The organism is Acidobacteriota bacterium (genome assembly GCA_016713675.1).
In the GTDB taxonomy this organism is placed as follows: Bacteria; Acidobacteriota; Blastocatellia; order Pyrinomonadales; family Pyrinomonadaceae; genus OLB17.
The window spans coordinates 173,015-506,938 of the sequence record JADJOS010000005.1 but is presented as its reverse complement, the minus strand read 5'-3'; the positions used below and the strand labels follow the sequence as shown (position 1 = coordinate 506,938).

Genomic DNA, 333,924 nt, shown 5'->3' with positions numbered 1-333,924 from the left:
TTGAATTTCCATCTCAAATTGGTCAGCGGCAACTGCGATCGGTTTGGTCGCAGCTGTTATCTTACCGACGTTCTTTCGAAACGATTGCTTGCAGATCACGCCTCTGCCAACGGGCACGGCTGTGATGATAAGCTCCGAATCAGGTTGGCTGACGGCCATCGCGTACAGGATCGAGTACCTCGCGAGGCTGATATTCAATGACGCCGCAATGCCCATCGCGGTCGCCAGCCCAATGCGGATCCCCGTAAAACTGCCAGGTCCGGCCGATACGGCGATATTAGAGAGTTCCCGCTTTTCTATACCGTTTCGCTTGAGCATCAGGTCGATATTCCATAGCAGGTCCTCGGCACGCGAAACACCGCCTTCGCCGACCCAGGTATCAATGATCTCAGCACCATTTGCAAGCGCTATACTGCCGCCGCGAATCGCGGATTCAATCGCCAGGATCGTCGGAACGTTGTTCATGTCACCTATATTGCTCTCGTTTTGCGGTCAAGAATTTTGAGATGCCCGGCACTATTCGCTTAAAGATAGTGCCGATCTGATAATGGATGCGAGTCGGAGCGTCAAAACTTCCCTCCATATCGATCGTCGCATGGATCGGATTTGGCGGCAAACGCTTCTTGACCTGTGTCAGAAACCCACGAAGGTCGCTCGTCTGGCGATACAACGGCAGCATTCGAACGCCGCTCGACCATTCACGCTCCACTGCCTTGACCAGCCATTGCGGGATGTCCTTTGCCTCGTCGGCAAATGAAAGCTCGGTCAGATCGAGACCAAAATATTTGTGAGTCAGGCCAATGACACTGATGATCCACCTTCTTCGGATAGGGCCTGCGGAGTCAAGGCAGCGTTTCCAGTCAAAATCGGCCGGGCGGTTTTCGATGGCATAATAGAAATCCCATAACCGCTCACGAAACCAGCCGCCGTCGGTCAACCAATGCACGGCGAGTACCCGAAAATGATCCTCGGGCCGTAAAACGCGTATCGGTGAGCCATCAAGTTCGACAAGCTCCGATTTATCGAAGAGGTCCGTCCAAGACAGCGTGTCGAGATGCCGGAGTTCGCGATGGAGATCGATCGTGAGCCCTCTCCCGGTGTAGGCCCGCATAACGCGGTCAGCGGCTTCGAAATCACCGGCTGCGACTGCAAGGTCAATGTCGGACGTCGGGCGAAAAGTTCCCTTTGGATAAAAGCGGCCGGCGGCCCAACCCTTTATCAGGATCGGTTCAATACCGTGTGAACGGAACAGTGCAAAGGCCGAACCGATGCTGCTGCGTTCTATTGCCGACTGCAGAGCTTCCCATTTGGCGATTTCGTTGATCGGAGTAACGGATGCGATATCCTCGGTGAACACAAGAAGAGAGTAGCAAAGATGATCTATCTTCACTACTCTCAAGTTTACGTTACTGTTGCTATTTTATTTACGGAGCACAAACGCCGCCGGGGTTACAGTTAATCGTGCTGGGGCATGTCGGCTGAGTAGCACAGTTGCCTGGCACGGTGCATGCGCATGAACCGGCTGCCATTGCACTCTGGGGGGTCGCGAGCGACGCAATCACCGGTAGTGCCACCATCGACGCCAGTCCAATCTTCTTTAAAACTTCACGGCGGGATTGACCTGCAAAGCGTGATTCCGTTCCTGGTACCAATAGACCGTTTTCTTGAAGTTGATCGATCGCCAACCAAACAAAATCTTCGCTGACTCGTCCGCCGGCATTTGCCTCGAATTCACGAGCGATATCGGCAACTGAATTGCTGCCGTCGCATGATCTCCATACAAACGCTGCCGATCGATTTAGGCAATGGGCCTTGTTCGAGTCCATGTCATAGACAAGTACTTCGTCCGGCATTTCTTGTATGACCAGCCCATTATTGCGGGCAGTCGGGTTTTGCGGATTCTTCATCTTCTCCTCCAAAAAAAGTGATAAACACCAGTAAAGCTAAACAATTGTAACTCAGTTTTACGAATTGTCAACAAAATCGATGATCTTGCTGACACAGTTCTTAGCGCTGCCTCTCAGGCTTTCTGCAATCATCGCACGATTCGCGACCCTGTTCAATACATCCAATGTAAATTTTGAGTGAAATCTTAATGATATTGCCTGCGGCATCATTTTCATCGCGCCCACGCCGGGAGTTAGAACAATGGGATCCCAGCGCGACCGCGGACGGAACTTTGTCAATAATACTAATGATGCGGGTATTGCGTCAATACCTATCTCGCCACCCAGCGATTCCACACCGACATCCACTTTCCGGGGAGTTCCATTCTTATCGCGAATTGAAAGCTTTCTGGGAAATGGGTGAACTAAACCGTATCTATTGATCACGGCATACTCATCAGAATAGTACAAAGCACCTCGTTTTACAAACTCGGCAACGAGTGTTGTCTTACCGCTGTAACTATCGCCCGGGAAAACGAGTGCTTTCCCATTCCATCCGACGACACCGGCATGCATGAAAACGTGATCGACAGCATGCTCGGCGACAAGCAAGCGCACTCGAGTGTCGAAGTACTTGAAGTACACCCAATCGACCTCGCCGCCGCCCAGATCCTCGCCGTTTAGGTCCATACTCAGGCGGCTTTCGTCTTTTCCCAGAGTGAAGACATGATCAGCGTCACCTTTAGCTATTGGTGTCAAACGTCCGAGCAGAGTTCGCTTGACCACCGCCACGGCGGTCTCGAAAAGCGATTCGTCTTCGCAGTCGACCCGGACCTTTACGCCATATGAATTGAACGAAAAGTGATACATCTATGTCTTTGTGGCTGACCGTCTGCGAAATAGTACCGTAATCAACAATAGCGTGGATACGAAAACAACGCCGGCGAGCGGCAATAAGAGATGCGAATATCGGGGTTCGATCACAAATGCCGCGGGAACCGCAATTGATAAAGCAATAATACCGTAAAGCGTACTAACCCACTTATGTGAACGGCCGGAAATGACCAAAGTTTGATAAAGGTGCTCCCGATGAGCTGTCCAAACTCTTTCGCCGCGTAACATGCGCCTGAATAGAGTTAACGCCGAATCGAAAACAAACGGCCACACAAAGAGTAATGCAAGGAAAGGAAGGATGTTTGAATTGGCATTTTCCGACTGGCGAAACATAAAAGGCATCGATCCGAACGTAAAACCTAAAAACGCACTTCCGGCGTCACCCATAAAGATCTTTGCCGGTTGCCAGTTGTGAAACAGAAAGCCAACACTTGCGAAAATGATGACTCCACCTATAATTACCGCACCCGGCAGGCCGATCAAGAGCCCGAGGATCAACCAGCCGAGTCCCGCAGCAGCGGCCTGTACGCCGGCAATGCCGTCGATGCCGTCCATGAAATTATAGGCATTGACAAGGTAGATGATCCACAAAATAGAGATCACTATTCCGACTTTGCCTAGGTAGATAGGGGCTTCGATAAGCGGTATCGAAGCAGAGTCAAAAGTGCCAACGTCAACGATGACGAATGCGGCCGCCACCAGATGTACAAGCAGTCGCCACCCGAACGAAAGCGAATAAATGTCATCCAACCAGCTTATGGCCACGATCAGGACAGCACCTGTGATGAAACCGATCGAAACACTGTAATCCAGGAACCACGAACCGGACATGTAGGAGATGAGTACAACGGCAGCGATCACGAGGCCTCCGCCGCGTGGAGTCGGCGTTTCATGTGAACTGCGTTCGTTCGGGTGGTCGAGAAAGCCCCTACTCAATGTCCATTGGCGAAACCATTCGACGCCAAAATATGTGGCGACGAAAGCAACTGCAAAAATGATGTATTCGACTTTGGACAAATTAATTAGAACTTTAGCGCTTCGATGTATTTACGCGATGCGGTCTCGAGCGAGTATTTGCTGATCGCGGACGCCCGAGATCGTTCACCGTACTCGGCAAGCTGTCCTCGCTTTTCGTATATTTCGGCGATCACCGACACCAGTTTGTCGGCATTGCCCGGCGGCACATGCCAACCAATTTGATCTTCTTCGATAACCATCGCGAGTTCGCTATCGTCTTCGGTCAGTGCAAGGATCGGCTTCCCGGCTGCCAAGATGTTATATGTCCTGCTCGGCATCGAAACGCCCCGCATTTTAGTGACGAGCGAGACAAGAGCAACATCGCACGCATTTAAAAATATTATTTGCTCCGAACGCGGCTTTGGCGCAAGCAGTGAAATATTTGCAAGTCCCAACTCATTGACGCTTTTTCGCAGGGCCATTTCCTTTACACCTGCGCCGAGGAAGATAAAGTGAATCGTTGCATCGCCTTTAAGTCGGTTGGCACATTCGACGACGGTTTCGATATCGTTCGGGTAGCCCATGTTTCCAGCGTATAAAAACACGAATTTGTCTTCGAGGCCAAGTTCCTTCAACAGAGTGTTCTCTGATCGCGGTCTGGGCTCGACCGTCTCCAGCTCGGCCCAGTTTTGAATTACAGCAATTGGTATGTCCAGTCCCTTGGTCTTTTGTTTTATAAGGACTTCCATATCGCGGCCGACGACAATTATCTTTGAGGCGTGTTTATAAAGCCAGCGGTTACAATAAGTTAGCATCGAAGCGAATGCTCCGTTTTCTTTTGACTTCCCTGCCGCAAACAGAATTTCAGGGTAATTGTCGTGAATGAGAAGAACATATTGTGCTCCCCGCAGTAATGCCGCGATCGCTGTGACAAACGGCAGCGTCGGCGGTGTCGTAACGACCAAAATGCGGTCCTTTTGGCGGAAATTCAATAATCCCTTGAAAAATATACCAATTCCTAGCGTCACCATGTTGACCAGCTTATAGATGATGACGTTCTTATTGAGCGTAGTTCCCGCGGCACGGAATATTTCGACACCTTTCCGGGTCTCATGTTTTGGTGCACGAATGCCTCGGGCCGAATAGTTCGGCTGGCCGCATATAACTCTCACGTTGAACAAAGAGGTCATATCCTCGGCTGTTCGCGTGAGATAATAGCCGGTCGAGGTTTCCTCCGGATAATACAGCTCGGTAACGACCCATAGCGTCTGCCTATCTACTGCGTTATCAGTCATGTAACCTTACTTACCTCAAGTAACACATTACTGCGAGTGGTGATTTCTGAGGCTAAGATAGCCCAGCATGATCTTGCTGACGACCTGTGCGACGTTTTCGGCCAAATACTCCTTTGGCGGTGTCCAGGAAGCCGGTTGGGCAATGGCAAGTTCGACAGCACGAATGATCGCGTCAGGTTCGGCACCGGCTAGTATGTTGCTGCCGCATTCGATCGTTTCCGGACGTTCGGTAACATCACGGAGCGTAACATTGGGAATGCCGAAGATCGCACATTCCTCCTGAACCGTGCCGCTGTCAGTAAGAACCGCAAGCGAGTTCTTCTCAAGTTTTACAAAGTCGAAGAAACCAAAGGCATCCAAAAGCCGTACTTTTGCGGAGGCAGGTGCGATACCGAACTGGTTGATCTTTTCGCGGGTACGCGGATGGACGCTGACGAGAATTTCTTTACCGAATTTCACCGAAATGTCGGAGAAAGCCTTGAATATCTTGACCAAACGTTCCGGAATGTCGACGTTTTCAGCGCGATGGAGCGTTACGAGAAAATACTCGAACGGACGCACGTTGAGCTGTTTGACGATGTCACTTTCTTCTATCTTCGGTGAGAAAAAGTCCAGGACCTCTTTGATCGGATTGCCGGTAATGAAAATACGGTCTCGTTCGATACCCTCTCGGACAAGATTTTCTTTGCTGCGTTCGGTGTATGGCAGAAGGATCGTACTCGAATGATCGATGATGCGGCGGTTAACTTCCTCGGGGACGCGGTCGTCATAACAGCGGTTGCCGGCCTCCATGTGATAGACGGGAATATTGCGGCGTGCCGCAGTGATAGCCGAAAGTGCGCTGTTCGTGTCACCTAAGATCAAGATGCGGTCGGGCTTGTGTTCGGCAATGGCTGCATCACATTTGGCAACGATCTGGCCTATCTGATCGGAAAATGATGAGCTGCGGATGCCGAGATGGACGTCGGGCGTGCGGATGTCAAGGTCGCGAATGAAAATATCGCTTAAGGACTCGTGATAATTTTGGCCGGTATGAACGGTTATATGTTCACAGTGCTGATCAAGCACCTTCATCACAAGGCTGAGCCTGATGATCTCGGGCCGAGTCCCGAAAATGGTCATTATTTTCATAGAAAAGATCCGCTTGCCGCGACGCGGCTCAAAATGCTCAAAAGTGCGTTACTTTCCGGACATGAAACGCTCGATCTCGATACTAGCTCCGCCCAATAGGGCCTTTAGTTCGGCAATCGATATGTTGTTGTCTTTGGATGAATACTCGCTGGTTAGCACTGTCGTTTCTTCGTCCGAATCTCTCAGCTCCGGCAGAACGGGCAGGATCACGTAATAGCCGTTCGCCTCGATCGTGCGGAAACACTCTTCTTCGCTAACCATGATCTCGTGGATCTTTTCGCCGGGGCGGATCCCGGTGAATACGATCGGCACATCGCGGTCGCCCATCAGAGCTTTGGCAACGTCAGTAATATTGGCGGCAGGGACTTTTGGAACGAACGTGCAGCCCCGACGTCTAGCCCGGATCGCTTCGAAAACCGTATCAACCGCACGGTCGAGACTCAGCAAAAAACGCGTCATTTCGGGTAAAGTGATCGTTAACGTTTGGCCTTTTCCGATCTGCTCGACAAACAGCGGAACGATAGAACCTCGAGAAGCAATGACGTTGCCGTAGCGGACGCAGTTGAATGCGGCATTGCGAGAATCGCGATTGGCCTCGATCAGGATTCGTTCCTGCAGGGCCTTGGTCATGCCCATGACGTTGATCGGTTTGCATGCTTTGTCAGTCGAGATACCGATGACAGTTTCTACCGGTAGATCGTTCTCGCGAATTGCCCGGGCAACGTTCTGAGCACCGCCGATATTAGTCTGAACCGCCTCGAAGGGGAAATACTCGCATGACGGCACCTGCTTCAGTGCGGCAGCATGAAAGACCACGTCTGCCTCGCGCATCGCGGTAAGCAATGCCGCGTAATCGCGAACGTCGCCGATGCGGAATTTGAGCAGATCGTGCGAGTTTTCATAGATCACATCGTCGGTCGCCGTCTCGCGGTTGAGAAAGTCGAGCCGCATGTAGTGCTGTTTCGCCTCGTCACGCGAGAATACGGTGATGGAGGCAGGTTTGCCCATTTCCCCAGAAAGCAGGCGCCTGACGAGCGTCTGCCCTAGCGAGCCCGTGCCGCCGGTGACTAGAATGCGTTTTCCTTCGAGTTCCATTATTTATTTCTAAAACTGTCGTATGGTGTCGGGTCTGCCGCCATCAAGCGGATCATTTCTTTCCATGACTGAGGCTCGAAACCCGTTAATGCAGCAAACCGGCTGCCATCTAGACTGCGGTCGATCCTGAAATCTTCGTCCCTTTCGAGCGTGACACCCGCATCGTAGTACTTATTCACTAAAGTGAGCAGATCGAATTTATTAATTGGTTCGGCCGCTATGTGATACAAACCGCTGAGCTCTTGGTGATCGTTGATCAAACTAGCAATTATATCGGCAAAGACGATAGTTGGAAAGCCGGAATATATCGCATTTGTAAATCCTTTTACCGATTTGCCTCGGTTCGCCAGGAACCATTCGATCAGGCTATGCGAGGAGTCTAGTTCCCTGCCGATTATCGAGGAACGAATGGTCAGGCAATTTGGGCCAGTGACCTCACCAAGATTTTTGCTTTTGCCGTAAAGATCCGTTGCGTTTGGCACGTTGCTTTCGTTGTAGAACCCCTTGATGCCGTCGAAAACGCAGTCAGTGCTGATCGTGAACAGTCGAAAGCCGTATTTCTCTGATAGCTCGGCGAGACGATGCGGAAAGATCGAATTGATCTCAAGGGTCGTGATGACGTCTTTCGCCGATGGAACTTGTTTGATAATACCGACGGAATTGATGACGACATCCGGCTGTGCAGTTTGGACTGCGGCCTCGATCGATGCGATGTCTTGGGCACTCACGTTTTCGATCATCTTTGTTTGATCGAAAATGCCGTATTTTTCAATAGTCTCAAAACCACCTCGGATCGTACCGAAAACGTCAAATTGTCGTCCAAGCTCCTGAACAAGCTTGTGGCCGAGCATTCCGTTACCACCAAATACTAGAACAGTTTTCATATTACAAAGGCTGTAAGGCCCGAACGCAGGCTTCGTAAACATCATCGACCCCGGTCAAGTCGAGGCACTTGTAAGCGTTGAAACAGTCAGGAGAGTAACAACCTTCACATTCGACCGTGTGCCGAAACACGGTATGGCCGCTCCCATATGGGGCCCACCGGCCTCTCCAGTCTATCGATGCAAAAACTGCCACGCATTTCGTGTCGACTGCGGCCGCAAGGTGCATCGTCCCTGTGTCGTTGCCGACATACAATTCGCATTCACGAAGCAACGCTGCAGATTCGCGAACGGTCAATTTGCCCGCTGCGTTCACTCCACTTTTCCATTTTCCGATCAAGCGGTCAGCTTTGTCGCTGTCTTCTTGCCCTCCGAAGATGATTGGATATATTCCATGCGGTGATATCATTCGGCCTATGACAGCTTCGAATCGGTCTTCCGGCCATACCTTTGACGCCCATTTGCTTCCCGGTGCAACGGCAACTAACCGGCGATCACCGTACGAGCCGCCTGCGGCGTTCAAAAACCAGTTGTTGGCGGCACTAATTTCCGCGTCGCTGAGCATTAGATTCGGAGCGAGAGCGTTTACGTCGATCTTGATTCCGTCAAAAGTCAAACACCTCAATAAATGCTCCGACTCAGATTCTACGACTGGCGTGGGTCTCGGTATCGGCTGTTTCAACCCCGTCTTCCTCAAATAATTCACGCCTATCGACCTACGTATTCCGGCAAATCGAAAGAAGCGAAGGTCTCGATCGATCTGTTCGATCGTCCTCATCCGGGGCATTAGATATACAACTGAATCAAATTGTGACCGTCTCAAACCGATTGCCAGTCTCACCAAGCTCGAAAGCGCGGCGGCCTTACCAAGATTTGTCGGATATGTTAACCATTCGTCGATCAAACCGTCGGGCGGGAGCACCTTCTCCGCCGAAACATAGTGCGGATTCTTAACATCGGCATTTGAAAGCAGCCCGATATGAGCATTCGGAAATGCACTACGCACTGCCCACAGAGCAGGCAGTGACACAAGCGTATCTCCTAAATGGCCGATCCGAAAAATTAAGAGTTTCTTTAGATCCAATGCTATTGTCCCAGCGACTCTAATGACTCCACTGCATTAGTCAGTTCCGTCAGCCCGATCGAGCTGGTACCAACTTCTTCGACAACGAGGCCGGCGGCAATGTTTGCGAGACGAGACGCATCTTCAAGCGTCAACCCGCTTGCAATGGCGGTCGCGAGCGTAGCAATGACGGTATCGCCGGCTCCGGTAACGTCATAGACAGTTCTAGCAGTGGCCGCGAAATGTTGGCTATCTTTTGACTTTTGAAGAAGTGTCATACCTTCGCCCCCGCGAGTAATCAAAAGAGCGTCGAGTGCAAGTTCACGAAGTAACGTTTCGCCGGATCTTTCAATAAGATCGGCAGTTTCCGGCTCTAGTCCACAAGCATTTGCAGCCTCATGCTTGTTTGGCGTTAGAAGGGTAGCTCCGCGGTATTTCGAGTAATCCTTACCTTTAGGATCGACCAATATCGGCTTACCGCTAACCTTGGCAAAAGATATGAGATCCTCAGTCAAACGAATCGTCAAAAAACCCTTTGCATAATCCGAGATCAAGACGACGTCAACGTCTTCGATAATCGGCTTTATTCGCTCGAGCAGATCGTTGGCCGTTTTGGGTTCGATATCTTCCGTAGTTTCCTGGTCTAGACGAACAACCTGCTGATCGTGCGCCACGATCCTGGTCTTGACCGTGGTATTTCGATCTTCCAGCGAATAAAATCGGCAGTCGATCAGCGGTTCTTCATTTACCAGATTTCGCAAGATCTCGGCATCGGTGTCTTTACCGGTGATCCCTACAAGGTATGCCGTGGCCCCAAGGCCGGCGATATTCGCTGCTACATTCGCCGCCCCGCCGGCAGCAATAGTAGTACGCAAGAGCTTTACTACTGGTACAGGAGCCTCGGGTGAAATGCGGGTGACATTTCCCCACCAATAACGGTCGAGCATGACATCACCGATAACGGCGATCTTGAGGTCTGAAAATGTTTTTGGCAGTTTCATCAAAGTGAAATCCTTAATTAGATCCCGTTCAAGGCGATGACGCCGGTAGATCTAGGTCGACTCGAAGGTCTTAGGGCAGGATCATCCGATCTCCTCTATCCGCCGATCGATCATTTCGCACCAGATATGGGCGATCGTAATGTGAGCTTCTTGAATACGTGCTGTCCGGTCAGATGGAATGAGTATGCAGCTGTCGCAGAGAGATGCGAGCTTTTTGCCTTTGGCTCCTGTCATCCCGATAACAGTGCAGCCCTTACGTCTGGCTTCCATGACAGCGGCAATGACGTTAGGAGAATTCCCGCTTGTGCTGATCGCAATCAAGCAATCGCCCTCGTGAGCCAGTGCTTCTACCTGTCTGGCAAAGATACGTTCGAAGGAATAGTCGTTCGCAAGTGCCGTTAATGCAGATGTATCGGTTGTCAGAGCAATAGCCGGAAGAGCCCGTCGCTCAGTTTCATATCGTCCGACAAATTCAGCCGCGATATGCTGGGCATCTGCCGCACTGCCGCCATTTCCGCAAATAAGCACCTTTTTCCCGGCGAGGACGGCATCAATGATCAGGTTCGCGCATTCTTCGATGCCCTCAGTGCTTGTTGCAACTAATGCTTCAAAGACTTTGAGATGCTGATTCAGAGATCGTTCAACGATCGAATCGCCATCTTCTTGTGTTTCGAATGTTCTGATTTCCACTTTTTCTACAATTCCGCTGGTCGAAAATCCGTCGACGAGCGGAAGAGAGTAAACACGTCCGCCGTGGGCCTTCACAAAATCGGCTCCGATTATTTCGTCTTCTTTCCAATCGCCGCCCTTAACTAAGACCTCAGGTTTCAACTGCTTTATGAGATTTTCAGGAGTCAATTCATCAAATATCAGCACTTCGTCAACTGACGACAGCCCCAAAAGTACTGCCTTGCGCGATTCCTGATCCTGCAGCGGCCTGCCAGGGCCCTTTATTGCCGAGATAGACCTGTCACTGTTGATCCCGACGATCAATTTGGTCCCGAGTGACTTCGCCCTCCGCAAGAGATCTATGTGACCCGGATGAAGAATATCAAAACAACCATTAGTGAATACTATCATCCCAAACTAGCCCCATTATCAGCGTTTTTTTGATAAGGCGTTTTGCCACCCTCTGCCAACTCCTGGTTTGCCAAGAAATGGACATAATGGAGATCATCTACCTTATTTTCGCCATCGATCTCGATGAATCCCGCGGCATTCAGTTTATCTAAAACCAATTTTCGAGGTCTTTCTGCCGAATGATGGATCTCGATAAGCAAGTATTTGCATCGGCTGATCGATTTCGCAGTTTCGCTTTCAAATACTTCATACTCAGCTCCCTCAATGTCGATCTTACAGAGATCGACAATCTGTTCGCCAAAGACCTCGCAATAGACATCATCAAATGTCTTACCCGGAATTACGATCTGGTCCGTATCACCTTTGTCGGCGGATCGGTAGATATTGTCACCGGCAGATCCCGCACCGAGTTTTACTCGAAGCTCCCGATTCTCTCCGCATATTCCGAGATTAAACGCTCGAAACCGGCCATTTAAATTTAGACCTAAATTGAACTGAAGCCGAACAAACGTGTTCGGATTGAGTTCGACGCAAACAAGCTGACCTATGCTAATATTCTCTGCCTTAAGCAACAACGGAAAGCCGCCATTGTTTGAGCCGATATCAAGGACCTTGATATCGTCTGTGAGATCCATTTTTTCGATGTATTTGCGATACATCGGCGAGGTCAGCAATTCTCTCGCTCCATTTGCATCGCCCGATCGATGGTCGGACAAGAATTCTACGTCGCGCAATCGATAAATATGTCCACTCTGGGACGGAAACAAGATTCGAGACAAAATGAGATAGATCCGATTATCAAAGTGCCACATTTCCCGAAGGCCGCGTAGTTTGTTATTCATCATCTTCGTAGAACCGGAAATGTTGCGACTGCGGTCATTCAAACCCCACTTAACTACTCTTTATCCTTGTTCGGACTATGAGGTTGACCAGTAATAAACTTACCACAAGCACAACACCAGTTCGAACGATCGACGGGAATATAGTGGCGTAAAATGACTCATAACTCACAAGCGTCAATAATGGGAAATATGCTACTTTCTTCCACATTGTCGGATTAGGCGTTTCGATCAGAAGAGCATAGATTAGCCGCAAATATATCCCAAGCAAGAGCATTCCGATCGGTACGCCGATCGGTCCAAAATTGCGCAAAAGGTCAGCGAAAGGCGAGATCGCAAATGAATTGTCACCATAACTGAAATATAATGCGCTATATGCGCGGGCATCGGATGTCGGAGGCTTTTCGTTCCAAATAAAACGCGGAACGAACGACGTCAGCGTGTCGTTGATGATGTTGTTTTCAATGTTATAACTTGCCTCGTAAGGTGCGAGACGTTCGTAGTTCGCGACCACAACCGCGACGGAGCTGAGATTCTCAATGCGATCTGCAAAAGCTTGAGCACTATTCTGCAACAGAATGGCCGGGTCTTCGTTCGAAAGGTAGTCGATCGTCGCTCCCACCTGCCCGACATAATCGCCGGCTTCAATTCTACTTTCGGAGCCCTTAATGTTTCGAAATGCCGTGCCGTAAATGATTCCGATGAATACCGCCACGAGTACTAGCGTTCCAAATATTGCGGAGGTCTGCCAGCGAAGTTTGCGGCCTGAATAACGAAAGGCCATTGCGATCGGAATAATACTGGTCAACAAACCACCGCGACTACCCAACAAGGCCACACGAAATGGGATCAGGGCTATCATTAAGAACAAGACAATATAATAAGCACCGGTCTTTTCCTTGACGCCGAATATGGCGAGCCAAAGCAAAATAGTGCCTTCCGCCAATAAAACGAGAAGAAAATACAAAACGGCATCGTAGGTGCCTACCTCGATCGTCCGTTGAAAGCCCATGATGCCCTGAAGGAAACCGGCCAGATTGATCGCCAATCCACAAATGATAAGAGCCACACCCGCGGTCCAGACCCGCTCCGGTTTCCATTCCCAATCGGGCATTCGCGGTTCGAGCCGGCCTGCAAAATAACGCCCTAACGGAAGTGAATACCCAATGGTCAATCCGATAAATCCTATGGATATGAAGGTCAACGTAAGTGGGAAATTGTACTTTGGGTCGTCAATGAACACCATGAAATATGGATTGACGAGGTTGAATGAAACGATCACACCTCCGATCACAAATGCCGGAAATATATAACTCCATGCGGCGTAGACCAATGGATGAAATGGATCGAACTTTCTCTTGTAGATGAGGTATGCTGTCGGGGAGAGTACGACAACACCGGCTAATACGGCCCAAGGCAATAGGTAGTAATCACTTAGAGTGCCCGAAAAACCTCCTTCCAGCCAGACAAAACCAAATAGGGCCAGGAACGCAAAGGCCCACAAGATTATGCCTGTCAGCATAAAGCCCTTTCCCTTAATCGGTTGAGAGGGAAAATTGTTAAGGTTTTGAAGTGCCATTGTCCGAGATTCAGCTGTGTTTCAAACTTCTAATAGTATCGCGGTGGCTACATTTTTGTCTATCAAGGGCAAGTCTGCTAACCTTTTCTACAAAATCGAATTACGGTTGTCAAACCGATACTCGACTCCGATCCTAAATGAAACCAACATTTGTACACCGACTTTTCAGATCTTATATATTCAACACGCCGATCAATAAGGGCAAATATCGCTTGTCTGACCTTGCTCTTCGAATCTCACCTTGTGGAGCCGGGCGGCTGTTGGTCGAAACTCGAGACGGAAGAAATCTAACAATAAACACTGAAAATGCTTCGTATCGATTCATATACTTTACGGGACAGTATGAACAGGCGATAACGGAGATATTTTCGGCAATCGTTTGTCCGGAAGATGTCTGTCTCGACATCGGGGCAAACATCGGCTGGTACACGACCTTGTTTCAAAAATTGGTTGGGGAAAGTGGTGAAGTTCATGCCTTCGAGCCGGTTCCGCAGATGTTCGAGGACTTGAAAAAGAACGTAGAAATGAACGAGCCTCCGAAAAATGTAATTTTGAATAACTTAGCCCTCGGCGACGTTGAAAAAGAGATCGAAATGCATATTTTCGATGGCCTTCCGGACGGTCATGCGTCAATGGCCACATTCGGCGGAAGGGGTTATGTGTCGGTCCCCGCGAAAATGATCACGCTCAACTCTTACCTTGAGAATAATAATATTGATAACGTTCGATTTGTGAAAATGGACGTCGAAGGAGCTGAATTAATGATGCTCAAGGGTGCTTCGAGATTGTTTGAGCAAGAGAAGTTGCCGGTTATGGAGATCGAAATGGCGCTCGCTACTACGAGTGGTTTCAATTACTTACCAAATGATCTGATCGAGTATATTCGCGGACACGGATCATATGACTTCTTCGAGATCGATGAAAGTCGGTTCACGCTCCGCAAGATTGACGGATTTCAATCGGACGATATCGGGGCCAACGTATTATGCCTTCCACGCGATTTTGATTCAGGGCGACTAGCTAAGTGGTTTATTTAGCCAATTTGCAGACTGCGATGACGCCGTCGCTAAGCTGGGGCGAGATATTTACGGCGAGATCATTGATCAAATTCAGATACCACGGATTGAAAGGTCGGTGTTCGGGTCCGATATCGTAAAAGCAGAATTGTTCTACCGTGAATCCTGCCCGCTCGACAAGTAGTTTGAGTGTTCTGTATGAGTAATACGCAACATGGTCGAGATGAACCGGTTCGTTCTCACCTCCTTTCCCGCGAAGACCATAAGTTGCAAAACGCATTGCGCAGTACGCGTTGATCGTTGTGATCACGAGTGAAGTATCGGGCGACATGAATCGCTTTATACCCTCTAAAAACAGGCCCGGATTGTTCAGGTGTTCGATCATTTCTCCGGCAATGATCACGTCAAATGTCTCATCGACCTCGACTTCTTCAAGCCTTTCGAGGTCAGCGCGAAAGAGTTTTGTCCCGCCCGCTGCAACTAAGGTGTCGATGCCGGCCTGATCGAAATCAAATCCGTATAATTCCCCGGCCGTTTTCGCGAGTGCGAAATGAAGCAGCATATCGTTTTCGATCGCCTCGGTCGTGTACGGCCAGTTCGTGCATCCAAGGTGCAATACCTTTTGGCCGGCAACCGCTGATTTAATAAAGTCAACACGGTGAACAAGTTGCATAACAAATATTGAACTAACGCCTTAAAAGTGACCGGAATAAAACTCTTTCATCCTCGGTCACGAATTTTAGCAGCCAGAGTATCAAAATATAAACGGCTCCACCACTGAAACCGGAAACAAAGAGCGTTAGCCAACCCGCGGGTAGATTACTTGTAATCAGGTACTCAGTCACTGCCCCCGCGATCGACGCGATTCCCAGGCATACAAAGATTCGAGTCCAAAATGCGACCTGAACTCGCTTGAAGAATAATCGCTCGACCAAGAATATCGATAAAAAGATCGTTCCGAATCCAGCAAGTCTCGATATTCCGACACCGATGTTGCCGTAGTCGCCCGTCAATAAGAACATAAGCGAGATGCTGATGATCAAACAAACACTAATGATCGCGAAATTATAATGCGGGAATCCAAGTCCTTCCGTCATCTGCCAGGAAACCGTCATTATTGCCAACATCCCAAACGTAATAATATGGAATATCAATAAACTCGACGAGTTTTCGACGAAGGCATCGCCGATCCAAAGGTGCAAAAATAATTTCTCATTCACTATGACACTCATTATTATAAAAATGACGATCATCGTGATCACTTTTGTTGCTTTTAGGTAGAGTTTAAGTAACTTTTCGCGGTCTTCGTTGAGTTCGCTCGCAAGTGGAAAAATGACTTGCACCAAGCTCGAAACAAATCCGTGAAGATACATTCCTAAGGTCATCGGTACAACATAGTAGGTCAGACTCTCGCTTCCTAAGCGATTTGTGATCCAGCCTCGCTCAAACAAGAGCAATACGTTCGCGACGATCTGATACCCTACTATTCCCGCGCTATATCCGGTAACGAGGCGAATGGTTGTCCGGCTGATATTCAGCTTGAGTTTGAATTCAGGCAAATAGTGTTTTGAGACAACCGCAAAAATGATGCCGAAGACGACCAACGTCATCAGATTCCAGAGCAGAAGCGGAATTAGCCCGAAACCTAGCAACGCGAGCGCGAGATTTCCGCCGATCGAGATGAATCCGCTGGCCGTATAGATCCTTGAGTAGACATCGAACCGGTGAATCCCTTGCAGCATGGAACTGAATAACTGGTTCAACATCGAGACAAAGATCACCGCGGACGCGATATACATCGCAAGGATCGTTTTGTCCTGTGACGCCGGATCGATACGAAAAACCTCCCGAACAAGCCATGGAGAAAGCAGTACTATCGCGGCCACGCCGGCCAGGCCGATCACGCAATTGAGGACGATACTTGTTGAGATCACATCAGTGATCTTGTAAGCACTGGGTGTGTTCCGGTATTCTGCAACGTACTTTGTGATCGCCCTGCCGAAGCTGAATGTGAACGAATAGCCAATGAAACCCAAGACTAGAGCATAGATTCCGTAGTCATTGTTACCGAGTGAACGGACGATGATCGGTGTTGCGATGAAGCTAAGCGACAGCGGCAGAATCCACGTTAGCGAACCGTAAAAGACATTACGGATCACACTTTTGCCGGATTGTGATTGGCGCGGTTCGTTCATTCGCAGTTTAACGACCGCATGTATGATTCAATGACGATGTCCGCAACTCGGCGTTCATCAAAATTATTGAGGGCGAATTCTTGACCATTGCCGGCAAGCCGAACACGCGTTGCAACGTCGTACTTTAACTTCAATACCGATTCGGCGAGGGCGGAGCTTGAACCTGCTTCGATCAATATTCCGGTTTTGTCGTCAATGACCGCCTCTGGGATCGCATTTATATTGGTCGAAATACACGGCAAACCAAGAGCCATTGCTTCAAGCAGTGATATCGGCAGGCCTTCTACATAACTTACAAGTGCGAATGCATCCGCAACACGAAAAAAGCTGAGAACATCGTGACGATTGTCGCCTACGGTACCCGATAATATTAGCTTGAATGTATCGCCGAGACCGTATTCAGCAATCCTGATCTGGTCGCTATCGTCCGGCATTTTTGGTGTTAACCACGCGAATGTGACTTCATCATGGGTTTCGGCGATCTTCTTTGCGGCTCCGAGAAATATCCAACGACCTTTTCGGTCAATGAATTGACCAACGCAGAGGACAAGGAACTTATTTGGGTCGAGGCCATATTTTCGGCGCATTTCGGCTACGTCGACCTCGATATTTGAGACTTCGGCGATCTCTTCAGGGTTTACAGCGGTATAGGTAACCTCCATGTTATCAAAGAACGTGTCGGAAACCCATCCTTTCAACCGATCCTTTGTGTCCTGATTTGACGGAAACATATGGAAGCCCGGCAGACGCGAAACGAACTGCATACGCATTTTCCAGATCATTTCACGCCACGCTGATGCACGCGGCATGATATTGTGCATCGTAACAAATATATTTGCACCACGTGCTGCCAAGGCGGTGAAGAGTATCCACGACTGCCACGGAGCTGCCTCGATATGCAAAATGCTCGAACGAAGGTCGTAACGCATCAAATAACGAAAACTTGTCCATTCGGCATGTATTCGCCTCCATTGACGCAGGATCTTGGCGCGTATCGTAGGCGCAGGTGAAATGTCTAGACATGCATCAGTGAATTCGTACGAAATACTAAGCTTATCAAGGTAACTGAGGATATCCGGAAGGGATCGACTGGGCAGGATCACCTTGATATCGAACAGTTCGCGAGCCCGTTTCATTATGGCAAGTAAATATATCTGGGCCCCTCCCCATTCAACATAATTCCAGAGGAAGATCAATTTGGGCTTTGTCTTAATCATCGATAACGGCCGACGCGAACGTTTCGGAAAGTGGCCTTTCGTCCTGATCCAGAGCCCACGTTCCTTCAATGTTTCTGCCCAAAGCGAGACGGACAAAAAAGACTGGTAAAGCAAGAAGCCCAAGTATGGGGTGTCGTGAGCTTCCCAGATTCATGTAAAATCGACGGCGCAAGCTGTAAGGCCCGGTCGGATCGTACAAAAGCTGCCGTAGTTTTTCGGAGGTTGTTAAGTTTCGAAAGCCTGAAACCGGATCGTTCGGTTTGCAGAATACGCGGGCCCTCGGCTCGATCAATAGCTGCCAGCCATGACGGAGCATTCGCGGCGTGTATTCTGCGTCGCCGTATTGAACAAGCCTCTTCTCATCCATGAGGCCGACTTCGCGAATCGCGGCTGCCGGATAGAGAACACAATTTCCAACGATCAATTCGACACGCCAAGGTTTTGTGGGAACGGTCCACACCGTTTGCTTATACCAGTGCCGGAAGCCGCCGCCTAACAGTTCAAATCTCGGCGACACCTGAAATAGCTTATGCGGCGTTTCCCAATTAAGTAGCAATGAACCTACGACGCTCCGAGGATGGCGTTCCGCACAATCAACCAGGCTGACAATGCACTTTGAATCGAATATCTGGTCGTTATTTGCGGCGAGGATATAATCCGGTTCGTGTTTTAAAGCAGCGGCTAATCCGCGGTTCGTCCCGGCCGTGTACCACAGACTGCCGTCGCCAGTGACTATTTCAACCTCGGGGAATTCTTTGCGGATAGCGTCAGCAGTGCCGTCGGTCGAGCCATCATCAACAACAATTACGTGCAAGCTCAAACCTTCGCGTACTGAACGAGCGATGCTCCGCAGACAATGCAGTGTCTCGGCGCTCCGATTGTGTACCGGCATTACGATCTCAATTTTGAGCATTACTTAAATATCGGCCCGACCGTTTCGGATCGCATCACAATCGGCATCGGCCATTATTCGAACGAGTTCCTGAAAATGTGTTTTCGATCGCCAGCCAAGTACTCGTTCTGCTTTCGACGAGTCGCCGATCAGGAGGTCGACCTCGGTCGGACGGAGATATGAACCGCTCAATTCTACAAGAATGTCGTTCACGCGAACGTGAGCTTTTTCTGTTCCGGACTGGACCTCTAATATCGACGAGTCGATCGTTCGAACAACTCCCTTTTCATCGGAACCACTTCCCGTCCAGGCGATCTCGATGCCGACGTTCGCAAAGGCCGTTTCAACAAACTCACGGACCGTATGCGTCTCGCCTGTGGCAAGAACGAAGTCTTCGGCCACGGAGTGCTGCATTATCCTCCACATTCCTTCACAATATTCAGGAGCGAATCCCCAATCGCGCTTTGCATCGAGATTGCCTAGATACAGTTTGTTCGACTGCCCGGCGATGATCTTTGCAATCTCACGCGTGATCTTTTTGGTGACGAATGTATTCCCCCGGCGTGGCGATTCGTGATTGAAGAGAATGCCGTTGCTGGCAAAAACATTGTATGCCTCTCGATAATTGACGATGGTCCAATATGCAAAAAGCTTTGCGATACCGTACGGGGACCGAGGATAGAAAGGTGTTGACTCGGTCTGCGGCACCTCCTGAACCTTTCCAAAGAGTTCAGATGTTGAAGCCTGGTAAAATTTGGTTTGTCGCAAACCTGTCTCCCGAATTGCGTCCAAAAACCTTAAGGTTCCGAGAGCGTCAACTTGTGCAGTATAGTCCGGGATGTCGAAGGAAACCTTTACGTGGCTCTGTGCAGCAAGATTGTATATCTCGTCCGGAACGACCTTTTCAAGTAAACGGTTCAGGCTGCTCGGATCGATTAGGTCGCCATAATGAAGAAAGAGCCGTTTATTCAATATTTCCGGGTCGCGGTAGAGATGATCGATCCGACCAGTATTAAACGAGCTGGATTTACGAATGATCCCATGCACCTCGTATCCCTTGTCCAACAAGATCTCGGTCAAATAACTACCGTCTTGGCCGGTAATTCCAGTGATAAGTGCCTTTTTCATCTATTTTGCAAACGGTATGGATATCTCGCTTCTCTGTGTCGACAAATACCAGTCATAAGTCAGCCGCAATCCTTCCTCAAGTCCAGTCTTGTGTTTCCAACCCATGTTATTTAGCCTCGAGACGTCCAATAATTTTCGGGGTGTACCGTCCGGCTCTTCCTTATCGAAACGAATATTCCCTGAAAAGCAGACCGTCTTCTTTACTAATTCCGCAAGCTCAGCGATCGTGATATCGAAACCACTGCCAATGTTCAAATGCGATATGTTCTGCCCATGAATCTTGCTAGCATCCGTGTTTTCCATAAGAAAAACCACCGCATCAGCCAGGTCATCCACGAACAAGAACTCGCGTCTTGGAGTGCCGCTACCCCAAACCTCCACTTTATCGGCGTCTTTCATTTTGGCATCGTGAAACTTTCGGATCAACGCAGGTATGACGTGTGATCCATTTAGGTCAAAGTTGTCGTTGATCCCATAGAGATTTGTTGGCATGAGCGAGAAGAAATCGCATCCGTACTGAAGGTGATAGCTTTCGCAGAGCTTGATACCGGCGATCTTTGCGATTGCGTAGGGTTCATTTGTCGGTTCCAACGGGCCCGTCAAAAGGCACTCTTCAACGATCGGCTGCGGGGCAAGTTTCGGGTAAATGCATGAACTGCCCAAAAATATGAGCTTTTTGGCGCCGTACTTGAACGCAGCATGAATAACATTTGCCTCTATCATCAAGTTGTTGTAGATGAACTCGGCTCGGAGAGTGTTATTTGCAAGAATTCCGCCAACCTTTGCAGCGGCGAGTATGACGATCTCCGGGCTATTGAGGTCAAAAAAGGCATCGACCGAAGCCTGATCTGTCAGATCCAGATCCGATGAAGGGGCGGAAAGGATGTTTTTGCAGCCAGCTTGCATAAGACGCCTTGAGATGGCGCTGCCGACCATCCCGTTGGCACCGGCGACATATATATTTTTCTCACAAGGCTCCATATATCGATGAGAACGGCACGTTGCTCGTTCTAAACTGCGACGGCTTGATCTGAATTGCTCGAGATCACTTGCTGTTCTATCCATTTGTAGGTTATCGCCAATCCCTCTTCTAGAGACACTTGGGGTTCCCATGTTAGAACTTCTTTCAACCTTGTGTTATCCGAATTTCGGCCGCGAACGCCCTGCGGTCCGGTCACATGCTTTTTATCGATCTTAATTCCCGCGAACACTGCCACCATGTCAGCGAGTTCATTTATTGAGATCATTCGATCTTGGCCGAGATTGATGGGTTCGTGAAAATCCGAACGCATCAAACGATAAATACCTTCAACGCAGTCCGAGATATAACAGAACGATCGAGTTTGTTCCCCGTCTCCCCAGATCTCGATCTCGGATCGGCCGCTGAGTTTAGCTTGAGCGATCTTTCGGCAAATCGCCGCAGGCACCTTTTCGCGGCCCCCGTCCCAGGTGCCTTTCTCGCCAAAAATGTTATGAAATCGAACTGTCCTTGTTTCGATGCCGTAATCTTCGCGATAATGGCTGCACAGCCGTTCGGAGATGAGTTTTTCCCACCCGTAAGCATCCTGCGGGTATGCCGGGTAAACGTCCTCTTCTTTCAGCGGAACCACATCCGCGCTCTCTTGCAAATGCTCCGGATATACACATGCCGAGCTGGTATAAAGATAGCGTTTGACACCGCTTTCTCGAGCAGCTTCCAACGTGTGGAGATTTATTAGTGAATTGTTGTAAAGAATTTGAGCATGATGTGCTGAGATGAAGCCCATGCCGCCCATGTCAGCAGCAAGGGCGTAAACCTCGTCAATCCCATTCGTTGAGGTTAGACAATTTTCCCAACGTCTAAGGTCAAGCTTCAGGAATTCGTCCGCATCGATATCGCTGAATTCAGGCAGCTTAATGTCAACACCGCGAACCCAATACCCCTTTTCTTTCAAAAAGGTAACGAGATGGCTTCCGATAAATCCGCCCGCTCCCGTGACCAAAACACGTGCTTGCTCACCCATCCTAATTGTAAATCCCTATTGATCGTCACCTGCGTGATAACTGTCGCGGTGGTAATAACTCTGGTAATAGTAACTATTGTCGCTGGAGCGAAGATTGACGTTGTTCAGCACGACGCCAAAGATCTTTGCACCAATGTCATTCAAAAGCTGTCGCGAACGCCTCACTACTTGCCGTGAGCTCTTGCCTGCATGGACGACGAGAATTACACCGTCGACCATTGACGCTATAAGAACGCCGTCCGTGAACGATGCAATCGGCGGCGAATCAATGACAACGTGCGTAAATTGTTTAGACAACATTCGCAGAAGGACAGACATTTGCTCCGAGCCGATCAATTCCGCCGGATTCGGCGGAATCGGGCCGGAGGTGAGCAAAAAGAGCTTCGAGCCGGCGTCCTGCTTGACGACCTTTGGAATGAGATCTTCGCTCAGTTCGCTCGAAAGGAGTGTGCTGAGACCTTCACCGTTGGTAATGTTAAATACCTGATGCAAACGCGGGCGGCGCATGTCGGCGTCAATGATCAGTACTCTTGCTCCGGTCTGAGCTAGGCTGATAGCTGTATTGGTCGCTGTCGTCGTCTTGCCTTCGGAAGGAAGGCTCGACGTGATCAGCAGCGATTTCGGAGCATGGCCCGCAGTCGAAAGCAGGATCGACGTTCGCAATTGCCTATAAGCCTCTGCCAACGCCGAGTTGGAATCTGCGTACAATAGCAACTCCGACTTACTTCGGTCTTCCTCCTCCTCGGTGCCGCCGACCAAGGCAAGTTTTCGTTTCGGTAACGAATCGATATTGGGAATTGCAGCCAATGCCGGCAATTGGAGGTAATTTTCGATCTCTTCGGTCGAACGTATTGTGTCGTCGAGATATTCGAGAAAAAGTGCTAACCCCATTCCGAACAGCGTCGATAAAAACAGTGCCGCAATAACAGTAGTAAGCCGACGTGGCGATACTGCCGTGTCGGGTGGGATCGCGATCTCGGTGACGCTAATGTTGTTATCCGATCCCTGTGAAGCAACGTCGTTACCACTGACCTGTTTACGGAGGTTTTCGAGAAATCCCTTGTTGGTATCGATCGTTTGCTTGAGCAATCCGAGTTTCACCGCACCTTGATTCTGGCCTTGAGCCTGATTGTATTGCTGATTGAAGGCGGAACGAATATCGTCTTCCTGCTTCTTGGTCTGTAGGAACTTGGTTCGAAGATTCTCGATCAGCGTGGTTTGAGCACGCTTTCTGAAGCTCTCGAGACTCTTGTCAAAATCCGTCATCGCCTTATCGAGCGATGATTGATAACTATTGATCTGAGCGTCGATCTCTTTGATCTCAGGAGCTCCTTCTTGATATTCCTGCAGAAGCTTTGCACGGTTTTGCCGGAGATCTGCAACACGCTTAAGGGTATCGGTTTGGAGCGTTCGGATATTATTTTCCTGCTCAGTAATAAATCGAACCGAAAGTTCTTCGACCTGAGCTTTAAGCCTCGCCGGATCTGCCTCGACCGTACGATAATTTGCTTCAGCGTTCTTTCGGTTATTCTCTGCTTCGAGCAGTTGCTTATTGAGTCCGGCAAGGCGTTCAAGAACTACGGTTTGCTCACCGTCAGTCTTTAGAATTCCCTCATCCTTTGTAAGGTTGAAGAGCTTCTCTTCGTCCGATTTGATCTCAGCCTGCAGCCCGGCAATTCGATCTTGAAGAAAATCGTTCGTTTTGCGGCTCGTGCCCGAACGCTTTTCCTGATTCATCGTCGTAAATGTCTCCGCAAGACCGTTCGTAACGAACGCCGCCAGGAACGGGTTTGTGTTCGAAAATCTTAACTCGATCAATCGGGTGTCCTTAACCGTGACGCGGGCGTCGCGTACCGGCTCAACACTGAGGCTTTTTCGAATTAGCTCCACAAAGGGAGCTAGACGCACGGCCTCGGCCATGTCTTCGGAACTTGCAAGTGAAGAATCTGCAATGATTGACTCATCTGCGGTCGGCGGGCTGCTTGCCATTCCCACCGATCGCAGTAAACTTCGCCACCAAGAAACGCTTCCTTCTGCCCGTGCAAGCTGAAATTCCTTGTTCGTGTCAAGATTGTGTTCTTTTACAACTCGTCGAAGTACACTGTCGCTGGCCAAAAGCTGCAACTGTGTATTGAAGTATGACGGGTCCGGATTAGAGGCGGGCCTCTGCAGATCTTTTGTGACAAGGTCGGGGTTATTTTGTTCCAGATCGACCTGAACGACGGCTCGAGCCATATAAATATTGGGCTTGCGAGCCATATATATCGCTGTTAGGGTCGTGATCAGTACGGCAATTCCGATTACCAGCCACAAGCGCTTGCGGATGGCGTGCCAATAATCAGCCAGCTGAAAGCCGTCCGGTGTGACGTTGTCACGGTACTGCGGATACCGGCCCGTTCCAGCGATCGCGGGTTCGAACTGGCGTTCGAGTTCGACCGATTCAGCCATCGGCGTCGGCATTATGCTGCGTGTCTCTTTCATATCGATCTAAAATGCGACGCCTCGAGCGATCAGCGTCGGAAGGCCGTTAGTAAAAGCTTTGACAAAGCCATTCATAAAAGCCTTCGTTCCATCTTTCGAAACAGCGACAATGTCATTAGGTTCGAGATAGGGATCCTTTGCAAGACCCTTTTCAATATCGACCAAATTGAATGGAATGTCGTCGCGTTCGAGGCTATCAGCTTTCTGTCTTAGAATTCGTACGACGCCCTTATCGGTTGCCGCTTTCAGTCCCTTCGATGATGCGATCGCCTGTGTAAGCGTGATTGGTTCACGAACTTGTATCTGGCCCGGTTCGACGACGTTACCGTAGACGTATACCAGATCCGCTGCGAGTACGGACACGATATCGCCGGGCTCCATCAGGAGAGTTTTGCGCCCTTCCAGAACATCGCGGATCTTGAAGTTCATGAGTCCAATAGTGTCGTCGTCTGCAGCTTTGGTGCCGTCCGTCCGGCATGTTGCTGAATTTCCCGCTCGTGCGACCATTATCCTGGTCCCCGACTCTTTATTCGGGCCGCCTGCGAGAGCGAGTATTTCGAGCAAATGCATGCGTTTCTGAACAGGATACCGTCCGGGCTTTTCGACAGAGCCGATGACCGAGATCGGCTGCGAATTTTGTTCAGCAATGACGACATTGACCTTCGGATCCTTAAGATAGCTGACCCTGTACGCGTTTTCGATATCGACCGCGAGTTCCCGTTCGGTCTTGCAGACGGCGACGATAGGTTTCTCGAGCCGATATAAAAAGATCATTCCGTTCGGATTAACATGAGTTCTGATATTCAATTCTGGCTTCCGAAAGACCTGAATATCAAGCACGTCCTGAAACCCAATTCTGTAACGATCATCTTGATCGTTATTATCGGCACCAAATATGGCAACCGGACTCTTCGGGGACGCCGAGGGTGTTTGGGCTTTCGTGTCAAACGAACAGATCGCGAGTATCGCGATTATCAATGCAAAGTTAATGTAATACTTCATATCTTCCATCCAAGACCAAAATTCGACTCGGGAAGAGACTTTGGTAACCGCGTCGGGCGGCGAATAAATGAGAACCGCTTCTATTTTTGCCAAACAGACTACTAAATGCAAACGTTTATTCTAGCAAATTCGCCTTACTTTGAAAACAAACGTTTTGAAAGTTTTCGTATTTTCGCTAAACTTTGATTCTACTTAAGAAACATCGATGGAAAATGCCACACCAATGCTCCGGCAGTATCTGGAGATAAAAAAGTCATATCCAGGAACCCTTCTGTTCTTCCGGCTCGGTGATTTCTATGAAATGTTCAATGAGGACGCTATTTTAGGTTCGCGTGAACTCGAGATCACGCTGACAGCACGCCATAAGGATTCACCTAATCCTGTTCCTATGTGCGGGGTTCCACATCATGCTGCGGCGAATTACATTTCAAAGTTGGTGCGAAAAGGCTATCGCGTTGCGATTTGCGAACAGACCGAAGATGCGGGAAAGGGCGTAAAACTAGTGAAGCGCGAAGTCGTCCGCGTCATCACCCCCGGAACAGCAATTGATACCCAACTTGTCGAATCCAGAGATTCTATCTACCTCGCGGCTATCTGTGGGAGCGGTGATACATTCGCTGCTGCCTTTCTTGAGCTTTCGGCTGGGCATTTTTCGACAACTCAGATATCGGGTGCAGGCTCTTGGGACAAGATCTGCGATCAGGTCGAAGCGTTTTCTCCGCGCGAGATCTTATATCCGAAGTCGCTTGAAAGTGAGATTTTGTCGACCTTTGGGGAAAATGATGAGAATTCGCTCTTCACAGATGATTCGCCTGCGACCGGTGGGCGTGCGACATTGACACCTCAGGAGAATGATAATTTTGGACTCGAAGATTGCTCCGAGCTCTTAAAGGCGCAATTTGGGGTCAACGAACTCAGGGCATTTGGCATTGACGGAAAAACGGACTCGATTCGTGCAGCCGGGGCGTGTCTCACATACGCACGGGAGACGCAGAAAACGGTCGCAGGGCATATTTCGGCAGTCGAGTACTTTGAACCGGCCGATCACATGGTGCTTGATGCAGTAACATTGAGAAACCTTGAGATCGTCGAGTCCCGCGGAGAGGGCTATAAGCGGACTTTGTTTGGTGTTCTAGATCACACGGTGACAGGGATGGGTTCTCGGCTGCTCAGGCAATGGCTGCTGCGCCCGTCACTCAAGCGAAGCGAGATACAAACACGCCTTTCGGCCGTCAACGAGTTATCGGACACGATCTTTCGTGAAAAACTTCGCTTTTTGCTCAAGGATGTCAGCGATCTCGAACGCCTTATCGGCCGCCTCAATCTCGGCACGGCATCGCCGCGGGATCTCTTGGCGTTGAATCGGTCTATCAAACAATCGCCCGCCGTCAATAGCGTCTTGAGCGATGCGACTTCCCTCCTTTTACAAGTTTTGTCAGAAAACATCTTTGAAATACCGGAGATTCGCGATCTGATCGACCGTGCGATGGCCGACGAGCCGCCGCTGAATGTTAGCGACGGCGGCGTTATTCGAGCCGGATTTGATTCTGAGCTTGATGATCTTCGAGGCATCGCTATGTCGGCCAAGCAGACGATCGCAGCGTTTGAGGCTGATGAGCGGAATCGGTCAGGGATATCGAATCTCAAAGTGCGTTTTAACAACGTTTTTGGATATTACATTGAGATCTCAAAGGGCAATGTCAGCCGCGTGCCCGACGACTATGAACGACGCCAAACGCTTGCCAATGCTGAACGGTACATAACTCCCCAACTTAAGGAATGGGAGCAGAAGGTGCTTGGTGCGGAAGACAAAATACTACGGCTTGAAAGCGAACTTTTCCAAGGCGTTCGATCGCAGGTATGCGGCGAGACGAGGAAACTGCAGTCGACAGCACGTGCCTTCGCAACACTTGATGCTCTGTGCTCGCTGGCCGAAGCCGCTGCCAGACAAAATTACGTTTGTCCAACCTTGCACGACGGCGACGAGATCGAGATCAAAAGCGGTCGGCATCCGATCGTAGAGGCATTTATCCGAACTTCGTTCATTCCGAATGACATTAAACTCAACAATTCGACCGACCGTTTACTCATTATCACCGGTGCGAACATGGGCGGAAAATCGACGATCCTTCGTCAGATAGCGTTGATCCAGATAATGGCTCAAATCGGATCGTTCGTTCCCGCCACAAGTGCAAAGCTGCCGATCGTAGATCGAGTTTGGACGCGAGTCGGTGCATCCGACGATCTTGCCTCCGGACGATCTACGTTTATGGTCGAGATGACCGAGACTGCCGAGATACTGCACAACGCGACGCCGAGAGGCCTGATTTTGCTTGATGAGATCGGCCGGGGGACATCAACGTTCGACGGCCTTTCGATCGCTTGGGCAGTTGCTGAATATTTACACGATTCGAATGCACATTCAGCTAAAACGCTGTTCGCGACCCACTATCATGAACTGACCGAACTTGCCGAAAATCTTCCGGGAGCAAAGAATTATCAGATCACGGCCGGAGAACAGGGTGGAGAGATCGTTTTTTTTCATAAACTTCAGCAAGGAAAAGCCTCCAAATCCTACGGAATCGCTGTCGCCAAGCTGGCGGGCTTACCGAATAGTGTCATCGAACGGGCAAATGACGTCTTAGCGAAGCTTGAGCAGTATGAACTAGCTGTATTTGCTAACGAGAAAAAAACGGGACTTGCAAAAGCCGCCGGCGGTCAGGCCGCGACTCAGTTCTCGCTATTTGCAATTGCAAATGAGAGTGCGATCGATGAACTGCGAGAGGTCGAAATAAGTGAACTTTCAGCCGACGAGGCAAAATTACTCTTGGAACGCATAAAGAAAAAGATAATATAGATAGTGTTAATCGATCTCGATAGCCCGAACGGCTGACCGAGGCATTATTTGGAGGACTATTGCTCCGCCAGCCCCATATTTCATCTCGACGTGATTTTTGCCAAGCACTTTCGTTTTTACAACTGAGTTGTTCATTCCGATCTCCTTTAGCGAACCTTGAAACCACGATTCACGGTCGGGCCATGTCGGAAACGCGTTCTTCAGTAACGTCATCAGAACATTGAAATTCTGTTTGCTGAGTTCCCCGCCGGCCTGGAGTTTGGCGGTTATAGACATTTTGGCCTCAGAAATGTCCCTTTTTGTACCGTAAACATCCATCGAAACCGTCTTGTCGGCAGACATCCCTTTCCACTTTGTTGATTCTACCGTCGACGATTCTTGTTTAAGTGGGACGATACTTGTTAGGCCTGAGATGATCTGATCGTAAGTTATGCCGAGCCCTGTCGACTGTTCGCTGAACGGCAGTGCTTTCTTAGGTGTGCCGAACCACAAACACGCGTAATTACCGTTCACCGCGACCCCGATCTCTTCCCAAGGCAGATCCTTGAACATTCCTTGGTTAGTGATGATCGAATTATGCAACGTACTTTTCTTCCATGCATCGAGAGCCGTTTTGACGTTCGCTTTCAGTTCAGACGTAACATAAAGCGTTTCGTAACCCTGGCCGAGGTAGCCGCTGTTTAACCGTCTTGGTGAATCGATAATGCAATGCCATGTCTTTTCGTCTTTGATATCGTACAGGCAGTTACTCCAACTATGGGTAAATGCCTTCAAGTTCGTGGTAATGTCGATCAGATGGCGATTGGCAAGTTTGCTGAGCGACAAAGACAATTTTGATGACGGAAGCTTTTTAGAAGAACGGTAATCTGCCACTAGGTCAAACAACGCTTTTTCAACAGTTGAAACCGCGTCGCCTAGACAATCTTTCTGCGAAAAGATCTGGTTGCCGTCGCAAACTGATTGGGCAACAGAAATAGTTGACGCTGAGATCAGGAATAGGCCGATGATGATCAGACGCTTAAGCATAATTGAGCTCTCTCACTTTCAGATGTAGGTTTTCAATAGATTATAGCAAGGAAATCGAAATTTTGGGTCCCTACTATTTCGATTACCGCCCCGCAGGTCGTAAAATGTCGAGTTATGACAAATCGTAGAGATTTTTTGAAGGCCGTCTCCGCAATGCCACTTTTCGCCGCTGTGTCCAGTTCGAGTGACGCTCCAAGCCGCACCACTTTTACGCGCCCGCTGGCCGTCTCGACTTGGGACAGCGGTATTTCGGCAAACGCTGCGGCTTGGAGAGTGCTTGCAAAAAAAGGAATGGCGATCGACGCGGTCGAGCAGGCGGCTATATCGGCGGAGAACGATGCGAGTTGTTGCGTCGGTCTCGATGGCTATCCAGACCGCGACGGCTACGTCACGCTTGATGCTTCGATAATGGATCACAGAGCGGATATAGGGAGCGTAGCTTATATCCAACACATTAAGCACCCGATCTCCGTAGCCCGTATGGTGATGGAAAAGACGAAACACGTCTTTCTGTCAGGCGATGGTGCGACTCAATTTGCGATCGAAAATGGCTTCGAACGGATTCCTGCAAAACTCTCAGACGATGCTAAAAAGGAATGGAGAAGGTGGCTTGAGAAATCGAACTACAAGCCGATCGCAAATATTGAAAACCAGAAAGTAGGTCAAAGCACACTGGCAGCCCCATCGTTCTTTCCGAATGGATCTGCCAATCACGATACGATGGGTACGATAGCCATAGACGCACGAGGCAACCTATCTGGAGCAGTAACCACGAGTGGCATGGCGTTCAAGATGCACGGCCGCGTCGGCGATTCGCCGATCATCGGAGCTGGGCTGTTTGTCGACAACGAGGTTGGAGCAGCGACAAGTTCCGGTGTTGGAGAAGAGGTGATCCGGATCTGTGGCACACACCTCGTGGTTGAACTAATGAGAATGGGCCGCTCCCCTGAACAAGCCTGCCGCGAAGCCGTGACGCGTATTGTGCGACGCGATCAGAAAAAAGCTCGCGAAACTCAGGTTGGTTTTGTTGCTGTTTCTAAGAATGGCGAGGTCGGGGCGTTCTCGGTCTTGAGCGGATTCACGTATTCGGTCACAAACTCGCGATACCCGGACGGCAGAGTATTCGATTCGAAATTTGTCTTCAAAGCACCGGAGCCCGAAGAAACATAGTTAGGTCTAGTTGGTTTGATCGCCGGAATAGACGTGAAAGTGCAGGTGTTTTGAATCTTGGTATTCACCTAGGTTTGTCAACACACGAGCAGCCCCTTTTTCGCCTACGACATCTGTTGCGACGCGGCGGATCACTTCGAACATCTCAAGAAATAGATCATTGTCGCTTGCATCGATCGTAATTAGTGATGATATGTGTCGTTTGGGAATTACGACAATGTGTGTTTCCCAAAACGGCCGGGTGTGATGGTAAGCAAGCACATTCTCGGTTTCGAGCACCTTGTTCACCTCGATCAAACCGCTGAGAACACTCTCGCAATAAAAATCTTCGCTCATATGCTTGTTCCAACCAACTTTATAAAAAATCTCGTGACTGGTAAACTCAGCATCTAGGTTTTCACGATGATCAAACAGCTAAATTCCCTGCCGCTACGGAAAAAGGTCGGACAACTATTCGTTATCGGGATCGCCGGGCCGGATGTCGATGCCGCAACGCTCGAGTTGCTTAATGATGTGTCGCCGGGGGGAATTTGTCTGTTTACAAGGAACATTCGTGAGGCCGGACAAACGCGTAAATTGCTCGATGATCTCCGAAGAGCCCTTCCGGTTGTCCCATTTCTGAGCCTCGATCAGGAAGGTGGTATTGTCGACAGGCTCAGGCGGATACTAACGCCAATGCCGGCAGCAAATAAGATCAAAAAGGCCGAAGATGCATCGCGACTCGCGAAGCTAATTGCTGAGTCGGTGCGTATATTAGGGTTCAATATGAATTTTGCACCCGTGGTCGATGTCGTCGATTACGAGCGCGAACAAACGGGCAACGGGCTTTATTCACGTGCCTATGGCCGATCGGTTGAAGATGTGGTCGAGCTTGCAGGCGAATTTCTAAATGTTTTGCAGGATAACGGGGTGATCGGATGTATTAAGCATTTCCCTGGACTTGGGGCTGCAAAGGTAGATTCCCATGAGGAGCTGCCTTCGGTACGAGTCGCCGAGGAAGAGTTTTTCGGCACAGATCTCATGCCATACGGCAAACTGCTCGGCATGGGAAAAGTTCATCTTCTTATGGCCGCACATGCGGCTTTCCCCAATGTTGGTTTGCAGGAAGTTGACGAAAATGGCAAACTTTTACCGTCTTCATTGAGTTATAATTTCATTTCACAACTGCTTCGAGGTGAGCTTGGATATGACGGGCTCGCAATTACTGACGACCTTGAAATGGGCGCAATAATGAAGAATTACGGCATGGGTTCCGCGTGTGTGATGGCCGTAAATGCGGGACAGGACCTTTTGGCGATCTGTGCCGAACCAAGGAACATTCGCGACGGATTTGAGGCCGTTCTATCGGCAGTGGAAAAGGGTGCTATTAGCGAAGATCGTATCAACAGCTCCCTCTCTCGGATCGCCGCTTTGAAATCGCAATTGTCCGAACCACTCCCATTTGACACGGCCCGTTTGGCCGCTATCTCTGACGAGATCACTGAATTTAATACATATCTGAACCGCTGAGGAGGGCTTACCGATTTGCGTAAACTAATATTTCTTGCACTTGTTGTCTCATTATTCGCCACTGCTTCGACGTGCCGTAAACGCAACCTTGAATACGTTACCGTTGCATTGCCTGAGAAATTCACGGCTTTTGACACGCTTACGATGACGGGCTCGGATGCAGCTGCAGAGAGGGTTAAGAACTTGATCTTCAATTCGCTGGTGAAAAAGGACGCGAATTTTGACTATGTCGGCGAATTGGCGAAAGAGATCAAGACGTCTGCGGACGGCAAGGTTATAACGTTTATCCTTCAGGACGGTGTAAAGTTTCACAACGGGCAAGATTTCACGTCTGCGGACGTAAAATATACGTTTGACGAGCTTTTCAAGAGCAATGGATTTAAGTCCGGAGCTTTTTTTGATACGGTGCCGCTTGATAAGGTCGATGCCTCAAAGACACCTGCTCCGGCAAAGCCCGAGGCACCTGTTGGGGCAACACCTGCGGTGAAGCCGGTCGAAGAGCCAAAAACCAAACGTGTTCCTCACATCACATCGATCGAAACGCCCGACGTAAAAACAGTTGTATTTACAGTAACCAGGCCCTCGCTCAAAAATCAGCTTCTCTCTAACCTTGTTGCGATACCTATCATACCGACTGATTCGGTCGCACGGCAGAAAGATCAGCCACTAGGCACCGGGCCATTCAAATTTGTCAGCCTTGATGCCTCGCAGAATATTGTTGAACTTGCCGCTAATCAGGAATACTGGGAAGGAGCTCCGAAGGTGCAGAAAGTGCGTGTCAAAACGGTGACAGATGCCAATTCCTTACAGGCCGAACTGCAGACTGGAGGCGTGGACCTGGCCCCCAATCCAAATAATATATCGCCCGATACACTAAAATCTCTCGGCAATAGCCCGACTCTCAAGGTCGAGCAAACAGATGGTTCGAATATCCAATATCTTGTGTTCAACACGACATCCGCACCGCTGAACAATGTAAAGATCCGTCAGGCCATCGGCTATGCGATCGACCGGCAGAAGATCGTTACCGACCTGTTGTTTGAGCAGGCGAAGGTCGCAAATTCGATCCTTCCGCCGCAGTCTTGGGCATATAACGCGGGCACCGAATACAAGTTCGATCAGACCAAGGCACGTCAGTTGATACAAGAGGCAGGTTACAAGAATGAACCGATCGTGTTCAAATACGGCTCAGGCAATCTTGCCATCAATCAATATGCACAGGTGATACAAAGTGCGTTGACGGATGTCGGCCTAAATGTGCAGATCGAAACGCTTGAGGTCAATACGATCCGAAAAGAGTTGGCTCAAGGCTCATTTCAGATGTACACCGGTATTTGGATCGGAGGCAACCAAGACCCGATCTTCTTACGTGATCTGTTCAGTTCGACGAAGATTCCCGGCGGAAACGTCTCGTGCTGCAATCGCAGCCGTTACGCGAATCCCGAGGTAGATAAACTGGTCGAGGATGCGATCAATGAAACCGATAAGTCAAAAGCAAAGGAACTATATACCAAGACCTGGCAAACGGTCAGCAACGAATTACCGTTGCTGCCGCTTTGGTATCCGTCGAATATGGTGGTCGCGAACAAGCGCATAGGCAATATCAAGATAAACCCCAGTGGCGACTGGAGTTTTATCAAGGATATAACGGTCAGTGAGTAAGTGGACCTGACTTGACAATCTAATTGCAAACGTTAAAATAATGGTTTGCGACGCGGGAGTAGCTCAGTGGTAGAGCGCGACCTTGCCAAGGTCGAAGTCGCGAGTTCAAGTCTCGTCTCCCGCTCCAGTTCAAATGGAGTAGGCAGTTTGCAGTCAGCAGTGGGCGGTAGAGTAATTTAACTGCCAACCGCCAAGTGCAAACTGCCTACTTTTCTTTAACGGCGGCGTAGCCAAGTGGTAAGGCAGAGGTCTGCAAAACCTTTATTCATCGGTTCGATTCCGATCGCCGCCTCCATTATCTCAAGTAAATTCGAGCCAAAATTTGGATTACCTGTGAAACTTTTTGCGGCAGCCCTGCGTTCATTGTTTTGAACACGAAAGCGCCGTGCTTTTTTAGCTGTTCGCATTTCTGTGGTAGTGTGTTAATCAAATGCCCGAAACGTCAATTTCGAATAGCCCATCATCTAAAACCAACGGCAAAAGCACGCTTTACACGCGACCGCGGGAGTCGTGTTTACGTTCTTGTTATCCCTTCAAATCGTGGCTCAGCAAACGGATGAGACCGCTCCGGTGATAGTGCGACCCGGTGCTCCAGGGCAGATTACAAAGGTATTGCCGTCTACGTCTCGGGCTGTGCTGCCGCCGCGTTCGGCAAAGGATGTTGAGTTTATGCAGGGCATGATCATGCATCATGCCCAGGCAGTAGAAATGGTCGACTTGATGGCATCCCGAACGGAAAATAGAGAGATTCGACTGTTGGGAGCTCGAATCAGCCATACTCAGGCGGACGAGATAAATTTTATGAAGCGGTGGTTGATTTCCAAGGGAGAATCCACCGAGATGCCGATGCCTTCAATGTCGGGTTCGCATTCGCACGGGGGCCATTCGTCAACACACCAAATGGTCATGCCGGGTATGTTGTCTGAACAGCAAATGGACGCCCTGAGGAAGGCGAAGGGTTCGGAATTTGATGAATTGTTTTTGTCCGGGATGATCCAGCACCATGGAGGGGCTCTCATCATGGTTAAAGAACTTCTCGACACGGCGGGGGCCGGTCAGGATGCTGAGCTCTTTAATTTCGTAACTGATGTCGACAGCGGGCAGCGGGCTGAGATCAGAATTATGCAGAATTTGCTGAGTAAAAAGAAAGTAGAGGAGAACCGATGAACCGAGGACTGATGACTGTTTTGCGCCTGATGGGCACTTCCCTATTAGTTTGTATATGCTTTGTTGCGGCCGCGTCGGCACAGGCAGCGCTCGAATCGGCACCGCCGCTACCGGCAGGTATGACTGGTTCTGATGCCAATGATCCGCGGGCCAAGCTGACGCCGGGGCTGTGGGACGCGGGGGAAGCTGCTTTTGGGATGAAGCATTTAATGCTTCTGAAAAAGCCTGATGCTTTCCAACTTGGTATCGATCCTAACGGCCCGAAGGTTGCCAAAGCACTTGGTGCTCTCGGCGTGGGTGATGCCTCGATGATACCGCCGTCGATAAGAATGGCATATGCCGGCCTCGCTCTTGCCAATTCCGATCTTGCTTTTCAGGGGAATTACCTTTTCCTCGGGAATTTCTACGGAATGAACATCTACGACATTGGCGAGCCCGGAAAGACAAAGCTGGTTACTTCGATGGTTTGCCCCGGTGGCCAGGGCGACGTATCTGTTCATAAAAACCTGATGTTCATGTCAGTCGAAATGCCAAATGGCAGACTTGATTGCGGCTCACAAGGATTTGCTCCGGAACCGCCGCCGGCGGCAGGACAGCAGCCAACGGGAATGCCGGCAGCCCAGAAGGACCGGTTCCTCGGCGTTCGAATTTTTGATATCAGCGACATCCGCAATCCGAAACAGGTCGGTGCCGTACAAACCTGCCGTGGTTCACACACGCATACGCTCGTGACCGATCCGAAGGACAAGGACAATGTTTACATATACGTTTCGGGTACGTCTCCGGTTCGCCAGAGCGAAGAACTTGTAGGCTGTTCGGGCGGATCACCGGACAAGAATCCTGACACTGCACAATTTCGAATCGAAGTGATCAAGGTTCCGCTTGCGGCCCCACAAAACGCAAAGATCGTGTCGAGTCCTCGGATATTTATGGATCCGCGGACAGGCGTTATAAATTCCCTGAACAGCGGCGGCTCGCACGATCAGCCCAAACCCGCTGATACCGACCAGTGCCACGATATCACCGTCTACTCCGAGATCGGACTTGCGGCTGGGGCGTGCTCGGGGAACGGAATTATTTTGGACATCAAAGATCCGGCCAATCCAAAACGTATCGACGCGGTCAATGACAAAAACTATTCATATTGGCATTCGGCGGCATTTTCAAATGACGGCAAGAAAGTTGTATTTACTGATGAATGGGGCGGAGGAATGGGTGCTCGCTGTCGAGAGAACGATCCGAACAAATGGGGAGCTAACGCGATCTTTGATCTGAAGGACAACAAACTTCATTTCGCGAACTATTACAAATTGCCGGCTGCGCAGGGCGACAGTGAAAACTGCGTCGCTCATAATGGCTCGCTCGTTCCTGTTCCCGGTCGGGATATCAAGGTTCAGGCATGGTATCAGGGCGGTATCTCGATCATGGACTTTACCGATGCCGGCAAGCCATTCGAGATCGCCTATTTTGACCGAGGGCCAATCGACCCGAAGATGTTGATCTTGGCTGGTTCATGGTCGGCATATTGGTATAACGGCCGTATCTATTCGTCAGAGATCGCTCGTGGATTGGACATTTTTGAGCTGACACCGACCAAGAACCTATCACAGAATGAGATCGACGCGGCAAGCACGATACAGGTGGCCGAACTAAATGTGCAGAATCAACATCGCATTGAGTGGCCTCGTAAATTGGTCGTCGCTAAGGCCTACATCGACCAGCTAGAGCGGTCGCAGGCTCTGTCGGCATCGCAGATAGCCGACACGCGGGCGGCGATACAGAAAGCGGAGAGTTCAAAGCTGAACAAACAGGAGATCGTGAAACTCAACAAATTGGCGACGGCTCTCGAAAAGAACACCTTGAAGACCGCGGCTGACTCCGCCCGCTTGCGGGGCCTAGTCGATATCTTGAAACAACCGGCGATCTGATCGTTGCTTGCTGATGAAGTAAAAATCGAAGGGCTGTCCGAACCAAAAATGATTCGGACAGCCTTTTCTGCCATGTGCCGCTGCCTGGTCTCTTTCGGTGCCCCGTAAATATCGGCGCGGTTTGAGAAGTGGGAGGTGTTTGTGGCGGCGGCGTCATAGACCTTGTATTCGTAGATCTGTTTGGGAAATACGGGCTAATCCATCGGCGTTGAGGCGCGTTTTTGGGGAGAACCAAACGTGTATTTTTCACCTCCGCGTGCGAATTGTGGTACGTACCACAATTTTATCAACAAAAATGATAAAAATGCTGTAAAAGTGCGTACTGCGACAGTATTTAAGGGGTCTAGCGACAATATTTTAGGGGGTTTGCGACAGAAAAAAACGGGGTGAGCGACAATAAAAATTGGCCTTGCGACAGTCAAAAAAACTCGTCCCAAAGACCGTCGCAGGCTGCCGATCCTGCCCTCGGCTCACAAATACGACAAACATCCCATCGCTCTCCAACATTCCCATTCAAAAGCCAGATCCCAAACAGCCCATCGCCGCCCCGATTCGCACCCATCGACTGCGGGGGCAACATTGCCCCCAGCCAACAAAATAGTAGATGCCCAAATACCCGTGAGCTTGACATCAACGGGTTACTTCATAGATGACCCCGATCGCTGTTGCTCGCTGATCGTAAAGAATCTGTTATTTGGTTCGCCTCGTTATTACGGGCTTTTTAGTCGATTGCGGCTGCTTTATCGATGGCGAAGACGGCAAGGCGGCGAGATCGCTGATCACGTATCTAAGCACCGTCTGATTCATTAGCATATCGAGGTGGTCAAAGCCACGGCCATTGCGGAAAATGCTAAGAGTTTGTTTGTCCGGCAGTTGGGCTTGAGGCAGCTCGCCTCCGTTTCCCGGTTCGAACCGGCGAACACGGACAGCGGATGAACATATCCAATTTACCGGCCGCGAATCAGTTCGAGTACCTTCCTGATCGCAAAAAAGCGAACTAACGAGCGGCACGAGTCCGTCGGCATCACCGAAATGACGGTCGAGGCCGTTGACGAGGCCGATGTTTGCAAGGGTCAGCAAGCGATGTTCATCCATCGGCTTGCCGCTTCCAAATTTTGTCTCGAACAGCATAGACGCTGTTTCGATCGCAGATAGGGTCGATTGCGCAGTTCCGCCGTAGGCAATTAGTTTTGATGCGTATGGGCCGAAGGCGGTATTGCTTGCGGCTAGATCTGTATTCACATCTTTCGTTGAAATATCAAGCTTTCCATCAAAATTATCCCAGCGAAGATCGGATCGATTCGGTAACGACGGCGAACGAACCGATCCTTTTTCCGCACGCCAATAATACTGCTGTACGCCGTTATAGATCGCCTCGAATTTGTCCGGAACCAAGTGTTTCATTGTGCCGGGATCATTTGCACCCGGCGTACCATGATGAGGTGTCGCAAGGGTTATCAGTGCCGACACGGTGTCGCCACCCTTTTTGCCCTTCCAGAGACCACGGTTGTGCTCGGTGCGGCCCATATATGATTTGGCGATCAGGCCTCCCATACTATGTGCAACGATAACGTGCGGCCGGTCGGGGATCTTCTGATCGATAAGGTCTCTGAGCCTGTTTCCGATCACGGAGACAGGTTCGCGGTCGCTGCAGTATTGAAATAGGTACAATGCAAATCGACCATTGAGCTGCGAATCTTTGGAATTGAAAAGCTTGATAAATTCTGTCCAAGACTTATTGTCGGCGTCGACATTGGAACCGTCCGTCGTCGCCTGAATTCCATGGATAAGTATAAGAGGAGTTTTTGACGGTGCGTCGGTGCCGTTCTTGATCAATGCCGCGACCGGGCCATTCCCATCCGAACATTTGGCCGCATTGATCTTAACTGCCGACGCGCCACCTATAAGCAGTGTAAATATAAAGAACGATATTCTGATCCTCATAAGTCGTAATTAAATAGGTTCATTGACAGTTCCCATCGGAACGCTTTCGTCACATGAATAAACACGGATAACCGTCAAATAAAGGCCCCGTGCGATGCCAAACCGTTCGACCGCCTCGATCGAATAGTCCGAGCAGGTCGGACGATATCGGCAAGCTACCACACCCTCAAGCATCGGACGGCCGTAGCTCTGGTAAAGATGGACAGAACCTATATAGATGCTTGCTGTTGCCTGTTTCTCGGGCGAACGCAGGGTGTCGGCAATCAAAAGCAGAGCGACGAAAGCCGCTCCGGCCAAGACTCGTTTTTTCCAAACGCTCATTTATGGCTGATAGCAGGCCGGACACTGCGGCAAACCTTGCATTCTCGGCTTTCCGCAATGCGGGCATGGGAACATGTTGCCTTGGGGCCGCTGAAGCAGATAAATTATCAACCCCAGAAGACCCAACAGACCTAGCCATTTCATCGACTGGGCGTTTGGCATGCCGCGCGAAGTCGCATCCTTGCCGATCCATTTGACAATGAACACGATCACGCCGATCGCGATCCCGAAGATCACGACCATCATGATCAGCCATACGATAATACCGCAGCCCGCAGCACCGCAGGCGGCCGCCGGATCGTCGTTACGCCGTTGGGCCATAACTGACACTGACAAGAGTTGAAGGCACGATAATATCAACGCCAAACCGCTTAGTTTCTTCATATTAGTTAAGTCCAATTGTGAATTCGGGACAATGGTAACACAAAGTGCGATCGATCTTCGAAAAACTGTTGAACGGAACTCACGAATAGCCCTTATGGCCGCAAATTGCGGCGGTTCGACTTTCCACTCATTCGAACTCCGGATACTCTCTCGTTCAGAAAACCGGCTGGAACGAGCTAGCTCCAAATCCGGCCATTTCCTCGTATGTCTTCCAGCGAAGATCAACGATCTCTTGGGCGAGTACCATCAACCGCTCCGCCTCGACCGGTGAGGTCTGGGTCAGCACCTTGTAACGCAGTTCGTTATAGGCGTAATCCCGGAGCGGTATCAACGGTTTTGGCGAATCGAGAACGAATGGATTCTGATCGTTCTTTCGCAGGATCGGATTGTATCGGATAAGCGGCCAGTAACCGCTCGCAACCGCTAGTTTTTGTTGATTAAGCCCTTTTTCCATATCGATGCCATGAGCGATGCAATGGCTGTATGCAAGTATGAGCGACGGGCCATCGTATGCTTCCGCCTCGCGAAGTGCGAGTAGGGTTTGCTGCGGATTTGCACCCATTGCGATCTGTGCGACATACACGTTCCCGTACGAAATTGCCTGAAGTGCCAGATCCTTCTTGCCAACACGCTTTCCTGCCGCGGCAAACTTGGCAGACGCAGCTGTCGGCGTCGCTTTGGACATTTGACCTCCGGTATTGGAATAGACCTCTGTATCGAGGACGAGAATGTTGATATTTCGCCCCGTCGCCAATGCATGGTCCAGCCCGCCCGAACCAATATCGTATGCCCAACCATCACCGCCGATAAGCCAAACGCTGCGATGGACCAACTGGTCTGCAACCGACATCAGATGCTTTGCCTCGGTGCTATCTAGTTTTGCGAGTTTTACCTTCAGTTCGGCAACTCGTAACCGCTGCTGCAGGATCTCGCTTTCGAGCCGCTGAGGAGCATCTTTCAACTCGTCGACCAGGTCATCCCCAAGTTCCGGCCGTAATATTTCCAGCAGCTGGTGTGCAGTTCCCAGCTGTTTGTCGGCCGTCAGACGCATTCCCAGGCCGAACTCGGCATTGTCCTCAAAAAGCGAATTTGACCACGCCGGCCCTTTCCCGAGAGAATTTGAAGTCCATGGAGTTGTCGGCAAATTGCCGCCGTAGATCGAAGAACATCCGGTCGCGTTAGCGACCAAGAGGCGATCGCCGAACAATTGGGTAAGAACCTTTATATACGGTGTCTCGCCGCAGCCGGCACACGCTCCGGAAAATTCAAAATACGGTTCAAGAAACTGAACTCCGTGAACCGTCGAAAAATCAACTTCCGGTTTATTGTTCTGCGGCAAGAGCTCGAAGAAGCGAATATTATCACGATCGGGTTCGAGGTTTACGGCCTTATCTGCCATGTTTATCGCCCGCTTTTCGTTCTCGCCCGGAGCATCGACCGGACAGACCTCATAACAAAGATTACATCCGGTGCAATCCTCCAGATACACGTTCAGTGAATATTTTGTTTCCGGAAAACCACGGGCGTTGATCGGCGAGTATTTGAAACCGTCAGGAGCCTCCCTCAAATGGTCCTTGTGAAAGAACTTAGCCCGGATCACGCTGTGAGGGCAGACGAAACTGCAGTTCCCGCATTGAATGCATAGATCCGGTTCCCATACAGCAACGCGGCTTGAAACGTTCCGTTTTTCCCACTTAGAAGTGCCGCTCGGATAGGTTCCGTCAATTGGAAGAGCGCTGACTGGTATACTGTCGCCCCTGCCGCTAATCATCATCTGCGTAACCGTACGGACGAACTCCGGAGCTCTTGGTGACATGCCGGCCGCATTTCCTTCCAGGGCATTGGTATTTTGCGGGATCTCGACCTCGAAAAGGTTCTCCAGCGTCTGGTCGACCGCATTAAAATTCTTATCGACTATCGCCTGCCCCTTTTTGAGATAGGTCTTTTCGATCGCTTTCTTGATCTGGGCGATCGCTTCGTCCGGCGGCAGCACGCCCGAGAGAGCAAAGAAACAGGTCTGCATGATCGTGTTGATGCGGGCCGCCATTCCGGTCTTACTCGCCACGTCATCAGCGTCGATCACATATAGCTTGATCTTCTTATCAATGATAGCCCGCTGCACGGCGAGCGGGATGTTGTCCCAGACCTCGTCGTGCGGATACGGGCTATTAAGAAGGAACGTCGCGCCCGGCTTGGCGAGCGACAACATCTCTTCCTTCTCGAGAAAATTGAATTGATGGCAAGCAATAAAATCGGCAGACGAGATCAGATACGGAGCCTTGATAGGTTTGGTGCCAAAACGAAGGTGTGAGACGGTCTTGGCCCCGGATTTTTTCGAATCGTAAACAAAATAGCCCTGTGCCGAATGGTCTGTGTTCTCGCCAATTATCTTGATGCTGTTCTTATTCGCTCCGACGGTTCCATCCGATCCGAGCCCGAAAAACAGAGCCTGGGTCCAATCCGACTCATCAAGTCTGAAACTGTTGTCTACGTCAATGCTCGTCATCCCGACATCATCGATAATGCCGACCGTGAAATGATTTTTTGGTTTCGATCGGGACAATTCGTCGTAAACAGCCTTGACCATTGCCGGCGTAAACTCTTTGGACGATAGGCCATATCGGCCGCCTACAACTAGCGGCATCTGAGCCAACTTCCCGCCGGAAACAGCTTCCATCAGCGTGATCATAACGTCCTGATACAGTGGTTCGCCGGATGCTCCGGACTCTTTTGTCCGGTCGAGAACAGAGATCTTACGGACCGAGGCGGGCAACGCAGCGATGAAGTCGTCGTCGGGAAACGGGCGATAAAGCGAGATCTGAAGTACTCCGACTTTTTCGCCTTTCTGTGCGAGAAACGCGGCCGTTTCCGATGTTGTTTCCACGCCCGAACCCATTATAACGATCACGTTCTCGGCATTCGGTGCACCATAATACTTGACCGGTGAATATTCCCTGCCGGTAAGCTTCGCAAACTTCCGCATCTCCTCCTTCAGGATCGATGGAACTGCGGCATAGAACGAATTTACGGTTTCGCGTCCCTGGAAATACACATCAGGATTCTGCGCCGTGCCGCGAATGAAGGGGTTATCCGGATTCAAAGCTCGCCCGCGATGTTCAAAAACGAGTTCGTCGTCGATCATCGCCCGAATATCGGCATCTGAAATGAGATCTATTTTATTTACTTCATGGGATGTTCTGAATCCGTCAAAGAAATGAATAAATGGAATTCGCGATCTGAGCGTTGTCGCCTGTGCGATAAGAGCCATGTCGTGAGCCTCTTGAACGCTCGCAGACGCCAGCAATGCAAATCCGGTGGTTCGCGCGGCCATCACATCCTGATGGTCGCCGAAGATCGACAAACCCTGTGCCGCGAGCGATCTTGCCGCCACGTGAAAGACGGTCGACGTCAACTCGCCGGCGATCTTGTACATATTTGGCAACATCAGCATCAGTCCTTGTGATGCGGTGAATGTTGTCGTCAATGAGCCTGTCTGCAATGCTCCGTGGACGGTTCCTGCGGCACCGCCCTCGCTTTGCATTTCGATCACATCTGGAATATTTCCCCAGATGTTCTTTATGTCCTTCGCGGCCCATTCATCGGCAAATTCGGCCATTGCCGACGAAGGTGTGATCGGATAGATCGCACATACTTCGTTGATGCGATATGCAACATGAACAGCAGCCTCATTTCCGTCAAGCGTTACCGGATGGTGTTTTAGTTGGGAATTCATATTGCTGCCTCCGGTTCTCCGATGAGGTCGATCGCGTGACATGGGCATTGTTCGTAACATGTTCCGCAGCCTGTACAAAGATCGTAATCGAATCTATATCGCAGGCCGGTACCTAGCTTGATGACGGCATCCTCCGGGCAGGAACCAAAACAGCCGTCACATTCAAAGCAATTGCCGCAGGAATAGCAGCGTTGTGCTTCATAACGGGCTTCGTCCTCTGAAAGGCCGACGACGATCTCGTCGAAGCCTTTCACGGCAGTTTCGGGCTCGATATGCGGCTGCTCGGCAGCATCCGCCTTTGTTCGATACCAGACGTGCAGCTGGTCAACCGTAAGCAGCGGATTGTTCGGCTTTTTCTCGAAAGTACGTTTATCCAGCCACGCATCGATATTGCGGGCTGCTTTTCTTCCGTGCCCGGTCGCGATCGTCACAGTTCGTTCGCTCGGGACCATATCGCCTCCGGCAAAGATGCCCGGAGAGCCTGTCATCATTTGCCTGTCGACGATCACGGTACCGTCACTATCGAATTCAATACCGTCGACACCCTCGAGAAATCCTGTCTCGGTCGCCTGGCCCAGGGCAAGGATCACCGAATCAGCGGCAAGAGTTTCGAGTTCGCCGGTTGGGACCGGCTTTCCGTCGACGATCTCCATTCGTTCAACAGTTAACGATGATTCATCAAGATCTTTGATAGTGGTGAGCCAATGGATCTTGATACCTTCGCTCAAGGCCTCGTCGGCCTCAAAATCATGTGCCGGCATATGCTCACGGTCGCGTCGGTAAATAATTAGGGCCTCTTCCGCACCTAGACGCTTCGCCGTCCGTGCGGCATCCATTGCTGTATTGCCTCCGCCGTAAATGGCTACGCGGCGGCCGATGTTTGGCTTATTTCCCAGTTCAACGTCCCTTAAGAACGTGACAGCGTCCAGAATTTTGCTGGCATCTCTCGCTGGGATGTCGGTCTTTTTACCTATGTGGGCACCGATCGCGATAAAGACGGCGTCAAAGTTCCCTTCCGCCTTTTCCGCCATAACGTCAACAACCTTTTTATCAAGCCTGATCTGCACCCCGAGATCTTCGATTCGTTTGATCTCGGCCCTCAGCACATTACGAGGCAATCGATACGCAGGAATGCCGAAGTTCATCATTCCGCCGGCCATGGGGCCAGCCTCATAGATCGTGACACTGTGACCGAGTCGAGCAAGATGATACGACGCCGAAAGGCCGCTCGGGCCGGCTCCGATCACAAGTATTCGTTTTCCGGTCCGCATTTTCGGCGAGGCAAACTTCCAATTTTGTGAGATCGCCATGTCACCGAGGAATCGTTCGACCGAGTGGATACTCACCGATGTGTCGATCGATCCCCGGTTGCACGCACTTTCGCACGGGTGATAGCATACTCGGCCGTGAACTGCAGCGAGAGGGTTATCCTCGGTGAGTTTCTGCCAGGCTTCGAAGTACTTTCCGGCCTGAGCCAGGTCAAGCCAAGCCTGTATATCCTCGCCAGCCGGACATGCTTGATTGCATGGCGGAAGAAAATCAACGTATACCGGCCTTCGTTTTCGTACGGGCCCAGTGCCCGCACCATGAGTTTTGAGATCCGCCTGAGCGGTGAGATCGCCTTTAAGTTGCGTCATTTGAGTTTTCCATCACATATTGGGTTCGAACCAACAATCGGTCCAATCTGCAAGAGGTGTGCCATCAGAAAGCGGGCCTTATAACAGCCAATTAGCGTATGTGGGAAGAATTGGCTTATCCGTGAACCGCGGAACTACGAAAATCTACGCAGAGATGCAGTAAAACTCCGCACCCTCCAAACAATCGCTTTCGACAAGCCGTCGATGCTGACTGTCAAAGTCGTCCCAGCCAAACCTGTGAGCCCGATCCAGAGCGCACGACCACTATATTTCGAAGATATTAGATGGCAATGTTGTTACATGAAATGCCAGCGGGCCAAAATTCTTGACATAGGTGAATCGAAACGCTTACAATCACGTCACCGACCAGTTCTATTTCTGACCAAAAAGTGAGGGAGAGATGTCATTTTCTCGACGTGAATTTCTAAAAGCCGCAGGTGTCGCTATGGGTGGCGCCGCGATCTTGCCGTCATGGATGTATGGGGCTCAGGCGTCGACAGCATTCTTTGCCGATGTTAACAAAGATGCCCTCGCGGACGCCGCTCTCGCGACCGCGAAGAAACTTGGCGCCAGTTATGCCGATATCCGAATAAACCGTTATCGCATCGAAGCCGTAAATACGCGCGAACGGCAGGTTCTGAACGTTTCGAGCGGGCAGAATTTCGGATTTGGTGTTCGCGTGCTGATCAACGGCACATGGGGATTTGCCGGAAGCCCGATCCTGACTGTCGACGAGGTCAAACGAGTCACCACCGAGGCCGCAGCAATAGCGAAGGCCAACTCGACCATCACGCGCAAAAAGATCGAGCTAGTCCCGACCCCAAAGGTCGTGACCACATGGAAGAGTTCATTTGAAAAAGACCCTTTTGACGTACCGATCGACGAAAAGGTGGGGATGCTGTTGAGGATCAATGAAGCGGCACTTGCCGTAAAAGGAATAAGCTTCGTGAATTCTTCACTTGGCTGTGTAAACGAACAAAAATACCTCGCTACATCGGACGGATCGCGTGTGGAGCAGTACATAATCCGAACAAATCCCAGCTTTAGCACGACAGCGACGAATCGTACTACAGGGGATTTCCAGTCGGTAAACTCCCTTCGTGAGGCACAGCAGATTGGCTTTGAATACGTCACTAAACACGATTGGGTATCCGAGGCAAAAACCGCGGCTGAACATGCGGTCATGAAACTCTTTGCGCCATCGGTAACGCCCGGAAAATTCGACCTCGTTCTCCATCCGTCACATCTTTTCCTGACGATCCATGAGTCAGTTGGTCATCCCACCGAACTCGACCGTGCGTTACTGTGGGAAGCAAATTATGCCGGCACAAGCTTCCTAACACCTGAAAAGACAGGCAAATTGCAGTTCGGATCAAAGATGGTCAATTTTGTTGCGGACCGTATTCAGCCGCAAGGGATGGCGACCGTCGGTTATGACGACGAAGCGGTCCCGGGACAGAGTTGGCACCTTGTGAAAGATGGTGTTTTTGTCGATTGGCAGACGACTCGCGATACTGCAAAACTCGTAGGAAAATCAAAGTCCTACGGCTGTCTGCACGCCGATAGCTGGGGCAGCGTGCCATTTCCTCGAATGCCGAACGTTTCACTGACACCATCAAAGGAAAATGTTACGCAGGACGATCTAATAGCCGGTGTCGATAAAGGCATTTTGATCTACGGCCGCGGCAGTTATTCGATAGATCAGCAGCGATACAATTTCCAGTTCGGCGGCCAGACATTTTGGGAGATCAAGAACGGTAAGGTAGCCGGTATGCTCCGCGATGTTGCGTATCAGTCAAGAACGACCGATTTCTGGGGCTCGCTTGACGGCCTTGGCGGTCGGTCGACCTATGAAATTCCCGGCTCGGCAAACGATGGCAAAGGTGAACCTGGGCAGTCAAATGCCGTTTCACATGGCTGCCCGCCGGCGAGATTTAGAAACATCAATGTTTTGAACACCGCTTCGGGCACTAATTCCGGCCAGACGGAGGACCACGAATAATGCTGCTCACCGAACAGGAAGTAAAAGACCTGACGAAAAAGATCCTATCAATGGTAACCGCTGACGATGCAGCCGCATCCGTCAGTTCGAACAAGCAATCCCATTTACGCTTTGCGGGAAATAACGTGCTGACGAGCGGAAGCCGCGAAGGCCGGAACGCTAACATCACAATATGGATAGGCGGAAAACGCGGAAGTTCGTCGACGAACGATCTCGATGATTCGAGCTTGAGAACAATGGTCGACCGTGCCCAGGAGATCGCCAAGACGGCCCCGCCTGATCGTGAGTATTTACCGTCCTTAGGCAAACAAAATTATAAGCCGACAAGCATGTTTTTTGAGGCTACCGCAGATCTTTCGCTCACTGACCGTGCCAAACAGATCGGCGACATAATAGGACTCTGCGAGAAAAGCGGCGTGATCGGTGCCGGTTTTCACTCAGCGACCTCACAGGCGGGCGGAAATGCTACGAAGAACGGGAATTTCGAATTCGAACGTTCTACAGGCGTCGGCCTTTCTGTTACTGCCAGAACGCCGGACGGACAGAGCAGCGGCTATTTTCTTCGTGGCCACAATGACATAGCAAAACTCGATACGATGCGGATAGCGCGTGAATCGATCCGCAAGGCCCTCGAAGGCCGCGGCGCACGGGCTATCGATCCCGGCATATATACCGTGATACTCGAGCCTCAGGCGGTTGCCGATCTGATCGGTGGTTTCGGCCTCGGATTCAACGCACGGACGGCGGAAGAGGGTCGCAGTGCATTTTCTGCACCCGGCGGCAAGACAAGGCTGGGAGAAAAGATGTTCGACGAAAAGGTGACCATCTATAGCGATCCCTGGCATCCGGAACTTCCGGGCTCACAATCCGTGGGCGGCGGAGGCGGCGGAGGGCTTCCGGCCCAACGTATTGTCATGGTCAACAATGGAGTGCTTGAGAACCTTGCCTACAACCGTTTCTGGGCGAATCAGAAAGGGAAAGAGCCAACTCCGGGCCCTGTCAACACGATCATGGAAACGAGCGGAAGCGTTTCGACAATAGAAGAAATGATCAGATCGACAGAACGCGGAATTCTCGTCGGTCGATTCTGGTACATTAGGCAAACCGATCCGCGGACAGCGAGTTCGACGGGCCTGACTCGCGACGGTGTATGGTGGATCGAGAATGGAAAAATAGCTTATCCGCTCAAAAATTTCAGGTTCAATCAATCGACGGTGAAAATGCTGGGCCCGGGCAATGTCTTCGCCGTCGGTAAACCCGAACGCGTTGGTTCAAGCGAAGGCGGCGGCGGTTCTTTGCTTCCCGCATTAAAGATCAAGGAATTTAACTTTACCTCGCAATCGGAAGCGGTCTGAGGTCTATATTATGTAAATTAAAAAAGGGCCGCTGTCTATACGATAGCGGCCCTTTTCGCTGCACTTTGTATCGAACCTACTTCTTTTTACCCAGCGATTTGGCCGATTTGACCGCCGTAATTCGGCCGCTGGCGGAGAGATCGGCTTCAAGTCCCGGGACAGTACATTTTGCACTGCCATCGATCGTGCCGACAACTTTGCACTTTTCGCCGTTGTTGCAAGCCGCCATGATCGCTTTGCCCGCGTCCGAATCGTTTGCGAAGCAGTAGCCGGCGTAATCGCCTGATTCCTCGCCGAAATAAAGGATCACAGAGTCCTGCTTTCCAGCTTGAAGTTCGCCCTCGACCTCGCCAGCTTCGCCTTTTGCCGGTGGTGCCGGAGTCGCAGCGGCCTTGGTCGCGGACGGGGCGGCGACTGGCGAGACGTTTGTTGCGGGCGATGCTGCGACAGGTTTGTTTGAATTGTTTGCGTTCGAGTTGTTTGCGTTCGTATTTGCGGCTCCGCCACAGGAACTTACGAACGACGCGAACGCTACAATTGCGACAGAAAGTATCAGGATTTTCATATTGTTTCTTAGTTCTAACGAAGTGAAGAATTGAGTTTGCCCAAAGCATCGGAGCCCGGACACAAAATGTCTTTTGAGATCGCGTTCAGCGGTGTTTCGCTTGTGTTTATCATCGAATGCAGATCGCTTGAATCTTCGTTGATATAAAGCAGCCCGGTGAGTATTTCGCCTTTCTGCTTTGCACGCTGCATCGCATTTATTGCCGAGAATCGATCTTGCGGATCCCAATCCTTTTGCAGTTTATGCAGCCGAATCTCACTGCCGTCATGCATCGTTATGTCCGACACGTCGCCGGCTTCGTACGTCGTCGTGATCTCTTTCTCATACGGCACAAAATCCATCGTGCCCGTAACCTCGACGTGTTCGCGGACGTAATCGTAAGATTTCGTCGAACCGGCGTTGTTGTTAAATGTAACGCATGGCGAGATGACATTTAGAAACGCAAAGCCCTTGTGCGACATCGCAGCTTTCATTAGTGGAATAAGTTGTTCTTTGTCGCCCGAGAAACTCTGCCCGACGAATGTCGCTCCAAGTTCGATCGCGAGGCTGGCGAGATCGATGGCTTCGAATAAATTTACGCTTCCCGCTTTCGATTTTGAACCGACGTCGGCGGTCGCGGAATCCTGGCCTTTCGTCAGGCCGTAGCAGCCGTTGTTCATCACGAGGTAAACCATATTCAGGTTTCGCCGCACGACGTGGACGAACTGTCCCATTCCGATCGAAGCCGTGTCGCCGTCGCCCGAGACGCCGAAATAGATCAGGTCGCGGTTCGCGAGATTCGCTCCCGTCGCAACCGAAGGCATACGCCCGTGGACCGAATTAAACCCGTGCGAATTGGACAAGAAATAAGCCGGAGATTTCGACGAACAGCCGATGCCCGAAAGCTTCGCCACCTTATGCGGCTCGATATTCAACTGCCAACACGCTTCGACGATGGCCGCATTGATCGAATCATGCCCGCACCCCGCACACAGCGTAGAAAGCGAGCCCTCATAATAATCGACCGTGTACCCAAGGTCGTTCTTAGGAAAAGCAGGATGTCTAAATGTTGATCGTATGTAAGTCATTTCGTGAATGAGGTCCTTATTTGTCTGACGATATTATCCGCCGTGATCGGCATGCCGTCGTAGTTGAGGACGGAGATGAGCTTTGCGGAGTCGGTGCCAAGTTCGATCATCATCAGGCTGCGGAATTGTGCGTCGCGGTTTTGTTCGATGACGAAGATGCGTTCGTGGGCATCGACGAAATCGCGGAAAGCCTGTCCGAACGGAAACCCACGAGCACGCATCGCATCGAGATGGATATCCTCAGCGGCGAGGAATTCAAGGGCTTCTTCGGCGGCGTATGATGATGTGCCGAAATAGATCACTCCGTCGCATGCGGAGAGAACCACCCCGTCAGCCGAAGCGGCTGCCACCCCTCCTTCGTAAGGAGGGGTGCCTCTGAAGAATTCCGGTTGCGGCACTAATTCTTTCGCTGTGTCCCATTTCCGTGAAAGCCGGTCGACGTTGCGGCGATAGGCGTCGCCGTCCTCGGTATAAACGGCGTATTCGTCACGCGATGAACCACGTGTGACGAACGCACCGTGCGTGGCGTGCGTACCCGGTATCGTTCGGTACGGAATGCCGTCGTCATCGACGTCGAGATATCGTCCGTATTTGCCTTTGAACTGTTCAAGCGGCTGGCTCGGGGCGTGGTCGCTATTCGCCTGCCCGTCGAGTTCTGCCATGACAACCGACATCTCATCCTTGGCTGAGCCGTTTGTCCGCAAAGAGATCTTACTCACAGCCGACATCAGGGTTGCGGTGCTGATGCGGTCGAGCTCTTCGCTCGTCAGATATTTGCCGCGGTCGTATTCGCGTTTGTCGTCCCATACGAGGGCATCGGAAATGTGGTCGTTCATGCCGAGGTCCAGGTCGGTCATGATGATGACTGGCGTTTGAAGCCGCTCGGTCAGGTCAAACGCATCGACGGTCATCTCGAAACACTCTTTCGGCGAAGCCGGAAATAGCAGCGGATGCTTCGTGTCTCCGTGGGAAGCATAAGCCGCCAGCAATATATCTGACTGCTGCGTTCGCGTCGGCATGCCGGTCGAAGGGCCTGTCCTTTGCACGTCGATCAATACGGCCGGGACTTCGGCGAAGTAGCCCAAACCCAGGAACTCATTCATTAGTGAGACGCCAGGACCGCTTGTGGCGGTAAAGGATCTCGCACCGTTCCAGCACGCGCCCATGACCATGCCGATCGCGGCGAGTTCGTCTTCGGCCTGTACGATGGCGTAATTGTTTTTGCCCGTTTCTGCGTCGACGCGGAACTTAGCGGCGTACTTCGCAAACGCATCAACCACGCTCGTCGAAGGCGTGATCGGATACCACGCAGCAACGGTAGCACCGGCGTAAACAGCCCCGAGTCCGCATGCGGAGTTGCCTCCGAATAATATCTTATCGCCGAGCAGATCGCGGCGTTCGACGCGGATATCCAAAGGACAATCGAAGTTCTCTTTGCAGTAATCAACGCCGATGTTCAATGCTTTGATATTGGGCTCGATCAGTTTCTCTTTACCTTTGAACTGTTCGCCGATCTGGCCTTCGAGAACCGCAAACTCAATATCAAGCAACGCTGACAAAGCTCCGATATAAACGATGTTCTTGAATAGTTGCCGCTGCCGCGCATCAATAAACTCTGCATTGCAGAGGGCCATCAGCGGAATACCGATGTGCGTGATGTCGGTGCGGTCATAGCCCGGCGGCAATGGCTTTGACGAGTCGTAGAGAAAATAGCCGCCCGCTCGAACATCGGCGTAGTCTTTTTTCATCGACTGAGGATTGACCGCGATAATCAGATCGACGCCTTCGCGGCGGCCGAGATAGCCCTTTTCGCTGACACGCACCTCGTACCACGTGGGCAGGCCCTGAATATTCGACGGAAAGATGTTCTTCGGCGTTACCGGCACGCCCATCCGAAACACCGCCTTGGTAAACAAGGCATTAGCCGACGCCGAACCGGTCCCGTTCACATTTGCAAATCTGACGACAAAATCATTTACCGACATCCGTATTTCACCTCGCCAGCTTTGGTCACGTTATAAAAGAATTTTTGCATATCCCACGCTGCCGTCGGGCAGCGTTCGGCACAGAGGCCGCAGTGGAGGCAGACGTCCTCGTCCTTTGCCATGATTCGGCCGGTCTTTAGGCCGTCTGCAACGTAAATGTCTTGCTTCAGATTCAGTGAAGGGACTTTTGTGCGGGAACGCAGATCTGATTCGTCGCCATCCGCCGTGAAAGTAATGCAGCTCGTCGGACAGATATCTACGCAAGCGTCGCACTCGATGCATTTTGGAGCGCTGAAAACAGTCTGTACGTCACAATTGAGGCATCGTTCAGCCTCTTTGTATCCAGCAAGCGGGTCAAAGCCGAGCTCGACCTCCTTTTTGCGATCCTTGAGAGTCTGATCTTTCGGGGCTTGCGGTACTGCCAATCGATCATATTCGTCAATTTCACTGTCATAAGCCCATTCGTGGATGCCCATTTTTTGCGAGATCAGATTTACGAATGGATCAAGACGCTTGTTGATATCTTCGCCTTTACACACCAGATCGATCGAAACGGCCGCTTGGTGGCCGTGGGCGACCGCAGTAATAACATTCTCCGGCCCAAACGCTGCATCACCGCCGAAGAAGACCTTTGGATGAGTCGACTGGAATGTCGTTTTATCAACAACGGGCATTTCCCATTTGTCGAACTCAACGCCGCAATCGCGTTCGATCCACGGGAAGCTGTTCTCTTGCCCAACGGCTATTAACACATCGTCTGCGGGATAAAAGGCTTCGGGCTCGCCGGTTGGGACCAGTGAGCGTTTACCGTTCTCGTCATACTTGGCCTCGACCTTTTCGAACGTCATGCCCGCCAGCTTTCCATTTTCAATCACAAACGACTTAGGAACGTGATTGTCGATGATCGGAATGTCTTCGTGCTGTGCATCTTCCTTTTCCCATGGACTCGCTTTCATCGACGCGAAGGGCGATCGGACGATGACCTTTACGTCTTCGCCGCCAAGTCGACGCGCCGTACGGCAGCAGTCCATCGCGGTGTTTCCGCCGCCCAGGACGATGACGCGTTTCCCTATTTTGTCCGTGTGTTCAAAGGCGACCGAGCCGAGCCAATTGATGCCGATGTGAATGTTCGCATCGCCTTCGTGTCGGCCAGGTAGATCAGGCAGGTCGCGTCCACGAGGTGCACCTGTCCCGACAAAAACCGCGTCATAATCCTGCCCTAACACTTCCCTTAGAGACGAGACATAATGCTTGAAATGGGTGTGGATGCCGAGCCGCAAAATATAGTCGACCTCTTCATTAAGCACGTGCTCAGGAAGACGAAACGCCGGGATCTGCGAACGCATAAATCCGCCGCCCTTTATCTGCTCATCAAACAAATGAACTTCGTAACCCAATGGTGCGAGGTCACGTGCGACGGTCAACGAAGCCGGTCCGCCGCCGATCAATGCGACCTTTTTACCATTCGGAGTAAATGGCCCCGTAGGCATATATGGAATAACATCGTCCCGATTGTCGGCAGCAACGCGCTTAAGGCGGCAGATCGCGACGGGCTCTTCGTCGATACGACCACGCCGACAAGCCGGTTCGCATGGGCGATCGCATGTTCTCCCAAGGACGCCCGGAAACACGTTGGAATCCCAATTTATCATGTAAGCCTCGGTATATTTGCCCTCGGCGATCAGGCGAATGTACTCCGGCACCGGCGTATGCGCCGGGCAAGCGTATTGGCAATCAACGACCTTGTGGAAATATTCGGGATCTTGAATGTCTGTAGGTTTCAAAAGGGCACGTTCCTTGTTCTCAGAATTCTGCGACAGTAAGTAAAAGAAAATAATAATTGATGTTCAAGATGTTTGCTAGGAAACTGATCGTAATTAGGTCAAATTTGATCTCTTTTTCTCAGGCTGTACGGAATACCCCTTCGTTGGACGCGAAAACGGTGGTTTCGCTCCGCGGGGCAGCGATTTGAGCCAAGACTTAACAAACCGATGATCGCGTGGTGGCGAAAAGCCACGCTCTCGCGAAAATTTTCGCGACCGATCGTGAAATGCCGGTTACAACACTCATTTTCTGCAACTTATACTGCCTGAAAACCGGTACCACGAGGCATAGCTATTGCACCCATTGGTGTCGTGGACAGCAATATCTTACAACCCCAACTTTCCGACAAAGCGATCTTCAGGATCAGAGGAATATCAAAGGTCTATCATATGGGTGAAGTTGATGTGCATGCATTGAATCAAATTGACTTTGATCTGTTTGAGGGCGAGCTTGTGGTTTTGCTCGGAGCATCCGGCAGCGGAAAGTCTACGCTCTTAAACATCATTGGAGGTCTTGACACTCCTTCCGCAGGAGAGGTGATTTATGCAGATCATGACCTGACCAAAGCCTCTGACCGGCAATTGACGGAGTACCGCCGTGACCACGTAGGATTTGTCTTCCAGTTTTACAACTTGATTCCCAGTCTAACAGCTCTCGAGAACGTGCAGTTGATAACCGAGATCGCTGCGAACCCAATGTCTGCCGAGTCGGCTCTCGATATTGTTGGGCTTAACGACAGGCAAAATCATTTTCCCGCACAACTCTCAGGCGGCGAACAACAAAGAGTGGCGATCGCACGTGCGATCGCAAAACGTCCGGATGTACTGCTGTGCGATGAACCGACAGGTGCTCTGGATTATCAAACAGGAAAGATCGTTCTTGAGGCGATCGAGCTCGTCAACCGCGAGCTAAATACGACCACCGCAGTGATCACGCACAACGCATCGATTGCGCAGATGGCCGATCGAGTGGTCCGCATTGGCAGTGGAAACATAGTCTCGATCGAAAAGAACGTTTCAAAAGCGAAACCTGCTGACTTGATCTGGTGAGATCAATGGAGAAACAAATATGACTTATGCTCATTTGCACCTTATGCTTAACCATTTACCGCTATTTGCCGGGTTATTCGGCACACTTATCCTGGCGTGGGGCTTGCTTCGTAAGTTCGAAAATATACAGTTCGTCGGTCTAATTCTCATTATTCTCAATGCGTTGGCATCGGTACCGGTCTATCTTACCGGCGAGCCTGCGGAGGATGTTGTTGAAAAATTGCCGGGCGTTTCGGAGCAGTTGATCGAAGCGCACGAATCTGCAGCAATGTTCGCGCTTATTATCGGCATAATTGCCGGTGTTGCTGCAATCGTCGCATTCGCCTCTGCAAGATTCGCTTCTAAGAGTTTCAACACGGTAGCGGTCTACGCTGCATTGATCGCAGGCTTAGTCTCAGCAGTTTCGATGGGCTATACGGCCAATCTTGGTGGTCAGGTCCGGCACTCAGAGATTCGACAGGCTCAGACGCTAAGCCCAGCCGGCGAGAAGAAGACAGAAACCCGAAGATCGGGCGATGACGACGATCATTAGCGATGAGACGAGCGCTCACAATAAAATTACTACGTGACATACTCCATCTTCGGGGACAATTACTGGCAACCGCGTTAGTGGTCACGTGTGGTGTGGCATCGTATGTAGCTATGCGAAGCACATATGAATCGCTGGTCTCGACACAAGAAAGCTACTATTCCGAATACCGGTTCGGCGATGTATTCGCACATCTCACAAGAGCACCGCTTTCGGTTCGACAAAGGATCGAACGAATACCAGGGATAGCCGCGGTACAGACTCGAATTGTCTCGAATTCAATACTCGATCTCCCGTACCTTCGTGAACCGGCATCGGGTCGGATCGTATCGATTCCCGAACACAAGGAACCGATGCTGAACGATCTGCATCTTGTTAGCGGACGCTATGTTGGTCTAGGCGCGGCCGATGAGGTGATCGTTAGCAGCTCGTTTGCAAATGCGAACGGATTTGAGCCCGGTGACTCATTTTCGGCAGTGTTGAATGGACGATGGCGTGAGCTGAAGATCGTAGGAACCGGACTCTCCCCGGAATATATCTATGAGATCAGTCCGGGGCAATTATTCCCGGACAATAAGAGATTTGGGATCATTTGGATGAGCGAACGAGCAATTACCACAACGTTCGACATGGACGGTGCGTTCAATGACCTGTCTGTTACTCTTGCGCCCGGAGCCCAACCCGAAGAGCTGATATTGGAGATCGATCGAATACTGGACGAATATGGCGGAATCGGTTCATTCGGCAGGCACGAACAGGAATCCTTTCGCTTTCTTGAGAACGAATTTGGCGAACTCCGCACTTTTGGTACGTTTCTTCCACTTATTTTTCTTGGTGTCACTGCGTTTTTGCTCCATCTTGTTATGGCGCGCTTAGTCAATACTCAGCGCGAGCAGATCGGTCTGCTCAAGGCGTTTGGATATAGCAATAGCGAGATCGGAATGCACTTTTTAGGGCTTGCATTTGCCGCTGTGATAGGCGGGATATTGTTCGGAATCGTTATCGGATATTGGATGGGCAGCGGTATGACATCAATGTATACCGACTATTTTAGATTCCCGATCCTAGCGTTCACATTCAGTTGGACGCTTGTGATCAGTTCGGTCTTGATCGCACTCGGATCTGCCTGCATAGGTGCCTTTTCCGCCGTACGGCAGGCAGTAATGCTTCCTCCGGCCGAAGCAATGAGGCCCATAGCACCTGTCAATTACAAGCCCGGCTTGATCGAAACAATTGACCTGAACAAACACATTTCACCGGAGTCTCGAATGATCTTTCGCAATCTCTCGCGCCAGCCATTCAAAGCCCTTTTGTCTGCGTTCGGTATTGCGGCGGCGGCGGCATTGCTGTTCACAGGCTTTTATTTCGAAGACGCGATCAAAGTGATCGTTGATATCCAATTTGAAAGATCGATCAGAGAGGACGCTATCGTTACGTTCAACCGTCCAAGACCACAACAGGCGAAACTCGATCTTGGGTCGTTGCCCGGAGTGCTGGATGTCGAGGCTTTTCGAGCGGTTCCCGCCAGACTGTCATTCGAGCATAGAGCCAAACGGGTCGGCGTAACCGGGCTCGAGTCCTATCCGGTCCTGCATCGGATCGTCGATCAGGATTCATCCGTCTACCATTTACCGCCGGAGGGTATTGTGTTGTCAAATCCACTGGCAAGAGAACTCGGGGTATCGGCCGGCGAATCTGTGACCGTCGAAGTGCTCGAAGGGTCCAGGGTGATCAAGAAGATCAATGTGACCGGCACGGTTGCCGAACTCATGGGCATGAACGCGTATATGCAGATCGGTGCACTCAACCGCTTGGTAAATGAGGATGACGTGATTTCCGGAGCCTATATTCGATCAGATCCACTGACTGAAGATCTGCTTTACGCCCGATTGAAGCGACTGCCGGAAATAGCCGGTGTAAGTCTTCCCGGTTCAATAAAACAGAGCTTTAACGAAACGTTTGCGCAAACGATCGGCATTTTCACTTTCGTGCTTGTTCTTTTTTCGAGCGCGATCGTGTTTGGAGTGGTTTACAACACGGCGCGCATCACGTTGTCGGAACGAGGCCGGGAATTAGCTTCCCTCCGTGTGCTTGGATTTTCAAAGAAAGAGGTCACGGTAATTCTCTTGGGTGAACACGCCGTCTTGACCATGCTTGCGATCCCTCTCGGATTCCTGGCGGGCATCGCAACGTGCTACAGCATGAATAATCTGATCGACAATGAATTGTTAAGGCTCCCTATGGTATTTAGTCAGAGGACATTTTTATTGACGGCGATCTATGTTGCTGCGGCGGCGGTCATCTCTGGTCTTCTGGTCTCGTGGCGATTGCGGGGACTAGACCTTATTGCTGTCCTTAAAACGAGAGAATAACATGTTAAACGTATCAAAAAAACAGATGCTGTATCTTGCGGCGGCTGTCGTTGTCGGGCTCATATTGGCTTGGCTGCTGCTCAGCGAAGAGTCGACATCCGTTGAGGTAGCGACGAGCCGGCGTGGGCCGATGACAGTTGCGGTCGAAGCGGAAGGTAAGACACGAGCTCGAGTGAAGATAACGGTCAGCGCACCGGTTTCCGGACGGATGTCGCGGATAAAGTTGACTGAGGGCGACTTCATACCACACGACTATCCGATCACCGAGATCGATCCAAATCCGCCGGTCCAGCGGACTCCGGATAAGCGGGACGAACTCCCAAACATATATGCTGCCAGAGTGTTTGCTCCGATCGCCGGGAAAGTGCTGAGGATCGCTCAAAAGAGCGAAGGTTTCGTTACCGCCGGAACCCCACTGATCGAGATCGGCGATCCGGACAATATCGAGATCGTCGTGGACGTGCTCTCGACCGACGCGGTAAAGATACCGCCCGGTGCGCCTATCATGGTGATCAATGAAAGCTCGACAGAACCGTTGAAAGCCCGTGTCCATCTGATCGAGCCTCAAGCCACAACAAAGGTCTCGGCACTCGGCGTCGAGGAGCAGCGGGTAAATGTGATCGGCGAGTTTTTTGTCCAAAGCGCCAAAGTTCGGAGACAATTACCGCGTCGACGTGAGCATCATCGTATGGGAATCAGATGATGTTTTGACAATTCCCTCAAGCGCCTTGTTTCGGAGTGGAGATGAGTGGAATGTATTTGTAGTCGAATCCGGCCGTGCCAGACAGAGAGCTATAAAAACGGGCCGGCAGAATGCCGAGAGCACGCAGATAGTCGAAGGAATTTCAGACGGCGAGATCGTGATCCTTCATCCGCCAAGTCAAATAGTAGACGGAGCAAAAGTATCCACGAGGTGAGGTGCCCCAAAGAGATCCTTTGAACCCAAACTATAGATGGTACTTTTCGTGCAGTACGCCGATCGACGCCATCATGTAGAGCACGGGATCCATTGACGCACGGGCCGCGTCATCCATCGTTGCGACGCCATCTAGCATCTTAATGACGGCCGCATGGTCGAAGAACGGCACCGAACGAAAACTCTCGCTCCGCAAGATGTCCTGCAGCATAATGTACATCGCGTCGTCGTTTCGCCTAGTGGTCGGCGGTGCGAGGAAAGGCTGCTTTAGCCCCCTATAGACCTCATCGGTGATATACGGTTTGACGGCTTCGCGAAGCAGATATTTTAGTGTTCCGCCCTTTGCGAGCATCGCAACCGGGATCGAACTCACGTATTCGAACAGTTTGTGATCGAGAAACGGCAGACGCACTTCAACCGCGTTTGTCATATCGAGGCGTTCGGCGGCTAGTACGTAGTTGACGAAGAGCGACTTCATCCATAGATACAGGATCTGCTTCGCCGGTTCCCTGCCCAGCAGGGTTTTGCGATAGTCAAACTGCCGGAAAAACTCGCGGTACGGATCGCGGCCGGGGAATTTCGCTGTAAGTTCCGGTGCGATGATAGTGTGTAGAAAGTCGAATTTCTCCGCGACATAATCCGTCAAATTCGGCGGGAAGGCGAGAATGTGGCTGAGGCGTGCGAGCCACGGCGAGGTCGCGGCGATGCGGCGTTCGGTCTCGGTCTTGGGCTTAAAAAGACGGGCGAACATTGTTGCATACTTCGCCATCGCGGACGATCCGCTCGCGAGAACCGCCTGGCTTGAGAAATCATATCCCGCGAAAAGTTCGTCCGCACCTTCGCCGCCGATGACGGTCTTGTAGCCTTCGGCCCGCACGGCTCGGCTGAGGTGATAGCGGGCCGCTCCGTGGGCGTTATAGTGGATCATCTCGCCTTTCCAGACAGAATCGTAGAAAACATCGGCGAAGTCCGTGCCTTTCACGGCGATCGGTCGAAACTCGGCACCCGCATGTTCAGCCATTCGTCTCGCGGGCCCGCTTTCGTCGAAATCGGGATGATCGAACGCGATCGTGAACGCCGTAAACTTCCCTTCCGCATAACGGCTCGCCATCCCAAGTACGGACGAAGAATCGACGCCTCCGCTGAGATAGCATCCGACCGGCACATCGGCACGCATTCGCAGACGGATCGCCTCGTCTAGCATCGATCGCACCGTTTCGATACACTCCGTTTCGGATGTGTGTGGATGTGCGGCGTTCGCCTTTGGATAGCCGACGTCCCAATAGCGTTTGACCGTGACCTTTCCGCGTTGTGCGATCAGGTAATGGCCGGGCGAGAGTTGGCGAACATTGCGGAACAAAGTCCTGTCCTGGTCGAACGAAAAGAAAAGGTTCTGGAACACCGATTCCTGGTCCCATGCGGCGCGAACACCGGCGGCGAACAGCGCCTTTGCTTCCGATGCGAGCTTTAGCCCGTCGGCATCCTGCACGTAGAACAGCGGCTTGATGCCAAAACGGTCGCGGGCGGCGAAGAGCGTTTCGTTCTCTTCGTCCCAGATGACGAACGCAAATTCCCCTCGCAGATGTTCGAGGCATGCCGGCCCCATTTCTTGATACAGATGCAGGGCGATCTCGCTGTCGGAACGCGTGCGGAATTTATGGCCGCGGTTCTCGAGTTCGCGTGTGATCCGTTCGAAATCGTAGAATTCGCCGTTGTGTATTATGTGCAGCTTGCCGTCTTCGCCGGCGATCGGTTGGGTGCCGGTGACGAGGTCGATGATGTTCAGACGTGCGTGGCCGAGAGCGGTGCGTCCGTTCGGCGAAACCCAACTGCTCTGTTCATCGGGTCCGCGTGGAATAAGCGCGTCAATCGACCGGCCGAGAGCGTCAGAATTCACCGGCCTGTCATTATTGAAAATCGCAACGATCCCGCACATATCTAAAACACCGCCCGTTCGCCGTCACAGCTAAACATCATCAACAGTACATTATCAAATTCGCCCGGGCCGCCGTTTGGGTCGATGCGTTCGAAGGACGAATGGGCTTCGACGACGCCGACAGGCCTTGCGACACGGCAATAGCGGTTCGCGGTGCGTTCGAGGATGTTTGAGCGCAGTTCCTGCCGCCGCTCGGGCGGTATTTTAAGCCACGTGATGTCGTGAATATAAAAATCGAGCAGCACACCACGCAACGAACGCACGAACATCGCGTCCGGATCGACGTCAACACCATTAGCAACGACGCGGTAGTGCGTCGCATAGTTCCGGTTGTCGATCCAGTTGAATAGCTGATATTGCTGAGCGATGCCCATGATCCAAAGCGCACCAAAAAATGTCATTTGCACAGAATCGAGCCCGTCCGCGCGTCCGTCGACGAGTTGCGGACGGTTCTCGCGGGAAATGACCTCGCCCGACTTCATCTCACGTGGTGCGGTTCGCCAGTTTATCAGAGAGACCGAGCTGACCATCGCCAGCGTCAGTGCGGTGACCATAAATAGTGCGACGGCGCCGGACAAACCGAATCGTTTTGAACCCACCGGCTCGATATAGACGCCGCGAAACCATGTCATCAGCTCTTCGCGGAACATCAGGATCGTCGTCGCTGCACAGGCAACGTTCGCGTACGGGATATTCAGAGTTGCTACGGAGCCGAGATGCAGCCCGAGGAATGCCGCGAGCATCACGTACTTTGCCCAATGCCCACGCCGCAGTACGAACATCAGCGGCACCAGGGGCTCGAGAATGAGCGTCGCGTAGTTAAATATCCTCAGCAGTGGGATATGCCCGGCGGTCCAGGTTGAACTGTAGTACGACACCGGCAGCTTGAATACGACGTACAGAGCGGTGCCGTCGAGCCACATCGGGCTCGTCCATTTCCAGAGACCGGCAACTAGATAGAGCAGCGTCAGATTCCCGAGGAAAAGCCGCAGGGTCGCTCCGGGCACGGTGACAGTTTTCCAACGTTCCCCCGCCGCACGGCGGTCCCGCAGCCATTCGCCAAGCACCAGCGTGCGTCCGACCGGCATCACCAGCATCCAGAACAGCAGCAGATGCATGATCGAATCATCGACATACATCACAATAAAGTTCCGCCGATACGTACTGACTGCGATAATGTACAGGATCAGGAAAAAGAACTTAACACGATACCCGAGGATCAGCGGTACGCAGCACGCGATGGCGATCCCGAACGCCGCGTAGAACCATTCGATGCTCATCCAATCGCGGAATATTCCGATCTCGGTGAACCAATACATCTCGAGTATCAAACGGTGGTCGAGCAATCCGTCGGGCCCGCTGAAATCCGCCGTCTCGGCGAACGTCCGCACAAAATACACCAATATCAGCACGCCCGTCACCACGCGAAACATATCCAGCGGCAAAGCATCGACCGGGCGCGTCAATGCGGCAAACGCGCGTGAGCCGAATGCAGTCCCGCCATTATGTGATGTCTTTTCGTCCATTCCACAGTCGAACCGAACGCGCCATCCGGGCCCAATTTACCTTTAATTTGAGTGTGTGAGCGACAATGTCTATGGAATAGTAAATGAAGTTACAATTTTACGCCAACGGCAAAGGCATAAACGCGAGCGTGAAAACGCTTCCCAAGATCAATTACCCGAGTTAGCGGATCTGCCCGGCCGCAGCGAGGCGGATCGTAGCGGTAGGTCTGGTCGTTGATCCTAGTTCGAAATAAACTCAAGATCCTCGACCGTATCGTTGAGCGTCAATATCTGTGGCGTGAAGACGTATCGTTTACTCGCAACCGCAACCGTATACGTGCCTCCCGCGACAATGTCGTCAAATCGAAAATACCCGAGCGAACTTGTGCTTGTGCGGAGTGACGTACCGTTCGCTGATGTGATCGTGACGATTGCGTTCGCGATGCCGCCGCTTTGCGAATGCACCCGGCCGCCGACCGAGACATTTGCCGCTGTCGGCGGGAGCAGGTACCACATTCCATAGCCGTGTGTTCCGACGAGCAGTTTGTTGTCGGACGGCCGTAGAGCGAGGCTTGAGACAACGGCGTTGCCCATTTCGGACGGGCCTTCCTGTGACCAGATCGTGCCTGCTCCGGCAGGAGTTGTCGTCATATAAAGCCCGACCGATGTGCCGACGAAGTATTCCGTGCCTGCCGTCTTGCGCAGGATCGCAGAGCTCCTCGCCGACGGCAGCGGAATGTTGCCTTCGATAGCAGACCAGGTTGGGACGACCGAGCTAGCGTCCATCGTCAAGAATATACTCGAGACGCCGTAATTGGAGAATGTGACCATCACTGTGTCGTCCGTGGTGGGATCGACGGCGATACTGCTGATGTAAGCGCCGACCGGGAACGCCGGGGAGCTTATATCAACGGGAGGTGCCCCGGCTCCGATGAATGCCGGATCGTCAAGCCTGAACAGTTTAGGCGGAACCGTGAATGGCGAGGTCGTGTCGCTCGCACCGATGTACAAGCTCGACGTCGCCGGGCTGTATGCGCCTCGGGCGGGCGTGAGTGCGGTGATCTTCTTGTCGGGTGAGACCGCGGCCGTCACGCCGGTCATTGTCGTCCATGTCGCGCCTGTGACCGTCGAAGCGGACGATGTCCGGTAAAGAACACTGTCATTTGCGTAATAGAGGATCTCCGAATTGTCCGAGTCTAGCTTGAACAGCGTAACAAAAAGCCCCGTTCCCGTTCCGGCCTCCGGCGTCGGCGTTATATACGAGCCGGCAACGCCCGGGGCGAGTGTCGAGTCCCTCCTAAATATCTCTCCCAACTGAAATCCGACATATTCGTACTGAATCCCCGCAATCAGATCGGTCAGTCCGACGGAAACGCCATCGCCGCCGAGTACCATTTCATAGCTCGTGCCGCTGCCGCCGATGTTTCGCGTCGAACCGTTATCCTGAGCGCCCCCGATCACCTTGGCGTTACCGAGCCGCGGATCCACATCGACGTAATAATACTGGTAAGTTCGGTAACCGACGTTCATTTGCGTCCACGCGACGACGGGTTCGAGGTTTGCGGTCGTGCGTTGAATGCCGCCGTCGTTGCCGCAGAGCATCGTTGTCGAACTGATCGGCGAGAATGCAAATGAATGTATGTCCGGATGTGAGGACAAATACAGTGCATAACCGCCGGTGCCTGCGTAGCCGCCGATCCTGGTCCATGACAGTCCTCCGTCGGTCGAACGGTAGGCGTTCGTTCCGCCGATGAAGAGCGTCGAGGCGTCGTCGGGTTTTACGGCGATCACAATGTCGTAGCCGCCCTGCACCGCGAACGGGTCGTTGCCCGCAAGGCAGCCGGCGGCGTCAGGCAATGTTGCGCTCAGGTCTGTCCATGTACCGCCGATGTCGTCCCAGCGGAATAGTTCCGCTTCTTTGACCGATGTTGGGCAAGCTGGGGCAGTGCCGCTGAAATACATCGCGTACAGGAATTTCTCATCGCTCGGTGCGATCGCCAGCACGACGCGGCCGTACGAAGGCTCGCTGTTCCATCCCGTCGGCGAACCGCCCGGCCCGACTCCTGCGATGCGTGTCCACGACAACGGATCGCCGGACGTCGGTCCCGGAGGTGACGCCCACACGCCGTCAACGCCCGAGTCATTCGTGCCGGCGAACGCCGCGTACAATCGACCGGTGCTCGACACCACGATGTCGGTGAACTGGCTCGAGAACGAAAGCGGCCCCGCGAGCACGCTGGTCCACGTCGCCCCGCCGTCGATCGAGCGGCGAATGACCGCGGCACAAGCTATGTAGACGTTGCCGTTCGTCGGATCGACGATGATCTTGGTTATGTAATCCTCGGGAACGGTAAATGATTCGAGCGCGGTGGTATTTGACATCGGCAAACGTGCCCACGTCTCGCCGTTATCGATCGATTTGTAGACGCCGTTGCCGGAATAGCTCGCGCCGGAGCCGCTTGCCGAGTTGCCCGTCGCTTCGCCGACGCTGTAGTACCATGTGTCCTCCATTCCCAGCCGCGTGTCCTGTGCGATGCTGGTGCAGCTGAAGTGTTCGCCGAGCGGGCTCTTGCGTGTCCAGGTCGCGCCGTCGTCGATCGATTTATAAACGCCGCCACTGACGCCGCCGGCGATGATGACGCGGTTCATGGCGCCGTCGAATCGCACGTCATAGACGATCGATCGCGTTCTGCCGCCGAGATTGTCGGGGCCTTGGAATGTGTACGAATTGACCAGCGGTCGCCCGGAGAGCTTTTGCCGTTCTAAGACTGCCCTCGCCTGAGCCCGTTCCGCCGCGAATGATCCCTCGGGGATCATTTCGGTCTGCGGATTGCGTAGCATAGTCATCTCATAGTCGTACGCGCCCTGAATGTCCATCGCTTTGTCGCCTTTCTTGCGCACGAATGTCCTTTCACAACCCAAAAGTGCGGCGAACGAGAGCAGGACGAGCAATGTCAAAAGAATAATTAGACCGCGGCGGGAAAAAAGCGAACGGATCGTCGGCGTGTTCATGGCGTAGAGGCTCCTTTACCTTGACGCCAAGTGCCTCAGGCCGTGAACGCTTGGCGTTCGTAAACAGATCTTGCGGTATTTCGGAATATTTGACGAGGAATGCTGAAAATGGAAAGAGACAAGTCAGCCGTCAACAGCAACGCCCCCTTGTCATCTAATTCGAAAGTATCGGCCTGAAATTAATTCCCCACAGCATATTACACGTCTGCGGATAAAGCAATACTTTTTTACGCGCCGAGCACCGTTCACTTTCTGACGACCAGGACGGAGCAGTTTGCGTGATGTGTCACACGGTCAGAAACAGAACCAAGCATTGCACGCGACCAATAGCCGCGGCCGTGAGAACCGACAACGATAAGATCCGCCTTCCATTCGTCCGCAGCCTCGACAATTCGGCGCGCCGGCGGGCCCGAGAGAACCTCATACAAAACGCTCGTCATTCCGCTTGCGGCCAGAGCTTCGGCCGAAGCGGTCACCATCCGCAGTGCCGTCACATATGCTGGATTCTCCATGTTTATCAGCTCATCGGTCGATTCGATGATCGTTTCGAGTTCGGTGCCTGCCGCAGGTTCGATGACCGTTACCACTTTGATCTCGGCGGCGGCATTTCCCTTCAATAGTCCAGCCGCTACCTTCACGGCGTTGTCGCCAAATTCAGAACCGTCATTTGCTATTAAGATCTTCATATTCTTGCCTCCGCCACTATTATAACGCCGAGCTGTTACAAAAGCGTGAACATGATCGTTAAAGCTGATGGCTATGAATAAATATATTCGGCGTGCCGGCTCGGGCATTCTGATTTCGGCGCGTGATAGTTGTCATGCAGGTAGTTTGAATATCTCCCAGTCCTTGCGGAGGCTGGTTTCGAGTTCGGTAACGAGTTGGGCCTGTTCTTTGAGATCCGGGCGTGAATAGGTGTTGTGGAGTATATCGAACATCTTCACGAGCTCGATCGAAACCGTTAAATAGACGTCGTCTTTTTCTTCTTCAGTAAGTGCCATGTTATTTGCTCCACATAATCAGTTGAGATCAACATACTCCGCTAAAAACACAATTTCCGTACGTTATCGCACAGATGATCGCGGCTGCACCTAATGCTGCGTCCGCTCCAAACGTTCATGCCGTGAGCCAGGCGATGGCATCGGATTCCGAAGGGGTTACGAGCAGGTTTGCACCGCGGTTTACGGCGGCGAGTTCACCGAGTTTTGAGATGTGTTCGGCGGGCAGCATGATAGCGACCTTTAGCCTAGGGCCGAATGTCTTGGCAAGATGGCTGCCGAGGGCAAACTTATCTGCTTCGCTCATCAGCGTCGAGTATTCAAACGAATCGACCAGCACGCGTTTGCTGTCATTACGGACGGCCTCCGCCTTGATATTGTCGATAAATGCGTACATCTCCTCGGCCGAATGATCGCCGACCGCCGTCAGCTTCAGATATTCCGGCCCGTTCTCTACCGTCAGTTTGTAGCCCATAAAGATTCTTACCCGAACACCGCCCGCCGCCAATCGCACGAGATGCAATACGATGGTGCGCAATTATAACAATGATCGTGAGAATAGTATGTTCGTCAGTGAGCGATACTTCCCTTTTGGGTCGCTGTATCTACCACAACTGCGGGATCCGTGCTGCTGTCGGCTGCGGCTGAGGTATCATTAAGCTATCGACGGGCCGCGGGATCAGCTCAACGTTCTGTAGGAATTTATTACCCATTCCGGTGAGGATCCAATCGATCGATGCACCGGTCACCTTTTGAATGCCCAGCAGCATCTCGACAGATGGCATTTCGTCGCCGTCTATCACTTCGGCTAGTTCGTGCGAGTTCATTCGCAGTTGAAGAACTATATTCCGCATTTCTGCGTACCCGAAAAGCGACAGTATCCGCCCGCCGATATCAAACGAGGTCATCTGAATCGCATCCCGCGTGAACAACCGTTCGCCCTTTTCCGAGGTTTCGCACATCGGCTCGAATCTGTCTCTACAATTTCGCATGACAATTACCTCGCAGCGCCGCGTCTTCTTTTAATGCACTTAACGTATAAAGATAATATCGCCGCAACGAGTCGCGGAATGTACGCTACCGCACCGATCGGAATGTTCTAAGACGTGCGCGAAGAAACTCGCAGATCTAATAAGGATTCGACCGTCTAGAGGTTTGCTGTCTGTCGTTTCGGCGGTTTAATGCAAGATCATGAAGTTCCGTTCCTCGTCGCGGATGATCTTATAGCATTTGCAGGCGGCGGCTTCGAGGGCGATACGGTCGGGGATCACGAGGCGGTTGCGGCTGTACCTGATCAAATTCCTGTTCTCAAGCGATGCGAAGGCTCTATCGACCGCTTCGGGCCTTTCTCCGAGAATGTTTGTGAGGAAATCATGCGTCACCAGGATCTCGCTGGTCTCGATGCGGACGCTCGTCATCAGGATCCAGCGGACGAGACGTTTCTCGATCTCGTGAAAGCGATGGCACGCGGACGCGAGCGAGGTCTGCACCATTGTGACATAAGAAAAACGCAAGAGCATACGTCGCAAGGTCTCGGCATTGGCGCATTCGATCTCAAAATCCTTCGCGGCCATCCTCATCGCCGTTCCGTCAGCCTGAACAACCGCCCGATACGGCGCAACTTTATCTCCGATCACCGCCGGCAGCCCGACGATGCCTTCGGGGCCGACCAGGCCGATCTCCAGAGTCAAATCTTCCGGCCCAACCGCCAGCAGCGTGGTGACGGTGCTTATCGGAAAATAAACATGTTCGATCAATTCGCCGCGATCAAAGATCTGTTTGCCGAATGTCAGGTCAACCTTTTCGAGTTTCGGCACCAATCGTTCCAGTTCGTTGCCGGGCAGAGAGGCAAGCAGCTTATTCGCGGTCGGGGTAATTATATTATTCACACTTCTCCTTCGTTCAGGCTCAATGCAGAGGAAAAACCAACAACGCGGGAGCGATAATTCTACAATGCAAAAGTTCAACACATAATTCTGTGCGTTTTCGCACAAAGCGAAAGCGGCAGAAACGCGAGTGTGAACGAGCGTGCCGAGTCTCGTGATCACGTTGGCACGCTCCTTAACAGTCGCGTTTCCGCCTTTGCCCGTGTTTACGGGCTTTTTCTTCGAATTCAATGATTTTATTTGAGAGGTGGCGGCGGAGCCGCGTTGGTTTTGTTTTGGGTTTTACTGGAAAAGCATAGCTTTTCCTCAAATAGGGCCGCAGAGCGGCTTTGGAGAAACTGGTTTTCGGCGGAGAGAAGGAAATTTGTTCCGGAGAGAAATTAGTTTGTGGCCGAGAGAAGGAAGTTTGTTTCGGATAGAAAGTGATCTGTCAGGGAAAGAAGTTTTTCCGTGGCAGATTTTCTTGTTTTTGCGGGAGAACGGTTTCTGAAAATGGCGGAGAATTCTTGTCCGGGAGAAATAAAAATTGGTTTGGGAGAGAAAGAAGGTAGTGGGGGACAAATAGAATCGTTTTTGGGAGAAATTAGTTTCGATCTATGAGAAATAGTTATTGATTTGTCATAGATTTTCTTTTGGGAATCGGGGGATTTTCGCGGGAACAGGGGAATAAGGTTTTCGAGAAATGCGTGCGGGGCAGTAAATACAGGCATTTCGTGCGTTTCATATTACGTCGGGTGAAACGCCCTTACTTCGTGCGGGCCTTTGCCAAAGAAAGGGCCGCGAACATTACGCTCGCGGCCTTTGTTTTATTTTCGATCGGAGCAAGATTGGAGGACTAGAGACACATAAGTGAGATGGAGGTGTAGGCCTCGAGCATCTTTTTCACGGTGACGTCGCATTTTTTGCCGTTGATCATGTAGTCTTTGTACTTTTCTTCGTACTCAGACATCTCCGGCGTGCCGGTTAGATCGAGTCCGACTGCCTGCTCGAGGGCTTTGGAGGTGACAAAACCGCGAACCTTTTTGCCATCGATCTCCATTTCCCTAAAAGTGAATCTGAGGACCGTCTGTTTCTTCGTAATATTGTCGTACTGAGCGTAAACGCTGCCGTTCTCGATCTCGTAGTCGACCGAATACATTTTCTGCGTTAACTTTTGGCCGAGTATCGTGTTCATCTCGTCGACCGATTTGCCCAGAAGCGATGGCAGATCCACCAATTTCTTCACTGGTTTGGCAGAAGAATTACTGTTCGCAGAACTGTTGCTCACAGGCCCGCTGCTCGCCCCAAAACGCCCACAGCCCAATACCACCACAACCAACATAGATAAAACTAAAATAAGCCTCATTCTTACCATTCCCCTTTTTTGTTAAACATATGTCTGCGAAAGTGTAGCACAATGCGATGCATGCCCGCCGATCCTTTCTCCTCGGAAAATCTGACTCGTGTGTATTGGCAATTTCACTGCACACAACGAACTGACACGGCGTAGCCCGCCTCGGGATTTGAGAAGCGGTAGATCATACCGCTGTTGGCCTCGATGCGGCGGCGGTACACGTTTCGCTGACCATTGATCGTCCGGCCTGTCGACGTCCAGAAATAAGAGCGCGGACGGTCGCCGCCGATCCCGTCGAAAGTCGCGCCGTTTTTGCCGAACGTCGCGAATCCCGAGATCTTAAAATCAAGACCCGAATTTCCGCCGACCTGCAGCATGAGGCTTTCGCGATATCCTCTCGCCGTAGAGTAACCGTCGACCATCAACTGGTTCTGCGGCATCCCGAGAGATTTCTCAAGATCCATCCAGTCATTATCCGTCGGCAAACGCCAACCCGTTGGACACGCCTTGAGTGCACCGTCGAAAGTATAGAGCATCCCGAGATCTGCGCAGGCTTCGTCGTCATCGTCGAAGCAGATCGAATCGTCGTCCATATCATAGCGAAGGTTTTCCCTAAACCACGTCAGGTTCCCCAGCTTCTTAATTCCGTAAACCTGCCCGTCGCGCGAATCCTTAAAGCTGGTCTTTGGTGACGTTTTTTGGGCGGCGGCAATTCCTGCAACCAACAAAAACATCGATATTATGGCAATTGTGCGTTTCATATATTTACGTCTTACTCAGTTTTCCTCTTATTGAATTGCAAATGGTGCGAGCAGACGTTCCCACGAGCGTGAGATCTGTTTCCATTCCCATGGACAGCGATCGGCACGAGCCTTTGGCAGTGCACCTTCAGTGACAAGGTCAGCGAAGCCTTTCGGATCCGAACCGTAGGCAAGACAGACAGTGTTGAAATACCGCTGCTTGTCAAGTGAATGTTCATCAGCCTCGATCGGATTGGCCTCGAACCATTTCAACTGTTCAGGCGACATCTTTGCATTGTTAGCTTCCCGGAGATCATCTGCCAAAAGATGTGTGTAAGCACCGTCGAACACGGCATCCACGTCATCGTCGTCACCAGAGCTGAGAAGGACCACGGTCGCAAGTTGGTCGACAGCATCTTCTTCCCTGCCCGTGATCGGCAGATCAAGAATTCCGACAAGGGCATGGCCGACTTCGTGATACATAACGAAACGGATCGAGCCGATGAGGGCTTTTGTCACTTCTGCGTTGTCGTATTTACCGGTCTCATCCCGCTGGTCGTTGATGTGCAGGTTGTTGAAATGCCGGACAAACTCATAACAGAGCTGTATCGCCTTGGCCTGCGGCGAATAGAATGCGTTGATCTTGCCGCACTGGATCGCAGTGACCGTCAGATCGCTCGGCATACGGAAATTTGCGTTGATCATGTCGGCGAATTCTTCGAGGATCCTATTGCCTTGGACAAATTTCTGATACGGAACGAGCGACGGATCGGTCGGCACATCATAACGGACCCTAACCTGCCGGCCAGCTGCCGGCCGTTGAGCATTCTGTGCGATCGCATTTGTGGCTGAACAAGTAACAGCCAGTAAGCATGTTAGCAATGCTAGTTTGAATTTCATCGTTTCTCCTTATTTCTTTGCGGCGTGTTTCCTTTTAAGATTGGCGAGATATTTTACATCGCCATTTTCAGACACCGAACCAGTCCGCGAACAATTGCCTACGTAAAGATCCGCGGCCGTCCCATGGGCGTAGACGAGATATTTTTTGCCGTTCTCAAACCGATAACCGCACATCGCGCTGTCCAGTGCGGTCTTGATCGTTATTTCCGACATGCCGGTTCCCTTCCAAGTGTAATTAACAGCGAGTTTGACGAGCCAGTAATTTCCGTCCGATGTCTTCCCCATAGAGATGACCTTGCCCGAAAAAATGGCGTCGGAATCTTTGTATGCGTTCGATACCTGTGTCTTTAACTTTCCGGTAGGTGCAATACAGCTGCACGCCAGCGAAGTCTCAGCGGCGGCGAAAGTGAACGCAATGATCGCGAGCGTGATGTAGATGGATCTCTTCATATTTCTATTTGAATATGGTTGACGGATCGGTCCTCGGCAAAGGGAGTCTCATTGCCGCGATCTTTTGCGACGTTGCGGCATCGATGTTGAGGCCCCACTTTCTGAAAAACGGTACGAGATCATTCCTCGTAACGTAACACATCATATAAACAAACTTATTTGCTTTATCTGCGTCGGTCTCTTTAGGGTTGTAGATCAATGACTGTTTGCGAAACTCCTTATGTAATCGCGTAAATGCTTCCCAGCCGTAAACCGATTTGAGCTGATGGAACATCACGAGCTTCGTAAAGAATTCGCCATATTCGGCCGAATTGATGACCATGTAGTTCTTATTCGGGTTGGCGATATAGCGGCGTGCCATTTCAAACGACGAAACGGTGTTTTTACCCTCTTTATTGTTGAGCTTGGACGGCAGGCCGAACTTTTCCTGTACATAGAGCGAGTACATATTGACCTGAACCTCGACGATCGCACTAAACGTCCAACTCCGCTGCTGATAAGTGTGCCCGGTCTCGTGCCAGTATCCCCATTCGGTGCCGAGGTCCCGAGTGAGAGCGGTAAAATTGTCGCGTTTCATTCCGATGAAGTAATCCGAGGCGTATGCATAGTATTTATCCGATTCAGGAGCCGGAGTATATACATCGACCAGATAATTGATGCGGTTGCGGGTCTTCATATTCTCCGGCAAAGAATCATCGAACCCGGCAAGCTGATCATCAAGATCGATCATTTTGTGGATCGTCTCGAACATCGCCTCGACATCCTCGATCGGGTGTTTTAAATAATCCCGCGATGGAAGTGTGACCAGGGCTTTGTCCGAGACGAGCTGCACGTAGGTGTCTTCCATATTTTCGATGGCGTTTTCCCAGTCCTCATCTTCAGTCTCGCCGACGACGTAAAACGGAATTGCCGTGCCGCCGGTTACCTTGACATCGACGGTTGTTGGATCGGTGTCGTAGCCGTTTCGTTTGACGAAGATGAACGAAAGGATGCCATCTTTAGTAGACGTGACGGTGTTTGCACCTTCGCGCAATTCATTTTCCTGGGTACCGTTATTCTTTGCCCACATCGGTTTGAATCCGATCATGGTCGAGAGTTTGTAGTCTTCGTCTAGACCGCTGACGTTGACCGAAAACCGCTCGCCTCGTCGAACCCAAAGCCCGGAAGGCTGATAATCGCAGAGCACTCTTCTGTGCGTCCGTACTATCTCGGTCTTGGCCTCGGTCTGTGAGACGAGAGTGTACTCTTTTGTCTTGTTGTTAAAGTCCTGAGCACTTGCCGTTATCGAGACGAACAGCAGCGTCACAATCAGAAAAACTCTTGATCTCATAATTATTGGTGGTCCCGCTCGGCGGATCATTTGTTAGTTTTGATGTTGTCCAGATTTGTCGCCCAATCGATGATCGCTTGGGGCGCTTTGCTTCTGCGTTCATTGAAATAGCGTGTGGGTTTTTCGGTATTAAAGATAGCTGCGTGGACGGTGTTGTTCTTAAAATTTATAGCGATCGCCGATTCCAACTGCGTGCAGGCGTGTATGAGACAGCCGCTCGCAAACAGCACGCTGCCATCTTTCGCGATCGGTGCGAGCGTTTCGAATGATTCGATAAACTCGTCGTAGCTCTTGGTTCCCATAAGCTTCTTCAGACGTGCTTTGATGATCGAATTATTCAAGAATTTATCCGAATACTCGCCGCTCCAGGTCGCAATGCCCGCGGGTAACGTAGTCGGCTTCGGTTTAATAGACTGGGAAAATACGGAAATACTCAAAATGCCGGCGATAATGGTCGCAGATACTATTAGTTTCATAGATCGTTCTTCGTTCAAATCTTTCTATTTAGGCCTCCTCTAAGAAGATCCGTGATATGGCCAAATACGGCTGCGATCGTTTTCATGGATCGTTCCATATTCCTGATTTAAGACCAAACAACACAGGGTATACGACCGTAGTCTGAGTACAACTTAGAAAATCGAATTGAGGGATTTGAGTGATGCTACACTCTTTTCAAAATTAAACAATGCTTCGCAAATCACTTATGGAATCCATTAGCATCTCTGATGTCGCTTTTCCGCCTTGTGATCGCCACAAAATTTATGAACCTCTATTTTCTTTTGTCAGAAAACAAATTATCATAGGTTCGGCGGTCCCTTGCCAATATCAAATCGATCCTATTTCGAATAGAACTGCCGTCGCCGACGGGCGCCGCATTCACTAACTACATGCACATCATACTTTTGGCTTCGCTCGAAGCGTTACTTGGCATTCCCGATTGGCTGGGCTTGGTTCTTGTGTTCGTGTTGGGGACGTGTATCGGCAGCTTTCTGAATGTTGTCATCCACCGCGTACCGAATGAGCTTTCACTCTTGCCTTCATCGGCTTGCCCGAATTGCAAGGCCTCGATCAGGTTCTACCATAACGTGCCGATCTTCGGCTGGTTGATGCTCGGTGGTAAATGCAAAGACTGTAAGGAGCCCATCTCTTGGAGATATCCGGCGATCGAGGCCTTGACGGGCCTTGTGTTCCTGATCGTTTACATGCAGATTGGGCTGACGCCATACCTACCTGTCGCATTTGCGTTCGTTTCGACGATGATCGCTCTTATTTTTATTGACGCCGGGCATATGATCTTGCCGAATGTGATCACTTATCCGTTGTTCGTCATCGCTTTGGTCATTCGAGTGGTGTATCCCATCGTGTTTGAAGGAAATTATTTTACCGACACCGCATATGCGCCGATCTCATATTTGAACACCTGGCCGGCATGGGCCGTTTCGCTCGCCGGGGCGTTGTTCGGAGCATTGGTCGGCGGTGGTTCACTTTGGCTCGTCGGTGCGATATGGAAGGCACTGCGTGGCGTAGATGCGATGGGGCTTGGCGATGTGAAGCTGCTCTTAGGATTAGGTGCTCTGCTCGGATGGCGTTTGACGATATTGACGATATTCATCGGAGCATTCACCGGTGCGATCGCGGGTATTCTCGTCATTGCACGACAAAAAGAAGAGGACATGCAAACGCAGATACCGTTCGGTATCTTTCTCGGCATCGGTTCGATAATAGCGTTGCTCTTTGGTGATAGGATGATCGCTTGGTATCTTGATCGGTTCGTTTAGACCGACTTGATCGAGCTCTGCAGGCAGGCATCAGTACAGAAGAATGTCGTCGCTCCGAATTTGATGGCCCGACCCTCGGGCACCCACGTCCCGCACTTGGTACAGCTTACGAGCTTTCCGGAGTTTACGGGCTCCGATATGCGTGATTGCCGGTCGGCCGAGTTCCCTTTTGTCGCTTCCCGGATCATTCGCCCGAAACCGATCACCGCGGCGATCTGCTTTCGATACTTGAACGCGGTCAGTGCAAGCAATACGAGCAAGACCGCAAGAATTATAAGGGCTTCTCTCATTGCTGCGGCTTGTATGTCTTCGTTTCGATCTGGGTCGCAAGGTCGGCGATCGAATCATTCTTGGGATTCACCGATTTTAATGAATCAAGCGTCTTCTGCGCATTAGTCCAATCAGATTGCCGTATATAGGTCGTGGTCAGAAACTGGAGAGCACGCTCCTGTTTAGGGTTTACCTTCAACGCTTTCGACAATTCGTCGACCGCTTTTTTCAGATCGCCTGGCTCATCAACGAAATACGTTAGAGCCAGATCGGTGCGTACATCGGCATCCTCCGCTTTTGCTGCAAGCGCCTTTTCATATGTTTCCCTCGCGAGTTTGAAGCTTGCGGGATCTTTCTTGAAATAGCCAAGATCGAAGTAAGCATTGCCCAGATCGACAATAACTTCGTAGTCCTTGGGGTCTAATGTGTTTGCACGTACAAGTATTCGCTTAGCCTCTTCGAGCAGGTTCGGATCTTTCTTTATCGTTGCGAACCGATAAAGGCCTCGACCAAGATTCCTTTGAAAGGCGATATCACTTGGATTTGCATCAGCCTCGGCGATCTTTGCCTTGATCTCTTCGGGATCGACGCTCATTTCGCCGGTCTGCGGAGATGTGGCGGCAGCGGCGGGCTTTCGCTGATCGAGCTGTGTCTTGAGAGCATTTATGGTTGTCCGGTTAAAACTATTGGCGAGTATAAATCCTCCGGTCAGACCGGCAAGAGCGGCTAAGACGCCGACCGTAAGTAGTTTTGCATTCATTGAGAATAGTTTAACAAAATCGGGGTGGCAATAGAAAAGCGTCGTCCGCAACACACGAACGACGCTAATCCAATAGATGATCTAAGTACTATTTCTTGCCGTCAGGGGCAATATACGGCAGGTCCTCGGCTCGGCGGCGGATCGGCGGATCGGTCGCACGGCGTCGAGGCACGACGGTGCTCTCGCGACGGTCTACGCTGCCGGCAGGCAAACCTTTTCCGTGAACTGCCTCGACCAGTATTCGTGTTATCTCCTGCGAGAGCGTACGGTGTTCACCGGCTGCTCGCCTGCGAAGCGACTCTTTCAATTCGTTTGGAACATACGCTCCGATAAATACACCTTTACGGTTTGCCATATTATTGAGGGGTTTCTCCTTAAAATTTGAAACGCGTTTAACGCCGAAAGCTATGAGGCACGCCTGTAAGCCGAATTTTGTATCTACCTTGCGGCAAATGGCAATCATTCATCTAGGCCGGCGGTTACCCGACGGCTCAAGCGATCTACCCGGGATCTGCGGCTTCCGAAGAAGCATTGCACGGGCCGCACAAATTACGCGATCCCCTATTTGATCTTGCACCACGAGGAGTTTACCTGGCCGCCGATGTTACCACCGACGCCGGTGAGCTCTTACCTCACCCTTTCACCCATCACCCTTGCGGGCTGGTTTACTCTCTGTTGCACTTGTCGTCTTGCACTTTCATGCAATCCCGGACGTTATCCGGCTCGATGCCCTATGGTGTTCGGACTTTCCTCTCTTCGCTTACGCAAACAGCGATTGCCCGGCGTGCCTCATAGCAAGGCTCGAAAAGTATAACAAAATATGTTGAACAACAAAATACCCGTTATAAAAAAATTATCTTCAAGGTTCGATCACGTGAATCGATCGAATTGTCGGCCCGAACGCGGCTGTCAAAACTGATAGCTCCGCGAAGCAATGACTAACTGTCTGATCCTATAGGTTCCCGGAGAACTCTACTGAATCGCCGGGAAAGATCAACGTGCGGTCAGTGTTAGGGCTTGACAACAGATAAGATTCGGTCCCGAGGGCCCGCTCGCGCTTTATCGTGACGCGTTTGGCACTCTGTGTGACGCCGGCGGCAGATCGAATTACATATAGCGGCACCGCATCGCGATGTATCTGGTGGAACCCCGGAACTTCGACAAGGCCACTCACCAGAACACCATGACTAACGTATTCGGCGATCTTGACCGACACCTGCGGAGTTGAATATAACGATATCGATCCACTAAGCTGCCCTTCGATCTCGTCGGTCGTCTTATCGGCTACGGACACGTACTCGCCCGCCAATGGGAAGTCGATGGTCCCGTCGTTCCTCACCGTGTAAAGGCCCGATGATGTCGATGCATTCTGTATTTCGATCATCAGGACGTCCCCTACACCGATCCGATAAATGCTAGTTGGGGATAAGTTAGCAGTCACGGTTCGTTGGGTATTGCCTTCATTTTCTCGTACTATCGAGAGCGGACGAGATCGATCCTCGTGCAATGACGCAGGAGTTGAGTACGCAACAGATTCGATCATTACGGGCTTAATGTCATGATCAACATACCTGGATTTTGCTGTTGGGCTCGGTGCAAACGGATTGTTCCGACTGGTCTTATCTGTCCTTTGGCATTGGACCAAAGTCGCGAAAAGGACACATGCCGCGATTGCTGCGGCGAATGCATGAGGTATCGAAAGCTGAATATTCATACGATCTGGCACTAGTGATCTCATAGGCCTCAAGCCCACGACTAAATAAAATCGTAAAAACAGTCATATTCTAGTTTTTTAAATGTTTTAGCGGTGATTAACAAAGCGAGCCGTAAATATTTCGGGCGGAAAGAGATCGGGCCATCGATCGCGGTAGAACGTCAGCAGGAAATCTTCGATCTCGGGGGCGGTTTCGATGTCTTTGATATGGTCTACCAATTCGAGCGTGTCTTGGTACGCGACACCCGCGATCAGTCTTCGTACTGCATTGATAGAGTGCAAATTCATACTGAATTCGCGGGCACCGAGCCCGAGGAGGAGTGGGGTGTAGAACGGTGACCCAGCCATTTCGCCGCACATAACCGCCTCTACACTGGCGGCTTCGGATGCAGCAAGAACGGTTTTCACGGCCCGGATAACGGCGGGGTGCAGAGTCTGGTACCAATCGGCGACCGATTCATTATCACGGTCAACGCCAACCATGTATTGAACTAGATCATTGGTTCCAAGGCAGACAAAATCTACATATCGGAGAATCTCGTTTATCGAGAAGACCGCGGAAGGCAATTCGATCATCGCTCCGAGTTGGGGCTGTCCGCACGGAACTCCCTGTTCCTCCAACTTCGTCCACTCATTCTTTATGATCGCGAGGGAACGCTTTATGTCCTCAACGCCTGAAACAAGAGGCAACACGATGCGGACATTCGCATTAGTGGCGGCCTTCAGTATAGATCGGATCTGAACGCGAAACAGTCGCTCCTGAACCAAGCTTAACCTGATAGCACGCAACCCAAGTGCCGGATTCCTTTCGCGAATGTTTAGACGTGGGGATGTTTGTTCGATGCCGATATCAAAAGTACGTATTCTAATTCCGGCCGGCCCGGCGATCGAAGAGACTTCCCGATAGGCTGCGGTTTGAGTGTCTTCGTCAGGTAGAGCATTCAAATGTTCGAACAAATACTCGCTACGAAGCAAGCCGATACCGTTTGTGCCGATGTCGACCGCATGTCTGCACGCATCGGGTTTGTCGACGTTCGCGGCAATTCGAATCTTGACACCGTCGAGGGTAGATACGGACCCGACCGGGTCGCCGATCCTAATGTATGATCTGTCAATGGACTCAAGTTTTGCTGCAAGTTGATATTGGCTTTCTTCGGTCGGGTAACGAACGATCTCGCCGTCTAATGCATCAACACCCAAGAGGTCGCCGGTTTTGATCCGACGCAGAATATTTCGAACTCCCGCAACAGCCGGAATGCCCATTTCGCGAGCCATAATAAAAACATGCGATGTCCATCCACCCTGTTCGGTCACCAGAGCCGCCGGTCTTTTGCGCAAGAACTCCAGCATGGTCGATGGCCGGATCTCGTTCGCGACTATGATCGGATTTTCAGGCAGCCTCATGGAAGATTCGTTACCGCTGAGCGTATCCAATATTCGTTCGGTGACATCTTTGAGGTCAGCAGCTTTCTCCCGAAGGTGATCGTCGGCAATGGCCCGGTACCGGTCGAGGTATTCATCGGAAACCAATTTGACCGCCCATTCGGCGTTGACCAATTTGTCGGCAATAGCGAGTTCGCAATTTGAAACGAGTGACGATTCGCGGAGGAAAAGTAAATGCACGTCAAGAATTTCGGCGATCGCATTTGTTATGTCAGGGCTGTTGCGAGATGTGATCTTCTCTAGCTGTTCGTCTGCTGTTTTGACGGCAGTCCGTAATCTGTTGATCTCTGTTTCGACCTTATCCGGCGTGATCTCGATCCGAAAAAACTGACGCTTTCGGCCGTGAAGACAAACGGCCGTACCGACAGCGATACCGCGAGAAACTACGCGGGCACGGATCCGTGATTCGGTCCGGTCGCCAACGACAGGGATTGTGGCCTGTTCTTTCAAATTATTGAATTTCCTGATCAAGAAACGAGTACTGCTAAAATCACGAGCTTCCAAAACTGAACCCGCCGCCGCTGCCGCCCTGCGACGGGAAGAATGGCTTAAGCAGTCCCGCAAACGCAGCGAGATTCCGAGTTTGGATCAGAATTTCGCCGGGCCCGGTGAATTCCGCGACCATTCCTTCGCCGCTCAGAAAGCTTCGAAAGTAGCCGCTTTTGGCCGCTTTGCGCAGGTTGTATTGCAAATGAGCTTCCCAGGCGACGAGATGGCCGGTGTCGACGACATATTGTTCGCCCGGCCGCAGCACCTTACGATGAATAGACCCAAATGATGACACCAGGAGCAGACCGGTGCCCGAGACATGCAAAACGAACAGGCCTTCGCCTCCAAAGAATGATTTCGCACCGCCGAATTTCGTGTCGATCACGAGCGATACATCGCCAGCCAAATAGGAACTGGACTGGACACAAAATGCTTGATTCTGGATCTCGATTCCAGCGACGTCGCCCGGAGCACCAGGGGCAAACGTTACCTCGCCGGGCCCGCCCTTCGAAGTGAATGTCGAAACAAAAGCCGATTCCCCCCCGACTGCACGTTTCAGCGCACCAAACACACCGCCCTTCAGTTCGGAGTGAAGATCGACGTTCGAGGACATTGAGACCATCGCACCGGCTTCAGCGCAAATCGCTTGTTCGGCTTGCAGATTAACGACCGCAAGTGCGAATGCTCCTTGATGTTCGATCGCCCATGTGTAGCCTCGTCCCTGACCGCGTCCGTCGGAATCAAAATGGAACGAACCTCCGGCGATCGGGGAATTGTTCGGGATCGGCGTCTGGATCTGTTGGACGGCCGGAGGAGGCGGAGCAACGGCGACCGGTGGTTCAGCGGGAATCGTGAATCCGCACGATCCACAGAATTTTGCACCTGCCATCAGACCCATATCGCACTTGGGGCATTTCATAGAATTACTCCTCTAGTCTTTCTTATCAATATTTCCGCCGCATCGCTCGCATCCTTGGCAAAATCCAGGATCGATACGTCACTCTCGCTAACCACCAGCGAAGACTGCCAAGCCTCGACAATCGGAGGCCAACAGTCGCCAACGAGCACCAGCGGCCGGCTGCCGAGTACACGGGTCTGCAATTTATTCCAAACAAGCGAGATCTCGGTGACCGTTCCCATTCCTCCGCGAAAAGCTACGAATCCAACGGATCGTGTGATCAGGTTTTGCAATCGATCATAAAAATGATCTGTCGCGACCTTATCAGTAAGGTAGCGATTCGGCTCAGATTTGAACTGATTCATCACTATCCCATATACTCGGCCGCCTTTTTCACGGGCACCACGCGACGCGGCCTCCATGATGCCCAGATATCCACCGGTGCAGATCGTGAATCCTGCCTCAGCAAGCCGGCCGCCGAGATCTTTGGCCTCACGGTACTCGTCGGAGTCCTCTTTACACTTTGATCCGCCAAAGATCGTAATTATTTTTTCTTGAGAGCTTTCGTGCATATCGGAATCTATTCAGAACGTGCTTTCTGCGCGATCATATCCAAATTATATCCGACGGTGGTTTAACGGCAAAATGGTCAAGCCGCCGGCAGTTCGCCGGGCAGCTTGTTTCCTGCATCTCTGATCGCCTGATCGGTGTTTGTAAAGAACAGGATCGTGCTCCCGACCACAAAAAATACGATGAGAGCGAGTATCGCAGGCCGGTAGGAATTTGTAAGTTGTGCCACAAGGCCGAAAACGATCGGACCGATCCACGAAGTTCCTCGTTCAGAGATCTCGTAAAATCCAAAGAACGCCGACTCGCGGCCGGCCGGTATCATTTGTGAGAATAGCGACCTTGACAAGGCCTGCGAACCTCCAAGAACGAATCCGATCAATCCGCTCATCACGTAGGCTTGGGTGACCGTGCTCAGAAAACCGTACGCATAAATCACGATCCCGGACCATATGAAAAGCGCAATGATTATCGCGGTCTTTGTGGTCGTGAAATGAGCTATCCGTTCAAAGACGAGTGCCCCGATAAATGCAACTATCTGAGCGATCAGAAATGCGATAAACAGCACAGTTCGATCGGTCGGTATTCCCTTTGATACAAACAATTCCTGCGACAGGAATATGGACGACGCAGTTATCACAGTCTGTATGCCGTCATTATAAAGCAAATATGCGACAAGAAATGCGAGTGTCTGCTTGAGTTTGAAGAGTTCAAAGACCGTTGATTTTAATTCGCGTAGCCCCGCGAAAATATAATGCTGCCCTTCAGGGATTGAGCGAACAGGCTGTCTGGTCTTTAACAATAGAAATGTAACGATAGCAAAACCGCCCCACCAAATTCCCGAGGCAAGCAGGCACAGCCTGACTGCATATTCGAGTGTGATGCCAAGTGACTCAGCATTTTTCAAAAACACGAGATTCGCTATCAGAACAAGAGCTCCGCTGAGGTAACCGGCTGCAAAACCCCAACTAGAAACACGATCGCGGCGATCCTCGGTCGTTATATCCGGGAGAAACGAATTGTAACAGATGATCGCAGTACCACAACCGCGATTTGAGACCATCACAAACGCACATCCGAGCAAATACAGATTGCCCTCAACAAAGAACAACAAACAGCAGGCAAAAGCACCCAGAAAACAAAAAAACATCATGAATGTCTTTTTGAGATGGGTGTAATCGGCGATCGCCCCGAGAAAAGGTAAAAAGAAGACCTGAAGAAAGACGGAAAGCCCAATGGTGTAGGCAAATACAGATTTCGCCGTAACCAGATCATATCCTCCGAGGCTGATGACCACGCCATTCTCACCGACTGCCGATTGAGCAAGCGTCGTAATATAGTCGCCGATCAAAACTCCAAGAACGGTGGTCGAAAAGACCGAGTTCGCCCAGTCGTACATTAGCCAACCAAATATTTCTTTTCGGTCGTTCTTTGGAAATGTTTTCATTATCGATGGATGGAAATTCCTGACTGCCTGTTTGAAATATGATTCACATTAAATGAGTTGCTCTCATTTGTCTAACGACGATCGAAACCGACACACGAAAGTGGCGGCGGAACTACATCGAATACGCGATTAACCTCAATATTCGATGGAATCTAATTCGAAAGGCAGACCGCAAGGGCTGGGAATCGTCTTTGCTTGATCAATTGATCCTTCGACGGGCCAATATTCCCTTAAATAGTACAATTGGTGGCCGTTTATACCTATATTATATTGACATCAAGCTCGAATTGGGTGTACGATTCAGTGTCTCAATACCGAATTTGATAAATTGATTTTCGGTCGCGATCGTTTAAGCCGAGTGGTTTTGAACGATTTGCTGGAATTACAATTTTCTTAAATACTCCGGAGGAATCTGATTAACCATGGCTTTACTCAAAAAATTTAGCAGTATTTCACTGCTGACTCTCGTTGGATTTTTATTTGTTGCCGGTGTCACCGAGTCGAGTGCACAGGCGTTTAGTGAAGATTTTGCGGTCGTCCCGGTTGCGGGATGGACTACGCAGAATAATAGTGTGCCGGTCGGTTCGACCGGTTGGTTCCAGGGAAACAGCACCGTTTTTCCGGCACAAGCCGGTGCGGCGACATCCTACATCGGTGCCAATTTTAACAATACGACCGGAACGAACACGATCAGCAACTGGCTGATCGCACCGAACCGTACGATGAGCAACGGCGACCAGTATAAATTCTGGACGCGTACGACCACGGCCAACCCTTTCCCTGACCGCTTGCAGGTTCGTCTTTCGACGAATGGTGCGAGCACGAATGTCGGTACCGGGTCGACCGCAGTTGGCGATTTCACAACGCTGCTTCTCGACATCAACCCGATGTATGACGTCGATTATCCTGAAGTTTGGACGGAATTCACGATCACGATATCGGGCCTCGCAGGTCCGACGAGCGGCCGCATCGCGTTCCGCTACTTCGTCGAGGGCGGCGGTCCGACCGGTGACAACTCGAACTACATCGGTATCGACACATTCAGCTACACACCCTCCCCGGCACCTGCTGCGGATGCTCCGGTTGACTTTAACGGTGACGGCCGTACAGACTACGTTGTCGTCCGCAACACCGGCGGCGGCGGTGCCGGTCAAGTTACCTGGTTCTGGAACCTCAATAATTCGGCAACACCAACGGCTGCTTCGGCTTGGGGATTGGCGTCGGATAGTTTCTTCTCTGAAGATTTTGACGGCGACGGTAAGGATGACATTGCTTGTTGGCGTCCGGGTGCTCCGACCGTCGCAACCTTCTATATCTTACAAAGTAACGGAAACGTTCTTCGTCAGGAAACGTTCGGTCAGACGGGCGATGATCCAACTGTGGTAGGTGACTATGACGGCGACGGAAAAGCCGATCTTGCGGTCTATCGCGGCGGCGCAGCCGCAGGTGATCCCAGCACATGGTTCTACCGAACGGCACCGAATGGCCCTGTCACCTATGTTGGTTGGGGACAAAATGGCGATTTTGTGGCACCGGGTGATTATGACGGTGACGGCAAGGCCGACTTCGTTGTTCAACGTAACAACGGCGGCGGACAGGCACGTTTCTGGACTCGCCTTGCGACAGGAACCGTTTCAACTACGGTCTTCGGAACTCCGACTGACGTTATCGTTCCCGGTGATTGGGACGGTGACGGTAAAACCGATATTGCTACCATTCGCGCGTCCGCCGGTGCAATTCAATGGCAGTATTTGGCAAGTTCGAGCAGTATTATCAACTACATCGTTTTCGGAGCTTCGGCAACTGACTTCCCGACACATGGCGATTATGATGGCGATGGCAAAACAGATGCCGGCGTTTGGAGAGCAGGAACATTCTGGTCACGCAGCACGGCTACCGCTGCAACATCGGGAGTGCCGCTTGGAGCATCAGGCGACTTTCCAATCGCAAATTACAACACCCACTAATTCTGGGCGTTGCTGATCATTGGACTGAAGGCCGGGAGCAATTCCGGCCTTCTTTACGTTTGGCTTCACGTTTGAAGATTCCGGTGTCGCACGGTAGAGTAAATATATCGGTTAACTCGTTTGTTCCCGTTTCTCTATGAAAGCAATGATCCTCGCGGCCGGATTCGGCACGCGGCTTTTCCCATTAACGATCGATCGAACCAAACCGGCGATTCCCTTTCTCGGAAAGCCGCTGGTCGGCTACGTCGCTGAATATCTCGCTCGCTATGGAATTACCGAAACTGTCGTTAATCTGCACCACCAGCCGGATTCTGTTATCAAGGCCTTGGGCGACGGCAGGGGTTTCGGCGTTCACATAGATTACACCCGCGAAGTGCCAAAGATCCTCGGAACCGCCGGAGCACTCGATAATGCCCGCGAGCACCTCGAAAATGACACATTTCTGATCGTCAACGGCAAGATCATTACCGACATCGACATCGGAGCTGCCCTCGAAACACACCGCAGTTCCGGAGCACTCGCTACAATGGTGTTAAAGCCCAACATAAAGCGAGAGAAATTTACTATTGTCGAGACTAAAGACGGCATGGTCGAGGGATTTGGCGATTTTGCTCGTCCGTTCACCGAAGAAGAGATCCGTGATACTGTGCACGAGCCCTATTCGCCGCCGATGTTTACGGGAATACATATAATGGAGCCGCGGGTCTTTGATTACATTCCGAGGGGTGTGTATTCAGATATCGTCCCGACATTCTACAATCCGGCGATAAAGAACGGCGAAAGGATCGCGGCCCACCTGACGGAAGCGAACTGGTTCGAACTTTCAACGATCCCTCGATATCTGGACATAAGCCTTGCGATGATGAACGGAGCGGACGTCCATTTCGGACGCAATTGTACTATGTTGGGAATGGCGAGTATTAAGGACTCGGTGATCTGGGATGATGTCGAGATCGGCGACGGTGCAATGCTCTACCGAACCATTGTCGCTGACGGCGTCAGGATAGGGCCGGGCGAACATTTTGAGAATGCAGCGATCGTCCGGGCAGAAATGCTTCGCAACTGTTCCGAGATCCCGGAAAAAGCACTTAAGGGATACATTCAGGGCGATAACTATGTAGTTCCGCTAAACTAGAGACCGTCGATCAAACGACCTATGACCTCGATCAAGACAAGGCTTGAAAAATTTCTCAGTTCTCGCGGGTACTCGTCCAATTATTCGTCACTGACCGCAGATGCTTCGACGCGGGAATATTTTCGGATCGACCGGAACGGCGGCACAGCGGTCGCGTGTGTATATCCTGAGCCTTTTGACCCCGCGGAACACACTTACATCGACGTAACCGAACTGTTCCTTTCCGCAGACCTTCCGGTCGCCGATATATATGATGTTGACGGCGAATTAGGCGTGATCTTATTGGAAGACCTCGGCGATCGTGTGCTGCGCGATGTTCTCAACGAAGAGACAGAAGAGGTAGATTCACGGCTCTTGCGCGAAGCAATTTCGCTGATCGCCCGGATCCAGACCGCGACCGATAAGGCCTATGAGATGAACTCTGTTGCTTCTCGATTGAAATTTGACGCCGAGAAACTGCTTTGGGAATTGAATTTCTTTAAGGAACATTAATTCGGAACCTATCTCAACCGTCCGCTTTCGGCGAATGACGATGCCGCATTGTCCACTGAATTTGCGGAACTGGCCGACGAACTCGGATCATATGCGTCAGTCCTTTGTCATCGTGATTTTCACGCGGCAAATCTAATGCTCGATGGACAGAACAAGATGCGGATCATCGATCATCAGGACGCAAGGATTGGTTCCCCCGCGTATGATCTCGTTTCCCTTCTTTTAGACCGCATTACCGAACTGCCGTCACCTGAGTTCCTGGCTATAAAGAGGCGATATTTTCTCGATGTTAGGCGAACCCTCGGCCTTCCGAAGATCGACGAAGGCGAATTCGCCTATGAGTTTCGTCTTCAAACCCTGCAGCGCTGCCTAAAGGCCGCTGGGACGTTCTCATATCAGTCTGCTGTTCGCCAAAAGACCTATTTCGTCCAGTACATCCAGCCGATGTTCCGGATCGTATTTCGTTCCGGTAGTAATCTCGACAGATTCCCTAATCTCTTGAGAATCGTCGAAAAGGAGATCGCTAAATATAGCTCCAATTGATCATAGTTCAAACCCGCAGATGATCACCCCGCCAATCCTGATCGCCTTCTTGATCTCATTTGGCTTGGCAAATTCTCCCTTCAGCGTGCGTTCGACCAGCCCGCCGAGTTCTGCATCCGAAGCGAATCTAAGGGCGATCACCTGTCCTGTTCGCAATTCGTTAAACCTGGCTGCGAGTTCGGGAGACAAGACCTCGCGGTAGCGAAGTTTTTCCTCAAGCCGTATAAGTCGATCCTGCGCGGTCAACGCCTGTAATCTTGCGGCCACGGACATCAAGATCAGTGTGAAACTCAGCAGCGTCCAAAACGCCATTGCCCAACTCGGTTCCATAAAAAGCCGAACCACGTGAGAAAGAAAATTAAGTAATAAAAGCGGTGTCACGACGAAATGCACAAGCGGATTCCACCGTGTGTGATTCGAATACGTTTGAGTTGCAGCCATTTCTTGAGATATCTCCTCTAAAGTTTAGTTTGTGCCAAAGTTTCCGGCGGTTTTCCTGTGAAATCCTCGCCCGGATTTACAAATAGATTCTGTTCAAATCGGTACTGCTTATCATAAAGCTGTTTATATCGCCCGTCCAGAGTTACAAGTTCGGCATGCGTTCCACGTTCGACGATCTCGCCGGCCTCGACCACGAGGATCTGATCGGCACTGCGGATCGTCGATAGCCGGTGAGCGATCACAAACGTCGTTCGGCCCTGACGCAAACGGTTTAGGCCTTCCTGGATCAACGCCTCGGATTCGCTGTCGAGACTCGAAGTAGCTTCATCAAGGATAAGTATCCTCGGATCGGCAAGCAACGCTCGAGCGATCGCGATTCGCTGCCGCTGGCCGCCCGAAAGCTTGACGCCGCGCTCACCAACGATCGTGTCGTATCCGTTTGGAAACTTTTCGATGAATTCGTCCGCGTTTGCAACCTTGCAGACATCCTTAATGGTCTCGAAATTAGCTTCAGGATTTGAGAACCTGATGTTGTCTAGAATAGTGCCGTCAAACAAAAAGTTGTCCTGAAGCACAACACCCAAATGCCGTCGATAATCTCGAAGCTTTACGGTGCGCAGGTCGTGGCCATCAATTAAAATTCGGCCGCCATTGTCACAACGGCCTACATAAGCGGGTGGCTTTGGCTCGGCTTCAATTTCACGTTGGCTTTCACTGTCTGACGTCGATTTCGGGACAGCTTCTGAGCCGCCCACTAACGCAGGCGGTTCTGACTTGGACGGCTGAATGAAATTAAGAACAAGCGAAAGTATCGTCGATTTCCCCGAACCGCTTGAGCCAACCAAGGCAGTCGTCGTTCCGGCCTCGGAATGGAAGCTGACGTTCTTGAGAACGGGTACGCCCTCGTCGTATTCAAAATAGACATTTTCAAAATCGATCGTACCTTCGATATCCGGCAGCGGCTGCTTGTCTTTGTCCGTGTCGTCTTCGGTGGTCATCGCGAGGACCTCGCGGATGCGGTCTAGTCCCGCGAGAGCTTCGGTGATCTGTGTGCCGATGGATGTCAGCTCGATGACGGGCATCGCGAGCAGGAACGTGAACGAGATGTACATCAGAAAATCGCCCAGCGTCATAGTGTTACCCTGCACCGCGTTGCCGCCGATGACGATCATTACGACCGCGATCGCGCCGATCACTACCGACGAGAACGAAGATATCGCCGAAACTCCGGTCACCGATTTTGCGATATTCCGAAACAATTTATGAGCACCTCGTGCGAATGAAAGCTCTTCTCGCTTTTCCGCGGTATAGGCCTTAACAATGCGGATGCCTCCGAGCGATTCCGTCAAACGACCCGTGACTTGTGCAGTAATTTCGCCTCGCTCGCGAAAGACCGGCCGCAATATCTTGAACGCGTACATCAGTGCCGCACCAAAAACTAGAAGTACGACCAATGTCGCGGTCGTCAACTGCCAGTTCAGATAGAACAAGACGCCGATCGAGATCGTCGCCGTTACAATACTGCCGAGCAACTGGCCTAAACCGGTACCGACCAGATTGCGGATGCCTTCGGCGTCGTTCATGATCCGCGAGATCAATTGGCCGCTCTGTGTCGAATCAAAATACGATATCGGCAACCGCTCAATGTGCCGCTGCACACGCATTCGCATATTCGTGATCGCAAGCTGGGCCGCGACACCAAGGATCTGGGACAACGCAAACGATGTAACACCCTGAATAAGCGTCGAGACGCCGATCGCGAGAGCTATCCACTTGAGCAGCTCGTACCGCTGCCCCACGAAAACCTCGTCGCCTATATATTTCATCGACGCCGGCAGCACCATCCCCGACAGCCGCGAAACAAGCATCAGCACGCTGCCTAGCAGCAAACGCCACCGGGCACCCCACATGATGCGTCGGGCTTCGGCCCAGGCGGCAGAATAGTCGACCTTTTTCTTCTTTTTCGATTCGCCGGTCATAGGATTGTATTTCCCAAGTCTGATAACCACAGCCGAATATGTCAACTTCAAACAGAATTACGCGAATGTTGCAAGGACGCAATATGCTGCAAGAGATGCAAGGATTATGGTATCGTAGAGGCTTGAGGGGTTCCTTTGGTAAGCCGATTCAGTCGATATTTTGTAAAAGAGGCGGGACACTCATTCAAATCAGATAAATATCCTACTTGCAACGATTTACCTGACCCAAACCTGTCCCATGGTCGTAAGAATGGCGAATATTTCGGAAATAGTGGGAAATGGTAGGAAAGGGTAGGAAAAACCAAAGGTTCGTCCCGCGGAGGAAATGTCGTTATGATCTCAAAAAGTTCAATTTCGATGCCCAAGTCGCTTGAGGAATATGCACGTTCGCGTGTGCGAAACGGTGGTTACGGTTCGATCAGCGAATATTTTCGCGAACTCGTTCGTCTCGATCAACGGTTCGATACCGCAAAGCGTGAACCGCAGAACGCAAGCGATCCTAGCTCACTCGCATCGGCGGCCAGGCATTCGCAGTTTAGCAATAGGTATCGGTAAGTTCCGATATTGCCGGCATTGCTTTTGTTTGTTCATTTGCTTTCAATTAGAATTTTCTTTTACCTAATTATGAAGCAGACTTATATCAATCAACTAAAAGACCACATCGGTGAATCGGTCACGCTCAAAGGCTGGCTCTATAACAAGCGTTCGAGCGGCAAGCTCGTCTTTTTGCAGTTTCGCGACGGCACCGGGATAGTGCAATGCGTTGTCTTCAAACCGAATGACGAGGCGTTGTACGATCTGGCAGATTCGATCGGGCAGGAATCGTCTATCATCGTCACGGGAACTGTGAAGGAAGATACGCGTTCGTCGCTTGGCGTCGAGGTCGATGTCACAGGACTCGAAGTGCTGCAGAACGTTCACGACTATCCGATCACGCCCAAGGAACACGGCACCGAGTTTCTGATGGACAACCGGCATTTGTGGATACGTTCGAAAAAGCAGCACGCGGTTTTGAAGATCCGTCATACGGTCATCAAGGCGGTCCGTGACTTCTTCGACGATAACGGATTTACGCTCGCGGACACGCCGATATTTACGCCGGCCGCGTGCGAAGGCACGACGACGCTGTTTGAAGTCGATTACTTTGGCGACGATAAAGCATATTTGACGCAGAGCGGCCAGCTTTATAACGAAGCGACTGCGGCGGCGTTTGGTAAGTCTTATGCCTTCGGTCCGACATTTCGTGCCGAAAAATCAAAAACCCGGCGTCATCTTACCGAATTTTGGATGGTCGAGCCTGAGGTTGCATACGCCAGTTACGAAGACATGATGGATCTCGGCGAAGCGATGATCCTTAAGGTGGTCGAACGCGTCTTGAACGACCGCCAGGAAGAATTAAAAACGCTCGAACGCGACACGACCATTCTCGAAGCCATCAATTCCCCGTTCCCGCGTCTGCATTACGACGATGCCGTCAAAATGTTGCAGGAAGGTTTTGCAAAGGGAGAGCTTGAGAATAATTTTGAGTGGGGCGGTGATTTTGGCGCTCCGGACGAGACATATCTTTCGACGCAGCACGGCAAGCCGGTGTTCGTCCACCATTTCCCTGCCGCGATCAAGGGTTTCTATTTCGAGGTCGATAAAGACCGCCCCGAATGTGCCCTCGGCATCGACCTGCTCGCCCCCGAAGGCTACGGCGAGATCATCGGCGGCGGCGAACGTGCCGCAAATCTCGAATATCTCGAGCAAGCAGCTAAAACACCACGGCCTCGATCAGGCGACCTTCGAATGGTACCTCGACCTCCGCCGCTACGGCAGCGTCCCGCACGCCGGCTTCGGCATGGGAATCGAACGCTGCACCGCCTGGATGGCCGGCATCGAACACGTCCGCGAAACCATTCCGTTTCCGAGAATGTTGTATAGACTGAGACCGTAAATACGAATGGCAGCATTCCAGATATTATTGGCAATAATGTTGGTGGGAGGCGGGATTCTGCTTTTCAAACATGGACAAAACGAGCCGCCGGCGGAAGAGGATAGAGATCGCGACGATAGTTTTCTCCATGAATTTCTTTATGGCCCAGCAGGCCATGAACGAGTGAGAGGGTTAGTTGGTGGAATTGTCTTGATCTTAATGGGAATCGGTGTGGTGACGTACACACTTTTTGGCAACTGAATTATATGTCCACATATATCGCAGGAATAACCTGGAGATCTGATTCGCCCGAGACTTTTACTAAAAATCGCTACACTCGCGGGCATGCGTGGAAATTTGACGGAGGGATGACGCTTCCGGCGTCCTCTTCGCCGCAGGTTGTGCCGAGATTTTCGGTCGAGGCGGCGGTTGATCCTGAGGAGGCGCTGGTGGCGTCGGCCTCAGCTTGTCATATGCTGACGTTTCTCTATCTCGCGGCGAAGGCCGGGTTTAATATCGGTTCTTATGAGGACTGCGCCGTTGGCAGCATGGCGGCGTTGGAAGACGGTCGGCAATGGATGGCGACTATCACGCTTGATCCGCAGATCGGATGGATGGGCGAAACGATCCCCACCGAGACAGAGATCGCGGATCTCCATCACGAGGCCCACAAACAGTGCTATATCGCGAACAGTATAAAGTCGGAAATAATCGTTCGAGGTCTGGAGGGGTAAATGCGTAATAAGGCCGCGGGGCTAATTGCTGTCGGTATTCTGGCCCTCGTTTCTTTAGGTTGCCTAAACACCAGCACGACGACGGTAAAAGGCGTGGTTTGGAATTACGACAAGCCTGTCGAAGGTGCAACGGTCACGTTCGGGCCGACGCTCGGCGAAGTTTCGGCCGTGACGGGCAAGGATGGAAAGTTTGAACTGACGGTAAAACACCGATTCACGGCGATGTTGTATGTAAAGGCGTCGAAACCAGGACTCGGGCAGCGTGAGAAGGTCGAGTTCCCCGGATTTGCGGCACCGGACGAGGAAGTGAAGGTTGAGATGATCGCGATCATTGGTGGTTCGAAATAGAATGGCGATAACAGACGAATGGACATATCACCGGACGAAAAAATTCGACCGAAACCGTATGCGATGGCATTTTGTCACGCATTATTTCTATGTTGACGAAGGTGCGGACGAACCGCGCGAGCTCTATTTTCGAAATGATGACGAGACTGAGTTTGGGATGGTCCGTTTTGAGCGTATCAAGGACTTTCCGTACCGCGACTGGGAGTTTCTGATGAATAAGATCATGAGTAATCTCCCGTTCCGCCGCCCTTTGCTCGACGAGGAGACTCGTGTCATCTGGAAGAAGAATTGGAAATAGAATGACAGAACCTACCGTGATCGAATGCGAAGACCTCGAAGCGACGATCGAGCACTATAAAAACGAACTAGGCTACCGCCTCGACATGATATTCCCTGCCGATTCGCCGCGTGAGGCACTCTTGTCAGAACCGCCTGCGTTTGCGGGCGGCGTGCAACTCCTTCGCGAGACCTCATCGATTGAACCGAGATTTGTGAAATTAGTCTCCGCGAAGCCGCCCGCTTACGCAGGCGGTTCTGACTTTGTTCGCGGCCGTGCGGGAATGGAATATCGCGACCTTATTCCAGGACGGGTTGGCGGAAAGGTCATCGCATCGCACATTCGATTATTTGAAGACGGGCCGGTGGCGGATTATGTTCACCATCACAAGATCGAATTTCAGATGATCTACTGCCTCAAAGGCCGGATTCAGGTGGTGTATGAGGACCAAGGGCCGCCTTTCTGGCTCGAACCGGGCGATTGCGTCGTCCAGCCGCCCGAAATTCGACACCGCGTTCTATTTGCCGAAGGAACGGCCGAGGTCCTTGAGGTCACAATGCCCGCCGAGCACGAGACATGGGTTGAACATGATATGGAATTGCCCAACGAAACCATCAACAAAGCCCGACTTTTCAATGGCCAGCCGTTTGTGTTGACGAGACATACAAAAAAGTAGCTTACGAACGCATCTTTTCGCGAAACAATTTAAGGAAGTCAGCCTTTCAAAGCCCGGCGCTTCTGTGACATTGCACTGCGGTTGGCTGACAAAGCGTTCCGGTTCCGTGACAAAGCACAATGTTTGGCTGACAAAGCGTAATGTTTTCGTGACAAAGCACAATGTTTGGCTGACAAAGCACAATGTTCGGCTGACAAAGCACAATGTTTCCGTGACAAAGCACAATGTTTGGGTGACAAAGCGTAATGTTTTCGCGCACAAGGGCAAAGTTTTCGCACACTAGCGTTGTGTTTTCGCACCGCAACGCAATGATTTGCTACCGAATTGCTTTGTCAGGGCGTTGTTGGAAGACGGTCGCGGTCTTTGTGACGGAGTTCGCGGAGCTTGGCGATCAGTTCGCGTTGATTCAGTTCGATCGCACCGTTGCGGACGGCAATCTCGCGGCCTTCGGCGGTTAGATCGAAGTGCGGAGAGCTTTTTGGTTGGAACCACTCTTCCTTCATGCCGAGACGAACGGCGAATTGGATCAATTCCTCCACGCTGTCGCCGATCAAATGACAAGACGGCCCGTGGCGCCAACCGTAGTCACGCAAGTTGTCGACATAGACCGCCATGTTAACGATAAATGACCAATATTATTTCTTGGTTTCGCGGTCTCAGTGCCGAATTTCTTGGAGTTCTGGCTTCCCCATTTGCCTGCTAGCGTTCCGTCGCCTTGTACGTCATAGCCGACGAACGCGCATTGCTTGCCGCCGAAGCCGACCGCGACGAATTCACCCGCACGAATGCCGAATCCGCTGAACGATTTACCAGTGTTCCAATTGAAAACATATCCGTCACCATCTTTTGTGATCTTCAGCGTGCCTTTGTAAGTCTCGCCCTTGGGATTTTTGCCTACGATATTGAATTCGCCCTCGAGGTCGCTGCCGCTTGTGCGTGTTGCTGTCTCGGTTTCCATCTTGTTCTCGCCCCAGTAGCCGTTCTTACTGGTCATCGAACCGTCAGCAGCGATCTTAAATAAGGAAACGCCGCAGCCTTTACCGTTCGCTCCTTCGGTGTAGGAAACTGCGACTCGATTGTCGGAGAGAACGCCAACACCGTCGTACGACTTCGATCCCGATGCCCAGGTAAATTGATAGACATCATCACGCGGCGTAACCGTAAGTTCGGCCTTATATTCGCCGCCGCCGTCCGGATTTGAGCCAACGGCGTCGTATTTGCCGGCGATATCGACTTTTTTCGCGGGTTCCGTTTTGGCCGGAGAGCTCGAATTTACCGGTGATGGCGAAGCCGCCGTATTTGATGGACTGCTCGTCGACGAATTTGTGCTAAAACTGCTGCTGCAGGCGATGCTTGCACCAACAATTATAACCGCGATCAATAGTAGGAAAGCAGATGGGCTTTGTTTCTTCACGATCGTACTCCTGTGATTGGTTTGGTAATGCAAATTGTCGATCTATCATATTCCTTTTTCTATGGTGTTTCCAAACGAGGCGGCCGGTTTCGGTCATGAATGTAAATTCGTCGATTTAGCACGCGACAATTGGAATTCATGTTGAAGTGACGTATTTTAATCCTATGCGAATACGAGTATTGGCAATGATCGTTTTGACGATTACGACAGTTTCGACTGGCCTTGGGCAATCGGCGATCAAAGATCTAAAGCCGACGGTCATCCTGATCTCACTTGACGGCTTCCGTTACGATTATGTCGATAAGTACGAGGCTCCTAATATCGCAAAACTCGCACGCGAACGTGTTCGTGCAAAATGGATGATTCCGTCCTTTCCGACAAAGACCTTCCCGAATCATTACACCGTTGTCACCGGATTGTATCCTGCGAATCACGGGATCGTAGAGAATAACGTGTACGACTTCGGCACTGTATTCACGATGGGCAAACGCGAAGAGGTCGAAAATCCGCGTTGGTGGGGCGGCGAACCTATTTGGGTAACCGCCGAAAAGCAAGGCCAGGTTGCGGCATCGTTCTTTTGGGTCGGTTCGGAAGCAAAGATCAACGGCGTCCAGCCGACGTACTGGAAAACCTACGACGGCAAGATCCCGAACGAAGAACGCGTAGATACCGTGCTCGGCTGGCTCGATCTGCCGCGAGACAAACGCCCAACGATGATCACGCTTTATTTCAGCGACACCGACGACGCGGGTCATGCTGCCGGGCCGGATTCTGAGAACATCCGCAACGCCGTCAAAAAGGTTGATGGCGACATCGCAAGACTCGTGGACGGATTAACGAAACGGAAGATCGGTAATAAGGTGAACGTCATCATCACATCCGATCACGGTATGGCTAATGTCACGGCCGGAAACCTTGTGTACATGTATCGTGAGCTTCGAGAGGAATGGATGGAACGCGATCCGATCACGACCGGTGAGATATGGCAGATATTCCCGAAGCCCGAAAAGACTGACGAGATGATGGAAGCACTTGCAAAGATCGAGAATACGACATGTTGGAAGAAGTCAGACCTGCCCGAACGCTTTCACTACAAACAAGGTGTGCGCGTCGCTCCGGTAATTTGCTCGGCGAAACTAGGCTGGACAATGTCCAATCAGAAAAAACCGCAAGCAAATGTGACCAGTGTGACCACGGGCCGAGTACGCGGGGCTCATGGATTCGACAATCAATATCAGGAAATGCAGGCTGTGTTCATTGCACACGGCCCGGCATTCAAACGCAAATATGTTGCGGAACCGTTCGAAAACGTCGAGGTCTATAACGTAATGTGCAAAATCTTAGGCCTGAAACCGGCTAAGAACGACGGAAAGCTGGATCGCGTCAAAAAAATGATGCGTTAGTCATTCGCTTTGCAATGTAAGCACTGCGACCTCGGGCGGCATCATGAATCTGAACGGCAAGATACTCGTACCAACACCAGTAGTTACAAACATGTCAACTTCATCCTGGCGGATGTGCCCGTACGAGTATTTCTGGCCGTAGCTCGAAGGCACTATCGGGGTGCCGAGTATCGGCAGCCAGACCTGTCCGCCGTGCGTATGGCCGGCGAGAAAGAGCCGAATGTCGGGCGAAATCGAGCGTTGGCCCGTAATTATCGGTAGAACGTCCGGACTGTGTTCGAGGACAATAATGTCACTCTTGACCGAACTCTGATCGATAACTCTCTTGGCGTCGGCGGCGAAACTGTCCCAGGTCTTTATCCGCATGTGGTCCTTGAGGCCAAGGATCCGCAGGACTTTGCCGTTATGCTGCACGATCGCGAGTTCATTCTGTAGGACACGAATGCCGTTCTGCGTTAATCGATCCGCGACTGTCCAGTCGTCATACCAGCCGTCGTGATTGCCAAGCACCGCGAATACGCCGAGCTTGGTTTTGAAACCCGAGAGGCCTTTTGCGATCGTATCGATCGGCATCCGAAGCGGACGAAGCCCCATTCCGTCTTTTCCGTCGTACTGCGAAACAAAATCACCAAGCAGAACGATCAGGTCGGGCTCCTGGGCGTTCGCCTGTTCGACAATGCGGCGGAGTTTGTCTTCGGTAACTCCATTGGAACCGCCGTGAATGTCTGAGATGGCGACGATCTTTAGTCCATCAAGAGCAGAGTCGAGGCGTCTGACTTTAATGTTCTGCTGATTAATGACGAGCCGGTTCGGCTCAATCAAGTACGAATATGCAAGCAAGCAAAGACAAACCGCGGCGAATGCGGGAAACAAATAGAGCAAGTTGCCTGAAGTGATCTTCAATTGAAATGTGGCCTTATGTGGCCTGTAGTCGAACCTAGTTGAAATATTCAGCCCACCGTTTGTCGACTAACTCAACGATATCTTTGCGGGGTTCGACCACCGCCGGGTACCACGGTTTCATTCTGGCATCGATAACGACCGGAGCGCCGTAACCAATGTGATTATTCTGAAGCGTAGCAATTTTCGCGTAAATATCAGATGCAGGATCAAAACGTGTCCAAGTCGCCCAGAGGAATTTCTCGGTAGTTCGGGCAAATTCGATATCATCATGCACTATCACGATCTGCCAATCGTCAAAGCTTCCCGACCTTGCGATCCGCTCGGCGAGATCTTTGTTGCTTTCGTAAGACTCGGCCTCGATGACCAAACAGCCTCCACAATAGGGCTCGGCGGCCTTGACGCCCTGAGGCAGATCGCTATGAAACTCGCGCACGAGTTCCCTTTTCGCCTCGCCCGTGCCCATCAAGATCGCCTTCGAGCCAAAATTGACCTTACCACTGGCATAATCGAGCGTGTCGAATGCAGTCTGGCTGAATATATGCAGGTCACGATTCCAGTCGACGCGTTCGAGAATGTATTCGAATAACGATCTGAAGTCGCGAAGATCTTGCGGCTGATCTGTTAGCAAAAGGAACTTCGTGAGCGTTAGCTGCCCCTCACCTAAGATGCGAAATCCGGCCGATAACGCCTCGCGGCCGTATCGTTCGCGAACGACTGCGGCCGCCAGCGAATGAAAGCCCGTCTCACCATAGCTCCAAAGGTCGCGAACTGCGGGCATTACGAGCGGAAACAGCGGGGAAAGCAGCTCTTGCAGATAGTCACCGATAAAGTAGTCTTCTTGTCGCGGTTTGCCGACGGCGGTCGCCGGATAGATAGCGTCCTTTCGATGGAATACGGCATCAGCTCGAAACACGGGATAATCGTGTGTCAGCGAATAATAGCCGTAGTGATCTCCAAACGGGCCTTCGGGGCGGCGTTCGTATGGCGCAACACTGCCGCAGATGGCGAACTCTGCCTCGGCGATCAGACGGTGGCGGGCTTCGCCCAATGGATTCGCGGCAGTTGTGATCTTTTCGCCCGCAAGCAGCGATGCGAGCATCAACTCAGGTAGACCTTCGGGCAACGGGGCGATCGCCGAGAGAATCATCGCCGGTGCGCCGCCAAGGAATATCGTTACCGGCAGTGCTTGATTTAGTTGTTCGGCCTCATAATAGTGAAACCCGCCGCCCTTCCCGATCTGCCAATGAATGCCGGTCGTTTGTTTGTCGTATCGCTGGATGCGGTACATTCCGAGGTTGTGTTTGCCATCGGACGGACTTTCGGTATAGACGAGCGGCAGCGTTACAAAATGGCCGCCGTCCTCATGCCAGAGCTGAAGAAGCGGCAATTTCTCCAGATCGACGGTCGCTTGCCGAGATCCGAGAACTGGAGCGTTTCTGGTTTGCTTGGTTCCAAATTTGGCCGCAGAAACGGCGAGATCGCGATATTCCCATAGTTTGCCTAGCTTTGGAGGAAGCAGATTCTCAGCAGCATGGACTGCGCGTTTTACAAACTCAAGCGGTTTCGATCCAAATGCCAGATCGATCCGCCGTCGAGTGCCGAATAGATTCGTTACGACTGGAAAGTCGGAACCTTTTACGTTGGTAAACAGCAACGCCTTACCCTGCTCGTCAATTACGCGTCGGTGGATCTCGGCGATCTCCAAATAGGGATCGACCGCAGCCAAGATCTCAACGATCTCGTTCTCACGCCGAAGTGAATCAATAAAAGTGCGTAAATTCTTATGCATGAAAGAAATTGCCCGCGAATCCTCGCGAATTAATCGAATGTCTTGTCAATAATCTAACAGCATTCGCACATGTTCGCGTAATTCGCGGGCAATCAGAAAAACTAATCTACTTTCGCAAATTGTCTTTGCTCAGATCGAGTTCATCTGCCTTAACGACATCGATCTTCATTCCCGGAAACCGTTTCGCGAGGTCGTCCTTAAAGATCGAATAGTCGCCGACGATGATGATGTCGCCACCATTTAGATGTTGGGCAGCAAACGCCCTGATCTGGTCACTGCTGACCGACTGGACATTCGACATATAACGATCGAGTTCGCTGGGATCAAGCCAAAGATCGTACAGGTCGGCAACGACGCCGATCATGCTTGAATTAGTCTCAAGACTTCGGCCAAAATCACCGATAAGCGCCGCTTGCCTCGGTCCTACATCGACCGCAGTTGCATTTGATTTCGCAAGCCTTTTTAACTCCTCAAGGACAAGCTCAACGACCTCCGGTGCCGACTCGTTCTTTGTTTGGGTTCGGGTTGAAAACCGAGAATCATAAGCACGCCAAGTGATCGAACTGCCCGCCCCATAGCTGAGACCGCGTTTGATACGGATCTCCTGATTAAGCCTCGAAGAATATCCGCCGCCCAACAGCGAATTCATCACAACACCCGGAAAATACTCCTTGTCGATCGTCGCTCGCTTTCCTTCGTTCCAGTCAACACGACCGGCAAATTGAAGTTGTTTAGCATAGCTGACGGCGGCCTGACCGGAACCCGGAAGGTCGATAACCAACATTCTCTTAACCAGCGGCTGATCGCGATCGGCGTCCTTTCTCTGTTGAACCGAACCCGCAGTTTCGGTAATGCTGACAGGATTACCTTGAATAGTTCGCACAGTACTCTTCCAAGTGCCAAAATGTGTTCTTGCGAGGGCCATCGCCTGCGTAGGCGAAATATCGCCGACAAAAAGCAATGTCGCGCCGTTTGGCTCGATGTTGTATTTGAAAAACTCTAATATGTCCTCGCGTTTCATCGCCTTTAGGCTTTCAGGAGTTCCACTGGCGGGATTTCCGTTAAAGGTATATGCGGTGGCCACGTAATTTGCGAGGAAACTTGGCTGCTTTAGGTTATAGGTCAATTCATCGATCGCCTGCGATTGTGCGAGCTTTATCTCGCTTGCGGGAAACGTCGGGCGGCGTATGACATCCGCAAATATCGTCATCGCCGGGCCGATCTTGTCCGATGTGACACCCAGGGAAACACTCGATGAATCAAGAGCGACCGACGTTGAGATATCTGCACCGAGAAACTCAATATCGTTCGCGATCCTGGTCGCGGAACGGGTCGCCGTGCCCTTGGAAAGTAGATTTGTGGTCATCTTTACGAGTCCGGCTGATGCAATGTCCTCGGAGGTAACACCCGAATTGAACATCATTCTGACCGAAATGAGCGGAGCACCATGTCGCTCGACGACCACAACGGTCAGCCCGTTTGGCAGTTTCCTTTCAGTTACAACCGGGATCTTGACAGATCTCGGAGCTGACGGCTGAGGCGGTGTTTCCTGTCCTAAGGAACTTACAGCAAAGGCAAAAAGAACAAAGAATAACGTGACGCAGCTAGCTAAACTATGTGCTCTCATTACTTTGCACCTCCGTCATTCGAGTAATGGATGACGACGCGGTTTGTATCGGTAAAGTATTTTTTCATAACGCGAAGCACATCGGCTGCGGTCACGGCCTGGAGCCGGGCGACACTTGTGTTGACGAGATTTGGATTGCCTTCGTAGGCGATGCTTCGTTCTACGGCGATGGCTTTGCCGTCGTTGTCCTCAAGGCTCTCGACGGCGTCCGCAATAAGCTGATTTTTCGCTTTCGCGAGTTCGCTCGGCGTAACGCCCTTTGTTTGGATGAGTTTCAGTTCCTCAAGCAATGACTTTTCAAGTTCGGCGGATGTTTTGCCTTCGCTCCCGATCGCTAAAAAGTAAAGCAATCCGCCGTCAACCTTATTGTCGAGGTTGAATGAGGCTTCCTGCGCGATCTGTTGCTTGTAAACTAGACTCTGGTATAGTCGCGAACTCTCACCGCCGCTCAGGATTTTGTTCGCGACCCGAATAGCGGCAATGTCCGGATCATTCGAAGGCGGTGCGAGATATGTGATCGCAACAGCCGGAAACGGTACGTTTGGTGCGGTCTTTTCGAAACGAGCTTCCTTCGTACGGGCCGGTTCTTTCACAGTGACTCGCGGGATCGAAGAACGTGGCTGTTTGATCCGCCCGAAATATTTGTCCGTCCACGCGTCAAACTTCGTCTGGTCAAAATCACCTACGACGATCAGATATGCGTTATCCGGGCGATAATAGAGGTCGTAGAACGATTTCGCATCGGAGGGTGTCGCAGCATTCAACTGGTCAAGATCTCCTATCACGCCTCGTTTGTACGGATGTTGAGTGTACGAAAGGCTGTTGATGTATTCGAAAAACCGTCCATACGGCTGAGCGAGAACGCTCTGGCGAAATTCCTCTTTAACAACATCACGTTCAGAGGCAAAATTCTTGTCGTTGACATTTAGATTGACCATCCGCTCAGCCTCGGCCCAAAGCAGCGTTTCGAGATAATTCGACGGCACGACCTCGTAGTAATTCGTGTAATCATCCCAGGTTGAGGCGTTGTTAAAGCCACCAACATCCTCGGTCAGACGATCCATTTTTTCGTTCGGCATGTTCTTGGTCGATTTGAACATCATGTGTTCGAACATATGTGCAAACCCCGACTTGCCCATCGGATCATTTTTGCCCCCGACGTTGTACCAAACGTGAATGGCGACGGTCGGGCTCGTATCGTCCCGCACCGATACAATCTTAAGGCCGTTCGGCAAAGTCCGCTCCTTGATCGGCAGCGGAGCGACCTTGACCTGGGCGAAGCCTGTTACGGCCAGCATCAATGTCGCTAATGTGATCCAAAGAATGTTTATTCGCATACAGTTCCACTAGTCCGGAAATTTCGGTCGAAAACGTGTTGGGTCTTCATATTGTTCAAGATCTACAAAGGGGCCAGCGTGTTCAAGACGAACGGGTAATAAGAATTTGTCTCAAGGCTCTTTTAGCCCCAATATTGAACATTATTGATAATCGTAAAAGCCCTTTCCACTTTTGCGTCCGAGCCAACCGGCATCGACGTATTGTCTGAGCATCGGCGACGGACGATACTTAGGATCGCCGATCCCTTCGTGAAGAACGTTGAGGATCGCAAGGCAGACGTCGAGGCCGATGAAATCGGCGAGTGCGAGCGGACCCATCGGATGATTCATACCTAGCTTCATGATCTCGTCGATCGATTCTTTTGACGCAACGCCTTCGTGCAGGGCAAAGACCGCTTCGTTGATCATCGGCATCAATACACGATTTGAGACAAAACCTGCCGAGTCGTTGCATTCGACAGGCACCTTGCCCAACTGTTCAGAAAGCGCTTTAACTTTCCCATAAGTCTCATCGCTGGTGGCAATTCCGCGGATAACTTCAACCAATTTCATTAGTGGGACCGGATTGAAAAAATGCATTCCGATCACCTTGTCCGGGCGCTTTGTGGTTGCGGCTATCTTGGTAATGGAGATCGAAGAAGTGTTTGATGAAAGTATGGAGTCGCCTCCGCAAATTGAATCGAGTTTTTCAAATATCTGCTTCTTGATTTCAAAGTTCTCCGAAGCAGCCTCGACTACGAGAGTGCAGTCTTTTACATCGTTAAGGTCTGTGGTCGTCTTGATACGGCCAAGGACCTCAGCCTTCTGATCATCGGTCATCGTTTCCTTTTTTACGAAGCGGTCAAGGCTCTTGCTGATATTCGCAAGGCCACGAGCGACGAATTCCTCGGAAATGTCGCACATTATTACCTGAAAACCTGCTCCGGCAGCCGTCTGTGCGATGCCGTTTCCCATTGTTCCTGCTCCGATAACTCCAATTATTTCGCTCATATATATTTTGTTAATAACTTCTAAAGTACTAAATGATTAGAATAAACCACCGCGTCATCCCAAAACAAACCGGCCGCAAGACTTGCTGGTCTCACGGCCCGATCATATTAACTTCGCCAACGACGGTCTGTAAGCGTCACGCGATACTGAAGGTAATCATTGCCAACTATTCGGCGGAGGTGGCGGGGCATTTTCGAATGTCCGCTTTGGGTTTTGAAACAGCGGTTGAGGCTGTCCCGCACCGAGGTAGAATTTCTTTCCCTCATCACCAAATAAGAACCAAAGTCCATAAACACCGGCTGCCGTGCCAAGCGGAAATGACAATATGGAGACAATGCTTGCAACGATCCCAAACGTCCGGGCATTTGGCCTTTCCTTGAACATCTTGTACCCGCCAAGGATCTGAGATCCGGCAAATAAGGCCGTAAAAATGGCTACGAGGAAGATCGCGATGATAAAGAAAACGCCGACGAACTTCTCGTCTCCGCGGGCACTGCCAATGATCGCCGCTCCAATTATCCCATACACGATGCAAATTATTAGCATAACGGCGGCTTGCATTCCGCCGTGTGCCATCAAAAAGATACCGACTAACCGGTTGTGTTCATTTGGTGCCATACTTTACCTCGGCCAACGCTCGTAGCAAAAAAATGAACGCGAATTGTCGGCCTTTAGTTGCAAAAATCGATCAGTCACGTTCGACGGCCATGGCTACTGAATTGCCGCCGCCTAAACATAGAGCCGCGACGCCTCGTTTCGATCCGCGACGTTTCATTTCATAAAGAAGCGTCGTCAAAATGCGTCCGCCTGAATTGCCAATGGCGTGACCTAATGCGACCGCACCACCGTTTACATTGACCTTTTCGAGATCGAGGCCGAGTTCTTGCATCACACCGAGGGCTTGAACCGAGAATGCTTCGTTAAGTTCAAACAGATCAACGCTTTCCATCGACCAACCAGCCTTTGCCAAAACATTTTGCACGCCCTTGACCGGCGCCATCATGATCAGTTTGGGCTCGATGCCTGACGATGCCCACGCGACAACCCGACCGAGTGGCTCTTTGCCCGCCGCCACGGCATTCTCGGCAGACGTAACGACCAATGCGGACGCACCGTCATTTACGCCGGGAGCGTTGCCCGCCGTTACAGTGCCACCGTCCTTCTTAAAGGCGGGACGAAGTTTGCTTAGGCTTTCGGGGGTCGTTTCGGGCCTAACGGGTTCGTCATAGTCGAGTATCAGCGGATCGCCCTTTTTCTGGGGTATTTCGACCGCTATCATTTCGTCCTTGAATCTGCCTGCTTGTTGAGCCTCATATGCCTTTCGGTGCGAATTGTAGGCAAAATCGTCCTGCTTTTCACGCGATATCTGGTATTTGTCGGCCACGACTTCGCCGGTATTGCCCATGTGCCAGTTCTCAAACGGGCACCAAAGACCGTCATGGATCATGAGATCGGTAGCTATATGATTACCCATTCGGAATCCGTCGCGTGCGGTTTGTAGTGCGTATGGGATGTTCGACATCGATTCCATGCCGCCAGCGACAATGTAATCGGCATCGCCCAACGCAACTGCTTGCGACGCCAACGCCACAGCTCGTAGTCCGGAGCCGCAGACCATATTTATCGTAAGAGCTGAAACCTCAGGCGGAAGTCCCGCTCTCAATGCTGCCTGACGAGCCGGGGCTTGTCCCTGCCCGGCGGCAACGACGCAACCCATAATTACTTCATCGACTTGGTCACCTGCTATTCCCGCACGCTTTACGGCCTCTTTGATCGCGAACGCTCCTAGTTCAGGTGCCGAGAATCCTTTGAGAGCACCTTGAAACTTTCCGGTTGGTGTTCTCGCCGCACTTATAATTACCGCTGTTTTATTATTTTTCATGATAGGTGTGATTGACTTTGTTTCTAAGAGATTTTTAATGTTCGGAGATATTCGTAGATTATTCTCCGTTAATTATCTTATTCCCAAATACGCCGCGGTACAAATATATCGCTCTGCATAGCCAAATGCTCCCAATCAAAACATTGACGAAGAACGAAGCGGCCGAATTCTGGATATTCCAAAGCTTCGCCGATCGTAATCATTTTTAGGGACATATTCCGCCTATCCGGAAGTAAGATGTAAATGGTCCGATTCGATGGAATGAAAACGTTCGAAGACAGCGCGATCCAATGTTTCCCTGTGATCTGGATGAGCGATGCTGACTAATTCTGCGGCACGCTGTCGCAGGTTCTTTCCGTATAGGTTCGCCACGCCGTACTCGGTAACAATGTAATGCACGTGGGCACGGGTGGTAACGACTCCCGCACCTTCCTTAAGAAAAGGCACAATCTTGCTCTCGCCTCTCGCTGTGGTCGATGGCAGAGCAATTATCGGCTTACCCTCTTCTGAAAGTGACGCACCACGGATAAAGTCCATCTGCCCACCAACGCCGGAATATTGCATAGTGCCAATAGAGTCAGCACAAATCTGTCCCGTCAGATCAACTTCGATCGCGCTATTGATTGCGGTTACTTTCGGATTTCGGCGAATTACAGAACTGTCATTGACATAGGCAATGTCCAGCATCAGGACTTGCGGGTTATCGTCAACGAAATCATAGAGCCTTCGAGTACCCATTACGAAGCCCGCAACGATCTTTCCGGGGTGTTTTACCTTTCTTTCTCCCGTAACTACGCCAGATTCGACGAGGTCGATCAAGCCGTCCGAAAACATCTCTGTGTGGATGCCAAGATGCTTGTGATCCTTGAGTGCCGCCAGAACCGCATTAGGTATTGTGCCGATACCCATTTGCAATGTCGCCCCATCATCTATCAAGGCGGCGACATTTCTACCGATCGCCATGTCCGTCTCGGAAGGCGTCCGCGGTTGCTGTTCAGGCAGTGGGTCATTGATCTCTACAAACAGATCGATATCGCGAAGGTCAACTAGAGCGTCGCCTATCGTGCGCGGCATATTTGGGTTTACTTGAGCGATGACGAGCTTTGCTGTCTCTACCGCTGCCTTAGCAATATCGACCGAAACGCCCAGTGAACAAAACCCATGTTTATCCGGTGGTGAAACGTGGATCAATGCCACATCAAGCGGAAGGACACCCTTTCTGAATAAAGCCGGTATTTCGGAGAGAAATACCGGTATGTAGTCGCCTCGACCCGCCTGTACCGCCTTTCGTACGTTGGCTCCGACAAAAAACGCATTTACTCGAAAGCTTTCCTCGAATTCAGGTCTCGTGTACGGTGCATCACCTTCTGTGTGGAGATGAACGATCTCAACATTCTTAAGTTCAGAAGCTCTATCTGTCATTGCACATATTAAATGCTGCGGGGCAGCCGCAATGCCGTGAATGAACACTCGATCGCCTGACTTAATTACATTTACGGCCTCTGCCGCAGAGATTCCTTTTGTCATATTCAATTTAGTTACTTACGCTATTGTACGCCAATGTCCTCATTCCAAATCTCCGGGTAATCAGCAATGAAGCCGCCGAGGAGTTTAATACATTCGGCCGAATCTAAATCGACTATCTCCACCCCATTTTCTCGCAGCCAGTCAAGTCCGCCTTGAAAGGTCTCCGATTCGCCGACGATCACGGTGCCGATCCCGAACTGGCGTACCAAGCCGCTGCAATACCAGCACGGGGCAAGCGTAGTGACCATGATCGTGTCGAGATAGCTTCGCTGGCGTCCGGCCTTGCGAAAGGCGTCGGTCTCGCCATGAATCGACGGATCGTTCTCCTGAACGCGTCTGTTATGGCCGCGGCCGAGTAAGTTGCCGTCGCCGTCAAATAAAGCTGCCCCGATCGGAATTCCGCCTTCGGCACGTCCGATTGCGGCTTCTTCGAAAGCGATCGCGAGCAGTGCATTTGGATCTATCTTCGGGTTCATCAATTAGGATATTAACGTCAAAGGCACCGGTATGGTAACCTCGGTATTATGTCTCAGACCTTTCAGCCCGGCGATTTTCTAGTCTTCCAGCTTGAAGCAGGTTTCGCCCTTTTGCGTGTATTAAGCGTTGACGATTCGAGCGACGAACTCGTCTGGCACATCGCAGCCTACGATGATTTTTACCTCGATGTCGAAATGGCAGAAGCAGCGATTAATGTTGAAACGCCGTGTTCGAGCATACCGCACATTGCATTGACCAACCGAGCCTTTGAGAGTACACAAGTAGCCAAGATCACAAACAAACCGCTTACTATTCCCGAGATCGAACCACTGTTGAACTGGAAAAATTCTTCAAACGGCGAAATATCCGATCGCTCGGTGCGCCTGATGCTAGGCCTTCGGTGAACACATTTCGTGCTTGGATAAATTTCTCGTTGTATTTTCCGTCACGCTCACAGGTACAGGATCGTTAAAGTCCGCCGGTTCTAACATCAACTCTATGGTCGATCCGCCGATGCCCGAATTTTCATCCGACGTTTGATTCGGCGATCTCAGCGACCATTGTTTCTTTAGCTTCCGGATTCGGATGAATGACTGAATGTGCCATGCGCCCATCGCGATCAGAAGACCAGTGGTCACATATACAAGGATCGGCGTCTGCTGCCGAAAACCGAGAACTGAGTACAACAAAATTGCCAACGTGAAACAAGTGATGACCGTCATCAGCGACAAAACGGTGTTCACCTTGATGTGTTCTTCCGGAGTGTTCTCTTTCTTTGCCGGTTTCAGAAGGTCGGGCAAAAACGTGCCGCATTGACGGCAAAATGTTTCGGGCGACTGGTCTGGTCTTCCACATTTTGGGCAAAACATTAGATTGTTCGGCGCTTCAACTCGCGTTCGATCATTTCAAATTCGCGGCTAACTTGTCCTGCCGCAGACGAATTCTCTTCAGCCCGGCGAATAAGATACGGGATCGAATCAGCGACAGGACCATACGGCACATATTTTGAGACATTGTACCCCTTTTTTGCCAATACGTATGAAATCGTATCGCCCATGCCGTACAGTTGCGAAAAGAAAATATTCGGATGGTCTTTCTGAGAGCCTGTTTCGTGCATCCGTTCGGCAAGTAACCTTGTACTCACTTCGTTGTGGGTTGCTGCGACGAATGCCATGTCGTTGAAATGCCGCATGCAATATTCGATCGCCGCGTCGTAGTCAGCATCAGTATCGGCCTTTGTCATATGGATCGGCGAATCGTAACCCATTTCTTCAGCACGGTCGCGTTCCTTTTCCATGTAGGCTCCGCGAACCAATTTGACAGCATATATATATCCATCGTTCTGGGCCTGTCGACGCCGATCTTTGAGGTGCTGCAACCGGTCGGTGCGATACATTTGCAATGTATTGTAGATTATCGGCTTCTCGCGATTGTATTTCTCCATCGCGTCGGTCGCCATGCGGTCGATGGCGTCCTGTATCCACGAATCCTCAGCATCGATAAATAGCGGTTGATCAGCATAATATGCAGCTTCACAAATCTCAGCCACTCTGCGGCGAATGCGTTCGCATTTTGCCTGGCTCTTAGCGTCGAGCTTCTTTTTCTTGCTCATCCGTTCGAGCGTCCCAAGTGGAGCGATGCCAGTTACTTTGAAAACGGAGAACGGAATATTCGGGTCGCCCTGTGCACGTTGGATCGTCTTAATGATCTCGTCCTTAGTGTGGTCAAAATCCTCTTCCGTCGCTTTTCCTTCAACAGAATAATCGAGGATCGTCCCGACATTAGATGCGCCCAGTCGGTTGATCGCCTTTTCACATTCTTCAATTGTTTCACCTCCGCAGAATTGCTCAAAGATCGTCGCTTTAATCAGCCCTTCGACCGGCAATCCGATCGCCAACGCGAAGGTCGTACACTTCGTCCCGATCGCGTTGAGGAATGGCGAATTGAGCATTTTGAAAAGACGGTGCTTTTCCCTGAGCTCTGAGTCGGATTTGTCAGCAAAGGCTGTCGCGGTGTCCTGCAGATCGAGTTCAAAGTCGCTCATAAAAACCGGATAATAACATATTCGCGTCGGAGTCCACAGAGTCCACCGGGCATTTAATTGATGTTCGAGAGCACAAAATTGTAACTCACATTAATTTCACTTATCATAGATGTTTGGTCTCAGTCCCGCACATTCGGTCTGAGGCTCGTCAATTCATATGAGTAAAGCTCTACCTAAACGCTCAGAAAACTATTCTGAATGGTACAACGAGATCGTAAAACGGGCGGATCTTGCCGAGAACTCGGCGGTTCGCGGTTGTATGGTGATCAAACCTTACGGTTATGCCATTTGGGAAAAGATGCAGAAGGCGCTTGATGATATGTTCAAGGCGACCGGGCATCAGAACGCGTACTTCCCGCTTTTCGTACCAAAATCTTTTCTTGAGAAAGAAGAGGAGCATGCCGAGGGTTTTGCGAAAGAATGTGCGGTCGTCACGCATTATCGTCTAAAAGCGGATCCAAATGGCGGCCTGATGGTCGACCCGAACGCTAAACTCGAAGAAGAACTTATCATTCGTCCGACCTCTGAGGCTGTGATCTGGAACACCTACCGAAACTGGATCCAGTCGTGGCGCGATCTGCCGCTGCTGATCAATCAGTGGTGCAACATCGTCCGCTGGGAAATGCGGACGCGTCTCTTCCTGCGCACTGCCGAATTTCTATGGCAGGAGGGCCATACGGCACATTCGACAGAACAGGAGGCAATCGAAGAGACGGAACGCATGCTCGGCGTTTACGCGACCTTCGCTGAGGAATGGATCGCTCTGCCCGTTCTTAAGGGCCTCAAATCGCCTAACGAACGCTTTGCCGGTGCGATCGAAACTTATTGTATCGAGGCAATGATGCAGGACGGAAAGGCCTTGCAGTCGGGTACGTCACATTTTCTTGGCCAGAATTTTGCCAAGGCTTTCGACGTAAAATTCGTCAACAAAGAAAATGAACAGGAATATGCATGGGCGACGAGCTGGGGAGTTTCGACCCGACTGATGGGAGCATTGATCATGGCCCATTCCGATGATCAGGGACTCGTCTTGCCTCCAAAACTTGCTCCGATTCAGGTGGTGATCATTCCGATCTATCGGAATCCCGAGGATCTGGCGACGGTTTCCGCCGCAGTCGACACCATTGTTGCTGAACTGAAAGCAGCTGGGATGTCGGTCAAATATGACGATAGTGATAATCAGCGTTCGGGATGGAAATTTGCTGAATACGAGCTCAAAGGCGTTCCGGTCCGACTCGCCCTCGGAATGCGCGACCTCGAGACAGGCACGATAGAAGTTGCCCGACGCGATACTCTAAGCAAAGAATCACGCCCGATCAAAGGCATAACAGATCACATTAAGTTTCTACTCGATGAGATCCAGGAGAACATCTTCCAAAAGGCTCTGTCCTTCCGCGACGATAATACACACAGCGTCGATACATGGGAAGAGTTTAAGGTTAAGATCGAAAAAGGCGGTTTTTTGCTCGCCCATTGGGACGGCACCGCTGAGACGGAGGAAGCGATCAAGCAGGAAACCAAAGCGACTATTCGTTGTATTCCGCTTGATGCAATCGAAGAAAAGGGCAAGTGCATCTTTTCCGGCGCCGAATCTAGCAAACGCGTTGTATTTGCGAGAGCATACTAATAATCGAATTTATTCGGCTAATCCGAGTCTTTTCAACCTCAAAGTATCGGCGAGAGCATTAAAGCTGTCGCCGTTTTTTTTGAATAGAGCCGCTCTATATTTCAGTGCGTTCGTGTTGTCCGGATTTAGGGCGAGGGCCATATTGAGCGAGGTCAACGCGTCGTCATTCTTTCCCGTTTCGGTATAAACAAGGCCGAGATTCCCGTGGGGGTCGCTATTCTTAGGGTTTAGTTTTATTGCCAGGTGCAGGTCTGTTATAGCGTCATCGTACCTTTTCATTGAAATAAATGACATTCCTCGGCTCGAAAATGCGGAGGAATTATTCGGATCAAGCTGGATGGCCTTGTCAAAATCTGCTTTTGCTCCGTCGGGTCTGTTTTGCCGCAACAATGCGGAACCACGCAGCTCGTAAAACTGACCGTTTTCAGGAAACCGTTTGATCGCACTGTCATATTCTGCGATCTCATTGGAAATATCGCCTTTTGCCGCATACACTCCGGCTGACGCTGTATAGGTGAAGACGGCATCCTCGGGCTGCAGCAGCTCTACGGAACGTTTGCAGTCGGACATTGCGAGATCGAATTGTTTCGTCGCGGTATACAGTTTGCAGCGTTCTACATAGCTACGGGCGTAGTCAGGCTCGAGTTGGATCGCCTTAAAGAGGTCAGATAGTGCATCATCAAATTTCCTTGTTAAGCGGTATTGCCTGCCACGCGCAAGATAGCTTCGGACATTATTTGCATCCAGCGCGATGGCTTGGTTGATCGCGGTCAGAGCGTGGTCATAGTTTCCTTTCGCCTGATGAGCTTCGCCAAACAGCCTGAAATTCTCAGCGACATCCGGTTCCAATTTGGTCAATCGCTCAAAATCGTCGATCGCTTCGACAAGTTTCCTCTGCTCAAAGTAGATCGAGCCGCGAAGACGATAAGCTCGAATCTCTTTTGGCCCTATCGACAGGGCTTTCGTGCAATCGGCAACGGCAGCATCCAGATCCCTGGATTTTTGAAGAGCTGCGGCCCGGCCGAGGTAGGAGTTTAGGTCGCGGGGGTCGCGTGCGATCAAGTTGCTATATTCGGCTACCAAACACCGCAGATCGTCGGCTCCGCATATCTTCTCGGGACGCGTCGCCGTGCAGCCCGGAAAAAATACGGTGACTACAAATAATACAAGTGCGAATCTATTGATGTTGAACATTGGAAGGTGGACCTCGTTGAAAGGAAATAACTTGAGATTCAAAAGGACGGCAAACGTCTATCGAAATTCCAAGATGATATCATAATTGCCACAAGCGTCGACTATTTTGGTAATTTGAGCGTCTAAGTAAATGTATGCGAGATGCTTCGCAGGAATTGAAAAGTGTGGAAGATCAATCTCGTGCAATAGCGGCGTTAACACGGGTTTTAGATGTTTATAAATTTGACGGATGAGCAACTTGTCGAACTAGCGGTTTCGGAGAATTCCGAAGCTTTCGGCGAGATCGTTAGACGTTGGGAGCGTAAGATTTTCGCTCTCTGCTTCGGTATGCTCGGCCGCGAAGATGACGCGGGCGATGCCGCTCAAGAGGCATTTATTGCCGCGTACCGCAATCTTAAGAACTTTCGAGGCGAAGCAAAAGTTTCGTCGTGGCTGCACCGGATCGCGGTAAACCAGTGTTTGACAATAAAGCGGCGTCAGAAAACGAGGGCTGAAGATTTTCTCGATACCGATGATGGCAGTGATGAACGTACATTCGTCGCGGCGGCCCACTATTCACCGGCGAATTCGACTGAACAGGTCGAGCGCCTCAATATTGTTAGGCAGGCCGTTGGTGCATTGCCGGGCGATCTGCGGCAAGTGATAGTGATGAAAGAGTTTGAGGAAATGACCTTTCAGGAGATATCTGAAACACTCGAGGTGCCGCTGAGCACGGTCAAAAGCCGCTTGTACACGGCGCTTAAGCAATTAAAGATGAAGTTAGAACGAACGCCCGTTGAGGTGGTCTAGTTATGAAAGGCGAAGCAATAGAAAATTTGGTTTGCGAATTTAGCGAAGCGATAGTGCCGTATTTGTACGGTGAATCGAGCGATGCTGAACGCGAGCGGTTCGAGACGCACATGGCCGATTGCTTGCCATGTACAGACGAATTTGCAGAGCTATCGTTCTCGCGTTACTCGGTATTCGAGTGGCAGAAGGAAGAATTTGCTCCGCTGAAGACGCCCCGGATCGTTATTCCTTACGAAGAAAGATCAGAGGCGGTGATAGGATCGTTTGCCGGATTTCGCCAACTACTTGCCTTCAATTGGTCAACTGCGGTAGGAGCGGCGGCCGCAATAGCGATCATAGCGGGCATTGGTTTCGTTGCGATCAATAACTTTGGCAGATCTGAACAGCAGTTTGCGGGCGTCGATGAATCGAACAATAACATCCAGATAGCGAAACCTGTCTCCTCTCCCGTGGTCGCAGCCGTTAGTCCGAAGATCGATCCCGTCATTACTGCGGCAAGCTCCGCACCGGATCGGAGCGTGGTGGCGGTCAAGGCAACTGCGATCAATCGCCGACCGAAACAAACTCTGACAGCCAAGAGCAATCTTCCAAGACCCGTTAATGTCGATGCGGTAAATATTCCGCCTCGGGAGAACCGAAAAACGCCGTCGTTGACGGCCGGTACGGATGACGACGATAAGTCTTTGCGTTTGACGGACCTTTTTGACACGGTCGATACACGGCTTTAAGTCTGTTGAGGCACATTATGAATACGCTTAAGTTTAGTAGAATATTGATACTTGCGGCCTTTACGGCTGCCGCGTCAACGTTTGCGTGGTCACAAGATACGACCGACCCGAAGACCCAAGAATCTTCGCGTCCGATCGTCAATCAGGTCGGAAATCAGCAAGTGGATATCCGTCAGAACGTACTGATGCAGCTCGGGTTGTCGCGCGAACAGGTTCAGCAAATCCGACTTATCAATCGGGATCGAAAGCCGTTGATGGACGAAGCTCAACGACGGTTTCGAGAGGCGAATGTTGCACTTGATCTGGCGATATATTCGGATGAAACCTCGGATGCTGATGTCGAGGCACGTCTCAAGGATGTCCAACTTGCGCAAGCCGAGGTTGCGAAACTCAGATTTGCAAATGAATATGCGGTTAGAAAGATCCTCACACCCGAACAGCTTGTTCGCTTTCGCGACCTTCGGCAGCGTTTCGAAGCAATTCGGCGCGAAATGGAAACACGGCGGCCGATGAACCGCAGCGGAGAGGATCGGCGTCCGCTTCAAAATAATAGCCAGCAAGAACGCCGATTTCTTAAGCGGAATCAACAAAAGCAGTATTAGAAAACCCGAATATCAACTGAAGTGATCTAAACAGACCGGCGCTCCCACCGTCGGCTTTTGCCGTTTGTTTGAGTTTGACAATACTTCGTTATATTCTTGAGCTGAGCGAACCATGGCTGGCTGCTTTCGATGAATCTAATCACTAAATTCCTTTCTGAACTACAGGGGATGACACTCCTTTTATGGCGCGCTGTTTATGGGTTGAGAAAGCAGCCGCGTTATTTTGGTGAGACCGTCAGACAGCTCGATTCGATCGGTGTCGGCTCGCTGGGAATCGTTATCCTGACCGGGTTCTTCACCGGCGGCGTATTGATCCTGCAGGCCTATCCGACGCTTCAATATTACGGAGCTCAAAGCAATGCGGGACAGGGGGTGGCAACTTCCTTGATCCGAGAGCTTGGCCCAGTTTTGACTGCTTTGATGGTCGCAGGCCGCGTGGGATCTGCGATTTCGGCTGAGCTCGGTTCGATGGTCGTCTCCCAGCAGATAGACGCCATGAGGGCATTGGGCACATCACCTGTGCGAAAGTTGGTCACGCCGCGAATACTGGCACTAACGTTTGCGTTACCGCTACTTACCGTGGCGGCTGATATTTTTGGGCTCTTTGGCGGTGGTCTAGTCGCCCAATGGATCTATGGTCTCGATCATACGGTTTACATCGCTTCGGTTCGCATCGGAGTGTCGGTAAACGATCTTATCGGCGGCATAATTAAGCCACTTGCATTCGGTCTTTTAATTGGACTGGTTTCGTGCTATCGAGGATTGAATACGACCGGTGGGACGGTTGGGGTCGGACGATCAACAACAAGTGCGGTAGTACTCTCATCGATCTTGGTTATCATCGCAGATTTCTTCTTATCCAAGGTTTTGCAGACCTTTTTCAGCGGTACGATGTTCTAATTATGACATTTGAGGATGCAAATGGGATCTCCGGGTATGAATCGCCTGCAGACGGTCTAACTGGCAGTGCAGAAGATGATTCGCGTCTGATACCTGCGATCGAATTTCGGAATGTAGACCTTGCATTTGACGAGCAGGTGATACTTGACGGAATCAGTTTCAAGGTTCGCCGTGGTGAGACCAAGATCGTACTTGGGGGCTCCGGGAGCGGAAAGTCTACGATCATCAATCTAATACTAGGGTTATTGAAAGCAGATGGAGGGGAGATCCTAGTAGACGGCGAAGACATCACTCATTTCGATGATCAGGACATGATGCGGATCCGAAAGAAGATCGGCATGGTCTTTCAGGAGGGCGCATTATTCGATTCGCTTTCGGTTTATGACAACGTCGCTTATCGTTTGATCGAAGAAAATGTCGATCCTGATGAGATCGACCATGAGGTCAAGCGGATGCTGAGCTTTGTCGACCTTGATGATGCAATTGACAAAATGCCATCTGAGTTGTCCGGCGGAATGCGCCGCCGTGTAGGTATTGCTCGAGCTCTCGTCGGGAATCCAACAATTGTTCTTTTTGACGAGCCTACGGCAGGGCTCGACCCTCCAACGGCGAGAACGATATGTGAATTGGCGATCAAGCTTCGCGACCTAGAGGATGTTTCATCCATATTTGTGACCCATGAGATGAATAATCTCGAATATCTTACGTCTGAATATGCTAACCTTGATGAAAATGGCGTTGTACATTACGTTGAGGAGGGCGATACACTTTGCCTTTTGAATACTGAGGTGTTGATGATTCGTCGCGGAAATATAATTTTTAGCGGGCGAGATGAACAGCTTAGAACATGCGATGATCCGTATATCTACCGATTTATTCGCGGAAAATAGCAACTAATGCCAAAGAGTAATAAAAAACTGACCATTAGCGAACTGCGTGTAGGAATATTTATGCTTGCCGCTCTTTTGGTGTTTGGGTTTCTAATCATTAACTCGAGCGGTGATTTCAATCCATTTGAAAAGAAGATTCGACTTAAAGTTCGCTTTGACAGTGCCGACGGCCTCAGAAAGGGTGCTGAGGTGCAGTTGGCCGGTGTATCGATTGGGAAAGTCGAGGATGTTAAGTTTCTAACTGGCGACGCTACTGCTGGCGAACGTATCGAAGCGACGCTCGCAGTATCCAGTCAGTTGGAAAATAGGCCGATCAACGAACTTATTCGCACTGACTCAACCGCCCAACTTGTAGGTACCTCGGTACTTGCTAACGATAAGACGATCAATATCTTACCCGGCACGGTGAAAGGTTCGCCGGTGGAAAACAATACCGTCTTAAGCTCGAGTGCGGCGATTTCGATGAACCAGTTGACGGCGACCGGCAACGATCTGCTCAAACAGATCAATAAGCTTGCAATCCCGGCGAACGAGATCCTCAACAAGGCCAATCAAGGCGACGGTACTCTTGGGCGCATCGTTAATGACGAATCACTTTATAAGAATCTAGACGGTGCAGTTGCCGAAACGCGTGCAACTATGACGCGGCTTCAGACTACGATCGATAAGATAAACAGTGGCCAAGGCACTGCCGGCAAGCTTATCAACGATCCAAAGCTTTATGACAGCCTAAATAAGACCGTAGAGCAGCTTCAAGCTATCTCGACGGACATTAGGGGCGGGAAAGGCTCAGCAGGTAAATTTGTGAGCGACGATGCTCTCTACACTGAAACTCGGGGGGCGATAGCCGATCTTCGAAAGGCGGTCGCCCAGTTCAGTGAGATCGCTGCAGATATAAAGATCGTATCGGGGGATTTGAAGGACGGAAAGGGCACGGCCGGCAAGTTTCTAAAGGACGAGAAGCTCTATGACGAAGCACGTGACGCCCTTGAGAAATTCAATTCCACGGCGGCGAAACTCGATGCCATTCTCGCCGATGCCCGCAGCGGTAAAGGTACCCTCGGTAAGCTACTAACTGACGAAACGCTCTACAACAGTATCAACACAACTGCGACGAACGTTGCTACGTTCACAGGCGAAGGCACAAAACTCCTCGGTGACTTCCGCGCTAATCCCAAAAAATTCCTTCGGATAAAACTCGCGATCTTTTAACAAGACAACAGAATGCATAATATCATTGCAGGTCTGCATACTATACGCTATACTCCGTTGGTGAATGCATACTATACACCACAGATGTATAGTATTTCGCTTATATGCAAAAACGAGAACGTCATGCAATTTTGCTTTCCCTGATCAGTAGCGAGCCGATCCGTAGTCAGGCGGTTCTCGCTTCCCGGCTTACTGAAGTCGGAATTAGTGTCACGCAGGCAAGCGTTTCGAGAGATCTAGACGAGCTGGGAGTGCTCAAGAAAAATGGACAATACTCGTTACCTCCGAAGGCGAGGGGTATCGCCGAATTTGGCGCCGTGGCCTTTGATGTGGCCGGAGCGAATTTGATCGTCGGAAAGTGTTCGTCCGGACTTGCATCAGCGATTACCGTAAGAATTGACGCTGAGAAATCCCAAGAAATAGTAGGCACCATCGCGGGCGACGATACCATATTCATCGCAGTGAAAAATATTACGGATCAGGATGCGGTACTCCGCAAATTGGGAGAGATGTTCGGATAGAAGCTAAATGAAATACGTAGAGATCGAAAAAATGGGTTCCTCTGTTTCCGGGCTTGGGCTCGGCCGTCATGTCTCCGTCATCGATAATTGTCCGTCTCCTTCAGTTGGCGATGTGGTTGCTGTTCGGGCACTATCTGAGAGTGTCACATACGGCGATTTAGAATTGCCGAGCGGCCGACTTGCGAAGATCAACAAAGGTGACGTAATTCTCGGAGTGCTTGGTAAGCGCCGGGCACTAAAGGGATTCGTCGGTGACGTACCTGAATCAGTCAAAGATGGCGATAAGCTGCACCTATTAAATATGGGCGGTGTCATTGGGTTGTGTAAGGGACACCATTCCTCATTTTCCGACGCGATCGAGGTCGAGGTTGTAGGTATCGCGTGTAACGATATCGGCTCTGTGCTAAACATTGCCGACAATGCGGTTCGGCCTGCCGACCATCTTAATGCTTCGGCTCCGATCGTCGTGATAGCCGGTACGTGCATGAATTCAGGAAAGACGGTTGCTGCAACCGAAATAATCAAACAAGCTGCAGATGCAGGTTTGCGTGTCGCCGGAGCAAAACTATCCGGGATTGCATGCCTTCGCGACACGCTGCATATGCAAGATCACGGTGCGGTTGCTACAGCCAGTTTTCTGGATTGCGGACTTCCCTCGACAGTTGATTATGGAGACCTTGCGCCGATCGCGAAAGCTTTGCTGAACCAGCTGAATTCATCTCAGCCCGATCTGATTGTGGTCGAACTCGGGGACGGGATCGTCGGAGGTTACGCGGTTGATTCGGTTCTGCTCGATTTGGAAATAAAAAATGCTATTTCGGCATTTGTGTTTTGTGCATCTGACTACGTCGGTGTAATTGGCGGCTTGGCGGTGTTGAAAGAAATTGGCATAAGCGTCGACGTAGTAGCTGGATCGGTCACGGATTCGCAAATGGGCGAGGACTTTGTTCGGGAGAATTTTGGTCTTGAGGCCGGGAACGCGCGACGAAACGGCGCGAAGTTATTTGAAATGGTCCAGAACGCCTCATGTTTTACGGAGGTGCTCGCGTGACGGATAGGAGGATTCGCATCGCGATATTTGGTGGTTCGGGCTATGGAGGCAGTGAACTACTGCGAATACTGCTATTTCATCCCAACGCGGAGATTGTTTTGGTCACGGCGAACGAGCATGCCGGAAAGGCAGTCTCTGAGGTTCACCGGAATTTGAACGGCATTACGGATCTTCGGTTTGAACAGGCTCCGGGACGACCTTTCTTTGTTCGGTGATATCGATGTTGCGTTCTTTGCACTGCCGCATGGCCAGGCAATGGATATAATCCCGAAGCTGCGGGACCATGTTAGAGCTATTGATCTATCCGGCGATTTTCGGATCGATGATCCGGATATTTTCAGCTGAGTTTTACAAACAGGAACAGTCGCAGCCTGAGTTGCAGCGGAAATTTGTCTACGGCCTGACAGAGACAAATCGCGAGGCGATCAAAACGGCTCGATACATCGCCAATCCCGGCTGTTTTGCGACCGCGACGCTGCTCGCGTTAGCTCCGATGGTCAAGAGCGGTTTGCTAACGGGCAAGGTGATCGTTGACGCCAAAACGGGCTCTAGCGGCTCGGGAGCAAAGGCGGCGCCGAATACACATCATCCGCAGCGGATGAATTCGTTTTATGCGTACAAGCCGTTTAAGCACCAACATGTGCCGGAGATCGAGCAGTGCCTTCGCGCGGTTGGTGGACTTCCGAGCGACCTGGTTTTCATCACTCACAGTATGCCGGTTTCGAGAGGGATCTTTGCATCGTGTTACATGGAAACATGCGTTGAGGTTACGAATGAGGACCTCCAGAATCTCTATAGCCATTTTTATAGCGACTCGTTCTTTATTCGGCTCGTCGATGGCTCACCAGACATCAATTGGGTAAAGACAACGAATTTCTGCGACATTGCTGTGAATTCGAACGGCAAAAATGTCGTGGTCTTCTCGGCACTAGACAATTTGGTCAAGGGAGCAGCTGGACAGGCGGTGCAGAATATGAATCTGATGTTCGGGTTAGACGAGACGACTGGCTTAAAGATGATCGGAACAAATCCCTGATGCTAAAGACGATCGAAGAAGAGCCGTGGTTCTACATACTCGAGCACGACGATGGGACGGACGAATACTTCCTCGACGTCGTGTGCGGGACAGTTGCGATATTTACGATAAAAATTAAGTTAGAGACGAAGGAGGTCGAGGAATACAGATCGGATCAAACGAGTATTCGAACCCTTGCATACGATATTTGCGATCATCCGGGTGATTATCTTGATCGAAGAGTGTAATTGATGAATTTTATAGCTACAAAAGCAAAGGAAGACCGATATCAGGTCGAGACCTACGCTAAGTTGAACATAGCTGTTGAGCGTGGTTCAGGGGCATGGGTGTGGACAAGCGATGGCGAGAAGTATCTCGACCTATATGGCGGGCATGCGGTCTGTGCGACAGGGCACAGCCATCCGCACGTTGTAAGATCCATTCATCAGCAAGCCGAGCAGGTCCTATTTTATTCGAATCTTGTCTATTCCGAGATCAGGGCAAAGGCAGCGGAAAAGCTCGTTTCCATTGCTCCGGATTCACTGTCGAAATCATTCTTTTGCAATTCCGGCACTGAGGCCAACGAGAATGCGATGCGTATGGCCCGCATGGCGACCGGCCGCGAAAAGGTGGTCACATTTTCCGGCGGTTTTCACGGGCGAACAGCAGATTCAATATCAGCAACATACCTCGGGAAGTATCGTGAGATCGGAAAGCCGAATGTTCCCGGACATGTATCGGCAATATTTGGCGACATTGACAGTGTCCGGGCTGTCGCAGACCGCGAAACGGCAGCGATCATGCTTGAGCCGATCCAATCGATGGCCGGCGTTCGCGAAGCAGAACCAACGTTCTTTTGGGCATTACGCGAACTTTGCGACGAACTTGGGATCATCTTGATATTTGACGAAGTCCAAACAGGCATTGGCCGAACGGGAAATTGGTTCTTTGCCGGCAGCTCTTTGTCAGACAATGTCGATCCGGACATAATCACCCTGGCCAAATCTCTCGGAAGCGGCGTTCCCGTCGGGGCTTGTATTGTTAGCGAAAGGGTCGCTAATAATATAAAGCTCAATGATCTGGGCACGACATTCGGCGGTGGAATGTTGGCAATGGCTGCGGTTTTGGCAACCCTTGAGGCAATCGAAAACGACCGTATGATCGACAACGCGGCATTGATCGAACAACATTTGCGTAAAGCGCTATCAACGGCGCCGGACGTGGTAGCAATTCACGGCAAAGGATGTTTACTTGGAATCGAATTCAATGAGCCGGTCGGGCCGGTGCATGCCAAATTATTGGCAAATAACATTATTACGGGTACGTCCAGCGACCCCAAGATCCTTAGATTGTTACCACCTTTGTGCGTCACGGTCGAAGAGATCGACCTCTTGGTCGAGGTCCTCACACGATGAAGAATTATCTAAGTACATCTGATTTCTCGAGGGATGAGCTCGAGCGATTGATCGGGTCGGCAATGACGCTTAAATTTGGCGATTCAAGCGCCAAACCGCTTGCCGGCAGATCGGTTGCACTCGTGTTTTTCAACCCGAGCCTGCGAACTCGTGCATCGATGCAGGTAGGAATTTTCGAACTCGGCGGAAATCCTGTGATCCTTGAACCCGGCGGTACGTCCTGGACGCTTGAACACAGAGACGGCGTCGTGATGGACGGTGACAAGACCGAGCATCTGGCCGAATTTGTGAGGGTCCTCGAGCGCTATGTTTCAGCGATCGGCGTGCGTACCTTTGCCGAGCTTAAAGATTGGGAAACCGAACGTACTGATCCGATTTTGAGTGCCTTTGCGAAATATGCTTCGGTACCTGTCATAAATCTCGAATCGGCTATGCATCACCCATGCCAGTCGATGGCAGATATGATGACAATTAGAGAGACGCTTGGGCCTGCGAAGAAGAAGGTACTTCTGACATGGGCGTGGCACCCAAAACCGCTTCCTATGGCAGTACCGAACAGCTTTGCTCTCGCTGCAGCTCAATTTGGCCACGATCTGCGGATCGCACATCCGAAAGGTTATGAACTCGACGATCAATTAGTCGCTGAGATCGAACAACAGGCGGCTCAAAACGGAGGGAGCGTCGAAATCACAAACGACCCAAGCGGTGCGTTTGACGACGTGGAGGTGGTTTACGCAAAGAGCTGGGGTAGTAAACAATTTTACGGCGACGCGTCCGCCGATATGCGCGAAAGATCCGTATATCGCGATGAATGGATTGTCGACGAAGAGAAGATGATGCATGCAAACGACGCGATCTTTATGCACTGTCTCCCGGTTCGGCGAAATGTGATCGTTTCGGACGCTGTGATCGATTCGCCGCGGTCGGTGGTCATAGACGAAGCCGAAAACCGGCTCCATATTCAAAAGGCAATAATGTCGGAGTTGATCAAATGAACATTGAGACGCTCGATCTGCTGCGCGAATCGCTGCCCTATATTCAGAAATTTCAAGGCAAGACGTTTGTCGTTAAATTCTCCGGCAAGGTAACGGAAGATAAGGAAAACCTTGCCTCGCTTGCCGAAGAACTTGCACTTCTGCACCAGGTTGGTATTCGTGTTTGTGTCATTCATGGCGGCGGGAAACAGTTGACGGAACTTGCTCAGAAATTGGGCGTGGTCCAGACCGTGATCGGCGGACGTCGTGTGACGGACGACGACACACTTGACCTCGCAAAAATGATCTTTCGCGGAAAGATCAATACAGAGATATTGGCGCAATTCCGACGGCGAGGCGTATCCGCTGTCGGGCTTTCAGGTGTCGACGGCGGAGTCGTAAAGGCGGTCAAACGACCGCCAAAAGATGTGATTAACAAACAAACCGGTGAAACGCACACAGTCGATTTTGGACATGTTGGCGATGTTGTCGAGATCGACGCCTCGTTGATAAACACACTATTGGATAGCGGTTATTTACCTGTCATTTCGTCGCTTGGCGCAGATAACGACGGGAAAATCTTTAATATAAATGCCGACACGATAGCGTCCGAGATCGCTGCAAGCCTTGCAGCCGAGAAACTTATATTGTTGACCGATGTGAATGGTATCTATCTTGATGAGGGGAACGAAGATACAAAGCTTTCGCAAATATCGATCACCGACGCTCGTCAAATGATCGAATCCGGCCGTGCAACCGGCGGAATGATACCGAAACTTGAAAGCTTGATAGAGCTCTTAGCCCGTGGAGTGAAGTCCGCTCATATTATTAGTGGAACAACGCGCAACGCGTTGCTGGCTGAGGTGTTCACTGACCAGGGCACCGGAACCATGGTTTTGGCGTAGTTTGTATATCTTCTCAATGCAAGTGAACTGATCCGGCTCGTTCCTAATAGCACAAGGCATAATGTGGCTTGTGATCGAAAATCAGGAGGATAGTATGAAGAGAACTATTATGGCATTGGGGCTTGTCTCGATGTTTGGAATGAATGCTTTTGCTTCGGTTTACATCCGGTATTACAACAAAGATTCGACCCAGTGGAAGTTTGTTGTAAAGATGGACGGCTCAACGAAAGAGGTCGTCTTTAACGCCTCGACCAGCGGGGCCGCAACGATCGGCGGCAGCGGAACTAGAGCAGTTGTCACGACAAAATGCGGTGATGTGGCGATCAGTGATAATTCAAAGATCGAGATCAAAGATGGCTGTATCAAGTTTGTAAATTAGAGAACATACGGCAGAGTGTTCAACAAAATAAGAGGGCCGGCGGAGCAATTATGCTACACCGGCCTTTTCTAGACGTAACGATCGGTGCCAGGCCTGATTTGTTGCTTTTCTTCAGAAAGTTGAGCTACGCCTCGCGCATGCATGCCTCGGATCCGTTGTCGACCGCAAGCTGCCCTTCATAGTCGTTATGATACGCCAATTCTCTCCGGCTCGAAAGAAATGCTTTTATTGTGCACAAAGAACGTTGGGCTTGCCGGACGCTGATGGGCAGTTGGTGTCGTTGGGTGCACAATTGGGGCGGTGTTGGGAAGTTGGAGATGGCGTTTTTGAGTGGGAATGTTGGGCAGCGATGGGTTTTTTGTCTGATCTGGACAACAACGGAGGCACTGGCAGCCTGTGACAGTTTTTGAGACGCGTTTTTTGATTGTAGCAGGGGGCTTTTTTATTGTCGCTGACCCCGCTTTTTGTTGTCGCAAGCCCCCTAAAACACTGTCGCAAACCCTCTAAAAACTGTTGCAGAACGCACCTTTGCGGTCATTTTCGTCAAATTTGTTGAAAAAAATGTGGTACGTACCACAATTTGATCAAAACAAAGAAAAAACACGATCGGTCATTCGAGAAAACATGAAAAAGGCCCGCGGACCAAACAATCCACGAGCCTTAAACGATGGTGCTCAGGGCGAGACTCGAACTCGCACGGATTACTCCACACGCCCCTCAAACGTGCGCGGCTACCAATTACGCCACCTGAGCAAATTTTCAAAAAACAACAAGTATGAAGACCTGATTACTTTGTTGCCGGAGCAACGTCAACTGGAGCGGCGACCGGTGCAGAAGCCGGTGAAGCGACTGGAGCTTCGGTCGGAGTTGCGGCATTTGTAGAATCAGGTGTAGCCGTATTAGCGTTCGTTTCGGCCGGAGCGTCAGGGTTGCTAGATAAAACCGACACATTTCCGGTCAAGGCCGGCATTGATAACAATAGGGCAGACACCATAAACAATCCGGCAGCGGTAATTGTAACCTTTGACAAGATCGTGGCTGTGCCTCGAGGTGCAAGTGCCGAACTTGAAACATTGCTTGTGAACAAGGCTCCCGCGTCGGTCTTACCAGGCTGCAGCAAAACCGCAGCAATCAGCACGATGCAGGAGAGAAAAAAAACTGCGTATAAAAAATATTCCAACTTCTTAAACCACCTATTTATAGTTCACGATCGCGGCAAAACTTTCCGCATCAAGACTAGCTCCGCCGACGAGTGCCCCGTCGACATCCGGCTGCGACATAAGTGTCGCTATGTTGTCCGGTTTGACCGAACCGCCGTAAAGGATCCTGACCGCATTTGCGACCTCGGCACTGTGTGAATTCGCAACTGTTGAGCGAATGTAACCGTGCATTTCTTGAGCCTGTTCAGGCGTGGCGGTTTTACCCGTACCAATTGCCCAGACAGGCTCGTAAGCGATAATGATACGTTCCATATCGGCAACTGTCAAACCTTCAAGACTCGTATTCAATTGCCTTTGGACGATATTCTCTGCGTTTCCGGATTCCCTTTCAGCCAACATCTCGCCGACACACACGATCGCGGTCAGGCCGGCGGCGAGCGATGCTCTCGCCTTCTTATTCACAGATTCATTCGTTTCACCGTAGAACTGGCGCCGTTCTGAATGGCCAATGATGACATGCGTACAACCAACATCTTTAAGCATCGTCGGAGTTATCTCGCCGGTATGAGCACCAAACTCATTTTGGGTGGCACAATCCTGTGCTGCGACGCAGATATTTGAGCCTTCCAAACGATCGGCAACCGTCTTAAGCGCCGTAAATACGGGAGCTATGACAACTTCGCAATGATTTGCATTAGCAACAAGCGGCTTTAATGAAAGCGCCGACCGAACGGCCTCTCCGAGCAGCTTATACATCTTCCAGTTTCCGGCGATCACGGGTTTTCTCATACAGCATAAGTTAACAAATCCGATCGCGAACACGAAATCGTGGCGATTCGTTACCCACAATGCTATCCTCGTAAATTAATACAAGGGGAAGTTCTTCAAGATGTTAAAAAACTTTTCGCGTCCGCGTCGGGTGGTCATTACCGGGTTTGGCTGCGTTACACCTATCGGGATAGGACGTGAAGCATTTTGGAAATCGCTTCAAACCGGAGTCAGCGGAGTTCGTCAAATCAGTAGTTTCGACGTAACCGAATCTCCAGTCAAGATCGCCGCAGAAGTGCAGGATTTCGATGTTTCGCAATTTTTGACAGCGAAGGATATTAAACACGTACCGCGGACCGTTCCTCTCGTCTTAGCCGCTGCACGCGAAGCCTTGGCGGACGCAAAGATCGACACTGAATCACTCACACTTGAAGGACAGCGGCGGATCGGTGTCGAGATCGGAACCGGAGGCGGTGGATTGGCATTCGCCGAAAAGCACTACGAATATTGGTTTCTAGGCCCTAAAACGCACGCAAGCGTATACATAATCCCAGCCTCGACTCATGGCGGATTGTCGTCCGAAATTTCGATGGCGTTCGGACTCAAGGGGCTTTCTCACGTTATTTCGACGGGCTGCACAAGTTCGACCGATGCTATATACTATGCTGCCCAACATATTGCACTCGGACGTCAAAATACGATGATCACCGGGGGAGTGGACGCTCCGCTAGCTCCTGGTATTTTCGCCGGTTTTAATTTGATGACGGTCTTGACCCGAGATTGGAATGAAGAGCCTCACCGGGCGTCACGGCCATTTTCGGTTGGACGATCAGGTATTGTAGTTGGCGAAGGTTCCTTTGTCTTCATTCTCGAAGATCTCGAAACAGCTTTGAATCGGGGTGCGAATATATATGCCGAGATCACAGGTTACGGAGCGACCTGTGATGCCTATCACCGTGTTCGTCTTGATGATTCTGGAATTGAACCTGCACGAGCGATGAAGATGGCGCTCGATGACGCGGGCGTCGATCACGATCAGGTCGAGTATGTGAATTTGCATGGAACGTCGACGGTCCTAAATGACAAGATCGAGACCATTGCCGTCAAGATGGCACTTGGCCCGCATGCATACAAGACTCCGATGTCAGCGACAAAATCACAACTCGGCCATCCACAAGGTGCAAGCGGTGCCGCAGGGATCGGGGCCGCCTTATGTGCGATGACGACCGGGGTGATACCGCCCACGATCAATCTGGACGAAGCCGATCCCGATTGCGATTTGGACTATGTCCCAAATACTGCGAGGTCTGCTGCGGTCAATACAGCCTTATGTAACTGCATTGGATTCGGTTCGAAGAACAGTGCGTTGGTCTTGCAGAAATGCGTCGGTTAGTATGTTCGATCGTTTTCAACAACGCAGCACTGACCTCGAACGCCTCGACACTGGTGAATACACTTCCGAGGAATATTCGCGATGGCAGCGTGAGATGAAGTTCATTCACGGTATTTTGGGAGAGGAGCGGGCACTCAAGAATACATTACTACGGGATATCGAAACACCTCATGAGACGAAACTATCCGTGATCGACGTTGGGGCGGGTTCCGGAGGATTATTAAGAAAACTTGCTTATTGGACACTTCCCCGCGACGTTTTTCTGGTTGGAGCAGAAATTGACCGAATTGCCGCTAAATCGATCACCGATTCCAAGATCGCAGGGCTTCAGTGTGACGCGTTGCGGTTGCCCTTCTGTGACAACGCATTTGATTATTCATTCTGCTCCCTTTTCCTGCATCATCTCGACGATGACGGGGCGGTGAAACTTCTTAAGGAGATGTCTCGCGTGGCATCAAAGCGAATTTACGTGATCGACTTGAACAGGCATCCGCTCGCTTACTACTTCTATAATTTCTTTGGATGGTTCGTTCTGCAGCGGTTCACTCTTGAGGATGGCTCGCTATCCATCTTGCGTAGCCGAACGCCCGGAGAGCTGTTCGAGATCGCAAGAAAGGCCGGATTGAATGACACTAAGGTCGAACATTCGCGGGTAAATAGATTGATACTCTCCGGAAGATAGTAGATGGATACAAACCTTAAGAATTCATATGACGTGATCATCGCCGGGGCTGGCCCGGCCGGCTCCAGTGCTGCAATTAGACTTGCGAAAGCCGGGATGAGTATTCTTTTGATCGAACAGAAGAGATTTCCCCGCGAAAAACTTTGCGGCGAATTCATTTCCCCAGAATGTCTTATACATTTTCAGGAGCTTGGTGTGTCGCCTGCGATTCTTGCGGCCGGAGGTACCTCGTTATATGATACAGACTTTTATTCTCGTAGCGGAAAGGCTGTCTCGGTTCGCACTGAGTGGTTCGGCAAAGGTGAATCGCCTGCAATTGGCCTCAGTCGTGCAGAAATGGACAATTTAATGGTTGAACAGGCTAAGCGTATAGGCGTTGACGTTTTCGATGAAACAAGTGTGACGGGTCTCTTAATGGAGAATGCTCATGTCCGGGGTGTTAAAGTAAAAAATAAAATGGGCCTGGAGACGCAAATAGAATCATCACTCACTGTCGATGCGACAGGTCGGACTCGCAGCCTGGCAAGAAAACTTGAGGCTCGGGACGCAAAGAGGTCGGCGGCGAAGTACGTGGCATTCAAAACGCATTTACGCGGTGCCCAGATCAAGCTTGGCTCGTGTGAGATCTATGTTTACCGAGGCGGATATGGAGGCTGTAATCAGGTTGAAGATAGCCTCTTCAATTTGTGTTTTATCGCGTCCGCAGAAGATACCAAGCGCTTGGATAGCAGCGCCGAAAGAATAATGCGTGAGCTCGTTTTTACAAACAAACGTGCAAAGTACGCGATGGAGGGAGCTGTCGTGGAAAAGCCATGGCTGGCCGTACCGATAGAGCGATTCGGCCGGGGCGATCTCGTGCCGGCGAAAGGTTTGATAACCGTCGGTGATTCCTCTGCCTTTATCGATCCGTTTACCGGCAGCGGGATTTTGCTTGCACTCGAAAGCTCAAAGATCGTCGCGAATGCGATCGTCAATAGCCGCTCGATAGGCCTGGACCTTAAAATGATTGAAGATTCCTATCGAAAAAACTACGCCGCAGCATTCGATTCGCGGCTGCGGGTATGCTCATGGCTTCGATATGCCGCTTTCGCTCCTTGGTTGGCCGATGCGACGATCGCCCTGCTATCGGTAAATAGCGGGTTGCTGAGGCACGTTGCAAGAGCAACTCGGGTTAATCCGGACCCGGTCATCAAATAATCAGTCTCGTGAACTACTTATCGTCCAGTGCCGCAACGCCTGGCAGTTCGTCGCCCGCCAAAAATTCGAGGGTAGCTCCACCGCCGGTCGAGATGTGACTGATCTTTTCGTTAAGCCCCGCCTGATTTACAGCTGAGACCGAGTCTCCCCCGCCAACAATTGAGGTTGCACCGGCATCGGTCGCCTTTGCCACGGCTTCTGCGATCGCGACCGTTCCTTCGTCGAACGGTTTCTCTTCGAACATGCCCATCGGGCCGTTCCAAACAATAGTCTTGGCACCTTCAAGTGCATTCTCGAAAATAGCGACGGTTTCAACGCCGATATCGAGGCCGACCAGGCCGGCGTTCGTGAAGGCTATCGGAATGGTTTTTGCCGAATTCAGCGGATCATAGCTGTCGACGACCTGGTGATCGGTCGGCAGGATGAGCTCGACGCCCGCGTCTTTTGCCATTTGCTCGATCTCAAGAGCTTTCGGCATCATTTCGTCCTCACACAAAGACTTACCTATCGTAAAGCCTTGAGCCTTGAAAAACGTATATGCCATCGCTCCGCCGATCAGAAGTTTGTCGACCTTGCGGTTGATGAGCGACTCGATGACCGGAATTTTGTCCGAGACCTTTGCTCCCCCGAGTATAGCGACGAACGGACGTTCAGGATCGTGAAGAGCCTTGCCAAGGAAATTGAGTTCCTTTTCCATCAGTAAGCCGGCAACGCAGTCGTCGACAAAATGCGTGATCCCTTCCGTGGAAGCGTGAGCGCGATGTGCCGTGCCGAATGCGTCGTTTACGTAAACATCACACAGCGAGGCCAGCTGTTTTGAAAAGCCGTCATCGTTTTTCTCTTCCTCGGCGTGAAGGCGAAGATTCTCAAGGAGCAGAATGTCACCGTTTTTCAAGGTGGCGACTTTCGCCGAAACGTCGTCGCCGACGCAATCGTCTGCAAATGCTATGCTTAGATCGTCGACCCCACCCAAGTATTCAAATACGGGTCCAAGACTGTATTTCCCGGGATCATAAGGCAGTCCCTTCTCTTCCGCCTTCTTTTTGTCTTTGAGCGGACGGCCGAGGTGTGAGGCAAGAACTACCTTTGCTCCGTGCTCCACCGCATAGCGAATGGTCGGCAAGGCGCCGAGGATACGCGTATCGTCGGCGATCACACCATCTTTGATCGGCACGTTAAAATCAACACGGATAAATACACGTTTCCCGCTGAGAGCAACGTCCTTGATCGTCTTCTTATTCATTGAGCTCTTTCTAGATCCCGCTTACCGGTTTTTTTAGGCCGACTTGCGACAGCGTCATCACCTTATCATCTCTAAAGGACAAAATGATCGCCTTAAAGTTTTCCCCTTCCCATTTATTGACGGTGAACCGTACGCCGCCGCCGGTCGTGTTGCTTATTTCTTTCCCTTTTCCGCCCAATATCCGCTCGACGTCGGCTCTAGGGGTGCCTTTGCTGATCTGTTTGAATTTTTCCATAGTCAGATCATATTCACCCTTCTTGACGGTTGGCGTCTGATTTACCGTGGGCGTCGAGAACGGTGTCGGCGACGGCGATTTTGCATCGTTCGCGAGTTCCTTTAGCTTTTGCGGACAACTGCAACCGAGTACAACAAAAATAAGTGCTGCAATGCATAAATTGAGCGAGTTTTTCATACTATTTTTTGTCCTCTGCAAATGCTATCAGGAAATATTTCATTACAATCCCTTTGCGGCAATGAATTTAACAAGATCGCGAACGCGGCATGAGTAGCCCCATTCGTTGTCGTACCATGACAAGATCTTGATGCAGGTGCCGTCTATTACCTTAGTATTTTCGGAATCAACTATCGACGAATGCGGGTTTCCTTTGAAATCGATCGAAACAAGCGGTTCGTCGCTAACGGCTAGAATTCCCTTCATTGGGCCGGCAGCAGCATCGCGTAGCATTTGATTGACTTCCTCGGCGGAGGTCGAGCGTTCTACGTTCATAACTACATCAACCAGTGAAACGTTCGGCGTCGGAACGCGGACCGATATGCCGTCAAACTTGCCTTTCAGTTCCGGTATTACTAGAGCGACTGCCTTAGCAGCACCGGTAGAGGTCGGGATCATCGAAAGTGCGGCCGCGCGGGCACGACGCAGGTCTTTGTGGGGCAGATCAAGCAACTGCTGATCGTTCGTGTAGCTGTGGATCGTATTCATCAGCGCATTTTTGATGCCGAATTTCTCGTGGATGACCTTTGCCACCGGAGCCAGGCAGTTGGTCGTGCAAGAGGCATTCGAAACTATATGATGATTCGCGGCGTCGTACATTTCGTCATTGACGCCGAGGACGATCGTCACGTCTTCGTTCTTTGCAGGTGCCGAAATGATCACCTTTTTCACATCGCCGCGCATGTGTTTACGTGCATCTTCGGCGTTGGTGAAACGGCCCGTCGATTCGATCACGATCTCGGCACCGACGGCGGCCCAATCGATAGCTGCAGGGTCTTTCTCCGAAAAAACGCGGAACGAATCGCCTTCGACGGTGATCTTGCCGTCGGCTGCACTAATATCGTGATCGAGATTGCCCATTACTGAGTCGTACTTAAGCAGATGAGCGAGCGTCTTTGTATCCGTAAGATCGTTAACGGCAACGAGGTCTATGTCTGAGTCGCCGAGCCAAGTCCGGACAACAGCCCGTCCGATACGTCCAAAACCATTTATACCTACTTTGATTCCCATTATTGAATATTTTCCTCCGTGAAAATGCGTATGTTAAAGAAACGAAGATAACGCAAAAGCGTGCAAAATTCAAAGAACGACTTGTCTTTGGCCAATCCAAGTGCGAATTTGAATGTAGGCGAGATTGTTGAAACAAACAGATTTATCCTGCCGTACTACCCGTTTGAGCTTTTAAGCAATAAACTTAGATATTTCAGAGTTTCTCGGAGCGATCCAATAATGACTTTTTCCCGTTCAAAGACCTTACTTTCGTCATGCTTTTCAGCCGGCCTATTGGTCGCCGCCGTCCAGTCGGCTTCAGGCCAGGATTCGCAGATCGCCAGAAATACGAGTGATATTGCAAGAGAAGTGCCCGTTGTCTATTCACCGGCACGTACCGTAGAAACGGGCGCAGCCGCCCCGATCTCAAATGTGAGCCGTATCGGCGTGCAGCAATCACAGCCGCTGCCGTTGTCGATCGATGATGCAATTCGGCGTGCTCTCGCAAATAATAATACTGTCGAGATATCGAGAACCGACGTCCGAATATCGGAAACCTCGCTGCGGTCGCGTCTTGGGATCTACGATCCGGTGTTTAGCGTTTCGCCAACTATTTCGCACAGCCAAACGACGGGAAATGCCGGGACGAATGATTTCCGTGCCGGTTCGAGCCTTTCACAATTCGTGAAGCCTGGCGGCGGAAATTATCAGGTGTTTTTCAATAACAATCGCACCGAGAATGCATTTGCACAGGCACAGGCAAGCTCGGGCTCGGTGACGAGCGGCGGCAACAGTGCTATCTACACGTCGAGCCTTGGGATCAGTTTTACTCAGCCGTTGGCAAGAAACTTTAATATTGACAGCAAGCGCCAAGGTATAAAGATCGCTAAAAAGCAGCTCCAGCAATCGGATACCGATTTTCGCCTTCAGGCGACCGGCACGATCGCTCAGGTACAGCGGACCTATTGGGACCTCGTGTTTGCCCTTCGCGACCAGCAAAATCAGGTCGCTAATGTAAATCTCGCCAAAGAGAACCTTCGCCAGATCGAAGCCAGGATCGACGCCGGAGCCGCCGCACCGTTGGCTCGGGCCGAGGTGGTAACGGAACTGGCCAATCGCGAGGGCTCGCTCCTGCTTTCGACCGAGCAGGTCACCGTTACCGAAAACGCCCTGAAACAGCTGATCATCAAGGATCCGTTATCGCCCGAATGGGCTCAGACGATCGTTCCGACCGACAGCCCGACATTTAGTGCCTTGTCCGTGAATCTCGACGATGCGATGAAGGACGCGATGGAAAATCGTTTCGAGCTGAAACGGCTGAAATTGGCCAGCGAGATCAATGACATCGACGTAGCCTATTTCAAAAATCAGGTTCGGCCTCAGATCGACCTGAACACTACGTTCTCGCTCGACGGGCTTTCACGCGGCAGTGCAACAACGGCGTCGACGTTCGTACCTCAGTTCTCGGGAAATGAGGAAATATTACGGCAAAAGATAAACACGCTTTTCGCTCCGGCCAGTCAGATACCAAATCCATTGATCGAAGTCCCGGGAACGCCCAGCTATCTCGTCGGAGGATTTAACCGGTCACTTGCGAATATTTTCCGAAGCGACGCACCGAACTATTCGATCGGCGTGACGATCTCGTTTCCCTTCCGCAATCGCACCGCCAAGGCCAATCTGGAAGGTGCGAAGATCACCGGCGAGCGGATTGCCGCCCAGACACGTTCGCAGGAACAGGCTGTGATGGTCGAGGTGCGCAATGCCGTGCAAGCTGTCGAAACGGCCCGACAACGCGTTCTGACGGCCCGTCGGGCTCGTGAGAGTGCCGAGATCCAGCTCGACGGCGAACGCAAACTCTACGATGCCGGACGCTCGACGACGTTCCTGCTGTTCCAACGCGAAAACTCGCTCACCAACGCCCGCAACGCCGAGATCCGTGCCGAGACCGACTACAACAAGGCCGTCGCCGACCTACAGCGTTACACCGCAACCTCGTTCCGGGTAAACAATATCCAGATCGACAGTCCGGTCATCATTAAATAATTCAGGCAGGCGTCCAATCAACCGGCTGTCAGGAAGTTCGCTTCCCGGCAGCTTTTCTGCGCAGTCAGTTTGCGTTCTCGTGGTGAACCAAATGTGTCTTTTTATGTATTGGGTTCAAATTGTGGTACGTACCACAAATTTTTCAACAAAATTGATGAAAATGCCGTACAAATGCGTTCTGCGACAGTTTTTAAGGGGGCTGGCGACAATGTTTTACGGGGCTTGCGACAGGAAAAAGTGGGGTCAGCTACAATAAAAACGACCCCTAGCGACAATCGTAAAACTGGTGTAAAAAACTGTCGCCAGCCGCCGCTGCGGTCCACTTACAAAAATGGCCCATCGCCGTCCAACATTCCCATCCAAAAGTGGGATCTCCAACATCCCAACACTAACCCATGTCACACACAACAAGCCCAAACACCCATCCCGAACCCAACCACGCCCCGACGATTTGGTAGTGGCCCGCTCGTTCACCCTCGCGTTTCCGCTGGCTCTGGAAAATTCTGGTAGAATCCTTTTTGTGAAGATCTCTGCCGTTATAATTGCGTTCAATGAGGAAGACAAGATCGGCGATGCTGTGCGGTCGGTGGCGTGGGCGGATGAGGTTATTGTTGTTGATTCGGAGAGTACGGACGCGACGCGTGAGATCGCGGAATCGCTTGGGGCGAGGGTAATTGTTAGGGCTTGGCCGGGGTTTTCGGCGCAGAAGCAGTTTGGGGTGGACGAGGCGGCGAATGATTGGGTGTTTAGCCTTGACGCGGATGAGCGGGCGACGGACGAGCTGAGGGACGAGATCGTAGCTCTGGGCGAAACGGACATTGCGGGTTATACGATACCGCGGCTTTCGTATTATATGGGACGGCCGATCAGGCACGGCAATTGGTATCCGGACCGGCAGCTTCGTTTGTTCGATCGCAGAAAGGCGAAGTGGAAGGACGTGGTGATACACGAATCGGTCGAGGTGAATGCGGGCGAGACCGTCGGCAAGCTGAACAGCGACATTTTGCACTTTACGTTCGAGGGCATACGTCAACATGCCGATATGATCGCGAACCGCTACGCTCCGCTTTCTGCCGAAGAGATGCACGCAACAGGGCGACAGGCTTCGATTCCCGCGATCGTAGTCGCCGGGCCGGCGGCGTTCCTGGCAACTTATATCTTCAAACTAGGATTTTTGGACGGCTTGCCCGGGTTTGTGATAGCCGTATTCGCGGCTTACAACGCGTTTCTCAAGTATCTCTTGCTCCGGGAAATGCTGAGCAGGCCGGAATGATCTCAGCGAACTCAGCGTCTTTCCGCTCTGCGTTCTCGGCGTGGAAAGATCGTCATATTAAGATCCCACGCAGAGGACGCTGAGTCTTTCGCAGAGAGCGGAGAGTAAGGCAAAAGTTTGGGCAATTTGGGTACTCTTTTCTGCTTTATTCCTAAGCTACAACTTTATTTCATTTCTTCTCATCATATCTTCCAAATAGCTTGATATTGCTATATATTCAATAGTTGAGGCACGTGCCCGGCGATACGTTGAACAAATGAAAAATATACTGGTATTGGCTCTCATAATTTGCGGACTCGGTGCTGCCGTTTTCGGTCAAAAAGGTGTCGATACACAGACCCAAAAGATCAAGGACGACGGCAATAAGGTCACGTCGCGAACGACCGATGCGTCGCGTTCGTTCGACTGGGGCAAGGGCAAGACAAAGGTCCGCGACCGTTTGCCAAACCCGTACAAATTGAATTCACGCCGCGATGTGTTGATCGACACTATCACCCAGGCTCTTGCCGAAAAGAAGATCATCCTCGACGAAGCTTCGTCGCGTAAGCCGGACGGCATCCTGATCACCCAGCCGTTTGTTTTTGCAAAAGGTGCCGTGATCACGCAGAACGAACTCGGACGCTACGGCGTGCTCGAGTTCGCGGATAATGCCTGGACGCGTGCCCAATATACGCTCACGATCGAGATCCAATCGATCGACGGCATTCAGAATAAGGTTTCAGTGATCGCGAAGGTCGAGGGCCGTGCCGGTAACGGGCTCTCGTCGGAATGGCGCACGGTGCAGAGCTCGGGCCTTGCCGAAGATGAGTTCTTAGCTAAATTGATCGAGTTGGTGACCGGCAATTCGCCCGATCCGGCTCAGGATACGGACCAGTAGTTTTTTGCAGTATGGTTCTCAGATCCGCATTCTTATCGATATTTTTGCTGACCATCGCAGTCGGCGGAGCCCTTGCGCAGAATGCAGATAACACTACTTCCCTGTTCCCGCAGAGAGATCCGCGTGAGGACCAGCCGAAAAGCATCAAGGAACAGCTGGACAAGCTGAGGATCGAGCAAGAGAAAAAAGATCACCAGGCAATGCTGGTTCGCGGCGACGAAGCCCTCAAGATCTCAGAGGAGCTCGACACAAAGGTGAGTACGAACGCACAGCTCGACACCAAAGACCGTCAAAAGCTCGAATCGCTCGAAAAGATACTCACAAAGATTCGAAACGAACTCGGCGGTGACGACGACGGCGGTTCGGCTCTGGATCCGGCGGCCGATCAGTCGGAATCTGATGAGGTTAAACCCAACGAACGTCCCAAGGACGTTGTCGACGGTATCAAATCGCTTCGCTCGACAACGATCAAGCTGGTCGACGAGTTGAAAAAGACGACCCGTTTCACTATCTCAGCGACTGCGATCCAAACGACAAATGCGGTCCTGCGGATCACACGTATCCTGAAATTCTGGAATTAACTGTTGAAGCCATACCTTAAATCGAAAACGAAACTGCGGCCGCTGTCTTTGCTGCCGCTTTTTGCGTTTCTTGTTCTGTTCTGCGGGGTTTCGTTTGCGCAGAACGACGACGATATCGTCACGGTCGATTCGTCGATAGTGCTTGTCAATGTCACCATTCTCGATAGATCGGGAAAGACTGTCGGCGGGCTCACTGAGAAGCAGTTCAAGATATTCGAGGATGGCGTCGAACAAAAGATAGAATCATTTGCGGCTGAGGAAACACCCTTTGCCGCCGTGATCCTGATGGACACGTCCGGCAGCATGGAATCGCGTGTCAGCATCGCCCGCAGTGCGGCTATCAAGTTTCTCGAAGGCCTGCGGATCGATGACAACGCGGCGATCTATCATTTTCATTCAAAGGTCGAACTCGTTCAGGATTTTTCGAACAGCCGAGACATTGTCGAACGCATATTCGATCTGAAGGCCGATGGGATGACGGTGCTCAACGATGCCGTGTTCAAGGCGGCAGAATTGCTGGCTGCCCGCAAAGAAAAGCGGCGGGCGATAATCGTCCTTTCGGACGGTGCCGACACCCAAAGCAAGAGGTCGCAGGACAAGGCGCTAAAGGCAGCTAATGCCGCCGGAGCGACGATCTACACGATAGACATGTCGTCGCCCGACGCCACACTAAAAGAAAAGTTACAGAACCAATCAGCACTCAAGAGCTTTGCCGAAAAGACCGGCGGTACATTCGTCGCCACGCCCGGCGGCAACGGCATGCGCGATGCTTTTAAACGTATCGTCGAGGAACTCGGCAATCAATACACGCTCGCGTATTCGCCAAAAGACGCAAAAAAGGACGGCAAATTTCATTCGATAGAAGTCACCGTCTCACGCCCGAACCTCACGCTCCGTACGCGTAAGGGCTATAACGCCCCGAAGCAGAAGTGAGGAATTTCCTTTTTTGGGAAATTGAGATCAATATGTTCTAACGGCTATCGCGAAGTCGAGTTACCACGGATCATCAAATTAGGAGGACCGAAATGAAACAGATCAAAATACCTATCTTTCTGATAGCCGTGCTGCTGGCTTTGTCGTCGACACTCTTTGCACAAGGTGATCCGGGCGAGACGACCAGAAAGGTCGTAACTCAATACAACCAAGCCAAAGACGAGACCGAGGTCGAGATCTCACAACTTCCGCTTGCGGTTGATAAGTCGAAGCTTGCCTACGTCGGGGCCACGTGGATATTCAAAGGTAAGAAGCCTACGTCTCCGCCATCGGACATTATTTTTATAGTCTCGGTGTTTACTGTGGGAGCTAAAAAGTACCCCGATATTAATCAGGTGTCCGTTATGGCAAATGGCAAGTCCATCGGTCAGATCGTCATGTTGAATCTCGATCAACGGCCATTTACGGAGGGCGAGATCCTCGAAACGATCGGAACGAGAATGAAGATCGACATTTTCAGGAAAATGCTCGAACAAGAGACGGTGACCTTTCAGATGGGAGACAGCACATTCCGCCTGTCGCGCGAGACCATTGCCAAATTCATCGAATTCAATAATTCAATAAAGGCCCTTACGAATTAGAGAAGTTCGCTATTTACCGGTCGGTCCGATTCCTCTTTTTATCCTGATGCCGCTGAATCGCGAGTTGTATGAGCTCGTCGATGACCTGCGGGAACGGTTTTCCCGTTCCGGCCCACATCTTTGGAAAGCCCGACGCGTCAGTGAGGCCGGGCATGGTGTTGATCTCGTTGACCAGCAAGGCTCCGTTGTCATTGCGTAAGAAGAAATCGACACGGGCTAGGCCCGAGCCGTCGATCGCCTTGAACGCCGTGACGGCCATCTGGCGGATCTTGTTCGAAAGCTCGTCGGAAACCGGTGCGGGCACGACGAATTCGTTATTGCCCGTTCCCGAGTATTTTTCGGTGTAATCGAGAAACGCTTTCGATGAGTCGCGGATGATGTATTCGCCCGGCAGGCTTGCTTCGGGATGGTCATTGCCCATCACGGCACATTCGATCTCGCGCATTTCGAGGCCTTCTTCGACGATGATCTTGCGGTCGTATTCGGCGGCAAGTGCGATGGCCTCGGCGAGCGATTCGTGATCTGTGGCCCTTGAGACACCCACGGATGAACCGAGATTCGCCGGTTTTACAAAGCACGGAAAGCCGAGTTTGTCTGCAACCTGCGTGAGCGTACGCTCGCGGTTGCGTTCCCATTCGTCACGCATGAACCACACATAATTGCAGATCGGCAGTCCTGCGTCGCGAAACAGCGCTTTCATGAACGCCTTGTCCATGCCCGTCGAACTCGCCAGCACACCGCACCCGACGTACGGAAGATCGGCCATTTCGAATAGACCTTGAATAGTGCCGTCCTCGCCGTATGTGCCGTGCAGGACCGGAAATACGACATCGAGCGGGAGCTTAAATGTTTCACCGCCGGCTGTCGCGGTCAATCCTCCGACGGTGGCATCACCCGAAATGGCTCCCTGTCGGCAACCAACCTCTGGAAAATGCTCATTGAATAATTCCCGCGTACTCTCAGGAAACAAGTCACGCGAAAATACGGGCGAAAGCCACTCGCCTTCTTTGGTTATCGCAACAGGGACCACGTGGTACTTCTCATGGTCGATCTGTTCAATAACGGTCTTCGCCGAACGGATAGAGATCTCATGCTCGCCCGAGCGGCCGCCAAATATAACTCCAACGCGTGTTTTCATATCAATATTCTATAGGATCGTCTTGCCTAACGCTGAAAGTATCAATTCACAGGCCAATTCCACTGTAATATTGCTTTGATCGAGTAAAGGATTGACCTCGACGATCTCAAAGGACCGCATTCCGCCATGGGCGGCGATCATTTCGAGAGCGAGATGGGCCTCTCGATAGGTCGTGCCGCCGCGGACGAGTGTGCCGGAGCCGGGAGCGAAACGAGGGTCGATCATGTCGATGTCGAACGTCACGGCGTAACCGCCCGGAGCCTTTGAGGCGATGGCGATGGCGTCTTCGACGCAGGCTGCCATGCCGCGTTTGTCGACATCGCTCATTGTAAAGAAATTATCGCGAAGGCCGAGCTTCTCTATCATTCCACGTTCGCCGGGATCGACATCGCGCGCTCCGACGTGGGCGAAGTATTTCGGGTCGAGCTTTGGCGCATAGCCACAGAGATTGACGAGTTCCTCGTTGCCGTGGCCGAGTATAGTCGCGAGCGGCATTCCGTGGATATTGCCCGACGGCGATGTGTCGGGCGTATTTATGTCCGCGTGAGCATCAAACCAGATGAGGCCGATCTCAGTTCCCTGCTGTTTATAGTAATTGGCGATCGCTGAGAATGTCGGGACGGCAATGGCGTGGTCGCCGCCGAGAATGATCGGGAACTCGTTTTCGCCGAGCATCGCCGATACCTTTTCGATAATGTTGGTGCTCGAGGCAAGCATCTCGGCGAGATGCTTTGGGTTGCCCGCGTCCAGTGGGTCTACCGGTTGAACGATCCAGGCGTCGCCATGGTCGTTTGTTTCATAGCCAAGATGACGAATGTGTTCGGCGAGGCCAAGTCCACGAAAACGCGTGAGACGCATAGCGTTGACGCCCAATTCGCTGCCTGTCTGTCCGGCACCAAAGCCAAGAGGGACACCGAGAATGCCTACTTTTCTTTCAGTCATAAAATAATTACTACGCGAAACGCCCTTTCTAACGTGCGGGCTTCCGCAAATTCAGATCTCGCCAAAGCCGGCTGCAAATAGTTCCGTTATTGCCGTCGCGGCCGCTTGTTCGTCCGGGCCTTCGATCTTCAGGTCCAACGTTACACCGATTGACGCAGCGAGAGCCAACAAACTGAGGATCGATTTCGCATTGGCCGTTGCATTCGCTTTTGCGTTGTGTAGAACGATCCGGCTCTTGAACTGAGCTGCACAGCGGACAAGTTTCGCCGCAGCTCGTGCGTGGAGTCCGAGCGGATTGACCAGCGTGACGGTTTGCTCAAGCATCCTTTTTCATTTTCTGCGGTAAAAGCAGTGTGCCCGCCCGCATTATGGCCGACTTTCCTTGTTCCTCGACCTCTTGAGCCAGATCGCTGAGCGAGATCTCCTTATTGACAGTCGCGACTTTGATCACCATCGGCAGATTGACGCCGGTAACGATCTCGACCTCATTCTCTTTCAAGAACATTGCCGAGATATTAGTCGGTGTTCCGCCAAACATATCGGTCAAAAGCAAGACACCGGCACCGGCTGAAACGTTCTTGATGGCACGTTCGATCTCCGCCTTTGCCATCTCAACATCGTCATGCCAACCGATCGAAACGGCCGTAATATTGCTCAGATCTCCGACTACGGCCTCAGCCGCGGCGAGCAGTTCATTCGCAACCTGTCCGTGAGAGACGATCACTCCGCCAACCTTATTAATCTCGCTCATCTTGATTCTCCCCGGCCTCTGGATCAGCCGGTTCTGACGATCCTATTTTTGAATGTCGCGGTGAACCGCCGTGACATCAAATCCTTTGCCCTTTAACGCATTCTGAACCGAATTTGTGACCATCACCGAACGATGGCGGCCGCCGGTGCAGCCGATGCCGATGGTTAGATATGATTTACCCTCACGTTGATATCTCGGCAAAAGATATTCAAGAAGATCGGTAATTCGGGCTATCGTTTCGACCACTTCGGGCTCCTTTTGGAGAAATGCGATCACACGAGGGTCGTCGCCTGTCACAGTTTTCAGCCCTTTGTCAAAATATGGATTCGGCAGATGCCTAACGTCAAATAGCAGATCGACGCTTCTCGGGTTGCCGTATTTGTGCCCAAAGCTGATGACCTCGACCTGCAGTGGTTTGCCCTCTTCGCGGCCGCTGAATTTTTGGACGATCAATCGCCGGAGAGTGTGTACGGTATGGTCTGACGTGTCGATTATCAGGTCCGCCATTCGACGAACGTCGGTCAACGCACGCTTTTCCGTTCGGATCGCTGCGAGCAAGCCTTTGCCCGCGTCAGCCGGATGAGGCCGTCGCGTCTCTGAAAAACGCCGCTGCAGCACATCATCAGATGCTTCGAAAAAGACGATGAACGGAACGATCTTCTTTTTCGCGAGTTTTTTCAATTCTGATGAAAAATCGGCGAGAAAATGACGTTCTCGGATGTTGATCACGAGGACAGCCTTCTCGATCGCGGCCGGCTTATCTTCAGTGGAAACAAGCAGCCGCCCGAAGGTCGAGACCATTGTCAGCGGCAGATTATCAACACAAAAATAGCCCAGATCCTCGAAAGCATCTGTGGCTGAACTCATCCCCGAACCGCTGAGGCCGGTGATGATTATAAGCGGTGGAAGATCAGAATCGTGTTTTCTTCGGCTAGCCATAAGCTCTGATGCCTATTCCTTTCGCCAGTTTTGTAAGAACGAGCGATTCCAGTGTACGTGCAGCTGCGGAAATATCTATCACGGCTATTGTCTCCCGCTGCACAAACCTGATTGACTCGTTCACGGTCATTTCTGAGATCGACGGTCTGTCTGACAGAAGTTCGATCACTATCTCGATCAGCACTGAACTGTATCGATCGACCTCAGCTGCAAGCGGCGGCATGGGAACGATCTTATCCCCTAGAAGTGCCATTTTTCCGGCAGTTGCCTCAGGCGTACAGCCAAAAACTTTGCTGCCTCGATATTCTAACTCAACTGCGTCGTCCGCGATGAAATCATGCCCCAGACGGTCGAGTTCGATACAAATCGAGGTCTTTCCGACTCCCGGTTCTCCGACGATCAACACTCCAGAACCGTATACACGGACCAAACACCCGTGAATGACCGCACGTTCAAACATCATGACGCATCAAGCTACTCGGCCTCAGCGGCCAACTCAACCGGTGCGATGTGAGCTGCCTTTGTTGCCTTGTGGGATTTGTCAACGATCTTTTCCTTTAGCCGCCGGGCCTGTTTTTCTATCTTATCGATCGAGGTCGACAGCGATTTGTACATGTCAGAATCGCTGGATTTTGCGGTCAAAACGTCGTTCATCCACTTAACTATGATCTCGCTCAGATGGAGGCCGCGTTCGACCTCGATAATTACGTGAGCATTTGCCGGTTTTCCGTCAAATAATTGATCAAACCGCTCAAAATGCGTTTCGACATGACTTTTAAGTGCGGGTGTGACATCGATATGTCTTCCTGTGAATTCTATTTTCATAATTTACCTTGTTCAGATCATTGTTTTCCGTTCGCGGGAACCCGGAATCTGCATTTGGTCGCGATATTTTGCGACCGTCCGGCGTGAGAGTTTCACACCGTCTCGTATCAAAACTTTTGCGATATCGTCGTCGGTCAAGGGGTCCTTGGTGTCTTCATCTTCGATCATTTTCTTTATTTTCAATTTGAGAATGCGGGTCGAGACCTCTTCGCCGTCCTCATTCATCATTCCTTCGCTGAAAAAACGTCTCAATTCGATCACGCCCTGCGGCGTATGTGCGTATTTCCTATTCACAACACGCGAGATGGTCGAAAGATGCATACCGATATCCTCGGCGACATCTTTTAGCATCATCGGTTTGATGTATTCGACACCTTTGTCAAGAAATTCGCGTTGGCGGTCAACAATACACTCGACCACACGATAAATGGTCTGCCGTCGGTGCTCAATATTTCGGAGAAGATCGACGGCGGACCGCACTTTCTCCTTGATGAAATCCTTCGTTTCCTTGGTCGTATCGGGCTGGTCCACGAGCTTATGGTAGGTAGGGCTGATCCTCAGCCTCGGACTTCCATCATCAACAAAGTAAACGAGATAGTCGTCGTCGACCTTTTCGATGTAAACCTCAGGGGCCACATACATTGCTTCTTTCGAAGCGAATCGACGGCCGGGAAACGGGTCAAGCTCCCGAACCTTATTTATCTCCTCGTCCAGGACCTGCATACTTTCGCCGGTTGCCTTTGCAAGGTGTTGCAGCCTATGGGGCGTCAAATCTTCGAAATGATCCCGAACCAGGGACGCCGCGAGGCTCTCTCCTTGCCCATTGGACGCGAGTTGGGCTATCAGACATTCCCGTACATCGCGGGCACCGCAACCGACCGGATCGAGATTAAGTACGAGCTGATGTGCCTCGACCGCATCCTCCAGGGTGCAATCGCTGAGCTCGGCGACCTCTTCGAGATCGATCGTCAAGCGTCCGTCCTCATCCAAATTACCAATGATCTGGAGGACCGCTTCCTCAACGTGCGGTTCGACCGTCATCAAATGGAGCTGCCATTCCAGGTGCTCGCTGAGATTCGGAGAATGAGTAAGGAATTGCTCGAAACTCGGAGCATCTTCCTTGTATTCGATCTCCTGTGTTTTATATCCGGGATCGAGGTAGTCCTGAAATTCGCGGCCGTAATCGATCTCATCAAACGAATCTGACGCCTCGCCAAACGAATCTTCATCGGCACCGATCTCGGCAACGGACGCTTCCTCAAAGCCATTTTCGCTGACGGTGTCCGTGGGAAACGCCTCGATATCGGCATAATTTGTGTCGGCATCCTGGACCGCATCGGATCCGGGATCGTTGCCATTTTCAAACTCGGCATCGTGACCGTCAGAGTTTTGGTCCAGTATATTGTCAGAGATCTCTTGAACTTCATCGCCAGGCTGGACCTCTTCGAGGATGGGATTGGTCACCATTTCCTGCTCGATAAGCTCGCTCAATTCGAGCGTTGTCATCTGCAGCATTTCGATCCGCTGCCGCAGCTGCGGCGTAAGGACCATCTTTTGCTGAAGTTGATGTGTGAGCCGTAACGATGACATATTAGGTTCAAACAAGGTCGTCTACGGCACTTTTAGGCCGAGACAGGCAATTACTGTACCTGACCAAATTATAGCTATTTTGGGAAGAAATTGAAAAGCTGACTGTCGTTAAAGAGTGAATCGCTCGCCCAGATATAAACGCCTAACGTCCGGGTCCGCCACTAACTCCGCGGGACTGCCGGCACGAAGGATCTTGCCCTCTGCAAGAATGTATGCCCGATCTGTGATCCCGAGTGTTTCCCGTACATTATGGTCGGTGATCAAGATACCGATCCCGCGGCCCTTAAGATATAAAATGATGTCACGGATGTCGTCGATGGCAAGCGGATCTATCCCGGCGAATGGCTCATCGAGCAGTATGAACTGAGGTTCGGTTGCCAGGCAGCGGGCGATCTCGACTCGCCGCCGTTCACCTCCCGACAAGGCGTCGCCGCGTATGCGGCGGACGTGTTCAACGCCAAACTCCTCCAGAAGCTCCTCAAGCCGCGCAAAACGGTCTGCACGGGACATCTTCATCGTCTCCAGAACCGCCAAAATATTTTGTTCGGCAGTGAGTTTCCGAAAGATCGAGGCCTACTGCGGTAAATAGCCCATCCCCAATCTCGCCCTCAGATACATCGGAAGTGACGTCACATCCCGGCCATTCAAAGAGATAGAACCTCTCTCGGTTCGTTCGAGGCCGACGATCATGTAAAACGTCGTTGTCTTGCCGGCACCGTTCGCACCAAGCAGTCCGACCACCTCGCCCCGGTCGACATGGATAGTCACATCATCAACGACCCGCCGCCCGCCGTAGGTCTTTTGCAGATCATGGCCGACCAGCGATCCCTCAATATCAGGAAGTGCATCTCCGTTTTGGTTTTCAACTAGTGTCTCATTCATTGATCATTGGGACGGCTTCACTTTATAGATGGTCTTTGTTCGTCCGGTTGTATTTTTGTTCGTCTTGCCGTTTCCGACGAAGCGGTTCTCGCGCATATAGACCGTGATCTCACTGCTTTGCGATCCGCCGTTCTCGCTGTCGGAAACGGACGCGGGATTGCCGCGGATGACGGCAACTTCATTCTCTGCCGTGTATTCTACGCGATCGCCCGTTGCACGGCGGCCCGGCTGGGTGATGACCACGTTCTGTTCGGCAACGGTTCTGATCACCTCGTTCTTTTCGCTCATGAAAACGTCCGTACTGGCGGAGGTGATCCGGTCGGCTCCTTGCCGTACGTCCACATCAGTGCGGTATTGCAGCAAACGCGTTTTGCTGTCGTAATTCAACGTCTTCGCCGATACAAATACAGGCACCGACGCATCTTTGCCGCCGATCTTCTGCTTAGCGTCGTACAGAACACTTTGTACGTTGCCGGAAGCATTGAATTTACCTTCGCGCTGAACGATGGTTAAGCGGTCGCCGCGAACATAATTGTTATCCTGCCACCCGCGGGCATTACCGGAAAAGATAGCGGTTTCCGCTTTGTGGTCAAAATCAGCAGTATCGGAAGTAACGAAGACCGGCTTATCTCCGCTTGCGAAAGGAGTTGCATCGCCGCCGCTCTTGCGGTTGTAATAGGTCGTGCTGACACCTCCGCGTAACTGGCTTCGCTGAACGCGTGAATCCCAATCGATCTCGGTCGCTTTGGCACGCGAGGCAGCATCCCAGATCGTCGGCGTTGCCCCTCGGAGCTTAACGACGCCGTCAGCCTGGGTGAATGACATCTGCGACGAGATCGCACTGCGGTCGAGCTCAACAAATTTGGCGCTTCCATTTGCATCGAGCCTTTCGACGTCCTTTGTGGTCTCCGAAAACGCTGCACTAATCTGATCGGCCGTCAATGTTTGTGTACCGCGTCCTTCCGCCGCGACCGTCGGGGTACGGACCGTCTTGGTCTTTTTCCCGCCGACACATGTCTTGGCATTGTTTCCGGTGGGAAAGAACTCGCAATCAAATCGAGGAGCATTAATGGTTGTGCGGTAGTTCTCAGCCGACGCCAGCAACGGTTCGATGTAAAGTTCTGCATTGCCGACCGCTTCTGCACGGCGAATGTCCTGGCCGTTAGCGTTAAAGACCGTTTTCACCGAATCGGCTGTAACACGCTTGTTTGCGGCATCTGAATCGTTGTTGACCGCATTGAGCTGGATAGTGGTCCTGCCGTCGGTCTGCATACTGTCGATCAGACCTTCGCCCTTGAAAACAACATGAATAGCCCGCGGCGTTGACATCGTAACGAGTGAATAATTCGCGGGTCGTGCAGGGTCGAGCGTTACCTGGCTTTGGCCAAGTGAATTTGCCGTTCTCATATCGCCGGCTTCATTCAACGAGACATTCAACTCGGGCGAAGAGATCGACGTTGTCCGTTCCGCCGAGATCTGCCGCACAAATCCATTTCCGCTTACTACGGCGTATTTCACCTTTTGGGCAGAATAGAGGTCAGCATTTATCGAATCGCCTTTGATATAGTTCGATCCTTGTGTGATCTCGGCATTTCCGTTCAAGGCAAATTTAAGTGCATTCTGATCGTATATTGCGTTTGAGGATCTCACGTCCGTCGATTGGCCGCCTGAGGTAGTAACGATATGTGCACCGTTCTTCAATTCAAATCGGCCGCTTTGCTTTTCATAGGCAGCGTTGCCTGAATCGATCGTTGTCGGCGGCATTCCGGACTCGGATGTGACGATATGTACGTTTCCGTTCATTTCGAGTCGCTTAAATTGAGCGTTGAACTCACCAGGATCGGTAGAACCGCTGATCTCGGAAACATCGCCATCGAGAAAAACCACGGCATGATCAGTGTTCACATCCGTTTTTTGGTCCAGTCCGGATGACTTGGATTTTGACTGAAGAGCGATCACGACCTCGTTTTTGAGTTCGATCTTGTTTTCCAACTGATCGTAAGATGCCGACGAAGAGTTGATCTTTGCGTAACGGACTCCCGACTTTGCTAATTCCGGCGATTCGAACGCCTCGATCTCCACGTCCTTTAGCAATTCCAGCCGCTTTTCTGCCATCCGTACAGACGCCCCAAACGCCTTGCCACGAATCCCGCCTCGTTCGAATGTAACCGCCTCGTCAATTTCTGCGGTTTCGGTAGCCTTCGTGTAGACGATGTTGTTCGTTTTCACGTTGAGGCCGCCCCTGGCATTGATATCCACATTTCCTTTCATATAGGCCGTGAAATTCTTGTCGGCCTCAGGAACATGGAGCACATTCAGAGCGGTCATCGTATCGGCTTCATTGCCGTCTTTGTCGTAGATCCGGATGAAAACATTCTCGAGCTCCTGATGATTGTCCGAGAATGTCTTAGCGTGATCGGCTTTGATGTAATATTTAGCGAGTTCGCCGTCGGTCTCAAGGCGTTCGTAACCGCTGACTTCGGCCACGACATCGGTTGAAAGCCTCGTGTGTTCATTCTTGAGCTTAAATCCGGCCCGGTCGCGTTCCCGATAGAATCCGGCAATGACAGCGAGCAGCGTCACCCCGAGAATAACCACCGCCGCATATCGAAAGATCTGCGGCAGTTTAGCTCTAAGTTGATATTGTTTTAGGTTATGTACCTTTTCTTCGGCCACGCTTGGTTAATTATCCGCTCTTAGATCTTGGACGACAAGTTGCAATCGGGTGTTTCCCTGCCATGAGTTCGCCTCCGCGACGTATGCTAATTCGATGCGAGTATCGGGTTTGAGAGTTTGCCCCTTAGATCGTTCGACGCCATCCCACCAAACTGCCTCGAAGATTCGGTTATCATCACCGATCAACTTCAACTTGAGATGCTTATCCTTCATGACGAACGGATCGTCCCGCAATATCAGATCGCGTGTGACGAAAACGGGCTTCGGATTTCCGGCTCCGAAAGGCTCAAATCGAGAGAAATCCTCGACCAGTTCGAGCCCAAGTGACGAACTCTTTACGAGTGCGTCGATCGCCAGCTCGGGCGTACGCTCGTCAATTGGGATCGTTTCGTCTGCATATCTATCGAGACGGGCCCGCAACTCGTTGATATTCCCTTCTTTGGCCTTCATTCCTGCGGCCGCGACATGACCACCGAACGAATCTAACAGATCGGATACCGAACCCAGAGCTTCGAAGAGGTCAAATCCCTTGACGCTGCGGGCACTGCCTGTGGCAACATCACCCTCCAAAGAAAACACGATAGTTGGCCGATGGAACGATTCTGCAACACGGGAAGCGGCGAGGCCGACGACGCCTTTATGCCAACCTTCGCCCCCAACGACAACAAAGTTCGAATCCGGGAATGTTAATGCCTCTTCTATTGCTTTCGCGGTCACTTCCTGTTGGATCTTTTGGCGTTCGCGGTTGCGAGAATCAAGCAACGCAGCGAGCCTTCGCGCATCGGTAAAATTGTCAGATTCCAAAAGCTCGACAACGTGCGTCCCGACCTCCATTCTCCCTGCGGCATTGATACGCGGGCCGATACGAAAGCCGATGTGCATACTCGTCATGTCCGAACGGCAATCAGAAACCTCCATCAGGGCTTTGAGGCCCCAGTTATCGGTCTTGGCAAGGTCGATCAGCCCGAGAGCGACAATGGCACGGTTTTCACCGGACAGGCTTACTACATCAGCAACGGTGCCTATCGCCGCGATCTTAAGCAAGCCCGGTATCTCTGATTCCAGTCCAAATTCCCTCAATAGAGCGTGAGCGAACTTGAAAGCGACACCGACGCCAGCCAGATTATCATCGGGATATTGGCTATCGGGATGGAATGGATTTATCAAAGCAACTGCCGGCGGCAGGATCGAATCGGCCTTGATCTCGTGATGATCGCAGATGATCGTGTCCATACCGATCTCTTTCGCACGGGAAACTTCGTCAAAGTTGGATGTTCCAGTATCGACACTGACCAGAAGCGTGTACCCGTCGGCCCTTGCTGCGGCGAGCGGCTCGAAATTGATACCGCGATTTTCGGTAAAGCGGTTTGTGATATGGTAGTTCGTTTCGATCCCGAGCAGGCCGAATGTCTTTCTAAGTAAGACGGTTCCGGTCGTGCCGTCAACGTCGAGATCTCCCCAGATGAAAACTTTCTCGCGGTTCTCTACGGCCCTTTTGACTCGAACGACGGCGGCACTCATTCCCTCCATCAAAAAAGGTTCGTGAAGGTGCTCGGGCGAGGGATTAAGAAACTGAAATGCCCTTTCGGCCGTGCCGTGGCCGCGGGATATCAAAAGGGCGGCAACGAGCGGTTTAACGCCGATCTGCGACGCGAGAGTATTCACCGCGTCGGCGTCATGTTTGCGGATCTTCCAGCGTTTTTGCACTAATCTACGACCGGACTGATCATGCCCTGCCAAAGCAAAATAAGTAAAACCGTTCCCAGGATGATGCGATAAACGATGAATATCGCCGTCGTGTTCTTTCGAAGAAAGGCGATCAGGAACCAGATCGAGAGATATCCGACGATTCCCGCGACAACGGTCCCGACTATCAGAGGAACAAACGATTCCGCGGGAAGTATCTGCAGAGCTTTGCGAAGCTCAAGCAGGCCGCTCGCGGAGATCGCCGGTATCGAGAGCAAAAATGAGAATCGTGCGGCCGTCTCACGTTTTTCGCCGGCAAGCAAACCGCCCATAATGGTCGAACCGGACCGGCTGGCTCCGGGCATCAGAGCGAGAACCTGAGCAAAACCGACCACGATCGCGTCTACCAGTCCAAGATGCTTGATGTCCTTTCTTTGCTTTCCGAAAAATTCTGCGAGTGTCAGCAGGAGAGCCACCGCGATGAGCATGATCGAGATGACCCACAGATTCTTCGTTCCGGGGCCCTCGATAAAATCTTTGAAGTAGAGCCCGACAGTTCCGATAGGTATCGAACCAATTATCACGAGCCAGCCGAGCCACGATTCGTCCGACAGCCACATCGGCCTGACGCCGTCGGTTCCAGAGAAACGCATCCCGCGTTTTCCGGTCAGTAGTGCGAAATGATCGCGTACGAACGCAGTAGATATGCCCCAGATATCGGACGCGAAATATACAAAAACAGCAGCCAGCGTTCCGAGCTGAATAACCGCCATTGTCGCAGTGGTCATGTGGGCGTCGCCGCCGTATATACCGAGCCAACGGCTCGCAAACACAAGATGCGCAGTCGAACTGATCGGAATAAACTCGGTCAGCCCCTGCACGATGCCGAGGATAATTGCTTGGAGTAGGTCCATATTTGGGCAAAGGCCCGCACGTGAGTAAGGGCGGAACGCGAACGTTGGATGAAATCAGCCTAACCGGCAAAAAGACAATTTAGCATATTCGCGGGCGGGAAACTATTCACGGTATCGAGCCCGTCCGGCGACGCGGTCGTAGAGCCACGACGGCATGAATTTGCCTGCTCGAACGACGGTAGCGAGCTGCCATGGAAATGCCGCAAAACGCTTCTTCTTTTCGATCGCTTTGAGAAAATGCGGTATCGCATCATCGAGTTCCATAAGGAATGGCATTTTTGCCTCGCGGCCGGACGTGAGCGGCGTCTTTATAAATCCTGGCTGGATGATAGTAACGTCAACGCCCTGATGCTTAACGTCGAGCCTAACGCTCTCAAAAAAGGCTGTCATCCCGGCTTTGCTGGCCGAATAGGCAGCCGATCTTGGCAAACCTCGAAATCCCGCAAGACTCGAAATAGCGACGATCTGTCCGGAACCCTTTTTCAACATCCGTGGCAGCACTGCATGGACCGAATTCACCGCCCCCATCAAATTGATATCGATCACCTTCTTTACGGCCAATGGCTGCAGAGCACGTGTTTCTGCATTGTTTCCGCCGATCCCGGCATTGGCGATCAAAATGTCGATCCGGTCGAATTCTGCGAAGAACTCATTGGCGGCAGCTAGTACAGCATCTTCGTCGGTAACATCACACGCGAACACACGGGCAGTCCCGCCGGCCTTTTCGCAATGCTTTTTGAGCTTGTCGAGCAGTTCCCCACGGCGCGCGAGTAAACCGATCGTCGCACCTCGCTTTGCCATTGCTATCGCTAGGGCCTCGCCGATACCGCTTGACGCTCCGGTGAGGAAGATCTTTTTGTCTTTCCAATCCATAAGTTGCGCGTATTAACGTCCTTTGTAAGGTTCGGTGACGACAAACCACTCGCCTTTGTCCGTTTGCATCAACTGGGCGACGCGGTGTTTGGAAATGAAACCATCGTCGTAAACGGCGCTGGGGTCGCGCGGGCTGTTGGGAGGCTTTTTGTCCATCGCAATGTACTCGTTGAGTTTGGATTCGTCGTCAAAAAAATCAATGCGAGCCTTTGGATGGGCCTTGTGATACGCCCACGCGACCTTTTCACGCTCTTCCTTGGTCAAACCCTTGCGAACGACGACGACGATCTTAGGATATCCATAGACACCACGCTCACCCGCGTTTGTTTGCTCTTCAAATATCTCGTAAAAAGAGTGATCCTTGAATGGCCCAAGTTCCGCGATCTCATCCAGAATTGCAGGATTGTCGCGAACACAGCCGCCGAGAGATACAACGAGCAATATTAGACCGATTATTGAGAAAACCCTCGCCATATTATTCGTGTCCTAGATACTCTGACACCAACGAAAATGCGTCATCAACTCCGATATCAAGGTCGGAAAATTGAACTTTCAAATCGGCACCCCAAAGAAAGCTTTTGATCGCTGCCCGAGGGCCCATCTCTGAGCTAAAAACGTCGGGATCTTTCAACATAACGGCGATCCAACGTTCAGCCTTGAACGATCGGATCTCGGCGCTTTTAATCGCCGACCACGGCACAAAGCCCACGCCGCTCCGGTTATCGGTGAGGCCCTTTTCGTCAATACGTATGACCGGTCTCGTCGCGGAAAACCGCCGAAACATCACATATATTGACAACAGCAAGACACTGCCGAGTATGATCGGAATTACAAAGTGTTTGTACTTTTCCGGCAGAAATAGATAGTAACCGAACAGAGCAGCTGAAAGAAGGACAACACCCGCACTCGACTTCCAAAAACTGTAATTAGCTTCGATCGTCCGCACTCAACTAAACCTCCACGATCGTCGTGACGATCACCGGTTTCGAACTCAGTTCTTTTTGGACAAAACGCTTCAGATGGATGCGCAGGTTTTCTTTGAACATCGTGCGGTTAGAGATGTGATCGGGTTTCATGTCGGCGATGGCTTTCGCGACCGACTTTCGGGCATCGGCGGCAAAGCCGTTGAGCGGATCGATGCCGGCAACGCCCTCAAAGGTGACCTGCGGTTCGCCGTTGAGTTGATTGGTGTTCTTTTCCATCGCAACGACGAGTGAGATAGCCCCGCCGTAGGCGAGTTTCTTTCGTTCGCGGACAACGTCGTATTCGATCTCTTCCATCGACTCTTCGTCGATAAAAGTCTTATACAACTCCCGCTTTTCAACGATGACAGCCGATCGTTCGTCGAGTTCCAAGACGTTGCCGTTCTCGATAAGGATAATGTCTTCGTCATCGTAACTGCCCACGTGGTTCTTGATGAACTCCTTCTGGCGGAAAAGCATACGATATTCGCCGTGGATCGGTATGACGAACTTGGGCTTCGAGGTCTCGACCATGATCTTGATGTCACCCTGCGAAGCATGGCCGCTGACATGGACCAGCCGCCGTTTTTCCTCGATGATGTTCGCACCGCGTTTGTAGAGATGTCCGATCAAGCGGCTGATATTCTTTTCGTTGCCGGGAATAATTCTGGCCGAAAGCACAACGGTGTCGCCCTTTTCGATTTCCAAGCCCTTGTACGTTCCGGTCGCAAGATTCCACAATGCCGCACGCATTTCGCCTTGCGAACCCGTGACGAGATAGCAGATCTCATCGTCATCGAGCCGACGGGCATCGCTGAGTTCGATATTTAGGCCCTTTGGGATCTTAAGAAGGCCTTGCTCGTATGCGATCTCAATGTTCTTTAGCATGGAGCGGCCGAGCACACAGACCTTTCGCCCAAACTGATGCGCCACGTCAAATACGATCTGCAAACGATGCAGCGACGAGGAAAATGTAGACACGATCAACCGTCCTTCGGTCTGCTCGAAAATCTCTTCGAAGGCAGGAATTACAGCCATTTCTGACGGCGTCCGCCCGGGAACAGTGGCATTCGTCGAATCGCACAGCAGAGCGAGTACGCCTTCGTCGCCAAGCCGGCCGAGCGTCTTGAGATCGTATGGCTTGCCGATCACCGGAGTATCGTCGATCTTGTAGTCGCCGGTATGGATGATCGTCCCGACCGGTGTGTGTATAGCCAGCGAAAAGCACTCTACGAGCGAATGCGAAGCATGAATGAACTCGATCTTGAAATTCCCGATCTCGATAATGTCGTTCGCTTCGACGCGGTGGAGCATCACGTCGTCCATCATGTCGAATTCGACCAGACGTTTTTCTGTTAACGCGAGCGTAAAACGCGAGGAATAAACCGGCAGGTTAAATTTACGGAGTATGTAGGCAAGTGCCCCAATATGATCTTCGTGACCGTGCGTCAGGATGATCGCGGTCAGGTCATCGCGGTATTCTTCGAGAAAGTCGAAATTCGGGATCGATATGTCAACACCATAGGGCGTTTCCTCGGGAAAGCGCATTACGGCGTCGACGATGATCATTTCATCTCTGTACCGGATGCCCATGCAGTTCATCCCGAATTCGCCGATGCCGCCTAGCGGGATAACTTCTATCTTACTCATAAATTATCAGAGTATATCATACGGACTCTGCGATACTTGACAAGAGTATAAGGTTTACGCGAACATACTCAAGACAATTTGTTTGGGGAGTAGAAACCTTAGCAATTGCTAAGGACCGATACATCGTCATTACGTCCGAACTAAGCCAGTTCGGTCCGGTGATCGGATAAAGTTCGAGACCTTTGCGGCTATTTTGCCTGCAAAGGTCTTTTTGTTTGCAGGCGACCAGTAATGGAGGACTTGCATATGAGCCAATTTCTACTCGAGAGTTTTCGCCAATACAAGGAGCGAATGCGTGCCGATCGGCGTTTTGAAACTGATTGCAAACGCATCAGGCAGCTTCTCGAACATTCCGAACTTAGCAGCAACGAGCTGTTCATCTTACTACTAACTCCACTGATAGAGATTTCCTGGGTCGATGGCCGAATTGGTCGTTACGAGCAGGATGCTATCCTACGCGCCGCCGACAAATACGGAATCCTTGAAAACGAAGCAAATTTCTTTGTTTTGATGGACAGGCTGTCAACTCGCCCTCACGCAAAGGAATACGAAACGTGGTGGAAAGATTTAGGAGGTCGATTGAAGACTCTCGCTCTTCCGGAAACGGCCGCGATAGCTTCGCATCTGTTGGAGCAAACAAAATACATTGCCGGATTGGGCCAAAAACAAATATTTGGGCTGTGGCGTGGACACAACGCGGGGCCTGGTGAAGTAGAGGTTCTAAAAAGCGCCGAAAAGCGAATTAGAGCATTGGAACAGAGTTCGGCCAACGCGGAGGGCGAAGATGGTGATTCCGTGGAATTGCTCAAGTTGGTTCCGCTTGTCGAAGTCGCATGGGCTGACGGACATATAACAAAAAAGGAAAGAAAACTGATATTCGATTCATTTTTTGATCTCGGTATTCGTCCTACAAACGATAATATCCAACGGCTTTTAAGCTGGCTCAAGCTCTCGCCTAATGGGGATTTCGTACATAAGTCGCTTGAAAGGCTAAAGGAACGATTCGAATCGCTTTCCGAAGACGAACGAGCAGAAGAAAAATACAGTCTCATATCACAATGCACATTGGTTGCTGAAGCATCTGGCGGAAGCTCTCAGTTCCCTGCCGGCGGCGCTCGAATTTGCTACGAAGAGACCGTCGCTGTAAAACGCATTGCAGCCATTTTGAACGGGGCCTTCGACCGAGGCGGAAAGCCCAAAGGAGGTAGAAAATAATGTCACTTTTTCCTTTCGCAGAATATTGGTGGTTCTACGGACTATTCACCTTTTTCGTATTGTTAATGCTTGCTCTGGACCTTGGTGTCTTTCACCGAAAAGCTCACGAGGTATCATTCAAAGAAGCTTCGATTTGGAGCGTTGTTTGGGTATCGCTGGCCCTAATTTTCAACTTTGTCTTGTATAGATACGCATTATGGAAATTTCCCCAAGATGAACGTCTGATCTCAGACCCTAGCTTTGTTCCCGACATAGCGGCATGGAATGTGTCACTGGAATTTTTGACTGGCTATATTGTTGAGAAATCGCTCTCAATCGATAACATCTTTATCTTCGTTATGGTCTTCGCGTACTTTGCGATACCTACGAAGTATCAGCATCGCGTGCTGTTTTATGGCATCCTCGGAGCTTTAGTGTTCCGCGGCATCTTTATTGCGATGGGCTCCGCACTCATGGAGTTTCATTGGGTCATATATCTGTTTGGTGCGTTCTTGATAGTGACGGGCATAAAGATGTTCTTCGCCAGTAACGAAGAGATCGAGCCTGAAAAAAACTTTCTCATCAGGATCTTTAAGAAGTTCATGCCTATCTCACCAAAGCTTGACGGGAAGAATTTCTTCTCGATGATCGATGGCAAATGGCACGCGACTCCAATGTTCATTGCTCTTTTGTTCCTCGAGGCAACTGACATCATTTTCGCTGTCGATAGCGTACCGGCGATATTTGCGATCACTAACGAGCCAATGATCGTGTTTACGTCGAATATCTTTGCGATATTAGGATTGCGATCAATGTATTTCATGCTTGCGGGCGTTATAGATAAGTTTTGGCTTATCAAATATGGTCTTGCGATCGTGCTAGTTTTTGTTGGTCTCAAGATGGTTTGGCTAAACGATATGTTTGGCGGCAAGTTCCCCATTTCCTATTCGCTTGGCTTTATCACTTCGGTTATTGCGTTGTCAGTAGTATTTTCTCTGCTCTTTCCAAAGACGGAAGTCGAACAGGTCGCAGAGGAGTAATTTGAACCCAATTCATTTGGAATGCGGCGTGGCGAAATTAAATGAAACCACGCCGCTTTTTCGCGCGTCCTTTATCCGACAACAGAAATATCGGAGTCAAAAGTATGAATAAGCAGCTTTCGGATGAGCAGATCGAAAAATTGATGACGGCTATCGTCAGCGATGCGGCTCTTGACGCGGAAACGGTAGATCAGATAGCGGATGCACCAACCCTTTGGTGGGCGGTTCAGCGGGAGATAACTGCCGCAAGGGCTGAACGCTCGCCGTGGCCTCCGGTACTGAGGCGATGGCTGTCGGTCGGTGTTCCGGTGTTGGCCGCCTTGGCTTTGGTAACGTTATTCGTTTTCCGCCCGATCGGCGAGAAAACGGAACAGGCAGGAGTGCAGCAGAATGTGACCTCGTCGAATACAGATAAACCTGTTTCGACCGTCACCGAGCCGGCACTTCCTGCCATTGTTGAGAATGATAAAGTGGTCACTGCGTCTGCAAAAAGGCCGGAGCGAGTAGAACGGCGGGCAGTTGGGGCAATATCAGTTAATCAGAAAAGGGCGGCCCCGGCGATCGCCGCCAATGCGGTCGATAAGCGATCGGAGATAAAGTCGGACTTTATTGCTCTGACCTATGCCCGCAGGCCCGATAGCGGACAGGTCGTTCGGGTCAAGGTTCCAAGTTCAATGATGGTAACGCTAGGCCTGGTTTCGTCGGTCGAAAAGCCGTCCAACCTTGTCGACGCCGAGGTCGTAGTCGGAGATGACGGCATATCACACGCAATTAGATTTATTCGTTAGGCCGTAATGTTTACGGGAGTTGTTATGAACAAGAATTTATATATCGCATTTATCTTTACGCTTCTTTTTGCCGCAACTGTCTTCGGTCAGCGTCCGCCGGGAGGAGGCATCGGCCAGCCTGGGCGTGGTATGCCTAGAGGCGACCAGGGCCGGCCGCCGAGAGACGTACGTCCGCCGATGGGCGACCATGATAATGATCGCCGCGACGGACCGCCCGACGGCGAATGGATACGTCCGCATGATGCAAACGGCAACGACATCCTGGAGTCGGAAGAGTTCAAGGCGGCTATCGAACGAACCTTCGGCGATCTTGACCGGAACAAAAACGGCACGATCGAAGGACCTGAGCTTGAATTCCCGCCGCGTCCGCGAGATGGGCAACGGCCCGGAAAGGACGGCAAAAAGCTTCTTCCGCCGTTTTTCTTCGAACCACAATTTCGCGAAGGTCGAGAACTGACCAGAACGGAATTCGAGGGGATCGTGACTGCGGTCTTTAATGAGATGGACGAAAACCGCGACGGGTCGCTCGGAAAGATCGAAGCCCGTAAAATGCCCCGCCGAGATGGCCCTCGAAAACCGGAAATGGCTCCGAATGCCAGGTTCATCGCTGCCGAACTAAGATTTGGCGACAAGCTCGTCAAGGGCCAGCCGTTCTCTGCGGAGATCCTGATCGAAGACACTCGCCGGCTGTTTGATGGTTCTACCGTTACAAAGCAGGTGCGTGGTGCGACATATCGCGACGGCGAAGGCCGCACAAGGCGGGAACAGCCGCTCGAGATGGTCGGCGGGATCAACATCGTCGGATCGGACAATAAACCGCAGATGCTCGTGTTCATCAACGATTTTGTCAACAATTCACAGATCTTCCTGGACGTTAATAATAAGATCGCCCGAAAGAGTGCATTAATAACGGGGTTGGCACCTGAACCGGGACAACCGCGGGACGCCAAGACCGAATCTCTCGGCACAAAGTCGATCGAAGGGGTATCTGTCGAGGGCACTCGTGTAACCTTCGATATACCTGTCGGTCAGATCGGAAATGACAAGCCGATCCAAGTCGTTTCGGAACGCTGGTATTCGCCGGAACTGCAGGTACTGGTTATGTCAAAACATCTTGACCCGATCGCCGGCGAGCACGTGTTCAAACTCGTCAACATCAAGCGAAGTGAGCCTTCCGCCGATCTTTTTGGAGTTCCGGCGGGTTACCGCGTTGAGAATGTTCCGGCTAAACGTCGTCAGGAGTAAGACATTCGGTACCGGTCAGACTTGAAACTAATGTTCGAAGAGGTTATAAACATCAGCTTGCAGAGAGAGGCTCAATTACCGACGATCGAGTTTGCAGACGATGCGCCAATAACTGATGAGCGCCTGGTCCAAATGACCCTCGCGGGTGATGAGACCGCATTTGCTGAGATATTTGAAAGATACAAAAGACCGATGACGAAAGTGGTCGCCCGCTATTTTCGGGAGCGTAGCGAGATCGAGGAGTTCGTTCAGCAGTGCTTTACGAAAGCGTACTTTTCGCTCAAGAACTTCCGCGGCGGTGAGGACCGTTCGTTTGCAGCTTGGATGACACGCATCGCTGTAAATGTCTGCTACGACGAGTTCCGACGCCGGGGACGAAAGGGCGAAAGCCTCTTCTCAGAAATGAGCGACGCTGAGAACGATTATGTAACTTCGGTCATTGACGGTCGCGAGCCAACGGCCGACAGATCGATTATCGCCTCGCAGTTGGCTGAACGGGTACTTTCATCGTTGGACCCAAAGGATCGAATAGCGATGACATTGGTCTATTCAGAAGACTATTCTCTCGGTGAAGCAGCCGACGCAATTGGGATCACAACAAGTAATCTCAAATCGAGGCTGTTCAGATGCAGAAATCAGATAAGAACAAGGTTCGGGCACTTATTCAGATAGCGTTGGATTTTGGAGGAATGAAATGAGAAGACTTAAATGGGGTGTTTGCTCCGCATTTATACTTGGGTTCGTAGGCTTACAGCTCTATTCAACAGATGTGATCTCCGGCCAGGCCGGTTCCCTTTCGGCACCGACGGGCGTTACGGCGACCGACAATATATACAGCAACAAGGTCGGAATTTCGTGGGACACGATCCGGGGAGCGACGAACTATAGGATATTCAGAAACACCACCAACAACTCCGGAAGTGCCACCGACATTGGCACGACGCCGGAAAATACTTTCTTCGATATCGGAGCCCCACCGAACACGACATTCTTCTATTGGGTGAGAGCTGAAAACAGTACCACGACAAGTGCTATGAGCAGCTCGGATCAGGGTGTACGTACCGGAACGCAGCAGCAGGGACCTATTCCGGCACTTGAGCCGCCGCCTGTTCCTCCGGGCAACCCTGCCACGGCGGCAAAGACGTATCTGGGCAAGGTCCTGTTTTGGGACGAGCAGCTATCATCAACACGAACGGTTTCCTGTGGAACCTGTCATCATGCAGCAAACGGCGGGACCGATCCGCGCTCTGTTCCGGCCACCAGCACCTCGACACATCCGGGCGTGGATAATATTCTCGGGACTCCCGATGATGTCCGAGGATCGGCCGGCGTGCCGTCGTCAAATCCGGATGGAACATACGTAAGTCTCCCGATCTATGGCCTCAACGATCAGGTCACCAATAGAAAATCTGTATCACACATCAACGCCGGCTATGCACCGCTGTTGTTTTGGGATGGGCGGGCGACGGGCCAATTTCGAGATCCGGTAACAAATAACGTGATCATCAATGCAGGTGCCGCACTTGAAAGTCAGGTTCTTGGACCTGCTGTTTCGACCTCTGAAATGGCACACAACGGCCGTGACTGGAATGATGTTGCGAGTCGGGTAGCCGCTTCGAAGCCGCTGGCTCTGTCACCTTCGATTCCTGCGTCCTTGAACACCTGGATGGGCGGCAGAAGCTACCAAGATCTTTTCCTTGAAACATTCGGGACTACTGAGATCACCCCGACCCGCATCGCTCTAGCGATAGGCGCCTACGAACGATCGCTATACAGTGACCAAACTCCACTCGATCTGGCGAATGCGGGCATCGCACCGCTAACACAGCAGGAACAGAACGGGCGTAACATCTTTGTGGTCAGCAGTTGTGCCGTTTGTCACGCAGGAAATCTGATGACGGACAATTCATTTCGATATATTGGAGTGCGTCCTCAGAATGATGATCTTGGACGCTTCGCGGTAACGGGAAATAACGGTGATCGAGGCTCATTCCGCGTTCCAAGCCTGAGGAATGTTTCGCTTCGCGGGTCGTTTTTCCACAACGGGCAGTTCACTACGCTCGAACAAGTTGTCGCATTTTACAATCGAGGCGGCGATTTTAACGCTCCGAATAAGCCACTTAATCTCATAAGGCCTTTGGGTCTAAATGGACAGCAGCAGGCTGATCTCGTAGCATTTCTGAGACGGCCAATGACCGACATTCGCGTCAACGCTGAAACCGGCGCGTTCGACCGCCCGGCACTGTATATGGGCTCGAGCCGAATGCCGGCCATAACCGGAACCGGCCGATCTGGCTCCGGCGGTTTCACGCCGCAGATCAAAGCCATTTCGCCGCCGCTCGTTGGAAATCCGAATTTTGTAGTGTCAGTGTCCGGAGCGATCGGTAATGCGAACGCTGTACTCGTTATCGATTCCGTTGATCCCGGTGCAGGCTCAAGCATTCCAACCGCCGGTTCGCTTGCCCGCGTAGTGTCTACAACGCAGAACACGGGTAGCGGTAACGGTTGGACTTCGGTTAGCGTTGCGATCCCGGATAACCAAGCAATTGTAGGACAGACCTTTTTTGCCCGCTGGTATGTCGCGGACCCTGGAGCTGCAAACGGATTTTCGGTATCGCAGGCTGCGAGGTTCACTGTCTTTGGCGAAGCCACAACAAACGTCAATAGAGCTGCTCATGTTGATTTTGATGGCGACCAAAAGACCGACATTTCGATCTTTCGTCCGTCCAACGGTGAATGGTGGTATACGCGCAGCGGCGACAGCCAATCCCTGGCTCTTCAGTTCGGATCACCAGGTGACGTGATCGTCCCTGCTGACTACACCGGCGACGGAAAGACCGACATTGCGGTTTGGCGACAGTCGACGAGCGATTGGCTGGTCCTTCGCAGCGAGGATAATAGCTACTTTTCGGTTCCCTTCGGGCAGATCGGCGATGTCACGGTTCCGGGCGATTACGATGCCGACGGCCGTGCGGATATCGCAATATTCAGGCCCTCGGCAGGCACTTGGTTTATTCAGGCAACCACCGAAGGATCGGTGATAAGACAGTTCGGTCTGGCCGGCGACCTGCCGCAAGTTGGCGACTATGATGGAGATGGACGAGCCGATCTCGCAATATTTCGGCCATCTAACGGTCAGTGGTGGTTGAATCGATCGGTGGCCGGAACGATAGCAATGCAATTTGGCTCTGCCACAGACAGACCTGTCGCTCAGGACTTCACGGGCGACGGAAAAACGGATGTGGCGTTCTTCAGACCCTCGAGCGGCGAGTGGTTCGTTTTGAGGAGCGAAGATGCGAGTTATTACTCGGTACCTTTTGGCATCTCGACCGACTCTCCCGCACCGGGTGACTATGACGGTGACGGCAAAGCTGACACCGCTGTATTCCGGGCAGCAACCGGCACCTGGTACATCAACCGTTCAACTCAGGGAATGCTGATCACTACATTCGGTAGTGATGGCGACCTGGCGGCACCTTCGGCCTACGTTCGCTAGAGACGCTTAGGTCTTTTGATCAGACGGTCGGGCGGTTCCAAACTGTCCGGCCGTTTTTCTTGTGAGGCCAAATAAAGCGCCAGCCATTCGTCTAATGTTAGTGTCTCAGCCCGTCGGCGAGGGTCGATCGCGGCCTCTTTTAAGGTTGTCTCGGCGTCGATCACAACAGACTTCAGATTATTTAATATCGTCTTTCGCTTCTGAGCGAACGCAGCGCTGACGAGTTTTCGAAAAGCGGGTTCGTCCGCTGCTGACGGCGGCTTAGGAGAGAGCTTGACGACGGAACTCCATACCTTTGGACGCGGCGAAAATGCCTCCGGCGCGACATCAAACAGACGTGTGACCTCAAACGAAGATTCTACTAACACGGTGAAATAGCCCCGCTCGCTCATACCGGGCTTCGCCGATATTCGGTCAACGACCTCCCGCTGAAACATGAAAACCGCACGCGAAAATATATTGCGTTCCAAGGCGGCACGTTCGAGGATCGCCGTCGAAATGTTGTACGGCAGATTACCGACCAGTTTGACGGAGCCCCTATCGGAGTCGGTAACGATCTCGGTAATTCCGACATTCAACACGTCAGCTTCGATGACGGAGAAATTTCTATCAAAATGGAATTGGGCACGAAGAGAGGGGACGAAATTTCGGTCGATCTCGATAGCAATGACCTTGGCACCGGTAGCGACGAGCTTTTCAGTCAGCGCTCCGCGGCCCGGTCCGATCTCGATCAACGTATCACCGACATTCAACTGAAGCTCGCTAACGATGTTGCCGACCACTGTTTCATCGACCAGAAAATTCTGTCCGAGCGATCTTTTTGCGAACGGCTTATTCTTGCTATGGCTCATTTGTAAATAAGATTCTATTTGGTTTGAGGCAGTAGGCAAAGCGGCACGATCATTACACGGCGTCAAGCACGATACAATTGTCTTTTCTTGGAAAATAGTCTATAAAATGCTCTATTAGATTCGAACTCTTTTATAACCGCAACCGGGCATACTGTATACCGATCTCTATCTAGGATAGCGTTATGAAATATTTCTTTAGGCCGCTGGTCTTAATTTGCCTTTGGACGGCATTGTGCTTGTCGGCAGCCGCTCAGGAAGACCCTAATCCGAATTCTCCTGCTCCAAGATTATTAAGCGGAGCCGATCGAAGCCGTGTTCTGGCATTAAACACTAACGAGTTTCGCGGCGTTCTGCCTGCGAACGGTCGAATTGTGTTTAAGCCGGGGCCGGCAAGCGAAATAGTGATTTTTCTAAGTCCGCTTGATCTTCTAGGCGATGAATCTGTCTCTGCGTTTCGGGTTTACCTAACCCGTCCCGGCGGCAAAACCTTCGAATTGAAACCGGTTTCCCTTGAGCGTACGCGACGAGGCGAGATCGCGGTTAGGGTGAGGCTCTATGACGCCTCCGGCTATCGTGGACAGCCGGACGCGGACGGCGATCATTGGATGTATGTAACATGGCGTGGTCTGATGAGCCATCCTCTAAAGATCGGCCTCGGGCGCACCGGAGGAACGCTAAGGCCGCTTGCGGCCCCAATGAGCAGTGCGAACGACTCTGCCGAACAGAATTTCGTCGGTTACCGTTGGTCCGGCGATCGGATCAGATTTCTCGAGCAAGCAGCATTTGGACCCTCGTCGGCCACCGATGAAAGGCTTCGCCGGATCGGACTGCGAACTTGGCTGAGCGAACAATTTGAGGCGCCGTATCCGTACATTCCATGGCCAAATCCGCCTCAGATGCCGACGACACCGCCTGCCGACTGTACTCAGGTCACTTTCATCTCGTGCTATAACGAGCGTTACACGATGATCCCGCTGCAACAGTGGTTCTTCAAAGAAGCATTTTACGGCAATGCTCAACTCCGTCATAAAATGGCTTGGGCTTTGAGTCAGATATGGGTCACCTCCGGCGTGACGACGCAACAGTCGAGCCACGCAATTGCGTTTCACAAGATACTTGCTGATAACGCTTTCGGAAACTACCGAAAGCTGATGTATGACGCGACGTTGAGTCCGACCATGGGAAATTATCTCGATATGGTCCGCAGCACTCGAACTAATCCAAACGAAAACTATCCCCGTGAGATCCTGCAGCTTTTTTCGATCGGGCTTTATATGCTGAATCAGGACGGCACATTGACACTCGACGGCCAGGGCCATCCGATCCCTACTTACGATCAGATGACGATCGACAACCTATCCATGGTCTTCACCGGATGGACATTCTGCAATACGGGTAACTGTCCAAATGCGGTTCCCGGCTCGGTAAATTATAAGGATCCGATGGTCCTTTCGCCTGCAAATCACGATCTGACCGCAAAAACGCTGCTGGCGTATCCAAACGCTGTCACCCGAGACATTTCGGCCTGCACGAACTGCACAAGCAATGCGGAGATCGCAAACTTCGCCGACCAATCGATGAAATATGCGCTCGACAATATTTTTTACCACCCAAATGTCGGTCCATTCATTGGGAAGCTGTTGATACAGCATTTCGTGACAAGCGACCCCTCGCCCGCTTACGTCTCACGCGTAGCAGGTGCGTTCAACGACAACGGCCAGGGCGAACGCGGTGATATGAAAGCGGTAATTCGAGCCGTATTACTTGATCCGGAGGCTCGCGGCGATCTTAAGACCGCTCCACGTTACGGAAAATTGCGTGAACCCGTCCAGCTTATTACAAACCTCGGCCGAATTTTCCCGGCGGTCGCCTTTAATGGTTCCGGTGTCAGCGACGGTGCTCTGGGTACGTCTGCTCAAACGATGGGGCAGTATCCATTTTATTCACCGACCGTATTTAACTATTTTGCACCGGACTACGTGATCCCCGGAACGACGATCCTTGCTCCGGAATTCGATATTTTTAATACCGGAACGGCAGTCAAGCGGACTAACTTTCTATCTGTTTATATTTTCAACGGAATTTCGCCCAACGCGACGGATTCACTCCGCGGCACTGCATTGGATTTCAGTGAATTTGCGACGTACTCCGAAGCTGACACGACAGGCAATCTTCTGCTCGATATGCTGAACGCGAAGATGATGCACGGCACTCTTTCCCAGGCGCATCGAACTACGATGCTGCCTGCGATCCAGGCTGTTCCCGTCACAGATCCGACGGGCCGCGTCAGGACCGCGGCTTACTTGATATCGGCTTCGTCACAGTATCAGATCCAAAGGTAATAAAATGAAAAGATCAAGACGAGAATTTATTTGTAATTCGGCATCCGCATTGACGATGACGGCATTGGCGACTCAAACCGATCTTTTCGGGCGGATCGCAGCGTTCGCCCAAACCAAGGACCGTTCCGATGCCGTACCGAGCGATTATCGCGCATTGGTCTGTATCTTTTTGACGGGTGGTAATGACGGTAATAACACCGTCATCCCAAACCATAACGATGCTAATGTGAGCAACTATTCCGCTTATTCCGCGGGACGTGCCGCTCAAGGACTGGCACTGGCCCAAAACACGCTTTTGCCGATCGCGGTTCCGCGTATTGGCGGACTTAGTTATGGTTTACATCCCAGTTTTGGAACTGTCACCGGCGGAACTAATCCGGGCCTGCACGAATTGTGGGCTCTGCAAAAAATGGCCGTTGTCACAAATGTTGGTACGCTGGTCAGACCAATCACACGTGCGCAATATCAGGACGGCTCGGTGCCGAGGCCTCGACAATTATTCTCCCATACCGATCAATCAAATCAACAAATGAATGCCCGGGCCGATATCGTTGTGCTGTCAGGATGGGGCGGCCGTATCTCGGATAGAATGACGATCCCGGCGAATCCGGAACGACTCGTTCCGACGATCGGTTCGATCAACGGTATGCGCGTCTTCACGATCGGTGAAATTACTCAACCGCTCGCCGTTGGCCCGGCGCCGACGCCGCTCAGCAGCATTCTTTCGCTCACCGGTTACAACGGAACTGCAGCGGCAAATGCCCGATTGGCGGCACTTTCGGCCGGAATGGACCTCACCGACGTAAACGATCTGGTCAACGAATCGAGCAAGGTGCACCGCGATTCACTTCGAATCGCTTCGTCATTGAATAACAGTTCGGAAACCACCGTAAATTTCCCCACAAGCGAGATCGGCAGGCAGTTGAAACAGGTCGCGAGGCTCATCAAGAATCGCGACGTCCTGCATATGAACCGCCAGATCTTCTTCTGCACCGTCGACGGGTTTGACACACATTCCGGCCAACTGCTTGGTCAGGCCACGCTATTCTCTCAGTTTAGTCAGGCATCAAGGGCATTTTATGATGAAATGGCCGTCCAGGGCGTCGGAGATAAGGTCACGCAGTTCACGCTGTCGGATTTTGGCCGAACGTTCGGCCCCGGAGGCAGCGGAGCAAATGTCGGTAGCGACCACGCTTGGGCCAATCATGCTTTTGTTATTGGCGGGTCAGTTCTCGGCGGAGATTTTTATGGTGTGAATACGTCGAACGGCACACCGTTCCCGACGCTGGTGAAGAACGGCCCAGACGATCTGGATCTCGGATCGGCTGCACGTGGACGCTGGATCCCAACTACTTCGGTCGAACAGTATGCAAATACGCTTGCTTCGTGGTTTGGGCTTCCCGCCGAAGATCGTGATTACGTATTTCCAAATCTGCCGAACTTTGGGCTGAGCGATCTTGGATTTATGCAGCCGTAGGGTATCCTGTGATCTCGATGTCGTCGCCAAGTCGTTGAATGGACAGTTCCTTTAGCCGCAACGCCTCGACCAATGTCTCGGGACCACTGCCGCCGATCGCATTTGGGGCCTCGCGGCCGCCGATGATGATCGGAGACACGATAAACGTTATCTTATCAACCAGCCGGGCATCGCAAAACGCTCCGGCAATCTCGGTTCCGCCCTCGACCAATACGCTCTGGATCTCACGCGTTTTTAATTCCTCGAGCACTCCTGCGAGGTCGCGTCCGCCCATTTCCAGTTCGACGACGTCAACACCGCACTCACGTAGTGCAGCTTTTTTGTCGGTATCACGGCTGTTTGTGAATACTATGGTTGGAGCGTCGTCGGTCGTGGTCGCGACGATCGAGCCCGGCCTCGTCTGTAGCCGATTATCGAGGATCACACGCAGCAACGGCCTTCTACGTGGTCTGCCGCTGCGGTCGGTTAGGCTGGGGTTGTCGACACTCGCGGTATTACCGCCAACGAGAATTGCATCGTGTTCGTGCCTGAGACTCTGCACCCGCTCTTGTGCTGCACTGCCGGATAAGGCGGTCGAAACGCTGTCAGAAAGTGATATCCGTCCGTCGAGGGACATCGCCATCTTCAGATGTACGAAAGGCCGCCTGTCGCGGTGCCAGCAAATGAACTTTTCGTTCATTTTCGAAGCTTCGTCGGCGAGTGCGCCAGTGACAACTTTGACGCCGGCATTCCTCAACTTTTCAAAGCCCCGGCCGGAAACAAGCGGGTTTGGATCCTCGATGGGACAGACGACCTTTTTGATGCCGGCATTTATGAGAGCCTCGGTGCAAGGCGGCGTCTTGCCGTGATGGTCGTGCGGTTCGAGCGAAACGTATGCGGTTCCGCCGCGAGCCCGCTCACCGGCCTGTTCAAGAGCGATGGCCTCGGCGTGAACCAGATCATCATAAATGTACGTACCCTCACCAACGATCCGTCCGTCTGCTGAAACGATCACACACCCGACCAGCGGATTTGGACTGACGAGCCCGACACCGCGGGCAGCGAGGTCAAGAGCACGCTGTACCAGAGAAAGGTCGTTAGGTTGTGCTGCTGCTATTTCGATGATCTCTTTATCTTCCTTTGCTTTCCTAAATATCTCTCATCATCGCTTTTCCTTTCGATCGCGGATGTCCGGCTGCAGCTCGATGCGCTTAAGTGATACCGGATCAGGAGAATTCGAATACACGATATATCGCTGGCCTTCCGAAAATGCGATTCCGCAAAGGCAGCAAACATTGGCCGATTCCACCTCGACAAACTCTGCCGACGGGCCCTTCCATGACCGTTCGACCTTGAACTTGGCGATCCTTTTTACGGGGACATCGTTTATTTTATCGTCAGAGAACCGAATAGAAACAACCGTTCCAACGAAGATCGCCGTTGCATCAACTTTCGACTTGGAAACCTGAGATTTTAGCGTCTCGCCGGGCGGAGGAACAACGCACGAACAGGCGGAAGCGATCTGTGACGACCCAAAAAACACGGCAAGTACAAAGAGTGCGATCAGTGAATATTTTTTCATGATTCTCCTAATTGAAAAGCCCATTAACATAACTCTCGGGATCGAAGATCATCAGATCATCGACCTGTTAACCAATGCCGACGTAGCGGATCGGGGGTTTCAATTCCTTGGCGATGGCGACCGCGATCCCGCCTTTGGCAGTGCCGTCGAGCTTGGTCAGAACAATGCCGGTCACGTCGGCGGTCTTCATGAACTGACGTGCCTGTTCGAGTCCATTTTGGCCGGTGACCGCGTCGATCACGAGCAAGGTCTCATGCGGTGCACCTGCGACCTCGCGCGATGAGATACGTTTCATCTTTTCAAGCTCCGCCATTAGATTCGCCTTGTTGTGCAGGCGTCCTGCGGTATCGACGATCAATACGTCGCTGCTGCGCGCCTTTGCTGCAGCGAGAGCGTCGAACAGCACCGCTGCAGGGTCGGTTCCCTGCTTTTGCTGTACGATCTGCACACCCGCTCGGTCGGCCCAGATCTCAAGCTGATCACTGGCGGCAGCTCTAAATGTATCAGCCGCACATATAAGGACGTCATTACCCTCATTTTTGATTCGCTGCGCAAGTTTACCGATCGTGGTGGTCTTGCCTACGCCGTTCACACCGACGACCATCAGCACGTAAGGTTTGATGGATTCATCTATGCTGCGTTCATCCGCGACGCCTCTTTCGGTCGAATGATGAAGTATATCCAGCAGTTCCTGTTTCATGGCTGACTTCAGAGCCGCCAGATCACCGATCTCCTGCCTCGACACACCCCGACGGATCGCATCCAGAACCTGCATCGTCGTAGCCACGCCTATATCGGTCGAGATAAGCATCTCCTCGAGTTCGTCAAGCAGCTGATCGTCGATCTGTTTGCGGCCCTCGAATATCGTATCGAGCCGATTGTTGATCGAATGCCGGGTCTTCTCGATCGCTTTTGAAAAGCGGACGCCGATCTCGCGTTCGACGGCCTCCTCCTGAGCCTTAAGCTCTTCGACCGATTTGTCCAGCCCAAGCACCGAACTCGAAAATGTATCTTCCTTCTTCCTACGCCAAAAAAACGCCATAAATTTAGCCTTACCATCACCTTAGCAAACTACAGAGTATAAAAAAATACCGCACGTTATGCCAACGTGCGGTAATTACGGATCTTGATCAACGATCTAAGACGGAAGTGCTAACTTATGAGCATTCTTGTACAGAGCGAAACCGATCATGCATGAGAACACCACTGAAAAATAGAATCCAAACAATGCTCCTATCGCCTTTGCCGGAACATTCCCTACGCCCGGCATATCGAAAGCACTGAGTATTGAACCGATGACGCTGCCAACAAAAGCTGACATTATGGCGAGCAGCAGGCCGAACGCGAGGATCTTGATGTAATCGGACCCAAGCCGTTTGATCGTATCGAAACCGACCGATGGATTGAGCGTTGCCGCAAACGAACGTGTGTATCCCGCAACGATATTCGCCGCAGGAAAATAGAAGAGCCCCCAAAGTAAACAAATACCGCTGAGCAGTAGGAACAGCGCTCCATATCCGAGTATCTGCCGTAACAAATCGGACTGTTCCTTGGCGACCGTATCGGGCGCTTTTCCGATAGTCGATTCGAGCTGTGCCTTTCGGCTTTCCTGGATCATGTTATTGATCCTTTCAAATTCCGCTTCGTCCGGATCGACGCCTGCAGCACGGGCGGTCGTTTCCGGGCCAGGGTCTTGACCGCTTTCGAACGCAGCGACCCGTTTGTTTTGTATTTCTGCCTGTTTATTGAGGAGCTCCTTTACCTGCTGCGATTGATTTGCGGCCTTTGAGGCGTACGGAAGGTCCGGAACGACCGTTTTGGCGGCGTCCTCCTGCATTGGATTCATCTCTTTGCTGACATTGCCTACGATCATGAATACGGCAAAAAGAAAAACGGCGATCAGCGGGCCGAAGGAAACAACATAGACGCCGATGCTCAAGAAAAACGGATGAACAACATCATCCCAAAGTGAGAAATCATCGAACGACGGCATAAAATTAAGGCCGATCTTTCCTTGAGAAAAGTTTTCGACAGTGTTGGCAAGTACGCCGAAGGTCAAAGTATTGGCCATCAGCATGCACATCAACCCCGAACCAAGCATGAATATTCCGCCAAATCCCATTGAGCCCTGTCCGATGGCAAAGATCGCGTACATGACCGCACCCATGATCAGGCTTGATTTGAATTTGAACGGATAACCCAAAGCCGATACGAAATCGGCGACCCCAAACCCTTCGCCTAATGGTGCCGCACGTGAGAATTGTGGGGAATGGTCGGGAACGGCGGCTTGAGCCACCGGCTTGCACATCGCTCCGCAGAAAGGGCAGATCTTAACGGTCCCTCCATAGGAATTGGGACAAACTTTGCAGAATCGGTTAGCACAAGTGTCGCAGACGAACGCCGCCGGAACATCGCTGTGCATCGCGCATACGTCCGCGCCCGTAGAGTGGTTCTGTGCGGGCACACTGATCTCGGATTCAACGTTGATGGGATTCTGCGTCGAATTACCCGCCAGCTGCGAAGGTGCAAGCAGCGTCGCTGTAATAACAGGTGCGACCGGTTGGCCATGGTCTTTCGCATTAAATACCGAAATGAGTGAAGGCACCTTTCCGGCCTCGATCCAGCGAAGATTGCCCTTACGTACCTTATCGGTCCGGCCAAGCATGCCATTATCTATCCACGAGGTCATTTCGGCAAAATTTGTGTCACAAACCATGCCGTTTGCCTCGACCTGCCAGGTTTCTTGTGTATTTTCGGAGTTCATACGCAAACCAAAAGCCCGTTAGGCAACAAGCTTTATTTGACTTTGGGAATCATTTTCAGCTGCGCGGATCGCGGCCAGCTGCCTAACGATCCCGTTGGCTACTTCTCCGTCAGCACAGGCGTCCACAAGGGCCTCGACCACTTCGTGCTGATAACGCGTGCCAACAAAACTTCGCAGCCGCTCCAATGCAGGCTGCAATTCCATTCCTTTCGAGTACGGACGGTCGATCGTCATTGCATCGAAAGTATCAGCAACGGAAATGATCTTTGCCTGCATCGGAATCTGGTCACCGGTCAAGCCCTGCGGATAACCCTGGCCGTTGACCATTTCATGGTGCATATACATGCCCGGCAGGAAGTCTTTCATTGCCGGTATCTGCGACATGATCTTATAGCCGCGCTGCGGGTGTGTTTTCATGATCTCGTATTCGGCATCGGTCAGTGCCGCGGGCTTCTTGAGAATGGCGTCGTCGATGGCGATCTTACCGATGTCGTGGAGCAGCGCGCTCATGCGAAGGGTATCGAGCTCTTCTTCGCCCATTCCCAGGCGTTTGCCCATGGCGACCGAAATGCGGGCGACCCGTTCGCTGTGTCCGCGTGTGTACTTGTCCTTGCCGTCGATCGCTGCCGCGAGGGCCTTCACCGTACCGACAAAGAGTTCCCTGTTCTCGGCGGCCGCTTTTGCGAGATTGGCGATCTGTTCTTCGACCTTATCGGTCATGAAGTTGAATGATTCGCCCAGCGTGCCAAGTTCCGTGACGCTGCTCGTTTCAACTCTGGAAGAAAAATCGCCGGCGGCAATTAGTTTCGAGGCGTTCACAAGCCGCATCAGCGGCGCGGTCATATATCGTGAGCCAACAAGGCCAACGACAAGCGCTAATGCCGCAAACAGCATACTTATCAGCCATGTTTGATTCCGCATTTCGCCGACAGATGCAAGAGCGGTCTTTTCGTCCTGCATTGTGATCACGCCAAATTTATAGCCTTCGCTGATATTAGCTGTCGAATATGCCCCTATCATGTCATGCGATACACCATTGAAACTTGCCTTGAACGGAACTAGCGCAGACTGAACCTGGGTTCCCGATTCGAGCCATTCTTGTACGATCTTGAGATCGATCATCGACTCTCGTGTTGAGGCAAGTTCGGGATCGGGATGAAAGATTGTCGAGCCGCTCGCGTCAACAACGAACACAATGGGCAAGCCCCCTTTCCAGAGGTCCTCTTCTTTGGTTGCGGCAAGTCCGACAACGCTTTGGGACACGCCCTGAAGCGAGGCGATAGCAACGATCGTTGCGGCCTTAGCACCGCCGACAAAAACGTCGCTCGAAAAGGTCATCACGACAATACCGCTTGGCTCGATCTTCCGGGGTTGTCCAACGGACAGCCTGCCGATACGCGGTAGGGCCGAAGCCTCTGCTGAAATCGTATCGACGTCAACACGCGTCAGCCCCTCGGGTCGAAATACGGAGAGAGGCTCAGTGCCTTCCGGTTTTAGATCGAGAGCGAGAAGATCGGGATTGTCCTTTAGGATCCCGGCGAGTTTTGACTCTGTTTGAGCAGAAGAGATAACAGCGGTATTATTTGAGAGTTCGAGTGCCATCGCCAGGCCGGAGACCACGGAAGCAAAACGCTTTCCGAACATCTCGATCTGACGTGCTTTGTCCTGAACGAGTTGGATCTGATACCGATTTTCCGAGGCACGCAGTTCGCGTCCACTCTTGTCCGACAAAACCAGCCCGTAAGCACAAGCGGAATCAAGCCAACCGCCAAAAGAGTGACGACGACGAATAAGATCAGACTTATTTTTTTGGGCACAAAAGGCATCGGCGGGAAGGCGCAAGGGAAACACCAGGTTCTATTTTAGGCTATAGGGTGCGGGTTGGTCAACAAGTTTTAACGCGACGGTTTAACAGCAGGGGATTGGTTGTGAACAAGCGGAGTCTTCTGCATTCCGACAGTAAAGGTCACCATGAGTATCGAAGAACTTGGTTATCAAAAAACTCCGCTCGGCGACCTTACGCTTCGACGCAGGACAGAACCGCGTATTCAGAACCGAGAGGTTTTTGAGGTAAAGCTCGGGGATGAGTATTTAATGTCAAGCCTATTTACAGAAAGCGAGAGGCAGCTCGCGGTCCTCGGCCTGGCTCCGCTCGAAAACGATCTCGACGTTGTGATCGGCGGCCTCGGCCTTGGCTACACAGCCGTCGAGGCACTAAAAAGTGATCGTGTCATTCGTCTTTTGGTATTAGATCTTTTTCAGGCAGTGATCGATTGGCACAATATGGGCCTGGTACCCAATGGACAAATGCTCACTAAAGACCCTAGATGCGAGCTCCGCCAAGGCGATTTCTTCGGGTTGGCCCGCGTTGGTTTCGACGCCAATGACCAACATCGAAAATTCGACGCGATCCTTTTGGATATCGACCATTCACCCGAACATTATCTCGATCCAGGCAACGAGAACTTTTACTCGACGGAAGGACTGTCCGCAGTAAAATCGCAACTTAAGCCCAACGGCGTGTTCGCGCTTTGGTCGAACGACCCTGTCAATGATGACTTTACTTCACATCTAAGTTCTGTATTCGAAACGGCAGCTGCACAAAACATCGAATTTCCAAATCCGTATTCGGGTTCAACGTCTGTCAATTCTGTTTACGTCGCCCGATCGTCATTTTAGATGCTTTTTGAAGAATGCGAGTGTGCGTTCCCACGCTAGTTTGGCTGCTTCGGCGTCGTAGCGTGGTGTGGTGTCGTTGTGAAAGCCGTGCTGTTTGCCTTCGTACATGTAGCTCTCGAACTTCCTCTTGTTCTCTTTGAGGGCGGCCTCATACGCGGCGATACCGGCGTTGACGCCTTGGTCGTTGCTGGCATATTGAAACGACAACGGTGCAATGATCTTCGGCACGTCAGCGACTCCGGCCTGTCGACCATAAAAGGCAACCCCTGCGTTAAGATCGCGACCTAAGCGTACAGCGAGTTGGTTGACCATGCCGCCGCCGAAGCAGAAACCTACCGCTCCCAATTTGCGTTTGCTGTCCGGACGATTCTTCAGCCACATAGCAGCAGCTACAAAATCCTCAGTCATCTTCTTTCCGTCAACCGTGCGAAAAAGGGCCACGCCCTTCTGCTCGTCACCGGGGTAGCCGCCGACCGAGGTCAATCCGTCAGGAGCGAACGCCAGATATCCGGCCTTTGCCAAGCGGCGTGTGACGTCTTCGATGTAAGGATTAAGACCGCGATTCTCGTGAATGACCAGCACTGCAGGAAATCTCTTGCCTTTAGCAGGTTTGGCGAGGTAACCCTTGATCGAGCCGTTGCCGGCCTGAGATTGTACGGTCTCATAACCGACTTTAATATCCTTGTCGGCCGGGGGTACCGTTTGTGCCCACGCGAAGTTCGGCGTGAGGCTTTCAAAGATCGCGGCGGCCGTAAGTCCGCCGACGGCGAACTTTCCGAGGCTGTTCAAGAATGAACGCCGGTCCATATCACCGTGCTGATATTCATGAAAAAGATCTAATAACTCCTGTGGATATTCGTCCGCGGTCTTTCGCTCCATTTGATCTCCCCTTGTTAGTTAATTCAAATCCTTTTAACGATGACGAGCGTGATGTCGTCGTTTGGTGCGGCCGTACCGGTGAATTCAGACAATGCCGATTCGACTTTGTCACGTATGCCGGATGCGGATCGTCCTACGTTCGCACTGATCACAGCTGTCAGTCGGCCCATACCAAATTCATCTTCATTGATATTGTTCGCTTCGGAAACGCCGTCGGAGTATATTACAAGAACATCTCCCGGACCGAGTCCTGCCGTCCCGACCTCATATTCGGCAAACGGCATGATCCCAAGCGGTAATCCACCCGACGCAAGTTGTTCGATGGTGCCGTCGGCCCGACCGATAAGCGGCGGATTGTGACCGGCGTTGATGAATTTGAGTCCGCCTGAGGCTGCATCGAGTTCCGCAGTGAACAATGTGATAAAGCGATTTGCCGGCGTATTTTCGGTTAGATACTTGTTGATCGACACGACCATGTCCTCGAGCGGCGTCTTTGCGGCTACCTGAGCGTTCATCTCGGCATGAAGACTGGACATCAACAAGGCGGCCTCAGTTCCCTTTCCGGAAACATCGCCGAGAGCAACCATCATTTTCCCGTCGTGGCGCGGAAGAAAATCGTAATAATCGCCGCCGATCTCGTAACAAGAGAATGAGATCCCCTGAAACTCGTAACCGTCGACCGTAGGCGGGCCGGCCGGCTGAAAACGCTGCTGGATCTCGGTCGCGAGTTCGAGTTCGCGTTCCATTCGTTCGCGGTTCAACCGTTCGTCCATCAAGCTTGCGTTTTCGACACGAATCGATGCGACCGATGCAAGAGTCGTCAGGATATCGAGATGTTCTTCCTTGAAAGTCGATTCGTAAGTCGGCGAATCTGCGTAGATCAGACCAAAGACATTGCGTTCGTCAACACTGAGCGGTACGGCAAGTACAGAACGGATCCCTTGGAGCACGATCGTCTGGCTCGCAAAACGGGGATCATGTTGGGCATCTGACGTCAGAACGGCCTTCCCATTTTCAACCACTTCCGTCATCACGTTGCGACTGATACGGACCTCGTCAGGTATTTCGTCCTTGCCGCGGACGCGGGCTACCTTGATCTGCATCCCGCCGTCGGATTTTTCATCGCGAAGCATAATCACAACGCGTTCCGCGGGGACAGCCTCAAATACGAGGGACGCGACTTGATTCAGAGTATCGTCCAACCCGGTGGCCGACAGAAGCGTAACACCCACCTTGCTGATCAGCCCGAGCAGGTCGGTGCGGCTGGAAAATTGCGAATCCAAGATCTCGGTCGTTGGATTTCTGCGGCCGGTAAGTGCAATTGTGGTCGACGGGTCGAGTGCATTGGTGTCCGCGAAGAGTGTTGCACTAATATTTCGCGGAACAGTTCGTTCGTCCTCAAAGCGCAGTACGGTTTCCCCGATCTGTATTTCTCCGCCATTAAGAAGAACGGTGGGAACGGTCACGATGCTGCCGTTGTATCTCGTACCATTCGCCGAACCTAGATCGTGCAGCCAGAACGCATCTCCTTCCTTTCTTACCTCTGCATGCAAGCGAGACGCGAATGCATCCGGAATACATACATCGCTCCGTGCAGAACGGCCAATAGTCGTACGCAGCCGAGATAACGGCACCGAGTATTCGGGCTGGCCTGATTGTCTGATTAACAGTTGTGCCATAATACTAAATTGAGACAGTGCGGCGAGTCGCACGGACAGTGACGGTACCGGTCAAAAAATCGTGAAGCGTACGGCCGCTGCCATTCAACGCACTTATAAGGAACCCAAGTCCGAATGTCGCGACCGTCAACGCATATCCCAGCGTTTGTCTTACGATCAATGCTCCAAAGCCCGCGGGTGTTCCATCGATTCGCAGTATCCGAATACCTGTAAGCATTTTGCCGACCGACTGTCCCCGAAACAGCGGCAGCAATACGACATTCGCACCGGCAAGCAGAAAGGCGAGGAGCCAGATGGTCCGATCTGCGAAAACTCCAAAGCCGGTATGGCCAACCATTCTCTCGGACAAGAGCCCGGTCAAGGGCAAGATCAAAAGAACGATATAGTCGATCAGAGCCGAGCCCAACCTCAATAAAAATGGCGGCTGAAAATCCGTTGGAACGAGAGTTGAGATCAACTCATTGTGATTGTTTTCCTTTTCCGTCGACTCCAAATCGGTAAGTGAACGCGTTGCTTGCATAAAGTGGCCTATCCGACGATAAATTGTAATGTTGTGTCACCGATGCGGATACGGTCGCCGCTGGCAAGGGGATGTGGTTGATGCGGCAATAATCGCAGCGTGTCACTAACCTTTGTAAGTAGAATTGTCCCGTTCGAGGACCCAAGGTCCTCGACCAGATAGTTGTTGCCGTCGCGCCATATTTTTGCATGACGACGAGAGATCTTTGTCTGCGGATCATATTTAGAAAGGTCGACTTCAGGAAAAATATTCGACATCGGATCGCGACGGCCCACCAGATTCTCGTTCTTCTCAAGGCCATAGGCCGGTGCCGAAAGGTCGCTGGTGCCCTCGATAACGAGGCGAGCTGTCCCGATCGAATGAGAATATACTTCGCGATGTACGCCATGCTGAGCTAGCGGTTGTTTGGAGCCGCAGAATGCACAGAACATATCGGTCGCAACGATGCGTTGTCCGCAAAATCCACAAAACACGATCTGATGCTGCAAACTAACCGATTGCGGCACCTCGGTGACACCGAACGTTACTTGGCCGGCAGCCAGGTTTTCAAGATGCGAAGCAAGTGCGAGCTTCATTTCAGCAGCTGAAGCAAACCTGGCGTCGGCGTTATATTCGACGGCACGCATCAATATCCGTTCGATCTGATCCGAAAGCTGCGGGTTGATCTGCCGCGGGCGAGGGTTCTTTTGAAAATCAAAGATCAATAGCGGATTATTTTGCGGATCCGCACCCGTAAGCAGATGAAACATCGTCGAGCCGAGGCTGTAGATGTCCGAACGCGGCTCGACATTGCCGCTGAAAAGTTCGGGCGGAGCATAACCCATCGTGCCGACCGCGGTAACACCTTTCTCCTGATTCTGATTGATCGAGCGAGCGATACCAAAGTCGATAAGCATGATCCGGCCCGACTTGCCGTCGATCATCACATTGGAAGGCTTAAGATCACGGTAGACGATCTTCGTAGGAAGATTATGCAGATAATCAAGTACATCTATGATCTGAAGTGCCCAATCGGTGACCGTTCGTTCATCAATTCGGCCCTCCGGCGTAGAGCGCAGTTTCCCGGCAAGGTCACCTCCGGAGATATACTTCATCACCAGATAGAACCGGCCCTCCTGTGAATCGAAGAAATAATCGTAGATCGTCGGGATCGAAGGATGGTCAAGCGTAGAAAGGATCATCGATTCCCGCTTGAAATCGTCGATCGCCTTTTCTTGCTGTTCTTCCTCAATATGAGCCTGCACCATTTCCTTGACGGCACGTTCGACGCCGCCAAGATTGTTGTCAAAAGCGAGATAGACCGCACCCATTCCGCCGCCGCCGATCTTTCGCTTGATAAGATAGCGGTCATTTAAGACTGTTCCCTCGGCAAGCGGTTTAAGTCCTGACCTGCGTCCATCGGTGTCGCCGGACCCGATATTCGGCGTTGTCCCGCCATTTGGATCAGCATCGGAAAGGCCGTCACCCGTAACTGAAACAGCGTGCTGAAGGGGTTCGTCTGTCACGGCAACGGGCAGTTCCTGATCTTCAGAACTTTCAATTGTCTGTTCTGCAGCGATTTCGGCCTCCTCGGGAATGCCCGTTTCGGCGGACGCAGCTAGAACGGGCTCCGCATCCAATGATGGATCCGCCGAATCGTCTTGCGATCCAGCTTCGTCAATAGGCAGAGCAGCTTGTTGGACCGGCGAGTCGATAGTCAGATCCTTCTCAATTTGTACAGCGGATGTATCAGTCTCGATCAGCTCCGATGGATCCGACTCAATTTCGGTTCCGGTTCCGGGGCCGTCTTTATAGTCAGCTTGATCCTCATTGGTGTCCGCAGATTCGGCATCAGCAATCTCGTCGAGAGTGCTTTCGTCTGTTGCCGCAGTCGAGCCTTCGATTTCATTATTCACAAGCAACATCGGAGTCGGTACGTCGTCGGTCGGAACAGCAATTTCTTCGATCGTCGGCGACTGAGGGTCATTGAGGGGATCGTCAGACCCGCTGTCAGACATGTTCTCACCCGATTCCGAATCACTGATCGGTCCTTCGTCAAGAGACTTGATATCGCCTTCCGGCGGGCCTTCGATTTCGGATTCCGCTTCATCAGGCAGTTCGTCAGGATCGAATTCAGGATCTTGGGTAGGTTTTGACAGAATTTCGCTAATTTCGTCAGGATTTGGTGGGGAAAACCTTCCTGATATTGAACCTATCGACCCGGTCAACCGTTGAGCGATGAGGGGAGTTTCCATTTCTTCGATCGGAGCGGACACCGTCGAATCGAGCTCCTTTGGCAAAACTTCGACATCGACTGACGATTCCGTGTCTGATAGCTCCGCCGGGGCATCCGATACTAGGTCGTCAACTGCGGACTCGTCTAATTCATCGTCGATCTTTGTCGGGTCGGCAGCCGACGACTGCTCTATTTTTGAGGACTTGTCGGGTTCAAAGATTGTTAATTCGGCATTAACGTTTCCGGACTCCTCGGCCGAGGGTGGCGGCGGAATTACGATCGTGCTCGAAAACGCATCATCATTGGAAGATTCGTCGATGATCGCAGCCTTCAGCGTGATGCCGCAGTACGGGCAAAATATGTCGAGATCCCCGACTTCAGAGTCGCATTCGTGACAGTGTTTCATTTCGTGAAGAGATAATCCCTTACCGTACTAATTTGATATATGAAAGCGTAAAAACGTTTTTCCGACAATGATCTCGTCTCCGTCGTTCAGCGTCTGTGCCATACCGGGCAAAAGCCGGCGGCCCCGGTTAACGTAGGTTCCATTCGTCGACCCGAGATCTTCTATCGCGTAAACGCCATTTTCCATTCGGACACGTGCATGACGACGCGAGACCTTGGCTTCAGGATCGTGCGAGTCAAGATCAACATCAGGAAAGACGCCGTTGTCAGCATCCCAGCGTCCGATTATTGATTCTGTGCCGACCAACCTGAACTCCGAACCCGGTCCGTCACCCCGTTCAATAACCAGCTTCGCGTTCATGACCGAGTCAATTCCCTGTTGACTCGTTCGTACTTCGGGAACCGGATCAAGAACGCCGTTGAGCGGCGGAATTCCGACCGAGGTTACTTGTACGGATCGCTGCACCGGTGGTTCCGACGCGACCTCAAGCGGAGACGGCGTTTCGACTACCGGCGGCACATAAAGCGGTGCCTGAGCCGCATCTTGTTGAAAGCGAACGAGTTTGGTTCCGCACTCATCGCAATATTGCGATGTATCAAGGTTTCCCGTTCCGCAATTATGACACTTGATCATATTGTTCTGATTCCAATGAGATATTTCAAACGGTGACGTATTGACCAAAACGATATTTTAGCTTTTAATCAGCCGTTCGTAAATGCTAAATCTATGTGATTACTACGTCAATTCACATTGCATAGTTCTTGGGTTCGATTTCTCCACTCGATATCGCGGGAGATTTTTGAAACAATGGCAATAAGTCGGTCGTAGTAGCGGTTTGTTGATTTATTGATCAAACTCGCATTTTAACTGATTTCTAATATTCGTTGAGAGGAAAACGCAAATTATGGCACTAAGCCGCAAGAGCAAGATCATCATCGGAGCGTCCGTCGCTGCTCTTTTAGTTATTATCGTTGTCGCCAGCATTTTCGCGACCCGCACAGATACGCCAGAGGTGACCGTCGTCAAGGTCGAAAAACGAAAGGAGCTGCGGTCGACGGTGACGTCATCAGGCGAGGTCCGACCGATCCAATTCGTGAACCTGACGAGCGAAGTTCAGGGTAAGATCGAAGAGATCACAAAGAAAGAAGGCGATCCGGTGCAGAAGGGCGAGATACTCGTAAGACTCGATCCCGATCAACTTTCTTCAAATGCCGATGCTCAGCTTGCAGCCTTCCAAACCGCTCAGGAAGATATCCGTTCATCTCAATCGCAGGTGTCCGGGGCTCAAAACCAGCTTTCCCAGGCTCAGCAAGGACTGATGGCTTCCGACGCAGCCGTTACCTCGGCACGCCAGAACGTCGTAACTGCACAGACCGATGTCGATCGGGCCCAGGTTGACGTCAACACGGCTCAACGCGAGGTCAACCGTAACGCGCAACTGCTCGAATCGGGCGTTATTTCAAAACTCGAATACGATCAAAAGAAAGACGCACTTGAGACTGCACAGGTTGGGTTGAAAAATGCGCGAGCCCGCCTTGAATCAGCAAAGTTGGCTGTCAACGAATCGATCGCCCGTAGAAATCAGCAGGCCGTAGCGGTGAAGGATGCTAGGCGATCAGTTGAAACAGCAAACATTGCTGTGAACAGCAGTCAGTCGCGTGCGAACCAACAAGCGGCAGTACTTCGCGGCGGCAAGAACCAACGGGACAAGACCGTCGTTATTGCTCCGATCAACGGGGTAATTGCTGAGATCCCATCAAAGGTCGGAACTTTCGCGGTAGCCGGGCTTTCGACGACCGCGTTGATGACCATCGCCGACATGTCCACGGTAAACGTTGAAGTCAAGGTCGACGAAACATCTATTGACAAGGTCGAAGTAGGTCAAAAGGCCAAGATCAAGGTCGATGCCTTTGGCGATAAGGAAATTATCGGCGAGGTAATGCAGAAGACACCGCTCGCTGTCGGAAAATCGCAAACGAGCGGAGGACTTTCCACGAACATAAATGTTCAGGAAGCAAAAGAATTTCGCGTAGTTATACGCCTCAATGATCTCCCCGAAGATATTAAAAGCGGCCTCCGTCCGGGGATGAGCGCGACCGCTGAGATCACGACAAAGACCGTAGCGGATGCGATCGCTGTCCCGCTGCAGGCTGTGATCGAAAAGAAGCCTGACGCGTCGCCCTCGCCCACAATACAGGGAGATGCACAGGCAATGCCCATGGACAAGCCGAAGCCGATCACGGGTGTATATGTACTTGACGGAAATAAAGCGAAATTCCGCGAAGTAACCACGGGGATCATCGGTGAATCAGATCGTGAGATCCTGACCGGTCTCGAGGTCGGTGATGAAGTAATAACCGGGCCAAGTCGAGTGTTAAATACCTTAAAAGAAGGCGCGGTCGTTAAGCGGCAGGTCAAGAAAGAGGGCGAGAACGCCAATAAGTAATGTACAGGTTTATGGACGAAGAAAACGAAAACGGAACATCTGCCGAACAGGCGGTGCCCGCTGCACCGAAAGAAGATGCGCTCATCCTTATGAAGAACATCTGGAAAACATACCAGATGGGCACCGAAGAGCTGCACGCTTTGCGGGACGTTTCGTTCGAGGTCAAGAAAAACGAATACCTTGCGATCATTGGACCTTCGGGTTCGGGCAAATCGACCTTGATGAATCTCATTGGCTGTCTCGATTCGCCGACCAAAGGCGATTATTGGATCAATGGTCATCTTGTTTCCGATATGACCGATGATGAACTCGCCCGCATTCGGAACAAGGAAGTTGGCTTCGTTTTCCAGACATTCAACCTATTATCCCGTGCCACTGCCTTGCATAACGTCGAATTGCCGCTTATTTACGCAGGAATGCGGGCTGGGGAACGCCATGATAAGGCTCAGGCGGCTCTCGCTTCCGTCGAACTCGGCGACCGCGTCATGCATCGCCCCAATGAGCTTTCAGGCGGCCAGCGGCAACGAGTGGCGATCGCCCGAGCTCTGGTAAATCACCCTTCGATCCTACTTGCCGATGAACCGACGGGTGCTCTCGATTCAAAGACCAGCGTTGAGATCATGCACCTCTTTGAAAAATTGCACGAAGAAGGAAATACCATTATTCTGGTTACTCATGAACCCGAAGTCGCTGAACGGGCTCACCGCGTGATCACCATTCGCGACGGACGCATCGAAAGCGACGAACGCATCAAGTAATGGAATCTTTTCCTCCGTATATTTCGATAGCATTCATGCTGACCACGTTTATGTGTGTCGGCATTCTTTTTTATGCGATAAAGACGTCTGTTCTTAATACGGCTGCTGCAAAGATCACTGTTTTTTGCATCGGATTTTGGCTGTTATTCACGGCAATTCTGGCAAGAGGAGGTTTTTATGAATTCACCGGATCATTTCCGCCGCGAGTTGTCTTATTCGGCGTCCTTCCGGCTAATTTATTTATCTTGTCTCTGTTTCTTTTTGCAAGGCTGTCATTCATAGAAAACCTGCCGCTTCGCACGCTGACTTTTTTGCACATTGTTCGAATTCCGGTTGAGATAGTATTGCTTTGGCTTTTTCAAACGAAATATATACCGCAGGTCATGACGTTCGATGGTATCAACTTTGACATCATCTCCGGGATCACTGCCCCCATCGTCTGTTTGATCGCTTTTCGGAAGGGTTCGATAAATCGGCCGTTACTGATCGTTTGGAATATTTGTGCGCTTGTATTGCTCGCCATCATCGTGATCACAGCTGTTCTGGCATTCCCGTCCCAAATGCAGCAGATCGCTTTCGATCAGCCAAACCGGGCGATAATGTTCTTCCCTCTAATTTGGCTTCCCACGGTCATAGTTCCGATCGTTCTCTTCTCACACCTAGCTAGTCTTTGGAAACTCATCTTGCGCCGTGATAATTGACACTTACAAATCTAGTGGCGTTTCGTATACTTGATAGATAATGGGCATGCTTGCCACATTTCGTGTTGTAAACGAGTCCTTTCGCCTGGCTCTATTGAGTCTACGGGCAAACAAACTTCGCACGCTCCTCACACTGCTCGGCGTCATAGTCGGCGTCACTTCCGTAATATCGGTCATCACCATAATAAGCGGCCTGGATGCGACTGTCGCAACAGCATTTTCCTCACAGGGCTCGACGGTTTTCAGCGTTGCAAAGCGTCCGCTTGTTATCACGTCGCGCGAGGACATGATCAAATTCAATCGACGCAAGGAAGTAACGAAGGACGATGCCGAGGTGATCCAGCGGCTTTGCCGTACATGCAGCAGCGTGGGTACCGCCCTGAATGGCGCTGGTTTGGTCAAGTTTCGGGAAAATAAGTCCGAAGGCGTCAGCATCCGGGGAGTATCGCCTACGATGTTCGAGATCGAGAATACTACGATCCAATCCGGCCGCCGTTGGACTGACCAGGAAGCTGTTGGCGGGCAAAATGTTTGCGTGATCGGTTATGACCTGCTCGAAAATATATTCAACGGCCGCTCTTCCGACTCTGTTATCGGTGAAGAGATCCGAGTTGACGGCATTCCGTTCGAGATACTTGGTGTGGCGACTCCGTTCGGCAAAGTGCTTGGATTTTCACGCGATAATTTTGTCTATATCCCATTTCAGGCGAGCCAGAGGATCTATGGATCACGCAGTTCGATCACCATCCATGTCAAGGTAGCCGATTCAGATGCATTTGAGAACGCTCAGGACGAAGTCCGGGCGATAATGCGAAACCGCCGAGGCAAGACCACGTCTGACGAAGAGGACGGCTTTTCACTCGAATCTCAAGACGCATTTTTGTCGATCTACAGCAGTGCTACCTCCGGAATCTATGCTGCGACGATCGCCGTGGCGGCTGTTTCCCTTGTGGTCGGCGGGATCGTTGTTATGAATATTATGCTCGTCTCTGTTACTGAACGAACCAAGGAGATCGGATTACGAAAGGCAGTCGGAGCCCGGCAGCGGGACATTTTGCTACAGTTTTTGATCGAAGCAGTTTCGGTCACAGTCCTTGGAGGCTTTATCGGGATAATCGTGGGTTACGGATTGGCCTTCATATTGTCGCTGGCAATGGGTTTTCCGGTGTCTATCCGCGCCGAATCAGCGATTATGGGCATCGGCGTTTCGCTGGTCGTCGGGATAATAAGCGGGCTCTATCCGGCAATGAGGGCTGCTCAACTGGATCCGATCGACGCAATGAGGAATGAGTAAATTGTTGGTTACAAAATGTTGAATCGCGACTCAATCAGAGAATCGGCCGTAATGGCATTCGACACGCTGTTCGAGAACAAACTTCGTTCGGCTCTCACGATCCTCGGTGTAACCGTCGGTGTCGTCACGATCCTTGCCATGGTTTCGATCATTCAGGGGCTCAATCGGGCATTCTCAGAACAGATCGAATCGCTCGGCTCAAACACCATCTTCGTTGCAAAGTTTGACGCTAGTTTTGGCAAGCCGCCGGGACAAGAAGAGCGTCAGCGGAAAGAACTCACGATCGAAGATGCGGACGCGATCAGGAACGAGGTCCCCACAGCCGTCGGAGTTTCGCCTATGCAGCGGCAACTGTCGGTGACGATCCGCTACAACGAAAAGCAATCAGATACACCCATTCTGCTCGGCGTTACCCCATATTACGAGTTCACACAATCACAATACGTCGATTACGGCCGGTTTATCATCGACAGCGATATTCGTGACAGGACTAACGTCGTTGTTTTGGGACGAGATCTCGTCAAGGCACTTTATCCCGGAGGCGAAGATCCGATCGGTTCGGAGGTAAAGATCGATGGGACGCCGTTTCACGTAGTGGGCGTGATGAGCCTGCTCGGCTCATTCTTTGGCCAATCTCGCGATAATATAGCGTTTATTCCGCTCACGACTACACAGAAATACTATCCGCGTCTTGAGCAGCCGCAGAGCGTTTTCGTGATCATCATAAGGCCTTTAACACGAGCCGACGTCAAGCAGACCATAGACGGGGCCCGCGACGTACTTCGTCTCCGCCGAGAAGTTAAGTTTGGAGAGAAGGATAATTTTGGGATCTCTTCGCAGGATGCTCTGCTTGATATCTATAACCAGCTCACCGGAGCGACCTATCTCGTTTTGACCGCGATCTCGGCCGTTGCACTAATGATCGGAGGCATTGGCGTGATGAACATCATGCTTGTCTCGGTCACAGAACGGACAAAGGAGATCGGTATTCGCAAAGCCGTCGGTGCCACACGCGGCAGCATTCTCTCTCAGTTTCTTATCGAGGCCGTTGTTCTGACCGCGATCGGCGGAACATTGGGTGTTGCGATCGGAGAAGTGCTCAGCCTGCTCATCAATGCATATTCGCCTCTTCCCGCCTATATTCCCGTGTGGGCGATCCTCCTGGGAGTCCTTGCTTCGGCGGGTATTGGCGTCGTGTTTGGCGTCTTTCCGGCTTGGAAAGCTGCAAACCTCGACCCGATCGAAGCTTTAAGATTCGAATAGATCTCAACGATCAAAACTATTGCTTACTTTCGCTCGTATTACGCAGTTACTTTGGGTAACCTGAACAAGGATGAACTTTGCCGAAACATTAAAACTTGCATTTGCCGCGATCTGGGCTCATAAGCTGCGGTCGTTCCTGACATTGCTGGGAATGATCATCGGCGTTACGGCGTTTATGATCGTATTGTCGTTGCTTCAGGGCTTCAGTTCCTATGTTGATGAGAAACTCGCCGGGATCGGAACAAATTCGTTCACAGTCCGGCGATTCAGTTTCGATGATTTCAAGGACACGGACACTATCGCCGCCGCTCAAAGGAGAAATAAGGAACTAACCTTTGACGAAATGGATTTCATCCGCGAACGTGCCCAACTCGTCGGTTTGGTCGGCGCTAAGGCCGGCGGCAATTCTCGTGAGGTTCGAGGCGGCGGGCAGACCATCAGTTCTGTTCAGATCAACGGGGCCGAGCCGATCATTGCGGTAATTGACAAGCTCGATATCGCGGAAGGGCGCTATTTTTCCGAACCCGAAAACAACAATGCCACTCGTGTCGCATATATCGGGATGGATGTTGCCAAAAAGCTGTTTCCATCCGGCAGTGCAGTGGGTGAGGAACTTACGATCTCTGGAATCCCCTATCGCATCATTGGTGTCCAGACCGCCAAAGGCACTGTGTTTGGCCAGCCGCAGGACAATTTTATCACGTTGCCGATCAAAACCTTCGGGGCTGCATTTGGTGGACTGACGCGACAGCGTGCACCTTATTTCGTCGTTACGGCCAAGGACGATAAGAAGTTTGCGGAGGCTGTCGAAGAAGTTCGCACCCTGATGCGGATCAAACGAAAGATACCTTTCGGCGAGAAAGATACGTTTGGGATCTTGACGCCGGACGCAATTCAAAATTTGATCGGCGGCGTTACCAAGCCGATCGGCATTGTCATCTTGATCGTTCCGTCAATTGCGCTGCTTGTCGGCGGCATCGTGATCATGAATATCATGTTGGTGGCCGTGACCGAACGAACACGTGAGATCGGCATAAGAAAGAGTCTCGGTGCGAGGCAATCCGATATTTTAAAGCAATTTTTATATGAGTCCGCGACTCTTTCGGCCCTGGGTGGGATAATTGGGCTGATATTAGCGGAAATTGCCGGAATAATAGTTACTGCTGTCTTTTTTCAGACCAGGATCTCTCTTTTGGCCGCCTTCTTTGCCATCGCGTTTTCGGCCATTGTCGGGGCCGTTGCAGGACTTTATCCGGCGTGGAAAGCGGCTCGCCTTGATCCCATTGAAGCATTGAGGGCTGATTGATCAAATGAAACTCGTAACAAGTTCATTTCTAGAGAATTTCAAAATGGCGATCGACACGCTTCGCACCAGTAAGATGCGCTCGTTTCTGACCATTTTTGGCGTCGTCATTGGTGTTGTTACCGTGATGGCGATCTCCTCGATGATCAGCGGTATCAAGATAGCGGTCGAGAAACAGGTAGAATCATTCGGCACCAGATCGATCTTCCTTTATAAACAAGATATCGGCATTCGCACCTCCGCCCCGACGCGCGAAGAGCGAATGCGAAAACCGCTAACGATGGCCGACGCAGAGGCGATCGGAGCTCTCAAGACGATCGAATTGGCAGTGCCGTACCTCGATATTTCGAATAATTTCTTCGGCCAAAAGATCAATGTAACCGGCAAGAACGGTAAAACTTCGTCGTCTGTCCAGTTGAGCGGAACGATGCCTGAGGCGGAAAAAGCTCCCGGCGAGGTGCTTGTTGATGGCCGCTGGTTCACTCAGTCCGAACACGACGCAAAGGCAAATGTCTGCATCATTGGCGATTCCGTTCGCGATGCATATTCACCCTATTCGTCGCCCCTTGGCGAAACCTTGGATATCGGAGGAACCGAATTCCGTATAATAGGTGTGCTTCAAAAACGTGAGCAGCTCTTCGGCGGTGGAGGCGGAAATAACGATCAGTCCAATACCATCTACATGCCGATGGGGGCGGCACTCAAATTGAAGCCAAATGCCGACGATCTCTTTCTATTGGCCATCGCCCGTGAAGGTCAACTTGAAAAAGCCAAAGATGACGTGCAGGATCTGTTGCGAATTAGGCGTCAGGTTCCCTTCGGTGCAAAGAACAATTTCGCCATGGAAACGGCCGCCAGCCTTATCGATCAGTTTGCCGCGATATCGAACGGCGTGTTCATTGCAATGATCGTGATATCCTCTGTCGGTCTCATGATCGGTGGCATTGGCGTGATGAATATCATGCTCGTATCAGTTACCGAACGAACGCGGGAGATCGGTATTAGAAAGGCGATCGGAGCAAAACAGAAGGATATACTGATGCAGTTTTTGATAGAGGCTGCGACCCTTACCGGGTTCGGCGGGCTGCTCGGCTTATTGATCGGCTGGCTTATATCGCTGCTTATACGGATTGTGTTCCCGTCTTATGTGCCTTGGTGGGCACCGCCAATGGGCTTTGGTGCGAGCGTATTGATCGGTCTTATATTCGGGCTGTTCCCGGCGTGGAAAGCAGCCCGATTAGATCCGATCGAATCATTGCGATATGAATGATCCGGCCTCACGCCGATCCATTTACCTCACAAGTGTGCGTTATATCACTGATTTCAGACTCGCTAGTGATAATATGCGCTTTGGAAGGTGGAATCATGGGAATGCGAGCCGGCGATACGGTGAAATTAGCTCTGACCGAAGTCCGAACACACCCGTTGCGCTCTTTCCTTACGCTCCTCGGGATGATCATTGGAATGACCGCGTTCATGGTCGTTCTTTCCCTTCTTCAAGGATTCAATTCTTACGTCGACGAAAAGATCGCCGGGATCGGCTCAAATTCATTCACTATCTCACGTTTCAGTTTTGCGGATTTTGGGAACAGCGATGCAATGGCCGCTGCCCGTCGACGCAACAAAGAACTTGATCTCGATGAACTTGAGTTTATCCGCAGAAATGCTCGGTTGGTCGAAATGATCGGAGCCAAGGCGGGCGGTGTTGTGCGGGAGATTCGATACAAAGAAGATGTTCTGTCGGATATTTCCATCACTGGCGTTGAGCCCATAGTAGGTGAGATCGAGCTCGTTAACGTTGCAGAAGGTCGGTATTTTCTGAGCGTCGATGATGAGAATGGCCTTCGTGTGGCGTTTATCGGTGCGGATATTCAAACAGCGCTATTCCCCCGAGGCGATGCGGTGGGCAGCGATATCTACATCGCTGGCATTCCATATAAGATTATAGGTGTTCAGGTCGCGAAAGGCAGCGTTTTCGGACAATCACAGGATAACTTCGTTCTTTTGCCGCTAAAGACCTTTTCGACCGCGTTTGGCGGGATCAAATTCAGTCGGGCTCCGTCTTTTGTTGGAACGCCAGCCCGTTCAACAAGTATGGACCTGGCGGTTGACGAGGTACGCACGCTTCTTAGAATAAAGCGAAAATTGGGGTCGGATGAGAAGGATAATTTTGGGATCAGTACGCCCGAAGCCATCAGCGGCGTGAGGCAAAGCATCTTCGGCTCCATCTCGATCGCAATACTCGTGGTTCCGGCCATCGCTCTGCTTGTCGGTGCGATCGTGATCATGAACATCATGCTCGTTGCCGTTACCGAAAGAACAAAAGAAATTGGTATTCGCAAGGCCGTCGGGGCCCGACAAAAGGATATCTTGCGTCAGTTTCTGATCGAGTCCGCTGCCCTTTCCTCGATCGGCGGCGTTATCGGGCTCATTCTCGCTTATCTAATTGGCCTGGTGATAACGCGTCTCGTGTTTCCGACAAAAATACCTTGGTGGTCAGTTGTTGTATCGATCGGCGTTTCCGGAGCTGTCGGGATTATCGCTGGACTATTCCCTGCTCGCAAGGCTGCGAAACTCCATCCTATCGAAGCGATGAGATTTGAATAGTATGAAACCCACTACCTCAAAATTCATTGAGAATTTCAAGATGGCGTGGGACACGCTGCGCGGCAACAAGCTTCGGTCGGCCTTAACAATTCTCGGTGTTGTCATTGGAGTTGTTACCGTGATGCTTATTTCTTCCATAATAAGCGGGATCGAGGTCGCAGTCGAAGATCAGGTCAAATCGTTCGGCACACGTTCGGTCTTTATTTATAAGATGACGCCCGGCCCGCGAACAGCCCGCCCGACACAGGATGAACGAACCAGGCCCAATTTGACGTATGACGATGCAATGGCGCTTCGTATGCTTTCCGAGCTTGAGACGGCTGTGCCTCAGCTAAACGTATCGAGCGGGCCTATGGGAGGCGAGACGATCGTTTCCGCGCAAGGCGTTCAGTCGTCGAATATTAATATCGTAGGCACACTACCTGAGATCCAGGCGGCCGGAACAGAAGAATTAATTGAAGGGCGTTGGTTCACGCGGTCCGAAAATGACTTAAAAATAGATGTCTGTTTGCTCGGCAACAGCGCAAAGGAGACTTTCTTTCCTAAAGAATCTCCACTTGATCAAAAGATCGAGATCGCCGGGCGGCTATTTAGAGTTATCGGAGTACTTGAGAAAAAGGAACAGTTCCTCGGAGGCGGAGGTGGCCGCTCAGATCAGAGCAACGTGATATATATACCTTTCGAATCGTCAACTCGAATGAAACCGGGCTCGTCCGATGTGAACATAATGGCGATCGCTAAGGAAGGACGGCTGACCGAAGCCCAGGATCAGGTTGAGGATTTGCTGCGAATCCGCCGGAAAGTTGCATACGGCGAGCCGAACAATTTCGCACTCGCCACGGCAGACAGCATCATCGATCAATTTCAGTCGATAACGGCGGGGGTCGCACTTGCTATGGTCGTCGTGTCGTCGATAGGACTTATGATAGGCGGCATCGGCGTGATGAACATCATGCTGGTTTCTGTCACCGAGCGAACAAGGGAGATAGGTGTGCGAAAGGCACTTGGGGCAAGAAACGTAGATATTCTAGAGCAATTCCTGATCGAAGCTGCATCACTTACCGGCCTAGGCGGAATCGTAGGCCTTCTTCTCGGCTGGCTGCTTACACTTCTCGTCAGATTATTCCTGCCATCGTATGTGCCGCTCTGGGCACCGATCGCCGGTTTTGCCGCCAGTGTGGGTATAGGCATAATTTTCGGGCTGTTCCCGGCGTGGAAAGCAGCCCGATTGGATCCGATCGAATCATTGCGATATGAATGATACCTTTGTCAAAAGACCAGTGCCGCGACAACTTTGAAAGTGACACCAACCAGGGCAAGGATCAGTACGATCGCCCATGCGGCCCCTGACGAGATCTTCCCGATCTTTTGCAGACCGATCGCCGCAAAGACCCATCCGATAATTGCAAAAAGGTCGAGTGAACTTACAAGAGCCGTCAGGACGGGTTGAGCCTTGGCGTCAAGAAAGAATCCGGGATTAGCTTGTATCAAACCCTGCTGCGAACGCCCAATGTCTATGTCATCCGGATTCTTTAAGAACAACACGAGTAAGTTCGTAAGCGTGAAGAGAAGGGTTGCCGGAATTGACGAGTATATCCAGACCGCCAATCCTCGAAGGAAGGTCGCTGAGCCGCCCATCGCGTTCGCACCAAGCCAATAGAGAAGCCCGCCGATCAGAAAGACAATGATCATAACTATCGGTGTTGCGCCGTATGTTATGTATTTTGCGATCGGGCCTGCCTGTTGCTGAACGATGGTATCCTTTGCTTCCTTGGAGAGGTCGGAAGTGCGCGAACTTGATTCGATTCGACTGCGAACGATCGTTTCGAGGCCGATCTTCTCGACAAAAGCGATCTGGAACACCGAGAACAGTAACACAAGAAGCAGTCCCCCAAGAATGAACCTTGGTTTCCGGCGCAGATCCTCAAACGTGTTCCCCGGCTCGATGAAAATATTGGCTATCGTACCAATCTCAGACATTTGCGCAGTTTCGCCATCGGTTGCCGTGATCTTTTCCGGCGGAGGCGGTGTCTGCCATTCAGGCGGCGGAGCCTGCGACCCGGATGTATTCTCTTCACTCATAGACGTTCTCCTTTGTTTCTGAATTCAAAGTACGGTCAAAATAATACTGCCGATCAAGAGGTGCTTTCGTTGATTACAAACACTATACGTCTTCTAAATACAGTACGTTTCAAATAAATAGAAGCTATTCCCCGATACGTATGCACGCGGCAAAATGACCTGGGGTTATCTCTCTGAGTTCCGGGTCCACCCTTGAGCATTCTTCGATCGCGATCGGGCAACGAGTCCGGAACCGGCAGCCCGACGGCGGATTTATCGGCGTCGGCACGTCGCCCGTTAGAACAATTCGGTCACGTTTATGCTTTGGATCGGGGATCGGAATGGCCGAAAGGAGAGCTTTTGTGTACGGGTGTTGAGGGTTTTCGTATAGTTCTGCGGCATCGCAGATCTCCACGATCTTGCCGAGATACATGACGGCCACGCGATCCGAAATATGTTCGACGACGGCCAATCCATGCGAGATAAACAAATATGTCAGGCCAAATTCGTCCTGGAGATCCTGTAACAGATTGACCACCTGTGCTTGAACTGAAACGTCTAGCGCCGAAACGGGTTCGTCGCAGATGATGAGCTTCGGATTTAAAGCCAACGCTCTTGCTATACCGATGCGCTGCCGCTGCCCGCCGGAGAATTCATGAGGATATCGATCGGCGTATTTCGGATCAAGCCCAACCTTTGCGAGCAAATCCTCTACCTTAGCATTCTGCTCAGCTTTCCCGCCGATCTTATGGATCTTCAACGGCTCCGAAACAATAGATCTGATACTCAAACGAGGATTAAGGCTCGCGTAAGGATCCTGAAAAATGATCTGCATCTCACGCCGGAGGCCCTGCATTTCATTATTTCCGAGCCCGATAATATTCTTGCCCTCGAACCAGACTTCTCCGCTTGTCGGTTCATGCAAGCGCAGCAAACACCGCCCGACGGTCGATTTCCCGCAACCCGACTCGCCAACCAGCCCGAGCGTCTCGCCCGCGATTATATCGAACGAGACATCATCGACCGCCTGGACGACATCGTCGCTGTTTTCCACCGGAAAATGCTTGACGAGGTCTTTGACCTGAACAAGGTACTCACTTTTAGCTTTTACGGCTGTTTCTGTCATCTATTGAGCGGCGGTAAGAGTACGTTCTTTCCCGATCTGAAATTTTAGCCTTTCGTCGTATAAAACACAGCGGACCTTTACGTCATTTCCGAGCGGAAGCAGCGGGATCTCACCCCTATTGCAAATATCCAAACGCTGCGAGCATCGCGGTGCAAAATGACAGCCGTTCGGCAGATTTGTCGGGCTCGGAACCGTTCCGTCGATCGTCTTAAGCCGTTCAGATTTTGTTGAGCCGATCTCAGTCAACTTCGGTACGGATCGCAGTAGACCTTTGGTGTAGGGATGTTTCGGATTCTCGAACAGCTCATCAACGCCCGATTCTTCGACGATCTTGCCGGTGTACATCACACAGACACGGTCGGCGACCTCAGCGACTACGCCGAGATCATGAGTGATGAGCAAAACAGCGAGCTTTCGGGTTCTGCGAAGTTCATCCAGTAGTTCAAGTATCTGTGCCTGAATCGTTACATCTAAGGCAGTTGTCGGCTCATCGGCGATGAGCAGTTCAGGGTCACACGCCAAGGCCATTGCGATCATTACACGCTGGCGCATACCGCCTGAAAGCTGGTGCGGATAGTCCTTTACGCGACGCTCGGGCGAAGGTATCGAAACCTCCTTCATCGCCTCGATCGCCGCCGCCCATGCCGCTTTTCGGTCAAGCTTTCGATGCAGCCGCAGAGCCTCAGCGATCTGCTCGCCGACCGTGAAAACAGGATTGAGCGAAGTCATCGGATCCTGAAAGATCATGGCAATGTCATTGCCGCGGATCTCCCTCAAACGCTCCGTCGCCGCCGTCGTCAGTTCTTCGCCTTTGAATTTGATCGAACCGCCTGATATCTTTCCCGGCTTTGAGATCAAACGCATTATCGACAGCGCCGTTATCGATTTTCCGCAGCCCGACTCGCCGACCAACCCCAGCAGTTCGCCCTCGCCGATGGTGAAACTTACACCGTCAACGGCTTTTACGAGTCCCGCACGGGTCGGGAACTGCGTTTGCAGATCTGTAACTTCCAGCAGCTCCGGCATGTGTTAGTTTTTTGGCACCTTGACCGGATCGGCCGGTTTCTTCGGCAGCTTGACCGGAGTTGCGATCTTTTTCATCATTTCAGCGATCGCACGTTCGAGTTGCGGATCGCGGCCGGCGATGATCGATTTCGGGTCATTTTCGACCTCGATGTCCGGATCGACGCCGTAACCTTCGATAATATATTCGCCTTTCGGGTTTGCGAGTGCCGATTGCGGAACGTTTGTTACGCCGCCGTCCATGAGGGTTCCGCGGTTCGAAATACCGACAACACCGCCCCAGCTCCGTTTACCGACAAGCTGTCCGAGACCCGCTTCACGAAACATATACGGGAAAATATCGCCGTCCGATGCCGAATTCTCATTCAATATTGCGATCATCGGCCCGAGGAATGCTCCATCGGGGTAGGTTTGTCCGTCCTCATTAGCTTTCTGAAAATTCACGCCAAGAACCTTTCGACGCAATCGCTCGATCAGCATTCGCGACACATTACCGCCGCCGTTCGCACGAACGTCAACGACGAGAGCCTCTTTCCTGATCTGCGGATAATACCATTTGATAAACTCCCGGATGCCCGGTGCTCCCATATCGGGAATATGCAGATAACCGACACGCCCATTCGACATTTGATCGACGCGGCGTCGGTTTCCCTCTATCCAATCAAGATAAATGAGATCAGATTCACTGGTGAGCGGCCGGATCGTCACGGTTCGGGCCCCCTGCAGCGTGTTGGTACTATTTACAGTAAATGTCACGGTACTGTCGGCTTTCCCGCGAAGATATGAATAGATATCGCGATCGGCCGTCACACTTTCGCCATTGATTGCGAGCACATAATCTCCGACCCGAGCGTCATTGCCGACTTCGGTGAACGGTGAGCGATAAATGTCCTCTTCGTTCTGGCCGCCGTAGATCTTGCCTATTTTGTATCGATTCGCCGCCTTATCGACATCAAACCTGGCCCCAGGCAATGCAACACGAACTCGCGGAGGTAAATTGTAGTCGCCGCCATCGATGTACGCGTGCTGAACTGCCAGTTCCGAACACATTTCCGCGATCACGTAGTTTAGATCAGAACGGTGAGCGACATACGGCAGCCATTTCTTGTAATCTTCACGGATCTTCGACCAATCATAACCGTGCATATTTGCGGCGTAGAAGAAATCCCTATACTGCCGCCAAACCTCGTTAAAGATCTGATTCCATTCCTGAACAGGATCGATCTCAGCCACCAGTCCGGTCGTCGAAACAGCCTTGCGCGAGCGTTCGCCCGCCGGATTGGCATCGAAAACCGCAAAGCCGCCCTGCGAACCGGTCATCAGCTTGCTGCCATCTGCCGACAATGTAAATCCGGCGGCTGCAGGCACCAATATTGTTTCTTTCCGATCTTTCAACGAGAAAATACGCACGGACGGCTGTGACTCGGCTCCTCGGCCATAGTAGAACGGTGTCTGGATCGAATAGACCAGATTGCCCTTGTTGGCCGAGAGCCCTCCGTAGTTGTCTGCTCCGAGCGGTGCCTTGGTGGCGCGGCCCTCGATTCCGTCAAAATCGACCTTTTCCGCACCGGCAGCGGCTGCGGCCGCAGGCGAAGCAGTAGGCGTCGGAGCACCTTCTTTCTTCTCTTCGGTCACGGTCACTTCGTCGCTTTCGGGCGGAAAAGGGTTCTTGGCGTCCTTTTTCAGAGCCAACGCGTAAACCTGGACCATGCGGTTCGTTGCATAATTGAACTCTGAATTCGAGATCTGCGGAGCAAATTCACGCGAGCTGAGAAAATACAGATAACCTCCGGACGAGTCCCAACTCGGACTGCCGGAATCGAACATTTCAGACGTCACGCGATAATTCTTGTTCTCTTCCGAACTCCAAATATAGATCGACGACATACCATTGCGGTTCTGCATTGAATACGCAAGGTAGCCGCCTTTCGGCGACCAATCGTAGTCCTGGATCATGCCGTTTGGTGCATCAACGACCTGCTGAACCTGCTTTGTCGCGACTGTCAGGACATAGACCTTTCCATCCTTGTCGCCAAATGCGATCTTTTTGCTGTCGCCGGACCAGGCCGGCCCGGTCTTTTGCCCCGGCGTTGTGGTCGATAGTCGTTCGGGGGCTGTCGATCCATCCTGAGCAGCGATCCAAACTTCGTCTTCGCCGCTTTTATCCGAGATGTAGGCTATGTTCTTGCCGTCCGGCGCCCAGGACGGAAACCGGTCGTTTGCATCCGACGACCGCGTAAGGTTACGCGTGCCGCCCTTTTCGATAGGTGCTGTGTAGATGTCGCCGCGTGCTGAAAATACAGCACGTTCGCCCTTGGGGCTTAATCCGTACGAAGAGATCCTGCCGGCCGTAGAGACCTGCCTTACTCGCTTGTTGATGCCGTCATCAGTAACCGTAATGGAAAGCCGCGACGTCTTTTTTGAGCCAACATCCATGATTTCGAGTTCACCGTCGCGTTCATAGATGATCTTGTCTTTGTCGTCACTGCTTGGCCAGCGAATATCCCAGTCGCGATTCTTTGTCACCTGTGTCGTCTTGCCGCTGGCTGTGTCGTATGCCCAGAGATTGAATTTGCCGTCCTTGTCCGAGTTGTAATAGACGGTATTCCCGATCCACATCGCATCACGGCACGATCGCGGACTGTCGGAGATCAGCTTTACATCAGCGGTTGCGAGATCGTAAATGTAGAGAGTGTTGGCCTGTCCGCCGCCATAACGCTTTTCAGGTCGGAAATCGCGAAAACGCGGTGAATATGCGATCTTCGTTCCGTCACCCGAAAACGATCCCGAACCAGCCTCAGGCATCGGCAAAACATCTGCCGGGCCGCCGCTGGGCGAAACCGTATAGAGCCGTGCGATCGGCAGCGACCACGAATCCCGCTGGCTGCGGAAAAAGACCTTACCGTCCTTCGTCCAGCCCATCACCTGATTGTCATAGCCCCAACGCGGTGCAAGCGGCCCACGCGAAGGATAGAATGTAAGCTGCTTTGGCTCGCCGCCGCCGGACGAAACAACATAAACCTGCTCGTCGCCATCGTATTGGCCCGTAAACGCGATCCATCTGCCGTCCGGTGAGAACTTCGCAAACGTCTCAACGCCCGGATGAGCGGTCAAACGTGTTGCAGTGCCGCCGCTGGTCGACGCGGTCCAAAGGTCGCCGCCGTATGTAAATACAACACGATCACCGAAGACATCAGGAAAGCGAAGCAATTTCGTTTGAGCGTAACTCGCGGAAACGAAAAAGAGACAGATAGCTGCAGTAGCCAACAAGCGATTTAACATTAGAATTCCTCCAAGATCTAAGCGGTAAGGTTGTTCAAAGTGTAACGTAAAACCTTACGTGAGAAAAGTTCGTATTGTTTCTGTAATGCCGCCAATACAGGCAACTTATTTTGTCGTATTTAACTCAAATGGATGTTAATATTTTTGGAGTGCAAACTCCTCATACCAACACTCTTCGCGGGGGTTATCATATTTTGAAATTACGAGCAGTTTTACTTTCCGCCTTTTCAGCAATATTTTTGTTCTTCAGTGTCGGTTTCGGCCAGGCTTCGTCTACCGTAGCGACCGTAGATCTAACTACGAAGAAAGACCTCCCGGCTGCGGCCCCCAAAAAGGTCGTCCGCGTCGAGGATATTGAGAAGGACATTGCCGAGGCTCTTACGCTGATCGAATCAAATCACGTTAAAGGCAAAGCACTGGATTACAACGATCTTTTCAAGACCTCGATCGACACGATGCTTCACGCCCTTGACCCGCATTCGAATTACTTTGACGCGAAAGAGGCCGAGCAGTTTCGGACCGACCAGAGTTCAAGATATTACGGCATTGGTGCGACCATCGGCGATCTGAGCGACGCAGATGGAAAGGTTATCGCAACGTATATCAAGGCGACCTTTGACGGTGCCCCGGCGAATCGTGCCGGCCTTCGATATGGCGACAAGATCGTCGACGTCAATGGGACCTCGATGCTCGGTAAACCTTTCTCTGAAGTTCGTAATTTCCTTCGCGGCCCAAAGGGAACGCCGGCCAAGATCATTGTCGAGCGTCTCGCCACCGGCAAGCGTGAAACTGTTGAAATAATTCGCGATGCCGTTTCTCAGCCTTCGATCACGGAGATATACATGATACGTCCGGGCGTCGGTTATATGGCGATGCGCGGCGGATTCAATCAAACAACCTCCCGCGAGTTCTCTGATGGGTTAAAGCGTCTCAAGGCCGATGGAATGCAGCAGCTGGTGATCGATCTTCGTGATAACGGCGGCGGTCTCGTTGGGCAAGCATACCGTGTAGCGAACACATTCCTTTCGGACGGCCAGAACGTCTTTACTCAAAAAGGCCGCTTTGCAGGTGTAACAGAACCTTACGACGCCGACAATAGGTCGCCCGAGCGTGTTCCGGTGGTAGTGCTTGTCAATCGCAATACCGCGTCGGCTTCGGAAATACTTGCCGGAGCTCTGCAGGATCATGATCGGGCTTTGATCGTCGGTGAGAACACTTTCGGTAAAGGCCTTGTTCAAAATCCGTTCCAACTCGATTATGGCTCGATGCTCTTGCTGACCATCGCCAAATACGAAACTCCGTCGGGTCGCCTTATCCAACGCGATTACTCAAAAGGTGATCTTTATAATTACTACACAGACGGTGGCACATTCCGCGATGAAAATTCAGAGCCGATAGTTCCGACCGGACCGGAAAGCAAGACCGATGGCGGTCGCACGGTCTACAGCGGCGGCGGCATCAACCCTGATGTGGCGGTCAAACCCCAGACCATTCCGGCCGAACGAGCCAAAACCCAGAACCGTATGATCAATCCGATCCTCGCATTCTCGCTTGATGTCGTTGGCGGACGGATCAAGGGATTTGAGTCGTATAAGGTCGATAGGCCTATCGTCTTCGGCAGCGACATCAAAAAATCCGATTTTCCTATCACCGATCAGCTCTACGCGACATATAAGCAGTTTGCGTCGGAAAAATATAAGATCCCTGCTGCAATTACTGACAGCGAGCGGGAATTTGTGATGAGGATGTTGAGAACTGAGTTTGTTACCGCGGCATACGGCTCAGAAACGTCGCAGCAGGTGTTTAACGAATACGATACGACACTCGCTAAAGGAATTGAATTGATCCCGCAGGCCAAATCCCTGGTACTCGAGAGCCTAAAGCCCAAGTCATCAGCGTCACGCCAGACAACGCCGATAAATAAGTAATTGCCTAAGCAGGCAATGAAAAAGAACACGGACCGGAACAATTCCGAGCCGTGCTCTTTTCTTTCAGATTCTCTCGCCTTCTAGAACAGCCAGCGTATCAAATAATAGATACCAAATCCGGCACCGACAATTATAGCGATCAGTAACAGGATCAAACCGGCGACGACGTACTTGAATTTCTTGTATCGGTTCTCGTCCGGCGGTGAAAGCTGGTTTTGCGGAAAATATGGCGGTGGTCTATTCATATCGTTTGTCTGTACCCATTTGTGCGGGTACCGAAGTTCAAGTACTAAGGTTAACAGTTGTTACCATAGCCTTCAAACAACGATGTTCAGTCATCGGCGATCCGACTGCCGTCTACCGGCTGCGTGCCGCTATCTTGGCAGCGGCCGCTCAAGATTAGCAAGACCGTAGGCAAGTACAGCGACAAGTGCTGCATTCTCCGCCATATGCCGCGGATCGATCTTGTCGAATGTATCGGCCGCTGTGTGGTGATAGTTGAAATACGTCTGCCCATTGAACCAGGGTGCAAACGACGGTACGCCGGCGCGTGTCAACGGATCGATATCAGCCCCGACACCGCCCTGGACCTGCGTTTGTCCTGCACCTTGTGACAAAAGAATTTTCGAAATTGGTGCGAAATACGGCATTGCCTCGGGCTTTCCGGCAAACAGGAACCCCAGCGGATGCGAAGCTCCGAGATCTGCCTCTATCGCGGCGAAATGGTTGGCGATGCTATTCTTTTCGGCGTCGAAATACGCCGCGGCACCGCGTCCGCCGTTCTCCTCGTTCATGTAGGCGATAAAACGGATCGTCCGCTTCGGCTTGATCTTGAGCTGTTTCAAGATCGCCGGAACGCCCATCGCCATCGCAACACCCGACGCATCGTCAATGGCTCCTGTACCAAGATCCCAGGAATCCAAATGCCCCGAGACTATCACGATCTCGTTTGGCTTCTCGCTTCCTTTCAGATCGGCGATGACGTTATAGCTTTCGACGTCAGGCAGAGTCTGAGGCGTGAGTGTCAGTTTGATCTTGACCATGCCGGCCTTTGCGAGCCACGCGATCGTTTCAGCGTCTTCGTAGCTGACAGCCGCTCCAGGGATCTTTGTCACCCCGTCCGCGTATCCCATGACGCCTGTGTGTGCCAAACGATTCTGCGAACCGCCCGCGGAACGCACTAAAACCGCAATCGCTCCGAGCCTGGCGGCCGCCATCGCTCCGCCAAAACGATACTGCACCGCTTGCCCGTAAGCTCCGCCGCCAAACCCGCTTGCCTGCAATTCCCGGTCGAATTTGTAGTTGAACAGGACGATCTTGCCCTCGCTCCCTTTTCGTCCGAGAGCATTGAGTTCGTCAAAATCTCTAACGACGACGATCTCGCCCGTCATTCCTTCCGCCGGGGTCGCGATCGTGCCGCCGAGTGCGGTCAGGACCACCTTTTGCGTTGTTCCAGCGGCCATGCCTTCAAACTCGATCAGCTCGCCACGCTCTTCGCCGCGTACCCAATGCGGCACCATGCATTTCTGCAAGTACACATCGAGCCCAAGCTTGCGCATTTCAGCAGCGACATACTCGACCGATCGAGCCGCTTGTGCGCTGCCCGATAGCCTCGGCCCGATGTTGTTCGACAAATAGCCGGCCTGTTTATAGGCGTAATCGCTATTCAACGCCGCTTGTTGGATACGGCTCATAGACGCGACCGTGTCATCGGAATACAGCAGCGGCGTCGGAGTCGGGGCCTGAGCTAAGCCGAGAACGGTGGAAGAAAAGATAAGGCTGAACAAAAGGGCTATTTTCATGCTTACATCCTATCCCAACGATATAAACTTCCCAAATTCTATGGCATAATGAATCGTATCTTGCATCTAATTTCCGAGGAAAAAACTATGAAACGACTATTTTCCGTCTTTCTTTTTGCGATCGTCATTTCGATCGCTGCTCAAGCTCAAACTACATTCACTGTCAACGATCTGATCGCGATGAAGCGAGTCTCCGATCCGCAGCTCTCGCCCGACGGCAAAAGGGTCGCCTTCACACTCGGCATCGTTGACAAGGCCGCAAATCGCACGCTTAACCAGATCTATGTGATGAACATCGACGGCCGCAATCAGCGGCAGGTCACAAAAGCTGACAAGTCCAGCAGCAACCCGCGTTGGTCGCCCGACGGCAAGCACATCGCGTACGTCCACGGAGGCCAGATCTGGACAATGGAACCCGACGGCGACGGCCGCGAACAGGTCACCAAGCTCTCGACCGGCGGCAGTCAGCCGGTTTGGTCGCCCGACGGCAAATGGATCGCATTCTCGAGCGATGTTTATCCCGAATGCAAATCTGACGAGTGCAACAAGCTTGAGAGCGAAAAGGCCGAGAACAGCAAGGTCAAAGCAAAGGTAACCGAACGCCTGTTGTTCCGCCACTGGACCGATTGGCGAGATCGCCTCAGAACACACGTTTTCGTTGTCTCCGCCAAAGGCGGCCCGGCTCGAGATGTGACTCCGGGCGATTTTGATTCGCCGCCGTACGGAGCCGCGACAGGTACCGATTATCTTTTCTCGCCCGACAGCTCGAGCATCGTTTATCTGCGAAACCCCGACCGCGTCGAGGCTACATCGACGAACAGCGACATCTACATCCAAAACCTAAGCGGCGGAGCAGCAAAGAATATCACTGCCGGCATGAAAGGCTACGATGCCAGCCCGATGTATACACCGGACGGCAAGTATCTGCTTTTCCGTTCGCAGCAGCGGGCAACATTTGAGGCCGACCGCTGGCGCATCATGCGATATGATCCGCAATCAGGCGAGATCGTCGAATTGACGAAAGGTTTCGACCAACAGGTCGATGATATGACCATTTCGGCCGACGGTAATACGGTATTTTTCGTCGCAGGAGAACGCGGACGCTCGCCGATCTTCTCCGTTCCGGTCGAACCGGACTTTCGCCTTCGTATTGCCACTCACGTCAAAAAGGTACTCGGCGGCGTCACTGCCGGCAGTCTGAACGTCACCCGTGACGGACGCACGATCGTATTCTCAGCCAGTTCGAACGACGCTCCGGCCGAGATCATGAGCGTTGGCGCGGACGGCGAAGGCCTCAAGGCACTGACCGCCGTAAACAAGGATGCTCTCGCGAATTTCGGGCTTCGTAAGTCCGAGGAAATGGACTGGAAGGGTGCGCTCAATACCAACGTCCACGGCTTTCTTCTCAAGCCCGCGAATTTCGATCCTGCAAAGAAGTATCCCCTGATCGTTCTTATCCATGGAGGGCCGCAGGGCGCATGGAGCGACAATTGGGGTTATCGCTGGAATCCGCAGATCTTTGCGAACCAGGGCTACGTCGTCTTTATGCCCAATCCCCGCGGATCGACGGGATATGGACAGAAATTTGTTGACGACATATCAGCCGATTGGGGCGGAAAGGCCCATATTGATATCGCCAACGGAGTCGCCGAGGTCGTCAAGAAACCGTTCATCGATAAAACACGCATTGGTGCTGCCGGAGCCAGCTACGGCGGCTATATGGTCGATTGGCTGCTTGGACACAACAATGATCCGAGGTTCAAATACAAAGCGTTCGTCTCACACGCCGGTGTTTACAATCTCGAGAGCATGGCCACCTCGACCGAAGAGATATGGTTCGTGAATTGGGAATTCAAGGGAATGCCATGGGAAAATCCGGTCAACTACAACAAATGGTCGCCGCACAAATTCGCCAAGAATTTCGCGACGCCGACGCTTGTCACTGCCGGCGAGATCGATTACCGCGTTCCGGTCGATCAGAGCTACCAGCTCTACACGACGCTGCAGCTCAAGAACGTGCCGTCGAAACTGATCGTTTTTCCGGACGAAGGCCACTGGATCCTCAAGCCGCAGAACTCCGAGTTCTGGTATGCGAACGTGATGGATTGGTTCAACAAGTACTTAAAATAGCCGCACCGGAAGTCAGGCTCTTTTCACCGGCCTCTGCGTCATCCTCTCAGCACTCCGCGTGGGCATCGATATTAACGATCGATCCACGCTGAGTACAGAGAGATCTTCGCAGAGGCCTCTGACAATATACATTAGAGAATTTTTCAAACCCTTATGAAGTTAAAGAGACGTGTTTTTCTCGCAACTCTGGCCGCAGCGTTACTGCTGTCGGCCTTTTCCGTATTAGCCCAAAACCGTACGGAATTTGACCGGCCGCAGACGTTCGATGCACAGCATTACACGATCCGAGTCGCATTCGACCGCTCGCAAAAGAAGGTGCTCGGCGACACGACAGTCAGTGTCAAGCCGCTCAAGCCCGGATTTCGGACGCTTGAGCTGGATGCTGTCGGACTCGCCTTTGAATCGGTCGCCCTCGAACCTACCGGATCCAAGCTCGAATACAAAACTGCCGAAGGAAAGGTCATCGTCACGCTGGATCGTGCCTACGGCCCCGAAGAGACCATCGCAGTGCGTTTCAAATATTCCGCATCACCGAAAAAGGGTATCTATTTCGTTGATGCGTCCAATGGCGAGAACGGCCATTCGGCCCAGATATGGACGCAGGGCGAGCCCGACGAAGCACGTCATTGGTTCCCGTCTTTCGATTTCCCGAGTGATAAGGCAACTACCGAAGAACTGATCACCGCCGACAAAGGCGAGACCGTGATCGGCAACGGCGAATTTCTCGGCAAAGTGGACGCCGCGGATGGAAAGGAGACCTGGCATTTCAAAATGCCGGTGCCGCATTCGACCTATCTTGTATCTTTCATAGTTGGCAAATATTCACGCGTCGACGACCAATATCGCGGCATTCCGCTTGGTTCATACGTCTATCCCGGCCGTGAAAAGACCGCACAAACGGCCTTTGGCCCGACCAAGGAGATGATGCAGGTCTTCGAGGAAGTCACCGGCGTACTCTATCCGTATAACAAATACGATCAGACGATCGTCGCTAAATTCCAGTTCGGCGGTATGGAGAATATTACTGCGACAACGATGGCGGACAGCGAGATATTCTTTGGCGATTTCGAATTCGGCAAAGGCGTAGTCACCGATCTCGTCTCGCACGAGCTCGCCCATTCATGGTTCGGCAACCTCGTCACATGCCGCAACTGGGCCGAGCTCTGGCTCAACGAAGGATTTGCGACCTACATGGAGGCCGTCTATCGCGAACGCAAGCTCGGGCGGGATGCCTACGTCCAAAAGGTCCAGATGGACGCCGACGAATTCCTCGGAAACGACTCGATGACCGGCCGCCGCCACGGCCTCTATAACCTGCGTGCCGGCGAGGTAGATAAGCTTTTCGACAACGCGTCGGTCACCTACAACAAAGGCGGCGTCGTCCTCCACATGCTCCGCGAACAGGTCGGCACCGAGAACTTTTGGAAAGCCGTAAATGTCTATCTGAATCGGCACAAATTCGCGGGCGTTGGAACTGAAGACCTGAAAACCGCCATGGAACAGGCGTCAGGCCAGGACCTCGACTGGTTCTTCGACCAATGGGTCTATCACTCAGGTGCCCCGCGGCTCTCCGTCACTTCCAAATATTCGGCCGCCAAAAAGACGATCACCATCACCGTCACCCAAACCCAGAAGGCCGACGCGATCGTGCCTGCAGCATTTCGCCTGCCGCTCGAATTCGAGGTCGACACTGCCTCAGGGCCGGTCAACAAAGACGTCGAGGTCACAAAACGCACCGAAACATTCACCATAAAACTCCGATCAAAGCCAACGCTGCTTAAACTCGTACCGGACTTCAAAACCCCGGCAAAAACGGTGAAGATCGCAAAGATCGTGTATGCAAAATGAAAATCGAATGATTTGTTGATCCCCGAGGGATCACACGTTTATAGCAAATCGAGATGTAAACTTCGGCCCCGGAGTACGGACACTCGTGTCCGGCTGACGTCCGCATCGGGCCGGCTTGCTCTTGCTAGATCACCGCGAAAAAACGATGGAACGTATGGACGGTTGGGCTGCCTGGATGCGATGGGGTCTGGCGAACGAGTGGTTGGGCACGCGATCCTGACTGGGAATATTGGGCGGCGATGGGTCTTCGTTGTAAATGAACCGGCTCGGCGGCCAGCGACAGTCTTTTACGCCCGTTTTGGGATTGTCGCTGGGGGTTCTTTTATTGTCGCTGACCCCGTTGTTTACTGTCGCAAGCCCCCTAAAACATTGTCGCCAGCCCCCTTAAAAACTGTCGCAGAACGCATTTTTACGACATTTTCATCGATTATGTTGATTTAAATGTGGTACGTACCACAATTTGACCAAAACACTAACAAATACACATTTGGGTTCCCCCCAAAACAAAAAAAGTTCCGCCCTTTCGAGCGGAACTTTTCTCTTTGAGAAGACCGGATGTCTGCTTCATTGTTTGTTGAAATGCGGGAAGCACATCTTAAATCGCGCCCATGTAAGGCTTAATCCCTGCTGTAACTCCTTTGCCACACCTACGAGGTTAGCTGACGGGCTAGGAACGAAAGAGTATCCCTGCGTCTCATGACGCTTCGCCCCTGTTTCGCGAAAATTCGCAGAAACTTTGGTTCCCCCGTGCGTTCCCCAATGGAACGCTTCGGTGATCAACTTTTCAACAACCAAATAATAACACCTGCGTGTCATCATTTCAATAGTTAAGATGCTCGATCGCGAAAAAAGTTTGTCTAGCGTGCCGGATAGATCTGATAGAGCAAAAGATAGACGACAACTCCCGTGATAGAGACATATAGCCAAATAGGATAGACGAGCCGTGCAAGCCGTTTGTGACGCTCCAGATCGCCCTTTAGGCCGCGTCTGAGCGTGACAAGGATGAATGGAGTGATTAGCGTCGCCAGGATAGTGTGCGAGGTCAGGATCGTGAAGTAAACGGGGCGTATCAGGCCTTCACCGGTAAATTTTGTTGGCCCTAGTCCCAGATAATAGGTCCGCAGCGAATGATACGTAATGTAGCAGATCAAAAACAAAGCGGAAACACAGCAGGCCGCGACCATACAGAAGCGATGCCGCGAGATCTGCCGCTTCATTATGAAATAAAACCCGGCCAGCAAAAAACACGCGCTTAGCGTATTCAGCGATGCGTTGATGTGCGGAAAGATCGAGAGTGCCGATTCCATCTTATTTCCAAAAACCGAGCATGAACAACAGCACGAGCCACAAAAGCCCCATAAAATGCCAGTACCACCCGACGACCTTGGCGAGCGAAATACGCCGCAATACGTCCGTCTCGCTGCCGGCCGGATACCACGATTTGAGCAATATACTGGACAATGCCGAGCTACCGCCGATCACGTGGACGGCATGCACAGCCGTCAGTATATAGAAAAATCCGGCATACGGATTCCCTTCCATATACAGTCCGCGGCGTGTCAATTGGATCCACGCGAGTATCTGAGACGATATGAAAAAGGCTCCGAGAACGGTCGTCACGATCATCCATTTCTTAGCCTTGGGCTGATCGTTTATGATGGTAGCTCGCTCGGAAATCACATAGGTAATACTGCTTAGGAGGATGAGTGCGGTGCTGATCCAAACCGGTATCGGCAATGCGAAAGGCTGCCATTCCGCGGCTTTATTTGTCGCGATGACCACATAGGCTCCGATCATCCCGCCGAATGTCATCAGAACGACCAATAATAGGAAACCCGTAAGAATGCGGGCCTTTTCAGGCCGAAACGCCGTCGGCTCGCCGTCAGGATGGTCATCTGGGCCGTCCGAGCCTCCGCCGCCCTTATTGCGCCCTCCACTGCTGGGCGACGATCCGCTCGAAAAGCCCGAACGCCTACGCTTTGGCTCTTCGTTTTCGTTGATCAGCTCAGCTGTTCCGACGTCCATAGGTTCACAGTTTATTGGCGACCATCAGAATAAAAAGAAGTGGTAGATAGATCACTGAAACGAGCAGCAGTTTTCGGGCACGTTCATTCGATCGATCAAGCGCCGACCGGACTCCCGCATACAGGAACCAGAGTCCGAGCAAAATGGCCCCGACCAGAAAAAAGATACCGGAGATCCCAAAAATAAAAGGCGCAATGCTCACTGGCACAAGCATTATCGTAAAGAGCACGATCTGCCTAAAAGTTAGCGTTCCGGTTGGTTCTACAACCGGAAGCATCAATATTCCGGCATTTTTATATTGTTCCCGATACATCCACGCGATAGCAAAAAAATGAGGAAACTGCCAAAGGAACTGCATCGCAAACAATGCCCAGGCCGCGACGGTGATTTCATTTGCTGCTGCGGTCCAGCCCATCAGCGGCGGCAATGCACCGGGAATGGCACCAATGGCCGTCGAAGCCGACGTACGGGTTTTCAGCGGCGTATAGACCAAAACGTAGCCGACGATAACCACCAATCCCAATACAGCGGTAAGGCCGTTGACCAGGAATAGCAGATATGCCTCGGCAACCGCACATTGGACGATCCCGAAAAAAAGTGCCTCGTTTGGAGAAACGCGCTTCGAAGGGAGCGGACGCTTTTCTGTGCGTTCCATCAGCGGATCGATATCGCGTTCGACCCATTGGTTGAGCGTAGCAACGCCAAATGCCAGCAGGGTTATGCCTATCATTGCGTTGATGAACAAAACGGTGTCAAAGCTCCCTTTTGTTGCAAGATAAAAGCCGGCCGCCGACGTCAACACAAGCAAAAAAGCAATGCGCGGCTTGGTCAGCTCCACATACGCAGACAGCTTATCCCGCACGCTAAATTCCCTTACGTCTTCTATCTTTACTGCTGCTGTGTCCATTGGATCCTAATTCGGCACGAAACTTTAACGTCAAGGATAGCTTCTCCAAATTGATTTTCCAAATATGCGTTTGATAATCACATATTTTATTAGGCACAAGCCGAACTTATTTATGGCCGCATGACATACAATGAAGTTTTAGCTAATCTTGCAAATAAGCGATGTCTGTTGCAGAAGAAACAATAAGCCCGAAAGAGGCTTCGAAGCGAAAGTCCGTTCCGGTAATGAATCGGATCCTGGACATCCTCAGTTCCGTACGGCTCGGTGTTGTGTTGCTGTGTATTCTAGTTGTCCTATCGATGATCGGAATGCTGATAGTACAGCAGAATGTAGATGGATTTGATGCGTATTTTGTATCACTTACACCGGCGGAAAAGACAGTCTATGGCGCTCTAGGTTTCTTCGACATTTACCACAGCCTCTATTACAACGCCCTTTTATTGTGGCTCTCGCTGAACATCGTGCTGGCCTCGATCGATCGCTTCCCTTCCGCCTGGAGCTATATTGCTGATCCAATGAAGTCGCCGACCCGCGGATGGCTGCTGTCACAAAAATTCAGCAAGACGATAGAGCTCTCAGCGAAAAACGAAGCCGAAGCTGGAGAGAAAGCCGCAAACCTGCTGCGAACTGTCGGGTTTACTCCATTAACCACCGAATCGAGTAAATTGGAATACGGAGTTGACGAACACGGTAATAAGGATTTTTCAGTCATGAAAGATCGCAGTTCATTGGTGGTTTTCGGCGAAAAGGGCAGGATCAATCGGCTGGGAGCTTACATCGTCCATGTTTTTCTGTTGACGTTATTTCTTGGGCACTTTGTCGCACTGCAGACCGGTTTTGATGCCGACGTTCGGATGGTACCGGGGCAAGTGACGGATCAGATACAACTCATCCAATTCAACCTCGACAAAAAGGAAAAATTCAACGTCCAACTGCCCTTTACAATGGAGTGTACTGATATTCAGCAGACTTTGATCGATCCGAGCGGCAACATCAGTGTTACGAATACACTTGACTGGCGGACTCAATTGAAGATCGATGACCCGCAATACGGCACGAAGATCATCGACGTCAGCCTTAACAAGCCTTTCAGCTATCGCGGCTATCGGTTCTTTCAAGCACAAACCGTTCCACTCGGGGCGGCTCGAAATATCACACTTGAACTAACGCCCCAAAATGGCGCCGAGATCGTAAAGCTCGATATTCCCCGCGGCGGGTCAGCAACCCTCGCGGACGGTACCAAGGTCGACTTTAGGGAATTTCAACCCGATTTCACATTCGGTCCGGACGGAAAACCGGCTACCAAGACTGGCGAATACAATAACCCTGTTGCGGTCCTGAATGTTACGCCGACGGGAGGTGAGCCAGCTCGTGTATTCGCATTCGCTCAAAAGCTCGCTGACAATATGCCTGTCGGAGCTCCTAAAGCCGGATATAAATGGAGGCTTGCCGAATTTGAAAAGTCACCATCGGCTCATATCCTGTCAATAAAATATGATCCATTCGACGCCGCGTTCATCGCTTGGTATATAGGGGGCTTTGGATTAATGGGAGCTCTAATATTTGTATTTTTCTATTCTCACCGGCGAATTTGGGTGAGAATTGAGAAGTTGGAAGGCGGAAATTACGAAGCGGTGATCGCCGGTGATACAAATCGAAATCCGTTCGGTTTCGAAGATCGATTCAACAAGATCGCCGATGGGCTGACACCCGTTAAAAACCAGGGGTAATTATGAACGAACTCGATAGATTGGATACAGACGGCAAATTAAAGGGATATTTGCCCGCGATCTTGGTCATTTTTGGTGCATTCGTCATGCTCGGAGCCCGGATCCAATTCGGCGATGGGTTTATTAATGATGGTGCGTTGATGATGCTCGCTTTGGCCTGCTATATCCTTGCCGCCGTTTTCTATCTTACGAATCTGTACGCTCCGTCCGGAATGGCAGAAAAGATCGGTTTTTGGAGTGCGTCGCTTGGCGTTTTCTTTAATCTCTCCAGTTGGTTGGTCCGATGGGTATCAGCCTACGATCACGAGATCGCAATAATGCGCGAAAGCGGCAACATGGCGAGCCCGTGGGTTTTTCGCTACATTCCGTTTGCGAATCTTTATGATCTTAGTCTTGCATTCGCATTTGGAGCGGGAATTACTACGCTTTTATTCGCTAAAAGGCATAATTTCCGCGTAATTTCGGCGTTCACTCTGCCGCTTGCGGCACTTATTCTCGTTCTGGCCAGGTTCATTGGAAACGAATTCATCGATCTACCACCGGTTCTCGATTCATATTGGCGTCCGATACATGTCGGTGACGCATCGCTGAGCTACGGCGTCGCTCTCGTTTGTTTTGCAGTTGCGGTCATGTACCTGTTGAAGGACGGAGTCAAGGTTGAGGCAATGGCAATATGGTCTAGCTTGTTCGCGATCAGCGTGATCGCAACGGTAAGCAAGTTTTCGGTGGTGACATCCTTTGTCTATCGTGCCGGCCTTTTTGTGCCGAGCACGGGTAATAAAAAGCCGTTTTCTGCTCCGTTCCGCCTCGATCTTCCTTACGTCGGTCCGGCCTTAGCAGTCGCCGGTGTGTTGTTGCTTGGTGTAGTTATCGCCTATATCATTTACATTTATAAGGAAAATGAGAAAGCCCGTATTGCCGGCAGCTATTTGATCAAACTGGCATTTCTCGCTCAGATCATTTCTATCGCCTTACTTGTAAATGGAATTAAGACAACTAACGACGTCTACCCTAAACTCCAAGCTCAACTTGCCAATGACCCGAGCCAATACGTCACAGCCGGCATGGCGATCGCTGAGACACAACAGTTATCTGTTCCGGAGTTGTCGGCAATGACGGCGAACCAGCACGAGCAAATGGCACGGAACTATATGCAGTCCGCCGGCCCGTCGATGTTCCTTAGCCTAAACACAAATCCTGTCGAGGTCGCAGCGTTGTTGACCGCGCTGGTCGGGACATTGTTTGTCCTTATTTTCGGCTTCCGGACCGAAAAACTCCGCGAACGCCTGCCAAGCCTCGAATCGCTCGACAATCTGATGTATAAGACCGCCTGTCTTGCTTTTGCCGGACTCGCTATTTTATTAATAACAGGAGCGATCTGGGCGAACGAGTCGTGGGGACGGCCTTGGGGTTTTGATTCGAAGGAAACCGGAGCTCTCGTCGCGTGGCTGACCTATGCCGCATTCCTTCATACCCGGATCTCACGCGGATGGCGTGGACGAAGCTCAGCATACTTTGCGATAGTAGGATTTTTATTTGTGATCTTTACGTATCTCGGAGTGAGTTACCTGTTAAAGGGATTGCACAGTTATGCATAGAACTATTTAATACTGACTTCGGCGACGTCAACCATCAGATAGCGGCGTATACCGCCATCCTTTGCGATGACGGTCAACACGCCTTTATCGACGCTGAATTTCAGCACTTCGGAAAGCGAGCGTTCTAACCTATCGCCGTTTTTGAATGCGACCACCAAGCGAATATTTGCCAACGGGTCGGCTTTCGCGTTTTCCGGCTCCGAGCCCTTTGCGATCGCCTTTCCGCGGTCTTTCGGCTTCTTATCATTTGCAATCGGCTTTTTATCCTCTTTTACTTCCTTGGCGGCGATATTCTCGCTGTTTGTTTGCTTCTTCGTCGTTTCCTTTGGCTTAGATTCCTTGCTTGGCGAGATGGAATCGACGCCGGGCTTGTCCGAAACGGTTTTTACGTCCACGGTCTTTACGGCATCCTTTTTTTGCTTTACTGCTACTGAAGCTGCCTGGGGTGTCTTGATCTCAGTCTTTTTCGGTTGAGGAACCTCAATTATCGTTCCGACAGAATTTACACGGACTTTACCTAATTCGCTCGCCGCAACTGTCGGAGCATCCGGATCGCTCCCCGGCCTGCCCTGCAACGCAACAAAACTCCCCGCAAATTTCAACTGTAATGTCGCCGGACGATCGTCAGGTGGACGGCCTTCGATGCGAAGGATAAGCCGTTCGGTCTTGCGCAGATAAATAAGCCGTCCGGTCTCATTAAAGCTCGAATCCGAATAGATCACGATCTTAGTAAGCGGACGCATGCCGTCTGCCGTAAACACATCAATGTTACCGTCGAAATTCTTTGAAACTACATTTATAAAGACATCGCCCTGATCGCCGCCAAAGGCGTAATAGTAGGTCGTCAGCCGAGAATCCCCAATATCACGGGGGTTGATTGTCGAATTGACAACGTTGGTTGTGAGCGGAGTCGGAAAATTAGGGTCCGACGATTGACCGACCACAGACACAACACAGATAAAGACCACAGCCAAAAGGGCGGGTATCAGATATTGTGATTTTCGCTGCGACCTCATTTAGACCAGTTCTTTCCTTAAGTGCACTAGCCTAGAGGTTTCCTCGTAACCAAGCTGCCTATGTGCCTCAATACTGTCCTCGTTGCCCATTTCCGCATCGGATGCCATCTCGGTACAGCCATGGGCCTTTGCCCACTGCTCGGCGTTTGCGACGAGGTTACGGCCAACGCCGGTCCTACGATATTCGGGCTGAACGAACCACCCTTCAAGGTAGCCGACATTCTCCGTGTCGCAATCTTCAGCAAACGGCCGAATACTCACCTCTAAAAATCCGATCAGGCCTTCGTCCCCCGCATCGGCAACAAGCACAAGCTGGAATTCCGGATGCTCAATGATGTCGAGCATCTCATCTCGATGCTCTTCAACCGGCGTTTCATCCCAAAGCAATTGCCTCAGTCGCAACCACTCATTGAGGTCTTTTTCCTCGAGCTGTCTGACGATTATCTCACGTGATATCATTTGCATCTGATGATAGCAGTCTTCAGGAATCGCAACAAGATTTTGTACAAAAAAAAGGCCGAACGCGAACGCCCGGCTTTTCACTGAAAAAGAATCGAAAAACTAACCCGCTTTTGCCGCAGAAGCATTTCCGCCGAGTATCTCGAGTGCCTTCTTAAGCTGGATATCTTCCAGGACCGGTGCAACCTTCGGTTTTGGCGTCGGCGTTGGCGTCGCTCCGGGATTAGGCTGCGTCGGGCCGTCGCCGAGGCTTTCAATGTCTAGCGGTTCTGGCGTATCGGGGCGTTTGACCTCTACCGAAGGTTTTACACCCATCGTTGCTTTGTCTTCGCCGAGGAAAGGAGTGCCGTTTGGCGATGCCCACTTGGCAACTGTAAGCAGCAGTCCGTCGCCACTCTTGAGCGTGAAAAGCTGCTGTTCGGTTCCCATCCCGAATGTACGCTCGCCGACCACCTCACCGCGTTTACGATCCAGAAAGGCCGATGCAATGGCTTCGGAGGCACCGGCAGTGCTGAGATTGATCAAGACCGCGGCTTCGCCGTCGAAAATTGCCTTCGCAGGGTCTGCCGCGAAAGTTTTCGTCGGCTTATTCTCACGGCCAATAATGGTGGCAAGGTTCCCGTCCTTGATGAATAGGTTGGCAACACTTGCGGCTTCCTCAAGCTTGCCGCCCGCAACTCCGCGAAGATCTAATATGATCTTAGCTGCCCCTTGCTTTTGAAGGGATGCTACCTGTGCTTTGATGTCTGCCGCTTCGCCTTCTTCGAGGCTATAGATCTTGACCACGCCAATCTTCGTGCCTTCCATGCGGGATTCAGCCTTTGGGACGCTGTACGTGCCGCGAGTCACTTTTATCGTTTGCGGTTTCTCCCCGGAGCGAAGTACACGGAGAGCAACCGTCGTTCCCGAATTTCCGGCAACCAATTGTGTCGCGTCGTAGAGCGAAACATCGCGCGAGGCTTTCGTATCTATGTATTCGATGACATCCCCCGACTTGAGGCCGGCTTTGTCCGCGGGTCCGCCCTTTATGACGGAGATGACGTAAAGGAAACCCGAAACCTGTGAGAACTCCGCGCCGATGCTGGTCTTTGTGATCGCTTTACCGGCCTGGTATTCCTTGACCTGATCTGCCGTCAAAAAGGACGAATACGGGTCCAAACCGTTCGCGAGGCCTCGCAAAGCCCCGACGCGGACCTTTTCCATGTTGGGGTCGTCGACATAATCGTTCTGGATGTGTTGCAGCACGGATTCGACGATCCGCAACTGTGCACCCGCATCGTTGACCGGCTGTTGGGCGTTTGCGTTCAGAACGTTGCCGACGAACGGCAGGCCGCCGATGACCGCATAGACAGCGATCGCACCCGACAGCACCATGACCCAAAGTTTTCCGCGAAATGACATAAAATACCTCGTGTATCCGACAGTTAAATAATTATCAGTGATAGAGTTTATTCGTGCAACAAAAAGAAATAACTAATCCGCTCGAACTTACAGATCTTTCGACCGTTCCTGCGGAAGGCCGCATCGTGTCGCTCGACCCCGGAACCAAACGCGTCGGCGTCGCGGTCTGTGACGAATTACGCTTCACGACGCGTCCGTTACCGTTTATAACGCGAACGAGTTGGAAAAAGTTATTGGTTGAGGTCAAAACCATCCTTGCCGAGTTGGATGCAAAGGCTCTCGTGATTGGTTTGCCGTTGCGTTCGGACGGCGGCGAAAGCGAAATGAGCTCGGAGGCACGCTCGATGGCCCGCCGCTTCTCTCTTTCACTCGAGATCCCTGTTTATTTGCAAGACGAACGCGTCACTTCATATGAAGCCAAGTCCCGTCTCTGGCAACGCGGGCTGGATGTAAAAGAATCGCGCTCCCAAGTAGATTCCGAGGCCGCCGCGATAATACTCAGCGACTTCCTCGACCGCCTCTGAAAGGAACGTAGTCGTAGAGCTCTGCGTTCTGGAAATGCTATTTCGGGCTCAAAGTGAGCTTCGAGACGGTTGCTTTGTCGATCGCGGGCTTGGAAAAATGCATGATTACGGGTGCTCCGGTGTTCCACGCCTCGAATTGGTCTTTGAAATGGGGCGATCTGGGGTCGCCGGACTGGCCCATGGGAATTACCTGACGCGTCGCGTCCCAGTTGCCGGGCGACGCGATCAGCCGCATCGACACGCTGGAACCGACGTTTGGTGTATTGCCACTGCCGGCGATGCCGACGTTCGGCGTGGCGAACTGTCCGCCGATCAATGGAACGGCAGCGAGCGGATGTGCGAATCGAGATTTCCAATTCTTGCCCCAAATCCATCCTGTCGGGTCGGCTCCGTAGGTTTTGGATGCCGCTAGAGACGTTCTAATGATCGCGTCGCAGGCTTTGTAAAGCTCGCCATACGTACTAAAACCAGCCGGAAGCCATCGCGGCAACTTTTCGCGAGTCGCTCGATCAAAAACACGACCATTGATAAGAAATCCGGGCACGGGTTTGTTGCTTTCGGCCATTTTGTTGATAACACAACCTCGCAATTCGTCCACGAGAACGGCTCCCCGACTGTCCGGAGTCATTTTTCCGTTCCATTCACGCAAAACGGCCGCAGTTTCGTTCGAGACCGTGTTCTCGGCAAGCACGGCACGACCAAATTCAGCAAGCGGAATGTTGTAAGCGTCGTACAAAACATCTCGACTGTCGTCCATCGTGGCTTTGTCCCACTTGGAGAGAAGGTCATATATCCTGCGCGCACGCCATGGCGCGGCAGCGGCACGTGTCATTTGAGGATATTTGTAGTCAGTTCCAACAGTTCGCTGATTCGCCGTAACGATGAAACCAGCTTTTGGGTTGTAAAGATTTGGCAATTCCTCAAACGGAATGTCGCCGAGCCAATCGCCGTCCGTCGTCGCACCATCGTAAGGCAACGCACCTTCGCCATTTCTCCGGATCGGAATGGCTCCGGCTATGTGCCAGCCGATGTTGCCCTTAACATCAGCATATACAAAGTTGTGCGCAGGTCCGCCGAACCGTGTCAGTGCAGCTTTGAACGACGCCCAGTCTTTTGCACGATTTATCAGAGGAAATGCCTCGAGGCGCAGGTTCTTAGGGTCGCGAGCTGTCCATTTTAGAGCATATTTCTTACCGACATCATCCGTGATCACTGTGCCGTTACGCGTTTCCATAACGTCGATGGTCTGCGGCGAGGTGTCGGGCTTCATCAGATTGCCGCGGACGTTGATCGTTTCAGTGCGAACAACAGGTTTCGCCCAGCCCGTAGGCGTTTTGTACTCGCCGACATCGTTGAACGTCTCAGCGTAAAGGTCTTGCGCGTCAGGGCCGACGTTCGTCATTCCCCACGCAAAATGATCGTTATGCCCGATCGTTACGCCCGGCATTCCGGGGAACACTACGCCTGCGACGTGATGGCTCGGCGACCTGAGATCGATCAGATACCATATGCCCGGCGTCATTGGCGCGAGATGAGGATCGTTCGCCAGCATCGCACGGCCGTCCGCCGTACGTTTGCCGCTTATCACCCAATTGTTTGAGGCCGCAAGTTCCTCAGCGTACAATCCCAACAGCTCAAGTGAACTCCGCCGCAGATCATCGTCCTTTGCCGCCAGGGCAAGCGCGGTCTCGCTCGGCGTGATTTGTGGTGATTTTGCGGCAGATGCCTTCTTAGAATCACTGCCAAACAATACAACATCATAAGGCGTGACCTGATTTGTGAGATCTGCAAGCTTTTGTCTATCAAATCCGACCAGCGACGCCATGATCAGATCTAGCCGCCACGTGGAACTAAGTGCGTCCGCAAGATTCGCAGCTATTATCAGGCTGTCCGTAGGCAGCCATGGCGTAGGTTTGTACTGCAGTATCTTGAACTCAGGCGGCATCGTCTTGTCATCAAGCGTCGCCATAAATGCGTTGACACCGCGCGCATAATTCTCAAGCGGGGCCTTTGTTTCAACATTCATCGCCGCAAAGCTTTGCTCAGCCAATGCACTGAAACCGAACCGCCTCCATCTTTTGTCTTCCTCAAGCCTAATCTCGCCAAACAATTCCGCAAGCTGCCCTCTCGGCGTCCGTCTGGCAACATCCATTTGCCACAAACGATCGCTCGCCATCACAAAACCTTGGGCGAAATACAGGTCAGCATCATTCGCTGCCGTTAGGTAAGGAATGCTGCGCGAGTCGCGGCTAACAATGACCTCGTTCTTGAGGCCGACGACAGACATTTTCGTCGGCTGAATTTGGCCAAAGGCATTGGAAATCAGGCAAGCCGCGAAAAATGACAGAACAAAAAGAATTCGTTTCATAATGTATTGAAGATGTAAAGATCAGCGGACATTCGGGTCAATTGCATTCGCATTGCCCTTAAGTTAAACTTTTCGGAGTTTCGAATCAAATCAAGGGAGATCCGTCGTGAATTATATCAAGCTAACTGTTGTGTTGATGGCCGCCGCATTATTCGCCGTTGCCTGCGGCCAAACGGCAACTACACCGAATACTACTAACTCAACTGCCAACAACAAGCCCGCGGCCACTCCCGGAGCGGGAACTCCGGCTCCGGCTGCAACGCCTGAGGAGATCGCTATGGGTATGGATCTTTACGCAAAGAATTGTGCCGAATGCCATAAGGACAGCGGCAAGGGCGGAAAAGTTACGATCGACGGCAAAACGCTCAACCCGGACGATATCACTACCGCAAAAATGGCGGCAAAACCCGATGAAAAGCTAACCGAATATGTTGTTAACGGGTTCCCAGACGACGGCATGCCGGCATTCAAAGATAAGATGACCCCTGAGCAGATCAAAGCCGTTATTAAACACGTACGAACGCTGCAAAAGCCGTAATTCGGCGTTTAGTTTGCAAAACCTTCACCAGCAAACTAAACTTTGATTTGGTTCAAGCACCCGTAGCTCAGCTGGATAGAGTATCTGACTTCGAATCAGAGGGTCGCAAGTTCGAATCTTGCCGGGTGTACCATTTTTTTTCGAACCTCGGTCTTTTCTTTTCTCTCTTTCTTGACAACATACCTCCCTCATTGTAAGTTCTCGGTGGAATACTCCAACTTTGTTCTAATAATCAATTGTCGCAATAGCCGCGAATATCACAATGACTCACGCGGTGTTTGCCGATCGGAAGGAGGTTAATATGTGTGCGAATTGTGAACAGGAAGCGAGGAACGCGGCGGATCAAAATGCTGCAACTCTCTCACGGGCCCTTTCCGGACATGGGCGTGCGGCACATGGGCGAGACGCCGGCAGGCGAAGGGCAAACGCTGCCGATAGAGAACAAGAGAATATCAACGCTGCATGGGATCAGATCTACAGCCAAACGCTCAACCGGCTCCTCCGCAGTCGCCATTGATAAGTACAATTTATCGATCATGCGTGTATTTCAATTTCGCCTGAATTTGACAGGAACTTTGGGAACCCAATCATAAACCCATGAAAACAATATTGACTGGACTTTGTTCACTTGCCCTGCTTGCTATGATCCTTGGGACCGCTTGGATAATCGGCCCGGCCAACGCCCAAACTGGAAATATGAACCGGCCCTCGAATGTCGTATCGACGACACCGGTTCCGGTTAAACCCAAGAAACATCCGCTCGATAAGGGAGACTTCAAGGTAGGTTTCTCGCCTAAGACCAAAGCAAAAGACCCGAAAAAGGTCATGCCAAAGGAGCTCATAGGTGCTTTCCAGGAAATCACTAACGCTTTGAATCAATTGATCGCAATGCCGAAGGACGTTTATATCAATATGGACGCCTGTGGTGAACCAAATGCATATTACAACCCGAATGCGTCAGAGATCACCTTTTGTTACGAACTGCTGGAACAGTACGAGGCGGAATTTAAGACCATTGAAAAAGATCAGGCAAAAGTGGACGAAATGGTCGAAGACACTCTAATACAGACCTTGTTTCACGAACTCGGACATTGCTTGATCGATGTTTGGGAACTGCCCGCGACAGGCCGCGAAGAAGATGCCGTCGACCAGCTTGCGACTATCTTGATGCTCGACGGTTCAGACGAGGGACAAGCGAGTACGATAAACGCCGCTCTGGAATTCGAGATCGCGTCACGTGATCAGGAGCCTGGCGATATGCTATTTTGGGATGAACATTCGTTCAGCAAAACTCGGTTTTACGATATGCTCTGTCTTGTCTACGGCAGCAACCCGGACAAGAACGAATTTATGATCGGTGACGACGGACTTCCGGAAAAACGTGCTGTTCGCTGTGAGGAAGAATTCAAACGAGCCGAGCGGTCATGGATGAAACTTCTCGCACCATATCTCATCCAATAGGCAAAATAACAAAACATGAATTTAGGTAAGCGACGGACACTTGACCGTCGCTTTTCTCTTTTCGCGAACGAGTTTGAATCTATTTCGAACCCGTCGGCGAAACACACCTTTCTCGCAATGTGGAGTCCATTATGATGAAGACCATGGTTATCGTCGGTGCAAGCAAAGGCATCGGGAGCGCACTCGCACAAAGGTTATCCAACGCAGGGCACAGCGTGATCGCTTTGAGCCGGACCGAAGGCGACACTTGTGATATCCCGAATGTCAGGTCCCTTGAATATGACGCAATCGGCGAGGGAGATTTTCCGTTTATCGAAGGATCCGTTGACGGGATCGTCTATTGTCCGGGCAGTATAAATCTAAAGCCATTCATCCGCCTGACGGAAAAGGAATTTCTTACGGATCTCAATATTAACCTCCTCGGATCTGTGAAGACGATACAGTCGTTACTTCCAAATCTAAAGGAAGCTGAAGATCCGTCGATCGTACTGTTCAGCACAGTGGCTGTTCAAACCGGTATGGGATTTCATTCGTCAATATCTGCTGCAAAAGGCGCTGTAGAGGGTCTAACTCGAGCGCTGGCGGCCGAATTCGCCCCAAAGATCCGGGTCAACTGCATTGCCCCATCGCTGACTGACACATCGCTTGCTGAGAGATTGCTTAACTCTGAGGAAAAACGAGTAGCGGTTGCTGGGCGCAATCCATTGAACAAGATCGGCACGCCGGATGACGTCGCAGCGATGGCGGAATTTCTCTTGACCGGCGGATCAAGGTGGATCACAGGCCAGATCCTTCACGTTGACGGCGGAATGGGTATGCTGCGATAGGCTTAAATATCCGGAACCCAAAAATCCCGGCCTGTGTTGCTCACCTTTTTGAGGCCGATCCCGGGCAGTTCGGCCTCGGTCACACCGAGATAAGTAAAGTGCGGAAGGTCGGATGTCACCGTCTGAAACCACCCGTGATTAGCCAATATCGCCCGGATCCGGGCGTTGTCGAATTCTTTAACATCCAATGCGAGCATTGATATGTGCTGCGAGGTCCCGGGAGGAGCAACTGAGTAGATGATCGATTTGTCCTTGCCCGTAGAAAAAAAGATCGACTGCTGTTCCAGTTTGAGAATCTCGGAGACCTGTTCGAACGGGGATAACCGTTTAATCCGGGCGGCTTCGGCCTGAGTGACCCGGCCTTTCCCGACCCAATGTACGAATCCGGGATTGACACGACTCGCCCAGAGTTTCACAGTGTGATCGTAATCACGCCTAGATGAATCAGCTCCGCGTGGACCGATCGAAAGGCCGGCCCTTTTCGCCTCGGCAATAGCATTCTTGAGGGCATTCATGGCCGGTGTCTGAAGCGTCATTGAAAGTCCGCCGATGGATTCGGTTGATTTCTGCACGGTCGCCTGAAACGCCAGCACATCAGCCTGATCCTTGAAGACGACCTTCTTCGGCGGTATCGTTCCACCGCGGGAAACAAAGACCGAGCCGTATTCGCGTAACAGTAGCCTGCCGGCATCATCTGTTGGTTGCGAAAAATCCGAAGGGAGATTGTCCTGAAATGATCTATTTGCTGATGTTTGGGTCATCTTTGTATTGCCAACCGGGGAGACCAAGCTTTTTGGAGTCGGGGTTGCGGAAGTTTGGTCGCTTGTTCGCGGAGTATCGGCTGGTTGGGATCTCGTAGTACTCGTTCCCATTGACCAGCAGCTCGCCCCAAACAATGCCGCGATCGCCATCCCTATCATTCGTTGTCGTTTCATATTCGCCTCGTTTCTATATCTCATTAAACTCGCGGACTACGCTGTGTGCCGCATTCATGTGATCCTTCATGTATTCGTCACGTTCGATAAATGGAATCGACGCTCTGATTTTCGCATAAACATCGCGCGTCCCCTTACCTAATTTCCTCTCGCCCCCCATGCGTTTCTTTCGAAGATCGATGCCCTGTGCAGCGCAGAATAGTTCGAGGGAGAGGATGTGTTCAAGGTTGTCTGCGACTTGCCTTAGTTTCACGGCAGCGGTTGCCCCCATCGAAACGTGATCTTCAACATTCGCCGAGCTCGGAATCGTGTCGACGCTCGCAGGATGTGCAAGGATCTTGTTCTCAGTGCAAAGAGCTGCGGCAGTGTACTGGACGATCATGAATCCTGAGTTAATACCACCGTGCTCGGTAAGGAAGGCCGGTAGAATGTGAGCATTTGAGTCTTCGTCCGTGAGGCGCATGATGCGCCGTTCGGAGATATTGCCAAGTTCGCTCAATGCGATGGTCAGATAATCGAAAGCCAATGCGAGCGGTTCGCCATGGAAATTGCCGCCGCTAATGACTTCGATCTTTTCGCCCGTATCATCAATAAAGATCAACGGATTGTCAGTTACCGAATTGAGTTCTAGCTTGATCAGCCACTCCGCATACGCGATGGCATCGCGGCACGCCCCGTGAACCTGCGGCATGCATCGAAGCGTATATGCATCCTGCACATTTGACGGATCGAAGCTGCGTACAAACTCGCTCTCCGCGAGGATCGCTCTCAGATTCTTCGCACATTCGACCTGTCTTGGATGAGGCCGCAAGGCATGGATACGTTCATCGAATGCGGAACATGTGCCGTTCAACGCTTCGAGCGTCAAACTGCCCGCGACATCAGCAACGCTTGCGAGACGCATGGCTTTCCACGTCTCAAGCAGCCCTACCGCAGTCATGACGGTCGTACCGTTGGTGAGGGCTAGCCCTTCCTTCGCCGCAAGCGTGATGGGCGACAGGCCGGCCAGTTTTAGTGCTTCAGCACCCTTCATCACCGAGCCATCGAATTCTGCTTCGCCCTCGCCAATGAGAACGCAAGCAAAGTGGGCAAGCGGAGCGAGGTCGCCGCTGGCTCCGAGACTTCCCTTTTCGGGGATGACCGGATGGACACCGCGATTGAGGAATTCAAGGATCATCTCAAGCGTTGCGAGCTTTATGCCGGAAAACCCGCGCGCCAGCGTGTTAGCACGGATCAACATCACGGCCCTTACGGTCGCGGTATCAAACGGATCGCCCACGCCGACCGAATGACTGACAACTATATTCCGCTGCAACAGTTCTACCTCTTCGCGGCTGATGATCTTGTCCTTAAATGCCCCAAAACCCGTCGTAATGCCGTAAGCTATCTCACCCCGATCGAGCAAAGTCTGCACCGCCGCCGCTGATCGATCGACCTTTGACTTTGCTGTATCAGACAACGCCACGCGAGGCCCTCCAGCTTCGCCATAGGCGACGGCAATGACATGTTCAAACGAAAGATTCTCGCCGTCAATTATGATCTCATTAAACATTTATACTATCTTCCTGCAGTATGCTCACAACTTGGGCACTTCCTCGACAAAATTCGATTTTCGGATACCTGATTTCGTCATTTGGTCGGCGATCTTCGAAATTCCGCCAGAGGGACATCTCTTCCCTCGAAGGAACGGGACCACAGTAGCTCCCGAAGCTTTACATGTCCCTCCCGACCGCTTGTCGCTAGGTTTAGCAGCCTCGATTATCAGATGCTGAGCCCTCTTTGTCATGAACTATACCGAAACTAATTGTCGCGATAGCTAATCTATGACTAAGAAAGCACTAAACACTATGCTCTATACGACTTCCCCTCGCTTGAACACGGTTTTTACGCCGTTGCCGCCGAATTCCGCCACGATCTGGCGGTGATCATTCATATCCAATATCAGCAAGTCCGCCTTTTTGCCCTTTTCAATAGAGCCACATTGCTCACCGAGTCCGATCGCAAACGCTGCATTGATCGTCGCCGCGTTTAACGCTTCGGCCGGTAAGAGCTTTTGATAACGACACGCAATCGCCATCGCCATCGGTTGCGAAGGGCACGGAGCCGAGCCCGGATTGTAATCGGTCGACAAGGCCATTGCACAGCCAGCATCGATCATTTTGCGGGCATTCGCGAATTGGGTTTTTCCCGCATTGAAATTCTCGGTCGGGATAACGATACCAACCGTATCACTCGCCGCAAGAATTGCGATCTCTTCGTCGGAGATAGCGTCGAGATGATCGATCGATGTAGCCCCGCAGCCGATCGCCAGCCGCGATCCGCCAAGATTCGTGAACTGGTCGACATGTGCCTTGATTCTAAAGCCCATAGTTCTTGCCGATTCTAAGATCCTTCGTGATTGATCGACATTGAACGACTTCTGTTCGGTAAAAACGTCGGCAAAGAACGGAACCAAGCCCCAAAAATGGGATCGTCGATACCAATCCCACGCACGCGGCAGCATTTCAGCGCATACGAGATCGACGTAACCGTCCGCATTGTCCTTAAATTCGTTCGGAACCGTGTGAGCAGCTAGAAACGTCGGCACGATGTCGATCACGTGCCGCTTATCGAGCTCTGCGATCACGTCCAACATTTTCAGCTCCGTGGCCGTATCGAGCCCGTAACCTGTCTTGATCTCGGCGGTCGTCGTTCCACAGACAAACATCTTATCGAGGAGCTTCAAGCCCAACTTGACCAAGTGTTCGAAGGAGGCGGCACGAGTCGCTTTAACGGTCGAGAGGATTCCGCCTCCACTCGCCAAGATATCCAGATAATCCGCACCTTTTATCTTAAGCTCAAACTCGTTAAGCCGGTCGCCCGCGTAAACGATGTGTGTATGCGGATCCACAAATCCCGGGCATATCACCTTTCCTTCAACATCGATAACATTCTCGGCTGCGAACTCTTGGAGAATCTCTTCGGTCGTGCCGACGGCTGCAAACTTGCCGTCGGCGATCGCGACAGCTCCGTTGGCAATTATCCCAACGTCCGCCATTTCGGCACGACGCTTAGGCTTGCCGCCGGCGGCACAGGTCACGAGTTCGCCGACGTTGAAAATAATGGTATCTACATGGTTCATCTAGAGACCGACTTTGGCTATCTTTTTGTGGGTACTGCTCACTTCCATCAATGCCGCCGAACCGTACCATTTGATAAACTCGACCATGAAATATCCTTCTTTGATCGACGGATCGGTCGCGGTCAATTCCTTTGCTTCCTCGATAGTTCGGACATCGAAAACATAAATACCGCGATATTCACCACCGTCAGTAAACGGTCCCGCAATCGTCAATTTCCCTGCTTCTGCAAGGCGATTGATCATCCCAAAATGACCTTTCATCAACTCCTGCTGCTTGGCTTTATCGTCAACTTTGAGCGGACCGGTTTTCAGAAAGCACATCACATACTGCTTCATTCCGCGTTCGTCTGCACCAAGCTTTTTGGCGAGTGCCGCATCGTAAGTCGGCGTTTTAGGATCACTTACTGTATTTTGAGCAAAAGCGAGGCCCGAAAAACAGGCTGTTACAAATAACGCTAAGGCAATTCTATGGATCTTCATCAAGGAACCCTCCAGGATTTGATACCCAAGAATAGTCCAATCGCTTCGCTTCCTCAAGTTTTGAACTTTCTTTGCGTTGCTGACGCTCTTTTACGATTCGCCGGCACCTATTTTCGGTTGATTATCGTGTTGAGCTTTTCGATGTGCACTTCAAGATATTTATTCAATATCCGCACCAGGCGTCCTCGCGTAACTGTCGCATTTCGATAGTTGAGTTGCAGGTTGCCAATAGAGCATCGCGTTTTGACACAGGTTGGCTTGACCAGAAGAGCGTTGCCCAGAATATTCGATATTTCCTTCTCCGAGAGCCTTCGAAAGCGATCGTAGACACCGTCGGCGTTCAAGACGTCGGCTCCGAGCTTGTGCCTGTCGACGAGGCTCGCCAACGCAAACGCTTCCTCAAATGTCATTTTCAGCCCTACCACGTCCTTCGTAGTGTAGAGGATCAATTTACTTAGGGGCTTTCGGTTGATCGACTTTCGGAGATCCTGCATCATCGCATATTTCGCGGCTGGATCCAGTCCGTCCGGCAGCTTAAAATTGTCGATCACATCCTTCAGGTAACTCAATGAGCCATCGAATAGAAACACCAACTGACGATTCGTGACCTTTGTTTCAGGATAAAACATTGAGCCGATCGGTTCCTTTGATGGCGGCAAAGTGTCTTCACGAGCTACGATCAGGTCGTTGCCAACGATCCCATAATCGACTAGGCTTTTCAGATCAGCATAATATTCCGCCGTGGGCGAAACGTCACGGAGATCAGAAACGCTCATGACCTGAGCCGAGGCAGTCGATCCACATACAAAGATAAATATAAGAGACAAAAGAGCTTGTGTCCGCTGCATTGCGAAATTCTAAAAAACGCCCTTACGAATGTCAACGAAGGCGTTTATGATAAATTATTCAAAACTTACTCTATTGACTTTCTTATGAAACGAGCGATACATGCACCAACGGATACCGATCTTAGCTGTAAAAACTGGCTCATTGAGGCAGCTTACCGGATGATACAGAACAATCTCGATCCGGACGTGGCATTTGATCCCGACAATCTAATTGTCTATGGCGGACGAGGCAAAGCGGCTAGAAATTGGGAATCGTACGATGCGATCCTGCGTTGTTTACGTGAGTTGAACGAAGACGAAACGCTGATGGTGCAGTCCGGAAAACCGGTTGGCGTATTCAGATCCCACACTGACGCACCCCGTGTATTGATCGCCAATACCAACATAGTCCCGCATTGGGCGACACAGGAGCAGTTTGACCAATATGAACGCGACGGCCTTATGATGTACGGTCAGATGACGGCTGGGAGTTGGATATATATTGGCACTCAGGGCATCTTGCAGGGCACGTATGAGACATTTGGTTCGCTTGCCCGTCAGCACGGTTGGGGCACGCTCGCTGGCAAACTAGTCCTAACGGCGGGCTTGGGTGAAATGGGCGGAGCGCAGGCCCAGGCGATCACATTCAACGGCGGCGTCGGTCTACTCGTTGATGTCGATCCGTGGCGAATTGAACGGCGCTTGGCACTCAAACAAGTCGATGTCGCGGCAAAAGATCTGGATGACGCCCTCAACCTTGCGAACGAAGCGATGGCCTCAAAAGAAGCAAGATCGATCGCACTCTGCGGTAATGCGGCCGAGGTCCATTGGCAATTGCTAGAACGCGGCGTTATTCCCGATGTTGTTACCGATCAAACATCGGCTCACGACGTCCTATTTGGTTATATTCCCGTCGGCTTGGACATCGAGCAGGCGAATCAGCTAAGAAAGTCTAATCAAACCGCTTACGAACAACGCGCTATGGACTCGATGGCAAAGCACGTCGAAGCGATGCTCGAATTCCAGCGTCGCGGTTCGATCGTTTTTGACTACGGGAACAACCTGCGTCAGAGAGCAAAAGACAACGGCGTCGCAAATGCGTTCGATTATCCGGGCTTCGTGCCGGCATATATTCGCCCGCTCTTTTGCGAAGGCAAAGGGCCATTTCGTTGGGTCGCTCTCTCGGGCGATAAAGAGGACATCTACAAAACGGATGAAGCGATCATGAATCTCTTTCCCGAGGACGATCACTTGGCTCGGTGGCTTACAATGGCACAGGAACAAGTTGAATTCCAGGGACTTCCGGCCCGCATTTGTTGGCTCGGCTACGGAGCCCGTGCAAAAGCCGGGCTTAAACTGAACGAAATGGTCGCCTCAGGCGAATTGAAAGCCCCGATCGTAATTGGCCGCGACCATCTTGATTGCGGCAGCGTCGCTTCGCCTAACCGCGAGACCGAATCGATGAAGGATGGCTCGGATGCGATCGCCGATTGGGTGTATTTGAACGCTATGATCAACGTTGCCGGCGGGGCTACTTGGGTCTCTCTCCACCATGGAGGAGGAGTAGGTATCGGCTATTCGCTTCACGCCGGCCAGGTCATAGTCGCCGACGGCACCCCCGAAGCCGCCAAGCGCATCGAACGCGTCCTAACGACCGACCCCGGTATGGGCGTCATACGTCATGCCGACGCAGGTTATGAGGAAGCCCGTGAATTTGCCGATAAAAACAATATTCGAATTCCGATGGGTTAGATCAGTAGACTATTTGCATTTTTGATAATCGCTCTTGACCCGACTTGAAACAGCCGCATAATTTTTCATCTATAAACAGGACGATAGAAAATTAATACAAATGAAAAAAAAAGGAATTAGCGTCTCGACTTTGTTCCTGCTCTTGGTGATAGCCGGCAGCGCATTTGCACAAGACCGGCACTACTATCAAACGGATTTTCCAAAAGAGGAGTTCGCCGCACGGCGAGCGAAACTTTTTGAGAGGATCGGCAAAAATGCAATTGCCTTAATTCAGGGAGCGAAGGGCACCGGTGATTTTAATGTATTTCGACAATCGAACGAATTCTATTATCTCAGCGGTCTTGAAACGCCGCACGCATATCTTCTGCTTGACGGACGCAACCAAAAAACAACCGTTTATCTTCCGCACCGGGATGCCGGCCGAGAGCTTAACGAGGGAAAGATCCTTTCTGCCGAGGACGGCGAGCTGATCAAAGAGCTTACTGGTATCGACCAAGTGCGCAGTATTGAGTCCTTGTCGCTTGATCTGGTCGGAAAAGGTCTGCTAAGACCGCCGGCACCAATACTCTACACGCCGCTGAGTCCGGCAGAGATCGGGACCGACAGTCGCGATGAGCTGTTAAATGAACAAGCCCGAGTTTCATCAAATCCGTGGGACGGACTGCCCTCGCGAGAGGCTCGCTTTCGGGAATTATTGAGTCTACGTGTGCCGCAGTTTGAGGTTCGCGATCTTTCGCCTATTCTGGACGGTCTCCGAAACATAAAATCAAAAAGCGAGATCGAACTTATTCGAAAAGCAACTGAGATTGCCGGCCTGGCTATCATCGAGGCGATGCGATCGACCGAACCGGCAGTATATGAATATCAGCTTGATGCCGCTGCAAAGTACATTTTTTACCTTCACGGCGCGCGTGGTGACGGCTATGCCTCGATCATCGGCGGCGGCAGCAATGGCTATATGGGGCATTATTTCAGGAAGGCTGACAAGCTTAAAGACGGCGATCTGGTATTGATGGATTACGCGCCGGACTATCGTTATTACACCAGCGATGTGACGCGATGTGGCCGGTCAATGGCAAATACACTAAGGGACAACGTGCTCTGACCGATTTCGTTTTAGCTTACCGTGATGCACTTTTTAAGTACATCCGGCCGGGCGTTACATCGGACTTCGTCCTTGATTCTGCGGCAAAGGATATGACCCAATATTTGACCGGTGCGTCGTTCGAAAATGCCGCACATCTCAAAGCGGTAACCGAGGGCCTTAAATTCCGAGGCCACTTTCAGCATCCAGTCGGTATGGCTGTTCATGACGTTGGTCAGGTTCGCGGCATCAAACTCGAACCTGGAATGGTTTTTACGATCGACCCAATGATCTGGATCCACGAAGAAAGACTTTACGTCCGGATCGAAGACGTAGTCGTCGTGACGGCTGACGGAGCCGAAAATCTGAGCGCTTTTGTGCCGTCAAAGATCGAAGATATAGAACGGACAATGACTGAAAAGGGCTTGATCCAATTTCGTCCGGCAACGTCGCTGCCACTGAAAAAATAGCTATGAAACATCTGATCAAACTTTTTTCGATTTCCCTGCTGCTGATGATAGGTTTACCATTGGCGGCTAAAGCGTCTTGGGATACGTATCCAAAAAATCCGGGCATTGATGTTATCAACTACACTTTCCGGATCGTTCTCTCCGATACAACCGATGAAATTACTGCAGAAGCAACGGTGGACGTCGTTTTCCTTGATAACGGTATTCCGGAACTGAGGCTCGACTTGATCAAAGCGTCTACTGAAATGGCGGGCAAAGGGATGAGCGTCAGCGGTGTTACCGCTGACGGGACGCCTGCCTTATTTCGCCATCAGGACAATGCACTTTTCATCAAACTGCCTGCCATTTCAAAAGCGAACCAACGTGGGAAATTCACGATCGCATATAAGGGGATCCCGGCTACCGGCCTAAAGATCGCCAATAATAAATACGGGGAACGCACATTTTTTAGCGACAACTGGCCGGACAAAGGACGCAATTGGCTGCCGACGGTAGACCATCCTTCGGATAAGGCCGTGTGTGAATTTATCGTCACTGCACCTAGTCATTACCAAGTTGTTTCAAATGGTCTGAAGGTCGAAGAGACGGATCTTCCGAACGATCTCCGCCGCACTCATTGGAAACAGTCGGTGCCGATCGCCTCATGGCTTTATGTGCTTGGCGTCGCCCGTTTTGCGGTTCAATATGTTGACGAATTCCAAGGCCGATCGATCCAGACTTGGGTCTATCATCAGGATCGTGACGCCGGCTTTTACGATTTCGACGTCGTCACTAAAAAGGCATTGGCCTTCTACAGCGACGCCGTTGGACCGTTTTCTTATGAAAAGCTTGCGAACATCCAGTCCAACAGCGTTAGCGGCGGCATGGAAGCCGCATCTGCGATCCTTTACAGCGAAAATTCAGTTTCGGGCGACCGATCGATTCGCTGGCGTAACGTCGTCATCCATGAGATCGCTCATCAATGGTTCGGCAACGCTGTGACCGAAAAGGATTGGGATGAGATCTGGTTAAGCGAAGGATTCGCCACCTACTTCACATTGCTCTTTATCGAACACCAATATGGACGCGATGAATTTGTCGAAGGCCTACGTTCAAGCAAAAAGTCGGTTGATGCTTTCTATTTGAAAAACCCGCAGTACCGGCTTGTTCACGACAATCTTAAGGACATGAACGACGTGACGACGAGCCAAATCTATCAAAAAGGAAGCTGGACTCTGCATATGCTGCGGGGCGTAGTTGGCACGGAGAACTTCTGGAAAGGGATCAAGATCTATTACCACAAATATCGCGACGGTCACGCGACGGTTGGCGATTTTCGTCATGTGATGGAAGAGGTTGCGGGCAAAGACCTTTCAGGCTTCTTTGAACAATGGCTATACAAACCCGGAACTTTGAAATATGCCGGTACCTGGCGCTTTGACGCAGGGGAAAAACAGATCAACATCAAATTGGATCAGGTACAAACCGACGGCAGCTTGTTCAAAATGCCGATCGAAATAGCCGTCTATTATCCCGGCCAGGCAAAGCCGCAGATGAAGACAGTTCAGGCCAATGCCAAGTCAAACGAGTTTTTGATCAAAGTGACCGGCGAACCCGAGAAAGTTGTTCTTGATCCCAACATCTGGATCCTGATGGATTCTGATCTTAAAAGGGTTGAGTAGTGTGTATACGGAACAGACCGGACTCTATCGTGATCCAATGTGGAAGTCTGAAGGGTCAGTACATACGGTTGCATCGGATTGATATTTTACAGGCAACGCGAATTGTGTACATATTGAACGTCTATACGTGATTTTTCAGTTGCTCCTATTTCGGAGCGTAACAAGGGGCGGTTAGCATCCTGCCAGCTTCGTCACAAGGTTTATTGCTCGTTTCGTGTTCGGGGACAAAAAAAACGCCGTAAGATCAATATCATACGGCGCTGTTGACGGTGCAGGATGTTTTTAGTTACGTCGCACTTTAACGTATTTCCGCTTCTTTTTGTTCCAAACGTATGTGTAAAGAGCGGAACTTCCCGCTCCAACACCGGCACCGATCAGTGCACCTTTGCCGCCGCCGGCAATACCGCCGATTAGGGCGCCGGCACCAGTTCCGATCGCCATATTCACACGGTTACGATGACGGCGGTAGAAACTTGGTTTAGCGACGCGAATGTAACGTACCCTGCCATTTCGGACGACCTTTCTGAGGTAGGTTTTCTGTTGTGCCTGAGCCTGAACAGCCGCAGGTTCCGCAAATACGAACATGCCGGCGAATAGGGCCATAAGGAACACCGAAAATATAAACTTTTTCATAATAACTTTTCTCCCTCTTCGAAATCGAAACCGCAGACAAGTCCGCTGGGAAAGCTGTTTCGTTTCCCTAGTATGGCTGGTCACCGTACGCATGTATGTACGGTGACTTACATATGCGGGTCTTGTCTGAACTTTGACTTCTATTTTGATTAGGCAAATAATTAGTTCAATCATGAGCGACATTTTCACACAAACGACGCGACCCGACCGCGACCTGTTTTTTAGTCGAAGCGACAAGAATGACCCGCGAATGGGCGAGGTCGTGCGTTCCGAGCCTGAATATTACGCATCAGCCGACATTGTCATCTTTGGATGTCCCCAAGACGAAGGGATCCGGCGGATCGGCGGCCGTATCGGTTCAGCCGCTGCCCCGGATGCTATCCGCGAACAGTTTTACCAGCTAACACCGTTCAACATTAAGAGAGCCGTATTCGACCTCGGAGACGTGAAGATCGGCTCTACGCTTGAGGAAACGCACGCGAGCCATGCCGCGGTCATCGAAAAGCTCTTACGTGACGGGAAACGGATCATTGTTCTTGGCGGCGGAAACGACGTTTCATATCCCGACGGGGTCGCGATGGCAGAGGTCTATGGCTCTAAAATGTGGATCGGCGTGCATGTTGATTCGCACCTCGATATTCGTATCGCCGAACAGTCAAATTGCGGGACACCGTATAGACAGCTCTTGGACGAGGGCCGCCTTTTACCGCAATACTTTTACGAGGTTGGATACCAAGCGCATTTTTGTTCGCCGGTCTATTACGAATTTCTCCGTGACAATCACGTGCATCGCATAAGTCTCGAACTTCTCCGTTCGCGCGCTGAGGCAGATATCGAATTAAAGGATCAAATCAGGCAAAATTTCATTGGCCACAGCACGTCGCTTAATACTTTCTTTAGCTTTGATCTCGGCGTCGTGCGATCAGCCGATGCACCGGGAACATCGGCACCGTCGCCGTTAGGCCTTCGAGCCGGCGAGTTCATCCAATTGGTCAAATATGCCGCATCGCTTGCGAATACAAAGATCATCGAATTCAGCGAGGTCAACCCAACGTATGATGTAGACAACCGAACAACTAAATTGGTTGCGATCGGAATGCACCGATTTTGTTCGGGCGTTGCATAGCCTTACTTGACAGTTTTGCCAGTGTTTGGCATTCTTTAGGTTCGCTTTTCTCTTGAAAGTGCGAGGGTTTAGTCTCTTAGCTCAGTTGGTAGAGCATTACCTTGACAAGGTAGGGGTCAGCAGTTCGAGTCTGCTAGAGACTACCATTTTTATTTTTCGATAAGATGCTTACGAAGTACTTTGCTGTTTTAACAACTACTACGACCCGCCTCTAATGGCGGGACACCCGTTCAGAGTTACGCCTTTAGGCGTGATTTGAACAAAGCAAAGTCGCTCTTATCGGATCAAATCTATTTTAGTAGTAGTGGACGAGTAAATCGTTAATTGCAGATAGTGAATGGTGAGAGCAGCGAAAGTTTTCGCAGCGGCTTATCTGTATACCGTCAATAGTTGATTTCTATTGGCGATCGACAATTAGCGTTTACTAAATATGAGCGAACTGAACATAAAATTTGGGGACCAGCAACGGTCGATCCCTTCGCCCGCGACCGTTTTGGACGCGATCAAGGTGTTTGACCGCGATGTGCTAAAAAAATCGCTTGCCGCTAAAGTTAACGGTGAGGAAGTCGATCTGAATGCCGAACTCGTCCAAACCGACGAAGTTCTCTCGATCGAACCCATCACCGTCGATACACGCGACGGCCTCGAAGTCCTGCGTCATTCGACCGCTCATCTTCTCGCTGCTGCTCTATTAGATCTCTATCCCGGAACCAAGCTCGGCGTTGGCCCGGCTTTAATGGAAGATCCACGATACGGTTTCTATTACGATGTCATCGCTCCGCAGACTCTGACCGAGGCCGATCTGCCAGTCATCGAGAAAAAATGCGGAGATGGCAAAGCGTGACCTGCGCTATCGTCGCGACACGGTAAAAAAGGCCGCGATCCTCGATATGTTCAAAGACCGCGACGAACCGCTCAAATGCGAACTGATAGACGAAAAGGTTGATGGTTCAGCAACGGTTTACTACATCGACGGTTCGCCGTTCGTAGATTTCTGCTTGGGACCGCACGTTCAGCACACCGGCAAACTCAAAGCATTCAAACTTCTCGCCCTGTCAGGTGCATATTGGAAAGGCGACGCCGAGCGAGCAAATGCAGCGTATATACGGAACCGCATTTGCCAAACAGGAAGAACTTGATGCTTGGCTCTTGCAGCGAGAAGAAGCTGAAAAACGCGATCACCGTAAACTCGGCCGAGAACTCGACCTCTTCTCGATCTCCGACGAATACGGTGCCGGCCTTATCCTTTGGCACCCAAAAGGCGGTATTGTCCGCATGGAGATGGAGCGTCTGCTCCGCGAAGAGCTTGAGCAGCGTGGTTACAGCTTTGTGTTCACGCCGCACATCGCCAAACGCAATCTTTGGGTGACGAGCGGCCACGAGGGCAACTACTCTGATTCGATGTACGCACCGACCAGCATCGAGGACGAAGAATATCGCCTCAAGCCGATGAACTGCCCGTTTCACATCGGTATTTATAAGGCTTCGCCGAAATCATACCGCGATCTGCCGCAGCGATATTCCGAAATGGGCACCGTTTACCGTGCCGAACTCTCGGGAACGCTTCACGGTCTGATGCGTGTACGCGGATTTTCGGTCGATGATGCTCATCTATTTGTGCGGCCTGATCAGGTTCATGCCGAAGTTGCTGATTGTCTCGATTTTGCGATCAAAGTATTTGATACCTACGGATTCGACAAGGTAAAATTCGAGCTTTCCGTTCGCGGCGGTGCTGAAAACAAAGGTTATCTCGGCAGCGACGAAGATTGGGCCGCAGCCGAAGATCAACTCGCGAGTGCTTTAAAAGAACGTGATATTTCGTACGAACGGATCGAAGGCGAAGCCGCTTTTTACGGTCCCAAGATCGATATCAAGATCGAAGACGCCATCGGCCGCATCTGGCAGCTCGGCACCATTCAGCTTGATTTCAATCTGCCTGAGCGTTTTGAGCTGGAATATACCGGTGATGACAACCTAAAACACCGTCCGTTTATGATCCATCGGGCGCTGTTCGGTTCGATCGAAAGGTTTTTTGGTGTGCTGATCGAACACTACGCCGGAGCGTTCCCGTTATGGCTTGCACCGGTGCAGGTCACGGTGTTGCCGATCACTGATCGAATCAATGATTATGCTGACGGCATTGCCGCGAAGTTACGTTCAGCCGGATTTCGTGTAGAATCGAACACGAAATCTGATAAGATAGGCGCGAAAATTCGCGACGCTCAAATGCAAAAGATTCCGTACATGCTGATCCTCGGCGATCAGGAGCTTGAAAATGGCCAAGTTGCCGTTCGCGAGCGAAAGCAGGGTGACATCGGCGGATGTCGTTGGAAGAGTTCACATTGATGATCGCGGAGCAAAAGGCTTCGCGAAGTCACTGAGACAGTTAATTTTCAAAGGAGGCACTTATCGCAAGACGATTTGGTGGAAATAGATTTAAGCCGCGGTTTCGTGAGCCGCTGCACCGGACCAATGAACGTATCCGCGTTCCGTCCGTGCGGGTCGTGACCGAGAATGGTGAGGCATTAGGCGTAATGGACGTGCGTGACGCCATTCAGGTAGCGAGAGATCGAGGCATCGACCTCGTCGAGATCGCTCCGAACGCAAAACCGCCGGTTTGCAAACTGATCGATTACGGCAAGTTCCTTTACGAACAGAAGAAACGTGCCCACGATGCCAAAAAGAAACAGGTCACCGTTCAGGTAAAGGAGATCAAGTTTCGCCCCGGCACCGACGATCACGATTACAACTATCGAATGGAGCACGCCAAGCAATGGCTCGGCGAAGGCGACAAGGTCAGAGCGGCGATCGCCTTTCGCGGCCGCGAAATGACGCACCGCGAGCTCGGCGCTAAGATTCTGAAGAAATTGACTGCGGATCTGGCGGAACTAGCCGATGTCGAGGTCTATCCGAAGATGGAAGGTTATCAGATGTTCACCATCTTTAATCCGAAAAAGGCGAAAGTACCAGATGCCAAAAAGCCAGTTGTTGAGGCTCCGGTAAGCAAGAGAGCGGCGAAAACCGCACCGGTCGATTCGATCGAGGCCGACGACGTCGCACCGGCACCGGTTAAGAAAGCCGCAAGGGTTTCTAAACCGAAGGCGGAAGCGAAGCCTGAGCCAAAGGACGATGACGAAATATTTTAAGAACTACATTAAGTGGTTTGCGTAAGTTATTTATAGGAGAGAGGTTATGCCAAAACTAAAAACACACAAAGGCGCCGCAAAACGCTTTCGCTCGACAGCGTCGGGCAAATTCAAACGCGGCCACAGCCATGCTCGTCACATCTTGACAAAGAAGACCAGCAAACGTAAACGCAATCTTGATATTGACGTTTTAGTATCCGAAGGCGATCAGAAACGCGTCGAAAAGATGCTGCCGTACGGAAGAGATTAATTATGATTGGAGTACCTGCTTTAGCAGGCTGGCCGCCTAAACGCGGAACTCCAAACGCCAGAAAGGAGTGAAGAAATGCCAAGAGCAAAACGTGGTAATAAGCGTCTAGAGAAACGTAAGAAAATATTAGCCTTAGCCAAAGGTTATCGTGGAACTAAATCAAAACTATATCGCTCGGCCAAAGAGTCGGTCGAACGCGCACTAAACTTTGCCTATACCGGCAGAAAGTTGAAAAAGCGAGATTTTCGCAAACTGTGGATCGTCCGCATCAACGCGGCCTGTCGTCTTAACGACATTAAATATTCGCAGTTCATTCACGGCCTCAACTTAGCCGAGATCGAGCTAGACCGTAAGGTCCTCGCCGACCTCGCCGTCAAACAGCCCGAAGCCTTCGCCACGGTCGTTGGACAGGCAAAGGATGCGTTGAGCAAGCAAGTCCAGGCCGCTGCTTAAGTTATTTGTTTGTTGATTTTAAGAAAAGGGCTCCGTTCCGCGGAGCCTATTTTTGTTTAGATGCCAAGTTCAGTTTTTGCCTCAGCAAACATAGCAACTGCAAAATCAAGATCTTCGCGAGTGTGAGCCGCGGAAACCTGCGTCCGAATACGTGCCTTCCCTTTTGGAACGACCGGAAATGAGAACGCGATGACATAAACGCCGCGTTTCAGCATCGCCTCGGCCATCTTTGTTGCGAGCACGGCGTCGCCAAACATGACCGGCACGATCGGATGTTCGCCGGGGACGATCTCGAGGCCTATCGACGAAAGTTTTTCACGGAAATATCGCGTGTTGTCCATCAATTTATCGCGAAGTTCCGTTGATTCCGAAAGCATATCAATTGCCGCGATCGCCGCCGTGACGATCGGCGGAGCAACCGAATTTGAAAACAAATAAGGCCGCGAACGCTGGCGCAAAAGGTCGATGATCTCTTTTTTACCGCTCGTATAACCGCCGCTGGCACCGCCGAGAGCCTTGCCCAGCGTTCCCGTGATGACATCAACGCGATCCATCACATTGTGATGTTCATGGACACCACGTCCGGTTTTGCCCATAAATCCCACCGCGTGCGAATCGTCAACCATCACCATCGCGTCGTATTTGTCGGCAAGATCGCAGATCTCCGGCAGTTTGGCGATAAAACCGTCCATCGAAAAGATCCCGTCGGTCGCGATCATCTTAAATCTCGCTGACGAAGCCTCCTGCAATTTCGCCTCTAGATCGGCCATATCGCCGTTTTCGTAGCGAAAACGTTTCGCTTTACTTAAACGAATCCCGTCGATAACACTAGCGTGATTCAAAGAATCCGATATTACGGCGTCTTCCTCACCCAAAACCGTCTCGAACAGTCCGCCATTCGCATCAAAACACGACGTGTAAAGGATCGTGTCCTCAGTTCCAAGGAACGCACTGATCTTTGCCTCAAGCTCCTTGTGGATCGTCTGCGTACCGCAAATAAACCTTACGGACGAAAGCCCAAATCCCCATTCATCAAGCCCCTTCTTCGCCGCCGCAACGATCGTCGGATCGTCCGACAGACCGAGATAATTGTTCGCGCACATATTAAGCACGCTTTTGCCGCCAGTGACGCTGATATGAGCTTCCTGCGGACTTTCGATGACGCGTTCGTTCTTGTAAAGTCCCGCATCGCGAATCTCGTTTAACTGGTTTTGTAATTGCTCTTTGATCGCACCGTACATGTTCACTCCCCCAAACGCCCCTTTTGGACGCCGATTGACGATTCAATTGCTTGCGTTATCGGATCATGGCCGATAGCGGAATCGGTCGCGCGCGATAACAACGCCTTTAACGTAGAACGTTACCCTGTAAGTGCCCGCTTTAGGTCCACTGCCTTGGAACTCACGGGGAAAATCGATATACGCCCAATTGTCCTGACTCGAAGACATCTGGCCGCGATAAGTTTTTTTGCCGATAGTTGCGACAAATTTAGCGGTAAAGCTTCCCATCGTTCCCCATTTATCGCGGACGCCTAAGGTAACTACACCGCGTTGAGAATCATCGACCGATGTCTGCCATGTCGCTTCGTTTACTGACTGTCCTGCAGTCTGACCTGCGAAGACAACAAGAATCGCCGCTGTCAACGCCAAATTTATGTATGCAATTTTAATCTTCATAGAGACTACCTACCGTCCAAAATAGCAAGCGAATCATTCAAACTCTATATCTCGATCCAATCGAGCACAACTTTACCACCGTTCCCTTCCCGCATCGCTTCAAATCCTTTTTCAAAATCCTTGTACGAATATCGATGCGTGATAACGGGCTCAATATCCAGGCCTGATTCGAGTAATACGCTCATCTGGTACCAAGTCTCGTACATCTCGCGGCCGTAAATGCCCTTGATCGTTAGCATGTTGAATATAACGGTCTTCCAGTTGATCGAAAATTCATCCGAAGGAATCCCAAGAAATGCAACATTCCCACCGTGCGTCATATTCGCGAGCATATCGCGAAACGCCGACGGATTTCCCGACATTTCCATGCCTACGTCAAAGCCCTCTTTCATTCCCAACTCTTTCTGCACATCAGCGATCGACTTCTCACGGACATCAACGGCCAACGTCACGTCAAACTTCTTCGCGAGTTCGAGCCGGTTCGGATTTACATCCGTAATCACAACGTGCCGTGCACCGGCGTGCTTGGCCACCGCCGCCGCCATGATGCCGATCGGCCCGGCACCGGTGATAAGAACGTCCTCGCCAAACACTTCAAACGCGAGTGCCGTGTGGACCGCGTTGCCAAACGGATCGAATATCGCCGCGACATCTAAATTTACATCCGGGCTGTGCTTCCAGATATTTGTAAACGGCACCGCCATATACTCGGCAAAGCCGCCATCGGTATTGACGCCGTAACCCAACGTATTGGCACACTTATACCGACGCCCAGCCAGACAATTACGGCAGCGCCCGCAGACGAGATGTCCCTCGACACTCACAATATCGCCAACGTAGAAATCGTTTACATTCGATCCGACTTCGACGATCTCACCGACCAACTCGTGACCAAGTATTGTCGGCACCTTGATAGTGCTCTGAGCCCAGGCATCCCAATTGTAAATGTGCAGATCGGTGCCGCAAATACCGGTCTTTTTCATCCGGATCAACACGTCATTAATACCAATACTTGGTTCCGGAACGTCTTCGAGCCAAAGACCGACCTCGGCTTTGCTCTTTACGATGGCTTTCATTTTCTGAGGCTCCTCATGATCAGGTGATATCTCCAAAGCTAATGATATCACCGCTGCACGAACGGTCAAAAGATGACAAAAGATACGAATTTGAGCCGGTATTTTACGAGATTCCGCATCACTGCTAAAATTAAAAGTTCAGTCACTGCCGCAAACTGATATTCTCTTAACCTATGTCCGAAGAACGAGATAGAGTCGAATCGGTCCGCGCCGCATTCCTAAATGAATTTGCTCCGTACGTTGGTGTAAACCTTGACGGAGCTTCGCTCGACGATGTCGAATCAAGACTACGCGAAGTCGCCGATCTAAAGGTTCGGCACACGGGCAAGAAGTCCGCGATTGCCGAAACGATGAAACTCGTTGGCCGCGTGGCTCCTGATGAACGTGCCGATTTCGGTCAGTTAGTGCAGTCGGTGCAAAAAGAGATCGAAGCATCGATCGAAGCGGCGGAATCGCAGTTAAAAGGTTTCATCACAAATGCAAAGATCGAACTCGAACGCCTCGACGTAACAATTCCGGGCCGCCGCACGCGCGAAGGCCATCTGCATCTGATCACGATCCTACGGCAGAAGATCGAAGACATCTTTGTCTCGATGGGCTATGCGATCGAGGACGACCGCGAGATCGAGACCGATTATTACAATTTCGACGCATTGAACATTCCCGAAGGACATCCTGCCCGCGAATCGCAGGACACGTTTTACACGACCGGTGGCTTCGCCCTCCGCTCGCAGACCTCAACCGTCCAGATCCGTGCGATGGAACGCCGCGGCGTACCGATCCGCATCATCGCTCCGGGCAAGGTTTTCCGCCGCGACACGCCCGATATGACGCACGTGCCGATGTTCCACCAGATCGAGGGCCTCTGCGTCGACAAAGGCATCACGATGGCCCATCTCAAAGGCACGATCAACGAATGGGTCAAACGGATGTTCGGCGAAGACACGATCACGCGTATGCGTCCAAGCTATTTCCCGTTTACCGAACCTAGTGCCGAGTTTGATTACTCATGCTTCAAATGCCATGGCAGCGGTCAGTACGGCGGCGACCGCTGCCGCCCGTGCAAAGGCTCCGGCTGGATCGAGCTCGGCGGCTCAGGCATGGTCCACCCAAACGTCCTAAGAGGCGTCGGCGTCGACCCAACCGTCTATTCCGGCTTCGCCTTCGGCTTTGGCCTCGAACGCATGTGCGCCCTTATGTATTCGCTCGACGATATTCGTCTTATGTTCGATAACGATGTGAGGTTTTTGGAGCAGTTCAGGTGAAAACTATGCTTGATGCTTTCATCATTGCAATTTCATCTACGATCGTAATTTGGGCAGTGATCCGCGTACTCGCGCATTTGTCGGCGTACTCAAATGAGCGCGCAAAAGGAAGCCGCCCGGCCATTTTTCCAAAGACCAGCTTCTGTGAACGGTGTGAAAAGAACATCCCGCGAACCAAACGTCTTAAATCGGTCGGCGACCATCTTTTCGGTGGCTGGGCCTGTCCCAAATGCGGCTCTGAATACGATCTGTTGGGCAATGTGCGTGTTGCACGTTCGCATGACGGGCATTTGCGGGACAGTCAACGCCGAGCTAAACGCAAGAGGAAGACCGATGTGTCATTTCATGCTGAAACGCCTACAGGCAGGTCTATCGACGAATAGGTTAAGATGACGATAATATCCCGCAATATTTTGATTTTATGAATATCAGTTATAACTGGCTGAGAGACCTCATAGATATCGATCTGCCGCCATCCGAATTGGGAAAGCGGTTGACCGACGTCGGCCTCGCGGTCGAAGGTATCCACGAACACGGCGAAGATTCTGTCTTTGACATCGATCTGACGTCAAATCGGCCCGATTGCCTTTCCCATCTGGGCGTCGCTCGTGAGATCGGGGTGATCACCGAGCACAAACTTACCGCAGAAACGCAGGAAATTGGAGAAATCGAATCGGAGATTCCAATGCCCGCGGTACTAGCCGGGGATGTCGTGCGAATCGACGAAACTGAGCTTTGTCAACGATTTACGGCGAGGATCATCAGAAACGTCAAGATCGGCCCGTCGCCGCAGTGGATGGTTGACCGGCTGGAAGCGATCGGTGAGCGGTCGATCAATAACGTAGCCGATATCACAAATTACGTTATGCACGAACTCGGCCAGCCGATGCATTCGTTCGATCTCGACAAACTTGATGGAAACCGCATCGTCGTCCGCGTGGCGCGCGAAGGCGAAACGATCAAAACACTCGACGAGGTCGATCGCAATCTCACCACCGACATGCTCGTCATCTGCGACGCCGAAAAGCCGGTTGCGATCGCCGGGATCATGGGCGGTCTGGATTCAAGTATCAGCGAATCCACGTCTAATGTGTTACTTGAAGTCGCCCACTTTAAACGCGAGAATATCAGGGCTACGTCGCGAAAGCTGAATCTAAACACCGAGGCAAGCTACCGCTTCGAACGCGGTGTCGACATCGAAAATCTCATCGGCGCCTCGAATCGGGCAGCTCAGTTGATCTGCGAACTCGCCGGCGGCGAAATGGGCGAATTGATCGATATGCACCCGAGCCATCCGACTCCAGTTTCGGTCGAATCACCCAACATTTCAGCCGCAGTAAAGCGTTTGACGGGACTCGATGTAGCAACAGATGAATGTGTACGGATACTTACCGCTCTTGGAATAATGCCACAGGATCGATCTGAAATTTCAGATCTGAAATCTCAAATCTTCGCGTCCCCGTCGTGGCGGCACGATATCCATATCGAAGAAGATCTCGTCGAAGAGATCGCTCGTCACGCCGGATACGACAACATTGCAAACGAACTGCCGCCCGCATATGGTGCCGGCGAATACCAGCCGACGGAATCGCGTGAAAAAGTTCTGCGGCAGACGTTGACCGATCACGGCTTTGACGAAGCACTCTCGTACAGCTTCATCGACACCAGACACGACGGCGTTTTCGAGATAGTTCCGGGATTGCTCGCCGATGATCTCGAGGGCAAGTACGTCACGCTCAATGATTCGGTGATGGAAGGTGCGGTTCGTATGCGTGCAACATCCCTTCCCGGCTTGCTTGATGCCATACGGCTCAATTTCAACCATCAACGTAAAGACGTGCGGCTATTCGAGATTGGCAAAGCGTACGCGGCGACCGTCGCCGAAGATCATGCTCCGAACGAACAGAAGTTGCTCTCGCTCGTCATCACAGGCGCCGAAACCGTCGAGGGACGTGCGATGCCGGTACGCGAGTTCGATTTCTACGATGCTAAAGGTGCGGTCGAAGCGGCCTTGCAAGCTATTGGGGTCTCGGATGCTGAATATGTCCCAACCGATGTAACGCATCTCAGACGAGGCCAATCTGCTTCGATCTCGATCGATGGCAGCAACATCGGGCATGTCGGCCGATTAAGTGACGATATCGCGGGAAGCTACAAATTCAAACAGTCTATTTACGTTGCCGAGTTAAATTTGCAGACGGCTCTAACGAAACACATTGAAACTCCAACATACCGTCCGCTCGCAAAATACCCGTCGGTTACTCGAGACGTGTCGTTTGTCGTTAAGCGCGATATGACTTTCGCGTCGATCTGCGAAATTATCCGGACCAGCGACGCTACACTGTGTCGAAATGTAATGTTTGTAGATATTTACGAGGGAAAAGGTATGGCAGAGGATGAACGTTCTATCACCATCCGCCTCGAATATAGCAACGATGCTCGTACACTCGTTGAAGAAGAAGTAGAGGCCGAACATCAGTCTATACTCGAATTACTCGATACCGAATTGGGAATTCGGCCTCGTTTTTAGCAAAACCTTCAGATTTTACTTGAAGTTTTTTCCAAAACCAAACATAATGTTTTCCACAGTTTAATATAGCCCTGATAATTGGAGACCCATTAATGAACGCCCTTTCGGGAATGGAAAAATTCTCGCATCTTGAGGATAAAATATATTTGACGATTCAGTTCGCTCAAAAACTCCGTGAGGAAAAGGAAGAGATCGCCCGCGAATTGAACTCCCTCCGCCAGGAAAATGAGAGCCTTGCTGAATCAAATCACCAACTCGAGACCAAGTTGAGCGTCCTACTAAATGAGCGTGATGTGATCCATCTTAAGGTCGAGGCAATGCTTGACGCAATGACGGCCGTCGATTCGGACGTTGCGGAGGCCGTTGGGCGATAATACAGAAAATCAATATGTCAGAAAAGGCACTACGCGTTGAGATCTATAATCAAACTTACAGCATTCGTTCGGATGGCGACGACCAGTATATTTTGGATCTCGCAAATTACGTCGATTCGAAAATGCGTGAGATCTCGTCGGGCACATTGACGGTCGACTCACTCAAAGTCGCCATCCTCGCCGCCCTGCATATTGCGGACGAATATCACCAGTTGCGCGATACACAGGCACAGATCGATGCACAATTGGGCGTACGCAGCAGCGAATGCAGCGAGATGCTCGACCGCATACTAAAGCACCGCGATACACCGCCTCAAGAAATCCTAACAGAGCAATAATTTCGATTTGCATTCCGCTCTCGGCAATGTGTTATAGTTCTTTCAGGCGAAGGAAGTTTACTGCGTTGCCCGTCCCCGGACGCATACACAATTGAGCCAACATATGAATGCCGGGAGGCCAATGCCGGTTTCGGTGCGAGTCTTTAAGTGAGAACTCGCCATAGAACCTGGCTCCGATGCTCCGAAAGGAACAGAAAGCCACCCACCTGTAAAATACAGGTTCAATTCATACGTCCGAACGGCATCGTGGTTTTCATTCGCCGGAATTTACATAAAGAAAGACGCTGACCGGTCAATGGTCAGCGTCTTTTTTGATTAAACTAGGTTTGCGTTGAGAATTGATCAGTACGGTGATTCCTTCTCCAATTCAGCTCTGATCTCTTCGGCGATTTTCGCTTCTTCGAGGGCGAGCGGCAGTTCAGATGCTCGAGCCGACAGCTTTTTCAATGCAAGTTCGGAATCTGCAAGACTACCGCCGCGGACGGATGCTGCCTCGATCATCTGCAGCCTCATTTCCGCCTCCGCCAGCATTACCTTTGCCTCAGTATTTATGTTCTCGATCTTTCCAATATCTTTCGAAAGTTCCTTTTGAAAATCGTCCGAACGTGCCGACTTCAGCTGCTTTAGTTTGGCTAATCGTCTCTGCATCAGCTGCAGTTCACGCCTGGACGATTTCGTTATCCGTGTGGCGGTCAACCGAGAAGCAAGCGTCTCTCGATACGCGTCGGCGAGTAACAGGTCGCGGGCTGAGATCTCCTTCAGCGAGCGGCGTTCGTTAGATCTCAATTCGTGCACGAACCACTCGACCTCGCTTGCGCGTATTCCGTCAGCGGCGATACGTTCACGCATTTCCTTTGTCCAGTTCGACCGTCGATAAGCCAAAAAGCCGGACAGGCCAAGCCCCGCCAGAAGCCCGACAAATGAAATGATAAGTCCAAAAAACAATATGACAGCCGCGGTCGGCGGTGTAGCACCCAACAATATGGTCAGGATAAGTGTCACAGCCGCCGGCACGCCGCCGAGGGCGAACGGAGCCGCGATCGCGCCGATCTTTAGATTTCGGCCGCGAGCCAGATCGCGGGGCGTGACATCATATCTGAGGATCAGATCGTCCATAACATTCGACTTTACTTTACAAACTGAACGCGAACTCTACAAAACACCTTCAATAAAAAGTTTAACTCAATGCACAAAATATACTATCATTGGTCTATTGGCGGCTCGGGAGCACAGAACTATGGGGTTTTTAAGGAAATTTCTATTGGCAACGCTGGCGTTCGCTTCGTTTTTCATGGCGGCAGAACCGGTGATAGCGCAAGAACCGTCCATTCGCGACAAACAGAAGGTCCGCACCGTTACGGTCCCGATCTCGATCTATACTAAAAAGGAGCTCAGATCCGACCAGTCCGAAGAGTTCATTAAGGCCGATAGATTGATCGTCCGCGAAGATAAAGAAGAGCAGACGATCTTGTCTATTCGAAGCGTAACCGGTGCTCCACTTGAGATCGCCGTTCTGATCCAGGAAGACCTCACAAGCAATTTTAATCTGCACCTCAAAGATATTGCGGATTTTATTCGCGGTCTTCCCAAAGGCACTCGTGTCATGGTCGGCTACATTCGCGGCGGAAATTTACAGACCGCACAGAAATTTACCGATGATCTCGAAAGAGCCGCAAGGTCGCTCCGCATCGTCAGCGGCATCGGCTACGGCGGAAATGGACCATACGGTGGTGTTCACGACGCAATAAAGCGGTTTGAGGCCCTGCCGTCTGGCCGACGGGCCGTACTGCTCGTTTCAGACGGCGTTGATACCTCACAAGGCACTTCCCCGGGCGATATTACGCAGACCATTGACCTCGAACGCTCGATCGCCAGGGCACAGAAATTCGGTGTCGCGGTGTATTCCTTTTATTCGCCAACTGCCCTGACAAATGACCGGAATCCGCAACTTTCGCTCGGAGGCCAGGGCTCTTTACAGCGGATCGCAGACGAAACCGGCGGTCGTGCCTTTTTTCAAGGCAATATCGCACCGATCAGCCTTATACCATTTTTCAAAGATCTCGAAATATTACTTGGGCGGCAGTTCGCTCTTACTTACCTTTCTACGCACATGAAAAAGGGATATCACAAGGTCGAGGTGTCGAGCACGAATCCGGAGATCAAGATCGACCATCCAAAGGGCTATTACTACCGCTAAGCGACCGTTGTGTTGCAGCTGGGGCAGATCCTGGTCTCTTCTTTGATAAGAAATCCGATCCAGAACAGAGGAAAGAAAAATACGAGCAGGACCGCAAATGTGACCCATCCTGTTGTCGATATCCGCTTTTCAACACGGGGCAGGAACTGACTCATACAGTGCGGACACCTGTATGGCTGACTGAGATTTACGGGTTGATACGGAGTAAGCGGCTGATTTACGTTCTGTGTTTGCCCACTTCCAAGCCGATGATCGATCGGTGCCGTACCGGCTGAACTCATGGTTTTACGGGCCTCGGTATTGGTGGTGAATTCGTCGGTCTTCCAGGAATACGGGCGTGGTGCAGAATAGTCGTAAGGATTGTCCTGTACCTGGGTTTGAGGCCGCATTACGTTGAACTTCGTGCCGCAGAAGCGGCAAAAGTTCGCCTCTGGATAGTTCTGGTTTCCGCAATTTTGGCACTTGGTCATAAATGACTACGATCGCAACCGCTATTTAACGCTTTTCCGGGCTAAATGTTCTAAAATCTGACCCGCTCGCCCGACCTGATCGCGTTATAGACCGATTCGACAAGCTCCACCGATTTGAAACCGTCATGTGCTGTAACAGGCGGGGGCGTCCCAATGAGGATGGCATCGATAAATGCCTTATCTTCCTGGACATAGCCCCAGCGCTCGTCCCAAGCGGTCATGTGATATGTGTGCGTGTCAAAATTCGCGTCCATTCCGCGTGAATCGAGGATCCGTTCCATCTCTTCGGTCATGATCGTCCGGTGATGGCAAAAAACTTCGATCCGCTCAAACGGAAAATGCCAGCTCGCGTCCGACGACGAAGCAAAAGTACAATGAAAGCCGCTCTTGAACTTAAAGATTATCGAGAACTCATCGAGCTCGGGATATTCATGCTGCGAACCGTACGCAGTCAATTCCTCGATCTCGCCGAACTGAAATCGCATCATGTCAAAGAGATGGATGGTGGTCTCGTATAGAAAACCGCCGGTGACATTCGTATCGCCCGTCCAGACCGGATTCTTTAGCTCACCGCGATTCATTTTGACGTGTGCGGAATGCGCCGCGTCTTCGCTGATAAATTCCTTCAGCTTCTGATAGACCGGAGCGTACCGGCGATTATGACCGACTTGAAAGACGCCTTTCCCATTGTTCGCGGTATCAAGAAGCAGTTGTGCGGCTTCAATCCCGATGGAGAACGGCTTTTCGCAAAACACATGCTTTTCCGCATCGACCGCTGCAGTCGCGATCTCGAGGTGAGTCCGATTCGGGGCACAAACTAGCACCGCATCACAATTATCCAAAAGCTCCTCACGCGACGAACAAACCTTTCCGCCGATGCTCTTGGCCGTCTTTTCAGCCCGTTCAGGGATGATATCGTACAACGCGGCGATCTCCGCCCGGTCCTCGCGGGCATAAATACGCCCATGCAAATTACCAACGAATCCTGTTCCAACTATTCCGATCTTTACTTTGTCCATTATATATTTTCCCGCAACGGCTAAGATACATAGGCCGCGAATAGCCACAAAATCCGCAAAATAGGATTTATTTTCTGTTCTTTTCCGTTTTGCGCCTTCTGTGCCTTTTCGCGGCAATTCCTTCTTACCAACTACCGCCCGCTGCGTATTTGCCTAATCCCAAAACCTCTTCGGTCGCGGCCTTGGCCTTGACGGCAACCTCGAATGGATCCTGTTCCCAGTATTCGGGGCGGAATATCTCGACGCTTACCGGGCCGTTGTAGCCAATGCCGTCGAGGTGCGATTTTATTTCTTTGATCGGCAAGATCCCGAGACCCGGATAGAGGCGCTTTGAATCGTTAAGTTCTGATTTTGGCAGATCTTCGGCGTCGTTAATGTGAAAAATGAAGAGCTTTTCGGATCGAGACTGTCGATCGCCTCGTACGAAGAGCTGCCCGCGTAAAAATGGTAGGTGTCCATCACATTGCCAACGCTGTCGCGTCCGACCAAATTGACGATCTTGCTGCCGAGATCCAGCGTCTGCACTGAATTCCCTGCTTCGCCGAGGAACTCAAAACCGATCTTAATGCCGTACGGTTCCGCGATGTCAGCGAGTTCATTGAGAACGCGTACCGACTCCGCGATCGTTTCCTCATCGGTCTTCGGACCTTGTCGCAGAGAACCGGGCACGGAAAGAACATACGGACAGCCGATCGCGGCCGATATTTCGCAGAGTTTGGCACATTCGGCCTTGATGTCGGCGTAATCTTCTTCGCTGCGCCATGTGATATGTTCGAGTGTATTGATGGACAAGACACCGATTCCCGTCTCGGTAAGCAGTGCCTTGAGATCGTCGACCGTTTTCGCATCTAGATAGTCGTAAAGCTTATTCGAGCGAAGCTCGACCAAGTCATATCCGGCGGCCGCGGCTGCTCGAATGTCAGTTTCCAGATCGGCGGTCATCGTAGTCGCGCCGTTTAGTGCAATTTCCATATAAACTCCAAACAAAAGATTTTATCACGCCGGATGTACGAGGCAGAAACGGCCGCTAGGGAGTGTGCCAACCGCGACAAGATACAACCGATTCGATTGCGAAACCCTCTAACAATCGGGTAATCTATCCCTGTTCAAACTCGCCCGTTTAAAGCCTTATGAAAAACTTGCTCAGCTTCGTGTTTCTCATCACCATCGCCTCTTCGCTCGCATATTCGCAGGTATCGGACGCCGCACTCAAAGCGATCGTCGAAAAGGACAGAGCGAGCCGCAGTGCCGATGGAAAGCTTGTCACGCTGACCGCCGCCGAGCATCTGGAACGCGGCCGAGCGTACTTTGACAACCGCCAGTTTCCTCAATCGCGTGAGCATTTTCAAAAGATCTTCGACAATTTCTCGTCCGACCCGGCGATGTCCGGAGCGTTGTTTATGACGGGGCGGTCGTACTATTGGGAACGCCAATATGCACGGGCGATCCCGTTCCTCGATCGCATCTCGCGGGAATATCCTGCGCTGAAAGACGGACGCGAGGGCCTTTACTTCAAGGGCGCATGTTTGGTTCGTCTTGGTAAAAACGCCGAGGCCGCAAAGATCTACGAGCAATACGTGACAATGTAGCCCGTGGGCGAACGAATCGACGGTGCCTATCTGAATGCGATCGATTCCCTTCGCGAATCGAACCAATATGATGCCGCCAATCAATGGGTCGATCGCGTCCGCGACAAATTTGCCGGCCAGCCCACCGAGACCAACGCCCTTCACGCCCGTCTCCGCATGCAGATCTATCGAGGCCTTTGGGCCGACGCCGAAGCGACTGCGGCACTGACGCAGGCACAGGCGAAATTTGCGGGTTCGATGACAAGCCTCGACGAGATCAAGTATCTGCGGGCGTTCGCCCTCGAAAAAGCTGGTAAAAAGAACGACGCGATGGCGATGTACGCATCCATTCCGGACAACGGCCGTTCATATTTCGGTGGCCTTGCTGCCGAAAAGGTCGCGGGTTCCACCGGCCGCGTAAAGACCATCGCACAGGTCACGCCTACTGATTTCCCCGCACCATACCGCATGGAGATCTTGCAGTATGCCAAGAAGCACAAGATCGATCCGAGATTCGTGCTGGCGATCATGAAGCAGGAAAGCTCGTTCCGCCCTGCGGTAAAATCGCCTTCGGCGGCCCGCGGATTGATGCAGCTTGTGCTCGACACTGCACTTAAATACAACAAAAAGGCCGGTTATACTGCCCTTCAGCCTGACGATCTCTACCAGCCGCGTATCAATATCGCCATCGGCATCGAATACCTCGCCGATCTCAAGGGCCAATTCGGCGGCCTCTATGAGGCGATAGCGGCCAGCTACAACGGCGGCGAAGACAACGCTATGCGATGGCTGAACCGCTCGAAACCCAAAGACCCAGCCATCTTTGCCTCCGAAGTCGGCTTTGCCGAGACCAAGACCTACGTCTTCAAGGTAATGACAAATTTCCGCATCTACCGCGATCTGTACGACGATAATCTGATGAAAAGGTAGTACCGTACCGCCCGCGCTTGCGGGCGGTTCTGGCATTTGTGTGATACCTAACATACACGCCGCCGCTACCTTGCTACACTAGCCAACATGAATACCAACGAAGCCACATCACAGGTCGTAGATATCAATAGCGAGCAGGCGTTTACGCCGGATCCGTTGTACAAGTTGATGGGAATATTCGAGGATTCGAACGCCGGAGTCGCGGCGGCGGACGAATTGAAGTCCAGTGCGTTCGACCCGCATGATATTGAGCTCTTCTGCGGCGTTCCGGGAGCGGAGACGTACGACTTCCACGGCGACGAGCACGGCTTGATCGCGAAGATGCTGCGCTCGTTCCGCAACATTACCTTCGACCGCGTCATCATGGATCGCTACGAAAAGGCACTCAACGAAGGCCACTGCGTCCTGATGGTCCACATCCACAAGACGGAACGCAAAGACGCCGCCGCCGCCATCATGCACCGCCACGGCGCCGTCCAAGTCGACTACTTCGGCCTGGCGGTAACGACTGCGATCCCCGCAAACGAAAACTCATCGGAAGACAAATACGAACCCGATCCGCTGAATACCATCTAAAATGCAGAATTGGTACGTCTCAGTAGTTCGCACGTCTCACGCCACAACTCCGTAGGCCAACACAACGCTCTGCCAGCGAAACATTGGACTAGTGCACGAAAGCGTTGGGCTAAGGCGCGAAAACATTGCATTACGGCGCGAAAACATTGCGTTACGGCGCGGAAACATTGGGCTAAGGCGCGAAAACATTGCGTTACTGCGCGGAAACATTGGGCTACGGCGCGGAAACATTGCGTTACGGCGCCAAAACATAACGCTACGTCAGCCAAACATTCCGCTTTGTCACGGAACCGTAACGCTGCGTCAGCGGACCATTGGGCTTTGTCACAGAACCGTAACGCTACATCAACCGACCTGTCGGCCTTGTCACGGAACCGAAGCACTCTGTCACAGTTTGAGCTTTCGCGGAAACGCGACTGTTAAGGAGAGTGCCAGCGTCTTGTTCATTCAACCCGGCACACTCGTTCACACTCGCGTTTCCGCCACCAAAGGCAGAATCCCGCACGAAGTAAGGGCGTAACATCCAAGTTCAGGATGTGGCGGAGCCTTTCCGATGCGGCGTTCTGTCGCTAGGGTGAGTTCGCGAAACGCCCTTACTATCGTGCGGGCTTGTGCCAAAGGCAGCCCTCTGCTTTTTGGGAGCATCCCCACCACCCCAACCACCCGCGTCCCGCCCTTACTAACGTGCGGGCTACTTGAATGTGATGCCGTCCTTTGAAAAGGTCATGGTCACGCGATCATAGTGTTTCCTTGTTTTCCCGTCTTCGACGCGCACGTTACCCGCCGCAGTTACGGTCTTATTTTTTGAATCTACTAGAATTTCCGCCGCAAGAATCGTGTAGTTGTTGTAGGTGAGCAGACCGGAATAATAGACGGTTCCGTCTTTCAATTTCTTTGAACCATCGTTCGTAAGGACTATTTGTGACACCGAATCTGCCACCCAATCTTTTCGCAGCGTTTCGGAATAGACGCGGCTCATACAGCCGGAAATGCAATAGGGGTGAATCCATAAATTAACTCGTAGAGGATTTGAACAGGAGTGGACGAGCTTTGACCGTTGAAATGGCGGTTTGTTCAACCCTTGCGCCACGGTTATTTCATAGACGCCCTCGGGGAGCGATAATTCATATTCGTTTTCTTCCACAGTCAGAGTGTTACTGGACTTTTTTATTATCGAGTTTGAAAAGGTCACGGTAGCGCCCACATAACTCGCCTCATTCATGTCGAATACATTGCCGCCTATTTTACATTCGCGCGGGGGAGGAGTTTGCGACACAGATAATGTGGCGAGTGCGTTAATAATTACTGCAGAGACGAATAATGAAATAAGAAGATTTCTCATGGTTCACCCATTTGATGGATAATTTCGATGATCCGTTGCTGCGGGCGTTGACTATTCCTCCCACGTATCCTGACCTTCGGGTTCAACATGATAGCCGGCGTCCTCTAGGTGTTTTTGGACCTCTCGGCCGTGGGGGTGGTCGCGGACCTCGAGGAGGAGTTCGATGCCGACGCGGCCGAGGGGGGCGAGCCACATGGCGCGGCGGTGGAAGACCTCGACGACGTTGGCGCCCGAATCGGCGACGGTGTCGAGCAGGCCGGCGAGCATGCCGGGGCGGTCCATGACGAGGACTTTGAGCATGATGTAGCGGCCCTGGCGAACGAGTACCTGTTCGAGCACGCGGGCCAGCAGATTGGCGTCGATATTGCCCCCGCACAAGACCGCACAGATAGTCTCGCCCGGAGTCACGCTGAACTTATTCGCGAGCAACGCCGCGACGCCCGCCGCACCCGCACCTTCGACGACGAGATGGCTGTGCGAAACGCAATGATATATGCCGTGCGCGACCTCTTCGTCGGTCACCTCGACGATCTCGTCGACGTAGTTTTGGATAAGAGGCAAGGTGAGTTCGCCCGGTGTCTTGACCGCGATGCCGTCCGCGATGGTCGGTTTGGGCACCGGTATCACCGCATGTCCCGCCTCGAGCGACGGCTTGACCCAGGATACGTTTACCGATTGCACGCCGATGATGCGGACGGACGGCTTTAATGTCTTCGCCGCGATCGCAATGCCCGAGATCAGCCCTCCGCCGCCGATCGGGACGATGATCGTGGATATCTCGGGCAGGGTTTCGACTATCTCAAGCCCGATAGTTCCCTGCCCGGCGACGACGTTTGGATTGTCAAAGGCATGGACGTAGGTAAAGCCGCGTTCCTGCTGCAGCTCTTTGGAGTAAGCGACGGCTTCGTCGAACGTCGAGCCGTGCATAATGACGTGGGCACCGAGGTCCTTGGTCGCCATCACCTTCGTCAGCGGAGCATGCACCGGCAGCACGATCGTGGATCTCACGCCCAAAAGCTGCGCCGCATACGCCACGCCCTGCGCATGATTCCCCGCCGAAGCCGCGATCACTCCGCGGTCTTTCTCCTCGTTCGACAGCCGCGAGATAGTGTTATACGCCCCGCGGATCTTGAACGACCCGCTCTTCTGCATAGACTCGGCCTTGAGGAAGACGTTGGCACCGGTTTCTTTGCTCAAACGGCTGTCCGCGACGATAGGCGTCTTGTTAATAATGCCTTCTAACAATCGACGTGCGTCCTGAATATCGGATAGTTGAACTGTCATGGTGTAAATAGTAATTCGAGAATAGTTAATAGTAAATAGGTGAGTTGTATACTCCCTATTAATATCCGTCCGATCGCGGCTTGCCGCAATTGCACGGCGGCGACGGCTTGCCTCGCCGGAGCGTCGCCCCCGAACCTCTGGAGCCCGCGTGAGCGGGCGACAGCCCGACACCGCTTGGAGGCGCAGCCTCCCCGGATATTTTGGTGACGCGTATGGCGAGGCAAGCCATCGCCGCCTTGCGAGGCGGCAAGCCGCGAGGAAAGAATGAATTTATGATATATTGTCTCTGAACATTCTACTTGGAGGACATATGCCGGAACTATTTGGTGTTGGTGCAATTTTTCTGCTGATATTGGGTATTGCGTTGCTTGTCGTGGCGTGGAAAACGATCAAGATCGTGCCGCAATCGAGCGTACTGCTTATCGAGCGGCTCGGTCGGTTTCATCGTGTTGCGGCCAGCGGGCTCAACATTATCGTGCCGTTCTTCGAATCGCCGCGTGCAGTATACTGGTCCGGCACTCGTCCCGGCCTCACGTCGATCGATCTGCGCGAACAGTTCATCGACATGCCGCCGCAGCCCGTCATTACCCGCGACAACGTGACCATCAATGTCGATTCCGTCGTCTATTGGCAGATAACCGATCCGAGCAAGGCCGTCTATGAGGTTGCAGATCTCGTCGGTGCCCTCGTGCAGTTGACGATCACCGGCATGCGCAGCGTCATGGGCGAGATGGACCTCGACCACACCCTTTCAAACCGCGATCAGATCAACGGCAAACTCCGGCTCATCCTTGACGAAGCCACCGACAAATGGGGCGTTAAGGTTACTCGAGTCGATGTTAAGAACATCAACCCGCCCGAGGACGTTCGCATCACGATGGAGAAACAGATGACTGCTGAACGCAACCGCCGAGCACTCATCCTCCAAGCAGAGGGCGACAAACAGGCCGCCATCACCCGTGCCGAAGGCGAAAAGCAGGCCGCCGTCACACGCTCAGAAGGCAACAAGCAGAGCGCTATTCTCGATGCCGAAGGCGCCTCGCAGGCACGCCTCGTCAACGCGACCGCCGAGGCCCAAGCCATTGCTCAGATCGCCGCTGCCATCGGCGACCGTGGAAAGACCGCACAGTACCTGATCACGCAGCGATATGTCGATTCGATGCGTGATATGGCCCGGACCCAGAACTCGAAGGTCATCTTCATGCCGATGGAGACCAGCGGCGTTATGGCCAGCGTCGGTGCGTTCAAGGAGATCTTTGCCGCTTCAGGTGAGGTTCCCGAACTACCCAAAACCCCTCGCAGCCCGCGTGAACTGGAGAAATAGCATGAAGCGAATATTCATCGGACTTGGGGTCATCGTCGCTCTGGCCGCCGTCGCTATCGGCGGCGTGGCCTACAGATACGGCCTGATCCTAAATCCGTCGCCTACCACGCCTGTCAATGCTAAGTCAGTGTACGAATTCACCCTAAAGGACATCGACGGCAAGGACGTCAAACTCGACGCCTACAAGGGCAAGGTCGTGATGATCGTCAATACCGCAAGCAAGTGCGGCTACACGCCGCAGTATGAGGGTTTGCAGGCGTTGTATGATAAATATAAGGATAAGGGTTTCGTCGTGCTTGGCTTCCCCGCGAACAATTTTATGGGCCAGGAGCCGGGCACCGAAGAGGAGATCAAGGAATTTTGCACGCTTAAATACAAGGTGACGTTCCCGATGTTCGCCAAGATCTCGGTCAAAGGCGAAGACCAGCATCCGCTGTACAATTTCCTGACCAACAAGGCGACCAATCCTGAATTCGCCGGCGACATCTCGTGGAACTTCAACAAGTTCGTTATGGATCGGACAGGCAAAGTGGTGGCCCGTTTCGGTTCGAAAGAGATTCCGCAGGCAGAAACCGTCGTCGCTGCAGTTGAGAAGTATTTGGAAGCGAAGTAACTTGGCATTGGTTGGTATACTTATCCACGGAACGCGTCTCGGCGCCTCCGTGGATTTTCTATCGGTATTATGAAGTTCATCAAGATAATATTTGTTCTGCTAATCCTCGCGGTTATCGCCGTCTCCGGCTTCTCGTATTGGGTATATAGTTCCGTCAACGCATCTCGCGAACATTCAAAGGCCGCAGAGTATATCAAGATCGAGAAAGGCACATCGCCGAGGGATATTATTTCGCAGCTCGCAGACGCGGGCATCGTCGCCAGTCCTGCCGCAACGATGCTATATCTCCGAACGGTTGGTGACGCAAGCAAACTTCAGGCCGGCGAATACCAGTTCCCTTCGCCGATCAATACGCTTCAGGTACTTAAGATCCTCGAAAAAGGTGAAGACCGGACGATCAAGCTGACAATTCCTGAGGGCTTCACTCGATTTGACATCGCCAAACGTATCGCCGAGAAGTTCCCGCAAACGCCGCCAATCGACGACAAAGCCATACTGACAATGATGGACGACGTAACGCTCATCCGCGACATCTCGCCGACCGCCAAAAATCTCGAAGGCTATATGTACCCGACGACGTACAATCTCCCGCGTGACGCCAAGCCGAATGAGATCATCAAGCGTATGGTCGATGAGTTTCGCAAGTTCTGGAAACCGGAATGGACGCAGCAGGCCCAATCCATCGGCCGCACGCCGCACGAGATAGTGACGATCGCATCGCTGATCGAAACCGAGACCGGCGTCGAAAATGAGCGCCCGATCGTTGCTGGTATCATAAACAACCGCCTGGCCAAGAACATCCCGCTCGGCATCGACCAGACAAACGTTTACATCGCCAAAATGCTCGGCAAATGGGACGGCACGATCCACAAGAGCGACCTCGAGGTCGATTCGCCCTATAACACCCGCATCAAAACCGGCATCCCGCCCGGCCCGATCTCGTCGGTCACCGAAAGTTCCATCAGAGCCGCACTGAACCCATCGCCAAACGACTTTATATTTTACGTGAGGAATGTCGAGCTAAATGACGGCAGTCATTGGTTTTACGCATCAGCCGCTGATTTTGAGAAAGGCAAGGCGAAATATCAGGAGTGGCTCGAAAAAGAAAGGCAAGAGAAGCGATCTAACGACAACAACCAATGATAAAGCTCCTCGCCCTCGACCTCGATGGCACAACATTAAATTCATTGGGCCAGGTTCCCGACGCAAATCGCGAGGCTATTAGGGCGGCGGAGTACGCGGGTGTGTTGGTGACAATCGCGACGGGGCGGCGGTTTCGGGATGCTCAGCCGGTTGGGATCGATCTCGGGTTGAATGCTCCGCTGATCACGCACAATGGCGGACTTCTGAAGTTTGCTGGAGAGCGAAGAGACCGTCCACTGTTCCCTTTTGACGACTGAGACAAGCTTAGAGGTCGTCCGCGTTGGGAAAGCGTTTGGCGGCGACGCACTGGTCAGCACCGACCCGCACGGGCTTGGAACGCTGCTTTACGACCGCATTTCCGACGATAATATCCCGCTCAAAAAGTATTTGCGTTGGTCCGAGAGCCTTCACGGAGTCGAGATCGGTCGCAGCGGTGTTGCTCATGTTGAATTGCTCGAAGACATTCTCGCCGACCACGAGATCGTTCACATCTCATTCTCCGGCAACTGCGGTTCGATGCGTGAACTCGAATCGACGCTCAATGACGAGTTCCAGGGCAATGTAACGATCCTCGCCACGATCTACCCGACGCTCGATTTCACATTGCTCGACATTCTGCCGCCCGATGCTTCGAAAGGACACGGCGTTTCGCGGCTTGCCGAGCTTAGCGGCCTGACCGCCGAGAATGTAATGTGCATCGGCGATAATTTTAACGACCTCAAAATGCTCGAGTACGCCGGTACGGCGGTGGTCATGGGAAACGCCGACGCGAAGTTGCGCCAGATGCCGAATTTTTATACAACTTTAAGTAATGATGAGAGCGGCGTAGCCGCTGCTATCGAACGATTTATCTTTAATTAGGAGAATAATTAGTGGCAAACAGAACAGCAGTTTTAGAAACAAGCAAGGGTACGATCAAATTTGAGCTTTTAGAGGCAGACGCACCCAAAACGACCGAGAATTTCCGCCTTTTGGCGGGCAAGAACTATTACGATGGTGTTATCTTTCACCGTGTGATCCCCAATTTCATGATCCAGGGCGGCGATCCGCTTGGCGAAGGCTACGGCGGCGAATCGGCCTGGGGCGGTAAATTTGATGACGAGATCGACAAGGGATCACCGCTTTATGCAGGCATCTACGACAAAGGCACCGTCGCAATGGCAAATTCGGGTGCGAACACCAACGGTTCGCAGTTCTTCATCATGCACATCGACTATCCGCTGCCGCCGAGCTACACCAAATTTGGTAAGGTCATAGAGGGCCAGGACGTCGTCGACGCGATCGCTAACGTTCCACGCAACGCCAGCGACAAACCGCACGAACCGGTCGTGATGAATAAGGTCTATATAGAAGAAGCATAATGCGTGCTGTCGTCCAACGCGTCTCGCGTGCCAAGGTCACGGTCGATGACAAACTGATCGGCGAGATCGGCGTTGGTTTGCTCGTTCTGCTAGGCGTCACGCACGCGGACGACAACAAGGATGCGGAATATCTGGTCGATAAGATCATTAACCTGCGCGTCTTTGACGACACGGACGGCAAGATGAATCTGTCGCTCGCCGATATCGACGGCGAATTGCTTGTCGTATCGCAGTTCACACTGTATGGCGACACACGCCGCGGCCGGCGGCCTTCGTTTATCAAGGCTGTCGGCGGGGACGATGCACTTCGGTGGTACAAGCACTTTGTTGTTAAGGCCCGCGAAAACGTGAAACATGTCGCGACCGGCGAATTCGGAGCAATGATGGATGTCGAACTCGTCAACGACGGGCCCGTGACGATCCTTCTAGATAGTGAAAAGACGATCTAACCAATATGAACAAAGCAGTAGTTTTTCTGATCATTTTCTCAGCATTCGTGATCTCTTGCAGCGGCACAAAGAGTGCCAACGGTGCCAAATCCGCAAATTCTGAGGTCAAAAAAGGCGTAGCTCCGATCGCCGACGCCGAGATCGCCGTCATCGAGATGGAAACGCCCGCATACGGCACCATCAAAATGGAGCTTTATTCAAATATCGCACCGAAGATGGTCGCGAGGTTCAAGGAACTTGCAAAAGAAGGCGTATACGATGGCGTAACGTTCCACCGTATCAACGCGTCGGTCATTCAGGCAGGCGATCCCCTTTCGAAAGATGCCGATTCGAGCAACGACGGCACCGGCAAGTCGAATAAACCCAACGTCGAGGCTGAGTTTTCAGATATTCCCTTTGACACGGGCATACTCGGCGCCGCCCGCGGCCAGGACAACAACTCGGCGAATTCGCAATTTTTTATTACTCTCAAACGCGAAACAGGCTTCGATAACCGGTACACGATCTTCGGCAAGGTTATAGAAGGAATGGGAAATGTCCGCACGATATCCGGCGTAACTCCAAAGGAGGGGACACCGCCTGAACGCCCGGTCGAGCCCGTTCGCATCAAGACCATCAGGATCGTTCCCCGTGGTGAAGCTAAATGATATAATTCGACTTTACGCTCGCGTAGCTCAGATGGATAGAGTGCTTCCCTCCGAAGGAAGAGGTCGCAGGTTCGAATCCCGCCGCGAGTACCAGATCAAAAAAATGGCGTCCTCACAAGGACGCCATTTTTCTTTCCATGAAACGCTGCCTAGCGAACTTTCAGCGTCGGGTCGCCGATCAGTACCCACGACAGCCGAACGTCACTGCCGCCCGGTATTGTGGTCTTCGCGTCTTTAACAAGGTCGCCTAGCCGCGTAATGCTGCCAAGAGCCAATTGCTGATAGAAACGCTCTGCCATTACTAGCTGAATATCCGGCGTCGTCAACCCTGCAGAAGACCAGTTGGCGACAGATCCGCCGACAGAGGTCTTGAACATCACTTCCGACAGGCTGTCGTTGTACGGATTGATGAAATAGCCATTCAAACACGTGAGCATCGTATAGAGCGAATAGTTTGGGTTTGTCACCTGCGGAAAGCCGACGGCACCATTATAGTTATTCACTCCAAAAAATGCCGAATTGACCCAGTTGCCGGTGGTCCCGTGGCCGGAATAATTTACGATGTACCTGCCTATACCCGCGTTCAAGGCATTGACCAGATTTTGCTGAGCCATTGGGTCGAGCTGCATCTGATTCGGCGGAGGCAGCCCCATCCCGCGATTGACAAAGGTAATGGGCATTCCTGCGGGCAAATGATCTGCGACGGTATGGCTCATCCCTTCAAAATCGTAACCGTTTGGCACATCGAATGCGAAAACAGCTCCTCGATTCAGATCTGTCATTGTCGCTGTTTCGAACGTCTGAACTTTTGCCAGTGCATTGGTGATCTCGATCCCTGTTTTTGCAGGGATGCGGCCAATGGCTATTTCGGCAAGGCCGTCACCGTTAAAATCAGCGAGGGCCTCGTCACTGCCCGTTTCGATGTAGACGGTCGAGACCATTTTCACAGGAACCAGGTTCTGAGCTCCGCGGTTCGTATAGTTCTTCGGATCAAACGATCCGTCGCCCATGATCAATACATATTGCGGCGGCGTCTGCCAGTTAGTTTTCGCGTAATTGAGAAACGAATTTATCGGAGCAGCAGCGGAGGTGCCGTAGTTGAACTCATCAAAAACGTCGGCAATGTCAACGACCTCGACCGACATTCCTTGGGCACGCCGATAATTGGCCCAGGTCTCAGCCTGAGTCATAAAATCGCCATAACTGATAATGACTAGCGTCGCATTATGAGCCGGGGTCGCGAGTGATGAAGTATAGTTCGGAATGATCGAAGCGGCCTGAAAAGGTGCGGTGTCTTCGACAGCATAGAACACCCGTGATCGTGCCGCCGGCAGATTAAGGTCAAATGTCGGCCCAGTTTGGGTAAGGCTAAGATTTGTTACTTGTACCGGCTCGCCGTCCGCTGTTATGTCAAAAAGCCTAACATTAGCCGAAGTGAATCCACTGACGACCGACCGCCGATAGCCTGTCGTATAGAACAACGTCCTATTTTGGTCTGCAGTATAACGGCGTGCAAAATCGATATCGACCGTATCGAACATTACAAAATCGCCCGTCGTCGAAGTACTGACGGTAAGTGTGTTCGGGCCCTCGATCAAAAACGATGTCGGGACCAGAAAGTCTCCGGAAAACGGTGTCTGTGAGCTGCCCGGTACATTCCCAAGCACATTTCCGTTGATGCTTACAGCGACGTTATGTGCGGATGTCGAAAATCCCTGAAAGCTGACGTTCATCAGGGCCTTGGCCTGAGTTGTGTCGATGCCTGTTAGGTTGAACGGGATGTTCACCGGAAACCCCGGCGACAAGATGTCGCCCCAGAAGTTATCAGCTTCGCCGTTCAATATATCGTAAATGTAATTCTTCTTTTGGCTAAACCTAAACTTGCTGCGGTAGTTCTTCGCGATCACAGGACTGCTCACCGGTCGCGACACACGCGTGCCGATACGTTTGCCTGTCGTGGCTGCATTGAACAGAAAATAATAACGCGTGTCGCTCTCGATCGTCATGATCGACTTAGCGTAAAACTCAATATAATTCCCCGCAGGCTCAACAATGATGGCTTGTTCCACGCCGCCCGCAAATAGCTGCCACTTTGTCGGATCGCCGGCCGTATCAAAACCCGCGGCCATTAGTTCCGCTTTGGTAACGCGGTAAAAACCGTCCTTTTTGATCCCGATCTTTACACCAACCTGCGCCGCCAAAAAACGCTGATTGACCATGTCCCACGGCTGCCGCGATTTGGCGACCTCGTTCCTGAGTTCCTGGGGCAAGACCAATTCCGAACTTTCGATGCTTCCGCCGCTCGGCATTTCCACCCGAAGATCATCGGCAGTGCGGCCAGAAACATCCTCGATGCTTCTTACCGATTCGGTACCGAATCTCTGCGAAACAAAACGCGTCCCTTCATAACTGATCCCTTCAACCTCAAAGGTATCGCCGATCAGCCCCTCGGGAAAATAGAACCCGCGATCCGCCATCGCCCCTATTATCACTTGAGAGTTAAGCAGTTCACGACCGTAAGCCGTTGAACGATAGACTTCGAAGCCAAGAGCTCGTGAGTTTTGGCCGATCTGCCAAGTGATCCAGACGCCTTCGCCGTCAGTGTACGCAGCGGCACGTTCGAAGTTCATCGTCCTTTCGACATCCGCCGGTGCGGCAAGGCGTGCCTTTGATGTTCGCTGGGCGGCCGTATCCATTCCACCGCTAATCACCAGTAAAGAAGCGACGATGGCAATTAAAGTCTTTCGCATATTTCCTCTCAAGCGCCGTTGTTCAAGGATCCAACCGTGCGCGAAGTACTAGTCGGAGGGGAACAATTTAAATTTACATCTTTTTCGCGAATTCTCCAAGAAAATTCGGCGCACCGACATCCTGCTAAAGACGTTCAATTTGCTGCAAATTTCAGCTAATTTGGCCGGTTAGCTCGATTGGTTGATCAACTGCCGCAATACATATGGCAAAATGCCGCCGTTCTTGTAGTATTCGATCTCGATCGGAGTGTCTATCCTTAGTGTGAGCGTGACCTCGTTTGTCGTGCCGTCCGCCCGTGTTATGCGCAGCGTTGCGTCCTGCCGCGGCTTTATCGTGCCTGTTTCGAGCCCGACGAGGTCGAATGTTTCCGTGCCGTCCAGCCCGAGCTTTGCGGCCGAATCGCCATCCTTGAACTGCAGCGGCAGCACGCCCATACCGACCAGATTGGAACGGTGAATACGCTCGAACGACTCGACAACTACAGCCTTAACACCCATCAACGCCGTGCCTTTCGCCGCCCAGTCACGCGAACTTCCGGTTCCGTATTCCTTGCCGGCAAAGATCATCAGCGGCGTTTTCTCAATGCCGTACTGCATTGCCGCGTCGTAGATCGACATCTCTTGCTCCCCTCCTTGATTAGGAGGGGGCCGACGCTTCGTCGGACGGGTGGTAGAAGGATAGTACTTCGTGTAGCCGCCCTCGACCGGTGCGACCATTGTGTTCTTGATGCGAACATTGGCAAAAGTACCCCGAAGCATCACGCGGTCATTGCCGCGACGCGAGCCGTACGAGTTGAAATCCTCTGCCGCGACGCCCTTTTCCTGCAGATACAGTCCCGCGGGCGAATTCGCTTTGATAGCACCTGCCGGCGAGATGTGGTCGGTCGTCACCGAATCGCCAAAGATCGCGAGAGCCCTCGCATTGTGAATATCCGAGAAACTGCCCGTTTCCATCGAGAAATTCTCAAAGAACGGCGGTTCCTGGATGTACGTCGATTCGCGGTCCCACTCGTAGATCTGCCCGACGCTCGTCTCGATGCTGTTCCAAAGCGGATTTTCCTCGGCAAACTTCGTATAGAGCCGTTTGTAGGTCTCGGGGTCGAAGGCCACCTTGAGATAATCTTTGACTTCATCAAGCGAAGCCCAAATATCACGAAGATAAACGTCGTTGCCGTCGCGGTCCTGCCCGATCGGATCGAGAACAACGTCTTTGAGCACCGTTCCCGCGAGAGCATACGCCACGACAAGCGGCGGCGACATCAGGAAATTGGCCTTGATGTTCTGGTGAACACGAGCCTCGAAATTGCGGTTCCCGGACAGAACCGATGCCGCGATAATATCGTTTTCTACAACTTCTTCCTCTATCGACGGATCTAGCGGACCGGAATTGCCGATGCACGTCGTACAGCCGTAGCCGACGAGATCGAAACCAACTTCGTTCAAATACTGCTGCAATCCGGCCTTTTCGAGATATTCGGTGACGACACGCGAGCCCGGAGCGAGTGAGGTTTTAACGTACGCCGGAACCTTCATTCCGCGTTCCGCAGCCTTTTTCGCGACAATTCCCGCTGCGATCATCACTGACGGATTAGACGTATTCGTACACGACGTTATCGCTGCGATCAGCACGTCTCCGTTGCCGATATTGGTCGTAATGATCGGCGATTCGTCGTCCGATATATCGACACGGTCCGGCGTCGGACGGTTATTGACCATCTCGATCTCCGTTTCGGTGTTGGTGTTAGTTGCCGAGACAGTGTCGTAAGACGATTCCGGCATTGACTTGGAGCTTTGCTCACCGCCGCCCTCGATCTGATCTGCCGGGTGCGAGCCCATCGTCACGCTGAAACGCTTGCTCAGATCATCAGCGAGTTTGCCGTAACCGCCGTCAGCGGCCGGTTTTGTGAACAGCTCGATAAATCGATCGTCGAGGCTCGAAAGCTCGATGCGGTCCTGAGGCCGTTTCGGCCCGGCAACAGCGGGCGTGATCGTTTCGAGGTTCAGTTCGACGACCGTCGTATAATCTACCTCGCCGTCACGCGGGATCCCGAACATCTGCTGAGCCATGTAGTAATTGCGGATCGTGTCGATCTGTGCCTGATCGCGGCCCGTGTTCGCAAAATACTCCAGCGTATTCTCATCGACACCAAAAAATCCCATCGTCGCGCCGTATTCCGGAGCCATGTTTGCGATGGTCGCACGGTCGGTGGCGTTGAGGGCTGCGGCACCTTCGCCGTAAAACTCAACGAATTTACCAACAACATTCGCCTTTCGGAGCATTTCGGTAATTCGCAGCACCAGATCGGTGGCCGTCGCACCCTGCGGCAATTCGCCCGTCAAATGCACGCCGACAACATCCGGCGTCAGGAAATAGACCGGCTGACCGAGCATTCCGGCCTCCGCCTCGATACCGCCAACGCCCCAGCCGACAATGCCAAGTCCGTTGATCATCGTCGTATGCGAATCGGTACCGACCAGCGAATCGGGAAAATAGACGCCGTCGCGTTCGAAAACACCCTTCGCCAAATACTCAAGATTGACCTGGTGCACGATGCCGATTCCCGGAGGCACTACGCTAAATCCGTTGAACGCCTGAGTTCCCCACTTCAAAAAGCGGTAGCGCTGATCGTTGCGCTTGAACTCCATCTCCATATTCTGCTGATACGCCGTCTCGCTGCCCGCGTAATCGACCTGCACAGAGTGATCGATCACCAGATCGACCGGCACGAGCGGCTCGATAACACCAACATTCTTGCCCATCCGCTCAACCGCCGAACGCATCGCCGCAAGGTCCACTAGCAGCGGAACACCGGTAAAATCCTGCAAGATAACGCGTGCCACGACAAACGGTATCTCTTCCGAGCGTTCCTCACTCGCCTGCCACGCCGCAAGCGCCCGAACGTTCGCCTCGCTAACCTTTTTGCCGCCGTCAAAATTACGCAAAACGGACTCAAGTACTATCCGTATAGATATCGGAAGCCGCGAGATGTTCCCAACGCCCGCTTTCTCAAGCTGCGGAAGCGAATAATAAGTCCCCGTAGTCCCGTCGCCGGTTGCAAAATGTTGTCGTGTTTCAAATAGATCGTGTGCCATAGGTGTGTCGGATGAGCATCATCCAAACTAACAGTTTAAAAACCTTACGTCACAAGGTCAAGGTTGGGCGTCCATTGCTCCACTAACGGAAGCGGATGGGCCCTTGGCGGGCGTGGCCACTTCGTTGGTGCGGCAATGGGACGTTGGAGATGGCGCTTTTGTATGGGAATGTTGGGAAGCGATGGGTCTCTGCTGTTATTGAATCGCAGCGGCGGCCGGGGACAGTTCTTTACACCCGTTTTACGATTGTCGCTGGGGGTCTTTTTTATTGTCGCTGACCCCGTTTTTTACTGTTGCAAGCCTCCTAAAACACTGTCGCTGACCCCCTTAAAAACTGTCGCAGAACGCACTTTTACGGCATTTTCATCGATTTTGTTGATAAAATTGTGGTACGTACCACAATTTGAACGCGGGGGTGAAAAATACACGTTTGGTCTTCCCCCGCAAATTGTTTTATAATCCTCATTCGCCCTTTTGGCGCCTTCGTCTATCGGTTAGGACGCGAGGTTCTCAACCTCGAAAGAGGGGTTCAACTCCCCTAGGCGCTACCAAATTCTAATTCTGAATATCGTCTGTCTTAAATTCGTCATTCGATATTCTTCATTCATTATTTCCAACATGATCGTCACGACCGGCTTCGACATTCAGGGCAAACAGATCGCCGAGTATCTTGGTGTTGTTCGCGGGATCGTGGTCAGGGCTACGGGACTCGGCCGCGGGATAATCGGCGGGTTTAAGGCACTTGGGGGCGGTAATATCGAGGAATGGTCGGTCGTTTGCGAACAGGCCCGGATGGAAGCATTCAACCGCCTCGTCCAACATGCCCACGAGATCGGGGCCGATGCGATAATCGGAATGCGTTATGACGCTACCGAATTCATGCAGGGAGCGACCGAGGTCCTTGCCTACGGCACCGCTGTAAAGCTGCGTTAGCTAGAACATCGGCGAACGGCCATGTTTTCCTATCCTCAGATCTGAGATCCAGCGAAACAACGGGTTTCTCATCCGCCTCGGATCGACAAACTCCGTCAAACCGACGGTCTTTCGAGTTTTGCCGTCTTTCAGATCGAGTTTGACCTCGCTAAGCATCTTTACATCAGAAAAGCCCGATCGAACCGTACTGACGGGCCTTACGGCCAATTTGAAGAAGCCTTCCGATTCAAGATCGATCTTTCGTGGAACATTCAATCCCCAGTGGTCTCTTCGATGCTCGCTCGCCTCGCATGCAGCAGAATATTCACTTATCCGCCCGTCGCGAATGATAAAGACAGTACCCGAAGCCTTGCGGTCCTGAACGCCGCCGAGCCGGTCAAAAACCACGGTAGAATCGACAAAATGAGCGCGTCCCCACATTCGGGACTGGAGGTCGCGATAATGGACATTCTCGCTTGAAACATGGTCGTGATAGCCGCTGCCGCGGAACTGAAACAGCTTTCGCACCTTGCCTCGGCGTCCGATCAGCATTATCTTGCCGCTGACATCCGAACGCGGAACGGCAATGTTCCATATCGCAGAATATGGTTCGTCGTTTCGCGGCTTCAGGTCGGCTTCTATCGTGATCCATTCCATTTCGGCCCTGATACGGCGGCCGCGAACCGTGGCAATATCAACAGTTACCATATAGCCGGTCCCGTATTCAGTTCGTTCGACCCGAAAGCCGGAGCGGTCAAGTACGAGACTTGGCTTGTCTCTGGCGGCGTCGAAATAAGCGGGCGAGAATTCGTTTACCGCATTCAGCACCGGCTTGCCGTCAATGGAATAGACGAAGGAAACTGCCGGAAACCGCCTTTCGGTCAGCACATGTCCGCCATTCGAATTGCCCCCGCTCGATGCCAAATGAAAACGCGGCGACAGCACGTAATTGTCGTAGAAGGAAATGACCAATGCTTCGCTACCGTCGTCGGACACGGCATCAAAATGCCAGTTTTCGAACGCGTTTGGGCCTCCGAGGTCGTGCCACGCGTCATCGGCTAGACTTGAGCAAAATGAAACTTTCGTCGCCGGCTTGTTTACCTGCTCTTCGGACATTGGTTTATGAATGGAGTAGCACTGAAAGAATCTCAGAATTCGAAAATTATGGCAAACTAAATAGGGTGTTTTGAATCTCTTATCGTTGGGAATACTTTCCCTGAAAGTCAGTCTGTGAGGTGCACAATGAAAAAGATCTCAACCGTTCTACTGTTAACATTCCTTGCCGGCATTACCCTATTTGCCACCGGCTGTCCCGAGCGAACGAGCATCGCCGATATCGAGGCGAATCCCTCAAAATATCAGAACAAAGAAGTCGCGATCGCCGGTACTGTTCGTGACAGCTACGGTTTTTCGATCCCGGGGACCAATATCGGCGGCGGTGCTTATAAGATCGACGACGGGACCGGCTCAATGTGGGTATTGACCGACGCCGGAGTTCCGTCAAAGGGCACCGAGATCGGCGTAAAGGGCAAGATCGGCACCGGCATCAATTACAAAGGGCGCAATTACGGACTCGGAATGTGGGAACAGGACCGCCGGCTTCGCAAGAAGTAGAGCATCTTAACGGGCATTGGTGATAAACTCACTTGGGCGGCGAAGCCAGCCGCCCCGAGTTTATGGATCCGATGCTTTCATCATTTGACCTTGCTTTTCGCAGACTGGACACGCTTTCGCGCGAACTGCTGTCGCATACCGCTCAAGATCAACTATTTGAAAAGCCCCGCAGCATTGCCAATTCGCTTGCCGCATTTTCAATAGGTGAATATATCCTTCGATCATCCGCAATGGTCGAAAAGACGTTCGGCGGTATCACGACCCGCCTTTGGGATGATCCCTTCGAATGGACGCTGCCGGAAAAGCTGGCTGACCTTGCGAGCATCCTGCAATACCTCGATGAAGTCGAGACCACGAGAGTCAAGGGTTTCACATTTTTCGCCTCTGACGCTGACCTCAACCGCCAAATGCCGGCTCCCGAAAAGCTGCGTTCCGTGTTCGAGATCTTACTCGAAACGCTTGCAAAAGCGGAACATTATCAGGGCCGGGCGTTCGCCGTATTCCAAATGCTGTCTGACGAAAAGCTGCCGAGGCGATAATTGCCTTGCTACGCGAACCTTTTCGTGTAAAAATTCGTTAGGATTTCAGTCTTAGGTAATTTCCAAATACGGAGTCGACAAATGCATTGCCCCGGTTGCGGTCAACAACAGGTTTCGAATGAAACAAAATTCTGCTCACGCTGCGGTTTGCCGTTGGGCCTCGTATCAGATGTATTGGCACACGGTGGTTATCTGCCGCAGCTTGCCGAGTTGAATCAAAAAAAGAAATCTATCTGGACACGAAAGAACGGCTTGGCATTCAGTCTTATCTGGTTCTTGTTCTTTCTCTTTATAATGACGCCGATGTGGGGCATTTTGAATGTCGATCGGATGGCCGGTGCATCCGCGATCCTGGCGATCTTTGGCGGATTGATAATGATGGTGTCGTCGCTCATTTTTCTAAAAAGCGACAAGGTCGTCTATCCGATGCAGCAGCAGCAAATGTATCCGCCGCCGCAGCCAAGCTATGTAATGCCGCAGCAGCCCGCCTACAACGCATTGCCGCCGCAGCAATCGGTGCCCGTTTCCGCTTATCAAACACCGCAGGCCGGAAGCTGGCGTGATACCAACGATCTGCAGCCGACCATGTCCGAAAGTGCTACCAAGCTACTCGAGAAAGACGAGTTCAAGAAATAATCAATTATGTTTTGCCCGAACTGCGGCCAGGAAAGGATCTCGACCGAAACGAGCTTTTGCTCGCGTTGCGGTTTTCTCTTGACGGGCACCGCCGAATTGATCCAGACCGGCGGCATCAATCCTCAAGTCAATACCAATGCCGTTAAGGGCACAACCCCGCGGAAGAGAGGGCTTAAGCAAGGGTTGTTCATATTTTTGCTGACGTTTTTGGTGGTGCCGATCGTCTCGATCTTCACAATTGCGATCAATGCCGAGCCGTTTGCGGTGGCGATCTGTGCGATCACGCTGTTTGTCGGCGGATTGCTGCGGATGGCATACGCTTTGATGTTCGAATCAAATGATGTCGAGGTCGGTTCCGTCGGCAGCGATATCAACCAGCTGATCACCCGCCAGCGAACCGCCGCCGCTTTGCCGCCTCAGCACAGCATACCTGTCCAGCCTTACATGAATCCCGTCGCCGGCAACTGGCGCGATACAAATGATCTCCAGCCCGCCAGTGTCACTGACGGCACGACAAAATTGCTCGAAAAGGACGAGATCAACTAATATCCGACCGCTTTCCCGTCGCTCCGCGAATCTATCGCTCCCAATCGTATACCATTATCATCGATCATGATCGCTGTTGCGGACGCAATGTAGCCTGGTTTTTCGGGAAATTTGTGTCCGTAGCTGCTGAGGATCGCCAGTGTATCGGGCGAGATGCCGAATTCGTAGAGCATTTCGTCGGGTAGCCATTGGTGATGGATTCGCGGGGCATCGATGGCGGCTTGGATGTCCATTCCGTGGTCGATCACGTTGATGACCGACTGCATAACGGCCGAGATGATACGAGGGCCGCCTCTCGCACCGAGAGCGAACCACGTCGTGCCGTCTTTCCTCAACACAATTGTCGGCGTCATTGACGACAGCGGCCGTTTGCCGCCTTCGACCTTGTTTCGTTCGCCTTGAACAAGGCCGAACATGTTCGGTTTGCCCGGCCGTGAGGCAAAATCGTCCATTTCATCGTTCAGTAGAACGCCGGTTCCCTTCGCCGTAACTCGTGAGCCGTAGAGATCGTTGATAGTGTATGTGTTGCTGACGACAGTCCCGTCCGGGCCGACGACCGTGTAATGCGTCGTCTCCATTGGCTCGACGGCCGGGACCTCGCCAGGGCGAACATTTAGGCTTTTCGAGGCTTTATTGAGCTCTATGACGGACCGGCGACCAGCCGCGTATTTCTTATCTATCAGTTTTTCGACCGGGACCGTCGCAAAGTCCGGATCTGCGAGGAATTCAGATCGGTCCGAAAACGCTCTCCGCGAGGCTTCGGCCAATAGATGTATCTTCGCGGCCGATCCGAAAGGCATCGCACTGACCTCGTAACCTTCTAGGATGTTCAAAACGTTCAGCATTACCGCTCCGCCGGAGCTTGGCGGCGGCATTGAGATTATCGGATGGCCACGGTAGGTTCCGCGGAGCGGCACGCGTTCTTTGGCCTTATAATTCGCGAGGTCCTCCATCGAAATAAGGCCGCCGTTGGCTTTCATATCGGCGGCGATTAGCTGTGCGGTCTTTCCGGTATAGAATTCGCGGGCTCCGACGGTCGCGACGCGTCCGAGAGTTGCTGCGAGATCGGGCTGCTTGAAAGTGTCGCCCTCGACAAAATACTTTCCGCCGTTCAAAAAGATGCGTTTGCTCTCAGGATATGCCGCGAGCGTACTCTCGTACGTTCTAAAAAGCTCGGCGAGGCGGTGACTTAGGATGTAGCCGTTCTGTGCGAGCAGGCGTGCGGGTTCGACGAGGTCACGCCACTTTACTTTCTTGCTTCCGTACTTGTTAAATGCCAACTCAAAGCCCGCGAGCGTGCCCGGAACGCCCGACGCGCGATATCCTACGTCCGACGAGCCTTCGCCGTCTATCAGATTGCCTTCTTTATCGACGAACATATCGCGTGTTGCGGCTTTCGGGGCCATTTCGCGGTAGTCGATGGCGTGAAACTCGCCTTTCGCGTCGCGGATAAGCATAAATCCGCCGCCGCCGATGTTCCCTGCCTCGGGATAAACGACCGCGAGAGCCAAACCGACCGCGATCGCCGCGTCCACAGCGTTCCCGCCCTTCTTCATGATCGAAACGCCGATCGCTGAAGCCAATTCGTGCTGCGAAGCGACCATAGCATGCTTCCCGCGAACCGGTGCCGGAGCCGCAAAAACGGCAGGTACCGACGAAAACAGCAGTCCCGCAAGCAAAATAGCCAGGAATGAACGACGCAGAAGGAATGATTTCATACAGGAACTCTAACAAATAGCGGATTTAATGACAATTTGGCGCAAAAGCAACCCTTTATTGCCCAAAATCGAAGGTTCGCGAGCGATGCGAACGGGTTCGGGAGCCGAGCGAACCTGTGCGGAACGCTTCGGCACCTGTGCTTTGTCGCCCGGCACCTGTTCGGAAGCTCAGCGAAGCTGTTCGGAGGCGTAGCGAACCTGTTCGGAAGCTCAGCGAACCTGTTCGGAAGCGTAGCGAACCTCTTCGGAAGCTCAGCGAACCGCGTCTGTTTTGCTCAGCGAACCTGTTCGGAAGCTCAGCGAACCTGTTCGGAAGCGTAGCGAACCCGTTCGGAAGGGCAGCAAACCTGTTCGGAAGCCGAGCGTACTTGTTCGCGAACTGCGCGAATCGTTGCGGAACGCCTGATTTTACGTTATTTGGGCTTGGTTCCTATCATTTGCCACTAGCTTTAGCTAGTGGAGAGCATCTTAATGTCCCCGGCTTAAGCCGAAACTGTTTGGGCTAAAGCCCGAACCTTATTTCATACCGATCCACTAGCTAAAACTAGTGGCAACTCATACGATCCCAAACGCCTAAACACGTCACGAAGTGACAACGTTCCCAAAAGTTATTAGAATCAAGCTTCGCAGGCATTAACCGACCACATGATAGAAGGCGATAGTAAACGCAATGAACCTCGAACGCTTTTCACCGAAAAAGTTAGCGCAGAAACTGCGCAAGGTTCCCTCGCGCGCGTCTAAATACTTATCCGAATACCGTTTCTACGCATATCTCGCCGTCCTCGGGCCCGGGATCATCGCTGCCAACGCCGGTAACGACGCGAGCGGCATTGCGACGTATTCGTCCGTCGGTGCGGGGTACGGTTACACACTGCTGTGGGCGTTCATTCCGATGGTCATTTCGCTGATAATCGTACAGGAAATGTGCGTGCGAATGGGCGTCGTCACCGGCCAGGGCCTCGCCGATCTCATCCGCGAACAATTTGGCGTCCGCTGGACAGCGTTCATCATGCTCGCACTTCTGATCGCGAACACTGGCGTGATCATCTCGGAATTCGTAGGCATTGCACAGGCCTCGGAACTATTCGGCGTATCGCGATACATAACAATACCGCTCTCCGCAGGGTTTATCTGGTGGCTCGTGTTTAAAGGTTCTGCAAAACGAGTGGAACGAGTATTCCTCACGATGTCACTCGTGTTTATTTGCTACATCTTCTCGGCCTTCCTCAGCCGTCCTGACTGGGCGTTGGTCGGCGAGAGCTTCTTCAAACCAAATCTGAGCCACGACGCAGGTTATCTGTTCATGGTCCTTGCCCTGATCGGAACGACGATAACGCCGTTCATGCAGGTTTACGTCCAATCTTCGGTCGTCGAAAAGCGTATGGACGAAGAAGACCTGCCCGTCGTCCGCGCCGATGTGATAGTCGGAACGCTGTTTGCCGTCGCGATCGCGGCATTTATCGTCATCTCTGCCGCCGCCGTGCTGCATAACAACGGAATAACTACGATAGACTCCGCAGCAACGGCCGCCGCAGCGTTTGAACCGATCGCCGGAACCTATGCAAAGTACTTGTTTGCCGTCGGCCTATTCGGCGCAGCGATGCTCGCCATGGGCGTGCTGCCGCTCGCGACCGCATATTCCGTCAGCGAAGCACTGGGATTCGAAAAAGGCATCTCGAGCACATTCCGTGAGGCTCCGATCTTTCTGAGCATATTTAGCGGATTGATAATTATCGGCGCGGTCGTTTCGCTCATACCGGGCATCCCTCAGATAAAGCTGCTCCTCTTCACTCAGGCAATAAACGGCCTGCTGCTGCCGATAATACTCGTCGCAATAGTCTCGCTCGCAAGCAATAAAGAGATCATGGGCCACCGCGCTAACGGACGCATCCACAACCTCTTCGCTTACCTGATCACTGCAACCGTCTCAGCGTTGTCTCTCCTGTTGATTGGAAAAACAATTGTTGATATGTTTTAGCCTACTCTATGGCTTCAACCGAACTGTATAAAAAGGCACTCTCGCTCGTGATCTTTGTTGCCTTGCTTGGCGCGGTCCTTGGATTCATCGCAACATTTGGTGACGATATCCGCACGGCATTCGTCGCCCGCTTCGCTCAAGGCGACTCGGCAGCGATGCCTGCCGGCGCTTTCGACACCGTATTAAAGATACTGCGGATCATACTGTGGATGGCGATCATAATAGCGATCGTTCGGTTCGTTGCGTTTATGCTGTTGCGTGCAGCAGCCCGCAGATCTGCTCAAGCGGAGGTCTCGTCGCTGCTCAAGACGGTCTTCTCGATCATCGTCTACATCATTGCTTTCTTTGTCATATTCCAAACACAGTTTCCCGATGTTCCGCTGACCGGCATTTTCACAGGATCTACGATCTTGGGTATTGTGGTCGGTCTAGCACTCCAGGATACGCTCGGCAATCTTTTCGCCGGGATTGCTTTGCAGGCTGATCAGTCTTTTCAGGTCGGCGATGTGGTCACACTTTCAACCCGGGGTATGGGCGTCATCGAGGGCGTGTCTTGGCGGGGCGTACGGATTAGGACATTTCAGAACAAGCTGTTGGTGATCAGCAACGCTGTTCTTGGTAAAGAAGTGATCGAAGTTGCTCCGAAGGACAACCTTAATGCAAGACTTGTCTTTTTTAATACCGTCTACTCCGCATCACCGGCACACACAGCATCCATCGTACGCGAGGCAATGCGCCACAGCGACAATGTTTCGCAAAAAATGCGGCCAATTGTCCGCATTCGCAATCTCGGCGACAACGGCATCGATTGGGAAGTTAAATACTGGCTTGACGATTACACACGACTGAATGACACTGACGCACTCGTGCGTGAGCGGATATGGTATGCATTCCAGCGTGAGAAGATCCATTTTGCATACCCGACCCGGACCGTTCACGTAGAGGAACAGCCGCCCGAGATCGACCTTGAAGCGGTCAAGCACGAATTCGGCGACCGCCTGAAGACGCGTGCCGATCTTCGATCCATTGTCCGAAGAGGAGTTAGACCGCCTGGCCAAAGCATCGAAATCCCGCATCTTTGCTCCCGGCGAGGCAATTGTCCGGCTCGGAGGCGAGGGCAATTCTATGTTCGTAATTGCCCGTGGAAAGGTGAATGTCCAGATAGTTGAGAATGGGCGTCCTAAAACAGTGAACGAATTGTCCGAAAATGAGTTTTTTGGTGAGATGAGTCTTTTGACCGGCCAACCGCGTACCGCAAGTGTGATCGCCACAGTCGAGACCGAGGTTCTGCAGATCCGCAAGAATGCTCTGAAGCCGATCCTAGAGGGCAATCCACTGCTTGTTCATGCAATTACTGAACATATTCATGAACGACAGGCAATGCTGGCAAAACTCGATAATGAAAAGCATGAAGATGTGAATGAGAGAAAAATGAGTGTTATGCGTTCGATACGCAAGTTCTTTGGTTTGCGTTCAAACTGATACGGTCAGTGCACCTTTTTGTCATAAATGTCGTGAAGGACCTCTGTGATAGGCTTTCTGTGTGGAACCGTCTTTGAATCTTCCGCGGTCCCGCCCGCTCTCCGCATCACCGATGACGTCGAGCCTTCCGGCAAAGTAGCGTTTGGAACCTGCCCTTCATCAAACACGACACTGTCGCTGCTGAATTCGCGATCCGAACCGTCGTCCAGCTCAGAACGGGACATATTATTTTCGTATTCCCTGCTGGCGTTCAGCATCGCTAACCCTCGGTTTGTACGTATTCTCTCAAGCGACCGTACCGCGGCTGACGTTAATGGCGACTCAGCCGGTTCGCGTTCGATCCGTCTGAGCAACCGCACATAGTCTCTAACTTCGGGAGTTGGAAATACGACCGCAGATTCATCAGCCGAAGTTTCCTCAAAAACGTGTCGAAGGTGTTTTACCGCTGACGAATGGTCGCCGGACTTTGCATACAATGCACCAATGGCAAAATGCAGAAGCGTGGGTGCTGTATGCATGGCGGCAACAAGCTTCTCGCCGAGCGATATCGCCTCCTTGATCTCAAACCCGTACCAGCGCCGATTATCGTCACGCAATATCTCATTGGCAGTAAGATAGAACTCAAATATCTTTCGGGTGTCACTTCGAACTGTCGACGAGAAAAGCTTGATCACAAGAAACGCAGAAGCCCCGAGGAGCGCAATTCCGAAGACGGGAAAACCGATAAAATACAAAAGCACAGATACCACTCCAAATGTTAGAGCGTACTGTGCCTTTTCCGATACTGTCGTGTCGGTACGTTTTATTAATGCGTCACCCAATTGCAATTCAATAACGAGATGCGACCGGCCGTTGAGGGAGCCGAGTAGCGACCGCTATTCCTTATCCGTTTTCTTCGCCTTTGATGAGGTCGACCCCGGTTTTGCCGCAGCTCTAGATCGAGGCGGCTTGCTCGCAGCTTCGGGCTTTACGTGTTCTGCAGGTCGTGTCGCTTTCTTAGCCTCTTCCTCTATCTTTCGGCCAAAACCGGCCATTACGTCACCGATCTTACTAAAGACCTCCATCGGCGACTCCATCACATAATTGATCGTCTCGCCGATCGTCACAGCTTCCATTTTGAAAAGCTTCGAGATCTTTTCTTCGAGCGGCAACGCCTCAAATTCGGCTTGGAATTTATCCTTAACTGGCTTTTTCGCTGCTTCGGTCTTTGCTTCTTGCGTCATAATGATGATCTCTCCCGGGCGTTCAACCTTCGTCTCACATACTAAACGTTCATTTGTCCTACGCCCGTTAGATGCAAAATGTTCCGTTTCCGTCGCCGTAAGTTCTGACAAAAGACCGATCCCCGCCGCAACCGCGACCCTGCAATTGTGGATTCCCTTCGTCCGGTCACAAGGATCGAACTTCGCGACGCCGAGCCGCTTCATCGCATCGATCAAATAGGTTCCGGCCGGCACAACGCCCTCGACACCCTCGCGTTCAAATTTTATATCCGTCTCAGTCATTCACGATCCAACTAATTTCCTACTCCTGATCTAACCTTAACACGCGGCTGCGCTCCGGAAGGTGCGGTCGGCAGATCATTTCGCATCTTCTGGCAATCCGAGCAGATTCCCCACATTCGCAGACTGTGATGCGTAGGCTTGAACCCAAAGCTTTCGGCCGCTTTATCTTGCATCGATTCTATCTCGGCAGAGAAGAATTCTATGACCTTGCCGCATTCCGTACAGATCATATGGTCATGATGATCATGGTTGTAATGATGTTCGTAATAGGTTTTGTTATCGCCGAATCGAACTTCTCGGGCCAAACCGGCCTCTGTCAATACCTTCAAGGTGCGGTAGATCGTGGTGTGCCCGACCGACGGATCCTTTTTCCGAACGAGCCAATGAAGATCTTCGATGGTCAAATGCTCCTCGGTCTGGAGAAATATCTCCATGATCAGGTCACGCTGAGCCGTCCGCCGGAGACCCATCCGCTGAATATGATCGAGAAATATCGCCTTTTCCTGAGCAAATTTTTCCTTCCGCTTCGGCATAATGTCACTGACGAAGTACTATTTTATCACCGCAGTTTGCTTTTCGCCATTAGTATTAATTTCTCCACATTCGAGATCTTATCCGCGTCGACTCCGCTCCGGCTGGCGATTTCAAGAGAACGACGTGCGAGGTCCAAATAGATCTCCAGTTCTTCGTCGGACAGCACTCCCTCAAATGCCGCCAGCTGCCGGCTTAGACCATCGGCATCAGCTCGTGCAAACGTTCCTGTGATTGCAGCATCGGTTCCCAGAACATCAATATTATCGATCGTGCTTCTTATCAGTGGAGCAAGTATCTTTGAAGATAATTCTGGGGTTACGCCCGAACGTTCCATCATCGAATGCGACATGTCTATCAGCGCCGTGACGTGGCCGCAGGCGGTAACCGCAGATGCGTGGTAAAGGGCCTTGTTTGCCGCCTTGATCTCAAACGGATCACCGCCGAGGAATTGAACGACAGCCTTCGCTGAAATGACCGCCTCTCGATCGCCTTCTACACAGAAAAAAGCTCCGGAAAAACGTTTCGCACCGAGTTCAGCCGAACTTATAGATACCAGCGGATGAATGGACCCAATCGAACAGCCCGCGTCCGCCAGCACCGACAATTCGCTTGACGACAAGGCACCGCTAGTGTGCAGCACGATCGGCTTGTTACATATGTTTCGCGCCAATTCCGCGGCGACTTTGAAGATCTCGCTATCGGGCGTCGCAACGATGACAATTTCGGACGAAACTCCTTCGATTGGCTCACCTCGGCGGATCAACGATACGACCTTATATTCGGAATCTCGAAACGCGATCTCGAGTGCACCGCCGACTCGTCCTACGCCTATGATTGTTACGCTTGGCATACGACACGAATATAGAACAATTTGATTGCTGTTGGAAATTGGAGCCGTTTCAAATCAATCGTTACGCGACGCTTTCCAGCAGAGATTCGATCTCATCGACTGTTGCATCCCATTCGGGTGAACGGCTATCGGTCTTTATGCGGTTAGTTGGATCCACGCCGGTGATTCTTTCAGTGAACTTCTCGCCAAACGCAAGCTTGATCAGTTTCAGGTCTCCGTTTGTCAATCGAGGTATCGGTTCGTCCGATCGCAGCACCGAGCTCAAATGTTTGGCACCTTCGACAAGTTCGGCATCATTCATATCGATGCCGCCTGAGATCGTTTCGAAGATCAGTTCCTTTCGGGACCTCAAAACTGTTCTAAAATCCCTGACTCCGGCGTTTATTTCAGACCAGAGCTTATCTGAGAGAGATTTCGTCATCTCGGGTTCGAACAAAGAAAATGAGCATCCGCAAAACGGATGATGATCGAGCATCTCGCCTACGTTATATTCACACTCCTTTCGCTGCAATTCGCCGACGATCCTTTTTGCGTTCAATGTAAATTTGAGATCAAAACCGGGCAAGGTGCTGACGCTATTGAATTCCTGCCAAATATCCGTAGCCATGATCTCCGACAATTTCTCGCGTTCGTTACGATCTGACATTGATGAGTCGTGCCGCTCTGTAAAAAGTTCAGCATACGAACGCCGGAATCGATTCCAGAGCACCGTCAGGTTTTCACTAGTGGTTGTTTTACTGTCAAAGAAATTTGCCTCGATCGCCTGCTGAAGCTTGAGTCTTAGTTGGTCGACAGCAGCATCGCCCGTATATTCGCAGAGTGATAGATATGCCGAAGCCTCACTCCGAGCCGCAGCACCCGCGAGAAATTCATCCACGGTCATCAGATCGTCCTTTCGCCGGTCAAATTCAGTTTCCGAATCCGAGAACACATCAGCGATCTGTTCTAAACAGCTTTCTAGCGACTTTCCGTTGACCAATACGGAATTGATCGAATCAGCAACGACGCTGAATGACCGCAGCGATATTGTTGCAAGCCGCCAGATCTTGGCGTTAAAACGGTCGTCACTGATCTCGTCGAAACGTTTCGAGATGTTCTTCTTGTCCCAACCGGCTACCCACTCCTGGAGATCGGCGAGTATTGCCAACCGATCCTCGCTCTGCTCGAACGACCGGATCTTTTTATGTCCGGCGATCTTTGATGCCCACCAGATCAGACGTGCATTCGGATAGGTAGCAACGCTTGGCCGCGCGACAGCGACCACATCATCCCAAATGATCTTGAGGTCCATCGAGCGACGGTTGATCCGATCTCCGGATGCCGTTACAAACTCGATCATCCGGGCTCCCGCCATCGCTGCCAGGACCAGGTACACAGCCTCACGAACGAGGCCGTATGGAGCCTCGCCCAATTTTACAAAGACCGACTCGAGCGGAATCGATTCGGCGTTGTCACTGAGCGTAGAAAGTATATTATGAACAAGCCGTAACTCCCCCAACTGGTCAATACTCACCGGAGAATAGATCTCGCCCAGCTTTTCAGCCAACCCAAGCGGCTGCGCATAAGTTGCGGCTTGCCATTGGACCTCGTCCAACGTGGGCCGAGCTCCGCTGAAAAAATCGGATACGAGCGACGACACCTCTTTCATCCGAATTACCTGTGAAAAATACGGATGTGACGGAAACCGGCCTTCGAAAACCGCCTCGAGCATCGAAGTCGCTACCTGCGACAGACTTTGAGCCTCACGCGCCTCATTTGTGAAGTTGTATTCGAACCCGTCGATCGCAAGAACACCATCGACTAGAAAAATTCGTTGAAAGATCTTTTCCGCCGCAACGCTGTGCGTCTGAACTGCCGCAGCGATATGGTCTTTGAATTCAGAACGTATTGTTGCATCAGATTGAAGAACCGAAAGCCGCTTTAGAGTATCTTTTTCGTCATCGCGTAATTCGGCCGGTTTCCAAACAATGCTGGTGTCATCACCCGTTGAAGCAACTAGTGTTTCCTTTCCGGGACAGATCCTTGCTTGCCAATCATATCCCTCAGGCAGCCGCGAAACATTTGCATCCATCTCGGCATTTAGATCCCAATAGATACGCCCCTTTCTGCTGCCGCCCCGCCAAATAACGGCACTTTCAGTCACGTCTACCGATGTTTCATTGCCAACCGCAGAGAAACTGCAATCAGCAAAGCGGTCGCACATCACTTTTTTCAGAGCGTCGGCGATGTCTTGTTCAGAAACACCTCCGATTGCCTCTTCCATTGCGATCTTAAGATCGTCCTTGTCAAACAATCTCAAGGCAAATCGCGTCTCGCCGGAATTGTCGGTCGTCACCTGAACATGTGACGCCGCCGAATCAGCGAATGCCGTGAGCATGGCCTGGACTTCGTGAACGGCAGACTGTGGGCTATGTTCATCAAAGATCAGCATCGAAGCGCCGATCTCTTCGGCAGTAGCACCGTCATCGTTGAGCGAAAAAAGGAACAAGCCTTTCAGTATGAGTTTTGCCTGAAGCCGTTTCATCACCGGCGTTTTCGCGACTACAGCATCGTTCAATTTGTCAAAAGTGACGAAGGCGTCTCTTAGCGCGTCGATCTGCCGCAACCCCTTTTCAACACTGTCAAAAACCTCGTCAGGAGCGATCAGAGAATTCGCCGGACGACCCATGATACGGGCCCCTGCTTCGGACGCGAATCCGAGCAAAGCAAATTCGTGTAGATAAAGCCTAACGAACGGGGCGATCTCCATGATCGCCGGATGCAGCGGATAAAGCGACGAAAACCGCTGTTCGCTCCAGCGAAATCCCGGCACGACCTCACGATAATAGTCGTAAATATCATGCAGCACTGAACGCATTCTCGAGTGTTTAGGAAAAATATGTGAATCGACGATCTTGTAAAGATGTTCCTGGTCCAGGTAATCGATCGCAAAACTCTTCGAAATTCCGGAGTTCACACCATCGGCACCGGCGATGTCGTCGTCGAGAGCAATACCAACGAACACACCTAGACGCTTTGCGATCTCGGCGATCTCCCCAAGCACCATTCCGTCATCACGTGAAACACGTTCGTTTCGCTCGAAAGCAGTATCAATGAGCAGTATCAATGGCAGGTCGCCGGTACCACTCGTGCCCTGCATCAACAGTTCGGTGAGCGAATCTGACAGTTTGATGGGCTCGATTCCAACGATCGGAGATATGGCGTCCTTCAGTTCGGCGATCAATGTATCGCTCGTACCGCGGCGAATGAATGCAACTGGAAACTGCCGGCGGGCGAGAGCATGTGTTGTTGACGACACCAATGGATCCGAAATCCTAGACCGCAATTCCGGATGCCCGAGTAACGCCCCAAATGCCGCCAGAAAATGACTCTTGCCTACGCCGCGAAATCCTGCCAAAGCGTTTGCAGCACCATTACCGTCCTTGATCCGCGACGCCCGATTGAGCCATTTGCTCATCAGGTCGGATGTCACGTCGGTAAAATGATAGCCCGAAACCGTTTGCGCAGGATCGACACCGAAATTAACGATGCTGCCGTGCGAGCGGACTTCGACTATATCTTTGACCTTTTCTTCTATGCGTTTCATTTTTCGAAGCGGAACCAGCGGAGCTTTGACACATTACGAGAGCATTAGGTGAGGCCTCGCCAACCGCTATTTTAACAAGTTTGATCACTTATTAAAATAGCTTTTTTTGCAATTTCTAAAAATTCGATCTTTTTTTCTATCAATCGGTCGGAACCGCAACTCTTTGTGCATTTTCGGCATCATATAACCGTTGATTTTCAGAAAGGTATAACGCTACAATTTTGTGAATAAGGCAAGTTGTTTGGGAGGCTGTTTATGACTATGGGTTTTGGACGAAAATTGGGTGCATACTCGATCTTTGCGAGTCTTTGGTTTGGTTCAGTTGCAATAATGCCTGCAAATACGTTTGGGCAGGAAGTTCCGGTCGCCGCAAAGGACACAAAAGCGGACAAAAAGGACAAAAAGCAGAAGAAGGAAGCCAAAGCCACTCCGACGCCGTCCGGCCCTGCCGCACTTTCGGCGAAGGATGACCCTAATCAGATCGGCAAGCGTAAGATCAATGGAGGCTCGGATAAGTTCTTTGGTTGGCTCGGCGGCTCGCAGGAGAAGGAGATCGCCATCGGCCGTCAGCTAGCCTTGCAGGTCGAGCAGCAATCTAAACTCGTCGAAGACCCGCTCGTTACCGAATATGTCAACCGTGTCGGCCAGAACATCGTTCTTCACTCAGACGCCAAGCTGCCGTTTACCATTAAGGTCATTGACAGCGACGAGGTCAATGCATTCGCATTACCCGGCGGATTTTTCTACGTCAATCGCGGCCTTATCCTTGCGGCTGACAATGAGGCTGAACTCGCCGGCGTTATGGCCCACGAGATCGCCCATGTCTGTGCCCGGCACGCCATGGAAAATCAGGGTAAAGGCACCTTTATCAATTACGCCGCAATCGCCGGGATAATTTTCGGGGGACCGATAGTGAGCGGCATTCTGCAGAACGGCGGCGGGATCCTCGCCGGCCTCGCCTCACTCAAGTTTTCGCGTGGAGCCGAAACCGAAGCTGACAACCTAGGCGTCCAATATCTCTACGCTTCGGGATACGATCCGATGGGGATGTCGACAATGTTCGAAAAGCTCGCATCGCAGAATAAGAAAAAGCCCGGAGCGATCCAGAAGCTGTTTTCGACTCATCCTCCGTCCGCCCAGCGGCAGGATGAAAGCGTTCGTATCGTTTCACGCTTTCCCGAAAAAGAAGAATACGTAATTACGACCTCTGAATTTCAACGTGTCAAAGCTCATTTGCTGCGGCTGACCAACGCCAAAGCATCGATCAGCAGCGACTATGATGAAGCCGGCGACGCTAAACCCACGCTCAAAAAGCGCCAGCCTGATGCAGCGACTGACCCGTCTCTCGATACAGGTGACGGCACCAGCACATCAAACGACGGCCCGCCCAAACTAAAGAAACGAACCGAACCGACGGATCCCCAACCGTCACCCTCACCATCGCCGCAATAGTAATCAGCTGAAATTGATAGTCAAGGCTGTCCAACCGGACAGCCTTTTTCTCTATGGTCCGCAAGAGCCGCGTAAACGCTTAAAGTGCAAGCCCTAAAGTTGGCAAGGGTTTAATATCCACGATCAGGTCATGGCTCAACTTCCGACACACCTCACCAAGCGGCTTTTTGACCGCGGCAAACGCCCAAATAAGTGCCGCCAATCTTCAAATCAGGTATCACCGATCGCCATAAAGAAGGTACCAAACTCCGTCTTTACGCGGCTTGTTGATCAAATTGTGGTAGGTACCACAATTGATACGTGCAACGAACACCACACTGCTCGTTTTGCCCACAATTGGGTTTGAGAGTACGAGTGATATGTTCTAGCTCGAAAATAGATCTTGCTGTCCGAGGAGCTTCCGGGCACGGCTGATCGTAGCATTTACGTCGGCGGTTCGTTTTGCGGTTTTGTAAGCTTGGATAAGTTTGCCAAAAACGAGGATAGCGAATTCACGGTCCTCTGACGAAATCATAGCCGACCTACCGATCTCCCGCGTCTCGAGAGCCTTTTCAAACGCTTCGACGGCTTCGGCAACTCGATCAGCCTTTGTGTAGATATCACCTAACGCTACCTGGAGAGATGCAGAACCGGCTCTATTTGTCAGCCAGAGAGCTAATGCCGATCGTTTAAGTCCCGCTGCGGCATCGTCGATACGCCCGCTGCTTGCCTGCATTTGAGCTATTAGTTCGTAAAGTGTGACGTTTTCAGGATTGGTATAAACAGCCTGCTGCAGCGATTGGATAGCGGTGGAGGAAACTGACGTTTCGCTGGACTCAACAGCTTGCTTGAGCAGCAAGATCGCAAGAGGACTGTCAGGTTCGTCCGCAACGACGCGGCTCAGGACCTCGACCGCTTCGGCCATTTGCCCCGCATCGACGAGTGCGGAACCGAGTTTGATCGAAGCAGCCTCCGGAGCCAGGCTTTCGGCCGCCCCCATTACCTGACGGTAAAATCCAATCTCAAGCGGTTGGGCAGATGCAAGCCACTTTCTAAGCGCCTCGATGCGTTCTTTCGGCATTTTAAGCTGATCGTAGAACGCTGCCTGAAAAGCCCATCCTTCGGCGAACCGCGGATCGATCCTTGTCACTTCTTTCCACGCCGCGATCGCAATATCAGCAGATTTCTTATCCAGGACCCCAAAATTAATTCGGCTTTTGAAAGTACTCAGACGGGCGATTATCCGCTGAGCACCAAAGTTGTTCCGATCGATCGCAACGGCTCTACTTGCGAGTTCTATTGCAGAATCGATGTCGTTCGGCGGAGTGATAATAGCTAATTCCGCCAATGCCGTATAAGCTTCGGCAAGCGACGGATCGAGTTCAACGGCCCGCTGATAGGCTGCTCGCGATAGCCGGGTGTTATTCGAAATAGCAGCCTGTGACCGAGTCCTTTGACTTGCCCACGCATACCTTTGGCCTTCGAGCAATGACGCCAATGCCTGTTCCCGACGCTCACGAGTGACAGTCACTGCCGTGCTCTTCGCCGGCAACGGTGAGCCCGTGGGAACGATCTGGCCGTCTGCGGAAAAGACCCCGAGAATAAGAACAAAAAATACTGGTCCAATTCTGATCATTTATTGCTTTTGTGGTATCTGTTGCGGAACACTTTTCGGCTGTACCGTCGGCCTTTGCGAGATCACTGTCGTAAGTGCCTGAGGTATTTGATTGACCATTATGTCGCCTTGATTTTCGATGATCTGGTCGATCAGTTCAAATGACTCTTTGTCAAAATTACGGGTCATTAGAACCCCATCTTTGTCGATCGTCATTGGGTAAATGCCGAACAACTGATTCTTGAAGTTTTGAAAGAACGAAACGTCTTCAGCATGCATTATTGCGGCTCTCTCAGGATTAGCCGCCGGGATCGTGGCTCCAATAAGCTCGAGTTGCTCCTTTGCTTTCGAAACATACTCGCTGTTCGGATAATCACTGACGATCTGCTGAAAATATCTCGCTGCCTGATCGGTCTCTTCCTCGATCTGATAGGTCACTGCCATTTTGAAGAGGACCTCGTCCATGAACTTGAAGTTCGGGTATTTATCAACGATCTCGCGATAGCGTGACTGCGAACCTTTTAGGCCTCCCTTTTTCTGGTCGACGGACAGCGTATAGTAATAATTTGCGATCAGCAGGTTATGAAGGCCGAGATTGTCCTGGACCTCGTTCAATCGCGTTTCCGCTGCCGGCCGAAGGATGGAATTCGGATATTGCTGGAGCAAAGCCTTAAGCCGCGTTTCCGCACGCTTCGCCCGAGTCGCATCACGATCTGGCAGGCCGATCTGGCGCATTTCAGACTCAGCGATCTTCAAAACGACCCGATCCGCTAACGGATGTGTCGGGAAGAATGTCAGCCAATCTTGGTATGCAGCAATAGCCTGTATTAGGCCGCCTGTAGAGCCTTCAATAAAAAAAGAATCAGCTACCGCCAGTTTTGACATCGGCAAATAAGGCGAATCCGGGTAGGTCGTTATGATCGTCTGAAACAGCAGCCGTCCGACATCATAGTTTCGTTTGCGGACTTCGCGGGTCGCAACGATGAACAATTCCCGATCGCGTCCCGGCGTAACCGTTCCGATCAGTTCGTCATATTCATCGTTGCCGCCTCCACCGAAAATACCTAGAAACTTCTTCTTTTTCTTGACCTCGCGGGCTTTTCCTTCGTTTGATTCCGGATTGGCTCGAGCACTGGCAGTTTCGATCTGGACCCTGTCGACCCGAACCTGCAGATCGGCAACAGCTTGTTCCAAGGCGTCGACATCTCCTCTATCGTACTTTTCGCCTCGATCGACCTTACCTCGCATGCTCGAAACGTCTCCGCGAAGACGATTGGTTTCCTTTTCGAGACTGAGCAATCTTCCAAGCGGCGAATCGAGATTCTCTTTATCTCCTTTTTTGCTATTGTCACCTTTAGACTCTTGCTTTAGAACTGACGCAGCACTCGAGAGAGAACGTTTCATCGTATCGAGTTTGTCCTGCATTACTCCAAGACGCTGCATTGCCGTGCCATCGGCCTGCTTTGTTTGGGCAAATCCAAACGAAACACTGAACAATGCGATCAGAACCAAAAGGATAGTATTTTTACTTCTCATATCAACCATAAATAACAAACGACAAGAGCACCATTGAATTAAACCCACGATGTTCCATTCTCTATCAATTCTCTGACCGCAGCGGCGGGATCTCCGCTACCGTAAACGGCCGAACCGGCAACAATGATCTCCGCACCTGCAGCAATGACTTCAGCAATATTCGTGCGATCCACTCCGCCGTCGATCTCGATCCTGGTATCCAGTCCGCGATCATTGATCATTTGCTTCAGCCTGCGAACTTTGTTGAGTACGGGCGAAATGAACTTCTGTCCTCCAAAGCCCGGATTCACAGACATTACCAATATAAAATCCGCGTAGGGCAACGCTTCTTCAAGTGCACTCAGCGGTGTTGCAGGATTGATAGCGATCCCGCATTTGGCACCGGCGTCCCGTATTGACGCGAGCGTGCGGTGTAGATGAACATCAGCCTCAACGTGGACCGAAACCATGTCGGCGCCCGCTTTCGCAAATTCGGCCGCATAACGGCCCGGTTCTTCGATCATCAGATGCGTATCGATCGTCATGCTCGTAGCCGCTCTAAGTGACCTGACCACCGGCAATCCGATCGTAATGTTCGGCACGAACCTGCCATCCATTACATCGACGTGCAAAACCGTTGCACCACCTGCCTCGACCGACCTGACCTCTTCACCAAGCCGCATAAAGTCTGCCGACAAAAGCGACGGAGCTATCTCGAACATTGCCAACGGTTCTCTTTGTTTTGTTGCAGTTTCCACCGGTTTCGTTGCTCTAACGGTTAGGACGCGTAGTTGTTCTCGGTTTAGTATCACCGCCGGCCGGTCTCGTGGTTCCCGCGGGGCCGGTCTGTTTATTTCCTGGAGCCGTCGAATTCTTATTGGTCTTGTCTGTCGAATTGTTATTCGAGCCGGGGTCTTTCTTGTTCGAATTTGAATCCGCCGAATTTGAGTTTGAATTGGACGTTTCGGTATTCACATCACGAGCTGTGTCTGCCTTTTTGCGATTTGTATTTGTATTTGTCTTTGTCTTCTTCGGCTTATCGGTGATCATCTCCTCGATCTTGTCCGAGTCATCTTCGTCCGTTGTCGGAATCGTTTTTGGCAATTCCTCACCGCTCGCCGGGGCTTTGCTCGTAACGACGAGAATACGCTGGCCGGTCTTCACGGTCTCGCCGGGCCGCGGCAACTGCTCGATGATCGTATTTGGCGGCTCGGCGCTTACCCGATCTGCCCGTTTCTTTATCTTAAGGCCGAGTGACGCAAGTTCAGTTTCGCTTTCAGAAAATGACTTTCCGGTGATCTCGGGGACCTTGATCTCGGCGCCCTGAAGAGACATGTAAACAACTGTCGCCATGCCGAACAGAAACACTGCCGCGAGTACGGCAAGGGCAATGAGTTTACCTATCGCTGAGAAACCGGTCTTCAGAAAGCTCATCCTAATAATTCTCCGAAAAAATCAAAACGAAAGTTTATCATTTTTAGCACGATCTGTAACGCAGGCGGAGTCCAAATGCTAAGCTTCGGACATTTTACGAAATGCCGCAATAAAGAACCCGTCCATACCGTCCTGATGCGGAAATGTCCGGGCGTAACCTTCACTTTCGCACAGACCGAGCGGGACATTCGGCTCGATCTGCTTGAACCGAGCGTCATATCCTAAAAATGTACGGCAGACGCTTTCGTTCTCTTCCACTTCAAGCGAACATGTAGAATAAACAAGCAAACCGCCATTCTTCACGACTTTGGATGCAGTTCGCAGCAGTCCGAGTTGTTTCCCCGAATATCTCTCAAAGCCGTCCGCATCAAGGTTGTACCTGATCTCCGGATTGTGGCGGATGGTGCCGGTTCCCGAACATGGTGCGTCGACCAGGACCACATCAAATTGCCCTGAGCCGAACGGGAGCGCGTGTTCCGCGTCAAATTGAATCACTTGCACCGTCTCACAACCTTGCCGTCGGCAATTTTGCATTAGAAATTCCGTCCTCGTTCCGCTCACATCCCCGGCAATGATGATTGCCGATGGATCCGATGAAGCTGCGATCGCGGTCGTTTTGCTTCCGGGCGAGGCACAAATGTCGAGAAACCGGTCACCGGCAGCCAAATGTACGGCTTGAGCGACCATTTGCGAGGCTTCGTCCTGAAAATATAACTCGCCGGCGGCTTCGAGCTCACGCAGCCACGGTGTTATCCGATCCGCAAAATAGCAGCCTCGCACTGTTTCGGACCGTTCGAAGTCTGTCAGTACCTGCAAAACGTCTTCGCTGGTCTTTTTCGTTCTTCGGAATGCTACTCTCGGTATCTCGTTGTTTGATGCGGCGATCGCGGCGGCTTTTTCGAGCCCAAATTGGGCGGTCCAGCGTTCTACCAGCCAACGCGGATGAGATGTTTCGACCGAAATACGGTCTGTTTCGTCTCGATACCGGACCTTTACATCTTCGCGTACAGCACTCCTGAGTATCGCGTTGACAAATCCGGCTGCGGATCTCTTCTTGGCATGTTTTACGAGTTCGACGCTTTCATTTATCGCAGAATGGTCAGGAATGCGGTCGAGGAACTTGAGCTGGTAAAGCCCCATTCGCAGTGCGATGGAGACAGCGTCATCCAGTTTCTTTCCCTTCGAAAGCTGATCAACGAGGCGGTCGAGATACATCTGACGCCTAAGCGTTCCGAGAACGATCTCATGAACCAATCCGCGATCGCGTTCATCAAGTTTTGCTTCGTATTGAGGCAATAAGACGGACGAAAATGCCCGTTCCGTTTCGATCTTAAGTAGAATTTCAAACGCGGCTAGCCTCGACGGAGATATTTTCATTTGCGAGCCTTTTTGTTCAAGCCGCGTTGGGAATAATCCGGGCCGGTTCCCTGCTTTAATGAGCTGTCGAGCGTTCGGCGCTCGTCGAAGACAAAACATTCGCCTTCCCATTGGGTCTCGTCGGCCGGTATCTCCTCGATGTAGCGGAGGATGCCGCCTTCGAGTTGATAGATCTCTTCGAATCCGAGGCTTTTCATGTACGGGGCAAACTTTTCGCAGCGAATGCCGCCTGTGCAGAACATCGCGACGCGTTTGTGTTTATCCGGATCGAGGTTTTCGGCGACGAAATCGGGCAGATCCGAGAATTTTACGGTCTGCGGGTTGATCGCTCCGCGGAAAGTGCCGTTCTTGTATTCGTAATCGTTACGCGTGTCGAGCAGGATCGTGTCCGGGTCTGCAATTATCGCGTTCCAATCGGCCGGTTTGACGTGCGTGCCGGCTCCGAGCGAGATGTCGACGGCTTTTTTGAGGGTGACGATCTCGGGTTTGATCTTGACGTCGATCTTTCGCAAAGGGCGGTTATCATGGAACGAGACCTTCGGCACTACCTTCGTATCCAGCGCAGCTTCGAATTGAGGCATAAAAGCGCCGATCTCGTCCTGCGTACCGCAAATGCAGGCGTTGAAGCCTTCGTTCGCGAGTATTATCGTTCCGCGGACGCCCGTTTCGAGCATCAACGCCTTGAGCTCAAGTTTCAGCTCGTCGAGAGCAGCTACGGACGGAACGTCCTTGAACTCGTAGAAGTTAATTATCTGATATATCTCTTTCGTTTCAGTCACTTTTAGGTCCCTAACAATGTTCCGACGGCCGGTTTTACTCCGTTATTAAAGTCGCGTGTCGTCATGCGGCGTTTGCCTTCGATCTGCAGCTCATACACTGAGATAAATGTTGCCTCGCCGCAGGCGATCACGAGATCATCTCCCTTGGCAGCAACGATAGTTCCCTCTTCCGCAGCCCGTGGCAACTCATCCGGAATAACGACCGAGCTCCGCCAGATCGTCAGACGCTTGCCGCCCAGGTACGTAAAGGCGGTCGGGAACGGTTGGAAGCCGCGTACTCTATTATTAACATTCGCGGCGGTCATAGAAAAGTCGATTCGGCCGTCGTCCTTCTTCATTATAGGTGCGAGCGAGGCGGCGGTGTGGTCCTGTAACTTCGGCTCGATCGAATCCAAGCCGCCGAGCGTCTCGATCAACAGCTCAGCCCCCATTTCCGACAAACGTTCCATCAATTCTATCGCGTTCTCGTCCTCGCCGATCTCAGTTGCTCGCTGCAAAAGGATGTTGCCCGTGTCGAGCCCAACGTCCATCATCATCGTCGTAACGCCGGTCTCTCGTTCACCGTTGGCGATAGCCCAATTCACCGGAGCTGCACCGCGATATTTAGGTAACAGCGAGAAATGAACGTTGATCGCACCGTGCGGAAAGGCGTTCAGCCACGTTTCAGGCAATATCCGTCCGTACGCAACGACGACGGCAACGTCCGCCGAGTGAGATCTGAACTCCGCGAGTGCTTCGTCGGTCCGTATCTTTGCAGGTTGATACACCGCCAAACCACGCTCGATCGCGTATTCCTTGACGGAAGATGCGTGCAGCTTGTTGCCGCGTCCCGCCGGCTTATCGGGCTGCGTATACGCGGCGACGACATCGTGATGCGACTCCATCAACTTTGCCAGCGATGCGACCGCCGCCCGCGGCGTTCCCATGAAGACAATTCTCATCTCTATTTCCGCCCGAGCCGAAGTGCGTCTGCCATGACATAGAATATCCAATTCTGCTCCATGCTTCCGCGAAAGAGCTGAGCGTTCGGGCCAATCGCGAAAATAGCTACGTCCTCTCCGCCGTGAGTTTCCGAGCCGAAAGGAATTCTCGCTTCCTGTTTGTAATCGGGCTTCAGCACTTCTTCCTGAGTCAGCACGGGCCTGTCGCCGGCTTTCGCACCCGGGCCATTGGCATAACCGAGCGTCGTGTATGGTTTCTTGTCCCTGTCGAGCTTGTAATCGGGATCAATAGTGCCGTTCGGGCCTACCTCGCGAGCCAGGCCGAGAATGTTATTGCCTCTCGCGGGATATCCCTGAATAAAGATCGTGTGGCTGTGGTCTGCCGTGACGACAATGAGAGTTTCGTCGAGGTTGACCTTGCTTACGGCGGTCCTGACGGCGTTTGAAAGTTCCACAGTATCGGTCAACGCACGGTACGCGTTGCCGTCGTGGTGGGCGTGATCGATGCGGCCGGCCTCGACCATGAGGACATAGCCCTTTTTATTGTTGGCAAGGATGTCTATCGACTTGGCGGTCATCTCTGACAAGCTGGGCTCGCCTGCCGGATCCTTTGCACGGTCGTATTCATACTGCATATGCGACGGCTCGAAGAGTCCGAGCAGATGTTTCGTCTTGCGGGCGTCCACGGCGTCGAACTGCTGCTTGTTCCAGACGTACTGCGAACCGCCGTGAATTTTCAGCCATTCCGCAGTAAGGTCGCGGCCGTCGAGTCTCTCTCCACGCCGAGCCGCGTATTCCGGATCAACGGCATCTTTAGGTAGGAATTTACTCCGTCCGCCGCCGATCGCGACCTCGAGGCCGATGCCGTAGTTGAATTCGAGCATTTGGCTGGCAATATCGGGGAATTTCGCTTCGTACGCAGGCTTATTCAGCCTCAGAATGTCTGCGTCTGATTCCCAATCACGGTCCGGCGTGTTTGCGTAACATGCCGCCGGCGTCGCATGGGTCAATCGCGCGGTCGATACGACTCCGGTCGAAAGGCCGGCATCTTCCGCGTAGGCAAATAATGACTTCGTCTCGTTGCCGGCAACTGTTTTCCAGTCCGAGCGAACTACTTTCTGATTTACGCTGATTACACCTTCGTCCGTTTTGACTCCGGTGATGATCGCGGACATTGTCGGCGCACTGTCGCTGGTCTGCTGATCGGCAGAATATGTCTTCGACAGGGCCGTGTAGGGGAACATCTCAAAGCTAAGGCGATTTTCTTCGCCCGATTCGCCCCGCTGCTGTCCCTCAAAGATTCGCGCCGCCGTCAGCGTGGATATTCCCATGCCGTCGCCGACAAATATGATCACATTCTTGGCCTTTTTGCGGATCTTGGTGCGTTTCGCGGCGTCCACCGCAGCCCAACCGCCGCTCTGCCAGGTCTCGGCCGATTCCGTCCGCTTCACCGGAAACGGAGCCTGAGGCACCTGCGCCCAAGCCGAAGCCGCGAACGAGAGGATACAAGTTATCGCTAGTAGCCGTTTAGTTACTTTCATTGTTCTTTAATCATAACAAACCCGCCGTCGCCGTGACAGAGGTCGCCGAAGCCTCTGCAAGAACCTCTGCAGCCGTAACAGAGGACTCTGCAGCCGCAACAGAGGTTACTGCAGGCGTGACGGAGGTTGCTGCAGCCGCAACAGAAGTTACTGCAGCCGTATCAGAGGTTGCTGACGCCGTGACAGAGGACTCTGCTGCCGTAACAGAGGTTGCGGTTGCCGTGACAGAGGTTGTTGTCAACCTGTCGCGGCTCCCAAAAGAGTCAAAAAAGGCCGCCGAAAGCTCTCGGCGGCCTTTGAATTACTCATATGCAGCTCGTATTTAGTAAGCGCAGTGGTAATTTGCGTTCTCAAAGATGTTCACCCACTTATTTCCTTTCCGCTGATAGGCAGTAAAGCCCGCACCTTCGAAAGACGGCTGCGTCGTAAAGATCTCGTTGACGCCGTCGCCGTCAAAATCAAAGCTATCTAACAGTACTTCGTGGTAAATTCCGTCGTCGACGTCCTTGATCTCCTGGCTCATGACGTCCTTTTGCTCGACGCGGCTGTAAGCCACGTGGCCGAAGGTGTATTTTCCGTTGGCGCCTTTGTCCGCGATGAAGAAAAGCAGGTCGCGCGTGAATTTATCAACGTCGACCCAGTAACTCCCGACCAGTTCGACCTTTCCGTCGTTGTTGACATCGATGGCGGTGAGGTTTTGCGACTTGAGCACAGACGGCGTCAGCTTCTTTTTGGCGAATTCCTTCTTAACAAGGGCCTCGATCTCGCTGCGCTCTGCCGTCGTCGGCCTGCGGCGAACACTCGCAGCCTTGTTCTTGATCGCGGCATTCGTCGCCAGGCCCATGACAAATCCCTTGAGGATCACTTTTGGTGATTTGACGGCGATCTCAGCCGTATTCTTGCTGCAATCAGCCGTTGCGTACGATTTTTTGACCGTCACATTACCCGCACCGGCTCCGCCGAAGACAAATCTATACGTCGCTCCGGTCTTGTAATACACCTTGCTGAACGCGTTGATAATTCCCTGGTCGCTGTCGCCTCCGACGGGATTCTCGAGACGCTTGCCGTTAATGTACGCGATCGGTTCGAGGCTCTGTCCGTCATTTAGTACGGCGAAAATGATCGGTTTCGGGGGCTTGGCAGGTGTATTCCGCTTCTGTCCAAGCAGCGGCGTGACCGTCGAAGCCAAAACAAGGGCCGATACGACTAAACTCGCAAATCGATTAGCTTTCATAGGGTTATATTTGTGTTGCAAAGCGCCGCCCGCCGCTAGATCTTCTGTGCGACCGACTTTCCTTGCATGAATTGTAACAGATATTCGCGTCCGCCCGCCTTCGAATCGGTCCCGCTCATGTTAAATCCGCCGAACGGATGCACGCCGACAAGAGCGCCTGTGCATTTGCGGTTCAGGTAGAGGTTGCCGACATGAAAATCACGCCTCGCCTGCTCCAAACGCTCCTGCGAAGCAGAGTAGACCGCACCGGTCAGGCCAAATTCCGTGTCGTTTGCGATCTCGATCGCGTGGTCGTAGTCCTTTGCTTTGATCACAGCGAGCACGGGAGCGAAGATCTCTTCCTGCTCGATGGTATCGCCGGGCTGAACATTGCTGATAACGGTCGGCTCGATGTAAAAACCGATCGAATCATCGCCTTTGCCGCCCGTCAGCAACTCACCGCCTTCCTCGATCCCCTTGGCAATGTATCCCATCGTCGTGTCATAGGAACGTTTGTTGATAACAGCGGCCACGTTCGTATTTGCCTCGGTCGGTCGGCCCTTGACGAGCTTATTCGTCAGCTCGACCACCTTCGCCATCAACTCATCGTGGACCTTTTCATCGACGATCAGACGCGAACACGCACTGCATTTCTGCCCCTGAAACCCAAACGCCGCCGAAACCGCCCCGCTCGCTGCCGCATCCAGGTCAGCGTCGTCCGCCACCACGATCGCGTCCTTTCCGCCCATCTCCGCGATAACGCGTTTTATCCAGATCTGCCCCGGACGCGTCTTGGCGGCTTCCTCGTTAATATGTAATCCGACGCCTTTCGAACCGGTGAATGAGATAAACCGCGTCTTTGGATGCGTCACCATCGCTTCGCCGGTCTTCGCCGAGCCGCTGATGAAGTTGACCACGCCCGCAGGCAGCCCGACTTCCTCGAGTATCTCCATGAACTTCGCCGCAATAACGGGTGAATCGCTCGAAGGCTTGAGTACGACGGTATTTCCGGCCACAACCGCCGCCATGGTCATCCCCGCCATTATCGCGAGTGGAAAATTCCACGGCGGAATGATCGCTCCGACCCCAAGCGGAATGTATCCGAACCTGTTGTCCTCCCCGGGATTCGGCGTTATCGGCTGGTCCGCTCCCCAACGGAGCATCTCGCGCCCGTAAAAGTCGCAAAAATCTATCGCCTCTGCCGTGTCTCCGTCAGCCTCGGCCCACGTTTTCGAAACCTCGAACACCATCCACGCCGACAACTCATGTTTACGCTCGCGCATGATGTCGGCGATCTTGAACAAATACTCCGCACGCTCTGCGTACGACACGTTCTTCCAGGTCCTGAACGCCTCAGACGCGGCAGCGATCGCCTTCTCAACCAATGAAGTATCGGTGTCTCCTCCGGGAACACACCTACTACCTCTGTCTTATTCGAAGGATCGGTGCTGTTGAATTTGTGTTCGAGCGCGATCTTTTCACCGTTGATGATGATCGGATATTCGCGGCCGAGTTCGTTGCGGACCTTGTCGATCGCGGCTTGCATCGCCGCCGCGTTCTCCGGCTGTGAATAATCAGTAAATGGTTCGTTTTTGAATTCGTCGAGACTTCTCTGTGTTTGCATATATTTATGATCTTTCGTGTCCGGCACGACCCTAGAACGTTATACCGTAGGTGATCGCAAAGTAGTTCTCACCGACGCCCGAATTGCCGAAATTGTAACCGAACGACAGAAACTGCCGTTTCGTGACGGCGACATTCATACCGACGAACGCATAACCGTAACGATTTGCACCTGAGAACCAGTCGCCGATCACTAAATCCGGCCATGACGCCCCACATCTTGCCGAAATCGCGTTCTCGGGCGATCGCACGGTACATACCGCCCGTTAGACGCGTCCCAATCTTGGGTATCGTCTTACTAACATTCGCGTACACGATCGCAGTGGGCCGGCTGCCTGCAGATTTCGTTAACGGCACGCTTACCAATGCACCTGTAGATACTGCAACTCCGTATTTTTCGTTGTCGTACAGCTTCCGTTTGAAATTGAATTGCAGCTCACGCGGCAGATCGGTCCCGTCGCGCGTTACATAAAAATTCGCTCCGACCTCGGTCCTGCGGTCGACGCCGTAAACTACGCGGTAGCCATAGTTCTGATATCCGCCGTTCTCGTATTTCTTAAATCTTGCGGCAAATGTGCCTTCAACATAAAACTCTCCTTTCTCGAGAGTGTCGGTCGAAGGCGCGTTGAATATCACCGACTGTGCAACTGCGGTCCCTGACAAAAGGAACGCTAAAGTTATCAATTTTCCGACCAAAGTAATACGCATAATACGTCTCCTCATAGATCGGCACTCTCAAAATATGGCGATTTACGCCTTGTTCAGTTGGGCAAACTAAACGTTCAAACTCCGCATCATCTCGCGCTGTTCCCATTCGTCTAACAGTTCGGGAATGACAGGTTCGATATCCTGCTGCCATCCGACGACAAATCTCGGCTGCTGATCGTCGCGCGAATGACGAACATACGTTAATAACAGTACCCAACCTTTAATAAGGTAAAGGTTAAGTTCTCTGATCGAGCCGACCTCGGCCGTCAGTTTGGTATCTTCGATCTTCATCAGTTAAATTACCAATCGCCTGTCTTTTGCAATCTCTTAATCTTACGCTTTGCGAGTTCGCGTTTCAAGGGGGTCATGCGGTCAAGAAAGACAATTCCGTCGCAATGATCGGTCTCGTGCAGAATGCATCTTGCCGCGAGTCCCTCGACGTCTATCTCAAACTCCTCGCCGTTGACATCTTGAGCCCTCGCGATGACGCGCATTTCGCGTCTTACTACCTGAAAAAGCCCAGGGAACGACAAACAACCTTCGTCACCGGTCTGTTCGCCTTCGACAGTTATGATCTCCGGATTGACCATCACGACCTTCACGCCTTCGCGCGTGTCGGATTCGGGGATATCCATCACAAACATCCGCTGCGACAACCCAACCTGCGGCGCCGCCAGACCAACACCGCCCGCCTGTTCCATCGTCACGAACATATCCGCCGCCAGTTTCTCCATCGACGGACCAAAGTCCCCGTCCACTAACGGCCTCCCAACCGTCAACAAAACCGGATCCCCATAATGAACAATATCCAACACCGCCATATCTATAAAACGCGAACAATAATTGTACTACAACAAGGCAGAAACACGACCGGTAGGGAGTGTGTTCTTCCCGTCGGAAGACGTACAGCCGTTGCCAATTTATTTGTATAGTGCTACATTTTCCGTGAAGTTATCCAGACACAAAAAAATATGAGCGAAACCTCTCTTAAGAAAGAACGCGCCGTGCCGAAGTGGGAAACCGATACACGCGACCGGATGCGTGTGGTTATCAAGAAGTACGCAAAGCCTCTTGCTGACCTTTGCGGAGATGCGAACGAAGGCGATACGCGCTTGATTGTCACCGACTTTCTTTGCGAAGGACTCGGCTACGACAAATATGCAGAGCTTACAACTGAATATCGTGTTAAAGGCGAGTTCGCGGACTTTGGAATCCGCCTCGACCAGAAAATGTTCGCCTTTATTGAGTGTGAAGAGAGCGAACACGATTCTTGGCGAGAAACATCTACGACAAGTACAGTCGTATGCGAAACGAAGGGTGAATGGTGATCCTTACGAACGGTCATGACTGCTCTTCCATTTGACCGCAAGCCTCCCGTTCAAACTCATCTTATGTTGGATGCTGATTTGCTTAACGACGAACCGATCAATCAAAAGGGTACCAAGTTCTTCCACCCTTACCCGCGAATCAATGAAGCGTGGGCAAATGAATATTCTTTCGAATCGACGCTACCACGCCTAAAGCTCTTGCAGACCTTATATTCGCACCAGCCGTCAGACGCTTTACGATAAAGATCTTACAGGCCATTGCTTCGAGAACAGAAACTTGAACCTGTTGAAGAACACGGTTATTAGGACTGAGTGTTTTTAGATAGTTGTCTAGTATTAATCAATGGAATCACTTGCGGACAAGGTTCTAATTGCGTTCGTTTCCGCTATTTTCGGAATTGTTGCGGCTGTCCTGACACCACGTTTTCTCGACTGGCGACGAAGAATCAAACTGCACAAAGATTTGATTCACGAATTGGAGTCGATCAAGACACAAATCTACATGCGTCATCTTGCTGGCGCTCGGTCACTTCAACAGTTAACCCACGGACTCATTGACATGTCGTCAAATGTTCGCCTTTCGACACCAATCTTTTCCAACTTCTACAAGGATATATGCTCTGACTTAAATGTTTTTCAAAGGCAATCGTTTGAAATGATCTACAACTTGATCGAACATGTCGATAGACTCGAGCAAGTTCAGTTCGAACGCATTATGGACTGGTCAAAGAATCCAGAAGGTCGAGATATCAATGAGATGATGCAAATGGCTAAGGCACAGTACGAAAATATTCGAGTAATTGATTGGCACATTGGATATCATTTGAGAAATCAGACTTCGTTTTGGGCTATCTAACCGAAGATCACAAGGAATACTTGGGAAAACTAGAAGAAATAAGACGAGACATAAACACAATTATTGAGCGAGCACGAAAGTTCGACAAGAAGGAATTGCTTAAGGTAATTCACGCGAGAAGAATTCGAAATGGCTTCTGCAAAAAGAAGGTGGTGGCTAGTCTTGCCAAACTCCCGAGGCTGCGGCTCTGATATTCCGACAAACCGAGGCCGAGCCTCTTTGGGTTGGTGGTCCTTCTGCCCGGGCAGCCTTTTCATTGTTCCGGTCTTTTGTCGCGTAGCGACAGTGTGATTGTAGCCGTGGGTCTTAACCCACGGTAGATTGGGATGAGATTCCCGTCGCGTCAGCGACGACTGAATGGATCGTTGCCCTTATTCAACCGTCGCTGACGCGACGAGGAACAATATTTCCGACTTTTCCGTGGGTTAAAACACCACGGCTACAATCATCTCGCCGCTAACGCGGCCGGGAAACTGCTGAAGGCCTGTGTTTGCGGGCTTTTTTTGTTTGGGTTGGTGGTTTGGGTGGGCGGTTGTTGGGGAAAGTTGGGCGGATTTGGGTCTAAGTTGGGCAACTTTGTTTCTTAGTTGTACAACTTCAACTCTAAAGTAGTACAACTTTGGCTCTAAGTTGGGCTACTTTAACTCTGAAGTAGTACAACTTTGTCTCTTAGTTGTACTACTTTAACGCTCAAGTAGTACAACTTTGTCTCTTAGTTGTACTACTTTAACGCTCAAGCAGCACTACTTTTTCTCTTAGTTGGGCAACTTTAACTCTGAAGTAGTACAACTTTGTCTCTTAGTTCCGCGACTTAGCGGCTTAGTTGCGTCACTTTTTCGCCTAGTTCCGCAACTTAGCGGCTTAGCTGGGCTTGTTTAAAAAGTTCTTGCATTTCTTTTTTGAAAATATGTACAATACGTTCTGCTTATAACGGAATTCTGGCGAGTGTGGAGCTTTGCTGGAGGATGCGAACGTGTGGGTCAACTCGTGGAGTTGATCACTGTTCGGCCGTTATAAGCCGAAAGGGAGAGAAAACCCTTTATTAATGCACCGAGCAACGCGTTCCCTTCCCTCCGAACCCTCTCATCTCCTGAAATCCTAAATCAAGCAAATTGCCGCGACCGGATCGCGTGAATCCTAACATGGCTGACCTCGATTCGGTCAATGCGGCAAGTTCTAAAATAACTTAAATACAGGAGAAATTGTATGCCGCAGAAGATACTTCCAAATCCCGCATGGTTTCCGCTCTCGCTGCTTGAGAGAGTGTCATGGTACGCGAATTTTGATGCGAAGGCTCAGTTCGAAGGGCTGCTGTACGGGCTGTCGCAGGAGAATCTTGACCAGATCGCGGACGACGGAGACATGATGCAGTTTCTGGGTTCGTCATTTCCGCTGCTCGATGCGTATGAAAAAGCGTGGACTGCGTTTCGCAACGGCATTATGACGCTGCCTGTTGGTTCGCCGATATTCGCAATTCCCGATGTTCCGGCCCTCGGGACGCTGCCAACTGTTGTGCCAACCGGCATTTTTCAGCGGATAATCGAATATCGCGACATCGTTCGCGCTTCTTTATTATATACACCGGAAGTCGGACAGGCCTGGGGCATCGAACCTGTGGCCGCCCAGCCGATCTCGCCGAGCGAAGTCAAACCAACCATCAAGCCATTTGAGGCGGAACACAACTATCACTTCTCTCTTGTGGTCTCAGGCCGCGGCGATGCCGTCATGTGGGACGTTTATGTCCTCAGAAAAGGCGGAAACTGGACCAAACACGGCTCTTATCAAGGCAAATCAGCCGACATAACAATCACCCCAACCACCGCAGGCGACGCCGAACAGATCCAAGTCTATGTCCAACTCCGCAAAGCCAACGAAGACTACGGCCAACCCAGCGATCCTGTTTATGTGACTGTCAATCCTTGATGGGTGATAGGGGACAGGTAACAGGCCGCGAATATTACGTTCGCGGCCTTTTATATGGATATGCGTGCGGCAATCGGGCTGAATATTTTTGAGCGCCATCATGATCATAAGCCCCACGTGAAGCCGTGGGATTACGGTTAACGGAAGGGCTATTTTCATGTTGCCAGATCGCTAACGAGTTTGGGTGGCATTGGTTGTGCGGGCGAACGCTGCATCCACTAGTCATTAGCATGTCGGCTACGCTTTTATTCGCGGAGTCTTCTATGCCGTGAAAATTCCATCGCGACCTCAAACCGCCACGTTCCGCAAAGTCTTCCGTCCCGCTGGGTTCTTCTCGCTCGCCTTCGGTGGCTTCGACTGCTCTGCACTCGCGGATACCTCGCAGCGCTCACTCCGCGTTTCTTCGCGTCGATCTTTAGTTGTTTGGTTGTATCTTCCACGACCGACTACCGACTACCGGCAACTGACTTCGTCCAATCGCACAACGCTTTCTTCTCGGTGTCGGTTAAGACTGCATCGCGGTGGATCTATGTGTACGAAGGCAGCGGCATATTGCCTGCGGTGACCTCTTCGCATATCTCTTCGAGCTTTTTCGCACGTTTTCTGTCGTCGTACGTCGCAAATTTGCTGAAGTTCATCTCCTTCCTGCCGTCATCGACGTGCGATCTGAGGAACCAGCCGTTCGGTTGGATATATGAGTACCACGGATAGACTGTCTTGTTCGTATGGCAGTCGTTGCATGCCTTGCCCATGATGATCGAAACATCGGGCGGAACGCTGGTCATTGATTCGATCGTCTCAGACTGCACGACCGGCGGATTCGTCTTGTCGATCTGAAAGAACTGGATAGCGATAAAAGCGATGGCGAGGATAAGAACGGCGATCTTTATGAAGCGTTTCATTGAAAGCATTGTAAGTCCGGCAAGTTCTTTGGCACAAGCCCGTACGATCGTAAGGGCGTTTCACTCAACGTTGGAAGATACGCCCTTACTTCGTGCGGGCTTGTGCCATGATACTTTCGCCTTTATCCTTTAGTTATGCTGCGACCGACCGTTATTGCCATTCCATTCTTCGCCCTGATGATCGCGGCGGAGGCATGGTGGCACCTTCGCAAAAATGACGGGGAATACAAGGATAGGAAAGATACCTGGGGCAACATTTTCATGGGATTCATGAGCGTGGTGTTCGGCGCATTGTTCGGGCTTGGGACTGGGCTGCTGTACTTGTATTTCTACGAGATCGCACCGTTCAAATTCCCTGCTGAGGCATGGTACACGTGGGCGTTGTTGTTCTTTGCGGACGATTTTCTGTATTACGTGTTTCACCGCGTCAGCCACGAATCGCGTTTGTTCTGGAATTTCCACGTCGTGCATCATTCGAGCGAAGAATATAATCTCAGCGTTGCAGTTCGGCAGAGTTGGTTTTCAGGCATCCTGCATTGGATATTCTACGCACCGCTGATGCTCATTGGATTTGCCCCATGGATGTTTGCGACGATGCATGGATTCAACCTGATCTATCAGTTTTGGATACATACAAAGGTAATTTATAAGTTCCCCGCGTGGTTCGAGTACATATTTAATACGCCTTCGCACCACAGAGTGCATCACGGCGTGAACGAAATGTATCTCGATAAGAACTACGCAGGCGTACTGATAATATGGGATCGTATGTTCGGCAGCTTTATCGAGGAGACCGAAACGCCGCGATACGGCATCATCAAGCCGATCAAGAGCTACAATCCGCGTTGGATACACACGCACGGCTTGTTTGAGATGTGGGCAAAATGCGTGAGCGAAAAGGCATTGTAAGTAAACTGCGGTGCGTATTTGCATCGCCTAACATGGAGTATTAAAAGGCAAATTTCCGAGTTTGCCCTCGCACACGTATAATCATATTAATGAGCGAACGAAAGATCAGAGTTTTGGTGGCAAAGCCCGGCCTTGACGGCCACGACCGTGGTGCGAAGGTGATCGCACGTGCACTTCGCGATGCCGGGATGGAAGTGATCTACACAGGTTTACGGCAAACACCGGAGATGATCGCGTCCGCCGCACTACAAGAGGACGTTGATGCTGTCGGCATCTCGATCTTGAGCGGAGCTCACAACACGCTTTGTCCGCGTATAGTTAACCTGCTGCATGAAAACGGAATGGACGACACGCTCATTCTCGTTGGCGGCATTGTTCCGCAAGAAGACATCGCGAAGCTCAAGTCGATCGGCGTGTCTGAGGTCTTTCTGCCCGGCACATCGACCGAAGATATCGTTACATTTATAAATGCGAATGTTCGCAGCGTATAGTTTGAAGACTGGACACAAGGGGAGAAAATAATGAAAAGAATAATTGCATTAGCTATGGTCGCTGTATTTGCGATCTCGGCAGCAACAGTAGTATCGGCAAGCCCGACCACAGCGGCTCCGACGCAAGACGTTGTGAGCATGGTCAAAAAAGGCGCTCACAAAACCAAACGCGGTACGCAGACCGTTTACCATCGCACAAAGGTCGGCGGTAAATGGGTATATCGCAAAGGCAAGAAAGGCGGCAAATGGACGTATCACAAAGTAAAACGCGGCGGTAAATGGACGTACGTTAAGACACGCAACTTCATTGTAGGCAAACCGAAACGAATTAACTAAATAAACAAGGCTGTCAGCAATGGCAGCCTTCTTATTTTGCGGTCTGTCTTCCTGCGGCTTTGGAAACAGTTCCTCTTACTAGCTCCCTCGCGGAACAATAATTATAGACATGAAACAAACCGTACGAGTTGCAGGTGGGCAAGGGTTTTGGGGCGATCTATTGACGGCGCCGGTCGATCAGGTTCGCAAAGGGCCGATCGATTACTTGATGCTCGATTATCTGGCCGAGGTAACGATGTCGATCCTGCAAAAGCAGCGTTCACGCAATCCCGAGGCCGGTTACGCCCGCGATTTCGTCGAACTAATGCGCGAGATCTTGCCCGATTGCGTCGAAAAAGATATCAAGGTCCTCTCAAACGCCGGCGGCGTCAACGTTGAAGGCTGTGCGAACGCCATCGCCAACGTCGCGCGCGAGCTCGGCCTGCAAGGCAAAGTAAAGATCGGCGTCGTCACCGGAGATGACGTTCTCGATCGGCTCGATCAGTTTATCGCCGACGGCGTCGCGATCAACAGCATGGACGACGGTACGCCTTTGTCCGCGATCCGCGACAAAGTCCAGTCCGCCAACGTCTATCTCGGTGCCGAAGCGTTGGTAGAGGCTCTAGGCAAAGGCGCGAACGTCATCGTCGGCGGCCGCTTGACCGATACGGGCCTGACGCTCGCACCGCTGATGCACGAATTCGGCTGGAGCTTTGACGACTGGGACAAGGTCTCGGCCGGCACGATCGCGGGCCACATCATCGAATGCGGTGCCCAATCGAGCGGCGGCAACTGCCAGTACGATTGGCAAAACATCCCCGACATGGCGAACATCGGCTTCCCGATCGTCGAAGCTTCACCCGACGGCACCTTCATCGTCACCAAACACGAAGGCACCGGCGGCCGCGTCAACATTCAGTCTGTCAAAGAGCAGCTCCTCTACGAAATGGGCGACCCGCACGAGTACATCACGCCCGACGTAGTCGCCGATTTCGCGTCGATCAATCTCGAACCCGCCGGCGACAACCGCGTCCGCGTCCACGGCATCACCGGCCACCCAAAGACCGATTTCTACAAAGTCTCCATCGCCTACACCGGCGGCTACAAATCCGTCGGCACATTAGTCTATTCATGGCCAGATGCTCTAGAAAAAGCCCAAGCCGCCGACAAGATCCTCCGCGAACGCCTAAAAAACCTAGGCCTCGAATTCGAAGTCATCCTAACCGAATACGTCGGCGTCAACGCCACCCACGGCCACCTCGCTCTTGCGACCGCAGGCCGCGAGTCAGGCTCCCCTCCTTACGAAGGAGGGGTGGCAGCCGCTTCGGCTGACGGGGTGGTTCTCTCTCCCGCACGAGACCGCGACATCCCCGAAGTCCAACTCCGCATCGGCGTCCGCAGCCAAAACAAAGCCGACGTCGAACGCTTCACAAAAGAGATCGCCCCACTAATCCTCACCGGCCCGCCCTCCGTCACAGGCTTCGCCGGCGGCCGCCCCAAAGTCGAAGAGATCATGGCCTACTTCCCGGCCCTGATCCCGAAGTCGCTGATCACGCCAAAGGTTGAGATCATCGCAGCGTAAGAACGTAACCATGAAACTGCACGAAATGACACGAAAACCTGCGTTCACATTGGTACTGTTTCGTCGTTAATCTTTCTTAAGAAACTTGGCAATTCCCTTCTGACAGTCGTCGGTCATGCGGGCGGTGGCGTTGACGGTGACGCCTTTTTCGATGGCGGTTTGGTAGGTGTCGGCGTCGATGTCGTAGAGGAGGCGTTTGGTCATCGCGACGGCGGAGCCGCTGACTTTTGTGTAAACGTCGGCGAAGTCGATCACGGCGGCGGCGAGTTCGTCGTCGGGGACGACGCGGTTGATGAGGCCGAGCTGCAACGCTTCGGCGGCGGTGAACTCGAAGCCTTGGGTGAGCAGCTCGAAGCTCTTCTTTTCCCCAAGATTCCGCCGCAATATCGCCGCCACCATCGCCGGAACAAACCCGATCTTCACTTCCGGAAAACCAAACCTAGCGGATTCACCCGCAACAACCAGATCACACCCCAAAGCAAGCCCGCACCCGCCCGCCAAAGCCCTTCCATGCACCGCCGCAATGACCGGCACCCGAACGCTCCTGATCAACGCAAACAACTCAGCTAAGCCGCGAGCGTCCTCAATATTCTCTTCATACGAAGCCGTCGCGATCTTCTGCAAAGCACTAAGATCCGCCCCAGAACAAAAATCCTTCCCCGCCCCTCGAATCACGATCGCCCACAGCGATTCGTCCGCATCGGCCTCACGCAAAGCATCCTTCAACGCCGCAATCAACGCATCATTCAACGCATTGCGTTTATCAGGCCGATCGAGCGTGAGCGTGCGTATCGCACCTTCGGTTGTAACTAATACATCAGGCATAAGAAGTAACCACTAAATTACACGAAATAACACTAAATAAGGCACGATCTATTTTTCGTGGGCTTTAGTGGACTTTCGCGGTTCCAAATCTTAAAAAAGCTTTGCGGCTTTATCGATCTCTGCGGCGAAGTTCTCCAGTGTTTTCGAGACGATGAGAATTTGCTCGCCTGCTTCTTTCCAGTCACGCTGTTCGATTGCCTCGCGGACGCCCGGCAGAGTCTTGACGCCATAGCCAGTGTAAAATCCCGGAGCGTAGATCTGGTGAGTGAACCAATCGCGTCGCGGCAGGCCGTTTGGATTTGTCAGAGTGCGTTCGGTATTGAGCAGGATGCGGTCGAGGTCTTTTTGAGCAGCGGGCGAGAGCGTTTTGCCAGCGGCTTTCTGATAGTTCTTCGCGCTGTCCTGCAATTTAGCGAGAGCATTCTGCAGCGGAGCGAAATTGACGAACGGGACGGCGTCCTTCTGTTTCGGGACGACGAAAGTTTCGGTCGGGTCCTGCACCGCCTTGAGCATCCCGCTCGCGATCTGTTGGTTGAGGACCTTGGTGTCTTCGCGCATGGTGTCGGTCAGGCGTGTGACTTCGCCGACGTAGACGCCGATGGTGTCCGCAAAGTTCGTGAACTCAAACGGCAGCGTCTCGGTACTCGCCAGCCTGATCACGGCGTGGCCGCAGACTTTCGACAGAGCGATGCCGTATTGAAAACCCGGATCGCCGAACCGAGTGTAGTGCTCAAACGAATCGTAGATCGAATGATATGAACCACCACCGTCCTCGCCGCCGAAGCCGAGATTAAGCGATGCTATCCCAAGATGCTGCAGGAACGGTGTAAAGTCGGAGCCTGAGCCCAATGCTCCGATCCGCAGATCGCCGCGAGACATCGCTTCGGTGCGCGCGGCGGGTGAACCGTTTATGACTTGATTCGCTCTCGCACGCTCCCAAACCGACATCTTAGTTTGCGGATCGGAGATATCGCGGGCGACTTCGTTGATAAATTTTTCCAGCGTGTGCGAACCTCCCATGCCGAGGAATCCGCGTCCGTTGGAATCGGTGTTGATATAAACGGCGGCCTTTTGTTTAAGCTCTGCCGCGTGCGTCTCGACCCATTCGGTCGAGCCAAGCAATCCTTCTTCCTCAGCATCCCATGAGCAGAAAACGATCGTGCGTTTAGGTTTCCAACCTGTCTTTGCGAGCTCGGCAATGCCGCGTGCCTCTTCGAGCATCGCGACTTGGCCGCTGGTCGGATCGTCGGCACCGTTCACCCAAGCGTCGTGATGATTGCCCCGAATGATCCACTGATCGGGAAGCTCAGTTCCCTTCATCTTGGCGATGACATTGTAGATCGGCTTCGTGTCCCAGTTGAATTCGAGCTTCATCCGCACGGTCGGCGTCGAACCGCCGAAATGATATGTAACAGGCAAAGCTCCGCGCCACGCGTCAGGCACAACAGCGCCGTCGAGATTCTTGAGAATTGGCAGAGCGTCAGCGTAGGAAACAGGCAAGACAGGGATCTTGGTCAGCGTTTCGGCGTTCTTGATGTCGATTCGCTTTGCGTCTTTTGTGGAGCCGATGCCTTTAGTCAGCGGATCGCCGGGATAAAGCGGCATGTCCATCACCGAACCGCGTTGGACGCCATTCTCATTTCGCCAAGCGCCTTTCGGGTAAACGTCGCCTTGGTAATAGCCGTCGTTGCGAGGATCGGAATAGATAATACAGCCGACGGCGCCGTGCTCAGCGGCGACCTTCGGCTTGATGCCACGCCATGCTCCACCGTAACGAGAAAGCACGATCTTTCCTTTGACACTGACGCCGCGGCGTTCGAGTTCTTCGTAATCGGCAGGCGTTCCGTAATTTACATAAACGACGGGCGCCGTTACGTCGCCGTCGATCGAGTATGCGTTATAGGTCGGTAACTGTTCGCTCTGCTGCTCCGATGAGGCATCGCCAGCGACGGCGGGTTCGTTGAGCTTCATCGTGAATTTCTCAGGTGCGGTCATCTCGACCTGACGCGTTTTCGGCGTCGGAAACAGCACGTGAAACTCTTCGATCTGCGTCTCATAGCCCCACGATCTATACAGCGATGCCATGAACTCGGCATTTTCCTTATTGTAAGGCGAGCCAAGATAATGCGGACGTGCGGAAAGGCGTTTCATCCAAGCACGCTGGTTCTCAGCACTTAAGAACGAGTCAAACTTCGCCTCGTTTTCCCGCTGTTCACCCGACGATCGCCCAGTAAAACCTAACGTCGAAGGCGAAGGCGACGACTGGGCAAGAGTAGTTGTTACAAGTGAAAAAGAAAAAGATAGCAGATCAGTCGTGCGTTCATTATGTCTCCAATTGTATGCGTATTCTAGCCCACTGACAGGCCTAGATCCTTTGCTTCTGCGTCGCTTATGTCAACAAACATCCGAAGTAACGCGGTCGAGAATGTCTTTCCTTGTGCATCGGTCATCAGGCTGAGCGTGCCGCCGCCGCCAAGGCTGCCGTGCAGAAGGAAATTAAGGGCTCCGAGATTTGGTAGCTCAAATCGTTCGACATTGCCTTGGACCATAGAGCCGAAGTGGTGTTTGACATTTTCCGCGGTCACTTCGCGGACGAGAATCGGATAGATCTGGTCCTTGAGAGCGATCACGCCGACGTTTGCGGTATCGCCTTTATCGCCGGAGCGGGCATGGGCGAGTTTTACAAGTTGTATTTTCATAAAGACATTATCGGCTATCCGACATCGATTGATAAAGCGGCCCCGACCACATCTTCAGCAATCGAGCCAATAAGGCCGATCTGTAACGCACGTTCGGCATCGATCGGGGACGCTGTAAAGAACATCTCGAGTGCGTTCCCCTGACCGATCAGTCGCGGCAAACGCTGCGTTCCGCTCCAGCCCGTGATGATACCGAGACCGGCTCCGGGATGTGCGAATTTCGCATTCGGCGATGCGATGCGAACGTCGCACGACAATGCCAGATCTAACGCTCCGCCGAAACAGTGGCCGTTGATCGCGGCGATGACAAGCTGCGGTAATTCGTCGATCTTTTGCATTAGAGACTGGCCGAGACGCGCGAATTCGGGCGCTTTGTCGGCTGAAAGTGCGGCGATCTCGTTTAAGTTAGCACCACTCGCAAACGCATCGCCGCTGCCGGTGAAGATCAGTCCGCGAATATCGCTTGTTGCGACGTCTTCGACGATCTCGTGCAGCCGTTCGACGACTTTGCGAGATAACGGGTTTCGGATCTCGGGCCTTGTAAATCGGACGATCATTGTCTCGCCGCTTCGTTCGATGAGTAGTTCGTTAGACATTTGTTGCCGCGAACTAAATAATAGAGGTTATGTTTCGAACAAACAAAGCGCACCCGTGGCACGGCATTCCGATCAACGGGAACTCCCCGGCGGAAGTCACCGTTTTCATCGAGATCGTGCCGCGTGACACGGTAAAATATGAGGTTGATAAGGAAACCGGCTACCTTAAGATCGACCGGCCGCAGCAATATTCAAATGTGGTTCCAGCGAATTACGGATTTATTCCTCGGACGTATTGCGGAACGCGTATCGCGGATATGGCACGATCAAAAAGCGGGAAAGCCATAAGCGACGGTGATAACGATCCGCTTGATATCTTGGTGCTAAGCGAACACCACATCCCACGCGGCGACATTATTCTTAAGGCGACGCCGATCGGCGGTTTTTGCCTGATCGACGGCGGCGAAGCGGATGACAAGATAATTGCCGTGCTCAAGGGCGACAAGGTCTTCGAGCAATATACCGAGATCAGCCAATTGCCAAAAGGCATTCTCGAACGATTCGAACACTATTTCCTGACCTATAAATCACTGCCCGACGAACCGAATATCTGCGAGATTGCCTATTCATACGGCCGCGAAGAAAGCTACCGCGTGATCGAGTCCTCGATCGCGGACTACGATGAACTCGTCAGATCGGAAGCTTAGCCTTCAGATACGCCAGTCCAAGCTTGCCGGCAAATGGGATGCCCTTTTTTAGGGCGTTTCCCGTTAATTTTAAGGCAAACATCGAGAGCTTTGGTGCGGCTTTCAGAAGCAGCGGTTTAGCGATGCCTAGTATGATCGGCTTGGCAATGTCCTTTGCGGTGAACTTGGTCGTTTCCCAGGCGGCTTTGCCGGCAGACTTAACGATGACAACGGTCACCTGGCCGGCAAAGTCAGCGACCTGTGTGATAGCTCCGTTTTGCTTAGACTCTGCCTTTTTTTGGCCGTTGGCAGAGATGCCGAAGATCGAAAGAACTGCGCACAGCACAAACGCCGGAAGGATGTATTGTTTCATTATCGAAAAGTGTGACAGGAACGTCAGCAGGCAGGATCGGAAACCAATGTCGAGCGACATGGCACTTGTGATTATAGCTTTTCGAGAGGAAAAACGGAAGAAAAATCTTCCCCCTGTAAAATGACCGATCGTGTATTTTTACCTCTATCGATCAAATTGTGGTACGTACCACAAATAACTCAACAAAAAACGATATTTTTGAGTTTTAGGTCTATTTTTCGGCATTTGCGACAGTCGAAAAGGCTGGTTGCAACAGTGTTTTGTGGTACTGCAACATTCCCACAGCCCATAGGCGACAATAAAAATGGGCCTTGCGACAATTGCTTTTTTTGAGTAATTCGGCGGTCATTTACATAATTCCGTCATAAATCCCCGTTCAACGCTCAATCAGTAAAAATGATAAAACCGACCAAGCCGACAGCTCCGACGAATATGATCAAATCCATCAACGGGACCGAAAACCGCTCGTCTCGTAGCCATTTGGGCGACAAGTTTGACGGGTTCGACGACTTCGACTTATTCGATCATTGCGGATGTCATCGAAGAGACAACGGCTGACAGAAATTAACGGACCAAGCAGGAAATGTAGGCCATGCGCTTGCTTAAGAAAGCTGGCTGGCTACAGAAAGAGATCGAGGTCGACCGGACAAATTACTCGAAGATAATGATTCGATATCGGGAATGTGAAAGTGATCCGGCGCAGCGGCTCAAGTGAAGCGATAAAGAGCAAGGCCGCGTTCGGAGCCGAGGAAACATGAAATAACTCCAGCTCTGAACTACTTGACGTATTGCGGCCCTGCTTGGGTTGAGGAAAGTTCTAATCGAAGTAGAAATCCTGAAAACAAGATAAGGAGAAGCGGAGAAGATGCCGATGTAATACTACAAAGCCCCGTTATCAGTTCTGATTCGACAGGTCTGGACACCATCCACTTGATGTTTGAGAGATCTTATCGACTCGAATCCGAGTGGTTTACGCGAGTCCATTCGAAGTACGTCAAAATCAACAACATTAGATCTATACTGAGAATCCACGATCAAAGGCGGCCGCACATCATTTATGGAACGAAATTGTAAGTTATTACGCCCGAGACCATGATCGGGCTTCCTTGAAGGAGCGTCGGTTCGAATTTGGCACCGCAGGCAGCATCTCGTGAGGCAAATTGGAGCGAAGGTGCCCCGTTGACGGCCCCGGCCCGGATAACATTCCCTTTTTCATCGATCACCACCTGGATCGAGACCGCACCGCCGTCGCGGTTCATCCTTGCTTCGCGCGGATATGCCGGTTTCGGGAGTGATACGGCCTTCCCGTTAACGACACCTGCATTGATCATCGCAGGCTTTGGTTTGCCGGTCATTTGGTCGAGCTCGACCTTTGCCGGTTTGATATTTGGGTTTTTTAGCTTGAATGTCAGGCCGATCGTCGTCTCGTAAGGCTTGCCCTTCTTTACCGCAGGTGTGAATTCGACCTTCATCAACGTCTCGGACAGCGTAGCGGAAAGGTCATTCAGAGCGGCCTGCGGCGTCGAACCGCACGGCCACATGGGCCCGGAAATCAGAGCCAATGCCTTTGGCTTTCCGCTTTCGTCAATTCGTATCGCTACAGTAATGGTTCCATCAATTCCCGCGTCGATCGCTGACCGTGGAAGCTGGTAGCTGGTGGATCCTTTGATCACGGGCTCCGAATCTGCGGGAACAGTCTGAGCATAGGCGTTGCCGTAAATGAACACGAATAAGGTTAAACAAAAAACGAAGTTAGGAGTTCGCATATTGGTACTTCCAGGTCACTGTCACTCTAAAGGACGAAGGCTCCAATGTGGGGTTGGTTAGTATTCAAACATGTCTGCAAAGCCAACATCAACGACTCCCGAAGGTCCTCGGGGGTGACAATTGCATCGACCAAACCTCTGGCCGCGGCATGTTTGGCGTCAAGTTCGCGGTCATAGGTTTCGCGGACCTTTTGCATTTCTTCGAGCATTTCGGGCGGCGGTTCCTTACCCTCTTTTTTGAGTTTTTCGATCTGGGTCCCGTAGATAGCCTGGGCGGCGGAATCGCCTTCCATGACGCCCATGCGGCCCGTCGGGAGCGAGAAGATGAAGTCGGGGTCGAAGCCCTGTCCGGCCATCGCGTAATAACCTGCACCGCTGGCGTGGTTTATCGTCAGGACGATCTTAGGCACGGCGGCGGTCGCCATTGCTTCGACAAAACGGGCACCGGCCCGGATGATGCCGCTGTGTTCAGCCTCAGCACCGACCATAAAGCCGGAGACGTCCTGTACAAAGAGCAACGGCGTAGAATGGCGGTCGCAGTTCTCGATGAAATACGCGGTCTTCTCGGCAGATTCGGTATAGACGATCCCGCCGAATCGCGGCGGAGTTCCCGGCTTCCCTTTCGACATGCCGCGGCTGTTTGCGATCACACCGACGAGAATACCGCCGATGCGGGCAGTTCCGCAGATCATCTCTTTGGCAAAGTCGGCTTGGAATTCGTCGATGCCGCCTTCGTCGAGAAAGGTGTTGAGGACGTCGTGCATTTCATACGGTGCTCGGTGGTCTTCGGGAAGCAGGTTGTAGAGCGAATGCTCGTCGGAGAGAACCGCCCCGTCAGCCGAAGCGGCTGCCACCCCTTCTTTGTAAGGAGGGGAGTTCGGAACGACCGACACGCGCGTTGGTTCTTTTGCCGGCAGTTCACTGACGAGTTCCCTTATTTTCTCCAAACATGCTTTGTCATCTTTGGTCCGGAAGTGGGCGACGCCGGAGATGGCGTTGTGGGTCATGGCTCCGCCGAGGGTTTCGTTGTCGATGGATTGGCCCGTTGCTCCTTTGACGAGATTGGCACCGCCTAGGCCCATAAAGCTGGTGCCTTCGACCATAAGGATCACATCGCTTAAGGCGGGCAAATATGCCCCACCGGCGACGCACATTCCCATGACGGCCGAGATCTGCGGGACCTTGAGGTATTTCCGCATGATCGAATTGTAGTAAAAGATGCGTGCTGCACCGTATTGCCCCGGAAAGACACCGCCCTGGTACGGCAGGTTGACGCCGGCACTATCGACCAGATAGATGATCGGCACGCGGTTGCGCATCGCGATCTCCTGAGCCCGAAGGATCTTTTTGATAGTCTCGGGATACCATGCTCCGGCTTTGATCGTCGCGTCATTTGCGATTACCACACATTCGCGGCCGTGGATCTTGCCGACGACGGTAACGACTGCGGCTGCGGGAGCCTGACCGTCGTATTGATCATAAGCGACGAGTAAGCCGATCTCTTGTTGGAACGAGTCGGGGTCAAGGAGCAAGTCGATCCGTTCGCGAGCGGTCAGTTTGCCTTGTTTGTGTATCTTTTCGATCTTTTCGGTGCCGCCGCCGAGTTTGAGGCGCGCCTCGAGTACGCGGTATTCATCGGTCAGCTTTTGCAGTCTGCTCGTTGGGTTTTGCTTCTGCCAGGGCGTAGATAATTTCATTCTGTTTAGCTTGAATTTTAGCCGTTGATGCTAACGAGAGCAAACCGGCACTAAAATGCCCCGCTTTCTGACGCAGGGCACTCGCTTACGGAATTGCAGCAACACGCTAATTCGTCTCAAAGTCGACACCATCCGTGTATTGCAGCAGCATTAACGACTGTGTCGTGTTTCTGAACGTGTAGCCTTTGTGGCCGACGGAAATGATGTAGGTCGAACCGACCTCGAGGCCATCAAAGTGATAATACCCAAAAGCTCCCGAGATCGCCGTATAGGTCACGCCGCTGTTCGGATCGGTGACGGTGATGCGGGCTTTGGCAATACCGCGGCCCTGCGAATCTCTCACTTGCCCCGTAACCACAGCCGTTCCCGCACTCACCATGACACAATCGACGCCGATATTGTCGATCCCGACCCATTCGTCCGCTCCGGCAGAATTGACCGTCATGATCCGTATATCCACCATCGGCTGTCCTGTTGCCGCGAGCGGGAGTGTGATGTATCGAGAATTGACCGCGGTCGCCTGGCCCACGCCCGTCGTGCCGTCGGCGAGATAGCCGAATGGTACGTTGATGTACGGGCCGGTGCCGCCAATTCGATACTGGGTATTTACCTGTGAAACAGCGTCAACCGGCGATGCGTCAATATCGCGAACATCATATCGAACCGTAACTGCTTTGCCGGCACAGCCTTGGGTGGTATTCACATGGATCACGAGATTCGGCGCCGACGAGGAATCTGAGCCTTTTAATGCGATCGTAGGATTCGCTATCTCGAATTCAGCAACTGCATCGGCTGTCGAACTAACAGGATCAGTTTGATTTGGAACGACACGCATTGTTCCGGACGCATTATCGGCAAGGATGGTTCTTGCGTCCGAACCGCGCATCGGAGCCAGATTGGCACCGGTAAACGCCTCGATCGCGACGATCTGTGTCCAATCGTCGGGGCCATTGAGCAGAGTCGTATCCGTCCAGTTCTGTAAGAGCGGAGCACCGGCGGCTATCTCAAGATAATAGCCGTTCGCCTTGACCGCATTTGCGGCCAAATACGATACCGTGATCAACGCCATCGAAAACAGACTTAGGGCAAGAATTCTCTTTTTCATACAAGCATCCCTCGACAGATGATGCGGACGGAAGAAAACTCCCCGAATTCCGCATGATTTAGATCTGCCGCAAGCAAACGTTCAATTGCCTTGTATTTCCGATTTATTGCCGCCCAGAGAAATGTCAACGAATCGAGATATTGGCGACACTGCTGTCACTCACGGCCGGATCACTGAGGCTAGTGATGCGAATTCTCGCCCGACGAGTTGCCCGATTTCCAAATGAAAAATATTCCTGATGATCATTAGGCGTTGGATCGAAGAGGGTCTGCCACGAAGATCCGCCATCGCGTGAGATCTCGATCTTGACATTGCCGGTGACGTTGTCGCTTGTCCAGATGAGGCTCCGGAGTAAATGTCGAGGAACGATCTGATCGCCGTTAAAGCTGCCCAACGTGATGCTAGATCCGCTGTAGCGGTAATTTGCGATCCAATCGGCAGTGTTGTTGATCGAACGTGCATTGTCGCGGGCATTATCGACTCCGGTCGGCTGATTATTGAAGATCACCGTTGGATTGGAGAAATACGGCACCCGCGTGCAGCCCGACGTACACGGGTCCGAATACGACATGACGGTGCGGTAGCTGCCATTGACGTAATGGCCGTAGCCGTAGGCATAAACGGCCGTGCCTCCGTTCTCAGGATTGTGATGGCTGGCCATGTTATGGCCAAGCTCGTGGGCGAAACTTAGGTTACCTACGGCACATGTTCGGGCCGTGACGGAAAAACCGTTGTTCTGGTTGCCGCCTAGCGAACCCATCAAATAACCGATCCCGCAAGCAGCTGTTGAATTCGTCAGCATCGAGACGAGATCGGCCTTGAGAGCGTCCCGCCTTGTGGCAGCGGTCGCGTCTGCCCTTAAATTACTCAATTCGGTGCTGAAATTTCCTGTCTCGACCAGCGAAGTGTTCTCGGCTCCGACCAAGCGGACGCGCTGGCGGATCTTACTGTTAATGTATGCAGTATTTGTTGCGTCGATCGCGTTTTGAGCTATCGTTTGAGCTTGTGTATCACCGCCGGCAGACGTTCGAACCGCAGCAGTGTAAAGGACCATTACATCGATCCGATCGCCCGAATCGACAGCCGCTCCGGCCGCTCGACCGACCCGCGATCGAGCTTCGTCACCTTTCACGCCGCCCGCACACGACGGATACAGCGACTGGTCGAGTTCGACCAATATATGCGCGTTACCCTTTGGAACGATCTCATAGACGGCGTTTGGCGAATAGATAAGGCCGGCATAGTGGCCTTTTTTGTAAGTTATGACAACGTCGCCGGAAAAACTGCCTTCGTCGATCTTGCCACGCCAAGTGAAGTCATCGGACGAACGCAGTTCGAGCCCTTCTCTTTGCAGACGTTTCGCCTGGTATTCACGTCCGTCGAAAAGCGGAATACTCAATATTCCGTCGTCAGTTCCGTTGAACCTCCTGACCTCGAATATGATGGCAGCTTCACGTACCGACGCAATGGACGAGCGATCTGTTTCGGAAACAACTTTCGGAGATTCGTTGATGGAAAAAAGCCCGCCTGACGCCTTGCCCTGCGCAAATGAGTCGACCAAGAAAATACACGCAGACATCAACAACCAGAGGCACACCGAAACGCTTCGCATATTATCTCTCCTTAATAATGAACGTCGGAACCATCCCTCCGCCAGACGAAACATTTGCCAGTTCGGTCGAGGAAAGCCGCGTGAAAGCCGAACCTACTTTACCCATGAAAAGCAGCGGATCGAGATCGACCAACTGCTCAACGAGTTCCCAGTTACCTTCTTCATCGGTGAACATCGGGAAGAGCTCTTTAGCGGTTTTGACACGCTCCTGGACGAGGTAGTCGCCGTCCTCCAATGCTGCTTCGATCGCGTCATCCCATTCGGATACGCTTGAATTCCAGCCAATGTAAATACCATTGCCGCCGTAGTCGTCATTGGGTTTCAAAACCAGTTTATGCGGGTTTGAACGAGTCCATTCGACCAGGTCGATAGTTTCGCCTTTGTTCTCGGTCTTCTCTTCACGAAATGAACGCGTCCAAGGAATGTGCTTACCGATCGCATCGAGCTCGGCGTCGCTAAAGAGGTGTCTGTATCGCTCATTGGTTAGTACCGCGAACACAGCCTTTTTGTGAACCAATTTCCCGCGAAAACTGTTGACCATGCATATCGCACCGGCCCGGTATGCATCTAGCAGTGCCGGTTGGGCCTCCATGATCGGCAAATACTCATTGACGAGCAAGCGTTTGTACACGATGTCGATCTCAGTTCCGTTACACGACAGCCGCGAGCCGTCAAATGTGAGTTCGCCCGGCGAGCAAATGATCGCTCGATAGCCGTTCGATTCAAAATAATCGCGAAACAGCTCAAATTCCTTGATCGTCGGCAGGTCTTCGAGATCGACGATCGCAATGAGCGGATCCGATTTAGGCGAGCTGCCGCAGAATTCGGCATAACACTCGATCAGCACATCCAACAATTTCGACGAACCCTCGAGTCCTGTGATCTCATAACGTTCGGCGAATTTCTGCATCACCGGCAGCAGTTTGAAGATCTCTGTCGCCGAATCGGAAAACGCTACGCCCGCGGGGCTTTCGCCGTTGAGTTCGACATAACTGTACGATTCGCTGGTGAGAAACGAATCGAGCCGTGAAGTTGGTGAGACATGTGAATATTTCGGATCGATACGGACGAGTTCGCGTTCGATCTCGGTGACGCCTAGTTCGTTGAGGATCTCATCGCTTTCGATCGCCGCATCTTTGACCTTTTGAAGTGCCCCGAAGATCGTCTCGCAGGTCTTCTTGATCAGTACCCAATCGCTCTCCATCACAAAATGGGGCCGAAGATATGGCGAAAGGCGGCGGCCGCCAAAGATCAGTTTCGAGCTCTCAAGCTGCGAGTCGAGCATCTGCTGCGATGCAGTCGCGAGGTCGGCGTCTTCGAGGAGTTCGTGATAATGAGCGACGGCTTGTTTTAACATATTATTTCGCCATGCTAAGTATTTCTTCGTATTCGTCTTTGGTCACCGGACTGACCGACAGCTGCGATTGGCGGAGCAGGCCGAGATTTGCGAGAGCGAGGTTTGCCTTAAGCTGTGCGAGCGTGACTGGTTTCTTAAGAGCCTTGACCGGCTTTAGTTCGACCGCGACCCATTTTTCGTCGGTCGGATCGGGAAATTCGGCCTTGGAAACTGTGGCAATACCGACGATCTCTTTGCCGATATTCGAGTGATAATAGAACACTTTGTCGCCCTTCTTCATCGCCTTGAGATTATTTCGGGCCTGATAATTACGAACGCCCGTCCAATCAGTAGCGCCATCAGCGACAAAATCATCCCACGAATACGAATCCGGTTCCTGTTTGACCATCCAATAGTTCATAGTTTTGTAATTTGCCGCGAAAAGGCACAAAGTGCGCAGAAGCTTTGTTTACTTTGCGCCTTTCGCGCTTCTTCGCGGCGATAATGCCTTATTTCTTAGATTCCGCTGCCTTTTTATTCAGCCATTTTGCCCATCGTTCGAGGTATGGGCGGAACGGCTTGAAGAGTTTCGCACGAAAACTGCCTTCGGATTGTTTTTCGCTCCAGACCTTTAGGTTCTTTTCGGCGTACTGACGGATCTGCGGTTCGAGGGCTGTACGTTTGATCGAATGCTTCTGGGTCAGGTAATAATGCTGCCCGACGAGTGAGAACATCAACCCCGCAATGTTGCCCTTGAACGAGCTCTTTGCCATGAATTTTTTGATATATGTCTCGGTCGGCTGAAGCAACGCCCCCATCGACATCTCGAACCACGGAGCCTGATTGCCTGCCCGCGGATGATAAAGCCCTGGTAAGTCGCCCTTTAGCGGCGTGTCCATGTTCTTAAGCCGGGGATCGTTGATAAAGTCGACGAGTTTGATCTTTTCTACGCCGCGGTATTGTTCGACCGGCAGAAAATCGAGGATCTTGTTTATCGTCGCCTCCGTATCCTTAGGAATCGTCAACGTCGACCCATTATCAATACGTATCTTAGTTACTTTCGCGGCCTTTTGGCCGGCGGTTTCTATTGCCATAATTAATGACTAATTGTAAATCGTGGATCGTTAATAGTAAATCCGAGACATCAATGTGGCGGGAACGCAACATAAAGGTGATTTTGCCACCGATCACACGGATAAAACACTGGGAAATACCTTGAAATTGCTTTACCGGCCTATTGGCATAGAACTTGTAATGAAAATTTTGAGAAATGAACCAGACCACTATTGCTAATCAAATTGAGATCACCGGCGTCGGGCTGCATACCGGTGTCGAGGTAAACATGAGGCTGCGGCCGGCACCGGAGAACACCGGTTATATCTTTGTACGGACGGACCTCGATGATTTTGAGATACCGGCTTCGGTCGAATACATCTCGCACTGCAGCTACGCGACCACGTTGATGCGGCGAGGTGTTGTTCTATCAACGTGCGAACATTTGTTGTCCGCATTGCGAGGATCAGGCGTCGACAATTGTTTTATAGATCTCGACAACATCGAGATACCGATCATGGACGGTTCGAGCGAGAATTTCATCGAGCTGATCGAAAACGCGGGCGTCGTCGAGCAACATTCTCGGCGGCACATCCTGCGAATTCTCGAACGCGTCGAATACAGCCAAGGCGACCGCAAGATGTCTATCGAACCGGCGGATAGATTTGAGATCGACTGCGTCATCGACTTCCCTCATCCGTTCATCGAACGGCAGCATCTGAAATTCGTCTTTAATAACGGCTCATTTGGCCGCGAAATAGCGTCGGCACGGACATTCGGCTTTACACACGAGATCGAGATGCTGCGAAAAGCAAATCTCGCACTCGGCGGTTCGCTCGATAACGCTATCGTCCTCACGGAAAACGGCATGCTCAACGAAACGCCGCTGCGTTTTGACGACGAATTCGTCCGTCACAAGATCCTCGACATCATCGGCGATCTCGCCCTGCTTGGTATGCCGATCGAGGGCAAGATCACTGCCGAAAAAAGCGGCCACGCCGTTCACGCTTCCCTTATGTCCAAACTTCTAAAAGCCGAACACGCCTGGGAGATCGTCGAACAGGAAGACTAAGAACTATTAACCGCTAAATACGCGAAATGTACGAACAAATGATCTTTTTATTTAGCTCTTTTCGCCTGTTTCGCGGTTAACTCCTGCCCCTAAGCCCCGAATTGCTGCAAGTGATGATCGAGGTGCTTATAGAGCATATTCGACCACTGCGTCTTGTTCAGCACGCCGAAAGAGTGCGATTCTTTGCCGTCGAACTCTGCTTCGCCAAGCTCGGTCGTTCGGTTTATGTAATCGATGAGTCGCGATCGTTCGCGTTCGAACTCGCGTTCGTCGGCGATAATGAACTGCGGGCCCGTAGGCGAATTCCTCTTGGGCGGTTTTTCTCCGACGACGATCGGAGCAACGATGTATTTGAGTATAAAACTCATCGGAAATTTCGGCTTCGGATGCTTGTCCGGCTCGTAGATGCACTCATACGCGACATTGCAATGTGCGAACATCCTCGCAACGTCCATCTTGCCCCACTGCCGCTGCGACTCCGGCGTCAAAGTATTCAGCCTCGCGATAACTCCGTCCGCAACCTCTTTGTCGAATATGTTTGGATACGCCATATCGTCTCTCTCCTTGAGCTTTTCGCGGTATCTTACCATAGACCACATAATGGAGGCATTGGTGAATACCTCAGAGGGATGGCTTGAAAGAAGCAGTATTGAAGTCGGGCGATCAAACAGAAAGGCCGGACGAATGTTGAAATTCGGCCGGCCTTGCTTATTTTGGAGAAAGTGTTTGCTTATTCCGTGAATTCCAACTCGAGATCGTCTTCGCAGAAGTCGAACTTGACCGCGGGGGATTGCGATTTGTCCGCATACACGGCTTTTATCCACTGTACGCAATCTTCGTTGTAGGCTGATTTATCCCAGGCCAGTACCATTGAGCCGCCCGGAGCGATACCCTTTCCGATGTCAAAGTAGCTCCATGTTTTCTTGCCCGGCTCGGCAACGAGCAGTCTCGTGATACGCGAGTTCGTTTTGTTGTAAACCGTGAAACTAACTTCACCATCCTGGGCATAGGTGGCGGAAAAACTCATCAAAACGAGAAATGCACTTAACACACTCATTCTGAACAATTTGCTGCTGAAACTCATAATCATCATTCTCCGTTATTATATAATCTATCTGACAGAAGGGATGTCTCAGCGATTCTAGCGATTTACCATGGAATACGCAAGAGAAAAGCGCGTGTCGCGATATGATCGCAAATGCCACACAGCGGAGGAATCAGTGAATACATTAGAGGAAAGGCTTGAAAGGAGCGGATACACGAAGCGGCTGGCGGACAACGAGCGGGACATGCGGCTGGTCGAGAACGCGAGGCGAGAGTTTGAGCTAAGCGGTAACGCGTTGCCGCCGGAAATGCTTGAATTCGAGAAGGCGGTCATCGACGAAGCCGCCGCCCTAGCCGCTGAGTACGAATCAACGGTCAGGATCGTCGATACCCGCAACGACCTCGAATTCGCACTCCTGCAAACCCAGGAACAACTCGAACTCGCCGCCGAACAACTCGAAGAAACCGACCCCGAACAAGCCGCCAAGATCCGCTCGGTATTCGGCGATCTTAAATGACGCCACCGCCCGCATGACGGACGACTGTCAGAAAGAAATTGCTAGGTGTTTGGAGAAGTAGTACGCTCTGTTGACGGGCGAATCGACCAATATGGAACATGCATCACCGAAATTCAATCCTCTTGAGTTTGTTGAGGTCGAACCGGACGAGCAGCTTGAGAGGGCACGGCGATTCTTTGAGTTGATCGCTCGGCGGCGAACGGTCAGGGAATATTCGGACCGCGATGTGCCGATCGAGCTGATCGAACGAGCCATCGCGACGGCTGGGACGGCGCCTTCGGGGGCAAATTTGCAGCCCTGGCGGTTTGTCGTGGTTCGTGACCCGCAAGTCAAGTCGAAGATACGCGAGGCCGCCGAGGTCGAGGAACACGAGAGCTACCACCATCGAATGAGCGACAAATGGCTGCGGCGTCTTGCACCGCTCGGCACTGACGAGCACAAGCCTTTTCTCGAGATCGCACCTTATCTGATCGTAGTATTTCGCATCACGACGATAGTCGAAGCAGGCGAGAGCGAGCCGACGTATTACTCGCAGGAATCGGTCGGTATCGCGGTCGGTTTATTACTCGCCGCACTTCATAATATGGGCCTCGCGACGCTGACGCACACGCCCTCGCCGATGAAGTTCCTGCAAGAGATACTCGGACGCCCAAAGAACGAAGTACCGTTCGTCCTGATCCCCGTCGGCTATCCCGCTGACGACGCAAGAGTCCCCGACATCAAGCGAAAGCCGCTCGACGAAATCATGCAGGTTATATGACATAGCCGATCGCCTCTTGCGGCCGGTAGCGAAGACGGCGTTAGTTTTTTGAATGATTTAGCGGCATAATTTTCGAAGGAAAAGCTATGGACCTTCAAAAACATCTCGGCGAAAGCGGCTACACCGAGGCCGCGAAGCGGCTCGATGACCTTAAAGCGGCGATCGCAATTGCGAAAGCAAATCTCGCGGCGGGCATTCTGCCGAAGGAGCCGCTCGTCCCGTTTTTGGCTGACCTCGCCGAGATGGAAATTAGAATACCTAAGATGGAAAAGGCCCTAGCTGATGAGTACGCCTCGGCCGTCGCTCTTGTCGATGCCCAAAACGACCTCGACCTGACGATGCTCGACCTCGAAGAACGGGCCGAGATGGTACTCGAATACGTGGAGCAAGACCACCCAGACGCACCCGCCACCGCCGAAATACGAGGATTAGTTGAAAAGATCAGAAGTAACGAAGAATAGCTTTCGTCGAAAGAATTGGGGTATCAGGCTCCGGAATTATGTTCCTTCGCAGTCATCGAGAAAATATCCTCCGCAAATATAAACGCCACGCCGAATTACATTGTTGCAGAAATCGGTGAAGTTAAGTATCGATCATGATGCTTACATAGATGGTTTAGGCGAAAGACGTCGTCAACGATAACTGGGAACCTAGGCGTACAGGCGATTGAGTAACTTTTATTCTTTCACTTCAACAATCCTAGTTGCCGTAAGTTCACCATCGTATCCCTCGAATACTTTCGGACGGCCTTCCAAGTCTAGGCGGGTCGAGCGCGTATCCGGGGCTCTCCTCGAGTAGAATACTTGCACGGTGCTTCCGACCCGTTCAACTGACCCAACTGTCTTCGCCGAAAAAGCAGTAGGCTTACCAGAATTTAGAACACAGGGGTCATAGGTAGCAACATAGTATCTCTCGTCGCCAACTTTGATAATAATAGCGGACCAGAATACGATAAGCTCGCCTACGCCACAAATTCCCGTTGGGTTATCAATTACCGTTCCAGTCATCGAATTTGTCCCAGCGGCTTTTGGAAGTTCCGATTTAGTCTTTTGAATTCTCGTTGCAACGAAACGTTCCGTCGTGCTAGGCCCTACAGCTTTAGCACCAGGTGAAGACCAAACTGAATAATCCATTTTGCCGTCGGATCTAAGAGCACAAGTTATGCGGTAAGAATAATCCTGCCAACGGGTGGGGAGAAAGTTGGGTGAAACAAATCTTCCAGTTAACTTTCCGCCCACCTCTGTTAGGTAAATGCCATTCGAATTCTTGATTTCGAAGTCAGTCCATTCGATTTGACCTGCTAGGTCAGGAAACCCGGTAAGAAGCTTAAACCGAGCTTTGCCCTCTTGCGATACTCTTAGATAACCTGTTTGGCCTTGAAACATGTTTCCCTCAGCAGTATATTTCCAAGTTCCGCAATACCTACAGTCCGAACTAATAGTCGTTAGCGTATCCGGCAAGTACTGGATTTTAGTAAAAGCGTCCATTTTGCCTACGGCTCTACCAGAACCGTCGAATTGCGTACCCCTACCAACCGTTATCTTGACTCGTTTTCCTTTCGCACTAACTGGCAATACGGCTTCATCAACCCAAGAGTCACATTCACGAGCCGAGCATAACCCGACGTGTGTCTTTCCGTAGTCGTCCATAATCGTTAAATAACAATTATCGCCGCATTCAAAAGCTGAGATCGATCCAACGATTGTTCGAACGAATGGTCTCTTTTGACATTTAACGGTGTCTGTACAAAGAAGAAAACAAATAACGGGAATGCCTGCTAGGGCGAATAAGGTTTTCATTTTGCCTCCAAGCTAAAACGCGCTAGTTACAGACGTGACAGTCCAGGTACCGTCAGGTTTCTTTCCAAAGACAACCTCAGGTAGAACTGCAGTGGTCTTATTCTTCCTGCTTACCTTGCATCGAGCTGTGGCCATTGTTTCCGCAGTTAAGACCAGACGTTCGCAACTTTCAACCACCAAATGCTCAACAACGTCCTTAAGGTGCTCATCCGACTTGTATTTTTCGTATTGCTCATCCATGTTCTTTTGAAGGATTCTGACTGCGGAAGATTCTGTTAACGCATTACTACAGCCCCATAGTAATATGGCAGCAAAGACTGCGACGCCGACTTTAATTGCTTTACGGGAAAGTTTTACCATTTTGGCCTCCATTATCCTGTTATCGTAACTCGGACGGTGTCGACGCTGGTCAGTATCGAACCCGACTCGTCCGCGCAGCCTATCGTGTGCTAGATTCTCCCATGATGCAAGCCTAAACGTCGTTTTCTTTCGAGAACAACTGAATAGTAACTAAGGTGTCGGTGGCACCTTTTTCTTTGGCGGTGCTTCGACGTGGGCGGCGGAGTTCCAGGCGGCGATGGCGCCGGGGTTGCCGGTGCAGAAGTTTGGGACCATGTGGCCGACGGTGGCTTTGGTGGCGATCATTTGGGCCATTTTGTCGTTGAACTCGGCATTTTTGGCGATGCGGCTGCCGACGGCGGAGTCTTGTTGGCCGAATGAGGCTTCGAAGGCGTTGCAGGCGTCGGTGACGTGGTCGGGCCAGCTGCCGGGTGCGCCGTAACTTTGAAGCAAAGCTTCGTCGGCGGCTCCGCCTGCGGCAAATGCCCGGCCTGTGGCGAGCAAGAGCTGATGCGACATATTGGTGGTGTAGCGATAACGGTCGCGGGTGCCGGGATTTGCGGGTTCGGCGGCGCGAGCGGCGTTGCGGACCTTTTCCATAATGTCGAGCAGGTCGATGCGTTCTGAGCCTTTGACATCGGTGGCGGAAAGGCCTTCGCCGGTGAAAGATTCGATCTCGCCGGCCAGATCCTCTAACAGATCGACCTGTGCGGTGAGTTCTCCGGTCCTCGTTTCGAACATACTGCCGACCGGAATGAGAGCAACGTAATCTACGATCCATTGACGGCAACGCTGGCCTGCCTCAAGGTATCTGCGGTTTTTATCGTTCATAGGGTGTTATGAACCTCCAAATTATAGTTTTTACCGTGAAGATTTTGCGGTAAGTCGATAATACGCCTGTTTTTGGTGTTGTCAAGGAAAATAGTGAACAGTGAAAGGTGAAAAGTGGCCAGTGTTCGGAGTCGAGAATGAGAGAACCACCCCGTCGCCCCGACCAAAAGCGTCGGGACGCCACCCCTCCTTAGTAAGGAGGGGAGCAAAAGCAGGTGAGGGATGTTTGAAAGTCGCTATTTGGTGAGTGAAAGCAGCTACGGAGTGAATGAAAGTGGCTACGCGGTCGTCGAAAGCGGCTGCGGAATGAATGTAATTAACTTTGCAGTCGTTTGATGCAGCTACGCGGTCGATTCATCAAGCTTCGCGGTCGTTGTAAGTTGCTACGCGATCAATTGTACGGGCTTCGCGGTCGATAGATGTTGCTACGCGGTCGTTTGATATCGCGCCGTGCTCGTTTTCAGGCTTCGCCAAGCGACGAGATCGCATATTTTTACTTTTCCGTGAACAAACGCCCACGGCTAAATTCAACGCGTCGCGATGCGACACTCTTGCTGATCGCTACTTATCCCAATCGTCAGTATGAAAAGTGCCATCTTTGTCTACCCGTTGGTAGGTGTGGGCACCGAAGTAGTCGCGTTGGGCCTGGATGAGGTTTGCGGGGAGGCGTTCGGTGCGGAAGGCGTCGAAATATGCGAGAGCAGACGAGAAACATGCCGCCGGAATGCCGTTTTCGTTGAATGCGACGACAGCCTTTCGAAGCGAACCGATGCGTGAATTCAACATGTCGGCGAACGTCTTATCAAGCATAAGGTTGTCGAGCGACGGATCCGATGAGTACGCCACGCGGATCGTTTCGAGCAGTTTTGAGCGAATGATGCAGCCGCCACGCCAAATTCGGGCGATCTCGGCGAGATCGAGGCCGTAGCTGCTTTCGACCGACGCTTTTTGAAGCAGGGACATTCCCTGTCCGTAGGTAAGGATAAATGCACACAAAAGTGCATCTTTGAGTTCGCCGACCGACGTTCTCGAATGACTCTGATCGGCGGTGGTCGACATCCCCGAGTATTTCGATGCGATCTTGGTTCGAACTGCCTTCTGCGACGAGATCTGACGCATCGAGACGGCGGTATCGATCGTCGGGATCGGCACACCGTGATCCATAGCTGCTTGCGACGTCCATTTGCCGGTTCCCTTTTGGCCGGCAGTGTCGAGGATCATCGCGACCAGAGGATTTCCGGTCTCGGGATCGGTCTTTCTCAAAACCTCGGCCGTGATCTCGACGAGGAACGAATTGAGTTCGCCGCCGTTCCAATCGGTAAATGTGCGGTGCATCTCGGTATTTGCCATCCGCAGGACACGCTGCATGAAATCGTACGTTTCAGCGAGAAGCTGCATCATGCCGTACTCGATGCCGTTGTGAACCATCTTGACGAAGTGCCCGGCAGAGCCCGAGCCCATGTACGCGACGCACGGTTCGCCGTTTACCTTCGCAGAAACGGCTTGCAGCGTGGTTTCGATGCGTTCGTAATGCTCGCGTTTCCCGCCGGGCATTATGCTTGCCCCGTGACGAGCACCTTCTTCGCCGCCGCTAACGCCGATGCCCATAAAACCGACGCCTTTTGCCTCAAGCTCGGCGATACGGCGGTCGGTGTCGGTAAAATGCGAGTTGCCGCCGTCTATGATCAGGTCGTCCTTATCAAGGAGCGGTGCCAGGTCGGCGATCACTTTGTCAACGATCGGTCCCGCAGGGACGAGCATCATGATGTTGCGTGGAGATTCGAGTTTTGCAATGAAATCGGTTAGATCGGTGCCGACATCGACCGGCGTCCCTGCACTTTCTTTGAGAAGCAATTCGCGTTTATCGGCGTCGAGGTCGTAACCGACGCCGGGGATGCCGTGTTCGGCGATATTGAGCAGAAAATTGCGGCCCATTGTGCCGAGGCCGATCATTCCAAAATGTGCCTTTGTCATTATTTTCAATGTCCCAGCTGTTTAATAAAGCCGCTCTTAAGATTCTTTTCGATCTCGCCGTGCAAAGGCGTGTCGCTGGTTGCCCTGATGACCTTATTCCCGCATTTGCCGCAAAGCAAATATGCTATCAAGACGCCGTGTTCTCGAAAGATAAAGGCGTTTAGAGACAGAGCGTCTTTCCCTTTGTATTTCATTGCACCGATCTTCTTGCCGCATCCGGGACAATCATCACCGTCGTAGAACCAACGGCCCTTGATCGCCGACCCAAAGCGCATCTGCGCTTGAGTATAGAGCATGTCCATCATTTCCTTTATTTCCTTGTTTGGCATCGTGAATGCATCAACCTCCGAACCCGCGAAACTTGCCCAGTTGGGCCTAGGATAATAAACTGCGTTTACAAAACATGTTATCACTACAAGACGCCATTCGCCCGACCACACTCATTTCATCATCAAAACTCAACGATCATCTCGGCCTCGACATCACGATCGCGACGGAAACGTTTCAGCATACCGGAAGCTTTAAGTTCAGAGCGGCGTACAATGTTGCCCTCAAAGTGCCGAACGACGAATTGATCGGCGTCTCGTCAGGCAATTTCGGCCAGGCTCTCGCATACGCCGCAAAATTGCTCGGCAAGAAATGCATAGTGATAATGCCGCATAATTCGGCTCAGGTTAAGGTAGATGCGGTGCGAAATTACGGTGCCGAGGCCGATCTGATCGACGTAAAGCTTGTGAGCCGTGCCGAACGTCTCGCTCAGTTAGCCGCTGAGCGTCCGGGTGCCTATCTTGCAAGCGCGTATGACGATCAACTAGTAATTGACGGAAACTCGACTCTCGGAGATGAACTTGCAGCACACGATTTTGATGTTGTTATCGTGCCGGTCGGCGGCGGCGGCCTGATCTCGGGGATCATTCAGAGCTTTTGCCGCCACGGCAAGATGACTGCGGTGATCGGAGCGGAGCCGCTTATGGCCAATGATGCCGCACGATCGCTTCATTCGGGCAAGCTGGTCGCAAACGAGCTTGAACCTCAGACAATTGCCGACGGGACAAGAACTCTATCATTGGGGAAACTAAATTGGCCGATCGTGAGGGACGGAGTTAGAGACATACTTGAAGTGTCCGAAGATAACATCAAGACAGCATTGAAGTTATACTTTGACCTTGCCAATCTGAAAAGCGAACCGACCGGAGCCCTGAGCCTCGCGGCCGTGCTTGAAAAGCCTGAGATATTCGCGGATAAAAAGGTCTGCGTTGTCGTTAGCGGCGGGAATGTCGATCCTTCGGTATATGCTGATCTGATCCGCGAATAGTTCAGTTCTTTTTCGGTTTTGCCGGTGCTTTTCTGTAAACGCCCGAAAACGTTACATTCGCTCCGCCGCAATTCATGTTGTCCGCAACGATCAGGAACGACTCTGTTGCGAGGCGCATCGATGCACGGCAATCGAATTCGCCGTTGCCGTCCGAATATTCCAGCGAGCCGTCTTTGTGTTTGGCAACACCGTCGAGTTCACCGATGTGAATGTTGTCTCCGAGGCCTTTCCAAAATGCGTTGCCTTTGACGGAGAAAGTGTTCGGTTCATCTGCGGAAGCGAAAATAATGTCGTTTTGCGCATATTTCCATTCGCCGACCCAGACTTTCGCACTTGCGTCAGAAAGATCCTCGCACGGATCTAGATCACTCGCTTTAAGCCATCCAACCGTCGGAGCACCCTGGAGCGGGGCAAACCAAGCGCAGACATAGTCGCCGCGTTTTCGATTAGTGACGACCGAGTCGCCGGAAACAACATAACTCCTGGTTTTACAGCTCAACGAACCGGGACACTTTTCGGAATCATCACCGTAAAAATACGCACGTGTGCCCTTTTTGCCCTTTACTGTACTGACGCCAAAATCGTCAGATTCTTGAGTAAAAACCCCCTGTCGGCACCAGTTGTCAGGATTGCCGGGAATTTGTGAAAAGACGGTATTGCCGCACAATACCACGGTCAAAACGATAAACTTTATGCTTATGCTGCGAATACTCATCTAATCAATGAACGGGGATCTCGGCCGTTACTTGCATACTCCTAAACCTTTCCGATCTCTTCGACAAATGTCACTCGATTGATCTCATATAGAGTCGTCATACCCAGAAACACCTTCTTTACAGCCGATTCGCGAAGTGATGAGAGGCCTTCCTTTTCCGCTTGGCGTCGGATCTCTGAGCCGGGGCGGCGTTCGATGATCATTTCGCGGATCGTGTCGGACATGTCGAGAAGTTCGTGAATTGCCGTTCGGCCGCGATAGCCGGTGTGGTTGCAGGCATCGCACCCGACGCTCTTGTAAAACACTTTGTCACTAATATCCTTCTGATGCAGGCCCGATTCTGCAAGTTCCTCGGGCGTCGGCGTATAGGCTCGTTTACATGTCGGACAAAGCAATCGAACCAGGCGTTGTGCGAGCACGCAGTTGAGCGACGAAACAAAGTTGTACGGCTCGACGCCCATATTCAGGAATCGGCCGATGACGTCGATAACGTTGTTGGCGTGAACCGTCGTGAATACGAGGTGGCCGGTCAATGCCGACTGGATGGCGATCTGAGCGGTCTCTTCGTCACGGATCTCACCGACCATGATCTTGTCAGGATCGTGACGTAGGATCGAACGCAGTCCGCGGGCAAACGTCAGGCCCTTTTTCTCGTTAACGGGAATTTGGACAATGCCGTGAAGCTGATACTCGACAGGATCTTCGATGGTGATGATCTTGTCTTCTTCATTACGGATCTCGTTGAGTGCAGCATAGAGCGTGGTCGTTTTACCCGAACCCGTCGGCCCGGTGACGAGCACCATTCCGTATGGCTCTTTGATATAAAGCCGAAATCGAGCAACATCGTCAGGATCGAATCCAACTACATTGAGATCGAGATTCTTAAATTCCTCGTTGATCTGCTCTTTGTCGAGAATACGGATAACGGCGTCCTCACCGAAAACGGTCGGCATGATCGATACACGAAAATCAACCGTGCGGCCCTTGTAACGCACACGAAAACGGCCGTCCTGCGGGATGCGGCGTTCGGCGATGTCGAGCTCGGACATGACCTTGATACGCGAAATGAGCTGTTGGTGATAGGCGATGTCAATCGGGTCGACTTTGGCGTACAGTGCTCCATCGATGCGGAACTTGACCTGAACGTCACGCTCGCGCGTTTCGATGTGTATGTCAGAAGCTCGCGATTCCATCGCATTGTATAGGATCGTGTCGACGAGCTTAATGATCGGCGACATATCGCTGTCCGACGCGAGCCTGTCGAGGTCGAGAACCTCTTCGCCCTGATCGGTTTCCTTGACGAGCGAGATCTTAAATCCGGATGCTGCCTCCTGCAGTACTCGCTGTGTCGAATCGCCCTTTCGAAGGACAACATCGATCGAACCGGCGGTCGCAACATATGGAACGATCCGCATATTGAGAACGTTTTCGAGCTCATCGAGCCGTTCCAGATTCGTCGGATCCGCCATCGCGGCATGCAGGTTGTTACCTTCGCGTTGTAAGGGGACGAATTGGTTTCGGAGCATCAGATCGACGGGCAGCCGAGCTAGTTCGTCGTGATCGACCGGCGATGGCCCGTCGGGCGGCAGCAAGTCGATGAAAGGCATACGGTATCGACGCGCAAGGATCTTGGCATCGATCATTTCCGGCGGTTCATTTTCCAAAAAATCAGACAATTCGATCTTTGGCGCCGATGGGTTGCTTACTGCAACTTCTTCAGTTTCCACACTCATAAATTCTATACCGTTACTGCTTTCTTCCGCCGAACGGCCCTGACGAGATGGTCTGGATGATCGGCAAGTAGATAGCAAGCAAAATAATAACAACGATTCCGGCCATGAACAGTAAGATCGCCGGTTCCAGAAGTGTTGTTAGCTGTTCGAGACGTACTTCCGCCTCGGCATCATAGAAAGTTGCGACCTCGTCGAGCATCTCCCGCAAGCTGCCGGATTTTTCACCAATGCCGATCATGTCCAATGCAAGTTCAGGAAGCCAATTGGCCTGCTCAAGAGCTTCGGTAAAACCGCGTCCTTCACGGATCATCGGCAGAACGCCTTGGCTTCGGCGTCGGAGTTCCAGATTGTTTATGGATTGCGAGGCAATGTCCCACGATTCGGGGACCGTGATACCGCCGGACAAAAGTGTTGACAATGAACGGGCCAATGATGACGCCGCCATATTTCGGATCAGCTGGCCTGCGACCGGTATGCGGAGCAGCAATTTGTGCAGCATCAGCTTACCATTTGCCGTGCGCAGCCATAAGACCAAGGCGACAGTTATGATTATTACTAAGGGCAGCAGCCACCAAATATTTCCGATGATGGCGTTGGAAAAGGCAAGCACCCAGACAGTTAGAGTCGGCAAAGCTCGATTGGCACTTAACCCTTTGAAAAGATCGGACATTCGCGGCACGATGTAGAAGGTCAAGAATGCGACCATCAAGGTGGCGGCCAAAAGCAGGAATGCGGGATATGCCAAAGCTCCGCGAAGCTTTCGCGATATGCCTACGCTTCGTTTCAGATATGTAACAAAACGTTCCAGCACATCGTCCAGCGCACCGCTCTTTTCGCCGGCCAGGATCGAGGCAGTGTAGATACGCGGAAAGATACCCTGCGATTCAAAAGCATCAGAAAGCGGAATGCCGTTCTTGATCTTTTCCTCGACATCTACCAGAACTGCACGCAGATTTGCTGAACCTGAGCGCGTTTTTAACAATCCGATCGCTTGCAAAACCGGAATTCCGGCCCGAAGCAATGCTGAAAGTTGTTGATTAAATAACAGGAAATCGCTTGACTTGACCTTGCCCTTGGTCGAGCCGCCAAGCGAAAGTACTGACGTAAGCCCTTCTTCGGCAGACGAGATGGCAAAAACGCGAAATCCATCGGCCTCAAGCCTCAAACGGGCATCGGCAGCTGCAGCCGCTTCGACTACTTTTGTTACGATCTCACCCGATGGGGTGCCGAGTCGACAAATGAATTCAGCCATAAATTAGGACGTTTTAAAGAGCCACAATGTTGCGAGATCGGAATCCGATTTGCGAAAGATCTCGAATCGACAATATAGACCTTGCGATGCTTCAGATTATATCACGCAGGCCGGCGATAATTGTTGCACACTAAGAATCTTTGCCGAATTTCGATGTCGATCGAACAACCTATATCGTGCTGCAAACATCTCATTTTTTGTCTTGCACGGTTTCCGTTCATTACCTACTATGTAGGTTACCCTTAGGAGAGTTTATGGCCTTAAATGCGTTGGTGGTATTGGCACGGCCCTTGGTTGCTCGAGCGGTATATATTGCGTTTACGTTTGCCATCGTGTTCGCCACAATGTTTGCTCAGGAACCGACACCGACTCCGCCGCTTGCAGATGACGACAATGCTCCGGTCAAGGTGAAGACCGATCTCGTCACGCTAACGCTTACGGTTACCGACCTTTACGGAAGATATGTTTCGGGACTGAACAAAAACGCCTTCCAAATAGCGGACAATGGCGAGCCTCAGGAAATTACATTTTTCAGTGATAGTGATGCCCCGGTTTCCGTAGGGATCCTGTTTGACGTTTCCGGATCGATGAGCGGTGACAAGATCAACAAAGCTCGGAAAGCGTTGTCCAGATTCATCCTAACAAGTCACCCGTCGGACGAGTATTTCCTGATCGCTTTCAACAGCCGGGCCCAGTTGCTGCTCGATCGAACCCGTGACGGCGATGCTGTCCTGCAAAAATTAACGCTTGTTCAACCAAAGAACAACACGGCACTTTACGATGCCGTTTATCTTGGGATCGAGCGAGTCACTCGCGGCTCTCATCAAAAGCGGGCACTTTTAATAATCAGTGATGGACAAGACAACGCATCGCGGTATAATTTTGGCGAGGTTCGTCGATTGATGAAAGAAGCTGATGTCGTCACGTATTCGGTCGGGATAATGAGCCGAGGCGACACAATGAGTGGGCCCGGAATGCAAGGGCAGTCTTTTCTGGATGAGATCAGCTCGGTGACTGGCGGCAAGTCGTTCTATCCTGACACCGACGTCGAAATGGACGAGATATTCGAGCGGATCGCCCTCGAACTGAGGCATCAATACTCCATTGGATATACGCCGAAGGACTTTGCACCGGATGGAAAGTGGCGGAAAGTTAAAGTTAAGGTCAAACCTCCGCGGGGTTTACCGCGTCTAACGGTTCGCAGTCGCGAAGGCTACTACGCAACTCCAAATGTCAGTTATCGATAAAAACGACGCAACCATGAAACGAAACCTTTTTCTCTTTTTATCCGGAACAACCTTTGCGGTGGCGATCTTATTCCAGTCTTTTTTTGCGTCGAATGCTCAGATAGCCTCAACGAAAGCGGTTAATGCGACTCCTACACCTGTACCAACACCTTCGCCAACGCCGAAACCGACACCGAATGTGCTGAACGACGACACCATCGAAAAGGTCGACACTGAACTTGTTAACCTCAACATCAGGGTGATCGACCGCAATAGCCGTCCGGTAAATGATGTAAAGCAGGGTGATTTTAAGATCTACGAAGATGGCGTCCTCCAGCAGATCGATTATTTTTCGCGCTCGGAAGTCCCGACAAATTACGCACTTGTGATCGATAATTCCGGTTCGCTTCGTCCGCAGCTTGAAAAGGTGATCGAGGCCGGAAAGATATTGGTAAACACAAACGGCCCGCTGGATGAGACAGCGATCATTAGATTCGTCGGGCGAGAAAAGATCAGTATTGAACAGCCTTTCACGACCAACAAAGCTGACCTCATCGATTCGCTTGATAATCTCTATATCGAGGGCGGCCAGACCGCAATAATCGATGCCGTTTATCTCGCGGTGGAAAATGTCGAGGAATACGAGAAGTCACAAAGTGCCGCGGACCGTAAAAGACGTGCGATCGTTCTGGTAACCGATGGAGAAGACCGCGACAGCTATTACAACGAGAAGCAGCTTTTTGAGCTGCTTCGTGAATCAGAAGCTCAGATCTATGTTGTCGGGTTTGTTGGCGACCTGAGCAAAGAGGGCGGCTTTATCGGCAAGAGCCCGCAGGGAAAAGCGAGAGCTTTTCTTGAAAGAATGGCAACAGAGACAGGAGGAAAGGCGTATTTCCCATCGGGTCCGAGCGAATTGCCGGCAGTCGCAAAGGACATTGCCAGTGAACTGCGTACCCAGTTTTCGATAGGCTACGTACCCTCGAACGACAAAAAGGACGGCACATACCGCAACATTAAGGTCGTCGTTGAAGACGGCCCAAACAAACAGAAGCGTATTCCGATCACACGTACGGGCAGGACGGCTGAAGCGGATGGTTCGAATCAAACAAAGCCGTCAACTACGCCGACGAAACCATAGCTGCTAAAAAAAGAGGCTGCCCAAAGGACGGCCTCTTTTTGATTGTTATCTAACTTGAGCCGATCTATTCGGGCACGGAACCGGAGATCTTTTTGCGGTTCGTTTCGCCGGTCACCAACACCGGAATCCCTTCGTCGACCTCACTATGCGGTCGCGGAATGACATGGACGGCCGTTACCGTACCGACACGACGAGCCGCAGCAGCGCCGGCATCCACCGCGGCCTTGACTGCTCCGACCTCTCCGCGAACGATCGCAGTGACCAACCCGGCGTCGATCTTTTCGTAGCCGACGAGTGTAACATTTGCCGCCTTGACCATCGCATCCGCCGCCTCGATCATCGCGACAAGTCCAAAACACTCAACCATCCCTAAAGCTTGCATAAAATTACCCTTTTAAGATCATTTCCGCCGTTTCAAACGCCAAATGATGAATATCGCGACCGAAAGCAAGGCTAAACCGACGAACAAGGCGATAAAGAAAATACCAGCTGCTGCGACCATTCGTTCACCGTTACTTCATGAAAACCATCAGGAAGACCAAAGCACCTGCGATCACGGTGATAAGTAAACAGACTAGAATGAACATCCTGTTCGATGCCGCACCGGGCTCTTCCCAAATGACCTTTTTTGGCTTTCGCTGGCCCACGCGCGACCTTTTACGTTCGGTCGCCGCGGCTGCTAGCTTCTCTGCTTTATCGTTTGTTTCGATCTTGTCGTCATTTTCGATGTTCGATCCGGGATCGGCATTACCGCTCAGTTCCGCCGGGACCACGGTTGATTCGAGTCCATTCGGAACCGGCTTTCCGCAATTATAACAAAACTGGGTGCCTTCACGGACGTCAACGCCACATGCAGCACAAATCGCTTTTTCGAGAACCGCTTCAGCCATACAGAACTAGACGATCGTAAAAATATCCTTCTCAGTGCCGAGGTCTCGAGCCGAAGGCGTCAGGATCGCTTTCTTTGTTATAAATATCCGCTGACCTTTATCCAATGCTCTGCGAACGTCATCCTCGCTGACAAAATCCAGCGGTGCGGGCGGCTTTTTCGGCTCAGGAAGCGGGTAAGTGTGATGCACGATCGTTTGTTTGACCGGTTCAGCAACCGGCGCCGGAGCCTCCCGTTTAACATGTTTGCTTAAGAAGCTGTCAACTAGTGCAGCAATATCTTCGCGGGTGACCGATCTCGGTTTGATGAAAGGTTGAGTAACAGCGGCATCGGTCTTTACCGCCGAAACTGCCGGCGACCTTTTATTCACGGGCTTCGTTTCGAACGCTACCCGTTTGATGTCGATCAAATGAATAGGCGATACGTTATCCGACGTTACATTTCCGCCCCAAGAACCGCAGCCGAGCGTCATCGACGGTGAAAGACCCGTCGAAAATCCGATCGCGCCATGGGTTGTCGGCGAATTTATTATGACCCTTGCGGTCGGCATTTTTTCGCCGAACCTTATCGCCGCCGACCGATCTTGGGTGTGCATTCCCGACGTATGGCCCATGCCTCCAAACTGCAAGATCTCCAAACAGCGCGCGGCTCCCGCTTCGACCCCATCGACGACAAAGAACGCAAGCGTGGGCGATAATTTTTCGATCGACCATGGATGATCCCGTCCGACACCCAAGCAATCAGCCAACAGACATCTAGTGCCTTCAGGGATCACAACACCGGCCAAATCGGCGATAAACGCGGCTGATTTCCCTACAATGGCCGGATTAAGTGTGCGTTGCGGCGTCAAAAGGATCTTACCGACCGACTCAGCATCGTTCGCGTTTAGAAAATGCCCGCCCTGAGCACGAAACTGTGATCGCACCTCATCAGCGACCGCGGAGTCGGCTACGACAGACTGCTCAGACGCACAGATCGTACCGTTATCAAAACAAGTACTTGTCAGAATATCTGCGACGGCCTTTGCAACGTCAGCTGACTTGTCAATGTAAACCGGAACATTCCCCGGTCCGACTCCAAACGCTGGCTTGCCCGAAGAATATGCCGCTCGAACCAAGCCGGTACCGCCTGTAGCCAGGATCACCGCTGTCTGTTTGTGCTTCATCAGGGCTTCGGTGCCCTCGATCGTTGTGAGTTTCAGGCATTTGACAGAATCCGCCGGGAGGCCGTGCTTGATACCGGCGTCAAGCATGATTCGAGCCGTTTCGGCAATACATTTAGCAGCTGAAGGGTGAGGTGACAAGACAATGGTATTGCGTGACTTGATCGCAATTATGATCTTGAATATTGCAGTCGAGGTCGGATTTGTGGAAGGAATGATAGCGGCCACGACACCGCGGGGACTCGCTATTTCGACAATACTTTCGGTTTCCCGGACGACCCCAACAGTCTTGAGGGTCTTAAAATAATTCCAGACATCCTCAGCGGCAAACCTGTTCTTTTCCCGCTTGTCTTCAGGTTTTCCAAATCCGGTCTCTTCGCGAGCCATCTGCCCCAGACGGGCCGCATCGGACAACGCCGCCGCTGACATTGCCGCACAGATCTCATCGATCTTTTTTGATCAAATCCGGCAACAATGGCGAACGCCTCGTGGGCGGCAGAGACCGCATCACGAGCTTCCTGTTGGGCTGCCAGATCCTTGTCACTCATACGCTAAAAAATCGGGAGAGGCCAAGACGTGAGTCAGCAGGAACTTGGGTCCCTGCATTTCAGCGTCCCGTTATCCCCGAGTCGATCTTACGCTATTTTGTCTTGGACTTGGTGCCCTCGTTAGAGATAGCTGACGATGATCCGGCACCGCCGGAGCTAAGCTGTCTTTCGCCGCCCTGCAGAGCTTTTTCGTCAGGACTCACGCCGACAGTCCCGCCTTTCGGCAAGATTCGTTCGACCTCACCGTGCGGACGCGGTATGACGTGGACACTGATAAGTTCGCCAACACGGCGAGCTGCTGCTGCTCCTGCATCAGTAGCTGCTTTGACGGCTCCGACGTCTCCGCGAACAAAGATGGTCATGTATCCGGCCCCAATATACTCTTTGCCGACAAGCTGTACATTGGCTGCCTTGACCATAGCATCAGCAGCTTCGACACCACCGATAAAGCCCTTGGTCTCGATCATTCCGAGCGCTTCTAAACTCATTGATAATTCCTCACTTTTCTAACTAGCAGATGGATTTCGTGACAAAGCCTAAACGTAACACGCGAGTAGTCAATAATCAAGCCACTCTCTCGTGATAAAACCGAAATGATTCGATTGACAGAATGTGTTAAACAACGATATATTTCACACTTAAGAACGTTGTTCGGGTCACTAGTTCACACACGTCGAAAATGTCACAAACTCTAGGCGAAAAGTTGCGGGAAGCCCGCGAAGAACGCGGTATTTCCTTAAGTGAAGTCGCGGAGCAAACCCGTATTTCACCTCACTACATCGAGTCGATCGAACGTGACGATTATAAACCGCTTCCCGGCGGTATATTCAACAAAGGCTTTGTCAAATCATTTGCCAAATATGTTGGGGTCGATGAACAAGAGGCTCTTGCCGATTATTCCCGGGCAATTGCAGCAAAGGAAGGCAGTGATGAAGCAGATCTAAAGGTCTATAAGCCTGAGGTGCTCACGGACGATAGTTCCGCGAGATCAATGATCCCAACTATCATTATCGCCGCTTTGATCCTTGGGCTGATGACTGCAGGCATTCTCTTCGGACTCGATTATTTGAATTCACCCGCAGATCCGCCGAAAGCCGCAAACGCCAATTCCTCTAACACGGGTACAAATTCGAATTCGGCTGTGGCCGGGACAACTTCTGACGCCACAGTGCCTGAAATGGCGACACTGAAGATCGAATTCAAGACGACCAGCCAACCCGTTCGGCTGCTTTCAACGGTCGATGGCGAAAAGAGCGACAATGTCGTCGCGGCCGGTTCATCGAAGCTGTTCGAACCAAAAGAAAGCATAACGCTGAACTATAACCGTTGGAATTCGTCCGTTGTTCAGCTAACAATAAACGGAAAGACGATCGCGTTGCCGAGTGCTCCGCTTACTCCTGCTGACAAAGACCGGATCAATTTCACAATATCGAAAGAAAATATCGCTACGGTGTGGACCAGCGGTTCGATCTCGAATGAGGTTCCGCCGGCGACAACAACCGAAACGAATACAAGCACGACGCCTCCGGCCGCAACCGGCCTAACCGTTGTAAAGCCTACTCCTGCACCGAAGCCTACAACGGCCGCAAACACGGCGACTTCGCCTGCAAAAACACCCGATCCAAAGCCGGCCGCAACGCCGAGGGCTGCTCCTACCACTGCCAAACCGGCAGCGAACGGGCCGAATTGATCAGTGTCTGTAGGAAAGCTCATAATTGTGAATGTCCGCAAGCATTTTGCGGGCATTTTTGTTTA

Annotated in this window: 313 protein-coding genes, 7 tRNA genes, 2 other RNA genes and 4 pseudogenes; 142 read left to right on the top strand and 184 right to left on the bottom strand. The window is 51.8% G+C overall.

The genetic code is table 11. The features are described 5' to 3' along the window. From tsaB to IPK01_19135, 14 genes are all read right to left on the bottom strand, one after another. The coding region (tsaB, locus tag IPK01_19200) for a tRNA (adenosine(37)-N6)-threonylcarbamoyltransferase complex dimerization subunit type 1 TsaB (protein MBK7935555.1) at positions 1-465 on the bottom strand (465 nt) is incomplete at its 3' end. 1 nt (position 466) lies between these two features. Next, positions 467-1,390, bottom strand: coding sequence for a nucleotidyltransferase family protein (locus tag IPK01_19195; GenBank protein ID MBK7935554.1), 924 nt, complete (start codon positions 1,388-1,390; stop codon positions 467-469). Between the two features lie 34 nt (positions 1,391-1,424). Beyond that, on the bottom strand, positions 1,425-1,907 hold the full coding sequence (locus IPK01_19190) for a PqqD family protein (GenBank protein MBK7935553.1): 483 nt from the start codon (positions 1,905-1,907) through the stop codon (positions 1,425-1,427). A gap of 57 nt (positions 1,908-1,964) precedes the next feature. Continuing rightward, a complete protein-coding gene (locus tag IPK01_19185) occupies positions 1,965-2,756 on the bottom strand; it encodes a hypothetical protein (protein ID MBK7935552.1) in 792 nt (263 codons plus the stop codon). Then, entirely contained in the window at positions 2,757-3,797 is a 1,041-nt protein-coding gene (locus tag IPK01_19180) for a glycosyltransferase family 4 protein (protein MBK7935551.1), read from the bottom strand. 5 nt (positions 3,798-3,802) lie between these two features. After that, the gene (locus IPK01_19175; GenBank protein MBK7935550.1) at positions 3,803-5,032 is read right to left on the bottom strand and encodes a glycosyltransferase family 4 protein; all 1,230 of its coding nucleotides are present in this window, start codon (positions 5,030-5,032) and stop codon (positions 3,803-3,805) included. A gap of 27 nt (positions 5,033-5,059) precedes the next feature. Beyond that, positions 5,060-6,163, bottom strand: coding sequence for a UDP-N-acetylglucosamine 2-epimerase (non-hydrolyzing) (gene wecB / locus IPK01_19170; GenBank protein MBK7935549.1), 1,104 nt, complete (start codon positions 6,161-6,163; stop codon positions 5,060-5,062). A gap of 48 nt (positions 6,164-6,211) precedes the next feature. Beyond that, complete coding sequence (locus IPK01_19165) at positions 6,212-7,258, bottom strand: polysaccharide biosynthesis protein (protein MBK7935548.1); 1,047 nt, start codon at positions 7,256-7,258, stop codon at positions 6,212-6,214. Further along, positions 7,258-8,142: an SDR family oxidoreductase gene (locus tag IPK01_19160; GenBank protein ID MBK7935547.1), complete on the bottom strand. Its 885-nt coding sequence runs from the start codon at positions 8,140-8,142 to the stop codon at positions 7,258-7,260. The genes IPK01_19165 and IPK01_19160 overlap by 1 nt, the downstream gene beginning before the upstream one ends. Position 8,143: 1 nt before the next feature. Beyond that, positions 8,144-9,169, bottom strand: coding sequence for a glycosyltransferase family 9 protein (locus tag IPK01_19155; protein MBK7935546.1), 1,026 nt, complete (start codon positions 9,167-9,169; stop codon positions 8,144-8,146). Positions 9,170-9,225: 56 nt separating this feature from the next. Continuing rightward, complete coding sequence (gene rfaE1, locus IPK01_19150) at positions 9,226-10,203, bottom strand: D-glycero-beta-D-manno-heptose-7-phosphate kinase (protein MBK7935545.1); 978 nt, start codon at positions 10,201-10,203, stop codon at positions 9,226-9,228. An 81-nt stretch (positions 10,204-10,284) separates the two neighbouring features. Next, the gene (locus IPK01_19145; GenBank protein MBK7935544.1) at positions 10,285-11,283 is read right to left on the bottom strand and encodes an SIS domain-containing protein; all 999 of its coding nucleotides are present in this window, start codon (positions 11,281-11,283) and stop codon (positions 10,285-10,287) included. Continuing rightward, the gene (locus tag IPK01_19140) at positions 11,280-12,017 is read right to left on the bottom strand and encodes an FkbM family methyltransferase (protein ID MBK7935543.1); all 738 of its coding nucleotides are present in this window, start codon (positions 12,015-12,017) and stop codon (positions 11,280-11,282) included. The genes IPK01_19145 and IPK01_19140 overlap by 4 nt, the downstream gene beginning before the upstream one ends. A gap of 157 nt (positions 12,018-12,174) precedes the next feature. Further along, on the bottom strand, positions 12,175-13,644 hold the full coding sequence (locus IPK01_19135) for a hypothetical protein (protein ID MBK7935542.1): 1,470 nt from the start codon (positions 13,642-13,644) through the stop codon (positions 12,175-12,177). Positions 13,645-13,838: 194 nt separating this feature from the next. On the opposite strand from IPK01_19135, the gene IPK01_19130 reads away from it, so the two are divergent. Next, positions 13,839-14,738: an FkbM family methyltransferase gene (locus tag IPK01_19130; protein MBK7935541.1), complete on the top strand. Its 900-nt coding sequence runs from the start codon at positions 13,839-13,841 to the stop codon at positions 14,736-14,738. On the opposite strand, the gene IPK01_19125 is transcribed toward IPK01_19130, so the two are convergent. From IPK01_19125 to IPK01_19085, 9 genes are read right to left on the bottom strand one after another with little or no spacing between them, the layout of a single operon-like run. Beyond that, positions 14,731-15,390 (bottom strand): class I SAM-dependent methyltransferase, encoded by a 660-nt coding sequence (locus IPK01_19125; protein ID MBK7935540.1) that lies wholly within the window; start codon positions 15,388-15,390, stop codon positions 14,731-14,733. The genes IPK01_19130 and IPK01_19125 overlap by 8 nt on opposite strands. Before the next feature lie 13 nt (positions 15,391-15,403). After that, entirely contained in the window at positions 15,404-16,912 is a 1,509-nt protein-coding gene (locus IPK01_19120; protein MBK7935539.1) for an oligosaccharide flippase family protein, read from the bottom strand. Further along, positions 16,909-18,129, bottom strand: a complete 1,221-nt coding sequence (locus tag IPK01_19115) for a glycosyltransferase family 4 protein (GenBank protein ID MBK7935538.1) — start codon at positions 18,127-18,129, stop codon at positions 16,909-16,911. Before IPK01_19115 ends, IPK01_19120 begins: the two co-directional genes overlap by 4 nt. Then, positions 18,122-19,042 (bottom strand): glycosyltransferase family 2 protein, encoded by a 921-nt coding sequence (locus IPK01_19110; protein MBK7935537.1) that lies wholly within the window; start codon positions 19,040-19,042, stop codon positions 18,122-18,124. Before IPK01_19110 ends, IPK01_19115 begins: the two co-directional genes overlap by 8 nt. A 3-nt stretch (positions 19,043-19,045) precedes the next feature. Next, positions 19,046-20,149 (bottom strand): GDP-mannose 4,6-dehydratase, encoded by a 1,104-nt coding sequence (gene gmd, locus IPK01_19105; GenBank protein MBK7935536.1) that lies wholly within the window; start codon positions 20,147-20,149, stop codon positions 19,046-19,048. Then, positions 20,150-21,130, bottom strand: a complete 981-nt coding sequence (locus tag IPK01_19100; GenBank protein ID MBK7935535.1) for a GDP-L-fucose synthase — start codon at positions 21,128-21,130, stop codon at positions 20,150-20,152. It abuts the gene before it with no gap. Positions 21,131-21,159: 29 nt separating this feature from the next. Next, on the bottom strand, positions 21,160-22,152 hold the full coding sequence (locus tag IPK01_19095) for an NAD-dependent epimerase/dehydratase family protein (protein MBK7935534.1): 993 nt from the start codon (positions 22,150-22,152) through the stop codon (positions 21,160-21,162). A 15-nt stretch (positions 22,153-22,167) separates the two neighbouring features. Next, entirely contained in the window at positions 22,168-24,633 is a 2,466-nt protein-coding gene (locus IPK01_19090; GenBank protein MBK7935533.1) for a polysaccharide biosynthesis tyrosine autokinase, read from the bottom strand. A gap of 6 nt (positions 24,634-24,639) precedes the next feature. Beyond that, the gene (locus IPK01_19085; GenBank protein ID MBK7935532.1) at positions 24,640-25,635 is read right to left on the bottom strand and encodes an SLBB domain-containing protein; all 996 of its coding nucleotides are present in this window, start codon (positions 25,633-25,635) and stop codon (positions 24,640-24,642) included. A 205-nt stretch (positions 25,636-25,840) separates the two neighbouring features. On the opposite strand from IPK01_19085, the gene mutS reads away from it, so the two are divergent. Next, complete coding sequence (mutS, locus tag IPK01_19080) at positions 25,841-28,492, top strand: DNA mismatch repair protein MutS (GenBank protein MBK7935531.1); 2,652 nt, start codon at positions 25,841-25,843, stop codon at positions 28,490-28,492. Positions 28,493-28,498: 6 nt separating this feature from the next. Here mutS and IPK01_19075 read toward each other — a convergent pair whose 3' ends face one another. Then, positions 28,499-29,518 carry a hypothetical protein gene (locus tag IPK01_19075; protein ID MBK7935530.1) on the bottom strand — a complete coding sequence of 340 codons (1,020 nt, stop codon included), beginning with the start codon at positions 29,516-29,518 and terminating at the stop codon, positions 28,499-28,501. Between the two features lie 114 nt (positions 29,519-29,632). On the opposite strand from IPK01_19075, the gene IPK01_19070 reads away from it, so the two are divergent. Further along, on the top strand, positions 29,633-30,688 hold the full coding sequence (locus IPK01_19070) for a N(4)-(beta-N-acetylglucosaminyl)-L-asparaginase (GenBank protein ID MBK7935529.1): 1,056 nt from the start codon (positions 29,633-29,635) through the stop codon (positions 30,686-30,688). Between the two features lie 6 nt (positions 30,689-30,694). Here IPK01_19070 and IPK01_19065 read toward each other — a convergent pair whose 3' ends face one another. Further along, positions 30,695-31,024: an HIT domain-containing protein gene (locus tag IPK01_19065; GenBank protein ID MBK7935528.1), complete on the bottom strand. Its 330-nt coding sequence runs from the start codon at positions 31,022-31,024 to the stop codon at positions 30,695-30,697. Between the two features lie 66 nt (positions 31,025-31,090). Here IPK01_19065 and IPK01_19060 point away from each other — a divergent pair, with 66 nt between their 5' ends. The 6 genes from IPK01_19060 to IPK01_19035 all read left to right on the top strand — a co-directional run bounded on the left by IPK01_19060 (position 31,091) and on the right by IPK01_19035 (position 36,954). Then, positions 31,091-32,197, top strand: a complete 1,107-nt coding sequence (locus IPK01_19060) for a glycoside hydrolase family 3 protein (GenBank protein ID MBK7935527.1) — start codon at positions 31,091-31,093, stop codon at positions 32,195-32,197. A 15-nt stretch (positions 32,198-32,212) separates the two neighbouring features. Next, positions 32,213-33,859, top strand: coding sequence for an ABC transporter substrate-binding protein (locus IPK01_19055; GenBank protein MBK7935526.1), 1,647 nt, complete (start codon positions 32,213-32,215; stop codon positions 33,857-33,859). Positions 33,860-33,911: 52 nt separating this feature from the next. Continuing rightward, a tRNA-Gly gene (locus tag IPK01_19050) sits at positions 33,912-33,986 on the top strand. A 93-nt stretch (positions 33,987-34,079) separates the two neighbouring features. Continuing rightward, positions 34,080-34,154: transfer RNA gene (locus tag IPK01_19045), tRNA-Cys, on the top strand. Between the two features lie 245 nt (positions 34,155-34,399). Next, positions 34,400-35,026 carry a DUF305 domain-containing protein gene (locus tag IPK01_19040; protein ID MBK7935525.1) on the top strand — a complete coding sequence of 209 codons (627 nt, stop codon included), beginning with the start codon at positions 34,400-34,402 and terminating at the stop codon, positions 35,024-35,026. Further along, the gene (locus tag IPK01_19035) at positions 35,023-36,954 is read left to right on the top strand and encodes a hypothetical protein (protein ID MBK7935524.1); all 1,932 of its coding nucleotides are present in this window, start codon (positions 35,023-35,025) and stop codon (positions 36,952-36,954) included. Before IPK01_19040 ends, IPK01_19035 begins: the two co-directional genes overlap by 4 nt. Before the next feature lie 690 nt (positions 36,955-37,644). Here IPK01_19035 and IPK01_19030 read toward each other — a convergent pair. The 5 genes from IPK01_19030 to IPK01_19010 form a co-directional block, all read right to left on the bottom strand. Next, positions 37,645-38,898, bottom strand: a complete 1,254-nt coding sequence (locus tag IPK01_19030) for a hypothetical protein (GenBank protein ID MBK7935523.1) — start codon at positions 38,896-38,898, stop codon at positions 37,645-37,647. Positions 38,899-38,907: 9 nt separating this feature from the next. Beyond that, a complete protein-coding gene (locus IPK01_19025; protein MBK7935522.1) occupies positions 38,908-39,219 on the bottom strand; it encodes a membrane protein insertion efficiency factor YidD in 312 nt (103 codons plus the stop codon). Then, complete coding sequence (locus IPK01_19020) at positions 39,220-39,603, bottom strand: hypothetical protein (protein ID MBK7935521.1); 384 nt, start codon at positions 39,601-39,603, stop codon at positions 39,220-39,222. 154 nt (positions 39,604-39,757) lie between these two features. Beyond that, on the bottom strand, positions 39,758-43,336 hold the full coding sequence (gene nifJ / locus IPK01_19015; GenBank protein ID MBK7935520.1) for a pyruvate:ferredoxin (flavodoxin) oxidoreductase: 3,579 nt from the start codon (positions 43,334-43,336) through the stop codon (positions 39,758-39,760). After that, the gene (locus IPK01_19010) at positions 43,333-44,973 is read right to left on the bottom strand and encodes an NAD(P)-binding protein (GenBank protein MBK7935519.1); all 1,641 of its coding nucleotides are present in this window, start codon (positions 44,971-44,973) and stop codon (positions 43,333-43,335) included. Before IPK01_19010 ends, nifJ begins: the two co-directional genes overlap by 4 nt. Before the next feature lie 400 nt (positions 44,974-45,373). Here IPK01_19010 and IPK01_19005 point away from each other — a divergent pair, with 400 nt between their 5' ends. Next, positions 45,374-46,975 carry a TldD/PmbA family protein gene (locus tag IPK01_19005; GenBank protein MBK7935518.1) on the top strand — a complete coding sequence of 534 codons (1,602 nt, stop codon included), beginning with the start codon at positions 45,374-45,376 and terminating at the stop codon, positions 46,973-46,975. Next, positions 46,975-48,330 (top strand): TldD/PmbA family protein, encoded by a 1,356-nt coding sequence (locus IPK01_19000; protein ID MBK7935517.1) that lies wholly within the window; start codon positions 46,975-46,977, stop codon positions 48,328-48,330. The genes IPK01_19005 and IPK01_19000 overlap by 1 nt, the downstream gene beginning before the upstream one ends. Positions 48,331-48,406: 76 nt before the next feature. On the opposite strand, the gene IPK01_18995 is transcribed toward IPK01_19000, so the two are convergent. The 4 genes from IPK01_18995 to IPK01_18980 are packed head-to-tail and all read right to left on the bottom strand — an operon-like array spanning position 48,407 to position 53,731. Beyond that, entirely contained in the window at positions 48,407-48,895 is a 489-nt protein-coding gene (locus IPK01_18995) for a hypothetical protein (GenBank protein MBK7935516.1), read from the bottom strand. Between the two features lie 14 nt (positions 48,896-48,909). Then, entirely contained in the window at positions 48,910-49,962 is a 1,053-nt protein-coding gene (locus IPK01_18990; protein MBK7935515.1) for a 2-oxoacid:ferredoxin oxidoreductase subunit beta, read from the bottom strand. Then, positions 49,959-51,947: a 2-oxoacid:acceptor oxidoreductase subunit alpha gene (locus IPK01_18985; protein ID MBK7935514.1), complete on the bottom strand. Its 1,989-nt coding sequence runs from the start codon at positions 51,945-51,947 to the stop codon at positions 49,959-49,961. Before IPK01_18985 ends, IPK01_18990 begins: the two co-directional genes overlap by 4 nt. Further along, entirely contained in the window at positions 51,938-53,731 is a 1,794-nt protein-coding gene (locus IPK01_18980) for an FAD-dependent oxidoreductase (protein ID MBK7935513.1), read from the bottom strand. The genes IPK01_18985 and IPK01_18980 overlap by 10 nt, the downstream gene beginning before the upstream one ends. Positions 53,732-54,160: 429 nt before the next feature. Between IPK01_18980 and IPK01_18975 the strand changes: the two genes are divergently transcribed. The 4 genes from IPK01_18975 to IPK01_18960 are packed head-to-tail and all read left to right on the top strand — an operon-like array spanning position 54,161 to position 58,424. Then, entirely contained in the window at positions 54,161-54,820 is a 660-nt protein-coding gene (locus tag IPK01_18975) for an ABC transporter ATP-binding protein (GenBank protein MBK7935512.1), read from the top strand. Positions 54,821-54,863: 43 nt separating this feature from the next. Then, positions 54,864-55,352: a hypothetical protein gene (locus tag IPK01_18970; protein ID MBK7935511.1), complete on the top strand. Its 489-nt coding sequence runs from the start codon at positions 54,864-54,866 to the stop codon at positions 55,350-55,352. A gap of 2 nt (positions 55,353-55,354) precedes the next feature. Next, the gene (locus tag IPK01_18965; protein MBK7935510.1) at positions 55,355-57,721 is read left to right on the top strand and encodes an ABC transporter permease; all 2,367 of its coding nucleotides are present in this window, start codon (positions 55,355-55,357) and stop codon (positions 57,719-57,721) included. 1 nt (position 57,722) lies between these two features. Beyond that, positions 57,723-58,424 (top strand): HlyD family efflux transporter periplasmic adaptor subunit, encoded by a 702-nt coding sequence (locus IPK01_18960; GenBank protein ID MBK7935509.1) that lies wholly within the window; start codon positions 57,723-57,725, stop codon positions 58,422-58,424. A 244-nt stretch (positions 58,425-58,668) separates the two neighbouring features. On the opposite strand, the gene asnB is transcribed toward IPK01_18960, so the two are convergent. The 14 genes from asnB to IPK01_18890 form a co-directional block, all read right to left on the bottom strand. Then, positions 58,669-60,573, bottom strand: coding sequence for an asparagine synthase (glutamine-hydrolyzing) (asnB, locus tag IPK01_18955; protein ID MBK7935508.1), 1,905 nt, complete (start codon positions 60,571-60,573; stop codon positions 58,669-58,671). Between the two features lie 2 nt (positions 60,574-60,575). Next, positions 60,576-62,099, bottom strand: a complete 1,524-nt coding sequence (locus IPK01_18950) for a hypothetical protein (GenBank protein MBK7935507.1) — start codon at positions 62,097-62,099, stop codon at positions 60,576-60,578. A 219-nt stretch (positions 62,100-62,318) separates the two neighbouring features. Further along, positions 62,319-65,090, bottom strand: coding sequence for a hypothetical protein (locus IPK01_18945; GenBank protein ID MBK7935506.1), 2,772 nt, complete (start codon positions 65,088-65,090; stop codon positions 62,319-62,321). A gap of 245 nt (positions 65,091-65,335) precedes the next feature. Further along, positions 65,336-65,776: a universal stress protein gene (locus IPK01_18940; GenBank protein ID MBK7935505.1), complete on the bottom strand. Its 441-nt coding sequence runs from the start codon at positions 65,774-65,776 to the stop codon at positions 65,336-65,338. Positions 65,777-65,908: 132 nt separating this feature from the next. Continuing rightward, entirely contained in the window at positions 65,909-66,091 is a 183-nt protein-coding gene (locus IPK01_18935; GenBank protein ID MBK7935504.1) for a hypothetical protein, read from the bottom strand. Between the two features lie 115 nt (positions 66,092-66,206). Continuing rightward, positions 66,207-66,563, bottom strand: coding sequence for a hypothetical protein (locus IPK01_18930; protein MBK7935503.1), 357 nt, complete (start codon positions 66,561-66,563; stop codon positions 66,207-66,209). 130 nt (positions 66,564-66,693) lie between these two features. Next, on the bottom strand, positions 66,694-67,080 hold the full coding sequence (locus IPK01_18925; protein MBK7935502.1) for a hypothetical protein: 387 nt from the start codon (positions 67,078-67,080) through the stop codon (positions 66,694-66,696). 186 nt (positions 67,081-67,266) lie between these two features. Then, a complete protein-coding gene (locus IPK01_18920) occupies positions 67,267-67,977 on the bottom strand; it encodes a Crp/Fnr family transcriptional regulator (protein MBK7935501.1) in 711 nt (236 codons plus the stop codon). An 832-nt stretch (positions 67,978-68,809) separates the two neighbouring features. After that, the gene (locus IPK01_18915; protein ID MBK7935500.1) at positions 68,810-69,241 is read right to left on the bottom strand and encodes a hypothetical protein; all 432 of its coding nucleotides are present in this window, start codon (positions 69,239-69,241) and stop codon (positions 68,810-68,812) included. Between the two features lie 191 nt (positions 69,242-69,432). Continuing rightward, positions 69,433-70,068 (bottom strand): hypothetical protein, encoded by a 636-nt coding sequence (locus IPK01_18910; GenBank protein ID MBK7935499.1) that lies wholly within the window; start codon positions 70,066-70,068, stop codon positions 69,433-69,435. Positions 70,069-70,095: 27 nt separating this feature from the next. Continuing rightward, entirely contained in the window at positions 70,096-70,947 is an 852-nt protein-coding gene (locus tag IPK01_18905) for a hypothetical protein (GenBank protein MBK7935498.1), read from the bottom strand. 9 nt (positions 70,948-70,956) lie between these two features. Continuing rightward, positions 70,957-71,397 (bottom strand): hypothetical protein, encoded by a 441-nt coding sequence (locus IPK01_18900; protein MBK7935497.1) that lies wholly within the window; start codon positions 71,395-71,397, stop codon positions 70,957-70,959. A 4-nt stretch (positions 71,398-71,401) separates the two neighbouring features. Further along, positions 71,402-72,727 (bottom strand): S-layer protein, encoded by a 1,326-nt coding sequence (locus IPK01_18895; GenBank protein ID MBK7935496.1) that lies wholly within the window; start codon positions 72,725-72,727, stop codon positions 71,402-71,404. A gap of 26 nt (positions 72,728-72,753) precedes the next feature. Continuing rightward, positions 72,754-73,203 (bottom strand): hypothetical protein, encoded by a 450-nt coding sequence (locus tag IPK01_18890; protein ID MBK7935495.1) that lies wholly within the window; start codon positions 73,201-73,203, stop codon positions 72,754-72,756. A gap of 411 nt (positions 73,204-73,614) precedes the next feature. Between IPK01_18890 and IPK01_18885 the strand changes: the two genes are divergently transcribed. Continuing rightward, positions 73,615-74,505 carry a prepilin peptidase gene (locus tag IPK01_18885; GenBank protein MBK7935494.1) on the top strand — a complete coding sequence of 297 codons (891 nt, stop codon included), beginning with the start codon at positions 73,615-73,617 and terminating at the stop codon, positions 74,503-74,505. Here the strand turns inward: IPK01_18885 and IPK01_18880 are convergent. The 9 genes from IPK01_18880 to IPK01_18840 all read right to left on the bottom strand — a co-directional run bounded on the left by IPK01_18880 (position 74,502) and on the right by IPK01_18840 (position 82,093). After that, positions 74,502-74,795 (bottom strand): hypothetical protein, encoded by a 294-nt coding sequence (locus tag IPK01_18880; GenBank protein ID MBK7935493.1) that lies wholly within the window; start codon positions 74,793-74,795, stop codon positions 74,502-74,504. The two genes, IPK01_18885 and IPK01_18880, sit on opposite strands and share 4 nt — an antisense overlap. Continuing rightward, the gene (locus tag IPK01_18875) at positions 74,792-75,535 is read right to left on the bottom strand and encodes a tetratricopeptide repeat protein (GenBank protein ID MBK7935492.1); all 744 of its coding nucleotides are present in this window, start codon (positions 75,533-75,535) and stop codon (positions 74,792-74,794) included. The genes IPK01_18880 and IPK01_18875 overlap by 4 nt, the downstream gene beginning before the upstream one ends. Before the next feature lie 88 nt (positions 75,536-75,623). Further along, a complete protein-coding gene (locus IPK01_18870; protein ID MBK7935491.1) occupies positions 75,624-75,890 on the bottom strand; it encodes a hypothetical protein in 267 nt (88 codons plus the stop codon). Between the two features lie 50 nt (positions 75,891-75,940). Continuing rightward, positions 75,941-76,326: RNase P RNA component class A (gene rnpB / locus IPK01_18865), an RNA gene on the bottom strand. 161 nt (positions 76,327-76,487) lie between these two features. After that, the gene (locus IPK01_18860) at positions 76,488-76,919 is read right to left on the bottom strand and encodes a polysaccharide biosynthesis/export family protein (GenBank protein MBK7935490.1); all 432 of its coding nucleotides are present in this window, start codon (positions 76,917-76,919) and stop codon (positions 76,488-76,490) included. A gap of 417 nt (positions 76,920-77,336) precedes the next feature. After that, a complete protein-coding gene (gene ptsP / locus IPK01_18855; protein MBK7935489.1) occupies positions 77,337-79,142 on the bottom strand; it encodes a phosphoenolpyruvate--protein phosphotransferase in 1,806 nt (601 codons plus the stop codon). 40 nt (positions 79,143-79,182) lie between these two features. Beyond that, on the bottom strand, positions 79,183-80,070 hold the full coding sequence (locus IPK01_18850) for a TIGR00266 family protein (GenBank protein MBK7935488.1): 888 nt from the start codon (positions 80,068-80,070) through the stop codon (positions 79,183-79,185). A gap of 26 nt (positions 80,071-80,096) precedes the next feature. Then, a complete protein-coding gene (locus IPK01_18845; protein ID MBK7935487.1) occupies positions 80,097-80,651 on the bottom strand; it encodes an LOG family protein in 555 nt (184 codons plus the stop codon). 77 nt (positions 80,652-80,728) lie between these two features. Continuing rightward, on the bottom strand, positions 80,729-82,093 hold the full coding sequence (locus tag IPK01_18840; protein MBK7935486.1) for an MFS transporter: 1,365 nt from the start codon (positions 82,091-82,093) through the stop codon (positions 80,729-80,731). Positions 82,094-82,515: 422 nt separating this feature from the next. On the opposite strand from IPK01_18840, the gene IPK01_18835 reads away from it, so the two are divergent. The 4 genes from IPK01_18835 to IPK01_18820 all read left to right on the top strand — a co-directional run bounded on the left by IPK01_18835 (position 82,516) and on the right by IPK01_18820 (position 86,230). After that, complete coding sequence (locus tag IPK01_18835) at positions 82,516-84,060, top strand: VCBS repeat-containing protein (GenBank protein MBK7935485.1); 1,545 nt, start codon at positions 82,516-82,518, stop codon at positions 84,058-84,060. Between the two features lie 136 nt (positions 84,061-84,196). Then, complete coding sequence (locus tag IPK01_18830; protein ID MBK7935484.1) at positions 84,197-85,195, top strand: NDP-sugar synthase; 999 nt, start codon at positions 84,197-84,199, stop codon at positions 85,193-85,195. Positions 85,196-85,216: 21 nt separating this feature from the next. Then, positions 85,217-85,687, top strand: a complete 471-nt coding sequence (locus tag IPK01_18825) for a hypothetical protein (protein MBK7935483.1) — start codon at positions 85,217-85,219, stop codon at positions 85,685-85,687. 48 nt (positions 85,688-85,735) lie between these two features. Continuing rightward, positions 85,736-86,230: a phosphotransferase gene (locus tag IPK01_18820; GenBank protein ID MBK7935482.1), complete on the top strand. Its 495-nt coding sequence runs from the start codon at positions 85,736-85,738 to the stop codon at positions 86,228-86,230. On the opposite strand, the gene IPK01_18815 is transcribed toward IPK01_18820, so the two are convergent. Continuing rightward, on the bottom strand, positions 86,231-86,560 hold the full coding sequence (locus IPK01_18815; protein MBK7935481.1) for a hypothetical protein: 330 nt from the start codon (positions 86,558-86,560) through the stop codon (positions 86,231-86,233). A 128-nt stretch (positions 86,561-86,688) separates the two neighbouring features. Beyond that, positions 86,689-88,650: an ABC transporter ATP-binding protein gene (locus IPK01_18810; GenBank protein ID MBK7935480.1), complete on the bottom strand. Its 1,962-nt coding sequence runs from the start codon at positions 88,648-88,650 to the stop codon at positions 86,689-86,691. A 333-nt stretch (positions 88,651-88,983) separates the two neighbouring features. On the opposite strand from IPK01_18810, the gene IPK01_18805 reads away from it, so the two are divergent. From IPK01_18805 to IPK01_18775, 7 genes and pseudogenes are all read left to right on the top strand, one after another. After that, positions 88,984-89,205 (top strand): hypothetical protein, encoded by a 222-nt coding sequence (locus tag IPK01_18805; protein ID MBK7935479.1) that lies wholly within the window; start codon positions 88,984-88,986, stop codon positions 89,203-89,205. Between the two features lie 69 nt (positions 89,206-89,274). After that, positions 89,275-90,586 (top strand): annotated as a pseudogene (asnS, locus tag IPK01_18800) (asparagine--tRNA ligase). 6 nt (positions 90,587-90,592) lie between these two features. Then, positions 90,593-90,826 carry a hypothetical protein gene (locus tag IPK01_18795; protein MBK7935478.1) on the top strand — a complete coding sequence of 78 codons (234 nt, stop codon included), beginning with the start codon at positions 90,593-90,595 and terminating at the stop codon, positions 90,824-90,826. A 5-nt stretch (positions 90,827-90,831) separates the two neighbouring features. Next, a complete protein-coding gene (locus tag IPK01_18790) occupies positions 90,832-91,299 on the top strand; it encodes an OsmC family protein (protein ID MBK7935477.1) in 468 nt (155 codons plus the stop codon). Then, positions 91,300-91,647 (top strand): hypothetical protein, encoded by a 348-nt coding sequence (locus IPK01_18785; GenBank protein MBK7935476.1) that lies wholly within the window; start codon positions 91,300-91,302, stop codon positions 91,645-91,647. 1 nt (position 91,648) lies between these two features. Further along, positions 91,649-91,945, top strand: coding sequence for a hypothetical protein (locus IPK01_18780; protein ID MBK7935475.1), 297 nt, complete (start codon positions 91,649-91,651; stop codon positions 91,943-91,945). Position 91,946: 1 nt separating this feature from the next. Further along, the gene (locus IPK01_18775; protein ID MBK7935474.1) at positions 91,947-92,600 is read left to right on the top strand and encodes a cupin domain-containing protein; all 654 of its coding nucleotides are present in this window, start codon (positions 91,947-91,949) and stop codon (positions 92,598-92,600) included. Between the two features lie 332 nt (positions 92,601-92,932). Here IPK01_18775 and IPK01_18770 read toward each other — a convergent pair whose 3' ends face one another. Both IPK01_18770 and IPK01_18765 read right to left on the bottom strand, forming a co-directional pair. Then, positions 92,933-93,214 (bottom strand): DUF4031 domain-containing protein, encoded by a 282-nt coding sequence (locus tag IPK01_18770; protein MBK7935473.1) that lies wholly within the window; start codon positions 93,212-93,214, stop codon positions 92,933-92,935. Beyond that, positions 93,151-94,014, bottom strand: a complete 864-nt coding sequence (locus tag IPK01_18765) for a hypothetical protein (GenBank protein ID MBK7935472.1) — start codon at positions 94,012-94,014, stop codon at positions 93,151-93,153. The genes IPK01_18770 and IPK01_18765 overlap by 64 nt, the downstream gene beginning before the upstream one ends. A gap of 185 nt (positions 94,015-94,199) precedes the next feature. On the opposite strand from IPK01_18765, the gene IPK01_18760 reads away from it, so the two are divergent. Next, the gene (locus IPK01_18760) at positions 94,200-95,417 is read left to right on the top strand and encodes an alkaline phosphatase family protein (protein MBK7935471.1); all 1,218 of its coding nucleotides are present in this window, start codon (positions 94,200-94,202) and stop codon (positions 95,415-95,417) included. Here IPK01_18760 and IPK01_18755 read toward each other — a convergent pair whose 3' ends face one another. The 9 genes from IPK01_18755 to IPK01_18715 all read right to left on the bottom strand — a co-directional run bounded on the left by IPK01_18755 (position 95,418) and on the right by IPK01_18715 (position 105,948). Beyond that, entirely contained in the window at positions 95,418-96,320 is a 903-nt protein-coding gene (locus IPK01_18755; protein MBK7935470.1) for a metallophosphoesterase, read from the bottom strand. It lies immediately after the preceding gene. Between the two features lie 34 nt (positions 96,321-96,354). Continuing rightward, entirely contained in the window at positions 96,355-98,109 is a 1,755-nt protein-coding gene (locus tag IPK01_18750; GenBank protein MBK7935469.1) for a UbiD family decarboxylase, read from the bottom strand. A 106-nt stretch (positions 98,110-98,215) separates the two neighbouring features. Continuing rightward, a complete protein-coding gene (locus IPK01_18745; GenBank protein ID MBK7935468.1) occupies positions 98,216-99,736 on the bottom strand; it encodes an insulinase family protein in 1,521 nt (506 codons plus the stop codon). After that, positions 99,736-101,073: an insulinase family protein gene (locus IPK01_18740; protein MBK7935467.1), complete on the bottom strand. Its 1,338-nt coding sequence runs from the start codon at positions 101,071-101,073 to the stop codon at positions 99,736-99,738. The genes IPK01_18745 and IPK01_18740 overlap by 1 nt, the downstream gene beginning before the upstream one ends. Positions 101,074-101,214: 141 nt before the next feature. Continuing rightward, positions 101,215-102,063: a 3-hydroxybutyryl-CoA dehydrogenase gene (locus IPK01_18735; GenBank protein MBK7935466.1), complete on the bottom strand. Its 849-nt coding sequence runs from the start codon at positions 102,061-102,063 to the stop codon at positions 101,215-101,217. A gap of 156 nt (positions 102,064-102,219) precedes the next feature. After that, on the bottom strand, positions 102,220-102,681 hold the full coding sequence (locus tag IPK01_18730; GenBank protein MBK7935465.1) for a hypothetical protein: 462 nt from the start codon (positions 102,679-102,681) through the stop codon (positions 102,220-102,222). A gap of 70 nt (positions 102,682-102,751) precedes the next feature. After that, positions 102,752-103,945: an acetyl-CoA C-acetyltransferase gene (locus IPK01_18725; GenBank protein ID MBK7935464.1), complete on the bottom strand. Its 1,194-nt coding sequence runs from the start codon at positions 103,943-103,945 to the stop codon at positions 102,752-102,754. Between the two features lie 222 nt (positions 103,946-104,167). Further along, positions 104,168-105,472 (bottom strand): acetyl-CoA hydrolase/transferase family protein, encoded by a 1,305-nt coding sequence (locus IPK01_18720; GenBank protein ID MBK7935463.1) that lies wholly within the window; start codon positions 105,470-105,472, stop codon positions 104,168-104,170. A gap of 20 nt (positions 105,473-105,492) precedes the next feature. Further along, complete coding sequence (locus tag IPK01_18715) at positions 105,493-105,948, bottom strand: nucleoside deaminase (GenBank protein MBK7935462.1); 456 nt, start codon at positions 105,946-105,948, stop codon at positions 105,493-105,495. 48 nt (positions 105,949-105,996) lie between these two features. On the opposite strand from IPK01_18715, the gene IPK01_18710 reads away from it, so the two are divergent. Next, positions 105,997-106,353, top strand: coding sequence for a hypothetical protein (locus tag IPK01_18710; GenBank protein ID MBK7935461.1), 357 nt, complete (start codon positions 105,997-105,999; stop codon positions 106,351-106,353). On the opposite strand, the gene IPK01_18705 is transcribed toward IPK01_18710, so the two are convergent. Both IPK01_18705 and IPK01_18700 read right to left on the bottom strand, forming a co-directional pair. Then, a complete protein-coding gene (locus tag IPK01_18705; protein MBK7935460.1) occupies positions 106,339-106,818 on the bottom strand; it encodes a hypothetical protein in 480 nt (159 codons plus the stop codon). The genes IPK01_18710 and IPK01_18705 overlap by 15 nt on opposite strands. Next, positions 106,818-107,993: a proline dehydrogenase family protein gene (locus tag IPK01_18700; protein ID MBK7935459.1), complete on the bottom strand. Its 1,176-nt coding sequence runs from the start codon at positions 107,991-107,993 to the stop codon at positions 106,818-106,820. Before IPK01_18700 ends, IPK01_18705 begins: the two co-directional genes overlap by 1 nt. 157 nt (positions 107,994-108,150) lie before the next feature. Between IPK01_18700 and IPK01_18695 the strand changes: the two genes are divergently transcribed. Then, positions 108,151-109,620 carry a proline--tRNA ligase gene (locus tag IPK01_18695; protein MBK7935458.1) on the top strand — a complete coding sequence of 490 codons (1,470 nt, stop codon included), beginning with the start codon at positions 108,151-108,153 and terminating at the stop codon, positions 109,618-109,620. A gap of 9 nt (positions 109,621-109,629) precedes the next feature. On the opposite strand, the gene IPK01_18690 is transcribed toward IPK01_18695, so the two are convergent. Next, a complete protein-coding gene (locus IPK01_18690; protein ID MBK7935457.1) occupies positions 109,630-110,814 on the bottom strand; it encodes a tetratricopeptide repeat protein in 1,185 nt (394 codons plus the stop codon). A 210-nt stretch (positions 110,815-111,024) separates the two neighbouring features. Between IPK01_18690 and IPK01_18685 the strand changes: the two genes are divergently transcribed. The 16 genes and pseudogenes from IPK01_18685 to IPK01_18610 all read left to right on the top strand — a co-directional run bounded on the left by IPK01_18685 (position 111,025) and on the right by IPK01_18610 (position 122,195). Continuing rightward, positions 111,025-111,603: an RNA polymerase sigma factor gene (locus IPK01_18685; GenBank protein ID MBK7935456.1), complete on the top strand. Its 579-nt coding sequence runs from the start codon at positions 111,025-111,027 to the stop codon at positions 111,601-111,603. 2 nt (positions 111,604-111,605) lie between these two features. Continuing rightward, positions 111,606-112,331 (top strand): zf-HC2 domain-containing protein, encoded by a 726-nt coding sequence (locus tag IPK01_18680; protein ID MBK7935455.1) that lies wholly within the window; start codon positions 111,606-111,608, stop codon positions 112,329-112,331. Positions 112,332-112,348: 17 nt separating this feature from the next. Then, the gene (locus IPK01_18675; protein MBK7935454.1) at positions 112,349-112,933 is read left to right on the top strand and encodes a hypothetical protein; all 585 of its coding nucleotides are present in this window, start codon (positions 112,349-112,351) and stop codon (positions 112,931-112,933) included. A 129-nt stretch (positions 112,934-113,062) separates the two neighbouring features. Next, positions 113,063-113,833, top strand: a complete 771-nt coding sequence (locus IPK01_18670; protein ID MBK7935453.1) for an ABC transporter permease — start codon at positions 113,063-113,065, stop codon at positions 113,831-113,833. Positions 113,834-113,835: 2 nt separating this feature from the next. Further along, the gene (locus IPK01_18665) at positions 113,836-114,723 is read left to right on the top strand and encodes an ATP-binding cassette domain-containing protein (protein MBK7935452.1); all 888 of its coding nucleotides are present in this window, start codon (positions 113,836-113,838) and stop codon (positions 114,721-114,723) included. 6 nt (positions 114,724-114,729) lie between these two features. Beyond that, positions 114,730-115,935 carry an MCE family protein gene (locus IPK01_18660; protein MBK7935451.1) on the top strand — a complete coding sequence of 402 codons (1,206 nt, stop codon included), beginning with the start codon at positions 114,730-114,732 and terminating at the stop codon, positions 115,933-115,935. A gap of 104 nt (positions 115,936-116,039) precedes the next feature. Further along, positions 116,040-116,456 (top strand): hypothetical protein, encoded by a 417-nt coding sequence (locus IPK01_18655; protein MBK7935450.1) that lies wholly within the window; start codon positions 116,040-116,042, stop codon positions 116,454-116,456. Between the two features lie 390 nt (positions 116,457-116,846). Then, a pseudogene (locus IPK01_18650) lies at positions 116,847-116,903 on the top strand (four-helix bundle copper-binding protein). 600 nt (positions 116,904-117,503) lie between these two features. Continuing rightward, the gene (locus tag IPK01_18645) at positions 117,504-117,722 is read left to right on the top strand and encodes a hypothetical protein (protein MBK7935449.1); all 219 of its coding nucleotides are present in this window, start codon (positions 117,504-117,506) and stop codon (positions 117,720-117,722) included. Continuing rightward, positions 117,712-117,852, top strand: coding sequence for a hypothetical protein (locus tag IPK01_18640; protein ID MBK7935448.1), 141 nt, complete (start codon positions 117,712-117,714; stop codon positions 117,850-117,852). Before IPK01_18645 ends, IPK01_18640 begins: the two co-directional genes overlap by 11 nt. Next, positions 117,830-118,543, top strand: coding sequence for an N-acetyl-gamma-glutamyl-phosphate reductase (gene argC, locus IPK01_18635; protein MBK7935447.1), 714 nt, complete (start codon positions 117,830-117,832; stop codon positions 118,541-118,543). The genes IPK01_18640 and argC overlap by 23 nt, the downstream gene beginning before the upstream one ends. Next, complete coding sequence (locus tag IPK01_18630) at positions 118,543-118,770, top strand: hypothetical protein (GenBank protein ID MBK7935446.1); 228 nt, start codon at positions 118,543-118,545, stop codon at positions 118,768-118,770. Before argC ends, IPK01_18630 begins: the two co-directional genes overlap by 1 nt. Before the next feature lie 3 nt (positions 118,771-118,773). Continuing rightward, positions 118,774-119,937 (top strand): aminotransferase class III-fold pyridoxal phosphate-dependent enzyme, encoded by a 1,164-nt coding sequence (locus IPK01_18625; protein MBK7935445.1) that lies wholly within the window; start codon positions 118,774-118,776, stop codon positions 119,935-119,937. Next, positions 119,934-120,932 carry an N-acetylornithine carbamoyltransferase gene (locus IPK01_18620; GenBank protein MBK7935444.1) on the top strand — a complete coding sequence of 333 codons (999 nt, stop codon included), beginning with the start codon at positions 119,934-119,936 and terminating at the stop codon, positions 120,930-120,932. The genes IPK01_18625 and IPK01_18620 overlap by 4 nt, the downstream gene beginning before the upstream one ends. Then, on the top strand, positions 120,929-121,816 hold the full coding sequence (gene argB, locus IPK01_18615; protein MBK7935443.1) for an acetylglutamate kinase: 888 nt from the start codon (positions 120,929-120,931) through the stop codon (positions 121,814-121,816). The genes IPK01_18620 and argB overlap by 4 nt, the downstream gene beginning before the upstream one ends. 94 nt (positions 121,817-121,910) lie before the next feature. Continuing rightward, complete coding sequence (locus IPK01_18610) at positions 121,911-122,195, top strand: hypothetical protein (protein MBK7935442.1); 285 nt, start codon at positions 121,911-121,913, stop codon at positions 122,193-122,195. A 668-nt stretch (positions 122,196-122,863) separates the two neighbouring features. Here IPK01_18610 and IPK01_18605 read toward each other — a convergent pair. The 3 genes from IPK01_18605 to IPK01_18595 all read right to left on the bottom strand — a co-directional run bounded on the left by IPK01_18605 (position 122,864) and on the right by IPK01_18595 (position 124,144). After that, positions 122,864-122,948 (bottom strand) — tRNA-Leu (locus IPK01_18605). A gap of 34 nt (positions 122,949-122,982) precedes the next feature. Then, positions 122,983-123,375: a preprotein translocase subunit SecG gene (gene secG, locus IPK01_18600; protein ID MBK7935441.1), complete on the bottom strand. Its 393-nt coding sequence runs from the start codon at positions 123,373-123,375 to the stop codon at positions 122,983-122,985. Between the two features lie 13 nt (positions 123,376-123,388). Beyond that, entirely contained in the window at positions 123,389-124,144 is a 756-nt protein-coding gene (locus tag IPK01_18595; protein ID MBK7935440.1) for a triose-phosphate isomerase, read from the bottom strand. Positions 124,145-124,244: 100 nt separating this feature from the next. Here IPK01_18595 and IPK01_18590 point away from each other — a divergent pair, with 100 nt between their 5' ends. From IPK01_18590 to IPK01_18580, 3 genes are read left to right on the top strand one after another with little or no spacing between them, the layout of a single operon-like run. Then, on the top strand, positions 124,245-125,516 hold the full coding sequence (locus tag IPK01_18590; protein MBK7935439.1) for a beta-ketoacyl-[acyl-carrier-protein] synthase family protein: 1,272 nt from the start codon (positions 124,245-124,247) through the stop codon (positions 125,514-125,516). Between the two features lies 1 nt (position 125,517). Next, complete coding sequence (locus IPK01_18585) at positions 125,518-126,198, top strand: methyltransferase domain-containing protein (GenBank protein MBK7935438.1); 681 nt, start codon at positions 125,518-125,520, stop codon at positions 126,196-126,198. Positions 126,199-126,201: 3 nt separating this feature from the next. Further along, complete coding sequence (locus tag IPK01_18580; GenBank protein MBK7935437.1) at positions 126,202-127,395, top strand: NAD(P)/FAD-dependent oxidoreductase; 1,194 nt, start codon at positions 126,202-126,204, stop codon at positions 127,393-127,395. Between the two features lie 13 nt (positions 127,396-127,408). Here IPK01_18580 and IPK01_18575 read toward each other — a convergent pair whose 3' ends face one another. From IPK01_18575 to gap, 3 genes are read right to left on the bottom strand one after another with little or no spacing between them, the layout of a single operon-like run. Further along, a complete protein-coding gene (locus IPK01_18575) occupies positions 127,409-128,638 on the bottom strand; it encodes a phosphoglycerate kinase (protein ID MBK7935436.1) in 1,230 nt (409 codons plus the stop codon). A 10-nt stretch (positions 128,639-128,648) separates the two neighbouring features. Continuing rightward, positions 128,649-129,050 carry a hypothetical protein gene (locus tag IPK01_18570; GenBank protein ID MBK7935435.1) on the bottom strand — a complete coding sequence of 134 codons (402 nt, stop codon included), beginning with the start codon at positions 129,048-129,050 and terminating at the stop codon, positions 128,649-128,651. A 42-nt stretch (positions 129,051-129,092) separates the two neighbouring features. After that, positions 129,093-130,100: a type I glyceraldehyde-3-phosphate dehydrogenase gene (gap, locus tag IPK01_18565; protein ID MBK7935434.1), complete on the bottom strand. Its 1,008-nt coding sequence runs from the start codon at positions 130,098-130,100 to the stop codon at positions 129,093-129,095. 219 nt (positions 130,101-130,319) lie between these two features. On the opposite strand from gap, the gene IPK01_18560 reads away from it, so the two are divergent. The 6 genes from IPK01_18560 (at position 130,320) to IPK01_18535 (ending at position 136,430) form a co-directional block, all read left to right on the top strand. Then, entirely contained in the window at positions 130,320-132,125 is a 1,806-nt protein-coding gene (locus IPK01_18560) for a TolC family protein (protein ID MBK7935433.1), read from the top strand. Positions 132,126-132,645: 520 nt separating this feature from the next. After that, positions 132,646-133,398 (top strand): glycosyltransferase family 2 protein, encoded by a 753-nt coding sequence (locus tag IPK01_18555; GenBank protein ID MBK7935432.1) that lies wholly within the window; start codon positions 132,646-132,648, stop codon positions 133,396-133,398. A gap of 256 nt (positions 133,399-133,654) precedes the next feature. Continuing rightward, complete coding sequence (locus tag IPK01_18550) at positions 133,655-134,275, top strand: hypothetical protein (protein ID MBK7935431.1); 621 nt, start codon at positions 133,655-133,657, stop codon at positions 134,273-134,275. 11 nt (positions 134,276-134,286) lie between these two features. Next, positions 134,287-134,856: a hypothetical protein gene (locus IPK01_18545; protein ID MBK7935430.1), complete on the top strand. Its 570-nt coding sequence runs from the start codon at positions 134,287-134,289 to the stop codon at positions 134,854-134,856. A 3-nt stretch (positions 134,857-134,859) separates the two neighbouring features. Continuing rightward, positions 134,860-135,789 carry a VWA domain-containing protein gene (locus tag IPK01_18540; protein MBK7935429.1) on the top strand — a complete coding sequence of 310 codons (930 nt, stop codon included), beginning with the start codon at positions 134,860-134,862 and terminating at the stop codon, positions 135,787-135,789. 92 nt (positions 135,790-135,881) lie between these two features. Continuing rightward, positions 135,882-136,430, top strand: coding sequence for a hypothetical protein (locus tag IPK01_18535; protein MBK7935428.1), 549 nt, complete (start codon positions 135,882-135,884; stop codon positions 136,428-136,430). A gap of 13 nt (positions 136,431-136,443) precedes the next feature. Here IPK01_18535 and IPK01_18530 read toward each other — a convergent pair whose 3' ends face one another. The 16 genes and pseudogenes from IPK01_18530 to IPK01_18455 all read right to left on the bottom strand — a co-directional run bounded on the left by IPK01_18530 (position 136,444) and on the right by IPK01_18455 (position 152,258). Further along, positions 136,444-137,568 (bottom strand): D-alanine--D-alanine ligase, encoded by a 1,125-nt coding sequence (locus IPK01_18530; protein MBK7935427.1) that lies wholly within the window; start codon positions 137,566-137,568, stop codon positions 136,444-136,446. Positions 137,569-137,577: 9 nt separating this feature from the next. Continuing rightward, positions 137,578-138,510 carry an arginase gene (rocF, locus tag IPK01_18525; GenBank protein ID MBK7935426.1) on the bottom strand — a complete coding sequence of 311 codons (933 nt, stop codon included), beginning with the start codon at positions 138,508-138,510 and terminating at the stop codon, positions 137,578-137,580. 51 nt (positions 138,511-138,561) lie between these two features. Beyond that, positions 138,562-138,834: an HPr family phosphocarrier protein gene (locus IPK01_18520; GenBank protein MBK7935425.1), complete on the bottom strand. Its 273-nt coding sequence runs from the start codon at positions 138,832-138,834 to the stop codon at positions 138,562-138,564. After that, complete coding sequence (locus tag IPK01_18515; GenBank protein MBK7935424.1) at positions 138,827-139,261, bottom strand: PTS sugar transporter subunit IIA; 435 nt, start codon at positions 139,259-139,261, stop codon at positions 138,827-138,829. Before IPK01_18515 ends, IPK01_18520 begins: the two co-directional genes overlap by 8 nt. 42 nt (positions 139,262-139,303) lie before the next feature. After that, positions 139,304-140,200 (bottom strand): RNase adapter RapZ, encoded by an 897-nt coding sequence (gene rapZ, locus IPK01_18510; protein MBK7935423.1) that lies wholly within the window; start codon positions 140,198-140,200, stop codon positions 139,304-139,306. Beyond that, positions 140,193-140,663: a hypothetical protein gene (locus tag IPK01_18505; GenBank protein ID MBK7935422.1), complete on the bottom strand. Its 471-nt coding sequence runs from the start codon at positions 140,661-140,663 to the stop codon at positions 140,193-140,195. The genes rapZ and IPK01_18505 overlap by 8 nt, the downstream gene beginning before the upstream one ends. Before the next feature lie 11 nt (positions 140,664-140,674). After that, complete coding sequence (gene raiA / locus IPK01_18500; GenBank protein MBK7935421.1) at positions 140,675-141,025, bottom strand: ribosome-associated translation inhibitor RaiA; 351 nt, start codon at positions 141,023-141,025, stop codon at positions 140,675-140,677. 12 nt (positions 141,026-141,037) lie between these two features. Beyond that, entirely contained in the window at positions 141,038-142,615 is a 1,578-nt protein-coding gene (rpoN, locus tag IPK01_18495; GenBank protein ID MBK7935420.1) for an RNA polymerase factor sigma-54, read from the bottom strand. A 108-nt stretch (positions 142,616-142,723) separates the two neighbouring features. Continuing rightward, positions 142,724-143,497, bottom strand: a pseudogene (gene lptB / locus IPK01_18490) (LPS export ABC transporter ATP-binding protein). Between the two features lie 3 nt (positions 143,498-143,500). Beyond that, the gene (gene lptC / locus IPK01_18485; protein MBK7935419.1) at positions 143,501-146,173 is read right to left on the bottom strand and encodes an LPS export ABC transporter periplasmic protein LptC; all 2,673 of its coding nucleotides are present in this window, start codon (positions 146,171-146,173) and stop codon (positions 143,501-143,503) included. Between the two features lie 6 nt (positions 146,174-146,179). Then, positions 146,180-147,880: a single-stranded-DNA-specific exonuclease RecJ gene (gene recJ / locus IPK01_18480; GenBank protein MBK7935418.1), complete on the bottom strand. Its 1,701-nt coding sequence runs from the start codon at positions 147,878-147,880 to the stop codon at positions 146,180-146,182. Further along, entirely contained in the window at positions 147,880-148,773 is an 894-nt protein-coding gene (locus IPK01_18475) for an undecaprenyl-diphosphate phosphatase (protein ID MBK7935417.1), read from the bottom strand. The genes recJ and IPK01_18475 overlap by 1 nt, the downstream gene beginning before the upstream one ends. Positions 148,774-148,875: 102 nt before the next feature. Then, complete coding sequence (locus tag IPK01_18470; protein ID MBK7935416.1) at positions 148,876-149,646, bottom strand: SDR family NAD(P)-dependent oxidoreductase; 771 nt, start codon at positions 149,644-149,646, stop codon at positions 148,876-148,878. A gap of 12 nt (positions 149,647-149,658) precedes the next feature. Beyond that, positions 149,659-150,120 carry a hypothetical protein gene (locus IPK01_18465; protein MBK7935415.1) on the bottom strand — a complete coding sequence of 154 codons (462 nt, stop codon included), beginning with the start codon at positions 150,118-150,120 and terminating at the stop codon, positions 149,659-149,661. 1 nt (position 150,121) lies between these two features. Next, entirely contained in the window at positions 150,122-150,592 is a 471-nt protein-coding gene (locus IPK01_18460; GenBank protein MBK7935414.1) for a hypothetical protein, read from the bottom strand. A gap of 4 nt (positions 150,593-150,596) precedes the next feature. Then, positions 150,597-152,258 (bottom strand): ribonuclease J, encoded by a 1,662-nt coding sequence (locus tag IPK01_18455; protein ID MBK7935413.1) that lies wholly within the window; start codon positions 152,256-152,258, stop codon positions 150,597-150,599. A gap of 246 nt (positions 152,259-152,504) precedes the next feature. On the opposite strand from IPK01_18455, the gene IPK01_18450 reads away from it, so the two are divergent. From IPK01_18450 to IPK01_18425, 6 genes are all read left to right on the top strand, one after another. Continuing rightward, positions 152,505-153,473, top strand: a complete 969-nt coding sequence (locus IPK01_18450) for a hypothetical protein (GenBank protein ID MBK7935412.1) — start codon at positions 152,505-152,507, stop codon at positions 153,471-153,473. Beyond that, a complete protein-coding gene (locus IPK01_18445; protein MBK7935411.1) occupies positions 153,473-154,492 on the top strand; it encodes a TerC family protein in 1,020 nt (339 codons plus the stop codon). The genes IPK01_18450 and IPK01_18445 overlap by 1 nt, the downstream gene beginning before the upstream one ends. A gap of 104 nt (positions 154,493-154,596) precedes the next feature. After that, the gene (locus tag IPK01_18440) at positions 154,597-155,280 is read left to right on the top strand and encodes a hypothetical protein (GenBank protein ID MBK7935410.1); all 684 of its coding nucleotides are present in this window, start codon (positions 154,597-154,599) and stop codon (positions 155,278-155,280) included. Between the two features lie 24 nt (positions 155,281-155,304). After that, on the top strand, positions 155,305-156,525 hold the full coding sequence (locus IPK01_18435; protein MBK7935409.1) for a hypothetical protein: 1,221 nt from the start codon (positions 155,305-155,307) through the stop codon (positions 156,523-156,525). A gap of 30 nt (positions 156,526-156,555) precedes the next feature. After that, positions 156,556-157,197 (top strand): RNA polymerase sigma factor, encoded by a 642-nt coding sequence (locus tag IPK01_18430; GenBank protein MBK7935408.1) that lies wholly within the window; start codon positions 156,556-156,558, stop codon positions 157,195-157,197. A 22-nt stretch (positions 157,198-157,219) separates the two neighbouring features. Continuing rightward, positions 157,220-160,021, top strand: coding sequence for a VCBS repeat-containing protein (locus IPK01_18425; GenBank protein MBK7935407.1), 2,802 nt, complete (start codon positions 157,220-157,222; stop codon positions 160,019-160,021). Here IPK01_18425 and rsmA read toward each other — a convergent pair. Further along, the gene (gene rsmA / locus IPK01_18420; protein ID MBK7935406.1) at positions 160,018-160,872 is read right to left on the bottom strand and encodes a ribosomal RNA small subunit methyltransferase A; all 855 of its coding nucleotides are present in this window, start codon (positions 160,870-160,872) and stop codon (positions 160,018-160,020) included. The two genes, IPK01_18425 and rsmA, sit on opposite strands and share 4 nt — an antisense overlap. A gap of 182 nt (positions 160,873-161,054) precedes the next feature. Here rsmA and IPK01_18415 point away from each other — a divergent pair, with 182 nt between their 5' ends. Then, positions 161,055-163,214: a DUF1800 domain-containing protein gene (locus tag IPK01_18415; protein MBK7935405.1), complete on the top strand. Its 2,160-nt coding sequence runs from the start codon at positions 161,055-161,057 to the stop codon at positions 163,212-163,214. A gap of 4 nt (positions 163,215-163,218) precedes the next feature. After that, positions 163,219-164,691, top strand: a complete 1,473-nt coding sequence (locus IPK01_18410; GenBank protein ID MBK7935404.1) for a DUF1501 domain-containing protein — start codon at positions 163,219-163,221, stop codon at positions 164,689-164,691. Here the strand turns inward: IPK01_18410 and ribD are convergent. From ribD to IPK01_18385, 5 genes are all read right to left on the bottom strand, one after another. After that, the gene (ribD, locus tag IPK01_18405) at positions 164,678-165,826 is read right to left on the bottom strand and encodes a bifunctional diaminohydroxyphosphoribosylaminopyrimidine deaminase/5-amino-6-(5-phosphoribosylamino)uracil reductase RibD (GenBank protein MBK7935403.1); all 1,149 of its coding nucleotides are present in this window, start codon (positions 165,824-165,826) and stop codon (positions 164,678-164,680) included. The two genes, IPK01_18410 and ribD, sit on opposite strands and share 14 nt — an antisense overlap. A 6-nt stretch (positions 165,827-165,832) precedes the next feature. Then, positions 165,833-166,252 (bottom strand): hypothetical protein, encoded by a 420-nt coding sequence (locus IPK01_18400; protein MBK7935402.1) that lies wholly within the window; start codon positions 166,250-166,252, stop codon positions 165,833-165,835. Positions 166,253-166,319: 67 nt separating this feature from the next. Beyond that, positions 166,320-167,294 (bottom strand): signal recognition particle-docking protein FtsY, encoded by a 975-nt coding sequence (ftsY, locus tag IPK01_18395; protein MBK7935401.1) that lies wholly within the window; start codon positions 167,292-167,294, stop codon positions 166,320-166,322. Positions 167,295-167,390: 96 nt separating this feature from the next. Then, positions 167,391-169,016 (bottom strand): DUF4013 domain-containing protein, encoded by a 1,626-nt coding sequence (locus IPK01_18390; GenBank protein MBK7935400.1) that lies wholly within the window; start codon positions 169,014-169,016, stop codon positions 167,391-167,393. Positions 169,017-169,034: 18 nt separating this feature from the next. Beyond that, on the bottom strand, positions 169,035-170,747 hold the full coding sequence (locus IPK01_18385) for an HD domain-containing protein (GenBank protein MBK7935399.1): 1,713 nt from the start codon (positions 170,745-170,747) through the stop codon (positions 169,035-169,037). 240 nt (positions 170,748-170,987) lie between these two features. Here IPK01_18385 and IPK01_18380 point away from each other — a divergent pair, with 240 nt between their 5' ends. Continuing rightward, positions 170,988-171,695, top strand: coding sequence for a spermidine synthase (locus IPK01_18380; GenBank protein MBK7935398.1), 708 nt, complete (start codon positions 170,988-170,990; stop codon positions 171,693-171,695). On the opposite strand, the gene IPK01_18375 is transcribed toward IPK01_18380, so the two are convergent. Genes IPK01_18375 through IPK01_18355 form a run of 5 tightly spaced genes read right to left on the bottom strand, consistent with a single transcriptional unit; the run spans position 171,687 to position 177,754 of the window. Next, complete coding sequence (locus tag IPK01_18375) at positions 171,687-172,574, bottom strand: dienelactone hydrolase family protein (protein ID MBK7935397.1); 888 nt, start codon at positions 172,572-172,574, stop codon at positions 171,687-171,689. The two genes, IPK01_18380 and IPK01_18375, sit on opposite strands and share 9 nt — an antisense overlap. 23 nt (positions 172,575-172,597) lie before the next feature. Beyond that, the gene (locus tag IPK01_18370) at positions 172,598-174,253 is read right to left on the bottom strand and encodes a SpoIIE family protein phosphatase (protein MBK7935396.1); all 1,656 of its coding nucleotides are present in this window, start codon (positions 174,251-174,253) and stop codon (positions 172,598-172,600) included. 4 nt (positions 174,254-174,257) lie between these two features. After that, positions 174,258-174,773: an RDD family protein gene (locus tag IPK01_18365; protein ID MBK7935395.1), complete on the bottom strand. Its 516-nt coding sequence runs from the start codon at positions 174,771-174,773 to the stop codon at positions 174,258-174,260. Between the two features lie 8 nt (positions 174,774-174,781). Then, on the bottom strand, positions 174,782-177,394 hold the full coding sequence (locus IPK01_18360) for a protein kinase (GenBank protein MBK7935394.1): 2,613 nt from the start codon (positions 177,392-177,394) through the stop codon (positions 174,782-174,784). A 27-nt stretch (positions 177,395-177,421) separates the two neighbouring features. Beyond that, a complete protein-coding gene (locus IPK01_18355) occupies positions 177,422-177,754 on the bottom strand; it encodes an FHA domain-containing protein (GenBank protein ID MBK7935393.1) in 333 nt (110 codons plus the stop codon). A 544-nt stretch (positions 177,755-178,298) separates the two neighbouring features. Between IPK01_18355 and IPK01_18350 the strand changes: the two genes are divergently transcribed. The 9 genes from IPK01_18350 (at position 178,299) to IPK01_18310 (ending at position 189,027) form a co-directional block, all read left to right on the top strand. Further along, positions 178,299-179,840 carry an efflux RND transporter periplasmic adaptor subunit gene (locus IPK01_18350; GenBank protein ID MBK7935392.1) on the top strand — a complete coding sequence of 514 codons (1,542 nt, stop codon included), beginning with the start codon at positions 178,299-178,301 and terminating at the stop codon, positions 179,838-179,840. An 11-nt stretch (positions 179,841-179,851) separates the two neighbouring features. Next, positions 179,852-180,598, top strand: a complete 747-nt coding sequence (locus IPK01_18345) for an ABC transporter ATP-binding protein (GenBank protein ID MBK7935391.1) — start codon at positions 179,852-179,854, stop codon at positions 180,596-180,598. Further along, on the top strand, positions 180,598-181,299 hold the full coding sequence (locus IPK01_18340; protein MBK7935390.1) for a hypothetical protein: 702 nt from the start codon (positions 180,598-180,600) through the stop codon (positions 181,297-181,299). The genes IPK01_18345 and IPK01_18340 overlap by 1 nt, the downstream gene beginning before the upstream one ends. A gap of 40 nt (positions 181,300-181,339) precedes the next feature. Then, on the top strand, positions 181,340-182,593 hold the full coding sequence (locus tag IPK01_18335) for an ABC transporter permease (protein ID MBK7935389.1): 1,254 nt from the start codon (positions 181,340-181,342) through the stop codon (positions 182,591-182,593). 15 nt (positions 182,594-182,608) lie between these two features. Next, on the top strand, positions 182,609-183,856 hold the full coding sequence (locus tag IPK01_18330) for an ABC transporter permease (protein ID MBK7935388.1): 1,248 nt from the start codon (positions 182,609-182,611) through the stop codon (positions 183,854-183,856). 70 nt (positions 183,857-183,926) lie between these two features. Beyond that, positions 183,927-185,162, top strand: coding sequence for an ABC transporter permease (locus IPK01_18325; GenBank protein ID MBK7935387.1), 1,236 nt, complete (start codon positions 183,927-183,929; stop codon positions 185,160-185,162). A 4-nt stretch (positions 185,163-185,166) separates the two neighbouring features. Beyond that, the gene (locus IPK01_18320; GenBank protein ID MBK7935386.1) at positions 185,167-186,429 is read left to right on the top strand and encodes an ABC transporter permease; all 1,263 of its coding nucleotides are present in this window, start codon (positions 185,167-185,169) and stop codon (positions 186,427-186,429) included. 95 nt (positions 186,430-186,524) lie between these two features. Continuing rightward, positions 186,525-187,766, top strand: coding sequence for an ABC transporter permease (locus IPK01_18315; protein MBK7935385.1), 1,242 nt, complete (start codon positions 186,525-186,527; stop codon positions 187,764-187,766). Position 187,767: 1 nt separating this feature from the next. After that, complete coding sequence (locus IPK01_18310) at positions 187,768-189,027, top strand: ABC transporter permease (protein ID MBK7935384.1); 1,260 nt, start codon at positions 187,768-187,770, stop codon at positions 189,025-189,027. 8 nt (positions 189,028-189,035) lie between these two features. Here IPK01_18310 and IPK01_18305 read toward each other — a convergent pair whose 3' ends face one another. The 4 genes from IPK01_18305 to IPK01_18290 all read right to left on the bottom strand — a co-directional run bounded on the left by IPK01_18305 (position 189,036) and on the right by IPK01_18290 (position 195,258). Then, positions 189,036-189,848 (bottom strand): YIP1 family protein, encoded by an 813-nt coding sequence (locus IPK01_18305; protein MBK7935383.1) that lies wholly within the window; start codon positions 189,846-189,848, stop codon positions 189,036-189,038. Between the two features lie 124 nt (positions 189,849-189,972). After that, positions 189,973-190,953, bottom strand: a complete 981-nt coding sequence (locus tag IPK01_18300; GenBank protein ID MBK7935382.1) for a dipeptide ABC transporter ATP-binding protein — start codon at positions 190,951-190,953, stop codon at positions 189,973-189,975. Next, positions 190,954-191,979 carry an ABC transporter ATP-binding protein gene (locus IPK01_18295; protein ID MBK7935381.1) on the bottom strand — a complete coding sequence of 342 codons (1,026 nt, stop codon included), beginning with the start codon at positions 191,977-191,979 and terminating at the stop codon, positions 190,954-190,956. 3 nt (positions 191,980-191,982) lie between these two features. Beyond that, positions 191,983-195,258 (bottom strand): PD40 domain-containing protein, encoded by a 3,276-nt coding sequence (locus IPK01_18290; protein MBK7935380.1) that lies wholly within the window; start codon positions 195,256-195,258, stop codon positions 191,983-191,985. Between the two features lie 194 nt (positions 195,259-195,452). Between IPK01_18290 and IPK01_18285 the strand changes: the two genes are divergently transcribed. Beyond that, a complete protein-coding gene (locus tag IPK01_18285) occupies positions 195,453-197,186 on the top strand; it encodes a S41 family peptidase (protein ID MBK7935379.1) in 1,734 nt (577 codons plus the stop codon). An 80-nt stretch (positions 197,187-197,266) separates the two neighbouring features. Here the strand turns inward: IPK01_18285 and IPK01_18280 are convergent, their stop codons facing one another. Next, positions 197,267-197,431, bottom strand: a complete 165-nt coding sequence (locus IPK01_18280; protein ID MBK7935378.1) for a hypothetical protein — start codon at positions 197,429-197,431, stop codon at positions 197,267-197,269. 129 nt (positions 197,432-197,560) lie between these two features. Beyond that, positions 197,561-198,988 (bottom strand): M20/M25/M40 family metallo-hydrolase, encoded by a 1,428-nt coding sequence (locus IPK01_18275; protein MBK7935377.1) that lies wholly within the window; start codon positions 198,986-198,988, stop codon positions 197,561-197,563. A gap of 87 nt (positions 198,989-199,075) precedes the next feature. Between IPK01_18275 and IPK01_18270 the strand changes: the two genes are divergently transcribed. Together IPK01_18270 and IPK01_18265 are read left to right on the top strand one after the other, a co-directional pair. Continuing rightward, on the top strand, positions 199,076-201,118 hold the full coding sequence (locus IPK01_18270; protein MBK7935376.1) for a S9 family peptidase: 2,043 nt from the start codon (positions 199,076-199,078) through the stop codon (positions 201,116-201,118). A 153-nt stretch (positions 201,119-201,271) separates the two neighbouring features. Next, positions 201,272-202,966 carry a M1 family metallopeptidase gene (locus IPK01_18265; GenBank protein MBK7935375.1) on the top strand — a complete coding sequence of 565 codons (1,695 nt, stop codon included), beginning with the start codon at positions 201,272-201,274 and terminating at the stop codon, positions 202,964-202,966. Between the two features lie 857 nt (positions 202,967-203,823). On the opposite strand, the gene IPK01_18260 is transcribed toward IPK01_18265, so the two are convergent. Genes IPK01_18260 through cyoE form a run of 3 tightly spaced genes read right to left on the bottom strand, consistent with a single transcriptional unit; the run spans position 203,824 to position 205,898 of the window. Then, positions 203,824-204,273 carry a DUF420 domain-containing protein gene (locus IPK01_18260; GenBank protein ID MBK7935374.1) on the bottom strand — a complete coding sequence of 150 codons (450 nt, stop codon included), beginning with the start codon at positions 204,271-204,273 and terminating at the stop codon, positions 203,824-203,826. Position 204,274: 1 nt separating this feature from the next. Then, a complete protein-coding gene (locus tag IPK01_18255) occupies positions 204,275-204,991 on the bottom strand; it encodes a cytochrome c oxidase subunit 3 (protein MBK7935373.1) in 717 nt (238 codons plus the stop codon). Positions 204,992-204,995: 4 nt separating this feature from the next. Further along, a complete protein-coding gene (gene cyoE, locus IPK01_18250; protein ID MBK7935372.1) occupies positions 204,996-205,898 on the bottom strand; it encodes a protoheme IX farnesyltransferase in 903 nt (300 codons plus the stop codon). A gap of 161 nt (positions 205,899-206,059) precedes the next feature. Here cyoE and IPK01_18245 point away from each other — a divergent pair, with 161 nt between their 5' ends. After that, on the top strand, positions 206,060-207,628 hold the full coding sequence (locus tag IPK01_18245; GenBank protein ID MBK7935371.1) for a cytochrome c biogenesis protein ResB: 1,569 nt from the start codon (positions 206,060-206,062) through the stop codon (positions 207,626-207,628). 2 nt (positions 207,629-207,630) lie between these two features. After that, positions 207,631-209,226 carry a cytochrome c biogenesis protein CcsA gene (gene ccsA / locus IPK01_18240; protein MBK7935370.1) on the top strand — a complete coding sequence of 532 codons (1,596 nt, stop codon included), beginning with the start codon at positions 207,631-207,633 and terminating at the stop codon, positions 209,224-209,226. Between the two features lie 2 nt (positions 209,227-209,228). Here the strand turns inward: ccsA and IPK01_18235 are convergent, their stop codons facing one another. From IPK01_18235 to IPK01_18225, 3 genes are all read right to left on the bottom strand, one after another. Continuing rightward, entirely contained in the window at positions 209,229-210,242 is a 1,014-nt protein-coding gene (locus IPK01_18235; GenBank protein MBK7935369.1) for a hypothetical protein, read from the bottom strand. Continuing rightward, entirely contained in the window at positions 210,243-210,701 is a 459-nt protein-coding gene (locus IPK01_18230) for a GNAT family N-acetyltransferase (protein ID MBK7935368.1), read from the bottom strand. 102 nt (positions 210,702-210,803) lie between these two features. After that, positions 210,804-212,102, bottom strand: a complete 1,299-nt coding sequence (locus tag IPK01_18225; GenBank protein MBK7935367.1) for a PDZ domain-containing protein — start codon at positions 212,100-212,102, stop codon at positions 210,804-210,806. Between the two features lie 53 nt (positions 212,103-212,155). On the opposite strand from IPK01_18225, the gene ruvX reads away from it, so the two are divergent. Continuing rightward, positions 212,156-212,626 carry a Holliday junction resolvase RuvX gene (gene ruvX / locus IPK01_18220; protein MBK7935366.1) on the top strand — a complete coding sequence of 157 codons (471 nt, stop codon included), beginning with the start codon at positions 212,156-212,158 and terminating at the stop codon, positions 212,624-212,626. Between the two features lie 37 nt (positions 212,627-212,663). Here the strand turns inward: ruvX and IPK01_18215 are convergent, their stop codons facing one another. Beyond that, complete coding sequence (locus IPK01_18215) at positions 212,664-214,994, bottom strand: penicillin acylase family protein (GenBank protein ID MBK7935365.1); 2,331 nt, start codon at positions 214,992-214,994, stop codon at positions 212,664-212,666. Positions 214,995-215,100: 106 nt separating this feature from the next. On the opposite strand from IPK01_18215, the gene IPK01_18210 reads away from it, so the two are divergent. From IPK01_18210 to IPK01_18190, 5 genes are all read left to right on the top strand, one after another. Then, positions 215,101-215,532, top strand: a complete 432-nt coding sequence (locus tag IPK01_18210) for a cytochrome c (GenBank protein MBK7935364.1) — start codon at positions 215,101-215,103, stop codon at positions 215,530-215,532. 56 nt (positions 215,533-215,588) lie between these two features. Continuing rightward, a tRNA-Arg gene (locus tag IPK01_18205) sits at positions 215,589-215,665 on the top strand. A 214-nt stretch (positions 215,666-215,879) separates the two neighbouring features. After that, positions 215,880-216,125, top strand: coding sequence for a hypothetical protein (locus IPK01_18200; protein MBK7935363.1), 246 nt, complete (start codon positions 215,880-215,882; stop codon positions 216,123-216,125). A gap of 4 nt (positions 216,126-216,129) precedes the next feature. Beyond that, positions 216,130-216,993 (top strand): hypothetical protein, encoded by an 864-nt coding sequence (locus IPK01_18195; protein MBK7935362.1) that lies wholly within the window; start codon positions 216,130-216,132, stop codon positions 216,991-216,993. Between the two features lie 134 nt (positions 216,994-217,127). Further along, the gene (locus tag IPK01_18190) at positions 217,128-217,820 is read left to right on the top strand and encodes an SDR family oxidoreductase (GenBank protein ID MBK7935361.1); all 693 of its coding nucleotides are present in this window, start codon (positions 217,128-217,130) and stop codon (positions 217,818-217,820) included. A gap of 2 nt (positions 217,821-217,822) precedes the next feature. On the opposite strand, the gene IPK01_18185 is transcribed toward IPK01_18190, so the two are convergent. The 5 genes from IPK01_18185 to IPK01_18165 form a co-directional block, all read right to left on the bottom strand. Then, entirely contained in the window at positions 217,823-218,755 is a 933-nt protein-coding gene (locus IPK01_18185) for a hypothetical protein (GenBank protein MBK7935360.1), read from the bottom strand. A 13-nt stretch (positions 218,756-218,768) separates the two neighbouring features. Beyond that, on the bottom strand, positions 218,769-220,307 hold the full coding sequence (gene hutH / locus IPK01_18180; protein MBK7935359.1) for a histidine ammonia-lyase: 1,539 nt from the start codon (positions 220,305-220,307) through the stop codon (positions 218,769-218,771). A 300-nt stretch (positions 220,308-220,607) separates the two neighbouring features. Further along, positions 220,608-221,876 carry an imidazolonepropionase gene (locus tag IPK01_18175; protein ID MBK7935358.1) on the bottom strand — a complete coding sequence of 423 codons (1,269 nt, stop codon included), beginning with the start codon at positions 221,874-221,876 and terminating at the stop codon, positions 220,608-220,610. Further along, positions 221,877-222,356 (bottom strand): hypothetical protein, encoded by a 480-nt coding sequence (locus IPK01_18170; GenBank protein MBK7935357.1) that lies wholly within the window; start codon positions 222,354-222,356, stop codon positions 221,877-221,879. Positions 222,357-222,463: 107 nt separating this feature from the next. Beyond that, complete coding sequence (locus tag IPK01_18165; protein ID MBK7935356.1) at positions 222,464-223,183, bottom strand: hypothetical protein; 720 nt, start codon at positions 223,181-223,183, stop codon at positions 222,464-222,466. Between the two features lie 105 nt (positions 223,184-223,288). Here IPK01_18165 and hutU point away from each other — a divergent pair, with 105 nt between their 5' ends. The 4 genes from hutU to IPK01_18145 all read left to right on the top strand — a co-directional run bounded on the left by hutU (position 223,289) and on the right by IPK01_18145 (position 228,150). Further along, the gene (gene hutU, locus IPK01_18160) at positions 223,289-224,935 is read left to right on the top strand and encodes a urocanate hydratase (protein ID MBK7935355.1); all 1,647 of its coding nucleotides are present in this window, start codon (positions 223,289-223,291) and stop codon (positions 224,933-224,935) included. 100 nt (positions 224,936-225,035) lie between these two features. Then, positions 225,036-226,040, top strand: a complete 1,005-nt coding sequence (locus IPK01_18155) for an aminopeptidase P family protein (protein ID MBK7935354.1) — start codon at positions 225,036-225,038, stop codon at positions 226,038-226,040. After that, a complete protein-coding gene (locus tag IPK01_18150; GenBank protein MBK7935353.1) occupies positions 225,995-226,489 on the top strand; it encodes a M24 family metallopeptidase in 495 nt (164 codons plus the stop codon). The genes IPK01_18155 and IPK01_18150 overlap by 46 nt, the downstream gene beginning before the upstream one ends. Positions 226,490-226,491: 2 nt before the next feature. Then, positions 226,492-228,150, top strand: a complete 1,659-nt coding sequence (locus tag IPK01_18145) for a M1 family metallopeptidase (protein ID MBK7935352.1) — start codon at positions 226,492-226,494, stop codon at positions 228,148-228,150. Between the two features lie 282 nt (positions 228,151-228,432). Here the strand turns inward: IPK01_18145 and IPK01_18140 are convergent, their stop codons facing one another. After that, the gene (locus IPK01_18140; protein MBK7935351.1) at positions 228,433-228,783 is read right to left on the bottom strand and encodes a hypothetical protein; all 351 of its coding nucleotides are present in this window, start codon (positions 228,781-228,783) and stop codon (positions 228,433-228,435) included. Between the two features lie 172 nt (positions 228,784-228,955). On the opposite strand from IPK01_18140, the gene IPK01_18135 reads away from it, so the two are divergent. The 8 genes from IPK01_18135 (at position 228,956) to rplT (ending at position 233,758) form a co-directional block, all read left to right on the top strand. After that, a complete protein-coding gene (locus tag IPK01_18135; GenBank protein ID MBK7935350.1) occupies positions 228,956-229,909 on the top strand; it encodes a formimidoylglutamase in 954 nt (317 codons plus the stop codon). Between the two features lie 70 nt (positions 229,910-229,979). Continuing rightward, positions 229,980-230,055: transfer RNA gene (locus IPK01_18130), tRNA-Val, on the top strand. Between the two features lie 284 nt (positions 230,056-230,339). Further along, the gene (locus tag IPK01_18125) at positions 230,340-230,753 is read left to right on the top strand and encodes a TGS domain-containing protein (GenBank protein ID MBK7935349.1); all 414 of its coding nucleotides are present in this window, start codon (positions 230,340-230,342) and stop codon (positions 230,751-230,753) included. Then, positions 230,740-231,048 (top strand): hypothetical protein, encoded by a 309-nt coding sequence (locus IPK01_18120; GenBank protein ID MBK7935348.1) that lies wholly within the window; start codon positions 230,740-230,742, stop codon positions 231,046-231,048. The genes IPK01_18125 and IPK01_18120 overlap by 14 nt, the downstream gene beginning before the upstream one ends. Beyond that, entirely contained in the window at positions 231,002-232,255 is a 1,254-nt protein-coding gene (gene thrS, locus IPK01_18115) for a threonine--tRNA ligase (GenBank protein ID MBK7935347.1), read from the top strand. The genes IPK01_18120 and thrS overlap by 47 nt, the downstream gene beginning before the upstream one ends. A 113-nt stretch (positions 232,256-232,368) precedes the next feature. Next, a complete protein-coding gene (locus tag IPK01_18110) occupies positions 232,369-233,055 on the top strand; it encodes a translation initiation factor IF-3 (GenBank protein MBK7935346.1) in 687 nt (228 codons plus the stop codon). Positions 233,056-233,101: 46 nt separating this feature from the next. Beyond that, positions 233,102-233,305 carry a 50S ribosomal protein L35 gene (gene rpmI, locus IPK01_18105; GenBank protein MBK7935345.1) on the top strand — a complete coding sequence of 68 codons (204 nt, stop codon included), beginning with the start codon at positions 233,102-233,104 and terminating at the stop codon, positions 233,303-233,305. A gap of 75 nt (positions 233,306-233,380) precedes the next feature. Continuing rightward, entirely contained in the window at positions 233,381-233,758 is a 378-nt protein-coding gene (gene rplT / locus IPK01_18100; GenBank protein ID MBK7935344.1) for a 50S ribosomal protein L20, read from the top strand. Between the two features lie 56 nt (positions 233,759-233,814). Here rplT and IPK01_18095 read toward each other — a convergent pair whose 3' ends face one another. From IPK01_18095 to tdh, 3 genes are all read right to left on the bottom strand, one after another. Further along, positions 233,815-234,999, bottom strand: coding sequence for a glycine C-acetyltransferase (locus tag IPK01_18095; protein ID MBK7935343.1), 1,185 nt, complete (start codon positions 234,997-234,999; stop codon positions 233,815-233,817). Positions 235,000-235,062: 63 nt separating this feature from the next. After that, a complete protein-coding gene (locus IPK01_18090; protein ID MBK7935342.1) occupies positions 235,063-235,434 on the bottom strand; it encodes a hypothetical protein in 372 nt (123 codons plus the stop codon). Between the two features lie 44 nt (positions 235,435-235,478). Next, positions 235,479-236,510 carry an L-threonine 3-dehydrogenase gene (gene tdh / locus IPK01_18085; GenBank protein MBK7935341.1) on the bottom strand — a complete coding sequence of 344 codons (1,032 nt, stop codon included), beginning with the start codon at positions 236,508-236,510 and terminating at the stop codon, positions 235,479-235,481. 173 nt (positions 236,511-236,683) lie between these two features. Here tdh and pheS point away from each other — a divergent pair, with 173 nt between their 5' ends. From pheS to ssrS, 6 genes are all read left to right on the top strand, one after another. Continuing rightward, entirely contained in the window at positions 236,684-237,775 is a 1,092-nt protein-coding gene (gene pheS / locus IPK01_18080; GenBank protein ID MBK7935340.1) for a phenylalanine--tRNA ligase subunit alpha, read from the top strand. Between the two features lie 5 nt (positions 237,776-237,780). Beyond that, a complete protein-coding gene (locus tag IPK01_18075) occupies positions 237,781-238,158 on the top strand; it encodes a hypothetical protein (GenBank protein ID MBK7935339.1) in 378 nt (125 codons plus the stop codon). A 38-nt stretch (positions 238,159-238,196) separates the two neighbouring features. Next, positions 238,197-240,305 (top strand): phenylalanine--tRNA ligase subunit beta, encoded by a 2,109-nt coding sequence (locus IPK01_18070; protein MBK7935338.1) that lies wholly within the window; start codon positions 238,197-238,199, stop codon positions 240,303-240,305. 92 nt (positions 240,306-240,397) lie between these two features. After that, positions 240,398-240,679: a cell division protein ZapB gene (zapB, locus tag IPK01_18065; GenBank protein MBK7935337.1), complete on the top strand. Its 282-nt coding sequence runs from the start codon at positions 240,398-240,400 to the stop codon at positions 240,677-240,679. A 14-nt stretch (positions 240,680-240,693) separates the two neighbouring features. Further along, entirely contained in the window at positions 240,694-241,017 is a 324-nt protein-coding gene (locus IPK01_18060; protein MBK7935336.1) for a cell division protein ZapA, read from the top strand. A gap of 54 nt (positions 241,018-241,071) precedes the next feature. Beyond that, positions 241,072-241,274, top strand: a non-coding RNA gene (gene ssrS / locus IPK01_18055) — 6S RNA. 85 nt (positions 241,275-241,359) lie between these two features. On the opposite strand, the gene IPK01_18050 is transcribed toward ssrS, so the two are convergent. Then, complete coding sequence (locus tag IPK01_18050; protein ID MBK7935335.1) at positions 241,360-242,133, bottom strand: hypothetical protein; 774 nt, start codon at positions 242,131-242,133, stop codon at positions 241,360-241,362. Positions 242,134-242,254: 121 nt separating this feature from the next. On the opposite strand from IPK01_18050, the gene IPK01_18045 reads away from it, so the two are divergent. Further along, the gene (locus tag IPK01_18045; GenBank protein ID MBK7935334.1) at positions 242,255-243,214 is read left to right on the top strand and encodes a hypothetical protein; all 960 of its coding nucleotides are present in this window, start codon (positions 242,255-242,257) and stop codon (positions 243,212-243,214) included. On the opposite strand, the gene IPK01_18040 is transcribed toward IPK01_18045, so the two are convergent. The 4 genes from IPK01_18040 to IPK01_18025 all read right to left on the bottom strand — a co-directional run bounded on the left by IPK01_18040 (position 243,211) and on the right by IPK01_18025 (position 245,675). After that, positions 243,211-243,684, bottom strand: coding sequence for an LITAF-like zinc ribbon domain-containing protein (locus IPK01_18040; protein ID MBK7935333.1), 474 nt, complete (start codon positions 243,682-243,684; stop codon positions 243,211-243,213). The two genes, IPK01_18045 and IPK01_18040, sit on opposite strands and share 4 nt — an antisense overlap. Positions 243,685-243,734: 50 nt before the next feature. Further along, positions 243,735-244,703, bottom strand: coding sequence for a Gfo/Idh/MocA family oxidoreductase (locus IPK01_18035; GenBank protein MBK7935332.1), 969 nt, complete (start codon positions 244,701-244,703; stop codon positions 243,735-243,737). Between the two features lie 124 nt (positions 244,704-244,827). Continuing rightward, positions 244,828-245,007: a hypothetical protein gene (locus tag IPK01_18030; GenBank protein MBK7935331.1), complete on the bottom strand. Its 180-nt coding sequence runs from the start codon at positions 245,005-245,007 to the stop codon at positions 244,828-244,830. Then, positions 244,989-245,675: a sugar phosphate isomerase/epimerase gene (locus IPK01_18025; GenBank protein ID MBK7935330.1), complete on the bottom strand. Its 687-nt coding sequence runs from the start codon at positions 245,673-245,675 to the stop codon at positions 244,989-244,991. Before IPK01_18025 ends, IPK01_18030 begins: the two co-directional genes overlap by 19 nt. Before the next feature lie 158 nt (positions 245,676-245,833). On the opposite strand from IPK01_18025, the gene IPK01_18020 reads away from it, so the two are divergent. The 3 genes from IPK01_18020 (at position 245,834) to IPK01_18010 (ending at position 247,777) form a co-directional block, all read left to right on the top strand. Continuing rightward, on the top strand, positions 245,834-246,292 hold the full coding sequence (locus IPK01_18020) for a tetratricopeptide repeat protein (GenBank protein MBK7935329.1): 459 nt from the start codon (positions 245,834-245,836) through the stop codon (positions 246,290-246,292). Positions 246,293-246,295: 3 nt separating this feature from the next. Further along, complete coding sequence (locus IPK01_18015; GenBank protein MBK7935328.1) at positions 246,296-247,201, top strand: lytic transglycosylase domain-containing protein; 906 nt, start codon at positions 246,296-246,298, stop codon at positions 247,199-247,201. An 87-nt stretch (positions 247,202-247,288) separates the two neighbouring features. Beyond that, positions 247,289-247,777, top strand: a complete 489-nt coding sequence (locus IPK01_18010) for a hypothetical protein (protein ID MBK7935327.1) — start codon at positions 247,289-247,291, stop codon at positions 247,775-247,777. 691 nt (positions 247,778-248,468) lie between these two features. Here IPK01_18010 and IPK01_18005 read toward each other — a convergent pair. Further along, positions 248,469-249,119, bottom strand: coding sequence for a hypothetical protein (locus tag IPK01_18005; GenBank protein MBK7935326.1), 651 nt, complete (start codon positions 249,117-249,119; stop codon positions 248,469-248,471). A gap of 51 nt (positions 249,120-249,170) precedes the next feature. Continuing rightward, positions 249,171-250,403 carry a threonine ammonia-lyase gene (locus tag IPK01_18000; GenBank protein MBK7935325.1) on the bottom strand — a complete coding sequence of 411 codons (1,233 nt, stop codon included), beginning with the start codon at positions 250,401-250,403 and terminating at the stop codon, positions 249,171-249,173. Positions 250,404-250,713: 310 nt separating this feature from the next. Here IPK01_18000 and IPK01_17995 point away from each other — a divergent pair, with 310 nt between their 5' ends. The 9 genes from IPK01_17995 to IPK01_17955 all read left to right on the top strand — a co-directional run bounded on the left by IPK01_17995 (position 250,714) and on the right by IPK01_17955 (position 256,033). Continuing rightward, positions 250,714-251,727, top strand: a complete 1,014-nt coding sequence (locus IPK01_17995; protein ID MBK7935324.1) for an SPFH/Band 7/PHB domain protein — start codon at positions 250,714-250,716, stop codon at positions 251,725-251,727. A gap of 1 nt (position 251,728) precedes the next feature. Next, on the top strand, positions 251,729-252,340 hold the full coding sequence (locus IPK01_17990; protein MBK7935323.1) for a glutathione peroxidase: 612 nt from the start codon (positions 251,729-251,731) through the stop codon (positions 252,338-252,340). A gap of 69 nt (positions 252,341-252,409) precedes the next feature. Continuing rightward, positions 252,410-253,483 carry an endolytic transglycosylase MltG gene (mltG, locus tag IPK01_17985; protein ID MBK7935322.1) on the top strand — a complete coding sequence of 358 codons (1,074 nt, stop codon included), beginning with the start codon at positions 252,410-252,412 and terminating at the stop codon, positions 253,481-253,483. Beyond that, positions 253,480-253,740, top strand: coding sequence for an HAD hydrolase family protein (locus tag IPK01_17980; GenBank protein MBK7935321.1), 261 nt, complete (start codon positions 253,480-253,482; stop codon positions 253,738-253,740). The genes mltG and IPK01_17980 overlap by 4 nt, the downstream gene beginning before the upstream one ends. Then, a complete protein-coding gene (locus tag IPK01_17975) occupies positions 253,730-254,344 on the top strand; it encodes an HAD hydrolase family protein (GenBank protein MBK7935320.1) in 615 nt (204 codons plus the stop codon). The genes IPK01_17980 and IPK01_17975 overlap by 11 nt, the downstream gene beginning before the upstream one ends. An 11-nt stretch (positions 254,345-254,355) precedes the next feature. Continuing rightward, positions 254,356-254,844 (top strand): peptidylprolyl isomerase, encoded by a 489-nt coding sequence (locus IPK01_17970; GenBank protein ID MBK7935319.1) that lies wholly within the window; start codon positions 254,356-254,358, stop codon positions 254,842-254,844. Continuing rightward, the gene (locus IPK01_17965) at positions 254,844-255,293 is read left to right on the top strand and encodes a D-tyrosyl-tRNA(Tyr) deacylase (protein MBK7935318.1); all 450 of its coding nucleotides are present in this window, start codon (positions 254,844-254,846) and stop codon (positions 255,291-255,293) included. The genes IPK01_17970 and IPK01_17965 overlap by 1 nt, the downstream gene beginning before the upstream one ends. Before the next feature lie 5 nt (positions 255,294-255,298). After that, positions 255,299-255,940, top strand: a complete 642-nt coding sequence (locus IPK01_17960) for a peptidylprolyl isomerase (protein ID MBK7935317.1) — start codon at positions 255,299-255,301, stop codon at positions 255,938-255,940. 16 nt (positions 255,941-255,956) lie between these two features. After that, a tRNA-Arg gene (locus tag IPK01_17955) sits at positions 255,957-256,033 on the top strand. Between the two features lie 56 nt (positions 256,034-256,089). Here the strand turns inward: IPK01_17955 and IPK01_17950 are convergent. Both IPK01_17950 and IPK01_17945 read right to left on the bottom strand, forming a co-directional pair. After that, a complete protein-coding gene (locus IPK01_17950; GenBank protein MBK7935316.1) occupies positions 256,090-258,690 on the bottom strand; it encodes a hypothetical protein in 2,601 nt (866 codons plus the stop codon). Positions 258,691-258,858: 168 nt separating this feature from the next. Then, entirely contained in the window at positions 258,859-261,783 is a 2,925-nt protein-coding gene (locus tag IPK01_17945; protein ID MBK7935315.1) for an aconitate hydratase, read from the bottom strand. A 476-nt stretch (positions 261,784-262,259) separates the two neighbouring features. Here IPK01_17945 and IPK01_17940 point away from each other — a divergent pair. Together IPK01_17940 and IPK01_17935 are read left to right on the top strand one after the other, a co-directional pair. Then, a tRNA-Glu gene (locus IPK01_17940) sits at positions 262,260-262,334 on the top strand. A 67-nt stretch (positions 262,335-262,401) separates the two neighbouring features. Then, entirely contained in the window at positions 262,402-262,716 is a 315-nt protein-coding gene (locus IPK01_17935) for a YbjQ family protein (protein ID MBK7935314.1), read from the top strand. On the opposite strand, the gene IPK01_17930 is transcribed toward IPK01_17935, so the two are convergent. Continuing rightward, positions 262,717-263,811, bottom strand: coding sequence for a hypothetical protein (locus IPK01_17930; GenBank protein MBK7935313.1), 1,095 nt, complete (start codon positions 263,809-263,811; stop codon positions 262,717-262,719). A gap of 126 nt (positions 263,812-263,937) precedes the next feature. Between IPK01_17930 and IPK01_17925 the strand changes: the two genes are divergently transcribed. From IPK01_17925 to IPK01_17910, 4 genes are all read left to right on the top strand, one after another. Further along, entirely contained in the window at positions 263,938-264,309 is a 372-nt protein-coding gene (locus IPK01_17925) for a hypothetical protein (protein ID MBK7935312.1), read from the top strand. 71 nt (positions 264,310-264,380) lie between these two features. Then, positions 264,381-264,848, top strand: coding sequence for a hypothetical protein (locus tag IPK01_17920; protein ID MBK7935311.1), 468 nt, complete (start codon positions 264,381-264,383; stop codon positions 264,846-264,848). Positions 264,849-264,929: 81 nt separating this feature from the next. Then, positions 264,930-265,484 (top strand): zinc ribbon domain-containing protein, encoded by a 555-nt coding sequence (locus IPK01_17915; protein ID MBK7935310.1) that lies wholly within the window; start codon positions 264,930-264,932, stop codon positions 265,482-265,484. A gap of 6 nt (positions 265,485-265,490) precedes the next feature. Continuing rightward, positions 265,491-266,030, top strand: a complete 540-nt coding sequence (locus IPK01_17910) for a hypothetical protein (protein ID MBK7935309.1) — start codon at positions 265,491-265,493, stop codon at positions 266,028-266,030. On the opposite strand, the gene ggt is transcribed toward IPK01_17910, so the two are convergent. After that, on the bottom strand, positions 266,027-267,748 hold the full coding sequence (gene ggt, locus IPK01_17905) for a gamma-glutamyltransferase (protein MBK7935308.1): 1,722 nt from the start codon (positions 267,746-267,748) through the stop codon (positions 266,027-266,029). The two genes, IPK01_17910 and ggt, sit on opposite strands and share 4 nt — an antisense overlap. A 670-nt stretch (positions 267,749-268,418) precedes the next feature. Between ggt and IPK01_17900 the strand changes: the two genes are divergently transcribed. Genes IPK01_17900 through IPK01_17890 form a run of 3 tightly spaced genes read left to right on the top strand, consistent with a single transcriptional unit; the run spans position 268,419 to position 271,208 of the window. Continuing rightward, entirely contained in the window at positions 268,419-269,726 is a 1,308-nt protein-coding gene (locus IPK01_17900; GenBank protein ID MBK7935307.1) for an Nramp family divalent metal transporter, read from the top strand. Positions 269,727-269,734: 8 nt separating this feature from the next. After that, a complete protein-coding gene (locus IPK01_17895) occupies positions 269,735-270,895 on the top strand; it encodes a mechanosensitive ion channel family protein (GenBank protein MBK7935306.1) in 1,161 nt (386 codons plus the stop codon). Next, positions 270,852-271,208, top strand: coding sequence for a cyclic nucleotide-binding domain-containing protein (locus IPK01_17890; protein MBK7935305.1), 357 nt, complete (start codon positions 270,852-270,854; stop codon positions 271,206-271,208). Before IPK01_17895 ends, IPK01_17890 begins: the two co-directional genes overlap by 44 nt. Positions 271,209-271,213: 5 nt before the next feature. On the opposite strand, the gene IPK01_17885 is transcribed toward IPK01_17890, so the two are convergent. From IPK01_17885 to IPK01_17865, 5 genes are all read right to left on the bottom strand, one after another. Next, complete coding sequence (locus tag IPK01_17885) at positions 271,214-272,029, bottom strand: hypothetical protein (GenBank protein ID MBK7935304.1); 816 nt, start codon at positions 272,027-272,029, stop codon at positions 271,214-271,216. Between the two features lie 54 nt (positions 272,030-272,083). Next, a complete protein-coding gene (locus IPK01_17880; protein ID MBK7935303.1) occupies positions 272,084-272,713 on the bottom strand; it encodes a hypothetical protein in 630 nt (209 codons plus the stop codon). An 11-nt stretch (positions 272,714-272,724) separates the two neighbouring features. Next, a complete protein-coding gene (locus IPK01_17875) occupies positions 272,725-273,246 on the bottom strand; it encodes a transcriptional repressor (protein ID MBK7935302.1) in 522 nt (173 codons plus the stop codon). Positions 273,247-273,272: 26 nt separating this feature from the next. Further along, a complete protein-coding gene (locus IPK01_17870) occupies positions 273,273-274,097 on the bottom strand; it encodes a DUF2520 domain-containing protein (protein MBK7935301.1) in 825 nt (274 codons plus the stop codon). Positions 274,098-274,158: 61 nt separating this feature from the next. Next, positions 274,159-277,683, bottom strand: coding sequence for a hypothetical protein (locus IPK01_17865; protein MBK7935300.1), 3,525 nt, complete (start codon positions 277,681-277,683; stop codon positions 274,159-274,161). A 261-nt stretch (positions 277,684-277,944) separates the two neighbouring features. On the opposite strand from IPK01_17865, the gene IPK01_17860 reads away from it, so the two are divergent. Next, on the top strand, positions 277,945-279,135 hold the full coding sequence (locus tag IPK01_17860) for a M48 family metalloprotease (GenBank protein MBK7935299.1): 1,191 nt from the start codon (positions 277,945-277,947) through the stop codon (positions 279,133-279,135). A gap of 364 nt (positions 279,136-279,499) precedes the next feature. Here the strand turns inward: IPK01_17860 and IPK01_17855 are convergent, their stop codons facing one another. From IPK01_17855 to IPK01_17820, 8 genes are all read right to left on the bottom strand, one after another. Continuing rightward, positions 279,500-280,750, bottom strand: coding sequence for a tetratricopeptide repeat protein (locus IPK01_17855; protein MBK7935298.1), 1,251 nt, complete (start codon positions 280,748-280,750; stop codon positions 279,500-279,502). Further along, positions 280,751-282,265, bottom strand: a complete 1,515-nt coding sequence (gene bamD / locus IPK01_17850) for an outer membrane protein assembly factor BamD (protein MBK7935297.1) — start codon at positions 282,263-282,265, stop codon at positions 280,751-280,753. A gap of 38 nt (positions 282,266-282,303) precedes the next feature. Next, complete coding sequence (locus IPK01_17845; protein ID MBK7935296.1) at positions 282,304-282,966, bottom strand: ribulose-phosphate 3-epimerase; 663 nt, start codon at positions 282,964-282,966, stop codon at positions 282,304-282,306. Positions 282,967-283,015: 49 nt separating this feature from the next. After that, positions 283,016-283,678: a PASTA domain-containing protein gene (locus tag IPK01_17840; protein ID MBK7935295.1), complete on the bottom strand. Its 663-nt coding sequence runs from the start codon at positions 283,676-283,678 to the stop codon at positions 283,016-283,018. A gap of 78 nt (positions 283,679-283,756) precedes the next feature. Beyond that, a complete protein-coding gene (gene rsmB, locus IPK01_17835; GenBank protein ID MBK7935294.1) occupies positions 283,757-285,055 on the bottom strand; it encodes a 16S rRNA (cytosine(967)-C(5))-methyltransferase RsmB in 1,299 nt (432 codons plus the stop codon). Further along, on the bottom strand, positions 285,052-285,834 hold the full coding sequence (locus tag IPK01_17830) for a hypothetical protein (protein ID MBK7935293.1): 783 nt from the start codon (positions 285,832-285,834) through the stop codon (positions 285,052-285,054). The genes rsmB and IPK01_17830 overlap by 4 nt, the downstream gene beginning before the upstream one ends. A 2-nt stretch (positions 285,835-285,836) precedes the next feature. Beyond that, the gene (locus IPK01_17825) at positions 285,837-286,775 is read right to left on the bottom strand and encodes a methionyl-tRNA formyltransferase (GenBank protein ID MBK7935292.1); all 939 of its coding nucleotides are present in this window, start codon (positions 286,773-286,775) and stop codon (positions 285,837-285,839) included. Between the two features lie 2 nt (positions 286,776-286,777). Further along, on the bottom strand, positions 286,778-288,316 hold the full coding sequence (locus tag IPK01_17820) for an alkaline phosphatase (protein ID MBK7935291.1): 1,539 nt from the start codon (positions 288,314-288,316) through the stop codon (positions 286,778-286,780). On the opposite strand from IPK01_17820, the gene IPK01_17815 reads away from it, so the two are divergent. Beyond that, entirely contained in the window at positions 288,316-288,642 is a 327-nt protein-coding gene (locus IPK01_17815; GenBank protein ID MBK7935290.1) for a hypothetical protein, read from the top strand. The two genes, IPK01_17820 and IPK01_17815, sit on opposite strands and share 1 nt — an antisense overlap. Here IPK01_17815 and IPK01_17810 read toward each other — a convergent pair. From IPK01_17810 to def, 5 genes and pseudogenes are all read right to left on the bottom strand, one after another. Further along, positions 288,639-289,550 (bottom strand): hypothetical protein, encoded by a 912-nt coding sequence (locus IPK01_17810; protein MBK7935289.1) that lies wholly within the window; start codon positions 289,548-289,550, stop codon positions 288,639-288,641. The genes IPK01_17815 and IPK01_17810 overlap by 4 nt on opposite strands. Positions 289,551-289,585: 35 nt before the next feature. Continuing rightward, positions 289,586-291,153 (bottom strand): annotated as a pseudogene (pruA, locus tag IPK01_17805) (L-glutamate gamma-semialdehyde dehydrogenase). Positions 291,154-291,221: 68 nt separating this feature from the next. Continuing rightward, entirely contained in the window at positions 291,222-291,860 is a 639-nt protein-coding gene (locus tag IPK01_17800; protein ID MBK7935288.1) for a hypothetical protein, read from the bottom strand. 66 nt (positions 291,861-291,926) lie between these two features. Then, positions 291,927-292,151 carry a hypothetical protein gene (locus tag IPK01_17795; protein ID MBK7935287.1) on the bottom strand — a complete coding sequence of 75 codons (225 nt, stop codon included), beginning with the start codon at positions 292,149-292,151 and terminating at the stop codon, positions 291,927-291,929. 8 nt (positions 292,152-292,159) lie between these two features. Then, complete coding sequence (gene def / locus IPK01_17790) at positions 292,160-292,681, bottom strand: peptide deformylase (GenBank protein MBK7935286.1); 522 nt, start codon at positions 292,679-292,681, stop codon at positions 292,160-292,162. Between the two features lie 150 nt (positions 292,682-292,831). Here def and IPK01_17785 point away from each other — a divergent pair, with 150 nt between their 5' ends. From IPK01_17785 to IPK01_17775, 3 genes are all read left to right on the top strand, one after another. Beyond that, positions 292,832-293,188 (top strand): hypothetical protein, encoded by a 357-nt coding sequence (locus tag IPK01_17785; protein ID MBK7935285.1) that lies wholly within the window; start codon positions 292,832-292,834, stop codon positions 293,186-293,188. A gap of 343 nt (positions 293,189-293,531) precedes the next feature. Continuing rightward, entirely contained in the window at positions 293,532-294,044 is a 513-nt protein-coding gene (locus IPK01_17780; GenBank protein MBK7935284.1) for a hypothetical protein, read from the top strand. A 1,206-nt stretch (positions 294,045-295,250) separates the two neighbouring features. Next, positions 295,251-295,967, top strand: a complete 717-nt coding sequence (locus IPK01_17775) for a hypothetical protein (GenBank protein ID MBK7935283.1) — start codon at positions 295,251-295,253, stop codon at positions 295,965-295,967. Positions 295,968-296,494: 527 nt separating this feature from the next. Here IPK01_17775 and IPK01_17770 read toward each other — a convergent pair. Next, on the bottom strand, positions 296,495-296,869 hold the full coding sequence (locus tag IPK01_17770; protein ID MBK7935282.1) for a heme-binding domain-containing protein: 375 nt from the start codon (positions 296,867-296,869) through the stop codon (positions 296,495-296,497). A gap of 135 nt (positions 296,870-297,004) precedes the next feature. Between IPK01_17770 and IPK01_17765 the strand changes: the two genes are divergently transcribed. From IPK01_17765 to IPK01_17750, 4 genes are all read left to right on the top strand, one after another. Beyond that, positions 297,005-297,778 (top strand): sterol desaturase family protein, encoded by a 774-nt coding sequence (locus IPK01_17765; protein ID MBK7935281.1) that lies wholly within the window; start codon positions 297,005-297,007, stop codon positions 297,776-297,778. An 89-nt stretch (positions 297,779-297,867) separates the two neighbouring features. Continuing rightward, positions 297,868-298,269 carry a cobalamin B12-binding domain-containing protein gene (locus tag IPK01_17760; protein ID MBK7935280.1) on the top strand — a complete coding sequence of 134 codons (402 nt, stop codon included), beginning with the start codon at positions 297,868-297,870 and terminating at the stop codon, positions 298,267-298,269. A 30-nt stretch (positions 298,270-298,299) separates the two neighbouring features. Continuing rightward, entirely contained in the window at positions 298,300-298,605 is a 306-nt protein-coding gene (locus IPK01_17755) for a hypothetical protein (GenBank protein ID MBK7935279.1), read from the top strand. Positions 298,606-298,714: 109 nt separating this feature from the next. Then, the gene (locus tag IPK01_17750) at positions 298,715-300,166 is read left to right on the top strand and encodes a DUF1446 domain-containing protein (GenBank protein MBK7935278.1); all 1,452 of its coding nucleotides are present in this window, start codon (positions 298,715-298,717) and stop codon (positions 300,164-300,166) included. A gap of 66 nt (positions 300,167-300,232) precedes the next feature. Here IPK01_17750 and IPK01_17745 read toward each other — a convergent pair whose 3' ends face one another. The 4 genes from IPK01_17745 to IPK01_17730 form a co-directional block, all read right to left on the bottom strand. Then, positions 300,233-300,991 (bottom strand): enoyl-CoA hydratase/isomerase family protein, encoded by a 759-nt coding sequence (locus IPK01_17745; protein MBK7935277.1) that lies wholly within the window; start codon positions 300,989-300,991, stop codon positions 300,233-300,235. A 90-nt stretch (positions 300,992-301,081) separates the two neighbouring features. After that, positions 301,082-303,142, bottom strand: a complete 2,061-nt coding sequence (locus tag IPK01_17740) for a M28 family metallopeptidase (GenBank protein MBK7935276.1) — start codon at positions 303,140-303,142, stop codon at positions 301,082-301,084. A gap of 197 nt (positions 303,143-303,339) precedes the next feature. Next, a complete protein-coding gene (locus tag IPK01_17735) occupies positions 303,340-303,690 on the bottom strand; it encodes a hypothetical protein (protein MBK7935275.1) in 351 nt (116 codons plus the stop codon). Between the two features lie 14 nt (positions 303,691-303,704). Next, positions 303,705-304,286 carry an enoyl-CoA hydratase/isomerase family protein gene (locus IPK01_17730; GenBank protein MBK7935274.1) on the bottom strand — a complete coding sequence of 194 codons (582 nt, stop codon included), beginning with the start codon at positions 304,284-304,286 and terminating at the stop codon, positions 303,705-303,707. Between the two features lie 29 nt (positions 304,287-304,315). On the opposite strand from IPK01_17730, the gene IPK01_17725 reads away from it, so the two are divergent. Beyond that, a complete protein-coding gene (locus tag IPK01_17725; GenBank protein ID MBK7935273.1) occupies positions 304,316-304,933 on the top strand; it encodes an inorganic pyrophosphatase in 618 nt (205 codons plus the stop codon). Here IPK01_17725 and IPK01_17720 read toward each other — a convergent pair. The 8 genes from IPK01_17720 to IPK01_17685 all read right to left on the bottom strand — a co-directional run bounded on the left by IPK01_17720 (position 304,917) and on the right by IPK01_17685 (position 313,895). Then, a complete protein-coding gene (locus IPK01_17720) occupies positions 304,917-305,285 on the bottom strand; it encodes a hypothetical protein (GenBank protein MBK7935272.1) in 369 nt (122 codons plus the stop codon). The two genes, IPK01_17725 and IPK01_17720, sit on opposite strands and share 17 nt — an antisense overlap. 1,055 nt (positions 305,286-306,340) lie before the next feature. Next, positions 306,341-307,051, bottom strand: a complete 711-nt coding sequence (locus IPK01_17715; protein ID MBK7935271.1) for a TonB family protein — start codon at positions 307,049-307,051, stop codon at positions 306,341-306,343. Between the two features lie 26 nt (positions 307,052-307,077). Next, a complete protein-coding gene (locus tag IPK01_17710) occupies positions 307,078-308,748 on the bottom strand; it encodes an acyl-CoA carboxylase subunit beta (GenBank protein MBK7935270.1) in 1,671 nt (556 codons plus the stop codon). Positions 308,749-308,854: 106 nt separating this feature from the next. After that, positions 308,855-309,853 carry a carboxypeptidase regulatory-like domain-containing protein gene (locus IPK01_17705; protein MBK7935269.1) on the bottom strand — a complete coding sequence of 333 codons (999 nt, stop codon included), beginning with the start codon at positions 309,851-309,853 and terminating at the stop codon, positions 308,855-308,857. A gap of 124 nt (positions 309,854-309,977) precedes the next feature. Further along, on the bottom strand, positions 309,978-311,465 hold the full coding sequence (locus IPK01_17700; protein ID MBK7935268.1) for a hypothetical protein: 1,488 nt from the start codon (positions 311,463-311,465) through the stop codon (positions 309,978-309,980). A 1-nt stretch (position 311,466) separates the two neighbouring features. Next, positions 311,467-312,822, bottom strand: a complete 1,356-nt coding sequence (locus IPK01_17695) for a hypothetical protein (protein ID MBK7935267.1) — start codon at positions 312,820-312,822, stop codon at positions 311,467-311,469. Between the two features lies 1 nt (position 312,823). Continuing rightward, complete coding sequence (locus IPK01_17690) at positions 312,824-313,222, bottom strand: EVE domain-containing protein (GenBank protein MBK7935266.1); 399 nt, start codon at positions 313,220-313,222, stop codon at positions 312,824-312,826. Positions 313,223-313,310: 88 nt separating this feature from the next. Then, on the bottom strand, positions 313,311-313,895 hold the full coding sequence (locus IPK01_17685) for a hypothetical protein (GenBank protein ID MBK7935265.1): 585 nt from the start codon (positions 313,893-313,895) through the stop codon (positions 313,311-313,313). 176 nt (positions 313,896-314,071) lie between these two features. Between IPK01_17685 and IPK01_17680 the strand changes: the two genes are divergently transcribed. Continuing rightward, entirely contained in the window at positions 314,072-314,926 is an 855-nt protein-coding gene (locus tag IPK01_17680) for a UDP-3-O-acyl-N-acetylglucosamine deacetylase (GenBank protein MBK7935264.1), read from the top strand. 89 nt (positions 314,927-315,015) lie between these two features. Here the strand turns inward: IPK01_17680 and IPK01_17675 are convergent, their stop codons facing one another. Beyond that, on the bottom strand, positions 315,016-315,477 hold the full coding sequence (locus IPK01_17675; protein ID MBK7935263.1) for a DUF1569 domain-containing protein: 462 nt from the start codon (positions 315,475-315,477) through the stop codon (positions 315,016-315,018). A gap of 179 nt (positions 315,478-315,656) precedes the next feature. Then, positions 315,657-316,010 (bottom strand): hypothetical protein, encoded by a 354-nt coding sequence (locus tag IPK01_17670; protein MBK7935262.1) that lies wholly within the window; start codon positions 316,008-316,010, stop codon positions 315,657-315,659. A gap of 136 nt (positions 316,011-316,146) precedes the next feature. Here IPK01_17670 and IPK01_17665 point away from each other — a divergent pair, with 136 nt between their 5' ends. The 3 genes from IPK01_17665 to IPK01_17655 all read left to right on the top strand — a co-directional run bounded on the left by IPK01_17665 (position 316,147) and on the right by IPK01_17655 (position 317,709). Further along, positions 316,147-316,488: a hypothetical protein gene (locus tag IPK01_17665; GenBank protein MBK7935261.1), complete on the top strand. Its 342-nt coding sequence runs from the start codon at positions 316,147-316,149 to the stop codon at positions 316,486-316,488. Between the two features lie 91 nt (positions 316,489-316,579). After that, entirely contained in the window at positions 316,580-317,248 is a 669-nt protein-coding gene (locus IPK01_17660; GenBank protein ID MBK7935260.1) for a nitroreductase family protein, read from the top strand. 86 nt (positions 317,249-317,334) lie between these two features. Then, positions 317,335-317,709, top strand: a complete 375-nt coding sequence (locus IPK01_17655) for a hypothetical protein (GenBank protein ID MBK7935259.1) — start codon at positions 317,335-317,337, stop codon at positions 317,707-317,709. Positions 317,710-317,925: 216 nt separating this feature from the next. Here IPK01_17655 and IPK01_17650 read toward each other — a convergent pair whose 3' ends face one another. The 5 genes from IPK01_17650 to IPK01_17630 all read right to left on the bottom strand — a co-directional run bounded on the left by IPK01_17650 (position 317,926) and on the right by IPK01_17630 (position 322,520). Further along, entirely contained in the window at positions 317,926-319,047 is a 1,122-nt protein-coding gene (locus tag IPK01_17650; protein MBK7935258.1) for a hypothetical protein, read from the bottom strand. Positions 319,048-319,059: 12 nt separating this feature from the next. Then, a complete protein-coding gene (locus IPK01_17645) occupies positions 319,060-319,407 on the bottom strand; it encodes a hypothetical protein (protein ID MBK7935257.1) in 348 nt (115 codons plus the stop codon). Positions 319,408-319,557: 150 nt separating this feature from the next. Next, positions 319,558-320,217, bottom strand: coding sequence for a hypothetical protein (locus IPK01_17640; GenBank protein MBK7935256.1), 660 nt, complete (start codon positions 320,215-320,217; stop codon positions 319,558-319,560). A gap of 561 nt (positions 320,218-320,778) precedes the next feature. Then, positions 320,779-322,191, bottom strand: coding sequence for an NADP-dependent phosphogluconate dehydrogenase (gndA, locus tag IPK01_17635; protein MBK7935255.1), 1,413 nt, complete (start codon positions 322,189-322,191; stop codon positions 320,779-320,781). Between the two features lie 5 nt (positions 322,192-322,196). Beyond that, positions 322,197-322,520 (bottom strand): hypothetical protein, encoded by a 324-nt coding sequence (locus IPK01_17630; protein ID MBK7935254.1) that lies wholly within the window; start codon positions 322,518-322,520, stop codon positions 322,197-322,199. A 74-nt stretch (positions 322,521-322,594) separates the two neighbouring features. On the opposite strand from IPK01_17630, the gene IPK01_17625 reads away from it, so the two are divergent. Beyond that, on the top strand, positions 322,595-323,506 hold the full coding sequence (locus IPK01_17625) for a threonine/serine dehydratase (GenBank protein ID MBK7935253.1): 912 nt from the start codon (positions 322,595-322,597) through the stop codon (positions 323,504-323,506). 1 nt (position 323,507) lies between these two features. Here IPK01_17625 and IPK01_17620 read toward each other — a convergent pair whose 3' ends face one another. From IPK01_17620 to IPK01_17610, 3 genes are all read right to left on the bottom strand, one after another. After that, complete coding sequence (locus IPK01_17620; GenBank protein ID MBK7935252.1) at positions 323,508-324,221, bottom strand: hypothetical protein; 714 nt, start codon at positions 324,219-324,221, stop codon at positions 323,508-323,510. 41 nt (positions 324,222-324,262) lie between these two features. Beyond that, on the bottom strand, positions 324,263-325,864 hold the full coding sequence (locus IPK01_17615) for a type II/IV secretion system protein (GenBank protein ID MBK7935251.1): 1,602 nt from the start codon (positions 325,862-325,864) through the stop codon (positions 324,263-324,265). 103 nt (positions 325,865-325,967) lie between these two features. Continuing rightward, the gene (locus IPK01_17610) at positions 325,968-327,206 is read right to left on the bottom strand and encodes a type II secretion system F family protein (protein ID MBK7935250.1); all 1,239 of its coding nucleotides are present in this window, start codon (positions 327,204-327,206) and stop codon (positions 325,968-325,970) included. Between the two features lie 254 nt (positions 327,207-327,460). On the opposite strand from IPK01_17610, the gene IPK01_17605 reads away from it, so the two are divergent. Both IPK01_17605 and IPK01_17600 read left to right on the top strand, forming a co-directional pair. Beyond that, positions 327,461-328,453, top strand: a complete 993-nt coding sequence (locus IPK01_17605) for a VWA domain-containing protein (protein MBK7935249.1) — start codon at positions 327,461-327,463, stop codon at positions 328,451-328,453. 13 nt (positions 328,454-328,466) lie between these two features. After that, on the top strand, positions 328,467-329,570 hold the full coding sequence (locus IPK01_17600) for a VWA domain-containing protein (GenBank protein ID MBK7935248.1): 1,104 nt from the start codon (positions 328,467-328,469) through the stop codon (positions 329,568-329,570). 64 nt (positions 329,571-329,634) lie between these two features. On the opposite strand, the gene IPK01_17595 is transcribed toward IPK01_17600, so the two are convergent. The 4 genes from IPK01_17595 to IPK01_17580 form a co-directional block, all read right to left on the bottom strand. Continuing rightward, positions 329,635-329,952, bottom strand: coding sequence for a BMC domain-containing protein (locus IPK01_17595; protein ID MBK7935247.1), 318 nt, complete (start codon positions 329,950-329,952; stop codon positions 329,635-329,637). 130 nt (positions 329,953-330,082) lie between these two features. Next, positions 330,083-330,460: a zinc ribbon domain-containing protein gene (locus IPK01_17590; protein MBK7935246.1), complete on the bottom strand. Its 378-nt coding sequence runs from the start codon at positions 330,458-330,460 to the stop codon at positions 330,083-330,085. A gap of 6 nt (positions 330,461-330,466) precedes the next feature. Then, positions 330,467-332,050 carry an aldehyde dehydrogenase family protein gene (locus IPK01_17585; protein MBK7935245.1) on the bottom strand — a complete coding sequence of 528 codons (1,584 nt, stop codon included), beginning with the start codon at positions 332,048-332,050 and terminating at the stop codon, positions 330,467-330,469. A gap of 211 nt (positions 332,051-332,261) precedes the next feature. Further along, positions 332,262-332,657 (bottom strand): BMC domain-containing protein, encoded by a 396-nt coding sequence (locus IPK01_17580; GenBank protein MBK7935244.1) that lies wholly within the window; start codon positions 332,655-332,657, stop codon positions 332,262-332,264. Between the two features lie 191 nt (positions 332,658-332,848). Between IPK01_17580 and IPK01_17575 the strand changes: the two genes are divergently transcribed. After that, a complete protein-coding gene (locus IPK01_17575; GenBank protein MBK7935243.1) occupies positions 332,849-333,859 on the top strand; it encodes a helix-turn-helix domain-containing protein in 1,011 nt (336 codons plus the stop codon). Positions 333,860-333,924: the final 65 nt, after the last annotated feature.

Excerpts from the sequence above, each read along its gene's own strand:
- IPK01_19190 (MBK7935553.1), bottom strand. The coding sequence starts at position 1,907 with ATGAAGAATCCGCAAAACCCGACTGCCCGCAATAATGGGCTGGTCATA.
- IPK01_19185 (MBK7935552.1), bottom strand. The coding sequence starts at position 2,756 with ATGTATCACTTTTCGTTCAATTCATATGGCGTAAAGGTCCGGGTCGAC.
- IPK01_19175 (MBK7935550.1), bottom strand. The coding sequence starts at position 5,032 with ATGACTGATAACGCAGTAGATAGGCAGACGCTATGGGTCGTTACCGAG.
- wecB (MBK7935549.1), bottom strand. The coding sequence starts at position 6,163 with ATGAAAATAATGACCATTTTCGGGACTCGGCCCGAGATCATCAGGCTC.
- IPK01_19165 (MBK7935548.1), bottom strand. The coding sequence starts at position 7,258 with ATGGAACTCGAAGGAAAACGCATTCTAGTCACCGGCGGCACGGGCTCG.
- IPK01_19160 (MBK7935547.1), bottom strand. The coding sequence starts at position 8,142 with ATGAAAACTGTTCTAGTATTTGGTGGTAACGGAATGCTCGGCCACAAG.
- rfaE1 (MBK7935545.1), bottom strand. The coding sequence starts at position 10,203 with ATGAAACTGCCAAAAACATTTTCAGACCTCAAGATCGCCGTTATCGGT.
- IPK01_19145 (MBK7935544.1), bottom strand. The coding sequence starts at position 11,283 with ATGATAGTATTCACTAATGGTTGTTTTGATATTCTTCATCCGGGTCAC.
- IPK01_19135 (MBK7935542.1), bottom strand. The coding sequence starts at position 13,644 with ATGCTGACAGGCATAATCTTGTGGGCCTTTGCGTTCCTGGCCCTATTT.
- IPK01_19130 (MBK7935541.1), top strand. The coding sequence starts at position 13,839 with ATGAAACCAACATTTGTACACCGACTTTTCAGATCTTATATATTCAAC.
- IPK01_19125 (MBK7935540.1), bottom strand. The coding sequence starts at position 15,390 with ATGCAACTTGTTCACCGTGTTGACTTTATTAAATCAGCGGTTGCCGGC.
- IPK01_19120 (MBK7935539.1), bottom strand. The coding sequence starts at position 16,912 with ATGAACGAACCGCGCCAATCACAATCCGGCAAAAGTGTGATCCGTAAT.
- IPK01_19115 (MBK7935538.1), bottom strand. The coding sequence starts at position 18,129 with ATGATTAAGACAAAGCCCAAATTGATCTTCCTCTGGAATTATGTTGAA.
- IPK01_19110 (MBK7935537.1), bottom strand. The coding sequence starts at position 19,042 with ATGCTCAAAATTGAGATCGTAATGCCGGTACACAATCGGAGCGCCGAG.
- gmd (MBK7935536.1), bottom strand. The coding sequence starts at position 20,149 with ATGAAAAAGGCACTTATCACTGGAATTACCGGCCAAGACGGTAGTTAT.
- IPK01_19100 (MBK7935535.1), bottom strand. The coding sequence starts at position 21,130 with ATGGAGCCTTGTGAGAAAAATATATATGTCGCCGGTGCCAACGGGATG.
- IPK01_19095 (MBK7935534.1), bottom strand. The coding sequence starts at position 22,152 with ATGGGTGAGCAAGCACGTGTTTTGGTCACGGGAGCGGGCGGATTTATC.
- IPK01_19090 (MBK7935533.1), bottom strand. The coding sequence starts at position 24,633 with ATGAAAGAGACACGCAGCATAATGCCGACGCCGATGGCTGAATCGGTC.
- IPK01_19085 (MBK7935532.1), bottom strand. The coding sequence starts at position 25,635 with ATGAAGTATTACATTAACTTTGCATTGATAATCGCGATACTCGCGATC.
- mutS (MBK7935531.1), top strand. The coding sequence starts at position 25,841 with ATGGAAAATGCCACACCAATGCTCCGGCAGTATCTGGAGATAAAAAAG.
- IPK01_19075 (MBK7935530.1), bottom strand. The coding sequence starts at position 29,518 with ATGCTTAAGCGTCTGATCATCATCGGCCTATTCCTGATCTCAGCGTCA.
- IPK01_19070 (MBK7935529.1), top strand. The coding sequence starts at position 29,633 with ATGACAAATCGTAGAGATTTTTTGAAGGCCGTCTCCGCAATGCCACTT.
- IPK01_19065 (MBK7935528.1), bottom strand. The coding sequence starts at position 31,024 with ATGAGCGAAGATTTTTATTGCGAGAGTGTTCTCAGCGGTTTGATCGAG.
- IPK01_19060 (MBK7935527.1), top strand. The coding sequence starts at position 31,091 with ATGATCAAACAGCTAAATTCCCTGCCGCTACGGAAAAAGGTCGGACAA.
- IPK01_19035 (MBK7935524.1), top strand. The coding sequence starts at position 35,023 with ATGAACCGAGGACTGATGACTGTTTTGCGCCTGATGGGCACTTCCCTA.
- IPK01_19030 (MBK7935523.1), bottom strand. The coding sequence starts at position 38,898 with ATGAGGATCAGAATATCGTTCTTTATATTTACACTGCTTATAGGTGGC.
- IPK01_19025 (MBK7935522.1), bottom strand. The coding sequence starts at position 39,219 with ATGAGCGTTTGGAAAAAACGAGTCTTGGCCGGAGCGGCTTTCGTCGCT.
- IPK01_19020 (MBK7935521.1), bottom strand. The coding sequence starts at position 39,603 with ATGAAGAAACTAAGCGGTTTGGCGTTGATATTATCGTGCCTTCAACTC.
- nifJ (MBK7935520.1), bottom strand. The coding sequence starts at position 43,336 with ATGAATTCCCAACTAAAACACCATCCGGTAACGCTTGACGGAAATGAG.
- IPK01_19010 (MBK7935519.1), bottom strand. The coding sequence starts at position 44,973 with ATGACGCAACTTAAAGGCGATCTCACCGCTCAGGCGGATCTCAAAACT.
- IPK01_19005 (MBK7935518.1), top strand. The coding sequence starts at position 45,374 with ATGTCATTTTCTCGACGTGAATTTCTAAAAGCCGCAGGTGTCGCTATG.
- IPK01_19000 (MBK7935517.1), top strand. The coding sequence starts at position 46,975 with ATGCTGCTCACCGAACAGGAAGTAAAAGACCTGACGAAAAAGATCCTA.
- IPK01_18995 (MBK7935516.1), bottom strand. The coding sequence starts at position 48,895 with ATGAAAATCCTGATACTTTCTGTCGCAATTGTAGCGTTCGCGTCGTTC.
- IPK01_18990 (MBK7935515.1), bottom strand. The coding sequence starts at position 49,962 with ATGACTTACATACGATCAACATTTAGACATCCTGCTTTTCCTAAGAAC.
- IPK01_18985 (MBK7935514.1), bottom strand. The coding sequence starts at position 51,947 with ATGTCGGTAAATGATTTTGTCGTCAGATTTGCAAATGTGAACGGGACC.
- IPK01_18975 (MBK7935512.1), top strand. The coding sequence starts at position 54,161 with ATGGGTGAAGTTGATGTGCATGCATTGAATCAAATTGACTTTGATCTG.
- IPK01_18970 (MBK7935511.1), top strand. The coding sequence starts at position 54,864 with ATGCTTAACCATTTACCGCTATTTGCCGGGTTATTCGGCACACTTATC.
- IPK01_18965 (MBK7935510.1), top strand. The coding sequence starts at position 55,355 with ATGAGACGAGCGCTCACAATAAAATTACTACGTGACATACTCCATCTT.
- IPK01_18960 (MBK7935509.1), top strand. The coding sequence starts at position 57,723 with ATGTTAAACGTATCAAAAAAACAGATGCTGTATCTTGCGGCGGCTGTC.
- asnB (MBK7935508.1), bottom strand. The coding sequence starts at position 60,573 with ATGTGCGGGATCGTTGCGATTTTCAATAATGACAGGCCGGTGAATTCT.
- IPK01_18950 (MBK7935507.1), bottom strand. The coding sequence starts at position 62,099 with ATGGACGAAAAGACATCACATAATGGCGGGACTGCATTCGGCTCACGC.
- IPK01_18945 (MBK7935506.1), bottom strand. The coding sequence starts at position 65,090 with ATGAACACGCCGACGATCCGTTCGCTTTTTTCCCGCCGCGGTCTAATT.
- IPK01_18940 (MBK7935505.1), bottom strand. The coding sequence starts at position 65,776 with ATGAAGATCTTAATAGCAAATGACGGTTCTGAATTTGGCGACAACGCC.
- IPK01_18935 (MBK7935504.1), bottom strand. The coding sequence starts at position 66,091 with ATGGCACTTACTGAAGAAGAAAAAGACGACGTCTATTTAACGGTTTCG.
- IPK01_18930 (MBK7935503.1), bottom strand. The coding sequence starts at position 66,563 with ATGGGCTACAAACTGACGGTAGAGAACGGGCCGGAATATCTGAAGCTG.
- IPK01_18925 (MBK7935502.1), bottom strand. The coding sequence starts at position 67,080 with ATGCGAAATTGTAGAGACAGATTCGAGCCGATGTGCGAAACCTCGGAA.
- IPK01_18910 (MBK7935499.1), bottom strand. The coding sequence starts at position 70,068 with ATGAAACGCACAATTGCCATAATATCGATGTTTTTGTTGGTTGCAGGA.
- IPK01_18905 (MBK7935498.1), bottom strand. The coding sequence starts at position 70,947 with ATGAAATTCAAACTAGCATTGCTAACATGCTTACTGGCTGTTACTTGT.
- IPK01_18900 (MBK7935497.1), bottom strand. The coding sequence starts at position 71,397 with ATGAAGAGATCCATCTACATCACGCTCGCGATCATTGCGTTCACTTTC.
- IPK01_18895 (MBK7935496.1), bottom strand. The coding sequence starts at position 72,727 with ATGAGATCAAGAGTTTTTCTGATTGTGACGCTGCTGTTCGTCTCGATA.
- IPK01_18890 (MBK7935495.1), bottom strand. The coding sequence starts at position 73,203 with ATGAAACTAATAGTATCTGCGACCATTATCGCCGGCATTTTGAGTATT.
- IPK01_18885 (MBK7935494.1), top strand. The coding sequence starts at position 73,615 with ATGCACATCATACTTTTGGCTTCGCTCGAAGCGTTACTTGGCATTCCC.
- IPK01_18880 (MBK7935493.1), bottom strand. The coding sequence starts at position 74,795 with ATGAGAGAAGCCCTTATAATTCTTGCGGTCTTGCTCGTATTGCTTGCA.
- IPK01_18875 (MBK7935492.1), bottom strand. The coding sequence starts at position 75,535 with ATGAATGCAAAACTACTTACGGTCGGCGTCTTAGCCGCTCTTGCCGGT.
- IPK01_18870 (MBK7935491.1), bottom strand. The coding sequence starts at position 75,890 with ATGGCAAACCGTAAAGGTGTATTTATCGGAGCGTATGTTCCAAACGAA.
- IPK01_18860 (MBK7935490.1), bottom strand. The coding sequence starts at position 76,919 with ATGATCGAAATACAGAATGCATCGACATCATCGGGCCTTTACACGGTG.
- IPK01_18850 (MBK7935488.1), bottom strand. The coding sequence starts at position 80,070 with ATGGCAGGTGCAAAATTCTGTGGATCGTGCGGATTCACGATTCCCGCT.
- IPK01_18845 (MBK7935487.1), bottom strand. The coding sequence starts at position 80,651 with ATGCACGAAAGCTCTCAAGAAAAAATAATTACGATCTTTGGCGGATCA.
- IPK01_18840 (MBK7935486.1), bottom strand. The coding sequence starts at position 82,093 with ATGAAAACATTTCCAAAGAACGACCGAAAAGAAATATTTGGTTGGCTA.
- IPK01_18835 (MBK7935485.1), top strand. The coding sequence starts at position 82,516 with ATGGCTTTACTCAAAAAATTTAGCAGTATTTCACTGCTGACTCTCGTT.
- IPK01_18830 (MBK7935484.1), top strand. The coding sequence starts at position 84,197 with ATGAAAGCAATGATCCTCGCGGCCGGATTCGGCACGCGGCTTTTCCCA.
- IPK01_18825 (MBK7935483.1), top strand. The coding sequence starts at position 85,217 with ATGACCTCGATCAAGACAAGGCTTGAAAAATTTCTCAGTTCTCGCGGG.
- IPK01_18815 (MBK7935481.1), bottom strand. The coding sequence starts at position 86,560 with ATGGAACCGAGTTGGGCAATGGCGTTTTGGACGCTGCTGAGTTTCACA.
- IPK01_18810 (MBK7935480.1), bottom strand. The coding sequence starts at position 88,650 with ATGACCGGCGAATCGAAAAAGAAGAAAAAGGTCGACTATTCTGCCGCC.
- IPK01_18805 (MBK7935479.1), top strand. The coding sequence starts at position 88,984 with ATGATCTCAAAAAGTTCAATTTCGATGCCCAAGTCGCTTGAGGAATAT.
- IPK01_18795 (MBK7935478.1), top strand. The coding sequence starts at position 90,593 with ATGGCAGCATTCCAGATATTATTGGCAATAATGTTGGTGGGAGGCGGG.
- IPK01_18790 (MBK7935477.1), top strand. The coding sequence starts at position 90,832 with ATGTCCACATATATCGCAGGAATAACCTGGAGATCTGATTCGCCCGAG.
- IPK01_18785 (MBK7935476.1), top strand. The coding sequence starts at position 91,300 with ATGCGTAATAAGGCCGCGGGGCTAATTGCTGTCGGTATTCTGGCCCTC.
- IPK01_18780 (MBK7935475.1), top strand. The coding sequence starts at position 91,649 with ATGGCGATAACAGACGAATGGACATATCACCGGACGAAAAAATTCGAC.
- IPK01_18775 (MBK7935474.1), top strand. The coding sequence starts at position 91,947 with ATGACAGAACCTACCGTGATCGAATGCGAAGACCTCGAAGCGACGATC.
- IPK01_18770 (MBK7935473.1), bottom strand. The coding sequence starts at position 93,214 with ATGGCGGTCTATGTCGACAACTTGCGTGACTACGGTTGGCGCCACGGG.
- IPK01_18760 (MBK7935471.1), top strand. The coding sequence starts at position 94,200 with ATGATCGTTTTGACGATTACGACAGTTTCGACTGGCCTTGGGCAATCG.
- IPK01_18750 (MBK7935469.1), bottom strand. The coding sequence starts at position 98,109 with ATGCATAAGAATTTACGCACTTTTATTGATTCACTTCGGCGTGAGAAC.
- IPK01_18745 (MBK7935468.1), bottom strand. The coding sequence starts at position 99,736 with ATGAGAGCACATAGTTTAGCTAGCTGCGTCACGTTATTCTTTGTTCTT.
- IPK01_18740 (MBK7935467.1), bottom strand. The coding sequence starts at position 101,073 with ATGCGAATAAACATTCTTTGGATCACATTAGCGACATTGATGCTGGCC.
- IPK01_18735 (MBK7935466.1), bottom strand. The coding sequence starts at position 102,063 with ATGAGCGAAATAATTGGAGTTATCGGAGCAGGAACAATGGGAAACGGC.
- IPK01_18730 (MBK7935465.1), bottom strand. The coding sequence starts at position 102,681 with ATGGCACCAAATGAACACAACCGGTTAGTCGGTATCTTTTTGATGGCA.
- IPK01_18725 (MBK7935464.1), bottom strand. The coding sequence starts at position 103,945 with ATGAAAAATAATAAAACAGCGGTAATTATAAGTGCGGCGAGAACACCA.
- IPK01_18720 (MBK7935463.1), bottom strand. The coding sequence starts at position 105,472 with ATGACAAAAGGAATCTCTGCGGCAGAGGCCGTAAATGTAATTAAGTCA.
- IPK01_18715 (MBK7935462.1), bottom strand. The coding sequence starts at position 105,948 with ATGAACCCGAAGATAGATCCAAATGCACTGCTCGCGATCGCTTTCGAA.
- IPK01_18710 (MBK7935461.1), top strand. The coding sequence starts at position 105,997 with ATGTCTCAGACCTTTCAGCCCGGCGATTTTCTAGTCTTCCAGCTTGAA.
- IPK01_18705 (MBK7935460.1), bottom strand. The coding sequence starts at position 106,818 with ATGTTTTGCCCAAAATGTGGAAGACCAGACCAGTCGCCCGAAACATTT.
- IPK01_18700 (MBK7935459.1), bottom strand. The coding sequence starts at position 107,993 with ATGAGCGACTTTGAACTCGATCTGCAGGACACCGCGACAGCCTTTGCT.
- IPK01_18695 (MBK7935458.1), top strand. The coding sequence starts at position 108,151 with ATGAGTAAAGCTCTACCTAAACGCTCAGAAAACTATTCTGAATGGTAC.
- IPK01_18690 (MBK7935457.1), bottom strand. The coding sequence starts at position 110,814 with ATGTTCAACATCAATAGATTCGCACTTGTATTATTTGTAGTCACCGTA.
- IPK01_18685 (MBK7935456.1), top strand. The coding sequence starts at position 111,025 with ATGTTTATAAATTTGACGGATGAGCAACTTGTCGAACTAGCGGTTTCG.
- IPK01_18680 (MBK7935455.1), top strand. The coding sequence starts at position 111,606 with ATGAAAGGCGAAGCAATAGAAAATTTGGTTTGCGAATTTAGCGAAGCG.
- IPK01_18675 (MBK7935454.1), top strand. The coding sequence starts at position 112,349 with ATGAATACGCTTAAGTTTAGTAGAATATTGATACTTGCGGCCTTTACG.
- IPK01_18670 (MBK7935453.1), top strand. The coding sequence starts at position 113,063 with ATGAATCTAATCACTAAATTCCTTTCTGAACTACAGGGGATGACACTC.
- IPK01_18665 (MBK7935452.1), top strand. The coding sequence starts at position 113,836 with ATGACATTTGAGGATGCAAATGGGATCTCCGGGTATGAATCGCCTGCA.
- IPK01_18660 (MBK7935451.1), top strand. The coding sequence starts at position 114,730 with ATGCCAAAGAGTAATAAAAAACTGACCATTAGCGAACTGCGTGTAGGA.
- IPK01_18655 (MBK7935450.1), top strand. The coding sequence starts at position 116,040 with ATGCAAAAACGAGAACGTCATGCAATTTTGCTTTCCCTGATCAGTAGC.
- argC (MBK7935447.1), top strand. The coding sequence starts at position 117,830 with ATGATCCGGATATTTTCAGCTGAGTTTTACAAACAGGAACAGTCGCAG.
- IPK01_18630 (MBK7935446.1), top strand. The coding sequence starts at position 118,543 with ATGCTAAAGACGATCGAAGAAGAGCCGTGGTTCTACATACTCGAGCAC.
- IPK01_18625 (MBK7935445.1), top strand. The coding sequence starts at position 118,774 with ATGAATTTTATAGCTACAAAAGCAAAGGAAGACCGATATCAGGTCGAG.
- IPK01_18620 (MBK7935444.1), top strand. The coding sequence starts at position 119,934 with ATGAAGAATTATCTAAGTACATCTGATTTCTCGAGGGATGAGCTCGAG.
- argB (MBK7935443.1), top strand. The coding sequence starts at position 120,929 with ATGAACATTGAGACGCTCGATCTGCTGCGCGAATCGCTGCCCTATATT.
- IPK01_18610 (MBK7935442.1), top strand. The coding sequence starts at position 121,911 with ATGAAGAGAACTATTATGGCATTGGGGCTTGTCTCGATGTTTGGAATG.
- IPK01_18595 (MBK7935440.1), bottom strand. The coding sequence starts at position 124,144 with ATGAGAAAACCCGTGATCGCCGGAAACTGGAAGATGTATAAGCTGCTC.
- IPK01_18590 (MBK7935439.1), top strand. The coding sequence starts at position 124,245 with ATGTTAAAAAACTTTTCGCGTCCGCGTCGGGTGGTCATTACCGGGTTT.
- IPK01_18585 (MBK7935438.1), top strand. The coding sequence starts at position 125,518 with ATGTTCGATCGTTTTCAACAACGCAGCACTGACCTCGAACGCCTCGAC.
- IPK01_18580 (MBK7935437.1), top strand. The coding sequence starts at position 126,202 with ATGGATACAAACCTTAAGAATTCATATGACGTGATCATCGCCGGGGCT.
- IPK01_18575 (MBK7935436.1), bottom strand. The coding sequence starts at position 128,638 with ATGAATAAGAAGACGATCAAGGACGTTGCTCTCAGCGGGAAACGTGTA.
- IPK01_18570 (MBK7935435.1), bottom strand. The coding sequence starts at position 129,050 with ATGAAAAACTCGCTCAATTTATGCATTGCAGCACTTATTTTTGTTGTA.
- gap (MBK7935434.1), bottom strand. The coding sequence starts at position 130,100 with ATGGGAATCAAAGTAGGTATAAATGGTTTTGGACGTATCGGACGGGCT.
- IPK01_18560 (MBK7935433.1), top strand. The coding sequence starts at position 130,320 with ATGACTTTTTCCCGTTCAAAGACCTTACTTTCGTCATGCTTTTCAGCC.
- IPK01_18550 (MBK7935431.1), top strand. The coding sequence starts at position 133,655 with ATGAAAAATATACTGGTATTGGCTCTCATAATTTGCGGACTCGGTGCT.
- IPK01_18545 (MBK7935430.1), top strand. The coding sequence starts at position 134,287 with ATGGTTCTCAGATCCGCATTCTTATCGATATTTTTGCTGACCATCGCA.
- IPK01_18535 (MBK7935428.1), top strand. The coding sequence starts at position 135,882 with ATGAAACAGATCAAAATACCTATCTTTCTGATAGCCGTGCTGCTGGCT.
- IPK01_18530 (MBK7935427.1), bottom strand. The coding sequence starts at position 137,568 with ATGAAAACACGCGTTGGAGTTATATTTGGCGGCCGCTCGGGCGAGCAT.
- rocF (MBK7935426.1), bottom strand. The coding sequence starts at position 138,510 with ATGACTGAAAGAAAAGTAGGCATTCTCGGTGTCCCTCTTGGCTTTGGT.
- IPK01_18520 (MBK7935425.1), bottom strand. The coding sequence starts at position 138,834 with ATGCTTGAGCAAACCGTCACGCTGGTCAATCCGCTCGGACTCCACGCA.
- IPK01_18515 (MBK7935424.1), bottom strand. The coding sequence starts at position 139,261 with ATGAGCGAGATTAATAAGGTTGGCGGAGTGATCGTCTCTCACGGACAG.
- rapZ (MBK7935423.1), bottom strand. The coding sequence starts at position 140,200 with ATGGCTAGCCGAAGAAAACACGATTCTGATCTTCCACCGCTTATAATC.
- IPK01_18505 (MBK7935422.1), bottom strand. The coding sequence starts at position 140,663 with ATGATGTTTGAACGTGCGGTCATTCACGGGTGTTTGGTCCGTGTATAC.
- raiA (MBK7935421.1), bottom strand. The coding sequence starts at position 141,025 with ATGAAAATAGAATTCACAGGAAGACATATCGATGTCACACCCGCACTT.
- rpoN (MBK7935420.1), bottom strand. The coding sequence starts at position 142,615 with ATGTCATCGTTACGGCTCACACATCAACTTCAGCAAAAGATGGTCCTT.
- IPK01_18475 (MBK7935417.1), bottom strand. The coding sequence starts at position 148,773 with ATGGACCTACTCCAAGCAATTATCCTCGGCATCGTGCAGGGGCTGACC.
- IPK01_18470 (MBK7935416.1), bottom strand. The coding sequence starts at position 149,646 with ATGGATTGGAAAGACAAAAAGATCTTCCTCACCGGAGCGTCAAGCGGT.
- IPK01_18465 (MBK7935415.1), bottom strand. The coding sequence starts at position 150,120 with ATGGCGAGGGTTTTCTCAATAATCGGTCTAATATTGCTCGTTGTATCT.
- IPK01_18455 (MBK7935413.1), bottom strand. The coding sequence starts at position 152,258 with ATGAGTAAGATAGAAGTTATCCCGCTAGGCGGCATCGGCGAATTCGGG.
- IPK01_18450 (MBK7935412.1), top strand. The coding sequence starts at position 152,505 with ATGAGCCAATTTCTACTCGAGAGTTTTCGCCAATACAAGGAGCGAATG.
- IPK01_18445 (MBK7935411.1), top strand. The coding sequence starts at position 153,473 with ATGTCACTTTTTCCTTTCGCAGAATATTGGTGGTTCTACGGACTATTC.
- IPK01_18440 (MBK7935410.1), top strand. The coding sequence starts at position 154,597 with ATGAATAAGCAGCTTTCGGATGAGCAGATCGAAAAATTGATGACGGCT.
- IPK01_18435 (MBK7935409.1), top strand. The coding sequence starts at position 155,305 with ATGAACAAGAATTTATATATCGCATTTATCTTTACGCTTCTTTTTGCC.
- IPK01_18430 (MBK7935408.1), top strand. The coding sequence starts at position 156,556 with ATGTTCGAAGAGGTTATAAACATCAGCTTGCAGAGAGAGGCTCAATTA.
- IPK01_18425 (MBK7935407.1), top strand. The coding sequence starts at position 157,220 with ATGAGAAGACTTAAATGGGGTGTTTGCTCCGCATTTATACTTGGGTTC.
- rsmA (MBK7935406.1), bottom strand. The coding sequence starts at position 160,872 with ATGAGCCATAGCAAGAATAAGCCGTTCGCAAAAAGATCGCTCGGACAG.
- IPK01_18415 (MBK7935405.1), top strand. The coding sequence starts at position 161,055 with ATGAAATATTTCTTTAGGCCGCTGGTCTTAATTTGCCTTTGGACGGCA.
- IPK01_18410 (MBK7935404.1), top strand. The coding sequence starts at position 163,219 with ATGAAAAGATCAAGACGAGAATTTATTTGTAATTCGGCATCCGCATTG.
- IPK01_18400 (MBK7935402.1), bottom strand. The coding sequence starts at position 166,252 with ATGAAAAAATATTCACTGATCGCACTCTTTGTACTTGCCGTGTTTTTT.
- ftsY (MBK7935401.1), bottom strand. The coding sequence starts at position 167,294 with ATGGCGTTTTTTTGGCGTAGGAAGAAGGAAGATACATTTTCGAGTTCG.
- IPK01_18390 (MBK7935400.1), bottom strand. The coding sequence starts at position 169,016 with ATGAACTCCGAAAATACACAAGAAACCTGGCAGGTCGAGGCAAACGGC.
- IPK01_18380 (MBK7935398.1), top strand. The coding sequence starts at position 170,988 with ATGAGTATCGAAGAACTTGGTTATCAAAAAACTCCGCTCGGCGACCTT.
- IPK01_18375 (MBK7935397.1), bottom strand. The coding sequence starts at position 172,574 with ATGGAGCGAAAGACCGCGGACGAATATCCACAGGAGTTATTAGATCTT.
- IPK01_18370 (MBK7935396.1), bottom strand. The coding sequence starts at position 174,253 with ATGGCACAACTGTTAATCAGACAATCAGGCCAGCCCGAATACTCGGTG.
- IPK01_18365 (MBK7935395.1), bottom strand. The coding sequence starts at position 174,773 with ATGCAAGCAACGCGTTCACTTACCGATTTGGAGTCGACGGAAAAGGAA.
- IPK01_18360 (MBK7935394.1), bottom strand. The coding sequence starts at position 177,394 with ATGAAACACTGTCACGAATGCGACTCTGAAGTCGGGGATCTCGACATA.
- IPK01_18355 (MBK7935393.1), bottom strand. The coding sequence starts at position 177,754 with ATGAACGCGAAGCTGGTTATTGAACGGGGTGACGGACCGGGTTCGGAG.
- IPK01_18350 (MBK7935392.1), top strand. The coding sequence starts at position 178,299 with ATGGCACTAAGCCGCAAGAGCAAGATCATCATCGGAGCGTCCGTCGCT.
- IPK01_18345 (MBK7935391.1), top strand. The coding sequence starts at position 179,852 with ATGGACGAAGAAAACGAAAACGGAACATCTGCCGAACAGGCGGTGCCC.
- IPK01_18340 (MBK7935390.1), top strand. The coding sequence starts at position 180,598 with ATGGAATCTTTTCCTCCGTATATTTCGATAGCATTCATGCTGACCACG.
- IPK01_18335 (MBK7935389.1), top strand. The coding sequence starts at position 181,340 with ATGGGCATGCTTGCCACATTTCGTGTTGTAAACGAGTCCTTTCGCCTG.
- IPK01_18330 (MBK7935388.1), top strand. The coding sequence starts at position 182,609 with ATGTTGAATCGCGACTCAATCAGAGAATCGGCCGTAATGGCATTCGAC.
- IPK01_18325 (MBK7935387.1), top strand. The coding sequence starts at position 183,927 with ATGAACTTTGCCGAAACATTAAAACTTGCATTTGCCGCGATCTGGGCT.
- IPK01_18320 (MBK7935386.1), top strand. The coding sequence starts at position 185,167 with ATGAAACTCGTAACAAGTTCATTTCTAGAGAATTTCAAAATGGCGATC.
- IPK01_18315 (MBK7935385.1), top strand. The coding sequence starts at position 186,525 with ATGGGAATGCGAGCCGGCGATACGGTGAAATTAGCTCTGACCGAAGTC.
- IPK01_18310 (MBK7935384.1), top strand. The coding sequence starts at position 187,768 with ATGAAACCCACTACCTCAAAATTCATTGAGAATTTCAAGATGGCGTGG.
- IPK01_18305 (MBK7935383.1), bottom strand. The coding sequence starts at position 189,848 with ATGAGTGAAGAGAATACATCCGGGTCGCAGGCTCCGCCGCCTGAATGG.
- IPK01_18300 (MBK7935382.1), bottom strand. The coding sequence starts at position 190,953 with ATGACAGAAACAGCCGTAAAAGCTAAAAGTGAGTACCTTGTTCAGGTC.
- IPK01_18295 (MBK7935381.1), bottom strand. The coding sequence starts at position 191,979 with ATGCCGGAGCTGCTGGAAGTTACAGATCTGCAAACGCAGTTCCCGACC.
- IPK01_18290 (MBK7935380.1), bottom strand. The coding sequence starts at position 195,258 with ATGTTAAATCGCTTGTTGGCTACTGCAGCTATCTGTCTCTTTTTCGTT.
- IPK01_18280 (MBK7935378.1), bottom strand. The coding sequence starts at position 197,431 with ATGAATAGACCACCGCCATATTTTCCGCAAAACCAGCTTTCACCGCCG.
- IPK01_18275 (MBK7935377.1), bottom strand. The coding sequence starts at position 198,988 with ATGAAAATAGCCCTTTTGTTCAGCCTTATCTTTTCTTCCACCGTTCTC.
- IPK01_18270 (MBK7935376.1), top strand. The coding sequence starts at position 199,076 with ATGAAACGACTATTTTCCGTCTTTCTTTTTGCGATCGTCATTTCGATC.
- IPK01_18265 (MBK7935375.1), top strand. The coding sequence starts at position 201,272 with ATGAAGTTAAAGAGACGTGTTTTTCTCGCAACTCTGGCCGCAGCGTTA.
- IPK01_18260 (MBK7935374.1), bottom strand. The coding sequence starts at position 204,273 with ATGGAATCGGCACTCTCGATCTTTCCGCACATCAACGCATCGCTGAAT.
- IPK01_18255 (MBK7935373.1), bottom strand. The coding sequence starts at position 204,991 with ATGGACGTCGGAACAGCTGAGCTGATCAACGAAAACGAAGAGCCAAAG.
- cyoE (MBK7935372.1), bottom strand. The coding sequence starts at position 205,898 with ATGGACACAGCAGCAGTAAAGATAGAAGACGTAAGGGAATTTAGCGTG.
- IPK01_18245 (MBK7935371.1), top strand. The coding sequence starts at position 206,060 with ATGTCTGTTGCAGAAGAAACAATAAGCCCGAAAGAGGCTTCGAAGCGA.
- ccsA (MBK7935370.1), top strand. The coding sequence starts at position 207,631 with ATGAACGAACTCGATAGATTGGATACAGACGGCAAATTAAAGGGATAT.
- IPK01_18235 (MBK7935369.1), bottom strand. The coding sequence starts at position 210,242 with ATGAGGTCGCAGCGAAAATCACAATATCTGATACCCGCCCTTTTGGCT.
- IPK01_18230 (MBK7935368.1), bottom strand. The coding sequence starts at position 210,701 with ATGATATCACGTGAGATAATCGTCAGACAGCTCGAGGAAAAAGACCTC.
- IPK01_18225 (MBK7935367.1), bottom strand. The coding sequence starts at position 212,102 with ATGTCATTTCGCGGAAAACTTTGGGTCATGGTGCTGTCGGGTGCGATC.
- IPK01_18215 (MBK7935365.1), bottom strand. The coding sequence starts at position 214,994 with ATGAAACGAATTCTTTTTGTTCTGTCATTTTTCGCGGCTTGCCTGATT.
- IPK01_18200 (MBK7935363.1), top strand. The coding sequence starts at position 215,880 with ATGCTGCAACTCTCTCACGGGCCCTTTCCGGACATGGGCGTGCGGCAC.
- IPK01_18195 (MBK7935362.1), top strand. The coding sequence starts at position 216,130 with ATGAAAACAATATTGACTGGACTTTGTTCACTTGCCCTGCTTGCTATG.
- IPK01_18190 (MBK7935361.1), top strand. The coding sequence starts at position 217,128 with ATGAAGACCATGGTTATCGTCGGTGCAAGCAAAGGCATCGGGAGCGCA.
- IPK01_18185 (MBK7935360.1), bottom strand. The coding sequence starts at position 218,755 with ATGAAACGACAACGAATGATAGGGATGGCGATCGCGGCATTGTTTGGG.
- hutH (MBK7935359.1), bottom strand. The coding sequence starts at position 220,307 with ATGTTTAATGAGATCATAATTGACGGCGAGAATCTTTCGTTTGAACAT.
- IPK01_18175 (MBK7935358.1), bottom strand. The coding sequence starts at position 221,876 with ATGAACCATGTAGATACCATTATTTTCAACGTCGGCGAACTCGTGACC.
- IPK01_18170 (MBK7935357.1), bottom strand. The coding sequence starts at position 222,356 with ATGAAGATCCATAGAATTGCCTTAGCGTTATTTGTAACAGCCTGTTTT.
- hutU (MBK7935355.1), top strand. The coding sequence starts at position 223,289 with ATGAAACGAGCGATACATGCACCAACGGATACCGATCTTAGCTGTAAA.
- IPK01_18155 (MBK7935354.1), top strand. The coding sequence starts at position 225,036 with ATGAAAAAAAAAGGAATTAGCGTCTCGACTTTGTTCCTGCTCTTGGTG.
- IPK01_18150 (MBK7935353.1), top strand. The coding sequence starts at position 225,995 with ATGTGGCCGGTCAATGGCAAATACACTAAGGGACAACGTGCTCTGACC.
- IPK01_18145 (MBK7935352.1), top strand. The coding sequence starts at position 226,492 with ATGAAACATCTGATCAAACTTTTTTCGATTTCCCTGCTGCTGATGATA.
- IPK01_18140 (MBK7935351.1), bottom strand. The coding sequence starts at position 228,783 with ATGAAAAAGTTTATATTTTCGGTGTTCCTTATGGCCCTATTCGCCGGC.
- IPK01_18135 (MBK7935350.1), top strand. The coding sequence starts at position 228,956 with ATGAGCGACATTTTCACACAAACGACGCGACCCGACCGCGACCTGTTT.
- IPK01_18125 (MBK7935349.1), top strand. The coding sequence starts at position 230,340 with ATGAGCGAACTGAACATAAAATTTGGGGACCAGCAACGGTCGATCCCT.
- IPK01_18120 (MBK7935348.1), top strand. The coding sequence starts at position 230,740 with ATGGCAAAGCGTGACCTGCGCTATCGTCGCGACACGGTAAAAAAGGCC.
- thrS (MBK7935347.1), top strand. The coding sequence starts at position 231,002 with ATGCAGCGTATATACGGAACCGCATTTGCCAAACAGGAAGAACTTGAT.
- rpmI (MBK7935345.1), top strand. The coding sequence starts at position 233,102 with ATGCCAAAACTAAAAACACACAAAGGCGCCGCAAAACGCTTTCGCTCG.
- rplT (MBK7935344.1), top strand. The coding sequence starts at position 233,381 with ATGCCAAGAGCAAAACGTGGTAATAAGCGTCTAGAGAAACGTAAGAAA.
- IPK01_18095 (MBK7935343.1), bottom strand. The coding sequence starts at position 234,999 with ATGTACGGTGCGATCAAAGAGCAATTACAAAACCAGTTAAACGAGATT.
- IPK01_18090 (MBK7935342.1), bottom strand. The coding sequence starts at position 235,434 with ATGAAGATTAAAATTGCATACATAAATTTGGCGTTGACAGCGGCGATT.
- tdh (MBK7935341.1), bottom strand. The coding sequence starts at position 236,510 with ATGAAAGCCATCGTAAAGAGCAAAGCCGAGGTCGGTCTTTGGCTCGAA.
- pheS (MBK7935340.1), top strand. The coding sequence starts at position 236,684 with ATGTCCGAAGAACGAGATAGAGTCGAATCGGTCCGCGCCGCATTCCTA.
- IPK01_18075 (MBK7935339.1), top strand. The coding sequence starts at position 237,781 with ATGCTTGATGCTTTCATCATTGCAATTTCATCTACGATCGTAATTTGG.
- IPK01_18070 (MBK7935338.1), top strand. The coding sequence starts at position 238,197 with ATGAATATCAGTTATAACTGGCTGAGAGACCTCATAGATATCGATCTG.
- zapB (MBK7935337.1), top strand. The coding sequence starts at position 240,398 with ATGAACGCCCTTTCGGGAATGGAAAAATTCTCGCATCTTGAGGATAAA.
- IPK01_18060 (MBK7935336.1), top strand. The coding sequence starts at position 240,694 with ATGTCAGAAAAGGCACTACGCGTTGAGATCTATAATCAAACTTACAGC.
- IPK01_18050 (MBK7935335.1), bottom strand. The coding sequence starts at position 242,133 with ATGGACGATCTGATCCTCAGATATGATGTCACGCCCCGCGATCTGGCT.
- IPK01_18045 (MBK7935334.1), top strand. The coding sequence starts at position 242,255 with ATGGGGTTTTTAAGGAAATTTCTATTGGCAACGCTGGCGTTCGCTTCG.
- IPK01_18040 (MBK7935333.1), bottom strand. The coding sequence starts at position 243,684 with ATGACCAAGTGCCAAAATTGCGGAAACCAGAACTATCCAGAGGCGAAC.
- IPK01_18035 (MBK7935332.1), bottom strand. The coding sequence starts at position 244,703 with ATGGACAAAGTAAAGATCGGAATAGTTGGAACAGGATTCGTTGGTAAT.
- IPK01_18025 (MBK7935330.1), bottom strand. The coding sequence starts at position 245,675 with ATGGAAATTGCACTAAACGGCGCGACTACGATGACCGCCGATCTGGAA.
- IPK01_18020 (MBK7935329.1), top strand. The coding sequence starts at position 245,834 with ATGAAAAACTTGCTCAGCTTCGTGTTTCTCATCACCATCGCCTCTTCG.
- IPK01_18010 (MBK7935327.1), top strand. The coding sequence starts at position 247,289 with ATGAATACCAACGAAGCCACATCACAGGTCGTAGATATCAATAGCGAG.
- IPK01_18005 (MBK7935326.1), bottom strand. The coding sequence starts at position 249,119 with ATGAGAAATCTTCTTATTTCATTATTCGTCTCTGCAGTAATTATTAAC.
- IPK01_18000 (MBK7935325.1), bottom strand. The coding sequence starts at position 250,403 with ATGACAGTTCAACTATCCGATATTCAGGACGCACGTCGATTGTTAGAA.
- IPK01_17995 (MBK7935324.1), top strand. The coding sequence starts at position 250,714 with ATGCCGGAACTATTTGGTGTTGGTGCAATTTTTCTGCTGATATTGGGT.
- IPK01_17990 (MBK7935323.1), top strand. The coding sequence starts at position 251,729 with ATGAAGCGAATATTCATCGGACTTGGGGTCATCGTCGCTCTGGCCGCC.
- mltG (MBK7935322.1), top strand. The coding sequence starts at position 252,410 with ATGAAGTTCATCAAGATAATATTTGTTCTGCTAATCCTCGCGGTTATC.
- IPK01_17980 (MBK7935321.1), top strand. The coding sequence starts at position 253,480 with ATGATAAAGCTCCTCGCCCTCGACCTCGATGGCACAACATTAAATTCA.
- IPK01_17965 (MBK7935318.1), top strand. The coding sequence starts at position 254,844 with ATGCGTGCTGTCGTCCAACGCGTCTCGCGTGCCAAGGTCACGGTCGAT.
- IPK01_17960 (MBK7935317.1), top strand. The coding sequence starts at position 255,299 with ATGAACAAAGCAGTAGTTTTTCTGATCATTTTCTCAGCATTCGTGATC.
- IPK01_17950 (MBK7935316.1), bottom strand. The coding sequence starts at position 258,690 with ATGCGAAAGACTTTAATTGCCATCGTCGCTTCTTTACTGGTGATTAGC.
- IPK01_17945 (MBK7935315.1), bottom strand. The coding sequence starts at position 261,783 with ATGGCACACGATCTATTTGAAACACGACAACATTTTGCAACCGGCGAC.
- IPK01_17935 (MBK7935314.1), top strand. The coding sequence starts at position 262,402 with ATGATCGTCACGACCGGCTTCGACATTCAGGGCAAACAGATCGCCGAG.
- IPK01_17930 (MBK7935313.1), bottom strand. The coding sequence starts at position 263,811 with ATGTCCGAAGAGCAGGTAAACAAGCCGGCGACGAAAGTTTCATTTTGC.
- IPK01_17925 (MBK7935312.1), top strand. The coding sequence starts at position 263,938 with ATGAAAAAGATCTCAACCGTTCTACTGTTAACATTCCTTGCCGGCATT.
- IPK01_17920 (MBK7935311.1), top strand. The coding sequence starts at position 264,381 with ATGCTTTCATCATTTGACCTTGCTTTTCGCAGACTGGACACGCTTTCG.
- IPK01_17915 (MBK7935310.1), top strand. The coding sequence starts at position 264,930 with ATGCATTGCCCCGGTTGCGGTCAACAACAGGTTTCGAATGAAACAAAA.
- IPK01_17910 (MBK7935309.1), top strand. The coding sequence starts at position 265,491 with ATGTTTTGCCCGAACTGCGGCCAGGAAAGGATCTCGACCGAAACGAGC.
- ggt (MBK7935308.1), bottom strand. The coding sequence starts at position 267,748 with ATGAAATCATTCCTTCTGCGTCGTTCATTCCTGGCTATTTTGCTTGCG.
- IPK01_17900 (MBK7935307.1), top strand. The coding sequence starts at position 268,419 with ATGAACCTCGAACGCTTTTCACCGAAAAAGTTAGCGCAGAAACTGCGC.
- IPK01_17895 (MBK7935306.1), top strand. The coding sequence starts at position 269,735 with ATGGCTTCAACCGAACTGTATAAAAAGGCACTCTCGCTCGTGATCTTT.
- IPK01_17890 (MBK7935305.1), top strand. The coding sequence starts at position 270,852 with ATGTTCGTAATTGCCCGTGGAAAGGTGAATGTCCAGATAGTTGAGAAT.
- IPK01_17880 (MBK7935303.1), bottom strand. The coding sequence starts at position 272,713 with ATGACTGAGACGGATATAAAATTTGAACGCGAGGGTGTCGAGGGCGTT.
- IPK01_17875 (MBK7935302.1), bottom strand. The coding sequence starts at position 273,246 with ATGCCGAAGCGGAAGGAAAAATTTGCTCAGGAAAAGGCGATATTTCTC.
- IPK01_17870 (MBK7935301.1), bottom strand. The coding sequence starts at position 274,097 with ATGCCAAGCGTAACAATCATAGGCGTAGGACGAGTCGGCGGTGCACTC.
- IPK01_17865 (MBK7935300.1), bottom strand. The coding sequence starts at position 277,683 with ATGAAACGCATAGAAGAAAAGGTCAAAGATATAGTCGAAGTCCGCTCG.
- IPK01_17860 (MBK7935299.1), top strand. The coding sequence starts at position 277,945 with ATGGGTTTTGGACGAAAATTGGGTGCATACTCGATCTTTGCGAGTCTT.
- IPK01_17855 (MBK7935298.1), bottom strand. The coding sequence starts at position 280,750 with ATGATCAGAATTGGACCAGTATTTTTTGTTCTTATTCTCGGGGTCTTT.
- bamD (MBK7935297.1), bottom strand. The coding sequence starts at position 282,265 with ATGAGAAGTAAAAATACTATCCTTTTGGTTCTGATCGCATTGTTCAGT.
- IPK01_17845 (MBK7935296.1), bottom strand. The coding sequence starts at position 282,966 with ATGTTCGAGATAGCTCCGTCGCTTTTGTCGGCAGACTTTATGCGGCTT.
- IPK01_17840 (MBK7935295.1), bottom strand. The coding sequence starts at position 283,678 with ATGAGCTTTCTGAAGACCGGTTTCTCAGCGATAGGTAAACTCATTGCC.
- rsmB (MBK7935294.1), bottom strand. The coding sequence starts at position 285,055 with ATGAAAATATCTCCGTCGAGGCTAGCCGCGTTTGAAATTCTACTTAAG.
- IPK01_17825 (MBK7935292.1), bottom strand. The coding sequence starts at position 286,775 with ATGAGAATTGTCTTCATGGGAACGCCGCGGGCGGCGGTCGCATCGCTG.
- IPK01_17820 (MBK7935291.1), bottom strand. The coding sequence starts at position 288,316 with ATGAAAGTAACTAAACGGCTACTAGCGATAACTTGTATCCTCTCGTTC.
- IPK01_17810 (MBK7935289.1), bottom strand. The coding sequence starts at position 289,550 with ATGAAAGCTAATCGATTTGCGAGTTTAGTCGTATCGGCCCTTGTTTTG.
- IPK01_17800 (MBK7935288.1), bottom strand. The coding sequence starts at position 291,860 with ATGCGTATTACTTTGGTCGGAAAATTGATAACTTTAGCGTTCCTTTTG.
- IPK01_17795 (MBK7935287.1), bottom strand. The coding sequence starts at position 292,151 with ATGAAGATCGAAGATACCAAACTGACGGCCGAGGTCGGCTCGATCAGA.
- def (MBK7935286.1), bottom strand. The coding sequence starts at position 292,681 with ATGGCGGTGTTGGATATTGTTCATTATGGGGATCCGGTTTTGTTGACG.
- IPK01_17785 (MBK7935285.1), top strand. The coding sequence starts at position 292,832 with ATGAGCGAAACCTCTCTTAAGAAAGAACGCGCCGTGCCGAAGTGGGAA.
- IPK01_17780 (MBK7935284.1), top strand. The coding sequence starts at position 293,532 with ATGGAATCACTTGCGGACAAGGTTCTAATTGCGTTCGTTTCCGCTATT.
- IPK01_17775 (MBK7935283.1), top strand. The coding sequence starts at position 295,251 with ATGCCGCAGAAGATACTTCCAAATCCCGCATGGTTTCCGCTCTCGCTG.
- IPK01_17770 (MBK7935282.1), bottom strand. The coding sequence starts at position 296,869 with ATGAAACGCTTCATAAAGATCGCCGTTCTTATCCTCGCCATCGCTTTT.
- IPK01_17765 (MBK7935281.1), top strand. The coding sequence starts at position 297,005 with ATGCTGCGACCGACCGTTATTGCCATTCCATTCTTCGCCCTGATGATC.
- IPK01_17760 (MBK7935280.1), top strand. The coding sequence starts at position 297,868 with ATGAGCGAACGAAAGATCAGAGTTTTGGTGGCAAAGCCCGGCCTTGAC.
- IPK01_17755 (MBK7935279.1), top strand. The coding sequence starts at position 298,300 with ATGAAAAGAATAATTGCATTAGCTATGGTCGCTGTATTTGCGATCTCG.
- IPK01_17750 (MBK7935278.1), top strand. The coding sequence starts at position 298,715 with ATGAAACAAACCGTACGAGTTGCAGGTGGGCAAGGGTTTTGGGGCGAT.
- IPK01_17745 (MBK7935277.1), bottom strand. The coding sequence starts at position 300,991 with ATGCCTGATGTATTAGTTACAACCGAAGGTGCGATACGCACGCTCACG.
- IPK01_17740 (MBK7935276.1), bottom strand. The coding sequence starts at position 303,142 with ATGAAACGCCTTTCCGCACGTCCGCATTATCTTGGCTCGCCTTACAAT.
- IPK01_17735 (MBK7935275.1), bottom strand. The coding sequence starts at position 303,690 with ATGAAAATACAACTTGTAAAACTCGCCCATGCCCGCTCCGGCGATAAA.
- IPK01_17730 (MBK7935274.1), bottom strand. The coding sequence starts at position 304,286 with ATGTCTAACGAACTACTCATCGAACGAAGCGGCGAGACAATGATCGTC.
- IPK01_17725 (MBK7935273.1), top strand. The coding sequence starts at position 304,316 with ATGTTTCGAACAAACAAAGCGCACCCGTGGCACGGCATTCCGATCAAC.
- IPK01_17720 (MBK7935272.1), bottom strand. The coding sequence starts at position 305,285 with ATGAAACAATACATCCTTCCGGCGTTTGTGCTGTGCGCAGTTCTTTCG.
- IPK01_17715 (MBK7935271.1), bottom strand. The coding sequence starts at position 307,051 with ATGCGAACTCCTAACTTCGTTTTTTGTTTAACCTTATTCGTGTTCATT.
- IPK01_17710 (MBK7935270.1), bottom strand. The coding sequence starts at position 308,748 with ATGAAATTATCTACGCCCTGGCAGAAGCAAAACCCAACGAGCAGACTG.
- IPK01_17705 (MBK7935269.1), bottom strand. The coding sequence starts at position 309,853 with ATGAAAAAGAGAATTCTTGCCCTAAGTCTGTTTTCGATGGCGTTGATC.
- IPK01_17700 (MBK7935268.1), bottom strand. The coding sequence starts at position 311,465 with ATGCGAAGCGTTTCGGTGTGCCTCTGGTTGTTGATGTCTGCGTGTATT.
- IPK01_17695 (MBK7935267.1), bottom strand. The coding sequence starts at position 312,822 with ATGTTAAAACAAGCCGTCGCTCATTATCACGAACTCCTCGAAGACGCC.
- IPK01_17690 (MBK7935266.1), bottom strand. The coding sequence starts at position 313,222 with ATGAACTATTGGATGGTCAAACAGGAACCGGATTCGTATTCGTGGGAT.
- IPK01_17685 (MBK7935265.1), bottom strand. The coding sequence starts at position 313,895 with ATGGCAATAGAAACCGCCGGCCAAAAGGCCGCGAAAGTAACTAAGATA.
- IPK01_17680 (MBK7935264.1), top strand. The coding sequence starts at position 314,072 with ATGAACCAGACCACTATTGCTAATCAAATTGAGATCACCGGCGTCGGG.
- IPK01_17675 (MBK7935263.1), bottom strand. The coding sequence starts at position 315,477 with ATGGCGTATCCAAACATATTCGACAAAGAGGTTGCGGACGGAGTTATC.
- IPK01_17670 (MBK7935262.1), bottom strand. The coding sequence starts at position 316,010 with ATGAGTTTCAGCAGCAAATTGTTCAGAATGAGTGTGTTAAGTGCATTT.
- IPK01_17660 (MBK7935260.1), top strand. The coding sequence starts at position 316,580 with ATGGAACATGCATCACCGAAATTCAATCCTCTTGAGTTTGTTGAGGTC.
- IPK01_17655 (MBK7935259.1), top strand. The coding sequence starts at position 317,335 with ATGGACCTTCAAAAACATCTCGGCGAAAGCGGCTACACCGAGGCCGCG.
- IPK01_17650 (MBK7935258.1), bottom strand. The coding sequence starts at position 319,047 with ATGAAAACCTTATTCGCCCTAGCAGGCATTCCCGTTATTTGTTTTCTT.
- IPK01_17645 (MBK7935257.1), bottom strand. The coding sequence starts at position 319,407 with ATGGTAAAACTTTCCCGTAAAGCAATTAAAGTCGGCGTCGCAGTCTTT.
- IPK01_17640 (MBK7935256.1), bottom strand. The coding sequence starts at position 320,217 with ATGAACGATAAAAACCGCAGATACCTTGAGGCAGGCCAGCGTTGCCGT.
- gndA (MBK7935255.1), bottom strand. The coding sequence starts at position 322,191 with ATGACAAAGGCACATTTTGGAATGATCGGCCTCGGCACAATGGGCCGC.
- IPK01_17630 (MBK7935254.1), bottom strand. The coding sequence starts at position 322,520 with ATGCCAAACAAGGAAATAAAGGAAATGATGGACATGCTCTATACTCAA.
- IPK01_17625 (MBK7935253.1), top strand. The coding sequence starts at position 322,595 with ATGTTATCACTACAAGACGCCATTCGCCCGACCACACTCATTTCATCA.
- IPK01_17620 (MBK7935252.1), bottom strand. The coding sequence starts at position 324,221 with ATGAGTATTCGCAGCATAAGCATAAAGTTTATCGTTTTGACCGTGGTA.
- IPK01_17615 (MBK7935251.1), bottom strand. The coding sequence starts at position 325,864 with ATGATCGATGCCAAGATCCTTGCGCGTCGATACCGTATGCCTTTCATC.
- IPK01_17610 (MBK7935250.1), bottom strand. The coding sequence starts at position 327,206 with ATGGCTGAATTCATTTGTCGACTCGGCACCCCATCGGGTGAGATCGTA.
- IPK01_17605 (MBK7935249.1), top strand. The coding sequence starts at position 327,461 with ATGGCCTTAAATGCGTTGGTGGTATTGGCACGGCCCTTGGTTGCTCGA.
- IPK01_17600 (MBK7935248.1), top strand. The coding sequence starts at position 328,467 with ATGAAACGAAACCTTTTTCTCTTTTTATCCGGAACAACCTTTGCGGTG.
- IPK01_17595 (MBK7935247.1), bottom strand. The coding sequence starts at position 329,952 with ATGCAAGCTTTAGGGATGGTTGAGTGTTTTGGACTTGTCGCGATGATC.
- IPK01_17590 (MBK7935246.1), bottom strand. The coding sequence starts at position 330,460 with ATGGCTGAAGCGGTTCTCGAAAAAGCGATTTGTGCTGCATGTGGCGTT.
- IPK01_17585 (MBK7935245.1), bottom strand. The coding sequence starts at position 332,050 with ATGTCAGCGGCGGCGTTGTCCGATGCGGCCCGTCTGGGGCAGATGGCT.
- IPK01_17580 (MBK7935244.1), bottom strand. The coding sequence starts at position 332,657 with ATGAGTTTAGAAGCGCTCGGAATGATCGAGACCAAGGGCTTTATCGGT.
- IPK01_17575 (MBK7935243.1), top strand. The coding sequence starts at position 332,849 with ATGTCACAAACTCTAGGCGAAAAGTTGCGGGAAGCCCGCGAAGAACGC.